At 50.5% G+C, this 437,917-nt stretch carries 341 protein-coding genes, 3 tRNA genes and 1 pseudogene; 142 read left to right on the top strand and 203 right to left on the bottom strand.

Annotated features, from left to right (window positions below; all coding sequences use genetic code 11):
* A partial coding sequence (locus DEV76_RS18285) for a helix-turn-helix domain-containing protein (RefSeq protein WP_109699360.1) occupies positions 1-323 on the top strand: 323 nt, incomplete at its 5' end.
* Positions 324-374: 51 nt separating this feature from the next.
* Here the strand turns inward: DEV76_RS18285 and DEV76_RS18280 are convergent.
* The 8 genes from DEV76_RS18280 to DEV76_RS18245 all read right to left on the bottom strand — a co-directional run bounded on the left by DEV76_RS18280 (position 375) and on the right by DEV76_RS18245 (position 22,515).
* The gene (locus DEV76_RS18280) at positions 375-803 is read right to left on the bottom strand and encodes a hypothetical protein (RefSeq protein ID WP_109699359.1); all 429 of its coding nucleotides are present in this window, start codon (positions 801-803) and stop codon (positions 375-377) included.
* Entirely contained in the window at positions 784-9,780 is an 8,997-nt protein-coding gene (locus DEV76_RS18275) for an RHS repeat-associated core domain-containing protein (protein ID WP_157962976.1), read from the bottom strand. The genes DEV76_RS18280 and DEV76_RS18275 overlap by 20 nt, the downstream gene beginning before the upstream one ends.
* A gap of 13 nt (positions 9,781-9,793) precedes the next feature.
* Positions 9,794-10,576: a hypothetical protein gene (locus tag DEV76_RS18270; RefSeq protein WP_157962975.1), complete on the bottom strand. Its 783-nt coding sequence runs from the start codon at positions 10,574-10,576 to the stop codon at positions 9,794-9,796.
* 4 nt (positions 10,577-10,580) lie between these two features.
* Positions 10,581-17,954 carry a hypothetical protein gene (locus tag DEV76_RS18265; protein WP_157962974.1) on the bottom strand — a complete coding sequence of 2,458 codons (7,374 nt, stop codon included), beginning with the start codon at positions 17,952-17,954 and terminating at the stop codon, positions 10,581-10,583.
* Positions 17,951-18,442 (bottom strand): hypothetical protein, encoded by a 492-nt coding sequence (locus DEV76_RS18260; protein WP_157962973.1) that lies wholly within the window; start codon positions 18,440-18,442, stop codon positions 17,951-17,953. The genes DEV76_RS18265 and DEV76_RS18260 overlap by 4 nt, the downstream gene beginning before the upstream one ends.
* A 3-nt stretch (positions 18,443-18,445) precedes the next feature.
* Complete coding sequence (locus tag DEV76_RS18255) at positions 18,446-19,540, bottom strand: DUF928 domain-containing protein (protein WP_109699354.1); 1,095 nt, start codon at positions 19,538-19,540, stop codon at positions 18,446-18,448.
* A gap of 2 nt (positions 19,541-19,542) precedes the next feature.
* Positions 19,543-21,969: a hypothetical protein gene (locus DEV76_RS18250; protein WP_198652118.1), complete on the bottom strand. Its 2,427-nt coding sequence runs from the start codon at positions 21,967-21,969 to the stop codon at positions 19,543-19,545.
* Between the two features lie 363 nt (positions 21,970-22,332).
* Positions 22,333-22,515 carry a hypothetical protein gene (locus DEV76_RS18245; protein ID WP_109699352.1) on the bottom strand — a complete coding sequence of 61 codons (183 nt, stop codon included), beginning with the start codon at positions 22,513-22,515 and terminating at the stop codon, positions 22,333-22,335.
* Between the two features lie 56 nt (positions 22,516-22,571).
* Here DEV76_RS18245 and DEV76_RS18240 point away from each other — a divergent pair, with 56 nt between their 5' ends.
* The gene (locus tag DEV76_RS18240; RefSeq protein ID WP_109699351.1) at positions 22,572-22,865 is read left to right on the top strand and encodes an RNA polymerase alpha subunit C-terminal domain-containing protein; all 294 of its coding nucleotides are present in this window, start codon (positions 22,572-22,574) and stop codon (positions 22,863-22,865) included.
* Here DEV76_RS18240 and DEV76_RS18235 read toward each other — a convergent pair.
* The 6 genes from DEV76_RS18235 to DEV76_RS18210 form a co-directional block, all read right to left on the bottom strand.
* The gene (locus DEV76_RS18235) at positions 22,862-24,412 is read right to left on the bottom strand and encodes a hypothetical protein (RefSeq protein WP_157962972.1); all 1,551 of its coding nucleotides are present in this window, start codon (positions 24,410-24,412) and stop codon (positions 22,862-22,864) included. The two genes, DEV76_RS18240 and DEV76_RS18235, sit on opposite strands and share 4 nt — an antisense overlap.
* A 102-nt stretch (positions 24,413-24,514) precedes the next feature.
* Positions 24,515-25,561, bottom strand: coding sequence for a fatty acid desaturase family protein (locus DEV76_RS18230; RefSeq protein ID WP_109699349.1), 1,047 nt, complete (start codon positions 25,559-25,561; stop codon positions 24,515-24,517).
* Positions 25,562-25,668: 107 nt separating this feature from the next.
* Positions 25,669-28,137: an outer membrane beta-barrel family protein gene (locus DEV76_RS18225; protein WP_109699348.1), complete on the bottom strand. Its 2,469-nt coding sequence runs from the start codon at positions 28,135-28,137 to the stop codon at positions 25,669-25,671.
* Positions 28,138-28,232: 95 nt separating this feature from the next.
* A complete protein-coding gene (locus DEV76_RS18220) occupies positions 28,233-28,919 on the bottom strand; it encodes a DUF1349 domain-containing protein (RefSeq protein WP_109699347.1) in 687 nt (228 codons plus the stop codon).
* 48 nt (positions 28,920-28,967) lie between these two features.
* Positions 28,968-29,531 (bottom strand): GNAT family N-acetyltransferase, encoded by a 564-nt coding sequence (locus DEV76_RS18215; RefSeq protein WP_109699346.1) that lies wholly within the window; start codon positions 29,529-29,531, stop codon positions 28,968-28,970.
* A gap of 82 nt (positions 29,532-29,613) precedes the next feature.
* Positions 29,614-31,407, bottom strand: coding sequence for an AMP-dependent synthetase/ligase (locus DEV76_RS18210; protein WP_109699345.1), 1,794 nt, complete (start codon positions 31,405-31,407; stop codon positions 29,614-29,616).
* Between the two features lie 182 nt (positions 31,408-31,589).
* On the opposite strand from DEV76_RS18210, the gene ggpS reads away from it, so the two are divergent.
* Positions 31,590-33,845, top strand: coding sequence for a glucosylglycerol-phosphate synthase (gene ggpS / locus DEV76_RS18205; RefSeq protein WP_109699344.1), 2,256 nt, complete (start codon positions 31,590-31,592; stop codon positions 33,843-33,845).
* A 90-nt stretch (positions 33,846-33,935) separates the two neighbouring features.
* On the opposite strand, the gene DEV76_RS18200 is transcribed toward ggpS, so the two are convergent.
* The 4 genes from DEV76_RS18200 to DEV76_RS18185 form a co-directional block, all read right to left on the bottom strand.
* Positions 33,936-34,412: a hypothetical protein gene (locus DEV76_RS18200; protein WP_157962971.1), complete on the bottom strand. Its 477-nt coding sequence runs from the start codon at positions 34,410-34,412 to the stop codon at positions 33,936-33,938.
* Positions 34,413-34,533: 121 nt separating this feature from the next.
* Positions 34,534-35,001 (bottom strand): DUF5362 family protein, encoded by a 468-nt coding sequence (locus DEV76_RS18195; protein WP_109699342.1) that lies wholly within the window; start codon positions 34,999-35,001, stop codon positions 34,534-34,536.
* A gap of 11 nt (positions 35,002-35,012) precedes the next feature.
* Positions 35,013-35,648: a hypothetical protein gene (locus DEV76_RS18190; RefSeq protein WP_157962970.1), complete on the bottom strand. Its 636-nt coding sequence runs from the start codon at positions 35,646-35,648 to the stop codon at positions 35,013-35,015.
* Positions 35,649-35,711: 63 nt separating this feature from the next.
* Positions 35,712-37,442 carry a cellulase family glycosylhydrolase gene (locus DEV76_RS18185; protein WP_109699383.1) on the bottom strand — a complete coding sequence of 577 codons (1,731 nt, stop codon included), beginning with the start codon at positions 37,440-37,442 and terminating at the stop codon, positions 35,712-35,714.
* 208 nt (positions 37,443-37,650) lie between these two features.
* Between DEV76_RS18185 and DEV76_RS18175 the strand changes: the two genes are divergently transcribed.
* From DEV76_RS18175 to DEV76_RS18120, 12 genes are all read left to right on the top strand, one after another.
* A complete protein-coding gene (locus DEV76_RS18175) occupies positions 37,651-38,895 on the top strand; it encodes an efflux RND transporter periplasmic adaptor subunit (protein ID WP_109699339.1) in 1,245 nt (414 codons plus the stop codon).
* The gene (locus DEV76_RS18170) at positions 38,892-40,367 is read left to right on the top strand and encodes a TolC family protein (RefSeq protein ID WP_109699338.1); all 1,476 of its coding nucleotides are present in this window, start codon (positions 38,892-38,894) and stop codon (positions 40,365-40,367) included. The genes DEV76_RS18175 and DEV76_RS18170 overlap by 4 nt, the downstream gene beginning before the upstream one ends.
* The gene (locus tag DEV76_RS18165) at positions 40,345-41,010 is read left to right on the top strand and encodes an ABC transporter ATP-binding protein (protein ID WP_109699337.1); all 666 of its coding nucleotides are present in this window, start codon (positions 40,345-40,347) and stop codon (positions 41,008-41,010) included. The genes DEV76_RS18170 and DEV76_RS18165 overlap by 23 nt, the downstream gene beginning before the upstream one ends.
* An 18-nt stretch (positions 41,011-41,028) precedes the next feature.
* Positions 41,029-42,267 (top strand): ABC transporter permease, encoded by a 1,239-nt coding sequence (locus DEV76_RS18160; RefSeq protein ID WP_109699336.1) that lies wholly within the window; start codon positions 41,029-41,031, stop codon positions 42,265-42,267.
* Positions 42,268-42,276: 9 nt separating this feature from the next.
* Positions 42,277-43,443: an ABC transporter permease gene (locus tag DEV76_RS18155; protein ID WP_109699335.1), complete on the top strand. Its 1,167-nt coding sequence runs from the start codon at positions 42,277-42,279 to the stop codon at positions 43,441-43,443.
* Positions 43,444-43,461: 18 nt separating this feature from the next.
* Entirely contained in the window at positions 43,462-44,838 is a 1,377-nt protein-coding gene (locus tag DEV76_RS18150) for a sigma-54-dependent transcriptional regulator (protein ID WP_109699334.1), read from the top strand.
* Positions 44,822-46,060, top strand: a complete 1,239-nt coding sequence (locus DEV76_RS18145) for a sensor histidine kinase (protein ID WP_109699333.1) — start codon at positions 44,822-44,824, stop codon at positions 46,058-46,060. The genes DEV76_RS18150 and DEV76_RS18145 overlap by 17 nt, the downstream gene beginning before the upstream one ends.
* A gap of 383 nt (positions 46,061-46,443) precedes the next feature.
* Positions 46,444-47,844, top strand: coding sequence for an ATP-binding protein (locus DEV76_RS18140; RefSeq protein ID WP_232826986.1), 1,401 nt, complete (start codon positions 46,444-46,446; stop codon positions 47,842-47,844).
* An 8-nt stretch (positions 47,845-47,852) separates the two neighbouring features.
* Complete coding sequence (locus DEV76_RS18135) at positions 47,853-49,514, top strand: response regulator (protein ID WP_109699382.1); 1,662 nt, start codon at positions 47,853-47,855, stop codon at positions 49,512-49,514.
* 23 nt (positions 49,515-49,537) lie between these two features.
* Positions 49,538-49,807 carry a UBP-type zinc finger domain-containing protein gene (locus tag DEV76_RS18130; protein ID WP_109699331.1) on the top strand — a complete coding sequence of 90 codons (270 nt, stop codon included), beginning with the start codon at positions 49,538-49,540 and terminating at the stop codon, positions 49,805-49,807.
* A 56-nt stretch (positions 49,808-49,863) separates the two neighbouring features.
* Positions 49,864-50,076 (top strand): hypothetical protein, encoded by a 213-nt coding sequence (locus DEV76_RS18125; protein WP_109699330.1) that lies wholly within the window; start codon positions 49,864-49,866, stop codon positions 50,074-50,076.
* 59 nt (positions 50,077-50,135) lie between these two features.
* The gene (locus DEV76_RS18120; protein ID WP_109699329.1) at positions 50,136-50,747 is read left to right on the top strand and encodes a hypothetical protein; all 612 of its coding nucleotides are present in this window, start codon (positions 50,136-50,138) and stop codon (positions 50,745-50,747) included.
* A gap of 55 nt (positions 50,748-50,802) precedes the next feature.
* Here DEV76_RS18120 and DEV76_RS18115 read toward each other — a convergent pair whose 3' ends face one another.
* The 6 genes from DEV76_RS18115 to DEV76_RS18090 form a co-directional block, all read right to left on the bottom strand.
* Positions 50,803-55,347, bottom strand: a complete 4,545-nt coding sequence (locus DEV76_RS18115; protein ID WP_109699328.1) for an efflux RND transporter permease subunit — start codon at positions 55,345-55,347, stop codon at positions 50,803-50,805.
* 33 nt (positions 55,348-55,380) lie between these two features.
* Positions 55,381-56,493 (bottom strand): efflux RND transporter periplasmic adaptor subunit, encoded by a 1,113-nt coding sequence (locus tag DEV76_RS18110; RefSeq protein WP_232826983.1) that lies wholly within the window; start codon positions 56,491-56,493, stop codon positions 55,381-55,383.
* Positions 56,494-56,616: 123 nt separating this feature from the next.
* The gene (locus tag DEV76_RS18105; RefSeq protein WP_157962969.1) at positions 56,617-57,015 is read right to left on the bottom strand and encodes a hypothetical protein; all 399 of its coding nucleotides are present in this window, start codon (positions 57,013-57,015) and stop codon (positions 56,617-56,619) included.
* 198 nt (positions 57,016-57,213) lie between these two features.
* A complete protein-coding gene (gene uvrA / locus DEV76_RS18100; protein WP_109699326.1) occupies positions 57,214-59,718 on the bottom strand; it encodes an excinuclease ABC subunit UvrA in 2,505 nt (834 codons plus the stop codon).
* 70 nt (positions 59,719-59,788) lie between these two features.
* Positions 59,789-60,058 carry a hypothetical protein gene (locus DEV76_RS18095; RefSeq protein ID WP_109699325.1) on the bottom strand — a complete coding sequence of 90 codons (270 nt, stop codon included), beginning with the start codon at positions 60,056-60,058 and terminating at the stop codon, positions 59,789-59,791.
* A 328-nt stretch (positions 60,059-60,386) separates the two neighbouring features.
* Entirely contained in the window at positions 60,387-62,015 is a 1,629-nt protein-coding gene (locus DEV76_RS18090; protein WP_157962968.1) for a hypothetical protein, read from the bottom strand.
* Between the two features lie 243 nt (positions 62,016-62,258).
* Here DEV76_RS18090 and DEV76_RS18085 point away from each other — a divergent pair, with 243 nt between their 5' ends.
* Positions 62,259-63,248: an alpha/beta hydrolase gene (locus DEV76_RS18085; protein ID WP_109699323.1), complete on the top strand. Its 990-nt coding sequence runs from the start codon at positions 62,259-62,261 to the stop codon at positions 63,246-63,248.
* Positions 63,249-63,321: 73 nt separating this feature from the next.
* Here the strand turns inward: DEV76_RS18085 and DEV76_RS18080 are convergent, their stop codons facing one another.
* Both DEV76_RS18080 and DEV76_RS18075 read right to left on the bottom strand, forming a co-directional pair.
* Positions 63,322-77,502, bottom strand: coding sequence for an Ig-like domain-containing protein (locus tag DEV76_RS18080; protein ID WP_109699322.1), 14,181 nt, complete (start codon positions 77,500-77,502; stop codon positions 63,322-63,324).
* Between the two features lie 271 nt (positions 77,503-77,773).
* Complete coding sequence (locus DEV76_RS18075; RefSeq protein WP_109699321.1) at positions 77,774-78,835, bottom strand: NAD(P)H-dependent flavin oxidoreductase; 1,062 nt, start codon at positions 78,833-78,835, stop codon at positions 77,774-77,776.
* 121 nt (positions 78,836-78,956) lie between these two features.
* On the opposite strand from DEV76_RS18075, the gene DEV76_RS18070 reads away from it, so the two are divergent.
* Together DEV76_RS18070 and DEV76_RS18065 are read left to right on the top strand one after the other, a co-directional pair.
* Complete coding sequence (locus tag DEV76_RS18070; RefSeq protein WP_109699320.1) at positions 78,957-79,691, top strand: class I SAM-dependent methyltransferase; 735 nt, start codon at positions 78,957-78,959, stop codon at positions 79,689-79,691.
* A gap of 5 nt (positions 79,692-79,696) precedes the next feature.
* Positions 79,697-79,840 (top strand): outer membrane beta-barrel protein, encoded by a 144-nt coding sequence (locus DEV76_RS18065; protein WP_157962967.1) that lies wholly within the window; start codon positions 79,697-79,699, stop codon positions 79,838-79,840.
* A 91-nt stretch (positions 79,841-79,931) separates the two neighbouring features.
* Here the strand turns inward: DEV76_RS18065 and DEV76_RS18060 are convergent, their stop codons facing one another.
* Positions 79,932-81,794 (bottom strand): heparinase II/III domain-containing protein, encoded by a 1,863-nt coding sequence (locus tag DEV76_RS18060; protein WP_109699318.1) that lies wholly within the window; start codon positions 81,792-81,794, stop codon positions 79,932-79,934.
* A gap of 117 nt (positions 81,795-81,911) precedes the next feature.
* Between DEV76_RS18060 and DEV76_RS18055 the strand changes: the two genes are divergently transcribed.
* The 3 genes from DEV76_RS18055 (at position 81,912) to DEV76_RS18045 (ending at position 83,610) form a co-directional block, all read left to right on the top strand.
* Positions 81,912-82,697 carry a hypothetical protein gene (locus DEV76_RS18055; RefSeq protein ID WP_157962966.1) on the top strand — a complete coding sequence of 262 codons (786 nt, stop codon included), beginning with the start codon at positions 81,912-81,914 and terminating at the stop codon, positions 82,695-82,697.
* A 44-nt stretch (positions 82,698-82,741) separates the two neighbouring features.
* A complete protein-coding gene (locus DEV76_RS18050; protein ID WP_109699316.1) occupies positions 82,742-83,269 on the top strand; it encodes a hypothetical protein in 528 nt (175 codons plus the stop codon).
* A 122-nt stretch (positions 83,270-83,391) separates the two neighbouring features.
* Positions 83,392-83,610, top strand: coding sequence for a hypothetical protein (locus DEV76_RS18045; RefSeq protein ID WP_109699315.1), 219 nt, complete (start codon positions 83,392-83,394; stop codon positions 83,608-83,610).
* On the opposite strand, the gene DEV76_RS18040 is transcribed toward DEV76_RS18045, so the two are convergent.
* The gene (locus DEV76_RS18040; protein WP_109699314.1) at positions 83,574-83,972 is read right to left on the bottom strand and encodes an acyl-CoA thioesterase; all 399 of its coding nucleotides are present in this window, start codon (positions 83,970-83,972) and stop codon (positions 83,574-83,576) included. The two genes, DEV76_RS18045 and DEV76_RS18040, sit on opposite strands and share 37 nt — an antisense overlap.
* Positions 83,973-84,792: 820 nt before the next feature.
* Between DEV76_RS18040 and DEV76_RS18035 the strand changes: the two genes are divergently transcribed.
* From DEV76_RS18035 to DEV76_RS18020, 4 genes are read left to right on the top strand one after another with little or no spacing between them, the layout of a single operon-like run.
* Positions 84,793-85,329: a class I SAM-dependent methyltransferase gene (locus DEV76_RS18035; protein WP_157962965.1), complete on the top strand. Its 537-nt coding sequence runs from the start codon at positions 84,793-84,795 to the stop codon at positions 85,327-85,329.
* Entirely contained in the window at positions 85,316-85,885 is a 570-nt protein-coding gene (locus tag DEV76_RS18030) for a VTT domain-containing protein (protein ID WP_109699312.1), read from the top strand. The genes DEV76_RS18035 and DEV76_RS18030 overlap by 14 nt, the downstream gene beginning before the upstream one ends.
* Positions 85,886-85,902: 17 nt before the next feature.
* Entirely contained in the window at positions 85,903-86,517 is a 615-nt protein-coding gene (locus tag DEV76_RS18025; protein ID WP_109699311.1) for a DUF2975 domain-containing protein, read from the top strand.
* Complete coding sequence (locus DEV76_RS18020) at positions 86,517-86,729, top strand: helix-turn-helix domain-containing protein (protein WP_109699310.1); 213 nt, start codon at positions 86,517-86,519, stop codon at positions 86,727-86,729. The genes DEV76_RS18025 and DEV76_RS18020 overlap by 1 nt, the downstream gene beginning before the upstream one ends.
* Before the next feature lie 80 nt (positions 86,730-86,809).
* On the opposite strand, the gene DEV76_RS18015 is transcribed toward DEV76_RS18020, so the two are convergent.
* The gene (locus tag DEV76_RS18015; protein WP_232826982.1) at positions 86,810-89,518 is read right to left on the bottom strand and encodes a glycoside hydrolase family 78 protein; all 2,709 of its coding nucleotides are present in this window, start codon (positions 89,516-89,518) and stop codon (positions 86,810-86,812) included.
* Between the two features lie 160 nt (positions 89,519-89,678).
* On the opposite strand from DEV76_RS18015, the gene DEV76_RS18010 reads away from it, so the two are divergent.
* Positions 89,679-90,116 (top strand): DUF2147 domain-containing protein, encoded by a 438-nt coding sequence (locus DEV76_RS18010; RefSeq protein WP_109699309.1) that lies wholly within the window; start codon positions 89,679-89,681, stop codon positions 90,114-90,116.
* A 152-nt stretch (positions 90,117-90,268) separates the two neighbouring features.
* Here the strand turns inward: DEV76_RS18010 and DEV76_RS18005 are convergent, their stop codons facing one another.
* Together DEV76_RS18005 and DEV76_RS18000 are read right to left on the bottom strand one after the other, a co-directional pair.
* Positions 90,269-90,505, bottom strand: a complete 237-nt coding sequence (locus DEV76_RS18005; RefSeq protein ID WP_109699308.1) for a hypothetical protein — start codon at positions 90,503-90,505, stop codon at positions 90,269-90,271.
* Positions 90,506-90,516: 11 nt separating this feature from the next.
* A complete protein-coding gene (locus DEV76_RS18000) occupies positions 90,517-90,978 on the bottom strand; it encodes a hypothetical protein (RefSeq protein WP_109699307.1) in 462 nt (153 codons plus the stop codon).
* A 218-nt stretch (positions 90,979-91,196) separates the two neighbouring features.
* Here DEV76_RS18000 and DEV76_RS17995 point away from each other — a divergent pair, with 218 nt between their 5' ends.
* The 5 genes from DEV76_RS17995 to DEV76_RS17975 are packed head-to-tail and all read left to right on the top strand — an operon-like array spanning position 91,197 to position 95,401.
* Positions 91,197-91,793, top strand: a complete 597-nt coding sequence (locus tag DEV76_RS17995; RefSeq protein WP_109699306.1) for an SRPBCC family protein — start codon at positions 91,197-91,199, stop codon at positions 91,791-91,793.
* Positions 91,790-92,578: an SDR family NAD(P)-dependent oxidoreductase gene (locus DEV76_RS17990; protein ID WP_109699305.1), complete on the top strand. Its 789-nt coding sequence runs from the start codon at positions 91,790-91,792 to the stop codon at positions 92,576-92,578. Before DEV76_RS17995 ends, DEV76_RS17990 begins: the two co-directional genes overlap by 4 nt.
* Positions 92,575-93,561 carry an NAD-dependent epimerase/dehydratase family protein gene (locus DEV76_RS17985; protein WP_109699304.1) on the top strand — a complete coding sequence of 329 codons (987 nt, stop codon included), beginning with the start codon at positions 92,575-92,577 and terminating at the stop codon, positions 93,559-93,561. The genes DEV76_RS17990 and DEV76_RS17985 overlap by 4 nt, the downstream gene beginning before the upstream one ends.
* A 14-nt stretch (positions 93,562-93,575) precedes the next feature.
* Positions 93,576-94,637, top strand: a complete 1,062-nt coding sequence (locus DEV76_RS17980) for a sensor histidine kinase (RefSeq protein ID WP_109699303.1) — start codon at positions 93,576-93,578, stop codon at positions 94,635-94,637.
* Positions 94,634-95,401 (top strand): LytR/AlgR family response regulator transcription factor, encoded by a 768-nt coding sequence (locus DEV76_RS17975; protein WP_109699302.1) that lies wholly within the window; start codon positions 94,634-94,636, stop codon positions 95,399-95,401. Before DEV76_RS17980 ends, DEV76_RS17975 begins: the two co-directional genes overlap by 4 nt.
* On the opposite strand, the gene DEV76_RS17970 is transcribed toward DEV76_RS17975, so the two are convergent.
* Positions 95,398-95,856: a YciI family protein gene (locus DEV76_RS17970; RefSeq protein ID WP_109699301.1), complete on the bottom strand. Its 459-nt coding sequence runs from the start codon at positions 95,854-95,856 to the stop codon at positions 95,398-95,400. The two genes, DEV76_RS17975 and DEV76_RS17970, sit on opposite strands and share 4 nt — an antisense overlap.
* 101 nt (positions 95,857-95,957) lie before the next feature.
* On the opposite strand from DEV76_RS17970, the gene DEV76_RS17965 reads away from it, so the two are divergent.
* The 5 genes from DEV76_RS17965 to DEV76_RS17945 all read left to right on the top strand — a co-directional run bounded on the left by DEV76_RS17965 (position 95,958) and on the right by DEV76_RS17945 (position 103,900).
* Positions 95,958-96,497, top strand: a complete 540-nt coding sequence (locus DEV76_RS17965; protein ID WP_109699300.1) for an RNA polymerase sigma-70 factor — start codon at positions 95,958-95,960, stop codon at positions 96,495-96,497.
* Positions 96,498-96,573: 76 nt separating this feature from the next.
* The gene (locus DEV76_RS17960) at positions 96,574-97,479 is read left to right on the top strand and encodes a FecR family protein (protein ID WP_109699299.1); all 906 of its coding nucleotides are present in this window, start codon (positions 96,574-96,576) and stop codon (positions 97,477-97,479) included.
* A gap of 134 nt (positions 97,480-97,613) precedes the next feature.
* Entirely contained in the window at positions 97,614-100,970 is a 3,357-nt protein-coding gene (locus tag DEV76_RS17955) for a TonB-dependent receptor (protein ID WP_109699298.1), read from the top strand.
* A gap of 24 nt (positions 100,971-100,994) precedes the next feature.
* Positions 100,995-102,656 (top strand): RagB/SusD family nutrient uptake outer membrane protein, encoded by a 1,662-nt coding sequence (locus DEV76_RS17950; protein ID WP_109699297.1) that lies wholly within the window; start codon positions 100,995-100,997, stop codon positions 102,654-102,656.
* Complete coding sequence (locus tag DEV76_RS17945) at positions 102,653-103,900, top strand: alpha amylase family protein (RefSeq protein ID WP_198652116.1); 1,248 nt, start codon at positions 102,653-102,655, stop codon at positions 103,898-103,900. Before DEV76_RS17950 ends, DEV76_RS17945 begins: the two co-directional genes overlap by 4 nt.
* A gap of 81 nt (positions 103,901-103,981) precedes the next feature.
* Here the strand turns inward: DEV76_RS17945 and DEV76_RS17940 are convergent, their stop codons facing one another.
* The 3 genes from DEV76_RS17940 to DEV76_RS17930 all read right to left on the bottom strand — a co-directional run bounded on the left by DEV76_RS17940 (position 103,982) and on the right by DEV76_RS17930 (position 109,505).
* Positions 103,982-105,112: a Gfo/Idh/MocA family oxidoreductase gene (locus DEV76_RS17940; protein ID WP_109699296.1), complete on the bottom strand. Its 1,131-nt coding sequence runs from the start codon at positions 105,110-105,112 to the stop codon at positions 103,982-103,984.
* A gap of 3 nt (positions 105,113-105,115) precedes the next feature.
* Complete coding sequence (locus tag DEV76_RS17935; RefSeq protein WP_198652115.1) at positions 105,116-105,973, bottom strand: sugar phosphate isomerase/epimerase family protein; 858 nt, start codon at positions 105,971-105,973, stop codon at positions 105,116-105,118.
* A 100-nt stretch (positions 105,974-106,073) separates the two neighbouring features.
* Positions 106,074-109,505, bottom strand: coding sequence for a PVC-type heme-binding CxxCH protein (locus tag DEV76_RS17930; protein WP_109699295.1), 3,432 nt, complete (start codon positions 109,503-109,505; stop codon positions 106,074-106,076).
* Between the two features lie 129 nt (positions 109,506-109,634).
* On the opposite strand from DEV76_RS17930, the gene DEV76_RS17925 reads away from it, so the two are divergent.
* From DEV76_RS17925 to DEV76_RS17915, 3 genes are all read left to right on the top strand, one after another.
* Complete coding sequence (locus tag DEV76_RS17925) at positions 109,635-110,537, top strand: helix-turn-helix domain-containing protein (protein WP_109699294.1); 903 nt, start codon at positions 109,635-109,637, stop codon at positions 110,535-110,537.
* Positions 110,538-110,790: 253 nt separating this feature from the next.
* Entirely contained in the window at positions 110,791-114,711 is a 3,921-nt protein-coding gene (locus tag DEV76_RS17920) for an RICIN domain-containing protein (RefSeq protein WP_109699293.1), read from the top strand.
* 86 nt (positions 114,712-114,797) lie between these two features.
* A complete protein-coding gene (locus tag DEV76_RS17915) occupies positions 114,798-117,020 on the top strand; it encodes a TonB-dependent receptor plug domain-containing protein (protein WP_109699292.1) in 2,223 nt (740 codons plus the stop codon).
* 85 nt (positions 117,021-117,105) lie between these two features.
* Here the strand turns inward: DEV76_RS17915 and DEV76_RS17910 are convergent, their stop codons facing one another.
* The 4 genes from DEV76_RS17910 to DEV76_RS17895 all read right to left on the bottom strand — a co-directional run bounded on the left by DEV76_RS17910 (position 117,106) and on the right by DEV76_RS17895 (position 121,290).
* The gene (locus DEV76_RS17910; protein ID WP_109699291.1) at positions 117,106-119,295 is read right to left on the bottom strand and encodes a hypothetical protein; all 2,190 of its coding nucleotides are present in this window, start codon (positions 119,293-119,295) and stop codon (positions 117,106-117,108) included.
* Positions 119,296-119,510: 215 nt separating this feature from the next.
* Positions 119,511-120,287, bottom strand: a complete 777-nt coding sequence (locus tag DEV76_RS17905; RefSeq protein ID WP_109699290.1) for an SDR family oxidoreductase — start codon at positions 120,285-120,287, stop codon at positions 119,511-119,513.
* Between the two features lie 46 nt (positions 120,288-120,333).
* Complete coding sequence (locus DEV76_RS17900) at positions 120,334-121,068, bottom strand: YgaP-like transmembrane domain (protein WP_109699289.1); 735 nt, start codon at positions 121,066-121,068, stop codon at positions 120,334-120,336.
* 24 nt (positions 121,069-121,092) lie between these two features.
* Positions 121,093-121,290, bottom strand: coding sequence for a hypothetical protein (locus DEV76_RS17895; protein ID WP_109699288.1), 198 nt, complete (start codon positions 121,288-121,290; stop codon positions 121,093-121,095).
* Between the two features lie 213 nt (positions 121,291-121,503).
* On the opposite strand from DEV76_RS17895, the gene DEV76_RS17890 reads away from it, so the two are divergent.
* Positions 121,504-122,955 (top strand): baeRF7 domain-containing protein, encoded by a 1,452-nt coding sequence (locus DEV76_RS17890; protein ID WP_109699287.1) that lies wholly within the window; start codon positions 121,504-121,506, stop codon positions 122,953-122,955.
* A 55-nt stretch (positions 122,956-123,010) separates the two neighbouring features.
* On the opposite strand, the gene DEV76_RS17885 is transcribed toward DEV76_RS17890, so the two are convergent.
* The gene (locus tag DEV76_RS17885; protein WP_109699377.1) at positions 123,011-124,537 is read right to left on the bottom strand and encodes a sulfatase family protein; all 1,527 of its coding nucleotides are present in this window, start codon (positions 124,535-124,537) and stop codon (positions 123,011-123,013) included.
* A gap of 238 nt (positions 124,538-124,775) precedes the next feature.
* On the opposite strand from DEV76_RS17885, the gene DEV76_RS17880 reads away from it, so the two are divergent.
* Positions 124,776-125,549 carry a hypothetical protein gene (locus tag DEV76_RS17880; protein ID WP_109699286.1) on the top strand — a complete coding sequence of 258 codons (774 nt, stop codon included), beginning with the start codon at positions 124,776-124,778 and terminating at the stop codon, positions 125,547-125,549.
* A gap of 446 nt (positions 125,550-125,995) precedes the next feature.
* A complete protein-coding gene (locus DEV76_RS17875) occupies positions 125,996-126,763 on the top strand; it encodes an SH3 domain-containing protein (protein WP_109699285.1) in 768 nt (255 codons plus the stop codon).
* Here the strand turns inward: DEV76_RS17875 and lepB are convergent.
* The 3 genes from lepB to DEV76_RS17860 all read right to left on the bottom strand — a co-directional run bounded on the left by lepB (position 126,757) and on the right by DEV76_RS17860 (position 128,127).
* Positions 126,757-127,401, bottom strand: coding sequence for a signal peptidase I (gene lepB, locus DEV76_RS17870; protein WP_109699284.1), 645 nt, complete (start codon positions 127,399-127,401; stop codon positions 126,757-126,759). The two genes, DEV76_RS17875 and lepB, sit on opposite strands and share 7 nt — an antisense overlap.
* Before the next feature lie 73 nt (positions 127,402-127,474).
* On the bottom strand, positions 127,475-127,885 hold the full coding sequence (locus tag DEV76_RS17865; protein WP_157962963.1) for a hypothetical protein: 411 nt from the start codon (positions 127,883-127,885) through the stop codon (positions 127,475-127,477).
* A 56-nt stretch (positions 127,886-127,941) separates the two neighbouring features.
* Positions 127,942-128,127, bottom strand: coding sequence for a hypothetical protein (locus DEV76_RS17860; protein WP_109699282.1), 186 nt, complete (start codon positions 128,125-128,127; stop codon positions 127,942-127,944).
* 97 nt (positions 128,128-128,224) lie between these two features.
* On the opposite strand from DEV76_RS17860, the gene DEV76_RS17855 reads away from it, so the two are divergent.
* From DEV76_RS17855 to DEV76_RS17840, 4 genes are all read left to right on the top strand, one after another.
* Complete coding sequence (locus DEV76_RS17855; RefSeq protein WP_198652114.1) at positions 128,225-128,821, top strand: hypothetical protein; 597 nt, start codon at positions 128,225-128,227, stop codon at positions 128,819-128,821.
* Positions 128,822-128,825: 4 nt separating this feature from the next.
* Positions 128,826-130,382 (top strand): flotillin family protein, encoded by a 1,557-nt coding sequence (locus DEV76_RS17850; protein WP_109699281.1) that lies wholly within the window; start codon positions 128,826-128,828, stop codon positions 130,380-130,382.
* 77 nt (positions 130,383-130,459) lie between these two features.
* Positions 130,460-131,602, top strand: a complete 1,143-nt coding sequence (locus tag DEV76_RS17845; RefSeq protein WP_109699280.1) for a C1 family peptidase — start codon at positions 130,460-130,462, stop codon at positions 131,600-131,602.
* Between the two features lie 97 nt (positions 131,603-131,699).
* On the top strand, positions 131,700-135,104 hold the full coding sequence (locus tag DEV76_RS17840; protein WP_109699279.1) for a HEAT repeat domain-containing protein: 3,405 nt from the start codon (positions 131,700-131,702) through the stop codon (positions 135,102-135,104).
* 162 nt (positions 135,105-135,266) lie between these two features.
* On the opposite strand, the gene DEV76_RS17835 is transcribed toward DEV76_RS17840, so the two are convergent.
* The 5 genes from DEV76_RS17835 to DEV76_RS17815 all read right to left on the bottom strand — a co-directional run bounded on the left by DEV76_RS17835 (position 135,267) and on the right by DEV76_RS17815 (position 144,628).
* The gene (locus DEV76_RS17835; protein WP_109699278.1) at positions 135,267-136,799 is read right to left on the bottom strand and encodes a RagB/SusD family nutrient uptake outer membrane protein; all 1,533 of its coding nucleotides are present in this window, start codon (positions 136,797-136,799) and stop codon (positions 135,267-135,269) included.
* Positions 136,800-136,811: 12 nt separating this feature from the next.
* The gene (locus DEV76_RS17830; RefSeq protein ID WP_109699277.1) at positions 136,812-140,180 is read right to left on the bottom strand and encodes a SusC/RagA family TonB-linked outer membrane protein; all 3,369 of its coding nucleotides are present in this window, start codon (positions 140,178-140,180) and stop codon (positions 136,812-136,814) included.
* A 116-nt stretch (positions 140,181-140,296) separates the two neighbouring features.
* A complete protein-coding gene (locus DEV76_RS17825) occupies positions 140,297-141,541 on the bottom strand; it encodes a FecR family protein (RefSeq protein ID WP_109699276.1) in 1,245 nt (414 codons plus the stop codon).
* Between the two features lie 2 nt (positions 141,542-141,543).
* A complete protein-coding gene (locus DEV76_RS17820; RefSeq protein WP_109699275.1) occupies positions 141,544-144,009 on the bottom strand; it encodes a zinc-dependent metalloprotease in 2,466 nt (821 codons plus the stop codon).
* A gap of 67 nt (positions 144,010-144,076) precedes the next feature.
* The gene (locus DEV76_RS17815; RefSeq protein WP_157962962.1) at positions 144,077-144,628 is read right to left on the bottom strand and encodes a hypothetical protein; all 552 of its coding nucleotides are present in this window, start codon (positions 144,626-144,628) and stop codon (positions 144,077-144,079) included.
* A gap of 163 nt (positions 144,629-144,791) precedes the next feature.
* Between DEV76_RS17815 and DEV76_RS17810 the strand changes: the two genes are divergently transcribed.
* Complete coding sequence (locus DEV76_RS17810) at positions 144,792-145,394, top strand: RNA polymerase sigma-70 factor (protein ID WP_109699273.1); 603 nt, start codon at positions 144,792-144,794, stop codon at positions 145,392-145,394.
* On the opposite strand, the gene DEV76_RS17805 is transcribed toward DEV76_RS17810, so the two are convergent.
* Entirely contained in the window at positions 145,359-145,772 is a 414-nt protein-coding gene (locus tag DEV76_RS17805; RefSeq protein ID WP_109699272.1) for a winged helix-turn-helix transcriptional regulator, read from the bottom strand. The genes DEV76_RS17810 and DEV76_RS17805 overlap by 36 nt on opposite strands.
* A gap of 76 nt (positions 145,773-145,848) precedes the next feature.
* On the opposite strand from DEV76_RS17805, the gene DEV76_RS17800 reads away from it, so the two are divergent.
* The 3 genes from DEV76_RS17800 (at position 145,849) to DEV76_RS17790 (ending at position 149,163) form a co-directional block, all read left to right on the top strand.
* A complete protein-coding gene (locus tag DEV76_RS17800) occupies positions 145,849-147,246 on the top strand; it encodes an MFS transporter (RefSeq protein ID WP_109699271.1) in 1,398 nt (465 codons plus the stop codon).
* Positions 147,247-147,259: 13 nt separating this feature from the next.
* Positions 147,260-147,832, top strand: coding sequence for a GNAT family N-acetyltransferase (locus DEV76_RS17795; protein ID WP_109699270.1), 573 nt, complete (start codon positions 147,260-147,262; stop codon positions 147,830-147,832).
* 62 nt (positions 147,833-147,894) lie between these two features.
* Positions 147,895-149,163 (top strand): PQQ-dependent sugar dehydrogenase, encoded by a 1,269-nt coding sequence (locus DEV76_RS17790; RefSeq protein ID WP_232826981.1) that lies wholly within the window; start codon positions 147,895-147,897, stop codon positions 149,161-149,163.
* Between the two features lie 65 nt (positions 149,164-149,228).
* On the opposite strand, the gene DEV76_RS17785 is transcribed toward DEV76_RS17790, so the two are convergent.
* The 6 genes from DEV76_RS17785 to DEV76_RS17760 all read right to left on the bottom strand — a co-directional run bounded on the left by DEV76_RS17785 (position 149,229) and on the right by DEV76_RS17760 (position 155,436).
* Positions 149,229-149,714: a hypothetical protein gene (locus DEV76_RS17785; protein WP_109699269.1), complete on the bottom strand. Its 486-nt coding sequence runs from the start codon at positions 149,712-149,714 to the stop codon at positions 149,229-149,231.
* Positions 149,715-149,862: 148 nt separating this feature from the next.
* Positions 149,863-150,078: a hypothetical protein gene (locus DEV76_RS25995; RefSeq protein ID WP_157962961.1), complete on the bottom strand. Its 216-nt coding sequence runs from the start codon at positions 150,076-150,078 to the stop codon at positions 149,863-149,865.
* An 840-nt stretch (positions 150,079-150,918) separates the two neighbouring features.
* A complete protein-coding gene (locus DEV76_RS17775) occupies positions 150,919-151,164 on the bottom strand; it encodes a hypothetical protein (protein WP_157962960.1) in 246 nt (81 codons plus the stop codon).
* 414 nt (positions 151,165-151,578) lie between these two features.
* Entirely contained in the window at positions 151,579-152,163 is a 585-nt protein-coding gene (locus DEV76_RS17770; RefSeq protein ID WP_109699266.1) for a hypothetical protein, read from the bottom strand.
* A 23-nt stretch (positions 152,164-152,186) separates the two neighbouring features.
* Entirely contained in the window at positions 152,187-154,361 is a 2,175-nt protein-coding gene (locus DEV76_RS17765) for a hypothetical protein (protein ID WP_157962959.1), read from the bottom strand.
* A gap of 295 nt (positions 154,362-154,656) precedes the next feature.
* On the bottom strand, positions 154,657-155,436 hold the full coding sequence (locus DEV76_RS17760) for a LuxR C-terminal-related transcriptional regulator (protein WP_198652113.1): 780 nt from the start codon (positions 155,434-155,436) through the stop codon (positions 154,657-154,659).
* Positions 155,437-155,562: 126 nt separating this feature from the next.
* On the opposite strand from DEV76_RS17760, the gene DEV76_RS17755 reads away from it, so the two are divergent.
* Together DEV76_RS17755 and DEV76_RS17750 are read left to right on the top strand one after the other, a co-directional pair.
* Positions 155,563-156,021 (top strand): hypothetical protein, encoded by a 459-nt coding sequence (locus tag DEV76_RS17755; protein WP_109699264.1) that lies wholly within the window; start codon positions 155,563-155,565, stop codon positions 156,019-156,021.
* Positions 156,022-156,135: 114 nt separating this feature from the next.
* Complete coding sequence (locus DEV76_RS17750; protein ID WP_109699263.1) at positions 156,136-156,564, top strand: DUF1801 domain-containing protein; 429 nt, start codon at positions 156,136-156,138, stop codon at positions 156,562-156,564.
* Here the strand turns inward: DEV76_RS17750 and DEV76_RS17745 are convergent.
* From DEV76_RS17745 to DEV76_RS17720, 6 genes are all read right to left on the bottom strand, one after another.
* On the bottom strand, positions 156,551-157,075 hold the full coding sequence (locus tag DEV76_RS17745; protein WP_109699262.1) for an ATP/GTP-binding protein: 525 nt from the start codon (positions 157,073-157,075) through the stop codon (positions 156,551-156,553). The genes DEV76_RS17750 and DEV76_RS17745 overlap by 14 nt on opposite strands.
* Before the next feature lie 124 nt (positions 157,076-157,199).
* Positions 157,200-158,315 carry a TlpA disulfide reductase family protein gene (locus DEV76_RS17740; RefSeq protein ID WP_198652112.1) on the bottom strand — a complete coding sequence of 372 codons (1,116 nt, stop codon included), beginning with the start codon at positions 158,313-158,315 and terminating at the stop codon, positions 157,200-157,202.
* Positions 158,316-158,332: 17 nt separating this feature from the next.
* A complete protein-coding gene (locus DEV76_RS17735; protein WP_109699260.1) occupies positions 158,333-159,853 on the bottom strand; it encodes a RagB/SusD family nutrient uptake outer membrane protein in 1,521 nt (506 codons plus the stop codon).
* 11 nt (positions 159,854-159,864) lie between these two features.
* On the bottom strand, positions 159,865-163,353 hold the full coding sequence (locus DEV76_RS17730; protein WP_198652111.1) for a SusC/RagA family TonB-linked outer membrane protein: 3,489 nt from the start codon (positions 163,351-163,353) through the stop codon (positions 159,865-159,867).
* A 192-nt stretch (positions 163,354-163,545) separates the two neighbouring features.
* Entirely contained in the window at positions 163,546-164,802 is a 1,257-nt protein-coding gene (locus DEV76_RS17725) for a FecR family protein (protein ID WP_109699258.1), read from the bottom strand.
* A gap of 90 nt (positions 164,803-164,892) precedes the next feature.
* Positions 164,893-165,513 carry an RNA polymerase sigma-70 factor gene (locus DEV76_RS17720; protein ID WP_157962958.1) on the bottom strand — a complete coding sequence of 207 codons (621 nt, stop codon included), beginning with the start codon at positions 165,511-165,513 and terminating at the stop codon, positions 164,893-164,895.
* A gap of 91 nt (positions 165,514-165,604) precedes the next feature.
* Here DEV76_RS17720 and DEV76_RS17715 point away from each other — a divergent pair, with 91 nt between their 5' ends.
* Both DEV76_RS17715 and DEV76_RS17710 read left to right on the top strand, forming a co-directional pair.
* Positions 165,605-166,813, top strand: a complete 1,209-nt coding sequence (locus DEV76_RS17715; RefSeq protein ID WP_109699256.1) for a winged helix-turn-helix domain-containing protein — start codon at positions 165,605-165,607, stop codon at positions 166,811-166,813.
* 51 nt (positions 166,814-166,864) lie between these two features.
* Positions 166,865-167,866 carry an NADP-dependent oxidoreductase gene (locus DEV76_RS17710; RefSeq protein ID WP_109699255.1) on the top strand — a complete coding sequence of 334 codons (1,002 nt, stop codon included), beginning with the start codon at positions 166,865-166,867 and terminating at the stop codon, positions 167,864-167,866.
* Positions 167,867-168,020: 154 nt separating this feature from the next.
* On the opposite strand, the gene DEV76_RS17705 is transcribed toward DEV76_RS17710, so the two are convergent.
* A tRNA-Lys gene (locus DEV76_RS17705) sits at positions 168,021-168,093 on the bottom strand.
* A gap of 161 nt (positions 168,094-168,254) precedes the next feature.
* Here DEV76_RS17705 and DEV76_RS17700 point away from each other — a divergent pair.
* The 5 genes from DEV76_RS17700 to DEV76_RS17680 all read left to right on the top strand — a co-directional run bounded on the left by DEV76_RS17700 (position 168,255) and on the right by DEV76_RS17680 (position 172,047).
* On the top strand, positions 168,255-168,977 hold the full coding sequence (locus tag DEV76_RS17700) for a hypothetical protein (RefSeq protein ID WP_109699254.1): 723 nt from the start codon (positions 168,255-168,257) through the stop codon (positions 168,975-168,977).
* A 143-nt stretch (positions 168,978-169,120) separates the two neighbouring features.
* Positions 169,121-170,020 (top strand): helix-turn-helix domain-containing protein, encoded by a 900-nt coding sequence (locus tag DEV76_RS17695; protein ID WP_109699253.1) that lies wholly within the window; start codon positions 169,121-169,123, stop codon positions 170,018-170,020.
* Positions 170,021-170,035: 15 nt separating this feature from the next.
* A complete protein-coding gene (locus DEV76_RS17690; protein WP_109699252.1) occupies positions 170,036-170,245 on the top strand; it encodes a hypothetical protein in 210 nt (69 codons plus the stop codon).
* A gap of 239 nt (positions 170,246-170,484) precedes the next feature.
* Positions 170,485-171,267: a hypothetical protein gene (locus tag DEV76_RS17685; RefSeq protein ID WP_157962957.1), complete on the top strand. Its 783-nt coding sequence runs from the start codon at positions 170,485-170,487 to the stop codon at positions 171,265-171,267.
* 168 nt (positions 171,268-171,435) lie between these two features.
* Complete coding sequence (locus DEV76_RS17680; RefSeq protein WP_109699250.1) at positions 171,436-172,047, top strand: hypothetical protein; 612 nt, start codon at positions 171,436-171,438, stop codon at positions 172,045-172,047.
* 9 nt (positions 172,048-172,056) lie between these two features.
* Here the strand turns inward: DEV76_RS17680 and DEV76_RS17675 are convergent, their stop codons facing one another.
* A complete protein-coding gene (locus DEV76_RS17675) occupies positions 172,057-172,944 on the bottom strand; it encodes an aspartyl protease family protein (protein WP_109699373.1) in 888 nt (295 codons plus the stop codon).
* Between the two features lie 94 nt (positions 172,945-173,038).
* Here DEV76_RS17675 and DEV76_RS17670 point away from each other — a divergent pair, with 94 nt between their 5' ends.
* The 3 genes from DEV76_RS17670 (at position 173,039) to DEV76_RS17660 (ending at position 178,724) form a co-directional block, all read left to right on the top strand.
* Entirely contained in the window at positions 173,039-174,616 is a 1,578-nt protein-coding gene (locus tag DEV76_RS17670; protein ID WP_232826980.1) for a tetratricopeptide repeat protein, read from the top strand.
* A 254-nt stretch (positions 174,617-174,870) separates the two neighbouring features.
* Positions 174,871-177,684, top strand: a complete 2,814-nt coding sequence (locus DEV76_RS17665; protein ID WP_109699248.1) for a TonB-dependent receptor — start codon at positions 174,871-174,873, stop codon at positions 177,682-177,684.
* A 14-nt stretch (positions 177,685-177,698) separates the two neighbouring features.
* Positions 177,699-178,724 carry a phytase gene (locus DEV76_RS17660; RefSeq protein ID WP_198652110.1) on the top strand — a complete coding sequence of 342 codons (1,026 nt, stop codon included), beginning with the start codon at positions 177,699-177,701 and terminating at the stop codon, positions 178,722-178,724.
* A 55-nt stretch (positions 178,725-178,779) separates the two neighbouring features.
* Here DEV76_RS17660 and DEV76_RS17655 read toward each other — a convergent pair whose 3' ends face one another.
* From DEV76_RS17655 to DEV76_RS17625, 7 genes are all read right to left on the bottom strand, one after another.
* Positions 178,780-180,354, bottom strand: coding sequence for a solute:sodium symporter family transporter (locus tag DEV76_RS17655; RefSeq protein ID WP_109699246.1), 1,575 nt, complete (start codon positions 180,352-180,354; stop codon positions 178,780-178,782).
* Between the two features lie 14 nt (positions 180,355-180,368).
* Positions 180,369-182,339 carry a glucosidase family protein gene (locus DEV76_RS17650; RefSeq protein WP_109699245.1) on the bottom strand — a complete coding sequence of 657 codons (1,971 nt, stop codon included), beginning with the start codon at positions 182,337-182,339 and terminating at the stop codon, positions 180,369-180,371.
* A gap of 30 nt (positions 182,340-182,369) precedes the next feature.
* Entirely contained in the window at positions 182,370-183,377 is a 1,008-nt protein-coding gene (locus DEV76_RS17645; RefSeq protein ID WP_109699244.1) for a GntR family transcriptional regulator, read from the bottom strand.
* Positions 183,378-183,416: 39 nt separating this feature from the next.
* Entirely contained in the window at positions 183,417-184,865 is a 1,449-nt protein-coding gene (locus DEV76_RS17640) for an MGH1-like glycoside hydrolase domain-containing protein (RefSeq protein ID WP_109699243.1), read from the bottom strand.
* 86 nt (positions 184,866-184,951) lie between these two features.
* Positions 184,952-185,992, bottom strand: a complete 1,041-nt coding sequence (locus tag DEV76_RS17635) for a hypothetical protein (protein ID WP_157962956.1) — start codon at positions 185,990-185,992, stop codon at positions 184,952-184,954.
* An 82-nt stretch (positions 185,993-186,074) separates the two neighbouring features.
* Complete coding sequence (locus DEV76_RS17630) at positions 186,075-187,730, bottom strand: RagB/SusD family nutrient uptake outer membrane protein (protein ID WP_109699241.1); 1,656 nt, start codon at positions 187,728-187,730, stop codon at positions 186,075-186,077.
* A gap of 26 nt (positions 187,731-187,756) precedes the next feature.
* Positions 187,757-190,768, bottom strand: a complete 3,012-nt coding sequence (locus DEV76_RS17625; RefSeq protein ID WP_157962955.1) for a SusC/RagA family TonB-linked outer membrane protein — start codon at positions 190,766-190,768, stop codon at positions 187,757-187,759.
* A 371-nt stretch (positions 190,769-191,139) separates the two neighbouring features.
* Here DEV76_RS17625 and DEV76_RS17620 point away from each other — a divergent pair, with 371 nt between their 5' ends.
* The gene (locus DEV76_RS17620; protein ID WP_109699239.1) at positions 191,140-192,009 is read left to right on the top strand and encodes a toxin-antitoxin system YwqK family antitoxin; all 870 of its coding nucleotides are present in this window, start codon (positions 191,140-191,142) and stop codon (positions 192,007-192,009) included.
* An 8-nt stretch (positions 192,010-192,017) separates the two neighbouring features.
* Here the strand turns inward: DEV76_RS17620 and DEV76_RS17615 are convergent, their stop codons facing one another.
* The 4 genes from DEV76_RS17615 to DEV76_RS17600 are packed head-to-tail and all read right to left on the bottom strand — an operon-like array spanning position 192,018 to position 195,848.
* Complete coding sequence (locus DEV76_RS17615; protein WP_109699238.1) at positions 192,018-193,103, bottom strand: DUF4421 family protein; 1,086 nt, start codon at positions 193,101-193,103, stop codon at positions 192,018-192,020.
* 5 nt (positions 193,104-193,108) lie between these two features.
* Entirely contained in the window at positions 193,109-194,860 is a 1,752-nt protein-coding gene (locus tag DEV76_RS17610; protein ID WP_109699237.1) for a glycoside hydrolase family 9 protein, read from the bottom strand.
* Between the two features lie 33 nt (positions 194,861-194,893).
* On the bottom strand, positions 194,894-195,490 hold the full coding sequence (locus DEV76_RS17605) for a GNAT family N-acetyltransferase (protein ID WP_109699236.1): 597 nt from the start codon (positions 195,488-195,490) through the stop codon (positions 194,894-194,896).
* Positions 195,477-195,848, bottom strand: coding sequence for a DUF7674 family protein (locus DEV76_RS17600; protein ID WP_109699235.1), 372 nt, complete (start codon positions 195,846-195,848; stop codon positions 195,477-195,479). Before DEV76_RS17600 ends, DEV76_RS17605 begins: the two co-directional genes overlap by 14 nt.
* Positions 195,849-196,107: 259 nt before the next feature.
* Here DEV76_RS17600 and DEV76_RS25990 point away from each other — a divergent pair, with 259 nt between their 5' ends.
* Together DEV76_RS25990 and DEV76_RS17590 are read left to right on the top strand one after the other, a co-directional pair.
* Positions 196,108-196,338 (top strand): hypothetical protein, encoded by a 231-nt coding sequence (locus tag DEV76_RS25990; RefSeq protein WP_157962954.1) that lies wholly within the window; start codon positions 196,108-196,110, stop codon positions 196,336-196,338.
* A gap of 78 nt (positions 196,339-196,416) precedes the next feature.
* A complete protein-coding gene (locus tag DEV76_RS17590) occupies positions 196,417-196,740 on the top strand; it encodes a hypothetical protein (protein ID WP_109699233.1) in 324 nt (107 codons plus the stop codon).
* Positions 196,741-196,807: 67 nt separating this feature from the next.
* Here the strand turns inward: DEV76_RS17590 and DEV76_RS17585 are convergent, their stop codons facing one another.
* Entirely contained in the window at positions 196,808-197,464 is a 657-nt protein-coding gene (locus tag DEV76_RS17585; RefSeq protein ID WP_198652109.1) for a helix-turn-helix transcriptional regulator, read from the bottom strand.
* A 245-nt stretch (positions 197,465-197,709) separates the two neighbouring features.
* Here DEV76_RS17585 and sufB point away from each other — a divergent pair, with 245 nt between their 5' ends.
* From sufB to DEV76_RS17550, 7 genes are read left to right on the top strand one after another with little or no spacing between them, the layout of a single operon-like run.
* Complete coding sequence (sufB, locus tag DEV76_RS17580; RefSeq protein WP_109699232.1) at positions 197,710-199,155, top strand: Fe-S cluster assembly protein SufB; 1,446 nt, start codon at positions 197,710-197,712, stop codon at positions 199,153-199,155.
* Between the two features lie 17 nt (positions 199,156-199,172).
* Positions 199,173-199,940, top strand: a complete 768-nt coding sequence (gene sufC, locus DEV76_RS17575; protein ID WP_109699231.1) for a Fe-S cluster assembly ATPase SufC — start codon at positions 199,173-199,175, stop codon at positions 199,938-199,940.
* Between the two features lie 3 nt (positions 199,941-199,943).
* Positions 199,944-201,251 (top strand): Fe-S cluster assembly protein SufD, encoded by a 1,308-nt coding sequence (gene sufD, locus DEV76_RS17570; RefSeq protein ID WP_109699230.1) that lies wholly within the window; start codon positions 199,944-199,946, stop codon positions 201,249-201,251.
* A 28-nt stretch (positions 201,252-201,279) separates the two neighbouring features.
* Positions 201,280-202,524, top strand: a complete 1,245-nt coding sequence (locus tag DEV76_RS17565; RefSeq protein ID WP_109699229.1) for an aminotransferase class V-fold PLP-dependent enzyme — start codon at positions 201,280-201,282, stop codon at positions 202,522-202,524.
* Between the two features lie 12 nt (positions 202,525-202,536).
* Positions 202,537-202,965: a SufE family protein gene (locus DEV76_RS17560; RefSeq protein ID WP_109699228.1), complete on the top strand. Its 429-nt coding sequence runs from the start codon at positions 202,537-202,539 to the stop codon at positions 202,963-202,965.
* Positions 202,966-202,971: 6 nt separating this feature from the next.
* Positions 202,972-203,280, top strand: a complete 309-nt coding sequence (locus DEV76_RS17555; RefSeq protein ID WP_109699227.1) for a DUF59 domain-containing protein — start codon at positions 202,972-202,974, stop codon at positions 203,278-203,280.
* Between the two features lie 51 nt (positions 203,281-203,331).
* Complete coding sequence (locus DEV76_RS17550; RefSeq protein ID WP_109699226.1) at positions 203,332-203,808, top strand: GAF domain-containing protein; 477 nt, start codon at positions 203,332-203,334, stop codon at positions 203,806-203,808.
* Positions 203,809-204,130: 322 nt separating this feature from the next.
* On the opposite strand, the gene DEV76_RS17545 is transcribed toward DEV76_RS17550, so the two are convergent.
* The 7 genes from DEV76_RS17545 to DEV76_RS17515 all read right to left on the bottom strand — a co-directional run bounded on the left by DEV76_RS17545 (position 204,131) and on the right by DEV76_RS17515 (position 219,241).
* The gene (locus DEV76_RS17545; RefSeq protein WP_109699225.1) at positions 204,131-205,876 is read right to left on the bottom strand and encodes an alpha-L-arabinofuranosidase; all 1,746 of its coding nucleotides are present in this window, start codon (positions 205,874-205,876) and stop codon (positions 204,131-204,133) included.
* A gap of 2 nt (positions 205,877-205,878) precedes the next feature.
* A complete protein-coding gene (locus DEV76_RS17540) occupies positions 205,879-207,105 on the bottom strand; it encodes a glycan-binding surface protein (RefSeq protein WP_157962953.1) in 1,227 nt (408 codons plus the stop codon).
* A gap of 21 nt (positions 207,106-207,126) precedes the next feature.
* The gene (locus tag DEV76_RS17535) at positions 207,127-208,776 is read right to left on the bottom strand and encodes a RagB/SusD family nutrient uptake outer membrane protein (RefSeq protein WP_109699223.1); all 1,650 of its coding nucleotides are present in this window, start codon (positions 208,774-208,776) and stop codon (positions 207,127-207,129) included.
* 19 nt (positions 208,777-208,795) lie between these two features.
* Positions 208,796-211,993, bottom strand: a complete 3,198-nt coding sequence (locus DEV76_RS17530; protein WP_109699222.1) for a SusC/RagA family TonB-linked outer membrane protein — start codon at positions 211,991-211,993, stop codon at positions 208,796-208,798.
* A 198-nt stretch (positions 211,994-212,191) separates the two neighbouring features.
* Positions 212,192-216,250 (bottom strand): hybrid sensor histidine kinase/response regulator transcription factor, encoded by a 4,059-nt coding sequence (locus DEV76_RS17525; RefSeq protein WP_109699221.1) that lies wholly within the window; start codon positions 216,248-216,250, stop codon positions 212,192-212,194.
* 368 nt (positions 216,251-216,618) lie between these two features.
* A complete protein-coding gene (locus tag DEV76_RS17520) occupies positions 216,619-218,568 on the bottom strand; it encodes a M1 family metallopeptidase (protein WP_109699220.1) in 1,950 nt (649 codons plus the stop codon).
* Positions 218,569-218,659: 91 nt separating this feature from the next.
* Positions 218,660-219,241, bottom strand: a complete 582-nt coding sequence (locus DEV76_RS17515) for an ASCH domain-containing protein (protein WP_109699219.1) — start codon at positions 219,239-219,241, stop codon at positions 218,660-218,662.
* A gap of 106 nt (positions 219,242-219,347) precedes the next feature.
* On the opposite strand from DEV76_RS17515, the gene DEV76_RS17510 reads away from it, so the two are divergent.
* On the top strand, positions 219,348-220,040 hold the full coding sequence (locus DEV76_RS17510) for a DsbA family oxidoreductase (RefSeq protein WP_109699218.1): 693 nt from the start codon (positions 219,348-219,350) through the stop codon (positions 220,038-220,040).
* Between the two features lie 83 nt (positions 220,041-220,123).
* On the opposite strand, the gene DEV76_RS17505 is transcribed toward DEV76_RS17510, so the two are convergent.
* Complete coding sequence (locus tag DEV76_RS17505; protein WP_109699217.1) at positions 220,124-220,615, bottom strand: outer membrane beta-barrel protein; 492 nt, start codon at positions 220,613-220,615, stop codon at positions 220,124-220,126.
* Between the two features lie 208 nt (positions 220,616-220,823).
* Between DEV76_RS17505 and DEV76_RS17500 the strand changes: the two genes are divergently transcribed.
* The gene (locus DEV76_RS17500; protein ID WP_109699216.1) at positions 220,824-221,984 is read left to right on the top strand and encodes a DUF2341 domain-containing protein; all 1,161 of its coding nucleotides are present in this window, start codon (positions 220,824-220,826) and stop codon (positions 221,982-221,984) included.
* A gap of 8 nt (positions 221,985-221,992) precedes the next feature.
* On the opposite strand, the gene DEV76_RS17495 is transcribed toward DEV76_RS17500, so the two are convergent.
* Positions 221,993-222,496, bottom strand: coding sequence for a DUF4251 domain-containing protein (locus DEV76_RS17495; protein ID WP_109699215.1), 504 nt, complete (start codon positions 222,494-222,496; stop codon positions 221,993-221,995).
* A 103-nt stretch (positions 222,497-222,599) separates the two neighbouring features.
* Between DEV76_RS17495 and DEV76_RS17490 the strand changes: the two genes are divergently transcribed.
* Together DEV76_RS17490 and dinB are read left to right on the top strand one after the other, a co-directional pair.
* Positions 222,600-222,914, top strand: a complete 315-nt coding sequence (locus DEV76_RS17490; RefSeq protein WP_157962952.1) for a hypothetical protein — start codon at positions 222,600-222,602, stop codon at positions 222,912-222,914.
* A gap of 51 nt (positions 222,915-222,965) precedes the next feature.
* Entirely contained in the window at positions 222,966-224,045 is a 1,080-nt protein-coding gene (gene dinB, locus DEV76_RS17485) for a DNA polymerase IV (RefSeq protein ID WP_109699213.1), read from the top strand.
* A 70-nt stretch (positions 224,046-224,115) separates the two neighbouring features.
* Here the strand turns inward: dinB and DEV76_RS17480 are convergent, their stop codons facing one another.
* From DEV76_RS17480 to DEV76_RS17470, 3 genes are all read right to left on the bottom strand, one after another.
* Positions 224,116-225,633, bottom strand: coding sequence for a S10 family peptidase (locus tag DEV76_RS17480; RefSeq protein WP_109699212.1), 1,518 nt, complete (start codon positions 225,631-225,633; stop codon positions 224,116-224,118).
* Positions 225,634-225,710: 77 nt separating this feature from the next.
* Positions 225,711-227,852 carry a TIM-barrel domain-containing protein gene (locus DEV76_RS17475; RefSeq protein WP_109699211.1) on the bottom strand — a complete coding sequence of 714 codons (2,142 nt, stop codon included), beginning with the start codon at positions 227,850-227,852 and terminating at the stop codon, positions 225,711-225,713.
* Positions 227,853-227,941: 89 nt separating this feature from the next.
* The gene (locus DEV76_RS17470) at positions 227,942-228,778 is read right to left on the bottom strand and encodes a metallophosphoesterase family protein (protein WP_109699210.1); all 837 of its coding nucleotides are present in this window, start codon (positions 228,776-228,778) and stop codon (positions 227,942-227,944) included.
* Between the two features lie 110 nt (positions 228,779-228,888).
* Between DEV76_RS17470 and DEV76_RS25985 the strand changes: the two genes are divergently transcribed.
* Together DEV76_RS25985 and DEV76_RS17465 are read left to right on the top strand one after the other, a co-directional pair.
* Positions 228,889-229,149, top strand: a complete 261-nt coding sequence (locus tag DEV76_RS25985) for a hypothetical protein (RefSeq protein WP_157962951.1) — start codon at positions 228,889-228,891, stop codon at positions 229,147-229,149.
* A complete protein-coding gene (locus DEV76_RS17465) occupies positions 229,121-229,462 on the top strand; it encodes a hypothetical protein (RefSeq protein WP_157962950.1) in 342 nt (113 codons plus the stop codon). The genes DEV76_RS25985 and DEV76_RS17465 overlap by 29 nt, the downstream gene beginning before the upstream one ends.
* A 44-nt stretch (positions 229,463-229,506) precedes the next feature.
* On the opposite strand, the gene DEV76_RS17460 is transcribed toward DEV76_RS17465, so the two are convergent.
* The 4 genes from DEV76_RS17460 to DEV76_RS17445 all read right to left on the bottom strand — a co-directional run bounded on the left by DEV76_RS17460 (position 229,507) and on the right by DEV76_RS17445 (position 232,531).
* Positions 229,507-230,694, bottom strand: coding sequence for a DmpA family aminopeptidase (locus tag DEV76_RS17460; protein WP_109699208.1), 1,188 nt, complete (start codon positions 230,692-230,694; stop codon positions 229,507-229,509).
* A gap of 119 nt (positions 230,695-230,813) precedes the next feature.
* Complete coding sequence (locus DEV76_RS17455) at positions 230,814-231,314, bottom strand: hypothetical protein (RefSeq protein WP_232826979.1); 501 nt, start codon at positions 231,312-231,314, stop codon at positions 230,814-230,816.
* A complete protein-coding gene (locus DEV76_RS17450; RefSeq protein ID WP_109699207.1) occupies positions 231,304-231,684 on the bottom strand; it encodes an SRPBCC domain-containing protein in 381 nt (126 codons plus the stop codon). The genes DEV76_RS17455 and DEV76_RS17450 overlap by 11 nt, the downstream gene beginning before the upstream one ends.
* Positions 231,685-231,694: 10 nt before the next feature.
* Positions 231,695-232,531, bottom strand: a complete 837-nt coding sequence (locus DEV76_RS17445; RefSeq protein WP_109699206.1) for a CvfB family protein — start codon at positions 232,529-232,531, stop codon at positions 231,695-231,697.
* A gap of 104 nt (positions 232,532-232,635) precedes the next feature.
* Between DEV76_RS17445 and DEV76_RS17440 the strand changes: the two genes are divergently transcribed.
* From DEV76_RS17440 to DEV76_RS17425, 4 genes are all read left to right on the top strand, one after another.
* Positions 232,636-233,529, top strand: a complete 894-nt coding sequence (locus DEV76_RS17440; RefSeq protein ID WP_109699205.1) for a LytR/AlgR family response regulator transcription factor — start codon at positions 232,636-232,638, stop codon at positions 233,527-233,529.
* Positions 233,530-233,640: 111 nt separating this feature from the next.
* Complete coding sequence (locus tag DEV76_RS17435; RefSeq protein ID WP_109699204.1) at positions 233,641-236,388, top strand: carboxypeptidase-like regulatory domain-containing protein; 2,748 nt, start codon at positions 233,641-233,643, stop codon at positions 236,386-236,388.
* 11 nt (positions 236,389-236,399) lie between these two features.
* Positions 236,400-237,644 carry a parallel beta-helix domain-containing protein gene (locus DEV76_RS17430; RefSeq protein WP_109699203.1) on the top strand — a complete coding sequence of 415 codons (1,245 nt, stop codon included), beginning with the start codon at positions 236,400-236,402 and terminating at the stop codon, positions 237,642-237,644.
* An 11-nt stretch (positions 237,645-237,655) separates the two neighbouring features.
* Positions 237,656-238,666, top strand: a complete 1,011-nt coding sequence (locus DEV76_RS17425) for an SO2930 family diheme c-type cytochrome (RefSeq protein WP_109699202.1) — start codon at positions 237,656-237,658, stop codon at positions 238,664-238,666.
* A gap of 429 nt (positions 238,667-239,095) precedes the next feature.
* On the opposite strand, the gene DEV76_RS17420 is transcribed toward DEV76_RS17425, so the two are convergent.
* The 3 genes from DEV76_RS17420 to DEV76_RS17410 all read right to left on the bottom strand — a co-directional run bounded on the left by DEV76_RS17420 (position 239,096) and on the right by DEV76_RS17410 (position 244,896).
* A complete protein-coding gene (locus DEV76_RS17420) occupies positions 239,096-239,866 on the bottom strand; it encodes a sulfite exporter TauE/SafE family protein (RefSeq protein WP_109699201.1) in 771 nt (256 codons plus the stop codon).
* A gap of 219 nt (positions 239,867-240,085) precedes the next feature.
* Positions 240,086-242,938, bottom strand: a complete 2,853-nt coding sequence (locus DEV76_RS17415; RefSeq protein ID WP_109699200.1) for a M16 family metallopeptidase — start codon at positions 242,936-242,938, stop codon at positions 240,086-240,088.
* Positions 242,939-243,060: 122 nt separating this feature from the next.
* The gene (locus tag DEV76_RS17410; RefSeq protein ID WP_109699199.1) at positions 243,061-244,896 is read right to left on the bottom strand and encodes a glycoside hydrolase family 2 protein; all 1,836 of its coding nucleotides are present in this window, start codon (positions 244,894-244,896) and stop codon (positions 243,061-243,063) included.
* A gap of 185 nt (positions 244,897-245,081) precedes the next feature.
* Between DEV76_RS17410 and DEV76_RS17405 the strand changes: the two genes are divergently transcribed.
* The 3 genes from DEV76_RS17405 to DEV76_RS17395 all read left to right on the top strand — a co-directional run bounded on the left by DEV76_RS17405 (position 245,082) and on the right by DEV76_RS17395 (position 246,850).
* Positions 245,082-245,774, top strand: coding sequence for a 3-keto-disaccharide hydrolase (locus tag DEV76_RS17405; protein ID WP_109699198.1), 693 nt, complete (start codon positions 245,082-245,084; stop codon positions 245,772-245,774).
* Between the two features lie 93 nt (positions 245,775-245,867).
* Entirely contained in the window at positions 245,868-246,323 is a 456-nt protein-coding gene (locus DEV76_RS17400) for an RNA polymerase sigma factor (protein WP_109699197.1), read from the top strand.
* Between the two features lie 2 nt (positions 246,324-246,325).
* Positions 246,326-246,850, top strand: coding sequence for a hypothetical protein (locus tag DEV76_RS17395; protein ID WP_109699196.1), 525 nt, complete (start codon positions 246,326-246,328; stop codon positions 246,848-246,850).
* Between the two features lie 430 nt (positions 246,851-247,280).
* On the opposite strand, the gene DEV76_RS17390 is transcribed toward DEV76_RS17395, so the two are convergent.
* Positions 247,281-247,682 carry a hypothetical protein gene (locus DEV76_RS17390; RefSeq protein WP_157962949.1) on the bottom strand — a complete coding sequence of 134 codons (402 nt, stop codon included), beginning with the start codon at positions 247,680-247,682 and terminating at the stop codon, positions 247,281-247,283.
* Between the two features lie 121 nt (positions 247,683-247,803).
* Here DEV76_RS17390 and DEV76_RS25980 point away from each other — a divergent pair, with 121 nt between their 5' ends.
* Positions 247,804-248,127 carry a peptidase associated/transthyretin-like domain-containing protein gene (locus DEV76_RS25980; protein WP_157962948.1) on the top strand — a complete coding sequence of 108 codons (324 nt, stop codon included), beginning with the start codon at positions 247,804-247,806 and terminating at the stop codon, positions 248,125-248,127.
* 75 nt (positions 248,128-248,202) lie between these two features.
* Positions 248,203-249,240, top strand: a complete 1,038-nt coding sequence (locus DEV76_RS17380) for an adenylate/guanylate cyclase domain-containing protein (protein ID WP_109699193.1) — start codon at positions 248,203-248,205, stop codon at positions 249,238-249,240.
* A 15-nt stretch (positions 249,241-249,255) separates the two neighbouring features.
* On the opposite strand, the gene DEV76_RS17375 is transcribed toward DEV76_RS17380, so the two are convergent.
* From DEV76_RS17375 to DEV76_RS17360, 3 genes are all read right to left on the bottom strand, one after another.
* Positions 249,256-249,678: an SRPBCC family protein gene (locus DEV76_RS17375; protein ID WP_109699192.1), complete on the bottom strand. Its 423-nt coding sequence runs from the start codon at positions 249,676-249,678 to the stop codon at positions 249,256-249,258.
* A 140-nt stretch (positions 249,679-249,818) separates the two neighbouring features.
* Positions 249,819-251,246, bottom strand: coding sequence for a metallophosphoesterase family protein (locus DEV76_RS17370; protein ID WP_109699191.1), 1,428 nt, complete (start codon positions 251,244-251,246; stop codon positions 249,819-249,821).
* A 250-nt stretch (positions 251,247-251,496) separates the two neighbouring features.
* Positions 251,497-252,093, bottom strand: coding sequence for a hypothetical protein (locus tag DEV76_RS17360; protein ID WP_157962947.1), 597 nt, complete (start codon positions 252,091-252,093; stop codon positions 251,497-251,499).
* Positions 252,094-252,265: 172 nt separating this feature from the next.
* On the opposite strand from DEV76_RS17360, the gene DEV76_RS17355 reads away from it, so the two are divergent.
* Positions 252,266-252,673 (top strand): Dabb family protein, encoded by a 408-nt coding sequence (locus tag DEV76_RS17355; RefSeq protein ID WP_109699188.1) that lies wholly within the window; start codon positions 252,266-252,268, stop codon positions 252,671-252,673.
* A gap of 72 nt (positions 252,674-252,745) precedes the next feature.
* Here DEV76_RS17355 and DEV76_RS17350 read toward each other — a convergent pair whose 3' ends face one another.
* The gene (locus DEV76_RS17350) at positions 252,746-253,330 is read right to left on the bottom strand and encodes a hypothetical protein (protein ID WP_232826978.1); all 585 of its coding nucleotides are present in this window, start codon (positions 253,328-253,330) and stop codon (positions 252,746-252,748) included.
* A gap of 278 nt (positions 253,331-253,608) precedes the next feature.
* Here DEV76_RS17350 and DEV76_RS17345 point away from each other — a divergent pair, with 278 nt between their 5' ends.
* Together DEV76_RS17345 and DEV76_RS17340 are read left to right on the top strand one after the other, a co-directional pair.
* Positions 253,609-253,791, top strand: coding sequence for a hypothetical protein (locus tag DEV76_RS17345; protein ID WP_109699187.1), 183 nt, complete (start codon positions 253,609-253,611; stop codon positions 253,789-253,791).
* Positions 253,792-253,821: 30 nt separating this feature from the next.
* On the top strand, positions 253,822-254,712 hold the full coding sequence (locus DEV76_RS17340) for a LysR substrate-binding domain-containing protein (protein WP_109699186.1): 891 nt from the start codon (positions 253,822-253,824) through the stop codon (positions 254,710-254,712).
* A 61-nt stretch (positions 254,713-254,773) separates the two neighbouring features.
* On the opposite strand, the gene DEV76_RS17335 is transcribed toward DEV76_RS17340, so the two are convergent.
* The 8 genes from DEV76_RS17335 to DEV76_RS17290 form a co-directional block, all read right to left on the bottom strand.
* Positions 254,774-255,172: a hypothetical protein gene (locus DEV76_RS17335; RefSeq protein WP_109699185.1), complete on the bottom strand. Its 399-nt coding sequence runs from the start codon at positions 255,170-255,172 to the stop codon at positions 254,774-254,776.
* Between the two features lie 199 nt (positions 255,173-255,371).
* Positions 255,372-258,596 carry an IPT/TIG domain-containing protein gene (locus tag DEV76_RS26295; RefSeq protein ID WP_157962946.1) on the bottom strand — a complete coding sequence of 1,075 codons (3,225 nt, stop codon included), beginning with the start codon at positions 258,594-258,596 and terminating at the stop codon, positions 255,372-255,374.
* Positions 258,597-258,828: 232 nt separating this feature from the next.
* Positions 258,829-259,080 (bottom strand): hypothetical protein, encoded by a 252-nt coding sequence (locus DEV76_RS17315; protein WP_109699182.1) that lies wholly within the window; start codon positions 259,078-259,080, stop codon positions 258,829-258,831.
* Positions 259,081-259,315: 235 nt separating this feature from the next.
* The gene (locus DEV76_RS17310) at positions 259,316-260,086 is read right to left on the bottom strand and encodes a TerC family protein (RefSeq protein WP_109699181.1); all 771 of its coding nucleotides are present in this window, start codon (positions 260,084-260,086) and stop codon (positions 259,316-259,318) included.
* 17 nt (positions 260,087-260,103) lie between these two features.
* Complete coding sequence (locus tag DEV76_RS17305; protein WP_109699180.1) at positions 260,104-260,394, bottom strand: TFIIB-type zinc ribbon-containing protein; 291 nt, start codon at positions 260,392-260,394, stop codon at positions 260,104-260,106.
* A 98-nt stretch (positions 260,395-260,492) separates the two neighbouring features.
* Positions 260,493-260,816, bottom strand: coding sequence for a hypothetical protein (locus DEV76_RS17300; RefSeq protein ID WP_109699179.1), 324 nt, complete (start codon positions 260,814-260,816; stop codon positions 260,493-260,495).
* A gap of 13 nt (positions 260,817-260,829) precedes the next feature.
* Complete coding sequence (locus DEV76_RS17295) at positions 260,830-261,387, bottom strand: thioredoxin family protein (protein ID WP_109699178.1); 558 nt, start codon at positions 261,385-261,387, stop codon at positions 260,830-260,832.
* Between the two features lie 9 nt (positions 261,388-261,396).
* The gene (locus DEV76_RS17290) at positions 261,397-262,017 is read right to left on the bottom strand and encodes a 5'-methylthioadenosine/S-adenosylhomocysteine nucleosidase family protein (protein ID WP_109699177.1); all 621 of its coding nucleotides are present in this window, start codon (positions 262,015-262,017) and stop codon (positions 261,397-261,399) included.
* Between the two features lie 238 nt (positions 262,018-262,255).
* Here DEV76_RS17290 and DEV76_RS17285 point away from each other — a divergent pair, with 238 nt between their 5' ends.
* Positions 262,256-262,528: a DUF4242 domain-containing protein gene (locus DEV76_RS17285; RefSeq protein WP_109699176.1), complete on the top strand. Its 273-nt coding sequence runs from the start codon at positions 262,256-262,258 to the stop codon at positions 262,526-262,528.
* Between the two features lie 128 nt (positions 262,529-262,656).
* Complete coding sequence (locus DEV76_RS17280) at positions 262,657-263,529, top strand: TolB family protein (RefSeq protein ID WP_198652108.1); 873 nt, start codon at positions 262,657-262,659, stop codon at positions 263,527-263,529.
* Position 263,530: 1 nt separating this feature from the next.
* Here the strand turns inward: DEV76_RS17280 and DEV76_RS17275 are convergent, their stop codons facing one another.
* Positions 263,531-265,186, bottom strand: coding sequence for an FAD-binding dehydrogenase (locus tag DEV76_RS17275; protein ID WP_109699174.1), 1,656 nt, complete (start codon positions 265,184-265,186; stop codon positions 263,531-263,533).
* A 184-nt stretch (positions 265,187-265,370) separates the two neighbouring features.
* Here DEV76_RS17275 and DEV76_RS17270 point away from each other — a divergent pair, with 184 nt between their 5' ends.
* The gene (locus DEV76_RS17270; RefSeq protein WP_232826977.1) at positions 265,371-268,598 is read left to right on the top strand and encodes an AsmA-like C-terminal region-containing protein; all 3,228 of its coding nucleotides are present in this window, start codon (positions 265,371-265,373) and stop codon (positions 268,596-268,598) included.
* Here DEV76_RS17270 and DEV76_RS17265 read toward each other — a convergent pair.
* Together DEV76_RS17265 and DEV76_RS17260 are read right to left on the bottom strand one after the other, a co-directional pair.
* Positions 268,595-269,200, bottom strand: a complete 606-nt coding sequence (locus DEV76_RS17265) for a hypothetical protein (protein WP_109699173.1) — start codon at positions 269,198-269,200, stop codon at positions 268,595-268,597. The two genes, DEV76_RS17270 and DEV76_RS17265, sit on opposite strands and share 4 nt — an antisense overlap.
* A gap of 46 nt (positions 269,201-269,246) precedes the next feature.
* Positions 269,247-269,735, bottom strand: a complete 489-nt coding sequence (locus DEV76_RS17260; RefSeq protein ID WP_109699172.1) for an Lrp/AsnC ligand binding domain-containing protein — start codon at positions 269,733-269,735, stop codon at positions 269,247-269,249.
* A 352-nt stretch (positions 269,736-270,087) separates the two neighbouring features.
* On the opposite strand from DEV76_RS17260, the gene DEV76_RS17255 reads away from it, so the two are divergent.
* Genes DEV76_RS17255 through DEV76_RS17240 form a run of 4 tightly spaced genes read left to right on the top strand, consistent with a single transcriptional unit; the run spans position 270,088 to position 273,554 of the window.
* Positions 270,088-270,294, top strand: coding sequence for a hypothetical protein (locus tag DEV76_RS17255; protein WP_109699171.1), 207 nt, complete (start codon positions 270,088-270,090; stop codon positions 270,292-270,294).
* A gap of 30 nt (positions 270,295-270,324) precedes the next feature.
* On the top strand, positions 270,325-271,167 hold the full coding sequence (locus DEV76_RS17250) for a hypothetical protein (RefSeq protein WP_109699170.1): 843 nt from the start codon (positions 270,325-270,327) through the stop codon (positions 271,165-271,167).
* 46 nt (positions 271,168-271,213) lie between these two features.
* On the top strand, positions 271,214-272,248 hold the full coding sequence (locus DEV76_RS17245) for an SPFH domain-containing protein (RefSeq protein WP_109699169.1): 1,035 nt from the start codon (positions 271,214-271,216) through the stop codon (positions 272,246-272,248).
* 55 nt (positions 272,249-272,303) lie between these two features.
* Positions 272,304-273,554 (top strand): DUF6620 family protein, encoded by a 1,251-nt coding sequence (locus DEV76_RS17240; protein ID WP_109699168.1) that lies wholly within the window; start codon positions 272,304-272,306, stop codon positions 273,552-273,554.
* A gap of 70 nt (positions 273,555-273,624) precedes the next feature.
* On the opposite strand, the gene DEV76_RS17235 is transcribed toward DEV76_RS17240, so the two are convergent.
* Positions 273,625-274,926, bottom strand: coding sequence for a hypothetical protein (locus tag DEV76_RS17235; protein ID WP_109699167.1), 1,302 nt, complete (start codon positions 274,924-274,926; stop codon positions 273,625-273,627).
* A gap of 260 nt (positions 274,927-275,186) precedes the next feature.
* On the opposite strand from DEV76_RS17235, the gene DEV76_RS17230 reads away from it, so the two are divergent.
* Positions 275,187-276,293: an OmpA family protein gene (locus tag DEV76_RS17230; protein WP_157962945.1), complete on the top strand. Its 1,107-nt coding sequence runs from the start codon at positions 275,187-275,189 to the stop codon at positions 276,291-276,293.
* 75 nt (positions 276,294-276,368) lie between these two features.
* Here the strand turns inward: DEV76_RS17230 and DEV76_RS17225 are convergent, their stop codons facing one another.
* Positions 276,369-277,460, bottom strand: a complete 1,092-nt coding sequence (locus DEV76_RS17225) for a hypothetical protein (protein WP_109699165.1) — start codon at positions 277,458-277,460, stop codon at positions 276,369-276,371.
* Positions 277,461-277,554: 94 nt separating this feature from the next.
* Positions 277,555-278,556, bottom strand: coding sequence for an SPFH domain-containing protein (locus DEV76_RS17220; protein ID WP_109699164.1), 1,002 nt, complete (start codon positions 278,554-278,556; stop codon positions 277,555-277,557).
* A gap of 112 nt (positions 278,557-278,668) precedes the next feature.
* On the opposite strand from DEV76_RS17220, the gene DEV76_RS17215 reads away from it, so the two are divergent.
* Positions 278,669-279,301, top strand: coding sequence for a hypothetical protein (locus DEV76_RS17215; RefSeq protein WP_109699163.1), 633 nt, complete (start codon positions 278,669-278,671; stop codon positions 279,299-279,301).
* 1,007 nt (positions 279,302-280,308) lie between these two features.
* Here DEV76_RS17215 and DEV76_RS17205 read toward each other — a convergent pair.
* A tRNA-Pro gene (locus DEV76_RS17205) sits at positions 280,309-280,382 on the bottom strand.
* Between the two features lie 164 nt (positions 280,383-280,546).
* On the opposite strand from DEV76_RS17205, the gene DEV76_RS17200 reads away from it, so the two are divergent.
* The 6 genes from DEV76_RS17200 to DEV76_RS17175 are packed head-to-tail and all read left to right on the top strand — an operon-like array spanning position 280,547 to position 285,897.
* Entirely contained in the window at positions 280,547-281,812 is a 1,266-nt protein-coding gene (locus DEV76_RS17200) for a dihydroorotase (protein WP_109699161.1), read from the top strand.
* Positions 281,809-282,288, top strand: a complete 480-nt coding sequence (locus DEV76_RS17195; RefSeq protein ID WP_109699160.1) for a DUF4199 domain-containing protein — start codon at positions 281,809-281,811, stop codon at positions 282,286-282,288. Before DEV76_RS17200 ends, DEV76_RS17195 begins: the two co-directional genes overlap by 4 nt.
* The gene (locus DEV76_RS17190; RefSeq protein WP_232826976.1) at positions 282,285-283,241 is read left to right on the top strand and encodes a glycosyltransferase family 2 protein; all 957 of its coding nucleotides are present in this window, start codon (positions 282,285-282,287) and stop codon (positions 283,239-283,241) included. Before DEV76_RS17195 ends, DEV76_RS17190 begins: the two co-directional genes overlap by 4 nt.
* Complete coding sequence (locus tag DEV76_RS17185) at positions 283,241-284,356, top strand: glycosyltransferase family 4 protein (RefSeq protein WP_232826975.1); 1,116 nt, start codon at positions 283,241-283,243, stop codon at positions 284,354-284,356. The genes DEV76_RS17190 and DEV76_RS17185 overlap by 1 nt, the downstream gene beginning before the upstream one ends.
* 33 nt (positions 284,357-284,389) lie before the next feature.
* Positions 284,390-285,373: a hypothetical protein gene (locus tag DEV76_RS17180; protein WP_109699158.1), complete on the top strand. Its 984-nt coding sequence runs from the start codon at positions 284,390-284,392 to the stop codon at positions 285,371-285,373.
* A gap of 11 nt (positions 285,374-285,384) precedes the next feature.
* On the top strand, positions 285,385-285,897 hold the full coding sequence (locus tag DEV76_RS17175; RefSeq protein WP_109699157.1) for a hypothetical protein: 513 nt from the start codon (positions 285,385-285,387) through the stop codon (positions 285,895-285,897).
* Positions 285,898-285,950: 53 nt separating this feature from the next.
* Here DEV76_RS17175 and DEV76_RS17170 read toward each other — a convergent pair whose 3' ends face one another.
* The 8 genes from DEV76_RS17170 to DEV76_RS17135 form a co-directional block, all read right to left on the bottom strand.
* Positions 285,951-286,442: a hypothetical protein gene (locus DEV76_RS17170; protein ID WP_157962944.1), complete on the bottom strand. Its 492-nt coding sequence runs from the start codon at positions 286,440-286,442 to the stop codon at positions 285,951-285,953.
* Positions 286,443-286,476: 34 nt separating this feature from the next.
* Positions 286,477-287,013, bottom strand: a complete 537-nt coding sequence (locus DEV76_RS17165; protein ID WP_109699155.1) for a hypothetical protein — start codon at positions 287,011-287,013, stop codon at positions 286,477-286,479.
* A 127-nt stretch (positions 287,014-287,140) separates the two neighbouring features.
* Positions 287,141-288,475, bottom strand: coding sequence for a M16 family metallopeptidase (locus DEV76_RS17160; protein ID WP_109699154.1), 1,335 nt, complete (start codon positions 288,473-288,475; stop codon positions 287,141-287,143).
* A gap of 17 nt (positions 288,476-288,492) precedes the next feature.
* The gene (locus DEV76_RS17155) at positions 288,493-289,872 is read right to left on the bottom strand and encodes a M16 family metallopeptidase (RefSeq protein WP_109699153.1); all 1,380 of its coding nucleotides are present in this window, start codon (positions 289,870-289,872) and stop codon (positions 288,493-288,495) included.
* Positions 289,873-290,027: 155 nt separating this feature from the next.
* Positions 290,028-292,568 carry a DNA gyrase/topoisomerase IV subunit A gene (locus DEV76_RS17150; protein WP_109699152.1) on the bottom strand — a complete coding sequence of 847 codons (2,541 nt, stop codon included), beginning with the start codon at positions 292,566-292,568 and terminating at the stop codon, positions 290,028-290,030.
* 24 nt (positions 292,569-292,592) lie between these two features.
* On the bottom strand, positions 292,593-292,994 hold the full coding sequence (locus tag DEV76_RS17145; RefSeq protein ID WP_109699151.1) for a cupin domain-containing protein: 402 nt from the start codon (positions 292,992-292,994) through the stop codon (positions 292,593-292,595).
* Positions 292,995-292,997: 3 nt separating this feature from the next.
* Entirely contained in the window at positions 292,998-293,852 is an 855-nt protein-coding gene (locus tag DEV76_RS17140; protein WP_109699150.1) for a DUF1835 domain-containing protein, read from the bottom strand.
* Positions 293,853-293,879: 27 nt separating this feature from the next.
* Complete coding sequence (locus tag DEV76_RS17135; protein WP_109699149.1) at positions 293,880-295,778, bottom strand: DNA topoisomerase IV subunit B; 1,899 nt, start codon at positions 295,776-295,778, stop codon at positions 293,880-293,882.
* Between the two features lie 924 nt (positions 295,779-296,702).
* On the opposite strand from DEV76_RS17135, the gene DEV76_RS26290 reads away from it, so the two are divergent.
* Positions 296,703-296,825 carry a hypothetical protein gene (locus DEV76_RS26290; protein WP_262509832.1) on the top strand — a complete coding sequence of 41 codons (123 nt, stop codon included), beginning with the start codon at positions 296,703-296,705 and terminating at the stop codon, positions 296,823-296,825.
* Between the two features lie 79 nt (positions 296,826-296,904).
* Here the strand turns inward: DEV76_RS26290 and DEV76_RS17125 are convergent, their stop codons facing one another.
* Complete coding sequence (locus tag DEV76_RS17125; protein ID WP_109699147.1) at positions 296,905-298,608, bottom strand: RagB/SusD family nutrient uptake outer membrane protein; 1,704 nt, start codon at positions 298,606-298,608, stop codon at positions 296,905-296,907.
* Between the two features lie 19 nt (positions 298,609-298,627).
* The gene (locus DEV76_RS17120; protein ID WP_157962943.1) at positions 298,628-301,744 is read right to left on the bottom strand and encodes a SusC/RagA family TonB-linked outer membrane protein; all 3,117 of its coding nucleotides are present in this window, start codon (positions 301,742-301,744) and stop codon (positions 298,628-298,630) included.
* A gap of 28 nt (positions 301,745-301,772) precedes the next feature.
* Here DEV76_RS17120 and DEV76_RS25975 point away from each other — a divergent pair, with 28 nt between their 5' ends.
* A complete protein-coding gene (locus DEV76_RS25975; protein ID WP_157962942.1) occupies positions 301,773-301,937 on the top strand; it encodes a hypothetical protein in 165 nt (54 codons plus the stop codon).
* Positions 301,938-302,254: 317 nt separating this feature from the next.
* On the opposite strand, the gene DEV76_RS17115 is transcribed toward DEV76_RS25975, so the two are convergent.
* The 6 genes from DEV76_RS17115 to DEV76_RS17090 form a co-directional block, all read right to left on the bottom strand.
* Positions 302,255-303,871 carry a SusD/RagB family nutrient-binding outer membrane lipoprotein gene (locus tag DEV76_RS17115; protein WP_109699145.1) on the bottom strand — a complete coding sequence of 539 codons (1,617 nt, stop codon included), beginning with the start codon at positions 303,869-303,871 and terminating at the stop codon, positions 302,255-302,257.
* Between the two features lie 18 nt (positions 303,872-303,889).
* Entirely contained in the window at positions 303,890-307,666 is a 3,777-nt protein-coding gene (locus DEV76_RS17110) for a SusC/RagA family TonB-linked outer membrane protein (RefSeq protein WP_109699144.1), read from the bottom strand.
* A 140-nt stretch (positions 307,667-307,806) separates the two neighbouring features.
* The gene (locus DEV76_RS17105; protein WP_109699143.1) at positions 307,807-308,883 is read right to left on the bottom strand and encodes a FecR family protein; all 1,077 of its coding nucleotides are present in this window, start codon (positions 308,881-308,883) and stop codon (positions 307,807-307,809) included.
* Positions 308,884-308,950: 67 nt separating this feature from the next.
* Positions 308,951-309,514 carry an RNA polymerase sigma factor gene (locus DEV76_RS17100; protein WP_232826974.1) on the bottom strand — a complete coding sequence of 188 codons (564 nt, stop codon included), beginning with the start codon at positions 309,512-309,514 and terminating at the stop codon, positions 308,951-308,953.
* 140 nt (positions 309,515-309,654) lie between these two features.
* Entirely contained in the window at positions 309,655-310,284 is a 630-nt protein-coding gene (locus DEV76_RS17095) for a response regulator transcription factor (RefSeq protein WP_232826973.1), read from the bottom strand.
* An 84-nt stretch (positions 310,285-310,368) separates the two neighbouring features.
* The gene (locus DEV76_RS17090; protein WP_109699140.1) at positions 310,369-313,494 is read right to left on the bottom strand and encodes a ligand-binding sensor domain-containing protein; all 3,126 of its coding nucleotides are present in this window, start codon (positions 313,492-313,494) and stop codon (positions 310,369-310,371) included.
* Between the two features lie 107 nt (positions 313,495-313,601).
* Here DEV76_RS17090 and DEV76_RS17085 point away from each other — a divergent pair, with 107 nt between their 5' ends.
* The 4 genes from DEV76_RS17085 (at position 313,602) to DEV76_RS17070 (ending at position 318,689) form a co-directional block, all read left to right on the top strand.
* Complete coding sequence (locus DEV76_RS17085) at positions 313,602-314,633, top strand: WD40/YVTN/BNR-like repeat-containing protein (protein ID WP_109699139.1); 1,032 nt, start codon at positions 313,602-313,604, stop codon at positions 314,631-314,633.
* Between the two features lie 276 nt (positions 314,634-314,909).
* Positions 314,910-317,303 carry a glycoside hydrolase family 31 protein gene (locus tag DEV76_RS17080; RefSeq protein WP_109699138.1) on the top strand — a complete coding sequence of 798 codons (2,394 nt, stop codon included), beginning with the start codon at positions 314,910-314,912 and terminating at the stop codon, positions 317,301-317,303.
* A gap of 93 nt (positions 317,304-317,396) precedes the next feature.
* Positions 317,397-318,614: a sterol desaturase family protein gene (locus DEV76_RS17075; RefSeq protein WP_109699137.1), complete on the top strand. Its 1,218-nt coding sequence runs from the start codon at positions 317,397-317,399 to the stop codon at positions 318,612-318,614.
* Positions 318,615-318,621: 7 nt separating this feature from the next.
* A tRNA-Gly gene (locus DEV76_RS17070) sits at positions 318,622-318,689 on the top strand.
* A gap of 37 nt (positions 318,690-318,726) precedes the next feature.
* Here the strand turns inward: DEV76_RS17070 and DEV76_RS17065 are convergent.
* Positions 318,727-319,230: a MepB family protein gene (locus tag DEV76_RS17065; RefSeq protein WP_109699136.1), complete on the bottom strand. Its 504-nt coding sequence runs from the start codon at positions 319,228-319,230 to the stop codon at positions 318,727-318,729.
* A gap of 54 nt (positions 319,231-319,284) precedes the next feature.
* Between DEV76_RS17065 and DEV76_RS17060 the strand changes: the two genes are divergently transcribed.
* Entirely contained in the window at positions 319,285-319,812 is a 528-nt protein-coding gene (locus tag DEV76_RS17060; RefSeq protein WP_157962941.1) for a CinA family protein, read from the top strand.
* Between the two features lie 6 nt (positions 319,813-319,818).
* Here the strand turns inward: DEV76_RS17060 and DEV76_RS17055 are convergent, their stop codons facing one another.
* Together DEV76_RS17055 and DEV76_RS17050 are read right to left on the bottom strand one after the other, a co-directional pair.
* Positions 319,819-320,454: a hypothetical protein gene (locus DEV76_RS17055; RefSeq protein ID WP_109699135.1), complete on the bottom strand. Its 636-nt coding sequence runs from the start codon at positions 320,452-320,454 to the stop codon at positions 319,819-319,821.
* Positions 320,455-320,496: 42 nt separating this feature from the next.
* On the bottom strand, positions 320,497-320,907 hold the full coding sequence (locus tag DEV76_RS17050; protein ID WP_109699134.1) for a response regulator: 411 nt from the start codon (positions 320,905-320,907) through the stop codon (positions 320,497-320,499).
* A gap of 172 nt (positions 320,908-321,079) precedes the next feature.
* On the opposite strand from DEV76_RS17050, the gene DEV76_RS17045 reads away from it, so the two are divergent.
* Entirely contained in the window at positions 321,080-321,739 is a 660-nt protein-coding gene (locus tag DEV76_RS17045; protein WP_109699133.1) for a DUF6766 family protein, read from the top strand.
* Positions 321,740-321,812: 73 nt separating this feature from the next.
* Here DEV76_RS17045 and DEV76_RS17040 read toward each other — a convergent pair whose 3' ends face one another.
* The 9 genes from DEV76_RS17040 to DEV76_RS17000 all read right to left on the bottom strand — a co-directional run bounded on the left by DEV76_RS17040 (position 321,813) and on the right by DEV76_RS17000 (position 337,081).
* Positions 321,813-323,231, bottom strand: a complete 1,419-nt coding sequence (locus tag DEV76_RS17040) for a SusD/RagB family nutrient-binding outer membrane lipoprotein (protein WP_157962940.1) — start codon at positions 323,229-323,231, stop codon at positions 321,813-321,815.
* 5 nt (positions 323,232-323,236) lie between these two features.
* Complete coding sequence (locus DEV76_RS17035; protein ID WP_109699131.1) at positions 323,237-326,467, bottom strand: SusC/RagA family TonB-linked outer membrane protein; 3,231 nt, start codon at positions 326,465-326,467, stop codon at positions 323,237-323,239.
* A gap of 305 nt (positions 326,468-326,772) precedes the next feature.
* A complete protein-coding gene (locus tag DEV76_RS17030; RefSeq protein ID WP_232826972.1) occupies positions 326,773-328,698 on the bottom strand; it encodes an ATP-binding response regulator in 1,926 nt (641 codons plus the stop codon).
* A gap of 208 nt (positions 328,699-328,906) precedes the next feature.
* Positions 328,907-329,485 (bottom strand): toxin-antitoxin system YwqK family antitoxin, encoded by a 579-nt coding sequence (locus DEV76_RS17025; RefSeq protein WP_109699129.1) that lies wholly within the window; start codon positions 329,483-329,485, stop codon positions 328,907-328,909.
* A gap of 127 nt (positions 329,486-329,612) precedes the next feature.
* Entirely contained in the window at positions 329,613-330,524 is a 912-nt protein-coding gene (locus tag DEV76_RS17020) for a DUF4382 domain-containing protein (protein WP_109699128.1), read from the bottom strand.
* A 287-nt stretch (positions 330,525-330,811) separates the two neighbouring features.
* The gene (gene glgB / locus DEV76_RS17015) at positions 330,812-332,800 is read right to left on the bottom strand and encodes a 1,4-alpha-glucan branching protein GlgB (RefSeq protein ID WP_109699127.1); all 1,989 of its coding nucleotides are present in this window, start codon (positions 332,798-332,800) and stop codon (positions 330,812-330,814) included.
* 88 nt (positions 332,801-332,888) lie between these two features.
* A complete protein-coding gene (locus DEV76_RS17010; RefSeq protein ID WP_109699126.1) occupies positions 332,889-334,658 on the bottom strand; it encodes a DEAD/DEAH box helicase in 1,770 nt (589 codons plus the stop codon).
* A 72-nt stretch (positions 334,659-334,730) separates the two neighbouring features.
* Positions 334,731-336,038 carry a 30S ribosomal protein S12 methylthiotransferase RimO gene (rimO, locus tag DEV76_RS17005; RefSeq protein WP_109699125.1) on the bottom strand — a complete coding sequence of 436 codons (1,308 nt, stop codon included), beginning with the start codon at positions 336,036-336,038 and terminating at the stop codon, positions 334,731-334,733.
* A gap of 161 nt (positions 336,039-336,199) precedes the next feature.
* Entirely contained in the window at positions 336,200-337,081 is an 882-nt protein-coding gene (locus DEV76_RS17000; RefSeq protein WP_109699124.1) for a cupin-like domain-containing protein, read from the bottom strand.
* A gap of 149 nt (positions 337,082-337,230) precedes the next feature.
* Here DEV76_RS17000 and DEV76_RS16995 point away from each other — a divergent pair, with 149 nt between their 5' ends.
* Positions 337,231-337,758 carry an RNA polymerase sigma factor gene (locus tag DEV76_RS16995; protein WP_109699123.1) on the top strand — a complete coding sequence of 176 codons (528 nt, stop codon included), beginning with the start codon at positions 337,231-337,233 and terminating at the stop codon, positions 337,756-337,758.
* A 298-nt stretch (positions 337,759-338,056) separates the two neighbouring features.
* On the opposite strand, the gene ftsY is transcribed toward DEV76_RS16995, so the two are convergent.
* The 6 genes and pseudogenes from ftsY to DEV76_RS16965 form a co-directional block, all read right to left on the bottom strand.
* Positions 338,057-339,019, bottom strand: coding sequence for a signal recognition particle-docking protein FtsY (ftsY, locus tag DEV76_RS16990; protein WP_109699122.1), 963 nt, complete (start codon positions 339,017-339,019; stop codon positions 338,057-338,059).
* 109 nt (positions 339,020-339,128) lie between these two features.
* Positions 339,129-339,302: a DUF4295 family protein gene (locus tag DEV76_RS16985; RefSeq protein ID WP_109699121.1), complete on the bottom strand. Its 174-nt coding sequence runs from the start codon at positions 339,300-339,302 to the stop codon at positions 339,129-339,131.
* A gap of 98 nt (positions 339,303-339,400) precedes the next feature.
* Positions 339,401-339,583: a 50S ribosomal protein L33 gene (gene rpmG, locus DEV76_RS16980; protein ID WP_074238941.1), complete on the bottom strand. Its 183-nt coding sequence runs from the start codon at positions 339,581-339,583 to the stop codon at positions 339,401-339,403.
* A gap of 158 nt (positions 339,584-339,741) precedes the next feature.
* Positions 339,742-339,864, bottom strand: a pseudogene (gene rpmB / locus DEV76_RS26365) (50S ribosomal protein L28); the annotation flags it as partial.
* A gap of 116 nt (positions 339,865-339,980) precedes the next feature.
* Entirely contained in the window at positions 339,981-340,568 is a 588-nt protein-coding gene (locus DEV76_RS16970) for a carboxymuconolactone decarboxylase family protein (protein ID WP_109699119.1), read from the bottom strand.
* A 79-nt stretch (positions 340,569-340,647) separates the two neighbouring features.
* Entirely contained in the window at positions 340,648-341,202 is a 555-nt protein-coding gene (locus DEV76_RS16965) for a peroxiredoxin (protein WP_109699118.1), read from the bottom strand.
* A 675-nt stretch (positions 341,203-341,877) separates the two neighbouring features.
* Here DEV76_RS16965 and DEV76_RS16960 point away from each other — a divergent pair.
* Both DEV76_RS16960 and DEV76_RS16955 read left to right on the top strand, forming a co-directional pair.
* Positions 341,878-342,456, top strand: a complete 579-nt coding sequence (locus tag DEV76_RS16960; protein WP_109699117.1) for a hypothetical protein — start codon at positions 341,878-341,880, stop codon at positions 342,454-342,456.
* An 81-nt stretch (positions 342,457-342,537) separates the two neighbouring features.
* Complete coding sequence (locus DEV76_RS16955) at positions 342,538-344,385, top strand: ATP-binding protein (RefSeq protein WP_109699116.1); 1,848 nt, start codon at positions 342,538-342,540, stop codon at positions 344,383-344,385.
* Positions 344,386-344,610: 225 nt separating this feature from the next.
* On the opposite strand, the gene DEV76_RS16950 is transcribed toward DEV76_RS16955, so the two are convergent.
* Entirely contained in the window at positions 344,611-345,342 is a 732-nt protein-coding gene (locus DEV76_RS16950; protein ID WP_109699115.1) for a carboxypeptidase-like regulatory domain-containing protein, read from the bottom strand.
* Between the two features lie 159 nt (positions 345,343-345,501).
* Here DEV76_RS16950 and DEV76_RS16945 point away from each other — a divergent pair, with 159 nt between their 5' ends.
* The gene (locus DEV76_RS16945) at positions 345,502-346,140 is read left to right on the top strand and encodes a response regulator (RefSeq protein WP_109699114.1); all 639 of its coding nucleotides are present in this window, start codon (positions 345,502-345,504) and stop codon (positions 346,138-346,140) included.
* Positions 346,141-346,190: 50 nt separating this feature from the next.
* On the opposite strand, the gene DEV76_RS25965 is transcribed toward DEV76_RS16945, so the two are convergent.
* On the bottom strand, positions 346,191-346,568 hold the full coding sequence (locus DEV76_RS25965; RefSeq protein ID WP_157962937.1) for a hypothetical protein: 378 nt from the start codon (positions 346,566-346,568) through the stop codon (positions 346,191-346,193).
* A gap of 814 nt (positions 346,569-347,382) precedes the next feature.
* Here DEV76_RS25965 and DEV76_RS16940 point away from each other — a divergent pair.
* Positions 347,383-348,651 (top strand): hypothetical protein, encoded by a 1,269-nt coding sequence (locus DEV76_RS16940; protein WP_109699113.1) that lies wholly within the window; start codon positions 347,383-347,385, stop codon positions 348,649-348,651.
* A gap of 391 nt (positions 348,652-349,042) precedes the next feature.
* Here DEV76_RS16940 and DEV76_RS16935 read toward each other — a convergent pair whose 3' ends face one another.
* The 8 genes from DEV76_RS16935 to DEV76_RS16900 form a co-directional block, all read right to left on the bottom strand.
* Positions 349,043-349,396: a hypothetical protein gene (locus tag DEV76_RS16935; protein WP_157962936.1), complete on the bottom strand. Its 354-nt coding sequence runs from the start codon at positions 349,394-349,396 to the stop codon at positions 349,043-349,045.
* 675 nt (positions 349,397-350,071) lie between these two features.
* Positions 350,072-350,419: a hypothetical protein gene (locus DEV76_RS16930; protein WP_109699111.1), complete on the bottom strand. Its 348-nt coding sequence runs from the start codon at positions 350,417-350,419 to the stop codon at positions 350,072-350,074.
* A gap of 117 nt (positions 350,420-350,536) precedes the next feature.
* A complete protein-coding gene (locus DEV76_RS16925; RefSeq protein WP_109699110.1) occupies positions 350,537-350,860 on the bottom strand; it encodes a hypothetical protein in 324 nt (107 codons plus the stop codon).
* 43 nt (positions 350,861-350,903) lie between these two features.
* Positions 350,904-351,332 (bottom strand): hypothetical protein, encoded by a 429-nt coding sequence (locus tag DEV76_RS16920; RefSeq protein ID WP_109699109.1) that lies wholly within the window; start codon positions 351,330-351,332, stop codon positions 350,904-350,906.
* Complete coding sequence (locus DEV76_RS16915; RefSeq protein WP_109699108.1) at positions 351,325-351,858, bottom strand: hypothetical protein; 534 nt, start codon at positions 351,856-351,858, stop codon at positions 351,325-351,327. The genes DEV76_RS16920 and DEV76_RS16915 overlap by 8 nt, the downstream gene beginning before the upstream one ends.
* Positions 351,859-351,879: 21 nt before the next feature.
* A complete protein-coding gene (locus DEV76_RS16910; RefSeq protein ID WP_109699107.1) occupies positions 351,880-352,302 on the bottom strand; it encodes a hypothetical protein in 423 nt (140 codons plus the stop codon).
* 158 nt (positions 352,303-352,460) lie between these two features.
* Positions 352,461-352,799, bottom strand: coding sequence for a hypothetical protein (locus tag DEV76_RS16905; protein WP_109699106.1), 339 nt, complete (start codon positions 352,797-352,799; stop codon positions 352,461-352,463).
* Between the two features lie 52 nt (positions 352,800-352,851).
* Entirely contained in the window at positions 352,852-353,388 is a 537-nt protein-coding gene (locus DEV76_RS16900) for a hypothetical protein (protein WP_109699105.1), read from the bottom strand.
* A 62-nt stretch (positions 353,389-353,450) separates the two neighbouring features.
* Between DEV76_RS16900 and DEV76_RS16895 the strand changes: the two genes are divergently transcribed.
* Complete coding sequence (locus tag DEV76_RS16895) at positions 353,451-353,861, top strand: hypothetical protein (protein ID WP_109699104.1); 411 nt, start codon at positions 353,451-353,453, stop codon at positions 353,859-353,861.
* Positions 353,862-353,919: 58 nt separating this feature from the next.
* On the opposite strand, the gene bshB1 is transcribed toward DEV76_RS16895, so the two are convergent.
* From bshB1 to DEV76_RS16870, 5 genes are all read right to left on the bottom strand, one after another.
* Positions 353,920-354,651, bottom strand: coding sequence for a bacillithiol biosynthesis deacetylase BshB1 (bshB1, locus tag DEV76_RS16890; RefSeq protein WP_109699103.1), 732 nt, complete (start codon positions 354,649-354,651; stop codon positions 353,920-353,922).
* 62 nt (positions 354,652-354,713) lie between these two features.
* Positions 354,714-355,313 (bottom strand): DUF4294 domain-containing protein, encoded by a 600-nt coding sequence (locus DEV76_RS16885; protein ID WP_109699366.1) that lies wholly within the window; start codon positions 355,311-355,313, stop codon positions 354,714-354,716.
* Between the two features lie 47 nt (positions 355,314-355,360).
* Positions 355,361-356,350, bottom strand: coding sequence for an alpha/beta hydrolase (locus DEV76_RS16880; RefSeq protein ID WP_109699102.1), 990 nt, complete (start codon positions 356,348-356,350; stop codon positions 355,361-355,363).
* Between the two features lie 80 nt (positions 356,351-356,430).
* Positions 356,431-358,920, bottom strand: a complete 2,490-nt coding sequence (gene ccsA / locus DEV76_RS16875) for a cytochrome c biogenesis protein CcsA (RefSeq protein ID WP_232826971.1) — start codon at positions 358,918-358,920, stop codon at positions 356,431-356,433.
* 82 nt (positions 358,921-359,002) lie between these two features.
* Entirely contained in the window at positions 359,003-359,404 is a 402-nt protein-coding gene (locus tag DEV76_RS16870; RefSeq protein WP_109699101.1) for a cytochrome c maturation protein CcmE domain-containing protein, read from the bottom strand.
* Positions 359,405-359,538: 134 nt separating this feature from the next.
* On the opposite strand from DEV76_RS16870, the gene DEV76_RS16865 reads away from it, so the two are divergent.
* From DEV76_RS16865 to DEV76_RS16855, 3 genes are read left to right on the top strand one after another with little or no spacing between them, the layout of a single operon-like run.
* Positions 359,539-360,585 carry an agmatinase family protein gene (locus DEV76_RS16865; protein WP_109699100.1) on the top strand — a complete coding sequence of 349 codons (1,047 nt, stop codon included), beginning with the start codon at positions 359,539-359,541 and terminating at the stop codon, positions 360,583-360,585.
* Positions 360,578-361,165 carry a hypothetical protein gene (locus tag DEV76_RS16860; protein WP_109699099.1) on the top strand — a complete coding sequence of 196 codons (588 nt, stop codon included), beginning with the start codon at positions 360,578-360,580 and terminating at the stop codon, positions 361,163-361,165. Before DEV76_RS16865 ends, DEV76_RS16860 begins: the two co-directional genes overlap by 8 nt.
* The gene (locus tag DEV76_RS16855; RefSeq protein ID WP_109699098.1) at positions 361,162-362,457 is read left to right on the top strand and encodes a radical SAM protein; all 1,296 of its coding nucleotides are present in this window, start codon (positions 361,162-361,164) and stop codon (positions 362,455-362,457) included. Before DEV76_RS16860 ends, DEV76_RS16855 begins: the two co-directional genes overlap by 4 nt.
* A gap of 114 nt (positions 362,458-362,571) precedes the next feature.
* Here DEV76_RS16855 and DEV76_RS16850 read toward each other — a convergent pair whose 3' ends face one another.
* A complete protein-coding gene (locus DEV76_RS16850) occupies positions 362,572-363,837 on the bottom strand; it encodes an MFS transporter (protein ID WP_109699097.1) in 1,266 nt (421 codons plus the stop codon).
* 143 nt (positions 363,838-363,980) lie between these two features.
* Between DEV76_RS16850 and DEV76_RS16845 the strand changes: the two genes are divergently transcribed.
* The 4 genes from DEV76_RS16845 to DEV76_RS16830 all read left to right on the top strand — a co-directional run bounded on the left by DEV76_RS16845 (position 363,981) and on the right by DEV76_RS16830 (position 368,262).
* Positions 363,981-364,871 (top strand): hypothetical protein, encoded by an 891-nt coding sequence (locus tag DEV76_RS16845; protein ID WP_109699096.1) that lies wholly within the window; start codon positions 363,981-363,983, stop codon positions 364,869-364,871.
* Between the two features lie 60 nt (positions 364,872-364,931).
* On the top strand, positions 364,932-366,419 hold the full coding sequence (locus tag DEV76_RS16840; RefSeq protein ID WP_109699095.1) for a DUF5723 family protein: 1,488 nt from the start codon (positions 364,932-364,934) through the stop codon (positions 366,417-366,419).
* 10 nt (positions 366,420-366,429) lie between these two features.
* A complete protein-coding gene (locus tag DEV76_RS16835; RefSeq protein ID WP_109699094.1) occupies positions 366,430-367,737 on the top strand; it encodes a bifunctional folylpolyglutamate synthase/dihydrofolate synthase in 1,308 nt (435 codons plus the stop codon).
* A gap of 90 nt (positions 367,738-367,827) precedes the next feature.
* A complete protein-coding gene (locus DEV76_RS16830; RefSeq protein WP_109699093.1) occupies positions 367,828-368,262 on the top strand; it encodes a DUF4822 domain-containing protein in 435 nt (144 codons plus the stop codon).
* A gap of 23 nt (positions 368,263-368,285) precedes the next feature.
* On the opposite strand, the gene DEV76_RS16825 is transcribed toward DEV76_RS16830, so the two are convergent.
* The 5 genes from DEV76_RS16825 to fbp form a co-directional block, all read right to left on the bottom strand.
* On the bottom strand, positions 368,286-368,846 hold the full coding sequence (locus DEV76_RS16825) for an NUDIX hydrolase (protein ID WP_109699092.1): 561 nt from the start codon (positions 368,844-368,846) through the stop codon (positions 368,286-368,288).
* Positions 368,847-368,849: 3 nt separating this feature from the next.
* Positions 368,850-369,380, bottom strand: a complete 531-nt coding sequence (locus DEV76_RS16820) for a YfiT family bacillithiol transferase (protein ID WP_109699091.1) — start codon at positions 369,378-369,380, stop codon at positions 368,850-368,852.
* A 28-nt stretch (positions 369,381-369,408) separates the two neighbouring features.
* Positions 369,409-370,173: an ABC transporter ATP-binding protein gene (locus DEV76_RS16815; protein ID WP_109699090.1), complete on the bottom strand. Its 765-nt coding sequence runs from the start codon at positions 370,171-370,173 to the stop codon at positions 369,409-369,411.
* 99 nt (positions 370,174-370,272) lie between these two features.
* Complete coding sequence (locus DEV76_RS16810) at positions 370,273-370,800, bottom strand: CAP domain-containing protein (protein ID WP_109699089.1); 528 nt, start codon at positions 370,798-370,800, stop codon at positions 370,273-370,275.
* Positions 370,801-370,856: 56 nt separating this feature from the next.
* Complete coding sequence (gene fbp / locus DEV76_RS16805) at positions 370,857-371,864, bottom strand: class 1 fructose-bisphosphatase (RefSeq protein ID WP_109699364.1); 1,008 nt, start codon at positions 371,862-371,864, stop codon at positions 370,857-370,859.
* A 154-nt stretch (positions 371,865-372,018) separates the two neighbouring features.
* Here fbp and DEV76_RS16800 point away from each other — a divergent pair, with 154 nt between their 5' ends.
* From DEV76_RS16800 to DEV76_RS16790, 3 genes are all read left to right on the top strand, one after another.
* The gene (locus DEV76_RS16800) at positions 372,019-373,284 is read left to right on the top strand and encodes an aspartate kinase (protein ID WP_109699088.1); all 1,266 of its coding nucleotides are present in this window, start codon (positions 372,019-372,021) and stop codon (positions 373,282-373,284) included.
* Between the two features lie 665 nt (positions 373,285-373,949).
* Entirely contained in the window at positions 373,950-377,219 is a 3,270-nt protein-coding gene (locus DEV76_RS16795; RefSeq protein ID WP_109699087.1) for a SusC/RagA family TonB-linked outer membrane protein, read from the top strand.
* An 18-nt stretch (positions 377,220-377,237) separates the two neighbouring features.
* The gene (locus DEV76_RS16790; protein WP_109699086.1) at positions 377,238-378,986 is read left to right on the top strand and encodes a RagB/SusD family nutrient uptake outer membrane protein; all 1,749 of its coding nucleotides are present in this window, start codon (positions 377,238-377,240) and stop codon (positions 378,984-378,986) included.
* 72 nt (positions 378,987-379,058) lie between these two features.
* On the opposite strand, the gene DEV76_RS16785 is transcribed toward DEV76_RS16790, so the two are convergent.
* Positions 379,059-380,837: a S41 family peptidase gene (locus tag DEV76_RS16785; RefSeq protein WP_109699085.1), complete on the bottom strand. Its 1,779-nt coding sequence runs from the start codon at positions 380,835-380,837 to the stop codon at positions 379,059-379,061.
* 103 nt (positions 380,838-380,940) lie between these two features.
* Here DEV76_RS16785 and DEV76_RS16780 point away from each other — a divergent pair, with 103 nt between their 5' ends.
* Both DEV76_RS16780 and DEV76_RS16775 read left to right on the top strand, forming a co-directional pair.
* Entirely contained in the window at positions 380,941-381,516 is a 576-nt protein-coding gene (locus DEV76_RS16780) for a Crp/Fnr family transcriptional regulator (RefSeq protein ID WP_109699084.1), read from the top strand.
* Positions 381,517-381,587: 71 nt separating this feature from the next.
* On the top strand, positions 381,588-382,322 hold the full coding sequence (locus DEV76_RS16775) for an SDR family oxidoreductase (RefSeq protein WP_109699083.1): 735 nt from the start codon (positions 381,588-381,590) through the stop codon (positions 382,320-382,322).
* A 69-nt stretch (positions 382,323-382,391) separates the two neighbouring features.
* On the opposite strand, the gene DEV76_RS16770 is transcribed toward DEV76_RS16775, so the two are convergent.
* The 24 genes from DEV76_RS16770 to DEV76_RS16655 form a co-directional block, all read right to left on the bottom strand.
* Entirely contained in the window at positions 382,392-385,664 is a 3,273-nt protein-coding gene (locus DEV76_RS16770) for a S41 family peptidase (protein WP_232826970.1), read from the bottom strand.
* A gap of 205 nt (positions 385,665-385,869) precedes the next feature.
* A complete protein-coding gene (locus DEV76_RS16765; RefSeq protein ID WP_109699082.1) occupies positions 385,870-386,712 on the bottom strand; it encodes a ferritin-like domain-containing protein in 843 nt (280 codons plus the stop codon).
* 16 nt (positions 386,713-386,728) lie between these two features.
* Positions 386,729-387,433 carry a ferritin-like domain-containing protein gene (locus tag DEV76_RS16760; protein ID WP_109699081.1) on the bottom strand — a complete coding sequence of 235 codons (705 nt, stop codon included), beginning with the start codon at positions 387,431-387,433 and terminating at the stop codon, positions 386,729-386,731.
* 188 nt (positions 387,434-387,621) lie between these two features.
* Positions 387,622-389,052 carry an NADH-quinone oxidoreductase subunit N gene (locus DEV76_RS16755; RefSeq protein WP_109699080.1) on the bottom strand — a complete coding sequence of 477 codons (1,431 nt, stop codon included), beginning with the start codon at positions 389,050-389,052 and terminating at the stop codon, positions 387,622-387,624.
* A 9-nt stretch (positions 389,053-389,061) separates the two neighbouring features.
* A complete protein-coding gene (nuoM, locus tag DEV76_RS16750; RefSeq protein ID WP_109699079.1) occupies positions 389,062-390,540 on the bottom strand; it encodes an NADH-quinone oxidoreductase subunit M in 1,479 nt (492 codons plus the stop codon).
* Positions 390,541-390,558: 18 nt separating this feature from the next.
* Positions 390,559-392,418: an NADH-quinone oxidoreductase subunit L gene (gene nuoL, locus DEV76_RS16745; RefSeq protein ID WP_109699078.1), complete on the bottom strand. Its 1,860-nt coding sequence runs from the start codon at positions 392,416-392,418 to the stop codon at positions 390,559-390,561.
* 30 nt (positions 392,419-392,448) lie between these two features.
* Positions 392,449-392,754 (bottom strand): NADH-quinone oxidoreductase subunit NuoK, encoded by a 306-nt coding sequence (gene nuoK / locus DEV76_RS16740; protein ID WP_109699077.1) that lies wholly within the window; start codon positions 392,752-392,754, stop codon positions 392,449-392,451.
* Positions 392,751-393,278, bottom strand: a complete 528-nt coding sequence (nuoJ, locus tag DEV76_RS16735; RefSeq protein WP_109699076.1) for an NADH-quinone oxidoreductase subunit J — start codon at positions 393,276-393,278, stop codon at positions 392,751-392,753. Before nuoJ ends, nuoK begins: the two co-directional genes overlap by 4 nt.
* Before the next feature lie 13 nt (positions 393,279-393,291).
* Positions 393,292-393,807, bottom strand: coding sequence for an NADH-quinone oxidoreductase subunit NuoI (nuoI, locus tag DEV76_RS16730; protein ID WP_109699075.1), 516 nt, complete (start codon positions 393,805-393,807; stop codon positions 393,292-393,294).
* A 6-nt stretch (positions 393,808-393,813) separates the two neighbouring features.
* Positions 393,814-394,767 carry an NADH-quinone oxidoreductase subunit NuoH gene (gene nuoH / locus DEV76_RS16725; protein ID WP_109699074.1) on the bottom strand — a complete coding sequence of 318 codons (954 nt, stop codon included), beginning with the start codon at positions 394,765-394,767 and terminating at the stop codon, positions 393,814-393,816.
* A gap of 28 nt (positions 394,768-394,795) precedes the next feature.
* The gene (gene nuoG / locus DEV76_RS16720) at positions 394,796-397,495 is read right to left on the bottom strand and encodes an NADH-quinone oxidoreductase subunit NuoG (protein ID WP_109699073.1); all 2,700 of its coding nucleotides are present in this window, start codon (positions 397,493-397,495) and stop codon (positions 394,796-394,798) included.
* On the bottom strand, positions 397,492-398,808 hold the full coding sequence (gene nuoF, locus DEV76_RS16715; protein WP_109699072.1) for an NADH-quinone oxidoreductase subunit NuoF: 1,317 nt from the start codon (positions 398,806-398,808) through the stop codon (positions 397,492-397,494). Before nuoF ends, nuoG begins: the two co-directional genes overlap by 4 nt.
* Before the next feature lies 1 nt (position 398,809).
* Positions 398,810-399,274: an NADH-quinone oxidoreductase subunit NuoE gene (gene nuoE / locus DEV76_RS16710; protein ID WP_109699071.1), complete on the bottom strand. Its 465-nt coding sequence runs from the start codon at positions 399,272-399,274 to the stop codon at positions 398,810-398,812.
* Positions 399,275-399,285: 11 nt separating this feature from the next.
* On the bottom strand, positions 399,286-401,025 hold the full coding sequence (gene nuoC / locus DEV76_RS16705; protein ID WP_109699070.1) for an NADH-quinone oxidoreductase subunit C/D: 1,740 nt from the start codon (positions 401,023-401,025) through the stop codon (positions 399,286-399,288).
* A 107-nt stretch (positions 401,026-401,132) separates the two neighbouring features.
* On the bottom strand, positions 401,133-401,924 hold the full coding sequence (locus tag DEV76_RS16700) for an MBL fold metallo-hydrolase (protein WP_109699069.1): 792 nt from the start codon (positions 401,922-401,924) through the stop codon (positions 401,133-401,135).
* A 37-nt stretch (positions 401,925-401,961) separates the two neighbouring features.
* Positions 401,962-402,600: an NADH-quinone oxidoreductase subunit B gene (locus DEV76_RS16695; protein ID WP_109699068.1), complete on the bottom strand. Its 639-nt coding sequence runs from the start codon at positions 402,598-402,600 to the stop codon at positions 401,962-401,964.
* Complete coding sequence (locus tag DEV76_RS16690) at positions 402,581-403,024, bottom strand: NADH-quinone oxidoreductase subunit A (RefSeq protein WP_109699067.1); 444 nt, start codon at positions 403,022-403,024, stop codon at positions 402,581-402,583. The genes DEV76_RS16695 and DEV76_RS16690 overlap by 20 nt, the downstream gene beginning before the upstream one ends.
* A 177-nt stretch (positions 403,025-403,201) precedes the next feature.
* Positions 403,202-403,642 (bottom strand): CBS domain-containing protein, encoded by a 441-nt coding sequence (locus DEV76_RS16685; protein WP_109699066.1) that lies wholly within the window; start codon positions 403,640-403,642, stop codon positions 403,202-403,204.
* Positions 403,643-404,366: 724 nt separating this feature from the next.
* Positions 404,367-406,061 carry a GMC oxidoreductase gene (locus DEV76_RS16680; RefSeq protein WP_109699065.1) on the bottom strand — a complete coding sequence of 565 codons (1,695 nt, stop codon included), beginning with the start codon at positions 406,059-406,061 and terminating at the stop codon, positions 404,367-404,369.
* Between the two features lie 75 nt (positions 406,062-406,136).
* Positions 406,137-407,831 carry a GMC oxidoreductase gene (locus DEV76_RS16675; RefSeq protein WP_198652106.1) on the bottom strand — a complete coding sequence of 565 codons (1,695 nt, stop codon included), beginning with the start codon at positions 407,829-407,831 and terminating at the stop codon, positions 406,137-406,139.
* A 32-nt stretch (positions 407,832-407,863) separates the two neighbouring features.
* Positions 407,864-408,436, bottom strand: coding sequence for a gluconate 2-dehydrogenase subunit 3 family protein (locus DEV76_RS16670; RefSeq protein ID WP_109699063.1), 573 nt, complete (start codon positions 408,434-408,436; stop codon positions 407,864-407,866).
* A gap of 150 nt (positions 408,437-408,586) precedes the next feature.
* Positions 408,587-408,907, bottom strand: coding sequence for a hypothetical protein (locus DEV76_RS16665; protein ID WP_109699062.1), 321 nt, complete (start codon positions 408,905-408,907; stop codon positions 408,587-408,589).
* A gap of 55 nt (positions 408,908-408,962) precedes the next feature.
* The gene (locus tag DEV76_RS16660) at positions 408,963-409,163 is read right to left on the bottom strand and encodes a hypothetical protein (RefSeq protein ID WP_109699061.1); all 201 of its coding nucleotides are present in this window, start codon (positions 409,161-409,163) and stop codon (positions 408,963-408,965) included.
* Positions 409,164-409,259: 96 nt separating this feature from the next.
* Positions 409,260-410,072, bottom strand: a complete 813-nt coding sequence (locus DEV76_RS16655) for a L,D-transpeptidase family protein (protein ID WP_109699060.1) — start codon at positions 410,070-410,072, stop codon at positions 409,260-409,262.
* A 358-nt stretch (positions 410,073-410,430) separates the two neighbouring features.
* Here DEV76_RS16655 and DEV76_RS16645 point away from each other — a divergent pair, with 358 nt between their 5' ends.
* The 5 genes from DEV76_RS16645 to DEV76_RS16625 all read left to right on the top strand — a co-directional run bounded on the left by DEV76_RS16645 (position 410,431) and on the right by DEV76_RS16625 (position 418,595).
* Positions 410,431-410,985 (top strand): RNA polymerase sigma-70 factor, encoded by a 555-nt coding sequence (locus DEV76_RS16645; RefSeq protein WP_109699058.1) that lies wholly within the window; start codon positions 410,431-410,433, stop codon positions 410,983-410,985.
* A gap of 94 nt (positions 410,986-411,079) precedes the next feature.
* Entirely contained in the window at positions 411,080-412,282 is a 1,203-nt protein-coding gene (locus DEV76_RS16640; RefSeq protein WP_109699057.1) for a FecR family protein, read from the top strand.
* Positions 412,283-412,545: 263 nt separating this feature from the next.
* Positions 412,546-415,887 carry a SusC/RagA family TonB-linked outer membrane protein gene (locus DEV76_RS16635; RefSeq protein WP_198652104.1) on the top strand — a complete coding sequence of 1,114 codons (3,342 nt, stop codon included), beginning with the start codon at positions 412,546-412,548 and terminating at the stop codon, positions 415,885-415,887.
* A gap of 13 nt (positions 415,888-415,900) precedes the next feature.
* On the top strand, positions 415,901-417,742 hold the full coding sequence (locus DEV76_RS16630; protein ID WP_109699055.1) for a RagB/SusD family nutrient uptake outer membrane protein: 1,842 nt from the start codon (positions 415,901-415,903) through the stop codon (positions 417,740-417,742).
* 22 nt (positions 417,743-417,764) lie between these two features.
* A complete protein-coding gene (locus DEV76_RS16625) occupies positions 417,765-418,595 on the top strand; it encodes a glycoside hydrolase family 16 protein (protein WP_198652103.1) in 831 nt (276 codons plus the stop codon).
* A 339-nt stretch (positions 418,596-418,934) separates the two neighbouring features.
* Here the strand turns inward: DEV76_RS16625 and DEV76_RS16620 are convergent, their stop codons facing one another.
* The 5 genes from DEV76_RS16620 to DEV76_RS16600 all read right to left on the bottom strand — a co-directional run bounded on the left by DEV76_RS16620 (position 418,935) and on the right by DEV76_RS16600 (position 427,500).
* Entirely contained in the window at positions 418,935-420,161 is a 1,227-nt protein-coding gene (locus DEV76_RS16620) for an acyltransferase family protein (protein WP_198652102.1), read from the bottom strand.
* Between the two features lie 99 nt (positions 420,162-420,260).
* Entirely contained in the window at positions 420,261-421,373 is a 1,113-nt protein-coding gene (locus DEV76_RS16615) for an amidohydrolase family protein (RefSeq protein ID WP_109699054.1), read from the bottom strand.
* Positions 421,374-421,393: 20 nt separating this feature from the next.
* A complete protein-coding gene (locus DEV76_RS16610; RefSeq protein WP_109699053.1) occupies positions 421,394-422,866 on the bottom strand; it encodes a RagB/SusD family nutrient uptake outer membrane protein in 1,473 nt (490 codons plus the stop codon).
* 17 nt (positions 422,867-422,883) lie between these two features.
* The gene (locus tag DEV76_RS16605; RefSeq protein ID WP_157962935.1) at positions 422,884-425,955 is read right to left on the bottom strand and encodes a SusC/RagA family TonB-linked outer membrane protein; all 3,072 of its coding nucleotides are present in this window, start codon (positions 425,953-425,955) and stop codon (positions 422,884-422,886) included.
* Between the two features lie 444 nt (positions 425,956-426,399).
* Positions 426,400-427,500, bottom strand: a complete 1,101-nt coding sequence (locus DEV76_RS16600; RefSeq protein WP_109699051.1) for a LacI family DNA-binding transcriptional regulator — start codon at positions 427,498-427,500, stop codon at positions 426,400-426,402.
* A gap of 253 nt (positions 427,501-427,753) precedes the next feature.
* On the opposite strand from DEV76_RS16600, the gene DEV76_RS16595 reads away from it, so the two are divergent.
* From DEV76_RS16595 to DEV76_RS16585, 3 genes are read left to right on the top strand one after another with little or no spacing between them, the layout of a single operon-like run.
* Positions 427,754-429,100 (top strand): heparin lyase I family protein, encoded by a 1,347-nt coding sequence (locus tag DEV76_RS16595; RefSeq protein WP_109699050.1) that lies wholly within the window; start codon positions 427,754-427,756, stop codon positions 429,098-429,100.
* A 32-nt stretch (positions 429,101-429,132) separates the two neighbouring features.
* Complete coding sequence (locus tag DEV76_RS16590) at positions 429,133-430,485, top strand: heparin lyase I family protein (RefSeq protein ID WP_109699049.1); 1,353 nt, start codon at positions 429,133-429,135, stop codon at positions 430,483-430,485.
* A 36-nt stretch (positions 430,486-430,521) separates the two neighbouring features.
* Positions 430,522-431,865: a heparin lyase I family protein gene (locus DEV76_RS16585; protein ID WP_109699048.1), complete on the top strand. Its 1,344-nt coding sequence runs from the start codon at positions 430,522-430,524 to the stop codon at positions 431,863-431,865.
* Positions 431,866-431,949: 84 nt separating this feature from the next.
* Here the strand turns inward: DEV76_RS16585 and hppD are convergent, their stop codons facing one another.
* The 4 genes from hppD to DEV76_RS16570 are packed head-to-tail and all read right to left on the bottom strand — an operon-like array spanning position 431,950 to position 435,289.
* Positions 431,950-433,080 carry a 4-hydroxyphenylpyruvate dioxygenase gene (gene hppD / locus DEV76_RS16580; protein WP_109699047.1) on the bottom strand — a complete coding sequence of 377 codons (1,131 nt, stop codon included), beginning with the start codon at positions 433,078-433,080 and terminating at the stop codon, positions 431,950-431,952.
* A 33-nt stretch (positions 433,081-433,113) separates the two neighbouring features.
* A complete protein-coding gene (locus DEV76_RS16575) occupies positions 433,114-433,941 on the bottom strand; it encodes an aldo/keto reductase (protein ID WP_232826984.1) in 828 nt (275 codons plus the stop codon).
* A 32-nt stretch (positions 433,942-433,973) separates the two neighbouring features.
* A complete protein-coding gene (locus DEV76_RS26285) occupies positions 433,974-434,105 on the bottom strand; it encodes a hypothetical protein (protein ID WP_262509831.1) in 132 nt (43 codons plus the stop codon).
* A 26-nt stretch (positions 434,106-434,131) separates the two neighbouring features.
* On the bottom strand, positions 434,132-435,289 hold the full coding sequence (locus tag DEV76_RS16570) for a homogentisate 1,2-dioxygenase (RefSeq protein WP_109699046.1): 1,158 nt from the start codon (positions 435,287-435,289) through the stop codon (positions 434,132-434,134).
* Between the two features lie 461 nt (positions 435,290-435,750).
* Between DEV76_RS16570 and DEV76_RS16565 the strand changes: the two genes are divergently transcribed.
* The 3 genes from DEV76_RS16565 to DEV76_RS16555 all read left to right on the top strand — a co-directional run bounded on the left by DEV76_RS16565 (position 435,751) and on the right by DEV76_RS16555 (position 437,435).
* Positions 435,751-436,380 (top strand): hypothetical protein, encoded by a 630-nt coding sequence (locus tag DEV76_RS16565; protein WP_157962934.1) that lies wholly within the window; start codon positions 435,751-435,753, stop codon positions 436,378-436,380.
* 107 nt (positions 436,381-436,487) lie between these two features.
* The gene (locus DEV76_RS16560) at positions 436,488-436,955 is read left to right on the top strand and encodes a helix-turn-helix transcriptional regulator (RefSeq protein WP_109699044.1); all 468 of its coding nucleotides are present in this window, start codon (positions 436,488-436,490) and stop codon (positions 436,953-436,955) included.
* 6 nt (positions 436,956-436,961) lie between these two features.
* A complete protein-coding gene (locus tag DEV76_RS16555; RefSeq protein ID WP_198652101.1) occupies positions 436,962-437,435 on the top strand; it encodes a nucleotidyl transferase AbiEii/AbiGii toxin family protein in 474 nt (157 codons plus the stop codon).
* The last annotated feature ends 482 nt before the right edge of the window (positions 437,436-437,917 follow it).

The following is a 437,917-nucleotide window of genomic DNA, read 5'->3' as shown; positions in this document are numbered from 1 at the left end:
GCAAGATTATCGCAGATGCAAGAGACGATAAAGGATGGTCACAGACCGACCTCGCAGACGCCAGCGGTGTATCCCGCGTCATGATAGGTAAATATGAACGTGCAGAAGCAGTACCCTCGCTCGATGCCGCTAAGAGGATTGCGGATGCACTAGGGGTTTCGCTCGACTATCTTGTAGGGGAAGGGGTTAACAGCAGGTTCGATAAAAAGACCCTTAAAAGACTCCAGGACATCGAACTCATCGAGGAGCCTAAAAAGACGGTACTGTTCGATCTCATCGACACTTATATCCGGGATGCTAAAATCAGAAAGGCACAACAATAAGAAACGCCGCCCGATGAGGCGGCGACTTACCTAAGAAGTATGCGATAAAATCTATTTTTTGACTATAAAAAGAAATAAATCATACAATGTCGTCCAAAGCCCGAGTTCAACTTTCAACTCTACCACTTCTTCATTTTTAGTTTTTAACTCAAGTCTTGATACCTCCTTTTTAGATGTTTCATTTTCAAATACTTGGTTCACCTCAACTTTCTCAATATTATCTAAATCAAAATAGTCAAGTGACTTCCCATTCTTTAATATAAGTTTCAAATTTGTTAGTATCCACCAATAAGATTTACCTTCCTTATATCCCAATATCACAGACTCATCAGGCTGTAGCTTTATTAAAGACAATACCTCTTCTTGCTCTATGGAGGCCATTTCACTCCATAACAAAGTATACTTTGCTTCTCTCCTATTACGTAGGAACTTGGCTTCAATAATTGACTTTTTTTTCAACTTATTTTCCTCCTGGTACAAGATTTTTGATTAATTGAATTGCGTCATCCGCGGTTTGTTCATACATATAACCTAACTTCTCTGCCATTTTAGGATTGAATAACTTCGGATTTACAATGTCAATACCTCGTATTATTATTTTTTCTGCTCCCGCCTCAATTGCTTCTTTTTCAAATACACCTAATAACTCTGGTATTGTTGATGCCTTTTCCCCTGCAGCCAACGATTGTATGGTTCTCAAATAAGTCTTTTCAGCCACAGCCACACTCCCTCGCACATAAAAACCTCCAATCATCTGATTCACCATCTTAGGAGCAGGGAATCTAGCAATTGGCACTTGCCCCCCTCCAATAAATCCCGTAGAAATCAATACTGTAAAAGCAAAAGGGCCTTCAACAAAATCAAACGTCTTTTTATGGAACAAAAAACCATCCTGGAAAGCCTTCCAGGATTTACTATATTCCTGGTTTCTATTTTGAGAAGCTCGAATATCCTCTGTTGGAAATCCTCCTGGCCCATTTTCTTCATAATCGGTCGGAGTAAAGTTTCCCGCCCACTTATTAGTTTCAGGATTAGTATATTGGAAATAAGAATTGCCATGCACACCCCAATTCGCCGTTTCCGCTACATAATAAATCTTCTTCTGCTCCGGTACTTCGTAAAGCTTTTGACCGTTAACATTTCCAATGAACTTCCATTGTGTCCTGGGTGCTGATGGTTCTAATCCATCTATATCAATACTAATAATGGGCGAATTTCCTGCAAAATGATATGGTGAGTAATACGGATACTTTCCTGCTATCGGATCAACACTCAAGAACTTGGCTATCCTCGGATCATAAATCCTCATCCCATAATCCTGCTGCGATCCTTCAACACCCTTTACCTCATTATCATTCTCCTTTCCGTTAAACCCATACCTGTAAGAACTTGTCCCCAATTTAAAACTTCTCCCCGGCATTCCCATACCAAAGGGATAATAATCCTGCATATGCACCACTTCTGCTTCCTGCGGTATAGCCGCATTGCCGGAGATGGTCCCCAATACGTTTCCTAAGTGATTAGTGAGCTCATAAAGGGTTTTGCCTGGCGTATTCCAGCTTGTTGCGGCATTTCCGCCATTGGCAACACCAGCATTCCAGTAACCCAGGCGGCTGCTGCCATACAAATGCTGCTCTTCCCAGGTAACATTGGTTGTAGCATCGCCTGAATAGACAGCAAGGGTATTGCCTGTTGCATCACGGAGATACCAGGTTTTCTTCTTTACCCCTGAGAAGGTGGTTTCCTTATAAATACGGTTACCGGAAGCATCGTACTTGTAAACGATTGTATTAGCCCCTTTATTAATTTGACTAATCTTGCCATAAACTGACCAATTGATTCCGGTAATACCTTCCTGGTTATCACGGATCAGGTTCCCAATTGCGTCATAGCCATAGTTATCTACTGACTGCCCGGTTTTCAGATCTGTCGTATAGTGACTGTTGGTCACCTCGGTTTCGAATACGCTACGAAGTCGATTATTAACCAGACGGTTAACGCCATTCTCATTAAGGTAGTTGTAATTATAACTTAACCGGTCCATAGGAGCCTCACCTGCGATGGACCTGTCTCCATTCCGCTCGTATTTCTTGATATTGCCGTTTGCATCATACTCGATTTTTTCGGCGAATGCGAGTGTAGCCGCAAAGTCGGGTGTACTATTGGTTAAAGAAGGGTGATAAGCCATCTGGGTAAGTCGGTTCAGCTGGTCGTACCGGTATGAATACCCCACCGAGGCACGGGCACTCACATCTCGTAATGCTGCTGTTACACGGGAAATATTACCATTGAACAACTCTTTTCCTGTCCCTCCGGCAGGCAAAGCCTGGTTCTCCCATTTAATGGTGAATACCGGTTCGTTTGCAGTCGAACCACCTGCATCTGTCCATACAGGCTTGTAGTCTCCTTTATAATACTGCAATGAATATGCATAAACGTCTTTCTTGAATGTTGAATTGGGGGCTCCCGTCTTACCATCCTGTCCCATATCCGGCACCGCAGTAATGTTACCGCTAGCAGAAAGCTTTTCACCATTAATTGCTCTTAGCCATCCTTGTAACGTATAGGCATAGTCTACCCCCTGCAAGTTACCACCCAGTTCCATCCTGCTAAGTGGTCCGTGCTTGTAGTAGTAGTATTGGGCGTTAATTCTCGGCGTTTGTAATGTCCACTTATCAGTTCCGGTAGTCTTAATGTCTGTCCTAACGATCATCAACCGGTTTTCAGCATCGTAGTCATAATCATACAGGAATTGGTCTGGCGCATCCAACTGGTAGCGTACTGTATTAACTTTACCACTGGCCTGGTCATAATTGTAATCCAGCCTTTTATAAACCGGAGTAGACATGGCCGGCAATTTGAACAGTACAGATTTCACATTGCCAGTAAGATCATAACTGTAATAAGTGGCCGATACAGCTGAGGTGTTCACTACGTCCGCATCCAGCATATAAGTAGCGGCTACTCGCTGGCGGAGATTTTGCTGCGAGAAGGATGCAGCGAAATCCTTATTCTTAGCATCCAGATCTTCTAAATCATACTTAGTCCGGGTGATCTGTTGCTTGGAAGCCTTATTTGTAGTCAACCATTCCTCGGCCGTTAATTTTGCTATGAACGTACCGGCCCATGTATTACCCGTAATCTCTCCCACTTCTTCTACCCTTCCCTGAGCGTCATATTTAGTATAGCTGTTACGGCCTGTTTGTATTGCATTTTTGCTAAAAACCAATCTGCCAATGTAATCGTACCAGAAGTTAGATAATCCACCGTCCGGAGTTACCTGCCTAACAACGCCATTGAGTGACTGGAATGAATAACTGCTGTTAAGCCAATGGTCAGGGTAAACCCGTGCAAAACGTGTTTCAGTTGTAGTATTGTTTGCCGTGGTTGGCGAACCTGCGACAGGAACATTAAACCGGCCCCAGTGCTGACGCACCCCGGCTAATGTAGCATCCACATCAAGACAGGCTTTTGCATACTGCAACTGAACTTCGGAAATGCTCAGATCCCTGCTGTAACCACGTAAGTGTTTCAAAATACTGGTGTTCGACGGCAAAACGAGCGTACTGCCCGAATACCCAATCTCCCATCCGCAGGTGGCTGGCGCTGTGCCGGTAGTTATTGCAGGGCAAAGCTCACCATTTACATAAATATTGAGTGTTCCGTTATCCTGCCCAATATTTTCTCCGGTCAGCACGATGTGCATCCATGGCCGTACGTTAGCTGCATTGAGTTGAACTTTATAATGGCGGGAACGCGTGATTTCCACGGAATTATTGGTCACATCCCCAGAAACCAGTTTATACAGGTCGAGTTCCAAAATACTGCTGCCGATACAGGCATTCATCAGATAACCATTAATACCTGTTGACATGAGTACCTGCCCATGTGGCAATTCGTTGCCGTATACCCACATTTCTACTGAGCGTTTGCCGGATTCGAAAGCACTGGTAAGATAGGTATTGGTCAGCGCCATGTCAGTGGCTGTAGTAGGGCCTGTATAAGTACAGTTAGTAATAGTTTCCTTTGCTTCTGCTGCCGCTGCAATCTCCGCGTCACTAAGTAACTTCACGCCTTCGGGGGGAACAGTTTTAACCAACTGCCCCGACTGGTCATAATAGTACAAGGTAAAATGGTAGTCAGAAACCATGTGCGTCATTTCCAGCTTAGCCAGGGCCTTACTACAATCGCTGATATATTCCTGTTTGAACTGGCGTTTAGCCTCTGCAATGTAACTATCGTACCGTTGCATACCATTCCACACCCCCCGTTGCACCAGAGTTAACAGGCAATCGTAAGGATCTGTTGCCTGCGGTGCGAATACTGGTTCATTACAAAGAATGGCCGTAGTCGAGGGACTCTGATCATAAAGCGCTTTCAGCTTTTGATAATCAGTAAAGCTGAGTGTGAAGCCCCATTTATGGTTAAAGTAATTTGTGAATATACGTTCATAATTGGGATGCGCACTGGTGAAGTTGGTAAGATTTTCAGCCAGCAAAGCGTTCCACGCAGTATTGAGCTCCTGTGCAGTAATACATCCTTTGGCCTCTTTCGTGAGGAACACTGGAACCTGAATGTCTACATTAAGCAGATACTTACACGAGGTACAGCTTCTTTCCAATTCGGTCAGTTCCGCTACGGTTAATGTATTGGCGGTACCAAACCGGTTGGTAAGATATGTGTGGAAGGAATTGCCGGGTGGCTGTAACAGATAATCTGCTTTCAGCGTTGTCAGCCTGCTGCACAATTCAGGATCTGATGAAGAAATCAACGGCAACGATGTCTGCGCCGGCGTTTTATAAGGGTAAGGCCCATCCAGCAGCCAGGGGTTGTAGTCAGCAGTAAGCTGAGTAAGCCCGGTAATAGATTTCAACACATCTTTGAAGCTAACCGCTCCGCTTGGCAATGTGGCATGAGGCGGCAGTGTGCTGGCGCCATAAGGATGATATATATCGACTCCTTTGTTGCAGAGTTCTATCAGTTTATTACGAAGAGCCACACTGTCGGCCGGTAAGACATTTCCCATTCCAGGGCGTAAACGGCTAATCCAGCCATCTGCCTGATTGGCACATGCGTTCTGAATCTGCTGTTGTAACTGCCCTGCCCCCTGTGTCTTAATCCCGGCCGTATCAATGGCAGCATTATAATCCACAAGACCGAGCCTCGACTGTTTTGATTTGTATGCATCGCATGGTTCAGCGGCCAGCAGCATACTTTCATTTGTTGCTGCGAAACCTGGATTTTCTTCAATACAGGTAAACATCCAAACATTTACCAGCGTATCTGCAACTCCGTTTGTACGCTTGAAAATGATGCAGGGATAAAATTGAGCCTGATCTCCCGGAATATCCGGACATCCACTACCCGGGTCACTTGGAGATACATAATAATACCATGTTTCAGAAGGATTTCGTCTGATATACAAATCTCCATCACCGCTGGTAACAATTAATGTAAAACTACAGGCAGGTGGGCATGAAAACACAGACACATTCCGGTAATTATAGGTCACACCACTTAGCGTCACCGAATAACAATCATACCACGTACGTACCGGATTAATACAACCAGGATTAGCAATAACAGTGGTTGGGGCCGTATTCGGGTACAGATATACAGTAGTAGAACTATTAAAAAAGGTCAGGTTAGGGATGTTGCCGGTAGTAGCAGCGAAACTCCCTGGAGAGGCACAGGCTGTTGCCGGGCAGATCACCAGCCAGACATTCTGCAGGTATTCACCTGCAGTATTATTCGGTGTTTTCACCCATAAGCAACTATAGAAAACAGGTACAGGAGCACCGGAACAATAGCCTGTAGGAGGCTGGTCTTTATACCCTTCAATTGCTTTGTAAGTAACAACTGTGCCGCCTACCACTTTATCCCATGTTCGGAAACCAGACTTACGCCCGCCTGTACCGAGGTCCAGCGTATAAGAAGGTCCATTGCATGGTATTATAGAGGATCCGCCGCTACATGTTACACTTTTTACTTTCACCAGGTTTACCTGGATGGCGGATGCAATACTGATTGTTTTTTCCTTATCACCTGCAGCGAAAGCCACGGAAGCTACCTGCGTAAGCCCATCGTAGTTGGATGGATAATGTAAGGTAACAGTTGCCGCACGGGGAATATTCCCTCCTTCGTAACGGACAGTAACAGTCTGAAGGCTCCCTGATACTGATAATGATTTCAAACTGAACGCACCAGTTGGAGGACATCCACTCCCCAATGAAACTGGTGTACCTACAGGACAGGTTATTACCGCACATTCGTTAGCAGCTCTGTCTATCTGATAGTACTTTCTCTTCAGCTCCATGTAAGCATCTAGGTACATTCTCCATTCCCGGTCAATAACCCGGCAATTCACATCGGGGGCACAACCTCCCCATGTATTATCTTCTGTGCCAGGTGCTGTACTTGCAGAGCCAAAACGATCCGAGCAATACAGCACATAATCCACGTAGCGGTTAACGTCCTTGTTTACGAGCATGGATAGCCCTTTCACATTAATGGAGTAGTTCTGCAGATCCGCTTTGAAAGCAGTAAGATATGCTGCACCGCGCACTGACAAGAAATATGGGTCTACAGTAGTTAGCCACACCGGATCATTCCTATCGAAAGATTTGGTAGACAGTATAAGTGCATCTGCTGCAGTAAGCGCAAGTTTATTGAGCTTTTCATCCCATTTCTGATAAGATGTGGTGCTTACACAGTAGGTATAGGCACAATACTCGGGATGATAAATAACAAAAAGATCTTCCCAATCCTGCTTCCAGTATTTAACCAGATCTGTAAGCGTAAATGCCTTATCATGTACAGACACCATGTCTCCCTCATCATTCTGCACCATGTTATTTAGGTAGCCGGGCTCATCCTTCGTTCTTTCAGGAAAAACTACTCTGAACTTGTTGAACAATACATGGATGGAAGTTTCCACCGGCTCTCCAGCAGCGTTAAATAGTGCATATTGTCCTCCGGGAGAAACGTCTTTACGCAGTGTTCTTTTCAGATTTGCACAAGGATCTTCTCCGCAATCACCTCTTGCCGCAGCGCATTTAGTGCTCAGGTTATCATATAACGGGCCAGACCAGGCATCTACCTGGCTGCCATAAGTTGTCATATTGATGCCCATAGCGGTCATCTTGTCCCTGATCTTCTGCATGAACACCACCTTGGTACCAAGGGCTGCATAGCAGGTCTGGCAATCGTCAAAGCAGCCACTGAAGTCAATCTGCTCCAGCTCTTCTTTAACAAAATCGAATTGCTTTTTCAGCAGATCATTGATGGCGATGGATTGTTCCGCCAGCTGATCTACCCTATTTTGCTTAATGCGTAATTCCAGCCGGATATAATATTGGCCTGTGTTTGCAAAAATCGCTGTTACTTCCTGACGGAAGCTGCCCGTGAGGGGTGTACAGTTAGTTCCGGGAACACCTACAGGTATGGTAAACACCTGCGGAATGAGTGGGTCAGCGCAATCTGAGGTCACCGTTAGGACAATCTCGTATTCACATTTGGTACAGATATTCTTCGCTGCGATAGTTGAAGAGGACAACAGGTTGGCCACATCCACCGTCAGTTTACGTGTACCGGCTTCCTGGGCAACATATACCTGGCTGGCGGTAAGTTTTAAAGTAACAGGATCAAATGCAAAGGCTGAATTAGTAAACAGATCGATGGTCTTCTGTTCGGCCGCAGGTTTACCCGGTAATCCATCAAGATTAGCTGGCGCCGGTCCGCTTAGGCCGGTAGCTATGGTTTTACCAGACAGGTTTGTATAGGAAACTGAGATTTGACCATTAGGATCTACCGTAGTAGTTTTACTATAATGCGTGGCATCTCCTATATCGTTACCGAAAAGCCGGTAAAGCTCGAACTGGGAGGGTTTACTATAATAAAAACGGGTAGCATGAAGGTCAGGGTTCGCCGCATTCCATTGAGGCTGAAACTTGGGTCCAACACCTCCCTGTACCGCCAGCCTGCCGGTATTATCATTCATGTATATCTTACCAGAAAAAGGATAGCCTTCCGCATCCGGCACATAACTATGGTTGCCTAAGGCTTTGAAACCATTCTGTGTGGAGTAATATTTACCTGCACCTGCTGTATTACCCATAGCAGGGAATGTGAAATTACAATCAAACGTTCCGCTGTTCACATCCACAAACGTGTATTGCGTACCATTGGCTTTTTTGTTGAGCTGAGACTGAAAATCGAGTATATTAACACCATTCAATGGAGCCGGCAGCATTTCCACAGTTGGACGGCCATACTGATCGTAGATTACAGATTGAGCAACTGTAGTCAGGTCCGCTTCACTGGCAACTTCATTTGAGTGGTTAGACAGTGTTACTGTTTGACGATTTTTGAGTGATTTATCAAAGTAAGATACCACTTCCTTCCTTTTCCCTTCTTCTGCAAAAGTCGCAGAATACTGCCAGTTGAAAGCAGAACGGTGCCAGGTATTGGTCAAAATAATTACACCGCTGTTTATCTGTTCAGTCCCCCCTACCGGTGTATGCTTAATCTGGTAAGACCAGGTACCGGGATTCCGTAAACCGGAAACAGGGTCTTTCGGAGCGGTACGCATTCTGATTAACAGATAACGCGTATTGTGCACCAGGTTAATGTGATATTCATGCCCCTTAAGGGTAACCCGGCTGGCATTGTTCCGGAACATCCGTTCAAGTACCGCCGTGTTGGTATGATTCACGGGATTGCTTAAGAATGTTCCATCAGGATGAAATTCATCAATAAAGGTCCATTCAAGGTCATAATCATCTATCCCATCATTTGGCGCACCCCAAACCAGTGACACTCTGTTGGGTGTAACAGTTACCGGTGCTGCCATTGCCATCATTTGTCCTTCCGGTTGTAATTGTGCCTGCTCTCCGGTGGATTCCCGGGCAAATATCTCCACAAGGGCAGCCGGATCCTGTACGTAATTCCGGTCAATTGCTACCTGGCTTACAATGCGGAATATTCCGGGAAGGTCCTCCCCTAATTCAGCACTGGAAATACTATTAACCGTCAATTTAACCAAATGCCCGTTCAGAAAGTCGAATTCATCCACAGCAGTGTACATTCCTCCGGCGGCAGTATCATACCGTACTTCGAGCGTTACGTTCTCTTCCGTTATTGGATCAGCCTGGCTTGGTTGCGTCCAATATTCCACTTTAAGTTCGAGCTTACATGTAAATGGTTTTTTTATACGGAATAGAGAATCTGTCACCAGTTCAAACCGGATGTTATTCGATACTTTTCGGTTGAGAATCTTACTCCAGTCGTAGGATGGATTTCTGAACTTCTCATCTCTCAGCACGAGCGTATCCCCGGCCTTGATCTTACCTGCCAGTTGTTGCTGGTAAGGTTCTGTTGCGGCAAAGCCGGTGGCTGCCATTAGCAGACAGCACACTGCAAAAAGAAATTTCCGGAAATTGAAAATATTCAAAGGCATATGAATTGCGGCATTATTGGGTCAGGATGATGTCGTAGTGTTGGTAAGCAGGCATAGGTACATAACTGCCACCTTCTTCTTTTATAAGTCGGTAAATATCAAAAAGGTCCGTCGGAGGTCTGCCAACAATCCAGCGGTCAGCCGAAGTCCGGATGATTCTGTCACGCGAAGTATCCAATGGGTGCGATATGTCCGTCATACGTATGAATGATTCCCGGACCAGTCCGGCATCGTCATACCCAATCCGGTACACTTTATAATTGATATGGTTTGGGCGTGTTAATTCAATATATCGCATCCCATCAGTTTCCGATTTACGGATGGCATACCCCTCTCCTGTGAGGAATGCAGCAAGCTGATCACCTGCTGGCATAAATCCAGCTTTAGGGGTTTGACCGGCAGGAGTCACAAAAAGCTTCTCCGCATAATGGTCTGCCATTACCACAATTTTTCCATTGCTGAGGGTTTCCTGCTGGCCTAACTTGTAATATGACAGGGAATCTCTCTTTGCATAATGGTATTCCAGCGATTGTTCACCTTCATCGGGGTCAGAGACACGGATACTTCCCGCGGTTTCAAAGGCATTCAGCGAATCAATCTTTTTCAGTACTCCCCCAAGCTCTTCAAGAATTCGCATGTCATTCTCTGAAACACGTTCGGGCTCGGGTAACGGAGGTAATTCGTTACTCTTAGCAGTTTGTGCTTTCCAATACGGTACACCCGCAGCGGTACCCGCAGCGACCACCAATAATATAAATGCCGAAGCGATAATGGTATTTCTATTCCGGAATTGCATGTTTTTACTTTTTGAGGTATGTGGATCTGCTTTCTTTCAGTGTGATTATACCCTCTTCAGTTTCTTTCTTCACTCTGATTAACTGTCCCTGCTCATCATACTCATAGAGTGTCGCAAAGTTATTGGCATCGAGTTCTGCCATCAGGCGAAGCGTTTTCTCATCATAGGCAAATGTTTTGGCATTACCATTGGCCGGGAAGATGCGGATATCATCCAGTCTTGGAGAACCGGTTCCTGTGATTTCAAACTGCAGTTCGCTCATGTTTGCTGTATTAAACAATGACATATCGACAATAAATTCAAATTGCTCCCACCCTTCCACTGAAGCCTTCCATGTCTTTGTATCAGTTAGGGTAACACCATTCACCTTAACATTTACACTGGTTGATTTATCAAGAGCATTCCCATCATTGACCCACATGGAAACGACATACTTCCCTTTTGTCAGAGGATTGAATCCGAAAAGCCCCATCCAGCCATCGAGCCTGCGCTGGTATTCGCCTGCTGCATTCGTCTCGATATACTGTCCCGGTCCGTGCTCATTATCAAAAGCCTGCGTTTTGAGGAGAAGATTTGATTTGAGGACGAGGCTGTAATTACCGGTATGTGCTTTAGAAGCATCCAGCCATGTCCAGTCAATACCCACTATTTTCCGGATATCGAAATTATCGCCATTACAACTTACAAAGGCCAGATTAGCCGGATTGTATTTATAGTCTTCAAAGCCATCGTAATATAGTTCACGGCTTCTGGCGTTGTAACCTGTCATCACCGGTACAGAACTGCGATAGCCAAACCTTGCTGAAGTATACTGATCAAGGGCATTTTTATTCTCCAGCTCCTGAGAATATCGATCGTAAAGTGTAACCTGACGTGCAGTAACCCAATTCACTGTCAATTCGGGCGACCAGTTTTGAATTAGGTAGTTCCATTGCCAGAAAGCGGTGAAATTTTTATAGGCACCCCCTTTTCGGGTAAATCCGTTAGTAGTAACATCGGGCGTTTGTGAGCGGTCGGTAAGATATACCAGTTCATCCTGAACGAGCCAATTGCCAAGGTGGCCGGACACATAGGGATTTAATACCGCTTTCATAGGCAATACACCGCAAGAGGATGAACCTGCACAGATATCAATTGGTCCTGAGGCGCAGGTATACCTTCGCGTAACTGCTCCTCCTGAGGTAGAAATATATGTGTCATAATCCAGGCTGCCGGAAGATATGTTGGCTGTGGAGAAAATTATCGGCAGGCCAAAACTGCTTGACACCTGTGACAACTGCGATGCTGAACCTTTATAAACCTCAACACCAACCCCATTGAATGTACCGCCGGTACATGATATCTCCATCAGGTGTTTCCCTACTCCGAGTGAAGGAAGACGCCTTATCTGCCAGCGGTCGCGTGAATTCAGTTCGCCTGCACCAGCAGCATTACCGGTTGCTACCAACTGGTTGTCTATTCGTACTTCCAGAACACCTGACAGGTTACCATATCCAACGTAGTATTCTGACAGGGAATCAATAGTAAAGCATGACCGGAAACCAGCCTTTCCTCCGGAAGGCACAGTACCGTTTAACCAAATACTGTTATTCGCGTGCCTCCCGCATCTCTCCGCCATAACCATAGCGGTTGGCGACGCAGTAAATGTTTGTATGCCAGCCATTGGTTCATAAGGTGTGTATTTGAATACACAATTTCCGTTCTCTCCTATTTTATTACCACTAACGTCGCGAATAATTGCCGGCAGTGTGGAAGTGGTGGATGGCATATCATATACCCTCTTAATATTAAAATTCCCGGTTTGATCAAGAGTGGCGTTTTGAATGCACTTCAAACCATCGGGGCTTTGTGTATAACCAGAAGGACATGTCCCTATCGGAACGTTTTCGCAATATGGAACTGGTTCACTAACATTGGGTATACTTCCACCACTACAACCATATCGGCTTCTTTCAATAGTAGCCTCCATACTAATAAAGAAACTATTGTAATCATTATCCTGCAGCATCTTCCTGGAATCATAGATAGGATTGATCCTTTGACCGTCTCCGCTAAGGATATCATCTATTTCACAATCATACAATTCGAATGCAGCCCCTCGTTCTCCTCCATTACTTCTGTAATCAAAAACGAGCCTGTTAAGTCCTCGCTGCAAAGTGACAGGCATCACGTGCCATGATTCGTGGTTAGATGGATAGTATGTCTGCCTGTTCATTACCTCAGAACCGTTCATTGTAACCTTAAATTCATCATCCGCTGCAAATCCCAGGTAATAATTACCAGCCCTTGGTACTGAAATATCTTTTACAAACTGGTACCAACGTCCACCAAATGGCGTGCCTTCATGGGCAAATACAGCTAATGCCCCCAATCTGCCGCCTCTTGGAGAAGAACTGGCGCCACCTGTCCAGAAGCCATGAGAAAGACTATGGGTTTCGGCCTTGAATATGTTATATATTTTAGTCGAGCTACAATATGTAACTGTACCGGGGAAATAACAGGGATCTAGATTAAGGGCTTGGTTTTGCACGGTTGCCCTTACAATACATTTCGTTCCGGATGCATTCAGTTCATAGCCTTGCGGGCAACTACGGGGGATACAATCTGCCGGTTGTCCCCATTCCTCTGAGAATAAAGTAGCTTTGACATCAATCACCCGCATAGCTGCAAAGTCAGTATTCAGGTCCATTTTGAGCCGATAGTCCGTAAATGGCTTTTCGAGTGTCAAAATACTCCCCATCGATTCCGATGCCTGGTTGCGATATCCAGATCTTGTTACTTTAAAATTCGAGTTAACACCTTTCACTAACGTACCAAACCTGTCAACCAGCCTGAGTGATTTTACACTTCCGTTGGAGATGGTACTGTTAATGACCCAGAACACCCTGTCGGCATTCGAAACGTCTGTTAACTCATCACCTTCCACCAGGTAAGGTTTGTAATTCGAACCAATATTTCCCTGTTCATCTACTGTCAGGTTCTTATAAAGGATGTTTGCAGTTTCATAAGCCCTGCCCATTCTTGTGCGATACCAGTATGCCGGGATGTTCACCGAATAAACCGGATCATTAAATTCATTATCAGTTGCAGTTACCAAAGGAACCCCGGTATCCTTATCGAATAACAGATTATATGTAGTTACAGAAGCTCCATCAGTTTTCTTCACGATACGCTGAGGAATGCCAGTGTAGTGCACCGTTTTCGTTACGGAAGATGACCGGAAGAGGCGATATTCAAGGTTTCCGTTAATAGGAAAGTGTGGCGCAGGAATGATCCATATATAAACGGGGAACATATCAACACCTACATGATAGGAGGTACCGGAATTTGTGGTTTCACCTTCCCGCATATCCACAAACAAATCCAGTTCCCTTCCAATAATCTGATCTTTAATGATATTACCCTTAGAATCTACCACATCTACTACATTCTTAAGGCGTTGATGACCTCCGCGCTCTTCCGCGTTGTAGTAGTACTCCGTTGCTGAAATCTCCTCCTTTTTCTGGTTGAAGACTCTTTCCGCCCTTGGTTTACCATGCATGTCATTCGTCCGGATCACATAACCCTGAGACATCACCATTTCATAAATTGATCTACCTCCAAAGAAGAAACTGATACCAGGTGGTTTCCGCTCATAAACACTGATGGGAGTGTTCTCAGTTTCAGTAGGAAACTCTTTCGCGGTATAAAAATCGTATTGAAGATAACCTGTCTGGCTCACTACATTTAAATCAGTATCTCTTCCCGACCGGCTTTCCACTTTTACTTCCCGATATCCAACAGTTGGGGATGGGAAAAGTGCTTCGCCAAAAGGTTCTTCAAGGTAAAACTCATTATTGAGTGCCTTACGGTTAACCTGTGTATATGGGTCTGGCTGGCGCCATGAGTTTTCGTCACCTCCAATCGAAGGTTCATAACTGGCTACACCGGAGCCAATTGTTGCCCCATTGTCATTCTTCGTCGTATACGTGTATAATTGAGTATTCACCTCTTCCGGCCCTGCATCCCAGGTTTCGCGCATTACGAGCGACCTAACGCGGGCCCCACCGCCTTTTTTACCATCGGGCGCTACACTTTTGGAGAAAACTCCTAAGCGAACAAAGCTTTTGGCTGATTTATAATTAAATGCAAATCCGCGCCTCAATCCTCTTTCATTAAAATCCTCTTTAAGTTCGCGGATATTACTAATGGCATTACTTAGGGCTCCCATTGCTGCATCCATCGATTCCTCATCTGGGATTTTGTTCTTATATCCTGGCCATGCATAGCGGGGGTAATCCAAACGCATACGCTGCCAGGCAGCCATCAGGAATGGATTGATTGCGCGGCCACTCACTACAGGGTTAACGAATTCTGCATCTATGATAGCACCATTTACGCTGATGCTTTTCACCTCCGCATAACAGGGTACCCAGTCGAATTTATCCGTATCATTATTGGCAGGTTCATCAGTAAGATTGCAGAATACTTTACCGTATAAATATTTACTACCACCCAATACTATATTCTGGAAATCTGCAAGATTGGTGACTGAAACTCCTGTAGGAAGTGTAAACCGCATTTTTGTCATCTCCTCCAGCTTGGTAGTTACTGTACCATTTTGTCTGAGCATAGTAGGCCATGCTGACATTTCCATAGCCTGCCGGTTTTGCACATAATTATAGGTATCCGATTCATAATTAACTTCGATCGCGGCACCTGTTGGCAGATTGATCGTTTTCAGCAGCCACATTTCAGGCTTGGTGTTTGTGGAATACGGATACTCATCATTACGCATTTCACCTGTAGTGGTTACGGCAGGTTTATATGTACCCCAACGGTCAGATGCAAGCGCTGCATACTTGTTATCGTTTAATGCTCCTTCATTGTAATCAAAAGTGTAAGCATGTTTACTTCCACGGGTAGATAAACCGTGTTCGAAGTGTACGCTTTTGAGTGTTAGTTTACCCTGCGTGGCTGATGGACCGTTCAAATAATTGGGAACTCCCTTACAAAGAGACTGGTCATAACCTAATTTCACTGTTTTTATCGGCGTAGTGAGGTCGCTTTTACTGTAAAGCCTGATTTGCACCAACTGGCGCTGTTGTTGTGTATTATCATACTTCCCATGAAAATCTACTACACCTAAAGCATCATTCCTCGCCCCAGTGATAAAATAAGCGATTTTAGTTTTAGTCTCTATGGAGTGCAGATACCATATTTCTTTTTCACCATACACAATACTGCCTTTATCATCATCCGGGTCTGCCAGCTGCCCTCTGTTGAGAGTTGCCTTATTTTCTTCAATAGGAGACCTCCATCTGAAATTGGCCGCATGACGGGTATAGTTGAACTTTATTGCAGTACCTCTGTCGTCGTCTGTTATACCATCTCCGGTAACATCAACATAATCAGGCGAAAGTACAGCTGTGAGTAAAAAAGACGATGCATATGCCGGTTGCGTTTGTTCAGAATAAAACTCATTTGTTCCGGGATATTTATGGATAATGGCCGTCCCATTTCTTTCGTATGAAACAAGATTGTCTGTGCGAGTGTCCATTTCTGTACCCTGTGATGAGGTTTTGGGTTTGATAGCAAATGAATATTCACGTTGCAAATTATTATAAACGGGTATTCCGTATACCAGTCTTTTACCACCTTCCCCAGTCATGGTGATCTCTGAAAGATGATGCTTTTTCTTATTTCCTCCTATCCGGTCAATTCCGGTTTTCGTGATCTGGTCTGCCCGTTGTGCTGTAAAATTCCCGTTGCCATCCAGCGTATTGGCAGCATAACTGATGATCTGTTCGTTCATTCCGCCAAAAGCTGCCTCAGAAGCCGTAAGGTAGCTGATAGCCTCATTCCGCTGCTGCCGGCCAGCCTTTTCATAACGGTTGCTTCCGATGAGTGGAACTGCAGTTTTACCCACCTGCTTCAGTGTTGGCGCTGTAGTATTTCTAACAATAGGAATGTAAACAGGATCCTCTTCCTGAATTCGGGAAGCAAAGGTGGGATCTTCCATCGTAGGCTCACCAATCGCTTTAAAATAGGCATCTTCCTCTTTCACATTAGTGAAGGATGTATAATCACCTTTATTCAACCAGTTATTTCCTCTTCCTTCCTTCCATTTTTGTGAAACGTCATTTATATCCTGTTCGTACAGCGAAACACCTCCATGAAAAAGATATCCAAATCCGAAATCACCACCCAGTGTTGAGTTCTCCGTTTCATCGACTTTTCTGTTATTGAAGAAAACTCCAGTTCCCCCTCTAGATACTTTAAACTGACCACCACCGGCATGACTGTTAAATGCGAAAATATCAGGCGTGGCAATTGGCAGTGCGATATGGTTCATGTCTTTCACTATGATATTATCCTTCTCACGCATAAAATCCATCAGCGCATTGTCGTTATTCTTACCATTATGGCCATACAGGCTGCCATACGCCTGCTGTTCGTTGATATTTTTAGCCACTTCTCTAACCGTTTTATAGCCGGATCCTCCTACTGCAAAATTCCAGAGCGTGGCCGCAAGGCCCAAATCAAGAGAATACGTACGGCTCGCGCTTTTGAAAGGCACTTCACCTGCAGGATAAAAAACAGGAGTATTCAACGAATACGTTCCTGTACCTGTATTACGGCTTAATTTACCAGAAGAATAACTACTTCCCAGCGTGAGTTCTTTCATCCCTTCCCGGGTATTATAGCTGAGTGATAAGTTACCAGCAATACTCTGTGTTACATTCTGTTCCATCTTCTGAGAAACTGAGATGGAAGCACCTAACGTTGTAGACACACCACTTGCAGTATTCGAATTGAGCCCTGCATTTAGCCCCAAAGTAGTAGAGTTGGCATTTTTACCCGTGAGTGAAAGCCCTGCATTCCCGCCAGCGCCTACTTCTCCACCCCATCCGGTATAGTTATCATAAAAGACACCTGCAGTTATAGAACCTGCTAACTTAAGGGCCTGAAATCCGGTAAACTCAACACGACCTGTAAACCGCCCACCTGTGGTGACTTTGGTTTTCATATGGTTGACAGATTTTACCCGATCTCCATTATGATCATCCGGTATCCCCCGCAACTGCCGGGTAATTGATCCCACATTAAGGTTCCATCCTAACCCAACCCAGGAAGCTTCATCTTCCATACTCACTCCTTGTGAATAGTTCAGATTAATGGGATAACCATCCACATCCATCAGCGGAATATTATACTTAAAATCCCCTGTAAACAAATCTACCATATCACTCATGCCGGCCGGCTGAAACTGGGTCATTTCAGGTTGAACAGGACCACTTGTCAGCGCAAGGCTCTGCAAGGGAATCAGGGTTTCCAGGGTCATAAGTCCAAGAAAGAAAACTGCGATTTTCTTCTTTGTTGAAGCGCTTCTTATCATATCCGGGTATAGATTGAATCAAGTTGATGGATGGATGCCAGGTTAAGGGGGAAAAACAAATCACGTTGCGAAAACAACCAGTCTCTGAACCGCAATTGCATAGCGCCCTGCTCACGGAGGGCTTTACGGTCGAACGTAAGCATGTATTCAGCACCATTTGTTTGCCCGTTAGCCACACGGATAGCCATAAATGGCGAAAGTGTGTCTGTCGGGGAAATGACTTCGAAAAGACTGTCGATGCCGTAGCTGAATTTTGGTTCATTCAACATCTTTTGCGGCAGTCCACTGCTATGCTCAATTCGTAAAACAAGACTCCAATCACTGGTATCCCTGCTTTTTGACGGCAGGTAATGAAGCCTCATTTTCCAGCCGGAAGCTTCCTTTTCGTCGAGCAGCGACAATTCTTTCATCTGCTTCGCCCGTTGCTGTTTGGTATTACAGGCCAGTATTAACACAGCTCCTGTGAGGAGCATCAAAATCACACGCATAATCTATTCGGTTTCAGCTTTATACAGGAATCGGAGTTGTTTTGTTTCTCCATTAGGCAGGCGGACAGACAGGATATAATAATCCCCGTCGGTCATCCCCTTCACAGATTCCAGATCTATGAGGATTAGGTTCCGCCCGGTATTCAGTTGCACCCTTGGAAACTTCCGTAACTTCTCATTGGGTTTGGAGATGCTGGCTATAGAATAATCGAGTATCTGAGCACTATGATAGTTTTCTACTGCAAAGAGAATTCTGCCTTCCGCTATATAGAAGTTACCTTTTGCCAGATCATCTATGTTACGATAACTGTCCACCGGCCGCTTCGCTACACTATCCTCACATTTCACCGTAAAATCCCACACCTCGCTCCGCGCCAGCAAAGTTTCCCCTTTCACCGCAGATACCTGCCATGCATAGCGCTTACCCATAACCAGCTCAGCGCTGAGGGGCGGATAAAGTAACATGGGAGAAGGGATTCCGTTCTGCCGGATGATGGGCATGTTATAATGCAATGCTTCCGTCCTGGCCTGCCCTTCTTTTACTTCTACCAGCAGCAACCGGTAGGTCATACCAGGCAATGCAGGTATTAAAGGCTGCCAAATGAGTGTGGGGCGCTTTTCGCAGATACGGTCTCCGTCGTAGGGTTCCGTCAGTTCCAGCGGACTGAAAGGCTGCAGCATGTGGTTAAAGCACTGTTCTGCTATTACACCACCGGCGTGGCCGCCTGCTACTTCCGATAAGGTGAAGCAATATTCATACTCTCCTTCCGGAAACTGGTGGGATTGTTTCACCACCACAGCCTGCCGGCTGTTTCCGAACTTCCAGGCGGAACGGTATGCCGCTCCCTGTGGGATCATCTGCATACCGGAAGGCAATTCAAAAGCGGGGGTAACGGTTTCGGCAATGAGTCCCCCGTCGGCCGAGGTTATCCTGATTTGCAGGATGCATTGCTGCTTTTGTCCGCCATTCATAAATCTTGCTCCCATCACTGTCTCAAGGGTCCTGCCCTGCACTTCGGGCACAAAGGTGACCGTTACCTGTCCGCGGACGAACATGGCAGTACACATGAGCAATAAGACCGTCAGGTATCTTTTCATAGCTATTGGTTCAACATGTAGAAAATGGATAATTCGCTGCGGAAGTTCCCGTAGAGGTAGTTCTGCGGCGTGTTCATCAGGTCTTTACGCGCATCCATGCTCAGGTTTACCTGGCAGCGGCCCAGTAATTGCGCGCTAACCTGCTGGCGGATACCTGCCTGCCGCACCACTCCCCTGTTATCGAGGAAGGTAAGACTGCTCCCGCATTGCAGGAACTTTACCAGCCGGTACTGGTAGCCGGCATCGGCAGTCAGCAGGTTGGAATACACAGCGGCATTCTTTATATCGCGGTTGTAAAAGACGTTGGCGGTGATCATTTTCTCTCCCACCGGAATAGTGTGGCTGACGAAGGCATTCACAAACAGGCTCTTCACGGGCGCAACATCTGTCATATAATGCATCTGCTGCAGGCCGAGGGAAGACTGGTTGAAGAAACGCAGTCCGCCCGCTTTACCGTTCCACTGCGAACTGAATGCCACCTTGCGGTTGAGGTATTGTTCCTGTCGGCCATGGCTGCCATCAGACATCATATTGCTCTGATGCAGGCGTCCGGAAAGCGTTAGCTGCCGGGAGATGCGTAAACGGCCATCGAGCGCGAGGGTACGATTCTTCCATTGACTGCCTGCCAGAGCAGTGCGGCTGGTATTACGGAAATCAGTCCTCAACTGAACGCTGGCTTTATTACGGAGCCAGGAACGCTTTACCTGCAGCCCGTAAGCCATAGACCCACGGCGGGAATAAGGACTACCGGGGTTGTTGTATCCCATACCCGAATAGTTGAAATACACTGCCTGGGTAAGCCCATACTCCGGCAATGCCGAATTATATTTCAGTCCGGTAGATACGGTGGTGATGAAATCGTCGAAGAAGTTAGCGATGGCAGCTTTGGACTGTGCGGCATGATCGCCGGCAGGCCCGCCGGCACCGGTACTGGTATTGGATTTGGATATCTCGAAATCCACATCTCCCCAGTCGCCCAGAGAAAGCCGGTTAGATAAGGCGCCTACAAAAGTATTCTGCATCAGTGTGCGAACATTGGGCATTCGCTTATCGTTCCGGGCATTTGCATTGATCATAGATACATGATGATGCGGCTTGTCCATATCACCTTTACCCATCCGCAGGAACTGCAGGCTTTGCGAAGGTGCCTGCTGCATACCATCCAGACCAATATCGTATGGCAGTGCCTGGCGTGTTTTACCGGCACCCAGCATAAGCATTTTGTTTTTGTTTAACATGCTGCCAGCCGCACCAGTCATAAACAGGTCGGACACGGTGCCTTTGCTGGCATTGGCTGCTATATTACCTGCCGCCAGCTCTTTCATTTTCAGGAAAAGGCGTTGCAGGCCAGACATAGGAATCAGATCAGGAGCCATTTCCGCAGCGGAAAGCGGATCCTGCATATAGCGTTCCATGCGGGATTTTAACTGGTACTGGTTTTTCAGCATGGAATTGGGATCCAGGCTACCTCCTATCTCCTTTTGCAAGGCCAGCAGTTTAGACAGCTTACTTTCCAAAGCCGTATCGGAATAGCTGCCAGCCGCATTAGCAAAGAGCTGATTGCGTAGCTGGACACTGTCAAGGTACATGAGCTCTTCCGGCCGGATCAGCTTCTGCAGACTATCGCCTTTCTCCGACAGGGATTTAAGGCGCGCATCTGTAAACTGTTTCAGCTGTGATTTGAAATCGATGTCGTCCAGGAAATACTTCTTCAGGTCGTAGTTCTTCCGGACATGTGCGGAAACCTTCTGCAGGTATGCTTCCCGGTCAAACTTAAAATTCCCGAGGTTTTCGCCCGACAGGTCATGATCAAAGCGGTTATAACCGGAAACATTGGCATACTGGAGATTGACAGGGATAGATCCCAGGGCAAAGCGGTCCTGTACTTCTACGTTGCTCCACCAGCCGGAAGCATTTCCGGTAGTATCACCATAGGAAGTTTGGGCACCGGCTTTCTGGAGTTTGTTTTCCGGTTTACCGGGGAGCTTCAGTTTATCCGTGGCAGGATGATCTTTAAAGAGGGCGTAGAAACCGCGGAGCTTTTCGTCGAAGAAGCGCTCCATACGCGCAGAATCTTTCAGGGCGCCGAAGCCTTCCTGCAGTTTGGCATACTTAGCAGGACCTGAACTGGCGTGTATATAGGAAAGGAATTCCTTGCGGACAGGGTCTTTCAAATCACTGAAGCCCCGGGAGGGTAACTGGATATTCCCTTTACCAGGGATACTTCCCCGGTTAAGAATCTGGGGATGCAGGGAATCCTTCAGCAATGCCGGGACCTGTGGAATTAGCTGATTCCCTCCGCCAGTCACCTGTCGTTGGAATGCATCTGCTTTTTCCTTAAGGGCATGCTTACGGGTAGCCTGGTGGTTCAGAGAATCCACAAGGGCATGCCTGACAAGCGGCAAAGGAGGTCGTAAAATATTCACCATGGAATCCATGGTATAGGGCACCCGGTCAGGAATACTTTGCGCGCGCGCAATAGAAACCATGCCGAGACAGCATAAAGCTGCAAACAGTCGGTGTACAGGCATAAGGATGTTCCTTAAGTCGTCAAAATGGGTCGGGAATAACTGTCTAATGTAATCAAGCTCACCGGGTCAACACGGGCAGGGATTCCTCTTGTCTATCATATCAAACCGTTTTTAATTCATAGGTAAAAACGTATTCAATTTCAATCAAATGTACAAGAAATATTTAAATCACAAAATTAACACCACTAATTTTTTTAGCAATCCGCATCATTAAAACGGAAATAGATAACCGGTCTGGCCGGGTATATCATAGCCCTCCTGTCATTCCCCTCCACAACCACCTGCCAACAATGCAATACCTACCCCTTCCATCACAAAAGCCAGTGTCATCACAGCCCCGGCTCCTTTAGCAGAGTGCCCCCTTTTCCTGCGCCAGATGCTGCCAAAGCCTAAGGTCAGGCCGGCCAGCAACAATACTAATCCAATGAGCTTACGCGTCTCCATAGGTCGTATTTAAGATTTAAGCACTAATTTAAAGTTCAGTAAAAAACGACAATAATATGCCTTCTGAAAAGACATTACGTACCTGCCCCAGGGGCCACCGGTATTATAAGTCGTCTGACTGCCCGGTTTGCCCTCAGTGCGAAGCGGATACCGCGCCTGATGCAGGTTTTCTGGCAACACTATCAGGCCCCGCACGCAGGGCACTGGAAAATGCAGGCATTACAACCATTCAGCAACTGGCAAAGCATTCGCAGAAAGAGATTCTTGCACTCCATGGTATGGGACCTTCCTCCCTCCCGAAGCTAAAAGATGCACTGGCAGCAGCCGGACTAAGCTTTCTCAATGCTTAGTTTGCATATTTAATCAGCCACTGTGTGCCGTTACTCCAGAGTGTTACCGTTTTGTACTGCGTAGCCAGCAGATATGTAGTGGCGTTATTGATCAGTTCTCCACCTGTAGTAGCCACGGTTACAGTGGCTGCCGAAGAAGATATTTTAACAATGGTATACTCCCTGCCCATGCAATTTGTGGCAGTAGGCAGCGTGATATTAGCATTCGCCGCATTGTTCACCATTACATTACATTGCCAATCGTGCAAAGTGGCACTGCCGGTTAAAGCTGCCACACCATAAGCAACAGAACCGTTAACGTGTAGCGTGGAATGCAAACCACTGATACCAATACCTAATTTCCCCGTACTTGTAAGCCGCATCCGTTCCAGCTGCTCTGTTCCGTCTCCGATATTACCGGCGTGAAATGTTATCCCCCCGCGGGCTGTTGTAGTTGTATCCCCTCCACTAATCAGATTGATCTGTCCTCCTCTGGAAGAATACATTCCAGTCCCTCCTCCGACAAGTTGTAATCTTGCCGTTGAATTGTTACCACTGATAAGCAGCCCGGTTGAATCGCCCCAGATAACATCGGTTCTGATTTTATCCCCGATCGTTAATACCCCGTCACCAGAGAGTTTCATTGCTTCTGTGGTACCACCGTACCACTTGAAGCCATTAGTACTGTTAAACTGCGGTACACTTTGCCAGATGTGCTGTGTTTCCAGTCCTGTTGCGAAATCGGCATGGGCTGCGCTGATGTTTCCAAAATAAATGATTTTTGTGCCGATACTTCTGGTACTGTAAGCCGGTGGTGCTATCCCCCTGTTAGGGAATGCCATGTAATTCACTTTGGCTCCCTGAAAGTTCAACTGGGCTGTATCCACCCCATACCCCATTGTAAAGCTACCTGTAGAAAAGAGGTTACTGTAGAAGTTGGTAACCCCTGAAGGACCGATTTCAAATCTCTTAGCCCAGAATGCCCCACTATGTACATAGAAAGCTAGGCCGGCAGTATCTCCACCCGTCAACTGCATATTGGCACCTCTTGTGCCGAGTGAATCAAGCAGTGTAAAACTGTTCATGTAACTGTTAGCCCCCTTGCGTATTACAGTAAAACTTCCGGCAGTACGCCCTTCGCCCTTGATATTAAACTGGGCCGTCTGCGGAGTATTCGTCTGATTGAGGATGTACCCTTCCGGGGCAGGCAACGGGGCGTAGATGCGGGTTATCACCCCATTCTTAACGTAGCGGATACTATCCCCGGAGCGGTAAGCGGTATCAATGCCTATTCCGCCAATAGTACGGAGATCAATGGTATCCTGTCCGGCGATGGCCAGCTGGTGATTCCCCACTGAAACAAGATCTATTTTACGGAACTCTGTACGACCATTCCCTTTATTGAAAAGATAGCCATTTACCTTACTGGTCCGGTTTTCCAGGATCAGTTCTGCAGTATCGCAAACGTTGTAAATACGGACGCTGTCGGCACGGATCTGATATACCTGCTGTGCCATAATCGGGTGGACTGCTGCCATAACCAGCAGCAAAAACAATAACTTTTTCATAGGTAATGTATGCGGTTCGGGAATAAAAGTGCAGACCGGGTAACCTGCTGATTAACAATTTTTGTGACGTTAAAAATAATGGATTTGGGTAAACTAACAAATTTATGCCACCTGCAATTCCGGAACAATCTTACGCGTACGCTCCTTCAGGAAGGCAATCACTTCTTCATCCGACTGGAAACGGTCGCCGATATTCACAAAATGCCTCGCCAGCTTATCGTACCTGCGGGTCACCAGCCATGCAAATACATGGAGGAAGTGAATACCATCGAACACAATAGCCTCATTGTCGATATACTCCTGTAGGGTACTGCGGAAATAAACCGGATGTTCCGTCCAATGCATATTGGGTTTAACGTGGTGACTGATATGATACCCGTCATTCCAGCATTTATGGTTGTACTTGGTATTGATGCAGGTGATGGAGTTCTTGTAATGATTGGAAGGGTCTTTAGCATCGATGAATCCGTGTTGCGCCCAGTTGCCCATCATCATGATGATGCGGGAAATAACGAATGGAATGATGAACACGACCAGTGTGGCCTGCCAGTTTACAAACGAGAGCCCTACGCAGAGGGCATAAAACAACAATTCCCCGCGTACCGAGCGATACATGAGCCGTTTACGGTTCCTTTTATAAAAATATACCGCCAGGTTAAATACACCTGCAAAAAAGAACACCCCTAAATAATGTCCGAACCCACGCAGAGAATCACGCTGGAAAGGCATGGTACTGCTTTCGTCTTCCTCCATATTATTTTCTGCATGATGCATACCAATATGGTGACTAAAGTAAGTTTCCGGCGTTTGCCCGAAGAGAGGGCTCAATACCCACGGCAGGTAATGGTTCATGAAACCGTACTCCTTTTTGAAAAAGGCACGGTGACTGGTACAGTGAAGCATCAGGCCGAACGGGCCTTTGAATACAAAATTGTTGAAGAAAAGGTAAACTGCAGCTACTACTCCCCAAAGCCAGCCATCGACGAAAGGCATGTACAACAATACAGCCGTAATACCCAATACCAGGGTAATCTGGATAGACAGATGTACGAATGGTACATCCTTCGGGTCGCGGATAAAGCGCTCGAAATAGCTGGGCCTGGCTGGCTTAACATAGACCGGATCAGTAATGACCTGTAGCGAAAGCATAGTAAACTTGAATGGGTGAAGTATAAGTTAACTATTTTTCCTGACTTGGCAGCAAAACAGCGTGAAAATGAATGGGCCCGGTATGTTATTAAAATAACAACTCCCGGTTAGAATCCATCTCCGCCTCCCATATCGCCACCGCCTTCATCTCCACCACGCTTCTTCTTAAAGATCTTAGCGTCCATTTTACCGAAGCGCCAGCTTACGTTCACACGAAGCTCACGGGATACCCGTTTACGGTAACGCTCGGATTCGGAGAAATTGGTGGTAGTCCAGCTGAGGTCGCGGTCCGTATTGAAAATATCGTTCAGGCCTACGGTTACGGAGAGGTTTTTCTTCTTCAGGAAATCGCGCTTCACCGCCATGTCTATCTGGTATTCCGGCGCTTCTTCACCCTGTGGCAGGATCTGACGGGATTCATATTCACCGGTAACCTGCAAAGTGAGATTCCACGGCAGCTTGGTATTACTGTTGATTTTCCCGAACCATACGAACCCGGAATTGTCCAGGTCCTGCGCACTAACACTGGTTTGCGCCATATTCACGTTGGTAGTGATATCCCAGCCTTTGGTGATCTGGTTACGCACCGTCAGCTCGGCGCCGTAGGAATTGCGGCGGTCGGCGTTGATGGGGTAGTTCAGCAGCACTTTACGCTCCTGTCCATCCAGCACCAGCGTGGTATCTACGTAGAAGTTAGTGATGGCGTTATTGGTATTCCGGAAATATACGGAGGCCAGCACGTTCATCTTACGGTTGAAGTCTTTCATGTAAGACAGCTCGAAAGAATTAGTGAACTCCGGTGTGAGCGTGGGGTTACCTCGGCGGGCAGAGTTGGCATTGTATTCTATATTGGGCAACAGGTCGCGGAACCAGGGGCGCTGGATACGGCGGCTGTAGTTCAATTGCAACTCATGATCGCCTTCGAACTTCTGCGTCAGAAACACACTGGGGAAAAGACTGATCGGATAATCGATCTCATAGGCTGCTCCTTTCACATTCAGCATTTCGCCACTGTAAAAGGATTGCTCCGCACGCAGCCCTGTCTGGAAACCGAAGTTCCCGAATCCATTGGTATAGCTCACATAAGCAGCATTGATCTGCTCTTTATAACGGTAGTTGTTGGAAAGGCTGGAATCGTACTGGTACTCGCCTGTTGCGAAGTCTTTCCCGTAAGTGTTCAATAGGTTATTGAACTTCCTGTTATTAGACCGGAGACCAGCTTCCAGCTTCGATTTCTCGCTAAGCGGGGTTACGAAATCCACCTGTGCCGTGAGATAGGTGGTTCCGCCATTGCCTTTACCATAACGCAGCTCCGGCTGATTGGGAGTATTGCTGGGCTGGCCGGCCATGTCGAAGTATTGCAGGCTGTAATCGTTGTTATTACGGTTGTTCGCCTTGTTATACGTTACATCTGCGGTAAGTTCCTGTCCTTCTTTGGAGAAGGTGCGTTTGTAGCCCACCTGCGTGGCGTAGTTTCGGAAATTGTGCTTACTGTCGTTACGGCCATAGCCCCGCTGTGTACGTTCTTTATTGCTGTTAAGATCGAAGATTTCCTGTGTATTCAGGTTATTGAAATCACCGGCGGTAATGCCCTGTGAAATGGTGAGGGTGTTGCGGTTGTCGATGAACCAGTCGAAGCCAAAGCGGCCGTTCTGGAAGCGGCGGCCGAATTCCCCATCCTGGTACTGATCCATATACGTGATATCGTTACCATCGATGTTTTTACGGAACATGTGCTGCTTCATGGGCGAGCGGCGGTCGCGCAGGCTGTAATTCAGGAAAACATTGATCTTACCCTGACGGGCATTGAGATCCACCCCGGCATTGGAGCTTTTGGTAGAGGAGTATCCGGCCTGGATAAGGCCGTTAATACCGGCTTTGCGGTTTTTCTTCAGTACGATATTGAGAATGCCGCTCATGCCTTCGGCATCGTATTTGGCGGAGGGATTGGTGACCACTTCCACGCTGGCAATAGCATCGGCAGGGATCTGGTCGAGCGTAAGGGTGCTGGGGCGGCCGTCTATGAAAATAGTAGGACTGCCGTTGCGTACACTCACATTACCATCAATATCCACGTTAACAGAAGGTACCTGACGGAGCACATCGGTGGCAGTACCGCCCATGCTGGAGAGGTTCTTTTCCACGTTAAACACGCGCTTGTCGATCTCCATGGTAAAAGCAGGCTTCTCTCCCACTACTTCCACTCCTTTTAGGGCGGTAGCCGTAGTTTTAAGACGGATATTGCCCACATCGCTGCTTTGGCGTACGGTTACGGCTTTAAAGAAAGTTTCGTAACCAATAAAGTATATCTTAAGGATGTATTTACCCGGTGTAATGTTCCGGAAATCGAAATCACCATTGCCTTTAGACAGCATGCCTGTTACCACGGATGAATCCGCGGCTTTCAACAGTGCCACCGATGCATATTCTACCGGTTTGCCAGTCTGATTATCGATTAATTTACCAAGTATTTCCGCCTGCTGCCCGCCGTTCTGCTGTTGTGGCTGCTGCTGTGCCATGGCGCCCGTTCCCGCGAGCACGATCATGCTCCATATCAATAAGCCTAATTTCCTCATCGCTATTTAGTCCCGAATTTTTATCAAAGTTATCGTGACAAAATAGGATAATTGTCATTCAGACATCGGATTAATGGATGAATGGCAAGGGGATGTTATTCCCCTGCGTGGAAATTCTTAAAGGCTTCGGGGCGGTATTTAACATCGGATACCTGCAGCTCCATCCCTTCTCCTTTGGGCGACTGGGCATAGAACCCGATTCGGAGCCCGGCGGGATTGCGGTAGCGGAAAGTGCGGAGCAGTTGCCACTTTTTACCGTCTTCCGAGAAGTAAAAGCCATAGATATTCCCTGAGCGGGCGGCTTTTACATATACTTCAGGGGCATTTACGGCGCGGTGATAGCTGTCGTCTGTTACACGGCCGGTTACTAGGGAAGAACCCAGCATAATACGTCCGTCGTCCATTTTCTCGATCAGCAGCTTGGCCCAGTTGGAAGAGTCTGTGTAAAGGATAAGGGCGCCCCCGTCGTAAAGGGCTTTGCAATCAGGACGTACCCGTGCGGAGAAGATAAACTGCTCATCGGCCAGGAAGGTAGCCATAGGCACCTGGTGTACATAAAAGCTGCTGTCTACGAACGTATAGAGGTCCGTATTCCTGTTGGCATGGAGTACGAACCCATTATCTGCCGTGGCCTTCAGGCTGCCTTTGGAAGGATCTACCGTAAGGGCGCGGGGGAGCACTTTCAGGCGAATGGAGTCTTCAAATGCAAACGTTTCCGGATGAGCGGCAAAGGCCGGCAGGGAAATTATCGTGCATAAAAAGGGGAAAAGTGATTTCAGCATGTAAATAGTCAGGTTAAGTAAGGGAGACGCGCGTTTGGGCAATAAGTACTATGCCTCCTGCAGATTTTTAACGAGATGGTGATAACGCCCGCCTGCAAAGGGGATCGTGTATTCCACCTTAAAGCCCATGCGCTCATACAGGCGCTGTGCAGCTGGGTTATCGGTACTTACAAGGAGGCCGGCACGGGGCATGCCTTCTGTAGCTGCTTTTTGGGTAGCAGCACCAATCAACCTGCTGCCGATGCCTTTACCCTGATTGCCGGGTGCTACGGCTATACTGTCGAGGTAATACTCTCCGGGCTGCGTTTCGTCTTCCGGGCAGATGCCTGCACCTGTCTGCCAGCGGATGTAATCGAGGACGGGCTTGCGGAGGTCGTGTAGTTTGCCGCCATCGTATCCGAGGATCATACCTGCAGGGCCTTTATCCCCTTCAAATATCAGGGCATTCTCATAGCTGTATTGGTTACCCCGCTCACGGAAGAGGTGTTCGAAAATGTGGGTCACTACCTGCATGTCATTGGTTCCGGAGAGCTTGCGGGCGATTTCCTCCATGGCCAGGAAAAGCAGTGGAACTGCTACAGGCGCATCGTCAGGGGTAGCTGGGCGTATCATATCACAAAGTTAACGGGTTTGTCGGTATCGGGGCAAGCAGGAGAAAAGGGCCGGCGCTGCCCGCCGGCCCTGCATAATATAATCAGACGTTGTAAATCCCGTCGATAATGTTCTTGTACTTGTCGAGGATGATCTTGCGGCGGAGACTGAGCTTGGGCGTCATTTCCCCGGAATCCACGCCCCATTCACGCTCCATAAGGGCAAATTTCTTCACCTGCTCCACATGGTTGAAGTTGGCGTTGTAACGGTCCACCACTTTCTGGAACATCTCCAGCACCTGCGGATTTCTTACGGCTTCTTCATTCGTAGTATAAGCAACATGGTTCTGCCCCATCCACTGTTTGAGCAAACTGAAAGAGGGTACGATGAGGGCACTAACGAATTTACGCTCGTTACCCACAACCATGATCTGCTCAATGAAGGGGCTTTCCTTCATCTTATTCTCAATAGGCTGCGGGGCTACGTACTTGCCGCCGCTGGTCTTAAACAATTCCTTTTTACGGTCGGTAATCTTCAGGAACTTCCCGTCTACGAGGGTGCCGATATCACCGGTGTGCAGCCATCCGTCAATCACCGTTTCATCCGTAAGGTCGGGGCGTTTGTAATAGCCTTTCATCACGGAAGCGCCACGTACACAGATCTCCCCTTCTTCGGTAAACTTCAGTTCCACGCCATCAATGAGGGGGCCTGTAGTGCCGAAGCGGGTGAGCCCGGCAGGGTGACGGCGGTTTACGCTGATAACCGGGCTATTCTCTGTTGGCCCATATCCTTCATACACGGGTATTTTAGCCGCGTTGAAGATGCGGAGCAGGTTCTCTGAAGCTGCGGCGCCACCGGTAACGATGAAGGATATCTTACCACCGAGGGCTTCACGCCATTTACTGAAGATGAGTTTATTGGCAATAGCGAGCTGGATGTTGTACCAGGGGCCGCCACTGATATTGTTATCGTATTTCTTACCAAGCGCCACCGCCCAGAAGAACAGGCCGCGTTTGATGCCGGTAAGCTCATTGCCTTTGCTCATTATTTTCTCATACACTTTCTCGAGCAGGCGGGGCACGGTGGTAAAACCATCGGGCTTCACTTCGCGGAGGTTATCCGCGATTTTATCCATGCTCTCGGCATAATAGATGCTGATACCGCTGAAGAGATAGATATAAGTGACCATCTTCTCGAAGATGTGATTGAGGGGCAGGAAGCTGAGCACACGTGTTTCCGGAGCATCCGGGAAAGGGAAGCTGGCTTTGGAAAAGTATACGTTGCTGACAATGTTTTTATGGGTAAGCATAACGCCTTTGGGCGTACCCGTGGTGCCACTGGTATAGATCATGGTGGCCAGGTGCTCATCGGGTATCTGCGAAGCGATGCGCTTTACTTCCGCTTCCAGTTCCGGGGTGGCTTTTGCGGTTAATTCGGTCCAGTGTGGGGCACCGTTCACCGCATCGAAAGAAAAGATCCCTTTCAGGGTAGGCACTTCTGCTTTCAGTTCATTGATCTTATCAAACATTTCCTGGTTGCTCACGAAAATGTATTTCACTCCGGCATCGTTGAGGATGAACTTTACTTCCAACGGATTGGTAGTGGGATAAAGCGGCACCAGTATAGCGCCTGTCTGCTGAACGGCGAGGTCGGTAAATATCCATTCGGGCCTGTTGTTGGAAATGATGGCGATTTTATCCGCCCCTTCCGCCGTCATGTCGTTTCCGCCAACTCCGAGCGTAAGGAGCCCTGCTGCGAGGCGTGATGCGTTTTCCTGCACTGCTGCTGTGCTGTAAGGCTTCCAGTTGCCGTCAACTTTAGAGGCAACCATGTCTGGTTTAGGGAATTTCTCCAGCTGGTAAGCTACCGCGTCGAATAATCGTTTTGGCTGTATCATTATAGCCAAGATAATAAAAATCCATGTATGAAACAATGTCTAATAGTCACCATTTTTGCCAAGTTGTCACCTTTCCCACCGGGCATTTCTTCGTACCTTTGCACCAGCTATCCAACCCGTAACCCCTCTCATATTCAGCCCATTAGTGGCTTTAGACATATTCTATCACCAAAAACACTCGTATGATCCTTGCGACCGATTTAGACGGAACATTCCTGGGAGGAAGTCAGACCCATAAAGAACAATTGTATGCCCTGATCCGGCAAAACACTGACTTCCGGCTCATCTTTGTAACAGGCCGCGGCGTGGAGACCGTTCTCCCCCTTCTGGCAGACCCTGTTATACCCACACCTGATTACATCATCTGCGACGTAGGGGCCACCGTCCTCGATGGCCATACCCTTCTGCCCATTCAGCCCATCCAGAACAATATTGAGCTGAAATGGCCGGGCAACCAGGTTGTGATGGAACAAATGAATGAAGTAAAAGGCATCCGTCTTCAACCGGTGCCCCAGCAGCGCCGTTGCTCCTTTTATTTCGACGACCCTTCCATTAAAGCGGAAGTCTCCCGCCTTGAAGCAGCCCTCGGCTGCGACATTATCCTGTCTGCCAACAAGTTCCTCGATGTGCTGCCCCCCTCTGTAAATAAGGGCGCCACCTTGCGGCAGCTTGCAGACCTCCTGCAGGTACCGGACAGTGAAATTCTCGTAGCGGGCGATACGCTCAACGACCTGTCGCTCTACGGCCGTGGTTTCCGCGGCGTAGTGGTAGGCGCTGCAGAACCTGCCCTCGTAAGGGCCGTTTCTGACCAAAAAGACACTTACATTGCCAATGCCCCCGGTGCCGGAGGCATCCTCGAAGCACTGCGCCATTTCGATGACTTCAGGCCATTCTACGGGCACGCAGAACCTATTACGCCTCCCGCAGAATCCACCCAGCTGGTAATGCTTTACCACCGCTTCCCCTTCGAAACTGCGGTGGAAGACGGCGAACTGATCCGCCGCAAACCCAAAAGCCCTAACGGCATCCTCCCCACCCTTACCAACTTCTTTAAGTCGGGAAGGCCGGGATTATGGATCGCCTGGCAGGAAGCGGATGAAGACAATCCATCGTCTGACGAGAACTTCTACATCGACCGGGAGGAGTATCCGAACCTGGAAGCCAGTCCGGTGATGCTGCAGAAGGAAGACATTGATATCTTCTACAAAGTATTCTCAAAAGAAGCCTTCTGGCCCGCCATATTCGCTTTTGTGGAGAAAGCCCAGTTCAACCACGAACATTGGGCGCACTACCTGAAAGTGAACCGCATCTTCGCAGAGAAAGCCGCGAAGGAAGCCGCACCCAATGCCATGATATGGATCCACGATTACAACCTGTGGATGGTTCCCGGCTACCTCCGCCAGCTGCGCCCCGATCTGAAGATCGGCTTCTTCCACCATACCGCCTTCCCGGCGGCCAACACCTTCAATGTAATCCCCTGGCGCTCGGAGATCATCCATAGCCTGCTCCAGTGCGATTACGTGAGCTTCCACATCCCCCGCTACGTGGAGAATTTTGTGGATGTAGTGAAAAGCCTCATGCCGGTGAAGATCACAGAAACCGTAAGCTGCGCACCGCGCTTCCTTACTTACAGCTCTGCCATGGGCACAGGCACCATGACGCGCGAAATTGATACCGGCCGCCGCAAAGTAAGGCTCGGAGCCAACCCTGTGGGTGTACACGTCGATTACATCGGCGAACTCCTGCAGCAGGACAGCACCAAAGAACTCATTGCGCAGCTGAAGAAGAATACACACGGCAAGAAAACGATCCTCAGCATCGAAAGGCTCGATTACGTAAAAGGCCCCCTCGAAAAGATCAAAGCATACGCCCAGTTCCTCGAAGAGCATCCTAACCTGCATGGCAAAGTGGAGCTGATCAACATCTGTACGCCTCCGGCGAAAGGAATGAAGATCTACGAACAGGTACAGCAGGAGCTGGAACAGCTCATCGGTATGATTAACGGGAAGTATTCCACGATCGACTGGGTACCCATTCATTTCTTCTTCCGCTCCTTCACCTTCGAAGAAGTGGTAGCTTATTACGCAATCGCAGATATTGCCTGGATCACCCCGCTGCGCGACGGGCTGAACCTCGTAGCGAAAGAATACGTAGCCGTACAGGGACAGAACCCTGACTCTGAAGGCGTACTGGTATTATCAGAATTTGCCGGTGCATCGGTAGAAATGGGAGATGCCATCATGACCAACCCGTATGATAACGTATCTATGACAGACTCACTGCTTCGGGCTATTGCCATGAACAAGCAGGAGCGCCAGATCCGTATGCAGCGGTTGTTTGAGAACATCAGTCATTACAATATCGAGTACTGGGCAGAAGAATTCATGCAGGAGCTCAGTGGCATACATGCCTACAATCTGAGCCTCGCGCATTCATAACACAGGATTGAAAAATGAAAAATACAAAAAGGGCCGCCCGGTAGTGGGGCGGCCTTTTTTATTATTAGTAAGAATATCAAAATAAGATTGCTATGCTGCATCTTTCAATTTAACCTTCGAGGTAATCGCAGCTTTTAATTCATTGTAATTGGTGTAGTAGGAATCCACCAACATAAAGGCCTTTTTCTTTCCTTTCCAAATAGTTAAATACTCCACAACGGCCTTATTCTTTTGTTCATGCGTTTCTACAGAATAACCTTCCAGATCAGCAAACTGCCACTCCTTTGTACCACTATGGCCAAAGAAGCCCCTGGTTTTTATGCTGTAATCTGTCAGCCCCACTTGCAACATGCGGGTTTGAAATACATACAACCAGAAACCAATGATTATTATTAAAAAAGCAATACCGATGTAAATAACAATTGGTGTGCGATGGAGGGCTGCTGCATATTTGCCATTATCTCTCAGCAAGAACATTCCACAACCGATGACAATGCCGGGAATTACAATAGGTATCGGAATCAGGGAATATGCGTATTTATGGAATTTAGAATTCGTATTAATCATAAAGACATGATTGAAAAACTCAGCCCAATGTAAGTCTTCAGTTGAGAATTGCATAGGTTGGGAATGAAAAGAAGAAGCCCCATTGCAGGGGCTCTTCTGAAATAATGTACATCAGTTTTTATCAGAAACCGGCTGTTCCCAGCGTCACCAGCATAAAGACGAACGCCAGTGCCATGATGCCCAGCATTACGATCATAAAGATGCCGTAAAACTTGAACATCGATTTCAGGTTACCGAAAGAATTTGTCAGTGTAGTCTGATCGTTACCGTCCAAAGCTGTTTTAATGCGGGTGGAGAAACGGTACAGGTACACTACAGGAATAGTGAACAGTGCGAGGTAAGCGATAAAAAATGCCACGCCAACGCCTGTGCCCATCACTGCTGCAAAAGGATTGGCAGTGGAATACTCGGCTTCAAACCCACCGGATGCCGCGCTGCCTACAATCAGGCCAAACAGCAATGCCAGTACGTAAAAGCCAATCATGATAAATGCTACAATGGCAAGGAAGCTGCCCCATTTGGCGGTTTCTTTGAGGTAACGTGCGCTTTCTTCGTCGATGTGGAGGTCGAACAGGTTTTGATTTTCCATTTTTCTAGGTTTTATAGATCGTTTCCGGATAAACTTTGTAAACCAGACTCAAATTGCTTTCTCATTTCTCTATACACTTCCAGCAGTGCACTGTGATCCGTTTCAAGTGCGGGCCTTTCCGCATCTTTAAACTTAGCACCATGCTGCAGCCGGGGCCAGAAAATGAACCTGTAATAATGGGAAATATATGATTCGATGACGGGGTTCTCGCGGAATGCCTGCAAGTGGGCTACATTCTCCAGGCTGTTCGCGTAATCACCAAAAAGATCAATGAAGTTAGACAGGGCGTCCATTGCTTTGAGGCTCAGCCTGCGCCGGCTGCTCAAAGCGCTTTCAATGTAATCAGCATCATAACTGTTGCAGACAGCAGGCGTAAGATCCACTACCCTTTCCAGCCATTGCGTAAACCGGGGATTGTAGACCAGGCCGGGTAACTGCGCTTCCGCCGCAGGGGCTACACGTTCGGGAGCCGATGATGTGAAAACCGTTCCTCCTTTATGCATAAGCAGCCTGTCTCCGCTCGCCCTGTCCGTATACCAAACAAGGTATACCGTGTGAGGGAGCGCGGAGGACTGGTAGGCGATAATCCAGGTATCGCAGGCTACACAGCACGACTCAAACCGCTTCTTGACTGACTGCTGATGCATATGATTTCAGGACGAATATATATATTTATTTTATTATTTCGTAATGAATGGACAATTATTATTCTACTTCTCCCAGTTCAGCCATTGCCATTCAAACCCGCCTTCTTCCGCAATAATCTTCACAACACGCTTTCCTTTTCCAGGCAGAACAGCTGCCAGCGGTATCTTTTGCCAGTCTTTCCCGGCAGGAATCTGGACTGCCTTAGCCACTTCCTTCCCGTCTATCAGAACGGTTACCTTCCCCCCGGTTTTACCCCCTCGGGCTGTAATGGAGAGCTTAACCGGCTTCCCGGCACCCAATTCTATCGTGTACTGCTGCCATTCCCCCGTTTCTATCTGGGTGATGTAAACCCCCGAAGGCTCCCAGGCCAGATCCACCCCATCGTTACGTGAAGCCCCGCCCCGGTTGCCGCCGGTATGCTTTGCATCAGACACACGGTAATTGGCGGTATCCTTATCGAAGTAGGCATAGCCATTAGCCCCGAGGTCATACAAGTCTGCCGAGGTGGTGGCGTCGGGTGTTACGAATATCCGTTTGAAGGGTTTAGCTGAGGGGTTTGCCGGTTGGCGTATCATCGCATCAATCACATCGATATGCACCTTATTCCGGTTAAAGTTTGTTGCCAGCGCAAGCGCTTTGAGGGTAGCCCAGGCTTCGTCCGGAGCCGGCTTAGGTGCTGAATTATCCGACCAATATTTCAGGATCTTCTCATACCCTTCCGGCGCTACAATCTCCAGCGGGTTATTGATCCCTATCTTCTTTAATGGCCACCAGGCCCAGCCAATGTTATGGTTTTCCAGCAGGCGGATGGCTTCTGTAAACCATACGTTGGAGTTCTCTCCTGTTTCACCCAGCCAGACAGGGATATCATACTTTTCCCGGGCTTCGAGCATATGGCGGATGCTGGCGGGTGTATTATAGTTCCAGTATTTGTGATAGGAAAGCGCCATGTTACTGTCCCACGGAGGGAAAACACCGCTGTAGTTATTCCCCCAGCCGTTTCCTTCAATGATGATCAGGTGGTTTTGATCTACTTCACGAATGGCCGCCGTGATTTCCATCAGCAGCTTACGGAGGCGGGAGTTATCTTTTTCCTGCGTCCCGTTTTTATCCTTCACAGGATCGGTAAAGCCGAAGTTAGGTTCATTGATGAGGTCATACGCCCCTATCCAGGGCTCGTTCTTATACCGTTCCGCCAGTTTGCGCCAGAGGGCTACTGTTTTACGCTGATGCTCCGCATCGTCCCATAACGATGGCTTGCTGCCATCGCGGTCGGAGATATTGAGATCATTCCCCTGTCCACCGGGAGCCGCGTGAAGATCCAGTATCAGGTACATCTGGTTGGCCTTGCACCATTCCAGCAAACTGTCTGTCATAACGAACCCTTTTTCCAGCCAGGTATCCTGTCCTTTCATGGGTTCCTTATCTGCAGGCAAAGTATAGAGGTTAAAATGCATGGGCAGGCGGACGGAGTTAAAACGCAGCTTTTTCAGCGCATCAATATCCGCACGGGTAGTATGATTGGCCAGCCAGGTGTCGTAGAACTCAGCAGTGCGTGCGGGCCCTACCAGTTCTTCAATCCTTTCGCGGATGCGGTATTGCTGCCCTTCGCGGTACACCTTCAGCATATACCCTTCCTGTAGCATCCATCCGCCAAGGCCGATACCCCGCAGCAGTACGGGCTTCCCTTTGCCGTCAACGATTTCCTTTCCTGATCTTTTGAGATAGCCACCCTGGGCCAGTGTACTGAAACCCGTGAGCACGAGCCAGCACCATAAGACGATAGTTTTCATATAAGCTAACATGGAATGTAATGATCCTTCAAAATAGCTATAAGTTTTTCCACCCGCAAGATCACGCCGTCCGTTTTGTTCCGATACCGGAAATTCTGTCCGATATCGAACGCTTTTTAAGAAGCGACTTTTTGCATCTGATTGGAAATGAGATTATTCCGTTTGGCATCCGTCTTGGAAAGAGAAAGTCAAATTTCTAAAGATCCTTATGGACAGATCACTGCCATCATCATTCACACAAAGCATCCGGCGCAAACGGTGGATATGGGCGTTCATCGCAGTCGTTGCCATCGTACTCACCATACTGGCCATCCGCATGTTCTTCCACGCCTCCGTTTCCCGCGCTTCTATCCAGACCGCTCAAACCGGTAAAGGCGATATCGAAAACACCCTGACCGCTTCCGGAGAAGTGTTGCCGGAATTCGAGGAAGTGATTACCAGTCCGGTCAGCGCCTCCATCCTCGAAGTGTCCGTAGCCGCAGGGGCATCGGTCAAAGAAGGACAGCCGCTCCTGAAGCTAGATAAAGCCGCAGTGGAATCGGAACTGGAGAAAGGTAAGTTTCTGCTGGAGCAAAGCAGGAATAACATCCGCAAACTGCGCCTTCAGCTCGACAAGAGTTACTTCGACCTGCAGACGGGCAACAACATCAAACAGCTGCGTATTCAGGCCCTGCAGGCCGATGTGGAGAATGCCCGCCGCTTATACAAAGCGGGTGGCGGCACAAGGGAGAGCGTGGAGCAGGCAGAAACGAGCCTGCGTGTGGCGCAGCTGGAAAAAGCACAACTGGAAAACGAGATAAAGAATAAACAGGAAGCCATGCAGGTAGAAATGCGGGAATCGGAGCTGGAATCCGCCATACAGGGACAGGCACTGGGAGAGCTGAAAAGGAAGCTCGACCGGGCCGGTATCGTTGCCCCCCGGGGCGGCGTGGTTACCTGGGTAAACCGGAACATCGGCACAACCGTGCGAGAGGGCGAGCCGCTGGTAAGGATCGCGGATCTCCAAAGCTTTAAGGTGACGGGCACGATTGCAGACAATTACTCAGACAAGCTGTCTGCCGGAATGCCCGTCATCATCCGCATCCAGGAGCAAAGCATCAGGGGCCGCGTACAATCCGTTCACCCCACGGTACAAAACAGCTCCGTTACTTTCGACATCCTGCTGGACGAGCGCCATCACCCCTCCCTCCGCCCCAACCTGAAAGTAGACGTGTATCCCGTAACCGCTGCCGGCAGGAACGTACTCAGGGCGCCCAATGGCCCGGCGTTTAACGGCGTATCGCCCATGCCGGTGTATGTGGTACAGGGTAATAAAGCCGTACGGCGTATGGTGCAAACAGGCATGAGCAATTTCGATTATGTGGAGATCAAGAGCGGCCTTAACCCCGGTGAAACCTTTATCCTGTCAGACATGAGCCAGTTCAGGCACGCTAAAGAAATCAATATCCAATGACACGCATTCCTTCCGCCATCATAACCATTCTCATCATCGCGGCGCCCGGAGCCATCCGTGCCCAGGACACCATGCGGCTAACACTGACCGAAGTGGTAGACATGGCGCGTGCCGGCTCCATCGCCGCGAAACAAGCCGTCACCATCCGCAAAACCAAATACTGGGAATGGCGCACCCACCGCTCCAATTATCAGCCACAGCTGGCGCTGGAAGGCACCCTGCCGGGGTTTCAGAAAACCTTTAACCCCGTAACCCAGCCCAATGGTACCATTAAGTTTGAGCCGGTGCATTACAACAACTCATCGCTCAACCTCTCTTTCAGCCAGGGTATTACCGCCACCGGAGGGCGCATCTACGGCGCCACGCAGCTGCAGCGGTTCGATGACTTCGACCGCAAGGCTACCCTGTACAACGCTATCCCCTATACGGTAGGGTATTCGCAGCCGCTCTTCCAGTTTAACCAGATGAAGTGGGACAAGCGGATTGCCCCGCTGAAATATGCGGAAAGCAAACAGCAGTTTATTGCTGACATGGAACTGATCGCTGTAAACGCCAGCGGGCTCTTCTTCGACCTGCTGATTGCCCAGGTAAACCACCAGATCGCTTTAACGAACCTGGAGAATACCCGGCAGATACAGCGCATAGCGGATGAAAAGTTCCAGCTGGGCAAAATATCCCGGAACGAAATCTTACAATTGCAGCTGGAATACCTGAAAGCAGAGAAATCTGCCGGTACTGCCCGCCGTGATATGGAGATAGCCGCCATGAACCTGAGGGCTTATGCAGGCATGCAGCATACCGGGAAGATACAGCTGCAATTGCCGCCTGCTGCCATCGCTATGGAAGTGAGTATGGACAGGGTGCTGGAAGAAGCCAATGCCAACAACGCGCAATTACTTTCTTCCGAACGCCGCATACGGGAGGCACGCCGGGATGTAGCCAAGGCAAAAGGAGAAAACGGTCTGAACGCCGCCCTCAATGCCAACCTCGGATATTCCAACAGTGCTGCGGATTTAGGTAAAGTATACCGCAACCCGCAAAACCAGCAGCTGGTAGAACTGACGTTTACCATCCCGGTGCTGGACTGGGGCCGCCAGCGCTCCCGAACCAAAACGGCCGAAGCCAACCTCGAATTCACGCAGTATGCCGTGGAGCAGGACAAGCAGAACTTCACCCAGTCTGTTGCCACACAGGTAACGCTGTACGACATGATGAAGGACCAGGTGAAGCTAAGCGCCAATGCAGACAGCATTGCATCAGAGAAGTACGAGATTGCGCGGCAGCGGTATGTACTGGGCAACCTGAGCATTACCGACCTCAGCATCGCCTTCCAGGAAAAGGATCAGGCCAAGCGCGACTACATCCTCGCCCTGCGCGACTTCTGGAGTGCTTACTATGAATTACGCTATTTATCCCTTTACGATTTTGAACTAAATAAAAAGATCACGTATGATACAATTGCATCAAATTGAGAAAGTATACCGGACAGATACGGTAGAAACACAGGCCCTCAACGGCATCAATCTCGCTGTGGCCAAAGGCGAGTTCCTCAGCATCATGGGCCCATCAGGCTGCGGCAAAAGCACCCTGCTCAATATCATGGGATTGCTGGATGAACCCAGCGGCGGGCAGATTTCCATCGCCGGAAGCGATACCCGCAACCTGGGCGATAAACAAATGGCCCATTTCCGCAACCAGCGTATCGGGTTCATATTCCAGAGCTACCACCTCATCAACGACCTGCGTGTGCTGGACAATGTGGAGCTGCCCCTCCTCTACCGTAAGAGCGCCGCGAAAGAAAGAAGGGAACTGGCGGCAGAGGCACTGGGCAAAGTAGGACTCAGTAACCGCATGAAGCACTTCCCCACACAACTTTCCGGCGGACAGAAGCAGCGCGTGGCCATTGCCCGGGCTATTGTGGGAAGGCCTTCCATCATTTTGGCCGATGAGCCTACGGGTAACCTCGACAGTGCAATGGGTAACGAAGTGATGGACATCCTGCTCAGGCTTAACAAAGAAGACGGCACCACCATCGTGATGGTAACGCACGACGAACAAATGGCCCGTAAAACGCACCGGCTCGTCCGCCTTTTCGACGGCGCACAGGTTCAATAAACATACAATCCCACCCACATGCTCACGAACTATTTTAAAATCGCCATAGCCGTATTGAAGCGCAGGAAGTTCTTCACGTTCATCTCGCTTTTCGGCATCAGCTTTTCCCTTACCATCCTCATGGTGCTCACATCCGTGAGCGACCACCTCGTCAGCAGCTCTTACCCTGACGTGAACCGCGACAGGAACCTGTATTCCCTGCAGTTAATGCTGTCTGCCCCGGCAAGGCAGGGCCAGAATACCGGTCCGTACAGCTACCACTTCCTTCAAACGTATGTAGCCCCCATGAAAACACCGGAAGCGGTGGCTATATCGTCCTTCTTCAGTCCGTCCAACACCTATGTCAACAACCGTAAGCTGGTGATCAACATTAAATACACGAATGCCGGTTTCTGGGAAGTAATGCAATTCAACTTTCTGGAAGGCAAAGCTTACAGCCAGGCGCAGATAGACGCAGGTGAGCGGGTAGCCGTCATCACAGAAAGTACACGGGATAAATACTTCGGCCAGGGAGTAACCGCCGTAGGAAAGATGCTGGAAACGGACAACCAGCAGTACAGAGTTATCGGTGTTGTAAAAAGCGTACCCGTAACCCAGCTTTTCGCTTACGGTGATATGTATATGCCGTGGACGCTCTCCAGGCAGGAGCAGGAGAATAAAGGATACAATGGTACCTACCTCGCAGTAATGATGGCCCGCAATAAGACAGACATACCTGCCATGAAAGCGGAATTCGACAACATCATGAAGCGCGTACCCATGCCATATAAGGATTTTACGGAAATGAAAGCATTTACCCAATCCTACCTGCCCACCTTTACCCGTTTGCTGCTGGGGCGTGATGAAACAGACGGCACTGCCAAACTCTATACCTACATGGGCATCTTCCTCCTGTTCTTCCTCCTGCTGCCCACCCTTAACCTCGTGAACCTCAACCTGAGCCGTATCCTCGAAAGAGCATCGGAAATAGGGGTGCGCAAGGCATTCGGTGCTTCTTCCGGCACACTGGTAGTACAGTTTATCGTGGAAAACATCATTCTGACACTCATCGGCGGGCTCATCGGCATTGTATTGTCATTGATCGTGATCGCTTTGATCAACCAGGCGGAACTGTTCAGCCATGTTTACCTCACCCTCAATTACACCGTGCTCGGTATCAGCCTGGTGATCTGCATACTATTCGGATGTATATCCGGCGTGTACCCGGCCTGGCGTATGAGCCGCATGCAAATCTCCAAAGCATTAAAAACCGTTTAAATCATTTGTATGCTGCAACATCTGCTTACCCTTATATGGAATAAAAAACGACAGCACTTCCTGCTGTTCCTGGAGTTGTTCATCTCCTTCCTCGTGCTGTTCGCCGTATTCACCATGCTGGTTTTTAACTATGGTAACTACCGCAAACCGCGTGGCTTCGAATATGAGCGCGTACTGTCTGTATCCGCATTCCAGCGCTTCGCAGGGGATGCTCCGCGCGATTCACTGACCATTATCTCCCAACAACTTAAACGCGCACTGGAAGCTGTACCGGGCGTAACTGCCGTATCGTACGTAAGCGGTAACAGTCCGTATACAATGAGCCAGTCCAGCAACAACATTACCTACAACAATATTTCAGCGCAACCCGACGAATACTGGGCCGACGATGATTTCGCCAAAGTGCTGCAGGTACATATGGTGAAGGGAAGATGGTTCAACAAATCTGATGGTGCTGCCGCCCGGAAACCGGTTGTTATCAATGAAACACTTGCAGAGAAATTCTTCGGAACGGCAGATCCTGTCGGGAAGATACTGAATACCGGTACAGACAAACAGATCGTTGGCGTGGTACGCAATCTGAAAGACAAGGGAGACTATGCCGAATTAACACCCGGTATATATCAACGGATAGACAGCGGGTACCAGGACAGGTTCCTGATAAAACTAACTGCCGGTGCGGCCCCGTCTACCGAAAGCATGATCTACAAAACCATTATGCACCAGCTCCCTTCATCCAATACGGAAATTGAAAAGCTGGAAGACAAGCGTGTGATGAAGAACCGCATGTCCCTCATCCCAGTGATCCTCATGCTGGTGATCAGCGGCTTCCTCGTTTTGAATGTGGCACTGGGTATTTACGGTGTGGTATGGTACAGTGTGAACAAGCGCCGCGGGGAGATAGGTTTACGGAAAGCGGTGGGCGCCACATCCGGCGGCATTACCCGCCAGATCATCGGGGAAGCCCTGGTGCTCACTACCCTGCCTTTGCTGCTGGGGATCATCCTCGCAGCACAGTTCCCCTTGCTCAATTTGTTTGACATGCCAGTATCGATTTACATCGTGGCTATCCTGATGGCTGCAGCGTTTCTATACCTGCTGGTTACCCTTTGCTCCCTGTATCCCGGACGGCAGGCGGCGAAAATCTACCCCGCCGTAGCTTTGCATGAAGATTAATATTTACTTTTAAGGCGTATGATCCTGATCATTGACGACGATATCGCAGTTAGAACATCCCTCCTGCTCCTTGTAAGGCAGGAGGGGTATGAGGCCGCAGCTGCGGGCACACCCGAACAGGCTATGGAAGCCATCAGTACCACCCGGCCCGCCCTCGTGCTGCTGGACCTTAACTTCTCCATCCGCACCACCGGAGAAGAAGGCATGGCGCTGCTGGAACGGATTAAACAACACGACAATACCATCCCCGTTATCCTCATCACCGGCTGGGGAAGCATAGAACTGGCCGTACAGGGCATGAAACTGGGCGCGGCAGACTTTATCACAAAACCCTGGAGCAACGATGCCCTTTTACAGTCTGTACGCACAGTACTGGCATTGCAAACGAATAAGCCTGTCGCCAAAGTCACACGCAAACAGCTCGACAAAGATTTCGACTTCCGTCAGATAATCGGGGAAGACCCCGCTATTCTGCAGGTGCTTGAAACCATCAGCCGCGTGGCTGCCACCGATGCCTCCATACTCATCACCGGCGAAAGCGGTACGGGCAAGGAACTCATCGCCGAAGCCATCCACCAGAACTCCCGCCGCAAGCAGCGCCCCTTTGTGAAAGTGAACCTTGGCGGCATATCCTCCTCCCTCTTCGAAAGTGAAATGTTCGGGCACATCAGAGGCGCGTTTACCGATGCACGGTACGACCGGATCGGCCGCTTTGAAATGGCCAGCAAAGGCACCATTTTCCTTGATGAAACCGGCGACCTGGAGCCCACCAGCCAGGTAAAGCTCCTCCGCGTGCTGCAGGACCGTACATACGAAGTACTCGGCAGCAGCCGTACCAAAACTGTTGATGTTCGCGTGGTATGCGCTACCAACAAGAACCTCCACCAGATGGTGGCCGATGGTACATTCCGGGAAGATCTGATGTACCGCATCAACCTCATCACCATTCACCTCCCCGCACTCCGCGACCGTGCAGGCGATATACCCCTGCTGGTGAACCATTTCATCCGCAACCTCCGTGAAATCTATAACCGGCCGCAGCTCACCGTTTCAAAAGAAGCGCTGAAATGGCTGCAGTCGCTCCCCCTGCCCGGCAACATCCGGCAGCTGAAGAACCTTACGGAGCGTACCATGCTGGTGCATAATACAGACGTGCTGGAGATAGACCATTTCCGGGGGCAGCTGGAATTATCTCCCGCCGCTAAGGGACAGCTGCAATTGCCCGGCGTGGGTACCATTACACTGGAAGATCTGGAAGTGGAAATGATCCGGAAAGCGATGGCTTTCCATCAGCATAAAATAGCCCGTGCGGCGGCATCACTGGGGCTCACGCGCAGCGCGCTCTACCGCAGGCTTGAAAAATACAATATACCCTACGATGAAGCTGCGGACTAAATTCCTGCTGTTCGTGATCGTACTGCATGCAGTAGCCCTCACACTTTCCTGGTTTGTGTTCAAAGAAAACCGCTGGCTCTTCCTCGTCAGCGAACTGCTCATTTTAATATCGCTCTGGTTTTCCCGGAGCTTGTACCTGCAATTGCTGCGGCCGCTGAAGATGCTCACACAGGGCGCGGAAGCCCTGCGCGATAAGGACTTCAGCGTGCGGCTGCTGAAAACCGGGCAGCAGGAAATGGATGCACTTATTGAAGTGTATAACCAGATGCTCGACCAGCTCCGCCATGAGCGTACCATGCAGGAACAACAGCACTTCTTCCTCGAAAAGCTCATCTACACCTCTCCCACCGGCATCATCATCCTCGATTACGACGGGGCTGTACAGCAAACCAATCCCAAAGCACAGGAGCTGCTGCAACAGCTGCCCCGCCTGCTGGAAGATGTACAGGCGCTGGACAGCGGGGAATCCCGTACGCTGACGCTGAACGGGGTGAAAACCTTTAAACTGCAGAAGTCGCATTTCATTGACCGGGGCTTTGCCCGGCATTTTGTGATGATAGAAGAACTGACCACGGAAATACTGGCGGCGGAGAAGAAAGTATACGGCAAAGTGATCCGCATGATGGCACATGAAGTCAACAACACCATTGGCCCGGTTAACAGCATCATCGGCTCTACCTTAAAGGCACATGCGCTGGATGAAGCCCACCGCGGAGCGCTGGAAGTAGCTGCGGAAAGGAACCAGCACCTCAACGGGTTCATGCGCAACTTTGCCGACCTCGTGAAGCTGCCCCCGCCGGATAAGAAACCCATCTCCCTCCAATCCCTCCTGCACCATGCTGCCCGTTTATACGAGGCGCCTGCAGCAGAAAAGAATATCCGCCTCCATCTCGATTTCCTTGAACAGGATATGACCATCCGGGCCGACCAGCTGCAGCTGGAACAGGTGCTCATCAACATCCTTAAAAACAGCCTGGAAGCTATCGGGCAGGATGGCGACATCCGCCTCATCCAGCAAAAGGATGGCATCGTTATCACAGATACAGGCCACGGCGTGGAAGTACCAGCCGATGTGTTTACCCCCTTCTTTACCACCAAACCCGACGGACAGGGCATTGGCCTCATGCTGGTCCGCGACATCCTCCTGGCACATGGCTGGCAGTTCAGCCTTGAAACCCCTCAGCCCGGGAATACACAGTTTACCATCCGCTTCCCCCGCTAACCCCTTCCTGATTACCGGGTAATACTATGCAACTACATAGGAAAGGCATCCCTATGTCTTAAACCCTTGTATACAAACCCATATGTTACCCGGATATAACCCGGGGATATCCCGTAGATAAGCCGCCCTTATATAGGGGCGGCTTATGGGCGGCTTAAGGGCGGGATATAGGCGGCTTAAGGGCGGCTTATCTCTACTTCTACCTTGCCTGATCCATGACGGTACCATGACTTAAGGCTGCTTCTTTTACCGGTTTACAGGGTGCCGGGAGTTCGAAATACCAGGGAAATACCCGAAGCCTGCTTTCTGTTGCCGCTCTCCTTTGCTACGGCCCTTAATTGGCTGATTATAAGTATCTTTAAGCAAACTGTAAGGAATTGACTGTGAATACCCTGGAACTACAACAGTTCGATGCACTCAGGGAAGTGCCGGAACCGCAATTGCAATGGCTGATCGATAACTGTGAAACGGAACGTTACACGGAAGGCACGTACATGTATAAACCGGGCGACGAGATCCGGGGAGTTCATTTCATCCTTTCAGGCTCCATTGAGTTTTACCGTATACAGGGTGGGAATAAGGTACCGGTAACGGATATTGAAGCCCGGCAGGTAACGGGCATCCTTCCCTTCTCCCGCGCCCGCGGCAGCATCGCTTTTTCCTGCTGCAAAACGGATGTGGAATTGCTCACCTTCCCCAAAGCACGGCTCAGGGAAATGATTTCCCTGCATTATGAACTTACACAGGCCCTCGTGTTTGTGATGACCAGCCGTGTACGGGATTTCACCATCATCACCCAGCAAAATGAAAAGATGATGGCACTGGGGAAACTGGCCGCCGGGCTGGCCCATGAACTCAATAACCCCGCAGCTGCCATCGTTCGCGGGTCAGATACTTTAGGGGAACACCTGCGTGGTGCGCCGGATACTTTCCGCAAACTCCTCTCTGCCCGCCTTACACCGGAAGAAGCGGATTTCGTTTGCGAAAAAATAAGGGTATGCCTTGTGAATGATGATAAGCCCGTGCCCGGCATGCTGGAACGCAGCAGCCAGGAAGATGCCATCAGCGACTGGCTGTATGACCACAAGATCCCTGAAGCGCCGGATATGGCGGAGAACTTCCGGCATTACGGGCTTATGCCCGCGGAGCTGGATACATTTGCTGCCAAATTGCCTGCAGAATACCTGCCTACCGTTCTCAGCTGGATCAGCAGTCATTTCACCACAGAGCGCATGCTGGCCGATATCCGGGAGGCGTCTCAACGGATATCCGGACTGGTAAAATCCGTCAAAATATTCACGCATATGGATGGCGGGGCCGATAAGCAGTTCATCGATATTCATACCGGCATCCGCAACACCCTCGTGATGATGGAATATAAATTGCGGAAAAGCAAGGTAGTGGTGAAGGAAGAATTCGATATGAGCCTGCCCCCGGTATATGCCCTTTCCGGCGAACTGAACCAGGTATGGACCAACCTCATCGATAATGCGGCCGATGCGCTGGAGCAACAGGGCAATGGCATGCTTACCATCCGGACGGAACGCGATGGTGAGTTCGTGAAGGTATCGGTAACGGATAATGGTCCGGGTATACCGCCGGAAAACCTATCCCGCATCTTCGACCCGTTTTTTACCACCAAGGAAATCGGTAAAGGCACCGGGCTTGGGCTGGATGCGGTGATCAACATCATCCGTCAGCACCGTGGCACCGTGAAAGCCACTTCCGAACCCGGGAACACCGTATTTACCATTTGCTTCCCCATCAACGGGGAAGTGCATTGACAACAGACATGAATCAGCCCATCATATTTCTTATAGACGACGATCAGCAGGTGCTCCGCGCCATCAGCCGCGACCTGCGCAATCAATACCGCGAGCATTACCGCATCCTTTCCACTTCTTCCGTGGCGGAAGCGCTGGCCAGCCTTACCGAGCTTCAGAACAAAGGCGAAGAAATTGCACTCTTCCTCTCCGACCAGCGCATGCCTGAAATGGATGGTGTACAGTTCCTCGAAAAGGCCATGAAGATCTTCCCCGACGCCAAACGCGTGCTGCTGACGGCCTATTCCGATACGGAAGCGGCCATTAAAGCCATCAACGATGTGAAGCTGGATTACTACCTCATGAAACCCTGGGACCCGCCGGAGGAGAAGCTGTACCCCGTTATGGAAGAGATACTGGGCGACTGGCAGGCCAGTTACCGGCCCGATTTCAAAGGCATCCGGGTGATAGGATACCAGTTTTCCCCGCGCAGCCATGAAATCAAAGATTTCCTGGCGGGCAACCTCATTCCCTATCAGTGGATGGATGTGGAAAGCAGTGAACAGGGAAAATTACTGGCTGCTGCCAACGAGCTGGGCGCACAGGAACTGCCTGCTATTATTTTCGAAGACGGTGCGCTGTTTAAAAAACCGGCGCTGAAAGATATCGCCTCCCGCATAGGCCTGAACCCAACCGTGCGCAACCAGGTGTATGATGTAACCATCATAGGCGCTGGCCCGGCAGGACTGGCAGCCTCAGTGTACGGTGCATCAGAAGGGCTCAGTACATTGCTCATTGAACGGAGGGCGCCTGGCGGACAGGCGGGTACCAGTTCCCGGATCGAGAACTATCTCGGCTTCCCTACCGGCCTTAGCGGGGCCGATCTTACCCGGCGTGCCATAACACAGGCCACCCGCTTCGGAACGGAGTTTTTATCGCCGCAGTCGGTGGCAGGTATAGAAGTGAAGGATCAGTACAAGATCATCAGGCTGGATGATGGTACGGAGATATACAGTAAAGCGCTCGTGATTACTACAGGAGTAGATTACCGGAAGCTGGAAACCAGCGGTATCGGTGATTTTACCGGCGCCGGGGTATACTACGGTGCCGCCAGTACGGAAGCGGCTTCCTGCAGGGATAAGGAAGTGTTTGTACTGGGAGGTGGTAACTCGGCCGGACAGGCAGCCATGTATCTGTCTAAGTTCGCGAAGAACGTGTATATCGTGATCAGGAAGCCTGACCTGCGGGCGTCTATGAGTGCATACCTCATCGACCAGATCGCGCAAACGCCTAATATACGGCTGCTGCCCTGTGCGGAAATATCCAAAGCAAGCGGGGAAACCACGCTGAAGCAGCTGCGCCTGCGGGATCTTAATTCAGGACAGGAGCACGAAATGCCGGCGGATGCATTGTATATCTTTATCGGTGCTAAGCCCTATACCGAATGGATCGGGGAAAGCATCATCAAAAACGATAAAGGATTTATTGAAACCGGCCGCGACCTGCAGCACTACCCCATCTTCCGGCAGCTGTGGAAACCTGCCAGAGACCCGTATACACTGGAAACGAGCTGTCCGGGTATATTTGCCGCAGGCGATGTGCGCGCAGGCGCCATGAACCGTGTGGCGGCCGCTGTGGGTGAAGGCTCCATGGCCATCAGCTTTGTACATAAATATCTTGCAGAAACCTGATTAACCATCTTAAACCTGTTTATATGGCACCCAAACCCTGTAAGCACATCATGGAACTGAAAACGCTCCTGCGCCCTGAGAAGTTTGAATGTGAAGCCTGCGTGAAAGAGGGCGGCAGATGGCTGCACCTGCGCACCTGCCAGACCTGCGGCGGCACATTCTGCTGCGACGATTCCCCCTCCCGGCATATGACTGCCCATTACCAGGATACCGGGCACCCCGTGGTTATTTCCGCAGAGCCGGGCGAGCAGTGGATATGGTGCTATAAAGATGAAAGTTTCGCAGAATATTAACCGGCACTTGCACATACTAAATATTTAACATATATTTAAGGACAAACCTTTGTCCTATGAAAAACTTATCCGCTACCCTTCTTGCGGTGATGCTGCTGTTCGTCACCGTATCCAACAGTTTCTTCTGCGGCATTCTTGCCTATAACTGGATCGACCCATCGTCCCTGAAAGGCGCATTACTGTTCCTTTTCGCCTGGGGTGCGGCATCCTGTGCGGGGTATATCGTGTTTTCCAAGATCATGGAAATGGTATTCGGGAAAGTAGAATAAAGAGGGGTATGCAAGGTTGGGGAAATCTCCGTAACTTGGAGCCTTCATTCCTATACCACATGAAGAAGTTAACATCCCTTGGGTTTGCCTGTGCAGTAGTATTTTTATCTGCCTGCAGTAAAAAAGACGAAGAGGCAAAGCCTTCCAATTCCATTACCGGCACTTATGAACTGGTGGCGATGTACGTGAAAGCGCGTACGGAACTTACCTATAAGGAGAACAATGATAACATGAAAATGGTATCCGTTGTGGAGTATACTACCACGGAAAATACCGGCATGCTCATTTTTGAAGCCAATAAAGTAACGGCTAACGCAGTCAGTTATAAAATCAATACTAATTTTACGCTGGAAACATTCACAAATGGTGTGAGTGACGGGCAGGCCATTGAATTTCCCTTCAATGTAGCCATGCCGAAATACAACAGCGTATCCAGCTACCGGTTGATTGGTGAAGATTCGCTGTATATGGATCAGGGGATGACGCAGATCCCGACCGGCGGAACCGGGCAGGGCACTCCTGCTATACCGGGAGGTGCAAAATTCGTGAAAGTCAACGGGGAGTTGATTATGACCGCCAAACTCAATATGTCGGCCCCTTCCATGGACGCGGGTGTACCGGGTACCAAAACCCAGACCATCGTACAGATTTCCCGGTTAAAGAAATTATAAACGGAAACGTTGAGGTAAAAAAGAAAAAGGGCCGGTCCAATGACCGGCCCTTGCCCTATTCCGCACCTCCGCCCAACGCTCTGTATAATGCGATAACACCGTCGAACACTTCACGCCGGTGTTGCGCCAGAGCCAGTTCTGCATCGAGGACGTTCTTCTGGGCATTGATCACTTCCAGATAATTAGCGTACCCTGTCGCGAAGAGATCGCGGGAGGTGGATACGCCGGTTTGCAGCATAAGCACTTCGGCTTCTTTCAGCCGGTATGCCTGCTCGCTGTTGCCGACTTTTTCCAGCGAGGTGGATACTTCCTGGTATCCGTTTATGATAGCCTGGCGGTATGCGTAAAAAGCCGTCATACCTTCGGCCGTGGCTATCCTGTAGCGCGATCTGATCTGCGCCTGATTAAAGACGGGTGCCGTGATCCCTCCCAGCACTGTATAAGCAATAGATGCCGGGCTGTTGAAAAGCAGTCCGGTGCTGAAGGCATTATACCCTACAGAAGCGCTCAGCGTCAATGAAGGGAAGAAGGAAGCCCTTGCTGCCTTTACATCCGCCTTTGCCGCAGTAAGCCCCAGCTCCGCCTGACGGATATCGGGCCTTGCCAGCAGCAGCTGCGCAGGGATGCCCTGTGCCACCTTTGCGGGGATAGGCGCTTCCAGCAGGTTCTTAGCCCTTGCTATGGGTTGCGGGAACCGGCCTGCCAGTGCATTCAGCTGGTTCTCTATTTCCGTACGCCGCTGCTTTATGCCGAATGCCATGCTTTTCGTATTGAGGAATTGCGCATGAAACTGCTGCACGGCCAGTGAAGTAGCCCTTCCTGCCTCCTGCTGGATCTTCACCGTTTCCAGCGCAGCTTCCTGCAGCAGTACGTTCTTTTCAATCACCGATAATTCATAATCCAGCTCCAGCAGGTGATAATACAGCGAAGCGATCTGCGCCGTGAGCTGGGTATATACCATTCTGCGCCCTTCTGCAGTGGCCAGGAAGCGTGCATACGCCGCCTGTTGCTGCTGCTTCAGCTTACCCCACAGGTCTATTTCCCAGGCAGAGCGCAGCCCTGCAAAGTAATCAGGGACCGCCGGTGTGGGGATACGCTGGTTCTTATCGATATTGGGCGACAGGTTGGTATCGAAATTACCCACCCCGTCTATCGTATACTTTCCGAACTTCTCCGCTCCTGCAGACACACCTGCATTCAGCGCAGGCAGCCAGGCTTTGCGGGCCATGACCAGTTGCGCCTGTACGGTTTCCATCTTCTGCACCGCCATGAGCACATCCGCATTGTTGCGGCGTGCCGTATCGATGAGCGCCTGCAGTAAGGGATCGGTAAAGAATTCCTTAATTGGCAACAGTGTTACTGGCAGTGTATCCTGCGCAGCCTGTGGTACTTCCGGTACGGCTGGTGTTACCAGTGGCTGAGGGGCTTTACAGGCGCCCAGGAAAAGCAACAGCGCAGCACCGGCGATCACTGCAGGACGAACTTTTTTCTTCTTTTTCACTTTTATGCGGCTGAACAGAACGAATAATCCGGGTATTACCAGCACCCCGAATACGGTGCCGATCAGCATCCCTCCTGCCGCAGCAGTACCAATGGAGCGGTTACCCATGGCACCGGCGCCGCTGGCAATACACAGCGGTATCAGGCCTGCAATGAATGCGAAGCTGGTCATCAGGATGGGGCGTAGACGGCTCACGCCGCCTTCTATGGCGGCCTTCACTACCGTGAGGCCCTGCTTCTGCCGCTGCACCGCAAATTCCACGATGAGGATGGCGTTTTTACCTAAAAGGCCTATCAGCATCACCAATGCTACCTGCGCGTAGATGTTGTTTTCCAGTCCTGCCAGCTTCAGGCATAAGAATGCCCCGAAAATACCTGCAGGCAATGAAAGCAGTACCGGCAGCGGCAGCATGAAGCTTTCGTATTGCGCGGCCAGCAGCAGGTATACGAAAAGGAGACAGATGCCGAATATGTAAATAGCCTGGTTGCCGGAAAGTACCTGCTCACGCGTCATCCCGCTCCATTCAAATGTAAAGCCGCGCGGCAGTGTTTTCTTCGCGGTTTCCCCGATGGCTTTGATAGCGTCGCCACTGGAGAACCCCGGAGCCGCATCGCCATTGATCATGGCGGAGGTATACATATTGTAGCGGGTGAGGGTTTCCGGGCCATATACCCGCTCCAGTCTTACAAAGTTGGAGAAAGGCACCATCTCCCCTTTATCGTTCTTCACATGCAGCAGCAACACATCTTCCGGCTTGGTACGGTATTGTGGTGAGGCTTGTACCATCACTTTGTACATCTGCCCGAACCGGATGAAGTTACTGGCGTAGAAGCTGCCAAGGAGGGTTTGCAGCGTGCTCATGGCATTGTCTATACTCACCCCCTTCTTCGCCGCCATGGCCTGATCCACATGGATCATATATTGCGGGAATGCGGGATCGAAGCTGGTGAAGGCACTCCCGATCTCGGGGCGTTCCTTCAATGCAGCAATGAACTTACCGGTTACGTCTGCCACCTGGTCGAGATCATCGGCACCCGTACGGTCCAGCACCCTTAGCTCAAAGCCACTGGCATTACCAAAGCCCGGTACGGTAGGCGGCGGGAAGTATTCGATGGAAGCATCTGCTATATTGCGGGTTCTTTGCTGCAGCTCTTCAATCACTTCCTGAACAGACTGCTTACGGTCGCTCCATGCCTTGAGGTTGATCATCCCCATACCATAGGAAGCACCGGCTACTTCGTTCACAAGACTATATCCCGCGAGGGTAGACACAGATTCCACGGCATCCATCCCTGCGGCAGCTGCCTGTACGGAGTCCAGCACCTTTTCGGTACGCTCTACGGTGGCACCGTTAGGGGTGGTTACGTTCACATACACCATACCCTGATCTTCCATGGGAATGAAGCCTCCCGGCAGGATGGCTGCCGCGCCCCAGGTAAGTACGAAGAAGGCGATAAGCGTGGCGAGTGTGAAGATGCGCTTGCCTGCAATGGCACCTACCCAGCGTTTGTATTTGTTTTCGGTTTTATTGTAACCTCTGTTAAAACTGTTGAAGAAACGCTGCATCAGTGATTTACGCATCTGCGCGTTAGGATCATGCTTCAGCATAAGTGCGCACAACGCCGGTGTAAGCGTAAGTGCATTGATGCCCGATATGATGATCGCAAAGGCCAGTGTGAGGGAGAACTGGCGGTAGAACACGCCTACCGGTCCACTGAGGAATGCCACAGGTATGAATACGGCAGACATTACCAGCGTAATGGCGATTACCGCACCACTGATCTCCTTCATGGAAGCCAGTGTGGCCTGCATGGCGGGGAGATGCGTTTCCGTCATCTTCGCATGCACCGCTTCCACCACCACAATGGCATTATCCACCACAATCCCGATCGAGAGCACGAGCGCGAACAGGGTAAGGAGGTTGATGGAGAAGCCCATCAGCTGCATAAAGGCGAAGGTTCCGATCAGTGCCACGGGGATGGCGAGTGTGGGAATGAGGGTGGATCGCCAGTCCTGCAGGAAGAGGAACACCACGATAAACACGAGTATGAACGCTTCAAACAGCGTACGCACTACTTCAGCGATAGAGGCATCAAGGAAGCGGGAAACGTCGTAGTTGAAGTTGTACGTCATTCCCGGCGGGAAAGAGGTGGATTGCAGTTCTGCCATCCTGGCTTTTACATTCTTAATTACGTCCTGCGCATTGGAGCCGGGCCGTTGTTTAAGCATGATGGAGGCGGAAGGCTTACCGTCTGTTTTAGACACCATGCCGTAAGTGAGTGCGCCGAACTCCACATCCGCCACTTCTTTCAGCCGCAGTACCGACCCATCAGGGTTGGCGCGGATAATGATATCGGCATACTGGCCCGGTTCGAAATACTTACCGGTATAGCGTAAAACATATTGCAGCAGTTGCGGGTCCTTATCAGAGCTTTCGCCGGTTTTACCCGGTGCGGCTTCAATATTCTGGCGGCGGATGGCGCTCACTACTTCGTCTGCCGACACATTGTAAGCCAGCATACGGTCGGGCTGCAGCCATACGCGCATGGCGTATTCCTTGGCACCCATGATTTCCGCGAAGCCCACCCCGTCGATACGTTTCAGCTCTTTCAGTACGTTGATATCAGCGAAGTTATAGATGAAGTTTTCATCCAGCGTGGAGTCTTCACTCATCACGTTGAGATAAAGGAGCATGGAATTTACTTCCTTTTCGGTGGTAACCCCGGCTTTGATCACTTCTTCGGGCAGTTCATCGATAATGGTGGATACGCGGTTCTGCACGTTTACGGCCGCCTGGTCGGGGTCCGTGCCTACTTTAAAGAAGATCGTAATAAGCGTGGTACCGTTGTTAGACGACACAGAGGTCATGTACGTCATACCCGGTACGCCGTTAATGGCTCTTTCCAACGGGATGGCCACTGCATTCGCACACACTTCCGCATTGGCGCCGGTATATTTGGCGGTAACGGTTACGGAAGGCGGCACAATATCAGGGAACTGGGTGACAGGCAGCGTGAAAAGCGCCAGCAGCCCCAGTAATACAATAAACAAAGAGATCACGAGCGACAACACGGGCCGCCTGATAAAAGTATCGAACATACGTTTGGTTTCTGGTTACGAAGCGTTTCTGTCTTACAATGCCTGACGGCCCTCCTGCACTAGCTTCGGGCTGATCTTCATCCCGTCGCGCAGGTTCCGCACGCCTTCATAAACGATGCGTTCCCCGGGCTTCAGGCCCGACTGTACGAGATAGGAATGTGAGATCCTTGCGCCTGGCTCAAAGCTGCGCATCTTCACATGGTTGTTCGAATCCAGCACGTATACATAGTTCTTGTCCTGCATTTCAAACACGGCTTTCTGCGGCAGCAGCAGGCAGCTGTCTATCCGGTTAGTGAGCGTTACCTTACCACTGGCGCCGTGTTTGAGCACCTGCTGCGGGTTAGGGAACCTTGCCCTGAAAGCGATGGAACCGGTGTTCTCTTCGAACTCGCTTTCCACCGTTTCTACTTTGCCATCGTGATGATATGCAGACCCGTCTGCCAGCTCGAGCTCCACACTCCGCCGTGCATCTCTCCCGCTTTTGATGTATTCGAGATATTCGGTTTCTGATACGTTGAAGTAGGCGTATACTTCATGAATGTCTGACACGGAAGTGAGCAGGTTGCCCTCGCTCACGAAGCTGCCGGCCTTCAGGGGAATACGGTCAATGAACCCGTCGAAAGGCGCACGGATGCTGGTGTAGGATAACTGGGTGGATGCATTGAACTCGGCAGAGCGGGCTTCGTCTATTTTAGCATTGAAAGCAGCCAGCTTGGCCTGCGCCACTTCCAGCTCGGTAGCAGAAATCACTTTCTTCTCCACGAGCAGTTTTATCCTGTCGGCCTCCAGGCTGGCCCCTTTCGCTTCAGCGATAGCGCTGGAAAGCGCGGCTTTTGCCCGGGCCAGTTCGGCACGGTGCTCTTCGTCGTTAAGACTAAAGAGCAGCTGCCCTTTCTTTACCTGCTGGCCTTCATCGATATGTATCTTGTTAATGAAACCGTTGATGCGGGCTCTTACTTCCACATTGCGTACTGCCTGGATATCGGCCACGTAATGGCGGTACAGCACGGTATCGGTTTTCTCGAGTTTGAGTATGGGAAAAGACTGGAGATCGTTATTCTGGTTCACGGATTCTCCTTTCGTAACACAGCCGCCAAGTGTTGCGGCTAACATAGCAATAGCAATGCCTCCTGTTATCTGGTGCATAATAGGTAAAAAAGATTTACTGGGCCGGGGAAACAATAGTTCCCGGCCGCAATGATAAAAATGCAGAACTGAACGCCTGTTTAAGGCGAGTGATCAATGAAATAAAGTCAGGGAGAGATGGGGTCAGAACAGGGTAAACCTGAAGAGGAACTGGTAATAGGCCGGCAGAAAAGCGTCTTGCTGAAGATACACGCCTGTCTTCTTTTCTTCTGTTTCCGGCCGGAAAATCCTGTCTGAATGATCGGGCGCTACCTGCGGAGTGAAGTTGAATTGTTTGGCAGGAGCGCTGATATAAAACCTTCCGCGGCGGCGCGATTGCTTGGCACGGATACTGGCATCTTCATCTTCCGCAGGATTGGAAAGGAAGACGGGAGGCAGTTCCACACCGGGTTGCAGATCAATCCGGATCATCTCCGCATCATCGACAGGTGGCATGCCGGCATGTGCCTGCATGGCGAAACCCGCCAGATGCTGGATACAAACAAGAAACAGTAAAAACAATATTTGTCTGTTGGTCCTCATGTGTAAGCGATGCAATTCATCCAACTGCAAAAATAGGCAACACAATAAATATTCCTACTAAATGAGGACCAGCGGTCAGCCATTTAACAAAAAGTTAAAAGGGCCATATGTTTGAAGTCATCTCCTGCAGCGGGTTTCAGCCCAATCATATAAGGCCTGCTGCAGAAAATGATTTTCATCAGCGGAAATAATCCGGTATTAGTGCATGGAGGATATGAATGCGGAAAGATAAGGCGCGGTTTTACCGGATTTCGCTTTAGCGACTTTCGCCGGAGGCCCTTCTGCTACAATGTTCCCTCCTTTACCGCCCGCTCCCGGCCCCATATCAATCACCCAATCGCTCCCGGCTATTACACGCATATCATGCTCCACCACGATTACCGTATTCCCTGCTGCCACGAGCCGTTCCAGCTGCAGTACGAGCTTATCTACATCGGAAGGGTGCAGCCCCGTAGTGGGTTCATCCAGCACATATAAGGTATTGCCGCGGCCGGTGCGTTGCAGCTCAGTAGCCAGCTTAATTCGCTGCGCTTCACCGCCCGAGAGTTCCGTGGCGGGTTGCCCCAGCCGCAGGTACCCCAGTCCTACGTCGCGCAGTACGGAAAGAGAACGCTGTACGCCCTCCTCCCCTTCAAAGAAGGCATGTGCCTGTTCTACCGTCATGCCCAGTATTTCTGCTACGTTCTTATCCCGGTATTTCACTTCGAGGGTCTTCTCGTTGTAGCGGGCGCCGTGGCAGGTGGGGCATGGTGAGTACACACTTGGAAGGAAAAGTAATTCTACCATTACAAACCCTTCCCCTTCGCAGGTCTTGCATCTTCCTTTCGCCACGTTGAATGAAAAGCGGCCGGCATCGTACTTGCGGCTCCGGGCCATAGGGGTATCCGCGAATATCTTCCTCACGTGATCGAATAATCCGGTATAGGTAGCGAGGTTGGAACGTGGGGTACGGCCTATAGGAGCCTGATTCACCTGCACCAGCCGGGTGATGCTTTCCATTCCTGCGGCAATATAACCGTCGAGCGGTGCAGCCGTTTCCGGTATATCCTCATTATCCTTTTCCTGAGCCTGCCCCAGAGCGCCGGCTACCAGTTCTACAAGCGCCTGGCTCACGAGACTGGATTTACCCGAGCCTGAAATGCCCGTCACTGCTGTGAGGACTCCCAACGGGAAGGAGGCATCCAGCCCGTGCAGGTTGTTACGTGTAATACCTTTCAGTTGCAGCCAGCGTTCCGGGGTACGCTGTGGCCGCGCGGGGATAAACTGGCGGCCGAATAGGTAATGCCGGGTTACGGAGCTTTCCACCGTTTTCAGTCCATCGGGAGTACCGCTGTACAGGATTTCCCCGCCATGGGTACCTGCAGCCGGCCCCACATCCACAATCCAGTCGGCTTCCCGGATCACATCCGTTTCATGTTCCACTACAAATAAGGTGTTCCCGGCGGCTTTCAATCCCTTGAGGGCACGGAGGAGCGCTTCCGTGTCTGCAGGGTGCAGTCCGGCAGAGGGTTCATCCAGTACATATACTACTCCAAAGAGATTGCTCCGTACCTGCGTGGCAAGGCGGAGGCGTTGCAGCTCACCGGGAGAGAGTGTAGGCGTGCTGCGGTCGGGCGTGAGGTAACCGAGGCCCAGGTCCAGCAGTACCTGCAAGCGGGCGCAGATATCTGCGGTAATGCGTTGTGCCACGATATTGCGTTCCGGGTGGCCGGGATCTGTTTCCTGCTGCTGTGTGGCGAAAGGGCGCAGTGTGTCCGCCATTTGCTCCAGCGACTGATGCGCCATTTCTGCAATGTCCAGTCCGGCGAACTTCACCGACAGCGATTCTTTACGGAGGCGTTTCCCCTTGCAAAGCGGGCAATGGGCGCTCACCATATATTGCTGAACGCGCTTTTTCATCATGGCGCTTTGCGTATGGGAGAAGGTATGCAGCAGGTAACGGCGTGCACCGCTGAAAGTACCCATATAGCTGGGTTCTTCCTTCCGCTTCAGTGCCTGCTTTGTTTCTTCAGGCGTAAAGCCTGCGTATACCGGCGCGGTGGGTTGTTCTTCGGTGAAGAGAATCCAGTCGCGTACTTTCTTCGGGAGGTCTTTCCAGGGCTTGTCTACATCATAACCCAGGGTTACGAGGATGTCGCGGAGGTTCTGGCCGTACCATGCCTGCGGCCAGGCGGCAATAGCACGCTCCCGGATGGTGAGTGTGGGATCGGGTACCATGGAAGCTTCCGTGGCGTCGTATATCATGCCCATGCCGTGGCATTGGGGGCATGCGCCTTCCGGAGTGTTGGGTGAAAAAGCTTCTGCGTGAATGATGGGTTGGTTGCGGGGGTAATGCCCCGCACGGGAATAGAGCATACGCAGGAGGTTCCCGAGGGTGGTAACACTGGCTACTGACGACCGGGTGGTGGGTGCTCCCCTTTGTTGCTGGAGGGCTACTGCGGGCGGGAGACCGTCTATTTCATCCACATCGGGGACGGATAACTGGTGAAAGAGGCGCCTGGCGTATGGGGAAACTGATTCGAGGTAACGGCGCTGGGCTTCTGCATAGAGGGTACCGAAAGCAAGGGATGATTTCCCTGACCCCGATACGCCGGTGAAAACCACGAGCGCATCCCTCGGTATTTCGAGGTCTACATTCTTCAGATTGTGCTCTCTTGCGCCGCGGACGGTCACAAATCCGGGTTTGGGTGTATGATGGGTCATATTCGGTGAATTCCCGGCAAAAATACAAACGGGCCGGGAGAATGCCCCGGCCCGTTTATTAATATGCTGACTAATTCAATTGTGCGTTCTGTAATCGCTGTGTGGCTACGATAATCCGCATCATGCGGTATTCCGGGATTTCCAGCAGTTCGGATAACTGCTTCACGTCTTCCACGGAAACACTGCCAATGTCTGTGAACCATTCGCGCAGCTGCGATTCTGAAATATGCGTATCGCGGCTAAGCTCATGGAGCGGAACTGCCAGGTATAATTCCTGATACGTTGTGATTTTGTTTTCCCATATAAGGTTGCGGATGATGGTATACTGCTCGTGTATCATATGGTTCAGCGTTGTATTGTACTATAATTAACAAATAGTAGGCCTGAATGTTGGGGTGAATATTTAAAACTTTGAAAATTAACCGGTTAACTTTTATACAAAGGACATAGCATCAGTAGCGGCAGCTGTGAAAATTTGTCCACACTGTTGCGCTGCTATAATAAAAATAGATAAAGTTTTCAGCAATTCATAGTCTTTCAGGGATTTCAATGTTAAATTTTTCCACCGCGCCATAACCCTTTACCACATTACGTTTCATGAGTTATTCACATAAAAAAGCCCGGCAAAAGGAAGGACATTCCTCTTGCCGGGCAAATTGTGGAAGCAGTTAGAGTTCCATCCACACGAGGTGTACCTGTTTAGCCTGATGTATATCCAGCCGCAGGGTTACGAATATGTTCTGATCTTCATTGAAATCTGAAATGGGCAACAGTGCGAGGCGATGATCTTTACGGCCCTCTCCTTCCCCGAACAGGAACGTTCTGGCAGGGATCATTTCTTTCTCCAGCGGGAAGTAGAAAGCGTCACAGGCTTTGAGGCCTTTCACCTGCTGGGGGTCTTTACCTTTCTCGATACGCTTGTCGTTTTCCTCCACATCGTTGTACAATACGTATTCCTTTCCTTTGGAGCGCACGAGCGTGAATGTCTTATACTGGTCGCCATCGTTCAGCAACACGGCACGGCCTTCGCGCTGGCGGTGGTAGAAGGTTGGAGGATGGGCAGACCACATATAGTGATCCTTGGGCAGGTACCAGCTGTTCACCAGTTTACTGCCGGCATCATAATGCATCAGGCCGAGGTGTTCTACAATGGTGTACGTCCGGCTGTAGGTAGTACTGGCCCCGGTATTTCCTGTACCGCCGAAACTGGAAGGCGTGGAAGAATGTGTTACCTGTCTGATCTCCTCTAGGGCAACGGTATAGCTGCCATCTTTGTACACGAACATATTTACCGGCGTACCTGTAAACTTCTCCCTGCGTCCAAAAACCTCAGAAGCTTTCTTCTGGATGGCCATGGGAGAAATCTCATCATGCTTTTTGGTGTCTAATTTCAGCGGGTCCATATGAAAGAGCCAGAGCTCTCCCTGACCGTTGCTGTTCTTATAAGGCGCAAAAGCCAGCAGCATGATCTTATTGTTAGCAGCATTGTACCTGAGCATGCCTTTCTTCAGATCCTGATCGTGGGTAAACTTCAGTTCCGTCAGCTTTACGTCGGTATCTCCGGCTTTCAGTTCGGCCATGATTACCGTATTCTCCTTACCGCCGCTGGCACGGGTATTACGTGCATAACCGAGGCAATACACCGTAGAGCCTACGAAAGCCATATCCATATAATTGATGTATTTGTACTTTTCCTCAGGCGATTTGTAAAAAGCACGTGCAATTTCTTTGTTATCGCCATCGTACATCACCAGCTCCACGCGCTTACTGCGGTCGCTTTCGAAGGAATTGAACATGGCTACGGCATACTGGTCGCTGTTAGGATCTTTCTGGGCATAGAAGTCGGGAGGAGCCACACCACCGAAGGCCATGGCATACCCCTGTCCCATATTGAGCTTCTTCAGCTGGCCGATGGTTTCCTCATTGATGATATTGCCTTTCAGTCCGTCGATCACCAGGCGGTGGAGTACGGGTACCTTTTCCTGTACTTCATTGACCAGGATCACCACATTTCCTTTCGCTTCAAACATCGCCTCTACCTGACCGGCTTTTACCCTTCCGAATTTGGGACGTATGTTTTTGGCGATTTTTTGCTTGTGCTTTTCATCATAGATTTTAATATCGATTCCTTTCTTCAGATCGATCACCGCCAGTACGGTATAACCGTTTTTCATCTGGATGATGCGGGCGAAACCATCTTCGGGCTCCTGGAAAGATTTACCTGCTGCTATTTCTTTGAATTGGGCTAAAGCTGCCATTTGAACCAGTAATAACAAACTGGTAATGAAACTTCTCATATTGGTAAGGGATTATTTGAATATACATTTCGGGTAACGGCCCGCAAAGATAATCAGGCAATTCCAAATTCAGGGTAACTTTTATGTGAGGGCCACGGTATTTCGCTGATTTACAGGTTGGCACCACGAGCTCTCGGGGTCAGGACTTCTACTTTCTATATATACCATCTGAACCAATTCAATTCCAGTCTGTTATATTTTCCGGCACACCATTCGTACTCACCATTTCAAACCAATTTTCTTATGAGTCATAAAAATGAAAGCGCTCCGGACTATTCTGTAGACCCACATCTGACGCCTGAAGTCAAGCAGTTCCTTGGGGCACTTAACGCCCCGGGAGGCACGCCTGTAGAAAGTCTCCCCATCCCGGATGCCCGTAATGTACTCGTAACAGCACAAAAGTCTGTGAAGGTAGATCTGTCGGGTATTACCGTGACTGAGAAAACCATTACGGCAGACGGGCACTCCATCCTCCTGTACATTGTGAAACCGGAAGGAGCAGCTCCCGTTATTCCCGGATTCATGTTCATTCATGGCGGAGGCTGGGTACTGGGCGATTTCCCCACCCACCAACGCCTTGTCCGCGACCTCGTGGTACATTCCGGAGCGGCGGCCATCTTCGTAGAATATAGCCGTTCACCTGAGGCCCCATACCCTCAGGCCATCAACGAGATCTATGCAGCTACCAAATGGGTAGCCGAAAACGGGCAGGAAATAGGGGTAAATGGCAGCAATCTGGCAATTGTGGGTAATAGCGCAGGCGGCAACATGAGCGCCGTTACGGCCCTCCAGTGTAAGGAAAAAGGCGGTCCTGCCCTGAAATGCCAGATACTCATGTGGCCGGTTACGAATGCAGACTTTGAAGCTAAATCCTGGCGCAAATTTGGGGAACAGCGTTTCCTCACCGCTTCCCTCATGAAATGGATGTGGGGCCAGTATACCGGCAACCCGGCGCAGCAGCAGGAAGTACATGCTTCTCCCCTGCAGGCCAGTACAGCACAACTGAAAGGACTCCCGCCCACCCTCATCCAGGTAGCTGAGAATGACATTCTCCGCTCGGAAGGAGAAGCCTATGGCCGGAAGCTCTCCGAAGCCGGTGTAACCGTTACCACCATCCGCTACATCGGGGTGATCCACGACTGGGGCATGCTGAACGGGCTGGCCCATATCCCGGAAACCAGATCCCTTGTGCTGCATGCCGCAGCGGAGCTTAAATACTACCTCGGATTATAATTATGACCCGGAATAAAAAAAGCGGTTGCCCTTTTCTAGGCAACCGCTTATTCTTTCTATTTACTTCTCCGGCTTACCGGATAAGCATAATATTTCGCCGTTTAACCGGACCGTTAATAATCATGAGGTGATACATACCATCCGGAACCGAGGCCGGAATGTCAATCGTCACTTCACTTGAGTTCGGTTCTACTTCTTTCGTCAGCACTACATCTCCGTTCATACTGATCAGCTGCATTTTCATTTTCTCATAGATCACACCGCCAAATTTCACAACCAGTCGGCCGTTTGTCGGGTTCGGGTATACATTATCGATCGTATAAGACTGCAGTGTTTCGTAAGACAGTATGTTGGAAGCCAGGTTCCTGTTACCTGCAACATCCGAATAACGGTTTACAGGGATGAAGATACGCATCGCAGGCCCTGCAAATTTCGGAGCTACCGTTATCGCATACTGCGTAGCTGATATCTGCTGGAAGGCAGTGATTTCTGCATTCTCCAGTTGGAATACCGTACGATTAAAATCAGGAGAAGGCTCGTTTAACTTAACAGTTACTGTAAACGGACCAAATGCGTAAGGGTTATTACGCCCTGTCAGCACTGCTACCGGCATATCATTGTCAAGTGTCATGGTAAGTACTCCGGAAGCCGTATTGGTGTTGCCGGCATCGTCTGTTACGGCGCTTTCCTTCACGGATATCTGAATAAACCCACCAGTAGGACGAATTACAGTGGTATAGGTAATGTTGTCAGTAGTGGTGATCACACCCGCAGTAGCATTCTGAAGCTGCAGACCTCCGTTAGTGAGGCCATTCACCTTCTCTGTAAAGCGGATCTGAACTGTAAAGGCACCGTTCACCGGAGATACTGCCGTAGTGGTTACTGCTACACCAGGACGGGTACCGTCATACTGCCTGCTGAGGGTATTGGATGCAGTATTGGCCTTACCTCCCTGGTCTACCGCAGCACCCGCGCGTACAACAAGCGTTACTTCCCCATCTCCTGCCGGAACGATACTGGCCGTAAAGGTGCGGTCAGTAACAGCAGTCAGGTTCAACACCGCCCCGTTCGTTACTTCCACATCACCTGCCGTGAAGCCGGTTACTGGTTTGGAGAAAGTAAACGTTACATTGAATGCATGATTCAGAACTGCTGCGGAAGCAGATGTAATCGTTACTGATGGTGCACCGGCACTGTGGAATACAGTAGCATCCGCGCTGGCGGTATTTCCATTGCCTGCTGCATCTGTTGCTGCGTTTGCCGGGATCTTCACAGTTACATTTCCTTCTGCCAGTGCTGTAATGGTAAATGTATAAGTATTAGCACCTGTAGATTGCAGGTTCGATACCACTCCATTGGTGATATTGATATCTCCTGCTGCTAATCCGGTAACTGCCTCTGTAAATGTGGCGGTTACAGTATAATTGCTGCCGGATGCCGGAGTAATCTGCAATGCTGCAGCTGGCCTTGTTACATCGTATACTCTGTTAAGTACATTAGATGCGGTATTACCGTTACCGCCGGTACCCTGTGCTGCATTGGCCGGGATGCTCACGCTGAAGGCTCCTTCAGCAACAGGTGTTACCGTGGCTTGCCAGGTGATGCCATCAGCAGATACAGGAGCGCTTATGGTGGCATTATCCAATTGTATATCGGATGCGTCGAAACCGGCTACCGCTGTGCTGAAGCGGATGGTCAGGGCAATTGGGGCATTGACAGCGTTTGTTCCGGTAGCTGTGAGTGTTACATCAGGTTTTGTACCAGTGTAACTATAATTCAGTTCCACGGCAGGGGTATTACTGTTACCGGCAGCGTCGTTGGCCACACCGGCAGGTAAGTTGATCCTCACGACGCCATCGGCGGCGGCGGTAACGGTAAAGGTATACGTCGCCGCATCTACAGCAGTAAAGCTGGAAATGGTGCCATTCGTGATATTCAAGTCTGATGCATCGAAGCCTGTTACCGCTTCCGTGAAGGTCACAGTCACGGGTACCGGTCCATTGGTTGGCGAACTTGCCGTAGTGGTGATTGCTACACCCGGACGGATATTATCAAACACAATTGCCAGTTCCCCGGCAGCTGTATTACCATTACCCGCTACATCAGTTGCCACGTTAGCAGCAACATTGATGCTCACAATACCAGAAGCCACGGGCGTTACGGTAAATGTATATGTGATATTATCGCTGGTAGCAAAGTTAGAGGCAGTGCCATTGGTGACAGACACATCCCCTGCCACAAAGCCCGTTACTGCTTCCGTGAAGGTCACAGTTACAGGGAAGGTTGCATTAACAGGTGAAGTTGTTGTAGTAGCAATTACAGCACCCGGCTTAACACCGTCATACACCAGTGCCAGTTCCCCGGCAGCTGTATTACCATTGCCCGCTACATCTGTTGCCACATTGGCTGCGACATTAATCGTCACATTGCCGGAAGTAACAGGCGTTACGGTAAAGGTATAGGTAATATTATCGCTGGTCGCGAAGTTCGAGATAGTACCATTGGTTACAGACACATCCCCTGCTGTGAAGTCCGTTACAGTTTCCGTGAAGGTCACGGTTACAGGGAAGGCTGCGTTTACAGGTGAAGTTGTTGTTGTAGTGATAACAGCACCCGGTTTAACACCGTCATACACCAGTGCCAGTTCAGTAGCAGCCGCATTACCATTACCCGCTACATCTGTTGCCACATTGGCTGCGACATTAATCGTCACATTGCCGGAAGTAACAGGCGTTACGGTGAAGGTATAGGTGATATTATCGCTGGTAGCGAAGTTCGAGATAGTACCGTTGGTTACAGACACATCCCCTGCTATAAAGCCCGTTACTGCTTTCGTGAAGGTCACAGTTACAGGGAAGGTTGCATTAACAGGTGAAGTTGTTGTAGTAGTGATAACAGCACCCGGCTTAACACCGTCATACACCAGTGCCAGTTCCCCAGCAGCTGTATTACCATTGCCCGCTACATCTGTTGCCACATTGGCTGCGACATTAATCGTCACATTACCGGAAGCAACAGGCGTTACGGTAAAGGTATAGGTAATATTATCGCTGGTCGCGAAGTTCGAGATAGTACCATTGGTTACAGACACATCCCCTGCCGTGAAGCCCGTTACTGCTTCCGTGAAGGTCACAGTTACAGGGAAGGTTGTGTTTACCGGTGAAGTTGCTGTAGTAGTGATAACAGCACCCGGTTTAACACCGTCATACACCAGCGCCAGCTCCCCGGCAGCTGTATTACCATTACCCGCTGCATCTGTTGCCACATTGGCCGAGACATTAATCGTCACATTACCGGAAGTAACAGGCGTTACGGTAAAGGTATAGGTGATATTATCGCTGGTCGCGAAGTTCGAGATAGTACCATTGGTTACAGACACATCCCCTGCTATGAAGCCTGTTACTGCTTTCGTGAAGGTCACAGTTACAGGGAAGGCTGCATTTACAGGTGAAGTAACCGTAGTGGCAATAGCAGTGCCTACCAGAGAGGCGTCGTAATTCAGCGACAGTTGATTTGCAGCTGCATTACTGTTACCTGCAGCATCATTTGCCACTCCTGCTGAAACAATGATCGTCACATTGCCGGAAGCAACAGGCGTTACGCTAAAGGTGTATATGATATTATTGCTGGTTGCGAAGCTGGAGACAGTACCATTGGTGATGGTAATATCACTCACATCAAAGCCTGTAACTGCTTCTGAGAATGTTACGGTTACAGGGAAGGCTGCATTAACCGGTGATGTTGCTGTAGTCGAAAGGACAACTACAGGATTCAATCCGTCATACGCCAGTGCCAGCTCCGTGGCCGCAGTATTACCATTACCCGCTGCATCGTTTGCCACATTAGCGGCTACATTAATCGTCACATTGCCATTAGCAATGGGCGTTACGGTGAAAGAGTACGTAATATTATCGCTGGTAGCGAAGTTGGAGATTGTACCGTTAGTGACGGATACATCTCCTGCCGTGAAGCCCGTTACTGCTTCCGTGAAGGTCACGGTTACAGGGAAGGCTGCGTTTACCGGTGAAGTTGCTGCAGTAGCAATAACAGTTCCCGGCTTCATGCCGTCATACATAATGGCCAGTTCCGCAGCAGCAGCATTACCATTACCCGCACCACCGGTCACTACATTAGCTGGCACATTGATAGTTACATTACCGGAGGCAACTGGCGTCACAGTAAAGGTGTAGGTAATATTATCGCTGGTAGCGAAGTTGGAGATTGTACCGTTGGTTACTGTTACTTCTCCTGCCATGAAGCCCGTTACGGCTTCCGTGAAGGTCACGGTTACAGGGAACGCCCCGTTTACCGGGGATGTTACCGCAGAAGTTATTGTCGTACCTACGAGCGAGTTGTCATAAACCAGCGAAAGCTGACCGGCTGCCGCATTACCATTCCCTGCAGCATCGTTTGCCACGCCAGCCGCAACATTGATAGTCACATTGCCGGAAGCAACAGGCGTTACGGTGAAGGAATAGAAGATACTATTATTGGAAACGAAGTTAGAAACTATACCGTTCGTGATGCTGATATCACTCACATCAAACCCTGCCACTGCTTCTGAGAAGGTTACCGTTACAGGGAAGGCTGCGTTTACTGGCGAGGTTGCCGTAGTAGTAATAACCACTACAGGACTCAATCCATCATATACCACTGCAAGTTCAGCAGCAGCTGTATTGCCATTACCTGAAATATCGGTCGCCACATCAGCCGCCACATTAATAGTCACATTACCGGAAGTAACAGGCGTTACGGTAAAGGTGTACGTGATATTATCGCTGGTAGCTAAATTTGAGATCGTACCATTCGTGGTGGACACATCCCCTGCCGTGAAGCCTGTTACTGCTTCAGTAAAGGTCACTGTTGCTGTGAAGGCTGCATTCACCGGAGAGGTTGCAATTGTCGAAATAACTGCTCCCGGTTTCGATGCGTCATAATCCAGTGCAAGCTCTACAGCTGCAGCACCTGCATTACCTGCAGCATCCTGAACAGCACCTGCAGGCAGATTAACAGTTACCCTGCCGTCAGCTGCGGGCGTTACCGTGAACGTCCAGGTTTGCTGATCGGTAGTGGTTAACGCTGATACAATACCGTTGCCCACCTGAATTTCAGAGATATCAAGGCCGGCAACCGGCTCTGTAAAGGTTAAGGTTACTGGGAACGGAGTACCAACAGGAGATACTGCGGTAGTGGTAAAAGTAGCAGCCGGAGCTGATATGTCATAAACCAGCGTCAGCATATTACCGGCGGTATTGCTGTTGCCCATGGCATCCGTCGCAATATTCGCAGGGAGTGATATGGTCACAGCTCCTTCTGCAGTTGGTGTTATCCTGATGATAAAGGATTGCTGATCTATATCCACAAAGCGGGAGATAGTACCATTAGTGATAATAAGATCCGATCCGTCGAAGCCGCTTACTGTTTCGGAGAAAGTCACTGTTATCGGCATTAATGAATTGACAGGCGAAGCTACATTTGAGACAAGTGTAACTGAAGGACGGGAAGCGTCGTACTCAACACTCAACTCTGCAGCCCCATTGTTTGCATTACCAGCAAGGTCTGCCGCCATACCGGCTGCCACGTTGATGGTTACAAAACCATCTGCGGCTGGTGTTATCGTAAAGTTCCAAACTCTGTTATCACTGGTTGTGAAGCCGGAAATATTGCCATTAGTAATAATCAGATCTCCCTGATCGAATCCATTCACCGTTTCAGTGAAGGTTACCGTTACCGGGACAGGTGCATTCGTGAATGCGGGAGCCGTTGTAGTTATCGTAACATCCGGCTGAATAATATCATATACTACAGCCAGCTGTGCTGCGGCGGCATTACCATTACCAGCACCATCGGCCGCTACATTGGCCGCGATATTAACCGTCACCTGTCCACTGGTGGCAGGTATAACCATGAAGTTCCAGGTGATGAGATCGCTGGTTGTCAGTCCGGTTACATTACCATTTGTTACGGTGATATCCCCTGCTGCGAAACCGGTCACGGCTTCACTGAATGTTACAGTAACGGGGATACCTCCATTAGTAGGAGATGCAGCCGTTGTTGTAATGACAACTGTAGGCTGGTTGCCGTCGTATTGGAGTGCCAGTGTATTGGAAGCAGTATTGCCATTACCGCTAAGATCCGTTCCTGCTCCTGCTGGCAGGCTGATGCTTACAGCACCGGCAGTTGGTGTTATGATAAAGGTATAGGTAGATGCATCAAGAACAGTGAACCCTGATTTGGTACCGTTTGACACATTTACATCACTCAGTATAACATCAGATACGGGTTCGGTAAATGTTGCCGTTACAGTAAATGCACCATTTACGGGAGAAGCTGCTGAAGTGGAAAGCGTTACACCAGGAGCCGTAGCATCATAGTGGAAAGTCATTGTTCCACCAGCCGTATTTCCATTGCCTGCGGCATCCGTTGCCATATTGGCCGGGAACTGCACATTTACAGCATCATCCCTAACCGGCGTAACAGTTATCGTCCATTTATTAGTGCCGGAAATTGTGAACGAAGTAACCGTTCCGTTATCAAGCACAATATCTGATGCTGTAAACCCGGAAACCGGTTCACTGAACTGAACAGTAATTTCGAAAGGCGCTTTTACATTTGAGCCGGCGGTAGTACTGGTAAGTACAGCCGGCGCTGTGGCGTCATAGTGGTAAGTAAGCGTATTTGACAAGGCATTTCCGTTCCCTGCCCCATCGAATGCTTTACCGGCAGGGAGATAAACGGATACATCTATATCATTACCAACCGGGGTTAAAGTAAATGTCCATTTATTGGGTGAAACCTGCACGAGTGTATTTACCTGGCCATTTACCACCACGAAGTCGGTAAGCGGGAAACTTGTTACCGCCTCCGTAAAGGTGGCAGTTAATGTAATGGCGGTATTAGCAATAGCCGGAGATGTAGTGCTGAGTGTAACACCCGGTACACTGCCATCATATGTTACGATAATATCTGTTGCTGCATTATTAAGATTACCAGCTTCATCGTTTGCTATGCCAGAAAGCATTCCAACCGTAACAGGCCCATCAGCAACAGGCGCTACTGTAACATCCCAGGTGATGTTATCGGTAGTGGTGAACCCGGTAATGTTGCCATTTGTCACCTGCAGATCGGTTTGCACGAAGTTAAGCACCTTTTCGGTGAAGGTTACCGTGAAAGGTATTGCCGCACTGGTGGGTGAGGTAGCAGAGGAAGTGATAACGGCATCAGGTGGTGTAATATCATACACAATAGTCAACATCGCCAGCGTGTTGGCATTGCCAGCCCTGTCGCGCCCTGCACCGGGGTGTAATGTAACAGTAATGTTACCTTCTCCGGCTGGTACCACATTAAACGTATATACAATACCATCGTTTGTATGGAAATTACCGATGGTGCCATTGGAAATTACGACATCTGCATCAGTAAAGCCATATACAGCTTCCGAGAAGGTAGCCGTCAAGGATATGGAGCTATTGGTAGGATTTGGTGTACTGGAAACCAGCTGGACTGTAGGAGGAGTTTTATCAATTTGTACACTTAAGGGCGCAGCCGCCAGGTTGTTCCTGTTCACACGATCCACCGCTACATCTGCATTCACATTTAATGTAACGGTTCCTTCACTGAGCGGTGTTACTGTGAAGGTATAAGCGATATTGTCTGTAGTTGCCCAATTAGAAATAGTACCATTCGTAATAAGCAGTTCATTCTGTACAAAGCCAGATACTCTTTCACTGAATATCACACTGCCATCGAAATCACCGTTGAAAGGTGAACTGTAATGGGTATGAATGGTTGGCGTTGGAGGGTTCAAGTCGTAAGGCACTGTGAAGTCTATAGGAGTATTACCATTACCTGTGGCATCCAGGATGGCATTAACCGGCAATGCTACATAAACATCACCGTCCTGGTCAGGTGTAACAGTGATCAGGAATGAATTAACTCCATCTGGTGCAAAGCTGGTAACAGAACCATTTATTATCAGCATGTTTGCTGCTGCAAATCCATATGGTGTTTCACCTACAGAAACCCGCACCTGGAATGGACCTGTTACTACTCCTGCTGCAAGATTTGTCATGGAAACCACCGGGCCCTTCCGGTCATATGCTACAGTAATATTGCCGGCAATGTTACCATTACCAGCCAGATCGGTAAGTATATTCTGAGGCAATGCAACCGACATATCCCCTTGTGTGTCAGGTGTGCCGTTAATGGTGAATGTATAATTCCGCGAATCTTCCACCACCCAGTCTGATACCGTACAATTGGTCAATGCAAGATCAGTTTCAGTAAATCCAGTTACTTCCTCCATGAACATTACCCTTACATACACTGGCTGATTGATTCCTCCGGAAGATGAGGTATAGAATATCGGCGATGGAGCAGTCGGGTCATATTTGACTCTCACCTCATTAATACCAGTATTTAAGTTGCCCGCAAGATCAGTTACATAACCAGCCGGCAAAACTACAACGGCATCGCCCGGTGCTGATGGCAATAGATCGAAAGTCCACGTGATGTTATCAGTAGTTGTCAGGTTATGAATGGTGCCAGATGCGGCGGTATTGAATACAGCAGGATTTAGGCCCGACATCTTCTCAGAGAAAGTCAGCGTTACAGGAATCGGAGATACATTGGTATTGGCAGGCGCCGAAGTCGTCATTGTTGCGGTCGGCGGTGTAACATCAAAGTTTAAGTCGATCTTGTTTGAGGCAGTGTTCCAGTTACCGGCAGCATCTTTGAAGCTGTTTTCGGCCAACTGAACAGAGCATGCTCCCTCACTGCCGGGCACCAGTGTAAACTGGTATATGGTACTGGAAACCTGCGAAAACCCGCTTATCGTGGCGTTAACAGGCACGAAGTGAGAAGCCAGTAAGGTTAGATTTAGTTCTGATACATCTACCGTGATATTCACATTGCCATTAACATTAGGCCCTGCGGGAATAGCAGACAGTGTAGCAGTAGGACGGGTGTTGTCATAAACCACGGTATAATTACCCAATCCAACACTACCATTACCCGCAGCGTCTCTGGCAATATCATTATAGAGGCCCCAGGTTACTGCTCCATTAGCAATGGGGGTAATAGTTACCGAATAATGCTGCTGATCAGTAGTAGTGATAACAGTATTACCATTAAATACCAGCATCCCCACTTCACTCAGGCCGCTTACCTTTTCTGAAAAGATAAGGTCGAACTGTATCGGAACATTGGCAGGTGAAGCAGTCAGTCCTGACATTATAACTGTAGGACGTTGGGTGTCGTAGTAGAACGTCCGGTTACCGGAACCAATATTCTGATTTCCTGCATTATCCTGCGCTACGTTATCGGGTAATGAAATGGTATATACGCCGTCCAATGTTGGTGTCAGTGTTATCTGATAACGGTTTGAACCTAAATTCACCAGATTGCTGACTGTTGTGTTTAATATGTTGAAATCACTTACGCTTAACCCTAACAGCGGTTCAGTACTAACCAGCACAACATCAAATGCTGCATTCTTACTGCTGCCATCCACCAGAGACTCCCAGTTAATTCTCGGGCGCGAAGTGTCAGTAACGTTAATGGTAAAAGCCTTTTCGAAGTACAGGCCATCAGAGTCGGTAGTACGTACACGAATGGCGTAGCTGGCTTTAGTATATCTGTTTAAGATCGTATTTGTTATGAGGCTGTTGCCGGCAATTGCAAATGAATTGTTGTCGGCAGAACCGGTACCTGCTACGAGAGAATAGGTGAATGTTTCACCAGCATCATCATCCGTAGAACTGAGTGCGCCAACCGTGGCACCGATATGCTCAACCTCATTGATGGTAGTATTGGAAATGGTGATATTGGATGGGGCTTCGTTTACATCGAGTACAGTCACGGTTACCGTATGGGAATTACTCCAGTTGGCACCGTCGTATACCCGAACCAGTGCGGTAACTACAGGCTGTACAGCGAATCTGAAGCCATCAGGGTCTTTCACGGTAATTTCCCCTGTGGCGGTATTAATCGCCAGGGGAAATATCCCATGCCCGCCAAGATCTATTTGACCGGATATTTCCCAGGTCAAAGTTCTTGACGCATCCGGTGATTCTGTGGCTACAGGCTGACCTACAAACGTACCGGCGGCAGACTTTTCATTAACGGAGAAATTGAGGGTATTAGTTATGACCGGTGCACAATTGTCGAAGTAATGATTATCAACCATCGTAAAGTTGGCGGCTGATGTGAGTACATTCCCGAAATTATCAGAGATAACACCACTACGGGTGAGTGTAGAGAATTGTATTCCATCGATTCTTCCGCAAGGCACACCGGCAGGAATAGTCAGCTCATACGTCAGTACAGAAGATCCTGGCTGCCCTGTATAATGCAGCGTAAGCACAGTAGCTCCTGTCACAATATCCAGTTCAGGTACACCACTGGTAACGGACACCTGTTTGTTGAATGTGACATTTACCTTCAGTACGTCTCCGGGTTTATAGTAATCACCCAAAATCTGGTGGCCCAGTACCTGCGGTGCATTACCATCTACATTAATGTTATATAAAGTTCCGGGGAAGGCTAGTGAGAATACGTTGCCTGCCCTGTCTTTCAGGTGACTGGTGCCATCCCGGGAACGAATCTGACGGATAATAAATATACCATCCAGATCCTCATCTCCCGCAGCAACGGTATAGGAAGCACGGAGAGAAAGTTTGTCTGCGCTGAGTGTTAATGGCAAATATTCTGTACGGGAGCCGATCCCTACTTCCAGTGCCAGATTGGAGCCAAATGCCACCATTTCTTCGTTATACCCGATTTCAAAAGAAATCACATCACCCAACTTGTAATTACCGGAAGTACTTGTAAATGAAGTAGCTAACGGCGCAGTATTATCGATGACAATACCGCTGATAGCAGGAATTGGAATTACTGTTCCGTTAAAGGCATTACCATAGAAATCAGTAAGGGTACCGGGAGCAAAAGCACTTATCAGTACTCCCACAGGCTCATTCATGCCAGGTTGAACTCCTAACTTGAATTTCAATTCTTTCGTACCATCGCCGTTCCAATAATTTAAAATATGTGGTGTGCCTCCAATATTCACATGAAGTTTTGGATAGGCGGAACCAACTAATACAATTTCACTAAACTTAACCGTATAAACCAATACGGCACCGGATCTGTAGAACCCTGCATCAGGTTGCACTATTTCAGTGATTACAGGTGCTTTAGAGTCAATAATCAATCCTGAAGTGATCCGGATAGAATCTCCTAAATCAAGTACGGCAGGATTTCCGAGCCCGTCAGTTATTATTAAACCAGCACCCTGTATCGCATCAGAAAGCTCGATACCATCATGATCTTCCACATCCGCAGGAACGGTCCATTTGAAACGCAACTTTTTGCCATTCGCAAATGCATAATCGAATTGTCTGGCTACTCCTCCTACCATCCCCTGGATGTATGGAACCGGGGGTGAAGTAACAAATACATTTTCATTGAATGAGATATCCAACTGCACCTCCTGCCCTCCGGTAACATACGGAGTAATTACAGCAGTACCTGAATAACGGGGTGCTTTTGAATCTACAATAGCATTGGAATTGATAACTGATCCTCCAGCCGAAAGGCCGGTTGCATTGTTTCCGGCCGCATCTTTGATAGTGGCACCCGCCATGGATAAGGACTTATACGCCTCTACTACTCCTTCCACATCCGCGGGTACTGCATACTTAAAGGTGAGCGTACTTGTTCCGTTGCCACTAAAATAATTAGCCCTGCCTACTTCAGAGCCTATGATTAATATGATACTGGGATTACCGGTAACAAAAACATTCTCGCTGAATGTACGGGTAATCAGTATTTCACTATTCAATATATAATTCCCATCAGTAATAACAGGATCCCCCGTTACTACAGGCGCTACGGGGTCACTATTTATAATATTGGTTACGACTGGAGCAGGCACGGTGGTAAAGTCTGCATGATTGCCAGATATATCTGTCATATCTCCATGATCTGCAACAATGCCGTTGAAGGTCCACCCCGACTGGAACATATTGGTGAAGGATTCCCCGGGCTTTAACACATAGCGGAAAATAATCTTATTCCCATCCTGGAAGCCCCCAAATTCAAATTCATAAGACTGGCCGCCGTATGTATAGAACATAGAGCAGCTATTGGGATAGCCGTCTATCGGTTCACTCAGCGTGGCGATGAATTCTATACTTAACCCGGGCCTGAGATTTCCTGCCGGGGGTTGCGCTATGGAAGTAACCTTTGGGCGGGTAAGGTCTGCCGTAAATGAAAAGTCATCACTGAAAGTGCTAACGTTACCGGCTTTATCAGTTTGCGTAGCCTTGAAAATATGATTACCGGCAGTAACCGTGAAGGGGTAAAGGAAGCTCCAGGCCCCGCTCCCGTCCGCAATAGACTGTCCTACAAACGTACCGTCGTATTGTATATTTACGATGGCACCGGGTTCCGATTCTCCTGAAACACCTACGGAAGTTGAAGAAGTGATCCGATCGCTATTTGAAAAACCGTTATCATTGATCAGGCCGGTAATGACAGGTTTGCCGGGAACTGTCTGATCTATTTCCCAGGTAAATGCGGTACCTGTAGCCTGTTTATTTCCACCTGATTCTGCAAAAACCAGTAAAGTATGTGTACCCGGCATCAAACCAGAAAGTGACAAAGTGTTACCGGTAGCACTTTGTAGCACACCGTCCAGTTCGTAAGAAAATGTACTGCCCGGAATATCACTATTTACTGTAAAAGCAGCGTTGGTATTATTGGTAGTTGCAGGAGGCGTACTCACAAATGCTGCGGTGGGGGTTTGCACCACTGCTAAATTCAGTGTCTGCGGAACTGACGCATTGCCCACACCATCCAAAGCCGAGATAGTCATAACATATGAACCCGGCCCCGGAGCTGTATAGGTAAACGGACTGGTAGCTGGAACTGCCGGACCACCATCCACGGAATAAGTTACACTGGCGGTTTCCGACAGCGAATAACTGATACTGAAATCCGGACCGATGGATACGGCAGGTGAGGGAGAAGTTATCGATACAACCGGCTTTACCCGGTCGATAGTTATTGCAGGGCTGCCAGCTTTGGTAGTGGAAGTATAAGGAACAGACGTGTTATTTCCGGTAAATTCCAGTTGAATGGAACCTTCGTCTCCTGTAGTTTGCACCGTCACGTTCCAACCGTTACCTATACTATGTGCCGTTGTGAAATTACCTGAAATATTGCCTGTGGTTACCAGGTTCAGCATAGCAGGCAGCTGCGGAAGGGAAACCGGTCTGAGAAACGCCATATTATACGTAACGTACTCTTCTTTGGTGGGTGAGGAAGTAACCCTCGTAATAACAGGAGGATCGAGCGGGATATTGATAATCCGCTCCGCCGAATAAAATGTTCCTATACTGTTTTTAACATAAGAAACTAATCTGTACGAAGCTCCTTTTGCCATTAATATGGAACTGGATACGAAACCGCCGGTAATATTGGTTCCTTCGATGGCTTTAAAAGTGTTTTGTGTTATAGGTTGTGGCAATGGCTGATCCGTCCAGTAAAACCCGGCTTCCGTGATGCCGGGGCCCGTATTCGATATGATTGTGCCGGTAAACTGATAAATTTGCAGCTGCGGATTCACTACTGCCGAATTAAACGATAACTGCGGCTCGGGGGCTACATCTACCGTGAGCTGATCGAACATCAGTCCGAAAGTGCCGCTCAGGCTTTCTACTTCCACCTGGGTAACAACCTTCCAGGCTGCCGCAGACGCGAAATAGGTTTGTGAAGTACTCCCCCCTACCCCTACAGAAACTGCTTCAGAAGCTACGAGTACACCGTTACGATACCCTCTGAACATCACCATTTTGGGATTTATGGGAGCCACCACACCTATCATAACCGAGGTAAACGTGAAATTCTTCCCGTCTGCCCTGGAAAAGATAACCTTGTCACCGGCGGTTTCGGTATACCAGAAACCCAATGCACGGCTAAAGCTAAAGCCCCCGTTATGCTGCTGGGTAAGTATGCCTTTGCCATTCGGCTGGTCGCGATAACTGAAGGCCGATGCGAAATCGAATGCCACACCGTTATTGCTGGTTGCCTGTAATGAACTGCCCGTAAAAATGGAATATCCATGGACAATATCCTCTATGGTCCCTGTAAACGGACTGTTGAATGTGAGGAGGTCCTGGGATCTGGCGGTTATACTGACAAACTGTAATAATAAGAGCCAAAGAAAGGTAAGGGAGCGTAAAAATCTAAGCATGCAAATTGGATTCCGATGGTGGAAATCGAACAACAGGCGCCTGACGGCAATAAGGAATGCTGGGGCGATAGCTGCACGTTACTGTCTCAAACCCTTAAATACCAACGCGGGATGCACTCATAGGTACAGGTGATTCCAGGGATATAGCATTAAAAGGGATATATTATGTGCAAATATATTATGTGCAATTCGTATTTCATAACGGTAAAGCCTAAACAGTGGTTTTTCACCTTAGTTTACCTGAAAACCACCCCATATGATAAATTACTGATTACCTGCAACCTGTTATCAACTCTTCCATCAGTGCAGCTGCGGAACGATTGTGAAGGCCGCCTGCATTCTGGCCTGCCCAGATGGCGGAATAGGCAGAATTTCCCGTTTCCAGTGCCGCTTTGCAGACAGGAGCCATTAATTGTGATTGCAGAGGGAAGGGAGCCAGTTCGTTTTCCCGGCCGGCAAACTGCCCTCCCAGCTCTGTACATACCGCTCTCGCCAGGCGCCCTGTATATACGCGGGTAAGCTCCGTATACCGGGCTTCGGGGGAAAACAACCTTTCCCGGTAAGTTGCAGAAGCGCCGGATTCCTCACAGGCCAGGAAGGCCGTACCAATCTGGGCGGCCGAAGCACCCAGCCTTAATACTGCCTCCACCCCTGCTGCGTCAGCTATACCGCCTGCGGCTACAATTGGTTTGCTGATATGGCGGTGTAATTGCTGCACCAGGGAGAATACCCCATTCAGGGAATCTTCAGCCTTAGCCAGAAAACTCGGACGATGGCCACCCGCTTCAAAACCTGCCGCCGCAATCACATCTACCCCTGCATCCTCCAGCGCCAATGCCTCATCCAGCGTAGTGGCAGCACCGGCAGTTATAATCCCCTGCCGGCGACACTCCTTCAGAATAGCCTCGTCAGGGATGCCGAACACGAAGCTGAACACTGCGGGCTTCACCGCCAGCATGGCCTCTGCCTGCTTTGCGAACTTACTTTGTATAGAGATGGAAGGAGATGGCATATCTACCCCTAGCACTTCAAAAACAGGCTTTAAACCTTCTTTAACGCGATCCAATTCAGCTATTGTATAGTTAGCAAGTGCGGGGTCCACGTCAGATACCCAGAGGTTCAGGTTCCAGGGCTTTGTAGTAAGTTTCCGGATATCTGACCCCAGCTCCCGGATCTCCTCCGGTTGCAGCGTATAGGCACCATATCCGCCCAGTCCGCCCGCTTCTGATACCGCAGCTACCAGTGCCGGCGTGGAAAGCCCTGCGCCCATGGGGCCCTGAAAAATGGGATACCTTATCCCCAGCATATCCGTGATCTTATTGGATTGTGTCATTGTATTCCGTTTATACCGCCAAGTTAGCCCACTTTCCCCGCCCGGAATGTGACGGCAATCACGTTTTACCCTGCGGAGTTTTATACCGGCGGAATGGTTATTTTTGTACAAATACTACCCCATGAAAGATGTTTTCTCAGAACAGTCCGGGGATTATGCGAAGTTCCGCCCCCATTACCCCGATGAGCTTTTTGATTTCCTGCTTTCCATTGCTCCCGACAGGGAAAACGCCTGGGATTGCGGCACCGGGAACGGACAGGTGGCAGAAAAACTTTCCGGATACTTCCGGGAGGTGGAAGCTACTGACATCAGCCAGCCTCAGCTCGATCAGGCACGCCCACAGCCTAACATCCGCTATTCCCTCCAGCCTGCTGAGAAAACCGTATTCGCAGACCGCTCCTTCGACCTCATTACCGTAGCCCAGGCCATACACTGGTTCGATTTCGATGCCTTCTACCGCGAAGTGAACCGCACCCTCCGCCCCGGAGGTATCCTTGCTGTAATCGGTTACGGACTCCTGCACATTACGCCGGAACTCGATACCGTGATCCGGAAGCTGTATGTAGACATCCTCGGCCAGTACTGGGACCGTGAGCGGAAGTATATCGATGAAAACTATCTCACCATCCCCTTCCCCTACCCGCCATTCCCCACACCCTACTTTGCACATTCCGTTACCTGGAGCTGGGGGCACCTTACCGGGTACCTCTCCACCTGGTCTGCCGTACAGCACTATATGAAAGCACATCAGCACGACCCCATCGCTATTATTGCGGATGAACTCAAAGATGCATGGGGAGAACCTGCAGAAAGAGAAATCCATTTCCCTGTTTTGCTCCGCATCGGAAAGATTTGATTCCAGTGCAACCTATCCGGCAGGTGAATATTGGCGTGCAACGGAAAGTACTGAAAGATAAAGGCACAATACGCATCGGCGTAAGCGATCTCTTCAAATCTTTCCGCTGGGCCAGCACCCGCGACTTTGCAGGTATTTTTGCTGGCTAATAGTTTCGGGCGAAAGGCAAACCGGTCTTGAAACAGAATCAAAACGTGTAAAATAAAAGAAGGACGCCATTACGGCGTCCTTCTTCATTTATCAGGGTTTCCATTTTTTCCATGAATGCAGTGCCGGTACATTTTGCGGCGGCTTCGCTCCTTCCGGTATCACATGAACAGTAAAGGCGCCTTTGAAACCCGCGGGCACAATGGCTTCGAAGCCTGCCAGGATGGTACCGGGGTTAGGTGCGTCATAATCATGTACAGGATCTGTACTCCAGGTGCGGAGCTTCACCGGCACCGGGGCATCGATTACCAGATGCATTGTGCGCCCGTCTTTCCGGAGTATAATAGTCCGATCGTTCTTCAATTCCACGGCAGCAGGCGTCAGCAGCCGCCATTGTATCGTATCAGGGCCGTTGCCGCCTTCCACTTCATCCCGTATCACGGCGCGGTTACCGGGTAACAATGCAATACCACGGATGGCCTTGCTCAGCTGATCCTTATACACTGCAGACATGTCGGTTACTGCGAATTGCAGGGTTTTACCGGTACCTGTGGCGATGATATCAGCGTGGCCTTCCACGAGCTGGAAGCTATTATTTACTGTGAGGGTATTATGTACGAGGTTATTGTACCGCATTACCTGCCAGCGCTGGCTGTTTTGCTGTTTGTTCCAGATGCTGAGGCCACGGGATTCCAGGGAGTTATAATCCTGCATACCCAGATCCGAAGCCCAGCGTACTCCGCCCCAGTCGAGAACGAAAGTACCCACATCCATATGCGCATGATTCACACTGGGCGAACCACCTTTGAAGCCGATGAACATAGCCGAACTATCGCTCCAGGCGGAACGCATCAGCGCAACAGGCATTTCTCCTGCTGCTGTCCAGAAGGTTTTAGCCGGAGCGGGCACATTTTGCATGTTGATGTTTTTACCCCACAGCAGCATGGCAGGCAGCAGGCGGTTGCCGGCATGCGCATCGGGGCGCTGCAGGCGTTGCTTTTCCACATACATGAGTGAGGGGTTATTGGTGCGCTGCGCAAACCAGGCCATGGCGGGTTCCAGGCTTCCTCCGCGTCCTGCATCTGCAAAATTGAACGGCAGGCCAAACGGGCCTGTCATATGCTGGAAGTAGCCTGCGGTTTGGAGGAAGCCGGGCATGGCAGGCAATCCGAAATCACTGCCGGTTAAGTTTTCCAGTGCGCTGATGAACAGCACATTAAAGCTGGTACCATATCCCCAATAGCTATACCCTTCCGGATAAGCCCCTCCGGGGCTGTAAGCTTCCATGGGCAGTACGATGCTGCGGATGCCGCGGTTTATAAGTTGAAGTCCCAGTTCAGGAGCATCTTCATATACTGCCAGTGAGCCAAAGAGCATACCGGCATTGCATACCTGGTTCCAGTTGTGGTGATCTTTCAGCCAGTTGCTGTAGCGCTTTTCGAGTGAAGGACGCATCCCTTTTTCAATGAGGGCGGCACCAATTTCTTTTCGTTGTGCCGGCGTGAGGCGGTCGTATAGCCAGTCGTACCCAATGGCCACTCCCATCGTCATTTCCGCCACATCGAGGAAATGCGAGGGGTTCCAGTCGGTAAAATCCGATACTGCCAGCATTTCACGGATAGCACGGTCGGCATACCGGTTGTCTTTCTCAGTACGCCAGGCGTATGACAGGAAGAAAACCCTCCTGAGGCATTCCCTTGAAACGCTGAGCAAACGTTTGCCTGTCATTTGCCGTTGAAGGACAGGCTCGCCCAGCAGCTTTTCGGATGTACTGATGATGGTGCGGTGAACGGCCTGGCAGGGGCCGGGGGTGCTGATATTTCGCAGTACGGCCGCTTCCTCACCCGCTTTCCAGAGGATACGGGGATGGGAAGGCATCCGGAAGCTGGAGGATAAGGTATCTGATTGTCCACGGGCAGTAAGGCCGAGGAAAAGGAAAAGCCAGGTAAGCTTCATAACAGGATGGAATTTCTTTCGGGTAAAATACAATCTTTCTCCCCGAACCACATGTTTATGTGACAGACGGCCTCCGTGCTACTACCTACATTTGTATTGCCCGTAAATATTGATACCATGCGAACACCCCAGCTTGCGCTCACCATCTTATGCGCTATATCCCTCTGTGCCTGCAGGCGCGACAGAACGCCCCCTTATGAAGACCCCAGTACCGTTCTGAAACGAATGGAATGGAAAGACGGATCACACGAATCCTGGTCTTACGACGCCAACGGTAACCTGGAACGAACCGCAGGCGCCGGACCAACCACTACGGCCGTGGAGCGGGATTACCTCTACAACGATCGCACACTGGGCCTGCTGCAGAAAACATCTATTAAAGAAGACACCTTCTTTTATAACAGTAACCACCGCATATCCCGGATAGAGGAATATGATATGGGGATGCGCGAGGAAGGCGGTAACCGGCTCGACTATACCTATGACGGAAATGGGAAAGTGAGCAGGATGGAATACAGCAGGTACAAAGGCGCCACTTCCCAGCTGCAATCTGTAAGCTTTTACACCTGGAACGATAAGGGACTGCTCATCCAGATCAAAACCACTTCGCCCGGTAACGCCCATGAGTATACGTACGATTTTACACAAAATACCCGAGGCTTTGTTTTTGATCCATGGGCATTTGTAAACCGTTACCATCTTATTGATTTTCAATATGAATTATGGAACGTACCTATTATGCAATGTATGGAAAGGCTCCCTACCCGTATTATGTGGACCCGCAGAACTAACGGGCAGGTCGCCGAACAGGCCAGCTGGGACTTTCAGTATGACGTGGATAAATTCGGCCGTTTAACCCGGCGCACTACAGGAACGGGCGACTGGGTGAAGCTGTTTTATTAACCCGAAGCGCTGGCAGTGAACAATTTACAGTAAAACAGCCATGTATGAAGATTGATTCCATGTACTATGACGCCGGCCCGGGAGCTGTACAGGCGGATGTGTGCCCCGGGAATTTGCCGGTAGCTGGATTAAGGCTGCAGTTTGAGTATGATGCAAAAGGCCGGCTGTCGCGCATGCAATATGCCACGCCCGGTAATGACGCAGGCGCTTCCAATGTTGTGGTTGAATACCAATGGGCTGGAAATCTTCCTTTCCGGATTATACGGACCGATGCCCGCATACCGGGACAGGAATTTATACTGGAATTAACTTATGGCCTGAAACCGGTCCGTTTCGATCATTGGGCTTTGCTAAGCCGATTGCAGCTAACCAATGCCAATACTGAACTCTGGAACCTCCCTCTACTTGCGTCGATAGACAGGTTGCCGCTGTCTGTCCGGTTTACCCGTAAGTACCATGAGCGGGTATGCGAAACATCTTTGTTGTTATTCCGGCAGGAAACGGATGCCTGTAACAGGTTAACGGCACTCACCATCGGGCAGTCAGACAGAATTACGTTCACGTATCCATAAATCCTCCCCGGATTATGGATGGAAATCCACAGCAGTTGGCGCGATCATGGGCCGGAAAGCCTTAATGATAACGGATAATACGTTTGGCATGGAATTACGGGAAAGGAGGAAAAAGGTATAGCATGGAAAAGTGGCATAAAAACCCGTTGCAAGGCATTCCCCAGCCCGACCTGATGCATCTGGCGGTAAAGTTCAACGTATCACTGCAGAAGGTAAAAGCAGCGGTATATACGCTCGGAAATGATCTCCGGGAAATTGAATCCTGGTTAACACAGCGCCGGCAGATCCTCCTGCCGGAAGAAAATTACAACGGATCTTCGCGCAGCCGCTCGTCGGTATAAATGATTTCAGTGCGGCCGTGGGGTTTAGGAACACCGTTCTCATCCACGCTTACAAACACAATTTTATCTACGGTAAGGATAGACTTCTGTGTGATCTTATTACGCACTTCACAAGCCAGCGTAATAGATGTACGGCCGAAGTGGGTGGCTTTAATGCCCAGCTCCACAATATCGCCCTGGCGGGCAGAGTTAATGAAATTGATTTCAGACATATACTTGGTCACACACCCGTTGGTGCCCAGTTGAATGATAGCATATATCGCCGCTTCCTCATCTATCCAGCGGAGGAGGCTTCCGCCAAACAAAGTTCCGTGGGCATTGAGGTCTTCCGGTTTCACCCATTTCCTGGTATAAAAATTCATGTACGTTCCGGTTTTGCCGCGAAATTAGACAAAAACAGGCGTATTCCCTCCCCGCTTTAAACTTCCCGTTTCGCAGTTAAGCCCAATAATTCTTCCTTTCAATACTCCCCGCAGGAGATATAATATGCATCTGTATTACTTTGCGTCATATTACGTCAGAAGTAGCACATGTATTACACTATTTATTTCCCGGATAACATACTGAGCCCTGCGCGCCATGTTGCTTTAGCAACCTGCCGTAACCTCATGTACATACAACAGATACAATAAGCAAATTGCTATATATTTTTAATGGTTATGAAGCTGAAAAATGAGGGCCCGTGTTTTTTACACGGGCTATTTCTTTACCGGTAAAGCCGGTTACCGTTTGGGCCATATTCAGTAGCAATATTGATGGTATATTACCTAAATGAAGTCAGCGGCAGGGAACATGGCGGGAAATCCGGGTCAACACCGGGTGTAATGAGAGTTAAGCGCGGATATAAGGTGGCCTTGAGGTGGACTTAAGGTGGACTTGAGGTGGACTTGATGCGTATGTGAGGTTGCTAAAATCATATTAGCGGTTTGGCGGAGGGGGTGTCTTCAACTGCTTCAAAAACAGTAAAATTAATCCTTAGAATTAACAGCCAGATGATAAGGTAGTTTAATTCCTGTTGTTAAAAATCCCGAAAATATGTCCGTTCATAACAAATGCCCCACCCTTCCTCCCACATTTATGCATTTCATCACAGATTTTATGTTTTACGTAAATTTTTATTTGTTTTGTGAAAAAAGGCTATTATCTTCGGTGTATTACATCATACAGCACAATTTCCGCGCTATGTACACATTTTTCAGAGCCGCATGGCAGAATATAAGGCAAACGGGATCGGTGATGGAGAGCTCTCCGGTGCTGACCAAACGGATGACGAACATCATCCAGTTTCAAAAACCACTGTCTATCGTGGAACTGGGGGCTGGCACCGGCGTTATGACGAAGCGCATTCTTGAGAAAATGAGTGCGGCTTCTACCCTTACTTCTTTTGAAATCAATCCGGAGTTATACAGGCAGCTTACTGCCGTGCAAGATCAGCGTGCTTCCCATCTCAATGCCGACGTGCTCCGCCTCCCTTCATATGTACCTAATGATTCTGCCGACTACATCCTCAGCGGCATCCCGCTCGCCAATCTCGACGCGGGTACTAAAACGCAGTTGCTGGAAAGGTGCTACGAGGCATTGAAGCCCGGCGGTTTCTTCATCCAGTTCCAATATTCCCTTAAAGATATTTCGGCCATCCGTCAACGCTTTCCGGCCGTCAATTACGGATTCACCCTTTTTAATATTCCGCCCGCTTTCATATACTATGCCCAGAAATAACGCCACTGTTACCGGGCGCAACCTGCGCATCATCTGGGCAACCACGCTGTTGGGAAGTATCGCCATATACTTCCTGTATGCACAGCACCTGTCTGCCGGCGAAGTGTCTGCATTTGTAGGGCAATACCCGGGGTGGACCGCAGCGGTATTCTTTGCCATATGTGTTGCACGCGGCCTGGTACTTATTCCGGGCACACCATTTCTGGCAGCGGGCATCCTGCTCTTCCGGGAAGAACCCTGGTTCCTGTTCGGATTATTTATGGCATCAATAGCAGTGGTTTCATGGCTCTTATACCGCTTATCGGGCTGGCTGGGCCTCGCTGCCTGGTTCGAGCAGCGCCATCCGGAAAAGACCGCACGCATGCGGCAGCGGCTGGAAGGGCCTTACGGACAATGGTTTATTGCCCTGTGGGCTTTTGCACCTGTTGCACCTACTGACCTTGCCTGTTACGTGGCCGGCTCAGTAAAGCTCCCTGTGCGGAAGTTCCTGCCGGCACTGCTGGCCGGTGAAGCAGTGATTTGCGGTATTTACATTTTCTTATTGCAATACATCTGATCCATTTATCTGCCTATATGTATAAAACACCTCCAGCCCACCGCAACCGGATTTTCCACGCCTTCCGCTGGCTTGTGGAAGCCTGCTGGTATATAAACTTCGGGCTGATGGCCATCGGCCTGTATTTTCTTATTAAAACGATGTTTGGCGAATCTTCGGCAGACTTCAGCGCCCTGGTACGCTTAAACGCACCACTGTCTTCCATACCGGTGCCCGGGGCTACAATAGAAGCGAAAGACGCCATGGTGCATTTGCATGTACCCAATAACCTGTTTAACCAGGTTACAGCATTCCTCTTCTTCTTCCTGTTCGAAATATTGCTGATTTCGGCCCTGTACAACATCCGCCGCGTGCTCCGCTCCCTGCTGGCACAAAGCCCCTTTTCCGGGGAAACCATCTACCGGCTGAGGCTCACGGCGCTGTTTATCGGGCTGTTCGCACCATATAACCTGCTGCTGAGTGTTACACAATGCGCAATCGTACAGGATCAGATACCGCAGGCGGGAGAAACATTCAGCGTAAACTGGAATTTGGGGATACCCTATATTATTGTTGCTGTGGTAATCTACCTGCTGGTAGATGTATTCAGATACGGCCTGCAGCTGCAACAGGAAAACGAAGCTTTTATATAATGGGCATCATTGTAAACCTGGACGTGGAAATGGCCAAGAATAAGATTTCGCTGAAAGACCTTGCAGCGCGGATCGATATTTCCGTTACCAACCTCAGCCTGCTTAAAACCGGAAAGGTGAAAGGCATCCGCTTCGAAACGCTCGAAGCCCTCTGCCGCGAACTGAAATGTAAACCGGGTGATATCCTCGACTTTCAGCCCGACGACGAATAACCGCATTGATATACATTAAAAGCAAAGGCCGCCTCAACGGGCGGCCTTTTGCATGTTTGATTGTTACAGTTATGGGAAACTTATTTGGGAAAATTATACTCAAAAGCGTAAGTACCTGAACCTACCTGCAGGTATGCATCTTTACCATCCGCAATGGTTTGCACCGCCTTGCCGGATTCGGTTACCGCAACGGATGCAGCACCGGGCAGAATGATCTTCGCAGAGGTATTAGCAGGCACGGTTACTTCCAGCTTCAGCTTACCATCTGCCAGCTTCCACTTAGAAGCAATGGTGCCGTACAGTGATTTAAATTCCGCATTTGCATGCGTGAGGCCTCCGCCGGGGCGGGGCTGAATACGGAACTGCTTGTATCCGGGTGCAGCAGGATCGGGCTGAATGCCGGTTACAGTTTTATACATCCAGTCGCCGATTGCGCCATATGCGTAGTGGTTGAAAGAGTTCATGCCAACATCCTGGAAGGTGCCATCGGGCTTAATACCATCCCAACGCTCCCAGATAGTGGTAGCTCCCATTTTAACGGGATACAGCCACGAAGGGTAGGTTTCCTGCATCAGCAGCTTATAAGCCACATCTGTATAGCCGTAGCGCGTAAGCACATGGCAGAGGTACGGCGTACCGAGGAAACCCGTGGTGAGGTGATTACCGTAAGATTCGATATTATCTACCAGGCGCTTAGCGGCTGCTGCACGCTGCTCTTCCGGAAGAATATCAAAATTCAGGGCCAGTACATAAGCAGTTTGCGTGCTGGATACCATACGGCCGCTGGGTGTTACATATTCACGAAGGAAGGCGTTCTTAATTCTTTTGATGAGTGCTTCGTATTTCTCTACATCGGCAGTTTTCCCGAGAACCTTCGCAGCATTGATCACATTCTGGGTAGAGTGGATATAGAATGCCTGTGCAATGAGGTATTTATCAGTGATGGCAGAGCGGCCGTCGTTATCATGCGGTGCGGAATAGAACAGCCAGTCACCGAAGTGAGGACCGTGGTTCCAAAGCTCGTTGCGGCTGATCTTAGTGATATAATCCACCCAGTTGGTCATGCTCTGGTATTGCACTTCCAGCATACGGCGGTCGCCATAATTCTGGTAGAACTGCCAGGGGATGATGGTCACCACATCTCCCCAACCGGCAGAGCCTGCCCAGGGAATTACCTTAACATCTGGGATCACTACGGGGATGTCTCCATTGGGGCGCTGATCCGCAGCCACATCTTTCATCCATTTGGTGAAGAAGCCGGTAACGTTCATGTTGTAAGCCGCAGTGTTGAAGAACACCTGCGCGTCGCCCGTCCAGCCGAGGCGTTCATCGCGCTGCGGACAGTCGGTAGGTACATCCACAAAGTTGCCTTTCTGGCCCCATTGAATATTACGCTGCAACTGGTTGATCAGCGGGTGCGAGCAGGTGAAGCTGCCGGTTTCGCCCATATCGGAGTACACTGCTATGGCAGTAAAAAGGCTGGTATCCATTGCCTGGCGCATCCCCTTTACCCGGATGTACCGGAAACCCTGGAAAGTAAACCTGGGGGCAAGGGTTTCAGTAGCGCCACCTTTGAGAATAAACTTGTTTTCCTGTTTTGCCGCACGCAGGTTGGCAGTATAGAAATTACCCTCTTTATCCAGTACCTCAGCATGATGAATGGTGATGGTATCGCCGGCATTGCCTTTTACATGCAGCTCTACCCAGCCTACCATATTCTGTCCGAAATCCACCACCGTTTCGCCCTGAGGCGTAGTGATGAATTTAATGGGCTTCAGTCTTTCGTGCTTCTTAACACCCGGTCCTTCCTGCGCCACGAGATTATCTTTCGTGAGCGGCAGTACGGAAGCGGATTGCCAGCCGGCATCACTGAAGCCTGGAGCAGCCCATCCGGCAATTTCCATGCGGGCATCAAGTGTTTCGCCGTTATAGATATCGGAGTAGCGCACGGGGCCGGCATCTGTGGTTTTCCAGGAACCATCGGTAGCAATGGTTTCGCGGGAGCCGTCGCGGTAAGTGATTTCCATCTGGAGCAGGAGCGCAGCCGTTTTACCGTAGGTATTGCGCTGGTTGAGGAACACGAGGTTACCACGGTACCATCCGTCGCCCAGCGTGGCACCTACCACGTTTTCTCCGTTTCGGAGCATGGATGTGATGTCGTACACCTGGTACTGCAGGCGTTTGTCGTAAGCGGTCCATCCCGGTGTGAGGTAATCATCTCCTACCCTTTTTCCGTTGATGTGTGCTTCATACAATCCGCGTGCAGTAACGAACAGCCGGGCCTGCTGTATGGGTTTGGCCACCTGGAAAGGCTTACGGAACAATGGACTGGGGCCGGGTTTGCCTGTAGTATCATTACTACGGCCAATCCATTCGGCGGTCCAGTCGCGCGGCTGTAGCAGCCCCATTTCCCAGGATGCTACGCTGCTCCAGGGGGATGCTTTACCATTGCGGTCATACACCCGTACCTGCCAGAACACGCGCTCGCGCGATTGCAGGGCGTTGCCTCCATAGGGAATGTGAAGCGATTCACCGGAGCTTACCTTACCGCTTTGCCAGCCAATTTCTTTCCCTTTGGCTAGCGCAGCGGCATTGGCTCCGGTGCGTAGTTCGTAGGCAGATTGCATGAAATCGCGGCCGGCGGAACGCGTCTGCCAGCTGAGGCGCGGTTGCGCCGCTGCAATGCCCATGGGAGATTCGCGGTACTCTGTTGTCAGCTTTTCGGGCAGAAAGGATTGCGCATGCACGGCAGCGGGAAGGGCTGCAGCGGCAATGGTCGCAGTTGTCAAAACGTGGAATAGATAGGATCTTATATGCATGTCTTTATCAGTTTTCAGGCGGTGATGCCCAAAATATACATTTCCGCCAGAACCACTATCCTGCACCTACCTGCCCGTTGACTATTTTTCATTAATTTACAGGACAAGGGCATCATCAAAACAATATCACATGAAAACAATCATAGCAGCCATATGCTTATTACTGGCCGTTCCGGCCATCTCCAAAGCACAGGCCGACGCCATCAACGGTGTGTGGCTCAACGAAGAGAAAGATGCAAAAATTCAGATCTACCGGAATGGTAATCAATATTTCGGGAAGCTGATCTGGATGGTGAAGGCCATGGAAGATGATGGCAAAACACCCCGGAAAGATGCGAAGAATACCAATGCCGCTCTCCGCACCCGTCCGCTTCAGGGCCTCGTGATCCTTTCCGGCTTTGAATATGATACAGACGATGCCGAGTGGGAAGACGGGAAGATTTATGATCCCAAAAGCGGCAAAACCTACAGCAGTAAAATGAAACTCAAAGGCAATACGCTGGACATCCGTGGATATGTCGGCGTATCTATGTTCGGGCGCACCACCACCTGGACGCGTTCCGAATAAAATAAAAAGGGCTGAACGCATCCGTTCAGCCCTGCAGGCTCCTGCGGTATTGCATATAAATCCGTCCAATATTTGCAATACCATTTATCGATCCCATCGCTACTTGCCTGCTTTAACCGTATCTAACAATTAAAACGTATACGCATTATAAGTTAGTCATGTCCTTCCTGCTTTACGAGCTTATTATATACCCCGAACAACAGGAAAGGCGCCGCCCACTGGCCCACAAACAGTCCCGCATGCTTCTTTCCCATACACGTCAGCGCCAGGGATACGGTCATAGCCCCTATTGCGGCCCATAAGTATGTATCCGACGGTAACTTTGCAGTTTGATCTTCAATCATTTCCGCCACTTTGCCTTCCTTGTGGCTGTTGGTAAGATTTGCCATAACAATAAGTTTTAATCGCTGTTTTTATCAGTACTGAATTCGTTATTCTCTTCGTCCTCCGAACCTATTTCTTCCGCATCATCATCATCTTCACTGCCCGGTACATCTAAGGATTCGTCTTCATTGAGCGGGTCGCCATCTTCGTCGGTACTATCCGGACGGGCTTCATGCAGGCGCAGCTCTTCTTCATCATCCGGATCAACATTGGCAGCATCATCAAGCAATTTCCGCTCTCCATTACTCACATTATCTTCTCCTTCCGGATCATCTTCATTCAGATCATCCAGCAGGCCCTCTCCTTCTTCGTCGGCCGATGAAGCTGTAGTATCTGCCAGTTCTCCTGCAGGCTGTTCCACATGAATGTGTTCCTGACCGGGGATGTCTTTCACTTCGGGGAGATCGATGCTGGTTTCTTCAGGTGCCAGCTTATCCAGATCTTTTGGATTATCCTGTAAATCGCGTTCGTTTTTCATAACTGATGTTTAGATAAGTGGTGAAAGAACCATGCCATGCAGTAACAGCCGGAGAGGCGCCCTTATACCGTGGCGCTACCGCCACACTTCCTGCCAAACCGTAGCTGAACGGAGCCGCCTGTACATTCCACAACTCAACGGCTCCATCCTGCAACTCATGGATAAATTGAAGGCCTGCCCGCCTGCAGGGGCGAGTTTTGTCCTTAAATCAACGGATTATGAAACTGACCGTCCTCATCATCATGATACAACTGCTGTCTGCCCCGCTGCTCCACGCGGCTGATTTCCGGCTGGTGAAGCAATCCAGCGACATCTTCCTGTACGAGCGCTGGATCGGCGGCGGAGACGAAGCCGTACGTGAGCTGAAAGCCGTATTCCTCGTACGGGCAGATGCTCCTGCCATTATCCGCCTCCTGAGGGATCCGCAACGCGGCCCGCGCTGGAACCCTTCCGCCCGGGAATACAAAGTAATGCCTGCTCCGGACCCTGATCACTGGTATAACTACATCCGCTACGCTATACCCTGGCCTTTCGAAGATCAGGACTGCTGCCTCTCCTTCCACATACATTCCCCCCTGGAAGTACAATTCGAAAGCGCACAGCATCCGGATTATCCGCCGGGAGAAGGCCGCACACGGCTTACCGGTGTTAAAGGCCGCTGGATCATGGAGCCACGGCATTCCGGGATGGTACAGGTGCAGTACTTCATTACTACTCATCGCAACCGGAAACTTCCCCGCTGGGCTTCGGACCCTATCGTGCATAACAACCTCGTGAAAACGATGACTCAATTCAAACAACTCGCAGAACAATGACCTACACTTTAATTACCGGCGCCAGTGCCGGACTGGGAAAGGCTTTTGCCATACAGTGCGCGCGGATGGGCATGAACCTCGTGCTCATCGCGCTGCCAGGCAGCCAGGCTTCTTCCCTTGCGCAGCATATCATGGAAGAGTATCCGGTAGACGTCCGTGCTTTTGAGCTGGACCTCACCGATACCGCCCAGATGCAATATCACCTGCCGGAGATCCTTTCCGCTTTCCCCGTCAGTTTCCTCATCAACAATGCCGGTATCGGTGGTACGGCAGCACTGGCAGATACGCCTTTGGAAAACATCGACCGTATTATTCAGCTGAACGTAAGGGGTACTGCATTGCTTACACGCCTGATGATCCCGCACCTGCTACAACACGAGCGCAGTTACATCCTCAACATTTCCAGTATGGCATCTTTCACGCCCATAGCTTACAAAACAGTGTACCCCGCCTCCAAGGCATTCATCACCTCCTTTTCACTGGGCATACGGGAGGAGTATGCTGGCACAGGACTCTCTGTAAGCGTGGCATGCCCCGGCCCTATCCTCACCAATTCCGGAACGGCAAGGCGCATTATTGGCCAGGGGCTTAAAGCGCGTATGGGATTACTCCCTACCCATGAAATTGCCCGGATAGCCTTGCGGTTAACGCTGGCAGGACAGCCCGTGATCATACCCGGCCTTGCCAACAGGATCAGTCATTTCCTCATGCAACTCATGCCCGGGAGCATGCGGCTGCGGCTCATTTCCCGGGAAGTGAAAAAAGAAATGCAGTTCAGCGTATGAGTAAAGTACTGATCACCGGAGCTACCGGACTACTAGGTGCCAACCTCACCCGCGAACTCTACCGGCTGGGCCACGACATACGGCTGCTCGTGCGTCCCACCGCCAACCTCCGCCTCCTCGATGACATACCTGCCGAGATCTTCCACGGCGATGTGCAGCACGAAGCCGCCGTGAACCTCGCCGTAAGCGGCTGCGAATACGTAGTACATGCCGCCAGCATTACCGACCAGTGGGGCATTACTTTCGACGATTACGAACGTGTAAATTATACCGGCACCGTACTGATCGCCGATGCCTGCAGGCGGCATAATGTGAGAAAGCTCATATACGTCAGCACTGCCAACACTCTTGGCCCGGGTTCTAAAACTGAGCCGGGGAACGAGCTGGCAGGTTTCTCCCTCTTTGGTGCAGGCTCCGGATATATCAACAGCAAATACCTGGCGCAGCAATATGTTCTGGAACAGGTAGAGAAACACGGATTGCCTGCCGTAGTGGTAAACCCCACTTTCATTATTGGTCCGCATGATGCGCGCCCCAGCAGCGGCAAACTTTTGCTGCATGGGATTAATTCGCGGTGGGTATGGTGCCCGCCCGGTGGAAAGAACTTTGTGCATGTGGGAGATGTTTGCCGTGGTATTGCCCTTGCCATGGAGAAAGGGAAACCCGGCAACTGCTACCTGCTGGCCGGTGAAAACCTCAGCTACCGGGAATTCTTCCGCATCGTCAGCCGCACCGTAAGCAGGAAACGTATGTTGCTCACCATCCCGGGATGGATATTAAAAGCAGGCGGACTGGCAGGCTCTCTTGCCGGCAAACTCACCGGGCGCAGGCCGAAGCTCAATTACACTACCGCCTGGCTACTGTGCCTCGAAAACTATTATACCGGCCGCAAATCCGAGCGGGAACTGGGTATGCGCTATGTATCCACTGAAACTGCCGTTATTGACGCCTGCGCCTGGTTGAAGGAAAATGACTATTTTTAATTGTACCGCAGCCCATGGAGATTACTTCTTTCGACAAATACTTTTCCAGCAAATACTTCCGATACCTCGTACGGATCGTGATCCTGTACCTCATCAGCACCATCTTCAAATCGTTCGACCAGTCGTTCATTGCCGAACTTACTTTATTCAACCTGCGGGGGCACATGTTCAGCATCTGTTATGTGCTGTATGGCCTTCTTGCATGGGAAGGTGCTATTAAAGTGGCTGCATGGGCAGAGCCGCGGTATACGCATCAGAAGTTCATTAAACCCGCTGTAAGCCTCCTGCTTTATGGATTAGTGGCTGCCTATTTTTTCGGGATGACCTATGCCGCGTTCGACATCCTTTTCTTCGACCGATACGAAGCCTGGGAAAGCGTGCGTCATTTCAGCTGGGATCTTATCTTCGGTACCTACATCTTTTACCTGCTGCTGCTCACCGTTAACGGCATTATGTTCTATTACAAGGCATGGAAAGAAAACCAGCTGCAGACAGAACGCCTTATGCGGGAGAACATACAGGCCAAATACGATGCCCTGCGTAACCAGATAGATCCGCATTTCTTTTTCAACTCTCTCAGTGTACTCACCAACCTGGTATATAAAAGCCCCGACCTGGCAGCGGATTACATCACCCAGCTGGCGAAAACCTACCGCTACATCCTCGATAAGAAATTCGAGAACCTGGTACCCATCCGTACCGAACTGGACTTCCTGGAATCTTATCTCTTCCTGATACGCATCAGGCATCAGAGCAGTATACAGTTTCATGCGCAAATAGACGAGAACATTCAGCAAAAAGGATTGATCCCCCCAGCCACATTACAGTTGCTGGTAGAAAACGCGATCAAGCACAACCGCTTCTCCGCAAATGATCCATTACTGATAGAAGTTAAAAGCGAAAACGGATCGCTTGTTATCACCAATCAGCTAAGGCCGCGGTTGCAGCAGGAAACTCCTTCAGGCATTGGGCTGGAGAATATTCATAAACGTTACGAGCTGTCTATAGGAAGAGGAATTGAAGTGATACCCTCTCCGGATACATTCACCGTTAAAATACCGGTTATCCTCTCATGAAAGTAACCATATTCGAAGACGAGATCCATAATGCAGAAAGGCTCTCGCAGTTACTACGTCAATGCCGCCCCGATATCGAGATTTCCGGGGTGATATCTTCCGTGTCGGAAGGCCTGCAGTGGATGAAAGAAGAACACCCGGCCGATCTGATGTTTATGGACATCCAGCTGTCTGATGGTAACTGCTTTGAGCTGTTCAACCATGCACAGGTGAATACGCCTATCATATTCACCACGGCCTACGACGGGTTTGCGCTGCAGGCTTTTAAGGTGAACAGCATCGATTACCTCATGAAACCCATCGACCAGAAGGAACTGCGGCAGGCCCTCGACAAATTTGAACAATTCAGGCCGGCACAGCCCTACCGGCTCGATATAGCAGGCATTGCAGAAGAGTTCCTCCGGCGGGATCATGCCCGGTTCATCGGGCGGCTCAATAACCAGCTGATTTATGTGAAAGCAAAAGATATAGCGTGGCTGCAATTCACCAAAGGCGTAACCTGGGCCACTACATTCGAAGGGCAGCGCCTGCCATTGGATTACTCACTCGACCAGATGGAGAAGCTGCTGGACAGGCACCAGTTTTTCCGGATAAACCGGCAGTTTATAGTACAGATAGACGGTATCCGGAAGATCATGACCTATTACAACAGCCGCTTTATCCTGCAACTGGAACCTGTGGCGGGAGAAGATGTCATTATCAGCCGCGAGCGGGTAAATGATTTCAAGAGCTGGCTGGAAGGGCGCCTGCCTTCGGGGAGCTAGTGCTTCTTTTCCTGGACTTTATCAGGGAAGGGCAGGTACATAGGCAATGCTGCAGAGCCGTACCAGCGGTAGCATTCTGCTTCGAGAAGCCCTCCGGCAATGGCGGGGTCAGTTTTCAGGAGTTGCTGCGCTTCATCAATCTCTTTTACGTTCAGGATGAATATCCCGCGCCAGTTACGGTCGTTTTTACCCAGTGGCCCTGCAACGGTCAGTTTTCCTGCCTTTGCAAGCCGGCCCATATTCTCCATATGCCCGCGGAACAGCGCCGATACGGTGTCTTTGTTATCTGATGGACGGGGACCGGTTTTGAGGATCACCAATACATACATTTTCATGCCATAGGGGTCGGCCCCGAGGGAATCTGCCAGGTGCTTGTCATAGGCCGGGCTGCCCTGCTGTGCCCGGAGGGTGGTGGATGTAACTAACAGAGCAACAGTGAGGTAGAGGTACTTCATAAACCTGATTTCCACAAAAGTAGGGAATCCCCCACTACTAGGATTTATTAAAAAATATCATTAGTATTGTCCGGAGGCCATATTCCCGGCAAGGTGACTTAATGATGGACGAAGCGTTTTTCAGGGCAACATATGAACGGTATTGGTCCAGGTTATACAGTGTATGCTACTTTACCATAGGATCGCGCGAGGCCGCGGAAGACGCGGTGACGGAGGTATTTATGTCCCTGTGGAATAACCGCGACCGGCAGGTGATCGAGAATATGGACCATTACCTCGTGCGCGCAGCCAAGAATCTCTCCCTTAAATATCTCATCCGCCAACGTAAAATGGATCAGGCGCTCCTGCGGATGGTGGATACCCTCCAGGATCATCACCGCCATTCCGACCCGGAACGCCCCCTCGAAGTGAAGGAAATAACGGCTATGGCCCGTAAAACCCTCGACTCCCTTCCGGAAAAGACCCGCAGCATCTTCCTCATGAACCGGGAAGAAGGACTTACCTACCAGCAAATAGCAGAACGTACCGGATTATCCGTCAAATCAGTGGAATACCATGTTTCCAGAGCGCTCCGTGCCCTTAGCCAGTCGCTCCTCGTCATCCTCCTCGAGTGCTCCCGCCACACTTCCGGCACCATTTAAAAAAATATTTTAAGAATTGTTTAGGGTATAGTGCTTCAAAAGGAACTTATACTATGGGACCATTCCCTGCATTAGCATGAACATATCTAAGACGCTCATCGACAAATTCGCCCGTGGTGAATGTACCGACGCCGAACTGGCCGACGTGGCCCTATGGCTGCAGGACGGTGAAACCGGCGATATTCCGCTTATCCCGGGCAACCGTGATGCTATCTGGCTCAAGATAGAAGCACGCAGAAAGCCAGTACGCCGCCTTCCCCTCCGCTGGGTTGCCGCCGCTGCCGCCGTTTTACTGGCCGGCGCGGCAGTATATGGCCTGCGCCTGCTGAATGCTCCCCGGGAGCTGACGGTTCAGGTAGCCGAAGGCAAAACCACCCGCCTCGTATTGCCGGACAGTTCCGTCGTATTCCTCAAAGGCCCATCCATATTTCGTTATCCCAGCCGGTTTGGTTCGGGAGCACGTATCGTGCACCTGACAGGGAACGGCGCCTTCGAAGTTCGCGGTAACGCAGGAAGCCCCTTTACTGTGGTCAGCGGCTCCGTGAAAACCACCGCCCTTGGCACATCCTTCGAAGTACATGCTCCGGCAGGCAGTAATGATGTGAATGTATGGCTGCGGTATGGGAAAGTTGTGGTTTCCCGGGACCGCGACAGTCTTTACCTGAAACCGGGTGAAGCTATTGGCTATACCGGAGCCAAACGGACCCTCCGCCGGGCAGCACCGGAAACTTACCGCAGTGGCGTATTATACTTCAACCGGGCTGGCCTGGAAGAAGTGATCACCAAACTTGAGAATTATTACAACATCCATATCGTTGCAGACTCCGCATTAACCAGCCGGGAGTGGCAGGTGACAGGGGAATTCGTCCGGGAAGAACCGGAATTCGTTATCCGAAACATCGCCTTTATAGCCGATGTGAAATACAGGATAAAAGGCGACTCCCTCTGGCTCCTACCACAAACGAACCAACAGGAACCATGATATAAAATCCATCCTGTGCATTTTACCATTTAACACATTCATCCTGCGAACCGTAACCCGCGGGCGGCACCGGTGTGCCGCAGGGAATCGTATTGCCCGTATCAAAGTATACAAACCAAAATCCATGTAGAAAAATGCAACATGCTCCACGATGTTTCGCAACGAACACAGCCCGCGGCCTTCTGCTGGCGCTGTTTATGATTTCCATGTTACCGGTGGCGGCCCAGGCGCGTTCAGGCGCTAAAGAGCTCGACACCAGAAAAATTTATCTCAACCTGCCTTACGACAAACTGCCGCTCGACCGCGTGTTCGCAGAAATAGAAAAGCAGGCTAACATCCGGTTCCTCTATGATGCCGCAGCCTGCAACGCCGGACAAACCGTACAGCTGCAAGTCAGGAACCAATCACTTCACAATTTCCTCATCTACCTGAAGGATGCCACCGGCCTCGAGTTCAAACAATCAGACCGCTACTTCTCCGTGCGCCCTTCCAAAATGCCTGCCCCTAAATCCGTAGCTCCGGAAGGCAGCATCATTTCTGCTAACAGCCCTCCCCGCGACAATACCATCAGCGGTAAGGTGACAGACGGTTCCGGCACTCCTCTCATCGGTGTAAGCGTTCAGCTGAAAGGAACCAGCACCGGCGTGGTTACCGATGCAGAAGGTAAATATTCCATCAGCGCGCCCGCTAATGCTATACTCATTTTCTCCTATGTAGGATATGAAAAGCAGGAAATAACACTGGAAGGTGAAACCTCCGTGAATGTACTCATGCAGAACACCGCCGGCGGACTGGACGAAGTGGTAGTAGTAGGTTACACCAAACAGAAAAAGATTTCCATCGTGGGATCTCTGGTAACGGTAACGGGCGACGAACTGAAACAAAGCCCTGCCTCCAACCTGTCTAACGCACTGGCAGGAAGGCTTCCCGGCCTCATTGCCATGCAGAACAGCGGTTCCCCCGGCGCCGATCACTCCCGCATCCTCATACGCGGCTATTCCACCTCCGGAGATAACAGTCCGCTGATCCTCATCGATGGTGTGGAACGTACCATGAACAATATCGATGTGCAGGAGATAGAATCCATCACTGTACTGAAAGATGCATCCGCCACCGCGCAATATGGTATACGCGGTGCAAACGGTGTAGTGGTGGTAACTACCCGCCGCGGAAAGGCCGGTCCTCCCAAAGTAGACTTCAGCGCCAACTATGCCGTTAATAAGGCCACACAGCTGCCTAAATTCCTCGACTCCTACAACCACGCAACTTTATATAACGAAGCCCTCGCCAACGACGGCAGATCACCACAATATTCCGAAGAAGCATTACAGAAATACAAAGACGGATCAGACCCTATACGCTTCCCTAATACCGACTGGGTAAATCTCCTCTTCCGCGAAACCTCTCCCACTCAACGTTACAACCTGAGCATCAATGGCGGTAACGATAAGGTGAAGTACTTTGTATCCGCCGCATACCTGAACCAGGAAGGTATTCTCCGTAAGTACGATAATCCGGATTATGATACCCGCGATGTATTCCGCCGCTGGAACTTCCGTTCCAATATCGACATTGCGCTGTCCAAAGACTTTAACATAGCCGTGGACCTGGCCGGTGTAATTACCAGCAAACACGCACCCACTGCAGGCGTGGAAGGTGATATGCTCCGCCAGGTATATTGGTACCAACCCACTTACCTCGCACTCCTGCCTGATGGCAAGATCGCACAACCAGGCGCACACACCCAGAACCCCATTGGTGACCTCAGCCGTACGGGGTTCACAGAAACTTTCGACGGCACCGCACAGGGTACGGTACGTGCTCTCCGCAAGCTTAATTTCATTACCGAAGGCCTGAGCGCCGGCCTCAACTATTCCTTCGACCGCGCATTCAACTACCGGATGAACCGTACACAGGGTTACGGTATGTATGTTTGGGATCATGCCACTAATATGTCGCGCTTACAGCTGGGTAACGACTCCAACCTTGAACCGATTACCGAAGCATCCAGCTCACCCAACTACGCACTCAACTTCGAAGGCTTCCTGAACTACCAGAAGCAATTCGGTAAGCATAACGTAACCGGGATGGTACTGTATAACCAACGGAAAAGGGTTATTCAGGGCTCCCAGTACGGAAAGCCTTTTTTCGTACAGGGCGTTATGAGCCGCTTCAGCTACAACTATAACAACAAGTACTTTGTGGATGTAAACGGCCGGTACGACGGGTCGGAGAACTTCCCCAAAGGGTCACGCTTCGGCTTCTTCCCCTCTATGGCAGCCGGCTGGATACTCACCAGCGAGCCTTTCATGAAGGATGTATCTTTCATTAACTACCTCAAGCTCCGCGGCTCTTACGGCGTGGTGGGTAACGACCAGATCGGCGGCAGGCGCTTCCTCTGGCAGAGCATCTACCAGGCAGGAACGGGCTATAGCTTCGGGCAGAACGGCGAAGTATGGTACAACGGTTTGAGTGAAGGCTCCGCAGGCACCCGCAATGTTACCTGGGAGAAACATAAAATCCTCAACGGTGGCCTCGAAGCCCGCTTCTTCCACGATAAACTGGCCATCAACCTCGATGTATTCTCCAAGAACGTAACCGACATCCTCATTACACCGGGTACCATTGTAGGCACTTACGGCGGCCCGCTCCCTGCCATCAACATGGGCGAAACCAAAAGCCATGGCTTTGAACTGGAGCTGATCCATACCAACGAAGTGAACAAGAACTGGGGCTATCATGTGAAGGGCAACATCAACTTTACCAAAAGCACCGTGGTGTATGCAGATGAACCTCCCCGTCGCTACGACTGGCTGATGCGTACCGGTCACCCCATCAACCAGTACTTCGGTTATAAATCGCTCGGCTTCTTCCAGAACCAGGATGAGATCAACAAAAGCGCTACCCAGTTTGGTACGCTGATCCCGGGTGATATCAAATATGCTGACCTCAATGGCGACGGTGTTATAGACCCGAACGATCAGACATCTATTGCCGGCACCGACATCCCCACGCATACCCTTGGCGCATCTTTCGGTGTACATTACAAAGCGTTTGATTTCAGTGTATTGTTCCAGGGTGCATTTGGTGCTTACACCCGCCTCGAAGGCTTTGCCGCTTACGAATTCTTCAGCAACGGGAAAGTAACCGAGAAGCACCTGGGCCGCTGGACACCTGCAACGGCAGCAACTGCCACTTATCCTGCACTGCATGCCACGCTCAATACGAACAACACCGTAGGTTCCGACTTCTGGCTGAAACGTACGGATTACGTGCGCCTGAAGAACTTCGAGATCGGGTACAGCCTGCCTAAATACCTGGTGCAACGCCTGCGCCTGCAGGGCATCCGGTTTTACGTGAACGGGCAAAACCTGTGGACGAACATGAAAGACATGAAAGACTTCCAGTTCGACCCCGAGGCCCCATCCGGCAATGGCACCTTTTACCCACAGCAGAAGATTTACAACTTCGGCGCTACCGTTAGTTTCTAATTCCTGATCCTGAAAGATTAAATCATGAAGAAAATCTCCACATACCTCCTGCTCCTCGCCACCCTCGCCGGCGGAGCGTCCTGCAAGAAAGTGCTGGACCAGGCCCCGCAGCTGGATTATGATGAAACGAAAGTCTTCGGCGACATTGATCTCACTAATCAATTCCTCACCGACGTTTACGCATATACTTTTACCAAGCCCGGTAACTTTATGGATATCGGCAACTCCACTACCGGAGCCGGTACCGAAGAACTGGACAATTCATTTGGCGGTACGCCGGTTGAAAAGTACCAGAACGGCTCCTGGAGCCCCAATGATAATCCGGACGATATCTGGGCCTACACTTACCGCACTATCCGCAAGTGTAACCTCCTGCTCCAGAACCTCGACAAAGTGCCTAACAAGCACGCAGGCCAGGTAACACAGTCCGACCTTACGCCACGCCGTATGAAGGGAGAAGTATTCTTCCTCCGTGCCTGGAACTACTGGGAGCTGCTGAAACGTTATGGAGGTGTACCCATCGTAACACAACCGCTGGACGCAGATTCGGAAGTACTCCGGAATGCCCGCCGCTCTTCTGTAGATGAACTCGTGCAGTTCATTCTCAAAGATCTGGACAGCTGTAGTGCCAATGCAGAAATTCCCCTGGTATGGTTTGGACCCGATCCCAATAATCCCGGAAAGGAATTGAACCGCGGTAACATCGGGCGGGCCACCAAAACGCTTGTAAAGGCCCTCAAATCCCGCATGCTGCTGTATTATGCAAGCCCGCTTCATAATCCTGACAGCGCTGCCGCCAAATGGAGAAACGCTGCAGAAATCTCCAAATCCATCCTCGACGATGGTAAATACACTTTGGCACCAATTTACCAGAACGTGTTCCTGTTCACTGACAATAACGAAGTGCTGCTGTCCAGCAACCGGGCAGCGTTCAGCGAAGCCATTGCAGACCCTGCAGGCATGGGCTGGGGCGGTACCAATCCTACCCAGAACATGGTGGACAAATACAACATGAAAAACGGAAAGGAAATCACGGATGCCACCAGCGGCTACAACCCGCAGGATCCTTACAAAGACCGTGATCCCCGCTTCTACGCTTCTATCAACTACCACGGTGCCGTTCATAAAAATGTTACCCTCAGCATGTTGCCTAGCGGCAACCAGGACCCTGCCATTGGCGGAGACTGGTCGCGCACCAGCTACTACATGCGTAAGTTCCAGAACGCCAACAACCAGAGCGGTGTACGCAGGTTCTTCCCCATTGTCCGCCTCGCGGAGATCTATCTCAACTATGCCGAAGCACTGAATGAAGCCGATGGGCCTGTTGCAGAAGTATACAATGCCATGAACACCCTCCGCCGCCGTGCTGGCATTACGGAAGATCTGCCGGCCGGAATGGATAAGCATGAAATGCGCAGGCGTATCCGGGATGAAAGAGCCGTGGAACTCGCCTTCGAGAAGCAACGCTTCTGGGATGCCCGCCGCTGGAAAAAAGGACCTGAAATACTCGGCACCGATATTTACGGTGTACGTGTTACCCGCAACGGGGCAGGAACGCTGGTGTATACCTACATTCGTGTAGAATCCCGTGCTTTCAGTGACAAGATGTACTTATTCCCCATCCCGCAATCAGAAATCGATAAAAACCCTTCAATTCTGGATCAAAATAAAGACTGGCAAAAATGATAAAATTCCTAATGATGATGGGCCTGCTCGGGCAACCGGGCGGCCCAGGGCCTGCGGTGCAGGAAAAACCGAAATACATGTGGTTCGATGCGGAAGCTAACTTCAAACGGTTCTCCAGCAAAGACTCCATCCGTTTTTACCTCGATAAAACGAAAGCCGCAGGTTTCAACCAGGTGGTGATAGATGTACGCCCCATTTACGGTGACGTGCTCTACAAAAAAACGAAAACCATGCACCCGCTTACGCAGGTAGGGAAAGACAAGCGCAATGTGAAATGGGATTACCTCCAGGTGTTTATCGACGAAGCGCGCAAGCGTAACCTGAAAGTAAGCGTATCCACTGCCATCTTCCCCGCTGGCCACCCGCAAAGCGGAACAGGCCCCGCCTATCGCGATAAGCAATTGTCCGGCAAATCAACCCTTGAGCATACGCCCAACGGGATGAAAGACATCCGGACAGACAAGTCGAAAGTAGCCGCATTCCTCAACCCCATTATGCCGGAAGTACAGGAATACGCGCTGAACTTCATCCGGGAAATTGTAACGGGGTATGATATCGACGGATATGTACTGGATTATTGCCGCTTCGCGGATGTGGAGAACGATTTCTCCGACTACACCCGTCAGCGCTTCGAAGCACATATCGGTAAAAAAGTAGCGCACTGGCCCGAAGACATCTTTAGCTGGGAAAAGCATGATGGACAAAAAGTCCGCAAAGACGGGCCGCTGGCTAAACAATGGTTTGCTTTCCGATCTGGTGTGATCACTGATTTCATAACCCGCGCAAGGAAGGAGATCAAATCCATCCAGCCCGATGTGCAGCTGGAATACTGGGCAGCTTCCTGGTATGGTCACCTTTACAGTAATGGCCAGAACTGGGCCAGTAATACATACGATCCTTCCACTGAATACTCCTGGGCTTCCCCGGAATATAAGCAAACAGGCTTCGCCGGACAGCTGGATGTGTTTATGAACGGCACCTACCTCGAAAAGACATACGGCAAAAACGACCCGGAGTCTATCGAATTCGGGCTGGCACGGGGTAAGCGCATTATTGGAGATGCATGTAAAATGTACGGCAGTCTTTACGCTTTAAACCACTCCGATATTGAAGACCAGGTGTATGTGTGCCTTACCCAGAGTCAGGGTCTTGTGATGTTTGATGTGGTGCAGGTGATCGAGTTTAATCTTTGGGACCGTATTAAGTCCGGCATTGTACGGGCAGAGCGGGACCTGAGCAAATAGCTAGTTTTAGCGGAAACTTACATATATGGAAAAACGGGGCACTTTTGTGCCCCGTTCGTGTTTTACCAATTCAACGTTATACTATTTCGATAAAGAAAATGCCGGTAGTTTAATCACCGCCCCGCCCTGCTGCGCTGATGCATGCGCCAAAATACCAACGCAGGTGATATTCGCAGATTGCACCGCATTGGGATAGGGTTGTGTACCGGTTTTAAGGGCATCCAGGAAAGCATGCACCAGGTGTGGATGCGAACCACCATGTCCACTCCCCTGTGTGAAGGAAAGGTGCTGCTTACCCTCCGCATCATACACCCCATGCCGGGTAAAGGAACGGATCTGTTCAGGGAGTAAATGCGCATAATCAGGACACTCCGTTTCTGCAGGAATTTCTGGCTCCGGGCGCTTGGCGGTATGCACTACCAGCGGCTGCCCTTCTATCAACGGCCATTCCACCGACTGCTTTGAACCATATACCTCGAAGCTTTCGCGGTACTGGCGCGCCACATCAAAGAGGGAGCGGTAGATGTGTGCGCTCACATCACTGTTGCGGAATTTGATATGCGTGGTTTCTACTGCGTAGGGGGAATTATAGAACTGATGCATTTCCTCGCGGATGGTGCCGGAGCCGAAGCAGGAAACATATTCCGCTTCACTGCGCATCAACCCCAATACCGGTCCCACACAGTGGGTAGCGTAATACATGGGCGGCAGGCCCGGCCAGTAACCCGGCCATCCGTCCATATCCTGCTGGTGGCTTGCTTTCAGGAACTGTACCTTCCCCAATTCTCCTTTTTCGTATTTCTCTTTCATGAACAGGAACTCCCGGGCATACACCACAGTTTCCATCATCATATAGATCAGATTCTTTTCACGGGAGAGCGCTACGATCTCTTCACATTCCTCAACCGTGGTGGCCATAGGCACTGTACATGCTACGTGCTTACCGGCACGGAGGGCTTTGATCGCCTGCTGCCCGTGGTCAGGGATGGGTGTGTTGATATGCACGGCATCGATGTTGGGATCGAGGAGCATTTCATCGTAGTCTGTATACCGCCCGGCAATACCAAAAGCATCACCGATCTCGTTGAGGCGGGATGCGGTTCGCTGACAGATAGCAGTCAGTTTCGCATCCGGGTGTTTGAGGTAGATGGGAATGAACTCTGCGCCGAATCCCAGGCCGGCGATGGCAACATTGATAGTACGGTTATTCATGACTCAGTGTTTTAAAAGTTGTTGGAGGAAGGCCAGTCCTTCCCGGCCGAAAGTATCCTGGTCCGGCGCCAGCTGCTTCCAGATGCATACGGCTCCCGCTAATTCCTGCACATCTGGTGTAAAGCTTTCGATAGATAATACGCCTTTGTACGCCACATCCCGCAATGCATCACGGAGGGAATTCCAGGGCGTTTGCCCCGTTCCGGGAATACCCCGGTGGTTTTCTGATACCTGCATATGCGTGAGCCACGTTCCGGCAGTACGGATGGCTTCCCCGGGGTCTCTTTCTTCGATGGACATATGAAAACTGTCCAGCCCCACTCCTGCCGCAGGATGCGCTATATCTTCCGCCATACGCCTTGCATCGGCGGCGGTATTCACAAGATCGGATTCGAAACGGTTAAGCGGCTCAATTGCCAGGCGTACACCCTGTTGTTCCGCTATCTTACATACCTCAAGTAGTCCCCTCACCGCCAGGTCCCACTCCGCCTTCCGCTGTGCTTCCGGAAGCTGGCGGGCTTTCCCCACTGCCGAATACATCGGCCCGGCAAACACAGGCGCATTCCATTCCGAACAAAGTTCCAGGCACTGGCGCATGTAAGCAATGCTTCCTGCACGTACAGACGGATCCGTATGCGTTAAATCCCTAGAAGGACCGAAAGCTCCGCATACAACAACCTTCAACCCCGTTTCTTCCAACGCACGGCGAACTGCCATGGCATCGATCAGTTCCGGGTACTCTGCCGGTATCTCTACCGCGCCAAAGCCCATCTCACGGATCTTGTACAGCAAAGGAACGGATTGCGTGGTGAAGGGAGAAGTCCAGAGCCAGGTGCTGGCGCCCAGCGTAATATTCTGCATGATCAAGAATTTGCGTGTTACACCCGGAGCCGGCAGGAGCCTGGCTTTTTGCCGCTCCTGCCATGCCGGGAATCTGTAACGCGGAATATTAAAATGTGGATTAACGTACTACTTTCATTACCCCGTTCATGATAGACCAGTGGCCGGGGAAGGTGCAAACAAACGGATAGTCGCCCGCTTCCGCAGGTACGAGGAAACGGAGTGTCACTGTTTCCTGCGGGTTCACGAGCCGGGTAGCGAAAAGCACTTCCGGCATATCGGGCACATAATTCATCTCCGCGCCTTTTGGATCAGCCGCCAGCTTGTTAGCTGCCTGCCCAACAGTTTGTAGTGTACCCGGCCGCACGATCACGAGGTTATGCTGCATGAAATCAGGATTCTCGAGTACAACATCTACCACCGTTCCCGCTTTCACGGTAAACGAAGCCTGATCATATTTCATTTCATTCTGAATCACTTTCAGCAACACTGTCTGATCCGCTTTCCCGGCGGGAGCCTGCGTGGTCGAAGCATCCTGCTTATGGAGATAGGTGTAAACGAATGTTTCTGCGAGGCTGCGGTCACTGAACAGTTTAATCCCATCTCCGCCGAACACTTTCTCTGTTTCATATAACCACTCACCGGCAAGGGGTATTTTTTTCCCGCCTGCTTCAATGTACATATCCTCCGGCTTGCCGTAGATACCGCCGCCACCACCTGTATCTATCACTTTTACTGCAATGATGTTGCGTCCCGGTTTCAGTACACCGGCAGCTAACTTATATTTCCGTGGCTGCGCCCATAGCTTATCCGTTTTCCCTACCGGTTTCCCGTTTATAAATGTTTCGTCGGAATCATCCACCGGCCCGAGCGATAATAGGGCTGGTTTACCCGCCATATCCGCAGGAATATCTGCTGCCAGGCGGAACCAGACGATGCCGTCTATTTCCAGTCCGGCTTCTTCAAAATATTGCGGCAGCCGCATTTGCTTCCATGCTTTATCGTCAAGCGCAGGCGCTGAGCGGTTCACTTCTGCTGGAGCTGCTTCTCCAAAGCGGGGATTCGCTTCCAGAAATGCGGTAATGAAACCCTTACGGTGACGGGCTGCTGCGGTGTATACACCTTTAGCCAGCCAGGGGTCTTTCTGTACTGCCGGTTCCTGGCTAAAGCCATACAGCTTACGGCCCAGTTCATCGGAAACAGGAAGGCCGGCCAACGCTACAAACGCGGCCAGCCTTGTATTTGGGTCTGAATCGTTCAGGATATTACCGGCCAGCGCCTGCTGACCATTCCAACGGTGGCGTGCCAGTATCTGCACCGCTGCTTTACGCACTGCCGCATCTTCGTGACGCAGCGCTTTTTCAATGACATTCCTTTGGGAGGCGGAAGCGCCCAGTCCATCGATGGCCCAGAGGGCGTGTAATGCGGCAGGAGCTTTTCCTGCCGTCATTTCCGCCAGTTGTTGCATTTTAGTTGTGTCCTTCTTTTCTACCAGTAACCTTTGCGCCGTCATCCGCCAGAAGAGGTTCTCGTGGCTGAATGCATCGAGGTAGCTGCCGGCATCGCTGAGCTTCACCGCAGGTGAGGGCTTAGATGCACGGTGTACCACGCGCCATATACGGCCATGCGTTTTATCGCGCAGGGGATTCTCGTAAGCATTCCCTTTTCCGTTCTCCGCCGCATACCCTCCTCGCTCGGGTGTGGGCGTGGGGTTATGCTGCACAATGAAATTATACCAGTCAAGCACCCATACAGCCCCATCCGGCCCCGTTTTGGCATCTACCGGGCTCACCCACTCATCTGCAGAGGCAAAGAGATTCCAGCCATCTTTCTCGCGGAAACCGGCACCGTCTTTTTCTATACGTGCCACATGCACCACGTGGCCGGTAGGCTCGCATACAAATGCTGTGTTATTGTAAGAGGCTGGGTAGGAAGCGGCCGTGTAAAAAGCATGGCCCGCAGCGGCAGTGAACCCGCCGAACACATCTACCTGGCGTACGAGCCCTGTGATGGGATGCATGGCGTAATGCCCGTCTATCTTCATACTTCCGGCAACAGGGGCGCCTTCCACACCCACCAGCGCAGCATTGGGGATACCCATATAAACACTGTGGGTGTTATTGGCAGTGGAAGCAAATACATCATTGGCTGCATTGAAACCCAGCCCCCAGGTATTATTACTCGTAGGAGTCATGAACTCAAACTGAGACATATCGCGCGCAAAACGGTACACACCCTGTCCGAACTCCTGGAACCGGCCACCGGCATTGCCTTTAAAGCCGGAATAACCTACCGTTCCCCAGATCATATTGTCCATTCCGTATTGGAGGTTCGAAGGACCGGCATGCGTATCAAATGTACCCCAGCCCGAAAGAATCGTTTTCCGCACATCGGCCTTATCATCCCCATTTGTATCCTGTAAAAAGAGGAAATGCGGAGCCTGTGAAACGATGATGCCGCCATTGGCAAAAACAAGACTGGTGGGTATATTGAGGTGATCAGCGAAGATGGTGAATTTATCTGCCCGTCCATCGCCATCCGTGTCTTCACATATCTTGATCCGGTCATCGCCCTGCCCTTCCGTGCCACGCACGGTATTGGGGTAATCCACCGTTTCAATTACCCAAAGCCTTCCCTTCTCATCCCATGCCATGGCGATGGGATTGATGATATCAGGCTCTGATGCAAAAAGCTGCAGTTCACACCCGGGAGGTACCTGGATTAGCTTCGCGGAAGCTTCCGGACTAAGGGGCAGCTGATAACGCGGTGCAGGATCCCGCTTTTCGTAATTGGGTATATTGGCTTCGTCGCGGTATTCGAGGGTGGGCATGGATGCACGCCATGCTTCCCATCTCTTTTTTGCTTTATCGCCCGCTGCCCATAGGATACCGTTCTTCAGCAGCTGATGAAAGCCGGTCTGGCTCCAGGTACGTTCATCGTGACCATAGGCGGTATAAAATACCCGTCCGCTGCCATACTCCTTCACCCATGTCCAGGGTTCATTGCGGCCTTGTTCAGGGCGTTCCTGCAACACCGTACGGTCGTCGGAAAGGTGATCGTGTATATAGGTTTCATCCCAGGTTGTGAAAGGCTGAAGACCCTGCATAACGGGATGAGTGGTGTCAAGCGTAGTAACATTGAATGTACCAGTATCGTGTGTTTTGAATTGCCCGCCTGTCATCTTCACGAACTCAGCAGAATTACGGAAACAATAGCTGGCACAATGTACCGGCACAAATCCTTTCCCTCCCTTCACAAACCCCAGCAACGCGGCTTCCTGCGAGGGTGTAATAGAATCATGGTTGGCATACAACATGAGTACGTCGTAATGCCGGAGGATTTCCTCATCCAACACTGCCGGATCATCGGCATAGGTAAACTGGATACCTTCCGTTGCCAGCGCAGACGCCAGCAGCGGCATATACTTTTCAGAGTGGTGATGGGTAGAGGCATGCCCGAGGAATAGCACCTGCAAGGGGCCTTCGTGCTCCCGTCCGCATGCCGTCAGCATGGTAATAATCAGTACGAGTACAACGTGGAATCGAATTTTCATGACTGTCGTAATTGAATTCCAAATTGCAACTTAAAAAAATGAAGGCATTCCTCGATATTGTCGGATTCAGACTGTATTTTGTCATGGATTTCGGATTAACTTCTATATCAGGACAAATAACAGGTATATATGAAAGCCGTTCAAAAAGTAAGGATCTCACCCGACAGTGCATTTGCATCCCATCACCTGCATGCCCCTCACTTCGATCACAACTGGCATTTCCATGCAGAGTACCAGCTGTTTGTGGTACTGGAAGGCACCGGCACCCGCTTCATCGGCGATCATGTGGAGCCTTTCTCTCCCGGCGACCTTGTGTTTACCGGGCCTGATCTGCCGCACCTCTGGCGCAGCGACCCGGAATATTTCGAAGGTGACCGCACTAAGCAAACGGAAGGTGTGGTGATCTATTTTCATGAAGACCTCCTCGGCCAGGCGCTTCTGGGCAAAAACGAAGCCCTGCGTATCCGGCAATTACTGGCCCGCACCCGCAGGGGTATCCGGTTCACCGGCCACACCCAACAGGAAGCAGCCAGGCGCATGAAGGAATTACCCCCGCTGCGCGATTTCGACCGGGTACTGGCACTCCTTCAATTACTGCACTTCCTTTCAGAGTCGGAAGAATACCACCTGCTGGCAGGGGAAGGTTATACCAATGTCCTGAAAGCGGAAGACACCGAGCGGATGAATCACGTACATGCCTATGTGATGCAGCATTTCAGGGAAAAGATCAGCCTGGAAGCAGCAGCCGCCCTGGCTAATATGACCCCCACTTCGTTCAGTCGCTACTTCCGCACCCACGCCAACAAAACCTTCTCCGACTTCCTCAGTGAAATCCGTATCGGATATGCCTGCAAACTACTGCTGGAAAAGAAACTCGACGTGGCGCAGATCGCCTACGAAAGCGGGTTCCAGACACTTTCCAACTTCAACCGCCAGTTCAGGGAAATCACCTCTTACAGTCCCCTTGCCTACCGCCGCACCTATGCCGATGCCGGATACCCGGGAAACAGGCCGCCCCATACCGAAGACTGACAAATAAGTTTGCACCTGCTCCCCGCTTTGTAATATAACTGTAAAACGTAATTCGATCCTACGTCCTGCTGCAGCGGCCGTATGTATTTTACTATGGAGGCATCATGTCAACCGATCTATATGCTGATAAGCGGGCCCTTCCGCGTAACCCACAGAGCAGTATTCTTAGCGAGCGCATTTCATCATGTACATGAATTCCCTGGAAGTGTTTGTAGAACGATAAGCATTCATCAACCAAATAAAACAAACCCTCATGGTCTACGAAGCCCAAGGCCGTTCTATGCGAACGCGCTACCCTCTGTCCTTTTCATTAAAGGCCCTCATCCTGGCCGCCCTATTGTTTTCCGCAGTATGGCAATCAGCCTCCGCACAATCCATGGAAATGAAAGTCAATGCCTCCAATCCGAACCTGCCGGACTGGGTGAAGCTGATGTACAGCGCCAACCCTGATCCCGAGAAGGTCACGGAAGCATTTGAGCGTTATTACGAAACGCATCCCTTTGTGAAAAACGAGTACACACAGTACTACAAAAGATGGCTCCGCGAAGTGAGCCGCAACCCTTACAGCGCACCGCCCGATAAAGGGCCTAATGAGAAAGACCGCCAGCTCGGCCGCGCTTACCTCCAGCGCTCCAACGAAACAGCTCAGTTGCGCTCCCTCAGCGGTGTGGCTAACTGGACCTGCGTAGGGCCTGTCAATTTCGACAATGGCGCCTCCGGCACCAGCTATGCCTCCGGCGCAGCACACGTCTACACAGTAGAGCAATCCCTCAGCAACACCAACGTGCTGTATGCAGGCACTGCAAATGCGGGATTGTTCAAATCCACTGACAAGGGCCTCAACTGGACAGCCCTTACAGACAACATGCTCGTGAGCAGCATCGTGAGCATTGAGATCGATCAGCTGAATGCCGACATCGTTTACTTCGGCGGCGCCAGCAGGCTTTATAAAAGCACGAATGGAGGAACCAGCTTCTCTCAGGCTGGTGATGCCACCTTCAACAGCGTGAACCATTCGATCAACGACATCGTATCACGCCCGGGGTTCAACAATACCCTGTTCGTAGCTTCCAATCAGGGCCTTTACCGTTCTCTGGACGCCGGAGCTACTTTCACACAGCTTATGACCGGTATTTTCCAGGAAGTGGAATTCAAACCGGGAAGCAACACTACGGCTTATGCCATCCGGCAGACAGGTGTTAAAACTGAATTCTATAAAAGTACCGACGGTGGAGCTACCTGGACCATCAAAACCACCGGATGGCCCAACCCCACTGCTTCCGGTGAAGAACAGAAACGTACCGAAATCTCCGTGACGGCAGCCAATGCCAACATTGTATATGCCCTCGCGACAGGTGCTGCCAATGGCGGCAGCGGTCTTTACGGGATATATAAAAGCACCGATTCAGGAGAAACATGGTCTTTCTCCTGCTGCGGTAGCGGTCCCGGTGGGCCACCAAACGCCACCACGAATAAAAACCTTATGGCATGGGCAGACGATGGTTCTGACGACGGCGGTCAGTATTACTACGACCTTGCCCTCGACGTAGATCCTGCCAACGCCAACAACCTCCAGCTGGGCGCAGTAAACCGCTGGGTGAGTACCGATGGTGGCGTGAACTGGACCTGCCCCGCCAAATGGAGCCATTCCAACAAAGTGAACTATGTGCATGCAGACATTCACGATATCCGCTTTTACGGCAGTGATCTCTGGATCGCCTGCGATGGCGGTATTTTCTATAGCAACGACGGCGGCGCCAATTTCCAGATACGCATGAAAGGCATTAAGGGAACAGATTTCTGGGGCTTCGGCGTCGGCAACTGGGAAGGCAACAATGTGATGGTGGGCGGCACCTATCACAATGGCACACTGCTGAAGGATAACAATACCTATACCGATGGCTGGATCAGCACCGGTGGTGGCGATAACTACCTCGGCGCGGTTTCCTATGCCAACGACCGCATCGTGGTATTTGATTACGGCCGCAAACAACTTACCGGCAGCCGCAGCACTGCACCACTTACATTGCCCAATGGCAAGCTCCCTAACCGCTCTTACACCATCGGCCAGAGCAGCGATATTATCTGGGACGCACAGTATTACAATACTATCTGGCTGGGCGAAGGCAATGCTTTATGGAAATCAACCGATGCAGGTGCTACATACACTTCCGTATACGACTTCGGGGAAAAGGTCGGCTGCATAGCAGTAGGCTATCAGAACCCCTCCACCATGTATGCCGCTACGCTGGGAACAGTGAAGAAAGTGATGCGCAGTACCAACGGCGGCACCAGCTGGACGGACGTTACACCCACAGGCCTCTCCAGCAGCTCCGTTGCTTTTGATATCACCATCAGCGCTGCCAACCCCGATCACATCTGGGTGGCGCGTGTGAATTCAACCGTAGACGGACAGAAAGTATTTAAATCCACCGACGGCGGTACCACCTGGACCAACCTCAGCACTACCCTCCTGAACGGAGAGCAGGTAACGGAGATCCTGCACCAGCGTGGCACCAACGGCGGAGTGTATATCGGCACCAAACGGTCTGTTTACTACCGTAACAATGCCATGGCCGACTGGGTATTGTACAACACCGGTCTTCCCGCACTTACCTTCTGCACCCGCTTAGCGATCGATTATAAAGATGCCAAACTCATCAATGGCACCAACCGCAGTGTGTGGGTAAGCGACCTGTACGAAACCTCCGCACCCCAGGCGCTCATAGCAGTGGACGCAGCCACTAAAACCGTGGGAGACACAGCACGTTTCTACAACAACTCCGCCCAGCAGGTTACGAGCGCAGCCTATAGCTGGACGTTCCCCGGAGGTACACCGGCAACATCCACCGCGCGTAATCCAAAAGTGGTATACAGTGCAGCTGGAACATATAACGTATCGCTGACGGTGACGGACGATCAGGGAAATAACAGTCTTACGAAAACGAACTTCATTACCATCACCGGAGGCAACGGCCTCATCGACAGTGCCATTTACGAACTGAAGCCCGGCAACGCCCTTACGAGGAACCTGCAGGTAACAGGCGGCGGTACTGCAGACGGTACCAACGTCAACATCCTGCTGGATAACAGTGCCAACTACCAGCGCTGGAAGCTCATCAACCTCAGCGGCGGTTACTACAAACTGCTGCCCCAGCACACCACCGGTAAAGCGCTCGACGTGAACGGCGGCGGCACGGCAAATGGTACCAATGTGCATATGTGGACGGATAATAGCGGAAACGCCCAACGCTGGAAGATCGTAAGCGCAGGTGGCGGGTTCTTTAAACTGCAGGCAGCTAACGATCTTACCAAAGTAATGGAGGTGGCTAATGGCACAGATGCAGATAATACAAACGTGCAGATTTATACAGACAATAATACCGCAGCTCAGAAATGGCGCTTCGATATTATATCTGCACCCGCATGCGGCGGAGGTACCATTCCGGCAAAAAGCAACTGGACGGTTAAATACTTCTCTTCCGAAGAAGCAGTTGGCGAAGGAGCCGGCAATGGCCGTGCCATTGATGCCATTGACGGGAATACGGCTACTTACTGGCATACCGCATGGTACAGCTCCTCTCCCACGCACCCGCATGAACTGCACATCGACCTCGGCGCATGTGCTACTATCGGGCGATTTGGATACCTGCCCCGTCAGGATGCAGGCACCAATGGCACTATTGCCGGTTATGAAATATACACCAGCTCCGACGGCGTAAACTGGGGTACTGCAGCAGCCACAGGTACCTGGAGCACCAGTGGTAAAACGGAACGTGTAGTTACGTTCACTGCACGCAACGCCCGCTTCGTACGGCTGAAAACGCTTTCTTCCATCAGCAGCGGCGCATGGGCCAGTGCGGCAGAAATCAATGTTTATGCACCTGCACCTGCAGTGGCAGCTGAACCGGAGGAAACCACCGTTGCGAAAGTGAGCAACGTCCGCGTATTCCCCAATCCTGCACAGCAGTTCGTAAACATACAATTACCTGCAGGCATTAAGCTTCCGGTGCGCTTCTGGGTGCATAACATGGACGGTAAGCTGCAGCAGTTCGGTATCTTACAACAAACTGCTTACCAGCTTAACACCAGTCATCTGTCCAACGGCATGTATATCCTTACCATAGAAACACCCGGCGGCAGGGAAACTTCCCGCTTCGTGATTCAGCGTTAACCATTTTACGGGCGCACCGGCAACGGTGTGCCCGTTTATCCCCTCCCGCCTCGAAACATGTATGCGGGCAAAAAAGCAGATATACTATGCATTTATCTTTAACCAATAAAAAAGCACCCCTGCTGCTGCTGGCATGCCTTGCTCAGGCAGGACTTGCCGCTGCACAGGAGCGCCCTGCCGTAAGGGATTCTGTACACCCGTTAACGGAAGTAATAGTAACTGCCAATAAGTTTGAAGAGAAAAGCCGCTATGTTGCTCAAAAGGTGGAAGTGATACATGCACCGGAAATCAGGGCTTCATTGTCCAACAACACCGGAAGCCTGCTGGAGCAAAGCGGGAAAGTATTCGTACAAAGGAGCCAGCTGGGCGGCGGAAGCCCTGTGCTGCGGGGATTTGAAGCCAGCAGGATTTTGCTGGTGGTGGATGGCGTTCGGATGAACAACGCCATTTACCGCACAGGCCACCTGCAGAACGTGATCACGATAGACGATGATATTACCGAAATGGTAGAAATCATTTATGGCCCCGCATCCACCATTTACGGATCGGATGCACTGGGCGGCGTTATTCACTTCAGGACAAAATCGCCTCAGTTCAGCAAAACCTCCACTCATCTCTCCGCCCGCTACAGCAGCGCTTTCAGGGAATACACCGGGCATGCCGACGTGAATGTTGGCGGCAGGAAGTTCGCTTCCCTCACCTCCTTTTCCTACAGCGATATCGGCGACCTCCGCATGGGCGCACACCGCAATAGTGACGATGGCGAATGGGGTAAAAGGAAGCAATTTATCAGCCAGGTGAATGGCGTGGATTCTATCCTCACCAATCCCGACGATCGCATCCAGCGGCACAGTGCCTACCGGCAATACGACCTGCTGCAGAAGTTCCGCTGGCAGCCCCGCGAAGGCGGCGAGCACCTCCTGAATCTTCAATACTCCACCAGCAGCGATATCCCCCGGTACGACCGCCTCACCGATGTCCGCAATGGTAAACTCCGCTGGGCAGAATGGTACTACGGGCCGCAAGACAGGCTCATGGCATCCTGGCAATACAAAACCACCCGGCTCAGCGGCTTCTTCGACCAGCTGCTGGCAGGCGCCAGTTACCAGGCGGTGGAAGAAAGCAGGATGCAGCGGGCGTATCGCAATACCCAGCGCGAACATCGTGTAGAGAACATTCATGTTGCTGCCTTCCATCTCGATCTGCGCAAAAGCAAAGGCCGGCATGAACTGAATGCCGGGGGCGACGGGCAGCTCAATTTCCTGAAGTCTTCCGCATTCCGGCAAAACATTCAGCATGGCGGTAAAACCTTCGGGCTGGACACCCGTTATCCAGACGGCCGCAATTACATGCACTACTTCGGGGCTTATGCGCAGCACCTGTACAAGATTGTTCCTGGTAAACTCATCCTGAACGATGGCATCCGGGTGAACTACACCACGCTGCACAGCACCTTCGCGGATACCTCCCTGCTTCACCTGCCATTTACGGAGGCCAGTCAAAACCATGTTACGTACAGCGCCAACCTCGGCCTAATTTACCTCCCGGATGTGCAAACCAAGCTATCTGCAGGAGCATCCACAGGCTACAGGGCACCTAATATCGACGACATCGCCAAAGTATTTGAATCTGCAGGCGGCACACAACTGGTAGTACCTAACCCCGGCCTGAAGCCCGAACAAACCATCAACTTCGACCTGAGCGCCTCCAGGCAATTCGGGAAGCAGTTGTTTGTGGAGTTAAACGGGTTCTACAGCATCATGCGCAACGCTATAGTGCTGGACAGGTTCCGGTTCAATGGCAAAGATGAGATGTTGTACAACGGTGTGCTTACACCCGTTGTTGCTTCGCAGAATAAAGCAAAAGCCACTATTGCCGGCTTCCAGGCTTCGCTGCAATGGCAGGTGCTGGAAAAGCTGCGTGCCTATGGCCATGTCACTTACACCCACGGCCGCTATACCGATGGCAAAGGAGTGCGTATGCCCATGGATCACATCCCTCCCGTATTTGGGAAGGCGGGCATACAATACGGCTGGCGGCAGCTGGAAACGGAAGGCTATGTGCTTTTCAATGGCTGGAAGCGGGCTAAGAACTACAACCCAAATGGCGAAGACAATCTCGTATACGCTACGGAAAAAGGTATGCCTTCCTGGGCTACCATCAACCTTTCGGCACGCTACCCGGTTATGCCCTGGCTTAAAGTACAGGCCGGACTGGAAAACCTCCTAGACGTGCATTACCGCGTGTTCGCATCCGGCATCAGCAATCCGGGAAGAAACCTGGTACTGAAAGTACAGGCGGCTTTCTGATGCATCTGAGCAATATGTTACAAAAGAATGGCGGCTTCAAAATGGAGCCGCCATTCTTTTGATATAGGATATGGTTTAAAACAGATCAGCCAAAATGTAGCTCTACCCTGCACTGTCCCGGAATACTGAATTCCAGGCTCCCGTCTTCCAGCTTAATACCCTGCATCATCTCTTTATCCGCCTGCACCTGTCCGTCTGTCAAAGTAAACCCTTCCATGGGCATCAGGCGCAACCGGCAGAACATGTCCGGGTGCCCGCCTGCCTGGAATGCCACCCCATTCTCCAGTTGCTCCACTTTCTCAGAAATGGGATAGTCGAGGAACACGATGCAACCCCAATCTTCCAATACACTATAATGCCGGGAAACGATGGCGAAGGGAAGCCCTGCACCGTATACTTCCTGTCCCACAGTTCCGGAGGTTTCCCAGCCATCCTGCAGATCCTCCAGCGGTATCCAGGTATCGGTTTCTATCTCACCGGTTTTGGTTTTTTCCGCAATCATGCTTTTGTCGATCATGGGGGGATAATAGTAGGCACAACGGTGAACCATATACCGGATGTATTCCGACAAAAGTAGCGTGATATGAGACGGGAGGCCTGCCTCGGGAGCCATTTTGATGATATCGTGAAAGGAGGCCATCACTTCCAGTTCTTCATATACTGCAGCATACGGTGCATTATTCAGCGGATACAGTATAAAAAAGGTGGGGAATCCCTCACCATTGCCATAATTGCAATCCCACAAGCCGGTGTTCCGCATAATGCCGGCGAGGGCCGCCATGGCTGCCTGCAGGAAAACCTTTTCCTTCTTGATGATATACAGCCGCAGGAGCGCCTTTGCGGCAAATGCCGTTACATTGGCCTGGTAAAACAAATGAAAACCTTTCTGCTCCAGCGCCCTTCCCGCAGTGGCCGCTTCTTCGAGAAACCTATCCTCTCCCGAAATCTCATGCATCAGCAGCATGAGGTGGGCATAGATACCCGCTACATCATGTTCACCACCTTTACCGGGCTGCGTTTCCGCTTTAATTACTTCCAGCGTATCCAGGTGATAAAACACCGGCCACTCATACTTGAAATGATGTGCCACCTTAATGGCAAACTCCACAGAATTGAATAACAAATCCTTCAGGTGATCCTCTCCCGCCTTTACCATTCTCGCCAGGTTTACCAACGGGTGATGGAGATACCAGGAATCCATAACCCGGGGGTGCTTATGCTCCTCCGAAAGGTCCAGCCGGTCCATGGTTGAGGGCAACCAGCGGCCGGTTGCATTGATCTTTTCATCGTAGAAAAACGGAATACCATCCTTCAATGTCTGAACAATTTTCAATGGCTCGTTGCTCCAGCGTTCATAATCCATGAGAGGCAATAGCACCGCCAGTTGAACCATGAGTTCGGGAGGGGTATCATAGTCACATAAATACGCATTGAGATAGGAATGCCCGCCTGCACGGAACCAGCATCCGCAGTTCACCTGGAGGTCGCGCAGGGTATGGCTCAGAATATCGGGCCAGGGCTTATAGCTCGTTGGCGGAAGGGGTAGCTGCAGGTAAAGCCTTCCCGTCATTTCAAGGAACAGGGCTGCAAGATCGTTTTCTTTAGCTGGCAGCGATTCGTGCAGCATGAGAAAGGCATCACTGATAACGATCTCCTTCCCCGCAGGCAATGCCTTTTCCGGCGAAGGCGGCAGTCCAAAGCCCAGCTCCGGCCAGGCGCCACCTACCGTATCCGTTAGTTTGGTATGGGTGGCAATGGCGTAATCGTTGAGGGCAGTAAGGTTTTGAAAGTAAAGAAACGCACATGGGTCAGCAGATTCGATTCCGCCGAACAACCACCCGGAGCGCCCGCCTTCCTGCCTGACATGCACTTTCCCTTCCAATGCCTCCTGCTTGCCGGAAGCCTGCAGTACCATCAGGTCCCGCGGCCAGAAGGGAATACGAAAATCAGTGGATGGGGTCAGGTATGTGGTGCAACGCAACATGGGATACGACTGGTCCGGTAATGATACCATGATCCTGAAGCGGCCAGCAGATGTGGCCGCCTGCATGGAAAAAGTTCTGCCGCCGTCGTCCGTTTTCAATATCCTGAAGCCATTGCCGGGGAAATACCCGGCACGCAATGCCAGCACCGGCTGCTGCCGGAATGTAACCCTCAGCCATAGTGAGTCGTCGGACAATGTAGTTTCCAGCAACACATCACCTTTCTGTTTCCGCCAAAGGGCGCCTGCTACCTGCCGGCCATCGGAATAATACCAGGGAGAAAAACCATTCATAATTACCTGCTTTTAAAACAGCTGCAGCTTTTGCCTGCCTGGCTGGTAGAAGTATTTCCACAACTTCCAATGATTACAAACGGAATACCGGATTGATTACCAAAGCAATGTCCTGCTGCATAAAACAGTAACAGCCGGTATTTGATACCGGCTGTTACTTATTGAAGGTCTGCATGAATGATGATTACGCACCCCATGATGTGGAGGCTACAACATCAGATCAATTGCTGTTGGGGACGTACTTTCATTTCCACCACATCACAACGTTCAGGACGTGTTACAACAAAGAGCACTGCCGCCGCAATATCTTCCGCCATCAGCATCTTCTTTTCTTCCACCTTCTTCAGCTTTTCTGCAGATGACTGCTCCTGCATATCTGTATCCACGGCACCGGGCTCAATCAATGATACACGGATGCCTTTGGGATTCAGTTCCTTTCTTACAGCTTCGGCAAAACCCTGTATGCCTGATTTCGTAGCCACATACACGGAGCTTTTGCCTTCGCGGGTATCGGCACTCATGGAGCCAATGAAAATGATTTGGCCATGTTTGCCGGACTGCTCCATTCTTTTAGCCGCTTCGTGTGTGCAGGCAAGGTACCCCAGCACATTAACGGAGAGTATGTATTGCCATTTGTCGTAATCACCCTGCATGATACCCTCGTATCCCAGGGCGGCATTGTTCACAAGAATATCTATTCCACCCCGGGCATCCACTTCCGCGAAGATCTTTTCGATGCCTTCCTTTGTAGCCACATCCGCAGTAAAGCCTTCAGGGGCTTCCCCTCCTGCTACTTCCCGGATATCTTTAAGGGCTTCCTGCATAGGACCTTCTTCCCGGCCAAATATCAATACTCCGGCGCCTTCAGCGGCCAGCATCCTCGCAATTTCTCTCCCGATGCCCGTAGTGCCTCCCGTTATGAGTACCCGCTTCCCTGAAAGGGAAATCTGTTCGCCCGCCAATGTAAGCGGACTGGTTTGTTGCTCCTGCATAACCTGTTATTTTAGGTGTGATAAATCCATGCTGCTGCATCAGGCTTTACAAATTGTACTTTTTGAAGTGCGTCTTTCTGGGTGTCCTTCCACCATATTGCCCGTTTGTGGCGGGCAGTTCACCTGTTTCGATATAATGGCCGAAATTCTGCAGGTCTTCCTGCACCATATTCCTGAACAGGGGTGTAAACAGCCGTGCTACTGATTCACCTGCCGGGCCCATGGGTGCGCGGTAAGAAATCACCGCCTGGATCTCTGTTTGATCTTCTCCCGCATCACGGAATTCCACCTTTCCGGCGTTTTCCAGCAAACTGTCAGGCATTGAGTTCCATCCCAGGAAAGTGCCTTCTTCTTCCTTTACGATCTCCGCATCCCAGGATATCACCGCCGGGAATCCCGGGAAATGTGCTACCCAGTGAGAATGCGTTTCATCGCGCTGCTCCACAGATTTCAGGTGCTTCATAAACAGCGGCAGGTTTTCCAGTTTACGCCAGAAAGCGTATACTTCTGCACGGGGTTTATTGACCGTAATGGTGCTGCGGATATTAATGTTCTGCACCGGGTCGGGCAGCCGCTTTTTACCCATGGCTGAATATACCGGGCAATTACCCGATATGGCACGGTACAGCAGTAATACACCGGCGGCTCCCTTCAGGAAGTTTAGCCGCTTACCGGTTACCGCATTAAAAATCAGTGCCGCACCGGCAGCCGCCGAAGCATAGCGCTCCACGCGGCCAACGTTTACGGCGGGTTTTCCGCATGTTGATGCATTTTCATTCATATCAGATCCTTTTACTTGTGGTTGTTAATTATCCGTTTCGTTTTCTTCATCATCGGTATCATCTTCCGCCAGATCGTTTTCATCCAGTTCTTCCTCTTCTTCTTCAGAAATGTCATCATTTTCTTCTCCCGGAACCTTACGGGGAGCTGCCGCGCCACGTTCTGCTTCATCGCGGTTCACCTGCTGTGCGGTGACGTGAATTTCTTTTTCCTGCGTTTTCATAGCAATGATTTTTTAAAGTGAAAGATGTTATTACACCTCATACAAACGCCGTGCGTATTTCAACAACAGGGCAAACCAGTTGCGTTACGTGTAATGATTCCGCAAAATGAGGATATACGGGGAAACAACAACAGTGTGCGTTGCGGCTTACATGCCTCACCTCCGGAGGTATGGAGTTTGCTGCCTGTTGGAAGTACACCAATTGTTCAAATCATGGGAAAAGACAGAGATGGGAGATTCATCCCGCAAAAAGGAAAGCCTTCCGGCAACGGCCGCGAAAGCGAACTTGGGCTGCGCCCCAATTTGGAAGGCACTACGTATGAGCAGGACAGGAAAATAACTGAGAAGTATACGGAAAGCGATGAAAAAACCGCAGCCAATGTGCGGGTATTACATCCTAACCGTAATGTGCATAAAGGAGAAGAGGACCTCACTGCCCCGGAACCGCGCGCTAACGGCGAACCTACATCCGCACCGGGAAAAATTGCCGCCCAGGGTATCACCGAGCTGCCCGCCAATATAGACAGGGAACAATTTGCTGCCCTCGCCCGCCACCGGGCCAAATGGTCTATCACCATTTACCTGCCCACTCACCGCCGTGGCATGGAGGTAAACGAACAACTCGACAGTATAGCCCTCAAGCAACTCATCCGCCAGGCAGAGCTGTCGCTCATCAGCCAGGGCGCCCCGCGGGAAGAACTCCGGCCTTTGATGGAATGCGCCCGTATCATGGTGCACGACGATGCGTTCTGGCGCAACCAGCGTGAAGGGCTCGCCATCTTTCTTGCCCCCGGCAATTGCCAGTTCATCCGCCTGCCCTTCACCGTAAAAGAAGAATGCTATATCAATCATTCGTTTTATGTAAGCCCGCTCCTTCCGCTCCTTACCACTCAGGAAAAATTCTTCCTCCTTGCCCTCAGCAAGCACAAAGCCACACTATATGAGGCCGATGCATGGGGCATGCAGGAAGTGGAAGTGCCCGGTATGCCGCGGGGCGTGGAGGATGTCGTACACTTTGAAGAGAAAGACGACCAGAAGCTTTTCCGCACCAGCAGCTCAGGCGCTGGCCAGGGGGCCAATTATCATGGCATTGGAGCCGGCAAGCCCGATAACAAAGCCAATATCTCCATGTATCTCGATGAGGTGGATGAAACCCTCTGGAAAGAAATACTCAACACCAGCAACCAGCCTCTCCTGCTGGCTGGCGTGGAATACATCCTCCCCCTCTTCAGGCAGCGCACCAAGTACCGGTATATGTCTGAACAGGCACTCACCGGAAATATGGAGCATACGCCGGTTCAGGAGCTTTATAGCAATGCCCGCCAGGTAATGGAGCCTTATTTCCTTGAAAAACGCGATAAGGCCATTGAGCGGTTCAGCAATAACCTCGGTAACAACCTTAGCTCCCGGGAACCGGCTGACATTATTCCTGCCTGCTATTACGCCCGCACGGAAGTGCTGCTCGTCAGCGAAGGGGCACGCCTCTGGGGTACCTTCAGCGAGCAGGACAATATCCTCCGGTTACATGATAGTGAGGCAGACGGAGGCGAATGCATGGTTAATGCAGCCGTTACGCAGGCATTACTCCATGGCGCGGAAGTACATTACGTGCCACCGGATAACATGCCCGGAAACGGGCCGCTGGCTGCTTTAATGCGCTACTAAATAAAAGGGCCGCCTCATCTGTTTGAGGCGGCCCTTTTTTATGGCAGTTCTGCCATTATCCTTTATCGAGCAGGCGGAGCGCCTCATTGTCTTTGTATTGAACGATCTGTTTGCGCAGTTCGGCTTTCAGCTCTGCGGTAATTTTCTCATAGCCCTTAGCTCCGATCAGGTTCTTTACCTGTCCGGGATCTTTGGCGAGGTCGTACAATTCCCAGCTGTCTGCCGGCCCGTAGAACCGTATCAGTGAATACCGTTCCGTACGCACGCCGAAGTGAGGCGATACTTTATGCGGTTCGGGATACTCGTAGTAGTGGTAATATGCCGCCTTACGCCAGGTGGACTTATTGCCGCCCTTGGTAACCAGCGGCATAAACGAGCGGCCCTGCATCTCTTCCGGAGCAGTTACGCCTGCCCAGTCGAGGATGGTAGGCGCCCAGTCGATGTTACACATCAGCCCGTCTACCTTCGTACCCGGTTTGATGACACCGGGGTAACGTACTACAAAGGGGGTACGCAGGGATTCTTCGTACATAAACCGCTTGTCGAACCAGCCATGCTCGCCCATATAAAAACCCTGATCGGAAGCGTATACGACTACTGTGTTTTCAGCAAGACCGCTGCGGTCGAGATATTCAAGCAGGCGGCCGATGTTACGGTCGAGGGAGTTGGCGGTGGCGAGGTAGTCTTTCAGGTAGCGCTGGTACTTCCAGGCGGTGAGGGCATCACCTGTTAGTTTCTTTTCGTCGAACTCCTTTGTAACCTTACCATCGTAATATCCTTTGAAGGCGCTCAGCTGCTCCGGAGTGAAGCGGTTATAGACCCATCCGTTGTAGTTGGCATGTACTTTCAGGTCGAAGTCGAGGCGCATGGTTTTGGAGATGGTCATATCCTGGTTACGTGCTGCTTCGCGGTTTTCGTACGTATCGTTGAAATTAGCGGGCACCGGGAAGTTAACGTCATCGTATGCGCCGAGGTCCTGCAGGTCGGGCAGCCATTCCCGGTGGGTAGCTTTATGGCCTACCACCAGCATGAAGGGTTTGGAAGTATCGCGGTGCCGGATCCAGTCGATGGAGTAGTCGGTCACGAGGTTGGTTACGTAACCCTGTGAGCGGGCGGTATCCTGCCCTTTTTCAATAAAATCCGGGTTGTAATAATGCCCCTGCCCCGGCAGGATGCGCCAGTAATCAAAGCCTTCCGGCAGGCTGCCCAGGTGCCATTTACCGATCCAGGCCGTTTGATATTGATTTTGCTGCAGCACGCGGGGGAAGAGCACCTGCGTTACATCGAACCGCTGTTCGTTACGCGGATAACCGTTACGGTGACTGTACTTACCGGTGAGCAATGTAGCCCGGCTGGGCCCGCAAATGGAGTTAGTGACGAGGGCATTCCGGAAGATAGCGCCTTCGCGGGCAATACGGTCGATATGCGGTGTTTGTACCAGCTTGCCGCCATAAGCACTTACCGCCTGAAAGGCATGATCATCAGAAAATATGAAAATGATATTCGGCCTTTTGGATGATTGTGCGGAAGCGTTCACGCCCCACACCATCAGCGAAGCCATGAGCAAGCTGCGGATATACATCTGAAGTGGGTTTTTAATGGTCCGGTCAAATATAATCATCAAGACCGGGATAGATGCATAATTTCGAAATCTTCTAAAACCGGATGCAGTCACCTTCGAAAATATCTATGCCTTAGTACAATTAACCTTCGACGTCCTGCAATACCTAATGCACTGATATTGAATATCTTCTAATGGCAGTCGCACACACTTCCGGTGCGCTTTTTGTATATTAAGGGATAACAAAAAACTCAATATTATGGCCATCTTAGATTCTCTCATCCCGTTTACCGGAAGGCTCGGCAATATCATTGCCTACAAGCGTAACGGTAAGCATTGTTTACGCACCGTTCCTGACACCGTGCGGCAAACTGCTAACACCCGCCGTGCTGCTAAAACGTTTGGCGCAGCCAGCCGTAAAGGCGCTCTTGTCCGCAATGCCATCAGGCCGCACCTGGACATCTTCCCCGACCGTGCGCTGGTAAACCGTCTCAACAGCTACATTTTAGAAGCAGGCAGAAACAACCACGCAGGCCTGAAAGGATTCCGCTTCAATGGTTACACTGGGTTAAGCAAGTACTTCGGCCCGCCGCCTGTATTCACTAAAGACGGCAGGCTCCATATTCCACCGCAATGCTTTCAGCGATTTAAAAAAGCCGTCCGCATGGAGATCAAAGTGATCGCTTCCCGGATCGATTTCAGCACCCGTTCTATTACAGGTACAGACACTGCCGTGCTGAGCATTGATCTCAACGAGCGCTTCCAGGATTTCGAAGGCGGGGATCTGTGGGTTAACGTACCGGGTAAAGGCACCCTGGTAGTAGCGTTACAGGTAAAGCAGTTTTTTGATGATTTTGACATCCGCGACAGGAAGTGCGAAGCAGCAGATATTATCGCCGTTGTAGAAGACCAGCCAAAGAAAGTGGTTACCACCCAGGTTAATCCCCATAAGCATCTCTCTTACCCGCCACGAACCATCGTTCACAAACCGGTTCCCGTTCAAAACGGACTGCCGGTTATCCAACGGGAATAGCATATCGCCATAATTGAGAGATTTTGTTATAACTAATTAAATATCAGATAATATGGAACCCAAATCTACCCGGCAGGCCGCTCCTCCGCCAGCCAATGCCATGGGCAATAAGAGCCCAATCTTCCCTTTCCCCGCCTGCTATCAGTAAAACCCCACTTCCGCATCGCATCCGCACCACCTCCGCATCAAGTCCACCTCATCTCCGAACTTAATTGCAGGTTCACCCGTAGTTGTCCCGTACATGCTACGTAGATACTACATTGTAATAAACTTGTAATAAGCTTCAAATAAGCTTGTGAGTGCACTATCACCCCGAAAACTATATGTATGAAGGTATTACGTCCTTATGCCAGGATACCCCTTTCCCCAAATAAAAGTTAAATCCCTTCCCGGCAGAAAACCGGATCGTAAATCCTACTAAATTGCCATCAAATCCCTCAAAACCCATGCGCGTTGTCCTCATCCCCTTTCTGCTCATTGCAGCAACTTCGGTGAACGCTCAAACACATCAATGGGCCGTTATTGAAGACGCAGATCATTTTACCAATATCCGTCAGGCTCCATCGGCTAATGCACCTGTGGTAGACAGTATTGGGGAGAATCAGTTTTTTGTGGTGGAAAAGAAACGGGGTGACTGGTGGAAAGTACTGAATCAGTCTATTACTCCGGATGGCTCCGGGTATATTCATAAAAGCCGTGTAAGGCTCATCAACCAACTGCCCGATACCGCAGCACAGCGCCTGCTACGTAAAGTATTCGGCGGTTACCAACGCCTTGTGAGCCTTCGTAATGATATCAACGAACGCAGGGAAAATACACCGGATAAATTTACGGCAGAGGATAACGCATTACTCCTCAAAACGAGTCAATCCATTTCCGATACGTACGATAACTCCTATGAACCCGCGTTGCGCTTCCTGCCGAAGTATCTCTGCCGCACAAACGACGATCGCATATTACAGGACCTTTTCCGCATTATGGTGGCCGACACCGGCTCTGCCAGCGAAACACCCGGAGATGCACTTGGAGAATGCTACATCTGCCAGCCGGAGTGGTTCCTGAAACAGCTGCGCACCCTGCCTTCCGAAGAGCGGAATATCATATTCAAACAAACGCAATTCGGATTAGAGAACAACATGGAGGTAGCTGCTGATAAAAGGGCTGCCTTGTCAGAAATGCTGAATGTGGAAATGGTAAGGAAACAAAGTCAATAGTTGCCCACCACGCAGGCGACAACATCCTTTTCATCCACATATCCGAGAAAACGGGAATCAAGTGCGCGATGCCTGTTGTCTCCCATAACGAAATACTTGCCTGCCGGAATTTTTATCTGTCCGAAATGGTCTACATTCCAGCGGTGCTTCCAGACTTTTTCAAATTCATCAAGTGTTTCACCTTTTGCCGTAATATAACGGGTGCCGCTTATTTTTAGCTCATTCAGCCTCGCAAGGCTGAGTGTTACAATAGCTGAGTCTGATGGGGAATAACAAACCTGCTCTTTCGTAATTTCATCTTCAAGCTGTAAACGGGTAAACAGGTCCTTGTGAATATAGAACATATACTGAGCAAATGCGGAATCCTTTGCCCTTTGGCCATTCAAATACACATCACCGGCACGTATTTCCAATACATCGCCCGGCATACCAATTATGCGGAATATCCATATACCTTTTTCGCCATTATCAGGATTCACCGCATTGTATAAAAGGAATTTCCCACGTTCCGGTTTGGATAATTTAGAAGCAACCAGCAACTGACCCTCTTTCAATGTTGGGTAATTGGAAGGAACAGCCACTGTGTAAAATTCGAGGGCTTTGGTGATGCGGGCTACAAAAAAAACGCCTATTAGCACCCCGGCTCAGATAGCAACGGCTTTCAATGCTTTATTCATAGGTAATCGGAAATTTAAAAGGTAAGATACTGCTTTACTGCATAAACACATCCTCCCGCGTGAGGTCGTAAAACAGGTTTTGCAGCTGGTGCAGATGGATGACCGGCTTGCCATATGGCGCAAATCCCCCTTCATGGGCTGCAAGGGGCTGAAACTTATCGCCTTCGTCGCGGATGTAGATACTGTCGGTACGGTTGTATTTGTACGTGTAGATGTCCGGATCTTCCCCATAATCCCGGTCTCCCGCCAGGAAACCGAACTGAAAAAGATAAGATACATCCAGCTGAACGGGGTTCGCTTTTTCCAGTGGCAGGCGGCTGCGCGGCAGGCCTGTATTGAATACATAACCTTCGTGTATGCCTTCCACACGGAACACGGTCTCGGTCATATGGTAATCGTAATACCACAGCAAATTACCGACCCTGATGTCCGATGCTTCAATCATGCCTGAAAAATAGCGCATTTTAGGGGCTTCCCAAAATTGGAAAAGTGGCGCTGCGGTCAGGATTCGTCGCGCGTGTTACGTACCAGGCCAATGCCAGACACGAAAAAGATAAGGCCGATTACCCCGGCCACTGCCAGCACCCGCCAGCCATCGCTCTGCCGGATGAATCCATACCCGGCATAAATAATCCCTACTATTCCTAAAATGGTAAGGATGGTTCCAAATGTCCTTTTCACGTTCATATGCTCAGATTTACCAGTTCAAGATCAATATTTGTGCCTTTATCTCCTCCAAACACCAGATTTTCATTATCTTTCCCCGGAACATTTATCCCTCAACATGATCCGTTTGTTAAACATTATGGACTGGTTCGGCCCGTTACCGGTATTTGAAAAAGTATTCTGGTCCGTAGCCATCCTCTTCTCGCTCCTCTTTCTCATTCAAAACGTACTGAGCCTCATCGGTGGTGAACACGACGGTGCAACCGGCGATGTTTCCGATATGCTGGATGCGGACGATGGCATCGGTTTCCAGTTTTTCACCATCCGCAACATGTTCGGTTTCTTCACCATTTTCGGGTGGGTAGGCCTCGCATGTATCCACAACGGTTTCTCCCCTACGGTTACCGTCATCACTTCCGTAGTTGCCGGATTCGGGATGATGCTCCTGATGGCCGTACTCTTTTACTATACCGGCCGCCTCGCCTACAACGGCACCCTGCAGATGCAAAACGCCGTAAAAGCCTCCGGCACCGTATACCTCACCATCCCCGCCGCAAGAACCGGAACGGGTAAAGTAACCCTGCAGGTACAGGGCTCCTGGCGCGAACTGGATGCCATGACCGATGAGGACGCTCCCATTGCTACCGGCACCCTGGTAACCGTGGCCTCCGTACTCGACAATCAGATTCTCCTCGTAACCAAACAAACCCGATAAACTTATGGATTTTGTTTTGATTGCCGTCCTGGTGGCGGTCTTCTTCGTATTCACCCTTCTCTATGCCCTCTTTAAGCGTTACAAACGCTGTCCTTCCGACCAGATCCTAGTTGTATATGGTAAAGTAGGCAAAGGGCCCGACGGGTCGCACAGTGCCAAATGTATCCACGGCGGCGCCGCCTTCATCTGGCCCGTGATCCAGGATTACGCCTTTATGGAGCTGACGCCTATCTCCATCGAGGTTAACCTCACCAACGCCCTCAGCCGGCAGAACATCCGGGTAGACGTGCCCTCCCGCTTCACCGTGGCCATCTCTACCGAACCCGGTACCATGACCAACGCCGCAGAAAGGCTCCTTGGCCTGCAGCGCGCCGCCATCCACGACCTCGCCAAAGACATCATCTTCGGCCAGCTCCGCCTCGTGGTAGCCACCATGGATATTGAAGAGATCAATAACAACCGCGATAAATTCCTCGCCAACGTAGCCTCCAACGTAGAAGCCGAGATCAAGAAGATCGGTATGAAACTGATCAACGTGAACGTAACGGATATCAAGGATGAATCCGGCTACATCGAAGCACTGGGTAAGGAAGCCGCCGCCAAAGCCATCAACGAAGCCAAGAAAAGCGTGGCTGAGCAGGAGAAACTGGGTGAAACCGGTAAAGCGGAAGCCGACCGGGAAAAGGATATCACCATCCAGCAAACCCTCAAAAACCGCGACGTTAGCATCGCAGAAACGCAGCGCGACAGGGACACCCTGATTGCCACGGCCAACAAAGACAAATCCGTTCTCATCGCCGCCGCCAACCGCGACGAGGCCATTGGTAAAGCCGAAGCAGAAAGAGATACCCGTATCCGTGCCTCACAGGCCAATGCCCTCGCGGTAGAAGGGGAAAACACCGCCCGCATCCAGATCGCCCAGTCGGAAGCCAGCCGCCGCGAAAGAGAAGCAGAAGCTTCCAAACGCGCTGTGGCGGCAGAAAAGATACAGTCTGCAAAAGCCCTCGAAGAAGCATACCTCGCTGAAAGGAATGCGGAAGAAGCCCGCGCCAGCCGCGAGCGCGCTTCCCAGAATGCCAACATCGTGGTAACTGCGGAGATCCAGAAACAGAAAGCCATCATCGAAGCACAGGCCGAAGCAGAAAAGATCCGTGAAAAAGCAAAAGGTGAAGCGGATGCCATCTATGCCAAAATGGAAGCGGAAGCAAAAGGTATGTATGAAATCCTCACCAAACAGGCACAGGGCCTCGACCGTATCGTGCAGGCCGCCGGCAACAATTCCAAAGATGCCGTACTCCTGCTCATTGCAGACAAACTGCCCGAACTGGTGAAACTGCAGACCGAAGCCATCAAGAACATCAAGATCGACAAGGTTACCGTGTGGGAAGGCGCTAATAACGCTAACGGACAATCATCCACCGCCGGTTTCATCAGCGGACTTTATAAGGCCGTACCACCATTACAGGACATGTTTAATATGGCCGGTATGGACCTCCCCACCTTCCTCGGGAAGCAAAAAAACGGGGACGATATTCTTCCAACTATCACTGAAGAAAAATAACTTACAGAAGCCATCTTTACGATGGCTTCTTTTTTTCACCTAAATACATCACTATTCACTAAACAAAACACCGCCACATGCCATTCTACCGCCATTCTATCCTGATCGCAACGGTTTCGCTGATAGCAGCCTGCGATAGTAACCACGAACCGCCTCCGCCCCCACCCAGCGAGTATCAATTCACGGATGTACTCAATTTACCGGCAACCGGGATCAAAAACCAGGAGCAATCCGGCACCTGCTGGTGCTTCTCCACCGCTTCTCTCCTCGAATCCGAAATCCTGCGTAAAACCGGGGACAGTATAGACCTCTCCGAGATGTATTTCGTGCGGAATGCCTATGAGCTGAAAGCCCGGAACTACATCTTCAGGCAGGGTACTTCCCGCTTTACCGAAGGGGGCAGCAACCACGATCCTGTTATCAGCATGCAGCACTATGGAATGATGCCTGAAAGCGCCTACCGCGGCTTCACACAGGGCGATTCTGCACACAACCATTCCAAACTGTACCCCGAAATGCTGGACAGCGTGGAGGCATGGGCCGATGTGGCCAGGCAACGGGGCGGCTCCTGGGCGAAAGGGCTTCCCACTATCATGGACAAATACATGGGAAGCGTACCTGCTCAATTCGAATACAAAGGGCAGAAGTATACACCGCAAACATTCCTCGCTTCCACCGGCATCAGGCCGGAAGATTACATCAGTATTACTTCCTTCTCCCACGTGCCCTTCTACGCTCCCTTCATCCTCGAAATCCCCGCCAATCACAACAACGGCCAATTTTACAACCTCCCGCTCGATGAGTACATGGCCGTCATAGATCATGCGCTCGACAGCGGCTATACGCTTGCACTGGATACCGACGCTTCTGAGCCCGGCTTCTCCGGGGAAGAAGGACTTGCCGTAGTTGCGGCAGACCCGGCGAATGCCAAAACCATCGTCAGGAAGATGCAACCGGAACGGACAGATATTTCACAGCAATACCGGCAGGAGGAATTCGAAAGCTTCCGGACGGTAGACGATCATAACATGCACATCACCGGCCGTGTACAGGACCAGACCGGTAAAAAGTATCTCAAGGTCAAGAATTCCTGGGGGCCAAAAGCCTGCAGGAACGGGTTCGTTTACATGAGCTACCCCTACATCCGCCTGAAATCCATATACGTGATGCTTCATAAAAACGGGCTGCCCGCAGCTACACGCGCCCGGCTTGGCCTGTAAATAGATTAGCGGCGTTGCGTAATCTGCCGATTTTGACTATTTTGATAAGCCGTCAGGGATAATCCGGGCGGATTTTTCCACGTCTAAGATTGCTAGTATGAAACAACCCGTTATGCGCCAGGCTGGTTCCTGCGCCTTTGTCTTATCCGTACTGATGGCCGGTTGTAACCAATCGCCTACCGACCTGCGGATCAAAAAAATGGATTCCGCCCAAACGGCTAAAATTGCCACCGCAATAGAAGCCGAAGTAAAGCCCGTACTGGCAGAAGGGCTTACCCTCTCCCTCTGGGGCATCGATTCCCTCGTGGTATCTCCCATTGCCATCGATATCGACGATAATGGCAGTATTTACTATACCACCACCAACCGGCAGAAGAATTCCGAGTTCGACATCCGCGGGCACAGGGATTGGGAGATCCCTTCCATTAGCCTGGCCACTGTGGAAGACCGCCGCAACTTCCTGCACCAGGAACTATCTCCCGAAAACAGTCACCGTAACCAATGGCTGGCAGATCTGAATGGCGACAGCTCCCGCGACTGGCGCGATCTGGCTATTGAAACCGAACGCGTTTACCGCCTCGATGACCTTAATGGAGACGGCCGTGCCGATCAGGCACAACTGGTAGTTGATGATTTCCATGATGAAGTAACCGATGTGGCAGGCGGGGTATTAGCACACGGCAAAGATCTCTATGTGGCAGTGGCGCCAGACCTCTGGCGGATGAAAGATAAAAACGGAGACGGCATTGCAGATGATAAAACCTCTATCTCCCACGGCTACGGCGTACACATTGGATTCAGCGGCCACGGCATGTCAGGCGTGGAAATGGGGCCAGACGGGAGGATCTACTGGCAGATAGGAGATATCGGATTCAACGGTAAAGATCAGAACGGTAAACAGTGGGCTTTCCCCAACTGTGGCGTAATAGCCCGTTCCAACCCCGATGGCAGCGACTTTGAAATATTCGCCCACGGTCTCCGCAACACCCACGAGTTCGTGTTTGACGAATATGGCAACCTCATCAGTGAAGATAATGATGGCGACCACCCCGGTGAAAAAGAGCGCCTCGTATATATCGTAAACGGTTCAGATGCCGGATGGCGCAGCAACTGGCAGTACGGCAAGTATCGCGATCCGAAGAACAATACCTACAAAGTATGGATGGAAGAAAAGATGTACCTCCCCCGGTGGGATAGCCAGGCCGCATACATCGTTCCTCCCATCGCGAATTTCGTGAGCGGCCCCACCGGTATGGTGTACAACCCCGGTACTGCTTTGGGAGCTGCATACAACAATACCTTCTTCATTGCAGAGTTTGTAGGCACCCCTTCCGGTTCGGGCATCCATAGTTTCAAACTGAAGGCAAACGGAGCGGGCTTTGAACTGGGCGAACAGAAGAAAGTGCTGGGCGGCATACTGGCTACCGGTATGGACTTCGGGCCCGATGGCGCATTGTATGTGGCCGACTGGATAGACGGCTGGGGCACGCACAACTACGGCCGCATCTGGAAGCTGGATGATAAAAATGCTGCAGGTACTGCCATCCGGAAAGAAGTGAAGCAGCTGCTGGCGGCAGATTTTGAGAAGAAAGACGAGGCTGCTTTAGGCACCCTGCTGCAACATGCAGATATGCGGGTACGGCTGAAAGCGCAGTTTGAGCTGGCAGCAAGAGGCAAAGATGGCGTGAAGGTATTCTCGGCAGCCCTGCAGCAAACGGGGCACCAGCTGGCCCGTGTGCACGCTATACAGGGCATCAGCCAGATGGCGAGGAAGGAGAAGAAACATGCGGAACTGCTGATTCCGGCACTGAAAGATAAAGACCCTGAAATCCGCGCCCTCACTGCCAAATGGCTGGGCGATATCAAATACCGCGAAGCGGCCGATGCCATTATTCCGCTGTTGAAAGACACGGCCAGCCGTGCACGATTCTTTGCGGCTGAAGCTTTGGGAAGGATGGAGCATAATGCCGCCATTCAACCGGTCATCGAAATGCTGGAGCAGAACAACGATAAAGATGTATACCTCCGACATGCAGGAGCGCTGGCACTAGCCCGTATCGGTAAGGCTGCACCCGTAGCTGCTTTATCCACTCACCCTTCCCGTGCATTACGCATTGCGGCGGTAGTGGCATTACGCAGAATGGGCAGCCCCGAAATAGCGAAGTTCCTGCACGACAGTGATGAGTTTGTGGTAACAGAAGCCGCCCGCGGCATCAACGATGATGAATCCATCCCCGATGCCATCCCTGCATTAGGCGCTATTCTCAATACCACTCCTTTTCAAAATGAACCCCTTATCCGCAGGGCTATCAATGCCGGTTTACGTACCGGCAGCGATACCTTGATGCACGGCATCATTACCTACGCATCCAACCCTGCAAAGCCCGAAGCACTGCGTGCGGAAGCAGTAAGTGTACTGGGTGTATGGCCCGAACCATCTGTGCTCGACCGGGTAGACGGCCGCGCACGCAAAGCGCTCAAATACGGCGATACCAAAGTAATCCCTGCAGCCACACAGGCAGTCACCTCCCTGCTTACGGATAAAGCAGTTCCCGTGCGTACCAGCGCAGCACTGGCATTGGAGAAGCTCAGCATCAAAGCTGCCGCGCCTGCATTGCTCGCTGTTCTGAAGAAGGATGCCGTACCGGAAGTGCGCATTCAGGCACTGAAGGCACTCGTGGCACTGGAAACCGCAGAAGCGGATGCAGCTTTCCGGAGCGCCATTGCCGACAAGGAGAAGAAAGTGCGCGTTGCTGCAGTAGATCTGCTGGACAAATCCAGGATCTCCAAAGAAGTTAAAGCACAGCTGCTCACAGATGTTATTGCATCGCGGTCACTCGAAGAACAGCAATCCGCCCTCCTAGCCTATGGCAGGCTCAATCCTCCGGGCGCCGACCAGCAGTTCAGCCAGCTGCTCGGTAAAATGGAAAGCAGTACCCTGCCCGCAGGGCTTATCCTCGAACTGGGCGAAGCCATCGATAGTACCGGTAATAAAGTACTGGCAGAGCGATATAAATCCATCAGCGCCAAACGTACCGGCGACGAGCTGCATGCCTTATACGCAGGGGCCCTTGACGGTGGAGATCCACAACGTGGACAGCGCATCTTTTTCTGGAATGAAAATGCCCAGTGTATGAAATGCCATGCCTACGACGATCGCGGCGGTAATGCCGGTCCGCGCATTAATGGTGTAGGTGCAAGGCTCAGCAGGCAACAGATACTGGAAGCACTCATCAGCCCCAGCGCCCGCCTCTCCCCCGGTTATGGCATGGTAACGCTGGAACTGAAAGACGGGAAGAAAGTAACCGGCATCCTGGAGGAAGACAGTAAAGCAGGAATGAAACTGAAGATAGGCAGTGAACCGGTGAAGCTATTTGCCGCAGCAGATATTACAAAGAAAACCTACGCCCCATCCAGCATGCCCGATATGAAAGCTGTGCTGTCGAAGAAAGAGATCAGGGATCTGGTGAGCTTCCTGTACAGTTCAAAAACGGATGAATAGAAACTTTGTCATATAAAAAAGGGCGGCCTCCTTCCGGAAGCCGCCTGCTCATTATTACCCTTCTTAAACGCCTTGATGTATGACCGCCTTCCGGTATTGATTACCGGTTAAAAATCCCCGGAGCATACAGCCCCGGGGTATAAGAAAGAGAATGGCGGCGTGTTAGTAACCGGGATTCTGTCCGAGGGAAGGGTTTATTTCCACTTCCTTAATGGGGATGGGCAGTACCAGTTTATCGTTAGACCAGGGCAGCTTTTCCGGATGTGTGCCTGCCATGGCAGCAGCTTTCCCGGTGCGCTTCAGATCAAACCAGCGGTGGCCCCATTCCCCGAACAGCTCTACCCTGCGCTCCCTTGCAATAGCATCCAGGAGGGCAGTTTGGGTGCTGGCAGTAGTGGGCAGCAGCCCTGCGCGGCCACGAACTGCATCAAGGTCCTGGGCTGCGCCTGTAAGATCCGTAGCCTGTTGGGCACGTGCTTCCGCACGGATGAGGTAGATCTCCGCGATGCGCTGCATGGCAAGATGCAGATCTGCTTTCTCTGTTAAATTGAACTCGTTTTCGTATTTCGTCATGCAATACAATGTTTTACCATTGTAAGGTGCTTCGTCTGGCTGGGGGATGGAATCCAGCCATTTCGTTTTCCTGTTATCATTGGGTTCAAATGCCGCCATCAGTTCTTCGCTCACCGGGTAAGCAGGAACGAGGAAACCTACTTCCAAACCCATTATCTCATACATAGATTTATCTTTCCACATGTAAGGAGCATCCGGCACCACGGAGAAACGTAGTTTCGGCATGAAGTTGATGGATTCCATCAATTTTATATCATTCACTCCATAGTCTGTACGTTTCAGTTGCCACACAGGCTCAAGGCTGCTACCGCGGAACGTTTTGTTCAGGGGCTCCAGTACATACGCTCCGTTGCTGATCAGTTTGGTGGCTTCCGCTTCTGCCTCCGCCCAGCGGTTCTGGTACAAATACATCCGTGCCAGCAACCCGGTGGCCGCATCTCTCGACGGGCGTATTCTCTGCCCTCCGGTAACCCGGAAGTCAGGCTGCAGTAATTCATACGCTTCTTTCAAATCTGCTTCCAGCTGCAGGTACACCGCTTCCGGTTTGGAACGTTCCATTGCCCGTGTCTGGTTCACATCCGAGGTTAGTACCAGCGGTATGGGCCCAAACAGGTTCATGAGCTGGAAATGCGTCCACGATCTGATCAGCAACGCTTCTCCCCTGATCTGCCTGCGCGTGCTTTCAGAAAGCGTGGGCGATGCAGAAGCCGCTATCCCTTCCAGTAGTGTATTGGCGATGTAAATATATTTGTACCCGTCTTTCCATAACAGCATCAGCGCTTCGTTCTCTTTCAGCACTTTATTGAATTGGAAAGGGTTATACACCACATCCAGCGTACCCATAGACGGCCTTACCTCGTCCGAAAGCAGGCTTCCGGTAAGAGATATACCACCGTAACAAAGGGTATTGAATTCAGTAGTGTTAATCATAGTCGTATACAAAGCGGCCAATGCTGCTTCCGCCTTTGCATCGGTCTGGAATACCTTCTCCGTACCTACGGAATTAATGGGCGCATCGATCTCTATGAGCTTGCTGCAGGAGATGGCAGGCAGCAATGCCAGCAGTAGCCAGGCTTTTTTATAAGTAGTTGTATTGAAATACTTGTAGCAATTAATCTTCATGACAGCACGGCATTAAAGTGAACAATTGATACCGAAGTTGATGGTACGCATGGGAGGCATATAGGAACTTACATCCGGGTCCACCCCTTTGTAGTCGCTCAGCAGAAACAGGTTATTCGCATCCGCCCTGATGGCAATTTGCTTAATACCCGTCCCTTTCAGCCATGCGTCCGGCAGTGAATATCCCATGCCCAGGTTGGCTACGCGCAGCATATGAATCATGCTGAATTGCGCGTTCGACCCGCTGTATTCGTTTGCGGTAGCATAGTTCTGTGTAGTAGCTCTTGGCACAAGGGCAATATCTCCCGGTTTCCTCCAGCGGTTATCGAATTCCCACTGCAACACGTTTTTCATTTTGCCCATTTCGCCGCTAATGCTGCTCATGGCGTTCTTCTTTTTCAATACAAGGGATGTGCTCATGGTAAACCGGCCAACCTGCAGGCTGGAATTCACTCCACCTTCAAGCACAGGTGCCGATAAGTTCGGAATGATCTTATCTCCCTCCCAATTGGGCCTGTCATATACTTCTCCTACTTTCCCGTCTTTATTCGCATCTTCAAACACTGGATCACCCGTTGCCGGATCTATTCCAAGGAAGTGGAAGAGATAATATTCCTCCAGCGAATGGCCGATACGTTTGGTAAAGTAATACGGCGATTTATCGAAGTGCGGGTAGGAAACCAGCTTACTCTTCGTCTGGCTCAGGTTGAAGGTTAAAGTCCAGTTGGCATTGCTTTTCCGAAGTACCTGTACATAGCCCGAAGTCTCCCATCCGTAGTTCTTTACGTTAGCAGGTGAATTGGCGTATACGCTGGGAAACCCTGTAAAGAATCCTGTAGGGAAGTTCACCAGCTGGTTATCGCTCCTGTCGCGCCAGAGTGCAAAGTCTACCCCCACCCTTTCTTTGAAGAAGCGGGTTTCTATCCCTGCTTCCGACTTTATCATGGATTGCCAGTGGTAATCATTATTTGCATGCAACTGCGATATCAGGGGAAGCACGCCGTTGTAGGGCAACATCTGGGTGCTGCCTTCTTTCATGCTGTTCCATTGCGGCAGGTACATATAATCGCCCGCACCATCATTCCCCACGCTGCCATAACTGCCCCGAAGTTTCAGGAGGCTCATCCATTCAGGGAGGTTCTTCCTTATCCAGGGCTCCTCCGTCAGCAGCCAGGCTACCGCCACGGAACCGAAGGTACCGAACTGCTTACCCGGACCAAACCGGCTGCTGCCATCGCGGTTACCGTTGAGACTGAGCACATACTTACCCGCCCAGTTATAACCGATGTTCACGTATGTTCCGGCATATTTGTATTGCCCGCTCAATTCAGAGGCTGCCACTTTAGGCGCATTGGATATTGATCCGAGCAGATCGTCAGACGTATACTCCGATCCATGGGTGCGTAACGACCAGGTTTCATTGGCCTGATAGGTAGCCCCTGCCATCACATCCAGTTTACCCTGGCTGATAACCGTGCTGTACCGGAGGCTTGGCTCGATGTTGAGGTTCGTATTGGTGGTTTCTCCCAAATACAGATACCCCCGGGCAGTGCCGTTATAAGGAGGTTGTGCGCCTGCAGGTGTAGTGCTGCGCGATTCCGAGATGGATTTATTGTAACCGATGTTCAGATCAAAATTCAAAGCACTGGTAATTGCATACCCTGCATTCAGTGATCCGGTAAGGTTGTTGCTGAGTACTTTCTGGAACGCTCCGAGCCCGTTGAAAGGGAAATCTTTAATCAATGCATACCCTTCATAGTTCAGGGAACCATCTGCTTTATAAATATCCGGTGCGTTAGGCGCCAGCCTGATGTTGCCATACATCCGGGAAGCATCGTTTGAACTCTGGCTGAAACCGCCGGTAAAACCGAGTCGGAATTTCTGGTTCACGCTCGTCATCCCGAGGTTGAGCGACAAATTTGCGGCTTTAGCGCCGCCCGATACTGTTTCAATGGATTTTGAATTGGAGTATCCCGCACCAATGCGGTAAGTGGAATACATCGAACCGCCGGAAACGGATACATTGCCGGACGTATTGAAACCGGTTTTGCCATACAACAGCTTAGTCCAGTCAGTGTTCCGGGTGGTATCCCATACCATCAGGTCCGGCGCAAATCCGGGGCCCAGTGTGGCGGTAGGTGTAATGCCATCATTGGCAAAAGCCTCCCTTCTCATTTGCAGGTAATCCTTTGTATTGAGCACTTTCGGAAAACTTACCGCCTTGTTAAAACCCGAAGCCAGGCTCACTTCCACCCGCGTTTGCCCGGGTTTGCCTTTTTTTGTAGTGATGAGGATCACCCCGTTAGAACCGCGGCTGCCATAAATAGCCGTGGCGTCTGCATCTTTCAGCACTTCGATGGATTCAATATCCCTGGGGTTCATCCCGAAAAAGGGACTGATACCGCTCGTTACCCCGGATTGATCCAGCCCCATAGACAGCTGGTTGCTGCTCTGGTACGGCTGTACCTGGTGTGTTCTCAGATTCAGTACCGTCATAGGCACGTTATCCACGATAATAAGCGGATCGGAAGGGATATTTGGATTGATGTTCTTCCTGCCCCGTATTTCGATTTTAATTGGCGCAGATGGATCAGCAGATGTACGGGTGAGGGTAAGACCCGGCACGCGGCCTTCCAGTGCCATTAACGGGTTTAAAATGGGCATATTCTCGATTTCCTTGCCGGAGATAGAGACGATGTTACCGGTATTGAATCGTTTACTGGTGGTTCCATATGCTTTTACCACCACGTTATCGAGGTTATTGGCGGCAGGCTTGAGGAAAAATCCCACATTCCTGTCTTCGGTAACCACAATCCGCTTCGATTCGAAACCGATGAAGGAAACGATGATTTCCTCCCCGATCACCACGCCCTTCAGTTCATAGTTCCCTTTCGTATCGCTGAGCACCATGCGTTTCGTTTTGGACGACATCACGGAAGCACCCGGCAATGCCATTCCTCCCCCGAATACCATCCCCCTGATATGCAGGGTATCCTGCGCAGGAATTGCTTTAGGTGCTGTCTTACTCGCGGTGTTTACGGAAACCACCTTGTCTATGACCTCATAGCTGAAAGGGGAACCTTCAAACACTTTAGCGATGGCCTTCTCCACCTTTTCATTCTTCAGGTCCACACTCACAGGGTATTCCTTATCTCTCAGATCTTTCGCATACACAAAATAAAACCCGGTCTGTTTCTCTATTTCCTTACAGACTTTATCGATGGGTGCTTTCCGGACGGAAAGACTTACAGTTTGCGCGCCCAGCGGCAACGCGGCCAACAGCGCTAAGGGCAGCATCAGAATGCGCCACCCTTTCCGCAACGCTCCATGCGCTGCCTGTTGAACAGGGATAAATGTTTTCCTGACATTCATGTCTTTCATGCCTTCATGCAATTTAGATTCCTGGTTTGCTGTTTCTGTACTTTGGTCTTACTGTTACCGGTTATCCGGCGTCATTCAAATGTCCCGTAGTTATACTGCTATATTTCTGCTGCCGTTTATGGCCTTACTGTTACGGTACGCCCGTTAACTTCAAATTTTACCCATCCTGTGCTTTCCAGCACTTTCAGGATGTCGGAGAGCTTCATTGTGCGGGGGATGTTACCCATGAACTGCTGCTTCACTTCTCCTTCGTATATCACATCCACATCATACCATCTTTCCACCTGCCGCATAATTTCTTCAATGGAAGCATTCTGCAGGCTGATGAGCCCGTTCTTCCAGGCCATTACGGCATCCGTATCTGCTGCCTGAACCATCAGCTGGTGCGATCCTTTAAGGACGGCCTGCTGCCCCGGTACCAGCACTTTCCCTTCGCTGCCATTGCTTACACGTACCTTACCGTTAATCAGCGTGGCGGTGCGCACCGGTTCATCCGCATACGCCTGTACGTTAAATGCCGTACCCAGCACATCGATCACCATGGGCCCTTTACCCGAAGCGGCTACCGCCACCCGGAAAGGCTTTGCAGCATCCTGCGCGATTTCGAAATACGCCTCCCCGCTCAGCTCCACGAGTCTTTCCGGACTGTTGAACACAGCCGGGAAACGGAGTGAGGATGCGGCGTTCAGCCATACTTTGGAACCATCGGGCAGGGTAACCTGGAATTGTCCGCCACGGGGAGTGGATATCTTGTTCCAGGCAGTGGCTTCTGCGGAAGCGGGGTCTGTATCTTCATACGCCACTTGTCCATCGCCGCTTTTGGTGATACGTGCATCTCCCTGCCGCGCCAGTTCTCCGGCACCGGCACTGTCCAGCTCTATGAGACTGCCATCTGCCAGTTCCAGCACAGCACGGTTGCCTCCAGGCAGCGCGTCACTGTTGTAACGCGCTGCCATGGAAGTTCCCGGGGTCTGTCTATGCTTATGAGAGGATAGGTAAAACGATGTTGCTCCCACTGCCAGTATAACTGCCGCCGCTGCTGCGGAACGCCACCACAGGCGGCGCACCCTTCCACGCGGGTTCAATTCACGGTCGCCGATACGCTGCCATACATCGCTGAGTGCCGCTTCTTCATCAAAACGGTGGAACGATCGCAGGGCAGATTCGATGGCCGGGTCTTCCGTCATACCGGCATATGCCCGGCGGCTTAACTCCGGCTGCGATTGCAGCCAGGCTTCCAGTGCCGCTTCACCCTCAGCATCCAGTGTTCCCTGGAGCCTGCGGTGCAGGAAGCCGGCTATCATTTCTGCCGTTTGCATCATTTGCCGGTCTTCCGCCGGATCGGGAGTATACTGAGACACGTTTATGCTTTTTTAGCTTCGAGCTGTTTAATTTTCTGCGCCAGTGTTTGCAGGTGCATTTTGGTAGCGGAGTCTGTTGTACGGCTGAGTGCTCCTTCGATGATGTTCTTCAACACCCTGATTTCTGCAGACAGGCGCGCTGCGGCTTCAGATTCCGAAGCAACGGGGTCTACAGAACCGGCCACAGCCATTATAGCGCCAAGGTAATTGCGCTGCATATTGCGCTGGTACAAATCGGTTTTCACGGTACCCTTCATAATGGGCTGCCAGATGGCGTTGCGAACGCGGCCGATATATTCATCGAACCCAAGCGCCTGCTTACCGAAACGTTGTTCGTTCACCAGCATAAAGTTCAGCCGCTGGCCGTCGAGCAGCGAGTTCACTACTTTCTCCTGCAGGTCAGAAACGAAATCTTTCGCAGCCGATTCCTCTGTAAGGCCGGCCACTTTCGCATCCATGATCCAGGTGGGCGTAACGAATAATTCATCTTCGAAGAACTTCAGCGCCGCCAGCTGCTTTTCACGGGGAACCGCCTCAAATGCCGGACGGGTATCACCGTTGGAGCGCACCGTGTACTGCGTTGTACCTACAAAACGTATCACATGGTTTACATAGCGGAAATATTGTGACTTTACTTCATTATACATTTCTTTCAGTTCGCCGTTCAACCCGTTATCTTCCATCGTCCATTGGGGAAGACCCGCCATTACACGGCGAAGGTTTTTAATACCGAGGGTATTGGATTTGGCGATATCATCGCCCAGGTCTTCCGTCTGACAGCGGGGATCTGTTTTACGGGATTCACCATCGCCGAACCAAAGGCGGGGATTGGCAGCCAGGCGCTCAGTAGCCAGTTTGGCCATGATCTTCTGATCTTCTGCCGCGGTAGCCGCTCCTGTGTATTTATAACCCCATTCGATCGCCCACTGGTCGTATTCCGCAATGCGGGGAAAGAGCAGTTCGCGCGGGATATTATCTTCCGGCTGTGCCACGTAGTTGAAACGGGCATAGTCCATGATGCTGGCCGTATGGCCGTGTTTGGCGAGGTATGTTTTACTGCGGAGACTGTCTGTAGGCGTCATGCTGCTGCTGCCGAAGTTGTGGCGCAGCCCGAGGGTGTGCCCTACTTCGTGGCTGGATACGAACCGGATGAGCTGCCCCATCAGTTCTTCATCGAACACGGCATTACGCGCGCCGGAATCGTTTGGTCCTCCCTGGATCATGTACCAGTTACGGAGCAGGTTCATCACGTTATGGTACCAGCCGATGTGCGTCTGGATAATTTCTCCGCTGCGGGAGTCGTGGATATTCGGGCCATAAGCATTGGCTACCGGCGAAGCGAAGTAATTGATAAATGAATAACGCGCGTCTTCCATATGCATGGTGCTGTCGTTCTCCGGCCATTCCTTCGCCATAATGGCATTTTTGAAGCCGGCTTTCTCGAAAGCCACCTGCCAGTCGTTCACTCCGAGGATGAGGAACTTACGCCATTGCTTAGGCGTAGCAGGGTCGATGTACAGCACAATAGGCTTAACGGGCTCTACCAGCTCACCGCGTTTATACTTTTCCATGTCTTCCGGTTTGGGCTCAAGGCGCCAGCGGTTGAGGAACTCACGCGTTTTAGTTTTCTGCTGGTGATCACCGAATTCATGCACCCAGTCGGTGAAATAACCTACACGCTCATCAGCGAAACGGCGCTGCATGGGCTTTTCAGGAAGCAGGATGAAAGAAGTGTTCGATTCTATTGTTACCGGTGCAGGGTTCTTTGAGAAGATGGTTTTGAAATTACCATTCTTGGTGGTCGCAATTTCCACGTTCATGGGATATGCGCGCAGGGAGTTTACTTCATGCTCCTTCAGCGTCCTGGGATCAAGTCCGCTGATCTGCCCTTTCTCGAGGCTGTGGATCAGGCTGGCGGGATCTTTTAGAAATTTACTGGCATCAATCACATAACTGGCGGAATCCTTGCCATAGGCTTTGATGGGGAAGCTCACCACTATAGGGTTCACGTTGGAGTTCTGTACTGCACGATAGATATTGTCTGTCGTATTCGCATCGGCAGCCACAATATTATAACGGATCCGGATGGTCTCGTTCGGGCCTTTCTCGAATATGATGGTATTGTTGTCCAGTTCTTCACCGGCATGCACATTCATACCACCGGGCGCGCCAATGAGGCGGTTGATCACCATGATGTCGCGGCCGAGCAGACTGTCGCCCACTTCAAAGAAAATGCTGTCCATTTCCGGGGAATGGATAACGGTGAAAAGCCCTGGTTTAACGATCAGGTTTTTAGAAATAACGGTAGCATAAGGCTTGATACCGTTCTTACTTACAGGAGGTACAGGCTTGGCTGCTGCTGCAGCGGTAGCAGCTGCTTTTTTGGCTTTGGCTTTCTTACCGTCTTTGAAAACGGCGCAGGAAGCCAGCACTGTAGCTGCTAATGAGATATAGACGTAGCGTTTCATCGCGATGTGTCGGTTATTGGTTGTGATTCAAAAATATATTGGGGAAATACAGTACACCGGATGGCAGTTACTGGAAGCATCCCGGGCCGGAAACGGCTTTGATACCGGGAACGGTTTGCAGTACACGCAGGTAAGCATTGGACCGGAAAGCGGAGCCCTGATCCCAAAGGAGCATCACAGGGAAGTTCCGTACGGGATTCTCGACAGAAAATGTCGCCCTTTGCTGGCCAGGATGGCCGGTACGGAGGTCAAGCATGATTCCGCTGTTGTTCTGCCCCGCCCATTGATTGATCATCATTTGGGCGACGGGCCGGTAAGTTTCCGCCAGATTAAATGCGAGGGAGTCAAAGGAAGCATCGGTAAGCGGGACAGCCAGCCATGCGCCGCCGTTCCCTTCGAGCGACAAATCTAATAATCCTGCATCATAACCGGAAACTAATTCATTCCCCGGCGAAGCATAGGTACAGGTAAATGCCCCTCCCCCCGGAATACCCGGATCGGGCATTTTGTTGCGTGGCTTGGCCATTCCCGGCAGGCCCGGTATCGGCGGAAGCCCTGAGCACCCCTGCAGCACTCCAGCCAGTACGAAACAGGCCGCCATAAGTTGTTTAAATTTCATATATGACATATATTCAAGCGTTACAGGAGATAGAACACCCTTGTAATCCATTCGAACTAGTCTGTTTCAAATTATTTTTTCCGGTATCCCTTACTTGCCTGAATCGGATGAAATACCTACTTTAGCCCGCTCGCCTTTACTTTCCACATTAAACCAAAGTCGTATGTCAGCGTATGCGGACCCGGGGGAAGATCTCATTCCCGCGTTCCAGCAGGGGGATTCAACAGCGTTTAATGCTTTCTTCAGAGAGCATTACAAACCGCTGTGCTTCTTCGCCTCGCAGCTGACAGGCGATACCGCCGCCGCAGAAGATGCGGTGAAAGACAGTTTCGTGAAACTCTGGGACCAGCGGGCTAACTTCTCTCATCCCAAAAGCATTAAAAGCTTCCTCTATACCGCCACCCGTAACACCTGCCTCAATCTGCTCAGGCACCAGAAAGTGAAAGAGCATTTCCGGGAAGAAATACAATACCTCGAAGGACAGGCGGCAGATGAACCCGTGTTGCAGGAAATGATCCGGACGGAGCTGATGCAGCAGATTTATAAGGAAATAGCCCAGTTACCGGAAAAACGGCAGCAGGTTTTCAGAATGGTTTTCATGGAAGGGATGAGCCACGAGGAGATCGCGGAGCGGTTGGGTATTTCGGTATTTACCGTAAAGGAGCATAAGGCAAAAGCCCTGGCACAGCTACGCCTCCGATTCAGCGACCGGCAGCTTGTATTGTTTATACTATTCGGCGGTTCCCTCTTCACGGCCCTCCGCTGATACCGCGGCAGATTGGCGGAACGCTTCCCCCCAATCGCATAAGGCCTGCATAACAGGCACCAGTTGCTTTCCCAGTTCAGTGAGTTTATATTCTACTTTCGGGGGCGATACGGCGTAGGCCTTCCGTTCTATCACCCCGTCGCGCTCCAGTTCACGGAGTTGTGCGGTGAGGGTGGCATGGGTAATATCCACCATCTTATTGCGCAGCTCACCGAAGCGTGCAGGGCACTCTTTCCGGATGGCATTCAGGATGAGTAATTTCCACTTTCCGCCGATCACCTGCATGGCCAGTGTCATGGCACAGTTATTTTCCAGTAATTCCGCCCCTGCGGCTGTTTGCGCAAAGGCGCCATGCTGTTCATTAGTATCTTTTTTCATACCCGGTATCTTACAGTAAACTACTTGTTTACCCGATGCTGCTGCCAGAAATTTGGCGGTTTAAAGGTAACGAATAATGAAAAGACACCCATCCGGCTGGTTACAGCTCGCCATTATCTCCTCCGCAGTATTCCTTGCAGTCATCGATATTTTCATCGTCAACGTAGCACTCCCTTCCATCCGCACCGGACTGGGCGGAACAGATGCCGATATGCAGCTCGTTATTGCCATGTACCTGCTCGGCTACGCTTCCTTTCTCATTACCGGCGGCAAACTGGGCGACCGGTATGGACAGAAGCGCGTGTTCGTAATATCCATGTTCCTTTTCACGCTGGCTTCCTGCTGTTGCGGAATAGCTGCCACGCCTTTCCAGTTGAATGTTGCACGTTTCATACAGGGCGTATGCGCAGCATTCCTCATTCCGCAAAGCATAGCGCTGGTGCATGTACTGTACCCGGAACATAAAGCACGTATCCGGGCCCTCGGTATCTACGGAACCATCGCAGGCTCCGCTTCCGTTATCGGGCAACTCCTCGGCGGCATCATCCCCGACCTGCAGGGCCCAGTGGCAGGCTGGCGCTTCATCTTCCTCATTAACCTCCCAATCGGGCTCATTGCCGGGATATTAGCCTGGCGTAAGCTCCCGGCTACTCCCCCAACATCAAAAGGCCGCATAGATGCCGGCAGTGTGGCCCTGCTCACAGCGGGCCTCATGAGCCTTGTTTACCCGCTGATACAGGGGCGCGAACTGGGCTGGCCGCTTTGGAGCATATTGCTGCTGGCAGCATCCTTTCCCCTGCTGGCTGTATTCGTACTGCTGCAAAGGAAACATGCGGAACCGCTCATGCAGCTGCAATTGTTCCGCATCAGGGATTACCGGCTGGCACTCCTCGCCACGCTGAGCTATTTCATGGTTCAGGATTCCTACTTCCTCATTCATGCCGTACTGCTGCAATCCGGCTACGGGCTCAGCGCCACCACCACTGGAATGCTCTTTGTTGCACAGGGACTGGGCTATGTGCTGGCCTCCCTCATTGCCATGCGTCTGCTGGGGCGGTATGGCAAAAAGGTACTCCTGGCGGGTGTGGGGCTGATGATCGTTACCCTCGTGCTGCATATGTACCTGTTTGCCGGCGGCCTTCCCGGGCATGGATGGCTGGTTCCGGTACTGTTTGCCTACGGCATGGGATGCGGCACAGTACTCCCTTCCCTCCTTACCACAGCCATGAAAGGTGTTCCGCAACCATTGGCAGGCGCGGCCTCCGGTACATACAGTACCTTTCAGCAAACGGCTGTCGCCTTGGGCGTGAGCGTTTGTGGCGGTATCTTCTTCGGACAGCTGCAATCCGGGCACAGTTACACCGCAGCCTACCTTCCTGCAACCGGCCTTAACATCGGCCTGCTGCTGCTCACGGCCCTCTTTCTCTACCGCATGCCCGGCACCGTTCCGCACACTGCAAATTCCTATATTTGACAAAAAGCCACAGATGCAACAGGGACCCATTGCCACCGTAGTTACCACCGTGGAAGAGCTGCGGCAGATCGCCGCCCTCTCGGAATCCAATCACTCACAGCAGCTCAGCCCGGAAGAGAAATCCAAAGAAGGGTTCGTAACCTGGTCTTACAACCTCGACATCCTCCTGCAGCTGCATGCCATCGCCCCTGCCGTGATCGTGAAAGACGGCGATACCGTAGCAGGATATGCCCTCGTGCTCACCAAAGCCGGGGCCGGTGCCTACCTGCCTTTGCAAAGCATGCTGGATAATTTCAATCACGTGGTTTATAAAGGCCGCCCCCTCAATTCCCATAACTATTACGTGATGGGCCAGGTTTGTGTACACCCTGCCTACCGCGGAAAAGGCGTGTTCGCACAACTATATGAACACCATAAAACCCTCTACGCAGGCGAATACGACTTCCTCCTTACCGAGATATCCACTTTTAACCAGCGCTCCCTCCGGGCACATGAAAAGGTGGGGTTCCGCCCCATTCATACGTATACCGACGATATGAGCACCTGGAGCGTGGTGGTTTGGGAATGGCATGAAGAAACCGTGTAATCCTGACAACATTATATTATATTTAAGCACCGATAATCCAGTCAAATCACTCAATGTATCTTATGAACATGTATCCGACTCCTCAACTCCTGCGTGCTTTCTGCGTAGGCGGAGCCGTGGTGATCGCATCATGCGGCCAGGGCACTTCAGGCAACAATACCAAAGACAGTACTTCCGCCGCCACCGCGCAGCAGGACTCGTCTCACAATCCCGTTGAAACCAAGGCCGCAAATACCGATTACAAGCCTGCTTTCGAAGGACAAACGAGAATAGCCGGGGTTGCCACTGCCACACCATATGAAGGCAAAGTATTGTCTGAAGGGCTCTCCAAACCCTGGGGTATCACTTCCCTGCCCGATGGCCGGTTGCTTATTACCGAAAAAGGCGGCACCATGCGCATCGCCACACAGCAGGGCCAGCTGAGCGATCCCATTACCGGCCTTCCGGAAGTGAACTCCAAAGGTCAGGGCGGACTGCTCGGCCTGCGCGTTGATCCTGATTTCGCCAGCAACCGTATGGTGTACTGGGTATTCTCCGAACAGCGCCCCGGTGGCACGCTCACTTCAGTAGCCAAAGGAAAACTCTCTGCCGACGAAAAGAAGATTGAAGGCGCCACGGTTATTTACCGCGCCACCCCTGAATATGATGGTACGCTCCACTACGGTGGCCGCATCCTCATCGATAAAGACAATAACCTCATCGTTAGCACCGGCGAACGGTCGGACCTTGCTACCCGTCCGCAGGCACAGGATCTGAAGTCCGGCCTCGGCAAGATCGTACGCATTACCAAAGACGGTAAACCCGCCGCAGGCAATCCCTTCGCAGGCGATGCAAATGCCCGTCCGGAGCTGTACTCTTACGGTCACCGTAACGTGCAGGGCCTTGCCTTCCACCCGGTATCCGGCGATCTGTGGGAAACAGAGTTCGGTCCACGTGGCGGCGATGAGCTGAACCGTGTGGAACCCGGTAAAAACTACGGATGGCCTACCATCACATACGGACTGGAATACAGCGGTAAAAAGATCGGCGACAGCATTCAGCAGAAAGCTGGTCTTGAGCAACCCGTATACTACTGGGACCCTGTACTTTCTCCCAGCGGCATGACGTTCTACACCGGAACAGACATTCCTGAATGGCAGAACAGCCTGTTCGTTTCCGGCCTCAGCAGCACGCACATTGCGCGCCTGGTGATCCAGGACAACAAGGTGGTGGGTGAAGAACGCATCCTGCCTAATGAAGGCCAGCGCTTCCGCGACATTACCCAGGGTAAAGATGGTGCGCTGTATGCGGTAACCGACCAGGGCCGCCTCTACCGGATAGCGAAGAAGTAATCAGATACTACAATAGTAAAAGGCCCGCAGGAAGTGATTCCTGCGGGCCTTTTTATGTAAGGGAACTACCAGAATTTATACCAGGGCTTTTTAGCGGACTTCAGGTTCCCTATATCCCAGAACGCTGCATTGAACGGGAATTCTCCATAAGGCTTAGTGATCTCATAAGCAAAAGGATACACGGAATCTTCAAACCCGTTCTGCGCACGTTTGATCACTTTCATCATGGGCCAGAGCTGTCCCCCATCAGGCAGCTGAATCATAACATTCACTTCGGTCTGAGGGTCTTCACCATTGGCCATCCATGCAGCTCCGGGAGCATGGCGGATGATGGTTTCACCAAGGTAGGCGCCCAGGCCAAAAAGTATCTGCCCGAAATTAGAAGCCAGTATCGTACCGGGAATGGGTTGGGAATTGGCCATGCTCATTTGAAGGAAACCATCAATGTGCATGATACTATCCAGGGAGTAATCGAGTTTTAAGCCGATGGAGCCGAAGCACTGTGTGATCCATTCGGAAGCAGCGGTGATGTCTTTATTCAGTTGAGGCATAATTCTGTAGGTATAGTGGCTAAGTTGGAATACCTGCAAAATAGTAAATGCCCCGGATTTTCAAACCGGCTTAACAATTGCCGGAAACAACAACAGGTACCTGCCGGGAAGAGAACGGCAGATACCTGTTACTATGGGTTAGTAATAATTAGCGGAGGGTGGAATGCTTCGAGTTGTCTATCTTGGTTTTATAGACTTTACCTACAGATACTGAAAAAGCGCTCCATGTAATAAATGCCAGATAATTATGGATCTTCTTACAGGGGTATACAAACTTTCTATTGCCGATTTTAATCGTGATCACATCATCTCCGGCGTATTTAAAAGAAAACACTATCAGGTCCAGCACAAGGGACATACTCATAAAAGCTCTGAATATGAAAGAAGTGACTGGCATTTCTTCCAGCACAGAAACTCCACCTATTTCAACACTCCAGACCAAGAAAGTAGGCATCGCATATTTTAATATCAGTACAATGAAAAAACCAAATTCATTCTTCAGTTTGTTAGATATACTCGCACTGTAAAATAATTCATAACTAATCATATTCACCACGAAAATACAAATACTAAAAACGGCAGTCCAGAAAATAAGGATAAACCAACTTAATCCCAATACAAAATCCGAAAATACGAACTTCACATCAAGTTTATCAGCAAAATCCGACTCCGCAATCAAACTAAATATCATCAGGCTAAGCCCAAACACATAGTCACAATAGAATAGCTTTAAAATTTTGTTCATAAAATTTACATTATAAAAAACAGGTTAAAATGGATAGAGCAAACACAGTTATAAGTTATATATATGCTTACCCTCAGTAATTAAATTGATTGTAAATGTTACCCGCTGGGCAACAGGAAATACCTGCTAAGGTTATTCAGTCATAATCGCATGGAATTTACTCTATCGTTGACTTCCGGATTGGAAATATACTCCATATAAAAGCTTGACCAACATACATATCATAGTGATACTGTAAACATTCTTATTAAGGTTTGGTTTAAGATTTGTTCAAAATATTACGATGAATTACTTTCATCATGAATGCAATTAAAGCATATTACTTCAGCTAACCATGCGTATTAATTCGCTATTTCTACGGGTTAACATACGGCTAACCAAATACATCAAAAACGTTGGCAAATAAGGATATAGCAGGTGTTTAAAACAAAGATGTATGTGTGTAAAGTGATGAGAATATTACATGACAGAATCCCCTGAATCGTTTTTGCAATGTTGGTTTCTATAACCGGCTCTTCTGCGCAGGATGGCACTGATAGCAGTAAGATCGTTCAGCATTTTACGGAACGGGAATATAAATGCGGCAAATACGAGGATGATAAGCATTTGACCGGGGATGGCAGTATTATAAAAAGCATGGGCAATGGATACCATGTAGGAATCACTTGCGGCAGCATGCAGGCTGCCCGGCGGAATAACCCACATAAAATTAAGTATACCCAGCACGATCATTACCATTGATCGTAAGCCATGGCAACATGCATGAATACATTTCACCCGTAATTTCCGTGAAAGTTTTGCTTTCATTCGTTTACGGGCATTCCTCTCCAATGGATCGGCATTGCGGATCGTTAGTAAACACATTTGCAACGAGGATTAATCAAACCAGGGAAGCCGATGTCAGGCTTGGCTATGAAATAAGACTATTACTACCACAGTTTTCCACTATTAATAACAACGGGTGTAAAAGTAAACATACAGCTATTTTAGGGGTGTTAATTATGCGTTAAACGCAGTCCAGCAGCTAATTATCAAACAAATGCCATTAGTAGTAAATCATCATTATTTGGACCCAATAACAAAACCAATTTAACCAGGAAAACCAGCAACAGCAGAAGGCTATTCCCCTCCCGCCGAAAGGCTCCCCACACTCCGGTAAACCATTTTGTGCAGCACGACCTTATCTGCAGCAATGGAGAACTCCAGGTATGCGTAAATGGGCGCCTCACCATTACTTGCGGGCATTACCTTCAATGGCACGAAGTAACGCTGGTCAAAGCGCATTCCGTTGTTACTGGTATAGGTATAATTAGCAGTATTCACAGCCCGGGAAGTGGAATACAGATAAGCGATATATAACTGGCTGCTGAAAGCACCTGCAGATATTTCCGCTCCGGCATCCATCCCTTTGATATAGATCGAATTGGCTACCACAGGGAAAAAGCCCGTCCCGTTCAGCATGGTTAACATACAATGGCGGTACTCTATTCCATTTGCGACTACCAGGTTGCTTTGCACCTGCAGCTGCAGGGTTTTGTTATTTACCGTCAGCGTGATGGTTTTGGTATTACCGGCCGCCACTTCAGTATTAAGCGTTACTACAGATGATTTGGTATTGATCAGGCCTTCTACCGGCGACTCTTCCGAACAGGAAACCATCATGGCCGCACAAATGATTATGAAGAGGGAAATATACTTTTTCATTATACACAGTTTTACGGGTAATCTTAATACAGCCTGCCTATCCGCATCAGTTTGATGCTGTAAGCGTTCACGTCTTTCTTTTCCAGCGTGGCCGGGAAGTTCAGCTCACCGGGGATATAGGTATTGGGAGTATATCCCACATCCAGCATAATGGCACTGTGGATGTACAACTGCATATGCATGCTCAGAATGGGTTTCACGGCACTGGTAAAGAAGGATGGCTTTTCGAAGAAAACACCGGGCCTGATGAAGGTTTCCTTTCCGTCGTGCTTATTGATCCAACGGAGCATGAGCCCGCCGCCATAAAGCAATTTGGTATATTTCATTTTCCCTTTACGCACATCGTCTGTAGCAGTATTATTCCGCGCATCCGCATCGTAGGTATAATTACCATCGCGGTGGAACCAGCCGCCTTCGGCAAACACATTAAACTTCGAATGCTTCTTAACGGCCAGCTGTAATACGCCGGTAGCCCCATAGCTCACCGCACCGCCGCTGATTCCGGATGAAAAGGCACTCATACCCAGGCTCCCCTGTGGTTTCAGGTAAAAGGATACGGCTTTATTATTCAGCACCCCAATGATGAAGCCGGTATTAAGGGTAAAGAGGTCCCGCTCTTCCACATAAGACTTACCCGCCCCGTTGCTCAGGATAGGCGAATGTTCATATCCTAATCCAAGCAGGAACTTGGCGGCAAAGCTTTTGCTGCTGTAGCCGTCTTTCAGCAAAGCCATCAATCCCGCAGTAGCTGTTGCTGCAGCTCCATATGTAACATCTTCCGACTTATCCCGCTCTTTGGCTTCGGCTACCCTAACCTCCCTGTCTTTCGACTTCTGCGCTTCCTGCGCCTCATTATACTTCACGCGGGCCGTAGCCTGATCATTTATATCTGTAGTACTGTTCAGCGCCGACTGGTAGTGCTGCATAGCCAGCGGATACCCTTTGCTGCTCATGGCATCATCGCCCTTCTGTATGAGGCTGTTAAAGGTGTTCTTCTGCCGTTCCTTCTCCGCCTTGTCTGCCGCTGCTTTAGAGGATGCCCTGCCCAGCCGGCTTTCCAGCTGACTGATGTTCTCCTTCTTCCGCTGCACGGTAAGGGCCGGATTATCGCCCGGGTTACCGTCCCAGGCTTTTACATCGGCATTTGGGTCTAATGTTCTGATTTCATTAATCAGGCTGATCTCTTTCCGCGATAGTTCAAGGATATCCCCGGAAAGATCGGGAGCTTGCTGAGGATCGGCAGTTTTGTACCCCGGCTGTTCAAGGAAGCTCCGGAGGTAGGAAATGGAGCTGTTGACGGTGTTGAGTTTAAACTCATCCGACTCTTTACTGTTCAGGATCTTCACCGTATGCTCATAATTACTCGTTTTGGTGACGGTTTCCCGGATCTGGGGCAGCAGTTTATAGTATTCGGCCACTGCTTCCCGCAGGTTATCATATTCTCCCGGCCGGAGGGGCTTCCTGCCACCCTCAGCATCCTCGCAGTTGATGGGTTTCTTTGTCTGGGCATTCCGCAGATCCCTTATCCGGATCTTCTTAATGATCTTTTCACTCATCTTATGAACAAACCCGATCTCCTCGCCCGGGTTGTTGGCACGCTGTTCCCCGAAATGCACTTTCCCGCTCCCGTCGGCCAGTTCAAACATATAAGTCACCGGTATCTTAAACTTAGAACGCACCTGTATGTATACGTGTACCTGGTAATTCCAGTCGTACCCTTCCAGCACCTTGGTCCTGTATTCGAGGTAGGTACATGCCTCTCCCGTCCAGTCGCTCCATACCGGCACCTGTTTCACTACCGCTTTGGGGGGCGGAGGATAGCTGCATCCGGAGGTAACTAACGACAAGGTGTTCTCCAAAGCCCCTGCAAACATGGCCTGTTGCCGGGCAATACTATGCGCCTCTTCCGTGGTTTTAGCCCCGGAGCCCATGCCGTATTTCTTTTCCCCCTTATCATTCCGCCCCTGAACAATGGCATAACAACCCGGACCGTTATGGCTCATTTTAATTAAAGGGTATTTACCTCCATTGTTTTTGCAGGACAGGAACGCATTATTGTCCCGCACCCCGTTGGTGTTATCATAACCGGCGGCCCAGCCGATCTGCCCGTTTTCGTTGCAGATATAAACACTCAGCTGGCCCCGGCAAACGGATATGCCGGCAACAAGCAATGCTACAATAAGTAAATACCTAATCATTTTATGAAAATTTAGACATGAGAGTGGCTATGGGGAGTATACTGATCAAATCCCATCATACAATTGTATGCTAGCGGTATGTAATTGGTTGAACTATCTTCAGCGCTTCCGGCTGAACTTATCGGTTATTCATTTGAGGTGTATTCATGTATCAGTAGTGCTGTCCGGCAGATGGTGCGGTTTGTTTATTTCACAGATGACGGTTTATGATACAAAGTTATTTTACAGGGTGATACGAGAAAATAACTAGCAGTAGCTATTTTTTATTCCATACAATAGAAATAAGGGGGAACGATCAGACCCATGCTTCCCGGATGGCTTTCTTCACCAGCTCCACAGGCGATTTCACCGCGGCTTTAGACAGGAGGTTCTTCCGGTGGGCGTTTACCGTATGCAGGCTGATAAACAGCTCGTCCGCAATATCCCTGCTGCTTTTACCTTCCACGATGCATTTGAGTATCTCCCGTTCCCGGTTCGTAAAGAGGTCTGTGGAGGAGGTAATCACATGATCGTCTTCTATATTCAGGTAAGAAGGCTCATCATCCAGCCCTATGAGGGAGAAGCAGGGCTTGCCTTCGGGCTTGATATGGGTAATATCGGTATGGAGGCTCAGGGTGCGGTAGTAATTCTTCTCATCATAATCGATCTGAACGGCCTGGTGCAGTATCCGGATGTATTTGTTATCCCGGTTCCTGATCCTTACATCGTACTGCACTTTGTACTTATGTACCTTTTCGTAAGGCAGGGCTTTAAAAAACTCCACTACCCGGTATTCGAAATTCAGGAAGTAGGGTTTATCATCCGGATGGATGTTTTCCATGAGGAAAGCGATGGTGAACTCTTCCGGGGAATAGCCCAGTACCTGGGTAACGTTACTGTCCACGTAATCCAGCTCGCTTTTGTACATGTTGAAGATGATGTGGTAATAATTCCCTGCCTGAAATACGCTGAAGAGGCGTTTGTAGGTTTCCAGCTGTAATTGCAGCCGGGAGTTGGAAGTACTTCCTTCACTGTCGGTCACTGTTTGCCAGAACTTTCTGGCGGTCAGGTAATAAGCTGACTGGTTTGCAGGCATATGGTTGACTTAAAAACGTATAGAGACGAATGAGATTGAGCAAACTATGATAACAACGAATATAGGAAACCTAACTAAAATATCAAACTCAGGGTTATGATTGTCATTTTGAATAAATTTGACCCTATGGAAGAAAAGATTGCGCATAAGATCCGGCTCAAACAATATTGTGAGAACATACTCTCAGACCGTATTGCCACCACTAAGCAGGCAATGGATAATGCGCAGGCGGCAGCAAACGAAGAAGGGAAAAGCTCCGCCGGAGACAAGTATGAAACCACCAGGGCTATGAGCCACCTGGAAAAGGATATGTACGCCAGGCAGCTGCTCGCCCACCAGCAGGATCTCCAGGCACTGCATGCCATCCAGGTAAATGCCATATACCAGTCACCCGGCCCCGGAGCTTTCATTCAATCCACCAAAGCAGGCTTCTTTATCGGTGCCGGGCTGGGCAAGCAGGAAATGGATGGCAAAACGATCATCTTCCTCTCTCCTGCCTCCCCATTGGCGCAGCAGTTAATGCAGAAGAAACCGGGAGATGCATTTGATTTTAAAGGGAAAGACAAGATCCTGGAAGTGTACTGAGGTTTGGCGTGATATACCCTGAAATGGCCGCATTCGCCCCCATGCTTCACAAGCTAGCCGCATTACTTTTGGGAAGCCGCCTCCGGTATCACTATAACCCTAAATCCAGATGCCATGAATGTACAGGAACAAATCGACAATTACATTACCAGCCAGCCTGAACCCAAACGCAGCGACATGCAGGCCCTGCACGGTATCATCATGGAAATAATGCCTTCCTGCAAACTATGGTTCCTTGATGGCAAAAACAGTGAGAACAAAACGGTCTCCAATCCCAATATCGGATATGGTTCCCGCACCATCAAATACGCCGGTGGTAAAACCAAAGAGTTTTATCAAATCGGTATGAGTGCAAACACATCCGGCATCTCCGTCTACATCCTTGGAATAGAAGATAAGACTTACCTCTCCCGCACGTACGGACCCAATATCGGTAAAGCCACTGTAACCGGTTACTGCATTCAGTTTAAAACGCTGAAAAATATAAACACAGATGTGCTTGCGGCAGCCATACGGAATGGAGCGGAAACTAAGAACGGTTAGCGGACGGTATCTGCGTAAGCACCTGACCCAGCCGGTCATTTAAAGACCCGCTCACTTCAATCACTTTATCTCCCAGGTCCCCGATCCAGTCACCCAGCAGATCATTGACCGTCCTCCTCAGCTTCGGCCAGTCCGATTTCGTGACAGATATCAGATCCGGTACTTCTATGGGTACAAACACCAGCAGGTCTATTTCCTCTATACTGGCCTGCGCAGCTTCAAACAGGGATTGAATATGGATGTCTTTATCTATTGCATGGATATAAGCCAGGATATCTATGGCACACCGGTCAAAGATAACATGATCACCCGCCTGTGATACCTGTTTTACCGAATACTTAATCTGTGCCAGGAAATCATCTACAACGGGTATTTCTGAGAAAGCATACCCCGATTCTTCCAGTTTGTAATAGGGTTCCATTTCAAGGGTATATCCGGGCATATGCTCCAGCAGTGCTTCGGCCAATGAGGTTTTACCGACCCGGTGAGCACCGATTATTGCTATTTTCATCGCGTATAGTTGGCTAATTGAGGTATAGAACAAAGAAAACAGGCCTGCCGCAGCAAACCTGTCTTCCTCTGATTTCAGATCTTGTAAATTAACTAAAAGCTTTTAACAGGCAATACGCCATTATTTATTTTCCAAACAACTCTTTGAGCTTCTTCTCTATTTCTCCATCCCCGTTTTCGCCGAAACCAACCTGCTTCATAATAATCTTCCCTTCCGGGCTGATCAGGTAAGCAGTAGGCACAGCGGTTACAGCAAAGCCGTTCACCGACACATTTTTGGTATCCAGCAACTGTGGCCAGGGCAGCTTCTGTGTATCCAGTTCTTTCAGCCAGGCACTCTTCTTCTGGTCAATGGATATACCCAGGATCTCGAACTGATCGCTCTTGTAATGCTTATACATTTCCTTCATATACGGAAAGGCAGCTTTACAGGGCCCGCACCAGCTCGACCAGAAATCGATCAACACATACTTGCCCCGGTAACTGCTGAAAGTAACCGGCAGGTCTTCAGGTGTATTCAAAGTAAAATCCACCACTTCTTTACCGGGCTCGGCACGTTTAAAACCCAGTAAACGGGCTGCCACTTCTGTACCCGGACGGGTACGTTGCTGAACGGGGCCCAGCTTTTTATACAGCCTTTCCAGATCCTGTTCCGGAATAACCGGCTGGTAACGGCCCAGAATGTAAGCTCCTATATAAGCATCCGCATGGGCTTCCACAAAATTGCAGATATATGGGATCAGCCGCAGTTTTATCTCTTCCTGGAAAGCTGCGTTATAAGCAGAGTCGCGCTTCGGATTACCATTAAACCGTTTATTTACAGCAGCAACCATCTCCAGCCTTACCTGCTCCCTGCCCTGTTCAAAAGCCTGAAAGGCAACGGCCGATTTATTCCCGCTGATGGTAGCGGAGCGGAACCCTTTGGCCAGATCAACAACCTCCAGATAAACAGTACCCGGCCTGTCTGCCACTACCGGAAATGCCGGAAGCACCGGTTTCTGATGCATATCATACTCCGCCTGCAGAGATGGAATAGCATCTTTTACATATGGTATGCTGAGGGTAAAACGGCCATTCTTCACTTCCACCGAATCCTTCTTCTCACCTTCTTCTACCACATACACTTTATTATATCCTTTCAGGTCGCCTTTTACAGTGCCTTTGATAACGATCTTCTGTTGGGCTACCGAGCTGCCGGTAGCTAAGCCGGTTAATACTAATACCGGTAATATCTTTCGCATGTGCATCCTTTAAAGTATTAATAAGGACGGGTTTCCAGCGGAATACCCCAGTTAGGATTAAACTTAAGCACCACATTGCTGATGGGGATAATGAAATCCTTTGAGTCAATGGTACCGGTGTAAGTCTGGCCGCCTACCTTATGTACGATCTGCGCCTTAGACCAGGGCTTGCCGTTTTCAAGGGTAAAGCGTTTCAGGTCGAGGAACCTTTTAAACCCGCCGATGGGCAGCTCCCGCCTTCTTTCTTCCAGCACCTGCTGAATCACCTGGTCCTGCGTGCCAACGGTAAGCTCAGGCGTACCGGTTTTATGGCGGTATTGGCGAAGGGTATTGAGATCGGCAATGGCAAGATCCAGCTTATTCATTCTCGCATAGCCCTCTGCCCGCATGAGCAATATCTCCGGCCAGGAGAATCCGTCGGTCAGCTTCATTTTGCGGAAACGGTAATGGCTGATGCGCATACCATCATCAAAGCCGCCGCCCTGTGTAGTTTTGTATCCCGGAGCATTGAGGTAGAAGAAACTATACCGCAGGTCGGTTGTCTTATCAAACAAGGCAATCATCTCTGCAGATGGATAAGAAAGCGAAGCACCAACGCCCGCATCCCTCTCGGTGGCCCTGTAGAACAGTATTTCACGGCTGTTCACCACATTGGTAAGGTTATCCTGCGGGGTAAGGATCAGTGAAGTAAGCGGCCGTGCAGGATCAGCCAGCCTGAATTTATTGTAGTCGTATATCACATTGGCCGGGTTGCCCGCAGCCGTCCATGCCAGGTTAGCATAATGCACCACGCTATCATACTTCTGGGTAAACAGGTGATAATAAGCCAGCATGGCATGCCCCGTAGCCTTATTGGCGCGGGAAGGCCAGCTGGACCGGACCGGCAGATTGGGTAAAGCCTCATGCAGCTCTCTCAGCACCCGGGCTGCTACTTCTGCGGAGGTAGACAAATCGGGAATGGGTTTATTGATATCCACATCCACCACGTAAGGAATGGTTCTGGCGGCATTAGCAGCCCCGGGTTTGAATACCGGCCCATAAATCATATTGGCATTTAAATAGCACCATGCCCTTGCTACCAAAGCCTGTGCAGTGGTAGTTCTGGCCAATGCCTCTTCTTCCTGCGTTTTCTGACCAATACCCCGGATGCCTTCTATTACGTTATTGAAGTAGGAAACCTGCGGATACATACCCTGAGAGCCTGCACTCCAGAACTGATCGTCGAGGTTGGGGTTCTTATAAGGCTGGCGATAAGTGTAACCATAATAACGCTCCACATTGGGGTGACTGCTCAGGATATAACCTACCTTCCCCTGCCCTTCCGTCACTTCAAGGTTATCTCCAATGTGGGCCAGCACCGACCCTTTATTACCATCGAGGAAATTGAGTTCTACCGTACTGGTATTATCCAGGAGGTGATCATAGTCGGCCACCGAAGAAGGAATCAGCTTTCCTTTGGGCTTCACGTCGAGGTACTCCTTGCAGGAGCTCATCAGCATAACGGCGGAAAAGAAGAGAATATATTTTTGATTGCTCATAAATAATCAGATTAAAGGTTTACAGAAAAACCGATGTAGAACTCGGGTCTCATGGGAAGCCCCCTGTTAACAGGCTTATTCACGCTCTGCTCAATGGTTTCAGGATCTATACCCACGTTGTTGGCAGTCCAGGTAAGGAGATTCCGGCTCTGGAAATACAATCTTGCACTGTTAAGACCGGTGTTGCCGAATATTTTATTATCCAGCCTGTAGGACAGGGTGAGATCGCGGAGTTTCACAAAGTCCGCTTTCTGGATCATCGTTTCTATGTACGGGAAATACCAGGCGTCTGTATTGAAAGCTGCGAGCTTGGGATAAATGGTATGCTGCTCATCACCGGGTTTGCGCCAGCGCATGGATACATCCTTATGATCGAAATTATCCCCGTTATAAGTATCCTTACGGAATACGCCTCCCAGTTGGCTGATCACCATAAAGGAAAGATCGAAGCGTTCGTAGCTGAAGGTATTGGTAAGACTCAGCAGGAACTTCGGCCTGGCAGTACCGGAATACACCATGTCTTTCACCGTAAGGTCGTTGCCGTATATCTTCTTCCCGGCTTCGGAATAGTATTGCGGTGTACCGGTATTATCCAGTCCGGCAAACTTATAGCTGAAGATACCATCCAGCGGATATCCTGTCCTTAACACTGCACCTGCATTACTACCCAGAATAGTACTGGAAAAACTGAAGGTGAGGAAGTTGGGGCTGGGGTAATCGTAGTTAAACTGCAACACCTTGCTCTTGTTGTAACTTCCATTGAAGAATACGTTCCAGCCGAATTTATCCCCTTTCACCACATCAGATTCCAGTGAAAGTTCTATACCCGTATTCCTTGCGGAACCTGCATTGCGCGTAACCATGAATCTGCCGTAGGTAGGATCAATGAAGTCGGGCGCCAGCAGGTCTTTACTGAGTTTGTTGTAATAATCGAGTGTAAGGTTGAGCCTTCCTCCTATCAATCGCATATCCGTCCCCACATTCGTGATGATGGTACGCTCCCAGCGCAGGTTGTTATCCGGCAGGGATGAAATGGTATAAGGGATACCACCAGTGATGGCAGAATAGTTGGCAGGCGTGATCAGCAGGAAAGGCCCCTGTGTAAAGGAGATGTTTCCATTGATGCCATAAGAACCGCGGATATTCAGCTTATCGATCCAGGAAACGTTAAAGAACTTTTCCTGACCAAGTTTATAGGTACCGCCTACAGACCAGTTAGGCTTATACCTGTATTTCGGGTTGGTACCAAACAGGTTCCCCTGGTCAATACGGGCGCTACCGCTCAGGATGAAACGGTTATCGTATTCATAAGAGCCATTGGAGTACACGGAAAAGAACCGGTTATCGCGCAGGGAGTAAGACCCGTTGCTGATAACGTTCATACCATCGGGAAACAGGAAATCGGATTTATAGGCGTTGCTGTTGAAATCGAGGTAATTGAAAGTGGCAAACGTTCCTGCCTGATCGTTATACCCTACTCTTCCAGGAGCGGTATTATTATCAACGAGGTCTTTGTTAACCTCACTACCTGCAATTACTGAGATGCGGTGCAGGCGGTTGAAGGTTTTGCCGTAGTTCACCTGCGCCCTGAGGGTATAAGCCTCACTCTGGCTACGGGTTTCATTCAGTATTGCCCCTTCAGGGAGGTAATGCTTACCCGGACTGCTGATAGAAGATGCAGCATTGTAAAAGGAGCGCACATACAATGAATTGGCGCCACGCAGGTTGCGGAGCATGCCGCTCCCTCTCGTCCAGGAGCCGCCTACTTCAGCACTTAAGCCATCGAGGATATCCACCGTAACACTGGCGCCTAACCTTGCCATGAAGGCCTGGTTCCTGGTGGTGGAAAAGCCCAGATCGTTCAGGGGGTTATATTCCATGGATTTAAGGCCGCCATAGTCTGCATAGCGCTGAATGAGGTCGGGGCGCACGGCAGGAATGTTATTCGGATTGCCGGATGCATCCACAATGTTGTAATAAGGCTTCATAACCCGCAGGGTGGAAAAATCGAGCATATCAATTCCGTCCAGTGGCGCATTGTTGTTGTTGAAATTGATATTGGTGAACATTTTAATGCTCACCCGGTCTGCAGGCTTCCAGTCGTTCTTCAGGTCAAGGATAAGGCGGTCGTTGCTGTTACCCTTCATGTTACCCTTGTTGGCGATATAACGAACGGCAGCATTGGTTGCAAATTTCTCAGAATTGGCGGAAAGAGAGATGTTGTGCTGTTGCGTTGAAGCTGAACGGTATAAATGCTTTTCCAGTTGTTGCAGGGTATTGTTCTTCCTCAGCAGGCTGAGCTCGGCATTCACTTCCGCTTCCGTAAGGAGCCCCTGCTCTTTGCTGATCAATAACTGCGTTACGCGGCCATAGGTGGTATATGTTTCATAATCCCAGCCTACATTGGTTGCATCGCTGTTATAATAGTCCATTTCCGCATCTACATAATCTGCGGCACTGGTTTTATTGAGGTAGGATAATTGAGGGCGGAGCGTCATGCCCGTGCTGCCTTTATAGCTTAACTGCATTTTACCGCGCTTAGCGGTTTTGGTGGTAATAACAATTACACCGTTGGAAGAACGCGCACCATAGATGGATGCAGCCACCGCATCTTTCAGCACGGTAATGGTTTCCACGTTATCCATGTTCACAGATTCCAGTCCACCGGGGGCAGGATACCCGTCGATCACCACCAGCGGTTCACCATTAGCCAGAAAAGTAGATCTGCCGCGTACTTCTATCTTCCCTTCTTTGGTGACGGCAACACCGGCTGCCTGTCCTTCAAGGGCGGTGAGCAAACTGGGTTGCAGTTTACCTTCCAGCCGTTTGGTTTGTACGGAAGAATAGGCGCCTGTCATCCTTTCCCGGGAAACTGACTGATAACCGGTGTTTACGGTAATAGCCACTTCATCCAGTTTGGTGGAAGCACGGCTGAGTTTTATGTTGAGGGCTGGCTGCCCTTCTTTCAGCATTTCTGCGGTAACGGTCATTTCACGGGGCGTAAAGCCTACATAGGAGAAGCGGAGTGTATTCCCTTCACCGGCAGCAATGGAAAAGGTTCCATCAGCAGCGGTGGCAGTACCCTTCCGGGTTTCTTTCACCTGTATGCTTACACCGGGCAATGCCGCACCTTCCATATCGGTAACACGGCCGGTAAGTACTGCCACGGGGGCAGCTTCAGCAGCTGAGGTAACGGAAGCGTTCCGCGGTTTACCGGAGAGTATAATCGTTTTCCCCTGCAGCACATAACCGAGATCCTGATTTTTCAGAACCAGGTCCAGTACGTTTTTCAGGGGAGCATCTACAACGGAGAGTGAGATAACTTTTGATCCTGACAGCAATTCTTTATTGCTGAACACCACATATCCGGTTTGCTTTTCGATGGCCGAAAACACTTTTTTCAGGGTAAGGTTTTTACCTGAAAGTGTTACTGACTGGGCAGATGTTGCCCCCTGCACGGAAACCAGGGCTGTGATAAGAAAAAGAGGTAGCAGCCTCATTACTTTTGAAATTTGTGCCGACAGTCTGTTCCCCTGCAGGGCAGAGAAATAAAGGCAACCATAAGCAGTTTTTTGCATAAATTGTGAACTAATTTTGGTTGTGAATAAAATTGGTATGCGAAACCTTTTATGTAACAGCTAAAATCCGCCGGAAACGAGGCCAATCGGTTCCGGCTTTTTATTTTAGCCCGATCAGGGCATTACGATCAGTGTTCTGCCCTCTAAGCGAAAATGAACATTCGATTTTTCCAGTGCAATCAATAATCCGTTCAGCGGTATATCCCGCGTCATTTTACCTACAAATTCTATATCAGGTACACCTGATTCATATTTAACCTCTATATCATACCAGCGCTTCAGCTGGCGCATTACTTCATCTATCTTAGCGTCCTCAAAATCAAACACCCCGTTCTTCCAGGCCATTACCTTTCCGATATCACCGGGTTTTACGGTCATATTATCCGCAACATCGCCCTTCATGGTAAGGGAGGCCTGTTCTCCGGGCTTTAGGACTACTTTCTGCCGCTTACCCTGCCGGTTTGTGGTAACTGCCACCTTCCCTTCCAGCAGCGTGGTATGCAGCACCGGTTCATCGGTATAAGCGTTAACGTTAAAGTGTGTACCCAGCACTTCCACTTCGAACCGCTCGTCCGCATTCACGATGAAGGGCACGGTTTCCCCTGCTTTCTTCATCTGGGCCACTTCGAAATAAACTTCCCCCCTGATAGCAACCCGGCGGGTACTATTCGTAAACTGTGTGGGAAATCGGATGGAGCTGGCAGCATTAAGCCAGGCAGTGGTACCATCCGGAAGAAGGATTTTGTATTGCCTCCCCTTGGGAGTAGTGAGGGTATTAAAGGATTCTTCAGCGGAAGTTTTACCGGCCGAATTATATGCCAGCTGACCGTTCTTCACTGAAAGATCGGCCCCGCTCTGATGGGCTACGATGCCATTGCCCACAGAATCGAGCAGGATGGTGGAGCCATCTGCAAGGGTGAGGATAGCGCCTTCCTGTCCGGGTAAGATTTGCTGTATGGCTTTGGGTTCCTGCTTAGCCAGTTCCACAGGCTTCACCGGCCAGAAGTACCATGCCCCCGCCAGCAGCAGCAAAACCGCTGCGTCATAGCGTACCCATGAAAGGCGGAGTAATTTAGCAGTTCGGGGAGTTTCGGCTAACGCAGGTTCCTGCAGGTGTTGCCTGTGAAAAGCATCCAGTGCCGGCTGTGCGGCCGCTTTAAAAGTAGTATACTCCTTATTCAGCGCAGAAAGGTTATCTGGAGTACTCAGCTGGTCATACCACGCCTGATGCTGTGGATTTTGCTGCAGCCAGCGCTGCAACTCTTCCTTCTCCGCCTCCGATAACTGATCTAACTTTTCATACACTGTGAGCCTGGCAGCCCTCAGGAGTTCGGGCAATTCATGCCCGGGAATATCGTCTGCTTCCATCATTTCTCATGTCTGTTCACAATAAGACAACAGCAATACTCCGGATTTGACCTCCGAAGGGAAGAATTTTCAAAGAAATAATATTATAATGTATTAATCTGCCAGGAACAGGCTGATAAGTGCCATACCGGGAACGATTTTACCCCGTAGTAATTTAATGGCCCTGGCTTTCTGGTGGCTTACCGCCGAAGGGGAGATCCCCAGTTGCTGTGCAATTTCATTGGTACTGAAGCCTTCAATATTCAGCTGCACTACTTTGGTGCATTCTGGGGGCAGGGTTAAAATGGCTTCATGCAACAGGCGGACGGCCTCCGCATTAAAGACATTCTGCAGAATATCCTCATACGATTTCTCTTCCAGTTGCTTTACATAAGCTTCCTGTACTTTCTTCTCGTTGCGTTTGAGTTTCTTAAGATGATTGAGGGAACGGTTGCGGGTGGCTACGTACAGATAGGCTTTAATGCTTTTTACTTCGCTTAGAAAGGTGCGGGTTTTCCATAATTGCAGGAACACTTCCGACACGATGTCTTTCGCTGCGGCATCATCGAAAACAATACGGTTAGAAAGCAGGCACAGTGCAGGGTACATTTCCATAAAAAGTCCGTCGAATGCCGCTACATCGCCTTCATTTAAACGTAATATTAAATCTTCCTCACTATGTAACACACTATTTTGCAATGCCTGATATACTTTTATGCTATGTCTGCTTTTCAAAGATAATTTTATGACGGAAATTATCCTAACAATCCTGTTTCAATGACGGCTCCCATGTCACAAGAGGATTTTTCCTTATTTTACCTGACTTATGAAGCAACATATACTATCCGGCGATCAGGCAAAAAAAATAATCCTTCATGCGGCAGGACTGGCAAAGCCCGGCCAGTTCGGGAAAGGCATGGAGGCTGTCTACAAACTGATCGACCACCTGGGATTTATCCAGATCGATACCAATAATGTTGTGGAGCGGGCACATCACCATGCCATAGCATCCCGTGTGCCGGACTATAAACCGGAATGGATTGATGAGCTGCTGGCGGATGGGCACATCTTTGAATTCTTCACATACGGCACAGGTTATATCCCCATGCACGAATACCGTTTCTCATTGCCTGTTAAGGAAAGCTTTTTATCCCGCAGAAAGCCCATGACGCAGCAGGAGATCAGTCTTATGAAAAAAATACTCGACAGAATAGCCCGTGAAGGCCCCCAGATGGTGAAGGATTTCGATAATGATACCCCGGTGGCAAGTTCCGGCTGGTGGGACTGGCGCCCGGCAAAAGTAGCCCTCGAAAGACTCTTCCTCGACGGAAGCCTCATGTGCACCCGAAACAAGAACTTCCATAAGATATACGACCTGCCCATCAACCTCATACCGGTTGACATTGATACCACCATGCCCAATCCGGAAGAATTTGCCCGGCATACTATCCGGCGTTCTTTACAATCCCTGGGGATAGCCAATGCAAAAGACATTGCCTGGCGGGCCAATTTTGTAAAAGATAACAAAGTAAAAACGGAGCTGGAAAAGATGGTTGCCGAAGGAGAAGTTTGCCCCGTATCCGTCGAAGGACTGACCACCGCTCCCCTTTACATGCTCCCCTCCTACAAAAACAAAAAGATAACCCTGAGCGGTGATGCATTTATCTTATCTCCGTTCGATACATTGAACGTACACCGGCATCGTTTAAAGGATTTCTTTAACTTCGATTACCAGATAGAATGTTTTGTACCGCAGGCGAAGCGTATATACGGATACTTTTCCTTACCGGTGTTGATTGGGGACACCTTTGTAGCCCGGATGGATTCAAAGGCAGACAGGAAACAACGCACGCTCACCATCCATAATCTTCATTTTGAGCCGGTGAAACTATCCCAAACCATGACAGATAAAATAACGGAAGCGATCAGAGCATTCGCGCACTTCAATCAGTGCAGAGAGGTGATTATTATTAAATCGAATAACAAACAGGTGCTGAAAGCTTTTGGTGCGCCTGTGAAATTGAACAGACACTGACATACGTAAGTGTGGCAAAGAACTTTCACATTATCAAAAAATAGCCAAACTATGAAAGCTTTTCTAATCAGGAAATACGATAAAAAAGCGAAGCTTCTGTTAGAAGAGGTCGCTACTCCGGAAGTAAAAGACAATGAAGTACTGATAGAGGTGCACGCCAGCGGTGTGAACCTTCTGGACTCCAAGATCAAATCAGGCGAATTCAAATTGATCCTGCCCTACAAGTTTCCATTGATCCTGGGGCATGATGCCGCGGGCATAATCACCCAGGTTGGAAAAAATGTGAAGCAATTCAAAGTGGGAGACCAGGTTTACGCTCGTCCTGCTGATTTTCATATCGGGACATTTGCCGAATACATTGCAATCAATGAAAATGATGTTGCATTAAAACCAAAGAACATTTCGACAGTAGAAGCGGCTTCTGTTCCGTTGGTAGCGTTGACGGCCTGGCAGGCTCTGGTAGAGCTGGGCAACCTGAAAAAAGGCCAGAAAGTATTTATCCAGGCAGGATCCGGCGGAGTGGGTACCATTGCAATTCAGCTTGCAAAACATCTGGGCGCAACGGTTGCGACTACAGCCAGCGAAAAAAGTTTTGATATGCTGAAGGGGCTTGGCGCAGATGTCCTGATAGATTATAAAAAGCAAGATTTTGAAAATGTGTTGAAAGACTATGACCTGGTGCTGAACAGCCAGGATACAGGTACTTTAAAAAAATCGCTGAATATACTCAAACGGGGAGGTAAACTCATTTCAATTTCGGGTCCGCCAACGGCTGATTTAGCCAATTCAATGGGAGCCCCCTGGTATGTCAAAATGATTTTGTCACTGATCAGTTCAGGCATCCGAAAGAAAGCAGGGAAACTTGGCGTGCAGTACTCTTTTCTGTTTATGAAAGCAGATGGGAAACAACTGCATGAGATCACAAAACTGATCGAATCCGGCGCTATTAAGCCTGTTGTGGATAAGGAGTTCGGGTTCGAAAAAACCAATGATGCGCTGGAATATGTAGAAAGTGGCCATGCAAAGGGAAAGGTTGTAGTTAATATTAAATAAGTCAAGGCTGGAATCTGTGTGTCGTTAGCCATAAAGATTGCACGAGGGGTTGCCTTGGGCAATTGAACATATGCTGGCAGATAGTGACAGGTAGGATGGATACAATAAAAAAAAAATGTGACACAAACTTTTGAAGTTTTGTATCACATTTTCGTGACTCCGCAGGGGCTCGAACCCTGGGCCCGCTGATTAAGAGTCAGCTGCTCTACCAACTGAGCTACAGAGTCTTTATTGGTGGGAGCAAATGTAACAAAAAATTATTCTTCGTACAAAAAACCTTCCTACCTCCCCTCTATTACGATCAGAAACAGCTACTTAGCCCTATTAACCAAAAATCCGGTATTACAGGAACCGGATTTACCGTAAGTTTGACGAGAACAACCCAACTATGCCCACAAACCTTTTTGATCTGATCAGGAACCTCTTTACCGGAGGGAACAAAACACTCAACAGCCATATAGAACATAAAACTTTCACCCCTTTCGACCTCGAAGCATACATTGCAAAGAAGCAACAGGAAGCACAGGAGAAAGTACCAACGCTGGAAAGGATGTTCGGGACGGATTTCCCTGCCTTTTTCTACCGGCACAGAACGAAATACCCCTTAACAGATGAACTCCTTTTCCAACTGGACCTGTTAGGACCCGAAGCAGTATCCCTGGACAATCCGCATTGGAAAGACAAACACCCCTTCAACTTCCCGGGCCCGTTTTATACCGGCCAAACCGATACCTGCGGAACCGGGGAATCTGAGGCCCCCTATAATACATTGTCCGACACCGAGGCAATGGAATTTGTATTCAGGCAGCCGCAGAACTATGTTGAGCTGATCTGCGTAATAAACGCCGGGGTGGTTGAGATTTATGATGGATACTCCTGTAATGGCAATAACCATTGGACATATTCCGAATGCCGAAACTGGTGGTCTGTCCGGGGCGATATAATCAACAGCCTGAACAGCCCGAAATTCAGAGAAATGAACGGAGGCAGGGAGCAACGCTATATTGATTACCTCAATACAACAGCAGAAAACGACCTACGGAAATATTGCTACTTCCTGGAGAATCATTCTTATCCGAAGAACGATAAAATTGCTTTACCTCCACTATAAGTTGAGTAATTCCCTCAATCCCACCCCCGGTTGCCGGAATACAACCGTAAGTAGCGGCCCCACAACCACAAGTGGTGGCCATTTTGCGGAAGCAGCCATTCCCCCGCCCTATCTTTGTAACGTCAAAACAAAGACACCGATTTATGTTACATGCCAAAATGATCGGCAACAAAATTGCCACCGCCCGGAAGAAAGTAAACATCTCACAGGCCCAACTCGCACAACGCCTTTTTATATCCGCCCAGGCCGTCGGTAAATGGGAACGCGGAGAATCTATGCCCGATATCGCTACTTTAAATAGTCTGGCCGAAATCCTCGGTACCGACCTCAACTACTTCTCCGAAACCTTCCCCTCCGCAGCCCCCGAAGCAGCTACGCCTGTTTCCCAACCCCAGCCCCCTGCCGCCACACCTGCCGCGCAGCCTGAAAAGAAGCGCAATTGGGACATGTCTCAGGGGAACTGGGTAGACGCCGACTTCTCCGGACTAACGAACCTCCACGAAAAGTTCAGCGGCTCCAATATGCAAAGGTGTAAGTTTCTCGGGTCCGACCTGCAGGGCCTACTGCTCAAAGGCAATCACATCGACTCCTGCGATTTCTCCGCATCCGACCTCAGCGGTGCACAGCTGCAGAAGTCTCACATCGTAAATAACGGTTTCAGGGATAGCGGGCTCAAAGCCACAGAAATATCCGGCAGCCACATCAAAGGCTGTGATTTCTCCAACGCCGATTTCACAGCGGCTAAATTCGAATCCAGCTCCTTCCAGAAAAACATCGTAACCGGCTCCGTATGGAACCAAACCTCCTTCCATGGTACAGACCTCTCCGATATCGTGATCGACGGTACGGTGGAAGACTGCTACTTCGATAACTGTGCCTTTACCCGGGTCACCTTCCAAAACGCCACCCTGCTGAATACTTTCTTTAAAGGCAGAACCCTCAAAGGCATCCAGTTCATCAATTGTCAGGCCGACCGGCTCACGTTCGAATTCCTCAAAAACGGGAAAGCCGATGTATCAGGTATCACCTTACTCACCCAATAACCGGAAAACCATCCAATGGAAACTACCATCAACTACTTCTTCCGGGACATGGGTGTGATGCTGGGCCGTACCATGCGGCATATGCACCGGGGAATGCATACCGTCACCCTCATTACCCTGCTGCCCATCGCATGCATGATGCTCTTCCTATATGTATTTGGCGGCACCCTTCTGGCGCTGGAAGGCATTCTAATGACCCTCACCCGCAAACCGGCTCATCGCTAACCGGAAATCCATCTTTATCACTACAGTACTTAAATACTATTTTAACCTAACTAATATGTTATTTTACCATTTAAAGAGATATGACTTATCTATGCCTTATCTATGACTTATCTATACCTTATCTATGTCTTATCCTAATAAGGGATAAGACATAGAGGATGGATTTTTGGTTGAAAACTGGTTTATCGGTATATTAGATATACCAAAATCTAATAGTTAACTACCAAAAACCATACACCATGGCAATGTTAAACTCTCCTTTTGAGTTCACCGGAAGAATAGGTAAGATCTCGGCCTATAAGCGAAAAGGGTCGGATAAAGTGATCTTACGAATGGGTACCGGGCCCACTAAGGAGCAGATAAAAGCAGAACCGAAGTTTGCACGCCTGCGTGAGAACAACTCCGAGTTCAAAGCTTCCACCCTGCTCACCGCCGGTATCCGCCGCGCAATTTTCCCTGTTAAACACCTGGGAGATTCTAATTTCACGGGGGCTATCACCAAACGCGCCAGAAAAATCCAGATGATGGATACTGTTGGCTACCGTGGGGAAAGGAACGTTATCCTCTCCCAAAACAAAACGCTGCTGAAAGGCTTCAATCTCAACCTGAAAGATCCATTTGACAGTATCCTCAGTCACCCGCTGGCAATTACCACTAACCGCGAGCTGGGAACTGCCTCCGTAACGATCCCGGCCATCATCCCTGATATCAATCTGTACCTGCCGCCGGGTACTGTGTTCTACCATTTCATCGTTTCTCTGGGAGTGGTACGGGATATTGTTTTTACCGGCAACGATCTTCCATATACCGAACCCGGAGAAGTAGTATCCGCCGCCTCTGCATGGCAGCATGCCCGGGCAACCGTGGAAGCTACTGAAGTAGAAGTGCAGCTCAGTGGTGATATCACCGATGCAGATTCGCTGGTACTCGCCATAGGCGTAGAAATGGGGCTGCCAGACAGGTTCGGGGAACTTGAAATTTCAAGATGGAGCGGTGCTGCAAAAATAGTGGATGTGTTTTAACGCGGGGTAATCAACTCATGTCATTACTGATACCGGAATACAGGTATTTTAGCTGCATTTATCAACTTTATTATTTGCAGCAATCACTTGTAGCGTATATTCATGCTCGTTTCAGAGAAATCTCTGCAGCATTCTTATAAGACCTGACTAATTCGCAATCAGTAACCTATGGCAACGGCGCTCCAAAAGTTTCACCGGGTTTCCGGTATTATCATCGCATCCTTTCTGCTACTGCATTTCACCAATCATCTCTTTGCCCTGGCAGGCCCGCAGGCGCATATAGATGCCATGAACATTCTCCGGAAGATCTACCGTTTTCCGCCGGTTGAAATATTACTGCTGGCCTGCGTGGCTTCACAGATCATCAGCGGCGTTACCCTGATCGTGAAGAAAGGATTCCGTAAAAAACCGCTTGCAGTAAAGCTGCAGATCCTCAGTGGCGGCTATCTTGCCCTCTTCCTCATTAATCATGTTATGGCGGTAATGATGGCCCGGTATCAATGGCATATAGATACCGATTTCTTTTTCGCTGCGAATGTAGCGGTACAATATCCGCAGAAACTATTCTTCATTCCCTACTACACGTTATCCCTCATCAGCGTATTCACTCACATCGCCTGCGTGCATTACCTGAAGCGTGCTGCCACATCAACATCTACCGGAAAACCGGCTAAGGAAAACAGGGTGAGAAAAGAGACCACCGGTATCCTTGTTTTTGGAGCCATCGTCACCATCCTCATCATGCTTACTTTTACGGGAGTGTTTTATAAGATCGGGTAAAGCACGCATTTAGTTGCGCACTAACAACGCCGGGGCAGAAAGATCGAAGGTGAGTTTGGGGCCCAGCCAGCTGATCCACATGATACCATCATATATCAATCCCTCCACCAGTTGCACCCGGAACGGACCCGTCTGAATGGATGGCACTGCTTCGGGTGAAAGATTCCTTAACCGGGTGATGTAGATAGACGATTTGAAGTTTTCGTTGAACTCACTCTTCCGCTCTACGCGCTTCACATTCGTGGTATCCGTAACATCCACATGCAGGCGGCTGAGGTGCTTCGCGTTGAGGCGGAATACGTCTTTACCCGCCCCGCTATCCAGCGAGCATTGTAACCGCAAGCTGTCATTCACCACGAAGTAAGCGAAGATCGTCAGCGACCGGTTGCGGGATTGCTCCAGCTGCAGGGGGATCGTTTTGGCGGTTTTGCGGATGGTGGCCAGCGTTTGTTTGTTTTCGAAACGGATCACCTTCTTTGTAAAATCGATCGTGAAGGGTTGATGTTCCAGCAGCTTAATGGCAATGATACCATCGATCCCGCCGAAGTTGGCATCGATGAAACTCACTTCTTCCACGGCCTTCTTCAGGGGCCCGAATTCAAAATTGCGGACTTCATACAGGTCTATATCCAGCCGCTCGCCCGTGGCACGGAAGCCGGTATAGCCCCCGTCTTCCTTTTTTACATGCTGCAGTTTGCCGAAAAAGGTTTTGGTAAAAACTGTCAGTCCGGCCCCGGTATCGAAAATAAAGCTGCCTTCCACCCCGTCTACTTTGGCTTTCACCAGTATATGGCCTGATTCCATCACCTGGAAAGGCAGTTCGTTTTGGGCAGATGACTGGGCATTGGTTGTAAGGAATAAGCAGGCGAAGCATAACGCCAGTAAGCACGGTTTCATGTAAAAAAGTTTGGGTGAAGATAAGCATTTGAAAAAAATGCCCGGCCCGCCTGCTGTTAACATTGCGGTAATATGGGACGTTTTCCTTTGCAGGATGAAGTACCTGTTCCTGCTGCTCACCGTCTTCCTCACCACCCGCCTCGCTGCTCAAACGGAGGCTCCCATCCTCATCTCCGCCACTGACTCCCCTCTTACCACCCCGGGGTTCCCGGCACTGAAGGATTCGCTGGAGAAAGCCCTCGGCCATAAAGACCCCATAGCCGCTGCAGGCATCCTCAGCCGCATGGGTGAAACCTGCTATCACCTCGGTTATTACCCGCAGGCGCTCGATTACCACCTGCAGGCCGGTAAGCTTTACCGCGAAGCCCGGCAATGGATTCCCCTTGCCCAAAACCTCAACAACATCGGCACCTTATATTATTATAGCCGCCAGCCGGCAGAAGCCCGCAGCTATTACGACGAGGCCCTCAGCCTTTTTACCCGGGCAGGCAACTTCAGTGGCATGGCCCAAACCCTAGGCCGCATCGGCCACCTCAGTGAAAAACGCCATGAGTACGACAGCGCCGCCTATTACCAGCATAAAGCCCTTTCCCTCTTTGCCCGCTCCGCCAGTCAGGATGGTATCGCCAAGATCTATGAAAACCTGGGCAGTATTCACGAAGATCTTGAGCAGTACGATTCCGCTTACCACTACTTCAGCAAAGCCCTTGAGCTGAACCTGCTGCAGCATAACCGGCTTGCAACTATCGAGATCTACAACAACCTCGGCGACATTCTCCGCAAAACCAGCCGCTTCGCGGAAAGTATCCCCTACACCCGCAGCGCGTTAGCCCTGGCGCTGGAAACCCGGGAGGAATACCAGCTCAGCAGTGCTTACCGCGACCTCTCCAAAGCCTATAACCTACTTGGCCGTAACGACAGCGCATTCCATTACGGGGAACTCAGCCGCGAAAGCCTCCTTAATATATACTCCCGCGAAAGCGGCAAACAGCTATCCATTATAAAAGCTATGTACGACACCGGTAAAAAGGATATGGAGATTGCAGGGCTCCGCAACGCCCGTAACACGGCTATTTCCCTTGTAATAGGCGCCCTCCTGCTGGCTTTACTGGGTATACTGGTCATTTCCCGGCAGCGCCTCCGCATCCGCAATGCCGCTTTGTTACGGATGCAGGAGCAGCAGCAGTTCCAAACCCGTACCGAGCTCCTGCAGGTGCAGGAAGAAAGCCTGAAGCAGGAACTGGAAGTGCGCTCCAAAGTTCTGGGAACGCATACCCTCCACATCATCCAGAAGAACCAGCTGCTGGAAGAAATTCAGGGGAAAATAGTGGACATGGTGAACGACGACCGGCGCGATCAGAAGAAGCAGCTTAAACAACTGCAGCAGCTCATCCACCAGAACTTCAACCACGATCAGCACTGGGATGAATTCCGGAACATCTTCGGGCAGATCCATGAGTCTTTCTTCGACAAACTGAAATCATACTGCTCCGGTCTTACCGCCAACGATCTGCGGCTGATTGCCCTTCTTAAGATGAACCTCAGCTCGGCAGATATTGCCGTATTGCTGGGAATTTCGCAGGATAGTTTACGCGTAGTACGCTACCGGTTACGTAAAAAACTGCAGCTTAAACAGGGCGAAAGCCTGACCACGTTTATACAGTCGGTCTGAAAAAATGCCCCTACCATGTTACGGTAATAATTCCTTAACAGCCATTTTGTTACGGAAACACTATTTGATAATCAAACAATTACACCGGATTTGTTCACGCTGTTACCGCTTTGTTCACGCCTGTGTTAACGTTGTATCCTTTTTGTTCACGGTGCGGATTTGCCTTCGGGGGTACTTCATGTGCATCTTTGAGTGCCCGGAAAAAAGTCGGCCGCTTTTGCTCCGGGGCCTTCAAACCAAATAAAAAAGATACCATGAAAAAATTGCTGTCTGTATGGATCCTCTGCTGCTTCAGCGTACTGGCCTTTGCCCAGGGTACGGGATTGCTGACGGGTCATATTATGGATAAAAACCAGCGCCTTTCGCTGCCCGGGGCTACCCTTCGCCTAAGCCCGGGAAACCATTACACCGTGAGCGACCAGCAGGGCCGTTTCGAGTTCCTCAGCGTGCCTCCCGGTAACTATCAGCTCGAAGCATCCTATATCGGTTATGGTAAATCCGCCATCGCCGTCACTATTGCTGCCGGGCGCAATCCCGAGCAACGCATCGCCCTCGAAGCAGGCGGCGTGGCCGGTAAAGAAGTACTCGTGGTGGGCGACCGCCTCCGTGGACAGGCAAAAGCCCTGAACCAGCAGAAAAACAATCCCAACGTTACCAATGTGGTGAGTGCCGATCAGATCGGGCGTTTCCCCGATGGTAATATCGGAGACGCTATTAAACGCATCCCCGGTGTTACTATGCAGAACGATCAGGGTGAGGCGCGTAACATCATCATCCGCGGCCTGGCGCCTCAACTCAATTCCGTTACCCTCAACGGCGACCGTATCCCATCTGCCGAAGGCGATAACCGGAATGTGCAGATGGATCTCATCCCCAGCGATATGGTGCAAACGATAGAGCTGAACAAAACCCTTACCCCTGATATGGATGCCGACGCTATCGGCGGCTCCGTGAACCTCGTGACACGCGCGGCGCCTAACGGGCCAAGGGTATCTGCCACCCTTTCCTCCGGGTACAATCCGATCCGGGAAAAGCCTATTTACAACGGCGCCTTCGTACTGGGTAACCGCTTCTTCAATAATAAGCTGGGTGCCATCGTAAGCGCCTCTTACAATAACAACGATTACGGTTCCGATAACATAGAGCCTACCTGGAAGAAAGATGATTTCGGGAATGTGTACCTGGAAGAAATGGGCATCCGCCAGTATTTCGTGCAGCGCATCCGCAGAAACGCTTCCGCTGCGCTGGACTATAAAATCAATTCCGGCAACACCATTTATTTCAATACCATGTACACCTGGCGCGACGACCGGGAGAACCGTTTCGCTTACAATGTAAAGGATATTGAACCGGAGTATGATGCCAATGATAACATCACCGGCTATACCGGATCGCTCGTTCGCCAGAACAAAGGCGGTGTGGGTGGCAGTCGTGGTAAAAACCGGAGACTGGAAACGCAGCGGGTTCAGAATTACTCCCTCCGGGGCGATCACCTGCTGAACCCTAAGATAGATCTGAACTGGAGCGCTTCATGGTCATCCGCCAGTGAAAAGAAGGACCGGGAAAGATACATTGAGTATGAAGCGGAAGATGTACCCGTTACCATGGATATTACCAATCCCCGCCGCCCAACAGCAATGCCTTCCGGTGTTTCCGAATCGGATTATGAATTTGGTTCCCTTACCGAGAATAACGATTTCACGAAAGAAAGCGAGCTGGGATTGAAGCTGAACCTGCGCTTCCCCCTGAGCGTGATCCCGCAACAGAAAGGCCGTATGCGCATCGGCGGCAGGCTGAGGTTGAAAGATAAGAAGCGTGATAACGATTTCTTCGAATTCGAACCGGTGAATGAATTTGCCACGCTGGATAAAATGCCGCTGCACGAGTGGAACAAGCGCCCTTTCCAGCCCGGTAATCAATATGTACCCGGCCGTTTCATAGCCCCGGAGTTCCTTGGCGGGCTCGATCTTTCTAACGGTGCGCTGTTTGAAAAAGAAGCAGACCCTTCCGAATACCTGGCAGTTAACTACAAAGCAAAGGAAACCATTACTGCAGTATATGTACGCTGGGATCAGGATATCACTTCCCGCCTGTCGTTCATTGCAGGGGTACGATTGGAAAATACCAGCACCAAATACGACGGAAACGTGGTGGAAGAAGAGGAAACCCTTACCGGCCAGCGCAGCGTGAAAAACAGCTACCTGAACGTGCTGCCGGGCCTTACTTTCAAATACAACGCTACCGACAACCTGGTGCTGCGCCTTGCCGCTACCACTTCCATCGCCCGGCCCAATTACTACGACATTGCACCGTATCTGAATATTGTGGCGGAAGATGAAGAGCTGAGCGCAGGCAACCCCGAACTGAAAGCTGCATACGCCACTAACTTCGACATCATGGCGGAGCAGTACTTCAAATCGGTGGGTATCCTCTCCGGCGGGGTGTTTTACAAAAATATCAAAGACTTCATTTACACCTACAGCGACCAGCAGTATACCACTGCCCAGTTTGCCACCGACTTCCCCGGCCAGAAAAACCCGGTGCCTGCAGGCGAAAACTGGACTTACCGCCAGGCACGGAATGGTAACAAGGTAAAAGTATATGGCTTTGAAGTAGCACTACAGCGCCAGCTCGACTTCCTGCCCGGCTTCGCCAAAGGCTTCGGTATTTACCTCAACTACACCTACACCAAATCGAAAGCCGACGGCGTATATAACGGAGACGGTGATAAACGCGACGGCGTGACCCTCCCTGGCACGGCACCGCATATGATGAATGCTTCCCTTTCTTTCGAGAACAAGATCTTCTCTGCCCGTATTTCCGGCAACTATGCAGCGGCTTATCTCGATGAACTGGGGGGTGATGCGTTTGAAGACCGCTTCTACGACAGGCAGTTCTTCCTTGACCTGAACGCTTCCGTGAAGCTGACGCGCCAGCTGCGTGCATTCGGTGAAGCGAACAATCTCACCAATCAGCCGTTACGCTATTACCAGGGTATTAAGGAAAGAACCATGCAGGCGGAGTTTTACAGACCGCGCTACAACTTCGGGTTCAAATTCGATTTGTAATTTCACAAAGTAACATGATGACGAAACAGACAATCTATATAGCCCTGCTGCTGGGCGCTTCCGCATGCAGTCAGCACGCCCGCGTGGCAGACAATGCCGTAAAGCCCGTGCTGGTGACGGAGGTGGTAAACCATGATACGGATGATCCTGCCATCTGGATCAACCGGGCTGACACTTTGAAAAGCCTCATTATCGGCACCGATAAAGATACTGATGGCGGCCTCTATGCTTTTGACCTTGCCGGGAAAATAGTGGGCAAGTCTGAAAAGCTGCAGCGCCCCAACAACGTGGATATCGCCTACAACCTACCCCTCGCAGGCAGGCTCACAGACATTGCCGTGGCTACAGAGCGGGAAACAAACAAGATCCGCATCTTCCGTCTCCCTGATCTCCAACCCATCGACAATGGCGGTATACCCGTCTTCGAAGGTGAAGCCCAGCGCGACCCGATGGGTGTGGCGTTGTATACCCGTCTGGCTGACTCCGCCATCTTCGCAATCGTAGGCCGTAAAACGGGCCCTGCGGAAGGGTATCTCTGGCAATACCGGTTGCAGGATGATGGGAAAGGAAATGTGAAAGCGGAACTGGTAAGGAAATTCGGGAAATACTCAGGGAAGAAGGAAATTGAAGCAATTGCCGTTGATAATACCCTTGGCTATGTGTATTGCTCTGATGAAACGGTGGGTATCCGTAAGTATTATGCCGACCCTGAAAAGAAGGACGATACGGAACTTAATTTCTTCGGACAGACAGGCTTTGCATCCGACCACGAAGGCATTTCCCTCTGCCCGCTGAGCGACAGCACGGGCTACCTCCTCGTGTCTAACCAGCAGGCTAATTCATTCATGGTTTTCCGCAGGGAAGGGCAGAATGAATTTGTTGGAGAAGTGCCGGTATCTACCGTAGAAAGCGATGGCTCAGATATTACCCCGGTTACCTTCGGGAACAAATTCCCCGGTGGGCTGTTCGTTGCCATGAGCAACGGGCGTGTGTTTCATTACTACGCTTTTAAAGATCTGGAAGCAAGGATGAAGAAGTAAACCGCATACACCATTATCAGGCCGGGGCTTTATAAGTACCCGGCCTTTTTGTTGCCTATGCTGCCAGTCCGCCTGCTGAAAACAGCCAGTACAGGGCTACTACCATGGCGGCTAATGTGATGGAAGCAATGCGCCTGTACTTCCAGGGGGTTACTTCCACGAGGTTATGGGTTTGCAGTACAAAGGGAGTTCCCATTGGCCTGCGCCAGCCAATGAACAACATCAGTGCTACAGTAGCCACAAACAGGATGGCCAGTACATGCAGGAAATGAATGCCTGTATTCACTATAAACTGCGACAGGGCGTAGCAGGTGATGAAGAATAGCAGTCCTGCTTTCGCAGCCACCGGAGGCACCCTGCGGGTGAGGAAACCCACCACCATGATGGTAAAGATGGGCACACTGAACAAGGCACCTATCTTCTGTAACCAGGTGTAAAGCCCGCCCTGTGTAAAGTGAATGAACGGAGCAATACATACTGCCGATGCACACAACAATACTTCAAAGCGCCGGGCTGTGCGGAGGTTATTGGCTTCGGGAGATTGCTTCCGGAGATTGAGCATGTATAAGGTGCCGGAGCTGTTCACTCCCGCGATGAACGTGGTGAGGGAGGCGCCGAATAGCAATGCGGCCATGAAGCCCGTGTATACTGGCGGGGATACGTCGCGCAGCAGCGTGGAAAATGCGGTGGTGGAATTGGGCAGACTTACATATACATGCGCGGCAATGATGCCGGGGATGTTTAGTAATAAAGGCAATATCAGTTTGCCAAGGCCGGCTAAAGCCATTCCTTTCTGGCAAGAAGCCAGATCTTTAGAACCCAATGCCTGCTGAACGATGTATTGTTCGGTGCTCCAGTAGTAGAGGTTCACCAGCAGCATACCGGTAAATATAGTGGAAAATGGTATGGCATCTCCCCTGCCGCCGATGGCGTTGAACTTTTCAGTATGAGTTGTGAGGATGGTTTGCAGGCCGGTTTCCCAGCTGCCGCCACCCAGATGTTGCAATGCGAAATAAGGTAGTAACAGTCCGCCGGTAAACATGGCAAAACCGAGTACCGTGCCGGAAACGGTCATTCCCTTCAGCCCGCTTCTTAATGAAAATAACGTACCGGCAGCTCCCATTAAGGCCACCAGCAGCCAAATGGCAGGCCAGTACCCGATACCTAATGCGGCAGATACACCAAATAAGCCTTCCAGCGCTACCGCGGCACCATACAGTACCGAGGGCAGCAGGTTCACGATGTAATTGACGAGGAAGATGAGAGATACAATGGTTTTAGTGCTGCGGTCGTATCGTGCTTCAAGGAAATCCGGCGTGGTGGAAATGCCGGTTTTCAGGTAAATGGGAAGAATGAATTCCGCCACCACCATCATCACTACCACCGACGTAACACCCCATGCCATCACGCTCATGTTATTGGTGAACGTGAGTTCGTTTTCACCGATGAAGGAAGTGGTGTTGATATTGGCGAACAACAACCCACTCCCTACCGCCACGAAGCCCAGGTTCCTGTTGCCGAGAAACAGTCCGGTGAGTGTGGCAGGCTTGGCCGTACGGGTACCGCGCCACGACAGCAGCGCTGCCATGGCGGTGATGATAAAAAACGTACAGATTGCGATGGTGCTCATCTCCCGTTCAATGATTATAGTTTTATACGCAGATCCTGCTTACCGTTCCATGCATAGGCTTTCGCCGGTTTGCCCGCTTCTTTGATGGTAACAGTATACAGTTTTGCTTTACGCTGCACAGATATATCGAAAGTGGTTTTGAATGCCTCCATACTCTTCAGTGACATGCGGTTCCATGATGCAGGGAGGCGCGGGCAGATGGAGAATTCCCCGTTACCGATGGGATCGAATCCAAACAATCCTTCCACTACGGCGCGGCAATATAGCCCGCTTTCTGCTGACAGATGGCGCTGATTCCCTTCGGGCCATGCCTCAATGGCATAGGGTACGTGAGTGCCTAATAAGCGTTTGCCGGAATAGTAATTCAGGTATTTGATAGCCGTGTCTGTAGCTCCTGCTTTGAAGATACCGCGGAAGGCATAAAGCGTGGAGCGGTCCCAGAAGGTTTTGGAGCCGGATTCGGTGAGCAGTCCGTCGGGGCTCCAGAGCTTTGGAGAAAGCAATGCGGCCAGTGTCTGATCTTTGCGTTCGTACATTCCCATCACCAGCGGCATGCATATCCAGGCGCGCAGTTTGTCGTTCTTATCGTAATAGCGGTAAGTTTTAAAGCCTTCCACTTCTGCACCGAAATACTTTTCGATGTTCGATCTCAGTGAGGCAGCTTCTTTTCTCCATTCCGTGGCCGTCTGTGTTTCGTGCAGTATATCTGCGAGGCGGGCACCGTAGAGCAGGGAGCCGTAGGTGAGCACATTGGTGGAGAGGTTGTATTTGCCTGCAGGGAAACGGCCTTCCAGTTCATCGGAATCGGAGAAAATCACGCCTTCGGCAGATTTCTTGCGCAGTAAGAATTCGTTGCACCATTTTACCAGGGGCCATTGCTCCTGTTGATCGCGGCTTTCTGCCAGTGTAAGGGCGAACTTAGCGGCCCCGTAGCCTATCATGGCCTGATCTCCCCTGTCTCCCGCACCATTCCAGTAACTGTCTCCTTCTGCAATAATGGAGCTGGGAATGGGCTTGTATTCCGGGTTGATGTACTTCGCAAAAATCCGGAAGCTGTTACGCGCGGAGGCGATGCCTGCTTCATAACCCAGGTAAGCGAAGAAGGGATTCACATATTCCGCCTGATCGTTGGCCCAAATGGCGGCATAGTATTCTCCACCGCCCGGGCCATGCATCAGTCCTTCTTTGGTTTCATAAATGCTTTCCGCAGCACGTACTTTAGCGAAGGCGAACATGCGGTTAAGGGTATCATTCGGCGTTTCGAGTACAAGGGTGTTTTCCAGCGTTTTTACGATGGCCATCCGTTTGCCCAGTTCATAAGCGGGGTCCAGGTAAAATGGTGCATCCTGCTGCTTGCGGGCGGAATATACCACATGGAAATACAGCCCGGTGCCGGGGCGTATGGCATGCTGGCCGGCGTTCCATGTTTTCACCTGTACCGTATATGAACCGTATACACCTTTCGCGGCATCCGTGGCACGGATGCTATCGGTTGCGGGGATGTGGACAGTGATGGTTTCCTTACTGTTATTGCCGATGTAAAACGCTTCTACCAGAGCGGCTTTATCCGTTGACGGGAAGAGGTTCCTATGCAGGGTTACATCCTGCGCGATAGTGGATACACATTGCAGTGTGCCGTGAATGGAAAACACCGGGCGGCTTTCACGCACCGGCTGGCCATTGAGCTTCACCGAGTCCATGATATTGCCATTGAACTCACGGATGAGGTTGGCGCGCGTGTTATTGGGGATGCTCCGCAGCATGGGGAACACCAGCTTGCGGCCGAAGGTAAGTTTACCGGCGGCATCCTGCCCGTAACGGATGATGGCGGATAGTTGTTTGCCGCTCATCTCGAAATGGTCGGCATGTGCCTGTCCGGGTACGGTGTTCCAGCGGATACCTCCGTTGGGTTCCATTTCCCAGATGTACTGCGCGTGGCCTGCAGCACAGGGCAGCAGGAGCAGCAGCATGTATAAAAATCGCATGGTAAAAATGTTTTTGTTGGTCTTATAAGGTTAAAGCGAAGCCCGCCGCGCCAGCGTGGTAGGTATTGTCATCTGCACCGGCTCCCGGTCAAGGATAGCCTGCGCGGCCAGCCGGCCCATGGCAGCAAAGTCTGCCGAATAAGTGGTGATCCCTACAAATTCTTTTGCCGGCTCATCGTTATGAGACAGTATCCCTACGTCTTTCCCCGGTTTGAAATGCTTTGCCTTGCATTCTTTGAGGATTTCCCACATGGCAAAGTTGTCGAGGGTGAAGTAGGCTTTATTCTTTTCAACGGTACCGGCCACAAATTCTTTTTCAATGCGGCCGTTGATCTGATGTGTTTTAATGAATTTCCGGAAGGCGCGTGCAATCTCTTTCGGGTCCAGCGAATCGGGGGAATGATAGAAGATGAACTCATCGAACTTCCTGATATCATCCGCCAGTTCGGTAAACATCCGGTAGGATGATTTCTCGAATTCCTGTGTGATATGGCTGAACTCTCCATCGATCGGTTCGTACCGGTCGAACATGAGGAACTTGTTGCGGGGAAGTGTTTCCAGCAGCTCCTTTGATTTAGGATGCGGGATGGGCGCTATCACATACATGCCGAACTGGCCGCGGATGCTTTGGAGCACCGTTTCGAACACTTCTATATTGCCGTGATGGAAGTAAAGCTGCAGGGTAACAGAAGGACCGAGCGTTTGCCTGAAATTACGGTAGAACTGTTCTTCGAAGGTATCGAGGTTATACATCACCAGTGCCACCTTAAGGGTTTGCCCCGTGCTGTTGCCGGAAACAAAGTACCCCAGCCTGTTCTTGGCTTCGATTATGCCTCGCCCTACCAGTTCGCGGTAACCTTTCATGATGGTTTCCCTTGAAAAGCCCAGCTCACGGATCATGACGTTCACGGAAGGCAGGGTATCGCCCGGGGTGAGTACTTTATCGTTGATGGAATGGATGATGCCCTGCACGAGACGGTCGTGCTTGGAATAGGATACTACTTTCTCCAGGTCCGTAATTTTATCAAATACGTTCATAAAACGGTCTTCTGCTTTTTATTCAATGTTCCTTTTCCGTTATCGGGCGATGGCCGCCGTTGCGGAGGCTCCGGGTGCTACCCGGATATCTACCCGGGAGCGCTGGTTTCCCATAAAATCGGTTTCTACAATTGCCTTCCGGGGCTTTCCGTTGACGATTATCCGCGCAATACGTCCATTAAATGCGGCCCGCCAGGTAATGGGGGCCTTTCCATCGTTCGTGAGCCTGCTGAGCCCGGGGGCATGCCTCAGATTGATTTCCGAAGATAATACCTTCAGGCCGCGTAATTCACAAAAATGCGGAGAACGGGAATTATAAATGGTGGTGAGCCTCCCGTACCGGGCATCCGGCTCCACCCCCATGATCCCCTGCACTATGCCTTCCATCACCCCGAACGATACTTCCGGGTACTCCCTCCGCTCCGTGGAAGGATCGGTCAGGAACAGGATGTAACGGTAAGCTTCATCAAAATACCCGTAGCGGCTCATCTGGTAAGAGAGGTACGACAGGTTCTCTACATTCCATTTAGACGAAGCGAGGTGGGCAATGGTGCGGCGGGCACGGCTGCTGTCGGAAAGAGCATTGTACCAGAGCAGGTACGTTTCCCCTTCACCTTTGCCGAACCGGCCTTTATGGTTGTAGTAGGTATTGTATAGCCCCGCCTCTTTATCCCACCACTGTGCTTCCATATGCTGGTGGTAAGCTGCTGCCCGGGCGCGGTATGTGCCAGCGGTTCCTTTGTCACCATTCCGTTCAGCAATAGCCGCATAGCTGGAAAGCCCGCGGTACATGGCCGCCACCAGATCTACCCCCATGCCGATATCAGCAATTGCCTCGTAGTAGGAAGGCAGTCCCCGGCAGCGGTGGAAGTAGTCGTTGAAATTAAAAGGCACCGGTGCATTGGGATACGCCGGGCGCTTCAAGAGCGTTTCGGGTTGCAGGTGCCAGCGGTCGGTATATTTCGTAACGGTAAGATCAAAGAACTGCCGGAAGGCGGGAGCCGTGATGTAGGTAGTGTCGCCCGTCCAGAGATACATCCGCCAGCTGGCGTGTATCAGCTCAAAATTAGCGTTGAGGTTGTACCAAAACTCCTGATCATTCCGGTAATCTTCCGGAGCCGGTTTCGCAAACTTATTGATTTCCCAGTAGGTGCACCAGTCTTTGCTTTCGGAGATGTTCGACACAAAATGAGTGAGTATATTCCGGTTCTCCGCATGCATACCCAACACTTCCGCACCTATCAGCTGATGCGATACATCACGTACGCAAAAGGCATTCCTGGAAGGAAGGGCCGCTTCATACCAGGGCCCAACAGGATCTGTGGATGATCCCCGGTAAGACAGGGCCATATCCCTTGCCCGTTCGTATGCCTGCTGCAAGGCGGTGTCTGAAGATGTAAAGACGGCCGGTGCGGATTGTGCCATTGCCATCCCCGAACCCATCAGCAGAACGATGGCACCTGCCCTGATCCCTGCCAAAACCCTCATACCGGTAAAAAGTTTAGTGCTTTCGCCATAACAAAAAGAATGATTGAATATAGTTAAAAATCAGTTCCGCATACAGCAGGCTCCCCCTAGCGGCAGGCCCCGTCCAGCGCCGTTTCCCTGACGGTACAGCGCAGAAAAGCTTCCGGGCCTATGCCGAGGTACCCCAGTCCTGTAAGGGTATTGGGTACCCTGCCTCCCATCATATCACGGTACCATGTCATCCAGGGGTACGTGTAGCCGTAGGTTTCTGCCGCATGTACGGTAAAGCCACCCGCAGGCTGAGGCAAGGAAAGCCCCTTATCCTGGTAAAAACGTTCCCCCGTGGTATGCAGCCATTCATGTACCCATACGCCGGGATCATTGGCTTTGTAGTTCGCTATCCTTCCTGCCACACCGTTTCCGGCATCGAACTTAATGGTAACGAAACCTGTTTTGATGGGTTCGCCCATGGGGTTGGTCCATGCCAGTCCGAAGTAATTACTCCGGAAGCTGCAGGTACCTTCACTTTCCCGCCAGAATACGAACACGCAATCATAAGCGCCCGGTACTATCTCAGGGATTTTTGCAGTGATTACACCCGGTTCCACTGTATACCATGCTTCCCCACCCTTTTTCAGCATTACCGGCTCCGCAATGTCTTTTCTTTCGAGCTGCCATTGCATGAGGCCATAGGAATATTTCTCGAAGTGCTCCCGCAGGCTCCATTGCAGAAACTCATAGCCTGCATCCAGTTCCGCTTTGGTGAAATGCGTGGAGCAATCGCCCTGTGCGGAACTGCCGCGGGTTTCGGACAGTCCAACGTACAATGCTTTCCATACTTTGGATGCAGGCTTATCTGCCGCCGTAAATGTGATAGCTGCACCAGCGGTTACATCTACATCTTTGCGCAGGTAAGTCCACGAATTCTCTAAGGCCACGCCGATGGTGTGGCGCCCGGCTGGCAGCTTCACCTGGCCAGAAGACTTATAACCACTAAACTTCCCGTCTATGTATACATATCCCGGTTCGTTCCCGGGGGTAACGATCGTGTTTGCCGGTGCTTCCTCCGGGGGCGGCTTGTCTTTACCTTTCTTGCAGGCGGTTGCAGCCAATACCAGTACGGCGCTAATCATCCAGAATATTTTCATGCTGTCTGGTTTACACGGGAACAGCCCCGACCGCTGAAGCGGCAGGGCTGTTCGGGGTTAAGAATTATCAATTCAGCATTCATCATTTGTAGAATGGATTTTGTGCCATACCGGTACGGTTCTGTTCCGTACGCGGGATGGGTAACAGGTAATGCTCGGGTTTGAAGGCCCGCTCTTCCAGTGTTTTATACTGATAGGTTTTAACACCTGTAGTTGCATTCCGGGTGATGATCACCTGGCGGCAGGGACGGTTCTCCGTTACTTCCGCAATTTTCCAGCGGCGCACATCGTAGTAGCGGTGCCCTTCGAAGCAAAGCTCCACCTGCCGTTCGTTACGTATCCGCTCCAGCAGTGCCGGGCCTGATTCCGTCAGCGGTGTGGTAATACCTGCCCTTGAACGGATCCTGTTGAGGTATTCCCGCGCTTCTGCTTCATGTCCTAACTGAAATTCTGCTTCTGCATAGTTCAGGTACATCTCTCCCAGCCTTGCAAGGATCCAGAAACGGTCGGTTTGTGTATCGGTGTTGAAATTGAACGTGGTGTCCATGTACTTGCGGAAGGCGTAACGGGTTAAGCTGTTGTTCCACGCATCATATCCCTGATCCGAATCGTAACCGCCTTCGTAGAATTGTGCCTCGGTGGTAGTTCTGTCAGTAAAGTAAGCAGGATTGCCGGTGGGGCGCCCGTCGTAAATGATATTGGCATAGAAACGGGGATCGCGGTTGGCGTAGGGCTGCTGCGGGTTGTAACCCGATTGTGCATGGGTGATCATTTTACCATCCGCCATACCGAATGCATCTACCAGGTCCTGTGTGGGTGCAAAAGCAGCCCAGCCATGGTAACCATTGGGGAAGTTCATCATTTCCACACCGGTAAACGCATCCCACTGGTATTGCTTGTTCGACAGCTTCATGCCGATCACTTCTGAATTGAAAGTGGTGAACAGGTCGGCATAATTACCGTTGAACAGGTTAAGCCCGTTCAGGTCGATGACTCTTTTGGCTGCAACAGACGCGGCCGTCCATTTAGCGGCATCGTTGGATGGGTTCCAGAGCGGGCTGGCCACATACAGCAACAGGCGCGATTTAATAGCCAGGGCCAGTGCGGCATTGATGCGGCCTTTCGGCTGGTTGATACCGGTAAGCATGGTAGCCGCAGCTTCCAGCTCATCGCTCACAAACTTCGCGCATTCATCAAAGCTGCTACGGGGAACTTTGAAGTCCGATTCCAGTGTAAAGGGTTGCTTTATGAGGGGAACGCCGCCATAGTCGCTGATCAGCTGAAAATAAGCGTATGCCCGCAGAAAGGTAACCTCTCCTTTGATCCTGCGGCGCATGTTTTCATCACCCGGCACCTGGTCAATCCTCGACAGGAAAATATTCGCATTCTGGATATGGTGATAATTCTTCGACCAGATATCGAACTGGCCTCCGTTATCAGGCGAGAGCAGGCCTTTGTTCAGTACGTTACGTACACCGGCGTAGTTGAACTTATTGAAACCTTCGTCAGACGCAGGCGACAGCAAAAAGCTCCTGTTGATGGAATTGCCCCAGTCGTAGGTACAGGTCGGCAAAACGTTGTATATGTTATTGGCAAAAGCCTCTGCCAGCTTCAGGTCTTTCCAGACAGATTCATCGGTATATGAATCCAGCGGCGCCTTGTCCAGCACCTTCGAGCAGGAAGGCAGTAATGCAGTACACAGGCCCAGTCCCGCTACGATCAGTATGTTCATTTTCATAATTGGCAATTTGAAAGGTGATTGTCTTACAGCCCGATATTGATACCGAAGCGGTAGATTTTCGTTTGAGGATAGTTGATGCCCGTGGTATTGTTCGTTTCAGGGTCAATACCGTATTTCTTCATCTGGTCGAACGACAGCAGGTTGAAACCGCTTGCATAAATACGTACAGCGTTCAGGCCCAGTCTGCTGTAAATATGCGCGGGAATGGCATACGACAGTTCCAGTGTTTTCAGACGCAGGAACGATGCGTCGCGCAGCCAGAAATCGGAATTGTTGTAGTACGAAGCATTGGTGCTGTTGCTGGTAAATGCACGGGGATATGCGCTTGTAGTATTTGCAGCTGTCCATCTGCCATCATACAGCCATTTGGGCGGTGAGATAAGGGCGCCCTGCATCTGGGAGTTGATCAGTTGCTTTGCCTGTGCCTGGCCGGTGAGCAACATATTCAGTGCAATGCCTTTGTATTGCAGGCCCAGGTTTACGCCGTACACGATTTTCGGCGTGGCGGTTTCATAGATCCTTACCTGGTCGTTGGCAGTGATGGTACCGTTACCATCGGTGTCTTTAATTTTCAGATCACCGGGTTTAGCTCCGGGCAGGTGAACCGATTTGTCGATCTCATCCTGCGATTTGTAAATGCCATCAGATGCATACAGCAGCCAGGAGTCGATGGGAGAGCCTTCTGATTTCTGCCATTCCGGAACGGTAGCCGCTTCGTCGCGGAAGATCACTTTGCTTTTAGCGAAAGTACCGTTCACGCCAATGGTATAGCGCAGCTCGCCGGCATCGCCATTATACCCAAGTGCGAAATCAATGCCCCTGTTAAGAGACTTACCGATGTTCTCGGAAGGGAGCGCCATACCGGTGTATTGCGGGATGGAGGCATTACGCTTGGCCAGAATGTCTTTCCTGAGGTACCTGAAGTAGTTGGCGGTAAAGGAGAGGCGGCCTTTGAAGAGGGTTGCATCCAGACCTACGTTGCGGGTATCCTGCTTTTCCCAGGTGATATTGGCATTGGGGGTGCTGGACAGGGAGATGGCGTTGGCCAGCTGGTAGTCGTCCCCGAAATAGGAATAGTAATTTTTGTTGGTCACCAGCTGGTAGCGGGTAAGGAAGAGGTATTGCGCCACGGCATCGCTGCCGAGGATGCCCCAGGAAGCTCTTACTTTCAGCTCGTCTACAAAGTCTACGTTCTGTTTAAAGAACGGTTCTTCAGAGATTCTCCAGCCTGCGGTTACTGCAGGGAACAGGCCCCAGCGGTTCTGCGTCGGGAAGTTGAAAGAGCCGTTGTAACGGAAAGTGGCTTCCAGCAGGTATTTGTTGTTATAGCCATATTCGATCCTGCCGAGGTAGCTGGCGCGGCCATCCTGCGCGGATGATCCGGTAGCGGTTTGTCCTTCTGCAGTTCCGGTAAAGATCTGATCGATCTGATCGCTCAGGAGGTTTCTCCGGTAAGCATATGTTCCCCAGGTAGAGGAAGTGGTGGCTTCATACCCTGCAAAGGCACCGATCTTATGACGGCCGAACTGGCGGTCGTAAGCCAGTTTGATGAATTGGGTGCTGCCGTTAAACATGCTCTCGTCCTGCGTTACGTTAGGCGAAGCCACGGTGCTGGAGCGCTGGTTAGAGTAAGTATTGGTATTACGGTCCCAGGCGTAGGCATCCCAGGGTTTGTTGAAGATCTTCTGATGGCGCAGGTTAATGTCGTAAGATGCATAGCCGCTGAGGGATAGGCCTTCCGTTACGAAAGGCAGCTTCAGTTCGAAGCCCGCCAGCGGAGTAACCACGTAATTCTTCACACGGTCATACCCTGGTTCTCCCGTTACGAGGATGGCAGGGTTGCGGCCTGCGGCCACACCGGCACTGGGAAGGCCGTTAGCCCACCGTACGGGGATGAAGGGATAGAGGGAACGCGCTTCGTGAAGGATACCGCCAACGCCCCAGGAAGGGTAGTTACGGTCTTCCTGACGGGCCGCGATATCGAGGTTCACCTTCAGGTTGTTGGAGATGCGCGCATCGATGTTCGAACGGATGTTGAACTGGCGGTAGCGCTCCGTACTGTTACGGAAGTTGCTCCGCTGGTCTACATACTGGCCGGAGAAGTAATACTTAACGTTTTCATTGCCGCCGCTAACGGATAGAGAGTGGGAAGTTTGCGGGGCACTTTTACGGAAAACTTCTTCCAGCCAGTTTGTGGACGTATAGCCCGGTACATTGCCTGCTTTGTATTTATCGATCTCGGATTGCGCGTAGGTATTAGGACTTACCTCATTGTAATACGTCATGTACTCTGCAGAATTCACGATGGCAGGCAGGCGCGTCAGCTGCTGAATGCCGTAGGAACCATCGTACTGAATGGTGGGCTTGCCGGTTTTACCTCTTTTGGTGGTAACGAGGATAACACCGTTGGCGGCGCGCACACCATAAATTGCCGCAGCGGCATCTTTCAGTACGGTAATGCTTTCAATGTCGTTGGGGTTGAGGCGGGAGAAGCTTCTGTCGGGGATACCATCCACGATGATCAGCGGACTGGTACCGCCGCCGAAAGAGTTAAACCCACGGATCACGAGTGAAGCCTCGTCTTCACCGGGGCGGCCGGAGCGGTTGTTAGCGATAACACCAGGTACGCGGCCGGCGATGGCATTGGAGATGTTGGCAGAACCGCTTTGAACCAGCTCCGCTCCTTTCACAGCAGATACGGCGCCGGTCACGGAAGTCTTCTTCTGTGCGCCATAGCCTACTACTACTACTTCACCAATGTCTTTAGTTTGTGTTTGTAAAGTGATGCGTACCGGGCCGCCATTACCGGCAGGAGTTTCCTGAGTAATGAAGCCGGTGTAGGAAATAACGAGGATTGCGCTGCTGCCGGAAACTGAGATGGAGAAGCGGCCGTTTTCGAGGCTCATAGTGCCGTTGGAAGTACCCTTTTCTGCGATGGATGCACCCGGAACAGGTTCACCCTTTTCATTTACCACTGTACCGTTTACCTGAATTTTTTGTTGCGCCAGAACGGGGATAGCGGCGCTGAATAGCATAAAGAGCGCGAAAACTACTTTCGATAGGCACAAAGAAGTACTGGGGGTTGCCTGTGGACGGCAACTCCGATAGCGTAAAGCTTTCATAATTTTTTCATTTGGTTGTAGCTGTGGAATAAATCATACCTGAATAGCACTGCAGGATCAGCTGCTGTCGCAGTGACGTGGAAGTATCATTTTCATAACATACATTTTGGTTGACCGTACGGGAATAGCTCCGACGATACTATTAGCTAGGTTATTCTAGTCTATTCTACTGTAAATATATGGAACATTTTTAAACGCGCAACTTTTTTTCGTGGCTGGGAAAGTAGGCGGTGTTAATTGTAAGATGAATTACATTTGCAGGCATCAGAAATGAATCAATACCTATGCATTACAAACCACAAATGATCATATGCCTGCTGCTGTTAGTAATTACAGGTAGCACCTTTGCGCAAAGACCAGATTACAAGCCTAAGAAATTATTGAACGAAGCACCTCCGGCCACTGCTACCCCAGCCCCAAAGGACGGAGCTCACATAAGTTACCTACAACTAAAAACCACCTTACTGGATGTAGATGCCAGCGGTAAAATACCGATCAAGTTTAATGCAGAGGTATTGATGCAGGTATCATCGAATTATAAGAATGGTAAAAAGTCAGGAATCGTAAGCTTCCGGATTACAAATGCGGAGGACACTTCGAAGCATTACCTGATTTATGAGCAGAGTTATAAAGATGGTAAACTGAATGGTCCGTGGAAAATCTACAACCTGGCAGGCACAATGGTAAAAGTCACCCACCACAAGGATGACAGTTTGCATGGCCTTTCTACTGAATATTTACCTGATGGTATTACCCGTATGTCGGAAGCTGAATACTTCAATGGCACTAATAAATACATCGCCCGCGCCTTCAATCCTCAGGGGCAGATAACCGAAGAAATGGCATTCGAAAACGGGATGCGGAATGGTGAGGCAAAACGCTTCTACGAAACGGGAACAGTAATGGAAAAGATAACATTCAGGGACGATGTAATGCATGGCGAATATGCGTACTACTACCCCAATGGTAAATCATGGATAAAGCATATCATCAAAAACGGTAACTTCTGGGAAGTAATTGCGAATTACGATTCTAAAGGAAATAAGCGTGACGCCGGTACATTGAAAAACGGGAATGGAACCATTATCTACTACGATTCTGATACCGTAGTCCGCGAAACTATTATGTTTAAAGACGGCAAAAAAGTAAAATAATTCTTCTATTAATGATGTTTCCCGCGTAAGCGATCCAGCTTCTGCATGCCTTTTTCAGTGAGCTGATCCATCTTCTGCACTACAAATTTCGGGGCACGAAAACGGTAGCCGATAAACACGCGGAATAACAGGCGATCGTCGCTGTTGATGACTGCGGTATGTTGCTGACGGGAAGCGTTGGATATAACGTTCATATATGCCCCTGCAAAGAAACGCGGGGCATTGTATCCCAGTCCGGCCCGTGCATCCAGCCGGAAGGCCGGCGTATGATTGCGGGATACTTCATTCCCTGAGGGATAGCGGGTAGTGAGTTTAGTGAAGATGTATCCGAAGCCGGGCGTAACACCGAGGGAGAAGTAAAAATCCTTCAGCACGAAAGTATGCTGATAACCTGCTCCCGCCAGTATTTCGAAGTTATTACTCTTTTGCGTGGCACCTCCTGCAGTGGCTGGCTCCGATCGGTCATCCATGATGTAATAACGGTAAAGCAGCAATGGTATAAAGCTGCCAGCACTTTTCAGCTGGCGCTCTGATTGTGTAAGGACGGCATTCACCGAAAACCTCCGGTTGAAGTTGTATGCAGTTATGCCTTCATAGCTGGTCATTACCAATCCGGGAAACTGGATGTAAGGCATCCCCTCCTTCCAGGAAGGGTCATAATCGGAGGTGTTTTCGAGATAATAACCTTTTGTTCTGCTATAACTCAGTTCCTGCTGCCAGTGCCGGAATGAAAAGCCTAATCCGAACCCGCGGGCGGATGTTTTCCCTTTTTCATTACTGTCTCCATTCCCCGGCCAGAACTTTGGCGCCACTTTAAACCCAGCCGTAATGAAACGGTAGGATACGCTGACGTGCGTGATGGCGGAGGCATTGGGGCTCAGATTAATATCTTTATCAGGTGTCAGCAGTGAAAGCGTTTCGAGGTCGGAGCTGTGCGTTACTTTGACGGTGGCATACCCGTTAATCTTTTCGATCCACTTGTTCTCCATGTATTTTCCCGGCAGGGAATCGTGAACGGGAATACTGTCTGCAGGGTTCATGCAAACTGCAGCACAGGCAGATATCCATCCAAAACAAATACTGGTAAACGGCATGCATTTTATTTTACTTCGCTGACATATCCCGCCTTCCCTTTCAGCGCTTCTATACCATTTGCAAGATACACCAATGGAGCATTCCAGTTAATGGTAATTTCATTGGAAGCATACGCGCCATCATCATCAACATAGGTTGTTTCCACTTCTTTGAAGGGGTAATCGCTATTGTCCTGCATCTTAATATTCGGGCCACCTACAAGCAGGCCTGGAACGGGGTCTGTAATGCCATCGGCAACTGAAGGACGGTGATGCGGGTGCATAGGAGGCTTGCTTCCGATGCCTGTTACAAAACAGTATCCGGTAGCATTACGGCCCAGGAGATAATCGAGGTTTTGCACTGCAAAGTCTAGATACGAACGATTGCCGGTAGCCTGGTAAGCATAGAGCAACATAATCCCCTGTGCGGCAGCATTTGCATTGCCGCCCCAGTTGAAGTCCTCCGCAGTTTGGCCCATTACGGTGCCAAAAGCACTGGTAGTGGAGTTACTTAAGAAAACATCTGCCTGCCTGAGAATGTTTTGCAATGCCTTTTCAGCAACGGGAGTACCGGGCCTGTTGCGGATAAGGCTCCATTCGCCAAGTGCGTTAACCATGTTCCAGGTGGGCACACCTTCGCTTTGTGGTGATGAATTTACTATTCTCAGATAGCGGTCTTCTCCTGTGGTAATATATAGTTCTGCTGCCGCCCAGCTTCGTTCATCTTCCGGATCCCTGTCTCCATACTCTCCTGTTGTGATTTCCGGTTTAAAAGTACGAGCCAGTTCTTGCTGACTGTAGCCGTGAGGGATTGGTGTATGCTGTTCAGTCCAGGCCCAGGCTTTCAGGGCTGCCATGCGGCAGCTGTCTGCCAAACCGGGCAGTTCATTGCTGAATTTTGAAAATATGCGTGCGGCCATAGCATTTACCGCAGCAAAGTCGAGCGTGGCGGTGAAGCTTTTCTGAACCACATAACGCGGTGCAGTAGTGGCAAGATGAGGCATCACCATTCTATCGAAATCAGCATTGGTGCATTTATGATATACGCCTCCATCGTGAGGATCCTGCATGGTGAGCATCCAGCGGAGATTGTACAATGCCTCGTCGAGAATATCCGGTATATTATTGTTGCTTTCGGGAATATTTACCCGGAGGGCTGTAAAGTACTGCGGGTAGCTTTCATAAGCTGCAAACAGCATGTACATCGAAATACCTGAGTTGACAATGTACTTGTTGTAATCGCCGGCATCATACCATCCCCCCGGAGATGAAATCACTGTACCGGCAGGGCGCATAACGTCAGCGGCTGAGGGGTGTATCAGTACATGTGTATCCGGGTGCCCGGCAGGGCGCTTCCATATTCCACCATACTTCTCTTCGATTGGCATGGAGGCCCGCTGAAAATAGAAACCCTTCAATGATGCGGCAGTCACACTCCGGAAGGGCGCATCCCCTATCTCGAAAGGATATGAAGCGGGTACTCCCGGGATGTGCAGGGTATATAGGCCTGTTTTACTGAAGGGCGTAAAATCTGCTATGCGGACGCGGGTGGATGACCAACGGGAATCCCTTTCTTCCTGAAGGGTGCCGCTGTAAACCGTGTCCTTTCCATTCAGCGTAGTCAGATAAAAACGATTGGAAAGCACCTTACCGGTAACGGCAGCACGTTTGGGCCCATGCGTGTAGAATCCGGATTGGTTCAGGTGGATGGTATGCTCCTGCGAACACGCGGAAACCGTTACCAGTAAGGCAAGGGCAAGGCAATCGGTAATTTTCATGAGACGTCGTGATTTAGCACTCAAGATACTCATTTAAGGCTTTCTCACGTTACTTTCTTCCGGGTCGAAAAGCAATGCAGTACAGAGGCAGTTGCCCCGTGCCTTTGAACAGAGGATACCATAGTTGGCGCAGGACCGGCATCCCTCCCAGAAGTGATCATCCTGCGTGATCTCTGCGAACGACACAGGCCTGAAGCCAAGGCGGCTGTTTAGCTTCATCACTGCCGCGCTGGTAGTGATACTGCAGATCTTCGCCTGCGGAAACAGCTCCCGGCTCAGCCGGAATACTTCCTGCTTAATGGCAGCCGCAATACCCATCCCCCTTAGTTTAGGGTGTACGATGAGTCCGCTGTTGGAAACAAAGCGGCCACCGTCCCACGTTTCGATGTAGGCGAAGCCTGCCCATTCACCATCTTCAGACACAGCCACTACGGCTTTGCCCTCCAGTATTTTACGGCGGATCATTTCCGGCGTACGCCCGGCGATCCCGGTGCCGCGGTCTTTGGCGGAAGCGGTGATGGTTTCGGCAATGAGGAAAGCATATTGTGCATCTGCAACCGAGGCAGGGCGTACAATGAAACTGACGGGAGGTTCTGCCTCTTTCGCAGAAATGATATTATGAACGTGCATGATGATGATCTTTAAGATGCTGACAAATGAAAAGGTTGTATAACGATGCGGGTACCAGTGAAAACAACCGGATGCGTCCGGCCTGTCCGTTTATTTCTGCATGGGAAATACCGGGGATTAATATCCTTTCCACTGCATCGCGGACACGCTGGTTACCGCGTTCGTAAAGCCTCCCCGTAACCCGGAAGCACTTCTCTAAAGTGGGCAGGTTCTGGTCCCGCCATTGGCGGAGTGTATAATCACGGAGGCATTCCATCGTTTCGTACAGGTGAAAAATAGCGGGGAACTGGCGCAGAGGCTTGTGTAATTCCGGCAGTGCGTCTTCTATCAGTGCCGGCACTTCGAACGTATTCAACATAACTAAAGGCTTAGCTGTAAGATAATCTGCAGGAGAACCGACAAGGCGAATGACCCTGCCACGATGTAGTACATCCATTTGCTGTTACGCGGAGGCGGAACTGGCCTCCTTGTGCGAAGGGTGCGCATGTTGTATGATTTTCGGGGAATATGCCAAAGTATATGCCGCCCGGGCCGGATTTATGAAAAGGCGCTACAGTAGCTGTTTACATAAAATACCTGTTCAATACAAAAGTGAAATACCATGCAAAAACGGAAGGGTGCTTTCAGAAACAGTATATCGTTGCCGGGTAGAAAACATCGCCATTTCCATCATCGATCTATCAGTTATCATCCCGATAGTAGCCGCAGCTGCTAAAATCAATCACTGGCATGGTGCAGAAACACTGGGGAACCTTAGCATTTACGCCTGGCCCCTGCCGGGAATCAACGTACCCGGATTGCTGACACTTTGGGTGAAAAATAACCTTGCCATGGGCAGACAGCGTTAATCTTTCTCTTCAAAAAATTATAAACAGATTCGCCGCATCCCGTAGCAAACAGGTGCGGCGTTATCATTTTCAGACGATATGTTTAAGAAGCTGTTGAACTTAATCAAAAAAGAAGCGGGAGTGCCGGCGCAATTGTTTGAACCCGTCCCCTCCCACTGGAAAGTATTGTTTGTGAAGCCGGACGATTGCATAATACGTACAGGCACAGCGATAACCGATACTTCAGATACACCGGTCCGCCCTGGCAATGACCAGCACTGGGAGGAGACGCGGCAACTGAGCTATATCATTTGTGAGGCGGCGGTCAATGGTAATAATCTGCGATTTATGAGTATTGGCATGCCCAACGATCCCAAAGCGCTGCATTTCCATCTCCTGCAGCAGGAGCAGATTAGTATATGACACGACCCTTCCGATCCGGCAAAGCACCGGTTCGATCTTTCGTTTCTTTCTTAAGCGTTAATGAGAATTATCCTGCAACGGGAGCTGTGGGAGTGATGCGGTATGCACAATGGCGGGCGCCCTCCAGCACGTGATCGAGCCGCTCGATGGTACCCCATTCCTGGAATATCTGCTGGAATGTCTGCAATTCCACTTTACAGATATCGTGGCAGGCAGAGGCGGCAGCACATATAGGGCAGTGATTTTCAATCATTATGAAGCCCTCTCCTTCACGCCGGTATTCTGCGAGGTAACCGTCGCGCGAGCGTAATTCGGCAAACTTACGGACTTTGGCTTCCAGGCCTTCCTCCTCCTTTAATATGTCATAATATCTCAATAACACTTTGTACTCCCGGGCGGAAATCACATTATTGAGGGCTTCATCGCCCAATACATCACGTATTGTATTAATAAGTTGAACGGTGAGTTCGGCATGGGAGTCGGGGAAACGGCGGTTTCCGCGGTCGGAAAGGCTCCAGACGAGGGAGGGGCGGCCAACGCCCCGGGAGATGGATTCAAAGAACACCCAGCCTTCTTCGGCCAGCCGCTGTAGTTGCTGGCGGGCGCCTTCCGCCGTAATGCCCAGCTCCACGGAAACGGCCCCGGTAGTAAGGGGGCCTTTCGTTTTGAGCAGCAGTAACAGCCGGTCGACAGAAGAGGTATGATGTGCCTTATAATTTTCCAAGTTTATACTTGCTTTATTCGCAAATATCGTAACTTTGTCGGGATTTCAAGCAGCAAAATTAATTGACAGCCTTGAAATTACCGCCAACAATGAGGATTTACCGCCTTTAGGGCGCTATCTTTGTACCCTGGCACTCCTATTTTAAGTGATGCCGGGAAAATCGGTCAGATATAAGGGGTCGCAGGTTCGAATCTGGTCATCCCGACAATATTGAGATAACTGAACAGAAGAGTATACAAATATTTATGAGCGCAGAACAAGACATATTACAGGAACTGGCAGGCCGTGAGTACGAGTTCGGGTTTGAGACGCAGATCGAAATGGATATTGCGGCTCCCGGGCTTAACGAGGATACCATCCGTTTCATTTCCGCCAAAAAGCAGGAGCCTGAATGGCTGCTGGAATGGCGGCTGAAGGGATTCCAGCTTTTCCAGAAACTGACTATGCCCAACTGGCAGAATTTCAAACTTCCGGAAGTTGACTTCCAGGGTGTTTCCTATTATGCCGCACCTAAGAACAAGGTGAAATACAATAGTCTGGATGAAGTAGACCCCGAACTGCTCCGCACCTTTGAAAAACTCGGAATCCCGCTGGAAGAGCAGAAAATGCTGTCCGGCGTAGCTGTAGATGCGGTATTCGACTCTATTTCCGTGGCTACTACCTTTAAAGCGCAGCTCCATGAGCTGGGTATCATCTTCTGCTCCTTCGGGGAAGCCGTTCAGGAATATCCTGAACTGGTGAAGAAGTACCTCGGCACCGTGGTTCCCCAATCCGATAACATTTATGCCGCACTGAACTCCGCCGTGTTTTCAGACGGATCTTTCGTATACATTCCCAAAGGCGTCCGCTGCCCCATGGAACTGTCCACCTACTTCCGTATCAACGCGAAGAATACCGGCCAGTTCGAGCGTACACTCATTATCGCTGACGACAGCTCCTATGTGAGCTACCTCGAGGGCTGCACCGCTCCGATGCGCGACGAAAATCAGCTGCATGCTGCCGTGGTGGAACTCATCGCCATGGATCATGCGGAAATTAAGTACTCTACCGTTCAGAACTGGTACCCCGGTGATAAAGACGGCAAAGGCGGCATCTACAACTTTGTGACCAAACGCGGGATCTGCAAGGGTAAAAACTCCAAGATCTCCTGGACACAGGTAGAAACCGGATCTGCCATCACCTGGAAGTATCCCGGCGTAATCCTGCAGGGCGACAACTCCATCGGTGAATTCTACTCCGTGGCGGTTACTGCCAACAAGCAGGTGGCCGACACCGGTACCAAAATGGTCCATATCGGGAAAAACACCAAGAGCCGCATTATTTCCAAAGGTATCTCTGCCGGCCACGGCCATAATACCTACCGCGGACTGGTAAAAGTAGGCCCCAACGCCACTAACGCCCGAAACTTCACACAGTGCGATTCGCTCCTTATCGGCGACCGCTGTGGCGCGCATACCTTCCCTTACATCGAATCCAAGAACAATACGGCCATGGTGGAACACGAAGCCACCACGTCCAAGATCGGGGAAGATCAGGTGTTTTACCTGAACCAGCGCGGGATCGATAATGAACAGGCCGTAAACATGATCGTAAACGGCTACGCAAAAGAAGTACTTAACCAGCTGCCCATGGAATTTGCCGTGGAAGCACAAAAATTATTATCCATCACGCTGGAAGGCAGTGTTGGATAACCAATAAAAACAAAGAGATGTTAGATATCAAGAACCTGCATGCTGCAGTAGAAGGAAATGCTATTCTGAAAGGCATTAATCTGACCGTGAAACCGGGCGAAGTTCACGCCATCATGGGCCCCAACGGCTCCGGCAAATCTTCTCTCGCCTCTGTGCTGGCCGGTCGCGAATCATATGAAGTGACCGAAGGATCGGTAGACTTCCTCGGTAAAGACCTGCTCGATATGAGCCCTGAAGTGCGTGCACGTGAAGGACTTTTCCTCGCCTTCCAGTACCCTGTGGAAATCCCCGGTGTTTCCAACATCAACTTCCTGAAAACTGCTGTTAACGAAATCCGTGCCTACCATGGCCAGCCTCCTATGCAGGCCAAGGCTTTCCTCGATATGCTGAAAAGCAAACAGAAGCTCATGGAATTCGATGCCAACCTCATGAACCGCTCCCTCAATGAAGGGTTCTCCGGTGGTGAGAAAAAACGCAACGACATCTTCCAGATGGCTATGCTCGAGCCTAAACTCGCTATCATGGACGAAACCGATTCCGGTCTCGACATCGATGCACTCCGCATCGTATCCGCCGGCGTGAACAAGCTCCGCAGCAAAGACAACGCCTTTATCATGATCACCCACTACCAGCGCCTGCTGGAATACATCGTTCCCGACTTTGTACACGTGCTCTACAACGGCCGCATCGTGAAATCCGGCACCAAAGAACTGGCGCTGGAACTGGAAGAGAAAGGCTACGACTGGCTGAAAGAAGACATCCGTTTAGAAGAACCTGTACAATAAGACATGACGACTGTAACCAGAAATATATCATTCAACGAGGCTTTGCCCGCGCTGTTTAGCGCACAGTTTTCCGCCAACGGCTGGTTCGATGGCCGGGAAGCTGCCCTGAAGCAATTCCTCGCCCTCGGTGGTATCCCCACTGTTAAAACGGAAGACTGGAAATACACCAACGTAGTATCGTTTTTCAAAAACGATCTGCAGGTTACCCTCCCGGAGGTTCCGGAAGTAACTGCCGCACAGCTTGAAGCTACCGGCCTCATACTCCCCGATACTTTCCGCCTCGTGCTGGTAAACGGTGTGCTCCAGCCCCACCTTTCACAATTACCACCCGCATCGCAGGTAACAATATCCAAGCTGAGCGAAGCAGGTTCCCAGCCCGCTGTGGAACTGTACTTTAATCAGAGCCCCCGCATTGGCGAACATCATTTCGCACAACTGAACTCCGCCCTCTTTAACGACGGCCTGTTCATCGAAGTGAAAGCCAAAGCTCAGGTAGAATTGCCGGTTCAGATCATACATCTCTATGCCGCAGGGCAGGCCCGCCTTTTCAATCCCCGCCACCTCGTGGTAGTGAATGAAGGCGCCGCTTTACAGATCGTAGAATCTGCCGCTGGCATCGGCTTAGCAGATAAAGTGGTGATCAACAGCGTAATGGAATCCGTAGTAGCAGAACGCGCCCAGTTCAGCCAGTACCAGTTGCAGACCGGTGGTAACAACCTCCGCACCATCAACCAGAACCTGGTAGAACAGAAAGGCAAAAGCGTTTATAACAACTATACTTTCACGCTCACCGAATCCGAATTCGTTCGTAATAACCTGAACATCTCGCTCGACGAAGAACGTACCGAAACACATATGTACGGTTTCTACATCGCAGCCGGCGGACAGCTGATCGACAACCACACGTCTGTCGACCACCGCATGCCTAACTGCGAAAGTAATGAGCTGTACAGAGGCGTACTGATGGATAAATCTACCGGTGTGTTCAACGGGAAGATCTATGTGCATGAAGATGCGCAGAAGACCAATGCTTTCCAGCAGAACAACAACCTGGTGATTAGCCCTGAAGCTACCATCTTCACTAAACCGCAGCTGGAAATTTTCGCAGATGATGTGAAATGCAGCCATGGCTGTACAATCGGCCAGGTGAGTGAAGACGCGCTTTTCTATCTGCGTGCCCGTGGTATCGGAGAAGCAGAAGCCCGCAACCTGCTGGTGAAAGCATTCGCCTTCGACATCACCGCCAAAGTGAATATCCCGGCTGTGCGTAAACAGGTAGAGCAACTTGCTTCACAATACCTGAACGCCTAGCCTTCACCCTCAAAAACCCGGAAGGATCATGGAAACAGCGACTGCACAAGATATTTTATGGCCGGAAGTGGATCTGATCAGGAATGAATTCCCGATACTCCAGCAAACCGTGAACGGGCGGCCACTCGTGTATCTGGACAATGGTGCCACCACGCAGAAGCCCGTTTCGGTGATCCGTTCCATGCAGGAATATTATACTCAATACAACAGCAACGTACACCGTGGTGTTCATACGCTGAGCCAGCAGGCCACTGCTGCTTATGAAGCCGCCCGGCATGCAGTAGCCGCATATATTGGCGCGCACCATCATGAGGTGGTGTTCACCAAAGGTACTACTGACGCCATTAACCTGGTGGCTAACGGCTTCCGTAAAGCATTCCTGAAAGAAGGTGACGAGATCATCATCTCCGCCATGGAGCACCACTCCAACATCGTTCCCTGGCAACTCATTTGTGAGGAAAAAGGTGCGAAGCTGAAAGTGGTTCCCGTTTCCGATAACGGCGAGCTCGATATGGACGCTTACCGCTCCATGCTGAACGGCCGCGTGAAACTGGTATCTGTTACCTGGGTATCCAATACCCTGGGTACCGTAAACCCGGTGAAAGAGATCATCGCCCTGGCGCATGAACAAGGTATCCCCGTTATGCTTGATGCCGCTCAGGCAGCTGCGCATATTCCCATTAAAGTTCACGAACTGGATGTGGACTTCCTGGCACTGTCTGGCCACAAACTATACGGTCCTACCGGTATTGGTATCCTCTACGGTAAAGAAAGCTGGCTCGAGAAACTGCCTCCCTACCAGGGTGGTGGCGACATGATCCGGCACGTTACTTTTGAGAAAACCACTTATGCCGATGTTCCGCTGAAGTTTGAAGCCGGCACACCTGCTATTTGCGAAGCCATAGGATTGGGCGCTGCCGTAGCCTGGGTCAATAAAGTGGGTATCCATAAGATCCTCGCATATGAACACCAGCTTACGGATTATGCAGTTGCCGCACTAAGGCTGATAGATGGCCTCCGGTTTATAGGTGATGCCAAACACCGCAGCGGAGCTATTTCATTCCTCGTGGGCGACACCCACCCTTCTGATGTGGGTGTATTGCTCGACCAGCAGGGCATAGCCGTACGTACAGGCCACCATTGCACACAACCGCTCTGCGACCGCTTCGGCATCCCCGGAACAGTACGTGCCTCACTGGCAGTGTACAACACTACCGGAGATATCGACAAGCTGGTGGATGGTGTACGGAAAGCCGTAACTTTGCTGGGATAAACCATTAACGACATGACAATCAAAGAGCAACAGGACAGGATCATAGAAGATTTCGAAGTGTTTGGTGACTGGATGGAGAAATACGAGTACATCATTCAGCTGGGAAAAGACCTGCCGCTCATTGACCCTCAATACAAAACGGACGACAACCTCATCCGCGGATGCCAGAGTAAAGTGTGGCTCCACGCGGAGTTGAAAGATGGAATACTGGAATTTACCGCAGACAGTGATGCTGTGATCACCAAAGGGCTCGTAAGCCTCGTGATACAGGTACTGAGCGGCCACCCGCCGAAGGAAATCGCAGAAGCAGAGATCTACTTCATCGAAGCCATCGGTTTAACCAGCCACCTCTCTCCCACCCGCTCCAATGGCCTCCTCTCCATGCTGAAGCAAATGAAGCTGTACGCCCTCGCCTTTCAGGCTAAATCAATGCAAAACTGACGCAACATGGAAATATCACTGAGAGATCAGGTGGAAGAAGCATTGCGCACGGTATACGATCCTGAGATCCCCGTGAACATCTTCGACCTTGGCCTGGTGTATAAGATCGAAGCAGGAGATGATGGAAAGGTACTCGTTATCATGACGCTCACCGCTCCCGGATGCCCTGTAGCAGGTTCCATCATGGAAGAAGTAAGCCAGAAAGTGTCTGCCATACCCGGCGTTTCTGATGCAGACGTTCGCCTTACTTTCGATCCCCCCTGGACGAAAGACATGATGAGCGAAGAAGCTAAACTGGAATTAGGATTTTTGTAAAACTTATTAAAGACGCCCACCAAAGGCGTCTTTTTTTAATACCAAAGCATCATGGCAGAAGACCTGCATATCATTCAAGGCACAAAAGCGGAGCAGTATGAGACCATACTGCCGCAAATAAAAGCACTCATTACCGGGGAACCCGACCTTACGGCTAACCTCGCTAATATATCTGCAGCACTGAAAGAGCAGTTTGGCTGGCTCTGGGTAGGCTTTTACCTCGTAAAAGAGGATGAGCTGGTACTTGGTCCCTTCCAGGGCCCTGTGGCCTGTACGCGCATCCGGAAAGGCCGTGGCGTATGCGGTGCCGCATGGGAACGGGCGGAAACGCTGGTAGTCCCTGATGTGGAAGCTTTCCCCGGGCACATCGCCTGCAGCAGCTTATCCCGCTCCGAAATCGTAATCCCGCTTATCCATAACGGCGAAGTAAAAGGCGTTCTGGATGTAGACAGCACAGATCTCAACACATTTGATGAAACCGACCGCCGTTTTCTTGAAGAAATCACCGGCTGGATATTCACGTCCTGAAATTTCCCAGGTTTCACCATTTCCGTATAATAAAAGCGGCAGATAAGCAGGCTCCCATATCCTGCTATCTGCCGCTTTTTTTTACAGACTACATATAATATATTGCTGGAAATCTAATTGTTGCAATAGCAATTCTCTCCTCCCCTTAATATCTTATTTTCGGCGTAACTGATACTGTGCACCCTTCAGTCTCGTTTAAATCCGGGTTTATGCAGCTCTTTACTGGAGATGCAGCAGATCCAATAAATCTAAAGCACATGAAAAACGCCGCTGAAATCAGCGGCGTATATGATTACATAACACGTAGCATTCAGTTGTATTATTACTGACGCTCAACCACGATGAACACTACTGACATCGGCGGCAGCGCAAAACGAAGACCATCCTTCGTTCTGGCAGACCAGGCTTTTACTTTCCCGGCATCTTCCGGCCCGCCGGCAATCCCGGAAGGCCCGCTACCGTTGATAAATACCTTCCTCGAAAAATGACTTACCCCTTCTCCGCCCGTAAGCTCATACCAGTAATACCGCTCACCTGCCTTGAAATTCTTCAGGTTAAGCGAAACGGTTTGAACAGTTGCAGCGCGGTTTACAATGGCTACACCGGCATGGCCGCTGCTGAAGGTGGTGGTATATGCATTAATATTATGATTTGAAGCCGGTAATGTGGTTTCCACCAAACGGTTACCCAGGCATTTCTGCAGGTAATAGAGATAGAAAAACGCTGGCCGTGCATTCCACTTTACCTCACCGGAGGCCCCTTCGCCCTGACTGAATAGCCCATGATCATTCCCGTTTTCCCAGGCATTGGCCAGATCCCACCGGCATGCCATTCCAAAGCCATTACGCAGTAATTCCCCAATAACCAGTACAGCATGCATCCCCGCCACCTGCGATACCATTTGTTGTGACCCTACAGCAAAGATGTTCCATTCTGTAAGGGCCACTGGCCTGGTGGGGGCACCATGGCGCTGTATTGTTGTTTTCAGGTACTCCATCATCGCTTTGGTGACCGTTTCAGCAGAGGCCAATACTTCCGGCGGATTGGAATTCGTATTATACGGCGTGTAATAACTGTGTACGATGTAATAGTCTGCTGATGCACCAGCTTCCTTCAAAACGCCTTCATTCCACTTCTTATCGGTAGCCGTAGCCCATGTAGGCGGGTCGTGCTCCAGCAATTGCGCACCGATGAAAATCGTATGCCCCAATGCAGCGGCTGCCTTCCTCATGGAATCGGCCATTACGCGCCAATGCCGGCCATACAGCTCTCCGGTTACTATTTCCGGTTGCCCGTCTTTATTGGCGGCAGGATTGATACGATACCCCGCCTGCCAGGTGCCATTACTTTCATTCCCGATCTCCCAATACCGCGTTCTCCCTTTATCGTACCGTACCCACTCTGCTGCAAGATGCGCTGCAGCTGCTACGGGATCAGGCCCCGTACCATAACGGGCATATCCATAATTAATGGTAATCACACCTTCGCTGCCGGTTTGCTGGAGCATATTGTAATAGTTAGCGGTGCTCATCGTCCACCCGGCGGTATTGCCGCCAAACCAATACCCTGCAGGCATCGTTTTCCCTTCTGCATCGGTAAGCTGTGCAGGTGCATCGGAAGGCGCATTACCGGGTGCTGCATTCCAGAAGAATACACTGCTGAGGTTCCCCCCCGGGAAGCGTAACAGGCGTGGCTGAAGCTGTTGCAATTGTTGTAACAGTCTTGGCTCCGTCACCATCTGGGTCATGTAGATATTGGTGTTGTTCCCCAGCATAGTTGGTGGAATCTTCGTCAGTACTTTAGCCACATCAGCAGTAATGGCGACCTGTGCTGCCGCCGGAGGCGCTTTCTCTTCAAAAGCCGGTGCAGTAAACGATTTCTCCTTCCACCCGTCCATGAACAAACCGATGGTTGCAGCGGTGGCAGGGTCCTGCGGCAACACCACCGTACCGGTAGTATCGCCGCCATCACCATTCCCATTTACACGTTCGCCCGACTTCTTATTACAGGCTATCGACGCACAGCAAATTATGCTCAGTATACAGATCCCTCTTGCCGTTATTTTCATTCCTATTTAATCTTGACGATCCTGAAATTGTCGAATGCTGCATTAAACACTTCGATCCCTTTTTCTTCTGAAACTATTCTGAACCCGAAGGCTACATTACCGCCGGCAGTCACCAGTTCCCCCATGGAAACCGCGCTGGCTCCGGTACCTTCTATTCCATCTGATGCTCTCCTGAATGCATTCAAGGGTACTGTAATAGTTTGCCATTTATGCCCCGTATGGAATCCTTCAGCGGGAGAAGCCGCCCAGGGCATCCAGCGCACGGCTAATTCTTCGCCAAAGCGGAGCACGCACACGGCAGTGGTCCAGGGTTCTTTGGTGCTGATTTCAAATTTAAGGGCGTAATCAGCGGCCTGATGAGTTCTGACTGCATCTGTAAATAATGCTACCGGATTAAAGTTACCGGATCTGCCTCCCTCCCACCATGCACCATTTTTGGCACCTACACCTCCGAAAATGTTATGGAGATAATGCCCTCTTGTTCCGGGGAACTTGGTGGCGTCGTTGATACGATCTGCTCCCCACCATGCCCAGCTGAAGCGGGGCACTTCCCCTGTTTCTCCTGCATTGGTAAAATTGCAGATCACATCTCCGCTCTGATGGTCGTTTAACGGCCCGTCAGATACCGCGGTTCCATACTTTGCCACTACAGCCAGCCTGCCGGTATCGTTTCCAAGATCTGGCATTACAAAACCTACGCGAAAACCATCAATATCTGTGTTGAAAGCAGTGACTTCCCGTCCGCCGGGGAGGATAATCTTATTGATCAGCCACAGGCTGGAGCCCCAGATGATCACAGAATCGCCGGGTAAAGCGTTTTCATTACTGATTGTTTCAATGGATGGCGGGGGAATGTCTATTGCGAAAGTAAATACCGCTACTCCATGGTCTGTTTTAATCCGGATTTCATTTGGCACCTTCGGATCTGTTGCTTCAGAAGGCGTTTCATCCGGAATAGTAATGATAACATGTGTATTGGTATTGTAAGCGGGATTGAAGTAAGCACTCAATCCGTTAAATGTAATACTGGAAATCCCTTGCAGATTTTCACCGGTGATGAGGATCATTGTTCCGGGAAGTGCGCGTACAAAGGAACTGTCCTGCTTAGAGGAATCCAGTAACGATACTTTGCGTACTACGGGCGGACCGGATATCCCGTCGTCTTTGGAACAGGCTGCCAGCAGAATCAGTAACATGCCTGCCAGCAACAGTCGAATATTTTGGCTCATGGGAGTTGCGTTTTTGGGTGATTAGAACTTAAAGGGAACTGGTGGCTTACGGAGGTTAGGCGCGGCTGATAGTTCCACTGCCGGAATGGGCAGGAAGAAGTTACCTGCCGTTACCGCATACTTAGCCGGCACATCGGATGTAACCGTCCAGCCCGTAGCGTTGGTTGCAGCATTGGGAACAACGCGGTAGGTACCTCTGTCCTGGTTCTTAATAAGATCCAGTACTTTCTGCGGGGAATGATAATACATCCGCACCAGATCGTACCATGCCTGTCCTTCCATGGCCAGTTCCAGCCTGCGTTCGCGGTAGATATCGTCTGCCGTAATTACATTCTTCTCCGGTACACCTGCCCTCTCGCGCACGGCATTGAAGTATTTTAAAGCCTGAACATCGTTGGTGGAGGCTGCATTTCCCAGCGCGGCTTCTGCGTAGATGAGGTATACATCCGCAAGGCGCAACATGTAGGTATTCATCTCTGTATGCTGCTGTGTCACTTTGCCATCGTTATCTTCCGGACGGCCCACTACATACTTTTTCACCCAGGCACGTGTATTGTAACGCTCTGTGCCTACCCAATTCCACGGCACTTGTAGCTCCTGCACGATCTTCTTCCCGGGGTTATTGGGATCATCCACTGCCTGATGAATGTAAGAATAATGTGTACCCGGCAGCATGAAGGTTCCTTTCAGGCGCTTGTCAGTAGCGGTGTACAACGACAGCTGATCGGGAGAAGCTCCAAGGTCGCCACCCCATCCGTCACCAAAACCAGTGATCTCAGAACCATAAGCCAGAAAGGCCTGCACGCTGTTCTGGGTTCCCCAGTCGCCATCGTATTTCCATTGCAAGGCAAAAAGACTTTCAGAATTATTATTGTTCTTCATGATGAAGAGGTCTTCGTAACTGGACATCAGCTTAGCCCCGCTGCCTGTGATAACTTCCAATGCAAAGGCTTTCGCTTTGTTCAGATCGTCCTGATTGCGCTGTCCGTTTCCGCCAAGTCCTGCGCGGGTGAGGTAGCTTTTCGCCAGCATCCCTTTTGCCGTCCATCTGGTGATACGGCCTTTCTGTGCGGGCGTGGGCGGCAGGTTATCTGCTGCAAACTGAAATTCCCTGATAATGAATTCCCATACGCTTTCCACGGTATTCCGCGCAACAGTGGTATCTGTCAGCAGGGTGTTATTATCGACTATAATGGGTACTGCGCCCCAGTTTTGTACGAGATAGTAATAAGCCATTGCACGCATAAACCGTCCTTCTGCAATACCCATCTGCTTAATGTTAGCGGGTACACCGGGAGCGGTATATTTCGTTACGTTATTGATCACCATATTGGATTGCGCCACCACGTTATAGAAGGCCGTCCAGGAGCTGTAAACTTCCGGAGTAACGTCAGTGGTTTGCATCCTGATATTTTCGACCTGATAAGAGCCGGACATGAGTACGCCTGCGCGTCCGTCGCCGATCCCGTGCGATGCTTTATCGTTATAGGCGAACCATACAATGTTGTATAGTGGCGCTGTACCTGCCAGCACCTGATCGGATGTCTGGTAAAAGTTAACGTCCACGATCGCGTCTTCAGGCGGACGGTTCAGGAAATCCTTGCTGCATGCAGCCAGCAGTACACCGCAGCTGAAAAGGAATATATATCGGATGAATGATTGCTTTTTCATAATTCGGAATTTTAGATGCTTAAAAATCAACAGCCACGGCAGCGGAATACATGCGGGTGAGCGGATAGCGTCCGGCGTCTACAGCAATCAGCTGGCTGCTGAGCTGCACTTCTTTACCCAGATAGGCGCCTACTTCGGGATCAAACCCGCTGTACTTCGTGAACGTATGCAGGTTCTGCGCACCCAGTGTAACCCGGATAGAGCGTACCACGCGCTGGCGGCTGAGCCATTCCGACGGCACTATATATCCCAGTTGCACGTTTTTGATTCGGATATAAGAACCATCTTCCACAAAGAAGTTCGTGAAACGGTTGCCATTGCCATTTACATCGGTACCCACAATACGTGGTATCCTGGTGCCGGGGTTCGAAATCACATCCTTTCCACCGGCATCTTTCACTATGCGTGCATAATCAAATGCTTCCGACATGAGGTTGCGGCCCAGGTTGATATTATTGGGATTGGCATTGTTATAACGTACGTAGTTGTAGATATCATTCCCGGAGGCGCCTGTCAGCAGAATGCTCAGATCAAACCCTTTCCAGGAAAAGGTATTGGTAAGGCCGTAAGTCAGCTTGGGCCAGGGGTTACCGATATAGGTCTGGTCGCGGGAATCGATCTTATTATCGTTATTAAGGTCTTTGTATTTGATATCTCCTACCCAAACGCCACCGTCTTTAGCGATGGGCAGCGGCGAACCGTCGGCCTGCGTAGGTATAGCGCTTTTCCGTACTTCTTCTTCAGACTGGAAGATCCCGTCTGCCACATATCCCCAGAACATCCAGGGAGCCTGGCCAATGGCGGAGCGGGAAGTGAAGTTATTCATATACCACGCGCTGCGGCTCAGGAAGGCAGCGTCGGAATAGAACTTGGTAATCTCAGTTTTGAAAGAGGAGATGTTGAAATTCGTTTTCCAGGTGAAACCATTCCTGTTGACATTGGTTGTATTCACCGTAATCCCGAATCCGCGGTTTTTCATGGATCCGATATTTACGATCGGTGCGCTGATGGCCCCTTCGCCCTGCGTACCCATGTAAGCGGGCAGCGGGTTAGGCATGAGGAGATTATCGGTTTCGCGGATGTAATAATCTGCTTCGATCTGGATCCTGTCTTTGAACAGCCCCAGGTTCAGGCCGATGTTTTTGGTTTCGGTAGATTCCCATTTCAGATCGGCGTTACCATACTGCCCTGTTCTGAAACCTGCTCCCCATGGAGTGGTTACTGACGACAGGGAGCTGAATTGCGCACCACCGCTGCCGCTGTTACCTGTAGTACCGAACTCTGCACGCAGCTTCAGGTCGCTGATCATGTCGAGCGACTGCATAAAAGGTTCGCGGGAAACACGCCAGGCTGCAGAAACTGAAGGGAAGTATCCCCAGCGGTTGTTGGTACCGAAGTTGGACGAGCCATCCGCACGCCCTGCCACCTGCAGGATGTACTTATCGTCATAAGTATAGATAACGCGGCCCAGCCAGGACTCCAGTGCGCCGGAGCCTTTGTTACCGCCTGTAGTTTGCCCCTGCGCATCACCGAGGTTAATGGACGGGATCTCGTTGCTGGCAAAGCCGGTGCGGGTAATGTTGTAACCTTCATAATTCCAGGCCTGCGCTTCGTGGCTTGCCATGGCGTTAATGGAGTGCTTACCGAACTGCGTGGTATACTGCAGCAGCTCGTTCAGGTTCCAGTAGAAATTCTTATTGTTCTGCACCGACATGCTGGCTTTCTCATTGGCGTTGTAACCCAGCCGGTAAGTGGGGGTAAATTTCACACCGTCGAAAAACTCGAAGTTGCCGTTAAAGCTGGTCCGGAAAGTAAGGCCTTTAATGATCCCTACTTCTGCCGTCATACCACCCATGCCGCCTGTCCGTTTCAGATCATTACTAATGAGATTGGCGATGGCTACGGGGTTAAGCGGTGCATACTTGGCATTGCTGCCGTATTCATTTTCTGTAGCGCCTCCCCAGGAACCATCCGCGTTCTTCACCGGAACGTTCGGTGCAAGGTTGATGGCATTGCGGATCACGTCTTCACTGGTAGACGACAGTTTTTCTTTCGTCTGGTAAAAGTTAACGTTGGTACTGAGCTTCAGCCATTTGAACAATTGATTGTCCATATTAAGGCGGAAGCTGTAGCGTTTGAAGTCTGACCCAACGGCCACCCCTTCCTGATCGAAATACTCACCGGAGATATAATAACCTGTGCGCTCAGTACCACCGCTGACAGTTAGCTGATGCCTTTGCAACGGAGCGGTTTTAAAGAGCTCCTGCTGCCAGCGGGTACCGTCACCCAAAACAGAAGGATTCTGGAATTCGGGGGTGGGTGTACGGTTCAGAAGGGCTGCAATTTCATTATTCATAATGGCGAACTGGCGGAGGTTGAGTGTCGCTACTTCATCCGGCTTGTCCTGCAGCGTATATAAATAGTTATATCCCACTTTCATCTGCCCCATCCTGCCCCTGCGGGTAGTTACCAAAACTACGCCGTTAGTGGCACGGGAACCGTAAATGGCCGTAGCTGATGGCCCCTGCAGTATTTCCATAGACTCAATATCGTTGGAGTTGATACCGGCCAGGGGGTTTACGGAACTGGTATTGCCGTAGGAAACGGTGGCAGGCTGAATCTGAACCCCGTCTATCACATACAACGGCTCATTGGTGCCGCTAAGGGTATTGATCCCGCGGATTACCACCGATACGCCGCCACCGGGCTGACCGGAGTTCTGCGTTACATACACACCCGCGGCCCTGCCCTGTAAGGCCTGATCGATGGTGGTATTGATCGTACGGCCGATATCAGCGGCTGATACGGATACCTGGGCACTGCTCTGATCGGTCTTCTTCATTTTGCCATACCCTACCACAATTACATCACTGAGGGTTTTGCTGTCGGTTTCGAGGGTAACGTTGTAAGAGGAAGCACTGCCTACCTTGATTTCCTGGGCCGACATGCCCACGAAAGAGATACCCAGTACATCTCCCGTTTTGGCCTCTATACTGAAGCGGCCTTCAGCATTGGTAGCCACGCCCCTGGAGGTGCCCTTTATGGCGACGGTAGCACCGGGTATAGGCTGCCGTGAATCGCGGTCGGTCACAAGACCGGTAATAGTACGCCTTTGGTCAGGAGGAGTTTGGGCGAGAATGGGAACATGGGCCAGCCATAGGCAGAGGAGTATCCACCAGACCGGGCTCGATTTCCCCGCTAAACTGATTTTTTTCATACGTAGAATGTTAATGTGTGGAATGTTTGCGCGTTGATTTGGTTGACTATTGTAAACTGGGACCCGCGTTGTAAGGTCTCGATAAAAGTATCGGGATTATCCGGATAGCAGGGTATGACATTGTTTAAAATGCGGGGCTGTAATGTTGCCGCCAGGGGGTCAGAATGTTAATTCCACAGGTATCATTTGTTGCCTTCCTTACTTGCGCATGGCCGTTGCATAGGCCGAAGGCAGCATGTGGTATGCCATTTTGAAGTAACGCGCGAAATATTTGGGGTTATTGAATCCTACTTCATAAGCTACCTCCGCGATGTTCATTTCCGTCTTCACCAGGAGGTCGGCAGCACGCCGTAACCGTACCGACCGTATGAACTCGATGGGCGGCTGCCCGGAAAGAGCGTAAATCCTTTTGTAAACAGAAACACGGTTCATACAAAGTTCCCTGCTGAGTGCCTCCACTGAGAATTCTGCGTCCGACAGGTTCTTTTCCACGATCTCCAAAGCACGTTGCATAAACTTCTCGTCGGCCGAGAGTTGCTCCGGCTCCGCATCTTTCGGGATCACCCATTGCACGGGCGCCTTCCTTTCCAGCAGATTCCGTACGCGTGACAGCATGATCTCGAAACTAAAGGGCTTCACAAGGTAATCCGCCGCGCCGGCATCCAGGCCCTGCAGCTGAATGTTCTCCTCTCCCATGGCGGTGAGCAGGATCACAGGGATCTGGCGGGTACGGGCGTGGCTCCGTATCTTCCGGCAAAGGGCCAGGCCATCCATTCCCGGCATGGTAATATCGCTCACCACCAGGTCTGGCTGAGCAGAAAGGGCTGCCTGCCATCCCGCCTCCCCATCGGCCGCTTCCAGTACATTATAATACTCCTGCAGGTTCTCCTTGAGGTAAAAGCGGAAATCTTCCGTGTCTTCCACCAGCAAAATGGTTTGTTTGCGTTTCCCTTTCCGCGAGGCTGCTTCCGGAACTTTCAGGGGAGCTGCAGGTACATGGGTATCGTTTGCGATGTGCTCCGGTGCATCGTAGGCCGATAAATCATATGGAATGCGCACGGTAAAGCAGCTGCCCTGATCAGGTATGCTCTCCACCTCCACCGTTCCGTGCTGCATGGTAACGAACTCCCGCGTGATGGCAAGGCCGATGCCACTACCCGGACTCACAAATGCACTCCGCTGGTCGGCCTGGAAGTAGCGTTCAAAGATCTTCCCGATTCTGTCGGGCGGTATCCCTATGCCGGTATCCCGTACGCGCAGCTCCAGCCAGGCACGCTCTTCTTCCGGGGTAACAGAGGCCGTCACTTCTACCGTTCCGCCGGCAGGTGTAAATTTAAATGCGTTGGAAAGCAGGTTGAAGACGATACGCTCCAATTTATCGTGGTCGAAGCGGACATGTAGCTGACCGGTATTGGCACTGTATGTTAATGCAACGCCCTTCCTTTCTGCCAGATCAGAAAATGACTGGACAGATTCCCGGAGAAAGCCCATCAGCTCCCCCGGTACCGCATCCGTCCGCAATTCCTGCATTTCCATTTTCCTGAAATCCATGAGCTGGTTAACCAGGTTCAGCAGGCGCCGTGCATTCCTACGTATCAACTGGAACTGCTGCCGCTCTCCTTCATCGTCCGAACGCCTGATGAAATCTTCAATGGGCGACAGTATCAGGGAAACCGGTGTCCGCAGTTCGTGGCTTACATTGGTCAGGAGTTTGATCTTCATCATATCCATTTCGTGCAGCCGCTGTGCCTCCTTTCGCTCGTTCTGTAATGCAAACCTGCGGTGGGCACGGCGGATAATTGCCTGCCTCCCAAGGTACAATGCCGCTATCAGGAGCAATACATACGCCGTATATGCCCAGCCGGTAGCCCACCAGGGCGATAGTATCCGTATCTGGAGGGAAATGCTCCCGCCTGTAGGATTCCCGTCTTCGGGAGATGAGCGTACATGCAGGGTATAATTACCCGGGTTGATGTTGGTGTAAGAGATGCGCCGGGTCTTACCATCTGTCAGCATCCATTCTTTATTGAAGCCTTCCAGCTTGTATTCATACCGGTTCTTGTCGGCATGCCGGAAATTCAGGGAAGCGAAATCCACTGAAAAATCATTCTCATTATACCGCAGGTTTATACTGCGGGTTTCGGGTAGAGAAGCATCGAGCACTACATGCCCGCGAAAGCTCTCTCCCGCTCCGATCGTTTTGTTGAATAACTGCAGACCGGTGAATACGAGTGCAGGTGGCGTTCTGCTTTCCTTGATTTCTGCAGGGTTAAACAAATTGAAGCCATCGGCCCCACCAAACACCATTTCCCCACTCCGCAGGCGCAATGCTGCATTCACGTTGAATACTTTACCCTGCAACCCGTCCTGCTCATCATAATTCCGGCAGGAGATCACCAGATCGTTCCCCACACCGGTTGCCCGAATACGCGATAAACCGCGGGTGGTACTCACCCACAGCCACCCGTTATCGTCTTCCAGCATGCTTACAATTGTGTTATCAGGCAAACCGTCTGTTATCCTGAAAGTGCGGAAGTTGCGGGAGGCAGGATCGTAATAGCTCAGTCCTTCGCGTGTACCGGCCCACATACGGCCCTGGCGGTCGCAAAGCAGGGAAGTTACGTTGTCGTTACTGAGCTGATGGGTACTGCGCAACAGGTGTATGAATATGCCCTTTGATTTATCCAGCACATCGATGCCGTAGGCGGTGCCTATCCATAAATCGCCCCCGGGCGTTTCTGCAAAAGCGGTAATGTAATTGGAATGGACTGAATTGGCCATATCCGCATTGTTATGATAGAATATACCATTGCTGCGGTCAAAACGGTCGAGGCCGCCGCCCAGTGTGCCTACCCAGAAATTGTTGCGGCTGTCTTCATACAGCTTCCAGACGGTTTTATTAGCCAGGCTGTTGGCATCTTTCGCAGAATGCCGGTAATGCGTAAAGCGCCCGTTGCTGAAGTAATCCATCCCTCCGAAATAATACCCGATCCAGAGCTGATCCCTTTTATCTACATGCAGGCTCACGATCACATCATTGCTCAGCGAGTTTTCATCGCCGGGCTTGTGGCGGTATTGCCGGTAGGTATGTGCTTTCCGGTCGTAGTATATCAGTCCTCCGCCATTGGTACCGATCCATAGGTTGCCTTTCTTATCTTCCGCGAAACAGTTCACATCATTATACGGCAGCGTCAGCGGATCGCCGTGTTTGAATTCATGGAGGGCAAACTTCATCTTATTCTCCGCGAAATAACTTACGCCTCGTTTATAAGTGCCACACCAGACAATGCCCTGCCTGTCTTTATACAATGCATAAACAGCATTTTCGGCTAAGCTCTTGGAGTCTTCCGGTCGATTAATGAGGAACCTGGCGTGAAAGGTTTGTTTATCCAGAACGTTTACACCGCCATGATCCGTACCGATCCACATCAGCCCGTGATCGTCCTGTATAATGCTATTAACGATATCGTTGTTAAGAATCCCTGTTTTCCTTGAGATGCTCCTTTTACTGCCTGTTGCTGTCTGGAAATACAGCACACCAAAATCACTACCCGGCATATAAACCCAGCAATCTTTCTGTGCGTCTATAAAAAGGGATAATGTAACCGGCGGACGGGAAACATCTTCACACAGCGCTTCTGAATGCCATACGGTACGCCCGTTACGGATATCGAGCCGTGTCAGCGCACCATCGAACCATAAAAGCATCAGGTGATTTTCATCTTCCTGTTTGATATCTGCAATCCGTACACCCGTTCGCATAGGCAATGCTATACGCGAGGCTTTCCCCTGTGGCAGGAGCCGGTATAGTCCGGAGTCTGCATAGGCTGCCCAGCAGGTATCTCCTGTCAGCACCATTGCCGTCATCCCTGCTTCAGGTAATCCCTTAGACTTCAGCCAGGGCCCTGCCTGCATAAACTGCTCGCTGCGCGGATCATAGAGGTTGTCTCCATTGCGGGTACGGATATACATCCGCCTGTCCGGCGCGGGAAAGAGGGAAACGATATAGTCGTCGCTGAGGGAAAGGGAATCGGAAAATATATGCCTGAATACGCGGAAATTGGTTCCGTCGTAACGGTTCAACCCTCCCAGTGTACCAAACCACAGGAACCCCCGGTCGTCTTTGTAAATACAATTAACCTGGTTGTTACTCAATCCGTGATGGATGTTGAGACTGGTAAAGGGATACGCCGGTTGTTGCGCTCTGGCATAACAAAGCACCAGCAGACATAGCGGGATCAGTAGTTTTTTAAACATGAGTCATCGTGGAACTACCTCAATTTAATGAATTAAGGGCATTTACTGCAAGTAACAGGCAGGGGTTTTAATTTGGGGTAATTTACTATCAGTACAGTCTTGTCGGGTACAAAGGAGCGATAATTACAAACATTTCATTATCAATCAAATATACTACAACCCTTCTACCATCCTTCATCCATCCTTCATCCAACCTCCATCGAACCCTTGATTTTGCTGGAGATGGATGAAGGATGGATGAAGGATGGCAGCAGGATGTCAGTAGGTTGAAAAGTAGAAGATGATAGGATAATAGCAGAAAGGGGCTTAATAGCAAAGGGGCTAACCTTTTAAGTCAGCCCCTTCACAATACTTTTTGGTTAGCCCGGTTAGGGAACTCCTTTCCAGGAGTTGTTGACAGAATTAACGTCAGGGAGCACCTTATCAGGGTCTACCGTTACACCGGTCACTTTACCCTTTGAGATATGGTGGAACGTCCAGGTAGCGCCGGACTGCCAAACTTCTACGGGCAGGTTCACGCGGGAGGTGGAGCCGTTGGATTCGGTGATCTCTACCACTACAGGCATAGGCGCCTTTTCGAGGCAGAGCACCTGGATGGCGGTGGTGCTGTCGTTCCGCTGGGTAACAGTTCCTACAGCCATATCTATTTTCCAGTTATTAATGATCCAGGAGCGCCAGAACCAGTCGAGGCTTTCTCCTGAGCTGTTCTCAATGGCACGGAAGAAATCCCATTGCGTAGGGTGCTTAAATGCCCAGTTATCGATGTAATATTTGAAAGCTTTGTCAAAACGTTCTTCGCCCAGTACCACTTCCCGCAGGAGGTCGAGGCCCACAGCAGGTTTGAAGTAACCCAGTACGCCATAGCTGGCAGGACGGATCACATCCGGACGGTGCAGTACCGCACTGGCGGAATCGAAGAACATCATGCGTGACAGTGCATGGCGGTCGCGCTGGCTATGGTCAAATTCTCCTTTATTAAAAGCTTTGTCTGCAATACCGTTGATGAAAGTATTAAAACCTTCGTCCATCCATCCGAATCGGCGTTCGTTACTTCCCACGATCATGGGGAACCAGTTGTGGCCGAATTCGTGATTGGTTACACCCCAAAGGCCAGCTTTCTGTGCACGTGCGGAGCAGAACACAATACCGGGGTATTCCATACCGCCAACGATGCCTGCCACGTTAATAGCTGTAGGGTAAGTGTACGGATACCATTTCTCGGAATAGTGTTCGATACAGCCTTTTACAAACTCGGTAGAGCGGCGCCAGGCGGAGTCTCCCGCACTTTCTTCAGGATACACGCTCATGGCGAGGGCCTTTTTACCTTCGGGGAGGTTGATGCGGGCAGCATCCCAGATAAAGGATTTGCTGGCAGCCCAGGCTACGTCGCGGGTATTGGCGCAGCGGAACTTCCAGGTAAGGCGGTCTTTCGCCGGGCGGGAAGCAGGATCCTTTACTTCAGAAAGATCGCGCAGCATTACGGTTTTATCACTGGCAGCAGCCTGTTTGTAACGGGCCAGCTGTGTGGGGGTGAGTACTTCCGCAGGGTTCAGCAGATCGCCTGACCCTACTACGATGTGGCCCGCTGGAGCATTAACCGTATAATCGATATTTCCGTATTCGAGATAAAACTCGCCCTGTCCCATATAAGGCAGGGTGTTCCAGCCCAGTACGTTATCGAACACGCACATGCGCGGATACCATTGGGCAATCTCGTAAATGCGGCCATTCTTGGAATTTAGGATACCCATACGGTCGGTACCGTATTCAGGAATGGGGAACGAAAAATCCACCTGCAGCTGAATGCTGCCGCCGTTGGCCTTTAATGCCTGCGGAAGATCTACCCGCATGCGGGTATCGTTCACATCGAAAGTTACTTTTTGTGCTTTACCTGCCTGGAGTACCGCTACATTGCCAATGGTATAACCACCGTCAAAATTACGGTTGGCCCAACGGCCTCCGGTGGGTGCTGTAGATGCAACACTGCGGGAAGAAAGGCGGTAAATATTCTGATCCAGCTGCAGCCACAGGAAAGGGAGATTTTCAGGGCTGTTATTACGGTAAGTGATTACTACCGAGCCGGATATGGTCTCCTTCACATCATCAAACGTAACGTCGATCTTATAATCGGCGCCATTCTGCCAATAGCGGTGTCCGGGACGGCCACTGGCGGTACGTACATCATCACCGTTTGAAGGGTAGAAATCCGGGTTAAAAGCTTCGTAGGCATTGTACAGGGACGCTTTTTGCTGAGCGGCGGCCGACGAAAAGATGCAGACACACCCTGCCAGGGCGGCGAGCCAATTCTTCGTTTGCATTATTGCAGGCATAATTTTGTTGTTAAGAAAAGGGAAAACTAGGGATATTTATTTGTTATACAAAGCAATGTGTTATAAACGGTTGGCAGCATCAATGACGCTTCCAGACCTCCAGCACCCTCTCTCCGCGCGGGCTCAGCCTGTACCCGATGTCCCTACTCTCCGTGAGGCCCAGGTTCTTCAGTTTCCGGATACTGGTCTTCAGCCATTCCTTATCGATCTGCAATGCCTCTGCCAGATCTCCGGCACGTTCTTCCGGACGACGGGCTATTATGCCAAGGGTACGCTTCGTCCAGGCGCCGAAAGGACTGCGCTCGTCCAGCCCGCGGAGTTTCTTTAAAATCAGTTCCATCTCCTTATCTTCCACTTCATCATTTTCCCGGAGGGCGATGCGCGGATCATCTCCCAGATAATGAAAACGGATGCGGTATAAGATGCCCGGCCGTTTGTCCAGTTCCGTGATCAGCGCACTGCGGCTGGGAAATCCGGATGCTTTTGCGGTTTGCTCCGTGATATCCGTCAAAGGTACTTCATCCACCGCATCAATATGCAGCTGGCCGATGGCGATGAGCAATGTGCCCCCTGCCTTTACAGTAGGCCTTTTCCAGCGGCGGTATGCAATTTTAACCTGCCCTTTACGGATGGCCTCCATGATTTTTTCCCTGAACAGCATACCCCAATATAACGTTTTTTTAACGCATAAACCGGGGTATCAGACATGTCGCATTCGCCCCCTTCCGGGGGATTATTCGTATATTTGCACCTTAAAATTGGAAGTTATGACGATAGATATCTGGTCGGATGTAGCCTGCCCTTTCTGCTATATCGGCAAACGCCACCTGGAAGCTGCCTTAGCTCAATTCCCCCATGCAAAAGATGTGGAGGTAACCTGGCACAGCTTTGAGCTGAACCCTGACGCACAAAAGGATTACAAGGAAGATCATTATACTTTACTGGCCACCAAATATGGCATGACGCGTGAGCAGGCACAGGCCAACTCGGAAAGAGTAGCCGCTGCAGGTAAAGCCGTGGGCATCGATTTTAAATTCGATGACATGGTAAGCACCAATACCTTCAACGCCCACCGACTTATACAGCTGGCGGCACAGCATGGCAAACAGGATGAAATGGAAGAACTTCTGTTCAAAGCCATGTTCACCGAAGGCAAACACGTTGGGGACGCTGCCACACTGGAAGGCATTGCTAAAGAGGCCGGTATTGATGCAGTGGAAATGCTGAAAGGAACGGAGTTCACGGGAGAAGTGCGGCAGGACGAAGCACAGGCCCAGGAGCTGGGTATCCGCGGCGTACCGTTTTTTGTATTTGACCGAAAATACGCCATCAGCGGGGCACAACCGGTGGGAGTGTTCAATGACACCCTGCAAAAAGTGTGGGATGAATCACATCCACAAATCATCCATCCTACGGGGGGTGATGCCAATGCCTGCGCAGACGGAGTTTGTAACGTATAACCGGAAATCATACAAACAGAAAAAGCCTTCCCACACAGGAGTATACCTGTGCCGGAAGGCTTTCTTGTATGGGTAAGCAGGTATTAGAAGTTATAACCTGCCTTCAGGCCAAAGAAGCTGCGTGTACCGTCCTTAAACCATCCCTCCCATTTAGCCTGCACATCGAGGCCCAAGACCCGAATGCCTACGCCCGGAGCAAACAGGAATGCAGAACCATCCACATCACCCGTGAAATTGGCAGCACCGGCTTCCGCTTTCACATACAGGATGGAAATGACTTTGTATTTAATACCTATCCGCACCGGGATGGCAGCTACATTAGGGTAATCGATCGTGTTTTCTGATTTACCGCCGAAACGCATATAGCCAACCGATCCCGTAACGCCGAAACCTGCTACCAGCTTAATATCGGCATTCAGGCCCACGCCGTAACCGGTATTGTTCGTTTTACTGAAATCGCCAACCGGGAACCCGGCTTCTACGTACGGACCAATGCTGAAACGCTTTAACTGCGCACTTGCAGTTATGCTGCCGGTAATGAGGAGTACCAGCAAAAGGGTTATTTTGTTTTTCATTTATCGGATATTTGGTAGTTATACTATACGAAATTATTACTTCTTTACCATTCAGCCTAAACATCTTATTCTCAGCACTTTCCGCTTATATCAGCCGTTTAACCGCTTCCGTTATAACGCCATACTATGCCCCGGTGTTCGGTGACAGGAAGTAATTTTCATAAAAAGCGGATCAGGCAATAAATTAGTATCTTGGGTATTCCATTTTATGAAACAACTTGTTTTCCCTTTCTTCTTATTGCTGCTGGCGCATAACGCCATTGCGCAACGTGCCGGCTGGAGCAGCCGGATGGCTGTTAAGCTGAACACCACTGCTTCCGGGGCCGGTATTAACGGTAATGTAACGGGTTATCCCTTAGCGGTTTCCCTGAATGCCGGTAACTTCAACTTTGCTGCGGCTATCGCCAACGGCGCCGATGTAAGGTTCTCTGAAACGCCCGACGGCCCTTTCCTCCCCCACAGCATCGAATGGTGGGACCCTATGGCCAAAGAAGCACTGCTCTGGGTCCGCATCCCGGAAGTGAAAGGCAACAGCCATAACCAAACCATTTACCTGCATTATGGCAACCCCTCCGCTACTGCGGCCGACCAGTCTGCCATGGTATTCCCCACCTCCGAGGGCTTTACCGGCGTCTGGCACCTCCAGGAGCCGGGTAACACGCTCCCGGGAGGCTATGCAGATGCTACGGGTAATGCCGCCAACGCAACAGGTGTTAATATGATGCCTTATAGTACGGTGAGCAGCCCGCTTGGTAAAGGGCAGCGTTTCCGGTATAATGAAAAGCAATGGATCAAAGTAGATGGTGAACAGCGGAAGTTGTTTGATCATGTGGAGCAGCTCACGTTTTCCATCTGGGCGTATGCCGAATCCTATTCTAATAAGGGGGACGAAGCCAAAAGGGTACTCCCTGGCTACGAAACCATGTTTGCCAAAGGCGATAATTCGTGGCGGCTGCAGAAGTTCGGCATCCGCAACTGGCACCAGCCCGAGGCAGATCTCATAGAGATTTGTGTGGAGCGTACCTCTCCCCGGGGCGACCTTTGTGTGATCGGTAAAACCGACATGAAGGTGAAACAATGGTATCACATTACCGGTGTCCATGATTTCCCTTATGTGCACCTGTATGTGAATGGTAAACTGGAAAGAACGGAAAAGTTCGATACCCCATGGAAAAGCGATGATCATCCTGTAGGAATCGGCAACCAAAGCCAGTTCCCGGAGAAGGGAGGGCGCTATTGGGATGGCGTGCTGGATGAAGCCCGGGTAATCGGGAAAGTGAAAGACGCCAACTGGATCAGGCTGGATTATGAAAGCCAGCGCCCCGGCAGCAAACTGCTCGAGTTCATGGCACCGGTTTCCAGCAAATAATTCAATAATTACTTCCTCCGCTTACGGCTGCTTTCTGCAGTTACGATACCATTGTAGGAAATGGGCTGCCGGTTGTTGCTCGTAACCTGCAGGGAGCCATATCCATTCTCGGAAACCGAAAGGAACATCTGCTGGATGTCGCGCACATCACGCGGCTTGATGGTAATTTCCCAGCCCCCGTCTTTCCGGGGAGTTTCGGTGTATTCAAAGTTGGTGGAAACGAAATCGTAACCGCCCCGTGAGGGATCGATGGGAGCGGAATACGCTCTTCCGAAATATGGCAGGTAGGAATTGACAGTATCTTTTGAGATGATGACCTCGTACCCGTCGCCGCTCACTTGCCGGGTGCGCCCGCTCATGGGCAAAACAGTTTGTGCCTGAAATACGAAAGTGCGTGCGGAAATGATGGATTTCATATCCGCAGTTGATGTGGAAGATGCCTGTTGCGTGGTGGAGCAGGCCATTGCCGTAAATGCCAGGAGCCAGACGGGGATGGTGTTGAATATACGCATAGCAGTCAGTTTATAAATATTTATACTAAGAACAAAAGGCGGGCCATAAATGTTGCCGGGATTTCTTATCTTGAGTACACTATATCCTTAAACACCTGATGCTATGACTCCATTTGTTTTGCTTGCCGCAGCTGCGGCCCTTTTCTTTGTTGCACACGTCATCCTTCTCTTTACTTCCTTCGGGAAAGACCAGTACAACCGCAAAAAATACCTATGGTCGCACCTCACGTTATGGATCTGCGGTATTATTCTTTTTGCGATGACGACCATGTACGCCGGTAAAGGAACGTCTGAAGTGATGGACGTATTCGACACGCCGCTGAAGCGCGGGCTCATTATTGTGGTAGCTTTTGGCCTTTCTGCCATCGCACACACCGTAGTGAAGCTGCTCGTGATGCCAAGGTACCAGGCCCGTTAAGCGCAGGGTTACTTCCGCTGTCTTTTACCGTTTCTTGCGTAAATTGCGGGCATGACGCTCCGCAAAATCATTCATATCGACATGGATGCCTTTTATGCATCGGTGGAGCAGCGCGACAATCCCGCATACCGTGGTATGCCTATTGCCGTAGGCGGCTCACCGGAAGGGCGTGGCGGAGTAGTGGCAACTGCCAGCTATGAAGCAAGAAAATTCGGCGTCCGCTCCGCCATGCCTTCCAAAAGAGCCGTACAGCTTTGTCCTTCCATTATTTTCGTTTATCCCCGTTTCGACGTATACCGCGACGTATCCCGCCACGTCCGCTCCATCTTCCAGCGATATACCGACCTCATTGAACCGCTCTCCCTCGACGAAGCCTACCTCGATGTAACCCTCGATAAGCCCGGCATCGGCTCCGCTATTGCCATTGCCCAGGAAATCAAACAGGCCATCCGCGATGAGCTGCAGCTCACGGCTTCCGCCGGCGTTTCTGTCAATAAATTCGTAGCCAAGATCGCTTCAGACATGCATAAGCCTGATGGACTCACTTTCATTGGTCCTTCCCAGATTGAATCGTTCATGGAAAAGCTACCCGTTGAGAAATTCTTCGGCGTGGGAAAAGTAACGGCAGATAAGATGCAACGCATGGGATTGTTCAATGGCGCCGATCTTAAAAAACTATCTGAAAACGATCTCGTGCAGCATTTCGGGAAGGCAGGCCGGTTCTATTACCGCATCGTGCGCGGGCTGGACGACCGCCCCGTGCAGCCGCACCGCGAAACAAAATCGGTAGGTGCGGAAGATACCTTCCCCCATGACCTTACCACCCTCACTGAAATGGACCCGGAGCTGGACAAGCTGGCCCTGAAAGTTGCGAACCGGCTGGAAAAGCACCAGCTCAAAGGCCGCACCGTTACCCTCAAAGTCAAGTACCACGACTTCCGGCAGATCACCCGTAACCACTCCACCCCTCTCCCCATATCTGATGCTGATACCATAGCTACTGCCGCCAAGCAACTCCTCGCCAAAACTGATCCCGAAATGGAGGGCGATAAGATCCGGCTGCTGGGCATCACAGTTTCCAACTTCGGAGACGAACACCCCCCTGAAACTCCACAGCTCTCACTGTTCTAGCCAATAAAAAATCCGCCATTCCATACCGGAAATCCGGAATAAAATGGCGGAAATATTAAGAAGCCCGGTGTTAGTATTTCGCGGCCTGACCAGCTTTGGGTATGGATTTGAGAATGAACTGGCGGAGGTGTTCATTGCTGGTAGCCAGATCGTCTTTCCGGAGATACATCATGTGCCCGCTGCGATAGCCTTCGAACGACATACGGTCTTTCAGCTTGCCGCCCGGGTCCATCTGCCAGAGATTGTATTTGGCATTGAAATAATCGCAGGCGCCATCGTAGTAACCGCTTTGTACGAACACATGCAGGAAAGGATTCTGCGCCATCGCCTGACGGAGGTTATCTCCCGTGCGGTTTCCTGTATTATCCCAGGGCCAAACGGGGCCGAACATATTATACTTCAGATCGGTTTTATATTTCAGCTCCTCACGGATGTACATGTTGATGGCCGGCGTAAACGAATGCAGCCATGAAGTAAGCTCTGCGTTGAAATCCACGCTCTGCCCGGCGTCTTTCTTATCGATCCCCAGGTACCTGGAATCCAGACGGCCAACTGTGTATCCGCGATCACGCAGCAGTTCTTTCCAGAAGAAGTTGGTAGATACATCGAGATTATTCTGCAGCACGGTTTTCTCGGTAAGGCCGGCATACTTCGCTACTTTCGCCGCAATTTCTTTCCGTTTTGCTTCGGGCAGGTTACCACCCATCGCCAGTGCAGGCAGGTATTCACGGATGGTGAATTCTTCCACTTCAGGGAGCACTGCATTCAGATCTTTCTGTTGTAACTCGGGCACGAGGGCTTTATGATACCAGGCGGTAGCCGCAAAGTAAGGGAGGCGCAATGCCGCAGCGGCAGGCCCGTCGCGCTCAATACCCAGTTCTGTGGGCGATACGAGCACTACCCCGTTTACATAAATCCATTGTGCATTCTGCAGTTCCAGCGCCAGGCCCGATACACGGGTAGTGCCATAGCTTTCGCCTACAAGGTATTTAGGACTTGCCCAGCGTTTGTTGCGGGTAATGAAAGTGCTGATCCATTCAGCGAGGTATTTCACATCCTGGTTCACACCAAAGAACTTCGAACCCTGCACGTCTTTATTTGCCATGCGGGAAAAGCCGGTATTCACGGGGTCTACATACACGATATCCGCCACATCAAGGATGGAATGAGGGTTGTCTTTGAGGCCATAAGGCTGTACGGGATAACCTTCATCATCTATCTTCAGTACACGCGGGCCGGTATACCCGATCTGCATCCAAACGGAGGCCGTTCCCGGGCCACCGTTAAATGAAAACACTAAAGGCCGCGCACCCTGATCCGCTACGCCAGTGCGCTCGAAGTAGGTGTAAAACACGCCGGCAATGGTTTTGCCTTCATCATCCCATACGGGTAAAGTTCCGGCGGTTACTTTATAAGGAACGCGCTGGCCCTTGATGGTAACCTCGTGATTAGTGGTTACGGAAGCGTCTATCTGGAGGGTCCGTTCTTTAGCTCCGGGACCGGCAGCCAGTTCATTGGCCGGTTCCGCTTTCTGGGCAAAGAGGCTGGTGCAGCAAAGCAGGCAGGCTGCGGTGAAGGTTGATTTCATATGTTAATAAAGAGCGATTTATTTCTCAATATGGGAAATAAATCGCTCTTTGCCACATCAAAGGGATAAAAGGCGCATTATTTCCCCTGTGCGGTCATGAACGTCCATTTTACTTTGGGAGTATAACCGAAGGGCTTCCCGGGTTTCGGTTTATCCATACTGCCTTTACCACCCGCGGCTTTAAGTGTAACCCTGGAGAATTGTCCGCGTTCAAAGTCGAAGGTATTGCCATCATCGTCATACAGCTCAAAGGAGCCGGGAGCACTGCCGTATACCCGCACTTCGAGGGGCAGTGTTTCTCCGGGCAGTGGCGCCTGCCTGCGGGGCGGGATCATTGGGATGAGCCCGCCGTCCCGTACGAAGAGCGGAATACGGTCGAGGCGCGACTTAACGGTGATCACACCATCTTCCCCTGCCAGTTCACCCGTATAGAAATCGTACCATTTGCCTTTGGGCAGATACACTTTACGGCTGGAATCGCCGGCAAAGAAAGGCGCCACAATCATATTGTCGCCCATCATATACTGATCCTTCAGTTCGGAACGAGTTTTTGCTTCATAAGGGTTCAGTGTGGCATCCAGCTTACCGCCGCTCACCTGGGGTACATAAGCAAAGCCGTCTATCAGGTTCATAGACCGGAATGGCGGCTTGCCTTCGAAACGGTATTGGGCAAAGGTGGAATAGAGGTAAGGCAACAGCTGCATACGCAACAGTGCCACTTCCTGCACCGCGCTTTCCACTTCGGGGAACGACCATGGCTTGGTGCCATCTGCCCAGGCATTCAGCATGGCCATGGGTGAAAAGCATACCGACTGCATCCTCCTCACCCACTCTTCTGCGGATTTGGAAGCACGAACCTCCGGCGTCCACAACACACCGATGAAACTACTGTTCACAAGGGCGGTAATGAAGTCGGGGTGTGAATAATAATCATTGTAAATCACGTAAGGAAAACGGCTGGCGCCTGCGTTGGAAGCACGTACCAGTCCATACGTCCGCCGGTTCTGTTCCCGGAACCATTCATCGGTCATCTGCTGCATGGCCAGACCATATATCTGCCGCATCTGCTCGGCAGAAGTGCCTGAAGGGAAGGTTGCCACATCGGGCCAGAGCCATTTATCGTACCCGTCGTTTTCATCCATTTTATAACCGCTCACACCCAGACTGATATGATTCTTCATGAAATGCTCCCTGAAGAGTGCTTTTGCCTGCGGCAGGGTAAAATCAGCCACCAGTCCGTTCCATACTGTATGCGTCCCGGAAAGGGGCTTTATGGGCGCATACAGGCCGCTTTTGGGTGAAACGTAAGGGTTTATCCAGAGATTCGCTTTTACGCCCATCCCTGAGAGCTTATTAATGAATCCTGCAGGGTCAGGGAAGCGCTTGTTATCCCATTCGAATGTGCAGGGGTAAGACATGGAGTGCCAGCCGGGCTCCACACCGATGAAGTCCAGCGGAAACTTATGTTCCTCGAACTCCTTCGCTTCACGGATTATATCGTCCTGACTATACAGCGTAGGTACACGTTGTGTAAAGCCCAGGCCCCATTTGGGAGGGAGATAGCCACCGCCGTTAAAGAGATTATAGCGCTGCACGGCATTCATAGCGGTAGGACCACCAAAAATATAGATCTCTGCTCCTGCCGCGGGCACCAGCATCTCTACAGCATCAGAATAAGGTTGCGATTCCCATTGTTTGTTCCCGTTACGGTCGTGCAATACAGGAGGGTTCTTCGTGTCTGTACGCACTGCAGTACCGGCGTAAACCGTGATGTAACGCGCGGCATCCACGAGTACACCATACCCGCGTGAGGAAATGTACAGCGGTACGGGAGCATGGGTTCGGCCGTCATCTTTACCGCCGTAGTGGTCCATATGCAGCTGGCTAACACGCCCGCGCTGGTTCACGGTTTTAAAGTTGAGGCCGAGGCCGAAGATCTGTTCATTCCTTTCGAGGGGGAAGCGCAGGTACACTTTGCCATCGGAAAGCTTCACGGAAATATCTCCGGGATCAAGTGGGAAAGAAGATGTTGGGAGTTGCCGGAGGGCGGCACTGTCTGGCGTGGCAGCGGCAATACCAAGAAGAGTTACCTTCTCGGGCAGACCTGCGGTACCTTTCCAGACACCGGGCATTACTTCGCGCCATTGAAGCTGGGCGCTCAGGGCTGTAGACAGGCATAACAGTCCTGTCAGCAGCGGCAATGAAAATCTGATGTTCATACTCGTGGATATTGAACCAAAAGATAATCAGATAATACGGACTTGCCGCTCCAAGGTGAAGATTCAGCCAAACACGGTGAAAATATTGTTTATTGGGCTACGGTGTGGGAGTTAACAGGCTCCTTCACTTTGGGATTCACCTGGTAGCAGAGTACTTCTCCGTTGTTGAGCACTTCCACGATGCGGTATCCGAAATAAGGAGTGCCCCAGCTGCCGCCGAGGTGGCCGTCGAAGAAGAAGTGTTTACCGTTCTTTTCCTTCATACCGTCTTCCGCATGATCGTGCCCGTGGAATACTGCTTTGAGGTTCTTCTGGGCGGAGAACATTTCAATCAGCTCCGGACAGTCGATGCCATGCTCCGTCCATTTAACGGGTGTGATGTGCATGATCACGAAGAGGTTCTTCGCGTCTTTATGTTTGGCGAGCGCGGTACGCGTCCATTCAAGATCCGGACAGATGTATTTTCCAGTAACATCAGCAGTATTGAGAACAATGAAAGCATTACTACCCTGCCTGAAATCGTAATGCCATGCAGTACCGAAAACTTTTTCCCATTCCGGTTCAGGAATTTTATCGTGGTTGCCGTGAGAAACGTAGTATTTCATGGAGAGTTTATCCCATGCAGCTTTGGCCGGATGTATAAGCTTGGGATCGTCGTGAAAAACATCGCCGTTGATGACGGAGAAATCCAGTCCTCTGCCGGAAGCTTCTGCATTCAGCAGTTGCACCATGCTGCTGTGGTTTTCATCAAAAGCAGTTTTAGGCTGGCCGTAATGCCCATCCGATGCAAGGGCGAAACGGAGCTTCACCTTTTTGCGGGGCGGCAGAACAAACCCGCCGGGAGCAAAGGATTGCAGGGTTGAACCTGCGCCAATGAGAACAATACTTTTGAGGGAAAGCTCCAGAAAGTTTCTACGTGAAATCATAAGCGTGAAGTTTAACAGTCTCCAAGATAATTGAAAAAAATAATTAGGGCCTTTTGAATTTTTTGTGTTGAAAAATATTTTATAATTGGCGGAACTAAAATTGTTGAATTATGACGTTTGCACTTACAATTCCGGATGAAGTTATGGAGAAACTGTATATCCAATCCGGCATTTATGACAGAACCAAGCTATGCAATCAGATGGTATCTTTTTATCAGTGGGCAGTAGATGAAGCTTGCGAAGGAAGCAGGATTGTTGCTGAAAATACTGAAAGGGATATCAAAACGATTTTACATTCAGATACATTCGATAACATTAAACGCAGACGACAAAAGTATGACTATGAAAGTAAAAGACATCAAAGCCGTTAACATTACCGGTTTATCTTCCGCCATACTAACAGCAGAGCAAACTGCCGGCATGTGGCTTGCCAAAATGCTGCTTTGGATGTTAGCAGGGACAATTCTCTTATATACATTGATTTTTCTATTCCAGGGCTGTGGCCATTGCCGGGAGCCGGCAATAAGCAGTACAACTGCAGCATGTAAATTATGCGAGGCAGTTACGACAAAGGATAATCATACAAGCATGGCTTTTGCCAACCTGCAGTTTATCCTCAATGATTTGTCTCCTATCTTCACTACCGTGCTGGGATACATTTTCGGCACAAGGGCACGCAGTTAACCCGCCCGGTTCCCCATCTTTCTTTTCGTTTAACTTTCAAATGGTCACTTTCCCGCATAGCGGTTATACTTTTTGAGCAGGCGCACCACTTCATCATGTGGCAACCCGGGCACAAAGTTTCCGTTAATGCCCGTCATGTCGCGCCCGGCAACAATGGCATTGAGGATTGCTTCTTCCGTTGCCTGTGCGGTGGCGTAGAACAGCGGGTCCATATGATCATTGGGCACCATATCCAGCTTCGGCGCTGCATCGCGCCGGGAGGCTTTCGGGTTGGCTGTACTGAAGGCCAGGAAGATATCGCCGGAAGTGTTTTCTCCATGCCCTCCCACTTTACCGATACCAATGGGTACCCGGCGGGCAATGCGGTTCAGCTGATGTGGCAGCAAGGGAGCATCAGTAGCCACAATCACAATAATGGAGCCTGTTCCGGGTTTAATTTCCCCGAACTTCATCTTCCACTTAGGCGACTTGATTTCCGGCCCTGCAGGCACACCTGCAATCGTAAACTGCTGCTTCCCTCCGTGATTAGCCTGTACCAGCACACCCAGGGTATAAGTGGTATCCCCCACGCGTACTACCCGCGAGGCCGTACCGGTACCTGCCTTAAACCCATGGCTCACCATCCCTGTTCCCCCGCCAACACTGCCTTCCGCCACCGGCCCGGATTTAGCACTGTCTAATGCCTGAAAAACATGTTCCTTTTTGACGTGCATGCCATTGATATCGTTCAGCATACCGTCGTACGTTTCTGCTACTATGGGAAGCGCCCAGAACAATCCGTCTGTTTCCTCCAGCGGCAGAAAGTGTTTGTGCCTGTACTGCCATTCCACAACCGCATCACGCACCAGGCCTACTGAATGGGTATTGGTAATTGTAATGGGCCCTTCCATAAACCCGGATTCTGATATCCAGGTGGTGCCCGTCATCTCACCATTACCGTTGAGCGCAAACCACCCGGCAAATACTGGATCGTAAGTATTGCCGCGCGGCAGGATCGCAGTAACCCCGGTACGCACGGGCCCCTTCCCGGTCTGCAGATTGCCTTCGCCGGAAATAAGTGTGGTAAGCCCCACTTTTACGCCGGGCACATCCGTAATAGCATTGTATCTGCCGGTTTTACCGGGGAAAGGAATACCCAGATCACGGGCACGGACTGCCTGCTGAGCATGGGTTTCATGGGTGATTAAAGCAGTGAGGAAACAGGATAAAACGATTAAAGCCGGGAACTTCATAACAGGACGGTTTATATGAGGTAAATTGGAAATCTCTACGGGAATTAACTTCTCCAAAGTAAACCTTTTCTCTCTTCCGGGGCATCAGTATTCAAACGTAATTCACAACAGGAGGATCGTCAGACCTTCATCAGCGCATCCAGCTCGCGGCGGTAGTCATACTGGAGGTCTTCGTGCTGGGCAGCGATCGTTTTATCGATCTTACGCAGCTGCTGGAAATACAGGTTGCTCAGCTGCACACTGTTCTTCAGCAAATCCCCCGCGCGGCGGAGCTTCTTGCAGAAATGCAGGAGTAATTCTATTTCTGCGGTTTTGGATTGTGTAAAGCGAATGTGTTTGTTGGTAACACGCAGGATCTTACGCACGGTTTTCTTGGCATGATAGGCATGCGTTGTGCCCATCCCGTCGAATTCCATATCGATATAACCCCGTACCTGGTCGAGGTACGTTTCCGGGTACGAGGCATCGAACAGCAGGTAGCTGAGCAGTTCTTTGTTTTCTTTCTTGAATTTGGCCAGCCGGAGGCACATCTCTACCAGCTCGGCCTGAGGCAGTGAAAGCATTTCTTTCTTCAGCTCATGCACTGTAACCGGCTTTATCTCCGACTTGCTAGTCTTCATAGAATTCGATCAGGGAACCGAAATAAGCATCGCGCCAGCCCTCCACGATATCGTCATAAGCTTCGTCGGGGATATTGCTGTGGCGCAGCTCTGCTGAAGTGCCTTTCTTATGTGGGTGCAGAATGATCGTAACGATGGAAGCAGGTTCCTGTTCACCGAAGTACCACTCCTGAACCAGCTTCCGTCCTTCTTCAAACTCCAGGTTACGGCCGGCAATGCTGCCATCCCAGAGCGAGAATTCCGAACCCGGTTCAGTGCTCATCTCAGCGACATCACCCGTCCACAACCTTATGGTGGCTTCGCGGGTAAGCGCCTGGTAAACATCTTCAGGAGGTGCGGGAATCACGAAATGTTGCTTAAAGTCTTTCATATCAGGCGGTTTATTCTTCGATCAGCTTGATGCCGGTTTTAGTCAGTTCAATTTTTTGTTGTTTGTAGAGCGTGCCTACCGTCATTTTGAAGGTTTTCTTGCTCATGCCGAAAAACTCACGGATTTCATCCGGGTCGGATTTATCGTGGTACGGCAGGTACCCGTCGTTTTCCCGGAGCAGGCGAAGCAGCAGGCCTGATTCATCTTCAGTCCGGTTAAAGCCCGGCTGGCCGGGGGCCACATCTACTTTACCATCTTCCTTCACGGCTTTCACGAAACCCTTCAGGCGGTCGCCGATATCGAGGGAACGGAAAACGTCGGAATAGTGAAGTACGCCGGTATGGCGGTTATTAATAATGGTAATGAACCCGATGTCTGAGCGGCGGTAAATAACAAGGTCTACCACATCTTTCTCCTGCACCGTCAGCGGATCATTGCTGAGGTAGGGATCGATCTTTTCTGTAGCGGCTACACGGCCGGTAAGTTCATCGAGGTAGATCATCACCAGGTAATCCTGCCCTTTCAGCATTTTGGATAATTGCTGGGAAAGGGGAACGAAGAGGTCTTTGGCAAGCCCCCAGTCGAGGAACGCGCCCTGATGTGTAATGTCTACCGCTTTGAGGGAAATGATATCGCCCACGATGCCTTTCGGCTTGTCGGTAGTGGCGATCAGCCTGTTTTCGGAATCGTGATAGAGAAAAACGGTGAGCTCGTCTCCGGGGCGGGTGCCTTCGGGAACATAGCGTTTAGGGAGGAGGATTTCCGTTTCCCCGCCACCGTCCAGATATACGCCGAAATCTGTCTCTTTTTTGACCTTCAGCTGATTATACTCGCCAACCTTGTACATATATTATTGAAATTCGGCCGTAAAGGTACGATAAAAATAACGGGGAGGCGTGAGTAGCGGAATTTCGAAAAAGATCGATAAATTAACGGTACAATCCACGGATTATGAAAGATACGCTCATATTACCCGCCAAGGGCCTGCCGGCAGTTCCGGCCTGGCTGTCTGCCCCTTTCCAATTGCTGGAGCCGGTAGGCAACCGGCTGCTGCTCATCCTTTTCTGCGGCAGTTTCAGTTTTCTTTTCATGTACGTGTTTACGCCTTTCAACATGAACCAGTGGTACGAAGGCGGACCGTTTGGCGTTACGGGTGCCTTTGGAGCCTTCTCCATCAGTGGCATCGCCGCCATGAGCATTTCCCAGTTTCTGCTGATAAGGCTGAAGGGGAAGAAGCCGCTTACCCACTGGCAGTTCCTCGCCTGGTTCTTTGGCGAAACGCTCCTGGTGGCAGGCATCGTTAACATCGTAAATGTGTCCCTGCATAGCTACCTCACCTTTTCCTGGCTCGAATACTGGGATACCTGGAAGTATGGCTTCGGCGTACTGGCCCTTCCCTACTCCATTGCCCTCCTCTGGTTCCAGAGCCGTGCCTCCGCCGCCCGGCTGAAAGATATTGCGCTGGCCCCTGCGGAAGACAGGGAAAAAGAAAAAGATACCCTCCTGATCCGGGATGAATACGATAAGCTTGCCCTCAGCCTCCCGCCTTCGAGCCTCATTATGGTGAAGGCGGAAGATAATTACGTGCATGTTTTTTACCGGAACGGGCAGGAAGTGAAGAAGGAACTGGTCCGTTCGTCGCTCAAAAAGCTGGAGCCGCAGCTGGCTGCCCATGGTGTGGCACGAGCGCACCGTTCTTACATGGTAAACATATCCAACGTGCTGTTATTCAAGAAAAACGCGAAGGGACATTACCTGATGCTCGAAGGAATGGACGATTGCCCGGTACCGGTTTCCGCCAGTTATCTGCCCCAGTTCCAGCAGAAATTCACCCCGGATTCCTGATTTTCACCCCGCAACCCCTTCCCTTCACCCCGAAACAGCATCGTACAGGCAGGCGGTGAATGGTAAAAGCATAATATCGCCTTTACCATCCCAACCAAAATTTCTTCGCCCATGTACAAACTGATGCTACTGTTCTCGATAGCCATGCTATCCGCCTGGAATCTGCCTGCCCAACACGTGCTGTCGGGCAAGGTAAAGAACAGCCAAACGGGAGAAACGGTGCCTGCGGTATCCGTAAAGGCCCGTAACACGCCCTATGGCGACTATACCAATGATCAGGGGAATTTCCGCTTCACCTTACGCGCTCCCCTCCCCGTGACCCTCGTTTTCTCCTCTGTTGGCTACGCCACGCAGGAAGTAACAGTCAGTAGTCCGGGCCCCATAAATATCGCCCTCGTCCCTTCCTCCATCCTTGGAACGGAGGTCGTTGTTTCCGCCAGCAGAAACGTACAGCGGAAAATTGAATCCCCCGTCACCATCGAACGGATCGACAACAAAGATGTCATCAACTCCCCCCAGCCCAGTTACTTCTCCATGCTGCAGGGCCTCAAAGGGGTCGACATCACCACTTCTTCCCTCACCTTTACCACCATTACCACCCGCGGCTTCAATACCAGCGGTAACACCAACTTCACACAGGTAGTGGATGGTATGGACAACCAGGCACCCGGCCTCAACTTCCCCCTTGGCGCCGCCATCGGGCTCACAGAACTGGATGTAGACAACCTCGAACTCCTTTCCGGGGCATCCTCTGCCCTTTATGGCTCCCGCGGGCTGAACGGTACACTGGTCATGACCGGTAAAGACCCCTTCAAGTACCAGGGCCTTAGCTTCCAGATCACGCAGGGTGTTAACCACATTAAGAAAGGTGCCGGTAACGACCCCATGGGAGCATCTCCTTATTATGACTGGACGCTGCGCTGGGCTTACAAGGTGAGCGACCGCTTCGCTTTTAAAGTGAATGCCCAGTACACCAAAGCGAAAGACTGGCTGGCAGCAGACACCAGCAATACCAATAGTATGGGTAACAAATACACCGATCCCAATTACAACGGTGTTAACTCATATGGCAGCAAAACCTCTGTCGACATCAACCCCTTCCTCGAAGCCATTAAGGCCATGGACCCTTCCACGGCTCCCATCGTAGACCCGCTGCTGGCCAACCCCACCAATTACGTGGCCCGTACCGGTTATCCCGAATACGGATACCTCAGCAACGACGCCAAAATGCTGAAAGTGAATGCAGAAATGCGCTATAACATCAAGCCCGGCCTGCAGGCCATCCTGTCTGGCACCTTTGGCGATGGCACAGCGGTTTACAGTAACGATACCCGTTACGCACTGGACGGCTTCAAACTGGCCCAGTACCGCGCAGAACTCCGCGCCGATCATTGGTTCGTACGCGCCTATACCACCCGCGAAAACTCCGGGAACACCATCATCGCCAGCCCTACCGCACAGCTCATCAACGAAGCCTGGAAGCCCAGTTATGACGGCAATACGGGCGATGGCTGGTACCCGCAATATACCATCGGACTGATTACAGCCCTCGCAGGCGGACAATCCCTCACCGATGCACACCTCGCTGCCCGTGCTGCGGCCGACCAGGGAAGGCCCCTTGCAGGAAGCGACCACTTCAACCGGCTGCGCGACAGTATTTCCGCCATCCCCACCTCCAAAGGTGGTACCCTCTTCCTGGACCGTAGTAAGCTTTACAATGCCGAGTTTCAGTACAACTTCACCCGCCTGGTGAAATGGGCCGAAGTAATTGCCGGCCTTAACTATCGCATCTACAAACTGGATTCGGAAGGCACACTCTTCCCGGATAAAGAGGGCCCCATCGATGTGGCGGAATACAGTGCCTTTGCCCATTTCTCCAAAAAGATGATTAACAACAAGCTGAAGCTGGGTGCGGCGTTCCGGCTCGATAAGAACACGCTTTTCGAAAAGCCCCGCACTACTTCCCGCCTTTCTGCCGTACTCGAAACCACTAAGGAGCACTTCCTCCGGTTCTCGTACCAGAACGCTTATAGCTTCCCCTCCAACATTCAATCGCTCCAAAGCACACTCGTAGATTATAACTCCTACGCCTCCGGTGGTTCTGCAAGGCTGCTCTACGGCGAATACAAGTTCGATAAATACCAGCCTTACCTGCTGGAAAGCGTGAACAAATACCGGCAGACGAACGATCCTTCTGTACTGAAGAAGTTCGAACCTAAAGACATCAAGCCCCAGTCGGTAGATGCATTTGAACTGGGATATTCCGCCCTTGTAGCCAAATGTGTGCTGATCGATGTATTGGGATACTACTCCACCTGGAAGAACTTCATCGGTTATGTAAACGTTGCCAATACGCCGGGCTCGGATAATGTAGAAGATTTTAAAGACCGCAGCAAATACATCGCTTACAACATTGCTTACAATGGCGCTGAGAAAGTAAATACCTACGGGTATGCCGCCAGCGTGAGTGTAGACCTGTCGCGCAACTTCGGCGCCAAGGTCAACTTCTCGTCAGACTTCCTTAAGAACCGTAACAACAGCCAGATCAACAATTTCAACACCCCTAACTGGAAAGTTAACTTCGAATTCGGCAATTCAGGAATGGGTAAGAAACAACTGTTCTCGTTCAATACAAGTCTCCGCTACCGCCCGGCTTACTTCTATTCCATCGGCTTCGCCAGTGGAACGATAGACGCCAATGTAGTGCTGGATGCACAGGTAAGTTATAAATTGCCTGTAATCAAGAGCAGGATCAAACTCGGTGCAACAAACCTGACTAATAAATACTACTACACCGGCTTCGGCAGCCCCGGCATTGGCGGGGTATATTACATCACTTACGCTTATAACGTATTCTAAAAACCATTTACATGAAATATTACTCTTCCCTCCTGGCCCTCGCAATGATAGCGGCCTGCGGCACCCCGGAAAAGCCCCCCGTGGATGGATACAAGCAAACGCTCGTGTTCAGTCCCGGAGAAGAAAGCAAAATCACCGAAGCGTTCCTCACGCTTACAGACAGTAGCGCCATTGAGCTGAAAGAAGGCACCTACAAGTTTAACAACCTTAGTCTTGTTCAGCTGAAACACATCCGTATCAGCGGTGCCGGTTCCGGCAAAACGATCCTCGACTTCTCCGCCCAGACGCAGGGAGGTGAAGGCATCCGGGTTGCGGAACTGAAAGGGTTTACCATCTCCGGTATGACTATCCGGGAATCCAAGGGTGATCTGTTGAAAGTCAATAAAAGCGAAGACGTTGTAATCCGCGATGTGCACGCTATATGGGCAGTGGCAGACTCCACCAGCGGCGGATACGGTATCTATCCCGTGCTTTGCAACAATGTACTGGTAGAAGACTGTTACGCCGAAGGCGCATCTGATGCAGGCATCTATGTAGGGCAATCCAACAAGGCTATTGTAAGAAAGAGCAAAGCATATAAAAACGTAGCCGGCTGCGAAATAGAGAACACTACCAACGCAGAAGTATACGACAATGAGTTTTACGGCAATACCGCCGGCTTCCTCGTGTTCGACCTGCCGGACCTCTCCCAGCGCGGCGGACAGGTGAAGGCTTACAACAACAACATCCACGATAATAATGAGCGGAACTTCGCCAAATCAGGCAGCTTCGGCACTACCTGGGGCGTAGGTAATGCAGCGCCCGGCTGCGGCATTATTATCCAGGCAACCTCTGATGTGGAGATCTATAATAACAAGATCATCAATAACAATTCCGCCGCCATTGCCCTCGTGTCCGGCTTTTTCGTGGATGCTAAAGCAGGTGAAAAAATCAATGCCAGCTACTTCCCGGTTTCCAAAAACATCTATATCCATAACAACACGATAGAAATGGGCGCAGCGTTCCCCGAAGCAGCTTACAAGCACCATACCGGGCAGATCCTCGTTGGTATTGAAAAAGCCATTGGTAAAAGAATTCCGCCTATCGTTTACGACGGCATCAGCACCAACGTCATCACTCAGGAGAAGAAAATCAATCCCGATTCCATCTGTATCCAGCAACCGGGTGAGAACCTGTTTGTGAATGCCGACGGAATGAACATCGGCACTCCAGCCTGGAAACCGGGCACGGATATGCAACCTTTCATTTGTAAATAGTATTTGAAGAAATGAGAATAGTGATAGCTCTGGCATGGATCGGAATGTTCGCAACGGGCTGCGCCCAGCCCGCAAAGCACCCGGTGGGGTTCCTCGATAAGCTTTCGGATTACGGTTTCTTTACCGGACAACTGAAGGAACTGTCGCCCTCCCCGCGGGTGCACCCTTATGAGCTGGCAACGCCGCTCTTCACCGATTACACGGTAAAAAGGCGCTTTATTGTTTTGCCTGAAGGCAATACCATGCAGTATACCGACACCGGCTCCCTGGGGTTCCCCGACGGCACTTACCTGATCAAGAATTTCGCGTACCGCGACAGTCTGGGTAAAGAAGTGCTCCTCGAAACCAGGCTCCTGCATAAAGATGTGGCCGACGGGAAATGGAAGGTCATGAATTACAAATGGAATGCGGAGCAAACCGAAGCCGTGAAATGGGTGGCAGGCGCCCAGGTGCCCATTACCCTTACTGACGATAGCGGTAACCGGATTCCTACGCATTATGTGATCCCGAATACCAACGATTGCAAGCGCTGTCATGCTTCGGGTGGTACCCTCATCCCTATCGGGCCGAAGGCACGTAATGTTAATTACCAGGGTCAACTGGAAAAATGGGCCGCTTCCGGCATCATCCAGGGCGTTCCCGACGCTTCGAAGCGGGTACCATTCCCGGTCTGGAACGATAGTGTCCATTTCACGGTTAACGAGCGTGCCCGCGCTTACCTCGACGTGAACTGTGCCCACTGTCATACCAAAGGCGGTGACGCTGATAATACCGGTTTATTTCTCGAATACGGTCAGCAGGCTCCTGCAAGGCTCGGTGTACTCAAAGGACCGGTAAGTGCCGGAAATGGCGCCGGAGGACTCGATTATGACGTAGTTCCCGGCAATCCGGAGGCTTCCATCCTCCATTACCGGATGAACAGCAATGAGCCCGGAACGGCCATGCCCGAACTGGCGCGCACGGTAACCCACCGCGAGGGTGTAGCCCTTATTGCGGAATGGATACGCCAACTACCCAGGTAATCTTAAGAATCATACATCCCTTGCCAACAATGGGCGTCCGCTTGCGGGCGCCTTTTTGTATTCAGGGAATCTCCCTCCTGCAGCCAACTAAAAGGCACGGTAATAAATCAGATAAGCCGCCCTTAAGCCGCCTATATCCCGCCCTTAAGCCGCCCATAAGCCGCCCCTATATAAGGGCGGCTTATCTACGGGATAACCCCGGGGTATCTGCGGCTTGACCACGGATTATGTTAATAGCCATCCTGCCTGAAGACCGGGGTTGGAATGAGGGGAACCGGGCTTTCGTCCGCTATCGGGCAGCCGTTGCGCGGCACATTTCAGCTCAACACCGGGCCATAACAATACCCAATAGATGGCACAAACAACCGTCTGACATGGAAACCACCCACATTATCAGCTCATTTTCAATAAGTAATATCTAAGAATTAATCAGCTATTCGCCACCCATATATCCCAGGCAAAGCGAAGCAGGGTGGCGAAAACGATGATGAGGAAGAAGATCCTGATGAAGGCATTACCCTTCAACAGGGCCAGCCGGGTGCCAAAAAAGGCCCCAGTCATGTTACAAACGGCCATGGGAATGGCGAATTTGTATAAAACATGTCCGGCAAGGGCGAAATATGACAAGGATGCAATGTTGGTAGCCATATTGATCAGTTTGGCACTGGCGGAAGCATGTAGGAAATCATATCCCATGAAAGCGATAAAGACGAGGATTAGGAAAGTACCTGCACCCGGGCCGATGAGTCCGTCGTAAAACCCGATACCGAAACCGGAAAACATTCCCAGTGCCAGTTGAGTGGTACGGGTATGGTCAATGTTGCGGGGCTGTCCGAAGCTTTTATTGAAATAAGTGTATCCGGCAACGATAATTAACACGAAGAAAATAATGGGCTTTATGATCCGGTTATCGATCATGGAAACACAATAGGCCCCTAAAAAAGCCCCGCCGAAGGCGAGCAATGCCACCTGCGCGAGCAGTTTCCAGTCGAGGTTTACATGCCGGGAATAACGCCAGGCGGCCAGGGTGGTTCCGGAAAATGAAGGGATTTTAGTGGTTCCCAATAATGTGGCTACCGGGTATTGGGGCAGGATGATCATAATAGCCGGGGTTTGCAGTAAGCCCCCTCCACCTACTATCGCATCAATAAATCCTGCAAAAAATGACACAAGGCATAATAAGATCGTTTCCTCCAGCATGCCTGCGAAATTATAAAAAGTCTGAGAAAACTGGGGGAGACAAATACCAAAGTTGCCAATTACCTGGCTAAACCGGGTAAACTATAAACCACATCCTCACCTGCATTGTAAAAGTCGGATTAAATACAACTTCAATTGCAGACTTTCGCACAAACTAATTTATATAAAAAAGCGCCCCGCAATTCTGGCGGGGCGCTTATAAATGATATGATGCAAATACTATTTCTCAGGCACCAGTGCGGCCTTGAAGTAGTTGGCATTGCTGAGGTAAGTGTTGGCTGCTGCCTTCACGCTCTCGGGTGTAACTTGGTTCAGGCGCTCGTTCTGCGTGAGTACAGAAGTAGCATCTTCACCGTTCTTGAATTTACCGGTGAGGTAGTTCAGCCAGAAATTGTTTTCGCGTAGGTTTACTTCCAGTGAGCGGCGGTATTCTGCTTTGAACTTCTCTACGTCTTCCGCAGTAGCACCGTTCTTCTTGATCTTTTCGATCTCTTCCAGCGAAGCGTTTACCAGTTTATCTACGTTAGCCGGTGCGCAGCTGAAGGAAATAGACAGATTGTAGTTGCCATAAGGCAGCTTCTCATAACCTACGCCCACATTCGGACTGTACACACCGCCTTCTTTTTCGCGGAGGCGCTCCAGTACCTTAAACTCCAGGATGTCGCTCAGGGCACTCAGCTGCATATTGTTCTCCATGCTGAAGGGGTAGCTGTTGTAGAAGAACAGTTTCACCTGCGCTTTGTCTTCAATACCCTTCTTCACGATGCGCTCAACTTTGCCGCTAAGGGGGCGAACGCCACGATCGATGTACTTCTCGGCACGATTATTCGCCGGCAGGCCACCAAGGTAAGTTTCCAGCAGTGGGGTGATAGCCGCAATATCGAAGTTGCCTACAAACACGAATGTCTGACCACTGTTGTCTGCAAAACGGCTTCTGTAGAACTCGAAAGAACGGTCGAGGTTGATCTGGGCAATATCTGCCACGGTCGCTTTCTTTTCGCGGATGCTGTTACCGGTAAGTACGGCGTTAACCGTATCGCCGAATACGTTATCCGGACTGTCGTCAGAATTCTGGATGTATACGATGTAATCTTCCAGGTTCTTTTTGAACATTACGGGATCTTTCCGGGGATTGGTAGCATATGCATAAACCAGCTGCAGAGCGGTTTCCAGATCTTTCGGAGAAGCGCTGCCGCTGTAACCCTGGTAGAGTTCGCTGATATATGACTGTGCTGAAGCGGTAGTACCTGCCATCATTTTACGCAGCGAAGCATTATCGAAATCACCGATGCCATCAGCAGGGATGTTACCAGCATAATTCACGGCTGTGAGATCCTTATCATCTGCCTGGGAGTTACCACCCTGGCCGTAGGAGGAGAAGATAATCTGGTCGTTCTTGAAATCAGTAGGTTTCAGGTATACCACTACGCCATTGGAAAGCGTGAGTTTGGTAACACCGATGCCTTCTATCTTTTCGGTGCTGGTTACTTTACCGGCGATGGGTTTCTTTTCCAGCAGCGGTTTGTTGATCTTATTGTCTTCGTAAGGCTTCAGTCCTTTTCCTGCATCGCGGAGTGCGGTGAGGAGTTGTTCTGCTGTGGGCAGTGTGGCTTTTTCCTTTTCAGGAGCCTGTACGATGATGGTCAGGTTTTCTTTACCCAGCATCTTTTTAGCTGCTGCGTTGATTTCTTCCAGCGTGATCTCGTTCAGGAACTTTTTGGAGATCTCATAACGGAAATCGGGGCTGAGCACCGGAGAGCCGTACATGAAGTTTTTCAGGTAAGCCTGTACAAAAGTGTTGGAAGGAATTTTATCCTTTTCGCGGTTGGCTTTTTCGTTTGCAGCTTCGGTTTGTTTTTTCACTACCTCCAGCTCGGAAGCGGTAAAGCCGAATTGTACCATGCGCTCAAACTCTGTCATTACACCGGCAAGACCTTTAGCCAGATCGGCCCCGTTCTTGGTTACGGCGAGTAAGGTAGCAGAATTGAGATTGGGGATGAGGCCCTGCTGGTAAGAACCGTAAGATGCAGATCCTTCCACGAAAGGCGCAGTGCCTTTCTGCTTCAGTTCGCTGATACGCGCACCCAGCATAGCGTTAGCCATGTTGATCACCATACTGTTCCGGATATCGGAAGTAGTATGGGTAGGTTTGCTGGATTGACGGATGAAAGCGAAAGCCACGTTGTAAGGGAATTCCTTATCTGTAACGATTTTCACGATGGGCTCCTTGTTACCGGGCATATCGTAAGAAACATGCGGCTTGGGCTTGGCGGGGTTGGTGAGCTTACCGAAGTTCTCTTTAATGAGTGCTTCCACGGCATCCACGTCAAAATCTCCTACGGCAATAACCGCCTGGAGGTTGGGACGGTACCAGTCGCGGTAAAAATTACGGATCTCTTCGTGCTTGAAGTTCTGAATGATATCGATTTTCCCGATGGGGATACGCTGTGCATAGCGGGAGCCGTGCAGGATAACCGGGAGCAGCTCCTGCTGGATGCGGCTCTGGGCGTTCTTACCACGCTGGCGCTCTTCTTCCACGATTACACCGCGCTCTTCATCAATATCCGGAGAGAGCATGCTGATGTGCCCTGCCCAGTTGGCGAGGATCTTGAAACCATTCTTGAACAGCTCAGCGCTATCGGTAGGGATAGGCAGCTGGTAAACGGTTTGGTCGAAGGAAGTGTAAGCATTGAGATCGGCTCCGAACTTCACACCGGCTTTCTGCAGGTAATTGATGAGTTCGTTTTTGGGGAAGTCTTTTGTACCGTTGAAAGCCATGTGCTCCGTGAAGTGAGCAAGGCCCTGCTGGGCATCGCTTTCCATGAGGGAGCCTGCTTTGAGCGCCATGTAAAGCACCGCGCGGTTACGGGGTTCGGCATTTTTGCGGATGTAGTAGGTAAGGCCATTGCTCAGCTTACCTGTTCTCAGATCCGGATCGGCGGGGATCTTCTGCCCTGCCCCACCCGCTGCTGCTGTGCCTCCGGCGGCCACTTTCTGGGCGAATGCAGGGTTCCCCGTCAGAGAAAAGACGCTTGCAGCCGCAAGCGTCAGTAACAAAAACGTACGTTTCATAATGGTTGTTGATTAAAATATGCGATTTTACGGTTGTCAGGTTTAGTCAGGCAATATACTGACATTCCGCGACTCGCAGCCGCGGTTCCGGGATGACCGGCAATAATCGCATGTCCGGAAACTCAAGGGATCTTGACGAGGCCGGATTTGTAAAGCCGCTGATGTGCTTTGTAAAAGGCTTCTACCGGGTTCTTGAAAACTTTACGGTCGTAGGTCATAAGCCCGTTCGTTTCCACTTCCACATCGGTGGTTTGGGTATATACAGCTGCCGAAAGCCCCTGGCGGATTAGCTTCTCCATCCTTTCCATATAGCTGTCGTAACGCGTAAAAAGCTCCCCGGCAGTTTTAAAGGTCTGGTATCCCCAGTTGTCTTTCTGCTGCCATACGTGCCCGTCTACCGGCAGGCCCAGTCCGCCGAACTCACCCAATACGATGATTTGCTTCTCCCCGAAATATACCGGGTCGGGCATAACGGGGTCGGGGTAATTATGCAGGTCGATGATGTGGCCCGTAAGCTCGAAGTTACCGCCGCTGGCAGAGTTAACGAGGCGGGAAGGGTCTTTGGCCATCGTCCATTCAGTGATGTCTTTCGTTTTAAACTGGCCCCATGCTTCGTTGAATGGCACCCACACCACGATGGAGGGCACATTGTGCAGGGTTCCCATAATAGCGTTCCACTCTTTGCGATAATACCCTTCGGATTCTGGACTGCGTTGTTTGTCGTTCGCACGGCCAATGATACCGGGGCGCATTTCCCAGTGGTTGCCCAGGTCGCCGCTGGGCATATCCTGCCAAACGAGCATTCCCAGCTTATCGCAATGGTAATACCAGCGTGCAGGTTCTACCTTGATATGTTTGCGGATCATATTGAAACCCATCTCCTTCGTTTTCTCCACGTCAAACTTCAGTGCAGCATCGGATGGGGCGGTATACAACCCGTCGGGCCACCAACCCTGGTCGAGCGGGCCATATTGGAAAAGGAACTTATTATTCAGCAGCATTCGCTGGATACCCGCCTGATCTTTAGCCATGCTGATCTTACGCATGGCGAAGTAGCTCTTCACTTCATCCACCGCTTTGCCCTTGCGTACAATGCTCAGGCGGAGGTTGTAGAGGAAGGGCTTTTCGGGGGACCATAGTTCCGGCGAGGCGATCTTCAGGACGGCAGTACCACCGGGTGTGGTTTCGGTTTCTGCTACTACTGCGTCACCGTTCATGGCTGTCAGCTTCACCATATCTCCTTCCACGGGGTTTACCACGGTGGTTTCCACGGTCAGCGTTTGTGCGTCGATGTCCGGCGTTTGGCGCACAGCGGAGAGATAGGTAACGGGAACGGTTTCGAGCCACACGGTTTGCCAGATACCGGTAACGGGTGTATACCAGATACCTTCTGGTTTACGGACCTGTTTACCACGGGGCTGAGGGCCTTCGTCGGTAGGGTCCCAAACTTTTACAACCACTTCCTGCTGCTTTGTCTTTTTGAGATATGGGGTGATATCGGCAGTAAAGGGGTCGAAGCCACCCTGGTGATGTACGGCGAGCTGGCCATTTACATATACTTCCGTATCCCAGTCAACCGCCCCGAAGTGCAGTAATATCTTTTTGCCTTTGGCATCTGCCGGCAGGGTAAAGTTTTGCTGGTACCAGAGCAGCTTATCTTTCCCCACTGTTTTACCTACACCGCTAAGGGCGGATTCGATACAGAAAGGCACAAGGATCTTCCCTTCCCATGCAGCGGGACGGCCACTGTTACGTGCAGTGAGGGCGTAATTCCATAATCCGTTGAGATTCTTCCAGGTGCCGCCCCGTTCAAACTGCGGGCGGGGGTGTTCCTGTAAAACACTGTCGGCTTTAAGCTGTTCTGCCCAGGGCGACATAATGCGGCCCGAAACCGGCTTATATTCCTGCGCATTGGCCATAGAGGCGGCCAGTAACCATACGAGCAATTGCTTCTTCATAAGATGTATTATAACACTACAATCGATTTCCGAATTGAATACCAGTATAACAGGCTGTTCTGATGCACAGGGAATACGGCGTGGAAGACGGCCGGCTGCATCAGGCAAGACAAGTACTGTTTCATGACGTGGTTCAAATAAGCACGATAGGACAAAATAGTCAATAAATTTTATAACTTACCCATATGAAACATATTGTTTTTTCCGCATTGCTACTATGCGCTTCCACGTTATGCCACGCGCAATCGCGCAGCCTTTTCAACGGTAAAGACCTTACCGGCTGGCATATGGATGTCCCCGACCTGGAAAAGGATTCCTCCCTCCGTATTCCCTTTATTGTACGTAATGGCATGCTCGTAAGTCTGGGTACGCCACAGGGCCACCTGATTACCGATGCAAAGTATAAGGATTACCGTATAGAAGTGGAGTACCGCTTTGCCGGCAAACCGGGTAACTGCGGCCTGCTCGTACATGCCTCCGCGCCCCGGGTTCTGTACGGAATGTTCCCCAAATCTCTGGAAGTGCAGCTGATGAGTAAGAACGCCGGCGATTTCTGGTGCATCGGGGAAGATGTGGCGGTAGACAGCATGGAGGTGTACCGTGGCCCTAAAGAGAACTGGGGTGTGGTAGACGGTAAAGAAAGAAGGGTAAGGAACCGGACCGACGGGTCGGAGAAAGCCCTGGGTGAATGGAACCGTATGGTAGTGGAATGCCTGGGCGACAAGGTACGTGTTTGGGTGAATGGCGACCTGGTGAACGACGGTTATAACTGTACCGTTACCAGCGGCAGTATAGCCCTGCAGGCCGAAGGCGCGGAAGTGGAGTTCAGGAAAGTAATGCTAACACCCATCCGTAAGCTAACGAAAATCAGCAGGTAATACAGGGAACCGCGGAATACCGCGGTTTTTTTATGCCTGCCTGTAAGGATCAGGGCTTATAGCGCAACTAACCTGTTAAAGCATTACTTCAAAATGAATGAATCACAGTTCCTGGAATCGCTATCTCAGCATGAGGGTATACTTCATAAGATCTGCCGACTGTATCGCGATACGGCGGAAGACCGGGAAGACCTGTTCCAGGAAATGGTGTACCAGCTCTGGCGTGCCTGGCCTAAGTTCGAAGGGCGCAGCAGCTTTGCTACCTGGATGTACCGGATAGCACTGAGCACGGCATTGGTTCATTTCCGCAAAGGAAGGCCTAAAGTAGAATACCGTTCCGAGTTGCCGGAAGTGGCAGAACACCGGGAAGACGACCGGCTGCCCGAGCTGCTGGCTGTATTGACTCCTGCGGAAAAAGCTATTATGGTCCTCTATCTGGAGGGACTGAGTTACGCCGAAATGGGTTCCATTCTTGGGATTTCTGAAAGCAATGCAGGCGCGCGGCTCACAAGAGCGCGGCAAAAGATTAAACAACACTTTAAATCCTGAACATGGACGCATTGAAACAAGCCTGGGAAGGCATGCCCGTTTCCCGGACCTCCCCTGCCGCCCTGCGCGGAATGATTCACCGGCACCCAGCCCGCATGGCTATGCGGAAGCAGCTGCTCTTTGAAATGATACCACTGGTGCTTTTCCTCATAGTTTATTATGACTTCTTTGACGGTGGCCTGAAGCCCTGGTACATTAACGCATTACTGGTAAGTGCGGTGGCATTTGTCATTCTCCTGAATGCAGCAGGCTACTTATTCAGCAGGCAGGCCCTTCAGGGTGATCATTTACAGGAAATGGTTCACCGTCACCTGGTACAGCTTCGCCGCTTTGCCATAATATCAGTGGCGGCGCGGGTTGGTATGGCAGCCTGCCTGCTGGTGTTTTTCTGTTACGGAATATTACTGACGGAAAAGAAGATCTGGCTGCTGGTGTTGATTGGTGTGATCACCACTATGCAGGCAATATGGCTGGGTACAATTTGGAAGAAACGGATACGCCTGATCCGCCAGACGATAGAGGAATAAAAGAAATCTCCCCGATACCGGTATGAAACGGTAACGGGGAGCAAACGAAAAACGGACTTAAATCGAAGTGTTTGGCTTCGGTACCATATTCATGGAAATCGAATAGCCTGCCTATTATTACGAAGATGAAAGCTGGAAAACTACTGGCTCAATATAGCCTCCTGTAGAAACAGGCAGGCAAATGCTCCAGATCTAATCTAGTACAAAATGTCAACGTATGCATATTGCCGGAGATTTGTCGTACATCACGCATTGTACGTTCCGGTTGTAATGTTTTCTCTTTGATATCTGGTAAATGTAAAGCGTATCATAACGCAACTAATGTCGGCCAAAGGGTGCGAAACAGCCGTTAAAAACTTGTTAAGCTCATGGCATCATAGCCGCGCTGCAAGGGGCTGGCAGCGCATTAAGGGGTGCAGTAATTCAGTAACTACCACGATCCTCCCGTGGAAAAAAGTAACGCCGGATCCGCATGTTCTACAGTCAGCCACACATTGCCATGCGATCCTTCATGGCATAAAGGCGCCATCGCCTGTACTATCCTATGGTAACTTTTTTCCGTAAACCTGAAGGAGAAAACACGCTCATCGGTGGTAACCAGTCCTTCGTCGTGCAGCGACCGCTGCATGGCCAGCGAATAACCATTGGATTGTATAAAAGGCAGGTCTTCCAGCCAGAGCAGCTCCCGCTTTCCTTCGGCCAGTTCCTGAACGGCCTGCATCAATGCAGCCGCTTCTTCGGGATCAAAACGGCAAATACGTACCAGTCTCGACGGACCGGTATATGTTAATGCTCCGTTTCCACGGATGCCTGTCAGGTAATCCAGTTGCATCCTTCAAGATTAGCACTTTTTCTGGTCTCCACCCAAATTTGAACATCTCTATTCTCTTAAACTTTAACTTCTTCCTAACGGCATTGCCCCCTAACTTCATCCCCCGTAATCCATTCCCCTTATGCGGCAATTCCCCTGTTTCCTTACCCTGCTGCTCCTTTGGGGCACGCTCCCCGGCCTGGCACAAGACACCCTCCCTGTAATACTCCGTGGCCAGGTTACAGATGCACAAACCGGCGACCCTCTGCCTTCAGCTTCCGTTAGTGTACCTTCCTACCGTATCCATACCACCACCAACGGCGCGGGTATGTTCCTCATCGTACGGATGTGGGGTTCTTCAGCATGGAAGTACGCCAGCCCGACAAAGGCATTACCCTTACCATGCTCTGCAATAACGGTGACTTCCCCCGGTTCGACCTCACGGATCTTGTGCTGGAAATATTGAATTAATACATAAGGCACAGGAATTCATCATTGCCCCGTCCGCAGAAAATCAATACATTAGGGAAAACCTCATCTTATGAATCCCAGGACGCGGGTTAAATGGCGGCAGCTTCTGCAAATCATGATCATCTGGTCCATCATTGGACTATTGATTGCGCTGTACGACCATATGGTATTGCAAACCAGCGGATCGGCCGGCTTTGCAGCAGATTACTCCCTCTCCAAATCCATCATCGTGAATGTGGCCGCCGGGCTCATGGGCGCACTGCTGGGCGGGAGCTTCCTTGTTTTCTTCATAAATGAACGTTACCGGGACAAATCGTATACGTACACCATTCTTGCCGTAACCCTGTCTTTCATCGCAGTGATCTTTATCATAGGGCAGATCTTAAGCCTGATTGAGCAGCCGGATATGGCGCGCATGGCAAAGAACGGGCTGATATGGGCGCTGGTGGTAGGTACCACTCAACTCTTCCTCCAGATCAACAGTAAGTTCGGCTCCGGTGTGTTCCGCGACATCCTGCGCGGCAAGTATAACACGCCCCGCGAAGAGAAGCGCATCTTTATGTTCCTCGACATCAACGCATCCACCACCATCGCGGAAGCCTTGGGCGATAAGCGGTATCACGCTTTCCTGAAAGATTTCTTTACGGACATCACCAACCCTATCCTCGAAAACCGCGGGGAAATATACCAGTATGTGGGTGATGAGGTAATAATAGCATGGCGGTACCGCGACGGGCTTGCGGAAAGCAATTGCGTACAGTGTTTCTTTGATATCAAGGACCGGATTGCCACATTAAAACCCAAATATCTTGAACGTTATGGCGTGTTTCCTGAATTCAAGGCAGGCATCCATTGCGGGCCTGTGGTAGCGGGGGAAGTGGGGATCATTAAACGCGATATCACCTATTCAGGAGATGTGCTGAATACCACATCACGCATACAGGGATTATGCAAACAGTTTAATGAAGAAGTAATTGCTTCTGCCGATCTGGTGTCGGAGCTGCACCTCGGCATGGGTTTTACGGCGCAAATGCTGGGTTCCATAAAACTGCGGGGGAAAGAAAAAGAGATGGCCCTCCTGGCGCTAAAACCCTTGCGGGTAGCCTGAAGGGCCATCAGAAAATTATTTGGATTCGGCGTAACGTTTAAAGTTATCCAGGATCGCCTGCCATCCTGCACGCTGCATGTCTTCCGGATTGGTTTCTTCCGGATCGAATGTTTCCACCACCTGCGTTTGTCCGTTTTCTTCTTTGAAATCTATCTTCACTTTACGGCCGTCGCCAAGTGTATACTCAATACGCTGATGCGGTTCCACTACATCAAATACGCCACCGAAATCGAAGCTGAATGAACCATCTTTCGCGGCCATGGTAGTGGAGAATGCACCACCTGCCCGGAGATCGCTGGAAGCTTTGGGAGCATGCCAGTCGTCGGATGCTGCGCACCATTGAGTGATATGTTCGGGCTCATTCCAGAGTTCCCATACTTTAGCTGCAGGTTGCTGAATTGTGCTGGTGATAGTGATCGCTTGTTTTGTCGTTTCCATACAATAGTTGTTAAATGGTGAGTATTATTGTTATTTGTTTTGTGTGATTGACAATACAAACTTACAACACCGGCCCATTATCTATCGCGTGCAAAAACGACAAAAAGAAGGGTAAAAACCGACACCCCCATTTTACGCCACTAGAATATTCTCTTCGAGAACACCGGGGAAGAAGTACCAAGGTGGTAAAAAGACTCCCTGATCCCGGTTACCATTAATTGCCCGTCGAGCTGGAAAGTGAGCGTGGCAAAGCCATTCAGCATTAAACCATTCGCCTGCTTATCCGTTTCCATCCATTCAACCGACGGGTTGTTTATTAATGCAGAAGCTTCGCCGTAAGGCAATGCGGCATGACCCAGGCAGCGGGCGTAGGTACTGGTAGATTGTAAATTTCCATCCGTACCGGGAAGCGTAAGGGGGGATGCATACACGATTCCGTTGTGTACATGGCCCCAGTACCAGGCATAAGGATCCGCACCGAGGGCGCCGTTCACCTGGTCCCACAGTTTCATGAAGGCAGAAGCATCGTACTGGAAACCGGTATGGTGGGTGAGCACGATTGTTTTAGCCGGGTTGAGGTTCAGACCGGCTATCCAGTTGATCTGCTCCCTGTCGAGGAACTCCCCGCCAATGCTCCCGTCCATAAAAGCATCGAAAGAGCTGCCATAGTATCCGGAATCCAGTCCGAGCACTGTCCAGTCGCCCGCCTGAAGGGCAAAATAGCTCATGCCTTTCTGCAGGGAAAATGGCCCGGTGGTTTTGAGGGCTTCCCCAAAGTAGCCGTTGCCGCCGGTATACATTTCATGATTGGAATTAAGGGTGAAAGAGCGCGGTGTTGAGGTACCGGGCCACATATTCACGAGGTTTTCCATTTCCTCACCGGGATGGAAGTAATATCCTGCCCACTGTCCTGTAGCCGGACTGCCCGAGTAATATGTATCACCCAAATGGATGAGATAGTTCGGGTTGAGGGTGGTCAATTGGCGGAGGACGGCCTTCGCTGTAGTGTCTCCTGTTCCCCAGTCGCCAATCATACCTAGTGTAATGGTGTAATTACTTACGCTGAAATCAAGCTTTATGGGTGCAGGGCTGCCCTGAGGGAAGCCATACCAGGCGTCATGCATATCCGTGATTATAAGGTTCAGGAAGGCGGCAAACCATCCCTGGTCATAGGTATCGTACTTCCCGCCGCTGATAACCCCGCCATCGTCGTAAATGAGCACATTATTCATGATCCAGGCATAGGCCTGTACGGGCAGCTGGGAATTGGGCAGGCCCAGGGCACCTTTCAGGTATTGGGCGTATTGCCGGATATCATTGTCGGCGATGTACCCCGTATTATTCAATAAAAAGAGAATTACCCCCAGCTCAATGGTCTTATTGCCCGTATCGTATCCGGGGGGCTTGGGTGGTATGGGCCATTTCCAGGCGCCTTTACGGACCATAAATTCAATCAGGCAATACTCACTGTTGAGCAGCAGATCGTTCAGATATGCGAATTTTAGGGCCACGGTAGGGTCTGAAAGCTTCTGTGCGAAGGTTTCGGGGGATAGAGACGGTAATTGCATGAAATGCGGATTAAAGGGTTATTGTCTTTGCCGGAATTTCTGCCGGAATGCGCTAAAGGGCGAAATAAGGTATTTCCCCCTAACTGTAGTTTCCCGTTTTTCCGGGGGTACCCTGCCTGTTTTCCGCCCCGGAAAAACTGTTTCCGGCTTTGCGATGGTAACTTCCTGACGCAGCAGGAATCCGTTAAAAGAAAAAACCTGCGCCACCGGATGGTTCCGGACGGGCGCAGGTGCCAGTAAACAATCCCCCTTATCTGGGCTCATCAGCACGCGTATAATCATTAGCAGACCCGTCATCAAAGGGCACCCTCCAGATCAGTTTCCCCTGCTCGGTAACCAGCGTCCAGTTCTTTTGCTCGTCTACATACTTCGGATGCAGATCTTCCGGCCCGTATGCCACTTTTTCTCCATAGCCGGGCGACTGGCTGCCACCGCAGGAGTTGTAGCGGCGGTAGTACCCCGAAGCTGCGTAGAACCGGAAAGTCTTTTTCGCGGCATCGAATACTGCAGTGCCTTTCCGGTAACCGAGCACCTGCTCGCGGCAATAGGTACTGGTTTTGGTCCAGTAGAAATATTGTTCCGCAGTACCATCGGCCGAGAACTTGTAGCCTGTGGCTATTTCGAATGCCTGGCCGGCGTAGCTGCCGTCATAATTAGAGAATTGCGTCATGGAAAAGGAGCCCGTATGCCAGTATTTACCTACCAGTTCGGCAGGTACACTGGATTGGGGGAGGTTATTCCCCGGAGTATCTTTCCCGGAATCCTTTTTGCTGCAAGCCATTGCGAATATGCATATGGAAATGAAGAGGGCCCTGCTGATGAGGGGCGTTGCTTTTTGGGGTAGCATGGTAGCACGTTTTATTGTTAACCTTGCAAAGGTACAGGCGGTAGAGAGGCTACCCCATAGCTTTTAGTACTCAAATTTAGTGGGTAACAGTACCTAATTTGAGGGGAAGACTTCCGGATTACGGGATAGTTGTTTATTTTGAACACATTATCAACTAAAAAACAGAAAACCCATGACCAAATCGAACAGACGCAAGTTCCTGGGCACCGCGGCGGCAATATGCGCCGGTACTGCGGCAGCCGCCATGCCGGTATCATCTTCCGCTAAAAAGCCTCCTATGGCACATCACGTCTTCTTCTGGCTGAAGAATCCGGGTTCGAAGGAAGACCGCGATGCGCTGATTGCCGGGGTAAAGTCTCTTTCAAAGATCCCTTCCGTACGTGATCTGAGAGTGGGTATTGTAGCGGGAACGGAGCAGCGCGGAGTGGTTGATGGCAGCTGGGGCGTTTCCGAACTGATCTTTTTCGATGATCTGGCTGGGGAAGCGGCTTACCAGGTACACCCCATCCACCAGGAGTTCATTAAGAAATGCAGCCACCTGTGGGATAAAGTAATAGTATACGATGCGATTGAAGTGTAGATATCTCTTTGTATAAAACAAAAATCCCCACGGGCTTTTCCGTGGGGATTTTTTTGCTGATATCCGTATGAGTTAGCGGATATAGCGGGCCAGGGCTTTGCCGGCCATCTCATAAGCTTCGGAAATACGTACTCCGGTATCGAAATCGTTGTCCCAGAAGGTTCTGCCGGGCGCTTTCTCAAGCGTACCTTTTGCTACCACCTTGTTACGGTCTGCCGACTCTACCAGTGTAAATTCTCCGCTGATGTAAGCGTTCTTACGCATTACACCCACGTTAAAACCGGGCTCGGTGAACGAGGTATTGAAAATGAGAATGTACTTAGATTTGTTAGCAATCTTCATATCGGTAACCTGTGTGAAAAGCTCTTCAAACTTAGGCTCGAAGCGCTCTTTGCGGTCATCTACCCAGGCTTTGGCCCAGGTATCGCCCTTGCCGGCTTCTTTCTTGTTGAGATCTTTTACACGGCTGCTCACATAATCGGCTTCCTTGTCGAACTTGCCGACCTTCATGTTGTTGTAGGTAAACTCGAGGCTGATTTCTTTTTCATTCTTCAGAACATCCAGGCTGCCGTCGGTCACGCGGATGCGCTGGGCATTGGCTCCGGCTGCCAGTAATAGGGCGCCTGCCATGCACATAACCATGCGTAATGCTTTCATTGTTGGTGATTTTTTGGAGTTGAACAATTAAAATATATAACTGTTACTAAGTTACAAAGAAAGTGAATATACCGCTCAACACCCCCTCCCGGCCTCCCAAGCGCCATATCCAGCTGCTGAAATGCACTTTTAGCCTACCAGACCACAAAACACTACTCTACCATTCTAATAGGTTATTAATATTTAAGCCACCCATAACCTGAAGTTATACTGCATCAGCTTTATTCATTTGACTGCCGTCCCCTGCTTTCCTACTTTTGAGGCGTAAACCAATTCACATGAACACGCTGGACGATCCGAGGTTTTTAAGATACAGGTGTAAAGCCTACCTGCTGCTGGCCGGGTTATTTATCCTCACCGTAGCTATACTGCTGCAATCCCGCGTGATCAATATCTCCTCACCTGCCAGCCCCCTTCCTGATACCCCGGTAGCGGTAGCTCCACCCCGGCCGGTATCCTGAAAATGGCCTTCTTTTTTGTACATTTAAGGCATGTTCGATTTCAGGTTAAAAGTATTTCATACCGTGGCCAAGCGGCTAAGCTTCACTAAAGCAGCGGAAGAGTTGTTTATTTCGCAGCCCGCGGTTACTAAACATATACACGGGATGGAAGAGCAGCTGGGCATTGCACTGTTTGAGCGAATTGGCAACCGCATACGGCTTACACCGGGCGGCAAGCTGCTGCTGCAGTACGCCAACCAGATCTTCCTGCTGTATGGCAATATGGAATACGATCTTCATCAGTTAAAACAGGATCAGGGCGGGCTGCTCAATATAGGCGCCAGTTCCACCATCGCACAGTACTACCTGCCCGGGGTGCTGGCACGCTTTAACCAGGAACATCCTTCCATCCGCACCTCCCTCATCAATGGCAATACTGAGCAGATAGAAGAAGCGCTGCTGCAGAAAGAAATCGAAGTAGGTATTATCGAAGGGCATTCCCGCAACCCTCAGCTGAAATATACCGAACTGGCGAAAGACGAGATCGCCCTCATTTCCAACGCCAAATTCAAATATCCTTTTAAAGGCGCCCTTACTACGGACGACCTCAGGAAGATCCCACTGCTGGTACGTGAGCACGGCTCCGGTACCCTGGAAGTGATTGTAAACGAACTGAAGAAGCTGGGCCTCAAGCTCACGGACCTCAATATCCTCATGCACATGGGCAGTTCAGAAAGCATTAAGTCTTATCTGCGCGAAGCCCCCTGTGCCGCATTCCTCTCTCTCCGCGCCGTGCAGGGCGAACTGGAAAGCGGCGTCCTTAAAGTACTCCCCCTGAAACAATTCAAACTCATCCGCAAATACCACTTCATTCACCCCCAGGGCCAGCAGCATAAACTAGCCCAGCAATTCATCCGCTTCGCCAGGAAGCAATCCGACTGACACCATAAAAAAATCCCCCCGGCTTTGGCGGAGGGATTTCGTAAAGATGATAAGGTAACGATCAGGTGTGACCGGTAATGGTGCAATATCCTGTTCCGCTCAACGGAATCTGGAAATAGTACAATACCCCTGCAATGTTCATCGTGTACGTCACATTAGGCTGCAGTGTGTACTGCGTTCCGGCCCAGTAAATAGACGTAGTGGTAGTGGGGTTGATGTACTGCTGCGTTCCCATAAAAGTGAAGGGAACAGGCCCCAAACCACCCTGGGTGAACGATGGCCATACCAGCGAAACCATGGGAAGCCCTGAATAATAAATTTTCCAGTCGATGCCACGGGGGAAGTCAAGCGTTTTCGCAGCCTTTACTTTAACGGGTGCCGTGGCAGTTTTTGCCGGAGCGTGGGTTACCGCACCAACAGACAGGCAGATTGCTGCCGCAAGGGTCAGGATTTTCTTCATACGGGATTAAGTTTTGAATATTCAACATATGCCATTTTTTCTCTTGTTGTATACATTGTGCATATCAACAAGATAAGTTACCCTCTAATTCATCGTATCCTCCATCAATCCAGTCATTTTGTCCATCCGCCAAAGGCTAAACGAAAATGAAAAAGGCCGCACCCCGCCGGTACGGCCCTTATCTTAATGAAAGTTCTGATTACAATGCTTCCGTCGTCGTCTGAAGGTCCAGTTTTATCCAGTCATTTACTTTTATTTCCAATTGATGATCGGCAGGGAGGCTGATCTGTACTTCTTTTTCAGCTGGCTTGCTATCTGTCAGCAGCGCTGAAAAAGCGGCAATTTTTACGTTTCGCACTCCACTCCTGTTCCCGAAGCTGAGTGCACCCAGCTCAGGGGCCACCGTTACTTCACAAGTCTTACCCGCACCCGATGCGATGCCACTTACAGATAACGAACGTAGCTGATCCCCTATAAGACGGGAGAAAGTAAATGTAAAAGGCTTCTCTTCCTGCATGGCAATTTTTACCTGAGAAGCATCGGCATTCATCCCAATCACATCTACCTGTCCGGGTTTTGTTTCCACCCCTTCCAGTTTCACGGTAGTGCCATCCGGCAGGATGGAATTATAGGTATAGGTGCCGGCACCAGTACCTACAATGCGCCTCGTAAGTGATTTCCCTTCGGGCAGCAGGTACGCGCCTTCTGCCAGGTAGCATGGCATGGAATCCGGAATGCCGCTGTAGAGCTTTCCATTGGAGAACCCTGTCTTACGCCCTTCTTCATCAGTTATTTCGAGATCAGCAGGACTGAGCAGGAAATCGATTACAAATTTCTTCAGTCCGAATGCACCGGTGAAAGGCATATCGTGATCACTATAGAGATAGGCTCCATTGCTCATATTTCCCAATGTTATATTATCGTTGCTGCTTACTTTAATCTCTTCCGGGAGGCCTTCCACATGATAATCGAAATGCAGGACGCCATTTTCCTTGCGGAAGCGGATGTAGCAATCGGGGTTTTGAGGATGATTGCAGTCCCAGCAATACATCCGGACATCGTGCAGGTCGTTGACAGTAGTGGTTTGCTGCGCATTGAGCTTAGCACCTTTATGCCCGGCGGGATATTGAAATTTGTAAGGCATGATGCAATGGGTGGAGCTTAGTTTCTTAAAATATCCTTTATCCCAGATGGCGCCGGACGGAATAAAGAAGAGCAGTGGCGCCTGATGTGCATCGCATCCTTTCCGGAATATTGTTTCAATGGTGCGCGCTGTTTTTTCTATCATTGCAATTCCTTTACGGCTCTGGTCGTGAAAATGGATAAGGCTTTCACGGGAAAGAAGGCGGCCGTGGATGGCAGTGAATTTAGCATGCAGCTTGCTCCGCGGGGTTGTGAAGGCATCCTTATCCCCTTTCCAGAATTTATCTGCCACCATACTGGACAGTGCTGTGCAGAAGCCCGTAGCAAGCCCCTTTTTATCTACACCTTTAAGGTATTTCTGATAAAACCAGTAAAAGGCTCCGGTAAGTGCGGGCTGCTTAATCACCTGGAAAATAACTTCCGACTTACCGAAGGTTTCGTAAAAAGTTTGCCAGTCAGGTACGCCAATGCTGAAATTACCGAATGCGAAATTATGGATGCCATAACGGAAAGGAATACCCAATTCTACTGCCTTTTTCGTGGATACTGTATTACTGAGCATACCATCAGGGTTGCGCACCTGCATGATCCAATCATCTACCTGCACATGTGCTGCATCTTTCGGTACAAGAAAAGCAACGGCAGTTGCAGAAACATTAGGAGAACTGGCAGCTTGGCCATTGATGAGCACTACTGCTCCCGGCAGGAAGCCCTGACCTGTAACAGGCATCATTTCACCGGGTATGAGTATTTCCGGCACTTTGTCAATACGCGGTTTTACCCAAACAGAGAATGGATTGCTGTATACTTTATCAGCCGCCCGTAAAACACGTACTACATGCCGGCCGCCGGGCATTTTGGAGGGTACCGTTACGGTAAGGCTTTCATCCGGGTTCACAGTGGCTTTTAAAACCCCGGCATTCTCCATCACCACCTTATCGCCTTTTACGAAGCTGGTACCGCTGATAGTGATCTTGTTACCCGGGAAGGTATATGCCGGTTCTATTTCGGTGATGAAAGGCCTGCTGAGCAAGGCTTCCCATTCATCTTCGTTGAAAGTGCAGAATTCGAGGGTTCCTTCTTTACCGGCCGCTTTCCCTTTCGGGCCCGTTTTTCCCGGTTGACCAAGGGAACCATGCTGACCATCGCGCCCTGTTGCGCAGGCACCTACATTTCCTGAATTACCACCACGGCCACCAGGGCCACCATCACCACCCGTTCCTCCATCTCCTTTATCGCCACCATCCAGCTGCGGAGTAAACGGACTGTCAGAAATCGCTTTATCAAGCGTGCCATCCGGCACGGCAATTAGTACATTACCACCATCACCGCCATTGCCACCGGCACCTCCTTCTCCTCCCCTGCCACCATCACCGCCATGACCGCCATTGCCGGCCGGGTGTTTATAGTGGCAACGGGTTTTAAGGGCAGATTCTTTTCCTTTCACACCATCAGCACCATCTCCGCCACGGCCACCACGCTGGCCTTTACCTCCGGTACCACCATCGGCACCGCGCAGATCAAAACTGGGTACATTCACCAGCTCCTTAACCCAAATCTCAATATTAGGTGCCGGACGGCCTGTGGTACCGGTAACACCATCTATTCCCCGTTTGCCGGGCTCCCCATCACGGCCATGACGGGTACCGGGAATTGTAACGATGCCGGGGAAGCTTTGTCCGTCGAGTGAAGCATCATCTGGCCGGTGAGAAGGTTTGCCCTTCTGGTATGTCCAAGTTATGCGGGCGTTCTTACCGCAGACGAGCTTGTCCGCAATCAGTAACAAAGTGTGTATTTCCGGCTGTATTTCAAGCGTGGTATTCGTAAGATCAAGTTCTGATGCCATGATTACCGCTGTATCCGCCGATATTTTCCCTTTAACAGGGATGGGTTGTTTACCTCCTGATTTTTTAGCAGCAATGATATGCCCACCTCCTGCAATTTTTATGCGGGGTAGCTTCAGCGTGAGTGGCTTCAGATCGGTTAAAAGCTGTACGCCAAACTGTTGACGGATTTGCCGGATCTGTTCCAGCATAGATGCAGCCTGTACTGGATCGGGATCAACTTTCACCTGTACCTTGCCTCCGAATTTCTGATTGAATTTCTTCTCCAGTTCCCGGGCTGCTTTTTCACGTGAAGCCAGCTGTTGCGGGCCGGGCCGGGACTTGAGCAGATGCCCGTCAGCGAATATATCGCCGGAAGTAAGGATAGATTCAGACGGAGCAGAAGCAGTCTTTTTTTTACGCTGGGAAATGGTAGTTCCAGATTGGATTGTTTTCATGTGGATCTTTTTTGGGGGTTGATAAATAAGGTTTGTTGCGGTTAACCAACGAAAACAAAGATGGGAAAGCTGGGAAAAAGTACCCTCGCAAAATTAATCAATGACCCTTCCGGATTAACGGGAACAATAAAATCCCCAAACAGGGCTCCTCCTAAAACAAAAATACCGCGGTATGCGCGGTATTAAAAACCCGGGCAAAACACCGGGCATTTACAATAAACATATTACGACATCAGCATTCCGAGTAATCGGATGAGAATGTACCATTTACAGCATACAACTTATCGATCCGTACTTCCGTACCATCATTCAGCCGGAACCACTTTGTTCCTTCCTTTTCAAATATTTCAGTGATTATCCCGTTTGCACGGGTCACACCATTGTCTTCATACAATACGGAAGCCTGTTGCTGCTGCTCATACAGGGCCACTATCAGCTCATAAAAAGAACCGTTGGCGGGGATGGTTTGACGGGTATCACTCATACCAGCAAAGTTACGCACCTTCAACGAAATCTAAAAATGCACAGATAATGGAGAGCGTGGTATATTTCAGCTGTTGCGTTAAAATCTTACCAGATTCGGATGATCAATTTTTCCACCAACCTCCTGCCAAAAGGGCGTTTACCGGGGAACTAAAATTGTAACAATCCAAAGTTAACAGTATTAAAAAAGGCCGCCTCAACCGGGCAGCCCTTAATATACTTCACCAGAGATTTGATTACATATCCTGGTTGTTCAGTTCCACATACTTCGCACTTTTCCCTCTCAGCCTGATGTTGAGCAATTCCACGATCAGGGAGAAGCCAAGGCAGGAGTAAATGATGCTCTTACTTACTTCCTGATGGAAGCCGCTCGCAATCAGTACCACACCAATTACAATGAGGAAGGTAAGCGCCAGCATCTGCAGCGTAGGCTGCTTGTTGATGATGCGCGTAACCGGTCCGGCAAACAGCATCATAATGAGGATGGAAACAATAACGGCAATGATCATGATCACCACATTGTCTACCAGCCCCACGGCAGTAAGAATAGAATCGAAAGAGAACACGGCATCTACCAGTACGATCTGGATCAATACAGAACCCAGGCTGTGCGGCACACGTGTTTTCTTGTTTGCGTCGCTATGCTCCGACTGCAGCTTATGGTGAATCTCCAGCGTACTTTTCACGATGAGGAAAAGACCACCGGCCAGCAGGATAATGTCTTTCCAGCTGAGTGGTATGACCGTGCCGTTGATCCATTTAAAATCGATTACCGGGTCTTTAAGTCCGATGATCCAGTTGATACAAAGCAGCAGTGCCACCCTGAAAACCATGGCGAGACTAAGGCCGATGTTACGGGCTTTCCTTTGCTGATGTTCCGGCAACTTACCTGCCACGATGGAAATAAAAATGATGTTATCGATGCCCAGCACGATCTCCAGGAAGCACAGTGTCAGTAAACTGATCCAGACGCCCAGGTCGGCGAAGTCGGGTGAGATGAATTCCATTTATGAGTGTTTAGTATTTAATCGAAATCAAAAAAGTCGCCAAGGAATCCTTTCTTTTTCTTCGGGTATTTATGGCGGTCTTCATAATAATCCTTATCACGGTGCCCCTCGTACCGGCGGTGCTCATCGCTGCTGCGGGGATAATCCGTACGGTTGTGATCATCTCTGCTGCGGCGGTCGTCGTATTCCAGGAGCTTGTCAAGCTCTCCCTTATCGAGCCATACACCACGGCAATTGGGACAGTAATCGATCTCTACATTGTTACGCTGCGTCATGAGCAACGTTTCATTGCAATTCGGGCATTTCATCCTATATCGTTTTATAATTTACATAAATAATTGATCCCGGCCCTGAAAGGACAGAAAAAATCGGGCCGTAGAAATGTTGGGGAAAAGTGTGGAAGGAATTAAAACAGGCTGAACCTGTGAAGGAAACTATAGTAGGCAGGGCGTATCCATTCCTTAGCCGTAACTGCTGTTACAGCGCCTTTTACTATTGGAATGATGACAGCCTCTCCAAATAATGGCTGTTGGGTTCGCAGGCGGCGGGAGCGGACGGATGTTTCCAGTCCAAGGCTCACCTTACATGCTTCAGGGATTTCGTTTTCGTGATGTATGGACTCAGGGATACGTACCTTGTGCCCGCCGTGTTCAGGAAAAACATCGGGTACGGCAGATACGAGGCTGAGTAACAGCAGTACAATGATGCGGAACCGGGCCGCAGGGGTCATATGTAATGCCGCATTACGCATAGGTGAGTACAGAGAGCAGCTCCCGCTGAAGCGACTGCCCCTTGTCTTCGTTATACCATTTCTGAATATCGGTCTTCATCCGTTCGAAGTCAGCATTTTCAGCCTTCAGCTGGTCGTACACCGCCTGGCATCCTGCTGGGCGCGGTCCCCAGGTGAACAGATCATTACCGTTAGCATCGCGGGCTATCAGCTTGGGAATGGATTTAGTGCCATTCGTAAGATATTGCTCAATAAGGAACGGTGGAGTATCGCGCTGACGGTATGCTGTTGTGATCAGCGGATTGAGGGCTGCGATCATTTCGAAGAACGGTATGTTGTGCGCCGCATCTCCACACCATGGCTCAGTGATGATAATCCATTGTTGTGGCTCAGTGATGCGTGCAATTGCCTCCCGCATTTCAGGAGTAATAATACCGGTTTTGAACCAACGCTGTTGCCGCGACCAGTTCAGGCGGGCATAGTTGAGATAATCCGGGTTATTGTAGGGTGCCGGAGGCTCCGGGTTGTTAATGATATGCTCAAAAATCAGCTGGTAATTCGCAAAGTCCATTTCACATGTTTAAAGTGCGGCGGGGGCATTTTCCAGCCATCCGCCTATGATTTTTTTGAAAGCGACGGCGGCATGATGCACCTGCACCTGCCAGTCTTCAGCCGCGTTACCGTCGGCCCCGTCAGAAATATATTTGAGGCAGAGGAAGGGAATCCCTTCCTTTTGCGCAATCATGGCAAGCGGATAGGCTTCCATATCGATGACGTTGTAATCGTCCGTCTTATGATCCATCTCGAAGCTGTCGCCCGTACCGCAGATACCCTGGGGTAAGCCGGGCACTGAAAGACCGTATTCCAATACAGGTTCCTGTCCGGATAGCGGGGTTTCATACAGGCGGAAGCCAAGCCCCCTCACATCCATATCCCGCTGAATGAACTGTGTGCAACATACCACCTGACCTCTGGGGAAGGAATGGCTGCCAGCGGAACCCAGGTTCACAATAAGGCCGGGCCTGTTAGACTGCAGGTATTTGGCGAGGTGATAAGCGGCATTCACTTTCCCGATCCCTACTATCAGCGGATGGTACTGGTCAAATTCCCCGGCCGCTTCTGAATCCAGCGCAAAAACCAGTAGTGGTGAATCCCCCATTAGCCCGGAAATGTGTGCTGTTCCGGTGTTTCCATTGTTCATATATATGCTTCGAGTGATATGTTGTGCAAAAATCGATACCAAAATTAACACTTTTCGCCCAAACGGCAGGGCTTTAACGTTTCCCTAACTACCCGGCGCCTTTGTTCTCCGACAAGTAGAAATTCAGTAATTTTACAGAACCCCATTTCTTCATTTTCCGCAGACCAGGTACAACACTAATCAGTCAGGACCACCAGCATAGTTTTCATCCCCGCCTGCGGAGCCAACCTGTATCGTTATGCCTAAATATGTAATCGAACGCGATCTGCCGGGAGCGGGTCAGTTAACTCCTGATCAGCTGCACACTATTTCACAGACATCCTGTAACGTACTGGAGGGCCTTGGCCCTAAGATCCAGTGGATTCACAGTTACGTAACTACCGACAAAATCTTCTGCGTGTACCTGGCGCCGGATGAATCCCTCATCCGCGAGCATGCGCAGCAGGGAGGCTTCCCCGTCACGGCCATTCATGAGGTTAAGAACATCATTGATCCGGTAACGGCGGAATAAAGCAGGAATCTCCTTTTTCAGTTTAACCGCATGAAATGCCGGTACGGCCTTTTCATATCATTATGTTAACCTTCCTGCGAAATAGATTAGTAGGGTTATTCGTACCTTCACGTTCAAGTTCAACCCCTATGAGATTGCTTTGTTTGATAGCCGTGGCAACAACTATTGCTTCCTGCCAGCCGGCCACCCATCACCACGCTTCATACCCGGAGCCTTTTCCGGATACCGTTGCTTTATCATTTCTTCCCGGTATTGTTTCCGCAGATTCCCTCGATTTTAACGCTGCCTTTTCACCTGACGGCCGCACATTCTACTTCTGCAGGTCTGTTAACCGGAAATGGAGCATCTGGCAAACTACCTTTGATGGTAATAATTGGTCGGCCCCTGCCCTGGCGCCATTTGCAGACACTGCCTGGTCACAGGCCGATCCTTTCATTACACCTGACAGTACGGTGTACTTCATCTCCAATCAGCCAACAGAGGAAAACGCGCCCCCGGGGGACTTTGATATCTGGTATGCTCACCAGGCAACAGACGGCAGCTGGGAGGCACCCGTAAACCTTACGGCCGTGAATTCGGACAGCACAGAGTATTACGTATCACTGGCCCGCAATGGCAATCTTTACTTTGCCTCCAACCGGGGTGGCGGTTATGATATTTATACCAGTGCCCGGATCAACGGGCACTACGCCCGCCCGGTACTGCTGAGTGCTGCCATTAATTCCCCTGTGATGGAACACGACCCCTGCATTTCTCCAGACGAGCAACTGTTACTGTTCACTTCAGTTAACAGGGATGGCGGTATGGGGGAAGGAGATGTATATGTTTCCAGAAAAGACGCGCAGGGCAACTGGGGCACTGCCAGAAACCTGGGACCTGCAGTTAACACCACGTCCTATGAATACTGCGCAGCCTTCTCCCCCGACGGGAAGTATCTTTTCTTCAGCAGTGATAATGATGTGAAATGGATCAGTATGAAAAAAGCGGGGTTGCCGGAATGAATTAATACTTGCCCCCAACAATGGTACGAGCTGCCGTTCGCCCGGAAAAGATACACCCTCCGAGGAAAGTACCTTCCAGTGCGCGGTATCCATGCATGCCTCCGCCACCGAAACCGGCAGCTTCCCCTGCAGCATACAACCCTCCTACCAGTTGCCCTCCCGGTTGCAACACCCTGCCGCCGAGGTCAGTTTCAAGCCCGCCGAGTGTTTTGCGTGTAAGGATGTGTAGCTTCACAGCTATTAAGGGCCCTGCGGCGGGATCCAGTATACGGTGTACTTTCGCGGTGCGGATGAGGCGGTCGCCCAGGTATTGGCGTGCATTACGGATCGCCATGATCTGAGCATCTTTACAAAATTTATTATCCAGTTCTTTATCCCGGGCCAGTACAATCCTTTCTACGGCATCATAATCCAGCAGCGGCTCAGGTGTGAGTTTATTCATGCCCGCAACGAGATCGCGCAGGTTGTTTTCCACTACGAAATCGGCGCCTTTCTCCTTGAATGCTTCTACGGGGCCGGTAGCTTTTTTACCAAAGCCCCGTTTCAATACCAGCTTCCAGTCTTTCCCCGTGAGGTCTGGATTTTGTTCCGATCCGGATAAAGCAAATTCCTTTTTAATGATGGCCTGATTGAGTATAAACCAGGAATAATCATACCCGGTATGGCCTAAATGTTCCAGCGTGCCCAGCGTATCAAATCCAGGGAACAATGGAACAGGCAGCCGGTTTCCTTTAGCATCAAGCCAAATAGAAGTGGGGCCGGGTAATATGCGGATACCGTGGTTTTGCCAGATGGGCGCAAAGTTCTGAATGCCTTCGGTGTAATGCCACATACGGTCGGGGTTGATGATGCTGGCGCCTGCATCCTGCGCAATGCCCAACATACGGCCGTCTACATGCGCCGGTACTCCGGAAACCATATGCTGTGGTGCAGGCCCGAGTCTTTCAGGCCAGTTTTTCCGTACCAGTGCATGGTTACCGCCGATGCCGCCAGAGGTGATGATAACGCGGGAAGCTTCGAAATGAAAATCACTGATAATGCTTTGCGGGCTCTCTTCGCCACGGCCCACGCCGGATGGAGCAAGCACCACACCCCGTACACCTTTCACTTCTCCGTTTTCAACGATCAGTTCAAGTACCCTGTGCCGGAAACGCAGATCGATTGTTCCTTTTCGCGCGGCGGACTTCACCTGTTCCGCAAAAGGTGCCACAACAGCCGGACCGGTACCCCAGGTGATATGAAACCTTGGTACGGAATTACCATGCCCGATAGCACCATATCCTCCCCTTTCCGCCCAGCCCACAACAGGAAAGAAGCGCAGCCCGCGCTGCCGGAGCCAGGTATACTTTTCTGTGGCTGCAAACTGTACATATGCCTCGGCCCATTTGCGCGGCCAGTGATCCTCCGGCCTGTCGAAGGCCGCTGTACCCATCCAGTCCTGCATGGCAAGCTCCAGACTGTCGCGGATGCCTACACGGCGCTGCATGGGCGTATCTACCATAAAAAGTCCTCCCAGCGACCAGAATGCCTGTCCGCCAAGATTCTGCTCACCTTCCTGATCCAGGAGCATGACGGGTATATTATTCTCCGCCAGTTCGCTGGCCGCCACAAGGCCTGAAAGCCCTGCACCAATGATGATTACGCCGGGATATTGCATATTATTAAATTACGGTTTTTATCCTTTCTCCTGCCGCCACCTATTACATTTGGCTTTTTATTAACATGTATTTATCCCCTGCTTATGCTATTTTTGCCCCGCAATGCCACCGGCATGCCATCCATGCGCTTCCCCCACACTGTCATACTGCTGCATTAGAAGCGATTAAACGAGGAACCGAACCATGCGTATTACCCAGAGGGTTAAGAAGAGAATCATCCGTGGAGGCATCATTGCCCTGTCTGTTTTTGCCGTACTCCTGATTTCGGCCGTGCTGATTTTATATACACAACAGCGGCGCATCACCGAAATGGCCGTTGCAGAGCTGAATAAGCAGTTCAAAGGAGAATTATCGGTAGAGAACAGTAACATCTCACTCTTTAAGAATTTCCCTTACGTATCTATTGCCCTGCATGGGGTACGCTTCTATCCGGATAAAACACATACCGGCCAGTCGCTTTACCAGGTAGACCGTCTGTATGTGGGTTTCAGTCTCCCGAAGTTGTTACGCGGCCAATACCACGTACGCCGGCTGTTCCTCAAAGGCGGATACGTTGCGCTTGTCCGCAATAAGAATGGAACCCTCAACCTGGCAGAAGCGAAAAACCTGCAATCGGATACCTCTCAACAGTCGTCTGAAAGCAGCAGCGGACTGGAAATAGATTTACAGAAAATGGTGATCCGCGACATGCAGTTTTCCTTGCTTGATAAAACAACCGGCCAGCAAATTCAATCCAATGTCAGCAAGCTGACGGCATCTTTCAAATCTGACAGCCTGCAACTGGCGGTAGGGCTGGATACAGATATGGAACTGGATGTCAGCAGTCCGGCAGATACTACCTTTTTCCGTCATAAGCACCTGGTACTGGACATCCATGCCGATTATACCAAAAGCACCCAACATCTCCGTATAACCACTGGCGCCATTCAGCTACAGGATGCAGGCTTCCGGCTGGAAGGCGAGGCTACGCTGGGCACCCGCAGTGAAGTGGACTTCCGGGTAAAAGGCGATAAACCGGATTTGAACCTGCTGGCAGCGTTTATCCCCGGAGATGTAGCCACTATGCTGAAGCCCTTCCGGTACGACGGGCACATCTTTTTCGATGGAAAAATCAAAGGCACCGTTTCACAGCAACAGCTGCCGCTGATAGAAGTATCCTTTGGGTGCGAGAATGCATGGTTTCATAATACGGGGGCAGATAAGAAGCTGGATAGTCTTGGCTTCAAAGGCTTTTATACCAATGGTGCGGCACATAACCTCCAGACTTCAGAGTTGCACATGACGAATGTTATGGCCCGGCCCGGCAAAGGAATTTTCAAGGGCAACTTCGTGGTACGTGATTTTACAGACCCGAAAGTACTTATGCAGCTGCATTCAGAACTGGATCTGGCATTTGTAGGCGCCTTCCTCGGCATTCCCGACCTGGAACATATCACAGGTAAGGTGAAGCTGGATATGAATTTTAAAGAACTGATGGATTTCGACCTTCCGGAGCAGTATGTGAGTAAGTTGAAAGATGGCATACAAAGTGAGCTTACGGTCGACGACCTGTCTTTCCGTATTCCCGGTTACCCGCACCCCATCCGCGATATGGATCTGCATGCAGCCATGAAAAACGGTATGGTAACCCTCGACTCTCTGCGGGTACGTGCAGGCGGATCAGATATACGGTTGAGCGGCAGCGTGAGTGATGTAGCAGCACTGCTCCATGCCCCCGACAAGCCCGTTACCATACGCCTGCAGGCAAACAGCCGGCTTGTACGGTTAAAAGACATTTTTGCGGGTGATACCGCGCTGGCCAATAAACTGACTGAAGAAATACATGGCTTCCGTATAGGTGTTTCCCTGGCCACTACGGTACGCCAGCTCCTGCAGCCGAAGCCATTACCGGAAGGGACGCTAACGCTGGAGCACCTGCAGGCATCTTTTAAGAAATATCCTCATGCATTCCGGGATATTGGGGCAACATTGCGGATCAATGATACCGCGCTGCTGCTGAAGGATTTCACGGGCAGGATCGATGCGTCAGATTTCCGCTTCAGCGGGAGAGTGATAAATTATGCGTTATGGTTCCAGCCGTTTAAGAAAGGTAAAACACAAGTGGCTTTCGATTTTAAATCGGAGCGCCTGGCCATGGAAGACCTCCTTGGCCCTGTCAGCAGAAAACATGTACCTGTTGGTTACCAGGATGAAACTGCCAGTAACGTTTGGCTGCGTGCCCGTGCCGATCTCAGGTATGATACGGCTTTCCGTTTTGCAAAAATCCGCATCGCCAATATTTCCGGATCCCTGAAAAAGCACGCGATGCAGCTCGACAGTATCAGCGGTAACATTCTCTATGGAGCCAACCGCATACTGAAAGTAGATACCCTCAAAGGCCGTATTGGCCGCAGTGACTTCGACATCAGTCTCCGGCTCTTCAACGGTAAGGATTCCCTCATTAAAAACCGCACTAACTATCTCTATTTCCGTAGCCGCTTCCTGGATGTGGATCAGCTGAGCGGTTACCGCTTCTCTCCTGTTGCAACTACTGCGCCCGCTGCGAAAGGTAAGGGCAGGACTACCCCTGATTCTCTTACACATGCGAAGGCCTTCAACATCTTCACGCTGCCTTTCCCTGCGTTCGAAGTGAAGGCCGATATTGGACGTTTCAAATACAATAAGCTCTGGCTGCAGGGGGTAACCGCCCGCCTCCGGATGCAGGAAGATCATTACATACACCTCGATACCCTCGGCATGAAAGTAGCCGGTGGTTATGTAGGGATGAGAGGCTACCTCAACGGCAGTAATCCGGAAAAGATATATTTCCGCAGCCGCATACGGGTAAACGATGTGGATATGGAGAAAATGCTGATTAAGCTGGACCATTTTGGGCAGGACCTTGTCATCAACAAAAACATCAAAGGCCGCCTCACCGGCAACATCCGCAGCCACGTTCAGATCCATCCCGACTTCGTACCCATCCTCCACGATACAAAAGCTGAACTGGATGTGGAGATCCGCAATGGAAGCCTGGTAGATTTTACCCCCATGAAGGCAATGGCCGGTTACTTCAAAGACAAGAACCTGCAACTGGTCAGGTTTGATACGCTGCGCAACAAACTCACTTTTACCAATGGTACGCTCAATATTCCCGCAATGAATATTAACTCTTCCCTTGGGTTCATGGAAATTTCCGGCAGGCAGTCGCTCGACATGAAAATGGAATACTATATGCGCGTACCCATGAAGATGGTTACACAGGTAGGTTTCCAGGCGTTATTCGGAAAAAAACAGGCGGAAGTGGATATTGATCAGGTAGATGCTATCGAGTACCGTGATAAGGATAAAAAGCAGCGTTTTATGAGCATTAAAGTGACCGGAACGCCGGATAATTTCAAAGTAGGGCTGGGTAAGGCGAAGCGGTCTTAACGGGGCAGTGTTGTTATAGCTGCCGGGAAACTCAGGCGTTTATACATTTTGGCGGCCTTCTCATCCAGCTGCTGCTTATCATCCGTAAAGGAGACGGTAGCTGTCTCAAAGTGCCAGGTGCCCATATAGTGCAAGGTATTGGGCAATAAAATGAAGGTATAACGATGGAGAAGTTCTTCGGTAAGCTCTCCTTTGTCGCTCAGTTGTTTCGCTTCATCAAAGTTTACATTCTTAGCGATTGGCTCCAGGAGAACCAAGCCACCATACCATTTGCTTTTAGTCCAGTAGTATTGCAGAAGGGTGTATTTACCGGAAGGAAGGTGAAAGCAGAAGAAGTTTTCTTTTGCAGATTTAAAAGTACCCTTCACACGCATTGTATAGATCCGGCCCGATGAATCATGGCGAAGAATTATGTCCTGAGGGTTGCCACCACTGCTGAAACCCAAACGCTGAATGAAAGTGCCATAAATAACAGATTTACCAGGCTGAAGCGCCTCATTTTTCACTACCGGCCAAACTATCTCTAATTCCTTATTTTGAGCGTAAATGGCGGTGGGAATAAGGAATATGAGGGATGCCACCAGCCAGTATTTCAAAGGCATAAGCTAATATTTACGATAATACTACGGAATTCCCGGCACACCCCGTTTACCCTTTTACTGATGGAACTGCCACGTCTTTGGAAAACTCTTCCTGCAGCGATATCATTGATTCGGTACGGTCTATCCCTGAAATATGCTGGATCTTACCATGCAATACCGATCTGAGATGCTCTGTGTCTGTGCAAACGAGTTCGGCCAGCAGGCTGTATGGTCCGGTAATCGTATGCACCCTGATCACTTCCTTCATTCCCATAAGTCTGCCCACAACAAAATCGTGCCGGGAGGCATTCTGCAGATAAATGCCTACAAAAGCGGTCATCTTCAGCCCTACGCTTTGCAGGTTCACCTTCACCCGGGTATTTCCCAGTACCCCTGCATCTTTCAGCCTGATGATGCGAAAATGTATGGTTCCGGGAGACACGTTGAATTTCCTCGCAAGTTCCTTGTGAGACACATCCGCTTCCACGGAAAGTGCAGAAATGATATTCATATCCAGCTCATCCAGATCTTGCTGGCGGGGAGTTTTGGTTGGCATATTTAACGGAGCTATGCCGTGTAAATAAGATCAAAAAAACGAAACAGCCAAAATCAATTCTTAAAGCGGACCATAGTGTAATTACTACATATTTCATCCGGAAGGCAAAAAACCACCCGTCCCCTCCTTTTCAATTAAGCGGGCATAATCTTGAACCCAGCCGACTTATCAGTCACTTTGGCCCACTGTTGTTCCGGAATCAGGGAAATTCAGAACATCTTTATCGCGGAAGACGAATGTTCGTCCGGGAGCCTGATTACCTATGCTATGCCATCCCCCGAAACCTGCACCTGCTTATTCACTACCGCATGCCTGTTTGAATGTTACCAGACATGCACAAATCTCAACGCTTATGGAACAGGAAAATAACCAACCCAAACCGCCGGTTAATCTGCTGGCGAATATCCTGGGAAATGCACTCAATACCTCTGTCAAACACGGGCAACAACAAGCCGGCCTGGAAACCCGTACCTGCGGAAGCTGCGGAGCTGCACGGCCGGATGGTACCGAACTCAGTACCTGCGCTTACTGCGGGTACGAATTCTTTTCCAAACCATAATCCAAACAACTGCTATTCATCCGATAATTCATGAACACAGCCACAGACCTGCAGCAAAGATGGGACGCCTTTCTGTTCAAGATCAATGAACGTTTCCAGGAAATACTCTCACAGGCTGCAGCTATATTACCCGAATTGCTCGATTATCAGCAATTCGACACTATTCCTTTCACCAATGCCTGGACGGGCATCAATGCCCAATCCAAAGAGCTGATCGCGAAAATAGATACCACCTGGCATAACACAGTATCCCCCGGCTGGGAAACATGGCGCAACGAAGAAGAGGACCGGTTAAACGAAGCAGGTACAGACTCAGAACATTTCCACTCACAGTTTTATGAAATCTATTACCGTGAGCAGGAAAAAGGCAGGAAGCTCATGTTACAACTGGAGAAGGACCTGCGCAATTACGAAGTAAAAACCTTTGCAGCAGCCGGCAGGAAGCTGGCGGCGAAAGCACATGAGGTACTCTCCGGCGAATTCTCCTGCTCTCAATGCCAGGCGCCTTTGCCCGTACAGGCGAACTTCTACAGATCATATTACCAGGTATGCCAGTACTGCCAGACAACCAACACCTTCGAACCCGGTACCATTGCCAGAATGACCGAGCATTTCGCACTGGACCCCATTGCTGAAGAACAGGCCCTCGATCAATACTGGGAGTATTGGGAGTTGCTGCAGCAATACAGCGCACAGCGGGAAGAAGACGAGGTAACAATAACGGCAGTTGAAGTATTAGCCGCCTATACAACATACATAGATGTTTACCTGAAGGCCCGTATCAACATGATTCCGGTTTATCAGGAACGGTATGACGCGGATAAAAAAGCCAAAATAGCCTGGCTCAGTAAGTATACGCTTGGTATCAGCTAACGGCGCATACAATCATTCATTACGAAACCTATTAACCAACATCAACATGTCATTACTATCTGGTCAATTACGATCGGTGATCGAGTGGGAAGTGCACGGCCCCGATATCCTTTTTGAGCGCTGGACGGATTCCGGCGACGAAATCAAAAATGCATCCAAACTGATCGTAGGACCCGGACAGGGCTGCATTTTCGTATACGAAGGAAAAGTGGAAGGTGTTTTCACCGAAGAAGGACTTTATAATCTCGAAACAGGCAACATCCCCTTCTGGACCAATATCAAAAACGCGTTATACAAATTCGAATCATACCACAAGGTGGGGCTCTTCTTCTTCCGCAAAGCCGACCTGCTCAATCAGCGCTGGGGTACTCCTTCGCCAATTACGTATACAGACCCGCATTATAAGTTCCCGGTAGGGCTCGGTGCATTCGGTAATTTCTCATTCAGAATAGCGCAGCCGGTCGATTTCTTCAGGCAGGTGGTAGCCGGTGCGCCCGTATACCCGGTACGCGACATCCAGAAGGTACTGTTGTCGAGGATAACGCAGCCTATGAGCGATTTCCTCGCCAATGCTGCATTCGGATATACGGAGATAGACAAACACCGTAATGCCATCGCCGCTTTCTGTAAAGAGGCTGTAGCACCTGTTTTTCTGAACCTTGGCTTTCAATTGCTGGATTTCAATATTGAAGGCACCCGGTTCGATGAAGCCACACAGGAACGGATTGGCCGCATTTCCGATATGACGGCCGAAGCACAGGCTCTGAAAGCGCTGGGCATCGACTATGTACAGCACCAGCAGTTGCAGGCTATGCGTGATATGGCACGTAATGAAAGCCAGGGTAACCCGGCCATGCAAATGGGCATGGGCATGGAAATGGGTAAGCTCTTTGGGCAGATGATGACCCCTCCCGCACAAACTCCTGCACAACCAGCCACCTCCCCCACTCCGGTAAATCCAGCACCGCCTGCAGACGATCCCATGGAAAAACTTGCCAAACTGAAAAAGCTGTTCGAAATGGGACTGATCAATGAACAGGAATATGCTGCCAAAAAACAGGAAGTCCTGGCACAGTTATAAAACCAAGACACAACATTTTTATTATATCTAACACAAACTAAAAATCCAACATTCTATGGAAGAAAGGCACTCACTGGTCGACCATCCGGCCAGCTTTAAATCAAGGGGGATAGGTCAATTTGCAGAATCAGTACTACCCCTGATCGATAAAACAATCAGCCGGGATATTACCGAAGCCGGTGTATTACAGCAGATCGTTTCCAAATACAAGGGCAAAAAAGTGGAATTCATTACAGTGGCCGACAAAAAAGGCGACTTCAACCATTGCACCATCGAAGTGCTGGACTGGAATGAGGCTAAGAACAGGAAGGAAGATGTTATCAGACGCTTTGCGAATTCGAAATTCACTGCCGACTACGTTCCTTTCGGATACAGGCTGAGCGACGAAGGCAACGAGTATCTGTACCTCGCCGAAATACTCGAAACCCCCTCTCCCTGGATCCGCTCCTACGGTAACGACAGCAGCGATGGCTGGGTAGGTCACTACTATGGTAACTCCCTCCGCAATTGCGCCATTATTCCATACACCATTCCGGATCAGTACATCGGCAGAGACGCGTACGAGCTGATGACCGAACTGGAGGCACTGGCAGAGGAGAACAATGAAGCAAAGATTAAAGCCGCCGGCTTCGATAACATTCATCACCTTAACTATACTGTTGAGCGCGCACGCCGTAATATAACTGTAGGCATCGCGGAAGCACAGTCTATGCTGGATGAACAAAGTAAACAGCAGGCCGAAGCTATGAACCAGCACATCGCTGCTGCTAAATCCGGCGGATTGCTGGACCCGATTAAAGGAATTGGCATGGAAGACTGGGCAGCTGCCAATGTGCAGCTCTCCAATGGCAGGCCCCTCGACGAGGTACTGAAAGTACTGGGTACGGAAAAGCCGGTATGGGACGAAGTATCGGCGGAGTGGATGGCGCGCATGTCTCAGGACACCACCTTTGCTATTTCCAAAGTGTATGGCGATGCATTTACCAACCCCAACATAGGCAAATTCGCACAGGCCGGAGGCAGTGGTGCCGCCCAGGGTTCCGGTGATCTGGAAAAGGTGAAAAACGACTTCGAGCTTTACATCAAAATCATGTGCCACCAGAACATGGCAAGTGTTCAGGGGATCGACGCCACTTCGGTATTGAAGCAATATGGATTATCCGTAACAGACTGGAGTATGGCTGGCGCACATTGGGCTCCTAAGATGGGAAGCGACTTACAACTGGCGATGAAGATGGCTCCCTTAATGGAAAAATACAATGCCGAATTCGCGGCTGCAGGCGCCGGCAGCGATATCAGTTTCTAATAGTAGTCAACTATAGAAAAAAAAGAGGCTGTTACCTTTTCCGGGAACAGCCTCTTTCCATTCAGGGGCATTAGTCTGCCCGCAGATTAAACCGTCCTTCAATACGCACCGCCGGAGGTGTTCCGTTTTGTCCATCGATATACGGAGTGGATTTCTCAATTACAAAGTCGCCCTTGGCCCAGGTTTGCCCAAAAACATCTTTGGTATATTCTGTGATCCGGATTTTACCGGGGCTCATATGCAGATCATCCAGATCATTTGCTCTGAATATATGGCTATAGGTTTTTCTGGGGCCGGGCTTCTTAGCGATATATTCAAACGTAGTAGGGTCTTCCGTTTCCGGTAAATCATCCCAGGCCCAGGTACCTACGCCTTTTGCCTTGCCGCCTGCAATATTGAAGTAAAGGGAATGACGATCGTATGGATATTCCCCGTCACTGCCGAATGCGGATACTCCCGGACTCAGTGATTCGTCCTCAAAATATATAGGATCCCCGCCGTTTATCCGGAGTTGAACACCTGGCTTCAAGGGTTCCAAAATTGTAATAGAAGTAAACAACAACATATATCCCCCGGACTTCAATGCAAACTTCGCTTCTATCTCTGCCGGATTTTTGGCAGGTACCGACTCCGGGGCGGCAAAGGTAGCCGCAGCCCTCATGGGCACGCCCAGAATGCTCCCATTACCCGGACCGTTTACAATCCGCCAGTCTACATAAGCCGGAAACTCATATGGTTCCTCCAGGAAGAATTCTTCTTTCCATTGATCCTCTGCAGTTAAAGCCATGGAGGTGACAGACATCACCCGTAATATGACAGATTTACCCGTCTCCACAGTGATACTCCCTTTTGGTTCAAGGTAAATACTTTCGTAGGTAGTCCAGTCGCTGAAGTGGGTAGATTGTACTGCTACGGTATTTGCGGATTCGTTTTTGAGCATTTTAGGTATCCCGCGCCACATTCCTTTATCATCCTGCCAGGCAACATGTGCCATTTCCTTAGAAGCGATATTGAATTTGAGTGTTACCGGTTGCAGGAATTGCTGGCCATGCGGGGTAAGTCTGTATGATGGCAGCGTTTTATTCTCATCACGGTCTATTAATGTACGCGTAACGGGCTCAATGCCAATTGTGGTGTTCTTATCCAGCGCACCTGGAGGTATTACTATGGAAAACTGGCCATCACCTGCCAGTATGGTCCCTCCTTCCTTTCCTATTACCTTTTCTACTCTTTGGCCGATAGATTGCCCCAGCGGGCGCACTATGCCTGTGGCAGACGGTTTTTGAGGTTCATTTCCCGGGGACTGGGTTTTGCTACACCCAAACATGGCAAGCAAAAGAAAGCTGCTGCAAATTGCCTTAACAATGGTCATAAAGCTGATATTTTATGGTATGCAAAGTTCACCTCAAACCATATCTGCCTTTTCAGTGGAATTACCCCAGCTGAAAAATCAGTAAAACACTTAGAAGATGACTGACCCCTGTTCCGGAATATGCGGATTTATCCACGTACGGGTTTTTACTGAGAAATGAGAATAGGATGGCCGGTAATTTTGCACTGTATCATTTCCGGCAAGCGGAAAATCAGCAACAAAACAACCCCATTCCAAACACTCTCATTAAAAAAACGCGCATGAAAAAGCTAATGCTGCTGGCCCTTATGGGAATCTCCGTAACAGCCGGTGCACAATCAGGAACCTATAGCCGGTTCGACTACATTCCGGGCGATAACATTCTCTATACAGAAGACTTCTCTGATGAAGCCATCGGGGAATTGCCGATGAAATGGATTACCAATAACCGCGGTGAAACCGTATCTGTTGAGCAGCTGCAGGGTAAATGGTTCCGCCTGTTCCCGGGCAGCAGATTCGCTTCTCCGGCTTTCAAAAAACTACCTGCAAACTTTACGATGGATGCGGATATCCAGATCAGATATGCCGGTGAAGGAGGATATGTATATCCTGAACTGGAAATAAAACTGCTGGATATTCTACCGGGCGATGCCCATGTGAATTCATATGTGGTGAACCAGGACGCCGCTAACGAAGTGGCACTGGTACTTTCCTCAGCAGGTGAAGGAAAGCCTCTGACCGCCTCACTCAAAAGTTATGTAAAAGGATCCACTCATTTCTCGAATGAAGGGAAAGAAATAAAAGCAGTATCTGATAATGAACACATGCTGCATCTGTCGGTATGGGTACAGCAGCAACGTATCCGCTGCTGGATAAATGAAGAGAAGATATTCGACATACCACTTGGCGTACCCGCCAATACCAGTTTCAACAGAGCCGGGTTCAGTGTGGAATCGTCCGTTTATACAGAAGATCAGCTGGGCATTTATGTTTCGAACCTCAAAGTGGCGGAAGGCACACCGGATATGCGGAACAAGCTGCTGAAAGAAGGGCGCCTGGTAACCAACGGTATTCTGTTTGATACAGGATCGGACAGGATAAAACCGAAAAGCAATGGCGTGCTTAAGGAAATTGCTGCAGTGCTGAAGGAAAATGCCAGCATGAAAGTAAAAATCGTTGGTCATACCGACAGCGATGGTGAAGCACCTGCCAACCAGGAACTCTCTAAGCGCCGTGCCGCTGCTGTACAGAAAAGCCTTACAACGAATTTCGGTATTGATGCCAGCCGTATGCAAACGGATGGATTGGGTGAGGGCAGTCCGGCTGCAGATAATACAACCAGGGAAGGGAAAGCTAAAAACAGGCGGGTGGAATTTATTAAACTGTAATTCCACCCCAGCTGCTAAATAAAAAAAGGCCATCGATTAAATATCGATGGCCTTTTCCATATTTAAATATTCAAATTACTGGTTGAGCAGAATTATAAGGAGTATGATGGCTACAACAGCCAGAATTACCATTACTACCTTTCCGGTTGAAACGGGCTTCTTCCCGTGCACTTTACCGGTTTGTCCGTTTACCAGGAAGTGGTATGACTTGTTTTTATAAACATACGTACAGAGCCAGATGGGCAGCAGGATGTGCTTATAAGTCTGATTGGAATAAGACGTATTCACTTCCAGATCCTTGTAAGTATCGATGCGACATAAGCCTGCACAGGCTTCTTCGATAAAATTGTCCATCACGGTTTCTGCTTTCTCATATCCATCGTGCACCGCAATATCATACACATCGGCCTGCCATCCCGATAGGTATTGCGCTTCGAAGTTAACAAGAGCTTCCAGCTGGTAAGGGAATACGCTTTCATATTCCTTTTGGGTAAGTTCAGTAGCGCCGCCAATCAGAATATCGTCGAAAAAGTGATCAAAGGTACCGCTGCGGTAAATCCATTCCGTTCGTTGCACCGTCCTGCTCTGGCGGCGGCCATTGCTGTCGGTATAATGCTCCGTTTCATAATAATACCTTCCCCCATAACCGCTCCAGCTGCTGTGGGTTTGTGCATCATAGGTCCAGAAAGGGAGGTATATACCATGCAGGGTATTATGCCGGGCAATAGCTTTCAGATCTCCCGGCGCCCACCATCCTTTACCGATCCATGTTTTGAAGATATCGAGCGACTGCTGTTTATCTACCTTAAAGGGGATGATACCTGATGGCTGAATGACCCTCGTTTTATATGCTTCCGGGTTTACTGCTTCATAATTGCAGAAGCTGCAGGTAAAAGTGGGTGTTTCGGACAGGAATACCGATTGCGAACCACAACGGTTGCATTTATATACCTGCTGTTCGATGGTAATGGCAGTATCTTCGCCCGTTTGCAGTTGCTGGCGCAGGTGATTTTCTTTGATCTGGTCTGCAGCCTTATCGATCCCAACCTGCGTTCCGCAATGTTCGCACTGGAGCAGCTGGAGCTTAGGACTGAAATATAATTGTGAATTGCATCCCGGACAGGGAAAAAGGAGCAGGGAATTATGTTGGTCTTGCGTTGCTGGCATGGTATTCAAATGGTAAGAGATCGTCCCAGAAAGGCTACAGCCTGCAGTCCGTACCCATGCATTTAAGCAGATACAGGCTGCAGGCTGACTGGCTTTATAATTTGCTGAGTATTTCGGCTTTTTTCTGGTTAAACTCCTCTTCTGTTAATATTCCCTGGGCTTTTAGTTCTCCCAGTTGTTTTAACAGGTCCAGCAGCTTTTGTTTCTCATTAGGGTCTGCTGCAGGAACATTTTGTTGCGGAACGGGCTGCTGTTGCTGTTGCAGCATATTGGTAAGGATTACTCCTGCTCCCATTCCGGCCATACCTGCTGCCCCCGGGTTCTCCGACAGATTCTCAAGCGCAATACCGCCCTGCATCTGGTTGAACTGGTTCAGCTTATCTGCCATCATGTTCAACTGTGTGGTTTTATCCAGCATCTTCTCCACTTCTTCCGGCAGGGTAACGTTCTCGATGTAGAACTGGCCCAGTTCTATGCCCCAGATATCGAATTCCTTCTGGAATATGGGTTTCAGTTTTTCGCCGATCTCTGTAAAGTTGGCAGCCAGATCCAATACTGATATGCCTGCTTCCGCCAGTCCTTCGGCCAGTTTGCTGATGATAGCATTACGCAATTGCTCGCTCACAGCATCTATCCGTACCCAGGGATGTGTACCGGCGAATTCCTTTATGAATTTCTGCGGATCGGTTACCCGCATGGTGTACGTTCCGAAAGAACGGAGGCGAACCTGTTTAAACTCAGGATCACGGACGATGATGGGATTGGAAGTGCCCCATTTCAGGTTGGTGAACTGACGGGTACTTACATAGTAAATATCTACCTTAAAAGGAGAGTCGAACAGGTATTTCCAGGACTTCAGGGTGGTGGTGATGGGCATGTTGCTGGTAGTCAGCTCATGGCGGCCGGGCTGGTATGTATCACCAAACTCACCTTCGTTCATGAGTACTGCCAGCTGCGATTCCCTCACAGTCAGCTGAGCGCCGTTCATGATTTTATCGCCTTTGTCAGGGAACTTATAGATAACGGTATCATTGGTATCATCAACCCAGTCGATGACCTCGATAAATTCATTTTTGATAAAGTCGAATATGCCCATGGTAGAGGTATTTTAGTATTATTGGCAAAAGAACAATGAAATTTACATAAAAAATGGCTAATACCTTCTTCTTCCAAACTTTTCTATATTTGCCGCACAATCCCTGTATACCATGTTCCGCATAAAATGGCTGTTGCCCATATTTAGCTTAATCTTCATGTCGCTTTCTGTGCTGGCACAACAACGGAAAGGCGATAAATCAAATACAGTAACTACAATTGACATTGGATCGGAAAGAATATCCTACTCCAATCTGCTAATCACAGGATATGGATCTATTCCAGTACGCCATTTCATGGAAAACCTATCTCCCCACCTGTCCGATTTCTTTAAGAAACTGCAGATTAACAGTCAATATCATTTTGTTGGCAGCCAGAAAGAAAACCTGGATATAAATCTGCGGAATGCACAGCAAAAGCATCAGCCGGATGCAGTACTTATGTTCTACGAGCTTCCAGATGATCTGGATACTCTTTCCGTAAAAGTACACAGGGAAATTTTGTATAAGTTGCTGGTAAGCCCTTACCGCCGTCAAAGAAGAGCCAAAGTACGCCAGTCGAATGTTGACAAAACGATTCAAATGGCTTTATGGCAACCATCAGGCAATAAAATTATCTGGCAGGGAGAGTTGAATATTAACGGAAATCCTGCACAGAGCAGGTTTTATCAGGAAACATGCAAACTTGTAACTGACGAGCTGCTGAGACATGGGTTAACAACTGATACAGGTGTAATAAACGAGTAACCGGAATATCGTTAACAATGAGGAATCCGCAATCTGTTTGCTTGTTTCGATATGGGGTTAATATTACCAGTATGGGGTGAGCGGCAGTGAACATGGTGTATAAACCGGGTCAAACCAGGGTGTAATCTATGTCGAATGCGGAGATAACGTGGACTTGAGGTGGACTTGATCCGCATTTGAGGTGGATTTGATCCGCATTTGAGGTTGTTAAAATTATATCATCGGATAGGGTAAGTAAGGGAATATTCAGTTTCTTCAGAATTAGGGCAACGTGAGCGGCAGCAGGGTCATTCTTTGCGAATCTATAGGCATGTAAGAATAACGTAAAAGGCATTTATGATGTTCAATTCTTTCTATTCATTCTACACATCTCGGGATGCGATACCGGAACTTATTTACAACAAAAAAGGCCATCAGTTTTACCTGATGACCTTCTGCAGTGTCGGGACGACTAGATTCGAACCAGCGAACCTCCCGACACATCTCGGGATGTGATACCGTAACTTTTTTACAACAAAAAAGGCCATCAGTTTTACCTGATGACCTTCTGCAGTGTCGGGACGACTAGATTCGAACCAGCGACCCTCCCGACACATGCCGGGATGCGATACCGGAACTTTTTTACAACAAAAAAGGCCATCAGTTTTACCTGATGACCTTCTGCAGTGTCGGGACGACTAGATTCGAACCAGCGACCCTCCCGACACATCTCGGGATGTGATACCGTAACTTTTTTACAACAAAAAAGGCCATCAGTTTTACCTGATGACCTTCTGCAGTGTCGGGACGACTAGATACGAACCAGCGACCCTCCCGACACATGCCGGGATGCGATACCGGAACTTTTTTACAACAAAAAAGGCCATCAGTTTTACCTGATGACCTTCTGCAGTGTCGGGACGACTAGATTCGAACTAGCGACCCTCCCGACACATGCCGGGATGCGATACCGGAACTTTTTTACAACAAAAAAGGCCATCAGTTTTACCTGATGACCTTCTGCAGTGTCGGGACGACTAGATTCGAACTAGCGACCCCTTGCACCCCATGCAAGTGCGCTACCGGGCTGCGCTACGTCCCGAACTTCCGGTCCGTTTGTGTGTGACGGGATGCAAAAGTAGCGAATGTTTTCATTTCAGCAAATTTTTCTCCGACTTTTTGTCAAAAAACTGTTGACAACCGCTTCCCGCTTGCTATACATCCGACCACATTTATGCGTACATTTGCACGGGATAAAATCAAAAGATGCAAATTTTACTGAAAAGCGCGACGATCGTCTCTGAAAATTCGCCTTTCAACGGGCAGGAAAAAGATATCTTGATCGACAATGGCGTTATCACCTCCATCGCCGGCAGCATAGCTCCCGGCAATGCAACCGTTATCGAAGGAAAAGGCCTTCATGTATCCGGCGGATGGATGGATGTATTCGCTCATTTTTGTGATCCGGGACAGGAATATAAGGAAGACCTTCAGTCAGGCGCTCTCGCCGCCGCTGCGGGCGGTTATACGGCCGTTATGATCGTGCCCAACACCCAGCCCGCCCTTCACACCAAAACACAGATCGCTTATGTGCACAGTACTGCCGCCCACAACGCAGCAGAAGTACTCCCCATCGGCGCCATCACCAAAAACCTGGAAGGCACCTCTCTCGCAGAAATGTATGAGATGAAAGAAGCTGGTGCCGTAGCATTCTCCGACGGGCTCAAACCGGTTCAATCTTCCGGCCTTATGCTCAAAGCCCTCCAGTACGTAAAAGCCTTCGACGGTGCCGTGATTCAGATCCCTGATGATGCCACCATTTCAGGCCACGGCCTTATGCACGAAGGCATCCACTCCACCCGCCTCGGTATGCCCGGCAAGCCCGCCATCGCCGAGGAAATCATGCTTAAACGCGACCTCGACCTGCTTGAATATACCGGCTCTCGCCTGCATGTAACCGCTGTTTCCACCGCAGGCTCCATCCGCCTCATAGCAGATGCCAAAGCCCGCGGCCTCAGAGTCACCTGCTCTGTTACGCCGTACCACCTGCTGTTTACCGATGCCGATATGGCTTCGTACGACAGCTTCCTCAAAGTAAACCCTCCTCTCCGTACGCAGGAAGATGTGGATGCACTCCGTGCTGCGGTAGCCGATGGCACCGTGGATTGCATTGCAACCCATCACCAGCCGCAGGACTGGGACGCCAAGCAGGTAGAGTTCGAATATGCCAAGCCGGGCATGATAGGCCTGGAAACAGCCTTTGCCGCCCTCCGCACGGCGCTTCCCCAACTCAGTACCGCACAGCTGGTAAAACTGCTGTCAGATAATCCACGCCGCATCTTCGGGCAATCCCTCGCCCCAGTAGCAGAAGGCGCGGTTGCCAACCTTACGGTATTCGAACCGGCAACGGAATATACCATCAGCGACGACCGCTTCCAGTCTAAAAGCAGGAACACGCCTTTCCTCGGGAAAACCGCCAAAGGCAGCGTTACCGGCATCATTCGTCAAAACAAATCCTGGTTCCGGTCATGAAAACTAAAAAACACCTCCTGTTCGGCCTCCTGGCCGCAGGTATCAATTTCGCCCTGCTGCTGACCCAGTTTTATACCGGCGCCAGCTCCGGCAATATCTTTTTCCGTATCGCCGCACTCGCAGTACTGGTGGTGGCCGTTGTGGCCTCCTGCCTGCGCTATTCGCGGGATATGGATCACCAGGCATCTTTCGGGGAAGTATTCGGCACCGGCTTCCGCACCACGGCAGCCGCCACCGTCCTCTTCGCCGCACTGTTCATGCTCTTTGCACAGATGATGCCCGGATACAAAGAACAGTTCATCCGCGACATGATCGCCATGGGCCCGCAGGCCGACCTGCCAGAAACACATGCCGCAGAATTCGACCGGCTCAGCCAGCAGTTCGCTGTAATGGTGCTGTCCGGCATACTCTTTTTATACGTGCTCCCCGGCATCATTGCATCCTTGCTGGGAGCTGCCTTAGCCAAAAAGAAATGAAACACCTGGACATATCCGTAATCGTTCCCCTGAAAAACGAAGAAGAATCACTGCCTGAACTGGCAGCATGGATTCACCGTGTCATGCAGGACAACGGCTTCACCTATGAAGTGTGGATGGTAGACGACGGGAGCACCGACCAATCGTGGGACGTGATCCGCGAAATCTCCGCCGCCAACCCTAATGTTAAAGGCATCAAATTCCAGCGCAACTATGGCAAATCCGCCGCGCTCAACGAAGGCTTCCGCAAAGCACAGGGCTCCGTGGTAATCACCATGGACGCCGATCTGCAGGACTCTCCGGATGAAATCCCCGGTCTTTACAAAATGATCGCGGAAGACGGGTACGACCTAGTGAGCGGCTGGAAGAAGAAACGCTACGACAATACCCTTACTAAAAACCTGCCCTCCAAACTCTTTAACTGGGCCACCGTTAAAATGAGCGGCATCAAACTGCATGATTTCAACTGCGGTCTGAAGTCGTATCGCAAAAAGGTGGTAAAAACCATTGAAGTATACGGAGAGATGCACCGGTATATACCCGTTATCGCTAAATGGAGCGGCTTCCGTAACATCGGCGAAAAAGTGGTGGAACACCGCAAGCGTAAATACGGCACCACCAAATTCGGGCTAGAGCGATTCATCAATGGTTTCCTCGACCTCGCTTCCATCACATTCGTAGGCCGCTTCGGCAAACGCCCCATGCACTTCTTCGGCGCACTGGGCACCCTCTTTTTCCTCATCGGTTTCATCATTGCAGGATACCTGGCAGTAGCCAAAATCTTCTGGATGCAATACAAGATGACGGAAAGGCCTCTCTTCTTCCTCGCCATGCTCCTCCTCATCATTGGCTCGCAACTATTCCTGACCGGCTTCATCGCTGAGCTGGTAGCGCGCAATGCTCCGGAGCGCAACTCCTTTCTCGTGGAAGAAATCCTTGAAAACGAAGGATGATGGCCCCCGCACAAAAGATCGTCATTATCGGCCCGGCCCACCCTATCCGGGGAGGGCTGGCTGCTTTCAATGAACGCCTTGCCCGTGAGCTGATAGCACAGGGGCATGATGTGGAAATACATACCTTTTCCTTTCAATACCCGTCGTTCATGTTCCCGGGAAAGGAACAATACACCTCCGCTCCTGCCCCACAGGGCCTCCGTATCAAGCGCAGTGTGCATTCCCTCAACCCGCTGAACTGGAGGAAAACGGGCCTCGCCATACGCCGCCAGCGGCCAGACAGGGTGATCATTGCCTTCTGGATACCCCTCATGGCCATGAGCCTCGGCAGCCTGGCACGCCTGATCCGTAAAAACGGACACACCCGTATCACCGGCCTCGTGCACAATCTTATCCCGCACGAAAAACGCCCGGGCGATGCATTTCTCACTAAATACTTCGTCAACAGTTGCGATAACTTCATTACCCTGAGCCGCGAAGTGCTGAGTGATATCCGCAAACTCACAGACAAGCCCGCTGTATATGCCCCCCACCCTGTATACGACTCCTTCGGCGATGCGCTCCCCGCACCTGAAGCACGGCAGAAACTGGGCTGGGATGCAAACGGGAAATACCTACTCTTCTTCGGATTTATCCGTCACTACAAAGGGCTCGATCTCTTACTGGAAGCCATGCGCGACCCGCGTATACGTGCTATAAATAATCTGCAGCTTGTAGTAGCGGGCGAGTTCTATGAAGACCGTAAAAAATACGAACCGCTGCTTGGACCTAACGTCACTCTTGTAAGCGATTTCATCCCCGATGCGGATGTGCGGTATTACTTCTCAGCGGCCGATCTGGTGGTGCAGCCTTACCGTACCGCCACCCAAAGCGGCATTTCACAAATGGCCTATCACTTCGGCATCCCCATGCTGGTCACCAATGTGGGCGGCCTCCCGGAAATTGTACCCGATGGTAAAGCCGGATATGTGGTAACTCCTGATGCCACTGCTATTGCAGACGGTATCCTGCGGTTCCTGGCACAGCCTGCCGGTACGTTTACGGAGTTCATCCGGTCGCAGCAACAACTGTATTCCTGGGGCCATTTCGTAAAAACGCTGGGAACCCTGCAATAAAACGCCGCTTTTCGGGTTATTAAAACAAGTACCATGAAAGCCATTATATTCATTTTCACCATACTGACTGCCACCACCGCCATGGGCCAAAAGCTCCCTGCGGCAGGCAAGGCTGCGCTCGACAGCCAGCAGGATACCCTGCGTGCCATCAGCTACGATATCATCAACGGTAAAACACAGGAAACGCGCAGCGTCCGCAACGATGAATTCATCCCCGCGCTCGTGAAGGCCCTCAAAACGCCTTACTCCTACTATTACCCCTTCGATTCCCTGAAAACCATGGCGCGGGTATACCCGGCAGACAGTACCTTCCGCATCTTTACCTGGCCCCTCGAATTCGACAACGGTACCTTCCGGCATTTCGGGGTGATTCAGATGAATACGAAAGACGGCTCCCTGAAACTCTTCCCCCTGTTCGATAACTCTGATTATACCGCTAACCCGGATACCATTACCAACCATAAGGGCTGGTATGGATGTCTCTATTATGCCATGATCCAGCGACGGTATTTCAACGCGGAATATTACACACTCTTCGGATGGGACGCCAACAACCTCCGCAGTCAGAAGAAGATCGCAGAAGTACTCACGTTTAAGGAAGGTCAGCCTACTTTCGGTGGCCCCTTCTTCAGTTTCGTGGAAGATACTACCCGCAAGCCCACCCGTAACCGCTTCATACTCGAATACAAACGTGATGCTGCTGCCAGCTTAAACTTCAATGAAGAAGCCGGCATTATCGTTTACGACCACCTTATTTCCGAAACGGGCGAAGAAGTAAAGAAACATACACTGGTGCCCGACATGGATTATGAAGGCTTCAAATGGCAGGCCGGTAAATGGGTGCATATCGAAAAGATATTCCATGATGCACTGGAGAAAGGTAAAGTACCTGTAGGCGTGCCTTTAGACAAGAGTAAATCCAATCTTAGAGAACCCAAAACCTACGACGAAATAGCGGAAGAAGAAGCCGCAAAACAGGCAGAGAAAGACGCGAAGAAGAAAAAGAAGAAGAATTAACCGGCATTACAATGGAATGGACTTTTATACGGAAATATCCCTACCGTAAAAGTGTCATCAGAGGCATCCTTATACTGGCAGTATTCGTGCTGATATTTAGTGGATTGATAGCGTTTGTTGCCAACTCCTTAACATTCCTCATCGTTTCATTTATCATATTCCTGTTACTAAGCGGTGTATATGTTTTAAACAGCGAACAGTATTTCATAGAATGTATCCGAATCGAAGAGGCGCAGGTATACATCCTGTATACTGATGGCAATACTCAATTTTCAATTTCCGGCACTACCGCTGAATTCAGCATGAAAAGGAGTTCGCAGAATTATGGCAAAACATCTGAATCATATCTGCATATTACTTATCGCAATCAACATTTGATAAACCAATATACCATAGGCAGCTGGCGATATGATGACATTAAATATTTTGACAGCCTCAACCCTGCTCATATTCCCGGGCCTGATGAAGTATTTGGAGGAAAAATCAGAATCAAATCACTGCCGAAGCCGCCTTCAGATCAATAATCAGCCTCCGTTGCGTCGCACACTTCAGCAGTTATACATCTTTAAACTTAGCATCAGGGCGCAGGCAATTCACTATCAGGTAGCGGGAGATCGTTTGTGTTGTGGTTAAAGATTTGCAGCGCAATATCAGAGATCTTATCGTATTTGTAATGCGTTTTAGGTCCAAAGAGCAGCATCAGACGTACCTGTCCTACCGTACCTTTCAGCCCCTTGCCGCTGTATATGGGTACAAACACCACCCTTTTATTGAATGTGGAAACGGAGTCGGTTACATACACCGGCGGCCTTTCACCTTTGATGTATTCGGCATATACATCGCATATCCTTTCAAACTTACGGGTAAGTGTTACTTCCGTTTGTCCGATTTGATCCAGCGGCACACCTACCAGCGCCCGGAAGCCTTTCACATCCTTCTTCTCAATAGTGGCCAGCACCGCCTGGCTCGTGGCCTGTATTTCCTGCTGATCGCTATTCTCCTGCTGCCGTTCGGAAGAAATGCAACCAACTGCCAGCATAGCCGCAAACATGCATGTGTAGTGCTTCATAGCCACAAGTTAATAAAAAAATACGGGCTGAATATCACCACTGATTTAACAGCTGATGCGCCAGTTCGCGATGCTTCTTCAGTTTCTGCGGATTGTCCTTGATCTTGTTCAGCAACTCATAAAATACTTTATCCCGGATGCGGAAGAGAAATGCCGTTTCCAAAGTATCATTCAATGCCCGGTTCCTCTTAAAATCATCGAACACCCGCATCCTTACAGCATTGAGAAACACACGTGAATTATTGTCTGCCGCAACCAGCCGGTGTTCATAGTCTGCATGTGCGGCAAACATGTTGTTGTACACCCTCCGTATTTTCGACCGTTCGGTATACCACCGCACATACTCATCTTTATGCAGATCATAATTGTAGGCATAGGCCTCTTTGTAAAGGAACAATGCAAGAGCCGTATCCGGATTGCCTGTAGCGATATACTGCGCCGTATCGGTGATCTCCCGCACCGCAGCTACGGGAGCGTGCGCTTTTGCAGTATCACGGCTGGTAGAGGAATGATGCCCTTCGCAGGCAGCGCCTCCAAGGGCAAGGGTGAATAATAAAGGGTAATGTTTCATCGGGCGCGGTATTACATTTGGTTGCCATGCAAAAATACGAATTGCAGGAATACCCGCTAACTGCCATACAAACAAATGCCGGGTCCCCCACTTCGGCGGCCCCGGCATCTTATACATCCATCAGGGGTCAGTTCTTCCCTGTAGTCTTCACTTTAGAAGCCGGCAATTTAGACGGTGCGGGCTGCTTAAAATCCTCTGCTGTCACTTTATCTTCTTTCCCAAGATACGTCCACTGCACATCCGTAAGGTAGCTGCTGAATACGCGGTTCACATCTTCCGTTTTCACCTGACCGATCCGGGTATTGATCTCATCAAAGATCCTCCAGTTCCCGGAAGCCTCACAGGTACTCATAACATTCGCCTGTGCACCGCTGCTCTGGTTAGTCATGTAGTAGTTGGTGAGGTACGATTTCTTTTTGTTCTCCACCTCCTTCGGCTTAAACCCGTTCTCCTTCACATCATTGATGATGGCCGTCATCACCTCCAGCGACTGCTTAGGATCGATGGTAGTAATATACAGCTGGGCCATAGGGTTTTCTATGTAACTGTTGTTATACCCGGCAGAAGGGGCATAAGAAAGACTCCGCTTGGTCCTCAGCTCCACGAAATACCTGTCGTACAGGATGCTCATGGCAAACTGGAAAAGCGGCCCGTCGGGCGAATAATATTTAGGAGCATTTGCCATCCCTACAATGTAATTGGTAGCGAGGTCGCGGTTATTGATCTTAACACCCGGTTTAATGCCGGTAGTGGTAGGCGTGCGGGGGGCATCGCCCTGCGGGAGCGCTGCCAGTGTGCTTTTCACTTTAGCAACAATGTCCTGCTCATTGAGGTTACCCACAATCACGAGGTAGATCTTCTTCTTACCCAGCAACTGTTTGTAATAATCTTTCGCCTGCTGTAGTGTGAGTTTTTCCAATGTGGCGGGCTCACCGTTTACCCTTTTGGCATAGTCAGACCCGGCAAAGAGCTGCTGGGTAGCCAGCAAACGAAGATATTGGTCAGGGTCAGACTCCAGCTGTTTTGCGCCGGATACCATACGGTCGCGCTCCAGTTTAAACTCGGTGTCATCCATGGCCGGGTGCAATACGGCGTCGCTGAAAAGAGCCCAGCTGCGGTCCCAGTTATCACGGAGGCAGGTCATGGTCATGTGAGAGAAATCGTTCCGGGAACCTGCTTCGAAATCCGTACCCAGCTTCTCCAGTTCGGCAGACAGGGCTTCTTTACTGACGGTAGCCGTACCACCATTCAAAGCAGTACGCAGGGCCAGCGGCTCCAGCCCCTGCTGTGCTTCCGTGATATTTGCCACGCCCCCGCGGATGCAGAGGTTTACCGTGGCTACCGACTTTTCCGTTTTCTTGAAAATCACTTTAATCCCATCCACCTGCAGCTCTTTCGTGGTTTGGGCAAACAGTGATGTACTGCTGCAAACGCACAATATGATATAGATAATTCGTTTCATGATCGTTGTTTAAGAGGTTAGCGGTATAAAGCATCCAGGTCGGTTACCTGCCATTGTTTCTGCATGTCCGGGCTCAGGAGCAGACCGGCTACGTTAGGCTGGCTTTTGATGTATTTACGCACGTAATCCTGGATGTCTTTCCGGCTTACCTTGTTCAGCTCAGAGATATAATCGAAGTAGTAATCCAGCGAAGCGGAGGCCCACCAGAAGCTCAGGGAATGGATGTAATCCGTAGTGGATTCCATGCTGAACTTCTCACTGTTAGCGAGCTTTATCTTGGATGTTTCCAGCTGTTCGTCGGTGAAATAGTCGTCACTGTCAAACTGGTCTATCTGCGCCTGCAGGGCTTTAAAAGCACCGGTAAACTTAGCCGGGTTAGGCACGTAAAAGATCTGGATGGGGCCCACAAACTTCTGGGTGGCATAATTGATCCCTGCGTTCAGGGCATACCCGCTGTCTACCAGGTTCTTCTGGAACTTAGAGTTCTTCTGTGTGAGGATGTAGGAGAATACATCGGCAACGAGGGTGGCCTTCAGATCGTTCCGCGTATCGGGTCCGTGCCATACCTGCAGCAGCATAGGCACCCGGGCGTTGGGGCTGGTGGTCACGAAATGCAGGCTGTCTTTCCCTTTGAGTGGTTCAAATTCCGGAATGGGCCAGCGCTTGAACGGATCGAAACCAGCCGCCTTCCAGTCGCCGAAAAGCTCTTTCGCTTTTTTGAATACTTCCTCATGCTTCACATCCCCCGCTACCATGAGGATGGAATTGTCGGGGTAATAATACTTATCCTTGATAACCCGCATTTTCTCGGGTGTGGCAGTGAGGATAATATCGTGATCACCAATGGGGTTCTTTCGTGAGTAATGGGCGCCCCAGGTTTTACGGTTTACTTTCTCGAAGAGCGACCAGGCCGGGTTAGATTCCGCCCGTTGAAACTCCCCGTCCACCACAGGATTCTCCCGCTTCATCTCTTCCTGCAGAAACAGGGGGTAACGGATAGCGCTGTTCATGAACTGCAGTCCGTTAGCCAGGTCTTTACTGCCAAGAGTAAAGAAGTAATTCACGCGCTCCTGGCTGGTGGTACCGTTAAAAGATATGCCCAGCTCCTGTACACGCTCGAGGTATCGCTCCTGAGAGGGAATGTCTTTATTGGCTTTAAAAAACATGTGCTCATAGAGGTGGGAAAGACCGTTAAACTCATCGTCTTCCGTATAAGAACCGTTGCGTACGGCCATTTCGATGGTCACCAGGGGTACGGAATGGTCTTCCAGTACCAGCAGCTCCAGTCCGTTCGGTAATTTAGACAGGAAGATGTTGGATGGCTTGTTAGGAGACTTTTGCGCGGATGCCGTAAGGGTTAGCAGCATGAGCGGTAGAAAAAGGGGTGTTTTCTTCATGGGCGAAGGTTCAAGGGTCAGGAATTAAAAAACAGGTTCAGCACACAGCGGGCAGGTATTGCCCTTTCTTAAAAATAACGGATAATCCGCATATAGCAACAAAAAGGGCGCAAAGGAGATAAATCCTTTGCGCCCTTATAATAAATAATTGATTATCAGAATAATTCGCCCTGCACATTGCCGGTTTCGTCATCTTCCGGCGCTGCATCCTCATCTTCCGTGATCAGTTCAATGCTTACAAAGTCATCTCCGGCTATTTTATGCCCTACTGTGCGCCAGCCGGTAACTTCATATGCTTCATGCAGTGAGATCTCCTCTTCTTCAGGGTCTTTCTTCTTGCCGGTACGCAGTACTACCACGGGTTCTGCCTGCGTAGTCACCAGTTCGAGGCGGTTTTGTGCGCCTTCCTTGATGAAGGAGAACTTGTTGTTGAGCGTTTGCGTCTCGATCTTGAAGCGCTTGATGTTATGCTGCTTCTTGTCGGCATCGAAGTATACAGCCGATACGATCTTTTCCGGGTTGAACTTCTCGATATACACTGCATCATCTGCATCATACCGGTTCGTGAGTTCAAAGTTGGTCAGTTCGTAAGTACCGTTTTTATAGAACACCAGGATCTTATCATCCCCTTCGAACGAGCCTACGTACACACCGCGCTGGTCTGTGTTCAGACGGCCAACGGCATCGTCGTACCAGATCTTCAGTCCGCTGAGGGTAGATACGCCTTTCTCCTTGAATTTCACGGAGCGGATGGGCCATTTGGTCACCACATTACCCATGGAGCTGCGGCCCTTGATGGGAATGGTTTCGAAGTAGAAATCAAATTCTTTCTTCTTGGCGGCGCAGTTGGAACTGAGCTTCACGATCACTACCTCTGCTTCACCGTTGGGGTTGGCAGTGAAATAATGCACTTTGGAGCCTTTATCTTCCTTGGCGAGGTGGTACTCCTTATCGCGGGTAATACCGGTTACGTTGAAGCGCTTAGCCAGGCTGTACCCGGTTTTACCGTCAACATAAATCATGTTGTAGGTCATGCGCTCGTCGCCCTTACGGAATACGTCCACATGTATGATGTCTTTACCTACGAAGGTTTTATCGGCCACTTTGGTTACCAGCATAACGCCATCGCGGCGGAATACGATGATGTTGTCGATATCGGAGCAATCCGCTACAAATTCATCTTTCTTCAGTGAGGTGCCAATAAAGCCATCCGCACGGTTCACGTACAGTTTGGTGTTGGCAATGGCTACCGACTGTTGCTGGATGGTATCGAAAGTTTTGATCTCTGTTTTACGCTCACGGCCTTTACCGTATTTCTTAAGCAGCGTTTCGAAATAAGAAACGGCGAAATCGGTGAGGTTGGCGAGGTCGTGCTTCACCTGTTTGATTTCTGCATCAATATTCTTGATCTGTTCGTTCAGTTCATTGATATCGAGGCGGTAAATGCGGCGTACAGGTTTCTCCGTAAGCTTCACGATATCTTCGCGCATGATTTCGCGCTTCAGCAGTTTCTTATATGGACCGAAGCCTTTATCAATGGCCACGAGTACGGCTTCCCAGTCTTTATGCTTTTCTTCCAGCTCCTTATAGATACCTTTCTCGAAGAAGATCTTCTCCAGCGAGGTGTAGTGCCATTTCTCTTCCAGTTCCGCAAGGCGGATCTGCAGTTCTTTACCCAGCAGTTCTTTGGTAAGGTCGGTAGAGCGGCGTAACAGGTCGGATGCACCGATGAATACCGGCTTATCTTCCACGATCACGCAGGCGTTGGGGGAAATGGATACTTCACAGTCGGTGAAGGCATACAGGGCATCAATGGTGATATCGGGCGATATACCGGGCGCCAGCTGCACTTCTATCTCCACTTCAGCAGCGGTGTTATCCACTACCTTCTTAATCTTTATTTTACCGTTGTCGTTGGCTTTTACGATGGAGTCCATGAGCCCCGTAGTGGTAACGCCATAGGGAACATCCTTAATGAGGAGGGTCTTTTTATCCTTTTCCTCGATGTGTGCCCGAACGCGCACTTTACCACCGCGCCTGCCGTCGTTATAGTTGGCAACATCTATCATACCACCGGTGAGGAAATCCGGGTATAGTTCGAATTTCTTGCCGCGGAGGTATTTAATGGAAGCGTCGATCAGTTCATTAAAGTTATGGGGAAGTATTTTGGTGCTGAGGCCCACGGCAATACCTTCTGCGCCCTGTGCAAGCAGCAGCGGGAATTTCATGGGCAAAGCGAGCGGTTCGTTTTTACGGCCGTCGTAGCTCAGCTGCCATTCGGTAGTTTTATTATTGAAAGCTACATCGAGTGCAAACTTCGAGAGGCGTGCCTCAATATACCTGGCAGCCGCCGCATCATCGCCCGTACGCACATCACCCCAGTTACCCTGCATATCTATGAGCAGTTCTTTCTGCCCGAGGTTAACCATGGCATCCGTGATGGAAGCATCGCCATGCGGGTGGTACTGCATGGTTTGCCCGATAACGTTGGCTACCTTATTGAAACGACCGTCGTCCATTTCCTTCATGGCGTGCAGGATACGGCGTTGTACGGGTTTCAGCCCGTCTTCCACGCCGGGTACCGCGCGCTCCAGGATAACGTAGGAAGCGTAGTCGAGGAACCAGTCCTTGTATTTCTCATCTACGTGTGCTGCGCCATGCAGTGATTCATCCGGTGTTTCTTTTGTATTGCTCATATACTAAATTCAGAAAAGTAAAAACTATCGTTTCCCTGCCAGGAAATCTTCGCGCCATACGCGAACGGAATCGATCATTACGTCGTCCATCGTGTTCAGCTCCATGAAAGAACAATCTGTAACCGCAATCAGCTGATGCCAGATATTGACGGGTATTTCCACTCTTGCAGGCGCCTTTACGATATCCATCCTGATCTCCGATTCGTTCAGCGGGCACCAGTGCAGTTCGGCAGTACCACTCAGGAGATACATGATCTCCGGGTTCTTGTAGTCTGATTTACCCTCATGGTAATGCTGGCCACTGCTGCTGCCGGCGTTGCGGTAGCAGAGGATGAAAGTACCCGTACGGAAGCATTCCCACTGGTAATTGCGGCCCCGGTCATCTTCCCCTGCCAGGGTCATAGGCTGGATATCTGGCTGTGTCATCGGTTATGCATTTTCTGCAGCTTCGGGTGCTTCGGATTCTCCGCCGCCACCCGGTAGCCTGATTTCGTAATCTTTCAAAGATTTCAGTTCCCCGCGTGCTTCCAGTTTCTCCTCCTTCACCAGCTCTTTCAGGCGCCAGTTCAGGTAATGGTCCATCACAGGGTATTTCATTTTGCCGATCACAGCATTGGCTGCTTTGTTCGCTTTCGCAAACTCCTTGCTCACTGCCGCCAGCAAATCCTTGTCATAATAGTTAGCAGCTTCACCACGGATCTTCTTCCCGCCTTCCAGCAGGCGAACACCCGCGCTTTCATTCATTAGCCTGCGCCATTCGTCACCATCCAGCTCAAACTCCGCTAAAGATACTTCCCGGGCCAGTTTACGCGCCTTCAGGTATTCCTTGGGCAATATCTGATGCAGATGAGTGGGATAAAACACGCCGTTCTTTTCATTCAGGAATGGCAGATTATTGAGATAGATGAGGTGGATGCGGCCCGAGAAGCGGTCGAGCTGGCTGATCAGCCAGTAATACCCGCAAACATCGGTAGGGTTCTGCCCTGCCCAAATCCATATCACCAGTTCCTCTTCCTCCCGTAGGCGGCCTTTAAGGCTGCGGATGGGATCTTCCGGCGGAGGGATCGTTTCCCCCTCTGCTGGCTGCGGTACAGTAATTTCCTGTACAGCATTCCACCAGTCGCGGCGGGCCGCACGCCCGTCGGGCGTGTCGAGTATGAAGAGCGGACCTACTGCCAGATCGTCTTCATAACATAATATCTCCCCTTCCAGCTGCGGGTCCAGTTCAAATGCCGCCTTCAGATTGGTGACGCTTTGCTGCCCGAATACAATATGCAATATCATTGTCGGTATTCTCTTCTGCTTAATATTTTACGCTTCCGCGGTTTCTTCCACCAGATCCTTCTCATAACGGAGGTTGCTGATGATGAAATCCTGCCGGTGCTGCGTGTTCTTACCCATGTAGTATTCCAGCATCTTCGCTACTGGCATTTCCTGAGACGGGATGATGGGCGATTTGCGCATATCCTCTCCGATGAACTGTCCGAACTCATCCGGACTGATTTCACCCAAACCCTTAAACCGGGTAATCTCCGGTTTGCTGCCCAGTTTCTTCACTGCCTTCTGCTTCTCTTCTTCACTATAGCAGTAAATCGTCTGCTGCTTGTTACGAACGCGGAACAGAGGCGTTTCCAGGATGAACACGTGCCCGTTCTTCACCAGGTCGGGGAAGAACTGGAGGAAGAAGGTGAGCATGAGCAAACGGATGTGCATACCGTCCACATCGGCATCGGTAGCGATCACGATGTTATTGTAACGTAACCCTTCCAGGCCTTCTTCGATGTTGAGGGCATGCTGGAGCAGGTTGAATTCTTCATTCTCGTATACGATCTTTTTGGAAAGACCGTAGCAGTTCAGTGGTTTACCCCGCAAACTGAATACCGCCTGTGTTTCCACGTTGCGGGATTTGGTGATGGAACCGCTCGCGGAGTCACCTTCCGTAATAAAGATGGTGGTTTCACGCTGTTTGGTTTCCTGGTCTTCCTTCTGCTTGCCGGTAGCTTCCTCGTTGAGGTGGAAGCGGCAGTCGCGCAGTTTACGGTTGTGCAGGTTTGCCTTTTTAGCACGCTCGTTGGCCAGCTTCTTAATACCGGCCAGTTCTTTACGTTCCCTTTCGCTCTGCTCAATACGCTTTTTAAGCGCCTCGGCCACTGCAGGGTTACGGTGCAGGTAATCATCCAGCTGTTTGCTAAGGAATTCCAGTACAAAGGCTTTCATGGACTGTCCGCCTTCCGATACCGTGAGCGACCCCAGTTTGGTTTTGGTCTGGCTTTCGAACACCGGCTCCTGTACCCGCACTGCGATGGCAGCGCATACAGACGCGCGGATGTCGGTAGCATCATAATCTTTCTTATAGAAGTCACGCACCGTTTTCACCAAAGCCTCCCGGAAAGCCGCGAGGTGGGTACCGCCCTGTGTGGTGTGCTGGCCGTTAACGAACGAGTAGTATTCTTCGCCGTACTGGTTTTCGTGGGTGATAGCCACTTCAATATCTTCTCCCTTCAGGTGAATGATGGGATAGCGGAGATCATCCGGATTGGTTTTGCGCTGGAGCAGATCGAGCAGCCCGTTTTTAGAGATGTATTTCTGCCCGTTGAATTGGATGGTAAGCCCTGCGTTCAGGAAGCAATAGTTCCAGATCTGGTTCTCCAGGAAGTCCGGTATGAAGTGATAGTTCTTGAAAACGGTATCATCGGGTGTAAACGTTACGATGGTACCGTTGCTATCTTTTGTATCGTTCTCCTTATGGTCTTTCACCAGTACGCCCCGCTCGAATTCGGCGGTTTTCATACGGCCTTCGCGGACAGAGGATATTTTAAAGTAGCTGGACAGGGCGTTTACAGCCTTGGTACCCACACCGTTCAACCCCACTGATTTCTGGAAAGCTTTACTGTCGTATTTGGCGCCGGTGTTGATCTTGCTCACAACATCCACAACCTTACCGAGGGGAACGCCCCTGCCGTAGTCACGGATGGTTACACTGTGTTCCGATACCTTAATCTCAATCTGCTTGCCGAAGCCCATCATATGCTCGTCGATACAGTTATCCACTACTTCTTTAATGAGGATGTAGATACCATCGTCGGGACTGCTGCCGTCGCCAAGCTTACCAATGTACATACCCGGACGGAGGCGGATGTGTTCCCGCCAGTCGAGCGAGCGGATGGAATCCTCTGTATAGGTATTGAACAACTCTTTGTTTTCTGCCATAAGTCTGACTGTTAACCTGTTGATGATTAAACCGTTGGGGTAGGGTTAGCCCCGGCCCCTTACTAAATCTTTTAGCAAAACCCGGTCGTTGGCAAAAATAAAGGATTCGCGGAATATGCCAAGTAGATTTTATGCACTATACCTTCTGTATTGATTTTCAACCCGAAATGGATTTATCCACCGGCTCCCCGGGGAGGGGTAATGGAAATTCCGGCAGCCATGTACTGCCAGACTAACCTTCCGTAAAACAAACAGTATACCTGCTTTTACTTTACAACCACCTTATTTACTAATTACTTTTGTCTTACTTCCTGTTTACAAGGCAGTAACTTAAAGTATACTTACAGGTATCTTTTACTATACAGTATTGTATATGTACCGCTACTGCAGCGGGTTTGAATATGTATTACCTGCCTTTACCCTTCTTTAAATACGGAGTAACCCTTCTTTATCCCTGCAGTAAGCTGCAATTACCCACTCACCTTCCCACGTTTAAAGCACCTGTAAGCCTGCTGCGCCACAACCGCAGGGGCAAAATCCCCCATTCGTATTATAACGCGTTATCAAAAAATGCATATTTTATTGAACGAAATCCGTGTGAATTCGATACCAATAAAATTTCCATTCAAATAATTAGTTATATAAATAAAATATCTATATTTACACCGGATTACGGCAAATCTTTCCTGACACTTAAATCGATATCCTGATGAAAACTATTTTTTTTGGAATCGTCGTATCTGTTTTGCTGATCGCTGTTATCGTAGTAATGCTTGTTAAAAAGGAGCAGCGCGATATGCGGAGGTTAAAGGATACCTGTATAGGATTTTCGCAACACCTGGAATCCTGGCGGGCAATGTCCTGAGTGCATTTTCCTTCACTTTGTATTTTCACCTTATTTGTAAACTTATAATCCCTATACCTATGAAAACCGGCTTATTATTCAAACTGGCATGTCTATGCATTGCTTCCGTAGTATTATTGGCGCATTTCGCCCGTAAGTATATGCAGCGTATGCGTACGCAGAAAGTGCCCGCTACCCGCTGATTACTGCACAGCCCGAACCAAACGCAAAAAAAATTGATCCGCCCGGAACCGGGCGGATCTTTTTATTAAATGCTATTCATCAATTTTCCCAGCCGGGGTTCTGGGGATATTTAGGCCCGGTAGTAGTTGCGTCTATCTGCGCCTGCGGTATGGGCCGCAATATGTGGCGCGCCTGAATGTTCTTTTGTCCGTCGGTATTATGCAGCACCACCCTTTCTATCAGCTTACCGGTGCGCACCAGGTCGGGCCAGCGGGTCAGCTCTCCGCACAATTCCCTTGAACGTTCATCCAGGATAAAATCCAACGTCACGTCTGCAGCAGTGATCTCCATTGCTGCGGCATTGCCCGTTGGGAAAGCTGCCCTGCGCCGTATGGCATTGATATAAGGCACGGCCTCTCCTGCCCTTCCTGCTTTCAGCAAAGCTTCCGCGGCAATAAGATAGGTATCGGCGAGTCGGTACACGATCACTGGGCGGATAGACGGATAGTTCATATCCTGCCGTTTGGTATCATAGAACTTCGTCATAGCCGGACTCATAGCCGTGGAGTATTTCCGGGGCGGAATGAGCGCATAGGGTGCTGCTTTGATCTGTGCATCCGTTACATCAACACCGGGCATCCAGATGGCGGTATCTCCCACGTTGAACTTAGGCTGTCCGGATACCGCACCTGCGGGGGCACCCGGCGGTAAGGGGTTGGGCCACTTGGGTAATTTGGCCCCGTTGTTACTGAGCCACATCGTCTGAAAGGTTTTATTATACCGTGTATCATTGACCCTTTCCTTAAATACCGTATCCGTCAGCCAGCGGGTAGGCACCACGCGGATGTAGGGCCTGCCGTACCTCACATCGCGCTGCATGCCTTCCTGGTTCTCGTATTGAGGCACCCAGAGGTGGTTCAGGATGTTATCGTGCCCGCTGCTGTTATTAGGTCCGTTATAAGGCAGGTTAGCCGTGTGCTGAACGGTCCAGATCACTTCACTGTTTGCTTCATTGCCTTCTTTAAACACATTCGCAAAATCGTCCTGCAGGGCCAGTCCTGCCTGCGGGGCTACGGTTGAGATGAGATCTGCCGCCAGCTGCGCTGCTTTGGTGAAATCGTCCGGCTTTGCCGCTTTGCTGTATCCCCGCGTGAGGAGCACTTTTGCCAGCAGGTGCATGGCTGCCGCCTTATGCGCCTTGCCAGGCAAGACGCCGTCTACACCCGGGCCGGCAGGCAGTGTATTCATCGCCTCCGTCAGGTCTGCCACAATAAGGTCGTACACCTGTGCCAGCGGATGCCTATCCGCACTGGTTTTGGGAGCGGTATTGAACTCCGTGGTAAGGGTGAGGTCGCCAAATTGCTGCGCCAGCTGGAAGTAGTAATTAGCCCGCAGGAACTTCACCTCCGCTACCATCCGCTTCTTCTTTTCCGCATCCAGGCCTTTTACGGCAGGCGCGGCATTGATGAGGCCGTTACAATTATTGATATATTGATAAATCGGCCGCCATACGTTCAGCATGGTGCCCGTTCCCGGTGTATAGCCGCTGGCATACCGGTTCAGATCACTGCCGCCGTCTTTTCCGGAAATGAACTCATCGGTACCGGGGATGGTGAGGAAGAAGAAATCCATCGTCCCCCACACAGTACGCCCGCCTGCATAGCATGCATCGTACGTTAACTGGAAGCCCTGCGCAGTTTTCAGGAATTCGGGTGTGATCAGGGCATGCGGTTGTTCCTTCAGTTTATTTTGACATCCTGCGGCAGCCAGTGCTACGGCGAGGATCAGGTAATATTTCTTCATAACATCATTTTTTAACGGATTAGAAGGTGACGTTAACGCCAAACACGGCAGACCATACAGGAGGTGTATCCGCAGCAAGGTTACCGGCAGTTTCAGGATCGAGGCCACCATATTTTTTCACGAAAGGTGAGAACAGAATGAACGGATCTTCCACGGTGGAATATACGCGGAGGTTCCCCAGTCCGATCCTTTTCAGTACTACCGGTGAGAAAGTATAGCCCAGCCCGATACTGCGGATTTTCACGAACGATCCGTCGAAATAGCTGAGCAGGCTAACGTTGGGCGCATTCGTGTTGTTCGCATTAGGTTTGGGATAGCGGGTTTCACCGTTGGTGGGCGTCCAGTAATTCACGCGCAGGTTATTGTAATTGCTCTGGTACGTGTGTACGAAAGCGTTACCACTCTTATGCAGGTTACTGGAGATCATGCCACCCATTCTGGCGAAGGCGCCGATGGTAAGGTCGAAGCCGCGGTAGGTGAACCGGTTGGTCATACCACCCTGCCATTTCGGTTGCGGGGAACCGATGAAAGTACGATCGTCTGCATTCATTTTTTTATCACCATTTACGTCACGGTAACGGATGTTGCCGATTACAGAACCGTTGCCGGTGAGGGTTTGCTTGTAATCTCGCGCCATGGCACTATCTGCCGGGGTATTCTGCCAGATGCCATCCAGCACCAGGTCGTAATACACACCGATGGGCTGGCCTACAAAGCGGCCGTTGGAAATATCGTTGATCACACCGTCGGAAAGTTCTGTGATACGACCACGGTTCATGAAAAAGTTCAGATCGGTGCTCCAGCCAAATCCTTCCCTGCTTTTCGGCACCACGTTCTGCGTACTCAGCTGAATCTCCACGCCTTTGTTCTCCGTTTTCCCTACGTTGAGCAATATCGGCTCAGGAATACCCGATGTGGGCGGCAGGGTTTTAGGTAACAGGAGGTCGCTGGTGCGCTGATGATAGTATTCCGCAGAACCGCTGATCCGGTTATTCCACAGTCCGAATTCCAGACGGATGTTGGCAGTGGAAGTATACTCCCAGGTAAGGTTAGGATTGGGAATGGTGTTGAGATAAGCGCCGATCACCATCTGGTCGGGACCATAGTTGTAACGCACATCCCTCAGGCTGCCCAGCGTCTGGTAAGGATCAATGGCGGTGTTACCTGTACGGCCATATGAGCCGATCACACGCAGGTTATTGATAACAGGATTGCCTTTAAGGAATGCTTCATTGGAAATATTCCACCCCAGTGCCGCAGAGGGGAACAACTGGAAGTGGTTGCCGGGGGCGAGGCGGGAAGAACCGTCGGACCGCATGGTAAGCGTCAGTAAATACCGGTTGTCGTAAGCATAGTTAAGGCGGCCCATGTAGGAGATAATTCCCCACTGCTCCTGCTCGCCTGTGCCCGTATGGTTCTGGCCGAACTGAGGGCCGAAGTACTCGAGGAAGTCTGCCGGTACGTTGTTGTTATTAAAATCATTCCGCTGGTAATTGGATTGCTGGTAGCTGTACATGGCAGTGAATAACACGCGATGCTTGCGGGCAAACGTTTTATCGTAGGTAAGAATGTTTTCCAGTGTATAGTTGGTTGAAAAACGGTTCTGGTTCAGCGAGCGTGATAATGCACCGAGATTATAGGTGGTGTTGCTGGCGGAGAAGCTGCCATACAGATCCGACCTGATTTCCGCACCTGCGTTGAAGCGGTATTTCAGTCCGGGCACGAACTCGTAATCGAGGAAGAGGTTGGTGAACGTACCGAAGCGCTTCCTCCGTTCAGTAACGGCATTGGGCACTTCGTTCGCCAGCGGGTTCCATACCTGGTTGGCATTGCCGATGATGAAGCCCACCAGGTTGCCGGCAGAATCGTAAGGGGAAGCCAGCGGATTGGCACGCAGCGCCTGGCTCATGGGGTTGTTGCTTTCCCCCATATTGATGCTGTAATTATTGAGTGAGCTGAGGCCAACGCGCAGTTTACTGCTGAATGCATGATCTACCGTGGCTTTGAGGGTAAAGCGCTCAAAAGATTGACCGTAGTAGATACCCGTTTCTTTAAAATACGCGCCAGACAGGGCATACTGCGTGGTTTCCGTGCCACCGCTCAGGCCTACCTGGTGATCGGTAGTGGTGCCGGTATGATAGATAAGATCCTGCCAGTCGGTACTGCGCCCGGCTTTCGCGGATTCTATTTCTGTGGGGGTGAACTCCTCTCCTGCCTGGTTCAGGCGCGGATCGTCGATGCCCGTATAAGCTCCGCTGGTGCCGATGGCTCCCCAGTATTTAGCCCATTGTTTAAAACGGAAAAACTCTTCTCCGTTCATGATGGGGAATTTGCCCCGGGGCTTCACCACTCCGGCGTATCCGCTGTATGTAACACGTGCTTTACCTGCTTTACCGCGGCGGGTGGAAATGAGGATGACGCCGTTGGCGCCTCTGGACCCGTAGATGGCCGTGGCAGAAGCGTCTTTCAATACTTCAACAGACACTACATCGTCCTGGTTAAGGTCATTGATATTCCCGTTATAAGGGATGCCATCCACTACAAACAGCGGATCGTTGGAGGCATTCAGCGAGCGGTTGCCCCTGATGAGGATGCGGGGTGCGGCACCGGGCTTATTGTTACCGCCGCCTTTCTGGATATCCACGCCTGCGGCCTGGCCCTGCAGCGCCGCGCTGATATTGTTCGCCGGCGTTTGCTTCAGGGTTTGTTCGCTGATGGAAACGATGGAGCCGGTAACGTCCGATTTCTTCTGTTTACCATATCCCACCACAATTACTTCATTGAGGTCGCCCTTGTCTGCGGCCAGTTGTATACGGAGGTTTGCCGGAGCATCAGTGCCGATGCGTACCTCCTGCGTGGTGTATCCTACATACGAAATACGTAATACACTATTAGGAGCAACGCTGATGGTAAAAGAGCCGTCTTCTTTTGTGGCTACGCCTTCGGAGGAACCGCGTACACCTACAGCGGCGCCGGGCAGCCCTTCTCCCTGCTGGTTGGTAACCGTGCCCTTAACGGAAATGTTGCGCGACTGCCCCATTGCAAATACGGGCAGCAGCAGCAGGAAGAGCCCTGCCAGCAGGGTGCCCGGTGAAGTGCGCCAATTGCATGGCAGCCGGTGGAAAAACTTGTTCATACATGGAATTTTAAAAGCCTGCGAATAAATGGAACGATGGGCCGTAATGGCCATGGAAATGCCTGCGGGAGCTGCCGGGCTCCTGCACCTGTGGCGTGGTGTGGCGGTATGTGCGTATAAGGTCATACAGTACGGGCGTTTAGCGCATGCGGATGCCGCATGGCGTTACGTTTTACTGCAGACGTGCCGCTGATGCCGGGTGCTTCAATGCAAGGCAATTAAATCCCTGCACGGCCCCGGGGCGGTGGAATGTGGAGGATGTTTACGATGGGAAATCATGCATCGCTTTCATCGCCGTGGAATCTGTCGTTTGGCCGGTGTATCTCCCTCACAGTGCAATCGTTTGCATATAACCGGCAAAAAAGAAGCGTTTGTTATACGCTTCATACTAAGTTCGTAAAAATATTGATTCGCAGGTAGTGGAATAAGTGTTTTTTTTACGCACGATAAAAAAAGGCTGCCCGCTTTCGCAGGCAGCCCGGGTCAGTGCTCCATTTCCGACCTCTTAGCTCAAGGCATCCAATATACTTTCTGTAATACCTGCTGGCCAGGGCTGGCACCATTGGTCGCCTTCTGCCAGTTATCATGGTTATTAATGGTTTCGTCGTCAGGATAAGGCAGTTTATTCACTACACTGGGTGTATAATTCGGGTCTTTGGGCGTGAGGCCTGTGCGCCGTACAATGGCCCAGGCTTCCCAGGGCTGGAACATAGTGGCCAGCCATGCCTGTGTGGCGATCTTACGCAATGCATCTGCATCGTTGGCACCATTATACAGCACTTTCGGATTGGTAAGGAAAGCAATCATCTGGCCGGCTGTAGGCGCGGCAGGCTTACTGGGCCAGAAAGATGAATTATTGGTGTATCCGTACCAGAAGTTCACGGAAGCTTTCAATCCGGCTTCATACTCGGCTTTTGCCTTCACAATGTCTTTTGCCACTCCCATACCGCGCTGATAGATTTCTGCTTTCAGGAAATGCACATCTGCTTCCGTGATGATAAGAATGGGATAATACACCCGATCCGCGGCCAGGTTGAAGTTTACAGCTGAGAATTTATTGGCTATATCAGCTCCGATAGCCCTGCGAGTGGTCATGCCTCCTTCAAAGGGCCGTCCACCTTCCGACTGAGAACCATCCTGCGGCTGGGGCGCCCATTTGTCGCGGTTACTTGTCATAAACCATACGTAAGTACGCGGATCGAAAATACCTGCTCCACTGGAATCATTACTGGACGAAAGCTGTTGCCAGACATTACTGCTCATCCTCATATTGGAGATAGACAGCTCTGCGTAGGAATTCCATTTTGCATCGAGGGCCGCGAAAATACCTGCGTTAGAGAAGTTGGTAGGCCAGAGTCCGAAGTTGTCTTTCCAGATATCGGCAGCTGCCACACTCTGATTATTCGGTAAGGGCTTGTTACCGCCTATAATATCGGTGATAATCCCGCTACTGAGTGCATTTTCCTTATTGTAAAGGCGCACGGCGTACCGGAGGCGCAGGGCATTACCAAATTTGCGCCAGGCTTCCAGGTCATTCTTCAGGAAGCTTTCTGAGGCACCTATGCTGGTTTGTCCTGGTGCTGAAGTAAGTCCTTCCACGGCAGTCTTCAGGTCAGCCAGAACGCTCTTATACACGTCTGCCTGCTTATCGTATGCCGGACGGAAGTTTGTGGAACCATCCGCTGCTTTTACTGCCTGGCTGTATGGGATATCGCCGTAATAGTCCAGCATCCGTAATGTGCGGGAAGCGAGGAGAATGGTGGCCATGCTCCGTACATTGGTAAATGCGGCCTTATCCGGCTGTTTATCGATCAGCATCATCAGCTGGCGGTAGTTTTGCAATACCGGATAGTATTGCCCCCAGTACCCTCCTGCATAGTTTACATAAGGCGCCAGGGTGTTCTGGTAAGCCTGCTGGTTGGTGATGGGATACAGCAAACTTACGTTCAGGGCATCGTCGCCATACTTGGTGAACGATTCTACCATGCCGTTGTACAAGCCGGGTATGCTGATCCGGCTGTCGTCTGCATCACTGTATGGTCTGTTCAGGTCTTCAAATCCTTTCCTGCATGCGGCGCTGCCGATGAGGAGGCCGAAGACCAGCAGGCTATATATTTTTCTTTTCATGTTCGGTTCGTTTTGAGTTTAGAGAGAGGCTTTAACAGTGAAGCCAAAGGAGCGGATGCGCGGCATGGAAGAGTATTCGATGCCCTGCTGGTTCCCGATACCGTTCACGCCTTCGGGGTTAAGCCCTTTGGGAATGGTGGTAAAGATGTAGAACAGGTCGCGGCCAATGAGCGAAAGGCTCAGCCCCTGGAATACTCTCGTTTTACGTACCACGCTATTCGGCAGCTGATAGGTCAGCGCTACTTCCCGCAGTTTCATCCATGAATTCTCGAATACCGATGCGGAACGCGGTACACCCAGGTGGTTCCAGGAAGTGTAAGTCTTGAGGTAGTACCATGGTGCTGCTACTACATCCGTATTCTCTTTTCCGTCTGCAAACACTCCATCGAAAACGATACCTGTGTTGGAGGAAGTACCGTCAGGATATACCAGCGGAGCACCTCCGCCGTTACGCTCTTTCACGGTTTCCTGCAGCAGGCCGTTACCCATCGCAGCAGCATAAGTACCGAAGTAAGTATCGCCGCCCAGCTTTGCATCTGCCAGTACGTAGAGGGAGAGGTCTTTATAGCGGAATGTGTTGGAAACACCGCCGGTCATCCAGGGTGTGGCGTTGCCGATAGGCACCTCCGTAGGTGTCAGCACCCACTCGGTTCCTCCGTAATATGTTTTACCACCGGTAGTATAAGTGAGGGGCAGCTGGGATTGGGGGTTCACGGCTCTCTTCACTACTTTCTTACCGTTCAGATAGGTGAAATCCTTTCCATAAAGTGTTCCGTAGCTGTCGCCCACTTTCAGGCGGGTAGAGATACCGCTGCCGCCGAAGAAGTTACCGATGGGAATATTATCAGCTCCTTCATCCAGTGCAAGAATCTTGTTACTGTTATGTGCGCCGTTGATACCAATGGTCCAGGAGAAGTTCTGTGTGCGCACTGGAGTGGCATTGATCACGAATTCCAGGCCCTTATTACCCATAGATCCTCTGTTAAGCACCACCGCTGTAAAGCCGGAAGATTGAGGCAGTGTACCGGTGATGATCTGATCGTAGGTTTTCATGGTATACCCCGTCAGTTCCACGTTCAGCCTGTTCTCAAAGAAGCCCAGCTGAAGGCCCAGCTCATACTGCCGGCTGCGCTGAGGCTTTACGTCCGGCAGTTTGAGTGTGGGTTGGTAGGTCTGAGAAGCCTGCCCGTTGATATTGTTAACATACAAAAGATTGAAAATGCTGTAAGGGTCCGTATCGCTGCCGGTTTCTGCATACGACAGGCTCAACTTGCCGAAGCTCATCCAGGGCAATGATTCCCGAACGCCTTTAATGCCGTCGGAGAATACATAGCTAAGGTTGGCAGACGGATAGAAGTAGGAATTAAAACGCTTATCGAGGGTGGATGACCAGTCGTTACGCGCGGTAACCTGCAGGTAGAGATTTTCCCTGAAAGAGAGATCCAGGAAGCCGAATGCAGAATTGATCTTTTTGGCATAGCGGATCTCCTGGGAAGGATCAGGCTGCTCGGCACCGTTCTTCAGCGAAAATACAAACGGACTGAGGAACTGGCCTTTAGTAGCTGCACTCACCGTATAGTCGTTACGGTAGTACTGCTCAGCACCACCGGTTAAGCTGGCGTTGAAGTCTTTATGCCATAGCCCTTCTTTATGCAAACGCAGCATGGCGGTAAGGTTGCGGCTGAGGTTGCGGGAATTGGCTTCTTTGTAAGCCCCATCTGTTCCCTGAATATTTTTAGGGTATTCGCGCACCTCTGTTCCGTCAGTAGAATTATCGATGCTGCCCTGGCCGGTGAGCGTCAGCCAGTCGGTAAGGTTAGCTGTAAGTCGGATACCACCCAGCAGCTGGTTACGGCGCAGCTCCGTGTTATTCTTTTCAATATTCCACCAGGCATTGGCCATATAGGAATAGTACGGATAAGGAGGAGATCCTGCAGGGAAGTTGCTGGAATTGGTTACATCCCTCCTGGCGCCCTGGGGCGTAAAGTTGTTCATCTTTTCCACATCCGAACGGTAATCACGTGTAGCCGCATAGCTCATACCTGCCAGGTAGCTGCCGGAACCTACGGGAGGCGTATTGAGGCGGTAGTAGCTGATATAGCTGGCAGTAACATCAGCAGTCAGCATCTTGCTTACTTTAATGCTGGAGCCGAGATTAAAGGTGTTGGTGTTGTATTTGGAATTGGGGATGTTCGCTTTACTGTCGTCGCGGGTATATGAAAGGCGTACTGTACCATAATCCCCGCCGCCGGAAAGCGATACGTTATGCTGGTTTACATAACCATCGGGCATAAAGTCTTTCCAGTTATTGGGCTGTGCCGAATAAGGGCGTTCCACGCCATCGTACCACAGTACAGGCTGGTTATCGAACCGCGGGCCCCAGGAAAGGCCGCTGGGGAAGGAAAAGAGATCCCAGGCCTGTGTGCTGTTATCATAAGGCAGCATGCCATAGGCGCCGGTTTTATAATCGCCTGCGCCATATGAGCCGGAATAGGTACCGATCTGATAGCGTTTACCACCTGCGTTTACAGGGAACTGTTTGGGCTGGTCGGCCGTCCAGAGGGAACCTACGAGGCCGGAACCGAAATCGTTCTGGAAATCGAGGAACTCGTATACCTGTGTTTTGCGGGAAGAGAATGAATAATCGAGACCAAGCCCTTTGCGCTGGGTACCTTTTTTACGGGTAACCATGATTACACCGTTACCACCGCGTGCGCCATAGAGTGCTGCTGCCGCGGGGCCTTTCAGTACGGTTACGCTTTCAATATCTTCCGGGTTAATAAAATTAAGGCCTGTACCCCAGTCGTTGTAACTGGAAATATCTGAACCGGGTTTAAGACCGAGGCTACCGCCGCCGTTATTAATACCGTTGCTGTTGATGGGGTCGTTGTTGATAGGTACACCGTCTACCACCACCATAGCGCGGTTATCGCCGGTGAGGGTGGTGTTGCCGCGTACCACTACGCGGGAAGAGCCGCCTTCCACACCGCCGGAAGCCTGGCTGATCTGGAGACCTGCCACTTTACCCATAAGGCCCTGGGCAATGTTGGGAGCCTGTGCAATGGTGAGCTCGTTACCTTTCACGTTTTGCACGGCATATCCCAGTGAGCGCGGGGAGCGCTTTACACCGAGTGCGGTAACCACTACTTCACCCAGCCCCTGTTCATCGGTTTCGAGTGAAACAGTGTAGGCATTGTCGACCGATATGGTGATCTCTTTTGTTTTAAAACCGATGGCTGAAAACACGAGCACATCGCCTTCATTAGCTTCGAGGGAAAACCGTCCTTCCCCGTTTGAGGTGGTGCCTTTGGAGGTACCTTTAATCATTACGGTAACACCGGGGATAACGGCGTTCGACAGTGCATCACGCACAACGCCTGTTACCTGTTTAAAAGCCAGTACGGCAATGGTTTCATCCATTACATCCATACCGCCGGCCATGGTACCGATGCGCTGGCGCTTCAGCACTATCTGGCTGCCAATGGCTTCATAATTGATATTGTAAGGCTGAAACAGAGCAGAGAAAACTTTAGACAATGTTTCATCCTTAGCGCTGATGGAAATTCTTTCTTTTTCGGGAAGCGTATTGCGGGTGTAGGAGAATTTCACGTCAGCCTTCCGGCTGATTTTCTCCAGCACACCTTTGAAGGCTTCGTGCTCTACGGACAGGGTCAGCTTCCTGTCGAGCACACCCTGTTCCGCGCCCGCTATGGCCCTGGCAGGCAAAGCGGTGGCGATGGAAAGCAAACCTAATAGACAGGCCTGCATCCTCGAAGTGGAATAGCTCTTCTTCATAACATTAAACGATTTAGCAGTAATTAAAGACGAACGCCGTCACTGCGGGGGATTACCACAGGGCATGAACTGTCCGGACGGATCCGGTCTGCCGCATGCGTTCATTTTGGTTGTTTAGTTGTTTGTTTCTAAAATCTATTTCATTGTTCTCGGCACCCGTTCCCTTCTATCAGGATGCCATATGTGCTCATAGTGTACGATGCGTCAATAGTTCTCGTGATAACTTTCAACATTTCTTCCAGGCTTTCGTTACCAAGTGTCAGCGTGATATAACAGTTTTCGAAGGTAGTTGCATTGAATTTGATGGGGATGGCGTAATGCTTCTCTAGTGCCAGCAGCACTTCCGCTACAGGGGCTTCCTCAAAGGTAAGGGCTTTCAGCTTCTCCAGCTCCGTTTCCTGTGTAAATGCGCCGGCATATGATTCGGTGACCAGCTCATCCAGCCGTTCCTCATAGCGGCAAAGCTGCCTTGGCAGAACGATGCTGGCAGCTGATTGCTCCAGGTCCTGCCCTTTGAGATAAACCGATACCTTGCCGGTACTTACGGCTACGGATTCTTCCTTTCCGGAAGCAGTAACGCGGAAGCTGGTACCCAGCACTTTCACGACCATTTTGTCGGTATATATATAAAAAGGCTGCTGCGGGTTGGGAACTACGTCGAAAAACGCTTCACCGCTCAGTTTTACTTCTCTTTTGCTGCCATCCATTAATAAGCTGTAGGAAACGCGGGCGCCTTTTGCCAGGATCACACGGGAACCGTCTGGCAGAAAAAGTGCCTGGCTGCCGGAGTTGCCGTTAAACCTTACCACTTCCGGGGATACCTGCTCTTTGGTAATCCCTGCAAGAGGTTGGGAGGTATCTTCGCCACGGAAAAGCAGCCATCCGCCGGCTGCCAGTAAGAGTGCAATGGCTGCTGCTGCCGCCACCCAACGGAGAGGCTTCATCCTTCCTGTCTTTTCCGGCCGGCCGATCCCTTCCCGGATTCTTCCGAAGAGGGCATTTACACTTTCTTCCGGCATGTCTGCACCTGCATATTCTTCTTCCATGGCTATTTCCTGCAGCATTGTGCGGGCATTGCCTGCCAGTGTTGCATTGGTTTCGCTCTCTGCCGCCCAGGCCTCCCAATACGACGCATATCTGCTTTCCGGGTTCAGTACCCAGTCCACAAACCTGTTGTCGAGCAGTAAGGCTTCTATTTTATCGTTGTGCAGATGCATGCGGAACGTGACTATATACTGTAAAGGAACTTTTCAGTGCGGGATACTCACTTTTTACAATATATTTTTACTGACGGGGAGCTTTTACGGAAAAACCCTTCCGCAGGGCTTTCAAGGCACGCTGTACCAGGTTGAGGACCGACTGGTAATTCATATCCATCATTTCCGCGATGTTCTCATAGGGGATATTATCGTAAAAGCGGAGATGGATGGCTTCCTGCTGACGGCGGGGCAGCCCGTCCAGCAGGTTACGGAGTGTTTCCCGGTTCTGGGTTTCCGTTTCCCGGGCTACGATTTCCAGTTCTACATATTCCACCGGCTGATCGCCGGAAGCGAGGCTCATTTCGCCGTTGCTGACGAAAGATTGTTTGGATAAAGCTTTGGAAAGTTTATTGCGCAGGGCGCGGAGGAGGTAGAATTTGGGATAGGGTGTGTCAGAAAGTTGCTGGCGGGTATTCCATATTTCTTCGAAGAGATCCTGAATGCAATCCTGTACCAGTGCGGGATCATCAGTGATTTTAAGGCCGTATCGCATCATGGGCTGGACGTGCGCACGGTACAGGCGCTCAAAAGCGGCAAGATCTCCGCTTTTCATGCGGATCCAATCCATATCGTGGTACGTTGCTCTCAAACAAGGAATTATGCCCTGTTAAAGTATGCATATGCGCGATTTTTTCCTAATACTATTGTGTTAACGTGTAATAATTTATTGGGCACAAAAAAAGGACTCCCTGAACGGGGAGCCCTTTCAAAAATGGCAATAGTCAACCTTTAACGGTTAAAATACTTATTGACAGCGTCCGTCCTGCTGCGTACATGCAGCTTCTCATAAATATTATGGACGTGGCGGCGAACTGTTTCGATGCTGATAAAGAGGTTTCCGGCAATTTCCTTATAAAGGAAGCCTTTGGAAAGCTGGTCAAGAATTTCCTTCTCGCGGGAAGTAAGCGCTTCCAGTGCGGGGTTAGGTTTAGCCTGTTTCTGGAAATAAGCCACTACCCTCCTGGCGATCTGCGAACTCATGGGTGAACCTCCTTCGTGAAGGTCGCGGATTGCGTCCAGTAATTCTCCTGGTGATGTCTTTTTAAGAATGTAACCGCTTGCGCCTGCTTCCAGTGCCATAAAGATCTTATCGTCGTCTTCATACACCGTCAGCATCATAAACTGCATGTCAGGGAACTCCCCCTTCAGCCGCGCTATGCATTCTATGCCGTTCATGCCCGGCAGGTTAAAGTCCATCAACACCACATTGGGTAACAACTGAGGAATCTTTTCAAGCCCATTTTCTGCATTGTTGAAGGCTCCAATGCACGCATATCCCTCGGAACCATTGATCAACAACTCCATGGCCTGTCTGATATCGTGATTGTCTTCAACAATAGCCACAGAGATGATATCCATGCTATTTTGTAGCTTTTTTTTCGAATATACCATCATTTCAATTTAATGACATAACACCAAAATGTTATAAAAAGTAAATTTAGATTAATTTAATGGTATATCTAAGAAAACTGTAGTTCCATTCTGCGAAATGATATCGGCCTGGCCTCCCACCTGCTGCATCCGCTTCTCGATATTCTTCAGTCCGTTGCCGAACAGGCGTACCTTTTCGGGATCAAATCCCTTCCCGTTATCCTTCAGCATAATCGTCATATTTTTAAATACTTTCACTTCGATGATAACTTCCGTTGCCTGTGAGTGCTTCACAACATTATGCAGCGACTCTTTCACGGCCAGGTAAATATGCCTGCGCGTGCCGCCACTCAGCTTAATATTGGGAATGCTTTCGGGAATGATAAAGTGATGCTGGATATGTGCATGTTCCAGAAAATCAGCCGCAAAGCTTCTCATATATGCGATGAGGTTAGCCAGGGAATCGTTCGATGAATTCATGGCCCAGATGATCTCACTCATCTTATCTACCAGCTCCCCTGCCGCTTCCGAGATCCTTTCGATCTCTTTCGTTTGCCCCGTATCCTTGATCTTCCGCTTGGCAATCTCACTCAGCAGCCGGATGGTAGATAATCCGGATCCCAGATCGTCGTGCATATCACTGGATATACGCGCACGCTCCTGATCTACCGCCTGTTCTTTTTCCAGCTTCAGCTTCTCGTTCCTGATCTTGTAATCAAGGTACAATGCGGAGAAATAATATGCTATACCTAATACAAGTAGTAATAGTAAGAACCGGAACCACAGCGACTGCCAGAACGGTATTTTAATGATGATCTGCAAAGTGGTGGGTTCTGTATTCCAGATTTCGTCGTTATTACAGGCCATCACTTTGAACAGGTAGGTGCCGGGAGCGAGGTTGGTATATCTCGCCATCGTTTGGTTGCCGGCCATCAGCCAATCCTCATCCGCCCCTTCCAGCATGTACTTCACTTTGTTCTTCAGGGGGTTGGTAAATTCCAGGGGCACATACTCGATGGCAATGGTATTCAGGTTATAAGGCAGCTCCACCCGGTGCAGTAATGAAATAGCCGTGTCAGATACAAACGGTTTATCCAGTACCTCCAGGCGTTTGATAATAACTTTTGGCGTCCAGGGGTTCGTGCGGAAGTTGCGGGGATAGAAACCCGTTACACCACGAATGCCGCCGAAGAACAACTCGCCGTCCATCGACTTAAAGTAAGCTCCTGTATTAAATTCATTGCTTTGCAGCCCGTCTTCATAGTTGTAAGTCACCAGGTTATCGCCGTTCTGGCGGATGTGCGTAATACCCCGGTTGTGGCTGATCCACATATTGTCTTTATCATCAAGCAGCACGGCGTACACATAATCGCTCACCATGCCCGCATAATCGTAACTGTTATAATGCTTTAGTTTGCGGTAGGTCTCATCGAGCACCAGCAGGCCTTTGTTGGTGGCCAACAGTAGTTGTTTGTGAGCGTTCTTATTGATCGCCTTGATCTCCACATCTTTCAGCCACAGATTGATCTTTTCCCATTTGAAACCGTCCGACTTCCTCACGTACACAGCCGATTTGGTGCCTATATACTGATTGCCCCAGAAATCTTCGAAGAAGCACGTAAGCTGCTCATTATCGAACCGGTGTACTATAGCTGCAGTTAATCCATCATCGGCACTGCTGAATTTCAGGAGGTATTCACCATAGTTGAAATAAGTTTCGCCATTGGGCCGCTTGCTCACGAAAGGATAAATATCATGCTGCGGCGGAAGGCCCAGGGCCTGTACTTTATGCGTCAGGTCCTGGAAGCGCTCGGTTTTAATATCAAACAGGCCAATGGAGCCTTTTACGAAATGGAACCACAGGCTTTCATAATCTTCCCGGCAGATGGCGTGCAGGTTATTGGCCGGGAAACGGCCCGGAGTAACCTCGTTGGAGATCCGCTTAAGATACTTCCCTCCTTTCTCATAAATATCCAGTCCATCCTGCAGCAGGCCCACATACAGCCGCCCGTCGTCGTGTTTATATACAGACTTAACGATGTTATGGGAAATGCGCGGGGAACGGTACAGGGAGAACACTTTTTTGTTGGGAGCGTACTTCTTCAGTCCGTCGCCATCCGTACCTATCCACATGTTATTGCCACGGTCGCGGTAAAGGGCTACGATCTTATTGAAAGAATTGGTCTCGAACGCATTGAAGCTGGTGATGTGGTTAATGATCTCATGATTGGCGATGCTGTAAACCAGTACACCATTGTTTCCCCCGATCCATGCATTGCCTTTCTCATCCATTTCGATGACGCTGGGTGCGAAGGGCTCCTGCAGTTCATTGAGGATACTGAATTTAGAGTCGGAATAGCGGTTAAGTTTGGTATCGAAGATGGTGATATGACCATTGCTTACCAGCAGCAGGGAATCCTTATTGAGTGCACGGATGACAGGCTTTCCGCTGATGGTGGGCAGGCAGAAAGTAGTAAGTCTTGCCGTATGGATATCCATCCGGTACAACTGCTCGTTTTCGAATGAGAGCCAGATGTAGTTATCCTGCATAGCCACGGCCTGTGGCAGCTTGCCGGCTTTTACATATGCCGGCGGATAGAGAATAATCTTTTTGAGTTCGTAGGTAGACGTGTTGAGCTGGTACAATCCTTTCGCCGGGCGCCATACCCACAGGGTTTGTGTGGCGGGGTCTTCTCCGAGGATTTTAAATTTGGGCAGGAAATCACGCTCGGCTTCGTTGACATATACACTGTCGGCGAAAACGAGACGGAATTCACCCTTATAACTGTCGTACAGGCTGATACCTGCATTATGCGCTACAAACAGCTGGTTCTGATGGTCGAGATAAAAGAGGTGGTTGCGGGTACCGTGCAGGCCGAAGCTTTTAACAACGGCACGCCCCAGCTGGGCGGCGGAGTTGTAAACGATCCGTTCTTTGAGCTTATCGGGGCGTTCTGCGGCAGGATTATAGCGGAACTCGTTGAAAACATACCCGTCGAACCGGTTAACCCCGTCGAAGGTAGAAATCCAGAGAAAGCCTTCCGGCCCCTGGATAATGCTGCCGATACTATTCTGCGACAAGCCGTTATCAACGCTGTAGGCATCGAAATTGTAACTGCGTTCCTGTGCGGTAGCAGTATAAAAAAGGGCCAGTATCCAGCAAAGTACGAGGATGCTTGTCTGAAAAATTGATCGCATCGGGTAGTCGAATATGTCTTAGGAGGTTTGCAAATATATAATTCTCGCTTACACTTTGTAACGAATTTGTATTTTTCTTCATTATTATTGCTGAAAACGAACCGTATATGAAATTCCGAGTGTTGACAGCCTTGCTGTTCACCATGAGCCACATCCTTTCCGCCCAGGCCCCTCCTCTGAAGGCCCTGCCGGTCCCTAAGATCGAACAGGTGGCTACGGCCCCTATTTCAAGCATCCGGGGGCTGAGTGTGGTAAGCGACAGCGTGGCATGGGTATCTGGTACGCAGGGCAAAGCAGGCCGAACTACGGACGGTGGTAAAACCTGGCAGTGGTTTACAGTGCCCGGCTGTGATTCGGTAGACTTCCGGGATGTGGAAGGCTTCACCGGTGAGCGGGCCGTGCTGATGGGAATTGCCTCCCCCGCCAGGATCTTCCTCACGGAAGACGGCGGGAAGAACTGGGAACAGGTTTACTTTAACAACGACTCCGCTATATTCCTCGATGCCATGGAGTTTTACGGCGACCGTAAGGGATTCATCGCCGGAGACCCTATTAATGGCAATTTTAAAGGGCTAATTACGCCTGACGGTGGTAAAACCTGGTATAATCACCCTATGCCTCCCGCAGATTCGGGAGAAGCCTGTTTTGCCGCCAGCGGCACCACCCTAAGAGCCCTTCCCGGAGCACAGGTAGCTTTTGCTTCCGGTGGTACCCATAGCAGGTTTTACCGCCTGCATGGCCGCAAATGGCAGGTTACGGAATGGCCGGCCAACCAGGGACAATCATCCACCGGCATCTTTTCCTTTGCGTTTTACAATGATAAACAAGGTGTTGCAGTAGGCGGCGACTATCAGAAGCCTGAAATCGTGAAAGGTAACTGCCTCCTGACGACAGACGGGGGCGCCAGCTGGACAGCACCTGCTGCTCCACCGCGCGGCTACCGCTCGGCAGTGGAATATATCGACAAGAACCTGGTGATATGTACCGGTCCGGATGGAACCGACTGGTCGGGCGATGGGGGTAAAACCTGGCAGGCGCTTCCCGGGGAAGGGTACCATGCAGTACGAAGGGCCAAAACAGGGCGTACGGTGTACCTGGCAGGTGCCAGAGGAAGGATCGCTGTGGTAAGGGGAATGTAAACGCATGCAAAAGGGCGCCCTGGAAAGAACGCCCTGTTACAATACGCTTATTGTATCACAACCGGAACAATAGGTTAAAGCAAAAAGTACATTTACTACAAGTTAAATCATCTCACTGCTATCTCACCGGACAATCTCGCCAACACAGGGATTTTTTTTGTAAAAGCCCGAATTGCTCCGTTTAATGCAGGGAAAAAGTATTTTTTAATTAATTTAGATCAAAGGCGGCCCCTGAAAGGCCGCGACATTTATCAGTAAAAGAAACAGATCGGCGCGATGCAAGTGGCTACTACTTCGGGGAAATACTCCGTAAAACACTACCCAGACAATATTCAATCCTGGAAAAAGGAAGGCAACTATTTCTACTTCTATACCTCAGCCACCATCCTGGAAATCAGGGTGATATCCGATAAGATCGTCAGATTCCGGTATGCGGCCGACGGTCAGTTCCAGCGGGATTTCTCCTACGCTCTCAGCGAGAAACTGGAAGAATCCCCCGAAAACTTCGATATCCGCGAATGGCAGGAGTCCTTCGAAATATATACCACCGCCATCCGGGTGTATATAGCCCGGGAAAACCTCCGGATCACGATCACCGATAAGGACGGGAAAATCATTAACCAGGACGAGACCGGCTTCCACTGGCAGTACTACCTCCAGAAAGGCGGTAAAATTGTCTATTGCACCAAGCTCATCCAGGAAGGTGAGGCATTCTACGGCCTGGGCGATAAGCCTACCGACCTCAACCTCCGTGGCAAACGGGTAGAGAACTTCGGTACAGATGCTTATGGTTATGCCAAAGACACGGATCCCCTTTACCGGAACATCCCCTTCTACTACGGGCTCCACAACGGTATAGGATACGGCCTTTTCTTCGATAACACCTTCCGCACCCTGTTCGATTTCGGGCTGGAGCGCGACGATGCTTCCAGCTTCTGGGCGCGCGGGGGAGAAATGAATTATTACTTCATTTATGGTCCGGAGCTGCTGAATGTAGCCGAATCATACGCCCGTATTACCGGTACCGCCGAGCTGCCGCCCCTTTGGGCACTGGGCTACCACCAGTGCCGCTGGAGCTACTTCCCCGGTACAAGAGTAAGCGAGATCGCTAAAGAATTCCGTACACGCGGCATTCCCTGCGATGCACTCTACCTCGATATCGATTACATGGAGGGCTTCCGCTGCTTCACCTGGAGCAAAGAAGGCTTTCCTGATCCCAAGCGGCTCCTGAAAGAACTGTCTGACGATGGATTCAAAACCGTTGTCATCATCGACCCCGGTATTAAAGTAGACCCGGATTACCCGGTGTACCAGGAACTGGTGCAGAAAGGATATGCCTGCAAACGGGCAGATGGCGCCCTCATGGAAGGCGATGTTTGGCCCGGTAAATGTGCATTCCCCGATTTCACCGATCCCAAAGTACGGGACTGGTGGGCCGGATTGTTTAAAGACCTTACCGCTTACGGGGTACGTGGCGTTTGGAACGATATGAATGAGCCTGCCGTATTTGAACTGGGTACTTTCCCGGAAGATGTGCGGCATGATTATGACGGAGAAAATGTAAGCCACCGTAAAGCGCATAACGTATACGGCCACCTCATGAGTAAGGCTACCGCAGCCGGACTGAAAAAGCACCTCATGCCACGCCGCCCCTTTGTTATCACACGCTCTGCCTATTCCGGCACACAGCGCTGGAGCAGCGTTTGGACAGGTGATAACATGAGTACCTGGGAACACCTCTGGCTGGCTTCCGTACAATGCCAGCGCCTCGCAGTATCCGGACTGTCGTTTGCCGGCAGTGATATCGGCGGCTTCATCGGTGAGCCCACCGGAGAGCTGTATACCCGCTGGATCCAGCTGGGTGCGTTTCACCCGCTTATGCGTACGCACTCCGCCAGTAACGAAACAGGCTTCGACCAGGAGCCCTGGAGCTTCGGGCCGGAGTATGAAGCGGTGATCAAATCATTTATCCAGCTTCGTTACCGCCTCCTCCCCTACATCTACACCACTTTCTGGCAATATGCCGCTTATGGCACCCCTATGCTGCGCCCCCTCGCGTTTGTGGCACAGCACGATGCCAATACGCACGATCTCAACCATGAGTTCCTGCTGGGCGACAGTATCCTCATCAGCCACGTAAGTGAGCCCGGTATGCAGGAAAAATCAGTGTACCTCCCGGAAGGCAGCTGGTATTATTACTTTAATGATCAGCGCTTCACAGGCGGCCAGTCTGTTACCATCCCCACCCCCTTGTCGGAAATGCCCGTATTCGTGAAAGGAGGGGCCGTAGTGCCTCAGTATCCTGATATGGAATGGGTTGGCCAACGGAAGGTGGAAGAGATGATCCTGCAGGTTTATTTTGGCGAAGGCATCACCCACAGCATTCTATACGAAGATGCAGGCGATCACTACGCTTACAAAACAGGGCAGTACAACCTCGTACGCTTCAAACAGGTTTCTGAACCCGGACAGTTCCGTTTAAAGAAAAAGTTCGTGGGTAAGTTCGAAGCCGATTACCGCAGCCACCGCCTCCGCATTCACGGTCTCCCCTTCACTCCCGTTACCTGTGTGGTAGACGGCGTATCTTTTGAGCTCCCGGCTAACGCCCTGCAGGCGGGCATCGTGGAGATTCTCCTTCCCAGAAATTTCGAAGAAATTATTCTCAGATAATGCATGTAAAATGATTTATACGAAACGGATTTTGCCGTTTCGTATAAATCACGTTAATTTGTCTACCATTTTAGTAGACTAACCATTATATCCATGCAACATCTAAACTGGATCGCCCTTTCCATTGTAGGGTTCCTGCTCTTTATAGGGTTGGAATACCTGCTGTCTAAACGAACCGGGCGCAACTATTTTCACTTTGCCGAATCCGTCGCCAACCTTAATACCGGCATAGCCGAGCGCCTCCTCGATGTGTTCGTTACCGGACTGTTTTATTTCTTCTTCGATTATATCTACCGGCATTTCGCCATCTGGGAAATTAAACCGGCATGGTATACCTGGGTACTGCTATTTCTGGCAACAGACTTCGTATGGTACTGGTACCACAGGCTGGCACATGAAGTGAATATCCTCTGGGCTGCACATGTGGTACATCACCAGAGTGAGGATTTTAACTACACGGTATCCGCACGCATCACCGTGTTTCAATCTGCTGCCCGCTCACTGTTCTGGGCAGTATTACCGCTTGCGGGCTTCCCTCCTGCCATGATTACATCGCTGCTGCTTGTGCATGGCCTTTACCCTTTCTTCATTCACACCCGCACCATCGGCAAGCTGGGCTGGCTGGAATACTTTCTTGTAACGCCCAGTCACCACCGTGTACATCATTCTTCCAACGAAGCATACCTCGATAAAAACTATGGCGATGTGCTCATCGTGTGGGACAAAATGTTTGGAACGTTTGTGGAAGAGAAGAAGGAAATTCCTTGTGTATATGGGCTTACCAAACCGCTGGGTAGTTACAGCTTTCTCTGGCAGCAGTTCCATTTTATGCTGGAACTGGGAACGGCTTTTGTGCGGGCGCAGGGCTTCGGTACAAAATGGAAAGTGATATTCGGTAAGCCTGATGATATTGACCCCAACATCAGGGGAGAACTGGAAGCACGATGGCTGCGCAAATCTCATACACGTGAGCAGACCCGCGGTCAGCGCATCTATATTGTTCTGCAAACGTTCATGAGCATCCTTCTGTTGTTTACCATTATGCTGCTGGAAAACCTGGTACCAGGTGGCCTGGCCGTGTTCGCCGTACTATTTGTGCTGCTAAGTCTCGTCAATACCGGCGCCATCCTCGAACAGAAGAAATGGTTCTTCTACCTGGAATATGCACGTGTTATGCTGCTGGCCATCGCCTGCATGTTTTATTTCAGGCATTTATATGTCTATGTAAGTATTTTGTCGGCAGCGGCGCTTATCACATTTTACTTTTCACGCATCCGCGAATCCGTTCAGCGCTGGCTGTTCCAGCCATAAAGATTTTGCCGTGTGGCCGAGTGGACAGGCGAAGGCTTCCCGCCTTATACGGTGGTTCGATTCCATCCGCGGCTTCTAGTAATAACGAAAGCGGAAGATGTTATCCGTTCCGTTATTTTAATTGCCTGATATGCCGCAGCTTCTCAGCAGCATTGCTGTCCCCTTCCTCCAGGGGTATGAAAAAGGGTGATTGCCACAGTTGCGTTTTCTCTGCCTGGCGGTTGGGTGCTTTTACCCAATCAGGATACAGCCGGAAGCCCCGCTTTCCTTCCTTTCCTTCGTGTGTTAATATGCCATTTTTCGCCAGTACGTATTTAGGGAAAAAGAAAAGCCCATAGGTATTTTCAGATTGAACTGCCACGAGGTAATAATCAAAAGGATCATCATGTTCAAAAGGTTCAGTAACTCCCGCAGAACTCCTTTTCCATAAAGCCACGAAATTGCCCACCTTTTTAGGTGTGAGTTTTGCCAGTCGGAATTTAATCCGGATGTTATTATTGCATTGGAGATCATAGCCATGATATTCTTCGGATTCTGCGTCCTTCACGATATCTGTAATGGCCAGGCCACAGGGGGCAAATACTGTACGTTCTATTTGATGTATGAGCGGATGCATGCGGAAACTAATCTCATTTGGGGAAGGTGCAAACTACGGAAACATGCGGAAATAATGCCCGTATTCACCGGCTGGCATGTTATTTTCTGCGAATCAGGCATGGTCAACACTGCCTTACTCCTCCAAATCCGTGATCACCTGCTTCGTATGCGCCATACGGTATCTGTAGCAGAAAGTGTGACAGGAGGCATGCTACAATCTGCACTGGCGGGTACCCCGGATGCTATGCGCTTCTTTCAGGGAGGGATCACTGCTTACAATATCGGGCAGAAGTGCCGGCATCTGCACATTGAACCCGTACACGCGCTGGAATCTAATTGCGTGAGCGGACAGGTGGCGGAAGAAATGGCTACCGGTGTGTGTGCGATGTTCCGCAGTGAATGGGGAATTGGCGTCACAGGCTATGCCACACCCGTTCCGGAATCGGATAACCAGACGTTTGCCTGGTTTGCTATTGCATATGAAGGAAAAATTTTGGAAACCGTACGGCTGAATGCTCCCGCCGGAGATCCGGATGCCTTGCGCGAATGGTATACAGTGAAGACACTGGACGCCTTTGCAGCCCATTTGCCCCGTATGTAAGCCGGATTATTTACGGATACCAAGGATACCATTCACCAGGCTCTTCCATTGAAAATGTGAGAATCCCAGCATGGCAGTAAATGAAACAATGAGATTGCGGAGTTTGGTAAGCCAGCCTTTCACTTCCGTATTGGGTACTTCATTACGCCCGAATACACAGGCTTTTACCGTACGCCCCTGCAGCTCCACCATGAACGAACTGGTGGCATAACGGCGGAAGAAATGAGATATCTGGCGGCTTGGTTTGGCAGGCTCCGGCGCAGGACGTACGCGCATTGTTACGGAAACAGAATTATGGCGGATATTCAGCTGTTCAATGATATCTTCAATAACTACCCAGTCAAAGCCATCACCCGCCGGGTTCCCCGGACCGGGCAGGCGGATCCGGATGTAATCACCTGGAGCGGCTTTACGGTCTACAAGGGAGCCTTCCGCATCAGACAACTGAAATGCTGCAAGTGGTTTTTCACTTGTTTCTTTCCATTTATTGACTTCCAGCAGCCGGTTCAGTGATTCACGGAACAGCTGCTCTGCATCTTCAGTAGTGGGAAGGGTAACAGCCTGACAGTCATTGGTTTTATTCCCTACCTGCTGTGCGGGAACGGGCTCTTTTCCTTCAATCGCAGGATCATCCAGTATCATAATACCGTTTTAACAATGCGTGAAAAAATAATGCCGGAATTATCAGTTGGTCTTTTGTACAGCTTCCTGTTCGTGTAACAACAGTTTCAGCCCTTCGCAGAGCTTAGAAATACTCACATCTTTCACCCAATATCCTGCGGCTCCCATAGCCATCAGCTCAGAACGGTCGCGCGGGTCTGAGGAAGTAGAGTAAATTATTACAGGGATCCGGCTGAGGTGTGAGTCCTCCTTTAGCGCTCTCAGGCACGACCGGCCATCCATTGGCGCCATATTGAGATCGAGGAATATGTAATCAGGCTTCTTTTCAGCCGCTGCCAGCTTTGCAAGGGCATCGCGCCCGTCTCTCGCAAAAGTGCATTCGATCTCCATATTCAGTTCACGCACTGCGTAGAGAAATATCTCCTGATCATCCACATCATCATCAATAAGCATACAGATACAATTCGCTTTCATGCAAGGAACAATTTCGTTGACGGATTAGATTTGAAGGCAAACGGTCCAATTCAGATGAATATGGAAGTTAAGAATTTTTAACACAACAGCCGCAATTATAACAGCAGTACTATACTTACTGCTGTTTAACCGGCATGCTTTTTTGATGAAAATATGACGGAGAATATTGTATATGAAAAAGCACACTTTCTTTTACCGTAACGGATTGAGCATTGTATTTCTGTCTATGCTCCTGATATGCCTCGTTGCCCAAACTTTCACGGGGATGCAGGAATTCAACAGTGAACTGCAGGAGCTTGGTCTTCCCCAACTTGGCCTCCGGCACTACCTTACCAGTCCTCACTTTTTAGAAGCAACATTCGAGAACTGGGAAAGTGAATTCCTGCAAATGGGCATGTATGTGATTCTTACGGTAAAACTGCGGCAATGGGGCTCTTCAGAATCCAAAGACCTTGACAAAAAAGAAGAAGTGGACCGTGAGCCTAAGCCTTCTCCTTCTGCCCCATGGCCCGTAAACAAGGGTGGCATTTGGCTAAAGGTGTACAAACATTCCCTTTCCATCGCATTCTTTTTACTTTTCATTATTTCTTTCTGGCTGCATTTTATCGGCAGCCATAATCATTACAACCTGGAGCAGTCTGCCAAAGGACTCCCTACTGCCACGGCTTCCCAGTATTTATCCCATGCAAAGTTCTGGTTCGAGTCGTTTCAAAACTGGCAAAGCGAGTTCCTTTCCGTGGCAGCAATCGTCATTCTTTCCATTTGGCTGCGCCAGTGGGGATCACCGGAGTCCAAACCGGTAGATGCACCATATGGGGAAACCGGGAAATAAAAAACCGGGGATAAATATCCCCGGCCTCTGTCAAAAATCTAAATAATGCTTATGATGAAAAGAAATAACGTGATCAATGCTTATCCCACCAGAGCTTAGTTTCCACCTTATCGCCACCTACTGCCTGCGCAGCGCTTTCATAATTGCGGCGGTTGATGTTATGCTCTGAAACAGGATAGCGGTAGCGCATAGGGATGCCGCTTACGGCCCCCACGGGCAATTCCAGTACCGGGAAGTCGAGGCGGCGGTAGTCCGTCCAGCCATCGTTGCCACGGTTGAAGAACGCGAACCATTTCTGCATCCCGATGCTCTTTTTCCAGTTAGCCGGGTTATAGGCCACTTTAGGATTAGCGAGGTAATCTGCTATCTCAGCATCCGTAACTCCCCATGATGCCAGTGCGGCACTTACCCCTTCTGCATAGTGTTCTGCTGCAGTAGCGCCGGTATTCCATCCGCGCTGTGCTGCTTCTGCAAGCAACAGCTTCACTTCGGAATATTCCAGCAGGTAAGCGGGCATGGTAGGCTCAAGGAGTGTTTCCGTGATATTGGAGAATTGCTCGAAGTCTGGCTTGGTACCGGGCCGTGCGCCGAGGTATTCGCCATTCTCCGTTTCCAGGAAGTAGCGCTGCAAACGGGGATCTGCATAGGCTTTCAGACTGTCCACAAAGGGAGCAGCGGCAACAAAGTCTACCCGTCCGCTCTCCACAAGGTCGTTCCACAGCGGGTTGGTATACGGCGGTGCAGAGAGGTAATGCAGCACGCAATCGTCTGCCGCCGATGTAAATACCCCTGCTGTAATGGCTGCTTCTGCTGCCGGGCGCGCCTTGTTGACATCGCTGTCTGCAATCAGCATGGCCATCTTCAGCTGAAAAGATGCAGCAAACTTCTTCCAACGGCCTACGTTGCCACGGTAAAACAGATCTGCAGAGCCAAAGCCTGCAGCCGAAGCGTCGAGGTTGGCTACATCTTCTGATATCCGGCGCAACAGGTCCGTGTAAATTGTATTGGCATCATCGTAGGCGGGAAACGGATTCTCTCCGTTCAATGCCTGTGAGTATGGCACATTACCAAATGTGGTGGTGAGATAGTAATAAGATACCACTTCCAGCACGTCGATGATGGCGATCTGGTTTTTACGCACTTTCTCATCGAGGTCAGCAGCGCGTACCATTTCCTTACAGCCTTTAAGGTTCTGCAGTACATAATGGTAATGATCGCGCCACCAGGCACCTGACAAGCTGTTTCCTTCCAGCTTATACTGGCTTTCTTCGTTGTATGTGGTTTGCTGCCAGTATTGGGTAATTACACGGAATACATTGACGAACACGTTGGGCGAAGCATGTGCGTCCATCAGTTCGCGGGTGGCATTTGTAAAGAGCGTGGCAGGAGGCACTATTGCCGGGTTCTTGATATCGTCATTAAGTCCGGTAAGGTCGCTGGTACATCCGGCGATGCTTCCTGTCAATAATATGAGGAGAAGTTTCTTTCGCATGATAATCAGAATTTGCATTTCAGGTTAAAGGTGAAGGTGCGGGTAGTGGGGTACGATCCGCTCTGATAGCCTTGCAGGTTACCGGAACCGAGTGTGTCTTCCGGATCGGCATGCGGCATGTTCTTGTGGATGATCCACAGGTTACGGCCGATGAGCGAAAAATCCAGTCCTTTAATGAACCCGAGCTTCGACAGCAGCGGCTTTGGCAGTGCATAGGTAAATACCACTTCCCTGAGTTTCACGTACGATGCATCATATACGAAGCCTTTATTGGGATTGAAATAGTCACCATAAATACCATACAGGTTTTCTACCCACATTGTATTCTCCTTCCCGTCTTCCGTTACACCGTCCAGCAGTATACCACCTCCTTCGGCCACCGGCTCACGTGAGTTCTTCCCACGGCTGTTAACCAATGCGGTTTCTTCGTACAGGCCCTGTGAAAGACCATAATACATATCCAGGCTGAACAGTTCGCCGCCTTTCTTCATGTCTATCAGGAAGCTGAGGAACAGGTTCTTATACCTGAACTGGTTGTTGATACCTGCTAACCAGTCGGGGTTAGGATTCGCGATGATGTTATTGACACTGGGAGTAACTATGTAATATCCGTCTTCATCTACTGTTTTGCGGCCGTTTGTATAAACGTAGTCAGATCCGCGGATGATGCCGAAAGGCTGTCCTACAGCAGCATTGATGCTCACATTACCCTGGAAGGCCGACAGCTGGATGTTCTCCGCTCCATCAGGCAGGGAAATCACTTTATTCTTGTTGGTGGACCAGTTGGTGGTAATATCCCAGGAGAAGTTGCTGGTGCGTACGGGGGTAGCGGTCAGTGAAACTTCCAGGCCTTTGTTTTCTACGAGGCCGGCGTTCATGTAGCGCGACAGGTACCCGGTTGCAGCAGAAGATGCAACGGGAATGATCTGGTCGATGGTCTTGGTTTTATAGGCTGTAATGTCCAAACCCAGACGGTTATCAAAGAAGCCGAGTTCCAGCCCGCCTTCAAGGCTCTCTGTACGTTCAGGTTTCAGGGCGCTGTTGTTCTTGATGGTACGGGTGGCGAACTGCTGAATGCTGCCCCAGATGGTTTCCTGCTGATAAGTGTCGTGTATGGCGGAAATAGGAGCATCAGCGCCTACCTGTGCAAAGTTGGCCTTTACCTTACCGATGCTCAGCCAGGTGGCAGCTGGCAGTAATTTACTGAAAGTGAACCCGGCAGAAACTGAAGGATAGTAATAGGAGTTAGCTCCTTTGGGTAATGTGGAAGACACGTCTCTCCTCAGGGTCATATCCAGCGAAAGCATATCGTTCCATGATAAGGTGGTACCAGCAAACACACCCTGTACTTCTCTCCTGCCAAGGTATTCCAGCGAAGGCTCCGGAGCATTGAGGGAGTTGTTCAGCGCATATAAACGGGGAACTACCAGACCGCCATTTGTTTGGGCGGATATATTCTCGATACGTTGCTTCCGCACGTTGGAACCCAGCAGTGCTTTCAGGTTCAGTTTAGGAGCAATGTTTTTATCTGCATTCAGCAACAGGTCGATGTTCGTTTCTTTAAACCAGCGGTTAGAGCGCAGGTATTTCGGTACACCGTAGCTACCAATGGCAACGCGTTCTTCCCTAAGCTCATCATAGTAATCCTGTGCAACACGTGCCATGGCATTCAGCCAGGGCGTTACCTTATAGTTTACGGAAATATTGCCGAAGAAGCGGTTACGGGTATCGTCCTGGTAGTTTTCGTAAATGGTCCAGTAAGGGTTATCCCAATACAGCGGACGCAGGTTGCGGAAGGTGCGGAAGTTCCAGGTCATGTTTTTACGGTCCCGGAAATAAGCATCCCGCTGGTCTTTGATATCTACGTTGGTTTGCCACCACTGGCGGAGGCTGGTCATGATATTCTTCCCTTCGTCGCCATCATAACCCGTGCCCCATCTGCCTTTACCTTTGATGTTGGTGTAGTTGGCGGCAGCGCTTACAGTCAGCTTGGGCGTGAGGTGGAGCGAAGCATTGAAGTTCAGGAGGTTCTTCACGATGCGGCTGTTCTCTACAATACCCTGCTCATCGTTCCGGGTAAGACCGAGTTTAAAGGCTCCTTTATCAGAAGCGCCGTCAGCAAATACGCTGAAGTTGGTAGCGCTTGCGGTACGGAAGAATTTATCGGCAGAATTATCGGGGGCCACCCAGGCACGTTTTTTCAGATAACCGGGTGTATTGGGAATAAGGGCATCCCAATGAAATACCATGAGGTTGGGATCAAAACGGTGACCGTAAGATGCATCGTCGCGGGTAGGAACGATGAGGTCGTCCTGTCCGTCTCCGTCGAGGTCATCGTAGAAGAAAAACCCGGAAGGGTCGTCGCGGTCGGGACCATACCCTGCTCCATACAGCCGCTGGTATTTAGGGAAAGTGCTTTTATCGAGGTAGCCGAGCGTACCACCGGCATTAACGGTGATACCAAGACCGCGGGTCGCTTTTTTAGTAGTGATGAGGATTACGCCGTTGGCGCCCTGTGAGCCATAAAGCGCACTGGCCGCAGCGCCTTTCAGTACCGTGATGGTTTCAATATCATCGGCATTGAAATCGGCTGCGGTGCTGCCATAATCGTAACCACCACCGCCGGAGCGCTGGGAGGAGTTACCGGTATTGAGGATATTGCGTGTGCCCGATGCGTTGGCATAAGGAACGCCGTCTACAACAAAGAGGGCCTGGTTATCGCCTGTAATAGAACGGATACCACGCAGGGTGATATTGGTAGAGCCGCCCATGGCGTTGCCCTGTTGTACGTTCAGCCCCGCGATCTTTCCGGAGAGGCCCTGTACGAAGTTGGGTGTACGGATACGGGCCACTTCATCACCTTTAATAGTTTGAACGGCATAGGGCATCTGGTTCCGGGTACGGTTGATACCCAATGCTGTAACAACAACTTCTGTGAGCTGGCTTTCTCCTTTCAGGAGACGGATGGAATAATTGTCAGTGATAGCGTCGGCGGCTATTTCTGCACGGTTAAAGCCTACCATGGAGAAAACAATCACTGCACCCGACGGGGCGCTGAGGGAGAAATTCCCTCTCACATCCGTAAATGTTCCGGAGGTAGTGCCCTTAATCTGCACGGAAACCCGCTCCAGCGGGTGCCCAGTTTCGTCCTGCACCACGCCTTTCCGCACCGCATCCTGCGCAAACAGGACGGGCATCAGGCCCATCAGGACTAACATGCATAGCATTCGTTTCATAAGCGTCTTTTAGGTTGATAAAATGAAGGTTTAGACACAGCAAGAAACGACTGCCCTCCCGTCCTGAAAACCCTTCGGGCTTCGAGGCGGCAATTTATAAAGCTCACATGCAGGAATTAAGCGCTGAATATTGAGCACTGCAACTGAACTGAAACGGGTAAAAAAGGAATATGTACAAATGCAGAAGAAGCTGACAGAAACCGCTGTGGCAGCAGATTTCAGTCAGCTTCAAATAGTCCTGTTTACAGGTATTGATACGTAGGCGCTGCACAATTACCATGCAGATTACGTAAGGGTTTACGTTTTTATGAAGCGGAGCGGGTAGTATCGAGCGGAATGGCACAGAGGGTGGCCGAGATGGGGCGGGCATCGAAACGGATCAGTTTCTCCAGCACCGCATGCAGCACTTTACCATCTACCGGCTTGCGGATATAACCGTCCATTCCAAGGTGGATGTAGGCTTCTTCCTGTTCTTTGAAGGCATCAGACGATACTGCCACTACAGGAATGTGGCGCAGCTGTTCATCGGCACGCAGGGCGAGGAAGGTTTCCCGGCCGCTGAGTACCGGCATATGAAGATCCATGAGGATCACATCCGGGAGGGTTTTGCGGGCCAGTTCCAGCCCGTCGGCCCCATCGCTGGCAAATGCTACTCGCGTAACACCGATGCGCGCCAGGAAGTGCTTCATGATGAGGTGGTCGAATTCATTATCATCCATCACTACCACCGTAGTATCGGCAGGCAGTAATGTAAGCGCCGCGGCAGGGAGTGGCAGTTCGTTCACTTCTTCACTCACCAGTAAGGGTAGCGTAATTACAAAGTTGGTGCCTTCGCCGGGAGTGCTGCTCACCTGAATGGTACCACCCATGGTTTCGGCTTTGCGTTTGGCGATGGCCAGGCCCAGGCCACTGCCGCCAAACTGGCGATAGATATCACTGTCGCCCTGCTCGAAAGGTTCAAATATGGCACCCAGCTGGTTAGCAGGGATGCCTTTGCCTTCGTCGCAGATCTGGAGGAACATCTTGTTCTGCTGATGGAAGCAGCGTACACGGATGTTTTTACCGGCGGGCGTAAATTTGATGGAATTGGAAAGGATGTTGTTGATGATCTGCCCCAGCATTACTTTATCGCAGAGGATCATGTCGGGGAAACGGCCGTCTACTTCCAGGTGGATGGTCACGGATTGTTTGCTGGCAACACTCTGGTAGATGCTGACAGTATGTTTGAGCCAGTCTCTGAGAGAGAAAGGCGCAGGTTTTGCTTCGTCGGCTTTTCCGGCTTCTATTTTAGACAATTCTAACACGTGATTTACGAGTTCGAGGATATTATGACCTGCCGCCTGCATGTTCCGGGCCATTTGCCTTGCTTGTGCATGGGCACCGGGTTCACGGGAAGAAAGGGTGTCGCTCAGCAATTCGGTCATCCCTACTATCAGGTTCAGCGGCGTTCTGATATCATGGCTCAGCTCGCTGATGAACTGTGTTTTAGCCGTATTGGCTTTCACGAGGGCAAGGGTACGTTCCCGTACCAGCAGTTCCAGTTCTTTGCTGTATTTTTCCAGTTCTTTCCGTTGCCGCTCCACTTCCCGGCGGCTTCTGGCTAGCGACATATTCCTGTTCCGCAATATCCGCAGCAGGTCCATGATATTGTCCTGGTAAAGATGGATGGCGAGGTAATTCAGGTATAGGACTACCGGCATTACCATCCAGCGGTAGATATTCTGTGTCGTTTCGCTTAAAGGAAGCGGAGTTACGAGATGAAAATAGTAAATAAACTCGAGAATAACCAAAGAAAGGATGGGCATGGAGGCGCAAATGATGCGGGGCAGCTTTTCCTGGGGCTTCCAGATCAGCAGTGCCACACTCATCAGGAACACTGCCAGCAGCTGTACTTCCGTTACCCTACCCAGTATACTGCCGTAATACAGGATCAGCGAAATGTATATAACATGGATGCTGATGCGCGCTTCCATATACCGCCGCTTTCCGTTCAGCCATACCACACCAAAAAATGCCGGGGCAAACACCAGCAAAGCGGGCAGCAAAATAAGAGATGAGCGCAGCAGCAGATAAAAAGCAATACCGTAAATGATTACCAGCAACCCGGTAATCGAACTCACGATGTTGACAACTTTAATCCTGCGGGCTTCTTCTTTGCCGGACGATTGTACCACACCTTGCCTGTAAATGCCCTGTATACGGATACGGAGCGGGGATAAAAAATGCATCATCACGAACAGATTTTTGAAAACAAACAAATCGGGATTTCATAGCACCGGCAAACTGGTTTTTCAATCACAAGCCGGCATACTCAGTGGTTCAAATAAAAAGGTGGAACAACTATCACGGGGTACCTATATCGGTTGATTAAATATAAGGAATCCTTTCCGTATTAAAATATACGTTACAACAGGGGTGTTGGATTGTTTTGGTATGTTTTTATTCTTTCCGCGATCCGCGGCGTGCAGGTTGTGCCTCATGCGGCAAAGGAGTTTGAGAGGAACGCTTTTTCTCCTGCATTACAGACTCACTGATCTCCCCCTTATCATACGTTTCACGAATCATATTGCCGTCTTCATCATACAGCCGCCATTCACCATGGCGTACGGAATGACCCTTTCGTGTCACTTCCATCAGCTGCTCCTCTCCTGTTGTAACGTTAATGGTTACAACGGTATCTTTTTGTCCTTCCAGGTCTATCGCCAGCATCCTGCCGGCGGCAGAAATTTTTCCATTGGGATAGTAATATTTGCACAAACCATCCAGTGCACCGTTTTTATACGTTTCTTCCGCTACCACATCACCATCTTCCGTCGTTTTCTTCCAGACGCCTTCCTTTCTACCGTTCACATAACTACCCTCAAGTATATACGCAGGATCTTCCCGCAATGCAGGTATCCTTTCCGCCCATACTCCTTGTTTACGCTGCTTCGCGTCAGTCCGGTTTTCCGCGCTTTGCGCGCCGGCAGAAAAATAAAGGCCGCAGCTCAGCAGCATCAAAATACCCGTGCGTTTCATACTAATGGTTTTTCGCTTCCACAAATTAGTATTATTTATCAATTATCTGGTCTTCCGGAAGTAAAAAGGCCGCTCCAATTAAGGAACGGCCTTCTACAGGAAACGCAGGTTACGCGTTTTATTAATATTATTTCCGAAGGGTGATGTCCGGAAGTCTCGTATCCTTCGCGCGTTCAACTTTTACGCCTGTTATCGTTGTGTCGGCGTACCCATTGCCTGCGTTCACAAAAACACTGTATGTACCGGGTTTCAAACCACGCACCTTCCAATCCCCGTTACGGCCCGGAAGGGCATACAGGGAGTCTGCCGTATTATACACGGTTATTACGGATTGTGCGTCGGCGGGCAGCACTTTTCCGGATACTGATCCGGTCTGGCGAACCGTCCACACATGGATGTAGGGTTTAAGGATGAACCGGCCGTTGCTTACACGGATAATAGAACGTTGTACATCGAAATCAAGCCACAGCTGCAGGTTGTCCGGAGTTACTTCGTCCCACTCGTTATGCCGTACCTTAACAATGATTTTTACCTGTCCGTTCACGGAACGCAGCGGATAAGTTACCCCATCTTTCACCAGCGAATTTTCTGATCCCAGGGTAATACGGATCTTGTGAATACGGCCCTTACGGATTACGCCTGTAGCCAGACTGGTATCCACCCCATTACGCAGCTGGAGCATGTCATATACTCCCGGACGAATGCCCAGTGAGTCCCACACATCACAATCGCGGTCGTGGTCTCTGTCACGCCAGTCTTCCCACCATCCGCAACGATCGCGATCATCCCAGTCATCATCGTCGTCATCATCATCGTTGTTCCTTGTACAGGTGTCGATCAGTACTTCCACTTTGCGGATATCGATCATGACTTTATCAAACAGTCCGGGGTCATCGGTCAGCATGAGGCTCACCTTCTGCCTGCCTTCCGGTATTTTTTCCGGGCCGGCAGATTCATTTTTACTGCATGCATAGATGACGATGGACAGGATGGCCAAAATGAGTGCGGGCCAACCCAGTTTTCGGAGGTAGTTTCTCATACAAAAGATTTGGTTTTAAAGGTGATGTGGTTTTTATGTTGTACCCGGTTAAAGCACTTTCAATAAAAAGATAATGGCGTAATGATGTTACTGTTCAACCAAAGATGATGGCGTTCTGATATGATATGGCGTAATAGTAAACGTGCAATTGGCTGTGCTTATTGTTCTGAGCTGCGACACACACGCAGCGGCCATTCTACCGGCATATTTTACACCGGTAAGTACAGCAAAATATCTGCCAGATTCCAACGGGGGAACCGGCTCAGTACATTGAAATGTTAATGAAATTACTGTTTGCCTTTACGCGGCCTGGGGGTATCCATTTTAAGAATTACCGCACCAAGGGGCGGGAGCCGCAGGTGAATATCGAAAGGCTTCCCGAAGCGGCCGGCCACCGGTTTGAGCGGTCCTGTATTTACCACCCCGCTGCCATACCATTCCGGCGCATCGGAATTAAGCACCTCCCGGAATGTATCGCCCCATGGAATGCCGATGGGATAATCTTCACGAGGGATGGGTGTCATATTGAGGGCTACCAGCACCACTTCCCCGGCTGTCCCTTTACGGGCATATACAACGATACTGTTTTCCTGGTCGGCCAGGTGTATCCATTCAAAGCCGGCTGAATCGAACTGTTGTTGATACAGCGCGGGTTCTCCGGTATATAAATGGTTGAGCGCCTTTACATATTCGCGGAGCTTCGCGTGCGTGGGATGCTGCAGCAAGTGCCAGCCCAGCTCCGATTCGAAGTTCCATTCCTTTGTATCACCAAACTCATTGCCCATAAACAGGAGCTTGGTACCCGGATGGGTAAACATATAACTGTAAAGCAACCGCAGGTTAGCGAACTGCTGCCAGTCATCGCCCGGCATTTTATAGATCATAGGACTTTTCCCATGCACCACTTCGTCGTGGCTCAGGGGCAGCATGAAGTTTTCGCTAAAGGCGTACATCATACTGAAAGTGATCTGGTTATGGTACCATTTGCGGTAAAGCGGGTCTTTCTTGAAATAATCCAGCGTATCATTCATCCACCCCATCATCCATTTCATCCCGAAACCAAGTCCGCCAAGGAATACAGGGCGGCTCACGCCATAGAAGGAGGTAGACTCTTCCGCAATGGTCTGTACATCCGGGAAACGTTCATAAATGCGGGTATTCATTTCCTTCAGGAAAGAAATAGCTTCCAGGTTCTCTGCTCCGCCATGAACGTTAGGCTCCCAGGTACCGGCTTTACGGGAATAATTGAGGTGGATCATTGAGGCAACGGCATCTACCCGTAGCCCGTCGATATGAAAACGGTCGAGCCAGAAGAGGGCGTTGCTCAGGAGGAAAGAGCGCACCTCGTTACGGCCGTAGTTAAAAACATAGCTGTTCCAGTCGGGATGAAACCCCTTCCGCATATCGGCATATTCGTAGCAATGGCTACCGTCGAAGCGGTACAGCCCATGATCATCATAGGGAAAGTGAGACGGCACCCAGTCGAGGATCACCCCGATGCCGGCATGATGGAAGGCATCTATCAGCGCCATAAAGTCCTGCGGGGAACCGTACCGGCTGGTGGGTGCATAGAAACCTGTCAGCTGATACCCCCACGACCCGTCGAACGGATGCTCGGCCACAGGCATGAACTCCACATGCGTAAAGCCCATTTCCTTCACGTATGGCACCATCATGGCAGCTATATCGCGATAGGTATAAAAACGCTCATGATCGTCCGGATCGGGACGGCGCCAGGAGCCGAGATGTACTTCGTACACGGAAACGGGGCTGGCCAGGGTCTGCTTCTCTCCTCTTTTCTTCATCCAGGCAGCATCTTTCCATTTGTATTCCAGGTTCGAGGTAACGGATGCCGTTTTAGGCCTTACCTCCCAGTGGTTGGCGAAAGGATCACCTTTACGCAGCTCTTCCCCGGAATTGGACCGGATGAAGTACTTATACAGCTGCTGTTCCTTCATTCCGGGGATAAATCCCTCCCAGATACCGGAATTGTCCCACCGGGGGAACAGGGTATGGCTGTAAGTGTTCCAGCCGTTAAAGTCACCTATCACTGATACAAATGCCGCATTGGGAGCCCAAACTGCGAAGTAAGTGCCTGATTTGCCTTCATATGTAAGCCCGTGGGAGCCGAATTTCTCATACAGCCGGTCGTGGGTACCAGCCTGGAATTGCTCTATATCCCTTGCGGAAAAGAGAGAAAAAGGCTCGACTGATTGCAGTTCTCTGAAGGGCTCATCGTCTCCCGTTCTTTTATTTGTGGAATGTTGGGTCGTCATATCTGGCAATGGGTGCTTTCGTACAAGGTAAAAAAATACCCGCAAACTGACGCTTGCGGGCATTAATATTTATTTCCTGTAAAAACTGTTATCCACGTTTGGGGCGGAAATTACCGCTACCGCTTTTGGAAAACTCGCGGCGCGGACGGAAAGAACCATCTTCGCTGCCGGTCCAGGTTTTCTTGGGACGGTCGCCGTAGCTGCGGAAACCACCTCTGTCACCACCAGGTTTGCGTTTATCGCCATCCTGGGAGGTTTCGATCCTTACGGAACGGCCATTGTATTCCACTGTTTTGAAACCTGCCTGTACCTGTGCGGTGGCATCGTTCTCCACTTCGAAGAAGGAATAAACGCCTTTCAGGTCGATACGGCCGATTTTGTTACCACGGATACCTGCGTTGTCGCAGATAAAGCGAAGCATATCGCCACGGGTGAAATTGTCTACAGAGCCCAGGTTGATGAACAGACGGGTAAACTTACCGGAGTTACGGCGTGACAGTGAATTTTCGTCAACAGAACCACGGGGACCTTCCTTCACGTTCAGATCCGGAGCGTTCTGGTAGTATTCGAGGAACTCGTTGAATTCGAGGGAGGCGAAGCGACGGATAAGGTCTTCCTTCGACAGGTCCGCGAATTCTTCGTAGATACGGGTCAGGTAAGGATCGATCTGCTCTTCGTTAACGGTTACGTTATGTACACGGTGTACGAGGGCAAACAGTTGTTTTTCGCAAACTGCAAATCCGTCGGGCACTTCTGCCTTCTCGAATTTCTTACCGATCACACGCTCGATCTGGCGGATCTTTCCGATATCACGGCCGCTGATAATAGCGATGGATATACCGGAACGGCCTGCGCGGGCGGTACGGCCTGAACGGTGGGTGTAGTTTTCCACGTCATCAGGCAGTTCGTAGTTGATAACGTGCGTTACGTTATCCACGTCGATACCACGTGCGGCAACGTCGGTAGCTACCAGCAGCTGAAGGTTCTTTTCGCGGAAGCGTTTCATTACCTTATCGCGCTGTTGCTGGGTAAGGTCACCGTGCAGTGCGTCAGCATCATAACCGTCTTTGATGAGCGATTCTGCAATTTCCTGCGATTCGATCTTGGTACGGGTAAAGATGATGCCGAAGATATCGGGGTTGAAGTCTACGATACGTTTCAGCGCCGCGTATTTCTCGCGGGGGCGAACCACGTAGTATTCGTGTTCGATGTTAACGTTGCCGGTGTTTTTACCACCTACAGTCAGTTCGAACGGATCTTCCATGAATTTCTGGGCGATACGGCGTACTTCCTGGGGCATAGTGGCGGAAAACAACCAGGTTGTTTTTTCCTCGGGGGTATTGGAGAGAATGCTGTTGATGTCTTCCTGGAAGCCCATGTTCAGCATTTCGTCGGCTTCGTCAAGGATCGCATAACGAACATTGTCGAAGTTGATGGCGCCACGCTCGATGATATCGAGGAGACGGCCGGGGGTTGCTACCACGATGTGGGCGCCGCGTTTAAGATCGCGGAGCTGCATACCGATGGAGGTACCGCCGTATACGGGAACGATATTGATATCGCCGAGGTATTTTGAAAAGTTCTTAAGATCGTTCGTGATCTGCATGCAGAGTTCACGGGTGGGGCACAGGATAAGGCTCTGTGGCTGACGGATCTTCATATCCAGCTGATGCAGCAGGGGAAGGCCGAAAGCGGCAGTCTTACCGGTACCGGTTTGTGCAAGGCCCACAAAATCGCGGTCGCCGCCAAGCAGTACCGGGATGGCTTTCTCCTGAATGGGAGTAGGGGTTACAAAGCCAAGGTCGGTAACAGCTTTAAGCAGGTTTTCCTGTAAGCCTAATGTTTCGAATGTAATCATGTAAATTTTTTCGTTGGCCCGGGGTTGTTTTAGAAACCGGACCGGGTGATCAATGATGCCGGCGCAAAAAGTTTAAACCAGCTCTCCTTCCAGGTCGTAGTCGAACGCCCTGGTAATTTTAACCTGTACGAAATCTCCGGGTTTCAACTTCTTGTCCGTGTTAATGATCACCTCATTATCCACCTCTACTGAATCGAACTCCGTGCGGCCCAGGTATCGGCCGGATTCTTTTTTATCGACAATTACTTTGTAGATCTTTCCTACCATTTCCTGGTTTTTCTCCAGGGAAATCTCCTGCTGTGTTTCCATGATATCCTGTGCGCGGCGTTCTTTCTCTTCAGCCGGGATATTATCTTCCAGCGCGTAGGCGGAAGTATTTTCCTCATGGCTGTAGGTGAACACGCCTACACGGTCGAAGCGAACTTCTTCCAGGAAGCGCTTCACATCTTCCACATCGTCCAGCGTTTCTCCCGGGAAGCCGGTGATCAGCGTGGTACGGAGGGCGATGCCGGGCACCTGCTCCCTGATGGCGGCAATGAGGTCCACGATCTCCTTACGGGTGATCTGGCGCTTCATGGCTTTCAGCATCGGGTCAGCAATGTGTTGCAGGGGGATGTCGAGGTAATTACAGATGTTATCACGCTCACGCATTACTGCCAGAATCTCCATGGGGAATTTGGTGGGGTATGCGTAATGCAGGCGGATCCACTCCAGCCCTTTCACATCAGCGAGGGCATTGAGCAATTCGGCCAGGCGGCGCTCTTTGTACAGGTCAAGACCATAATACGTGAGTTCCTGCGCGATAAGCATTATTTCCTTTACGCCGATCTTCACCAGTCTTTCCGCTTCCAGTACCACCTGTTCGATGGGTTTGGATACGTGCTGGCCCCGCATGAGCGGAATGGCGCAAAAGGAACAGGTACGGTTGCAACCTTCGGAAATCTTCAGGTAAGCATAATGGGAAGGAGTACTAAGGATACGCTCCCCTACCAGCTCAGCCTTGTAATCGGCATCAAATTTCTTCAGGATGGAAGACAATTCCATGGTACCAAACCAGGCATCTACGCCGGGTATTTCCTTCTCCAGATCTCCCCGGTAGCGCTCACTGAGGCAACCGGTTACGTATACCTTGTCGAGCTTACCGCTCTCCTTGAGGTCTACCTGGTCGAGGATGGTGTTGATGGATTCTTCCTTTGCTTTGTCAATAAATCCACAGGTGTTGACAATCACGATGTTATGATCGCGTTTGGCATTTTCGTGCACCACATTGATGTCGTTGGCTTTGAGCTGACCGCTCAATACCTCCGAATCCACCATGTTTTTGGAGCATCCAAGTGTGATAATATTAACCTTGTCTTTCTTTAAAGTTCTCGTCTTCAAATAGCAATTTTTATGTTTATCCCGGTTTCGTACCGGAATTTGCCACGAAGACACGCAGACACGCTCTGAGATTACAGCAGGCAAGCTGTTTGAAGTGACTATGAGCCTAAGTGGAGCTAAGAAGGTGCAAAGGTAATTAAATTATTTGAATAACAGCATATTTATCCCGCAAGTAATTTGCGCATGGCCTTTTCTGCCCGTTGATCCGCTACTTTCCGCTTGTAATGGTACCACCATTCGGGCGCCATTTTGATGAGCAGGTTATTCATGCTTCGCAGGCCTGCTAAGTGATACAGCCCGTTCAGCTTACCCGACAGCGACTGGTCGAGCGCGCGCAGGCTCATAGCAAAGCCGCCTTCCAGATATTCCATATGGTGCCAGTACCCGCCGGGCATAAACATGGTATCGCCATGCTCCAAAACGGTCGTATATGCCCTGGCGTATTTGAGGGCAGGATAGCGGTTTTCGTCGAGCCGGTCTGCCCAGCCTACGAAATTAGCCGCACTTTCTACCGTCATGGGCATGCGGTAAATCAGCTCTTTCTGGTTGTTTTCGAGGAGCAGTACCCGCTTTTTACCAATAAACTGGGTGTGGAAGATGTGGCTGAGATCGATGTCGTAATGCATATGCGCTACTGACCCTCCCCCGCCTACAAACAGCATAGGGTACTTTTTGAGAAAGCCCTTTACGAGGTAATCGGGCCAGCTGAAATCGTCCGTCAGCTGCGGGGCATGCTGAAAAATGTTGAAGAGGAAGATACGGAGCTGTACAGGGCCTTTGGCAACCATATCGAGGTATTCGCCGAAAGTGATGTATTCATCCGCCCCGTTAACGAGCGTTTTGGCCCCTGCCCTTTCATTGTTGTAGACGCCAACGGTCTTATCCCCAACGATGGATTTAAAGTAGTCCCAGGTCCATTGCTGAAATGCCGGCCACTGCCTCGACAGTCCCGTAATAATTATAGGTTTGCGTGGTTCATAATATTGTTTCCTAAAATCTTCCGGTGTGATAGCATCAACTCGATCTATGGATTGCAATTGCATAAAAACGAATTGGGTTGTGGGTGAAAACAAATGACTCTCCCCAAATTTAAGCATTTGCTGCATTCATAGCGCACAAGGGGTAATTGACGAAAATCTTGTTTCTTAGCAATAGAAGGGTGATATTTCGGGGAAAGTGGTATTACCGGAAGATGCATCACCCACAACACATTGAATGGCTGGCCGCCCTGCGCAGCGGTGAACGCAGGACTATTGAGGCCCTTTATACCGAATGCTTTCCCGCTGTGGAGCGAATGGTACTCCTTCGCGGCGGTACCCGGCAAGACGCGGAAGACGCATTCCAGGAGTCGATGGCGGCACTTTGCCAGCGCGCTTCCGACCCGGAATTCTGGCTTTCTGCACCACCCTCCCACTTCCTTATTGCAGCCGCACGGCGGCAATGGCTGAAACGCCTCCGGGAAAGGAAACGCCTGTCTTCCGAAGCAGTCCCCGAACACGCCGATTGCCAGGAGCCCCCACATCCCCCCCTTGCGCCCCTGTATGCGGTATTAAAGCGCCTTACACAACACTGTTTCCTGCTGCTGTCGAAGGCCTTTCTCCTTCCGAAAAAGCAGCAAAGCGCGGCAGCGGAGGAATTGGGCTATAAAAACCGCCATACTTTCGATAACCAGAAGTACAAGTGCCTGCAACAGGCACGGAAACTTGCCGGGAAAGGGTGAGATTTTGATCTTTCAGGTATCTCTCTGAAAAAGCTATGCAAAACAATTGCCCGGTACCCACTACTCCCCGCAAAGGCTGGAAAGCCGTCCTTTTTAAATTTGGCTATTGCCCGATGTGCGTTTCCGCAGGGCTGATCCATAGTTGTCTCGGATTCTTCCGGCGAAAGCGGAAGTAAGCCTGATTAGCCATCAGTTTGTTCAGGAACGTTGGATGTAACCGGAGCGCAAACAAGCGCCCTTGGTAAGCAAAAAAAGGCCGGAAGCAAAACTTCCGGCCTTTCCTATATCATTATGGTAATCAACTATTTAAACTAAACAGCGAATCTACAAATTCTTCTTTATCAAATACCTGCAGGTCTTCCATCTTTTCCCCGATACCGATGTATTTCACGGGGATCTTAAACTGGTTGGCAATGGCGAGTACCACACCGCCTTTAGCAGTACCATCGAGTTTAGTGATGGCGAGGGAGGTTACTTCTGTAGCGGCAGTGAACTGCTTAGCCTGTTCCAGCGCGTTCTGACCAGTGGAGCCGTCGAGTACCAGGAGTACTTCGTGCGGGGCATCGGGAATCACCTTGTTCATGACACGCTTGATTTTGGAGAGCTCGTCCATCAGGTGGAGCTTATTATGCAGGCGGCCGGCAGTGTCGATGATGATAACATCCGAGCCACGGGCAACACCGCTTTGCACGGTATCGAAGGCAACGGCAGCCGGGTCGGAGCCCATTTGCTGCTTAACGATGGGTACCCCCACGCGTTCGCTCCAGATGGTGAGCTGGTCTACCGCTGCGGCACGGAAGGTATCCGCGGCGCCGAGGAGCACAGATTTACCGGCTTTATTGAAGTTATACGCCAGCTTTCCGATGGTAGTGGTTTTGCCTACCCCGTTTACGCCAACAACCATGATAACGTAGGGCTTTTTATCGGCAGGGGTTGAGAAGTCCCTGAAACCGGAATCGGGGGCATCTACGAGGATAGCTGCGATCTCTTCTTGCAGTAAACGGTTCAACTCACTGGTTCCCATGTATTTGTCTTTCGACACACGGGCTTCGATACGTTCAATGATCCGCACGGTGGTATCCACACCTACGTCAGCGGAAACGAGGGCTTCTTCGAGGGTATCGAGGACTTCAGCGTCTACGGTAGATTTGCCGGCGATGGCGCGGCCGATTTTGGAGAAGAAGCTCTCTTTCGTCTTCTGCAGGCCCTGGTCGAGGCTTTCTTTCTTTTCCCGGGAGAAGAGCTTATTGAAAAATCCCATACTGGAGGTGGCTAGTGGTTAAAAAACTATGCGAAAATAAGGATATAAACACAAAAAGCCGTTCGTCATTTACGAACAGCTCCTGTGCAGTATGATTAGTAAAGCCGAATTACTTTTTGTTAAAGAACTCAGTTACAGTATCCTTGTGGATGATCTGCTCCTTGAAGGTATAAGCGCCGGATTTAGGAGAACGCTCAGCTTTGATCACTTTAGTCCATACTTTAGATTCAGCTGCAGCCTTCGCGTCTTTTACTTTCGCGTTCTTTGATGCTTGTTTTGCCATTTTGTATAAATGTTAATCGTTAATTAGAAAGGTTGTCAATCGTCAAGCGCTAATCGAATAGACGTATACGATTAACAGCCAGGCAATTAATTTCGACCTTATTTAATTTCTTTGTGCACAGTTACCTTCCGGAGAATGGGATTGTACTTTTTCAGCTCCAGACGCTCCGGAGTGTTCTTCTTGTTCTTGTTGGAGATGTAACGGGAAGTCCCGGGCTGACCAGAGTTTTTATGCTCTGTGCACTCGAGGATTACCTGTACTCTGTTACCTTTCTTTGCCATTTTATGCTGGTTAAGTTGATACCGAGTTGATACCGAATGAATTAAACGTCTTTCCTACCTGCTGCGCGCATTTCTTTCACTACAGTGTAGAGACCACGCTTGTTGATGGTTCTGAGACCGTCCGCAGATACTTTCATAGTAATCCAACGGTCTTCTTCCGCCAAAAAGAAACGCTTGGTTTGCAGATTGGGCAGAAACCTTCTCTTTGTCTTAATGTTCGAGAAAGATACGTGATGACCTGTAATAGGTTTTTTCCCAGTCACCTGACATACTCTAGCCATGTTCTAAAAATTTTGGACTGCAAAAGTCGCATTTATTTTGGTAAATATCAAATTATGGAAAGTGTTTTTATTAACACTCCAAAACGACTGTCCATTATTATGGACGGTCATCAGCATTAAAACAACACTCCCAGGCTCTTGATAACCGCGCCCAGCCTCACTGCATCTGCCACCCGCTGCTGGGAAGTACCGTGCTTCAAAAGTGCCTCTTCATGAGAAGTTACACACATCTGACAGCCGTTCAATGCACTCACAACAAGGCTAACCAGCTCAAAAAACTCCTTCCCGATCACCGGATTGGCCATAATGCTCATCCGGATCCCGGCCGGCGCAGTGGTATAAAACTCCTTTTCCACGAAGTGGCGGAAACGGTAATACACGTTATTCGCGTTCATCAGCGAGGTACAGCTGATCACCTCGGCAATCTCCTTATCGGTAGCCCCTGCTGCCAGCGCCAGTTGTTCAAAACCACCCTGCAGGGCAGCCAGCTTCTCGTTCACTGCCACGGAAAGGCCGATCAGGTAAGCCTCTTTCTTTTCCATAGACGCCGCGTCGAGCGCATTGGAAACGTTGATTTTCAGATCTTTCAGATAGCGGGCATCCACAGCAGCCAATGCGGCCAGTTTGGAAGGTACTGCTGACGCGCCCAGGCCAACGGCCTGCAGAATCTGCTGCGCGGTATCGCTTGTATTGGTTGCAAACATCGGTTGTACGGTTTGAGTGGGTTAAAAAAATGGCCGGACAAGCCACTTAGCCGTCCGGCCACGAAATAACGTTACGAGATTAAGCATTGATCGTAGCCTCGCCTTTCTGCCAGTTGCAGGGGCACAGCTCGTCGGTCTGCAGCGCATCCATCACACGGATCACTTCTTTCACGTTACGGCCAACAGAGAGGTCGTATACGGAAGTCCAGCGAACGATACCCTGTGGGTCAACCACGAAAGTAGCGCGGTAAGCGATCTTTTCGTTGGCTTCGAGGATACCCAGCTCGTCTGCCAGGCTCTTGGAAGTATCTGCCAGCATGGGGAATTTCAGGCCACGGAGGTCGTCGTGGTTGTTTCTCCATGCCAGGTGAACAAACTCAGAATCGGTAGATGCGCCGATCAGGATAGCATCGCGGTCAGCGAAATCCTGGTAGTGATTGTTGAATTCGGCGATTTCGGTAGGACAAACAAAAGTAAAATCCTTAGGCCACCAGAACATTACCATCCATTTTCCGGAAGCTTTGATCTCTTCGGAAGAGATTTCATAGAACTCCTTGCCTTTCTCGATGGAAACTACTGCCTTTTTTGTGAACTCAGGGAATTGGGCCCCTACTGATAAAACTGCATTTTTCATGATTCTATATCTGTTTATTGATTTTTACTGCTATGCTGTTGCATTGTTGCCGCCGCAAAGTTCCATTTCAAAAAGGGATAAATCAAATAGATTTATTTCTCCACGATATTGTTTATATCTATATTATTTTGAATTCCCATAGATGAACGTAGTGTTAAATCCAAGCCGGGCGCGGACTTCCATAAAAAGGGGCATTTTCCCTACGCAAAACGGATTTTTTCACTGCGGCAGCATTTAACCTTTTGGCACGTATTTTAGTTATACATAGACAGACAAAAACGAAAGGATATGAAAATCAGAAATGTACTGCTGGTGATTTTTACGGTTGGCCTTGCTTTGATTCCGTTTATCAGAAACGTCATCAACAAACAGGATGAATTTGATGCTACACAGGATTTGTTCATCTAGTTTCGGCGCGTCATGATACTATCTGGCCGGATTACCCCATCTTCAGGACCAGAGATGACGGCAGCGGGTTCCATTGTACCGTAATTTACTCCGCCCTGTAACCCTCCAGGGCTTAAGGGAATGTTTTGCTTCACCCACACAGCGCTCCCTTTAATATTTTTCGCGCCTTATCCTACCCCTATTTACCGGTTGCCCTCTCCTCTTCCAGCAATCCGGACTTTTGTGCTATATTCATCTCCGCAATCCCTTTTACCTAAACAATTTATCATGCGATTCATTCTGCTCGCCGCCTTTCTCGCGGCTACATGCACCGCCTCAGCCCAGGAAATAACCCCTGCCGGCGGTAAACAGGAAGCCCTCAAAAGCATCGATACCTTTAACCTCGTACTCACCTACGACAAATGCCGTGTTGGTGAAGCCGGAAAAGAGGAAAACTATCTCAAAAGGAGAAGAACCGAACTCAATGCCAAAGAAGCCGGCAGAGGCGACGAATGGGTCGATTCCTGGAATAATGACAAGGAGAAACACTACAAACGCAAGTTCATTGCCCTTTTCAATAAATACGCCGAAAACAAGGTAGTGGGCGACTTTCCCAACGCACAATACGTTATGACTGTTTCCACCACATTTATTGAGCCGGGCTATTACGCCGTTGTAAAAATGGGGAAAGCCAATATTGAAGCAGATATCATCATCACCGACAGCCAGAACCCCAAAAAGCCGGTAGCGAAGTTCAGGGTAACCGAAGCAGTAGGGCGTGCCGAGGCTACGGGCCTGCGCATCGCGGAAGCTTATGCGGATGCCGGCAAAGCCTTCGGCATCTATATCAAAAAGAAACTGAAATAGCCGTTTACCGCACATACGAAAGCCGCTCCCGCCGGGCGGCTTTTTCATTATATTTGTCCGGCTTACCGCCATACCGTAATCATGCGCCTCATCCTTCTACCGACACTCTGCTTCCTTTTCACCATCAGCTCCGCCTCCGGGCAGGATACCACTACCGTCCGTACCTGGATCTCTGCCGCAACCGCCAAAGCCGGTACCGAACCGGACTCAGCCGATTATTACTTTAAAAAGGCAGGCGCACTGGCTCAGCAACTGAACTTTACCGACGGCTTACTGGACTACACCCGCCGCTACACTCTTTTCCTCTACAACAACCTCCGTTTTGAGGATGCCCTGCAGGTAGCCGCCCTCCAGCTGGAAAAATCGCTGGAGATAAAGAACTACTCCAAAGCATCAGGCGCCTATAACAACATGGCGCTCCAGTACCAGGCTATGGGTCAGCTCCAGAAAGCGGCCGACCACCTCATCAAGGCACTGGAACTGGCGCAGGAGCTCAACGACCAGGTGAACCTGCAGAAGTACTACACCAACCTCGCCTCCATCCTGCTCGACCTGGGGAACTACCCTAAAAGCCTCATATACGCCCGTAAAGGACACGAAACCGCCCTTGCACTGAAAGATACCATCACCATCGGCCGGAGCCTCGTAAACCTGCTCGCCAGCGAAACCACCAATAAAATGTACCCGGATGCCATCCGGCATGCCAACGACGTTCTCTCAATAGGCCTGCATCGGAAAGACACCATCCTCCAGCTTTGCGCTTATATCAACCTCGGCAGCATCTATAACCGCCTTGGCAAACATGATTCGGCCCTTGTCTGGAACAACCAGGCCGTAAAACGCCTCTCTCCTACCGTACCGCCCGATTACAGGATATACGTTGATCACCTCTACGCAGAAACCTACACGCACCTGAAGCAACCGGCTAAAGCCGCCCCCCACTTCGACAAGGTGATTCATGATGCAGAGAACATCTTTCCCCGCAGTGAACTGCGCGACCTGTACAAACTGGGAACAGAACTGAAAGAAATGCAGGGCCAGCCTGCATTAGCGCTCGAATACTGGAAGAAGTATACCGTACTCAACGACAGTATGAACAATACGGCCACCCAGGCCGCCATCAACGAGCTGGAGATCCAGTACGCCACGGCCCGAAACAAACAGGCCCTGGCGGAGCAACAGCTTAAACTGCAGCAAAAAGACTTCTGGATCTGGCTCTCCTGGGGCATCGTAGCCATACTGGTAGGCGCAGGCGCCGTGGTATGGATCCTCTTCCGCCAGCGCCAGAAAGCCGCCAACGAACGCAAACGCACCCAGCTCCTGCTGGCTCAGCTGGAGGGCGAAGAGAAGGAACGTGCCCGTACCGCACAGGAGCTGCACGACGGCGTAGGGAGTATCCTCTCCGCCGCTAAGATCCACATGCATGCCGTACGTGGCACTGATGCGGATGCCTCACAAAGGGTAGTTTCCCTGATCGAAGATGCCGCCCGGGAAGTGCGGAACATCTCCCACAGCCTCGATCCGGAGATCCTCCTACAGGAAGGACTCGAATACGCCGTACGCGCCTTTCTCGCTAAAATCAGCCACCCGGGCCTATCCATTAACCTTTATACCGTAGGCGAACTGCCCCAGCTGGAAAGCGGACAGGAACTCCTGATTTACCGCATTATCCAGGAAGCCATGAACAACGTTATCCGCCACGCCGGTGCCTCAGAAGCCATCGTGCAGCTGGGATACGACAATGGCATCCTCACCCTCACGGTGGAAGACAATGGCAAAGGCTTCGACACCGCCATTACACCCGGCAAAGGGATCGGACTGGGCAATATGGAAACCCGCATCAACCTCCTGAAAGGCCATTACGAGATCAGCAGCCGCCCGGGTGAGGGCACGAGCATCTACGCTGAATTCGCCAACCTCCACGCATAAAAAACCCGTCCTCCGCCGCGGTAAAGCAGGGAGAACGGGATCATCATCAAAGGGACCTGTTGTTACAGGGATAAATACCTGTGCATGGCCACATCATTCAGGAAATAGTGCTGCACGGTTGCTTTGGGGTCATGGATTCCGTTTAACGATGGGGATTTGGGGCATGGATGATAAAGGTTGTATTTGGGGAACGAACCGGATGCGGCCGGGTGCCGGCTAATTGCTTTATTTCGTTGTGTATTCAAGGATTGCGCAATTATTGCAGAAGGATTCGAAGGTGGGATAGAAATCAAAAGTGACATCTGCACCATAGGCATCCTGCGTACGCCATTTTCTGAGTTTCAGCGCTTTGCCCTGATATTTGGCAGTCACTTTATACCTGCCGATAGGCACATCTCTCAGATCATTACCATTTTCAGATTGCCGGGTCAGTACCTGTCCTGCGGAACCATCGATCAACGGACCGGAAGGTGTGAACGTCCATACGATGTCGCGATCGTCCACCACTTCGAAATCGCCAATGGCATGGTTAAATTCCACCACACCGCCATAGCTGCCCGATAAAGGCTCTGTTTTTTCGCCGGACAGTTTCCAGATGAAGTTGCGCACGGCACCTTCTCCCCCGAAACCATCGGAGTTATCGGGATGGAGGTCCATTTTGAACTTCCTGCCGTTATAATCGACCGTAATTTCTCCAAATGCATACCAGGACCCAACGGGGATCTTCACGCTGTAGGTGCCGTCGTCTTTAGAACTGGTAGTTACATTAGAGTTCCAGAAAATGCTGTGGTCGATAATGATCTTTGCGCCTTTGATGGGCGTTCCGGCAGCATTCGTGACTTTACCGGTTACATAACCTTTCTGGGGTCCACCGTTATTATTTCCGTCGCCATCCTTTTTGCAGGCGGTGGTGATGGCGAGGGCAATGAAGAGAGAGGTAACAATGAGCTGTTTCATATGTGATGTTTCAGGATACAAAAGTATACCCGGAAGGAATGCCGGAAAACGGGTGTAGTACGGGATTATCGGGGCTAAGTAGTAGTACTGGGGGATGTTAGGACAGGAAGCTGTTAAATTTGCATAAATTTACTGTCACATACTTTTTAACTGAGCACTATGCATATCAGGATCGGCATCGCAGATGACCATTTGCTAATTATCAACGGACTGGAAACGATGCTTCAGTCGTCGCCCCACCATCAGCTCATCTTCAAGGCCCTCACCGGCGCCTCGCTCATGGAAGAGCTCGAGAAGGAAGCCCCCGACGTGCTCCTGCTCGACATTCAGCTGCCCGACGCCAATGGTGTAGACCTCTGCAAGCAGGTATCAGATAATTACCCCGATGTGAAAGTGATCGCCCTCACCAACCACGAGGAAACGATGTATGTGAAGAAAATGATGCGTAACGGCGCACTGGGCTACCTTCTGAAGAGCACAGACCCGGATAGCCTCCTCGAAGCCATCAACAAAGCCTTCGATGGTGAGGAATACCTCGATAAACGCCTCGAAAAAGCCATGCTCTCCGAGATGATTATGGGTAAGCGGCAACCCAGCCGGGAGGTACAACTCACCAAACGTGAGACGGAAGTACTCACCCTCATTGCGGGAGAACATACTAATCAGCAGATCGCGGATAAACTATTTATTAGTCTGCGTACGGTGGAATGCCACCGTTTGAATATTACACAGAAGCTGAACATCAAGCATCCCGCGGGATTGGTGAAGGAGGCTTATTTGAGGGGGCTGGTGAAGTAGGGAAAGAGATTCAAGAGATTTGGCAAAGTACTATCCGGTGACGAAATCGTTCACGAAGGTGAAGCTGTCTTTTTAAACGCTCTTATCAGATACCTTAAGTTAAAAACTAAATATATCAGCAACAGTAATAATCCCACAGGCTGGAAGACAGGAAAGGTAATTGGGCCAAACCAATATTGTCTTGTCATGATAGTGGTCGTAAATGCTGCAAGATTGATTGTGGTCAGCAATAAGATAATGCCGGTAATTAGCACACCTATCCTTAAACTAAGGAAATAAACAATAATATTGATTACCACTAATCCTCCGCCAATTAAATGCCTTATTCTAGCAACATGTGTTACTGATAAAATTTCGTGCCATGCAATAATTGTAAATACTAACAAAATCGCAAAAGGCAAAATTCTCAATACTTTATTTAATCTCATTTTGACATTTTTACACTAAACTATCCCCTATTCTAAACCATAAGGTAGAAGTTGCTGTTGTTTTACCTGATTTAGCTTCTCCACCGAAGTTAAACTGAAAACCGTTCTGCCTTACAACAGGATTACCAGTGGTAGAACTTTGGAGAAGCTATTTCCCCCGTAGCTTTGCGTTCGCCATTGCCGCTTGCAGATCCTTTTACTTCACCACCCGACCCTGGGGAGTCCTTCATTACTTACTTTCGCTAAATTTGCCCTGCATCGAGCAACACAACAAAACAGCCAATTAAAGGCTGGAATGGGACAATGTTCTACCGGTTTTTTCAGGAAATATAACATAGGTAAAATTGGGAAAACGCTAAGGTATGCTAAATACTAAAATTTTCAAGGGAGGTACAAAGCCGGACCAGGTGTCATATGGTAATGAAAGGCTGGAATCTCCCACAACAATCAGCTTGCTGTCGAATCGTATATATCTGTTTATAGAATGTACTAATTCTGGAACTCCATAATAATTACACAGAAGTATCATGCAGACGAAGGGCAGATGAAGGGCAGATGAAGGGCAGACTAGCCGCCCTAAACCCGCTTATTCCACTATGTCAAGACAGGGACTCTAATGGCCCAAAACGTCCCTAAAATGCCCTATTGACCCAAAACTACCCTAATCGGAACTTCTCCCCCCTCAAGTGTAAAAAACGTAAAAAACCAATGGATATTTGGTGAGAATTCTGTACCTTATTATACCTGAATTAACAATGCAGAAAGGCCACCAAGGCCCGATACGCCTATTTTTCATTAAAAACAAAATAACGTTATGGCAAGCACGCAAAGCGGCCTCTTGCAGATGCTGGGGCCTACGCAAAACATGAGTATTTACCGGAAGAGAAACGGTGAATATGGACTAAGAAGAAAAGGTGGTCCAACGGCGAAACGGTTCGCCAAAGACCCGAATTATGCACAGGCAAGGATCAACACCAGCGAATTTGGTCAGGCGGCCAAAGGCAGCGCCCTGATCCGTCGGGCCTTCCGTGCCATGATGCCAAAGGTCGCCAACGATGAACTGCATAGCAGGCTTACAAAGGTCTGTAAAGACATCATTAATTCGGATACCAGTCATCAGAGGGGCAGCCGCATGCTCATGAATGGAAACCTCTCCCTGCTGAGGGGATTCAACTTCAGCCCCGCAGGCAAGTTCGGACTGATCGTCAGTATCCCGCTTCATCATACAGTGGACCGTACCGCCGGTACCGTTCGTATCGGCATGCCTGCCTTTGCCCCGGCTGATGCTATCCGGTTCCCGAAGCATGCCACGCATGCCCGGCTAAAGATGGGTGTGGCGGTGCTTAATTTTGAGAAAGATATGTTTACGTTCGTATCGGCCTGCTCCTCTCCTATCCCCAAGGGAAGGAAACCCATCAACCCGGAAGATCTTACTGTGCAGATACCCGCCGGAACAAGCGATCCCCTGTTCATTGCGATGGCGGTTGAGTTTCTGATGTTGGAGAAAGGGGCTTTTTGCCCTGTACCAGACAGCCAGTTTAAGCTCATGCAGCTAACGGGTGTAGACTTAAGCGCAACCGCCGCAGAACAACAAATCCACCCACAGGAGGAAGCTTTACTTGTTGCAAAAGCGGAAACTGGCGCTCCACTAAGCCTGTGCTCTCCAAAGCTGCAAAACGCTAATCTTTCGGAAAATTGCCCCGTGAATGACATGCAGCAGCTTGAGGAAACCAGTGAAGGCAAGATTCCCGATCAGCTCCCGTATCATAACGCCAGCCGTGCCCATAGCGGGGAAACCAGGACCGAAGCCTTAGAACGGCATCCCGATAAGTGGCCGGTCCGCATGAGGACTTCGCTACCGGAAACATCGAAAATCCGTCGACGGCTATTCAAGACTGCCGGGGCCGGGGGCCGGAGGGTCCCAACATCCGGATTCGCCGTACAACATAATGGCGATTTAATCGAACTGGCGCAATGTGTTGTTGGCCGTGGTAGTGGCCGTCTTACGGTGGGCAGGCGCAGCAGGCATGCCTTTCGTTCCGGAACGCAGGGCGTTACCGGTTCGCTAATGAAGCCGGGTTAGTATGCTTTTATGGGAATGTTCTCAGGGGCAATGTCTGCTTCTGCGGACCCGATATCGGGATGGGTAGCCGGGGCTATGATCTTTTCGATGAAAGCCGAGATTGGCGGGATTGATATTGTAGCCAGCATATTGCCGAAAAAAACGTGCAGCCATATTCCAAGCACGCTTACCGCTTTTGAGACCCAATTTCTGAGCAGCTACGCTACTTTGGTGAGCTGTGTTATGCGGCGGTTGGATGTGATATTGGGAGCTTTAACAGGTAGACTAAAAGGTTAAAGTCGGAGCTCGTACGAACTCCGACTTTATATGCTTCCATAGTTTAAGTTATAGTGTCTCTTTTGCGCTCTTATACAATCATCACGCCATCTTGGTTGGCAATAGCCTGTTGATATTACTTATTGCTGACAGCCCTGTTGAATCCTGGCCAAACCTTTGAATATTTAACTTCAACAGAATCCCCTACCTTATATTTTGGATCATGAGAATTGTTCTTATACCTTTTTCCATTTACTATTACTACATATGAATAAGAAAACTCTTGACTTACAGGGCTATTCCCGCTAAAATTTTTCTCATCTATAATCACCCCTCTGGTGTAAAGAACATCTCCTTTTAAAAAATACTTAGCGATCTGATGCTTGCCTATATTAAATAAAAGTGAACCCAAAATGAATAGAAATAGCAAAAATGATACGATATGCTTAAGCTTGATCCCTCCCTTCTTTTTTTGCACGTTTTTCTTCATTTCAACATATTTTTCAATTAATTTTCTAAGTACCGAGTTTACTTTTCTTTTTAGTTTCGTCTTTCGGCGCGGATTACCATACACCTTGAAAGTGCTTTCCATCAATTTCTCCGTCGCTTGTCAGGAATTCTGCGCACTTTGTAAAACAGACTGATTGACAGTTTTTGTTACTTTCCCTCCAATTACCGCTAGACATAATAAAGAGGATGGGGACTCCGGCTTGTTGTGCAACCGGAAAAGCCGGAAAGCCATTTTGAAAACGGTTTACTCATTCTGTTGCTTCAAAACCACCATGATTTAATCTAGCAGTATGACCAGCTCCATGATTGAATAAGCACGCAGTTGTTTCTTCGAAAGAAGCGTTAAGTTCACTCGCGGCACACCTTGCTGCATCGGAACTAATCGCAATAACTTCTCCACCTGGACTATTCTCACTTTTTTCAGGATTTACAGTTCCTTTTTCCGAACCGAAACCTCTTTACCACAATTCCTTTGCGCCAAATTTCAACCCTTAACTACTCACATAATCTTTAACATCTGCTGTCTTTCCAATAACTGCAAATGCATCCGTTTTATCCATTATTGTCCGGTCAAAATTCTTGGAGTTCGCAATCTCTACTCTTGTTTTTAATCCCATTTCTTTAAAATAGCAACAATGAAAATATACTTTAAATATCATTTTAACCCGTTTACCCACAAGTCAATGTCCTCATCGAAAACTCGTGCGGCTTGTTCTGAAACGAGTTGTTTAAGGGTGAAATATTCATTGCGGTTTATGTCGTAAAGCGTAATAACAAACTCACTAATAAGTGTCTGAATCTCTACTAATTGACTATTACAAATCTCATTCAGTAACAAAACCGTTCTATCAATGAACCCCTTGTTGTATTGTATAAAATTGTTTGCAACAATCACTGAAAATTCAGCAAACAGCAACGTTGGTGAATCTGGGAATTTAACTTCTGACTTGATTTCCGGGAATCGTTCCATTAAAAAATTGCTTGCATTTTCGTAAGTAATCATAATGGGTAAAGAGTTACTTGTTATCTAATTGCATTGGATATCGGGGAACACAGTTAGAATCTTTCTCATTCGGTTATCAATTAATAAGGCGCTTTACACCTGGATTATCTTTTAGCTTTAGATTGAAAAAACGGCAACCACCATGAAGAGGTATAGGTAACTGAAAAGATTAGAATCGAAATCATAAAAGCTCCTTTCGATAATTGTAATGGAAAGAAGTCTGCAGTTGCCAAATTCCTCAACATAAACCTGTATTACATCTGATGTTGTTGCTCCGGTTTCAACGTACGCAACTTTGACCTCCGTGCCATTAATATTGATGATGGAAAGTAAAGACTCTTCTCTTTCAAAAAGGGGGATTCCTACCAAGGCTATCATCCAAAAGGCCAGCATTGCTACTCCTGAAATTAAAGCAAGAAGAATGGTAACATCTGACTTCATCTATTAGAATTATTGAATCAATATAACCAGATAGATAATTTCATTAAACAAACATCAGAATCCCTAATGCAATAGAAAACAACAGGGTACTTACAATAAAGCTTAACCTGCTACTATTTTCCTCTTTTGGAACAAACTCATCCGGCTCTTCCTTCAGATACAAAATGTAAACCTTATCACCAGTTTCATACTTTTCAAATACTACTGGAAACGGGCAGGATGCTTTCATATGCTTTCCTTCTTCAGTTATAAATTCAAAAACGGGAATTCGCCAAAAGTGACCCATATTGAACCTTCCTCTATAGCCACAAAAAGTCCCTTCAACTTTAATCCCAAATCGCTTTAACCGCCTCCATGTCATAAAACCATATACCTGAAACAAGGTTAGCATCAAAATAATAACGCCACCAAATACATGACTAAATCTGATTGACGCAAAAAAATCGAGGTTTTTAAAGAAGAATTCAATCATGACTCATGGTATTACTAACAGACCCTGCATCAATCTGCCACTCTTCCTCCTTCGTCATCAAATCTGTTTTGTCTAATACTTTATTCAGGTACATTGCAATGAACAGCGGCACCAGATTGATTCCCAAAAAGTAAACCGGCTCTTCAGGGTTGTAAACAAGCGTTGTGTTTGCTTTTAAAAGCTCAATACGAGCACCAAAAGTTATGCTACCCTCATTCTGCATATATAGAATGAATTCCGTTCCAGCTGAGTAAATATAAGTCAGCCCAAACAATGAAAAACCCGGTATCTGCATTACACAATTCCAATAATTGAACTTAAGGAACTGTCTTGTTCTATTAGTATCCTTCTTAAACAACAACATAAAACAGGTATAGCAACTAACTGCTGCAATACTTACCATCACTATAAACAAAGCAATCAGCAAAACATCCTGTGCCTCATGTACTCCCAGGAAAAAAATGCACCACACGAAAATGTTTCCAATAGAAGACAACAACAAAAAACCTAATACAAACTTTAGCATATCTATATTCCGCTTTACAGTTTACTTTTCATACCTCGCCCCATCATACAACGCGACCCACAGGTCACAATGCAAAATACCCATCCAGAGCGTCAGCTCTGCGGGAAAGATAAAAGTCTTGGTAATTTTTGTGCGCTCAACCTGATTATCCATTCCGAAGTCCAGATAAACGAACTCGGGATTCTCATGTGGCAGATGATCCGCAAAAGCCTGTCCATGTTTACGGAAGAAATCAAGTGCATCCTGAATTTGCTGATTATGGTCTTCAAAATCAGCCTCACTCACGTAATACATGGCTATATTATAAGGGAACTTTTCACCCTCTGGCCGAAGCGTCCGCCTCGGCTCTCCTGTAAAACTTATACTATCCGGCTGGATGGAGGTGTCTTGTGCAAATCGTTGGATATCCAGATCCTTTCCACAGATATAGAGATTGCAGGGCATAAGGGAAATATAATTAAAATGAAATTCACCGTATAGGAAGCTCAATTATCTTCATCTAATGTAATGCGAATCAGGCAGATAACAAAACATAACGACTGCTCAATTAAAAAAGCCGGGAAGCCCCCGGCCTATAATACACTTTTCAGAACCAGTAATGTTTAAAACGGATAATCGCATTTCCAGGGATATGTAAAAGAAGGTAAATCTATATTCAGGGAAGATAAAAGCTCAGTTAATTCTTCAATTGTATCTGCATTATACCTTTTTTTATGCAACATGTCTTCATCCGCAAAATACTCGTCAATAAGCCCTTTATCCAATTCGAAGTCTAAAATTGAATATAAATGCTGTGGTGGGTTGTCCTGAAGTGGATATGTTTTAGTCTTAAACACAGCTATCCATCGCCGAAGGCTATCTGAGCCTGCCTTTAGTTCCGCTACAATGTGGCCTCCGTTGTTTAACCTGTTTAGTATTTCCAGCTTAAGAGAATTACCCATAAAACTATTTAAAATAAACGCTAATTACTTCTTTACAGCGCACAGGTCGCAACTACCATCGCTCATTTACAATTTTCCCAAAAGGAACAGTTTCAATATTCTCATTCTGGAGGTAATGCTCAATCTTCCATACAATTCTAATGTCATTTCTTTTCATCCCTGGTATCAGTACATCATCAATAAACGAAGCAACTTTTATGCGTAAAAGTTCTACCTCACTTGCATCCGGGTCATTTAGCTTTATGAGCCTTTTGAATGTAGCCAGTAAAAAAATCAATGTTTCAAACTCCTGAACTGATATAAAGTGCTTCCGTCTTAATAACCTTAAGATATACCTTTGCCTGATAAACACATTAGGATATATCTTATGATCCACAGGGGCAATCCCCAATTTCTCGCTCTGGTGTAAAAAGAACTCAATTACTTTGTTTTCTTCTGTCCTGGTTTCGTAGTAGCGCTGAAGCTCGCTCCAGCTCGTCCACCGGCATCGGTCAATTGATAAATCCATTTGACGCAGGCAGGCACAAATTCCTATCAGCTTTTTATATTCGATTAATATTCTCGCATTATGGACCATCAATATTTCCATTCATTAAAAATCGGTTCTTTTGTTGAAATATCAATAGTTTAGCCGGCTTAAAAGAACAACGAATGGGAAAGATGGTGTTAAAAGGTGTAGGAGCCGCCTTTTCTGCCCTTGGAAGTATTGCGGTGGTAGGCGGATTGCTTATCCTGATTTTTATAGATGTCTATAAAACAAGGGCTATCATACGATATGGCAAATTCACTAGCGGGATTGTTGTAAAGTTTTATAGTGATTACAGAGGAAATGGATCTGTTGAGTATACTTATGAAGTAAAAGGAACTAAATATGTTGGAACAAGCACCGTAAATAATTTTCGGCCAAACAAAGGACATCTGCTGGAAGGCTTGGTTTTGCCCGTTAAGTACGATATACACGAGGTACAAAATGCTTATATGATCGTTACTCCCGGAGATTTTAAAATAAACCATATTTCCTTCCCCGACTCACTCAACTGGATGCGTCAATACGTAAATTAAAATAGCCTCCGGTAAACCGGAGACTATTTTAATAAAAGTTGTAATTATAAGTTTCTCCTCAAGTCGGCACATTAATCAAATCCATCAAACTCTTCACGCCTATCATCTTCGCACTCGTATACCCTTCTGCATACGGTACTCCGATCATCTTACCGAGCATCTTGGCACGGTACATCACGCTGTCGAAGAATTCGGGGGAAGAAATGTAGGTCTGCGGTTCATTATCTTTCTGCGCCAGGAACTGCGTTTTAAAGCATTTGATGGCCGCAATCTTCTCCTCTATCACTTCGGTGATATCCACTACGAAATCGGGCTGTATGAAGCGGTCCTGTATGAAATGGTACACCTGTGCAGGGCGCCATGCATGCTGCGGCTGCCCGTCGTCGCCAAAGGTCTCTATTTTCCGGAGGCCCGACATCCAGGAGGCGTCTTTGATCAGCTGGGCTGCACGGCCATGGTCGGGGTGACGGTCGTCAATGGCATTGGCCAGTACGATGGTTGGACGGAACTTACGGATGGCACGGATAACGGCCAGCTGATCGTCTTTTGTATTTTGAAAGAATCCGTCGGCAAGAGAAAGGTTCTCTCTAACGTCGAGGCCCATTACTTTACAGGCGTCCTGTGCTTCGATGAGGCGCCCTTCAGGGGTACCTCTCGTGCCCAGTTCACCACGGGTAAGGTCAACGATGCCGGTCTTCAGGCCCTGGCGGGCATGTACCATCAGCGTGCCTGCGCACGAAAGCTCCACATCATCGGGGTGCGCGGCTATTGCCAGTATATCCAGTTTCATGGTTCTTTGATTTTAGCCCGGCAAAGTTCGGGTTTAGGAAGGGATGTACCAAATCCCATGGATCAGTTGAAGCGGTTATAGAGTTGTATCTCCTGAACGATCAGCTCAATATCGCGGTCGTCCTGACTGTTAAACTCACTTTTGAGGTTACCGCCGAAGAAGAATGCAACGGTCTGGTACATACGGGCATTGAAGCCGCCTTTCAGCTCTTTGATGATCTCGTAACAGTTTTCACCGGTTTCGCGGTGGATGAGCTTCATGAGTACTTTACCCTGGTATACGGAGAGGTTCTCCAGCTTGTCGCCAAACTGCTTCTTCAGCTCTTCTTCTTTACCTGCGAGATAAGCTTTCCGTTGCTTTTTGGTAGTGCATTGGTCCAGGTCGCGGCTCACGTCTTTCAATACACGGCTGGCGGATACAGCGTAGGGATACGTTACGTAAACAGCATTACGTAGCCGGGTCCAGCGTTCCCGCTCCTTGCGGAAGCGTTTCGGAAGCCGGTCGTATACGTTAAAGATGGAAAGGGTGATGGAGGGGATGGTATCGTTTCCAACAACAATACCGCGGACGGGAATGGAGTCTCCTGCAGTCCGCTGCTGGGCAGCTGACCGGCCTGCGAGGCACAGGAAAAACAAGAGACAGAAAACCGCGGATCGAAGCACTGGAACGTATTGGTTATTGATATATCTTACCCAAATTACGCATTTTTTCAATTTCCGTACATATCCTGCCACCAGGCCTCTATGGCTGCTTCCACACCCGGAACATCGCCCGAGGTAATACTGGAGCCGATTACATGGGCGCCGGCTCCCGGAATAGCCACTGCGCGCTTCTTAGCAGCGGGCGTACCCAGCTGTTCATGCATGGAGAGGATGGCGGACACCTTCACGGTAGGGTCCTGCTCTTTTTCGTTTTTATAGTAGTACAGGTTAAGGACGGGCTGATGTATCCTGGCAAACAATTCCGGGCGCATGGTATGCTCTACGAGGTTCTCCAGCTCCACTACCGCCTCTAAACGGTACTTAGTGTACCAGTATTTCGCTTTTTCAGGGTTCTTAGGCGTGGATTCGTCATACTTGCCTCTTCTCACTAACCGTGCTGCCATTAATCCCCAGGGTTCGTCGAGCATCCTTGCCATAGGCTGGTTTATGGCAATATTGGGCGACATATTCACGACCGCTTCCACATCATCCGGGAACTCAGCAGCCAGCATCAGCGCAAGGGTACCGCCGGTACTGGTGCCTATCACAATTACCTTGTCCCCTAACTGCTTACCAATGGCCAAGGCCTCCCGGGCATCTTTCCAGAGGCCCTGTGCCGTCATGTGTTCAAGCGGTTCAGGGGTTTCCAGTCCGTGCCCGTCCAGCCGGGACAGGTAGAGGTTGAAACCATGCTTTTTAGCAAAATCGGTGTGTACAGGGAAGCCTTCATGTTCGGAAGCTGAAAAGCCATGCAGGTACACGATGCTATAAGGTGTTTTATGCAGGGAGTCGCCGGCCCATACAATGCGCGCACGGTTACCCGGACGGGTTTTAACGGCCCCTTCTTTCTTATCAACATAAGCCGCTACCTGTTCCAGCCCCGCAGGCACCTGTGGCAGGGTTCCATGAAGGTCTGGCGGAGCGGGTTTAGGCCCCAGGAGATACACTACGGCTAACAGAGCCAGTACGATGCCGGTGATCCGGAATATGCGGCGCATAGGCGGAGGGTTTGTACTGCTAATATAAAGAAAAGGGCGGCCTCAACAGCCGCCCTTTCATATGAATATCCTGTTATATCTTATTTAGCGCGGATCCGCTGGCGGATTGCCATACCGAAGCCAACTGCCATCACTACGATACCCAGCCAGAGTACGTTGATGAATGGGAACTCCAGTGCTTTCAGTACGATGTAGTCCATCGGTTCACGGGTTTCCTTCAGATCTATCTGCACCTTATTCTCGTTAGGCAGGATCTTGGAGAACTTCACTGCGAGGCTCAGCGGCGCAATGGTATCGGGAACATTCGCCTGGAAGCTGCTGTCGCGGATGAAGTAGATGGGATTGATGTTGAAGTCGCCATTTTCGCGGGTATGCACATAGATCTCAGCACCCACGGCAATATCGCCCGGTTCGGGATGATAGTTCTTCTGCACAGGCTTCGTGTTCAGGTTCTTCAACACCATGAAGCCTTTGGAGAAGTATACGGTATCACCCTGAGCGATCACATGCGGGGTGTAGGGCAGCGTATCGGCAGGAACGTCTTTACGCGGCACTGCTGTGATGTATGTGAAGATATCTCGGGTAAGGTAGTGCTTGGAATCCGGGTTGGGGGTGATGCCCTCCTGCCCTTTCACGTTGAGATACGCATCGGGATAAAGGGTAAACTTCTCCGTAACCGGTGCATCCAGGCCTGCTTTACGCTCGTATTCCACGATGTAGAGCGTTTTATCGTTATCTACGGCGGAGATGGAATCGCCACGGTAAGTCACGAAGTAAGGGCCCATTTGAACAGGGAGCCCTTTCGGCAGCATGAGGTTCTCGCGTGAGTTCTGGCCACTTTCTTTGGAGAAATAGCCACTCAGTACGTTCATGGAGTCGATAGACAGTACTTCCTTCTTACTGGAGGATATAAGAATGCCGAGCAAAGTAAGACCGAAACCGATGTGGGCTACTGAGGCACCGGCAGCTTTGGTTTTACCTTTCAGAACGGTGATAATATAAGTGATATTGGCTACCACGGCATATACAGAGGCGAAAAGCATGAGATATACGCCCAGCAGGAAACCTGCGCCATAATCGGTGTAGAAGATTCCCAGGCCCCAGCCAATGAGTGCGGCAATACCTGCGGAGATCAGCGTGGGCCAGCCCAGCTTCTTTACCAGTGTGCCCTTCGGGGTATCCTTATACTTCATGAACTGCGTGATGGCAGTAAGCAGTCCTACAATGATAGCCAGCCATATCTGCACTTTGTTATAATGCAGCATCACGTCTGTTGGCGGAGCAAACTCTTCGAGACCAAACAGTTTACGCAGACCGGAGATATCCAGCAGTTTATTCCACACGGGGATGGAGGTGAAGAACGTTACATGCAGGGCGGAAACCAGCAGCACGAGCGCGCCTACAAACATCCAGAACTCGCGGGAGTAAGTGCTTTCTTCCTTCTTCATCTGCGGAATTTCCTTTCTGCGTGCAATCAGCATCCAGAAAGCCGGGATGGTGAAGATACCCATGAACACCAGCAGCTGTCCGCTCATACCGAGGTCGGTGAACGAGTGTACTGAAGTTTGACCCAGGATACCGCTACGGGTAAGGAAGGTGGAGTACAGTATGAAAATGAAGGAGATAAGCGTAAAGAAGAAGGTGGATTTGAGGGCATGACCGGAGTGGCGGAAAGCCAGCATGGTGTGAATACCAGCCACGAGGGTAAGCCAGGGCACCATGGAAGCGTTCTCAACAGGGTCCCATGCCCAGTAACCACCGAAAGTGAGGGATTCATAAGCCCAGGCAGCACCCATCATGATACCCACGCCCAGCACGAGGCCGGCGAAGAGTGCCCAGGGCAGAGCAGGCTTAACCCATTCGGTATACTTCCGGGTCCAGAGGGCGGCTACCGCATACGCAAAAGGTATAATGGTGGCAGCAAAGCCCAGGAAGAGCACCGGCGGGTGAATCACCATCCAGTAGTTCTTCAGCAGTGCGTTCAGGCCGTTACCGTCCATGAACTGCTTGAACTGCATGTAGTCGGGGTTATTGAAAATGGGCAGCGAAGGATCGTCCTGCCGGATGAGGAGGAACGGGTTGCTGCCTACTTTATAATCAAAAACATAAATACCTACCAGCATACTGCCCAGGCAGATCTGTGAGAATGCGAGCACGGCCATTACAGGGGCTTCCCATGTTTTGGCGGTACGGATGAGGATGAGCCCCAGTACACTGTGCCATACGCTCCAGAGGAGGAAGCTGCCTTCCTGCCCTTCCCAGAAGCAACTGAGGAGGTATTTTACTTCCAGGTCGCGGTCGGAGTGCTGCCAGGCGTACTTGTATTCAAACAGGTGATTGGAGATGATGAAATAGAGGGTGGCGAAAACGGCGAAAACGGAGAAAGACTGGGTGATAAATGCCCAGCGACCTATTTTGGCCCAGGAGGCCTTTTTCAGTTCATCCGTTTGCCTTACGCTGATGAAGTAGGCCACAACAGACACCAGCGACGCTACAAACGCCAGGATGCTGAATAAATGGCCCAGTTGCCCGGGAAGGAGATGCTCCCCATTGTATTTGATAGATTCCAAAGGTTGTCCGTAAGTTGTGATGATTCCGCCGGTCTGTTGGCAAAGGCAAAAGACGACGATATACAGTTATATAATATTTTTCTTAGCTGTTCTTTTGTGCGCTGAAGGCCTGCTGTTCGTCTTTGTACTTAGACGGGCATTTCATGAGAATCTTGCTGCAATGAAACTCGGAGCCTACCATTTTACCGGTCAGTACCAGTTCTGTGGATTTCTCAAAGTCTGTAGGGCGGGTGCCATAAAACACGACGCGGGAAATTTCGCCGCTTTTGTCTTTCATGTGGAAGCTGAAATAGTTGGCATCTTTGGCGGGGTCGTAGATCACTGTTTTAGTGCTGTCGAGCGCGCCAATTACATGAATTTCCTTTCCTTCCTTCTTCCGGGCGGTCGCGAATGTCTCGTAGGTGCTGAAATCACCTACCATCATGACCATTCCGGCCACGCAAACCGCTATTACTACGAGCAGAATTAAACTTGTCTTCTTCATCCTTACCAGATTATTCGTGAGCAAAGGTAGCCAAAAAACCCGTTCCCGGGGGCTGATATTCGTCAGGTTTACCCCTTCGGGAACCAATTTTTACCTGTACCTTTGCGCCGAAATAAGCTAAGTACTGATTTATCATGGCTGATTTATCGCAATTCGATCCCAACTCGCCCGGTCTGCTGTCCAATAACATCTTTGGATTGCCTTTCAGCGAAGACGAGGCCCGGCTGGTGCTGGTGCCCGTACCCTGGGAAGTGACGGTGTCCTACAACAACGGTACAGCCCGTGGCCCGGAACACATTTTTAAAGCCTCCCTGCAGGTAGACCTTTACGATTCCGATACCGGCACCGAAGGCTGGAAACAGGGCTTCTTTATGCAGAGCTGCGACAGGCAGCTCCTCCTCCGGAGCGATTACCTCCGGAAAGAGGCCGAACTGTACCTCAAATTCCTCTCCGAAGGCGGCGATATCAGTGAAAACGACTTCCTCCGCCGGTCGGTAGACGATGTGAACCGTGGTACGGAGAAAATGAACGCCTGGGTGTATGAGCAGACCAATGCCCTCCTCCAGAGAGGCAAACTGGTGGGCCTCGTAGGGGGCGACCACTCCACTCCCCTGGGCTTCTTCCGCGCCATTGGCGAGCATAAAGGCGATTTCGGCATCCTCCAGATAGATGCCCATGCCGACCTGCGCGACAGCTACGAAGGCTTCAAATACTCCCACGCCTCCATCATGTTCAACGCTCTGAACGAAGTACCCCAGCTGAAAAAGCTCGTTCAGGTAGGCCTGCGCGACTACTGCGACGGTGAAGTGGAACTGATCCGCAACAGCAACGGGCGTATTTCAGCGTATTTCGACCATGATATGAAAGAACGCATGTTTGAAGGGGAAACCTGGAAAAGCATCTGCGACGATATTATTCAACAACTCCCGCAACAGGTATATATCAGTTTCGATATCGACGGGCTGGACCCGAAGCTTTGTCCGCATACCGGCACTCCGGTACCCGGAGGCCTCGAAGCCCAGCAGGTGTATTACCTCTTCCGCCGTGTGATAGAAAGCGGGCGCACCATCATCGGGTTCGACCTGGTGGAGGTAAGTGCCGGCCTTGACGAGTGGGATGCCAACGTAGGCGCCCGCATGCTGTTTAAATTGTGTAACCTGATGGTGAAATCCAATGTATAAATTCCGTATCGTTCATCCCAACGCTATCACTAAGCTGCGTATGCAGCCTGCGATGCACGGCATGATCGGCATCCTGTTCCTCTTCAACGTCATTGGCGTTTACAAGATGCAGGACCCGAACTGGCTGATGGTGCTGCTTTTCATAGCGCTGGGCACCGCCAGCCTTGCTTTTCCATTCATGATGCGGAAAGTGCGCAAGCTGTCGGAGACCAATTCCATCCTCCGCCTGCTGCAGGTTTTCACTCTTTTCAGCGGCAGCCTCTTTTTCCTCTCTCACATGCAGCCCATTATTGGCGGTACCTTACTGCTGGCAGGCCTCGGAATGGCTTATACGGGATATGCGGAATACCGCATTATGCAGCCCGTGTTTGCAGTAATTGACAATTCAGGCATCGCCCTGCCCACCGTATTCGGACAGAAGCGCTTCGGCTGGATCGAAATGAATAATGTAATTTTGCGGAACGACGTGCTGACGCTGGATTTCCGTAACAACAAAGTACTCCAGCTGGATGTGCTCGACGAATATTCCGCTACGCAGACGGCGGAGATCAATGCTTATTTTAAAACAAGGCTGACATGAACGTTTCACCATACATAATGTATTCCGACGGTAAAGGCAACATCTTCGAGGACACCTCGCTGTATGTGGTAGGCCGCAGCGGATGGGATGCATTTCCGATTCCTGAAGATGAATGGATAGAACTCCCCGAGGGAGGCAACCTGTACGAGCTGCCCGGCCGCCGTGGCATTGGCATCGATGTGCAGACGGGCGAGATGCGCCTCTGTGAGAAAGGATGGGCAGTTGCTGCCTTCATCCCTCCCGCGCATACCGGCCTGTATATCGCAGCCTACGAAACCATGCCGGACGCTCCCACCCTCCCGCTCTTCTGCTACACCGCAGCAGGCTGGCATAACGAGAAGTTCTATGTACCGGCAGTACGCATCGAGCAGGACATCCGCCAGGAATGTGCGGGTTTCAACGATAATAAAGTGAAATCAGGCGTTACTGATATGCTGACCGCATACCCCCATAACCGCCTGGTACAGCACCTCGCCAACAATTGTGCGCTTACGTACCATTGTCCGGCTGCGAGAAACTACTTCATGGGCCGCTGGGAATGCCCGATCCCTTCTTCTCCCGCCTGTAATGCCAACTGTATCGGTTGCATTTCCTTCCAGCCGGAAGATGAAACGATCGTTTCCACCCAGGACCGCCTTACTTTCAAGCCCACTGCCGAAGAGATCGTGGAGTTTACCGTACCGCACCTGGAATCGGCTCCATATCCCATCGTCAGCTTTGGACAAGGCTGCGAGGGCGAGCCCCTGCTCATGTGGGAAACCATCCGGGAATCCATCCTGGAGATCCGCAGGCATACCGACAAAGGCAGCATCAACATCAATACCAACGGCAGTAAGCCCAATGCGGTACGCGAGCTCTGCAAAGCAGGCCTCAACAGCATCCGTGTGAGCCTCAACTCTGTACGCGAGCATATCTATACACCTTACTACCGCCCCAATAACTACACCTTCGCAGACATTATCGAGAGCATCAAAGTGGTGCGCGAGCATGGCGGGTGGGCGTCTATCAACTATTTCGTGTTCCCGGGTATGACGGACACCGTGGAGGAATATGAAGCCCTCCGTACCGTGATCCGCGAAACCGGGCTGAATATGATCCAGTGGCGGAACTTCAACATCGACCCTGATTGGTACCTCGGCAAGATCGGCGTTACTGAAACCGGTGAAGTACTGGGTATCAAGCAGTTGATGGAACTGATCCGGGATGAGTTCCCCGACCTGAAATTCGGATACTACAATCCTCCCATGGAACGCATCAAAGGCAATTACGAAGCGGATTTCGCGCATATGTAATGCCAAAAGCATATAAATGTGAACGCCTTCATCCCACAGATGAAGGCGTTTTTTTTGGCCAAAAAGCCTCCGCTCTCATAGAACGAAGGCCTTTTTATTTGAATATGATGCTAATTATACTTCCTGGGGAACTGCTCCTTCCGGAACTGCAGGAACCGGGATTGCTACCGGCGGAGTCTCCTTCTTACGCGTCATCATCCAGTAAAAACCGATAAACGCCAGGAAACTGATGCCGCCCACCGCATACCACCATTTACCGAACCCGAAATGCTCCACTCCCCAGAAGCCCAGGGTAGGTGCAAGGATCGTGGCGGCAGAAAAGGCTACAGTATACAGCGCAGCGTATTGCCCGCGGTTATGCGCCTGCGCCCGGTTGATCCAGAAGTTGTTCATAAACGGAATGGTGAGCATTTCCGCAATGGAGAACAGGATGATATGGATGAAAGCCACCGCTGCCACGGGGGGCACGAAATTAAACACGATATAGGCCAGCCCCATGAATATCACACCTACGCAGATATAGAACTCATTGGACCTGCGGTTCTCCAGCTTATACACCAGGATCATCTCCACCAGCGCAATAATCACCCCGTTGAAGGAGATGGCCAGTCCGATAAGGTTTTCAGGCATATGCACCACCGTTTTCAGGTAAACGGGCACAATATTGAACATCTGGAACAGACAGATGGCGTTTAAAGTAACCAGCAGTATGAAGAAGAGGTACAGCTTGTCGCGGTACGCGGAAAATGTACTACCTGCTTCGGGTGCCTTGTGCACAATGTTCTCCATCGTTTTGCCGGGGCGGAGGTACAACTTCAGCAGGGTAGCTGCTGTGATACAGGAAACCGCATCCGCGAAAAACAGGATATCGTAACTGATACTGGCGAGGAAACCACCCATGGCAGGGCCCACTGCCCAACCCAGGTTGGATGCCAGCCTGATGAGGGAATAGGCGCGCAAACGGTTCGAAGGGTCGCTGTAATGGGCCACGGCAGCAAAGTTCGCCGGACGGAACGCATCACCCACCACGCCCAGCACGAAAACGGCCACCGCGAATTGGGGGAACGTATCCATCTGTCCCAGTACCACGAACATCAAACCATGCAGCAGCAGGCTCCAGAATTGTACGGGATGGAAACCGATGGAATCAGACAATTTGCCGCCCAGTAAGGCGCCGGATATCGAACCCACACCGTAAACGGTCATGACAATACCCGCCTGTTCCAGCGTAAAATGCAATTGCAGGGTGAGGTACAGCGTTAAAAAGGGGATCACCATAGCCCCGGCGCGGTTGATCAGCAGCACGGTGGCCAGCAGCCATATTTTACGCGGAATACCCCCGTAGGCGCTTTTATACAGGGAAATTGTCTTGTCGAACATAATGTACCGCAAATTACTTCCGTTCCCTGCATTTACCTCCCGGGAAATGATAAACCGCGTTTATAAATGACAGGCGCGGCAGGGTATTTGCAGCACGAACGTGGCATAACACCTCTGAAAAAAAAGATTAACTTTGGTTCACGATGACAGAGCAATCCAACAATAAAAATATAAAAGCGGCCGGTATCACTATCGGCGTGCATGCACTGGTGTTATTAGGTCTTGTGATGGTGAGCCTCAACGTGCCCCCGCCCCTGCCTAATCAGGACATGGGGATCGAAGTAAACCTCGGTACTTCCGACGATGGAATGGGCACCGAGCAACCGCTCAACCCCAATCCTCCCGCAGCTTCACAACCTGCGCCTTCCACCCCTCAGCCTGCCCCCGCAACGCCTGAAAACGAAGGCAACTCCCAGGAGCTGGCCACAACCGATGAGGAAGAAGCGCCTGAAGTGAAGCAGCCTCCCAAACCCTCCCCCGTTAAACCGAAAGAAATCGCCAAAAAGCTGGAGCCCAAACCGGAGAAAGCCCCCAAGCCTAAAGCAGTGGCACCTCCCACTCCTGCTCCCCCCGCTCCTGCGCCCAAGCCCAAAGCCGTATTTACCGGCGGTACCGGCAACGCAGCCAACAGTGGCAATGGAGCCAACGGCAGTAATAACAGCACCGGAGAAGGTAATACCGGCCGTCCGGGCGACCGTGGCGTGATTGGCGGCAGCCCTAATGGCGGCGCCTATACCGGAACACCCGGGGCAGGCCGTGGAGCTTCCGACTTCAGGCTGAACGGCCGTAACCTCGTTGGCCGCCCTACCGTAGAATGGGATGGTAACGAAACCGGCTATGTAGCTGTCAATATCAAAGTAGACCGCAACGGTAAAGTGGTAAGTGCTACCCACAGCCTCCGCGGTTCCACGATCAATAATCCCGGTGCGGTACGTATCGCACGCGATGCCGCAATGCAGATAAAATACAATGCGAGCCAGGATGCTCCGGAAGAACAATTCGGCACCATCCGCTTCTATTTCAAACCGCAATAACGCTCCTTCAGAAATATCTGCTGGTTTTTCACGTTTATACCTATCACCTTACACTATTCTATGCTGACGAAACGCCGCTTCAGATACCTCATTTTGTGCCTGTTCCCCGCAATGGCGGCGCAGGCACAGACGTTTACCGGCTACCACACCAGTCAGTATGCAGGCATCCATGCCGTGCCTTTCAACCCGGCCCTTGCCGCCGGCACCAGGTATAAGTGGGACGTGAATATCATAGGAGCCGACGTTAAAGCCGGCAATACTTACTATTCTTTCATGAAATCCTCCCTCTTCTCCACACAGGAGAAAATGGTGAGGAACGTCGATTATATCCCCGACACCAATGCCACCCGCCGCCAATACGGCTGGGGCAGCGGCGAAATCATGCTGCCATCGGTACTTTTCTCGATAGACGAGCGGCAGTCGTTCGCCTTCACCTGGAGAGTACGCGGGTCCGCCAACGCCGGTGGCGTTGAAACATCTGTCGCTAACTTCTTTTCCCTCAGCTATCCCAATCCCCGCTTCTTCAACCGCAACATCGCTTCTAAATACGCAGCGGGTAACGGCCATGTGTGGAACGAATTCGGGTTCAGCTATGCCAGGGTCATTAAAGACGAAGGTGATCACCGCTGGAAGGCGGGCGTTACGCTGAAATACCTCGGCGGGCAGGCAGCTGCCTACACCTCCGTCCGCGATGCATCTTTCACTTTCAATTCCCGCGAGCTGGCCGATATCAACAGCGCCCGCGTGTATTACGCCTATAACGAGGAGCTGGACGAGATTACGGACAACGACTGGCAATCTGCCTACAACCCGTTCCAGAACCCCGGCATTGGGGCGGATATCGGCATTGTATACGAATGGCGGCCTGATAACGATGGCTTTGGCAGCATGCACGAAGGCGGGCCCGACTGGAACCCTGATGCCGATACCTGGAAAGCACGCTTCGCGGCGTCCGTCGTGGATATCGGGGGCATCAAATACCGGAAAGCTCCTGCATCGGCCAACATCGATATGACGGCTAATAACGTGCTGGTGCGCTCCCTCAACAAGCAGCGCGGTGAAAGTCTCCGCCGCTACGCCACCCGCATGGCCACCATGTTCACTCCCATGGAGAATGAAGACACGTATTACATGAACCTCCCCACCAGCCTTAACCTGATGGGGGATTATAACTTCAACGGCCGCTTCTTCCTCAGCGCCAGTGCCACCGTAGCACTTACCGGCGGGGAAAAGGATGATAATAAGACCAGCGCCCTCACCCAGCTGACCATCACGCCCCGCTATGAGGCACGCAGCCTGGGATTATATCTGCCCATTTCCGTGAACCGTTACGGCCAGGCAGATGCCGGCTTTGCCCTGCGTGCAGGCCCCCTTGTAATAGGCTCCGCATCCCTCTTTTCCACCCTTGCGCGGCAGATGATCAATCATGCGGATGTATTCGTAGCTTTGCGTATCGTTCCCATCCGTTTAGGTAAATGGTCGTGGGACAAGGGCAGCGACGGTACGTACCGCAAACGCCGGAACCAGACCGGCTGCCCGGACTTATAGCGAGGTATCCATGAACTATCAGCAAACGATCGAATATTTGTACAGCCGGCTCCCCATGTTCAGTAAAGTGGGAGCATCTGCGCTGAAAAACGACCTGCTTAACATCCGCCTGCTGTGCGGCGTACTGGGCCACCCCGAGTCCAGGTTCCCAACCGTGCATATTGCAGGAACGAACGGAAAAGGCTCTACCAGCCACATGCTCAGTGCCATCTTCCAATCTGCCGGATATAAAACAGGCCTCTACACTTCCCCCCACCTTCACGATTTCAGAGAGCGTATCCGCATCAACGGTGACATGATCCCCGAGGAAAGAGTCGTGTCATTTACCGGGCGCATTCATCAACACATAGAAACCATCGAACCCTCGTTTTTCGAAGTAACGGTGGCAATGGCTTTCGAATGGTTTGCGGAAGAAGAAGTAGATATCGCCATCATCGAAACAGGCCTGGGCGGGCGGCTGGACAGTACCAACATCATCTCCCCGCTCCTTTCCATCATCACCAATATCAGCCTGGATCATACACTGATTTTAGGCGATACGCCGGAACTGATTGCACGCGAGAAAGCAGGCATCATCAAGCCCGACACGCCGGTGGTTATCAGTGAAACACAGCAGGGGCCGGAAATGGTGTTCCGCGAAACTGCAGACCTGCACAACGCGCCCATCCTCTTTGCCGACCAGCATTACCGCATCACTCACAGCCATCCCGGTCCGGAAATACTTACCGTTACGGTGGCTGCCGCCAATCATACTTCCGGGAAAGATACACTGGCAACCACTTACCAGCTCGACCTCCCCGGCCATTACCAGGAAAAGAACCTGCTGGGTGTACTGGCAGGCGTAAACATCCTGCGGCAGGAAGGCTATCAACTAACGGATGAAGCCATACAGAAAGGCTTATCGAATGTGAAGCGGCTAACCGGTTTAGGCGGCAGATGGGAAGTGATCAACCAGCACCCCTACACTGTACTAGACGTGGGGCATAATGAAGCAGGCATCCGCGCCATACTCGAACAGCTGAAACTGGTGAGTTTCGAAAAGCTACATATTGTAACCGGTTTCGTGAAAGACAAGGATGTACCCGCAGCTTTACGCCTGCTGCCCCCCAACGCTACCTACTATTTTACCCGTGCACAGATCCCCCGTGCACTGGATGAAACCGAACTGCTTGCCATGGCCCGGCAGGAAGGGTTACAGGGAACATCATTTAAAGATGTGCCCTCCGCTTTTGATGCCGCAAAAAAAGCAGCAGGTGAAAACGATATGATCCTGGTGTGTGGAAGCTGCTTCATTGTGGGAGACATGCCGCAGGGCTAGTTTCAGAAAGTACCCGTTTCCTCATTGCTGATACCCTTCGTTTTGAAAGGCTTCGGATAGTTTTGGTGTATCACTAAAACTCACACCACTATGCATCCGAGACTGAGAACATTCACCTTTGCCGCATTTGCCACCATCGCACTTGCATCCTGCAGTAAAGACGACGCGCCCGCGCCTGAACCGCAACCCGATGGCAACGAGATCCTCTCTTCCACCCGCTGGATCACAACTGTAGTAACAGACTCAGTCGGGAAAGATGTAACCGCCGCCAACATGGGCTTTGTAGGACTGGCCGACTATCTTCCTAACGGCAATTATGTATTCTTCAATACCGATGGCACACCCCGTGGAGATGAAGGATACTATTTCATTACGCCCGACAACAGCAAACGCATTCTTGTATCGCGCACACGCAATTATACCCGTGTAGTGGATGTTGTAAAACTGACGAAAGAAATTTTCACATACCGTGTTGTAAATGGCACTGGCGCCACGGTGAACGTGGAGCATAAGCCAGTGAAGTAAACCAAACAAAAAGGGGAATCTGATCAGATTCCCCCCAGCTCCTTCCACTTCATCAATCCATAAAACAAACAGGTGCTGTGCAGGCTCTGCAGGAATTCATTCTTCTTCAGCAGCGCCTCCGTTTCTGCGATCGTTACCGCTTCCACTTCAATCTCTTCATTAAAATCGAGCTGCTGCTCCTGCACCTTTTTTCCGCCGGTGGCGAGGTACATATGTACGGTATTGGTGTGGGTGGATGGATTGGGAGATACGGCTCCCAGGAAGTGCATGTCCCTGAACTCATACCCGGTTTCTTCCAGCAGCTCGCGCCGCATGGCATATTCGGGGGTTTCATCTTCAGGGTCCATTACGCCGCCGGGGATTTCGAGGAGTACCTTACCAACGGCCTGGCGGTATTGGCGTACCAGCAGTACTTTCCCGTCTTCGGTGACGGCCATGGCATTCACCCAGTCGGGGTATTCGAGCACATAATATTCAGGTACCAGTACGCCGGAGGGCGTTTCGCAAGTATCCCTGCGAACCGTGAGCCATGGCTCGCGGAACAGGTATTCTGATCGCAGTAGTTTCCAGTTCAATAGTTTCATGTTTTACTTCCAGCCTTCTCTCTCTTTCAGCTTCTCGATATGTGCCAGATGGTGCAGCCCGTGCCAGGAATAATTGGCCAGGTGTTTGGCGAGCGTATTGGAAGTGTTGTTACCGGGGTGGAAGAACGTCCGGTCCCAGTGCCTGGCTTCCATATGCTCCAGTACTGCTACCCAGCGGGCATGGAGTGCATGCAGGAGGGTTACGGATATGTTGATGGGTGTATATTGTACGTCGGGCAGTTCTGCCCAGGCAGCTTCGTCGTAAGGTTTGATGGTAGGATTATCTTCCGTGAGAGCCAGCTTCATCCTGGTGAAGCCATTCATGTGCGAATCAGCCAGATGATGGACTACCTGCGCTACCGTCCACCCGCCGGGGCGGTAAGGTGTTTGCAGCTGATGCTCGTCGAGCGTTTGCACGGCCAGCTCTATGAGCGATGGCAGATGGCGGATGTCGTTGATAAAGCGCTTGCGGATATCAGCGTTGATAACGGCGGGCGCATGAAACTGGCCGATGGGATAGCGTAAATCTTCCATAAAAGTGATATGCTTAGGGGCGAATGAATCAGTCTTCCCGCAAATCCTTCCCGGTCAGGTGGATGAACACGTCTTCCAGACTGGCCTTTTTCACTTCTTTCTTCCTTTCAAACCCTCCTTCCACGAGCTGATCGATCAGCGCGTCAGGAGAATCGATGGCGATGATACGGCCACTGTCTACAATTGCACAGCGGTCGCACAGAAACTCCGCTTCATCCATGTAATGGGTGGTGATCACCACGGTGGTACCGCTGGCTCTTACCTGCTGGATGAGCGTCCACAGATTGCGCCGCGCCTGTGGGTCGAGACCGGTGGTGGGCTCGTCCAGGAAAATGATACGCGGCTTATTAATGAGTGTGGTGGCGATGGAGAAGCGCTGCTTCTGCCCGCCGGATAATGCTTTGTATTTGGCCTTCGCCTTGTCTTCGAGGTTAAACTCCCGTAGCAGGGCCATAGGGTCTACCGGCTGGTTGTATAAACCGCCGAAGAGCTCTATCAGCTCCGTGAGGGTGAGGTTCGGGTAATATCCTGAAGTTTGCAGCTGCACGCCAATCACCTGTTTGATGGCTTCCGGGTCTTTATCGAGATCAATACCATCCACGATTACGCGGCCGGAAGTCTTTTCCCGGAGCGTTTCTATGATCTCGAGCGTGGTGGATTTACCTGCCCCGTTAGGGCCAAGGAGGCCGAATACTTCGCCTTCGTATACATCAAAGCTGATCCCTTTCACTGCGGCAAAGTCTCCGTAATGCTTCACCAGGTCGCTCACCTCAATGATCCTGCGTTTTTCCATGGCGCCAAATTACGGCAAAAAATGGTCGGCAGGGTATAAAAAAGTACAGCGGCTCCCCTGCCCCGGGAAACCGCTGATACAAATAACAGGTGTAAGTAGTTATTTTTTCGCCTGTGCGGCGGGTTTATTCACAAATATCTGGGTGAAGAAAACGATGTTTCCTTTGCCCCTGGCGGTGCCTACGCCGATGAGGTTGAAGTCGCCCAGCATGTTCTTACGGTGGCCGGGGGATTTGATCCACCCGTCTACCACAGCTTCTGCGCTGAGGTTGCCATAGGCTACGTTCTCAGCGGCTGCGCGTACCGTCCCTATCTCTTTGGAGATATCATCGATACGGGATTCGAAGCCATCGTGCCCGAAACCGGTTTTGCCACTGGCCATGGCTTTGCTATGGCTGCGTGCTTCCTTGCTGAGCACCCCGCTCATCTGCAGCGGCTTGAGGCCTTTGGTGCGGCGGAACTTGTTGACGAAGAATAGGATATCTTCCTCCACATTCCCGTCTTCACGGACAGCCTTCGATGCCGAAGTACCGTTGCCGGATACGGATTTGCTGCAGGCAGAGGCCTGTGAAGCCGACACTACCATGGCGGCGAGGAAGAGGATCTTGCAATAACGTTGGTTAAACATGTTTTTAAAACGGATTTTTAGCTGTTGTATTGCCTTATCCAATTTCGCGCCAATTCTTACTGAAGGGCTTCCTGCACCATTTTCACCATGCTGCCGGAGCCGATAAAGATGGGAATACGCTCATGCAGCTCCTTCGGTTTCACATCCAGCAGGCGCTGCCCGCCGGCGGATAAAGACATGCCCCCGGCCTTTTCCATGATGAAAGACATGGGATTGCACTCATAGCACAGGCGCAGCCTGCCATTGGTATATTTCCCGAAAGCCGGGTACATGAAGATGCCGCCCTGAATGAGGGTGCGGTGGATTTCCGATACCATACATCCCACGAAGCGGTGGCGGTAGATCTTATCCGAAGCGGATTGCGCCATGAAAAGATCTACTGCGTTACGCACCTTTTCTTCATACAGGTGGTAATACCCCATGTTCACGGAAAAGATATCGCTCTCGTCGGGCACTTTGAGATTGGGGTGGGAAAGACAGAACTCGCCGATGGAAGGGTCCAGCGTAAAGCCCTGCACGGTGCGGCGGGTGGCGTACACCAGCATGGTGGAGGAGCCGTAAATGATATACCCCGCGGCAATCTGCTGGGAACCGGGCTGCAGGAAATCGTCCATCGTACAGGGCGTGCCGTTGGGCGTCAGGCGGCGGTACACGGAAAAGATGGTGCCGATGGATACATTCACGTCGATATTCCCGGAGCCGTCCAGCGGGTCCATCAATACCACGTACTTCGAGTTCATGGAAAACTCATCTTCGAAGGCGATGAAGGTTTCATTCTCTTCGGAAGCCACGCCACAACAGTAAATGCTGCTGGCAAGGGAACTGATGAGCTGGTCGTTCGCAAACTCATCGAGCTTTTTCACAGACTCGCCCTGCACGTTGGTTTTACCCACTTCTCCCAGAATGTCGGCGATACCGGCTTTATTCACTTCCACATTCACGCGTTTGGCGGCAAGCCCGATGTCACGGAGGAGGCCGGAAAGCTGTCCTGTGGCGCCGGGGTAGTTTTTCAGTTCCTGGATCGTAAACTCGTCCAGTGTCATCACATGATGGTTGACTTTCATAAACGTGCTTGATTGATTGGTTTTGGTGGGGGCTAAGGTACGGGAAATCACCCCTTTTTAAGAAAACCGTCATTTTTGGGGGCGTTAACTTTAAAACAAATCTAAAGTTGCCGTACTTTGCGGCAACTTTTTTATAAAGAAGAGGGATCAAAGTATGAAGGTTTTCAAATTTGGCGGCGCAAGTTTAGAAACTATTGAGCGCATTCAGCAGGTAGGCAGGATCATTCAGGCCCATTCGGCAGACAAGCTGCTGGTGGTGATCTCTGCCATGGGTAAAACAACCAACGAACTGGAGAAGGTGGCCCAGCATTACTTTATGCGGAAGCGGGAAATAGCCGCCCAGCTGCTTTTTAACATCGAACAGCAACATATCCATATCGCCGAAACCCTCCTGGGCACCAAAGAGCACCCCCTCTTCGTGCAGCTCCAGCAGTTTTTCACCGAAGCGGAATGGACGCTGGGCGAGAAGCCGCACCGTACCTACGACTACTATTACGACCAGCTGGTAGGCCTCGGCGAGCTGCTGAGCACCGCCATTGTGAGCGCCTACTTTAACCATACCGGCATCCAGAATATCTGGGTGGATGTGCGCGACGTGTTCCGGACCGACGACAACTTCCGCGATGCCAATATCGACTGGGAAGTAACGGAGCTGCAGGTAAAGCAGAAAGTGCTTCCCCTCTTCAATACCACCAATATCGTGATCGCACAGGGCTTCATCGGCAGTACAGACCAGAACGAGAGCGTGACGCTGGGCCGCGAGGGCAGCGACTTCTCCGCCGCCGTATTCGCCAACCTCCTCAATGCAGAAAGCCAGACCATCTGGAAAGACGTGACCGGCCTTAAAAACGCCGATCCCAAGCTTTTCCCCGATACGGTAGACATTCCGGAGATCAATTATGGCGAAGTGATTGAAATGGCCTATTACGGAGCCCAGGTGATACACCCTAAAACGATTAAACCGCTGCAAAACAAGCAGATACCCTTGTATGTGAAGTGCTTCCTCGACATGAACCTTCCCGGCACTGTTATCCGCCAGGATGTGGACGGCCGCAAACTGCCGCCAATCATCGTGCTGAAGAAGAACCAGGTACTCATTTCCATCACCTCCCGCGATTTCTCCTTCATCACCGAAGATAAGATCAGCGAGATCTATGAGATCTTCCACGACAAGAAGATCAAGATCAACCTGACGCAGAACGCCGCTATTTCCTTCTCCTGCTCTATCGACCATAACCCGGAGAAGATCGAGCTGCTGATCAAGGCGCTGCACAACGGTTACCGGATCAATTACAACGAGGGGCTGGAGCTGCTTACGGTGCGCCATTACCAGAACGGCCTCATCGAAGAGCTTACCAAAGGCCGGAAAATATTGCTGGAGCAACGCTCTTCCAGTACGGTGCAGATGGTGATCAAATAAGCCTTCTATTCACGAAATTCATACAAAGCCTGCCCGGCCGCAATTGATGCAGCCGGGCAGGCTTCTTTTTGCGTATACCCCACTTCCGGCAGGGGACCTGGTTTCATGCAGTTACCTTACGTTAAACCAGCTTACAGGTTAAGCCGGGGGTAAACCTTCCGTAAGCCTGGGATAACCCGTAGATAAGCCGCCCTTATATAGGGGCGGCTTATGGGCGGCTTAAGGGCGGGATATAGGCGGCTTATGGGCGGCTTATCTCTGATTTATCCCGGAAGCAAAACAACCTTAACTACGAGAGAAACTTTCACTTTCCTTACATTTTCCTGCAAACTCCTTTCTTTCCGTCTTCACTTTATAATTTATTCCTTGTATATTGGGAGTTAGCAGCCACTATCTGAAAGTTTTTGCAAACAGTGTCCACGTATATTACTGATAACCATATTAAAACCAAAGTCTACGTTCATGTCACCACCATTTCACTTGGTTAACAATTCTTTAATGGTTCCTTAACCTGATAATTTAGGCAACCGATTGTTTTAGTGCAATCTTGCGTCCGCAATCCGTGATTTATTGCGACGCACTATTCTACCCGCAGGGCGGCTTTCCGCGCCTGCAGGGCATGCTATGCTCTTTACACACTGTCAAACCATAAAACAAACTGTATCATGCGCAAAATGCTAAACACCCTCTGCGCGGGACTGCTACTCTCTTTCCTCCTGCCTTTTGCCGCACAGGCACAGCAAGGCGGAGCATCCATTACGGGAGCAGTTTCCAGCCAGAAGAATGAACCGCTTCCCGGTGTTTCCGTGGAAGTGAAAACGCCTGACGGAAAGCGGAAAGGCACCGCTACCGACGTATACGGCAAATTCCACCTCGCAGGGCTGCCCGCCGGCACCCCTCTCACTATCACCTTCACCATGATCGGCTTTGAGCCGCAAATCCTCTCTGAAAAAACGCTGAGTGAAGGAGACAACAAGATCCCGGCCATTACACTGACCGATTCAGACAGAAAACTGAATGAACTGGTAGTGGTAGGTTATGGTACCCAAAAGAAAGTGAACCTGACAGGCGCTATCAGCCAGGTGGGGTCTGAAGCGCTGGAAAACCGTCCGGTAGCAAACGTGACCCAGGCCCTGCAGGGCGCTGTTCCCGGGCTGAACATTACTTTTGGTGATGGCCGCCCCGGCTCCAACGGCCGGTTCAATATCCGTGGTAATAACCCGCTCAGCTCCGGTGCCTCGCCGCTTGTACTGATCGATGGCGTACCCGGTTCCATGAACAACGTGAACCCTCGTGATATCGAAACAGTGACCGTTCTCAAAGACGCCGCCGCTTCCGCTATCTATGGCGCCCGCGCCGCCTTCGGCGTAATACTGGTGACCACCAAGACTGCCAAAAACGGCAAACTCACCGTTAACTACGGCAACAACTTCTCTAAATCCTACTCCACCGTAAGCACCGACTTCATCACAGATGGTTACACCTCGGCTATGCTGAACGATGAAGCCTTCCTCGTTTCCACCGGTAACACGTATACCCGTTATACGCCTGCAGACATGGAAGAACTGAAGAAACGCCAGACTGATAAGTCGCTGCCCACCGTGGTGATCGACAACCGCAACGGGAAAGACCAATACGTTTATTACGGGCATACAGACTGGTGGAAGGAATTCTTCCTGCCTGCGCAGGATGGTATGGAGCATAGCCTGAGCCTGTCTGGCGGTACCGAAAAAGTTGACTTCCTCGTTTCCGGCCGTATGTACAGCAAAGCAGGGATGATGCGTTTCAACCGCGACAAATACAATTCGTTCAACGTACGTACCAAACTGACCGTGCGCGCCAACAAATGGCTGACCTTCTCCAACAATACGCAGTTTATGACTGCCAAATACACGTATCCGGGATGGGACCCTAACACGAACTTCGTGAACTCCACTGTGCATGCCCTCCCCTCTTACGTACCGAAGAACCCTGATGGCACCGCCACCTACATCACGGCACTGAACAACTACCAGATCGGCGACGGTCTTTTCTCCGACCTGCTGTATGGTAAAAACAAAGGCGTACAACGCTGGAATGAACTGATGTCTTCCTGGGGCGCTACCATTAAGGTGAACCAAAACATCAATCTGTACGCCAACTACACCTTTACGCTGAACCCCGCCAGGGATAACGATGCTGCAACCACAACCAGCTTCCGCCAGACATCGTCTCCCTACTCCATTTACCCCGGTGTGATCAGCAAGGTGCCCCGGCCCGACTTCCTCCGTGAAAACACCAACCAGGATTTTTACCACGTTGCCAACGCTTATGGAGAATTCCAGAAAAGCTACGGCAAGCATAACGTGAAATTCATGGCAGGATATAACCAGGAGCTGAAACAGTTTAAAAGCATCACTTCCGAGCGTGGCGATCTGCTGTCGCAGAACCTGAATGACATTGGCCTGGGTTCCGGCTACTATACTATCAGCGGTGGACAAACCGAATGGGCGCTGCTGGGTTACTTCGCCCGCGCCAACTACGATTATAAAGGCAAATACCTGTTTGAAGCGAATGGCCGTTACGATGGTACCTCCCGCTTCCCGAAAGGCAACCGCTTTGGTTTCTTCCCCTCCATATCCGCAGGCTGGAGAATCAGCGAAGAGAACTTCTTCGAACCAATTAAAAACACACTCACCGACCTGAAGTTCCGCGCTTCCTACGGACAGCTCGGTAACCAGGTGACCTCCAGCGCATATCCGTATATTCCACTGCTGAACCGTGGAACACTCGACTGGATCTCTAACAGTAAGAAACTGGAATACCTCTCTTCCCCGAATGCTATTTCTCCGGATCTGACATGGGAGAAAACTGCTTCCCAGAACTTCGGTGTAGACCTGGGATTGTTCCGTAATAAACTGTCCATCAACTTCGATTATTACATCCGCGATACGAAAGACATGCTTACCAGAGGCGCTACGCTGCCTGTAGTATTCGGAACCGGCGAACCGCAGGAAAATGCGGCAGATATGCGGACCAAAGGCTTCGAGGTTAATATCAGTTACAACGGCAACTTCGAACTGGCAGGCAAACCCTTCAACTGGACCCTCGGTGCCAACCTGAGCGACTTCAGCTCCGTTATCACCAAATTCTCCAACGACAACAAGCGCCTGAACGATTACTATGTAGGTCAGAAATACGGTGATATCTGGGGTTATGTAACCGACGGTTATTTCAACACCGACGAAGAAGCTGCTCAATGGCAGGCCAAAGTGAATCAGGACCTCGTAGGCTCCAGCATTAAGTCGGCCCCCGGCCAGTGGAACAAACTGCGTGCAGGTGACCTGAAGTTTAAAGACCTTAACAACGACGGCACTATCAGCCCCGGCCTGAACACGCTCGCCGATCATGGCGACCTGGTGCGCCTCGGCAACAACCAGCTCCGTTACCCTTATGCCTTCAACGGCAGTGCTAACTGGAACGGTTTCGACATGTCGTTCTTCTTCCAGGGCATCGGCAAAAGAGACTGGTACCCCGGCGCTAACGCAGACAAATTCTGGGGCCCCTACAGCCGTCCGTATTACTCCTTCCTTCCTACCGACTTCCCCGATAAGGTGTGGACACCGGAAAAAGGACAGGCCAGCTACTTCCCCCGTCTCCGCGGCTATATTGCGCTTAACGGCAACAACCCGCTTACCAACGTCAATGACAAATACATGCAGGATCTTGCATACCTGCGCCTGAAAAACCTCACGATCGGTTACTCGCTGCCTAACCACCTGCTGCAACGCATTAAAATGTCGCGCCTGCGTGTGTATGTGAGTGGCGACAACCTGCTGACCTGGACCAAACTGGATTCCAAATACATTGACCCGGAACAGGCCAACGCAGAAGCCAACGGACGTGTATATCCGTTCAGTAAAGCGTTCTCCGCCGGTCTTGACCTGTCTTTCTAATCCATAAACCGTACGACAATGAAAAAGCAATTATCCATTATAGCATTAGCCGCAGCCGGCCTCCTGAGCAGCTGCAGCAAGTTCCTGGACAGGCAGCCGCTCTCCCAGATAGCGCCGGACCAGTATTTCAATAACGACAACGAAGCGAAGTTTTATCTGAACTCCCTCTACAGCGCATTCCCCAATGCAGAAGGCGTGTATAATGAAGACATCGACAACATAGTAAAAACATCGCTCAGCGACCAGATTACCGGCCGCCGCACCGTACCTCTGAATGGTGGTAACTGGACGTGGACAGAACTCCGGAAGATCAACTTCTTCCTCGACAACTACAACCGTGTTATGACGGAAGCACAGGCCGCCCGCTTTGCCGGTATCGCTAAATTCTTCCGTGCTTATTTTTATTTCGATAAAGTACAGCGTTTCGGTGATGTGCCCTGGTATTCTCATGCCATTGAAAAAGAAGATAACGCAATGCTTACGAAAGCGAGAGATCCCCGCAAACTCGTGGTGGACTCCATCATCAAAGACCTTGAGTATGCCATCGCCAATGTAGACGAAGCCACCTTCCCCGTTTCCACAGAAATGGTGAGTAAATACACCGCCATGGCGCTGCTTAGCCGCGTCTGCCTGTTTGAAGGCACCTGGAAGAAGTACCGCAATGAAGCCGGCTGGGAAGACCTGCTCCGCAAATCGGCTGCCATCTCCGAGCAACTGATAGACAGTAAGAAGTATAAGATTTATAAGACCACTCCCAACAAAGCTTACCTGGAGTTGTTCGCTTCCATCGCACCTGTCAAAGATGAGATCATCCTGGCGAGAACCTTCAGCAACGAGTTGTCGGTTTGGCATAACATAAACTATTATACCATCACATCCTCCTACGGCAAGCCCGGCCTGGAAAAACAACTGGTGAATAGTTATCTGATGGCAGATGGGTCCCGCTTTACGGATATTCCCCGGTATGATACCATCACCTTCTACAACGAAACGCAAAACCGCGACCCGCGCCTGTCGCAGACGATCCGCACTCCTGGCTATGCCCGTATAGGCACCACCAACGCCCTGCCGCCGGATTTTGGTGCCAGCGTAACCGGTTATCAGCTGATCAAGTTCGTGACCGATATGTCTTTCGACTCCTTCAACCGCTCCATCAATTCCATGCCCATATTCCGCTATGCGGAAGTGTTGCTGAACTTCGCGGAAGCTAAGGCGGAACTGGGTACGCTTACCCAGGCAGACCTCGATAAATCCATCTTCGAATTGCGCGACCGCGTTGGTATGCCCAAGCTCGATATGGCCGCTGCCAATGCCGATGTGGACAACTATATGGCCGCTCAATATCCCGGTGTAACAGGCGCCAATAAAGGCGTTATACTTGAGATACGCCGCGAAAGAAGGATTGAACTGGTAATGGAAAGCCACCGCTGGAACGACCTGATGCGCTGGAAATCCGGCCAGAGCGTTGTACGCCCTTTTAAAGGCATGTACTTCCCCGGAGTTGGCCAGTATGACCTGGACCGCAACGGCAAGATCGATGTGCATATCTATACCGGTGCCAAGCCAACGCCTGCTGTAGCCGGTGTACAATACTTTAAGCTGGGTACTGAAATGGAACTGGAAAACGATTACGGCAATGTGCTCATCAACCGCACCACTACCAAGACCTTCCGTGAAGACAGGGACTATCTGCAGCCTATTCCCATTCAGGAACGGCAGCTGAACCCGAAGCTCACGCAGAACCCGCAATGGGTAGACGGACTGTAAACATAAATTCCGCGAATAATAAGAATGGCGCCCCTTTTGAGGGCGCCATTCGCGTTTATGAAAAGCCGGTGTTTACTTTCCGGTTGCAAGGTATTGCAATGCGCGTTCAAGGATTACATCCTTTTCACCCGTCAATTGTTCAATGCTATTGGGCACTACAATGTCTGGAGCAATACCGATGCCCTGCGTATAACTGCCATCCGGATAGAGCACACCGAGGCCGGATATAACGAAACGCATACCCTGGTTACCTACCATGGGGATCAGGGTAATATCGCCATCTGCCCCGCCGGTGGTGCGGCCTATCAGGGTTGTTTCCGCGCCACGGGCTTTCACGATCATGGTCAGCATTTCGGGGCGGCTGATGGACCTTTCGGAAATAAGCGCCACTACTTTTCCCTTGAAATGAATTTTATGATCAGGACCGCGCGGGTAACGGGCAGTTTTAGTGAGGCCTGGATAGCTTATGGTGCTGTTCCAGAGGATGCAATCTGTCTGTTTCCGGAAGAGGAAATGGGTGAAGTTGATGAAATCGAAATTGGGATAGGTACGGCATTCAATTACCAGCGCTTTGGCTTTTGCCAGCAGGGTGCGTGTAGTATCTGCCATGCTACCTCTCCATTTCAACGGGTCTATAAACAGCACATCTCCATCCAGCATGCGCATGGCCGGTCCGGCAGGCTGCAGCTTCTTTGCTTCCATCATTGCTTCCATGGCCTTTTTGTTGGCAGCTTTATACAACTCCATTTCCCTGGAGCCATATGGGGTGCTGAATGTTTTACGTTTGCCGTCTCTTTCGAATCCTATGGTTAAAGAGTCGCCTTTAACCGGCAGCATACTCAACAGTCCCGACATAGACAGGCTGAAATCTTTCATTTCTTCCCGCGGATCGCTCATCATGGTTTTAAGGGTATCTGCATAACGGGTTACCTGCACGCCGTTAATGGTATGGATGCGGTCGCCTTTCCGTATACCACTCAGTTCAGAGAATCCGGAATCCGTGTGTAATACTACCACCGTATCGCCTGTCAACCCCATGGCAAAAGGAATCCGCATGATGTTTCCGGACAATACAAACTCTGAGAACCTGGGATAATTGGGTACCATGGAATGACCGTCGGTAATGGCGGCATTCAGTTTCAGCAGGGCGCGGGCATAATCACGTTCTGTATTTGCACTGGCAAATTCGGGGATGAACTTTGCCAGTGTGGCGGGCCAGGCGCCTTTTTGCTGATACTTTGCAGGCAGGTAATACTCGATGATGTTCCAGTAACGGAAAAGTGCCAGCAGGCGGTAATGCTTTTCGGGCAGGAAGTTATTCCCATACGTCTCTTCCTTAAACTTAGGCGATGCGCCGCCAAACTCGATGTATTTATTAGGGAACGGCTTAAAATAATCCGCCAGCGCATACAGGCGCTCTTTATCGGAAACACTGAGCTGTGGCGCTTTATCTATCCAGCTGTGGTCTATATTCACCTTCTCGATATCCTTAGCATCTTCCAGTTGCCGGGCGCCTGTTTTTTTGCCGGAAGGGGCATTGGGAGCAGCAGAATCCAGCATGGTACGGACTGCCTGCTGAATACCGCCCTGCGGATGGCTCTCCAGGTATTGCAGCTGGCTGATCAGAACCTTGTCCCAATCCATATTTTGCTCGCTGACAACCGGTGAGAAGTATTTCAGATACCCCCATACTCTGGCCAGTAATTTCAAATCTGCAATTTCACCGGTATCCGATACATCGATGGCAACCGGGGTACGGGTAGATTTAGCAGGATGCCCGGTACATGAAAAGGTAAGGGCAACGGAGGATAATAAAAGAGTAAGGGTGATTAAACGGGATCTTATCTTCATGGATGCGTATCATTTAAAAACGGTATGTGAATATAAGGAATTGACACCAGCCCCTTCCCGTTATTCCGTATATTTATCAACTGGATAAATTACCCTCATGCCGATGGAAGCGCTTCATCATTTCCTTCACCGCCTCACTCCCATTGCCCCGGCTACCTGGGATAAGGTGCATCCCTTGTTTACGGAAGCACGTTTTGAAAAGGGAGCAAACTATATCCGGGAAGGGCAATTGGCCCGGGAGATAGGGTTCCTTGAACAGGGGGTTATGCGGGCGTATTACAGGAATGCAGCAGGGCAGGAATATAATAAGCACTTCTTCACCGCCCCCTGCTTTATTGGCGGCTATGCTTCCCTTATTACGGGGCAGCCCAACGTCATCCAGCAGGAAGCGCTGACGGATTGCACGGTACTCTCCGCCCCTTATGCCCCATTCCGCGCATTATTCGACAGTTGTCCGGATCTGGAACGGGCTGCACGTATACTGGCAGAACAGTTCTTTGTAGCCAAGGAACAACGTGAAATAGAGATCGTGCAGCTGGATGCGGAGGAGCGTTACCGGCTCTTCAGAGAAAGGTACCCGGAGCTGGAAGCGTCCATTCCACAATATCACATCGCCTCCTACCTCGGCGTAACACCTACCCAGCTCAGCAGGATCAGGCGGAAATCTGCAGGCCGCTGATTTCTTTACCTATGTATACGGATGCCGGAAATACCTGAAGGAACTTTGCTTCCAAATACTCCTTTCTGCTCATGAAAACTTCAGGACACACGATTCTCATCACTGGTGGCGCTACCGGCATAGGCCTTGCCCTGGCACGGCAATTTCATGCACTGGGCAATCAGTTGATTCTAACAGGCCGCGATGCGGCAAAACTTACCACAGCCGCTGCTGCTATGCCGGGCACAGCCACTTTCCCCTGCGACCTCTCCGACCCTGCTTCACTGGACACCCTTTGTGATTATTTGACTACAAACCATCCCGGCCTGAGCGTACTCATCAATAATGCGGGCATACAGCTGACGTATGACTTCATGGATGAACCTAATACCCTGCAGCATATCCGGACAGAAACCAGCGTCAATTTCACGGCGCCATTAATCCTCACCAACAGGTTAATGCCTTTGCTTTCCCTGCAAACCGAAGCGGCGGTAGTATTTGTTTCCAGTGCGCTCTATATAGCTCCTAAACGTTCTGCTCCCGTATACTGCGCTACCAAATCCGCCATTCACACTTTTGCCAAAGCCCTCCGCTACCAGCTGGAAGGTTCCGGCATAAGGGTCTTCGACATCATTCCCCCTTTGGTAGATACCGCCATGACCGCAGGGCGCACTTCCGGCAAAATATCTCCTGAACAGCTGGCAGCTTCTTTCATAAAAGGCTTTGGCAATAACCGGTACGAACAGCATATCGGTAAAAGCCGGTTGCTGAAAATACTTTCCCGCATTGCCCCTTCTCTTGCAGATAAGATGATGAAAAACGGGTGAGGCACCACAAACAAAACGGCCGCCAGGATATGCTCCTGACGGCCGTTGTATGCTTTTATACAAGGGAGATTATTTCACTCTCACGGGATCTGCCGGTTTGGGAACCGGAGTCCAGGTTTTGGTTTTGAGTTCATCCAACAGTATCTGTACGCCTTTCTCCAGCTGGGGATCGCGGCCAGCAATCACATCTGCCGGGGTTTGCTCCACGTCCACATCAGCAGGAGTACCTACGTTTTCAATGATCCATTTGCCATTGGTATCGTAAATACCGAAGCTGGGTGAAGTAACATATCCGCCATCGATCAGTGCGGGGTATCCGCTGATACCTACGAGGATGCCCATGGTGCGTTTACCCACCAGCTTGCCGAGGTTCTTATGACGGAACATCCAGGGCATCATATCGCCGCCGGAGCCTGCATATTCGTTAATCAGCATCGCCTTGGGACCGTAGATACCATTGCCGGGAGTTGTGAAGCTGCGCCCGTCGCGCACGCCCCAGTAGCTCATTACATCACGGTTAAGTACATCGATTACGTAGTCGGCAACAGAACCACCGCCGTTAAAACGCTCGTCGAGCAGCAGGGCTTTCTTATCGGCCTGTGCATAGTAGTAACGGTTGAAAGAAACATACCCTTCGCGGCCGGTATTGATCATATGCAGGTAAGCGATCTTTCCGCCACTCAGCTGATCCACCTTCCGGCGGTTGGTTTCTACCCAGTCTACATACCGCAGGATATTGTCGCCACCGTTGTTCACCGGCACTACCACAATGTCGCGTGCCCCTGCTTCTGAGGCGGAACTGCTTATTTTGAGGGTAACCTGGCGGTCGGCCTGGTTCTGCAGTACTTCGTGGATGCTGGCAGATGCTGTAAGCGGTACACCGTTCACTGCGAGGATGTAGTCGCCCGTTTTAACATTGAGGCCCGGAGCTGATAAAGGAGACTTCGTTTCCGGGTTCCAGCTTTCACCGGTGTAGATTTTCTTAATGCGGTAACGCCCTTCGCTGATTTCATAATCAGCACCGAGGAGGCCTACATTCACGTTAGGACCGGATGGCATATCACCAAAACCAACATAGTTATGCCCTACAACCATTTCGCTCATCATTTCGTTGAGCAGGTAGGTAAGGTCTGCACGGCTGCTTACATAAGGCAGCAGCGCTTCGTATTTGCGTTTATTGGCATCCCAGTCTACCCCGTGCATATTCTTCACGTAGAAGAAATCTTTCTCAATCTTATACACTTCATCGAAGATCTGTTTCCATTCCGCAACAGGATCTACATATACGGAAACGTTGGATACATCCACTTTACCTTCTCCGGGAGCGGGTTTCCGGCTAACGTCCACGATCTGGTAAGTACCGCCGTTAGAAAGGAGCATTTTCTTACCATCCGCACTGATCATATAGCTGCCCCCTTTGGTGAAGGTTTCCGTCTTTCTTTCCTTCAGGTCGAAGTATTTGATCTCAAGACCATCGGAAAAGAACACTTTATCTTTCACGGCGCCATTCACACCAAAAATGCGGCCTTCAGCAACCGGCAGCACGATGATCCGCTGCTGGATGCCATCAGCATCTACCAGAGAAGCTTCCGGCTTGGCGGGAGCGGCTTTGGCGGTGTCTTTCTTTTTGTCTTTATCCTTGTCTTTATCTTTTTCCTTATCGTCGGTCTTTACGGTTTCTTCATCGCTTTCCGGCGTGAAGGGTGTAGCTGTGCTTTTAGACAATACGGCAGCGTAGAGGTTATTAGCGATGTTGCGGTCGTAGGTCTGCATATGCAGTCCGCTGATGGCAGCTCCGCTGTTGGTGCTGGCAGGGAAGAAAAGGAACTTGCCGTCTGCGCTGAAAGAAGGTGCACCTGCATCGCTCATGCCATCGGTTACCCGAACGGTTTTACCAGTGGCCACTTCATACATAAATACGGCGTCGAAGCCATTGTCTTCCGCATTGAGGAAAGCGATCCATTTGGAATCTGCCGACCATGCAGGCTGGAAAACGTTGGAACTGCCGGAAGGGATGCTCCCGTTGCTATAGCTGGCCACTTTCGTAATGTTCTTACTGGCCACGTCAAGTACGAAGAGGTTGAAATGCGCGTCGCTGTAAACGATCTTACGGCTGTCGGGCGACCAGGTGGTACCGAAGTAATACACGGTTTTACCCAGTTCAATTTCAATGGGTTTATCCATCGCTTTCTGATCACGGAGGATGAGCTTATAGTTGCCATCCTTGTCGGACACATAGGAAATGTATTTCCCGTCGGGCGACCATGCTGGCATGCGCTCGTGTGTGCCGGGAGAATTGGAGATGTTGCGGGCATCTCCTTTTTCTTTGGGGATGGAAACGATCTCACCACGGGCCTGTACCAGCATCCTGGCGCCGGTGGGCGACAGATAAGCGGCGCTGAAGTTCTGCTGCTTCTCGAAGCGGGCACGTTTGGAAGGGATATCTGCCTGAATGGTGACAGACAGGTCGGTTACCTTACCTGTTCCGGGATCGAGGAGGTGGAGGGTACCGGCCTGCTCAAAAGCAAGGGTTTTGCCATCGCCCGTGAGGGATTTCACATCATCCGATTTGTATTGCGTTACCTGTGTTACCTGTTTGGAATCGGTATCGTAGCGGAAAACGTTCATGGTATGGTTACGGTCGCTGAGGAAGTAAACCTGCTTCCCGATCCACTGCGGCCTGATGTTATTGGCATCGGCGCCGGGAATCTCCACGATCTGGTTGTTGGCGTGGTTGAAGATCCAGATGCGGGGCGCGTAGCCGCCACGGTATCTTTTAAAGGGGCGGTATACACTCCCCCCTTCGGTAGGATCGGGGTTTTTGATGTAAGCGGTAAACTTCCCGTCTGGCGAAACGGAGCCCTGAGTAGCTTCCGGGATGCGCTGGTGCACTTCGGGCAAACCACCGTTCACACTTACGGTAAAGAGCCGGGAAGTTCTTTGTGTGGGCGATTCCTGGCCGGAAGAAAACAGGATCCGGTCGTTACCTGCCCATCCCATTACAAATTCACCGGCAGGGTGCCAGGTGATGCGGCGGGGCTCACCACCTTCAGCAGGCACAACATACACATCCGTATTGCCGTCGTAGTTACCGGTGAAAGCCACCCATTTGCCATCGGGCGAGAGGTAGGGCGACTGTTCGAAGGCCGGGTTTACAGTGAGTCTTTTAGGAGAAGCGCCATCGCGGTTGGCAATCCAGATATCGCCACCATACATGAAGGCTACATGCTGAGCGCTAACCGTAGGGTTGCGGAGCAGTTTGGTAGGGCTTTGCGCCATGGTGACGGAAGTACCGGCCAGCAGAAGAGCGCTGGCGGCAAAGAACATACTTTTCTGTATCATAAGCAGACTTGGGTTTGAAAATGCCGTGAATTAAACGGCAGTAGCGCAAAATAGGGATAAAATCGCAAGTGCGGCACCTCCTTACCCAAAATCCGGACCGGCGGCAGCAGATGCCCGCAGGCGGTTAACAGTCAGGCATCCTTCCATGCAAAAAAGCCGCACCCCGGACGAGCCGGGGCGCAGCTAAATGGAAAACAAGTATTATTCAGACGATAAACGGGTCCACAATAGCCAGCACGGCATCTTTGCTGAGCGGCTCGTCGAACGCCTCCGTAGCGGCATTCATACTAATGCCGAGCCCGTTGATATTTACGATATTGATGCCAGCCTGTGTGCTGGTTTCTTCCCCATTATAACTGGCCTGAACGGCAGCCCCTATACCACCGGTATCGTTCCCTGTAATCCAGGGCTTGAGGCCGGTATTTGAAGTGAGGTTCCGGCGCATGTAACGGATATGCGCAGCATGGCGCGCTTCCACACTATGGATCTGGAGGGCAGCAGTGAGTACGTCATTATTTGAAATCAGCTCTCCCGCCTGTCCTTTATACGCACGGACACCCGTATCCTCAAATGTTTGGGCCACTGCGAGGAAGAGCGGGTAATTGGTGAATACACCCTTAAACGGTCCGTTACCACTGCCATTACCCGCCGTAAAGTCAAAGGTAGGCTTGGCTACCGGTGTGGCCCCCAGGGCGGTAATGGTAGTTTTCAACAGTGATACGTGGGCGTTTTCATGATCGCGGATGGTGGCAATGGCGCCTGTGGGAGGACCGGCAGGAACCAGTCCGGGTGCGGCAGCCCCCATGGTATAGAATTCCGCTTCGAGGTATTCGAGTGTAAGCGCGTATTGCAGTACGGCTACTATGCCGCCGGTAGATTGGCCGTAAGCCTTCTTGAACAAACTGCCCAATGCCAGCGGGATGGCAGCCAGTGCCAGTTTACCGCCGATACTGGCTATTCCGCTGATAGCGGATCGCCGGCTGCTCATACGGTCGTAGACCTCGGGGTCTTTCTTTTCCAGTTCGGTAATGATATGTTCGATGTTCATAATGCCTGTTTTAAGGTCATGAAGTGGGGAGATTGGATGCGTCTATCTTCGATTTGAGGAAGCCGCCTGCTACTTTCAGGACTTCGCCCGGAGGGAGGGCCATGTCGAGCCCATTAGCGTTTACCGCAGTACTATCCGCGAAAGAGCCGTTGCTGATAAGATCGCGGATCATGGCCGCGTGGCGTGCTTCCACCGATACGATCTTTCCTGCCAGCAGGAGATAATTACCGTCGGTGATCAGTTTACCCGCACCATTGTAGGCCGCCACACCCAGGTCTTCAAACGCTTTGGCGGTGCCGAGTACGCTGGCCCTGCTGCTGAAATCGATCTTACTGAAATCTACTTCCAGTGAGGGTATGGCTTTGCCGCCCAATGCATTCCGGAAAAACTCGCGGTGCGCGATCTCATGATCCCGGATCTCAGTTAAAAATTGTTGTTCTGTGGCGGTAGCGCCGGTGAAGAATGTTTGTGCTACGCGGATGTAAAATGCGGCCTCCAGCTGCTCAAGCGCATAGGCATAGTTTAAGATGCCTATATCGCCACCGCCAAGGTTGATGCCATTGTTTGGCATGGGGTCGTCATTGTTGGAGCAAGCATGCATCAGCGTGGCTGCAGCGGCAGTTCCCGCGAAGAGCGAGAGGAACTGCCGGCGCTGCTGGCCTTTCGGTGATAACATGGCACGTCCCTCCTGTTCCTGTGGAACAATCAGTTTTTCTGCCATAAGTTTTCGTTTACGGGTTCTTAAGTGTGGTTACTGCTCAGTAAATGGATTGGATGTTTTACATGAAGATATACGGGGCGTTTTTGCGATTGGTTTCACCTGCCTCATTCTTTTTTACTACTGCTGCTAACAGCCATAAAAAAATCCCGCTTCGCCGGAAGCGGGATTCAATAGTATACAAACAGGTATCAGCCCATAGACAGCATCATATCCCGTATCATGGCAATGAGCACAGATGGATAGATGCCCAGCCACAGCAACAGCAGCATTAATGCAGAAAGTGCGAACACGCCAAAGAACGGAAGCCGCTTCCTGACAGGTACACTTTCCAGCGGCTGAAACATTACCGCCACCAGGCGGATATAATAAAATAAACCGATCACACTATTCACTACCAGTAATGCCAGCAACAACCACAGCCCAGAGCTTACACCTGCCGCCACTACATAGAACTTCCCTATAAAACCAGCCGTGAGGGGTATACCGGCAAGGGATAACAGCATGGCTGTAAAAATGGCTGCCAGCCAGGGCTGCCGCCAGAAGAGCCCGCTAAAATCTTCCAGCATCTCTGCATCGTTCAGGCTATCGCTGAGTAAAGCCAATACACCAAACGCGCCAATACTGGTAATTACGTAGGCCACGAGGTAAAACATCACGGCCTCCTGCCCTGCTTCCTGTCCTGCGAGGAACGCGATGAGGATATACCCCATATGCGAGATGGAAGAATAGGCCAGCAGGCGTTTTACATTTCGTTGCATCAGCGCCAGCCAGTTGCCTACAAACATACTGGCCATGGCAATAATGGCGAACACCCACCAGAGTATCGTATAATCATATCCGTTCACATCCCTGTAAAACCGCATCAGCAAAACGAGCATGCTGCCTTTGGAGACGGTGGCAATGTAGGCGGCCACGGGAAGTGGTGCGCCTTCATAAATATCAGGCGCCCACATATGAAAGGGCACAATGCCCAGTTTAAAGCCCACACCAATCAGCATGAGACCAAAACCAGCCACCACTGCTACGGGTGCTTCGTTTACACCTTTCAGGTACTGCCCTATTCCCACAAAATCCATTGTGCCTGATTCGGCATATACCAGTGCCATACCAAAGAGCAGGAATGCAGAAGAGAGAGCAGCCAGCAGCAGGTATTTGATCCCCGCTTCATCCGACCGCTCGCGTGTACGCAGGTATGCTATTAGCCCATACAAACTGATGCTCATCGTTTCCAGTCCAAGGAACAGGGAAATGAAGTGCCTGCTGGAAAGGAGTACCAGTCCGCCTACGGTGGCCAACAGCAAAAGGATGTAATATTCCTCCTTCCGTTCTTCCCGCTGCTCGAAATAATTGTATGACAGCAGCAACACACTGAGGCCCGCTGCGAGAATTAAACCTGTATTGAACAATGCGAATTTGTCCACCACAAAAAGAGGCGCAATCACATACGGCATAGTATCCGGCTGGCGGAATAACGCCAGCAGCGCAACAATGAATGCGGCAACGGTGAAGGCGTGCATCACCCGGTGGTTTCTCTTCACTGCCACCAGCAGCATGGCTATTACGGAAGCACCGCAAAGCAGTATGATGGGAAGCAGGGCGAGCAAATCGTTCGTGGACATATCTTCAGTTTATTTATCCTTGTTTTGAAAAGCCACCGAAGGAGCCCCTTTCGCGGCAGTATCGATCACCCGTTGCGGGAACAGTCCCAGCCAGATGATGACGATCACCAGCGGCAGTAACATCACGGCTTCCCGCAGCGACATATCTTTCAGCTTAAACTCCTTCAGCGATATGCCGAAGAACACCTTCTGCATGATACGCAGACTGTATACCGTAGCCACCACCAGCCCTATTGCCGCCAGCACCGCTATCCATGGATACGCCTGCCAGCTGCCGGCCAGTATGAGGAATTCTGCGATGAAGTTCCCCAGTCCGGGTAAGCCCAGTGAAGCCATAACGAATACCATGGTGATGGTGCCCAGTCCGGGTAATGCAGCCCACAGCCCGCCCATCTTCTCCAGCTCGCGGGTATGGAGCCTTTCATACAACACGCCCGCAATCATAAACAGCGCCCCGGTACTGATGCCATGGGTGATCATCTGCATCACCACGCCCTGATAGGCCAGTTCATTGAAGGCAAAAGCCCCTACCAGTACAAACCCCATGTGACTGACGCTGGTATAGGCAACCAGTCTTTTGAAATCGGTTTGCGCATAAGCGAGTTGCCCACCGTATAATATTCCGATAGCCCCCATCAGCATAAACCATTCCCCGAAGGCATGGCTCGCCTCGGGAAACAGGGGCAGTACAAAGCGCAGGATGCCATAGGCGCCTGTTTTAAGGAGCAATCCGGCCAGGATAACGGATCCGGCGGTAGGAGCCTCTGTATGTGCATCGGGCAGCCAGGTATGGAAAGGGAAAGCCGGTAGTTTGACGAGGAATGCTGCCATGAAGCCCAGCATCAGCCAGCGACCGGTACTTTGCGCCATAGGCGTCTGCAGCAGTTCTGCATACGAGAAAGTGTACACACCGGTGGAGGCGCCATGAACAAAGTATAGTCCCAGAATGGATAACAGCATGAGCAGTCCGCCGGCCTGCGTGAATAAGAAGAATTTAAGTGCGGCGTATAACCGGTGGCCATGGCCCCAGATGCCAATGAGGAAGTACATGGGGATGAGCATCACTTCCCAGAAGAAGTAGAAAAGGAACAGGTCCATCACCAGGAACACGCCTGCAATGCCACCCAGTACAAACAGCAGGTTGAAGAAGTAAAAGCCTGTACGATCCTGAATCTCATCCCACGACACCAATACTGCCAATGCACCGAGGAAGAAGGTGAGCACGATCATGAGCAGGCTCAGGCCGTCCATCGCGAGCGAGAGACTGATACCGAACCGGGGCATCCAGGGCTGGTGGTAAACATACCGCCAGTCGGCCCCCGCAATGGAAGCGGGCTCCGGCTGTATCCAGATGCCTGCAGCGAGTATGAGGCCGGCCAGCATCACCAGCAGGGCTACCCATCGCGGCAGGGAAGCGTGTACTGCTGCGGAGGCCCAGGCGAGGAAAGCCCCTATGAGTGGAAATAATATGAAAGCAAGCAGGATCATGCTGAATCAGTTTTCTGGTTACAAGGAATGCCGCCAGATGATGACGGACAAAATCAATACCGCGCCCATCACTACTCCCAGCACATACCACCGCAGGATGCCACTTTGGGTAGACGACATCATCCGGTGGAAAGTACGCGTAATGGCAGCGAGGCCGGTGTATATTTTATCGACGATATCTTTCCGGTTGAGCCTGGCCACGCGAACAAAGGGTTGTACAAACAGCACATCGTACGCTGCATCAAATCCCCATCCGCTTCTCAGGAAAGCGCCCGCCTTTTTCGGGAATGGCGCATTGATCAGCCGCCAGGTAAGGTAGATGGCCAGTGCGGCCAGCCCTGCTGTGATGGCCTGCAATCCCCATTCCGCCGCCACATCTGCATGCAATACCGCAGGCGCAGGCAATACAGGCGCAAGGAAATCACTTAACCAGGTAAAGTGCCCGAGGGTATGGGGCAGCTCTAAAAAGCCCGCCAGCGTGCTGCAAATGGCTAATATGTACAGCGGGATCATCATCTCAGGACCCGGTTTGTGATGCACATGAGTTTGTTCCCTGCCGAAAAAGACCAGCACCATCATCCGCGTGGTATATGCTGCGGTAATGAAAGCCCCCAGCACGGCAGCCCATGCATACCAGGAGCTGCCCCTTTCCGTAACGCCCGCCAGCCAGATGATCTGGTCCTTGCTATACCATCCCGAAGAAATAAACGGAATGGCTGCCAGTGAAAGGGAGCCGATGAGGAATACGAGGAACACACCCGGCAGGGATTTGCGCAGTCCCCCCATCCTGAACATATCCTGCTCATGGTGCAGCGCATGGATGACGGCGCCAGCACCAAGGAACAATAGCGCTTTAAAAAATGCGTGTGTGATGAAATGGAACACTGCGGCCGACCATGCCCCTACTCCCAGCGCCAGGAACATATATCCGATCTGGCTGATGGTGGAATATGCCAGCACGCGTTTGATATCGGTTTGCACCCAGGCGCTGCACCCGGCCAGTAATAAGGTTACCGCACCGGTAATGGCTACAGCGGCCTGAGCTGCAGGAGCAAGGTTAAAGATGATATTGGTACGGGCAATGAGATAAACGCCCGCCGTAACCATGGTGGCCGCATGAATGAGGGCACTCACCGGAGTAGGGCCCGCCATGGCATCGGGGAGCCATGTTTGCAGCGGTAACTGGGCCGATTTGCCTACTGCGCCTCCCAGTAGCAGGAATGCGATCCATACCACCGTTTCATCTCCGGAAGTCCAGAGTGTTTGTACTCTTTCCAGCACCACAGACAATTGCAGGGTGCCGGTATGCTGTACCAGCAGGAACAGGGCAATGGCCATGGCCGTATCGCCTACTCGTGTAACGATAAAAGCCTTGCGTGCTGCCGCCCCGTTTTCCGGATCCTTATACCAGAACCCTATCAGCAGGTAACTGCAGAGGCCCACGCCTTCCCAGCCCAGGTACATCAGCAGGAGATTATCTGCCAGTACCAGCATCAGCATAGATCCCACAAAAAGGTTCATACATGCAAAGAACCGCGCAAAGTCAGGATCGTCTGCCATGTATCCCGTGGAATAAATGTGAATGAGGCACCCTACGAAAGTGATAACAAAAGTAAACGCCAGCGAAAGTGCATCCAGCCGGAGGTTCATGCCTATACTGAAATCTCCTACCCGCAGCCATTCCCACAAATGCTGATCATATGCCGGGATACCTGATTGCAGGAACTGCCAGCCTGCTATTATTGTTATGAGCGCTGCAATTCCGATGCTGCCACAGCCGATGGCGATTACGCCGGCCTTACCGGTTTTCCCGGAAAACAGGATCAAAAGCAATGCGCCCAAAAAAGGAAGGGCCGGTACGAGATACATCCATTCCATGGTACATTATTTTGTTTGTCAGCTGCGGCTTCAGCCCCGCATGCGGCTTGCCTCGTCGCTGTCCAGTGTTTTAAGCTGGTGATACAGCTGGAGGATGAGCGCCAGGCCTACCGATACTTCGGCAGCAGCCATGGCGAGGATAAACATGAACATCACCTGCCCTTCCGGCTGCCCCCACTTGCTGGCCGCCACAATAAAAGCGAGGCCTGCCGCATTCAGCATAATCTCCACAGACACCAGCATGAAGATGATGTTGCGCCGGATGAGCATACTGATCAGTCCGAGGATGAACAGGATGCCTGCAAGGATCAGTCCTGCCGTAGTAGGATTTATCATGATTCTGATGTTTCAAGAAAACGGTGAACGATCTTTTTCTTTTGCCTGCCCAGATGGTAAGCCCCTACAATCCCGGCCATCAGCAGCATGCCCGCCAGCTCAACAGCGAGGATGTAAGGGCCAAAAAGACTCAAACCCACTTCCTTCGGTTCCACCACCCTTACTTCCCCTGCTGGTCCTGCGGGCTGCAGTATGAGGAACACCAGTTCCCCCAGCAATACGATACACAAAATGGAAGGGCCTATCCAGACGCCGGGCGTCATCCAGCTGCGCTCATCTCCCGCCGTCTGACTACCCAGACTGAGCATCATCACAAAAAAGATGATCAGTACCATAATGGCTCCGGCGTAGATAATAACTTCCAATGCCGCCATAAATGGTGCACCATAGAGGTAAAACACCACAGCCACGCTTAGCAGCGACACGATGAAGTACAGCAACGCATGCATGATATTATACCGGGTAATTACCATGATGGTAGACAGTATGGCCACAGCGGCCGCGATATAGAATGCAGTTCCCATAACGGGTAATTTTTTAAGGTAACAGGCTCTTTATATTAACCGGCGGCTCTTCATGTTGTGCTTCTCCTTTATCTTTTCCTTCTATGGCCATACCCGCAACGCGGTAGTAGTTATAGCCCGGATATTTACCCTGGCTGTTGATGAGCAGGTCTTCCTTCTCATACACCAGGTTCTGCCGGTCGTATTCCGCCATTTCAAAATCAGGCAGCAGTTGAATAGCGTAGGTAGGACAAGCCTCTTCGCAGAATCCGCAGAAGATGCACCGGGAGAAGTTGATTCGGAAAAAGCTGGGATACCGCCTGCCGTCCGGAGCTTCCGTGGCCTGCAGAGAGATACAGTCTACCGGGCATGCTGCCGCGCAGAGGTAGCATCCTACGCAGCGCTCACCTCCATCCGGGTCCCGCGTGAGGGCAATGCGGCCTCTCCACCGTGCCGGCAGGGGGGCTTTCTCTTCGGGGTACTGGTACGTTTCCCGTTTGTGAAACGTGTGCAGGAACACCAGCCACATGCTGCGGAGTAAACTGAACATAAGTTGTCATTTATCAATGAGTAATTTGATAGCCGCTGTGCCCAGTAAATTGAGTAGCGACAGCGGGAACAGTACCTTCCATCCGTATTCCATCAGCTGGTCGTACCGCGGCCGGGGCATAGAAGCCCGCAGCAGGATGAACACCGAGATGAATACGAACGTTTTCAATATAAACCAGATCACACCGGGCAGGAAAGCGGGGCCGAGCCATCCGCCGAAATATAAAGTCACAATCATGGAAGAAATAAGGGTGATGCCGAGATATTCCCCGATGAAGAACATCCCGAATTTCATCCCTGAATATTCTGAGTGGAAGCCCGCTACCAGTTCGCTCTCCGCTTCCGGGATATCGAAAGGCAACCGGTGCGTTTCCGCTATACCTGCTATAAAGAAAATAAGGAAACCCAGCAGCTGCGGGAAGATGTACCACATGCCACGTTGCGCTTCCACTATCTTACCGAGGTTAAACGTACCGCTTAATACCACAGTGCCCATGAGTGCCAGTCCCATAAATACTTCATAACTGATCATCTGCGAGGCTCCGCGCATGGCGCCCAGCAGGGCATACTTATTATTCGAAGCCCATCCGCCCAGCACAATACTATATACTCCTAACGATGACATGGCGAGGAAAAACAGTATCCCGATATTCATATCCGCCACTACAATGTTGGGTCCGAAAGGCACTACGGCAAAAGCCATCAGCACGCTCGCCACTACCACTGCCGGGGCAAATACGAATACCACTTTATCCGCAAAGGGCGGTATCCAGTCTTCTTTAAAGAACAGCTTCAGCGTATCCGCCAGTACGATCAGTATCCCGAAAGGCCCTGCGCGGTTGGGACCGTAACGGTCCTGCCAGAGGGCCAGCATCCGCCTTTCGAGCCAGATGAGCCCCGCCGCGGTGTTGAGCAAAGTGAACAACACACCTCCTATCACCCACCAGTAATGTGCTTCCATATCACGGGTTTTAAATTTCTATAAATCGCTACGCCTGTAACTTCACACATACCGGCAGATCCACAACAGGCGAGTGTGGCATTCCGGCGCTAACGGCTCCCAGCCCCCTGGGCATCCAGTGGTTGGGAGTGGCTACCAGCCGGCAGGCATGATGATCGAGATCGATAGTCACCCAGTTGCCGGGTGCAATATTCCACTGCGCAAGATCTTCAGGGTTCAGATAGAGGCAGCAGAATTCTCCTGCCTGCTGTGCGATGCCCGGCGTGTACATGCTCAACTCTTCCGAGCCGTAGATGTGATACAGCGGCATAATATGAACATGGCCCGGGATAGGCACGAATGTATCGGGTGCTTCGTGGAAATAATGAGGCCCGCCATTCAAATGCGGCTCCAGTAAACGGATGCCGGGGTCGCCACCATGCAGGTGCCCTCCTATCTCCTGCTGATATTTATTTACAGACTGCACCGAGTTCCAGCCCGGCGACCAGAAGAAAGGAATCAGCGGGGAAGGCGGCTCTCCGCGGTAGCCTTCCATGGTGAAAGACAATGGAGTATCCACATCTTCCGCAGGCTTGGGCTCACTCACGTTTTCGTTGGCAAGGATAGCGGTGCGGCCGCTGTAGCGGTGTGGCTCGCGGGGAATGCGTTGTCCGTTGATCCGGAAACCCGCATGGGGCGCCAGCTGTTGTAAAGGCTCCAGGGAAGGCATTCCATTAGTAAGGGCCAGATCAATATCATCGAGGTTGCGCAGGCCCTGAAGGGCGGTTATCCCTGCCTTCTCCGCAATCTGCAGGCACCAGCGCCAGCTTTCCTGCATATCTCCTTTGGGTACGAATACCTGGTAAAAGCGCTGTGCACGGCCTTCGTTATTCACCACCGTACCATCGGCCTCAGCAAAGGTTCCGGCAGGTAGTAATACCGTCGCCTTTTCGGCAGTGCGGTTGTAGAGATGATCGATGAGGATGACATCCTGTGCGTGCAAAAAGATTTCATCGATAATATGCGGGTCTGCCCGGCGGTAGAGGTCATTCTCAAGGACGATCACGGTATCGGCATCACCCTGGCGTAATACATCCAGCGCGGTATCGAGCCTGTGGCCGCCGAGGATTTCGAGGCCCATACTGTTTACTTCCGGCAGGGTAAGGCTCAGCATCGGGTTGCGGCCTTTCTGCTGCAAGGCCCACGCAATATTGGCGGCAGCTTTCATCATATGATCACAGCCGCTGCCATAGCCGCTAATGATCAGGGGATGCTCTGCTGTCATCAATGCCGCGGCTATCTTTTCCGCAAGCGCGGCATCTTCCTGTGAGAGGCCCGTAACGGGTACGATATCGGCGCCCAGCATTTGTGCAATGGCAAAGCCCAGCCGGGCCAGTTGCTCCGGTGCCCCACGGTGTATGTCTTCCGCCAGTTCATCCAGCTTGGTAGGTACAGTATGAAAAATGTAAACGGGACCGTGTTTATCCTGCACAGCTTCCCTCACAGCAGCATCCTGCCAGGCCGCTACGTGAATATCTCCCATAGCATCGGACTCCGGCTTGTGCTGTGCTGCCTGCCGCACAGCGAGTGCAAGCATAGGCGCGGTATTGGTGAGGTCTTCTCCTAAAATAAATACCACATCTGCCTTAGCGGCTTCCTGCATGGAAGGCGTGCGTGCGGGACCGTCGCGCAGGATCTTTAACGCCAGCGAAGTGTGATCATGATCTGTATCTGACATACCGAGGTAGAAATTATCTTCTCCCACCAGCAGCTTCAATGCATAGTTGGATTCCAGGCTGGCGCGGGGTGAGCCAATACCTATGGTACGGCCGTTCTTTACCTTCTGCGCCACCTGTTCCAGTATATGATCTTTGTTTGTAGTGCCATTGTAATGCGGGCGGATGGCTGCCTGTAAGATGCGCTGATCACTGTTCACGAACTCGTATCCGAAACGCCCGCGGTCGCAGAGGAAATATCCGTTCACTTCTCCGTTGTAGCGGTTGGTGATCTGCCGCAGCGAGCCGTAACGCTCTCCTGCGCTGGTGTTACAACCCAGCGAGCAGCCCTGGCAAACTGATGGTGCCCAGGTCATATCCCATTTACGGGTATAATGCGAATGGAGGGTTTTATCGGTAAACACACCGGTTGGACATACTTCTGCGAGATTACCGCTGAATTCGCTTTCCAGCGTTCCGTTTTCACAACGCCCGAAATAAACATGATTATGTGCGGCAAATACATTGAGGTCTTTCCCACCGGCGTAATCCTTATAAAACCGTACACAGCGGTAACACTGGATGCAGCGGTTCATTTCATGGCTGATGAAAGGCCCCAGATCCTGGTTTTCGAAAGTGCGTTTACTGAAGCGGTAATTACGGTAAGTGTGGCCCGTCATCACCGTCATATCCTGTAAATGGCAGGAGCCGCCTTCGTCGCACACGGCACAATCGTGCGGGTGGTTCGTCATGAGCCAGCCTATCACCTGATCGCGGAATGTTTTAGCACCGGGGTCTTCGATCGAAAGCCGGAGGTTATCACGTACGGGTTCCATGCATCCCATCACGAGCCGTCCTGTTTTATCGTCCTCATCTTTGAACACCTTAACAGCACACTGGCGGCAGGCGCCTACAGAGCCCAGTGCGGGATGCCAGCAAAAGTAAGGAAGGTTCAATCCAAGCTCCAGGCAGGCTTCCAGCAGGTTCTTACCCGGCTTCACCTCATATGGTTTGTTATCGATGTAGATAGTCATAAGTGATGGGTATAATGGAGGTGAGCGGATGCCGGGGCTGCTGTAACCGGGTCGTGGTACGGACAGCGGTGTTCCCGGATGTGTCTTTCAAAGTCGTCGCGGAAATATTTGAGTGCGCTCTGCAGGGGTTCCATAGCTCCCGGCGCCAGTGCGCAGAAGGTATTACCCGGCCCGAGCCATTCGGTATGCCGCAGGAGGAGATCCAGATCTTCATCCCGCCCCCTGCCCTGCTCAATGGCCCAGAGCAGCTTTTCCGTCCACGGCAGGCCTTCGCGGCAGGGAGTACAAAACCCGCAGGATTCCTGTGCGAAGAAGTGTTCGAGGTTATGTACGAAACCAACAGGACAGGTCTGATCATCGAGGATCACCATGGTACCGGTTCCCAAACGGCTACCGGCTGCGGCAACACCTGCAAAGTCCATTTGAATGTCCATGTGCTTATCGATGAGGAAATCGGTAGATGCACCACCGGGCAGTGCCCCTCTGAAGCCATATCCCTTCTGCATACCGCCGGCATGCACTTCTATAAGTTCCCGCATGGTAACGCCCATGGGCAGCTCCCAGGCACCGGGCTTATTTACCCGGCCGGATACTCCATAAATTTTAGTGCCTCCGTCGGCAGTACGGCTCAGTGATTTGAACCAGTCGGCTCCTTTGTTGACGATATGCGGAATGTAACTGAGGGTTTCTACATTGTTGACGATAGTGGGCTTACCGAATAGTCCGGACACCTGCGGGAATGGAGGCTTCGCGCGCGGTGTGGCTCTTTTGCCTTCGAGGGAATTGAGCAGGGCGGTTTCTTCCCCGCACATATACCGGCCCACACCGGTGTGCAGGTGCATTTCCAGTGAGTAGCCGGTACCGAGGATGTCTTTCCCGAGATACCCCGCATCATACGCTTCCTGAATGGCTTTGCGGATCACTACTGCGGCTTCTTTATATGCCCAGCGGAGGAAAACGAATGCTTCCGTTGCCTGGATGGCGTATGCGGCAACGATCATCCCTTCCAGTAACTGGTGCGGGTTGCCTTCGAGGAGCAGCCGGTCTTTAAAGGTTCCAGGCTCCATTTCGTCAGCATTGGCCACGAGGTATTTGGGGCCGGGTACGTTCATGGGTACGAAGCTCCATTTCATACCGGTACTGAAGCCTGCACCACCACGACCTTTCATATTGGATTCCTTCACAAGGGCCGTAACATCGGCAGGCTGCATATGGCGCAACGCTTTGCGCACGGCCTGGTAACCGCCAATGGCTTCGTACTGGCGGATCTCCAGCGGCGGAAAAGTAATATGTTGTGTGAGCGGACGTTCCATATCAGGTATATTTTTCGAGTATCCCCGCCAGTGCGGAGGGTTGCAGATCGCGGTACAGATCACTGTCTACCATAAGCGCCGGCGCATGATCGCAGGTACCAAGGCAGGGGTTCGGCAGCAGGGTAAATCGCCCGTCGGCCGTAGTTTGTCCGTATTGTATATTCAGCAGGCTCACCAGCTCGGCATGTATGCTTTTAAGCCCCATTACATAACAGCTGATACTGTCGCACAGGAGAATAATATGGCGGCCTACAGGCTGGCGGAAGATGAGGTTGTAGAAAGTAGCCACACTATCCACCTCTTCGGGGCTCATATCGAGGATATCGGCCACATCCCGGATACTTTCATCAGACACCCAGCGGCGCTGCTCCTGCACGATCTTTAAGGCTTCTATACACGCAGCTCTTTTAAGCGGCACCTGCCGGATCTCTTCTTCGATTCTTTCTTTTTCAGTCATCGATAGCATAACTGTCAGTTTTATCGGTCAATATCAGCCAGCACATAATCCATGGCACCGAGGATGGAAAGAAGGTCGGCCACTGTATACCCGCGGCTGATGTACGGGATCATCTGCATATGTGGGAACGAAGGCGTACGCACGCGCACCCGGTATGGCGATGTATTGCCATCGCTGGTGAGGTAATAGCTGTTCCAGCCCTTGGTCGCTTCCGTTACCACCATGGCTTCCCCTCCGGGTATCACAGGCCCCCAGCTTACGTGGAGGAAGTGATGGATAAGGGTTTCAATATCCTGCATGGTGTATTGCTTCACCGGCGGAGTAGCCAGCGGATGATCGGATTTGTAGGGCCCTTCGGGCATGTTGTTTAAGCACTGCTCGATGATGCGGAGGCTTTGCCACATTTCCTGCACACGCACCGCCGCCCTGTCGTAACAATCACCGTTCTGCCCTGTGGGAATATCGAACTCATACTTTTCATATCCGCTGTAAGGGCGCTTCTTGCGCATATCCCAGTCCATACCGCAGGCGCGCAGTCCCGGCCCGGTTACACCCCAGTCGATGGCTTCATCCAGGGTGAATACGCCGATGCCTACAGTGCGTGCTTTAAAGATGGCGTTGCGCATTACCATCTTATCGTATTCCTTCAGCTTCTTCGGGAAGTAGTTTACAAACTCACGCACGAGTTTATCCCAGCCTTGCGGCAGATCCTGGGCTACGCCGCCGATGCGGAACCAGTTGGGGTGCATACGGCCGCCGCATACTGCTTCAATGATATTGAAGATCTTTTCGCGGTCGGTGAACATGTAAAATACGGGGGAAAGCTGGCCCACGTCCTGTGCGAAGGTGCCGTACCAAACGAGGTGACTGGCGATGCGGAACAGTTCACAGAGCATCACGCGGATTACTTCCGCACGTTGCGGAATGTGTATACCAGCCAGTTTTTCTACGGAAAGTAGGTAAGCGAGGTTGTTATTGACGCCGCCGAGGTAATCGATGCGGTCTGTATAGGGTATATAGGTGTGCCAGCTTTGCCTTTCCCCCATTTTCTCTGCGCCTCTGTGGTGGAATCCAATATCAGGTACTGCGTCTACGATATCTTCACCATCGAGCTGGAGGATGATGCGTAGCACACCATGGGTGCCGGGGTGCTGTGGGCCGATGTTGAGGAACATGAAGTCAGAATCATCGCTCTGCCGCTTCATGCCCCATTCTTCCGGGTCGAACCGCAGGGCCTCCTGCTCCCTGTCTTCTTTTTCCGGAAACAATCGGAACGGGCCCATTTCGGTGGCGCGTGCGGGATGCTCCTTACGGAGCGGGTGCCCCTCCCAGGTGGTAGGCATTAGGATGCGCCGGAGTAAAGGATGCCCGTCGAACCGGATGCCGAACATGTCGAACACTTCCCTTTCGTACCAGTTGGCATTTGGCCATAAATGGGTGATGGTGGGGGTGGACGGGAATTCGCCGCGGAGGGCTACTTTTAACCGGATGAATGCGTTGCGCCCGAAGGAAAAGAGATGATAAACAAGGGTGAATTCGCAGGTGCCGTTGTACTTACTTTTACAGGCACGCTCATCAATGGCCGTGAGGTCATAGAGCATGCGGTAAGGTTGTTCCGCTTCACTGCGGAGGTACTCCAGTACAGGTACGATCTTCCCTTGTGGCGTCCAGATGGTGGGCGTCTCATCCCGGGTGAGCTGCTCGTGGAACAGCTGCTCGCCGAATCGGGAGCAGAGGGCAGAAAAGATGCTTTCAGGCATGATGACAATTTTGTGTATCGCTGCGCCTGGCTGCTGGCCTTTTCCAGTCTGTTATACCCTTGCTTGAAATGAGCTGTTGGTCGCTATATCGGGTTTTGTATCAGTTGTCAGATTTTTGTTTGCGGCTCCCTCACCTTTTCCTTTCCTTCGCCCGTTACTGCCGTGGCTTTAGGATGGGCGTGCCCGCCGGAGTGATGATGATGGCCGATGAATTTACGGCTGAACTTTTCTCCTGCGCCTCTCATAATACTCTTACCATGTCCGAAACAGGCTACATCGAAATCGAAAGTGGCCAGTTTTTCCAGGCTGCGTTCTCCTGTGGGGAAATCTTCATAGAAAGTGGAGTAACCCAGCCCAAAAAGATTATCACAGGTATCTGCCGCAAACAGTACATTTTTGGCGCCCGGAAAGAAAAAGGCCAGTTGCCCTTCGCTGTGCCCCGGCACATGTACCGCCTGTATGCCACCGCCAACCGGCAGCCAGTCGCCATCTTCCACCAGGTGGTCGATCCGGCAGGGAGTAATGGAACCTGGCGCATTACGGATGAACATCCTGTAAATAAGCCGGTTTACCATGCCGGTAAAGTACGGTTGCTCCGGTTTCGGAACAAACCCGGCTTCCACCCACTTCTTTTCTGCCGCATGCATATACACTTTGGCACCCGTAATGGCCTTCAGATCGGCAGCACTCCCCGAATGGTCGGGGTGGCTGTGCGTGAGCAGGATGTTCTTCAGATCATCCGGCCCCCGGCCGATAGATTGCAGCAGTTCCAGTATGAGACCGGTGCTATCGGGCTCTCCCGTGTCTATGAGCGTTAGCTTTTCATCGTCGATCAGAAACGCGTTCGACTTACCAAGGTTCAGTTCATAGACATTCCCGGTTATCCTTCGGATACTCATGCATGTTTGATTTTACAGGTTGCGGAGATGATCTCTTTCAGATCTCGTCCGGCGTCTTGAATTCGGTCATATTCTGGCGCTTCTCGCGGAAGCGGTCTTTCATGGATTCTTTTTCCGGCCTTATCACGCCCTGATCGCCGATCGTCCAGCTGAGGGGGCGTAACTCCTTCCCTACTGATTCCTGCAGGAGCAGGAGGCCGTGCATAAATGCGTCGGGCCGGGGTGGACAGCCGGGAACGTATACGTCTACCGGCAAAAACTTATCTACACCCTGCACCACACTGTAAATATCATACATCCCGCCTGAATTTGCACAGCTGCCCATAGAAATAACCCAGCGGGGCTCCATCATTTGTTCGTAGAGGCGTTGAATGATGGGGGCCATTTTGATGAAAACGGTACCGGCAATGATCATTACGTCTGCTTCGCGGGGCGTTCCGCGGATCACTTCCGCACCGAAACGGGCAAGATCGTACTTCGGCGTCATACCTGTAGCCATTTCCACGAAGCAGCAGGAAAGCCCGAAGTGAAAGGGCCACATACTGTTTTTGCGGCCCCATGCTACGAGGCGCTCTACCGATGTGAGCATAACGCTCTGGCCTACGGATTCTTCAACGGAGTAATTGCCGTTGCGTCCCGGAGCGGCATCTTTCGGCTCAGTTAACCACCACTTCATGAGATGTAGTTTTAGGTGAAGGAGACGATTGCTTTAACTTCCGGAACGCTTTGAGGATCTTTTTACCATCCGGACCGAAATCGAGCGCACCGTTCCGCCATTCGTAGATCAGCACGACCAACAGGATGGCGATAAAAACCGACACGCCGATGAAACCTGCCCAGCCGAGTTCTCCAAAAGCGATAGCCCAGGAGATCACGAAAACGGTCTCGATGTCGAAGATCACAAACAACATGGCAACAAGGTAAAATTGGGACGGGAAGCGGATACGCGCGGAGCCGGTGGATAAGATACCGGACTCATAAGCTTCGCCTGTTGCGCGTTCATTATGGCGCTCGCCCAGGAGGTAGGACAGACCCAGGATCGCCAGTACCAGCACGAGTACAATGGCGCCAAAAACGAGGAATGGCCAGGTCGGGTTCATAAACAGTTGTTTTATGGTTTCATCTGCGGGTTATCCGGATGTCAGTGGAATGGCGTCCTTGCGGTTGTTGTATTGTATCCAATCAACGTACAACTCCATGCATCCGGCAGATGCAGGCCATAAAACAATAAACAACGCCGGGGATGTGGCTGTCTGATAACTGTTGTAACTATTCCGTTAATGATGTGTGCCAGTAATATAGCACTCGAGGTTTTCAATGATGTGCTTCTGTTCGTCCATGATATACTTCACTACATCCCCGATGGAGACAATGCCGATCAGCCTTCCGCCGGCATCCACCACCGGCAAATGCCGGATTCTTTTATCAGTCATCTTGCACATGCAGGCTTCGATCGTTTCGTCTTCATTGACGGTGATCGGGTGTTCTGTCATGATCTCTCGGATCGTGGTCTCTTTAGAGGCACGGCCCTTTAATATTACCCGGCGCGCATAATCGCGCTCGGAAAATATGCCCATAAAATGATCTTTATCTACAACGGTGAGGGCGCCTACATTCCGGTCCACCAATACTTTCAGGGCTTCATAAACGGTGCTGTCCGGATGTACGGAATAAACTGCGTGACCTTTGCCCACCAAGATATCTCTGACTCTCCCCATGGCAAGCTGATTTAAAAATTAAACAATAACGTGTGTGAAAAACCTACTTTAAGTTAACTTATTTAATCCGTAAAATCAAAAAGAAAGCAGTAAAAAAGATACGCACATGTTTGCAAATAACCCTTTTTACACTACCCGCTAACCCTTTACACGTGAGGATTTTTAACATGATGTTATCCCCCACTGCTGTAGTGTTTCCGTTACTGCATATTGTCTGTATCGCTGAGCGGCAAGAAATACACTGAATAATGCAGTTTTCGAAAATTTCTAACCCCGATATACTTCAGCTTAGAGATTATCCATGACTCCATGCAATTAGTGTTAGTCGGTTTGCAAACTCCGATATTACGGTATTAAAAATCCTTCAATAGCCCCGAGGTTTGACCTGCAGTGGATTTCGTACATTCAGGCTTAACAACTATCATTCCTCCGCCATCTATTATCTTTTGCCGCTGACAAATCATCTTCCCTTTATTTGCCTTTTTTCCTACCCTCTGCCTCCGCATAAAATCAGCATAAAATACGCATCAGCTCCACATCAAGTCCACCTTCTCTCCAAACATCTCTCCAGTTTCACCCATACTTCCTACAGAGATACTACCTTGTAATTACATAGATACCTGCTTCTAATCTGCTTGTAATACCATAAAGACTCCCTTTCTTCCATCAAAAAAGAAAGGCCGGCGTATTATGCCAGCCTTTCCTGTATGCGAAAAACATTCACTTAAATATTATTCTTCTTCAGCTCCGACACAGCATGATCTACCGCGCGGGCAGTTAGCGCCATGTAAGTGATAGAGGGGTTCTGGCAGGCAGAAGATGACATGCAGGCGCCATCAGTGATGAACACGTTCTGCGCGGCATGTACCTGGTTGAAACCATTGAGTACGGAAGTCTTGGGATCGCGGCCCATACGCGCGGTACCCATTTCATGGATACAGTGGCCGGGAGGTGGCATATCATCGCCACCACCAACGTTTTTCAGTCCTGCTGCTTCCAGCATTTCCTTCGCGCTTTCCAGCATGTCTTTCCGCATAGCCAGTTCGTTATCCCGGAAATTACAATCGATATCCAGCGTGGGGAGCCCCCATTTATCGGTTTTGGTTTTATTGAGGCGTACGGTGTTGTCCTGGTAAGGCAGATGTTCTCCCCAGGCCCCAATCCACATGCCCCACTGGCCGGCTTCGGTATTGGCTTCCTTGAGCTGCACACCAATGCCTTCAAAAGAAGTAGTGCGGCCGCGGGAAGCGCCGCCCTGGTAGCCGAAGCCACGCAGGTAATCCTTCCGGTTGGTATTGCCCCCGATATTACGGAAGCGCGGAATGTAAATGCCGTTGGCTCTTCTGCCGTAGGTATACTGATCTTCGAACCCTTCGAATGAACCGCCGGCACCTACGCCAAAGTGATGATCCATGAGGTTGCGGCCTACCTGGTCGCTGTCGTTACCGAAACCATTAGGAAAGCGGTTGCTAACGGAGTTGAGGAGAATAGCGGTGGTACCGAGTGTGGAAGCATTAACGAAAATGATTTTAGCGAAATACTCCGTCACCTCTTTCGTTTCGGCATCCATGATGCGTACACCCTTTGCTTTCTTCGTAGCTTCATCATACAACAGTTCCAGTACGATGGAATGCGGGCGCAGGGTCATATTGCCCGTTTTAGCGGCTGCCGGGAGCGTAACCCCATTACTGCTGAAATACCCCGTAAACGGACAGCCACGCGCGCATTGGTCGCGGTACTGACAGGGACCTCTACCGTTATGCGCTTCCGTAACGTGTGCGCAGCGGCCAATGGTCATGATCCGGTCTTTATACTTTTCCTTTATACGGGCGGCTACGTGCTTCTCGAGGCAGTTCATCTCCATGGCTTTGAGGAACTCGCCATCGGGCAGCTGGGGCAGGTTCTCTGCGGTTCCGCTGATACCAATGTACTTCTCTACATAACTGTACCACGGCTCAATGTCTTTATACCGGATAGGCCAGTCTACCCCGTGCCCGTCTTTCGCATTGGCTCCAAAATCGATATCGCTCCAGCGGTATACCTGGCGCCCCCACATGAGCGAGCGGCCACCCACATGGTTGCCACGCAGCCAGTTGAAAGGCTTGATCTCGTTGTAGGGATTCTCTTTATCGTTCACCCAGAAGTGTTGCGTGGCTTCATCGAAAGCATAGCATCTGCTCTGGATGGGATGATTCTCCTGCATTTCGAGGGTATGCTTGCCGTGATGCGGATAATCCCACGGCGCCCAGTTGGCGGTGGTGTAGTCTTTGATGTGCTCAACGTTCCGGCCTCTTTCCAGCACGAGGGTTTTAAGCCCTTTTTCACACAGCTCTTTGGCTGCCCAGCCACCGCTGATGCCTGAACCTACCACAATGGCGTCGTAGGTATTTTCGGCTGCGGCTTTGATGTTAAGATGCATTGTAGCGTGGGTTTAAAATGGGAAAAGCCGCTACGAACGCGGCTTTTCCTCAATAGTTATGCCTTAGTTCCTTTATCAGATATTTCCTTTCTTCAGCTCTTTCACGGCATGATCTGCCGCGCGGGCGGTAAGTGCCATATAAGTGAGGGAAGGGTTCACGCACGACGCGGAGGTCATGGCGGCACCATCTGTCACAAATACGTTTTTAGCACCATGTACCTGGTTGAATTCGTTGAGGATGGAAGTTTTCGGATCGCGTCCCATACGGGCAGTGCCCATTTCGTGGATCGCCATACCGGGCCATGAACCGTTGTCGTACGTTTTCACGTTTTTAACACCGGCAGCTTCGAGCATCTCTGCTGCGTCGTTGGCCATATCTTTCCGCATCTTCATTTCATTCTCCTTGAACTCGGCGTTGAAGCGCAGTGTTGGCTGGCCCCATTCGTCTTTCACGGATTTATCGAGCGTTACGTAGTTGTCTTCATAAGGGAGACATTCGCCGAAGCCGCCGATGCCCATGCTCCATTTGCCGGGTTCGGTGAGCATTTCCTTGAAGTCTTTACCCACACCCATTTCTGCGATACCACGGCTCCAACCGCTACGGCTGGCGCCACCCTGGTAACCGAAGCCACGGATGTAATCGCGCTTATCGCTGCCGATGTTACGGTAACGGGGGATGTACAGCCCGTTTGGACGGCGGCCGTAGAAGTATTTATCATCGTACCCTTCCACAGTGCCGGATGCGCCGGTGCGGAAGTGGTGATCCATCAGGTATTTGCCCAGTACTCCGCTGTCGTTACCGAACCCGTTGGGGAAACGGCTGCTGATGGAGTTCATCAGTACGAAAGTGGAACCTAGTGTAGAACCATTTACGAAAATGATCTTGGCATAGAACTCAATCATTTCCTTGGAGTTCTTGTCGATCACACGCACGCCGGTGGCTTTGCCTGCTTTATCGTCATAGATAAGACTGTTCACGATCGAATCAGGACGCAGCGTCAGGTTACCGGTGGCTACTGCTGCCGGGAGGGTAGACGATTGTGTGCTGAAATAACCACCGAACGGACAGCCGCGGCTGCAGAGGTTACGGAACTGGCAGTTTGTACGGCCGGGCAGTGGTTGTGTGATATTGGCAACGCGGCCCATGATCATCTTACGGCCTGCGAAAGATGCTTCCACTTTTGCTTTCACGTCTTTCTCCACGCAGTTCATTTCCATGGCAGGCATGAAGATGCTGTCCGGCAGCTGGGGTAAGTTCTCAACTGATCCGGAAATGCCTACGAATTTTTCCACGTAATCATACCAGGGCTGAATGTCTTTATAACGGATAGGCCAGTCAACCGCGATGCCGTCTTTCTTATTGGCTTCGAAGTCGAGATCGCTCCAGCGGTAGCTCTGGCGGCCCCACATGATGGATTTACCGCCTACGATATCGGGGCGGTACCAGTCGAAGCGTTTATCTTCCTGGTAAGGGGATTTACTATCGTTGATCCAGTATTTTTCGTTGTGTTCGGAGTAAGGGTAGTCGCGGCTCAGTTTTTCGTGAGATTGGCGCTGGTCCTGGGTGATGCGTCCGCGGTGTTCGAACTCCCAGGGATTTTTGGTGGCGGTTTCGTATTTACCGTGTTCGAGGTTGTGGCCGCGCTCGAGCATGAGTACTTTCAGGCCTTTTTCGGTGAGCTCTTTGGCAGCCCATCCGCCGCTAACGCCGGAGCCGATCACGATCGCATCAAACGTATGCTGATCCTGCGCTTTTATATTCAGGTTCATGATGTTTCAGTTTTTGTAATGTGGAAAACGGATTAAGCCCAGGCGCGGTCGCCTTTCTTGTAGGGAACACAGCCTTCGTAACGGCCGGGTACGGCTACATAACGCAGGGCTTTGGTGGCGCCCGGTTCAGACGTGAAGTAGCCAAGCAGCGTCAGCTCTTTCATGTACTGGAAGTAATGAACGGGATCTTCTTTCTTCTTGTTTTCCCGTTTGTTGTAATCCACACGCTCCTGATCGATGGCGGTCAGCAGCTCGGTACGTTGTTCAGGAGAGAGATCCAAGAACACTTTACCGTCGAATTTCTTTTTGCTTTCTTCGTTCACCTTGTTCAGGCCTGCTTCAAACACTTTCTGTGCTTTCTCGTCGTAGCAGTCGTTGATCATGGTAACAATGAAGTCCTGCACGCCTGCGGCTTTAGCGCCGGGAGTGGAAGTAGCAGGTATGATCGTTTCTGCGATTTCCGCGAGCAGTTCTTTAGTTTCGGGTGTTTGTAATGAATATGTGGCCGGCCTGGATTTGCAACCCTCCAGTGCCGCTAACGTGGAAGCGGAAAGCGCGGTACCCATGAGTATCGCTACATTCCTGATGGCATCTCTTCTGTTCATAATAGTAAATTGATTTGACCTTAGATGGAAAAATCCAAAAAAAATGCGAGAAACCAAAATATTTCGGGACCTAAAGGGAAAATAGTGTGTATAAATGACACATAGGGGTAAATATTAAGGCAAATAGTGCCATTGCATCGGCATTTCGTCCTATTCTCCTGCCTTTTTCCGCATCCCTTCCCATAGCATGATGGCCCATCCACCCAGCAACCCGGTGTAGAAACTGAGGCTCAGATCCATTGAAATGCGCCAGGCTTCCAGTGAGTATGCTTCATCCTTTATGAGCAATACGAAATAAGAACCTGCGATTACGAGGACGATTAAACCTGCCGTGCGCAAAGCCAGTTTCTTCAGAAAGAGTACATACAGCCCCCAGGCACTGCCCTCCCCTTTTCCGGCACGGAACCATACATTCAACGCTATTGCTGCCACTACGATGACAGGGAACAATAATAACAGGTAGTTTAACATAGCAGGCAAAGATAGCCTTACAAAAAATAAACCCGGCACTAAGGCCGGGAATAACTCATGCTTTATCCGTGGGTAAAGGTTTCTTCTTAACATAAGGGAAGAAAAAGGCGAACAGCAGAGCAGTTAACAGGCTGCGTGCAATCCAGTCGATCCACACAGCGTGGGTGTAGGGCTTTCCGGAAAACCAGAGAAACAGCGGGCTAATGGCCAGCAGTACTATAAAATACCAGAAAGTGCGTTTCATAAACGGTATCATCGGAGATAGCATTTTACACTATTTACGAAAATTCCCTGTAAAAACAAACAGTCCCGGTGTGAGGCCGGGACTGTCTTCAATATTATAAGCACAATATCAATTCGTTGATTGTGTACGGGTAGTGCCGATCTGAGCGATAGCAGGTTGTGTTACAGGAGCGGTATACACGTATTTGCCCTGGCTGTTCACCATCACTACCGGCATTTTGCGGGTTTTCTCGAAATAGTCGTAAGCATTCTTCAGGTTCAGCCAGAACTTCTGCGACTCGTTATCCGTGAGTGAAACACTGCCGAGGTAATCCATGCTGCGGTTGTTACCGAAGCGAACGGGGAATACATGAACGGGGATGAAATCCTGCCCGGCATTTTTAGCATGCACGGCCATTACATATACTTCCTGGATGTACTCGTCGGTGAGCGGGATGCAGCCGATGGTAAGGCAGGAACCGTGGATATAGATATCGCCGCCTGGTTTCTTCTGATCGCTGAGCATGCGGTCAGAATAGTTCGGGTAGTTGATTCCGAGACTCAGGTGAAAACTGCTGTTAGGATTGAAATCGTTGATATAGTAAAACCCTTCGGGCACCTGACGGTCGCCTTCTTTACGCTTGGGCCCCATCTTTCCGGAAAGGGAACATACGCGGTAGGTTTTAACGAGGGTGAAGGTATCGGCCGGGCTGTTGCGCGCCCAGATCTCCAGTTCACTGTCCAGCTTAAAGCTGCGGATATACAGCTGCCTGGCCGGCCAGGATACGCCTTTCTTGGCGAATTCCTTCTTAATGCTTTCTTCTTTCTCCCGGAAAGCCTCACCAACCCGCGGGAACAGTTTCTGGTTCTCGAGAAATGATTGCTGCGCTTGTGTACTAACTGCGCCCAGGAGGGATAAAATACCGATAAATAACCGCTTCATATCTAGTCTGTCTTACCAATTCATGCCAGAAAATAATATGCCAGGTAGAACAATATAAATGCAAAAATAACATATATAATTGAACCTACCGCCTTGTTGGCAAATCTTAACACATAATGCCGGTTGCCGGCGAAAATCAAATAGGCGGTAAGTAACTGCAAGAGTCCCGCCAGAATAAAAAGGTATCCGAATAAATCTCTTAAATCCATAAATATTAACGTCAAATTTAACGATTTAGTGAGTAATTGCACCCCCACAATTGAAATTTTCTTACAACAGCAGCCTCCTTTATGCGAAAATTACTATTTTTAGCCATACACGTTGCAACACAAGGGTTTCCAGCTAAAACAAACAGTGGATGGTGAATTTTCCAGGAGGATATGATGCGTTACCTACGGCGGTTGAACCGCTGTTCCACTTGTATTATCCCCGCCTATGCGAGTTTGCCTTCCGTTATCTGCAGGATGAAGCGCTGGCGGAAGATGTGGTGCAGGATGTGTTCGTAATGATCTGCGAAAAGTCGGGCATCCTCCCCGAAGGCGAGCCGGCACGTAAGAACTACCTCTATGCCGTGGTCCGCAACGCATGCCTCAACCGCCTCCGCCACCTGAAGGTCGTACACCGCCACCAGGATGAGCAACTGCGCGGACAGTCCTTCGCCCCTCCCGAAGTCCTCGAAACCATCATCAGTACCGAAATGGTTGCTGCCATGGAAGCCGCAGTAGCTTCCCTTCCCGAAGGCTGCGCCTCCATTTTGCGAAAGAGCTACGTAGAAGGCCTCTCCAATACCGAGATCGCCGATGCACTTAATATATCCATCCATACCGTTAAAAGCCAGAAACAAAGAGCATTACTGCTCCTCCGGGAGCGCCTGGGACCAGGATTCGTGCTGCTCCTTTACTTTTTACGCTAAATGCAATCGGTTGAATTAAAGAGGATTGCATTTATTTTCAAAAAAAACCGGGTAACCATTCCATTCTTTTTCATCTCCTGCGTGTAGAATAGACATGACCGAGCCAACTATTGATTGGGGAAACGTTCCGTACAGAGCAGCGGAGCTGCTGCACAGATTGCATAACAATACCATCACTGCCGAAGAGCAGGAGGAGCTGCATGCACTGATACCTGCTCCCCTGCGCCAGCGCCTCCTTGCCGAAATACAAAACCTTCCTGCACTGGATGCACGTATGGCCCGGCTCAGCCGTTTCAACAGCCGGCCGGCATGGGAACAGGTGCTTGCCAAACGTAATGCCAAAAGAAAACGGTCTTTACGCCAGCGCTATACCTGGGCTGCCGCCGCAGCGGTTACCGGCATCGCAGTATTCACCTGGTTCTTTTCCGGTCACCGTCAGCCATTCAATGATACCCGCATAGTTGCCGATAACCGCTTCGGCCACGAAAACGATGTACTCCCCGGCACCTCCCGCGCCGAACTCGTACTTTCCAACGGCAAAACCATACTCCTGCAAGGCGAGCATATGTCGCTGGAAGAAGAAGACGGTACCCGCCTCCGCAGCGATAGCGGCGCCATCCATTATGATGCGAATACAGCTTCAGGAGAAACAGCCCTATATAATACCCTCCGCGTACCCGTAGCGGGCACCTACCGCATTGTACTGCCCGACGGCACCGCCGTGTGGCTGAATGCGGCTTCGGAGCTGCAGTTCCCTGTCCGATTCACGGGAAATAAGCGCACCGTAACCCTCCGTGGCGAAGGCTACTTCGAAGTAGCGAAGGATGCGCAAAAGCCATTCAGCGTACAGGTGTATGGCGATACCGTGGAGGTACTCGGCACCACATTCAATATATCCGCATACGATCCATCCCGCACCACTACCAGCCTCATGAACGGTAAAGTGGCCGTAGCTGCCCGCAAAGGGAAGAAAGTACTGGAGCCGGGGCAGGCGGCAGTTTCCACCACGGCCGCACTGAAAATCGAGAAGGCAGACATCGAGAAAGCCACCGCCTGGAAGAACGGATACTTCTATTTCAACAACGAATCCATCACAGAGATTATGGACCAGGTAGCCCGGTGGTACGGGATCACCGTACGCTTTAACGGCGATGTAGCAAAGGGTCAGCACATCGGCGGCAGCATCAGCCGGGAAGCCAGCCTTGGAGAAGTATTGGAACAATTACACCTGATCAGCGGATTACATTTCAGCATCAGCGGCAGTGAACTAACCATCAGCACAGCAACCAAAAAATAATAGTGCCGGACACGCAATCACCAAATCTAAAAGCCATGAAGAAACACGTACAGATTAAAAAGCCAAACTGACACAAACCAACAGGCATGAAAAAGCCGGAAGCGCACCACCGCTCCCGGCCGGAGGCATGACTGCCACGTTAGCATGACACAATGATTTATCAATCCTAACACTGTAAAATTATGCAATTCCTTTCTGCAGGCAAAGTATGCCGGCACGGATCCTTACGCCTGCGCTTTGCGGGGCCGTTAATACTGAGCGTCATGAAAATCACGATCTCGCTACTCTTATTCTTTTCGCTGGGAGCATATGCTTCCGGCAGGGCGCAATCCGTTACACTGACGGTTAAAAACATGCCCCTCCGGGAAGTCTTTTCCCGGATGAAGGCCCAAACGGGTTACCATTTCCTCTACCAGGAGGAAGCGCTGAGCCATGCCGCCCCGGTAACGCTCAACATACGGGAAACACCGCTCACCGCCGTGCTGGAAAGCATCCTGCCCGCGCGTGCCCTGGCATTCCGTATCAGTGGCCGCAACATTACCGTCCTGAAATCTACCGTTATTGAAACTGCTTACCGTAACATCGAAGTACGCGGTACCGTCCGCGATTCCGGCTCTGTGCTGCAGGGCGTAACCGTTACCGTAAAAGGCAGCAAGCCCATAATAGGCACCGCTACCGACGCCAATGGCCGCTTTATCCTCGACGTTCCCAACAACGCCATACTGGAGTTCAACTTCATCGGGTACATCGGGCAGGAAATCCCTGTGGCCGGTAAAAGCAACATCGATGTTATGCTTATGCCCGACACCAAGGGCCTCGGTGAAGTGGTGGTAGTAGGTTTCGGCAAGCAGAAAAAGTCGAGCCTCGTAAGCTCCATTGCCACGGTAAAGGGCGAACAGCTCCGCATGCCTACACGCAGCCTCAGCAACAACCTGGCAGGACAGGTACCCGGTCTCATCGCCGTACAACGCTCCGGCGAACCAGGATACGATAATGCCGAATTCTGGATCAGAGGGGTCAGCTCCTTTGCGGGCGGTACCAGTCCGCTGGTACTGGTAGACGGTGTTCCCAGGAACATGAACGATATCGAGCCCGATGAGATCGAGACATTCACCCTGTTGAAAGACGCTGCCGCTACGGCCATCTACGGTGCCGAAGGCGCCAATGGTGTAATCCTCATTACCTCCAAACGGGGTACCGCGCAGAAAACGCGCATCACTTACCGCGGTGAATACAGCAGGCTGAAACCCACCCGTCTGCCGCGCTTCGCCAATTCTTACGACTATTTATCCCTGTACAACGAAGCCCTCCGTAATGAAGGGAAAGATCCCGCGTTCAGCGACGAGGTTCTGGCCAAATATAAATCCGGCGAAGACCCTGACCTTTACCCCAGCAGCAACTGGTGGGATCTCCTGATGCGCGATCATACCAATAACACCCGCCATACCCTCAACTTCAGGGGCGGCGGCGATCGTATGCGCTTCTTCGTATCCGGCGCGTATTTCTCCGAAAGCGGGCTGTATAAAGTGAACCAGGATTATAACAACAACGCCGGTCTCAAACGCTACAACCTCCGCAGCAACATCGACATCGACGTTACCAAAACCACCCTTATCCGTGTTGATCTCAGCGGGCAGTACCTCCAGACCAACTATCCCGGTTTTGGCGCTACCAACCTCTTCGAGCGCTTCTCGCGCATCCCCCCTCACCTGTTCCCTGCCGTTTATTCAGACGGTACACTGGCCGGGCACCCGACACAGAATGCCAACAAGCTCAATCCCTATAACCAGCTCGTGGAATCAGGCTATCAGAAAGAGTGGCGTTCCGCCATTCAATCGCGCGTGGATATTGAACAGAAGCTGGATATCATTACCCCCGGCCTGAGAATCCGTGGCGCCATCAGTTACGATGCCAACTCGCAGTACCGGATGACGCGCCTGAAATCGCCCTCCACTTTCTTCGCCAAAAGCCGCGATGCCAATGGCAAACTGGTTTTCGACCAGATCAGCAACGGCACTCCCTTTGCAGAACCCATCGAAAGCAATAGCGGCGATAAGAACATCTACATGGAGGCAGCGCTGAACTACGACCGTACTTTCGGCAAACACGTAGTGAGCGCCATGGCATTAACTTACCAGAAAGAAAGGCAGCTCCACTCCGATGCACTGGCTTACCGCAAGCAGGCCTACATCGGTCGTACGGTGTATACTTTCGACAGCCGCTATTCCATCGAGGCCAACTTCGGCATCACCGGCAGTGAGAACTTCTCTGCCGATAACCGCTACGGCTTCTTCCCGGCCATCGGGCTGGCCTGGAACGTGGCAAACGAACCTTTCTTCCCCGAATTCCTCGAAAGGGCCGTAGGCAGCCTTAAATTGCGCGCTTCCATCGGCCGTACGGGCAACGACAATCTCTCTTCCGACCGCTTCGGCTACCGTGCCACCTTCCTGAACGGTACCGGCTACAGCTGGGGTATAGGCACTTCCGGTGCAGTAAACGGACTGGGCAACGGGCTTGTGGAAGGCAAGTTCTCCGCTCCTATGCTGGGCTGGGAAGTGGAAGTGAAAAAGAACTTCGGTATAGATGCATCCCTGTTCAACGGAGCCATCGACTTCCAGGTAGATTACTTTGACAACCGCCGTACCGACATCCTCCTGCAACGCCGTACCATCCCCGGCATTGCCGGCTTCCGCCAGGCCCCCTGGCAGAACTTCGGGATTGTGGAAAACAAAGGACTGGATGGAAGCCTGAACCTCCGCTACAAAGTTGGAGAAGTACTCCTCTCCGCCCGTGGCAACCTTACCATTGCCCGGAATAAAATCATCGAATACGATGAAGTTCCCCAGCTGCACCGCTGGATGGATATTAAAGGAACCCGGCTGAATGCACTGAATAACTTCCTCATCGCAGAACGCCTGTTTACCGACCAGGATTTCAATATCACCATCGGGCCCGATGGTAAAAAGACATACGCCCTGAAAGACGGTATTGCCCCTACCAACTACGTTGCACAGGTAATGCCGGGCGATATCAAATACCGGGATATGAACGGCGATGGTATCATCGATGATCTCGACCGTGTAAAAGACGCCGCCCAGCCCACCGTTCCGGAGATGATTTATGGCTTTGGACTGAGCGCGGAATGGAAAGGTTTTTATGCCAGCGTGTTCTTCCAGGGTGCAGGCCGCGTATCCGTGAACATCAACGACCAGGCAAACGCCTTCATGCCTTTCCACTGGGGTATCGACGAAAGCAATGTGCGCATGGAAGTAGTGGAAAGCCGCTGGACGGAGCAGAACCCCAGCCAGGACGTTTTCTTCCCCCGCCTGCGCGTATCGGAAATGAGCAACACCAACACCGCCAGCACCTGGTGGGTGAGAGACGGTTCGTTCATCCGCCTCAAAAACGTGGAAGCCGGTTACAACTTCAACACCAAACTCATCCAGCGTGCTAAAATGAGAAATGCACGCATTTATATCATGGGCAACAACGTAGCCCTGTGGGATCATGTAGGCGTTTACGATCCCGAACTGGGCAACAGCGCCGGCGGTACCCGCTATCCTATTCCCAGCACCTGGACGGCAGGCATTGAAATCACTTTATAAACGAACGAACGACATGAAATATATATTCCATTCATTGATTATCGCCACTACTACCTTTGGCGCCGTTTCGTGCAACAAAAACTATCTCGACGTTTCCAAAGAACTGGCGGAAGACAGGGACATGCAGAAGATCTTCTCCACACCGGCCGATGTGAGAAGATGGCAACGCAATATTTACGCAGGTATTCCAAATATGGCCAACTACAGCCGGAACGATATTTCCGGCCTCGATAATCCCTGGCTGCGGATGACCGACGAAGTGAAACTCCGCCAGGTTACAGAATACAACCTAGCTCCGTATACCCTCAGCCACAGTACCTGGTCGAGATGGTCGCTGTACCAGTACATCCGCCAGGCGAATATCTTCCTCGCCAATGCAGTGGAAATACCTGCAACCGGCCAGGCCGATTTCATCAGTGCGGATGAGCTGGCGGAACTGAAAGTACAGGCCCGCTTCCTCCGTGCCTATTACCACTACCTGCTGTTTGAGCTGTACGGCCCTGTTACTATCATGACGGAGATTGCCGATCCCAACAACCGGACGCTCGACTTCGCCCGCAACTCGGTAGATGAAGTGGTGAACTTCATTTACGATGAGCTGACCGCCTGTGCCGACGGACTGAAAGATCCGGACCTTTCCAACCAGCAACTGCTGGCTGTACCTACGAAAGGCGCCGCACTGGCCGTACGCGCCCGGCTGATGATGTACGCCGCCAGCCCGCTCTTTAACGGCGGTTATGCCGAAGCGCTGGCCCTTACCAATAAAGACGGTAAAAGGCTCTTCCCTGATGCCGACAACACGAAATGGCAAAAAGCCCTCACTGCAGTAAAAGCCATCATCGATTACGCGGAAACAGGCGGGCATTATGCTCTGCACCGCGAAAATACCGGCACCTCCTATGATCCTGATAAGAGCCTGTATGAACTGCACATGAAATACAACAAGGAAATCATCTTCGCCCGTTCTGACGTGAACTGGGGAACAGTTCCCAATGCGGGGGTAGACGGATGGTCGGTTCCCCGCGGTGCACGCGGTGGCAGCAACGCCACCGGTTATATTGCCGCCACGCAGGAACTGGTGGATGCCTTTTTCATGAACGATGGCCTGCCAATTCAGGAATCGCCCGCGTATAGTGAAACGGGTATGTCTGTTGCGGGAGAAGACCTCACCGGCCGCACCCAGCCGGGTACTTACCGCATGTATGTAAACCGCGAACCCCGCTTTTACCAGGCTATTTTCTACAATGGCAGGCGCTGGCATGTAGGCAACGAGCAGATCTTCTTCAACCGCGGAGGTAACAGCGATAACAGCGTTCAGGATCATGCCCGTACCGGCTACATCTTCTATAAGAAGCTCAGCAAGCGCGTATACAATCAGGGATCTAACCCGAAGAGCGAATACCGTCCCGGTATCATTTTCCGCCTCGCTGAGTTTTACCTGCTGTATGCAGAAGCCCTCAATGAAGTGACGCCTTCCGATCCCAATATCATCACTTACATCGACAAAGTGCGCAGCCGTGCAGGCATCCCGCTGCTGGCCGACATTAAGCCGGGCATCCGGGGCAACCAGGCCGCCCAGCGCGAAGCTGTGCGTGCGGAAATGCGTGTGGAACTGGCCGGGGAAGGACAGCGCTACTTTGATGTGCGCCGCTGGATGATTGCCGAAGCCCCTGCGGGTAAAGGCGCTCAGGGCGGACCTTATTATGGAATGGATCTCAACGCCGCCACCATTGAAGGGTTCTACAAACGTACCCTCATTGAAAACCGCGGTTGGACGAAAGCCATGTACCTCTACCCCATTCCGCTGAACGATATCCAGAACAGCCGGCTGCTTGTACAAAATCCATTATACTGATAACGATTAATTATCTTCAGACATGCAACTGTCCCTGATACTCGCCGCCGCCATGTATTGCGGCCTTTCATCCACCCACATGCCAACGGCAGAAAAGCGTGGTTACAAAATGGTCTGGAATGATGAGTTTGATAAGGATGGCACCCCCGACCCTGCCAAATGGGATTACGAACGCGGCTTTATCCGCAACCGTGAGCCACAATGGTACCGGCCGGAGAACGCATCCTGCAAAAACGGGTTCCTCACCATCGAAGCGCGGAATGAGCGCATTCCCAACCCCGGTTATGTTGCCGGCAGCAGCGACTGGAAGAAAAACCGTGAGTTTGCGGAATACACCTCTTCCTGCCTCATTACCAAAGGCAAATTTGAGTTCAAATACGGCCGTGTAACCATGCGGGCGAAGATAGATGTCCGTAAAGGCAGCTGGCCCGCCTTCTGGATGCTGGGCGCCAACCGTGGCCCCGTGCATTGGCCTGCCTGCGGCGAAGTAGATATCATGGAATTTTACAGGGGCAACCTCCTGGCCAACGCAGCCTGGGAAGGCTCCGGCGAAACCGCCTGGGACGAAGCCAAATGGCCCGTTGCTGCCTGGGGCGGCGAAGCCTGGGCTAACAGTTTCCATGAATGGGAAATGATCTGGGATGAAAACAGCATGGTTATTTCTGTAGACGGGAAAGAGCTCAATACCATCGATATCAAAAACGCACAAAATGCAAAGAAGGGTAACCACCCCTTCCGGGAAGATTTTTACCTCCTGCTCAATGTGGCACTCGGCCAGAGCGGAGAAGAAATACCTGAAGCACACATGCCTTCACGGCTGATTGTGGATTATGTGCGGGTATATCAGCGCTAGTGCTGAATAAGAATTGTATATAAAAACTAAAATGCCGTCTCTCCTGTTGAGGCGGCATTTTAATTTAAGCATTTTTGTATTATCCCCCTTCATGCCTACACCTCAAACTGATAATATTTCACCGGGGAAGGTAGTCCCAACCTTCAGTGATCCTTCAGTGATCCTTCGGTCAAACTACTGCAAACCTCAGTAAAATCAAGGGCTCACTGAAGGATCACTGAAGGTTGACCGAAGGATCACTATTCAATGTCTTGAAAATGAATACATTGTGACATAACTAAAAAAACACATAAATAGACCTGACTGATATTATATTAACAATCTCAGGACTTCCGACAGCTATACTTTGATAAATATCTTCTTACGGTACATCCAATACAGGATCAACCATTCCAGCGTAAGTACCAATGCGCCCTGTACCAGTGTGGCGTAGGGAACACCGAGGAGCTGGTCATAATTTTGTCCGAGATGGATGTGGAGCGATTGTTTTATAAATCCTCCAAGCCCGTCTGCAATCACATAAGCCGCGATAGAATTGGTACCGATTACCGTCAGGAAAAAGAAGGCAGATTTATACCCGGCAACATCTGCAATCCAGTAAAAGAAAGCAAGGAAAAGGAAACATCCCCCACCGCTGGCGAGCGTCCAGGCGGGCGTCCATATCCTTTTCACGATTGGGTTTATGCCGGCTACATGCAGCAGTAATCCAACTCCCAGCAAGCCGATACCGCAATACAGGAAAAACCTGATGCGCTGTGCGGGCGTTTTTTCTGACTTCAGTGCTTCTCCTGCAAAAGTTCCCAGGATCATGGTGCCTAAAGTAGGGATGAAACTCAGCGTGGCATATCCTCCGCCATTGTACAGGAAAGGTGCTTCCCGCGGGAAAAGGTTCAGGAACCAGGTATCGAAAGCCCAGGCAAGACTGGTATTCTTGTTCCAGTGTGCAGCAAAGCCTTCGAAATTATGCTCCCAGCCCGCAGGTACACCCGGAGCAACTGCTCCCGCCACCGGCAACGGATAGAGCGCAAACGCCAGCCAGAACAGGAAAAGGATGGCAGTACAGGCGATGATTCGCGCCCTTGTTCCCGCAAAGCCCAACGCAAATAGGAAAGGGTATCCCAGGCCTATCATCGTCAATGTATCTTCAAATGTAAAATTGGTCTGCTCCGAGTGCATGGAACGGAGGAAGATGCCTAAACCGATCAGTATCAGTGAACGCGTAATGGTATGCCGCCACATCGAAGCGATACTGCTCCCCTTCGCCAGCCTTGCCGCCATTGAAAACGGCAGGGCCACCCCTACCAGAAAGGAAAACGACGGCTGAATCATATCGTGCAGGGAACAGCCTGCCCAGGGCACGTGGCTCTGGTGAAAGGCCAGGAAGCTCCAGAAACCACTATCCGGCAATGCATCAGAAACCCGGTGGAGGCTCAGCACTTCCATCATCATCAGTAACATCACAAAACCACGGTAAATATCTACGGATGCAATACGGCCAGGGGCCTTTACGCCAGCCGTGGAAGACCGTGGTAAAGCGGCGGTGTCAGTTAAAGGGATAGCGTTCATTCGGTATGCTAAAATTGGTTGATAAAGAGAAGAACCCGCCGGACGGGAACGCCCGGCGAGATCAGCTAAATATACAGGATAGTTGATAAAAAAACGGGGCTATTTGGCCCTGTTTATCTCATGCCCGTCTTTTTTAAGACCCAGAATCTTCAGAGCGTTTTTGTTATATATTTTTTCCAGCACTTCATTCGGCAGATCTAATCCGTAGATCATCCACCGCCCCTGCAGGTGATGCCCCTGCGCGGGATCAAAATATTCATCCGCCGTTTCCAGGAAACGGAAGTAAATGCGGTAGGCTTTGGCATCCGGAGCGGTATCTGTGCCGAACAGTACGCGGTCCTGATATCGGATGAGGAACTTCCGGCAAGTAACGGGCTGGCGCCCCAGTTCGCTGATGCGGGCGCTGAACTCCACGTAGAGGTTGGGGTATTTATCCAGCCAAATACTCACTTGCCCCAAGTCTTCCGGCAGGTTGGCCATATGCGCGCCGATGAAGATAGTATGGGGATGTCTTTCGAGCAACCGGTTGCGTTGTGCCAGCAGCGCTTCCTTGGTGGGATAGCCGTTGCCGTAAAACGACCAGTCGGGATGCAGCCCCAGCTCGTCGTAGCGTTCGTTGTGCTCATCCAGCGGGGTAAAGAACGCTTTGGGGTCAGAGACGTGCATGAGCACGGGGATGCCCAGCTCTCCGCATTTTGCCCAGATGGGATCGAGGCGCGGATCATCTACCGCCACGAACTTACCGGTCTTGTCTTTCACGCCCAGGCCCAGGCTTTTGTACACCTTAACGCCACCAGCCCCCATGGCCACGGCTTCTTCCAGCCGCTGCGCTTCTTTCTTGCCGAAATCAGGCTCATCAATGCGGCTCCATTCAGGTGCGAAGAAAACGAGAAAACGGTCAGCTGCAGACACCTTCGAGCGTTCGAGATGTTTTCTGTAGAAATGATCTTTGGAATGCCCGTCCAGGCTCACCGCCATCACCACGCCCACTTTATCCATCTCTTCGAGATAATGCGCCGCTTTGTCGAGATCACCGAGGTGATTGTGTATGTCTATGACGGGGAACCGCGGGCGAAGAATATCCGTTTGCGGCACTACCAGCTGGCTGGCAGGCTTCCAGTCCACCAGCTTCAGCGGCGGCTTGTCCTGCGCCCGCAGGGGCAGGCACAGGGAAGTGATAGCGCAGAAAAAAAGGGTGAATTGCTTCATCATGTTTTTCCGTTTTTGTGTGATTAGTAATAGCCTTGTGTTTGTTCCAGTACGCCTGGCGCCGCCTGCCCGATCTGTACCTGCGGAATAGGGAATACCCGCATGAATGCCTGCGGCCGCAGCGTGGCCGTTACCGCGGTTTGCGTAACGTTGTTGTAGTTCCTTTCTTCTTTAACAAGCTGCGCGAAGCGGCCGGTACGCGTGAGGTCGAACCAGCGTTCGTTCTCATACGCGAACTCCAGTTGCCGCTCCAGCAGCAACTTGTCATAAAACGTGGTTTCCGTTGCAATGTCGGCGGCGGTATAGTTATGGGCATCATCTCCGAACGCCCGTTCCCGGATCTCGTTCAGTGCAGCCAGGGCTGCGGCGGGCTGGTTGCGGCGGAAGGCGATCTCCGCTCTCAGCAGCACTACGTCCGCATAACGGATTACTGGCAGGTCCAGCCCGGAGGCCTGGAAGGTATGCGCGACAGCATATTTGGCGACATAGGGATAAAAGATCGTAGGAGCCCCGTTAGACGCGGCGGTGTAATTGAGAGATACCGTGGCGGCCTTGCGCTTATCGGCATCGTTATATAGCTTAATGAGGCTCCATGATGGCAATGCCACTTCATCACCCCGGTTCACTATCCCTGCCGAGCCGGCGTTGGGAATGAAAGCGGTAGATAATCCATGGCCATTAGAACCGTCGATATACTTCAGGGAGAAAATAGATTCCGGGTTGTCTTCGTTATTGAGCTTCCATAAGTCCGCGAAATTGCCCACCAGTCCGTATCCCTGGATGGTAGCGAGCTGGTCGGACGCCGCCTTTGCCGCCGCCCATTCCTTCCGATATACCTGCACCTTGATCAGCAATGCTAAAGCTGCTGCTTTGGTGGCACGGCCTTTCGCAATACCCGATTGCAGCGGTAGCTTCGCAGCTGCGTCTGTCAGGTCATCCACGATGAGCTGATAGATCTCTGCAGCCGGAGATTTCCGGGTGTTACGCGACTCCTCGATACTAAGAACGGTAGTCGCTTTCGGTACGTCGCCGAACACACGTACCAGGTCGAAGTACAACAGCCCCCGCAGGAATTTTGCTTCTCCGATGTATTGATCCTTCAGCCCTGCTTTATAATCCGTGGGCTTGTCGATACCCACCAGTACGGAATTAGCACGGAAGATGGCGTTGTAGGTGCTGATCCAGAAGTTGTTCAGCAATGGGTTACTGGGCTCCGGGGTTAGGCCGTCCAGCTCAAAAGAGCCGGCGATCGACTGGTTGGCAGACATGAACAGGTTATCCGAAGGCACTTCCATCACGAGGTAATCCCCCGGTTTGCGGCTTTGCAGCCTGCTATAGATACCGATGGTCAGCTGGTCGATATCGCTGGCGGTTTGCGGAAAGTTGGAACTGGTCAGGAAAGATTCGGGCGACAACTCCAGCAGATCGCTTTTGCATCCCTGTCCGAACACTGCAGCCATCATACAGGCCGCTATATAAGATTTAATCGTTTTCATCTTCAGTCTTTTTGCAATTAGAATTGAACGTTGAGGCCGAAAGTTACCACGCGGTTGATGGGCTCTGTACCATCGTTATAGCCGGCATACGGACCATTATACCCTTCAGGGTTATAGCCATGGTATTCTTTATCGGTCACCATCAGCAGATTCGAAACGGAACCGAATACACGCAGCTGGTTCATGCGCAGGCGGCGTGATATGCTTTCCGGAAAATTGTAGCCGAGGTTCATGTTGCGCACGGCGAAGAAAGAACCGTTCTCAATATAGAGGTCAGAACGGCCCTGGAAGTTGAGCGTGCTGAGGGCGGCTGCGGGAGCACGGCCGTCGCCCGGCTCCGCTTCGGACCACCACTGGTTCTTCACCAGATCGCGGCGCATAGCGCCTACCAGCGCGCCCTGGTAATACTGGTTCTCATAGTTGTACACCTTTGAACCGAGATTGGCCTGTACGGCGATGCTGAGATCGAAATTTTTATATGCGAAATCATTTACGAGGCCGATGATCGCTTTGGGTTGGTAATTGCCGAGGATGGCACGGTCCCGCGCATCGATATTGCCGTCTTTATTCACGTCTTCATAGATGGGATTGCCAAGCTTGCTGCCGGGATACAACGGGATACCGCTGTTGAGCACCTGTGTACTGGATATAACGCCGATGGCTTTATACCCGTAATAGGAGAACATCGGCTCTCCCACGCGCAGGAGCCATGACATGCCGTATTGATCCTCGAACAGCTTTTCCTTATCCACACCCATGTTGAGCACCTTGTTCTTATTCATGGAGAAATTGAAAGATGTGTTCCAGGTGAATTTACCCTTGACGTTCTGGGAGTTGATTTCTATTTCGAAGCCTTTGTTACCGATATCGCCGATGTTAGATATAGAGCCGGTGAAGCCGCTGATGGCGGGTACCGCCACGCTGTACAGGAGATCGTTGGTGCGTTTGTCGTAGTAATCTGCCGTGATGTTGATGCGGTTCCGGAACAACCCGATATCCACACCAAAGTCGTAGCTGCGGGTCTTCTCCCAGCTCAGCGCCCTGTTCTCGATAGAGGTTTGCGCCTTGCCTTTGCCCAACTGGTTATTAGGGGAATACACTGTGCTGCTGATACCGCCCTGCCAGGAGAAATCGCCGATATTGAAGTTGCCCGTTACGCCATAACTGGCGCGTACTTTCAGGTTACTAAGCAGAGGGTTCCCTTTTAGGAAATCCTCTTCGGATACCCGCCAGGCCGCGGATGCGGAGGGGAAGTATCCCCATTGATTGTCGGGGCCGAAGCGGGAGGAGCCATCGGTCCGGATAGAAGCCGCCAGCAGGTATTTGGATTTATAGGCATAATTGACGCGCGCGAAGTACGACATGAGCCCCCAGGCAGACTTGGTAGAGCCGGTGGAATTGGGGTCGATGATGCCGTTGTTCAGCGTCTTGATGATATCATTCTCGAACGAGCCGGGTAGCACGCCCATATAGGCGTTGCGGGAAGTGTTCTTCTGGAAGGATGCGCCGGCGATGGCATTCACATCGTGGTGCCGGGCGAATGTTTTATTGAAACTGAGGACGTTTTCGTTGAGGAGATTGATGTTTCGGTTATCGCTGGCGGTACCGTTGCTTATACCGTTATTAGTGGCGAACCGCGCCTGAAAGCGCTCGTTGGTACCGTAGGAAATATTCCCGGCGAAGGAGCTTTTGAAGCTCAGCGAGGGTGTAAACTGTAATGCAACGAAAAGTTCGCCGATATTATTGAACGCCTGCTGTGTGATCTGGGTACCCTGCAGGATGGCCATAGGATTGGCCTGACTCGTAACCACGGCACCCCAGAGATCGCGGGCCCTCGGGTAAGATCCGTCTTCATTTTGAGTGGGCACGAAGCCTGGATACTTGGCGAGGCTCACTGTACTGGTGGGTGCAAGGCGACGGGTAGAATAAATCGGGTTGATCATCATACCTGCGCTGATCACCTTATTCACTTTTACATCGAGATTGGCGCGGATGCCGTATTGATTGAAGCCAGTAGTCTGGATGGTTCCCTTTTCGCTCTTCACCGTACCGGATACATAATAGCGGACGTTCTCAGTACCACCATTAACCGAGACATTGTAGTTCTGAAACGGTGCATTTTGCGTCACCGCATCCTGCCAGATGTTATTAACGCCATTGAGGAGCACAGGGCTCACCTGGTACTGCGCCAGGCGACGGGCGTCGCCCCAGACAGGAACGGTAACATCTCCACCAGCCCAGGCCAGTTCGCGGTTCTGATATTTAACGGCGTAGTCGTAGAACTCCTTTCCGGTGAGCCAGTCGTTATGCAACATGGGCGAGGAAACACCGGCAAAGGAATTGACCGACAGCACAGGTTTGCCTGTTCTGCCCTTCCTGGTGGTAACGATGATAACACCCCCTGCGGCACGGGAGCCATAAATAGCAGCAGACGATGCATCTTTCAGTACTTCGATTGAAGCGATATCATTCATGCTTATGCTGCCAAGCCCTGCGCCTGGAAACCCGTCGATCACCACTAGCGGATCATTGCTGGCATCGATAGAGCCCGCGCCACGGATACGGATCACGGGGGCTGCGCCTGGCGCAGAACTTGTCTGCGCTATGTTTACGCCGGCGATACGGCCAGTCAGGGCCGACTCTACGCGGCCTACGGGTATCTGATCCAGCTTCACGTTCTCGAGTTTGGAAACGGAGGCGGTAAGCGAGCTTTTCTTCATGGTCCCGTAGCCTACTACCACTACTTCATTCAGCGATTCCTCGCTGTTGCGCAGGGTCACGTTTTGCGTGCCTGCAGCAGTAAATGGGATTTCCTGCGGCAGCATGCCGATGAACTTGAAGACGAGAGCACCCGGTTGCGCCGGAACGGATAATGCATAGCGGCCATTCTCATCAGTTGCGGTACCGCGGGAAGTACCTTTCAGCGCTACAGATACGCCGGGCAGTGGCGTGCCGTCAATTCCCTTAACAATGCCTGAAAGCCGCCATTCACCAGCCGATTGCGCGGCGGCAATAAACGGGAGAAGCCATACACAAAGGCCCAGGCAAAGGGAGATGATAATTTTTAGACAATGCGATGTTCGTTTCATTAGACGATAATTTGGTTGAGTACGAATTTGGTCATGGCCCTGACCGGTTTTATTGGCCGGGAGGGCAAATGAAAGGCATGGGGCTGCCGTTGCGCAAAGCTTGTTTGCGCGGTTGATCCGGATTGAATTCATAGTAATTGTCAGCCTTGTTTTTGGTTATTAACGGCGTCTTAGACTCACATGCGTGTACTGGCTATTCTGATGGTCCTGTATATCTATTCTAAACTGTCTGAAAACGTGGTAAAATGTTCCTTGGGAACAACACAAACATAACGCGATTTTTTGAAGAACAAACAATTTTATCAAATTGTTTGCGCACACACATAGATTTTATCAAATTTGGGTACGTACACGCAATTTTTTAATCAATAATCTATCAAAGTGTGGAATTAAAAAACGCCGGTGCGGGGAGGCACCGGCGCAAAACCTATAAAACAACAGTATTTAAAGCGATACTTTATGCTCCAGCAGCGGCTTTTCGTCGTGCTCCGGAAGGTAGTAGTTCACATTCTCACGGGTGACGATGTCCAGCGGCATATATTTCATGAGCGGAATCTCTTTGCCAAGGATCACATGTTCCGCTAGGTAGTAGACGGACCAATACCCCTGCCCAAAGGGCCCCTGGTTGATAAGGAACTGTATCTGCTCCTGTTGCAGATAGTGCAGGTTCTGCGGCAACAGATCGTAACCAATAAGCCGGATGTGTTTAATACGCCGCTGTTCCATATAACTTGCGATGGAATAGGCTTTGGACGTGGTGACAAATATGCCTCCGAGCCGGGGATTATCTTCTATGAGGCTATCGAGTTGCCCGATAAACGCCGCCATATTGGACCTGTCCAGCTCCGCTGCCACGATAGGATATTGCTCTTCCAGGTGGTGTTGCACGAAGTAATTCCGGAATCCCTTTTCCTTCTTCCCCAGGTGCGATGCATTGGCTGCACGCTCGTCGATATGCGCCACCAGTAAGGTACATGGCGCCGGCAGGCCGTAATGGAACAGCTTCCCGGCCAGCAGACCGCTGGTATACAGATCGGACCCGATATAACTCAGGGGCGTATATTCCGATATCTGACTATTGAAAATAACGAAGGGCGTGCCTGCCTGCTGCAGGGCTTCGAAGTATGGCAGGCTTTCCCGGTAGAACACCGGAGAAATCACCACCCCGTCGTGCGCCCCTGCCAACAAGGCCAGTGCCTGGGCCTGGAAAGACGCCACGTCGTAGGGATCAAACAGGTACTTCTTAACCGCCACCCCATAATGTTTCAGCGCTTTCTCCGCCTTTTCAACTCCGGCACGCGGCTCCAGCCAATAACTATCCGCCTGCGGGTCCGGGATCAGTGCACCGAGGCTATAGGTCTTATTTGCCCCCAGCGCCCGGGCGATCAGGTTGGGCTCGTAATTCATCTCTTCAATAATCTTCAACACCTTCTCCCGCACGTCTTCCGCCACTTTTCCGCGATTATGTATAACCCGGTCAACCGTACCCGTAGACACTCCCGCCTTCTGCGCGATGTCCTTAATCCTAACTGATTTGCCGCTCATGAATACTTACTTATTGGTATAAAAAGGGATTCCTTACAGGTAATGCATATCAATCATTCCCAACCCGGTAATATTATGCTGCTATTTCGATATTTTTTTAACGCAAACACATAATTTTTTATCAGTGTGTGCGCACACACCAATTTGTTACTATGTTTGTGTCCGCACACACAAGATAGGTAAAATTTAAGCTCGGTTCAATTCCACATTAGCAATCGCCCTCACATTCATTTTTTACTTAAACCTCTCCCGCATGAAAATCTCCTTCCGGTATGCATGCCTTGTGCTGATTTGCATCTTTTCACTGACCGCCTGCCACAAAAACGATCAGCAGGCACCGGCGCCTTCACCTAAAGCACTCACATCTATGGCTGCTCCCGAACTGGCAGCAGACCGGAAAATCACGGTAGCCCGGCACCGCATTTCCACCACTGCCCCACTCGATCAGGACAACCGCGTAGAAAACCTGCTCGACAATAACCTGGATACCCGATGGTCGGGCGAAGGTAATCCTCAATCTGTTGTCCTCGATCTTAAAACTACCTATATGGTTAACCAGGTAAAGATCGCATTTTATGTTACAGGATACCCCTCTCATATATACACCTTTGATATAGCGGTATCGGCAGACAGTACCGCCTGGACCACCGTACTCTCCAACCAAAAAAGCACCGCAGGCACAACCGAACTCCAGTCATTCCCTTTCTCCATCAGGGAGGCGCGTTTTATCCGCATTACCGGCCACGGCAGCACCAGCAATCTATGGAACAGTTATACAGAAGCGGAAGTATGGGGTTCTTCCATTGGGGCGCTTGATATGGTCTGCGATTGGGAAACAGGGAATATCAGCCAATGGACAGGAGGCTTTTCCGGACTTAGTCAGTCAGCGCAGTTAGCGATCGTCACCGACCGGAAAAGACAAGGCAATTATGCAGCCCGGTTCACCGTCAGACCCGGCGACCGTGCCTGTAAAGACGGGCATTGCACCAGCGGGGAAAGATGCGAACTCTCTCACTGGAATTATGACCGCGAAACACTGGATGATGATTTCTATTATGGATGGTCCTCCTACTTCCCCGCTAACTGGATCCAACCCAATGATTGGGCTATCTTCATGCAATGGCATTGCCATACAACGATCTCACCTCCCGTAGCATTCGCCATAAACGGAAACAACCTGGAAGCAGAATTCCATTCCGGAAATATCAACAGCGGAATCCAGTACAGGCAGGATCACGTAATTGCGCCGGCCACGAAGGGTAAATGGCACGATTTCATGGTGCGGATCAAATTCCGGCCCGACTTCAATGCCAAAATTAAAGTATGGCACAGGCTGGAAGGGCAACGGGAGTTCACACTGGCATTAGAACTGAACGTACCTACATTGCAATGGACCAGCATCCCGGGGAAAATAGAAAATGGCAATGTCGCCTTGTATGGCGTCCCCTTCAAATTGGGAACCACCAACGGCTGGACTACCGGAACCTACACCAAACACGGGCTGTACCGGGGCTTAACTCCCGGCGTAACTAACATCCTTCACCAGGACAACTGGAACCGTGGCACTTCCTACAACGCCATCCGGGCAACTTTCGACTGATTCTTTATCAACCATAAACAATACATGCACACATGAGACTACTCCTACCATGGCCAGCCCTGCTGGCGCTGACATCTTTCATTTCCACCGGCTCCTCCTGCGTTAAAAACGAGTACCCCGGCCCGGGCGACAGCACGGCTTGCGCCCCATGTTCCAAATTGCTCGTCCGCTTCCCGCTGACGCCATCGCAGCTTTCCACTACCGCAGCGGCAGATGGGGAAAACATCCTTGCCAACCTGATAGACGGCTCCACTGGCACCCGCTGGTCCGGACAGGGAGACCCGCAGCACGTAACTGTCAAACTCGACTCTGTCAGGGCCGTTGGGCAGGTACGCATCGCCTTCCACACCAGCGGCAGCGCCACCCGCACCTCCAGCTTCGAGATCGCTATTTCGGAAGACAGCACTAACTGGACAACCGTTGTAGCCACGCGCAATTCAGCGCCCAATATCACTACCTTGCAGGACTTCTCCTTTGCCCCCACATGCACCCGCTTCATCCGCATCACAGGCCACGGAAACAGTCAAAGCAACTGGAACAGCTGGACGGAACTGGAGATCTGGGGCTGCGGCAAATCCACCAACCCGGAAGGCGCTATTGACCTCACCGGAGACTGGGAAACGGGAGATGCAAGTCAATGGGACGATGGCTGGTCCGGTAAAGACTCGGCGGCACAATTCGCCATTGTTACCAGTCCAAAACGGCAGGGCAATTACGCGGCTAAGTTTACCGTCCGCCCTGGCGACCGTGTCTGCAAAAACAGCAATTGCACCAGCGGTGAGCGCATGGAAGTAAACCGCTGGAATTACGTCCGCGAAACCGTAGGCGATGAATACTACTATGGCTGGTCTACCCTCTTCCCGGAAGACTGGCAGCAACCGGAAGGCTGGGCAATTTTCATGCAGTGGCATGCACATACGCCCATATCCCCTCCCATCGCATTCGGCGTAAAGGATAATAACGTCCGCGTAGAATTTAGCAGCGGGGACATCGGCGAATGGTGGCCAGCGGAATATCAGCAGAACCATACCATCGCTCAGCTGAATAAAGGAAAATGGCATGACTTTATTGTGCGCATACGATTCAAGCCCGATAATACCGGCCTGCTGGAAGTATGGCACCGGCTGGAAGGACAGGCGGAATTTACCCGGGCGCTCTCGCTACCGAATGTACCTACCCTGCAATGGTCCAACGAAACAGAAGATGTATCGGAAAACTACCGCATCCCGTATACCCGCACTGATCTTGGAGCAGGATATACTTCCGGGCTGTATGTCAAACACGGGCTGTACCGCGGCATTGACTCTACGAAAACCAGCTCCCTGTACCAGGACAACTGGCATCGCGGCACGTCGTTCAATGCCATCCGGGCTACTTTCCAATAAACCCTATTCTATCAAACCAGATCCTTTTTCATCAACATGAAAGCCATCCTTCTCGTTCTTTTTGTAGCGACATGCGCTGCATTATCCGTCCCGGTTTCCTCCTGCAGGAAACCCGGCCCACGGCTGCCGGACAGCCTGCGCTGTAAATCATGCCAAACGCCTTTCGCCAAAATTCCCTTGCAGCTCCGGCAACTGAGCACTTCTGCAACGGAAGAACCCGGCAATGGGCTTGCCAACCTTATCGACGGGCAATTTGGCACCCGGTGGTCTGGCGAAGGCAACCCTACTACACTTACCGTCAAACTAGATTCCATGACCGTGATCGGTGAAGTGAAAATCGCCTTCCACACCAACGGACATGCCACGAGAACATCCAGCTTTGAAGTGGCTGTATCGCGCGACGGCGCTAACTGGATGACGGTAGTATCCAAACGCAATTCCGAACCTATGATCACGGCGCTCCAATCTTACCCCTTCACCAAAACCTGCGCGCGGTACATCCGAATCACCGGTTTCGGCAATACGGCCTCCGCCTGGAACAGTTATACCGAACTGGAAGTCTGGGGCTGTGTACCGGACAAAGTGGAGCTGCACTGCAACTATGAAACCGGCGATGGATCACAATGGACCAACGGTTTCATTTGCAAAAGCGTGGATACACAGTTTACCGTCGTGACTGACACCGTGCGGGAAGGCCGGTATGCCGGCAGGTTTATGGTAAGGCCGGGCGATAAGTTCATGAAGCGCGACAGTACCCTCACCAGCGGCGAACGCCTGGAAGCGACATTGTGGAACTATGCACGCGAAACAGAAAGCGATGATTACTATTATGGCTGGTCCAGCCTTTTCCCGACCGACTGGACGGAGCCCAGGCGCTATGGCATCATTATGCAATGGCATTCCCATTTCGACGTACCGCCGCCGCTGGCGTTCGATGCGCGTGCAAACATCCTCCGTGTAAACTACAATACCGGCGACTGCACCAATTACTGGCCGCCGGAACATGAAGATTTCGATACAATCCTCCACAACCTCAACAAAGGGAAATGGAACGATTTTATCGTGCATGTGAAGTTCAAGCCTGACAATACGGGGATCGTGGAAGTGTGGCACCGCGTGGAAGGTAATGCGGTGTTTAACAAAATCTATGCACGCCCCAACATGGCGACGCTGCAATGGACATCCAACATCAAAAGGATTCCGGAAACACAATATGCCATCCCCTACAGCCGCAACGGCGTGAACGGATGGACTTCCGGGCTATACATCCAACATGGCCTGTACCGAGGCGATGGCGGCACCAACACCAACGTCTTGTATCACGACAATTGGAGCCGGGGCAATTCTTTCAATGCGGTGAGGAATACATTCTCCAAATAACAACACCCTAAACGGCAAAGGGTGACCAGAAAAGCGATTATCTCTTTTCGGTCACCCTTTTATTTTCTCACGTAGCAGGTTGGTTTATAAGTTGCCGCGCAGCGCCTGTTCGCGCTCGATAGATTCAAACAGCGCCTTGAAATTGCCTTTCCCGAAAGATTTGGCACCCTTACGCTGGATGATCTCAAAGAAGAGCGTAGGCCTGTCCTGCAGCGGTTTGGTAAAGATCTGCAGCAGATATCCCTCATCATCACGGTCTACGAGGATACCCATTTCCTCCAGTGGCTTCAGGTCTTCATCAATCTCCCCTACCCTGTCCAGCAGGTCTTTGTAGTAAGATGATGGTACCGTCAGGAACTCAACGCCTCTTGCCTGCAGTTCGCCTACCGTATGTACGATATCGTTGGTAGCGATGGCGAGGTGCTGTACACCGGGACCGCCGTAGAATTCCAGGTATTCTTCGATCTGTGATTTCTTCTTTCCTTCCGCAGGTTCGTTGATAGGGAACTTGATCCGCCCGTTGCCATTGCTCATTACTTTAGACATGAGCGCGGAATATTCGGTGGAAATATCCTTATCATCGAACGATACGAGGTTGTGGAAACCCATGGTCTGGCTGTAAAAATCCACCCAGGTATTCATTTCATTCCAGCCTACGTTACCCACGCAGTGGTCTACATACTGTAAACCGGTGCTGGTAGGCTGGTAACGGCTCTGCCAGGGGCGGAAACCGGGCAGGAAAGCACCATTGTAGTTCTTACGTTCCACGAAAATGTGTACGGTTTCGCCGTAGGTATGAATACCGCTGCGTACCACCTCGCCAAACTCGTCTTTCTCCACAACCGGCTCCATGAAAGGCTTAGCGCCACGTTTTACGGTTTCTTCGAAAGCCAGGCGGGCATCATCTACCCAAAGTGCGAGCACCTTCACGCCGTCTCCATGTTCTTCAATATGCGCTGCAATTTCACCTCCCGGTTTCAGCGGGGTGGTGAGTACGAAGCGCAGTTTGTTTTGTACGAGTACATAAGACACGCGGTCTTTCACGCCGGTTTCAGGGCCGGCGTATGCGAGTGACTGGAAGCCGAAGGCCGTTTTGTAAAAATGTGCGGCCTGCTTGGCATTTCCCACGTAAAACTCCACGTAGTCCGTGCCGTTGAGCGGCAGAAAATCTTTCGTTTCCTGCGCAGTTGCTGGCTTTACGGTGGCTGTGTTCATAAAAAAGATTGTTTTGGTGTTTGATTTCTATTGTTATACGAGCTGTAGCGCGTACAGATGTTTATTGATATAATCGATTTCTTCCGATGTAAGTTTTATGTTGATGGCATCCGCATTCTGAAGGGCCTGCCCTGCATTACGCGCACCAACAAGTGCCACGGTAATACCCGGCCGTTCGATAGTCCAGCGGATAACCAGCTGCGCCAGCGTTGCATTCTTGCTTTCTGCCAACGGCTTTATGATCGACAGAAATGCATTGATACGGGCAATGTTATCGGGCTGGTAGAATGGTGTTTTCGGGCGGTGGTCCCCTTCTTCGAACTTATGATCCGGCTTGATCTTACCGGTGAGGATACCGCGCTGCAAAGGACTGTAAGCCAGAATAGACTTATTGTTCTCAATGCAATACGGCACCAGTTCCTTTTCAATATTGCGCTCCACCATGCTGAAGGGCACCTGGTTGGATACCAGCTTACACACGGCATCGGCCTGCTTCATCTGCTCCGCGCTATAGTTGCACACACCCGCTTCCCGGATTTTACCCTGCTCTTTCAGGCGCAGCACTGCTTCAAAGGTTTCTTCGATGGGTGTGGTAGCATCGGGCCAGTGGATCTGGTAGAGGTCGATATAATCGGTGCGCATACGGCGGAGACTGGCTTCGCATTCGCGGATGATGCTGTCGCGGCCGGCGTATTTATAGATATCAATGGCTTTGCCGTTGTTATCAGTGCTGCTGAAGCCGAAGGTGCCTTTGGTGCCTTCCCACGTCATCCCGAATTTGGTGAGCAGCTGTACTTTATCGCGGGAGATGCCTTCCAGCGCTTCGCCTACGATCTCTTCACTGGTGCCCTGTCCGTAGATAGGAGCGGTATCTATAGAGGTAACACCCCGGTCTATGGAAGCGCGGATAGCCTCGGTAGCGTCTTACGCTCTGCGCCTCCCCACATCCAGCCGCCGATGGCCCATGCGCCAAAAGTGATGGCGGATACTTTCAGATTACTTTCTCCTAATTGTCTGTATTCCATGCGTTTATTTTTCCTAAAAGTATAAATTATTCGGCCCAGCTCATCACATACCGCTCATCTTCAATGCCCAGCGCATCCTTGGTTACCTGCAGCGGATGGAAGGTATCCACCATCACGGCCAGTTCTTTCGTTTCCTTAGCGCCCAGGCTCTTCTCCACAGCACCGGGATGCGGCCCATGCGGGATACCGCCGGGATGCAGGGTGATCATACCACGCGTTACGTGTTTGCGGCTCATGAAATCACCGTCTACGTAATACAGTACTTCATCACTGTCGATATTACTGTGATTGTATGGAGCGGGAACTGCCTGTGGATGGTAATCGTACAGGCGGGGTACGAAGGAACATACTACGAAGTTGTGGCCTTCGAATGTTTGATGCACCGGCGGGGGCTGATGCACACGGCCGGTGATGGGTTCGAAGTCGTGGATAGAGAGTGCGAAAGGATATTCGCAACCATCCCAGCCCACCACATCGAACGGGTGATGCCCGTAATGGATGGGGTACATCACGCCTTTCTTTTTGATATTGATAATGAAATCGCCTGCCTGATCAATGGTTTCAAGGTCTTTCGGCTGCCTGATATCGCGCTCACAGAAAGGTGCATGTTCGAGGAGCTGGCCGAACGGACTGAGGTACCTTTTCGGAAACCGGATGGGACTGAACGATTCCACGATGAACAACCGGTTGTCTGCATTCGAGAATTCGATCTGGTAGATGGTACCGCGGGGGATGGATAGATAATCGCCATACCTGAATTCGATACGGCCGTATTGGGTGCGGAGTACGCCGGAGCCTTCGTGAATGAAGAGCAGTTCGTCGGCGTCGGCGTTCTTATAAAAGTATTCCTTCATACTGCTGCGCGGGGCGGCAAGGGAAAGGTGGCAATCGCTGTTAACGAGTACGGGTTTGCGGGAAGCGAGGTAATCGTTTTCCGGCTGGATATTGAACCCCTGGAAGCTGCGGTGCTTCAGCATCTTTTCTTCTGCCACAAGAGGCGCAGCGGCATAAGGCTCATCAACCTTCACGATTTCGGTGGGCGGGTGGCAGTGGTACAGGAGGGAGTAATGGGAAGAGAACCCTTCGGTGGAGAAGAGCTGTTCCGAGTACAGATTCCCGTTTGGCTGACGGAACTGGGTATGCCGCTTATGCGGAATTTGCCCAAGTGTATGATAATGTGGCATAATTGGTGGAATTGAGCCTTTCCGGCGGTGAGCCGGCAAATGGGTCATAATATGTTTACAGGAGGAGATGGCCAGATGAAGGCCCCGGCATTATAACGCCGAATCCATGGCGAGAGTTGCCATGAGAAAGCAATAACTGCTCTGATATTTGTATGTAAGCGAGGAATGCATACGTTATTGTGCTAAAATTAAGGTAAATAACAATACGGCAAACAAAAGCAGGAGAAAATTTTTACCTTGACGTATCCTTTACCTAAATACCTATACCCATGTGGCCTTCTTTCCGGCAGTCGTTGTTAAATACAATTCAGACTATACAGCATTTTTACCTGACACATTCCCGGTTTTGCCGTAATGTGTGTCTTGCAGCAATTATTGGGGGAATACTGGCGGGTGGAGTTGTTTTCGTGTTTACTGCAATGCTGACGGGGAATATGGTTGAAGACAATACCAATTTTCTATTGGCAGGACTATTCTCCGGATTAACACCGGGCATACAAATCGCAATGCTGGCCAGCAGCCTGATAGGCATACACTTTCATAAAGGAAGCCTTCCGGCAAACGGTGCCGCATTTATCTCAGGTATACCGGTTGCTGCATGGAACCTCTTTGTACTCGGCGCTTTCATCATTCTGATACTATTTGGCATTCATGAAACACTGGAGCAAATGCAGACAGAGCGTTATACTTTCGAAAACTACACGAAACTCAGCCTGCAATTGCATAATTGGCTCAAGAACATATTGGGTATGGCCACGCTGATGTTAACACCTTTCATTGCTATCAGAATCTACCTTAAGGGCATCGGGTACCGTCTCAATGCTGAACTCAGAAGCAGTTATTTTGCATCAGCCATTGTATTGTATTGCTGGATACAGGTATTGCAGACATTTGTATATGTCATCAACCAGTTTATTACCACCCCTATAGCTTTAGCTATATCCGCAGAAATGATCCAGTATACCCTGATGGGAGCAGTATCAGTTTTCGTTTATCTCTTCGGCATGCTGCCAGCTGCGGCCATCACATCGGGTATTGTAGCACCAGAAACTGATATCCAATTCGAAGGGGAAACTGAAACAAAAGGGTAAACAATACTTAATACCCACCATTTACATATTATAATAAAGTTAAAACACAAGCAACTAAACAAATTTGTTTACACCAAACGATGAAAACTAATTCGTACATTTGCGGTATGAAAAGTCAGGAATTCAATGCATTAAAGGGAATCCATCCCGGTCTTTTCCTCGAATACGAATTGAAGAAAAGAAATCTCCCCAAGGGTCAATTAGCACTTTCCATCGGAGAGTACCCACAAACCATTAGTGCTATAACAAAAGGGAAACGCCTGATGAATACTGCGCTCGCATTAAAAATCGAGCATAAGCTGAATATTGAAGAGGGCTTCTTTATGATACTGCAGACATACTATGAAATAAAACAAATTAAGCAGCAGGAAAACAAAAGCCATCACCCCGATTTACAGAAATTAAGGAAAATACTTTTTTGGGATACCAGCTTTGAAAACATTGACTGGATACTCCAAAAGGAAGCGATTATCAAAAGAGTTTTTGAACGCGGAAACGAGCAGGAAAAAAATGAGTTAATTGCATTCTATGGTGACGATATAGTAAATAAAATCTTAAAAAAGAAGGAAAACTAATCGATAATGCTTCATTGGAATACAGTCTCACCTCTGCTTCAGACAATCCTGAAAGATATTATGAATCAGGAGATGTTCCGTGCATTCCGATTAGTAGGCGGCACAGCACTCAGCCTGCATCTGGGCCACCGTATGTCAGTGGATATCGATTTATTCAGCGATCAGGAATATGGCACAATAAACTTCCAGGAAATTGAAAATTATCTCAGCAAAAAATATAAGTACTTCGAAAAATCCACAGAAGGATTAATTGGAATTGGCACTTCCTATATTGTTGGAAAAAATAAGGAAGATGTTATAAAGCTGGATATTTACCATACAGATAGTTTTATCCGCGAACCGCATATTGAAGATGGAATAAGAATGGCCACAGTTGCAGAAATAGCAGCAATGAAAATCGATGTCATACAACGCGGAGGCAGAAAGAAAGATTTCTGGGATTTACATGAAATACTAGACACGATACCCCTTCAGACTTAATACGACCTACACCTGGAAAGGCACCCCTACACGCACAACAAAAAAGAAATAACCTCCCAACTTACAAATTTCGATACTGCAGATTACGAGTTCGATCCAATCTGCCTTAAAGGCAAAATATGGGAACTTATTAAGTTCGAAATTATAAGGACTTGCAATGCCTGAGTCCTTCTTCCACACTTACACACCTATGACAAAGCACTATTGACTGTGGATAAAGGCCGTGGAAGGCAGTGTAGAGGCAGTCTACACGGGGTGTAAAGGCTGTCTAAAGGCAGTCTAACGGCAGACGAAGGGCAGACGAAGGGCAGATGAAGGGCAGACGAAGGGCAGTAACAAGGTAGTTTAAAGGCAGTATGTCTTACACTGAAAAAACTTTACAGGGTTAGGGGGTTAAGTACGGGATTGGCTTGACAGCATTGTCGTTAAACACTGTTTTCGCTTTACAGTTACTTGGCTTGCGATCAAATTCGCTTTACAAT

It is taken from the genome of Chitinophaga deserti, assembly GCF_003149455.1.
Lineage (GTDB): Bacteria > Bacteroidota > Bacteroidia > Chitinophagales > Chitinophagaceae > Chitinophaga > Chitinophaga deserti.
The sequence above is the reverse complement of the archived record's forward strand: the minus strand, read 5'-3'. Positions and strand labels throughout refer to the sequence as shown.

Excerpts from the sequence above, each read along its gene's own strand:
- DEV76_RS18275 (WP_157962976.1), bottom strand. The coding sequence starts at position 9,780 with ATGCCTTTGAATATTTTCAATTTCCGGAAATTTCTTTTTGCAGTGTGC.
- DEV76_RS18270 (WP_157962975.1), bottom strand. The coding sequence starts at position 10,576 with ATGCAATTCCGGAATAGAAATACCATTATCGCTTCGGCATTTATATTA.
- DEV76_RS18265 (WP_157962974.1), bottom strand. The coding sequence starts at position 17,954 with ATGATAAGAAGCGCTTCAACAAAGAAGAAAATCGCAGTTTTCTTTCTT.
- DEV76_RS18260 (WP_157962973.1), bottom strand. The coding sequence starts at position 18,442 with ATGCGTGTGATTTTGATGCTCCTCACAGGAGCTGTGTTAATACTGGCC.
- DEV76_RS18255 (WP_109699354.1), bottom strand. The coding sequence starts at position 19,540 with ATGAAAAGATACCTGACGGTCTTATTGCTCATGTGTACTGCCATGTTC.
- DEV76_RS18250 (WP_198652118.1), bottom strand. The coding sequence starts at position 21,969 with ATGGTGAATATTTTACGACCTCCTTTGCCGCTTGTCAGGCATGCCCTT.
- DEV76_RS18245 (WP_109699352.1), bottom strand. The coding sequence starts at position 22,515 with ATGGAGACGCGTAAGCTCATTGGATTAGTATTGTTGCTGGCCGGCCTG.
- DEV76_RS18240 (WP_109699351.1), top strand. The coding sequence starts at position 22,572 with ATGCCTTCTGAAAAGACATTACGTACCTGCCCCAGGGGCCACCGGTAT.
- DEV76_RS18235 (WP_157962972.1), bottom strand. The coding sequence starts at position 24,412 with ATGAAAAAGTTATTGTTTTTGCTGCTGGTTATGGCAGCAGTCCACCCG.
- DEV76_RS18230 (WP_109699349.1), bottom strand. The coding sequence starts at position 25,561 with ATGCTTTCGCTACAGGTCATTACTGATCCGGTCTATGTTAAGCCAGCC.
- DEV76_RS18225 (WP_109699348.1), bottom strand. The coding sequence starts at position 28,137 with ATGAGGAAATTAGGCTTATTGATATGGAGCATGATCGTGCTCGCGGGA.
- DEV76_RS18220 (WP_109699347.1), bottom strand. The coding sequence starts at position 28,919 with ATGCTGAAATCACTTTTCCCCTTTTTATGCACGATAATTTCCCTGCCG.
- DEV76_RS18215 (WP_109699346.1), bottom strand. The coding sequence starts at position 29,531 with ATGATACGCCCAGCTACCCCTGACGATGCGCCTGTAGCAGTTCCACTG.
- DEV76_RS18210 (WP_109699345.1), bottom strand. The coding sequence starts at position 31,407 with ATGATACAGCCAAAACGATTATTCGACGCGGTAGCTTACCAGCTGGAG.
- ggpS (WP_109699344.1), top strand. The coding sequence starts at position 31,590 with ATGATCCTTGCGACCGATTTAGACGGAACATTCCTGGGAGGAAGTCAG.
- DEV76_RS18200 (WP_157962971.1), bottom strand. The coding sequence starts at position 34,412 with ATGATTAATACGAATTCTAAATTCCATAAATACGCATATTCCCTGATT.
- DEV76_RS18195 (WP_109699342.1), bottom strand. The coding sequence starts at position 35,001 with ATGGAAAATCAAAACCTGTTCGACCTCCACATCGACGAAGAAAGCGCA.
- DEV76_RS18190 (WP_157962970.1), bottom strand. The coding sequence starts at position 35,648 with ATGCATCAGCAGTCAGTCAAGAAGCGGTTTGAGTCGTGCTGTGTAGCC.
- DEV76_RS18185 (WP_109699383.1), bottom strand. The coding sequence starts at position 37,442 with ATGAAAACTATCGTCTTATGGTGCTGGCTCGTGCTCACGGGTTTCAGT.
- DEV76_RS18175 (WP_109699339.1), top strand. The coding sequence starts at position 37,651 with ATGGACAGATCACTGCCATCATCATTCACACAAAGCATCCGGCGCAAA.
- DEV76_RS18170 (WP_109699338.1), top strand. The coding sequence starts at position 38,892 with ATGACACGCATTCCTTCCGCCATCATAACCATTCTCATCATCGCGGCG.
- DEV76_RS18165 (WP_109699337.1), top strand. The coding sequence starts at position 40,345 with ATGATACAATTGCATCAAATTGAGAAAGTATACCGGACAGATACGGTA.
- DEV76_RS18160 (WP_109699336.1), top strand. The coding sequence starts at position 41,029 with ATGCTCACGAACTATTTTAAAATCGCCATAGCCGTATTGAAGCGCAGG.
- DEV76_RS18155 (WP_109699335.1), top strand. The coding sequence starts at position 42,277 with ATGCTGCAACATCTGCTTACCCTTATATGGAATAAAAAACGACAGCAC.
- DEV76_RS18150 (WP_109699334.1), top strand. The coding sequence starts at position 43,462 with ATGATCCTGATCATTGACGACGATATCGCAGTTAGAACATCCCTCCTG.
- DEV76_RS18145 (WP_109699333.1), top strand. The coding sequence starts at position 44,822 with ATGAAGCTGCGGACTAAATTCCTGCTGTTCGTGATCGTACTGCATGCA.
- DEV76_RS18135 (WP_109699382.1), top strand. The coding sequence starts at position 47,853 with ATGAATCAGCCCATCATATTTCTTATAGACGACGATCAGCAGGTGCTC.
- DEV76_RS18130 (WP_109699331.1), top strand. The coding sequence starts at position 49,538 with ATGGCACCCAAACCCTGTAAGCACATCATGGAACTGAAAACGCTCCTG.
- DEV76_RS18125 (WP_109699330.1), top strand. The coding sequence starts at position 49,864 with ATGAAAAACTTATCCGCTACCCTTCTTGCGGTGATGCTGCTGTTCGTC.
- DEV76_RS18120 (WP_109699329.1), top strand. The coding sequence starts at position 50,136 with ATGAAGAAGTTAACATCCCTTGGGTTTGCCTGTGCAGTAGTATTTTTA.
- DEV76_RS18115 (WP_109699328.1), bottom strand. The coding sequence starts at position 55,347 with ATGTTCGATACTTTTATCAGGCGGCCCGTGTTGTCGCTCGTGATCTCT.
- DEV76_RS18110 (WP_232826983.1), bottom strand. The coding sequence starts at position 56,493 with ATGCACCAGATAACAGGAGGCATTGCTATTGCTATGTTAGCCGCAACA.
- DEV76_RS18105 (WP_157962969.1), bottom strand. The coding sequence starts at position 57,015 with ATGAGGACCAACAGACAAATATTGTTTTTACTGTTTCTTGTTTGTATC.
- uvrA (WP_109699326.1), bottom strand. The coding sequence starts at position 59,718 with ATGACCCATCATACACCCAAACCCGGATTTGTGACCGTCCGCGGCGCA.
- DEV76_RS18095 (WP_109699325.1), bottom strand. The coding sequence starts at position 60,058 with ATGATACACGAGCAGTATACCATCATCCGCAACCTTATATGGGAAAAC.
- DEV76_RS18090 (WP_157962968.1), bottom strand. The coding sequence starts at position 62,015 with ATGAGAAGTTTCATTACCAGTTTGTTATTACTGGTTCAAATGGCAGCT.
- DEV76_RS18085 (WP_109699323.1), top strand. The coding sequence starts at position 62,259 with ATGAGTCATAAAAATGAAAGCGCTCCGGACTATTCTGTAGACCCACAT.
- DEV76_RS18080 (WP_109699322.1), bottom strand. The coding sequence starts at position 77,502 with ATGCTTAGATTTTTACGCTCCCTTACCTTTCTTTGGCTCTTATTATTA.
- DEV76_RS18075 (WP_109699321.1), bottom strand. The coding sequence starts at position 78,835 with ATGACACAATCCAATAAGATCACGGATATGCTGGGGATAAGGTATCCC.
- DEV76_RS18070 (WP_109699320.1), top strand. The coding sequence starts at position 78,957 with ATGAAAGATGTTTTCTCAGAACAGTCCGGGGATTATGCGAAGTTCCGC.
- DEV76_RS18060 (WP_109699318.1), bottom strand. The coding sequence starts at position 81,794 with ATGAAGCTTACCTGGCTTTTCCTTTTCCTCGGCCTTACTGCCCGTGGA.
- DEV76_RS18055 (WP_157962966.1), top strand. The coding sequence starts at position 81,912 with ATGCGAACACCCCAGCTTGCGCTCACCATCTTATGCGCTATATCCCTC.
- DEV76_RS18050 (WP_109699316.1), top strand. The coding sequence starts at position 82,742 with ATGAAGATTGATTCCATGTACTATGACGCCGGCCCGGGAGCTGTACAG.
- DEV76_RS18045 (WP_109699315.1), top strand. The coding sequence starts at position 83,392 with ATGGAAAAGTGGCATAAAAACCCGTTGCAAGGCATTCCCCAGCCCGAC.
- DEV76_RS18040 (WP_109699314.1), bottom strand. The coding sequence starts at position 83,972 with ATGAATTTTTATACCAGGAAATGGGTGAAACCGGAAGACCTCAATGCC.
- DEV76_RS18035 (WP_157962965.1), top strand. The coding sequence starts at position 84,793 with ATGTACACATTTTTCAGAGCCGCATGGCAGAATATAAGGCAAACGGGA.
- DEV76_RS18030 (WP_109699312.1), top strand. The coding sequence starts at position 85,316 with ATGCCCAGAAATAACGCCACTGTTACCGGGCGCAACCTGCGCATCATC.
- DEV76_RS18025 (WP_109699311.1), top strand. The coding sequence starts at position 85,903 with ATGTATAAAACACCTCCAGCCCACCGCAACCGGATTTTCCACGCCTTC.
- DEV76_RS18020 (WP_109699310.1), top strand. The coding sequence starts at position 86,517 with ATGGGCATCATTGTAAACCTGGACGTGGAAATGGCCAAGAATAAGATT.
- DEV76_RS18010 (WP_109699309.1), top strand. The coding sequence starts at position 89,679 with ATGAAAACAATCATAGCAGCCATATGCTTATTACTGGCCGTTCCGGCC.
- DEV76_RS18005 (WP_109699308.1), bottom strand. The coding sequence starts at position 90,505 with ATGGCAAATCTTACCAACAGCCACAAGGAAGGCAAAGTGGCGGAAATG.
- DEV76_RS18000 (WP_109699307.1), bottom strand. The coding sequence starts at position 90,978 with ATGAAAAACGAACGCGATTTACAGGATAATCCAAAAGATCTGGATAAG.
- DEV76_RS17995 (WP_109699306.1), top strand. The coding sequence starts at position 91,197 with ATGAAACTGACCGTCCTCATCATCATGATACAACTGCTGTCTGCCCCG.
- DEV76_RS17990 (WP_109699305.1), top strand. The coding sequence starts at position 91,790 with ATGACCTACACTTTAATTACCGGCGCCAGTGCCGGACTGGGAAAGGCT.
- DEV76_RS17985 (WP_109699304.1), top strand. The coding sequence starts at position 92,575 with ATGAGTAAAGTACTGATCACCGGAGCTACCGGACTACTAGGTGCCAAC.
- DEV76_RS17980 (WP_109699303.1), top strand. The coding sequence starts at position 93,576 with ATGGAGATTACTTCTTTCGACAAATACTTTTCCAGCAAATACTTCCGA.
- DEV76_RS17975 (WP_109699302.1), top strand. The coding sequence starts at position 94,634 with ATGAAAGTAACCATATTCGAAGACGAGATCCATAATGCAGAAAGGCTC.
- DEV76_RS17970 (WP_109699301.1), bottom strand. The coding sequence starts at position 95,856 with ATGAAGTACCTCTACCTCACTGTTGCTCTGTTAGTTACATCCACCACC.
- DEV76_RS17965 (WP_109699300.1), top strand. The coding sequence starts at position 95,958 with ATGATGGACGAAGCGTTTTTCAGGGCAACATATGAACGGTATTGGTCC.
- DEV76_RS17960 (WP_109699299.1), top strand. The coding sequence starts at position 96,574 with ATGAACATATCTAAGACGCTCATCGACAAATTCGCCCGTGGTGAATGT.
- DEV76_RS17955 (WP_109699298.1), top strand. The coding sequence starts at position 97,614 with ATGCAACATGCTCCACGATGTTTCGCAACGAACACAGCCCGCGGCCTT.
- DEV76_RS17950 (WP_109699297.1), top strand. The coding sequence starts at position 100,995 with ATGAAGAAAATCTCCACATACCTCCTGCTCCTCGCCACCCTCGCCGGC.
- DEV76_RS17945 (WP_198652116.1), top strand. The coding sequence starts at position 102,653 with ATGATAAAATTCCTAATGATGATGGGCCTGCTCGGGCAACCGGGCGGC.
- DEV76_RS17940 (WP_109699296.1), bottom strand. The coding sequence starts at position 105,112 with ATGAATAACCGTACTATCAATGTTGCCATCGCCGGCCTGGGATTCGGC.
- DEV76_RS17935 (WP_198652115.1), bottom strand. The coding sequence starts at position 105,973 with ATGCAGAATATTACGCTGGGCGCCAGCACCTGGCTCTGGACTTCTCCC.
- DEV76_RS17930 (WP_109699295.1), bottom strand. The coding sequence starts at position 109,505 with ATGAAAATTCGATTCCACGTTGTACTCGTACTGATTATTACCATGCTG.
- DEV76_RS17925 (WP_109699294.1), top strand. The coding sequence starts at position 109,635 with ATGAAAGCCGTTCAAAAAGTAAGGATCTCACCCGACAGTGCATTTGCA.
- DEV76_RS17920 (WP_109699293.1), top strand. The coding sequence starts at position 110,791 with ATGGTCTACGAAGCCCAAGGCCGTTCTATGCGAACGCGCTACCCTCTG.
- DEV76_RS17915 (WP_109699292.1), top strand. The coding sequence starts at position 114,798 with ATGCATTTATCTTTAACCAATAAAAAAGCACCCCTGCTGCTGCTGGCA.
- DEV76_RS17910 (WP_109699291.1), bottom strand. The coding sequence starts at position 119,295 with ATGAATGGTTTTTCTCCCTGGTATTATTCCGATGGCCGGCAGGTAGCA.
- DEV76_RS17905 (WP_109699290.1), bottom strand. The coding sequence starts at position 120,287 with ATGCAGGAGCAACAAACCAGTCCGCTTACATTGGCGGGCGAACAGATT.
- DEV76_RS17900 (WP_109699289.1), bottom strand. The coding sequence starts at position 121,068 with ATGAATGAAAATGCATCAACATGCGGAAAACCCGCCGTAAACGTTGGC.
- DEV76_RS17895 (WP_109699288.1), bottom strand. The coding sequence starts at position 121,290 with ATGAAAACGCAGGAAAAAGAAATTCACGTCACCGCACAGCAGGTGAAC.
- DEV76_RS17890 (WP_109699287.1), top strand. The coding sequence starts at position 121,504 with ATGGGAAAAGACAGAGATGGGAGATTCATCCCGCAAAAAGGAAAGCCT.
- DEV76_RS17885 (WP_109699377.1), bottom strand. The coding sequence starts at position 124,537 with ATGTATATCCGCAGCTTGCTCATGGCTTCGCTGATGGTGTGGGGCGTG.
- DEV76_RS17880 (WP_109699286.1), top strand. The coding sequence starts at position 124,776 with ATGGCCATCTTAGATTCTCTCATCCCGTTTACCGGAAGGCTCGGCAAT.
- DEV76_RS17875 (WP_109699285.1), top strand. The coding sequence starts at position 125,996 with ATGCGCGTTGTCCTCATCCCCTTTCTGCTCATTGCAGCAACTTCGGTG.
- DEV76_RS17865 (WP_157962963.1), bottom strand. The coding sequence starts at position 127,885 with ATGATTGAAGCATCGGACATCAGGGTCGGTAATTTGCTGTGGTATTAC.
- DEV76_RS17860 (WP_109699282.1), bottom strand. The coding sequence starts at position 128,127 with ATGAACGTGAAAAGGACATTTGGAACCATCCTTACCATTTTAGGAATA.
- DEV76_RS17855 (WP_198652114.1), top strand. The coding sequence starts at position 128,225 with ATGATCCGTTTGTTAAACATTATGGACTGGTTCGGCCCGTTACCGGTA.
- DEV76_RS17850 (WP_109699281.1), top strand. The coding sequence starts at position 128,826 with ATGGATTTTGTTTTGATTGCCGTCCTGGTGGCGGTCTTCTTCGTATTC.
- DEV76_RS17845 (WP_109699280.1), top strand. The coding sequence starts at position 130,460 with ATGCCATTCTACCGCCATTCTATCCTGATCGCAACGGTTTCGCTGATA.
- DEV76_RS17840 (WP_109699279.1), top strand. The coding sequence starts at position 131,700 with ATGAAACAACCCGTTATGCGCCAGGCTGGTTCCTGCGCCTTTGTCTTA.
- DEV76_RS17835 (WP_109699278.1), bottom strand. The coding sequence starts at position 136,799 with ATGAAGATTAATTGCTACAAGTATTTCAATACAACTACTTATAAAAAA.
- DEV76_RS17830 (WP_109699277.1), bottom strand. The coding sequence starts at position 140,180 with ATGAAAGACATGAATGTCAGGAAAACATTTATCCCTGTTCAACAGGCA.
- DEV76_RS17820 (WP_109699275.1), bottom strand. The coding sequence starts at position 144,009 with ATGAAACGCTACGTCTATATCTCATTAGCAGCTACAGTGCTGGCTTCC.
- DEV76_RS17815 (WP_157962962.1), bottom strand. The coding sequence starts at position 144,628 with ATGAAATTTAAACAACTTATGGCGGCCTGTTTCGTACTGGCTGGAGTG.
- DEV76_RS17810 (WP_109699273.1), top strand. The coding sequence starts at position 144,792 with ATGTCAGCGTATGCGGACCCGGGGGAAGATCTCATTCCCGCGTTCCAG.
- DEV76_RS17805 (WP_109699272.1), bottom strand. The coding sequence starts at position 145,772 with ATGAAAAAAGATACTAATGAACAGCATGGCGCCTTTGCGCAAACAGCC.
- DEV76_RS17800 (WP_109699271.1), top strand. The coding sequence starts at position 145,849 with ATGAAAAGACACCCATCCGGCTGGTTACAGCTCGCCATTATCTCCTCC.
- DEV76_RS17795 (WP_109699270.1), top strand. The coding sequence starts at position 147,260 with ATGCAACAGGGACCCATTGCCACCGTAGTTACCACCGTGGAAGAGCTG.
- DEV76_RS17790 (WP_232826981.1), top strand. The coding sequence starts at position 147,895 with ATGAACATGTATCCGACTCCTCAACTCCTGCGTGCTTTCTGCGTAGGC.
- DEV76_RS17785 (WP_109699269.1), bottom strand. The coding sequence starts at position 149,714 with ATGCCTCAACTGAATAAAGACATCACCGCTGCTTCCGAATGGATCACA.
- DEV76_RS25995 (WP_157962961.1), bottom strand. The coding sequence starts at position 150,078 with ATGAGTATGTCCCTTGTGCTGGACCTGATAGTGTTTTCTTTTAAATAC.
- DEV76_RS17775 (WP_157962960.1), bottom strand. The coding sequence starts at position 151,164 with ATGTGGGTTATTCCGCCGGGCAGCCTGCATGCTGCCGCAAGTGATTCC.
- DEV76_RS17770 (WP_109699266.1), bottom strand. The coding sequence starts at position 152,163 with ATGAAAAAGTATATTTCCCTCTTCATAATCATTTGTGCGGCCATGATG.
- DEV76_RS17765 (WP_157962959.1), bottom strand. The coding sequence starts at position 154,361 with ATGATTAGGTATTTACTTATTGTAGCATTGCTTGTTGCCGGCATATCC.
- DEV76_RS17760 (WP_198652113.1), bottom strand. The coding sequence starts at position 155,436 with ATGCCTGCAAACCAGTCAGCTTATTACCTGACCGCCAGAAAGTTCTGG.
- DEV76_RS17755 (WP_109699264.1), top strand. The coding sequence starts at position 155,563 with ATGGAAGAAAAGATTGCGCATAAGATCCGGCTCAAACAATATTGTGAG.
- DEV76_RS17750 (WP_109699263.1), top strand. The coding sequence starts at position 156,136 with ATGAATGTACAGGAACAAATCGACAATTACATTACCAGCCAGCCTGAA.
- DEV76_RS17745 (WP_109699262.1), bottom strand. The coding sequence starts at position 157,075 with ATGAAAATAGCAATAATCGGTGCTCACCGGGTCGGTAAAACCTCATTG.
- DEV76_RS17740 (WP_198652112.1), bottom strand. The coding sequence starts at position 158,315 with ATGCGAAAGATATTACCGGTATTAGTATTAACCGGCTTAGCTACCGGC.
- DEV76_RS17735 (WP_109699260.1), bottom strand. The coding sequence starts at position 159,853 with ATGAGCAATCAAAAATATATTCTCTTCTTTTCCGCCGTTATGCTGATG.
- DEV76_RS17730 (WP_198652111.1), bottom strand. The coding sequence starts at position 163,353 with ATGAGGCTGCTACCTCTTTTTCTTATCACAGCCCTGGTTTCCGTGCAG.
- DEV76_RS17725 (WP_109699258.1), bottom strand. The coding sequence starts at position 164,802 with ATGATGGAAGCAGACGATATTCCCGGGCATGAATTGCCCGAACTCCTG.
- DEV76_RS17715 (WP_109699256.1), top strand. The coding sequence starts at position 165,605 with ATGAAGCAACATATACTATCCGGCGATCAGGCAAAAAAAATAATCCTT.
- DEV76_RS17710 (WP_109699255.1), top strand. The coding sequence starts at position 166,865 with ATGAAAGCTTTTCTAATCAGGAAATACGATAAAAAAGCGAAGCTTCTG.
- DEV76_RS17700 (WP_109699254.1), top strand. The coding sequence starts at position 168,255 with ATGCCCACAAACCTTTTTGATCTGATCAGGAACCTCTTTACCGGAGGG.
- DEV76_RS17695 (WP_109699253.1), top strand. The coding sequence starts at position 169,121 with ATGTTACATGCCAAAATGATCGGCAACAAAATTGCCACCGCCCGGAAG.
- DEV76_RS17690 (WP_109699252.1), top strand. The coding sequence starts at position 170,036 with ATGGAAACTACCATCAACTACTTCTTCCGGGACATGGGTGTGATGCTG.
- DEV76_RS17685 (WP_157962957.1), top strand. The coding sequence starts at position 170,485 with ATGGCAATGTTAAACTCTCCTTTTGAGTTCACCGGAAGAATAGGTAAG.
- DEV76_RS17680 (WP_109699250.1), top strand. The coding sequence starts at position 171,436 with ATGGCAACGGCGCTCCAAAAGTTTCACCGGGTTTCCGGTATTATCATC.
- DEV76_RS17675 (WP_109699373.1), bottom strand. The coding sequence starts at position 172,944 with ATGAAACCGTGCTTACTGGCGTTATGCTTCGCCTGCTTATTCCTTACA.
- DEV76_RS17670 (WP_232826980.1), top strand. The coding sequence starts at position 173,039 with ATGAAGTACCTGTTCCTGCTGCTCACCGTCTTCCTCACCACCCGCCTC.
- DEV76_RS17665 (WP_109699248.1), top strand. The coding sequence starts at position 174,871 with ATGAAAAAATTGCTGTCTGTATGGATCCTCTGCTGCTTCAGCGTACTG.
- DEV76_RS17660 (WP_198652110.1), top strand. The coding sequence starts at position 177,699 with ATGATGACGAAACAGACAATCTATATAGCCCTGCTGCTGGGCGCTTCC.
- DEV76_RS17655 (WP_109699246.1), bottom strand. The coding sequence starts at position 180,354 with ATGAGCACCATCGCAATCTGTACGTTTTTTATCATCACCGCCATGGCA.
- DEV76_RS17650 (WP_109699245.1), bottom strand. The coding sequence starts at position 182,339 with ATGCGATTTTTATACATGCTGCTGCTCCTGCTGCCCTGTGCTGCAGGC.
- DEV76_RS17645 (WP_109699244.1), bottom strand. The coding sequence starts at position 183,377 with ATGAACGTATTTGATAAAATTACGGACCTGGAGAAAGTAGTATCCTAT.
- DEV76_RS17640 (WP_109699243.1), bottom strand. The coding sequence starts at position 184,865 with ATGAGGGTTTTGGCAGGGATCAGGGCAGGTGCCATCGTTCTGCTGATG.
- DEV76_RS17635 (WP_157962956.1), bottom strand. The coding sequence starts at position 185,992 with ATGAAAATATTCTGGATGATTAGCGCCGTACTGGTATTGGCTGCAACC.
- DEV76_RS17630 (WP_109699241.1), bottom strand. The coding sequence starts at position 187,730 with ATGAAAATGAACATACTGATCGTAGCGGGACTGGGCCTGTGTACTGCA.
- DEV76_RS17625 (WP_157962955.1), bottom strand. The coding sequence starts at position 190,768 with ATGCTATTCAGCGCCGCTATCCCCGTTCTGGCGCAACAAAAAATTCAG.
- DEV76_RS17620 (WP_109699239.1), top strand. The coding sequence starts at position 191,140 with ATGCATTACAAACCACAAATGATCATATGCCTGCTGCTGTTAGTAATT.
- DEV76_RS17615 (WP_109699238.1), bottom strand. The coding sequence starts at position 193,103 with ATGCCGTTTACCAGTATTTGTTTTGGATGGATATCTGCCTGTGCTGCA.
- DEV76_RS17610 (WP_109699237.1), bottom strand. The coding sequence starts at position 194,860 with ATGAAAATTACCGATTGCCTTGCCCTTGCCTTACTGGTAACGGTTTCC.
- DEV76_RS17605 (WP_109699236.1), bottom strand. The coding sequence starts at position 195,490 with ATGCACGTTCATAATATCATTTCTGCGAAAGAGGCAGAACCTCCCGTC.
- DEV76_RS17600 (WP_109699235.1), bottom strand. The coding sequence starts at position 195,848 with ATGTTGAATACGTTCGAAGTGCCGGCACTGATAGAAGACGCACTGCCG.
- DEV76_RS17590 (WP_109699233.1), top strand. The coding sequence starts at position 196,417 with ATGTTTAAGAAGCTGTTGAACTTAATCAAAAAAGAAGCGGGAGTGCCG.
- sufB (WP_109699232.1), top strand. The coding sequence starts at position 197,710 with ATGAGCGCAGAACAAGACATATTACAGGAACTGGCAGGCCGTGAGTAC.
- sufC (WP_109699231.1), top strand. The coding sequence starts at position 199,173 with ATGTTAGATATCAAGAACCTGCATGCTGCAGTAGAAGGAAATGCTATT.
- sufD (WP_109699230.1), top strand. The coding sequence starts at position 199,944 with ATGACGACTGTAACCAGAAATATATCATTCAACGAGGCTTTGCCCGCG.
- DEV76_RS17565 (WP_109699229.1), top strand. The coding sequence starts at position 201,280 with ATGGAAACAGCGACTGCACAAGATATTTTATGGCCGGAAGTGGATCTG.
- DEV76_RS17560 (WP_109699228.1), top strand. The coding sequence starts at position 202,537 with ATGACAATCAAAGAGCAACAGGACAGGATCATAGAAGATTTCGAAGTG.
- DEV76_RS17555 (WP_109699227.1), top strand. The coding sequence starts at position 202,972 with ATGGAAATATCACTGAGAGATCAGGTGGAAGAAGCATTGCGCACGGTA.
- DEV76_RS17550 (WP_109699226.1), top strand. The coding sequence starts at position 203,332 with ATGGCAGAAGACCTGCATATCATTCAAGGCACAAAAGCGGAGCAGTAT.
- DEV76_RS17545 (WP_109699225.1), bottom strand. The coding sequence starts at position 205,876 with ATGAAAATAACGGCAAGAGGGATCTGTATACTGAGCATAATTTGCTGT.
- DEV76_RS17540 (WP_157962953.1), bottom strand. The coding sequence starts at position 207,105 with ATGAGCCAAAATATTCGACTGTTGCTGGCAGGCATGTTACTGATTCTG.
- DEV76_RS17535 (WP_109699223.1), bottom strand. The coding sequence starts at position 208,776 with ATGAAAAAGCAATCATTCATCCGATATATATTCCTTTTCAGCTGCGGT.
- DEV76_RS17530 (WP_109699222.1), bottom strand. The coding sequence starts at position 211,993 with ATGAAAAAAATCAGTTTAGCGGGGAAATCGAGCCCGGTCTGGTGGATA.
- DEV76_RS17525 (WP_109699221.1), bottom strand. The coding sequence starts at position 216,250 with ATGTTTAAAAAACTACTGATCCCGCTATGTCTGCTGGTGCTTTGTTAT.
- DEV76_RS17520 (WP_109699220.1), bottom strand. The coding sequence starts at position 218,568 with ATGCAAACGAAGAATTGGCTCGCCGCCCTGGCAGGGTGTGTCTGCATC.
- DEV76_RS17515 (WP_109699219.1), bottom strand. The coding sequence starts at position 219,241 with ATGCTGTTCAGGGAAAAAATCATGGAGGCCATCCGTAAAGGGCAGGTT.
- DEV76_RS17510 (WP_109699218.1), top strand. The coding sequence starts at position 219,348 with ATGACGATAGATATCTGGTCGGATGTAGCCTGCCCTTTCTGCTATATC.
- DEV76_RS17505 (WP_109699217.1), bottom strand. The coding sequence starts at position 220,615 with ATGAAAAACAAAATAACCCTTTTGCTGGTACTCCTCATTACCGGCAGC.
- DEV76_RS17500 (WP_109699216.1), top strand. The coding sequence starts at position 220,824 with ATGAAACAACTTGTTTTCCCTTTCTTCTTATTGCTGCTGGCGCATAAC.
- DEV76_RS17495 (WP_109699215.1), bottom strand. The coding sequence starts at position 222,496 with ATGCGTATATTCAACACCATCCCCGTCTGGCTCCTGGCATTTACGGCA.
- DEV76_RS17490 (WP_157962952.1), top strand. The coding sequence starts at position 222,600 with ATGACTCCATTTGTTTTGCTTGCCGCAGCTGCGGCCCTTTTCTTTGTT.
- dinB (WP_109699213.1), top strand. The coding sequence starts at position 222,966 with ATGACGCTCCGCAAAATCATTCATATCGACATGGATGCCTTTTATGCA.
- DEV76_RS17480 (WP_109699212.1), bottom strand. The coding sequence starts at position 225,633 with ATGAAATCAACCTTCACCGCAGCCTGCCTGCTTTGCTGCACCAGCCTC.
- DEV76_RS17475 (WP_109699211.1), bottom strand. The coding sequence starts at position 227,852 with ATGAACATCAGATTTTCATTGCCGCTGCTGACAGGACTGTTATGCCTG.
- DEV76_RS17470 (WP_109699210.1), bottom strand. The coding sequence starts at position 228,778 with ATGATTTCACGTAGAAACTTTCTGGAGCTTTCCCTCAAAAGTATTGTT.
- DEV76_RS25985 (WP_157962951.1), top strand. The coding sequence starts at position 228,889 with ATGACGTTTGCACTTACAATTCCGGATGAAGTTATGGAGAAACTGTAT.
- DEV76_RS17465 (WP_157962950.1), top strand. The coding sequence starts at position 229,121 with ATGAAAGTAAAAGACATCAAAGCCGTTAACATTACCGGTTTATCTTCC.
- DEV76_RS17460 (WP_109699208.1), bottom strand. The coding sequence starts at position 230,694 with ATGAAGTTCCCGGCTTTAATCGTTTTATCCTGTTTCCTCACTGCTTTA.
- DEV76_RS17455 (WP_232826979.1), bottom strand. The coding sequence starts at position 231,314 with ATGAAGACTAGCAAGTCGGAGATAAAGCCGGTTACAGTGCATGAGCTG.
- DEV76_RS17450 (WP_109699207.1), bottom strand. The coding sequence starts at position 231,684 with ATGAAAGACTTTAAGCAACATTTCGTGATTCCCGCACCTCCTGAAGAT.
- DEV76_RS17445 (WP_109699206.1), bottom strand. The coding sequence starts at position 232,531 with ATGTACAAGGTTGGCGAGTATAATCAGCTGAAGGTCAAAAAAGAGACA.
- DEV76_RS17440 (WP_109699205.1), top strand. The coding sequence starts at position 232,636 with ATGAAAGATACGCTCATATTACCCGCCAAGGGCCTGCCGGCAGTTCCG.
- DEV76_RS17435 (WP_109699204.1), top strand. The coding sequence starts at position 233,641 with ATGTACAAACTGATGCTACTGTTCTCGATAGCCATGCTATCCGCCTGG.
- DEV76_RS17430 (WP_109699203.1), top strand. The coding sequence starts at position 236,400 with ATGAAATATTACTCTTCCCTCCTGGCCCTCGCAATGATAGCGGCCTGC.
- DEV76_RS17425 (WP_109699202.1), top strand. The coding sequence starts at position 237,656 with ATGAGAATAGTGATAGCTCTGGCATGGATCGGAATGTTCGCAACGGGC.
- DEV76_RS17420 (WP_109699201.1), bottom strand. The coding sequence starts at position 239,866 with ATGCTGGAGGAAACGATCTTATTATGCCTTGTGTCATTTTTTGCAGGA.
- DEV76_RS17415 (WP_109699200.1), bottom strand. The coding sequence starts at position 242,938 with ATGAAACGTACGTTTTTGTTACTGACGCTTGCGGCTGCAAGCGTCTTT.
- DEV76_RS17410 (WP_109699199.1), bottom strand. The coding sequence starts at position 244,896 with ATGAAGAAGCAATTGCTCGTATGGTTACTGGCCGCCTCTATGGCCAAT.
- DEV76_RS17405 (WP_109699198.1), top strand. The coding sequence starts at position 245,082 with ATGAAACATATTGTTTTTTCCGCATTGCTACTATGCGCTTCCACGTTA.
- DEV76_RS17400 (WP_109699197.1), top strand. The coding sequence starts at position 245,868 with ATGAATGAATCACAGTTCCTGGAATCGCTATCTCAGCATGAGGGTATA.
- DEV76_RS17395 (WP_109699196.1), top strand. The coding sequence starts at position 246,326 with ATGGACGCATTGAAACAAGCCTGGGAAGGCATGCCCGTTTCCCGGACC.
- DEV76_RS17390 (WP_157962949.1), bottom strand. The coding sequence starts at position 247,682 with ATGCAACTGGATTACCTGACAGGCATCCGTGGAAACGGAGCATTAACA.
- DEV76_RS25980 (WP_157962948.1), top strand. The coding sequence starts at position 247,804 with ATGCGGCAATTCCCCTGTTTCCTTACCCTGCTGCTCCTTTGGGGCACG.
- DEV76_RS17380 (WP_109699193.1), top strand. The coding sequence starts at position 248,203 with ATGAATCCCAGGACGCGGGTTAAATGGCGGCAGCTTCTGCAAATCATG.
- DEV76_RS17375 (WP_109699192.1), bottom strand. The coding sequence starts at position 249,678 with ATGGAAACGACAAAACAAGCGATCACTATCACCAGCACAATTCAGCAA.
- DEV76_RS17370 (WP_109699191.1), bottom strand. The coding sequence starts at position 251,246 with ATGCAATTACCGTCTCTATCCCCCGAAACCTTCGCACAGAAGCTTTCA.
- DEV76_RS17360 (WP_157962947.1), bottom strand. The coding sequence starts at position 252,093 with ATGCTACCCCAAAAAGCAACGCCCCTCATCAGCAGGGCCCTCTTCATT.
- DEV76_RS17355 (WP_109699188.1), top strand. The coding sequence starts at position 252,266 with ATGACCAAATCGAACAGACGCAAGTTCCTGGGCACCGCGGCGGCAATA.
- DEV76_RS17350 (WP_232826978.1), bottom strand. The coding sequence starts at position 253,330 with ATGAAAGCATTACGCATGGTTATGTGCATGGCAGGCGCCCTATTACTG.
- DEV76_RS17345 (WP_109699187.1), top strand. The coding sequence starts at position 253,609 with ATGAACACGCTGGACGATCCGAGGTTTTTAAGATACAGGTGTAAAGCC.
- DEV76_RS17340 (WP_109699186.1), top strand. The coding sequence starts at position 253,822 with ATGTTCGATTTCAGGTTAAAAGTATTTCATACCGTGGCCAAGCGGCTA.
- DEV76_RS17335 (WP_109699185.1), bottom strand. The coding sequence starts at position 255,172 with ATGAAGAAAATCCTGACCCTTGCGGCAGCAATCTGCCTGTCTGTTGGT.
- DEV76_RS26295 (WP_157962946.1), bottom strand. The coding sequence starts at position 258,596 with ATGAAAACAATCCAATCTGGAACTACCATTTCCCAGCGTAAAAAAAAG.
- DEV76_RS17315 (WP_109699182.1), bottom strand. The coding sequence starts at position 259,080 with ATGAGTGATACCCGTCAAACCATCCCCGCCAACGGTTCTTTTTATGAG.
- DEV76_RS17310 (WP_109699181.1), bottom strand. The coding sequence starts at position 260,086 with ATGGAATTCATCTCACCCGACTTCGCCGACCTGGGCGTCTGGATCAGT.
- DEV76_RS17305 (WP_109699180.1), bottom strand. The coding sequence starts at position 260,394 with ATGAAATGCCCGAATTGCAATGAAACGTTGCTCATGACGCAGCGTAAC.
- DEV76_RS17300 (WP_109699179.1), bottom strand. The coding sequence starts at position 260,816 with ATGACCCCTGCGGCCCGGTTCCGCATCATTGTACTGCTGTTACTCAGC.
- DEV76_RS17295 (WP_109699178.1), bottom strand. The coding sequence starts at position 261,387 with ATGGACTTTGCGAATTACCAGCTGATTTTTGAGCATATCATTAACAAC.
- DEV76_RS17290 (WP_109699177.1), bottom strand. The coding sequence starts at position 262,017 with ATGAACAATGGAAACACCGGAACAGCACACATTTCCGGGCTAATGGGG.
- DEV76_RS17285 (WP_109699176.1), top strand. The coding sequence starts at position 262,256 with ATGCCTAAATATGTAATCGAACGCGATCTGCCGGGAGCGGGTCAGTTA.
- DEV76_RS17280 (WP_198652108.1), top strand. The coding sequence starts at position 262,657 with ATGAGATTGCTTTGTTTGATAGCCGTGGCAACAACTATTGCTTCCTGC.
- DEV76_RS17275 (WP_109699174.1), bottom strand. The coding sequence starts at position 265,186 with ATGCAATATCCCGGCGTAATCATCATTGGTGCAGGGCTTTCAGGCCTT.
- DEV76_RS17270 (WP_232826977.1), top strand. The coding sequence starts at position 265,371 with ATGCGTATTACCCAGAGGGTTAAGAAGAGAATCATCCGTGGAGGCATC.
- DEV76_RS17265 (WP_109699173.1), bottom strand. The coding sequence starts at position 269,200 with ATGCCTTTGAAATACTGGCTGGTGGCATCCCTCATATTCCTTATTCCC.
- DEV76_RS17260 (WP_109699172.1), bottom strand. The coding sequence starts at position 269,735 with ATGCCAACCAAAACTCCCCGCCAGCAAGATCTGGATGAGCTGGATATG.
- DEV76_RS17255 (WP_109699171.1), top strand. The coding sequence starts at position 270,088 with ATGGAACAGGAAAATAACCAACCCAAACCGCCGGTTAATCTGCTGGCG.
- DEV76_RS17250 (WP_109699170.1), top strand. The coding sequence starts at position 270,325 with ATGAACACAGCCACAGACCTGCAGCAAAGATGGGACGCCTTTCTGTTC.
- DEV76_RS17245 (WP_109699169.1), top strand. The coding sequence starts at position 271,214 with ATGTCATTACTATCTGGTCAATTACGATCGGTGATCGAGTGGGAAGTG.
- DEV76_RS17240 (WP_109699168.1), top strand. The coding sequence starts at position 272,304 with ATGGAAGAAAGGCACTCACTGGTCGACCATCCGGCCAGCTTTAAATCA.
- DEV76_RS17235 (WP_109699167.1), bottom strand. The coding sequence starts at position 274,926 with ATGACCATTGTTAAGGCAATTTGCAGCAGCTTTCTTTTGCTTGCCATG.
- DEV76_RS17230 (WP_157962945.1), top strand. The coding sequence starts at position 275,187 with ATGAAAAAGCTAATGCTGCTGGCCCTTATGGGAATCTCCGTAACAGCC.
- DEV76_RS17225 (WP_109699165.1), bottom strand. The coding sequence starts at position 277,460 with ATGCCAGCAACGCAAGACCAACATAATTCCCTGCTCCTTTTTCCCTGT.
- DEV76_RS17220 (WP_109699164.1), bottom strand. The coding sequence starts at position 278,556 with ATGGGCATATTCGACTTTATCAAAAATGAATTTATCGAGGTCATCGAC.
- DEV76_RS17215 (WP_109699163.1), top strand. The coding sequence starts at position 278,669 with ATGTTCCGCATAAAATGGCTGTTGCCCATATTTAGCTTAATCTTCATG.
- DEV76_RS17200 (WP_109699161.1), top strand. The coding sequence starts at position 280,547 with ATGCAAATTTTACTGAAAAGCGCGACGATCGTCTCTGAAAATTCGCCT.
- DEV76_RS17195 (WP_109699160.1), top strand. The coding sequence starts at position 281,809 with ATGAAAACTAAAAAACACCTCCTGTTCGGCCTCCTGGCCGCAGGTATC.
- DEV76_RS17190 (WP_232826976.1), top strand. The coding sequence starts at position 282,285 with ATGAAACACCTGGACATATCCGTAATCGTTCCCCTGAAAAACGAAGAA.
- DEV76_RS17185 (WP_232826975.1), top strand. The coding sequence starts at position 283,241 with ATGGCCCCCGCACAAAAGATCGTCATTATCGGCCCGGCCCACCCTATC.
- DEV76_RS17180 (WP_109699158.1), top strand. The coding sequence starts at position 284,390 with ATGAAAGCCATTATATTCATTTTCACCATACTGACTGCCACCACCGCC.
- DEV76_RS17175 (WP_109699157.1), top strand. The coding sequence starts at position 285,385 with ATGGAATGGACTTTTATACGGAAATATCCCTACCGTAAAAGTGTCATC.
- DEV76_RS17170 (WP_157962944.1), bottom strand. The coding sequence starts at position 286,442 with ATGAAGCACTACACATGCATGTTTGCGGCTATGCTGGCAGTTGGTTGC.
- DEV76_RS17165 (WP_109699155.1), bottom strand. The coding sequence starts at position 287,013 with ATGAAACATTACCCTTTATTATTCACCCTTGCCCTTGGAGGCGCTGCC.
- DEV76_RS17160 (WP_109699154.1), bottom strand. The coding sequence starts at position 288,475 with ATGAAACGAATTATCTATATCATATTGTGCGTTTGCAGCAGTACATCA.
- DEV76_RS17155 (WP_109699153.1), bottom strand. The coding sequence starts at position 289,872 with ATGAAGAAAACACCCCTTTTTCTACCGCTCATGCTGCTAACCCTTACG.
- DEV76_RS17150 (WP_109699152.1), bottom strand. The coding sequence starts at position 292,568 with ATGAGCAATACAAAAGAAACACCGGATGAATCACTGCATGGCGCAGCA.
- DEV76_RS17145 (WP_109699151.1), bottom strand. The coding sequence starts at position 292,994 with ATGACACAGCCAGATATCCAGCCTATGACCCTGGCAGGGGAAGATGAC.
- DEV76_RS17140 (WP_109699150.1), bottom strand. The coding sequence starts at position 293,852 with ATGATATTGCATATTGTATTCGGGCAGCAAAGCGTCACCAATCTGAAG.
- DEV76_RS17135 (WP_109699149.1), bottom strand. The coding sequence starts at position 295,778 with ATGGCAGAAAACAAAGAGTTGTTCAATACCTATACAGAGGATTCCATC.
- DEV76_RS26290 (WP_262509832.1), top strand. The coding sequence starts at position 296,703 with ATGAAAACCGGCTTATTATTCAAACTGGCATGTCTATGCATTGCTTCC.
- DEV76_RS17125 (WP_109699147.1), bottom strand. The coding sequence starts at position 298,608 with ATGAAGAAATATTACCTGATCCTCGCCGTAGCACTGGCTGCCGCAGGA.
- DEV76_RS17120 (WP_157962943.1), bottom strand. The coding sequence starts at position 301,744 with ATGAACAAGTTTTTCCACCGGCTGCCATGCAATTGGCGCACTTCACCG.
- DEV76_RS25975 (WP_157962942.1), top strand. The coding sequence starts at position 301,773 with ATGGAACGATGGGCCGTAATGGCCATGGAAATGCCTGCGGGAGCTGCC.
- DEV76_RS17115 (WP_109699145.1), bottom strand. The coding sequence starts at position 303,871 with ATGAAAAGAAAAATATATAGCCTGCTGGTCTTCGGCCTCCTCATCGGC.
- DEV76_RS17110 (WP_109699144.1), bottom strand. The coding sequence starts at position 307,666 with ATGAAGAAGAGCTATTCCACTTCGAGGATGCAGGCCTGTCTATTAGGT.
- DEV76_RS17105 (WP_109699143.1), bottom strand. The coding sequence starts at position 308,883 with ATGCATCTGCACAACGATAAAATAGAAGCCTTACTGCTCGACAACAGG.
- DEV76_RS17095 (WP_232826973.1), bottom strand. The coding sequence starts at position 310,284 with ATGGATATCATCTCTGTGGCTATTGTTGAAGACAATCACGATATCAGA.
- DEV76_RS17090 (WP_109699140.1), bottom strand. The coding sequence starts at position 313,494 with ATGCGATCAATTTTTCAGACAAGCATCCTCGTACTTTGCTGGATACTG.
- DEV76_RS17085 (WP_109699139.1), top strand. The coding sequence starts at position 313,602 with ATGAAATTCCGAGTGTTGACAGCCTTGCTGTTCACCATGAGCCACATC.
- DEV76_RS17080 (WP_109699138.1), top strand. The coding sequence starts at position 314,910 with ATGCAAGTGGCTACTACTTCGGGGAAATACTCCGTAAAACACTACCCA.
- DEV76_RS17075 (WP_109699137.1), top strand. The coding sequence starts at position 317,397 with ATGCAACATCTAAACTGGATCGCCCTTTCCATTGTAGGGTTCCTGCTC.
- DEV76_RS17065 (WP_109699136.1), bottom strand. The coding sequence starts at position 319,230 with ATGCATCCGCTCATACATCAAATAGAACGTACAGTATTTGCCCCCTGT.
- DEV76_RS17060 (WP_157962941.1), top strand. The coding sequence starts at position 319,285 with ATGCCCGTATTCACCGGCTGGCATGTTATTTTCTGCGAATCAGGCATG.
- DEV76_RS17055 (WP_109699135.1), bottom strand. The coding sequence starts at position 320,454 with ATGATACTGGATGATCCTGCGATTGAAGGAAAAGAGCCCGTTCCCGCA.
- DEV76_RS17050 (WP_109699134.1), bottom strand. The coding sequence starts at position 320,907 with ATGAAAGCGAATTGTATCTGTATGCTTATTGATGATGATGTGGATGAT.
- DEV76_RS17045 (WP_109699133.1), top strand. The coding sequence starts at position 321,080 with ATGAAAAAGCACACTTTCTTTTACCGTAACGGATTGAGCATTGTATTT.
- DEV76_RS17040 (WP_157962940.1), bottom strand. The coding sequence starts at position 323,231 with ATGCGAAAGAAACTTCTCCTCATATTATTGACAGGAAGCATCGCCGGA.
- DEV76_RS17035 (WP_109699131.1), bottom strand. The coding sequence starts at position 326,467 with ATGAAACGAATGCTATGCATGTTAGTCCTGATGGGCCTGATGCCCGTC.
- DEV76_RS17030 (WP_232826972.1), bottom strand. The coding sequence starts at position 328,698 with ATGATGCATTTTTTATCCCCGCTCCGTATCCGTATACAGGGCATTTAC.
- DEV76_RS17025 (WP_109699129.1), bottom strand. The coding sequence starts at position 329,485 with ATGAAACGCACGGGTATTTTGATGCTGCTGAGCTGCGGCCTTTATTTT.
- DEV76_RS17020 (WP_109699128.1), bottom strand. The coding sequence starts at position 330,524 with ATGAGAAACTACCTCCGAAAACTGGGTTGGCCCGCACTCATTTTGGCC.
- glgB (WP_109699127.1), bottom strand. The coding sequence starts at position 332,800 with ATGACGACCCAACATTCCACAAATAAAAGAACGGGAGACGATGAGCCC.
- DEV76_RS17010 (WP_109699126.1), bottom strand. The coding sequence starts at position 334,658 with ATGATTACATTCGAAACATTAGGCTTACAGGAAAACCTGCTTAAAGCT.
- DEV76_RS17000 (WP_109699124.1), bottom strand. The coding sequence starts at position 337,081 with ATGCAATTGCAATCCATAGATCGAGTTGATGCTATCACACCGGAAGAT.
- DEV76_RS16995 (WP_109699123.1), top strand. The coding sequence starts at position 337,231 with ATGCATCACCCACAACACATTGAATGGCTGGCCGCCCTGCGCAGCGGT.
- ftsY (WP_109699122.1), bottom strand. The coding sequence starts at position 339,019 with ATGGGATTTTTCAATAAGCTCTTCTCCCGGGAAAAGAAAGAAAGCCTC.
- DEV76_RS16985 (WP_109699121.1), bottom strand. The coding sequence starts at position 339,302 with ATGGCAAAACAAGCATCAAAGAACGCGAAAGTAAAAGACGCGAAGGCT.
- rpmG (WP_074238941.1), bottom strand. The coding sequence starts at position 339,583 with ATGGCAAAGAAAGGTAACAGAGTACAGGTAATCCTCGAGTGCACAGAG.
- DEV76_RS16970 (WP_109699119.1), bottom strand. The coding sequence starts at position 340,568 with ATGTTTGCAACCAATACAAGCGATACCGCGCAGCAGATTCTGCAGGCC.
- DEV76_RS16965 (WP_109699118.1), bottom strand. The coding sequence starts at position 341,202 with ATGAAAAATGCAGTTTTATCAGTAGGGGCCCAATTCCCTGAGTTCACA.
- DEV76_RS16960 (WP_109699117.1), top strand. The coding sequence starts at position 341,878 with ATGCGATTCATTCTGCTCGCCGCCTTTCTCGCGGCTACATGCACCGCC.
- DEV76_RS16955 (WP_109699116.1), top strand. The coding sequence starts at position 342,538 with ATGCGCCTCATCCTTCTACCGACACTCTGCTTCCTTTTCACCATCAGC.
- DEV76_RS16950 (WP_109699115.1), bottom strand. The coding sequence starts at position 345,342 with ATGAAACAGCTCATTGTTACCTCTCTCTTCATTGCCCTCGCCATCACC.
- DEV76_RS16945 (WP_109699114.1), top strand. The coding sequence starts at position 345,502 with ATGCATATCAGGATCGGCATCGCAGATGACCATTTGCTAATTATCAAC.
- DEV76_RS25965 (WP_157962937.1), bottom strand. The coding sequence starts at position 346,568 with ATGAGATTAAATAAAGTATTGAGAATTTTGCCTTTTGCGATTTTGTTA.
- DEV76_RS16940 (WP_109699113.1), top strand. The coding sequence starts at position 347,383 with ATGGCAAGCACGCAAAGCGGCCTCTTGCAGATGCTGGGGCCTACGCAA.
- DEV76_RS16935 (WP_157962936.1), bottom strand. The coding sequence starts at position 349,396 with ATGAAGAAAAACGTGCAAAAAAAGAAGGGAGGGATCAAGCTTAAGCAT.
- DEV76_RS16930 (WP_109699111.1), bottom strand. The coding sequence starts at position 350,419 with ATGATTACTTACGAAAATGCAAGCAATTTTTTAATGGAACGATTCCCG.
- DEV76_RS16925 (WP_109699110.1), bottom strand. The coding sequence starts at position 350,860 with ATGAAGTCAGATGTTACCATTCTTCTTGCTTTAATTTCAGGAGTAGCA.
- DEV76_RS16920 (WP_109699109.1), bottom strand. The coding sequence starts at position 351,332 with ATGATTGAATTCTTCTTTAAAAACCTCGATTTTTTTGCGTCAATCAGA.
- DEV76_RS16915 (WP_109699108.1), bottom strand. The coding sequence starts at position 351,858 with ATGCTAAAGTTTGTATTAGGTTTTTTGTTGTTGTCTTCTATTGGAAAC.
- DEV76_RS16910 (WP_109699107.1), bottom strand. The coding sequence starts at position 352,302 with ATGCCCTGCAATCTCTATATCTGTGGAAAGGATCTGGATATCCAACGA.
- DEV76_RS16905 (WP_109699106.1), bottom strand. The coding sequence starts at position 352,799 with ATGGGTAATTCTCTTAAGCTGGAAATACTAAACAGGTTAAACAACGGA.
- DEV76_RS16900 (WP_109699105.1), bottom strand. The coding sequence starts at position 353,388 with ATGGAAATATTGATGGTCCATAATGCGAGAATATTAATCGAATATAAA.
- DEV76_RS16895 (WP_109699104.1), top strand. The coding sequence starts at position 353,451 with ATGGGAAAGATGGTGTTAAAAGGTGTAGGAGCCGCCTTTTCTGCCCTT.
- bshB1 (WP_109699103.1), bottom strand. The coding sequence starts at position 354,651 with ATGAAACTGGATATACTGGCAATAGCCGCGCACCCCGATGATGTGGAG.
- DEV76_RS16880 (WP_109699102.1), bottom strand. The coding sequence starts at position 356,350 with ATGCGCCGCATATTCCGGATCACCGGCATCGTACTGGCTCTGTTAGCC.
- DEV76_RS16870 (WP_109699101.1), bottom strand. The coding sequence starts at position 359,404 with ATGAAGAAGACAAGTTTAATTCTGCTCGTAGTAATAGCGGTTTGCGTG.
- DEV76_RS16865 (WP_109699100.1), top strand. The coding sequence starts at position 359,539 with ATGGCTGATTTATCGCAATTCGATCCCAACTCGCCCGGTCTGCTGTCC.
- DEV76_RS16860 (WP_109699099.1), top strand. The coding sequence starts at position 360,578 with ATGTATAAATTCCGTATCGTTCATCCCAACGCTATCACTAAGCTGCGT.
- DEV76_RS16855 (WP_109699098.1), top strand. The coding sequence starts at position 361,162 with ATGAACGTTTCACCATACATAATGTATTCCGACGGTAAAGGCAACATC.
- DEV76_RS16850 (WP_109699097.1), bottom strand. The coding sequence starts at position 363,837 with ATGTTCGACAAGACAATTTCCCTGTATAAAAGCGCCTACGGGGGTATT.
- DEV76_RS16845 (WP_109699096.1), top strand. The coding sequence starts at position 363,981 with ATGACAGAGCAATCCAACAATAAAAATATAAAAGCGGCCGGTATCACT.
- DEV76_RS16840 (WP_109699095.1), top strand. The coding sequence starts at position 364,932 with ATGCTGACGAAACGCCGCTTCAGATACCTCATTTTGTGCCTGTTCCCC.
- DEV76_RS16835 (WP_109699094.1), top strand. The coding sequence starts at position 366,430 with ATGAACTATCAGCAAACGATCGAATATTTGTACAGCCGGCTCCCCATG.
- DEV76_RS16830 (WP_109699093.1), top strand. The coding sequence starts at position 367,828 with ATGCATCCGAGACTGAGAACATTCACCTTTGCCGCATTTGCCACCATC.
- DEV76_RS16825 (WP_109699092.1), bottom strand. The coding sequence starts at position 368,846 with ATGAAACTATTGAACTGGAAACTACTGCGATCAGAATACCTGTTCCGC.
- DEV76_RS16820 (WP_109699091.1), bottom strand. The coding sequence starts at position 369,380 with ATGGAAGATTTACGCTATCCCATCGGCCAGTTTCATGCGCCCGCCGTT.
- DEV76_RS16815 (WP_109699090.1), bottom strand. The coding sequence starts at position 370,173 with ATGGAAAAACGCAGGATCATTGAGGTGAGCGACCTGGTGAAGCATTAC.
- DEV76_RS16810 (WP_109699089.1), bottom strand. The coding sequence starts at position 370,800 with ATGTTTAACCAACGTTATTGCAAGATCCTCTTCCTCGCCGCCATGGTA.
- fbp (WP_109699364.1), bottom strand. The coding sequence starts at position 371,864 with ATGAAAGTCAACCATCATGTGATGACACTGGACGAGTTTACGATCCAG.
- DEV76_RS16800 (WP_109699088.1), top strand. The coding sequence starts at position 372,019 with ATGAAGGTTTTCAAATTTGGCGGCGCAAGTTTAGAAACTATTGAGCGC.
- DEV76_RS16795 (WP_109699087.1), top strand. The coding sequence starts at position 373,950 with ATGCGCAAAATGCTAAACACCCTCTGCGCGGGACTGCTACTCTCTTTC.
- DEV76_RS16790 (WP_109699086.1), top strand. The coding sequence starts at position 377,238 with ATGAAAAAGCAATTATCCATTATAGCATTAGCCGCAGCCGGCCTCCTG.
- DEV76_RS16785 (WP_109699085.1), bottom strand. The coding sequence starts at position 380,837 with ATGAAGATAAGATCCCGTTTAATCACCCTTACTCTTTTATTATCCTCC.
- DEV76_RS16780 (WP_109699084.1), top strand. The coding sequence starts at position 380,941 with ATGGAAGCGCTTCATCATTTCCTTCACCGCCTCACTCCCATTGCCCCG.
- DEV76_RS16775 (WP_109699083.1), top strand. The coding sequence starts at position 381,588 with ATGAAAACTTCAGGACACACGATTCTCATCACTGGTGGCGCTACCGGC.
- DEV76_RS16770 (WP_232826970.1), bottom strand. The coding sequence starts at position 385,664 with ATGATACAGAAAAGTATGTTCTTTGCCGCCAGCGCTCTTCTGCTGGCC.
- DEV76_RS16765 (WP_109699082.1), bottom strand. The coding sequence starts at position 386,712 with ATGAACATCGAACATATCATTACCGAACTGGAAAAGAAAGACCCCGAG.
- DEV76_RS16760 (WP_109699081.1), bottom strand. The coding sequence starts at position 387,433 with ATGGCAGAAAAACTGATTGTTCCACAGGAACAGGAGGGACGTGCCATG.
- DEV76_RS16755 (WP_109699080.1), bottom strand. The coding sequence starts at position 389,052 with ATGTCCACGAACGATTTGCTCGCCCTGCTTCCCATCATACTGCTTTGC.
- nuoM (WP_109699079.1), bottom strand. The coding sequence starts at position 390,540 with ATGATCCTGCTTGCTTTCATATTATTTCCACTCATAGGGGCTTTCCTC.
- nuoL (WP_109699078.1), bottom strand. The coding sequence starts at position 392,418 with ATGGAATGGATGTATCTCGTACCGGCCCTTCCTTTTTTGGGCGCATTG.
- nuoK (WP_109699077.1), bottom strand. The coding sequence starts at position 392,754 with ATGATAAATCCTACTACGGCAGGACTGATCCTTGCAGGCATCCTGTTC.
- nuoJ (WP_109699076.1), bottom strand. The coding sequence starts at position 393,278 with ATGGGAACTGCATTCTATATCGCGGCCGCTGTGGCCATACTGTCTACC.
- nuoI (WP_109699075.1), bottom strand. The coding sequence starts at position 393,807 with ATGTTCAGTTTACTCCGCAGCATGTGGCTGGTGTTCCTGCACACGTTT.
- nuoH (WP_109699074.1), bottom strand. The coding sequence starts at position 394,767 with ATGGAAGCACATTACTGGTGGGTGATAGGAGGTGTGTTGTTCACTTTG.
- nuoG (WP_109699073.1), bottom strand. The coding sequence starts at position 397,495 with ATGACTATCTACATCGATAACAAACCATATGAGGTGAAGCCGGGTAAG.
- nuoF (WP_109699072.1), bottom strand. The coding sequence starts at position 398,808 with ATGGAACGTCCGCTCACACAACATATTACTTTTCCGCCGCTGGAGATC.
- nuoE (WP_109699071.1), bottom strand. The coding sequence starts at position 399,274 with ATGCTATCGATGACTGAAAAAGAAAGAATCGAAGAAGAGATCCGGCAG.
- nuoC (WP_109699070.1), bottom strand. The coding sequence starts at position 401,025 with ATGCCTGAAAGCATCTTTTCTGCCCTCTGCTCCCGATTCGGCGAGCAG.
- DEV76_RS16700 (WP_109699069.1), bottom strand. The coding sequence starts at position 401,924 with ATGAGTATCCGAAGGATAACCGGGAATGTCTATGAACTGAACCTTGGT.
- DEV76_RS16695 (WP_109699068.1), bottom strand. The coding sequence starts at position 402,600 with ATGAAGTGGTGGTTAACTGAGCCGAAAGATGCCGCTCCGGGACGCAAC.
- DEV76_RS16690 (WP_109699067.1), bottom strand. The coding sequence starts at position 403,024 with ATGAACCCGACCTGGCCATTCCTCGTTTTTGGCGCCATTGTACTCGTG.
- DEV76_RS16685 (WP_109699066.1), bottom strand. The coding sequence starts at position 403,642 with ATGGGGAGAGTCAGAGATATCTTGGTGGGCAAAGGTCACGCAGTTTAT.
- DEV76_RS16680 (WP_109699065.1), bottom strand. The coding sequence starts at position 406,061 with ATGCATCTTAACATCAAAGCCGCAGCCGAAAATACCTACGACGCCATT.
- DEV76_RS16675 (WP_198652106.1), bottom strand. The coding sequence starts at position 407,831 with ATGAACCTGAATATAAAAGCGCAGGATCAGCATACGTTTGATGCGATC.
- DEV76_RS16670 (WP_109699063.1), bottom strand. The coding sequence starts at position 408,436 with ATGAACAGAAGAGATGCCATCAGGAATGTAGCGATACTCATGGGTACC.
- DEV76_RS16665 (WP_109699062.1), bottom strand. The coding sequence starts at position 408,907 with ATGTTAAACTACCTGTTATTATTGTTCCCTGTCATCGTAGTGGCAGCA.
- DEV76_RS16660 (WP_109699061.1), bottom strand. The coding sequence starts at position 409,163 with ATGATACCGTTTATGAAACGCACTTTCTGGTATTTTATAGTACTGCTG.
- DEV76_RS16655 (WP_109699060.1), bottom strand. The coding sequence starts at position 410,072 with ATGAAGCGGTTATTTATCGGTATTTTATCCCTCCTGGGCGCAGTTAGT.
- DEV76_RS16645 (WP_109699058.1), top strand. The coding sequence starts at position 410,431 with ATGGTGAATTTTCCAGGAGGATATGATGCGTTACCTACGGCGGTTGAA.
- DEV76_RS16640 (WP_109699057.1), top strand. The coding sequence starts at position 411,080 with ATGACCGAGCCAACTATTGATTGGGGAAACGTTCCGTACAGAGCAGCG.
- DEV76_RS16635 (WP_198652104.1), top strand. The coding sequence starts at position 412,546 with ATGAAAATCACGATCTCGCTACTCTTATTCTTTTCGCTGGGAGCATAT.
- DEV76_RS16630 (WP_109699055.1), top strand. The coding sequence starts at position 415,901 with ATGAAATATATATTCCATTCATTGATTATCGCCACTACTACCTTTGGC.
- DEV76_RS16625 (WP_198652103.1), top strand. The coding sequence starts at position 417,765 with ATGCAACTGTCCCTGATACTCGCCGCCGCCATGTATTGCGGCCTTTCA.
- DEV76_RS16620 (WP_198652102.1), bottom strand. The coding sequence starts at position 420,161 with ATGAACGCTATCCCTTTAACTGACACCGCCGCTTTACCACGGTCTTCC.
- DEV76_RS16615 (WP_109699054.1), bottom strand. The coding sequence starts at position 421,373 with ATGATGAAGCAATTCACCCTTTTTTTCTGCGCTATCACTTCCCTGTGC.
- DEV76_RS16610 (WP_109699053.1), bottom strand. The coding sequence starts at position 422,866 with ATGAAAACGATTAAATCTTATATAGCGGCCTGTATGATGGCTGCAGTG.
- DEV76_RS16605 (WP_157962935.1), bottom strand. The coding sequence starts at position 425,955 with ATGAAACGAACATCGCATTGTCTAAAAATTATCATCTCCCTTTGCCTG.
- DEV76_RS16600 (WP_109699051.1), bottom strand. The coding sequence starts at position 427,500 with ATGAGCGGCAAATCAGTTAGGATTAAGGACATCGCGCAGAAGGCGGGA.
- DEV76_RS16595 (WP_109699050.1), top strand. The coding sequence starts at position 427,754 with ATGAAAATCTCCTTCCGGTATGCATGCCTTGTGCTGATTTGCATCTTT.
- DEV76_RS16590 (WP_109699049.1), top strand. The coding sequence starts at position 429,133 with ATGAGACTACTCCTACCATGGCCAGCCCTGCTGGCGCTGACATCTTTC.
- DEV76_RS16585 (WP_109699048.1), top strand. The coding sequence starts at position 430,522 with ATGAAAGCCATCCTTCTCGTTCTTTTTGTAGCGACATGCGCTGCATTA.
- hppD (WP_109699047.1), bottom strand. The coding sequence starts at position 433,080 with ATGAACACAGCCACCGTAAAGCCAGCAACTGCGCAGGAAACGAAAGAT.
- DEV76_RS26285 (WP_262509831.1), bottom strand. The coding sequence starts at position 434,105 with ATGGAATACAGACAATTAGGAGAAAGTAATCTGAAAGTATCCGCCATC.
- DEV76_RS16570 (WP_109699046.1), bottom strand. The coding sequence starts at position 435,289 with ATGCCACATTATCATACACTTGGGCAAATTCCGCATAAGCGGCATACC.
- DEV76_RS16560 (WP_109699044.1), top strand. The coding sequence starts at position 436,488 with ATGAAAAGTCAGGAATTCAATGCATTAAAGGGAATCCATCCCGGTCTT.
- DEV76_RS16555 (WP_198652101.1), top strand. The coding sequence starts at position 436,962 with ATGCTTCATTGGAATACAGTCTCACCTCTGCTTCAGACAATCCTGAAA.